This window comes from Paraburkholderia sp. MM6662-R1 (assembly GCF_050436245.1).
GTDB lineage: Bacteria > Pseudomonadota > Gammaproteobacteria > Burkholderiales > Burkholderiaceae > Paraburkholderia > Paraburkholderia tuberum.
In genome coordinates, this window is record NZ_JBNDLV010000004.1 from 400,679 (window position 1) to 862,051 (window position 461,373).

Consider the following 461,373-nt stretch of genomic DNA (forward strand, 5'->3'; position numbering starts at 1 on the left):
TACGCGAGGCGGCGCAGTCAGGCTGCCGGCTGGAGAAGGCTTGCGACGAGTTGGGCGTGAGCCTGCGCACGTTTCAGCGCTGGGTCGGTGACGGTGACACGGTACGTGCTGATGGTCGTACCACGACCGAACGGCCGCCGCCGGGCAACCAGTTGAGTGAGGCTGAACGGCAACAGATTCTTGAGGTAGCCAATAGTGCGGAGTTTGCCAGTCTGCCGCCCAGCCAGATCGTGCCGAGGCTGGCCGATCGCGGCGTGTATGTCGCATCGGAATCGAGCTTTTACCGCGTGCTGCGCAGCGCCTCGCAGCAGCACCATCGTGGTCGTGCGCGCAAGCCCTCGACCCGGGTAGTGACCAGTCATTGCGCGACGGCGCCCAATCAGGTCTGGTCGTGGGACATCACCTGGGTACCTGCGGCGGTCAAAGGACAGTATTACTACTGGTACATGATGCTGGACGTGTTCAGCCGCAAGATTGTCGGTCACGAAGTGCATGAGGCCGAATCGGCAGAACTGGCCGCGTTGCTGATGCGGCGTGCCAGTCTGGCAGAGGGCCTGGCAGGACGTCCCCTGGTGCTGCACTCGGATAATGGCAGCCCGATGAAAGGTGCGACGATGCTTGCCACCCTGGAGAACCTGGGGGTCGTGGCCTCGTTTAGCCGACCACGCGTGAGTAACGACAACCCGTACGCAGAGTCGCTGTTCCGGACCTGCAAGTATCGGCCCGACTACCCGCGCAAGCCGTTCGGCAGCGTTGATGAGGCGCGGGCCTGGACGCAGCAGTTCGTGCGCTGGTACAACCATGAGCACAAACACAGCGGCCTCAAATTCGTCACGCCGGCCCAGTGTCATAACGGCGTGGCGAATGCAGTTCTTGCGCAACGTGAGATCGTTTATGCGGAGGCCAGGCAGCGCAATCCACGGCGTTGGTCCCGATCGACGCGCAACTGGAAATTGAAGGATGAAGTCTGGCTCAATCCGGAGCGCATGCAACCGGAAGAACTAAAGCAGTGCGCATGAGGTGACGCGACAAGTACGTTGACAACCGCCGGTTATCGCGTTGGACTTACCCCTGCGTGACCGGACACGCGGTCACGCTTAGGTTGGAGAATTTGTTCGCCGGCGAAACTCGCGTGGCGACCGGTATTTCAGGGCGCTGTGCGGATGGGACTCGTTGTAGTGGTCGAACGCAATGGCCAAGTTCTGCAGCGCAGTTCTCGCGTCAGGCTTGGGCATCCACGAAACGTAATCGCGCTTCATCGTTTTGACGAAGCTCTCGGCCATCCCATTGCTTGGGGGCCGCCACATCCAGGTGCTCGATCTGCCCGGCGCGCAACCCCGCTGCTTGGGGGCGCTCTCCTGGTCATTGCTGGAGTCTTCCAGCTGACACCTTTAAAGCATGCGTGCCTTAGCAAGTGTGCTTCCCCCCTCGGTTTTCTTCTGACCGAATGGCGCGACGGCAGCCTCGGTGCCTGGATCATGGGGTTCTCCGGCATGGGGCCTATTGCGTCGGCTGTTGCGGGGCGCTCATGGCGTTGCTCTTCGTGTTTGGCGTCATGAACGTGCTTTGGGTTGCCGCTCTGTCGATCTACGTGATGCTCGAAAAAATGCTGCCGCAAGCGCGATGGCTTCCTTTTGCGCAGGGGTTGCTGCTGGTTGGCTGCGGTGTCGCAGTTGCAACAACGGGGTGAGGTCGCGACACGAACAGCCGAGTGACTACCCCATCCGAAGATGTCCGCTACGCATCATAACCCGCCGCCGAAGCGACAGCGCTTCGAATGGCCGCTGACACAGGAACTCGTTTGGTGCGCCGGCTCGTTGCTCGAATGCTCGGCGTGGTGTCACTTACGATCGGCCGATACCTCCCTTTGAGTATCGATGACTCTCCATGAAGACCTGCGGTCCAGCGGGTTCAATCGTGCGACTCCTGAAGCGCGGCTACCTCGTTTCCGTCATCGGCTTTCGCGCTGCGAATACGCGCTACTCCGGTTTGCGCGGGAGCACGTGCGCCTCTCGAGATACCGTCGCTTCCTCTCCGACCAGGCCGCGCGGCCTGAAGATGAGTGTCAGCATGAGCACGAGCCCGATCAGCATGACCTGCGCGGCCCCGCCCTTGACCTGCAGGTGGACCGGCAGTGCGGCCTGAGCCGCGCTGCCGCTCAGTGTCCAGACGGCCCACATCAGTACGGCGCCCAGGATTGCCCCTTTGTTATTGCCGCTACCGCCGACGATCAGCATGGTCCATATCTGGAACGTGAAGACGGGCAAGAAGTCTTCCGGACTGATGAAGCCAATGAAGCTGGCGTAAAGAGCACCGCCCAAACCCATGAGGGCGGAGCCAATCACGAAAGACTGTAGTCGAAAGAGGAAGGGATTCTTGCCGAGCGACGAAGCGGCGGTGTCGTCTTCCCGGATGGCCTTGAGAACCCGGCCCCAGGGGGAGCGCACCATGGCTTCGAGAGCCCGGTAGATGATCAGGACCAGTACGGCCATGAACCCGAGCATTAGCAGGTTGACACCCAACACGGACTGGAACAATCCGGGCAGCAGTCTTGGAATACTGCTGGCTCCCCGGCTCCCGCCCGTCAAGGAGGAAGCGTTCAACGAAATCAGTTGCAGGATGGAGCCGATGCCGATCGTCACGATCGCCAGATAGTCTTCACGCAGCCGCAGGGTGGGAATCCCGACGATGAAGCCGACCACGGCAGCGGCGCACAGGGCGCCGGCCAGACCGACGAAATACGGCAGGCCGAAGCCGCCGAGATGTGTGTCGTAGGGCGGTCCGCACAAGATGGCGAAAGCATACGCTCCCATCAGAAAGAATCCGGATATGCCGATGTTGAAGAGTCCGGTGTAACCCCATTGCAGATTCAGTCCCAGGCAGACCACGGCAAAAATCGATGCCTGGATGAGGAAGAAAACCAGATAGGAGATCATCCCGCTCATGAACGCTCTCCCAGAATCCCCTTGGGATAGACGAGGAGGATCAGAAACATCAGGAAGAACCCGACCGCCGGCTCGTATGCCGACCCGAGGATCGGCACCGACATGGATTCGGCAAGGCCGATTATCAGCCCCCCCAGCACCGCGCCGTAAATGCTGCCCACGCCGCCGAGGATGGCGGCGGCAAACATCGGCAGGATGAGATTGAAGCCCATCTCCGGGGAGATTTGCACGGTCAGGCCGTACAGCACGCCGGCGATCGCCGCCAGGCTGCCACCTACCACCCAGGTCCAGCGAATGATGCCCTGCACGTCGATGCCGGTGACGCTCGCCAATGCGGGGTTATCCGACACGGCGCGCATGGCCTTGCCCAGCCGGGTGCGCGTCAGGAAGAGATGTAGCGCGATCATCAGGGCGAGCGTCAGCGCAACGACGAAGACCTCGTCGGCGGTCAGTCGCACGCCGGGAAGAATTTCCCTGGCGATGGCGATGCTGCGCGAGTAGTACTCGGGCTGGGGGCCCCAGATGAAGACCACAAGGTTGCGTAACATCAGCGATGCACCAAACGATGCAATCACCAGCGTGACCGCCACTTCGCTTTTTCGTAGCAGCCGGTAGAGCAGCCAGTCGAGTACTAGCGCCACTCCGGAGGTCAAGATGCCGGCGACCACGATCGCCAGCAGGAAGGGTCCGCCGAAGGTTACCGGACCCAGCGCGGTTCCGGTCCCAAAGAGCGCAGTCAGCAACAGCGCGAAGTAGGCGCCGAAGGTGAGGAATTCGCCGTGGGCGAAGTTGGCGAAACGCAGAATGTTGTAGGTCAGCGTGAGGCCAATGGCTCCCAAGGCCAGAGTCGATCCAAGAATGACCCCGTCGGCGACGTATTGCGCGATCATGACAGACCTCGCCGAACGCCCAGATACAGCTGACCCACTTCGGGGTTCGCGAGCAGTTCACTGGCGGGGCCCGTCATCTGATCTCGACCCTCGGCCAGCACGTAACCCCGGTCGGAGATCGCCAGGGCGGCCTTGGCGTTTTGCTCGACCACCAGAATGGTGACCCCCAGGTCGCGCACCTCCCGCACCTTGCCGAATACGACGCCCACCAGTTTCGGCGACAGTCCCGCCGAGGGTTCGTCCAGCATCAGCACCTTGGGATTTGCCATCAACGCACGCGCGACCGCCACCATCTGCCGTTCGCCGCCCGAGAGCATGCCGGCAGCTTGCCTGCGTCTTTCCCGAAGCCGCGGAAACAGCTCGAACATCTGTTCGATGCCGCGCCGGATGTCGGCTCGGTTGCCTTGAATGTATGCGCCCATTTCGAGGTTTTCCTCGATGCTGAGCCGGCTGAAGATGTTGTTGGTTTGCGGCACGTAGGCCAGGCCCCGCTCCACCATATGGTGCGCGGCCACGCCCCCGATGTCATCCCCGAACAGTTGCACTGTGCCCGAGCGCACCGCCACCAAGCCGGCAATCGCCTTGATCAGCGTGGACTTGCCCGCGCCGTTGGGACCGAGCACCGTGACGATTTCACCGCGTCCGACCATGAGCTCCACGCCGCGCAGAATGTCCACGCCTGGCACATAGCCGGCCACCAGCTCATGCGCGTAGAGCGCCGGGGCGTTCATTCCGGAACCCCGCCGAGGTAGGCATCGAGGACGCCCGGGTCGCTTCGCACCGTCGTCGGCGACCCTTCCAGGATCAGCTTGCCTTGTGCCATCACGAGGATCGGATCACACAACGTCATGATCAGGTCCATGTTGTGCTCGATGATAAGGAACGTAATGCCCCGGGCATTGAGTTCATGCAGCTTGTCCATGATGGTAACGAGCAAAGTCGGATTGACCCCGGCCCCAGGTTCATCGAGCAGGACGAGCTTGGGGTCCGCCATCAGCACGCGGGCCAGTTCGAGAAGCTTCTGCTGGCCGCCGGAGAGATTTTTGGCGTATTCGCCCGCTAGCGGTGAGAGGCCGACGAAGGCTAATACTTCCTGAGCGCGGTCGCGGCAGGCACGTTCTTCGGCGCGCACCTGCGGGCGGCTGAACCAGTTGTTCCAGAAGCGCTCGCCGGCCTGGCGGGGCGGCACGAGCATACAATTCTCGAGCACGGTCATTTCGGCAAACGGGCGGGGAATCTGAAACGTCCGTACCAGTCCTTCGTGGAAGATCCTGTGGGGCGCCAGGCCGTCGATGCGCCGGCCGAGGAACGAAATGTCGCCCGACGTCGGCCGATGCACGCCGGCAATGGTGTTGAAAAGCGTGGTCTTGCCAGCGCCGTTCGGCCCGATCAAGCCGGTGATGGTGTTAGCGCGCAAGGTGAAGGACACGCCGTCGACCGCACGCAATCCTCCAAACTCCTTGACGAGCTGTTTGACTTCCAGCATTCGCGCAGTGTCCTTCCCGAAACGCCGCCGCCCAGCCGCGAATGCCTCGAGGGGTACGGTGCGTTACCGCCTTGAGGAATCGCGGTTTGATCGGCGTCAAGCCTTGCAGCAGGCTCTTTTGTTCGAAACCTGGTGCCGCTACTGGATCTTGCTGCGTAGCTCCTTGATCTGATTCACCGTGACCATGCCCGTCGGCTTGACTTTTCCGCCGCTGTCCACAGACCAGACCACCATGGGGGCGTTGATGTCTCCGTACCGGTCAAACTGCAGCGGCCCCGATGCGCCCACATACTGGATCACCTCGTGTTGCGCGAGCATCTTTTCCGCCTTCTTGAGCTCGGCCGCACCGGCATAGACTTTCTTGCCGTGAGGATCGGTCACCTTGGGGATGGCGTCGCGGATGGCCATGCCGTCGGCACGCTTCGCGTAGTCGATGGCGAGGCCGATGATGACCGTCGCGTCATAAGCGTTGGGGATATAGGCTTGCGTAGGTAATTCGCCGAACTTGGTCTGGAACTCCTGCTTGAAGGTCGCAAGCGAAGGCGTCGTCTCCGAGCCGGCCGCCGTGCCGTGTACATGCTTCATGTACTGCGTGCCCACGTCATTGACGAAATCCTGGGATTCCAGCCCGTCGGGCAGAAGGAAGTTCTGCGGACCTCCGGCTGAAATCCATTCGCGCGCGATGGTCGTGCCGTCGCCCGGATAGCCGATCAGGAACAGCGCATCAGGTGCTGGATCCATTGCCTTGCTGACTTCCGCGCGATAGGAGGCCTGGCTCGGGTTGTAGACGACGTTTTGCGTGACCGCGCCCCCGAGCTTCGTGAACGCGTTGGCGAACTCGGAGCTGAGCCCCTGCCCGTAGGCATTGTTCAGATAAAGCACAGCAACCTTCTTTATCCCGGCATCGAGTGCAACCTTAGCTATCGCTACGCCTTGCAGCGCATCCGAGGGTGCCGTCCGGAACCAGTAGCCGTCTGTCTTGCCGTCCTTCGCGAGCTGGGTGAAGGTCGGCGAGGTGGAGGCGGGAGAAATCAGCACGACCTTGCCCGGCACAGCCACGGCGGTCAGGATGGCTCCGCTGACACCGCTCGAAAGCGCGCCGACGATGGCCGGCACATGCTGCACGTCGACCAGCTTCTTGGCTGCATCCACTCCAACGGAGGGTGCGGTCTGGTCATCCAGCAGAGCCAGATCCACAGTGCAGCCGTTGGCACCGCCGGCCGCGTTGAGATCCGACACAGCCAGCTGCACGCCTTTGGCAATCTGCTGGCCGAGCACGCCCAGCGATCCGGTCAACGCCATCACACTGCCGATTGTGGTGGTGCAGGCTGCATGAGCCTGGCCGCAGGTCAAGATGCAAACGCACGCAGCACTGACAAACAAAAGTTGCTTTGACACGGCGAATTCCTCCGTTCTTTAACCTTCGGTTACCGAGAAAGTCAGCCATCGCATTGTTAACTGCCAAGGATGAAACCGGACGAGGCGCATTGACGTATGGTTGTACGGCGCGATGCGCGCCCGACGCAGTTGTGGAATTGCTTATCTCATGCGCGACGGTGGGCCCCGATCAAGGGAAATGGATTGCGCACGGTTTGTCCGCCTGCTTCGTCTGGTTTGTCATGGACGTGCGTACGTGGCTTGGGATCGTGAACAGGTCGGGAAGCCGCGACCTTACGTTCCTTTTGTATTTGAGTTGTCCACCACGAATAAATTCCCGATCGTTGGGATTTGACCATTTTTTCTGCCCGTCCACCGAAAGCAGAAAATATTCCCCCAAACCCCCACCAGACTTGGCTTTCAGGGGGAAAGCTTCAGCATATAATCGCCGGCAGATTACCCTCTGCGTCAGGCTCTTTTTTGTGGTGCTGCTTCGAACGGCTTTGTCACGTTGGCGCTGCGGTCAGTTAAGAAGAAGTGGTGAAGAAAACGAAATCGCTGTATCACGGTCACCGGTTCCCGGCGTCAGTCATCAGCCACGCGGTACACTGGTATTTCAGGTTCCAGCTCAGCCTGCGCTGTCCCGAGGTGCCGAAGAAGATCGTCACTGACCAGTTGCCCAGTTACCCCGCAGCAAAGACCGAAATCCCGGAGCTGGCGAACGTGAAGCATGTGTTCGTCAAGGCGGCCGCTCGCGTCAACAACGGTGCAGAGAACAGCCATCAGCCCACGCGTGAACGCGAGCGACGTATGCGTGGTTTCCGCCTGCCCGGGCGCACGCAGGCGTTCCTGTCGTGCTTCGGTCCGATCCGACAACACTTCGCGCTCAAGCGTCATCTGCTGCGCGCTTCGCTTTATCGAAAGCAGCTTGCGACCCGGTTTGAAGCCTGGCGTCTTTTCACCGGTCTCACCCAGAATCCGTCTGCTGTTTTCTGAGCGACTGTTTCGCCTGAACACGATTCGTCCGGTGATCGGCAACGTGACAAAGCCCAACGTTCGAAGTAGGTAAAAACGCGAACTAACCGGCCGCTGCAGACGTCCTCTATGCTGTAAAAGAGGACAATCGCCCATGCAGTTAAGCCATCTCCACTATTTCCCTCTTCCGCTTCCATTCTTTTCGATGCTGGTGGGGATATTTCTCCTCCTCGTGGGCCTTCTTCGGATCGGGGCGTTGCACTACGTATCCATGCGCCTCGGTATAAGCTTCGGCGCCGCCCTGCTTCTGCTCCTCGGAATGCTGGCAGGCAGCTATTTCAACATCCCGCTAGCCGAGTTGCCGGCGCAGGAAGTACGGTCCGGGCAAGAGATCGTTTTCTTCGGGATGCACTACGTAGTGCCAGTGGTCGTCGAATGGCCCGGGACGGTCATAGCGGTAAATGTCGGCGGAGCGCTCATTCCGGGTTTGATGTCGCTCTATTTGCTTTTCAGACATCACCTGTGGCTCCGGGGTCCCGTCGCGATTGCCCTCGTCGCTGCAGTGTGCCACCCGTTGGCCCATCCCATCCCTGGATTCGGTATCGCATTGCCAGTCTTCGTTCCCGTGATGACTGCTGCCGTGGTCGCGCTTCTGCTCTCGCCCAACCTCGCTGCTCCGCTCGCCTATATCAGCGGAAGCCTGGGCACACTCATTGGTGCGGATCTGCTCAATCTGGGACGCATTCAGGGTCTTGCTGCGCCAATAGCCTCGATCGGCGGAGCGGGGACGTTCGACGGAATATTTCTGACCGGTATCCTTGCGGTGCTTTTCGCCAGCCTTACGCGGCCGCTGCGTCGCGTGGGACATGGCTCCGAAGGCAAGAAAGCTCCGTGATGGCGCCGCCCAGTTGCGAGACAGCAAGTCCAGAGCCGTTTTTTTTCGAAAGGCCTGACCGCACGGGCGGATATCCGATCCCTCTACGTCCTGAGTATGGGCGAAGCCAGCGACGCGAGCGAGGCTTGTCTTCGATATCTTGACGTGCTGGGAGGGCCGGTAGCCAGTATAAGGTGGTCTGCACAGGTAGCGCCGACCGCTAGGGCGTAAAGTGGCCCCGAATGCGCGTCCTGTCGCGCTGCAGAGGTGCCCCTCAAAAACAACGCAAACGGCAGCTGTTGATACGGAGGCGACGGTGGACAAGCAGACGCACTTCAATATCGGTTACACAATTGCCGCAGTCATCGCCATTCTGCTGTTCCAGAGTTGGTGGGTCGCCCGACAGCAAGTCGAGACGATCCCTTTTAGCCAGTTCGAGCAGCTTCTGAAGGACGGAAAAATAGAAGCCGTCAACGTGCGTGGCAATCTCCTTGACGGCAAGCTGTCAAAACCGCTGGCCGATGGGCGCCAGTTATATTCGACCGTGCTGGTCCGGCCTGACGTCTACGCCCTGCTGGACAAGTACAACGTGAAGGTGACCGGTGTGGTGGATAACCACCTGGTTAGTGATATTTTGTCGTGGGTGCTGCCTGCGGTATTTTTTGTCGGCATATGGATGTTCGCGGCCCGGCGTCTTGCCGAACAAGGCGGCATGAGCGGGCTCATGACAATCGGCAAGAGTAAAGCCAGGATCTTTGTCGAAAAGGACACCAAGGTTACGTTCGAGGATGTAGCGGGAGTCGATGAAGCAAAAGACGAATTGATCGAGATCGTCAATTTCCTGAAGAGGCCGCAGCATCATGGCCGTCTCGGTGCCCGCATCCCGAAAGGTGTGCTGCTGGTCGGCCCGCCGGGAACAGGAAAAACATTGCTCGCCCGCGCAGTTGCTGGTGAAGCGGGCGTCCCATTTTTTTCGATCAGCGGATCGGAATTTGTTGAAATGTTTGTAGGAGTTGGAGCAGCACGCGTCCGCGATTTGTTCGAGCAAGCCCGCAAAGTCGCGCCATGCATCATCTTCATCGACGAACTCGACGCACTGGGGCGAGCGCGCGGCATCGGATCCTTGGGAGGGCACGACGAGAAGGAGCAGACACTCAATCAACTCTTGATGGAGTTGGATGGCTTCGACCCTCAAACAGGCATCGTGCTGCTGGCCGCGACAAACCGGCCGGAAGTTCTCGACCCTGCCCTTCTACGCGCGGGACGGTTTGATCGCCAGGTTCTTGTAGATCGACCAGACAAGGCCGGGCGTATTGCTATTCTCAAGATATACCTGAAGGGAATACGAGCAGGAAAGGATATCGAACCTGAGCAGATCGCGGCGCTTACGCCAGGATTCTCCGGTGCCGATTTGGCAAATCTGGTGAATGAAGCAGCTCTCCAGGCGACAAAGCGTGATGCTCAATCCGTTGACATCACGGATTTCACCGTTGCGATCGAGCGAATCGTCGCAGGGTTGGAGCGGAAGAGCCGCTTACTTATTCCAAAGGAGCGGGAGATCGTCGCGTTCCATGAGATGGGGCACGCTCTGGTGGCGTTGGTCACGCCCGGCGCAGATCCGGTTCAGAAGATATCAATCGTGCCGCACGGCATCGGCGCTCTGGGCTATACAATGCAACGCCCGACCGACGATCGCTTCCTGATGAGCCGTACCGAGCTCAGGGGGAAGATGGCCGTGCTTCTTGGCGGCCGCTCAGCCGAGGCGCTTGTCTTCGATGAGATATCCTCCGGAGCGGCGGATGATTTGGCAAAAGCGACGCATATCGCCCGGATGATGGTCACGCGCTTCGGCATGTCCGAAGATTTGGGACAAATGGCCTATGAATCGCAACCCAACGCCTTCCTTGGCGATCCGGCTTCGGTCACCCGCGAGTATAGCGAGGAGACCGCACGGGAAATCGACTGCGCCGTGCGCGCCCTGGTGCGGGATGCAGCGAACGCCGCAATGGAAATCCTGAGAACGCACCGAAAGCAGTTAGACGAAGGGGCAAAACTTCTTCTCGAAAAGGAGACTTTGCTGCCGGACGAGTTACCTCGCATTGGTTAGTATCATCCACATCTGCGCCGATCTTGTTTACCGCTGATATTGCCCACGCCGCAGACTTGGCGACGGCTTTGATAATCATATAGCCGGCCTCGCGCCGTTCCGGTAGGACGGCTATATGATTATCAGAGCCTCCATCGGGCTCGAAAAGACTGGTCTGGGGTGTCCATTTAACCGGAGTTGAGCGTAGACAGGGGCAATGGAAGGTCCCACGCCAGCACCCAATACCCTAGGTTCCTTGGGAGTATCAGGCTTGGTTCCCGACTGATGCAGGCTGCTGGACTGGAATGGCTGCGATGGCCTTGCGGCTTCGTCAGCCCATCCTGTGGTCATCCGAGAGGATGGCGGAGGCAACGCGGATATCCGCCCAGCTTAGAGCGACCTTCCTGAGCCGCCCGGAGAGGCAAAGCGCTAACTCCGGTTAAATGGACACCCCAGAGACTGGTTATGGTTTCGTCCGGTCGTGATCACCAAACCTGCTCGAGTCAACATTCCCCACGCTTCCCGATACTGGTTATAGACCCTACAGCGATCTACCAGTATTCCGACTTATCGGCGATTGCGGCGGGTTATTCGGCGGCAGCCCACGTCCGGATCCGATGGAGCGGAAGTCGTTTGCCATCGCGCCGCTCGCGATTGGCGAACGGCGGGCTAGAGCGAACTCCGCTTGATGGCAACGGGCGGCATGCTGGAATGAAAAATGCTTGCGGTTTCAGCAATTTGAAAGTCTCATTATCGGTAATACTGCGGTGTCCACCATCCTTGTTGTCGGTGACGATCCCAACATCCTGACCGCCCTCCGGTTCCTGCTGGAGCCGGAGGGTTATCACGTTTTGACCGCACAGAACGGGGAGGCGGCACTAGCCGCGGCTGGTATCGAATCACCGGCGCTGGTTGTGACGGACTGGAAAATGCCCCGGCTCGATGGTGTGGAACTGTGCTGGCGCCTGCGGCGCAGTCGCGCAACAGCGGGAATTCTATTGGTTATGGCCGCCGGCACGCTTGCGCCGCCCTTGGCAGGGCGGCCGTGGGACGTGTTTCTTCTGAAGCCGGTGCAGGCAGTCTGCCTGCTCAACGCCATCCGCGGGCTCCTGTTGCAGGTCTCGTCCGACACGAACGCGAGCCGATAGGTCACACACCGCTTTTGCATATGCGCGTACAGATCAGGCGGTCGCGTCGTTGTCGGAATAGAAATAGGCGTCGAGCGTCCAGGGCAGCGCGATCTGCCGTCTCACCAACCGGACGAGCGCTCCGGACGAAATGTCGCCGAAGGTGAAGGTGATCTCCTCGAAGCCGTGACGGTTGTCAATACCGATCTGGACCTGCTCAACATCAGCGGCGTATTGCCCGAGCGCTTTCCATGCAGCTACGACCTGCAGCGTACCCCGGATTGCGCGCACGGTCAGCCGGTAACGGGGACCGTCGACAGGACTGTTGCGTGAGGAGACGATGCGGATGGCGAAATCATTCGGCAGCACGAGGATCTGCGCACAGTCCGGCGACGCCGGCGGCGTCGAGCGGGAGCGGATCATGTTGCACTGGTGGTTCCCGCGTGGCCCGCAAGACGCTCCTTCATCCAGTTGATGAGGCTCCCGCTCAGTACATACTGGACCTGCCGGGGCGACATCGCGTGATGAACTTCGAAGGTGCCGCCCCGCGTTGTGTTCTTGACGGTCAGTCCGTGGCTCCTGGTCAGCGCATCATGGACGCCATCAAGCCGCAGCACGTCGCCGACCGCAATGTCGTCATAGTCGGCGGGATCGTCAAATGCCAGCGCGAGCACGCCAAAATTAACGAGATTCTGCGCGTGGATGCGTGCGAAACTTTTCGCCAGTACAACGCGCAGTCCGAGAAAGCGTGGCGCCAGCGCCGCGTGTTCGCGACTCGAACCCTGTCCGTAGTTGGATCCGCCAATAACAAGATGATCACCGGTTTCCTTCGCACGCCGCGCATAGGCAGGGTCAATTCGCTCGAACGCAAAATTCGCAATTTCCGGGATGTTGCTGCGAAGCGGCAGCACCCGCGCGCCGGCCGGCATGATTTCATCTGTGGAGACGTTATCTCCCGCCTTCAGCATCACCGGCATTTCGATCATGTCGGGCAGCGATTCGAACGCCGGCAGTGGGGCGATATTCGGGCCTTTGAGCAGCGTCACCCGCAACGCTTTTTCAGCGGAAAGCGGAGGGTCGAACATCTCGCGATGGACGATCGGATGATCGGGATCGGCAACGCGCGGATACGGCATGCCGAGCGTGCGCGGATCCGTGATCTCACCCGTGAGGGCCGACGCAGTGGCGGTTTCGGGGCTGACGAGACACACCCTGTCTTCGGGTGTGCCCGAGCGGCCGGGGAAATTGCGCGGCACGGTGCGCAGCGACAACCCGTTGGTTGCGGGTGCCTGACCCATGCCGATGCAGCCGTTGCAGCCGGCCTGATGCAGGCGCGCGCCGGCATGAAGCAGGTTCACGATATGGCCGTCGCTCACGAGCATTTCGAGCTGTGCCCGCGAGGTGGGATTCACGTCGAACGACACACGGTCATGGACGGCGCGTCCACGCACCATGGTTGCCGCTATCGCGAAGTCGCGGTAACCGGGATTGGCGGATGAACCGATGTAAGCCTGATGGATCGGCTCGCCCGCGACCTCGCGCACGGGAACCACGTTGTCCGGGCTCGACGGCATGGCGATCAGCGGCTCGAGCCGCCCGAGATCGATTTCGTCACGAACATCATAGGTCGCACCAGGGTCAGCTATCAGTTCGGTCCAGTCGGCTTCCCGTCCCCACGCACGCAGGAAGCGCCGGACCTCCTGATCGGAGGGGAAAACGGTGGTGGTCGCACCGAGTTCGGCACCCATGTTTGCAATGACATGCCGGTCCATGGCGCTGAGTCCATCAAGCCCTGGACCGTAGTATTCGATGATCCTGCCGACGCCGCCATCGACCCCATGACGGCGCAGCATCTCGAGGATCACATCCTTCGCACTTACCCAGTCGGGCAACCGGCCCGTCAGTTTCACGCCCCAGATCTCGGGCATGCGCGTGAAGAACGGCTCACCTGCGATCGCCAGCGCGACCTCGAGTCCGCCCGCACCGATGGCCAGCATGCCGATTGCGCCAGCGGCGGGCGTGTGACTATCAGAGCCGAGCAGCGTCCTGCCCGGTTTGCCGAAGTTCTCCTGATGACACGGATGGCTGACCCCGTTGCCGGGCCGTGAGTACCACAGTCCGAAGCGTTGCGCGGCGCTCTTCAGAAAGAGGTGATCGTCGGCATTGCGGTAGTCCTCCTGGATCAGGTTATGGTCCACATACTGCACGCTGACTTCGGTCCTCGCCCGGTCCAGTCCCATGGCTTCGAGCTCCAGCATCACGAGCGTGCCGGTCGCGTCCTGCGTCAGCGTCTGGTCAATCGAGATGCCGATCTCCGCGCCAGGCGTCATGTCGCCCTCGATCAGGTGAGACCGGATCAGCTTGCGTGCAAGGTTCATGCGCATGGCCCCATCCTCCGAAGCCGGTTCACGGCAGGATCGTACCGGCGATGGTTGACTCCGGTTCGCCAGAGAGCGGAGATGTCTGCGCTCATGTGCGTGGCAGCAGCCGTGACCGCTGGATCGATCCTGGCCACAGCCGATAATCCACGCGACGAGTTCACCCACTGTCGCGTAAGTATAAGTGTAGGGCGAGCACGAAGGAAATCACCACCGGTATGACCGGCTTCTTGTGAGCACTATCGCACTACCGGTTCATGACGCGCCGTCGAGACGCACTGCATTTGTAACGGCAGGCGAACCACCTGGAAAAGGCATTCATGTCGATGGCGATGGCATCGCAGACGTCGGGTGCGGTTGCGATAGATGCACCGTGTTGGTTGCCTTCCGGAAACTGCCAAGGTCCATTAGCGCGCATAATGCGACGAGATCGTCCAGATCGAAATGCTCATCGGACAGCGCGGGCGTGATTGGTGCTTATTTCCAATCGATCGATACCCTGGTTGGATATTCTGGTTGCAATTGACATGGTCGATGTCCTTGTAATCGGCGGCGGCAATGCCGCCCTCTGCGCGGCGCTGATGGCGCGCGAAGCGGGCGCTTCGGTGCTGCTCGTCGAAACGTCGCCGCGCGAATGGCGCGGCGGCAATTCACAGCACACGCGCAATCTGCGCTGCATGCACGATACCCCTCAGGACGTGCTCGTCGGCGAGTATCCCGAAGAGGAGTTCTGGCAGGACCTGTTGAAGGTCACGGGCGGGCAGACGAACGAAGCGCTCGCCCGCCTCGTGATCCGGGCCTCGTCGAGCTGCCGTCCGTGGATGCACCGTCACGGCGTGCGTTTCCAGCCGTCGCTGTCGGGCGCGCTCCATACGGCGCGCACCAATGCGTTTTTCATGGGCGGCGGTAAGGCGCTCGTCAACGCGTACTACCGCAGCGCCGGGCAGCTCGGCGTACAGATACGCTACGATGCGCCCGTCGACCGGCTCGAGCTCGACGGCCCGCGCTTCGTCGCGGCTTATGTGGCCGACGAACGCATCGCGGCGCGCAGCTGCGTGCTTGCAGCCGGCGGCTTCGAATCGAACCGCGAGTGGCTGCGCGCCGCGTGGGGACAGAACGAGCGCGGCGAGTACCCGGCCGACAACTTCCTGATCCGCGGCTCGCGCTTCAACAACGGCACGCTGCTGCGCTTCATGCTCGACGCCGGCGCGGACCGCATCGGCGACCCGATGCAGGCTCACATGGTTGCGATCGACGCGCGAGCGCCGCTCTACGATGGGGGAATCTGCACGCGCATCGATTGCGTATCGCTCGGCATCGTCGTCAACCGGGAGGCCGTGCGCTTTTACGACGAAGGCGAGGACTTCTGGCCAAAGCGCTATGCGATCTGGGGCCGGCTCGTCGCGCAGCAACCGGGCCAGATTGCCTATTCGATAATCGATGCAAAAGCCGTCGGCCGTTTCATGCCGCCCGTGTTTCCCGGCGCGCGGGCGAACAGCCTGCGGGAACTCGCCCGCGCGCTCGACCTTGAGGATGCGCGCTTCATGCAGACGCTCGACACCTACAACGCGGCGTGCCGGCCCGGCACGTTCGACCACACGCAGCTCGACGACTGCCACACCGAAAGCCTCACGCCGGCCAAGACACACTGGGCGCGTCCGATCGACACCGCACCCTTCTTCGGCTATGCGCTGCGGCCGGGCGTCACCTTCACCTATCTCGGTCTGAAGACCGATCAGACAGCCGCCGTCCACTTCGGCGGCGTCCCCAGCCCGAACCTGTTCGTGGCCGGCGAAATGATGGCGGGCAACGTGCTCGGCCAAGGTTACACGGCGGGCGTCGGCATGAGCATCGGAACGGCCTTCGGCCGCATCGCGGGGAGCAACGCGGCCGCCGCAGCACGCCAGGAACACGCAGATGCAGCCGCTTGAGATCCTGATCCGCGATGCCCGGGCCGCGGCGGATGGTTCGTCGTTCGTCCCACCCGCCGCCACCGCGGAGAACGAAGTCGCGCGCATCCTGCAGATCTGCAATGCATGCCGCTATTGCGAAGGCTTTTGCGCGGTATTTCCAGCGATGACACGGCGTCTGGAGTTCGGCAACGCCGACGTGCATTACCTCGCGAACCTGTGCCACAACTGCGGCGCCTGCCTGCACGCGTGCCAGTACGCGCCGCCGCATGAGTTCGCGGTGAACGTGCCTCAGGCGATGGCTCGCGTGCGCCTGCGCACGTACCGCCTTTACGCGTGGCCAAGCGCTTTCGGCAGACTTTACGAGCGCAACGGGCTCGTGGTCTCGCTGGCGCTCGCCGCCGGCTTCGCGCTGTTCCTGATTCTCGCGCTCGCGCTGCGCGGCACCCTATGGCGCGCCGCGCCCGGAGGCAGCTTCTACGATGTATTCCCGCACCGGCTGATGGTCGGCGTGTTCGCGCCGGTGTTCCTGTTCGCGGTCGTTGCGCTTGGCGTCGGCGTGCGGCGCTTCTGGCGCGAGATGGGGCCCGGCGTGGCGAGTGCCGCGGAAACGGCCGAGGCCGGCGCGGCGGTGGCCACGCTCAAGTATCTCGGTGGCGGCCACGGCGACGGCTGCAACAACGACGACGACCGCTTCTCGCTCGCCCGCCGACACTTCCATCAGACCACCTTCTACGGCTTTCTGCTGTGCTTCCTGTCAACGAGCGTCGCCACGCTCTATCACTACCTGCTCGGTCTCGAAGCGCCGTATGCGTACATGAGCCTGCCGGCGCTGCTGGGCATCGCGGGCGGCATCGGCATCACGGCCGGCACGCTCGGCCTCGGATGGCTGAATCTGCGCCGACACCCGCTGCAGGGCGATGCGCAACAAAAACCGATGGATCTCGGCTTCATTGCGATGCTGCTGTTCATCGCCGTGAGCGGACTCGCGCTCGCCGCGTGGCGCGCGAGCGCGGCGATGCCTACGCTGCTCGCGCTTCATCTGGGCGCAGTGATCGCCTTGTTCCTGACGATGCCTTACGGAAAATTCGCGCATGGGCCGCTGCGCGCGGCAGCATTGCTCAAGTGGGCGATCGAGCGCCGCCAGCCGAATTGCCTGAGCCTTGCCGACGATTAACGCAGTAGACTGCAGACAGAGAATAGCTTTAATTAATAAAAGCACGCAGAAACGCGGATGATTCGGACCACACTCCGACGGGGCGCACATCACGCTCCAGGATACGGTTAACGAGCGCAAGGAGACAAAAAATGGCAACAATCGAAAAAGGTGTAGCAGCGCCCTCGCAGCAGCAGATTTTCAAGGTTGCGCTGGCCAGCATCATCGGGTCGGTCATCGAGCAGTACGACTTCCTCGTCACGGGGATTATCGCCGCCACCGTCTGGGGCGAGATCTTCTTCAAGCTGCCCAATCTCGCCGCCATCGCGGCCGCGATCGGCGTGTACGGACTCGGCATCGTGATCCGCCCCGTAGGCGCGTTCATCTTCGGGAACATCGCCGATCGCAAAGGCCGCAGGGACGCGATGGTCTATGCGCTGTTGCTGATGGGCGTGAGCACGCTTTTAATCGGACTGACGCCGACTTACGACAGCATCGGCGCCGCCGCCCCCATCCTCCTGATCCTGTTCCGCCTGGTGCAGGGCATCAGCTTCGGCGCCGAATTCGGCACCGCTGCGACGTGGGTCGTCGAGCAGGCGGCGAAGTCCAAGCGTCGCGCGTTCTGGGGAGCCTGGGTCGGATTCGCGATCCCGCTTGGCCTCCTCCTCGGCTTCGGCTCGGTCATCCTGGTCAAGTCGCTGATGTCGCCCGAGCAGTTCACCGCCTGGGGCTGGCGGATCTTCTTTTATGTCGGCTTCGCGGTGGCGATCGTCGGCATCGTGATCCGGACCCGCACCATGGACAGCTTCGTGTTCGAGCGCTTCAAACATGGCGCCGAAACGCTCAAAAGTCCGGCCGCTCGCGTGTGGAAGGAAATGCCGCTACGCATCTTGCGCACGTCGCTCGTGAACGCGATGTTCGGCGGCGCGTTCTTCCTGAGCTTCGTGTTCGGCACGAGCTACATGAAAGCGGTCGGCTTCGCCGGAACACTCGCGGAAACGATCGGCCTCATCGCTGCCGCTTCGATGCTGGTGTTCATGATCATCGGCTCGCTGCTCGCGGACATCATCAACCGACGCACGATCCTGCTGATCTCGGCCGTGGTCTTCCTCGTGTGGGCGATCCCCTATTTCTACCTGATCAACACCGGCAACTTCTGGCTCGCGGTGCTCGCCGAGGTGATCGGCTTCGGCTTCGTGTTCGGCTTCGGATATGGCGCGATCCCGACCTTCTATACCGAGAACTTCCCGACGCGCTACCGCGCGTCGGGCGCGAGCGCCGCCTATCAGGTGTCGCAGGTCTACGGCGGGGGGCTCATTCCGATCATCGCCGGCCTGATCCTGCATGCGTACGGGATCCATCGAGCCTATATTTATATCGGTCTCTTCGTGATGGTCTACGCCGTGGCGGCAATCCTGGCGATCCTCGCGACGCCGGAAACCAAGGGCGTCGATCTCGAATTCTGATTCGGCAAGGAGCAACGCGATGTCGTCTGCCTCGCTCGCCCTGACCCGCACCCTGTGGAATGCGCTCGGCGGCCAGGCCGACGATGTCGACCGACTCGCCTTTCGCGGCACCGGCAGTCTGCCGTCGGCGTTCGCAGTCACCGACTTCGCCGCCGCGTCGGTCGCCGCCGCGGCGCTCGCAGTCGACGAACTGCTCGCGCATGCGCATCCGCACGCCGCGCGCTCGCTCTCGGACGAGCCCACTTCATCCCCCTTTCAGACCCGCCAACCCGCGGCTGTCGAAGTCGACCGGCGGCTTGCCTCGTTCTGGTTTGCGACGTCGCTGCGCCCGGACGGTTGGCAGGTTCCCCCGTTGCGCGATCCATTGACGGGCGACTACCCGACCCGCGATGGCTGGATCCGCCTGCATGCTAACGCGGCTCATCACCGGGCGGCCGTGCGTCGCACGCTCGGCGCGGTCGCCGACCGCCACGCGGCCGCCGCAGCCGTCGCGACATGGGAAGGCGCCGACCTCGAACAGGCGATCATCGATGCAGGCGGTTGTGCCGCGCAGATGCGCGACGCCGACGCGTGGCGTACGCATCCACAAGGCAGCGCGGTAGCGGCCGAACCGGTCGTCGCGTACGACAAGGGGCCAACTGGCACCGTGCCCGGCTGGCCCATCGCGCTCAAGCGACCGCTTGACGGCGTGCGCGTGCTCGACGTGACGCGCGTGCTCGCCGGGCCGACGGCTACGCGCTTTCTTGCGGGCCTGGGCGCGACGGTCTTGCGCATCGATCCCCCGGACTGGGACGAGCCCGGCGCCGTGCCGGACGTCACGCTCGGCAAGCGCTGCGCCCGGCTCGACTTGAAAACGTTATCCGGACATACGACGTTTGCTGGGCTACTGGCGGACGCCGATGTGCTCGTGCACGGCCTGCGCCCGGGCGCGCTCGACCGGCTCGGCTTTGACGCGGCCACGCGCGAGCGCCTCGCGCGCGGGCTCGTAGACGTCAGCCTCGATGCTTACGGCTGGAGCGGACCTTGGGGGATGCGTCGCGGCTTCGATAGCCTGGTGCAGATGAGCAGCGGCATCGCCGACGCGGGAATGCGCTGGCGCGCATCCGCCTCGCCCGTCCCGCTACCGGTGCAGGCGCTGGACCACGCCACCGGCTATCTGGTGGCGGCCGCGGTGCTGCGCGGCCTGAAGCGCCGGCTCGAGCACGGCATCGCGACGCGCGCGCGACTCTCGCTCGCCCGGACCGCAAGACTGCTCATCGACTTCAACGCACCGTGGGACGACACCTCGCTCGCCTCGGAATCCGCAGCCGACGCGAGCGCGGCGATCGAATCGACTCCATGGGGGCCGGCTCGCCGCATTGCGGCGCCGTGGCGGATCGCCGGCGTCGACGTGCACTGGGATTTGCCGGCTAGCGCATTAGGCAGCGCGCCCCCATGCTGGCCCTGAAGTCTTGCGCATGCGCTGCCGATGAACTGTCGTAGGGATCCATTCGTTAAGCCTCGCGGCTCCCATCCTTATCGACGAGGCGGCGGCGCACGAGCTCCGGATGGCCGGCGCAATACAACCCGGTTGCGGCGGACAGCCTGGCTAAGTGGCACAGGGCCGCCGATTGCCGGCGTTTGCGCTTAAACTTCCTGCGTGGCGCAGATAATTGATAAGACAGGACCGCATTCCATACGGTGGGCACATTCCATACGGTGGGTACAGTGGCATCTTTGAGGCCGAGCTTTGCGAGATTGAATTGGCCTTCGCTAATGCCATGCATCAACTCAATGCCGGCCAGAGTGATCGCGGCGTTCCTGAAACGCTTGAAGCCGAGCATGGCATTGGTCCGGGACTTGATGTGGCGATGGTCCTGTTCGATCAGATTGTTGAGATACCTTGAGACCGACACAGTAGAAGACGCAGTCGCTGCTCTTGTTGCCCTGACGCAATTTGGCGTCGGATCGTATCGACGCGCATCATAAGTCTCGCCACGCGTCAGATGGCACAAAAGCCCCCATAAGAAGGCGCCAGACGCTGAGATATCGGCATGCATGCGCGACGCCAACTGCTATTCTTCAGACACGGCGACTCACGCGTCTCCGGTCGGCTCCGCGGGTCGTTGGCGGCCATTCCGCATGCATGGGGAAAGGGGGCTGTATGTCACGTCCGGAACGACCTCGGTCCGCGGGACGCGCACGGAATCGACAGCACTCGCGCGGACACCTCTGGCTCGCTATCGGCATTTCGCTGACGGGACTCTGCCTGACACCCGTGGCGTTCGCGGCGGGCAGCCTGCCGCAGGGCGGCCATTACGTCGCTGGCACTGGCACGATAGCGGGCGCGGGCAACAGCCTCGTGATCACGCAACCCGGTTCGACACGCGGTGTGATCGACTGGAACAGCTTCTCGATCGGCAGGCACAACAGCGTCACGTTCGCCAACGGCACGGGCGCAACCCTGAACCGGGTGACGGGTGGCTCGCTCTCAGCGATCCTCGGCATGCTCAGTGCCACGGGCAGTGTCTACGTGATCAATCCGCAAGGCATCGTCGTGGGTCGATCCGGCGTGGTGGCGACGGGCGGACGCTTCGTTGCATCCACGCTGGACACATGCGACTGCGCGTTCATGAACGGCGGCGCGCTTACCCTGTCGGGCAACTCGGCCGCAGTAGTCGTGAATCTCGGGAAGATCAGCTCCAGTGGCGGCGACGTGTTCCTGCTCGCCCGGACCGTGATCAACGCGGGAACTGTCAATGCGCCTGAGGGCACGGCGGAATTCGCGGCCGGATCGAAGGTGCTGCTGCAGGACTCGTCGAGCGGCCAACAGGTATTCGTCCAGGCGGGCAGCGCGGGCAATGTGATTGATTCGGGTATCACGCGCGCCGCGCAGATCAGCCTGCAAGCCGCGGACGGCAACGTGTACGCGCTCGCGGGCGGCGGCGCGCGCATCCGTGCGACGGGCACGGCGACCCGCGACGGCCACGTGTGGCTCGTGGCGGACGACGGCATGGTGTCGCAACAAGGCGCGATCGTGGCGAAGAACGCTGACGGCAGCGGCGGCACGGTTGATACCGAGGCAGCGCAACTGTCGTTCCAGCGGGGCGCCGCCGTGTACGCCGGTCGATGGAACATCGCGACGCCAGCGCTCACCGTGGACGCCTCAGTCGCGCGTGCGCTCGAGCGCAGCCTGAATGCGGGCAGCACGGTCGACCTGACGACCATCGGCGCCAATGGTGCGGCCGGAGACCTGCTGATCGCATCCGATATCGACTGGCACGGTGCGTCGGCGCTGACGCTCGCGGCTTACCATAACGTCGCGCTTTCGTCGGGCACGAAGATCCGCGACACGGGTTCTGGTGACCTCACGCTGCGCGCGGACGCGACGGGCATCGATAACGGCGGCAGCGTGACGAACGGCGGCACGATCGACTGGTCGAAAAGCACCGGGACGGTCAGCGCGCTGTACGACATGAACGGCACCTACGCACCGGGGACGCTGCTTGCCAACACGGCCTGGACGGCACCGTCCGACAGCGGACTGATCACTCAGATTACCGGCTACCGGCTCGTCAATTCGCTCGCGGATCTGGAAAATATATCGCTCGATCTTGCCGGCGACTATGCGCTCGGCAAGGACATCGACATCAGCACGCCAAGCTACGGCGCAGGTCTTTATGTACCGATCGGAACAGGCGCCGCGCCGTTCGCTGGACAGTTCGACGGCATGGGCCAAACGATCTCGAATCTGAATGCGAGGCAGAGTGTTCCCGCCACAAGCGATCCGGCGAATCCCGCGGCAGCGAGTGGTCTGTTCGGTGTGATCGGCGCGACGGCCGTCGTTCGCAACGTCAGCGTAAATGGCTTCGTCAGCATCAGCGGCTATGGCTCCTTTGGCGTCCTGGCCGGCGTCAACGACGGCCTGATCGTGCATGCCCAGACGAGTGGCAGCCTTTCGCTGTCTAACCCTTTCGTCTCGATCGATTCGATGAGCGGCGGCCTGGTGGGCTCGAATTACGCCACGATCACACGCTCGTCCAGCGACGCGTCGATGGTGAGCGAGGGCGTGTTGGGCGGCCTCGTCGGATACAACTTCAGCACCGGCGTGATCCGGCAGTCGTACGAAGCGCAAAGCCCGGACATCCCGCCACCGTTTGGGCCGGGCACCGTGAATGCCTTTGCTCACACTCAAGGCGCCGGCGGTCTGGTAGGCACGAACGACGGTCTGATTACGCAGTCATATGCGACCGGGACCGTTACGTTCACGCCCGACTACTGCGGTGGCGGCGGCGGCGAGCCCTGCTTTGGCTCGGGGAGCGCCGCGCTCGTTCAAAGCAACACCGGCACGATCGAGCAATCCTTCGCGACGGGCAACGTCGTCCAGGAAATTATCCCAGGCTTGGGGCCGCCCGCGCTCGGTGTTGCGACCAGCAATACCGGCACGATCGCCAACGACGTGTTCTGGGACACGCAGACAACCGGAGCCACGGTCAGCGTGGGCGCGGGTACCCCCGTGCCGATCGCGAATGGACTCACCACCGCGCAGATGAGCGTGCCATCGAGCTTCGGCCCGACGTTCGACTTCAGTTCAACCGGCGTCTGGGCATTGCCGGCCGGCGCGACCCATCCCGTACTGCGTTGGCAACTCGATCCTTGAGGGGGCCGATTACTCCGACGCGGCTCTCGGTTGCCGTGGTATCGCCAGTGCGCGGAACCGGTTTCCTGAATGGCCAGATCCCGCTTGGCAACGGACGACTGCAAATCCAAGGTCGGATGTCTCGTTGGGGTCGGGAGTGCGAGTTCGCTGATGCGGGAAGCTGACGTCCGGCTGCGCGCCCACCGTCGCATCGACTACCGCCTACTGGCTGGTCAGCGCGGAGAATGCGGACGGCGCGATCCGGCGGCCCGAGATCGCCGATTTCAAACGTTGGCTCGTCGACGAGGCGGCGACCTTCGACGCGCATGCGGACGCGGCGGCGGACGACGACGTAGCAGCGCATAGGTGAGCCACACTCACCTGTCGTCGACATCTTTTCCTTTGCCGGCTGCGCGGCGGGCTGCGACGATGGTGGCCAAAGAGGAGCCGCCATGTCGACGACCCATAGCAAGCAACCCGCCCTCGCCCTCGCTCCCGCAACCACCGTCACCACGACGCTCGTGATCGTCGCCGGTGCGCTGATCCTGAGCGCCGCGATGGGCATCCGCCAGACCTTCGGCCTGTTCATCGGCCCGTTCTCGTTCGACCGCGGTCTGCCGGTCACGCTGATCGCTTTCGCGATCGCGCTGCACAACCTCGTGTGGGGCTTCGCGCAGCCGTTCGCGGGCGCGGCGGCCGATCGCTATGGCTCGGCGCCGGTGGTCGCGTTCGGCGCTTCGACGTTCGCGGCCGGCCTCGGGCTGTCGGCGTCGCCCCGAGCGGTGCGCTGCTGGTGACCGGCATGGGATTGCTGGTCGGCATCGGCGTGAGCTGCACGACCTTCGGCGTGGTGTTGCCAGCGGTCGGCCGCGTTGCGTCGCCGGAGAAGCGCAGCGTCGCGATGGGGCTCGTCAGCGCCGGCGGCTCCGCCGGACAGGCGCTGATGGTGCCGCTCGTACAAGGCAGCCGGCTGCATTCGGGCATCGCGACATCGCTATTCGTGCTCGCTTTCGCCATGCTGCTGATCGCGCCGCTCGGCATCGTGCTCGACCGGCGTGCGCCGATCCACGCGACGGCTCAGGCGCGGTTCGAGGACGCGCCCGCGGCGCCGCTGCGCGAGGTTCTGTCACAAGCGATGCGCCATCGCGGCTACCGCTTGCTGACGCTCGGCTTCTTCACCTGCGGCTTTCAGCTCGCGTTCATCGCGACGCATCTGCCCGAGTATCTGACGCTGTGTCATATGCCGATCGGGCTGGGCGCCACCGCGCTTGCGCTGATCGGCCTGTTCAACATGGCGGGCAGTTGGGCATGTGGTTGGCTCGGCGGCCGGTTCCGCCAACATCATGTGCTCGGCTGGCTTTATCTGATTCGCAGCGCGACGATCGCCGCATTCTTCGCGCTGCCGAAAAGCGCTGTGTCCGTGGTGATTTTCGCGGCGGTGATGGGCCTCACGTGGCTCGGCACCGTACCGCTGACGAGCGGGCTAGTCGCCAAGGTGTTCGGCACGCGTCACCTCGGCAGCCTGTTCGGCGTGTGTGCTTTCTGAGCCATCAGATCGGCTCGTTTCTCGGCGCGTGGCTCGGTGGCCTCGTGTTCGATCTGACGGGCTCGTACTCACTGCTATGGGTAGCGACGGTCGCGGCGGGATTGATCGCGGCACTGCTGCATTTCCAGATCGACGACACCGTGGCGATGACGCCCGCGCGGCGTTCGTCTCGCCCCGCGCAGGCGTGATGCGAATTGCCGATAGAGATGCTGAAGCGATTCCGGTCGAGGCTACTTTTTCGGTGCATCCGCCGCGGCTTTCGGCACACGCCCCATCAGATAGAACTCGTCGTTCGGACGCATCGAGATCACGTTGGCCATCCGGTTCGACAGCCCGAAAAACGCGGTGATTGCCGCGATGTCCCAGATGTCTTCATCGGTGAAGCCGTGGCCGCGCAGTGTCTGGAAGTCTTCTTCGTCGACCGTGCCCGACGCGCGGCACACCTTCAGCGCGAAATCGAGCATCGCCTTCTGGCGGTCCGTGATGTCGGCCTTGCGGTGATTGACCGCGACCTGATCGGCGAGCAGCGGCGCTTTTTCGTAGATGCGCAGAATCGCGCCGTGGGCGACCACGCAGTAAAGACAATCGTTGACCGCGCTCGTCGCGACCACGATCATCTCCCGCTCGCCTTTCGTTAGACCGCCCTCTTTCAGCATCAACGCATCGTGATAAGCGAAGAACGCGCGGAATTCGTCGGGCCGATGCGCGAGCGTCAGAAACACGTTCGGCACGAAACCCGCTTTCTCCTGCACTTCGAGAATGCGGGCACTGATGTCTTCGGGCCACTCGCTCGGCTCGGGCACCGGGTAGCGGCTGATGGGCTGAAGCGTGGCCATGCGCTGTCTCCGTGATCTCTGTCGGGGTATGCCGACCATTGTAGCAACGCGATTTCGCGCTCGCCCGCGCTTCACCAGGTCCGCTCGATCACGTCCCACATTGCCGCCCGTATCGTCTAGACTTTCAGTTCGGCATGCGTGAAGCCGCCCGGCACGGCGGCGACGAAAGGAGCGACCATGTCAAACGTTACGCACGACGCGCGGGCCCCGGTGGTCAAGGTGCGGCCCGAACGGGAAATCGCGACGATGCAGCGGCTGCCCTATTTCGTCGGCATTTCGGCGGGCACCGCGGGCAGCACCGGGCTGTCGATGTACATGGTCGTGGTCCCGCCGGGCGGCCATGCGGAGCCGCACTTTCACGCCGACTACGAGACGGCGATCTATATGCTCGAAGGCATGATCGAGACGCGCTACGGCCCGGGCTTACGCGAGTCGGTCATCACCGAGCCGGGCGACTTCCTGTTCATTCCGCCGGGCGTGCCGCATCAGCCGTTCAATCTCGACGCGAACGCCGCGGCGCGCGCGATCGTCGCGCGCAATCACGCGGACGAGCATGAGCGCGTGGTGCCCTATGATCCGTCCGAGGATGCGTGAGGCAACGGGCCTCTTCCCGGACCGCCTCGCCTGAAGCGAGGCAAATCATGCTTCTCAAACCGGTTTGATCCACTTGCCGCGCGGCGCATGCAGGCCGCGCCGCGTCGTGCGCCGCGCCCATTCGTCGGTCGCGCGCGATTTCGTCGGCGTTCTTTCACGACGCCGACTCGCCACCTGTGCTAAAGCCGACCAGAACCGCCGCGAAGATCACCGCACGTCTCGCGGAGTGAATGAACAGTAGACGAAACACGCGGCATCACGCTCGATGCCGCTTTGCCAAAATCTAAAAATAAATTGACGGCATTTTTAGCTCGTATATGCTAGCTAGTGGGAGATCTTGTGGGCGGCGCGGCGAATTAAGCTACTACCGTCCAGTACCGTTTCTTCTCGATCAACCCGTGTCCTGTTTCTTCAATATCCGCTGTGGATTCGAAACAGGCCGTTCAATGCCCTCAACTACGCCAGTCGAGTGTCATCGTGAGAGTCCGAGGCCCTTTGGTGAATTGGAATCGCAGTCAGGCGCGTTGTACTTGCGCTGACGGCGCCAGCGCCGACGGCAGCAACGGCAGCCTTGCGTTTCGCCGCTTTCTGTCCGTCATCACAGTCCTGTCGCGTCGTTCCGTTCGACGCCGCAACGTCCTCTCCGCGCGCGCGTTCATCGCGGTGCGCACAGACGAAGTCGCTTCGCTGCTGCCGTAGCGCCTCTCCTCTTTCATCTCTTTTCGCTGCTCGATTCGTCCGTTTGCTCGCGTTTTCGCGAGCTGGCTGCTTGCGTCCGCGCGGCACTGACTGATCACCGCGCATCGCGACGGATTCAATCGAACCGCTTCTAATCGGGTAAGCGCTGCGCGTTATTGCGCGGATTCGCTTTGGCGTCGACTCGCCTTCGCGTTTTCCCACCTCGCCGCGCGATATTTCGCGCCTTCGGCGACGCGTGTCGCCCGCGCATGAATACACGAAACCCTGCACACATGACCCAGATCGCGGACCAAAACAGAGAGAACAATCATGCATGACATCGACGAATTTCTGAAAAAGCATCATGTCACCGAAATCGAAGCAATTATTCCGGACATGGCCGGCATCGCGCGCGGCAAGATCATTCCGCGCAGCAAGTTCGAATCGGGCGAATCGATGCGTCTGCCGCAGGCGGTGATGATCCAGACCGTCACCGGCGACTATCCGCAAAGCGATTCGCTGACCGGCGTCACCGATCCCGATATGGTGTGCGTACCCGACGCGAGCACGATCCGGATGATTCCGTGGGCAGTCGACCCGACCGCGCAGGTGATTCACGATTGCGTGCATTTCGACGGCACCCCGGTCGAAATCTCGCCGCGCTGCGTGCTGCGGCGCGTGCTCGATCTATATAAGGCGCGCGGCTGGAAACCGGTGATCGCGCCGGAGCTCGAGTTCTATCTGGTCGACATGAACCGCGATCCCGATCTGCCGTTGCAACCGCCGGTCGGACGTACGGGTCGCGCGGAAACCGGACGCCAGGCGTATTCGATCGAAGCGGTCAACGAATTCGACCCGTTGTTCGAAGACATCTACGAGTACTGCGACGTGCAGGAACTCGAAGTCGATACGCTGATACACGAAGTCGGCGCCGCGCAGATGGAAATCAACTTCATGCACGGCGACCCGCTCAAGCTCGCGGACAGTGTGTTTCTCTTCAAGCGCACCGTGCGCGAAGCGGCGTTGCGTCACAAGATGTACGCGACTTTCATGGCGAAGCCGATGGAAGGTGAGCCGGGCTCGGCGATGCACATGCATCAAAGCCTCGTCGATATGGAAACCGGCCGCAATCTCTTCACCGCCGCCGACGGCGAGCCGACCTCGCTGTTCACCGGCTATATCGCCGGCTTGCAGAAATACACGCCGGCGCTGATGCCGATCTTCGCGCCGTACATCAATTCGTACCGGCGTCTGTCGCGTTTCATGGCCGCGCCGATCAATGTCGCGTGGGGTTATGACAATCGCACTGTCGGCTTCCGGGTTCCGCATTCCGCGCCAGTCGCGCGCCGCATCGAGAACCGGATTCCGGGTGTCGATTGCAATCCGTATCTGGCGATTGCCGCGACCTTGGCGGCGGGCTATCTCGGCATTACACAGCGGCTCGCCGCGACCGAACCGCTGGCGAGCGACGGCTATGCTCTGCCCTATCAATTACCGCGCAATCTCGAAGAAGGCTTGACGTCGATGAGCGCGTGCGAACCGATTGCCGAAGTACTCGGCGAGCAGTTCGTCCGCGCGTATCTCGCGTTGAAAGAGACCGAATACGAAGCGTTTTTCCGCGTGATCAGTTCGTGGGAACGCCGGCATTTGCTGCTGCACGTTTGAGTGCTGCGGGCCAATCGGTCAATGAGAACCTTGAAAAGACGGAGGGCAGTATGAGCTATAAGAATGAAGACGTAATGTATGCGCAAAAGGAAACGTCGCAGCATGGCGGCACGAAAGACGCGCCGACCTCGCAAGCCACATCTCGCAGCACCGCCGAATACCGCGCGCTCGATGCCGCGCATCACATCCACCCGTTCTCGGATATGGGCTCGCTCAATCGCGCGGGTTCTCGCGTGATCGTCAAGGCGCAAGGCGTGTACCTGTGGGACTCGGAGGGCAACAAGATCATCGACGGCATGGCGGGACTGTGGTGCGTGAACGTCGGCTACGGCCGCCAGGAACTGGCCGACGCCGCATTCCGGCAGATGCGGGAACTGCCGTACTACAACACGTTCTTCAAGACGACGCATCCGCCCGTGATTGAACTGTCTGCCCTGCTCGCCGAACTGACGCCCGCGCCATTCAATCGCTTCTTCTACTGCAACAGCGGCTCGGAAGGCAACGACACCGTGCTGCGCATCGTCCATCAATACTGGGCGACGCAACGACAGCCCGCGAGGAAGTTCGTCATCGCGCGCAAAAACGCTTATCACGGGTCGACGATCGCGGGCGGCACGCTCGGCGGCATGGCTTATATGCATGAGCAGATGCCATCGAAAGTCGAGAACATAGTACATATCGATCAGCCCTATTTCTTCGGCGAAGCGGCAAGCGATCAGACGGCGGAAGAATTCGCACTGGCTCGCGCGCGGCAGCTCGAAGCGAAGATTCTCGAACTCGGTGCGGACAATGTCGCCGCATTTATCGGTGAGCCTTTCCAGGGAGCGGGCGGCGTGATTTTTCCGGCTGACACGTATTGGCCGGAAATCGAGCGCATTTGCCGCAAGTACGACGTGCTGCTCGTCGCGGACGAAGTGATCGGCGGCTTCGGCCGGACCGGCGAATGGTTCGCGCATCAGCACTTCCGCTTCGAGCCGGACCTGATCACGCTCGCGAAGGGACTGACGAGCGGTTACGTGCCGATGGGGGCTGTCGGTCTACATGATCGCGTCGCCCGCGCACTGATCGACAACGGTGACTTCAATCATGGCCTCACCTACTCCGGGCATCCGGTCGCGGCGGCCGTCGCGCTTGCGAATCTGAAACTGCTGCGCGACGAGAGGATCGTGGAGCGCGTCAAAGTAGATACGGGTCCGTACTTTCAGAAGAAGCTGCGTGAGACGTTCGCCGGTCATCCTATCGTTGGCGAGATCAGCGGCGCGGGCCTCGTGGCGGGCGTGCAACTCGCCGAGAAGCCGCTCGAGCGCAAGCGCTTCGCGAATGGCGGCGATGTCGGTACGATGTGCCGCGACTTCTGCTTCAACGGCAATCTGATCATGCGCGCGAGCGGCGACCGGATGCTGCTGTCGCCGCCGCTTGTGGTCAGCCGGCCGGAAATCGACGAAATCGTCTCGAAGGCAGAAGCGGCGATCGATGCGACCGCGCGGCAGGTGGGCATTCGATAGCACTGCATGGTTGCGATTCAGTTTCCCTCAGCCCTCGAGTGCCCGCACAGCCTTCAAATCGCCGGTCAGCCGCAGGATCGCACCAATCATCTGCCCCCCGTGACCGCCGCCGGAATGCGCGGCGGTCCTACTTTACGTTGTACCGGTCGCGCGAGCGTTCCAGGTTATGGTCAGAGAGGCCACCAGCCCTTACCGCCGTTGCCTGCATCATGGTCCGGGTGCGACCCGTCATGATGCCCGTGCGTGTCGGAGTCCCGGTCGAAGTCGAGAAGATCGAACAGGTCGCCGATCGCGGGCGCATTGACCGGGCGACTTCGTTCTGTCGAGCACCCCTCGTTGATCTGTTCGACGGCCGCCTGGCCGTCAGCCGTCGTCCGACGCGAGGAAATGCCACGCCTTCTCCTTGCGCGTCTCCAACCCGTAGCGCCACGCGTGATGACCATTGCTCGCACACCGCAATAGCGTCGGGATAAAAACATTGCAAGCGTATGACAGCGGGCGCGGTTGTTTATCGACGTGTAGCACCGTATGCTTGGATACGTCGCTTTCCGATCGTCAACTTCGAGAAGGTCATTCAGTCATGAACGAATACTGCATGTTCAAGGGAAAACTGCTGCGCGCGGCGCCTTTCAAAGATTCGTATATAGGCAGTCCGCACTATGTGATCACGGTGACTGGCAACGACAACACGCCATTCAACATCGTCGTCAATTCGGCGTCGACGCAACCGGGCGCAAGCGGTAACGACGACGTGTACTTCTATGCCGATCTGAACTTCGCCGATCCACTCACCGCGAAACTGCAGCCCCTGAACCTCGGCCTCTACACGAGCGGCTTTCCACGGCTCGATTACTTCCAGGACAGCAGCCTGCTCGACATTCACCGCATGCGGCCGGTCCCCTACGAGGATCAAAACGGCAACCGCGCCGACGTCAACGACATCATCGACGAAATCCTCACCATCGACGAAAGCAAGCCGTCGCAAAGTCTGCCCTACGACAACGGCAGCGGCCAGTTGCACAACCGCGATTTCTGGACACCGACCACCGCGGGCATCGTGGTCTATGGGTTCGGCTTTCTGTTTCTGCCGAAGAAGGACGGCCTTCACGAGACTCACATGAATCAGGGCAATCCGCGTGGCCCGCATTACAACGAAAACGGCGCGTTCCAGGACGGCGCGGTGATCGTGCAGCGCGCCGATGGGTTTGCCGCGATGTTCACCGCGTTTCAGACACAGTATTTGCCGACCAATGCGGCCGGCGATCCGGCGGCGAATGCAGTGGCGTTACCGGTTTATATTCAGCAAGGTTGATAGCGTCGCTCGTGCATGGGGCAAGTGGAAACCGCCGCGATGCGCGAGAAACAGGTTCTTGCATAGGGGAAAATCAGATCGCGCGAAAAAGTCCCTCGCGATACGAACGCACCGCGAGAGACGTCGCGTCGATCAGCGCGCGCTCGCGGCGCCGCGACGCGGAATATGCCGCTGCACCACCGCCAGCGCGATCAGCACGATGACCATTGCGATACCGAGCATCAGCAGATAGCCCGAAGCGCCACCGGCCGTGATCACCGCGGCACCGGCGAATGCGCTCAGAATCGCGCCGACGCGGCCGAACGCGAGTGCCGACGCGGTGCCCGTCGCCCGCACGCTGGTCGGATAGACGTATGCGCACAGCGCGTACATCGTCGATTGCACCGCATTGACGAACAGACCGTGCAAGCCGAGACCGACGATCATCAACGCCGTATGCTGCGTCGCGCCGACGCCGAGCAGCATCCATGCACTCGCGACGCCGCCCGCGCAGCACAGCAGCAGCGGCCAGCGCGAGCCGTAGCGCCCGATCGCCAGCGCGCACAGCACCGCGCCGATTACGCCGCCGAGGTTGTACGCGCTCAGGCCATAGCCCGCGAGCGACACGCTCAAGCCCTCACTCGTCAGCATCGACGGCAGCCAGCTGAACGCCGCATACACCGCGAGCAGGCACATGAAGAACGCGCCCCAGATCGCGACGGTGTCGCGCGAACGGCCATCGCGGAACAGCGCGGCAAAGCCGACGTGTTTCTCAGCGCTTTGTTCGCGCACATCGGTGAAGCTCGCATCGGCCGACACGTCGCGCGCCATGCGCCGCAGCAGCTTCACGAGTTCGGGCCAGCGATGCGGACGGCGTGCCAGAAAACGCGGCGATTCCGGCAGCGCCGCGAGCAGGACGAGGGCGAGCATGAGCGGCAGCACACCACCCGCTACGAACAGACCGCGCCAGCCATAAACCGGCAGCATCTGGCCGGCGAACAATCCGGCGACCATACCGCCCAGCGGCACGCACAGAATGGTCGCCGTCACCGCGAAGGTACGAAAACGCGCGGGCGTGCACTCGGCGGTCAGCGTCGTCGATGTCGGCAGCGCGCCGCCGATGCCGAGCCCCGCGATAAAGCGCAGCGCCGCAATGGCCGCCACGTTCGGCGCGAGACTGATCGCGCAGGTCGCCAGGCCGAACACGAACACGCTGCCGATCACGGCCCAGCGGCGGCCGAAGCGATCGGCGAACAGCCCCGCGAACGCGCTGCCGATACCCATGCCGACCAGCCCCGACGCAACCACCGGCGCAAATGCGTTGCGCGTGATGCCCCACTCCTTGGTCAGCATCGGAATCGCGAAGCCGATCAGCTGGCTGTCGAAGCCGTCGACGACGATCGACAGCGCCGCGAGCACCACCGCGATTTTCTGCAGCAACGTGTAGGGGCCGTCGTCCAGTGCATGACCGATGTCGACCGTGTTGCCGCCGCGCGCGATGCCGGCGAGCGCCGCGTCGTCGCGCGCGGTCGCGGTCGAGGCCGCGGCCGAAGCGGGAGGAACGAAACTCATGAACCTGTCTCCGTTGTTTGCGCTGCACGCGCGTTGTTCGATTTTTTTTGCTGTCGGCAGTACGGTGCGACGCGATGGCCCGCTTCGGCGAGTTGGCCGCCGAACAGCGAGCCCATCGCGTCGCGCCTCATCAGAACGGATAGTGACGCGGCGTCGTTTGCAGCGTGACCCAGCGCAGATCGGTGAATTCCGCGATCCCCGCCTTGCCGCCGAAGCGGCCGAAGCCACTCGCCTTCACGCCGCCGAACGGCATCTGCGCTTCGTCGTGCACGGTCGGGCCGTTCACGTGACAAATGCCCGACTCGATGCGTTTAGCGACGTTCAGCGCGCGCGCCGTGTCGCGGCTGAACACTGCCGCCGACAGGCCGTATTCGTTGTCGTTCGCACACGCGATTGCGGCTTCCTCGCCACGCACGCGCACGATCGGCTTGACCGGCCCGAACGATTCGTCGTGATAGATGCGCATGTCCGGCGTCACGCGATCGAGCGAGAGATGCACGTTGAAGCCGGCCCAGATGCCCGACGCGCCGGTCTCGGCGGCCATCGCGGCCGCGAAGGCGTCGGCCTTCGCTTCGAGCGCGTGCGCGGCCTTCGTCAGCAGCGCGCGGCGCTCGCTCGGTCCGAGCGCGGACCACACCGGAAAGGCGGCCGCGGCGGCATCGACGGCGGCCACGGCATCTTCGACGGTCGCGGCCGGCGCGCGCGTCGCGACTTCGCCGTCGAGCGGACTGCGGCGCTCGAAGCTCGCGCCGTTGCGCGCCTGTGTCTGCTCGCCGCCGATCAGCATCGATACGTTTTTCATCGTAGGTCTCTCTCCTGTTCGTGAATGGGAAGCGCCGTTACGCGACGATCGCTTCGACGAGCGTGGGACCGCTGTTCACGTCACGTTCGGTCAGCGCGCGACGCAACACGTCGGCAAGTTCAGCCGCCTCGCTGACGCGCGCGCCAGGGCAGCCCATGCCCGCCGCGATCGTCACGAAGTCGAGGCCCGGCAGGTCCGTGCCCTGCACGGTCTCGCCAGGCGCGAAACCGAACACCGGCGCGAAATCCTGCAGCGCCGCGTAGCGCGTGTTGTTCAGGATCATGAATGTGATCGGTAGCTGCATCTGCACCGCACTCCAGATCGCCTGAATCGAGTACATGCTCGAACCGTCGCCGATCAGCGCGATCACGCGCTCGCCCGGCCGCGCAAGCGCAACGCCGAGCGCCGCCGGCATGCCGTAGCCGAGGCCGCCGCTGTCCATCGTCAGGAACGTGCCGGCGCGCGCGATCGGCAGATAGGTCTGCATGATGGGCCGCGAGCTCGGCGCTTCCTCGACGACGATGCCATCGGGATCGCGCACTTCGGCGAGCGTCTGCAACGCGAATGCGACCGACATCCGCTCGCCCCGCGCGGGCGGCAGCGCTCGCGGCGCCACCGCGCGCGGCGCGGGCAACTCGCGCGCTTTGGGCGCGGCGCGCGCGAGCAGATCCTGCACGCCGAGCCGCACGTTGCCGACCGCGGCGATGCCCTGCGGCGTCCATGCGGCAATGCCCGGATCGTCGATCAACTGACACAGCCCCGAACCCGGCGGCACATGCGGACCACTGCCTTCGACGTGATACGTGAACGCTGGCGCGCCGATCACGAAGATCGCATCGTGCGCGCCGAGCAACTCGACGATGCGCTCACGCAGCGCCGGCAAAAAGCCCGCGAACAGCCGGTGCGTTTCGGGGAAGCTGCAACGTCCGGTCATCGGCGCGACGTAGACGCGCGCGGAATGCCGCTCCGCGAGGCGCACGACTTCAGCCGCCGCGTCCGCGCGATCGACCGCGCCACCGACCACGAACGCGGGCCGCTCGCACGCGTCGAGCACCGTGCCGATGCGTTCGAGCATCGTCGGATCGGGTCGCATGATGTGCGCGACCTCGCGGTCGGCCACGCGCTCGGCAGGCTGATCCCAGTCGTCGGCGGGAATCGACACGAACACCGGGCCGCGCGGCTCCTGCATCGCGATCGCGTACGCACGCGCGATCGCGAGCGGCACATCCTGCGCGCGAGCCGGCTCGATGCTCCACTTCACGTAGGGCTTCGGCAATTCGGTGGCCTGGGTCGCGGCGAGGAACGGTTCGAACGGCAGGATCGAGCGGGCCTGCTGACCCGCGGTGACGACGAGCGGCGTGCGGTTGCGAAACGCCGTGAAGATATTGCCCATCGCATTGCCGACGCCCGCCGCCGAATGCAGGTTCACGAACGCCGCGTTGCCGGTGGTCTGCGCGTAGCCGTCGGCCATGCCGACCACGACCGCTTCCTGAAGACCGAGCACGTAGCGGAAATCCACGGGGAAATCGCGGAACATCGGCAGCTCGGTCGAGCCCGGGTTCGCGAAGATCGACGTCATGCCGACGCGGCGCGCGAAGTCGATGACCGCGTCGCGTACGGTCCACCGCCTGCTCTGTTCTTTTGCGTGTGCGTGATTCTGCTGCGGCGCGCTGCTTGTCATGCGAAGTCTCCTGTCTGGTGAGCGCGAAAAATCGAATGGCCATTATCACGGCCGCCGGGGTAGCCGAAAATTGCCCAATTCGCAAAAAGGCATTACCTTTCGGCATGACTTACAACCTGCAACAACTGCAGGCGTTCGCGGTGATCGTCGAGAGCGGCAGCCTCGGACGCGCCGCCGAAGCGCTGCACATCACACAGCCGGCCTTGAGCCGGACCATCCGACGTCTCGAGGAACAGGTCGGCGCGCCGCTGTTCGAGCGGCATTCGCGCGGCATGCATCTGACCGCGGTCGGCGAGGCACTGCTGCCGCATGCGATCCTGCTGCAACGCGAAGCCGAACAGGCGCGCGAGGAAATCGACGCGATGCGCGGCCTCGCGCGCGGCACGATCCGCGTCGGCGCGGTCGGCAGCATCGCGAGCCTCGTGCTGCCGCTCGCGGTGAGCGGCGTGTTGACGAAGTGGCCGAACCTGCGCGTGGAGATCATCGAGGGCGTGTGGGACCGGCTCGCCGATGCGCTCGTCAAACGTCAGATCGATCTTGCGCTCAGCATGGCCGTGCCCGATACCGACGAGATCACCGCGATCGCCGATTGCCGCTGGGAAGACGCGAGCTACGTGGTCGCCGCGCTCGATCATCCGCTGCGGCGCAAGCCCGACCTCACGCTCGCCGACACGCTGGGCGAACGCTGGGCGATTCCGCCACGCGGCACCGGCCCGTTCGAGCACATGCAGAGCGTGTTTGCCGAGCGCGGGCTGGGACTGCCGAACGTCGTCGTCGAAACGCGCTCGGTCACGGCGCTGAAGAGCCTGGTCGCGCGTTCGGGCTTTCTGAGCTGGATGGCGTCGACGATGTACGTGACCGAAAGCAAGGCCGGCGTGTTCGATACGCTTGGCGTCCCAGGCGTGGTCGGGCGGCGCACGTTGACCGCGTTCCGGCGGCGCCAGGGGATTCTGCCGAGCCCGGCGGTCAAGCTGCTGGAGCAGTTGCGGCAGTTGACGGCGGAGGGTATGACCGCGGGTTGATCGTTTCCCGCACACGCTGCCGCTTTCTCGGCGTTTACCCGATGAGTAGATTTTATCGACTATTTATCAATAAAGTCTCGCGTTAGATTCCGTCGCCAAGCGTCGAGGAAACGAAGCAAGGAGAGCCGGATGGGAGTTTTGATTGGCGTGCCGATCGTGGCACTCGGCTTCGCATTGCGCTTCAACGCGCTGCTGGTGATGACGATCGCCGGCGTCGCGACCGGGATGGCCGGCGGCTTGCAGACGGTGGAGATCGTCAGCGCGTTTGGGCGCCTGCATGCGGCCACCACCGGCCGCGTGTTCTCATCACGCTGGTCGGTACGCTGACGCTCAAGTACGCGCCTTTCGTCGAAACGAAGAATCTGGTTTCTGCGGCACGCTGATGACGCCGATGGCGGCGAACTTCAACATCGTCCCCGCCGCGCTGCTCGAACTGAAGGACCAGAACGGCGTGATCAAGGCGCAATGGCCGACCGCTTTACTATTGCCGATCGTCAACACCATACTGTCGTACGTGTTCGTATTCCGCTTCTGAGGAACCGCCGATGACCACCCAGCTCACCCGCGAATTCGCGTCCAGATTCGCCAATGTCGCGCTCGCCCACCTCACGCGCGAATACCCGAACAAGCTCACGCACTCGCTTGAAGGACCGCAGGACGTGCAGGGTCCGCGCGCCTTGCATCCGATCTTCTACGGCAGCTACGACTGGCATTCGTGCGTGCACGGTTACTGGCTGATCCTGCATCTGCTCGAACGCTTCCCCGATCTGCCCGAGGCCGCGCGCATCGTCGCCGTGGTCGACGAGCATTTCACCGCGGCGAACGTCGCCGGCGAACTCGCGTATCTGGAGCTGCCGCACAACCGCGGCTTCGAGCGGCCGTATGGCTGGGCGTGGCTGCTCGCGCTCGGCGCGCAGTTGCAGTCGATGAAAATCTCGGAAGCCGCGCGCTGTGCGAAGACGTTCGCGCCGCTCACTCAGGCGTTCGTCGAGCGCTTCGAGGAGTTCCTGCCGAAAGCAACCTATCCGCTGCGCGTCGGCACGCACTTCAACATGGCGTTCGCGCTCGCGCTGACGCTCGATTTCGCGCGGCAAACCTCGCGCGAATCGCTCGAGGCGCTGATCGTCAGCACCGCGGAGCGCTGGTATCTGGACGACGTCGCGTGTCAGGCATGGGAGCCGGCCGGCGACGAATTCCTGTCGCCGTCGCTGATGGAAGCGGAGTTGATGCGGCGTGTGTTGCCGTCGGCGCAGTTCACCGACTGGTTCGGACGCTTCCTGCCGGACCTCGGCGCGAAAAAACCGGCGACGCTGTTCGAGCCCGTCACCGTGACCGATCGCAGCGACGGCAAGATCGCGCATCTGGACGGCCTCAATCTGAGCCGCGCGTGGTGCCAGCGTGCGCTCGCGCGTGCGCTGCCCGCCGGCGACGTGCGTCGCACCGTGCTGTTCGATGCGGCCGAGCGTCATCTGCACAGCGCGCTGCCGCATGTGACCGGCGACTACATGGGCGAGCACTGGCTCGCCACGTTCGCGACGCTGGCGCTCGAAGCTTGAGCGAACCGGGAACGAACTGAACCGGCTTTGAAGAGATGAAGCCGTGCTGGTTGGGGCGCTTCAGTACGAAGCGCCCTTTTCATTGCCCGTTCAACAGTCCCTGCCTGCGGCGGTAAAATCGCGCAAGGCGATTGCGCCGCTTTAAAGGTGGAAGTTTGACTGAGTTCGAGCAGGGTTTCATTTTGACCCGACATTGGCGGGACACGCCCGCCGGCACGGAAATCGAGTTCTGGCTGGCCACGCACAGCGGGCCGCGCCACATCCGTCTGCGCCCTCAGCCGTCCGTCGCCTTCATTCCGGCCGAACATCGCGAACGCGCCGAAACGATCCTGCGCCGCGACGCGCCGCTCGATCTGCGTTCGCTCGAATTGCGCGACTTCCAGCATCGGCCGGTCAGCGGGCTTTACTGTGCGCAATACCGGCAATTGAAGGGCTTCGAGAAGCGCCTTAGAGAAAGCGGTGTCGATGTCTACGAAGCCGATATCCAGCCGCCCGAGCGCTACATGATGGAGCGCTTCATCACCGCGCCGGTGTGGTTCAGCGGCGTGCCGCGGCAGAATGGTCCGGGGCTCGATGGCCCCTGGCTCGACAGCGAACTCAAACCGTCCAACGACTATCGTCCGCCGTTGAAGCTCGTGTCGCTCGACATCGAAACGAGCGCGCATGCCGAGCTATATTCGATCGCGCTCGAAGGCTGCGGCGAGCGGCAGGTGTATATGCTTGGGCCGCCGAATGGCAACCTCGGCAACATCGGCAACGTCACCGACGCCATCGACTTCAAGCTCGAATACTGCGAAACCCGCGCACAGCTGCTCGAAAAGCTGATCGAGTGGATGGAGCGGCACGATCCCGATGCGATCATCGGCTGGAACCTCGTGCAGTTCGACCTGAAGGTACTGCAACAACATGCCGGGCAGTATCGCGTGCCGCTGCGCATCGGACGAGGCGGCGCGGTGATGGAGTGGCGCGAACACGGCGTCACGCGCAATCACTTTTTCGCGGGCGTGGCGGGTCGTTGGGTCATCGACGGCATCGAGGCATTGCGTTCGGCGACGTGGAGCTTCCCGTCGTTCAGCCTCGAATACGTATCGCGCTCGGTGCTGGGCGAAGGCAAAGCGATCGACAATCCGTATCAGCGCATGGACGAAATCCAGCGCCGCTTCGACCAAGACAAGCCCGCGCTCGCGCGTTACAACCTGAAGGACTGCGAGCTCGTCACACGTATCTTCGCGAAGACCGAGTTGCTGCCGTTCCTGCTCGAACGCGCGACCGTGACCGGCCTGCCCGCCGATCGCAGCGGCGGCTCGGTCGCGGCGTTCACGCACCTGTACATGCCGCGCATGCATCGGCAGGGCTATGTCGCGCCGAATCTCGGCGACGTGGCCGGCGCCGCGAGCCCCGGCGGCTTCGTGATGGATTCGCGACCCGGGCTCTACGACTCGGTGCTCGTGCTCGACTACAAGAGCCTGTATCCGTCGATCATCCGCACGTTTCTGATCGACCCGCTCGGTCTGGTCGAAGGCATGCTGCATCCCGACGACGCGAGCTCGGTGCCGGGCTTTCTCGGCGCGCGCTTTTCACGCACGCGTCACTGCTTACCGTCGATCGTCGCGCAGGTGTGGCAGGCACGCGAAGCGGCCAAGCGCGAGCACAACAAGCCGCTGTCGCAGGCGCTGAAGATCATCATGAACGCGTTCTATGGCGTGCTAGGCTCGACCGGTTGCCGCTTCTTCGATCCGCGGCTTGCGTCGTCGATCACGATGCGCGGCCACGAGATCATGCACACGACACGCGAGCTGATCGAGGCGCAAGGCTACGAAGTGATTTACGGCGACACCGATTCGACCTTCGTCTGGCTCAGGCACGCGCATGACGAGGAAGACGCCGCGCGCATCGGCCGCGCGCTCGTCGAACATATCAACGCGGCGTGGCGGCAGAAGCTGCAGGCGCGCTTCGGTATCGACAGTGCGTTGGAACTGCAATTCGAGCGGCACTATCGGCGCTTTTTCATGCCGACGGTGCGCGGTGCCGAGGAAGGCAGCAAGAAACGCTACGCAGGACTTATGGTATTGCCGGACGGCCGCGAGGACGTGGTCTACAAAGGGCTCGAAACCGTGCGCACCGATTGGACGCCGCTTGCGCAGCAGTTTCAGCAGGAACTGTATCGGCGCATCTTCAAGCAGCAGCCGTATCAGGATTACGTGCGCGACTATGTGCGCGATACGCTCGCCGGCCGGCTCGACGATCAGCTCGTCTATCGCAAGCAGTTGCGCAGACCGATCGACGCTTACGAGCGCAACGTGCCACCGCATGTGCGCGCGGCACGCGTCGCCGATGAATTCAATCGCCAGCAGGGACGTCCGCTGCAATATCAGAACGGCGGCTGGATCAGCTACGTGATGACGGTGGCCGGCCCCGAGCCGCTCGAAACGCTGCGCTCGGCGATCGACTACGAGCACTATCTGACGCGGCAATTGCAGCCGGTTGCCGACGCGATTCTGCCGTTGCTACGCGACGATTTCACGACGCTGATGTCGGGGCAGAAGCAGTTGTTCTGATCGGGGCGGCGAACGCGCGGCTGCGAGCATGGACGAATTGCCTACTTCACCATGGACGGCGGCTCGGCCTCTTCATCGGAGTGCGTGTTATGCACAGCAAAGGTGCGGCAGGGCGAGTTGCCGCGGGTCGCGTATCGCATGCTCCGCGCTCTCGAGGCCGGCGTAAATCGACGGCGCAATGTAACTGTGCCGCTACATCGGGGATGGCTAAAAATGTCAATCAGACACCGGTAATCCGTGATTAAAGGCGGAAAAAAACTAATCCCTGGTTTTGATTTGCAACCCTATCAACAGAGTTAGAGCGCCATCATAATTTGAAGTATTCTAATTTCTTCGGTTGTTCGCGCAATTGGCGGGATTTGCATTGTTGCTTGACCTAACCCTTTATTGTCCTATAGTGCCATTTGATCCGCCTCAGAAATATTGTGGGGGCGTGTGTGTGATATCCCTGAATCTGTAGCCCCAACGATCTGCAACGACAGGAGAAGATGCATGAAAGCAATCCACGCCGTCAAACTGGTCGGTACCGCCCTTCTGATTTCGGGTTCGATTCACGCCTATGCGCAGGCGAGCAACGCTAACGCCCCTGCGTCTGCCCCGACCACGACGCCCGAAGCCCGATCGCATTACAAGTCAATGAAAGCAGCGAACCGGGCGCTACAGCGTCAGGTTCGAAATGCGCTGGTGAAAGATAGGAACATCTCCACGGCCAATATCACAGTTCGCGCCCGCGATGGTGCTGTCACGCTGCAGGGCAGCGTACCGCTTCAGGCAGAAAGCGACCGGGCAACCGAGGTGGCGAAAGGGGTGCCTGGCGTAACTTCGGTCAGGAACGCGCTGTCGATCCGTCCTGTGGGCACCTGAAGCAGTCCTGGACCCCGCTTTGCAGGAAGGCCGGCGCTCTGACCGTGCATTCCATTGAGGGCATAGCCAATGCAGCACATGGCGGCGGGCCGGCTCGACAGCCGGCCTTCGCTAGGTGGATATCTTCTCGAGTTCGAGCCCTTTCGTCTTCGGCCCCATCAAGCCAATCGCCAGCATCACGATCAGCATCGCGCCCGCGATGAACACGAACACGCCGGTCGTGCCAAAGTAGCGCAACACGGCCGCGATCAGAAAGGCCGTGAAAATCGCGGAAAAGCGGCTCCACGAGTAGACGAAGCCGACCGCGCGCGCCCGGATGCTGGTCGGAAACAGTTCGGTCTGGTACGCGTGATAACTGTACGAAATGATGTTGCCGGCCAGCGTCAGGCACACTCCGAGGCTCACGAGGAGCACCGCACCCGATACCTGACTGAACCACAACCCGCACACGATATTGACGCCGGCCATCACGACGATCACCGTCTTGCGCTCGAAGCGGTCGCCGATAAACAGCCCGATGATCGGACCGAGCGGCGCGGCCAATGCGATCACGCTCGAATACATCAGGCTCGTCGTGATCGTGATGCCCTGCTTGATCAGCAGCGTCGGCACCCAGTTCGCGAAGCCATAGAAGCCGACCGTCTGGAAGATGTTGAAGATCGTCATCATCAGCGTGCGGCTGCGGTACGGCGGCACCCACATGTCGCGGAAGCTGCCGCGCGGTGGGATCGGCACCGGCGGCGCCGGCGGCGGCAACTCGCGGCCATATTCGTGACGTACCTTCGCCTCGAGCGCGTTCATCACGCGGTCGGCTTCGGCGAGACGTCCTTGCTGCGCGAGCCAGCGCGGGCTTTCCGGCAACGCGCGGCGAATCCACCAGACGAATAGCGCGCCATGCGCGCCGATCAGCACGACCCAGCGCCAGCCGTCCAGACCGAACAGCGTGCGCGGCACCAGCAGAAACGATAGAAACGCGACCACCGGCACGGCCGTGAAGCCGACCGCCTGCTCGCACGCGAACGCGCGGCCGCGGATCTGCTTCGGCACCAGCTCGGAGATGTACGTGCCGATCGTCACCAGTTCGACGCCGATGCCGACACCGGCGACGAAGCGCCAGAAATTAAGGCCCGTCGCGGTCTCCTGAAACGCCATCACGAGGTTCGCCGCGGTGTACCACAGCAGCGACCAGGTGAACACCGCGCGCCGCCCGAAGCGATCCGCGAGGAAACCGCACGCGATCGTGCCGATAAACAGGCCGCCAAACAGCGCGGCGATGAAACTCGCGACGCCGGTCGAGCCGAACAGGCCATGCGTGGTCGCGGTCAACATGCCGCTTTTCACGAGGCCCGGCGCGATATAGCCGGAGTACAGCAGGTCGTAGAGTTCGAAGAAGAAGCCGAGGCTCAGCAGCACCACCAGCTTCCAGACGGAGCGCGTGGCGGGCAAGCGGTCGAGGCGCGCCGAAATGCTGCCGGCGTCGAGCGATGCGTGGCCCGTCACCTGCGCGGGCGCGCCGCGCTCGGCGCTGCCGGCCGCGTCAGTGGAATGCGCCACGGTACCGCCGCTGCGCGCGACGGACCCCGCGGGATCGGGGAATGCCATGTTGTCTGTCTCCTTCTGTTGCGACTGCTTTTACGGCAGGGCTGATCGCTTACCGCGGCCGGTTCGATGCCGGCCTTGCGTCTTGTCGCGCGTCGCACGCGCCGCGATGGGTCGGCCGGAGTCCGGCCAGCATTCTAGCCGTGCCCGCGTTGCAATTGTTCGAACGTGGTGATTTTTCCGGCCAGCGCGCTCGCCGCGACCGTGTACGGGCTCGCGAGCCAGACGTCGCCTGGTCCCGAACGGCCGGGGAAATTGCGGTTGATCGCGCTGATCGTCACGTCGTTCGGGTTGGCCGATTGTCCCGGTCCGCAGTTTGCGCACGAGCCGCAGCCAGGCATCACGAGCGTCACGCCCGCGCGCTCGAACACCGGCAGATAGCCCTGCTCCTCGCAATACGCGCGCACCGCCATCGTCCCGAATTGCAGATACAAACGCGTGCGCTCGGGCACCCGTAGGCCGTGCTCGACGCCCCAACGCAGCACCTCGTGATAGAAATCGAAGTCCTCGCGCTTGCCCGCGGTGCACGAGCCGCCGTACGCGATATCGATCGCGACGTCCTGTTCGAGCCGCGTCGCCGGCACGCCATTGCCGGGGTCGCCCGGACGCGCGAGCATCGGTTCGATCGCGTTCGCATCGATATGGATCGTGTCGCGATAGGTCGCGTCCGCGTCGCTTTTCATCCAGCCTTCCAGCACGAAATCGACGCCGCGCCGCTCCTTCAGGAACGCGACCGTGCGCTCGTCCGGTTCGACGATGCCGGTAAAGCCGCCGAGTTCCGCGACCATGTTGGTCAGCGTCGCACGTTCGTCGATCGACATCGCGCGCACCGCCGCGCCGCCGTATTCGAACACGAGGCCGATCGCGCCGCCCGAGCGAATCGCCTCCATCCGCAGCAGATGCAGCACGACGTCCTTTGCGGTCACGCCGTCGCGCAACTGGCCGTCGATCTCGATGCGCAGCGTCTCCGGCACTTTGCAGCGCACGTAGCCCGTGACCCAGCTATTGGCGATTTCGGTCGCGCCCGCGCCAAATGCGAGGCAGCCGAGCGCGCCCGAATGCGGCGTGTGCGAATCGGTACCGCATGCTACCTGGCCCGGCAGCGCGTATTGCTCGGCCATCAACGCATGACAGATGCCCTCGGAGCCGGGCACACCATCGAGCGCGCCGTGCGAGCGCACCGGGTAGCCGCGCGAAAACGACGTGTGGCCTTCCATCAGATTCGCGACGCCCGGCAACAGACCGTCGCGCACGTGAGGGATGCTCTGCGGCGCGAGCACCAGATGATCCTGGAACGCGATGATGTGATCCGGCGCATGCAGCGGCGCGGGCTTGCCGAACGCCCGATGCATCAGATGCGCGCACATGCCGGTGAAATAGTCGTGGCTGAAGCGCCAGTCGGCGGCGATGAACACGCCGTCGCCGCGCTGCGCGCTCGCGGTGCCCGGATGCAGATGACGGTCGATGATCTTCTCGACCAGCGTTTTCGGCTCGGCGCCCGGCGCCTCGTTCGGGGCATCGCTCGCGCGCTCGCCCGGCGCGGGCCACTCCGCAAACCGGCTATACGCGAGCAGCCCGCCGCTGCGGATGATCTGCTGCGTGAGCGAGTCGCGGCCTTTGAGGAATTCGTCGATCGGCACCGCTTCGCCTGCGAGCAAGCGATCGAGCACGGAAAAATCGGTCGTGGTCAGAATGCCGATGTTGTCGCAGTTCTGCTGATAGATACGCTCGAAGCTCTCGGCAACGATCAGGCGAATACCTGCGGACAACTCCGCGAGCGGGCTCGATTCGCGCGAGGAGCCCTTGCCGTAGCGCTTGCCGGCCACCGTCACGCGAAAGCCGCCGTCCTTCACCGCATTGCGGCCGATCGGCAGACGCTCGCCGGCCTTGAAGCCGACGTACGGGTACTGGCCGAGGCGCTCGTCGTAGGTGAGCATTACGGTGACGGGCGTGATCTCGTCCGTCGACACGTTGTCGCGCAACGGCCCCGCCGTGTCGCGAGTGAAGTTTTCGCCGGCCAGTTGCGCCGCGATCACGGCCGGGTCTTGCGACAGGTACAGCACGCGGCCGTCCAAACGAATCGTATCGCTCATCACTGCGTTCTCCTTGCGCTCACTATACGGTGCGCAAGGCGGATGCCGAAGTGCCGGTGCGGCAACGCTGCCGTCTCGTTTCGCGAATGCTCGATGGCGGAGCGGTGGCGCGCAGTGCGGGTGGTGGAATCGTCTAAGGCGGATTGCCGAGGAACGACACCAGCGCGGCCGCGCTCGCGCTCAACTGCTCGCGCGCCTTGAAGATGATGATCAGATGACGCTCCGCCCACGCATCGGCAAGCGGCAGCAGCCGCACGTCGAGCGTGTTCACGTAGAGCAGGCCGACCGGCTCGGGCACGATCGCGATGCCGAGCCCCGCATGCACCATCCGGCACAGCGCATCGAGACTGCTCACGCGCATGCGCACCTCGAGCTGCCGCCCCGCGCTCGCCGCCTGCTGCGCGAGCAAACGTGTGAGCGCGCTTTCGCTGCGCAAGCCGACGAAGCTGTCGTGCAACAGATCGTCGAAGTTCACCCGCGCCGCGCTGGCGAGCCGATGCCCACCCGGCACGAGCACCGCGAGCCGGTCCTGGCGGTACGGCACCTGCTCGAACGCCTCGCTGCCAGCAACCGGATTGCAGATGCCGAAGTCCGCGCCGTGTTCGTCGACGATACGCAGCACGTCCGCGCTGTTTTCTTCTTCGAGTTCGATCGCTACATCCGGGAACGCGCGGCCGAACGCGGCCACGTCTTCAGGCAGAAACTGCACGATCGACGACAGATTCGCGACCACCCTCACGCGCCCTTTGACGCCCGTCGAAAAGCGCGACAACTCCGCGCTCATCTGCTCGATATTGCCGATGATCGCGAGCGCGTAGCGCAGCACGGTCTCGCCGACCGGCGTCACGGTAATGCCGCGCGACTGCCGCTGAATCACCGGCAGGCCGATCAGCGCCTCGATCTCGGCGATGCGCCGGCTCACCGCCGACGACGCGATGAACTCGCGCTGCGCCGCGCGCGCGATATTGCGCTCCTGGCAAACGGCGACGAACAGACGCAGCGAAGTCAGATCGAGTTTCTTGAGCAGGTTTTCCATGGGACGAGGCGACGGATCTCACGACAATGGCGGCAGATCGCTGGAATCGTGGCCGTTATCGTCTCACGGCACGCGGTGTTGCGCCATTGCGCCGACAGCGGCCCTCACAGCGCATCATGAAAGATGATGCCGACCGTATGCCGATGTCCCGAGCGCAGGCGGCTCACGCCGTGCCGCAGATTCACGCGATACGGCCCGCGCGTACCCTGCACGGGCCGGCTGTTCACGGCGAACACGACCGCGTCGCCCTTCGCGAGCGGCACGACTTCGGCACGCGACTGCATGCGCGGACGCTGCTCGGTCATCACGAACTCGCCGCCTGTGAAGTCGCGCCCCGGCTCCGACAGCAGTACCGCAACCTGCAGCGGGAACACGTGTTCGCCGTACAGATCCTGATGCAGGCAGTTGAAATCGCCCTCGCCGTATTGCAGGATCAGCGGCGTCGGACGCACCTGGCCGGCGTCATGGCAGCGTCGAATGAAATCCGCATGTTTCGGCGGATAGCGCACGTCGATGCCCATCGCCATGTTCCAGCGGTTCGCGACCGGCACGAGGTGCGGATAAAGGGCACCGCGCAAGCCGCCGACGAGCGACGGCAGCGGATACGCAAAGTACTTGTATTCGCCGCGACCGAAGCCGTGGCGCGCCATGACGACGCGGCTGCGATAAAGCGCGTCGCGTGTATAGAGCGCGCTCAGCGCGTCGCATTCGCGGGGCGTCAACAGTTGCGGCACGGCGGCGCAGCCGTACTGATCGAGATCGTGTTCGATCCGCGGCCAGTCGAGTGCGTCGACGCGGTGGTCGATCGTTTGGGTGGGAGCGATTGCGTTCATCGTCGATGAGTGGGCGGCGCGGGCTCGTCGCCCCGCGCCATCAAGGTAGGTAGCTCGATGAACTTAGTGTACGAGTGTGGTGGCGGGAAAACACTCCGGGTCTTGCGGTCAAATTCAGCCGCACTGCACGGACGGACGATTCACGCTACGCTGTCGGTTTCGTTGCGGCCGCACTTGCCGCCGCCGCATCGCAGTTCATTCCGCCAGGACAACCATGAAACAGCAGCTCACCATCGATTTTGTTTCCGACATCGCCTGCCCGTGGTGCGCGATCGGCCTGTCGTCGCTGCAGCTCGCGCTCGCGCGGCTTCAGGACAAAATCGACGCGCGTATCGTCGTGCATCCATTCGAACTGAATCCGCAGATGGCACCGGACGGCGAAGACATCGTCGAGTATCTCGGCAAGAAATACGGCCGCACGGCCGAGCAGATCGCCGAAACGCAGGCGATGATCCGCGAACGCGGCGCGAGCGTCGGCTTCGATTTCGGTCCGCGCATCCGCACCTACAACACGTTCGACGCGCACCGCCTGCTGCATTGGGCCGGCCTGAAGGGCCACCAGTTGCCACTGAAGCTCGCGCTATTGCGCGCGTATCATGCCGACGGCAAGAATCCGGGCAACCATGACGTGCTGGTCGAAGCGGCCCAGTCGGTAGGACTCGACGCCAACGAAGCGCGCGACGTGCTGACGAGCGGCGCGTATGCCGATGAAGTGCGCGAAGCGGAAAAGAACAATCAGGAAATGGGCATTCAATCGGTGCCGTCGATCATTTTCAACCGCCGCTATCTGGTGACCGGCGGCCAGCCGGTCGAGCAATTCGTGCAGGTGATCGAGGAGATCGTGGCGAAAGAGACAGCGTAAGGTTCATCGTCGAAGCGAAGCGCAATGGACGGCCCATTCTGAGCACCTGGCTCAAGCACGCACTCGCGAATGCTTGCGTGTTGTCTCTTCAACACATCTGAGCAAAGATAGCCTGGGTCCATTGTCCAAGCCGTCCCGGCTGCTTGCAACAGGTCTTTCTTATCCCACTGCACGCGCCTTAAAGCCGCTTACAGATAGCTGCAAACGTAGTCCAGCGTTTCAACCACATCGATATCGAAGCGGCTCTTGCCAGGCACCGAGAACGATTCGCCCGCGCCATAGGTCTTCCACTCATTGCTGCCGTCGAGACGGATGCGGCATTTGCCCGCCTGCACTTCCATCAGCTCCGGCGCGTCGGTACCGAAGTTCAGCGTGCCGGGCAGGATCACGCCGAGCGTCTTGCGCGCGCCGTCGGCGAACAGCACGGTGTGCGACACGCACTTGCCGTCGAAGTACACGTTGGCTCGTTTGACAACAGAAACCTGGTCGAATTGCGTTGCAGCCGTCATGGCGGTCTTCCTCTGGATCATCGTGAAGGGATGCGTTGCGGCCCGGTGGGCGCGGCAGACGGCGCGCGATCCGCGCAAGCCGCCCGCGCAGGGCCCCTGCCGGGCGCGAGCCCGCCATCATACATGGCTATTGATGGCGCCAATACGGTAAAGTCTGCCAGAACGATATCGACACCTACACAGACTCATTCGACCCATGCGTTCTCCCGCTCCTTCCGCCGGCGCCGTATTGTTGTTGATCGATCTGCAACGCGCGATCGATCATCCGAGCTGGGGCGAGCGCAACAATCCCGCAGCCGAGACGCAGGTGAGCCGCTTGCTCGCGCATTGGCGTAGCCGAGGCTGGCCGGTGTGGCATGTGCGGCACGACTCGACGGAGCCTGGGTCGCACTATCGGCCGGGTCAGGCGGGACACGAATTCAAGGCGTCCAACGTGCCGTTGCCCGACGAACCGGTGATTGCGAAACGCACGAATAACGCGTTCATCGGCACGGGACTCGAAGACCGCCTGCGCGCCGCCGGCCACACGACGCTGGTCGTGGCGGGTGTCATCACCAACAACTCGGTCGAGGCCACGGTGCGGATGGCCGGCAACCTCGGTTTCGATACCTATCTAGTGGCCGACGGCTGTTTCACTTTTGCACGGACCGACTGGAACGGAACGCCGCGCAGCGCCGACGACATTCACGCGATGTCACTGGCCAACCTCGATCAAGAGTACTGCACGGTCGTCACGACGGACGCGCTATTGGGCAACGGGCAAGCGCAATAGCCGCAACGTCGATCTGCTGCGCGGCGAGCGACAATCAGGTGGTACAGGAGGACTTGTGAGAAAAGACAGCGCGAGCACCCTAATTGGCGCCATTGCCGCGGCAGCAATTGCGATCGGCACTGCGACCTGTGCGAATGCGCAAACCAGTGGCGGCATGCCGAACGATGCTTCCGCGCAAAGCCAATCCATCGCGGCATCGCCGGCTCGCAACAGACCCGATAGCGAGCTTGCGCGCGACGTGCGGCGCGCGCTCGCACGCACACCGAACCTGCATTCAACGTCGATTCACGTGCAGGCGCGCCGCGGTATCGTGACGCTGACCGGTTGGGTACCGCAGCGCGCTCAGGTGCAACGCGCGGGCAGTGTCGCGAGATCGGTGCGCGGAGTCAGACAGGTGAATAACCATCTGAATGTGCGCACGAGAGGTGCCAGCGGCCACTAGCGCAAAACGAATAAAAGAAAGTACTCAGCCCGCCACGAATGCGGCGGGCTGAGTACTTTCTATCGGCCAATCAATCGATGCGTGCGAGTATTCGCCGCGGCGTTCCATTGCTGCGCAACGCCGCCACGACTCGCGCAATACCTCAACGCCACATACGATAGCTGTAGACCGGCGCGCGATACGCATACGCGCGCGGCTGCGCCCAATAGACCGGCGGACGATAAACCTGATAAGCGACAGGCGCGACCGGTTGAACCACCGTTTCCACGACCTGCGGCATTTCATCGTATTGCGCCTGCGGATAAACCGGCACGTACTGCACGGGCGGCTGAGGATAGTCCTGCCGCACGTATACCGGCTGGTTGTCGTAGACCGGCTGCATCTGCGCGTAGGCCGGCGCCTGCTGGTATTGCATTGGCGGCGGCGCGTACTGCGGCTGCTGGTACACCTGCTGATATTGCTGTTGCGGCGGCGGTTGCGGCACCTGACGCTGCGTGTATTGGACCGGCCGCGGCTTCTGAGGCTGCGGCGGAATACTCGTGTACTTCGAGTTATCGTCTTCGGGAACGCCCGGCGGCAGCGGCGGCACGTCGACCCGCGCGACGTCGGTCCTGGCGGGTTGCCGCTGACCGTGATTGTGCGAGTCGATCATTGCCTGGTAATCGGCCTGATCCTGCTTGCCGCGATTGATATAGCCATTGCGATACGCGCGGGCCACGTCCGACATCTTCGCATTCGGATCTTCTTTCATGCCGTCCGCATTGACCTTGTACTCGTTCGGACTGAGCGAGCCGGCCGGCACCTCGTCGTCGGACGCATACGCCGCTTCGGGTCCGTCGGCCCACGCTGGATAACATTGCAGCGTTAGCACCGAAGCGACCGTCGTCACCCCGAGCCCCCAAAGCGTCCTTGTTCTCACGATCCACCTCGCGGCCGATTAAGAGTATTGAAAGCCGAAATTTTTACTTGCAGGCGTGGCTATTTGTCTGCGCGTGCAATTGTTATTTTCTAGCACATTCCTTAGACGTCGGCATTATTTTTTCTTTGCAAATGAGCGGTGTAGCGCACGAGTGACACGGCGGGTCCAAAGGCGAGTCAGGAGAAACCCTGAGAGTCAGAGTTGCCGAAATGGACCGTTTGGTACGGCGGCTCCGCACGCCGCCGCGGAGCGATTCTTTTCGCCCTGAATGACGTAGTAGCAACGCGGCCTTTTAGCGCGCCATGTCGTATCAAGCGCCACGCGACAACTCGGCTTTCCCTATTGCGCGCAGTACCGTTCTCTGCTCGCGCGAAAGTCAAACGATTCGCATAAAGGGCTGTCAGCAATTCACGTTGAATACCTTCCGAAAGATTCGCGGATTACGATTTACTTTATCTTTGCACGCGGCATTCGGTTTGCTGAATACTGACATTTCCGTCCTGTCCCGGAGACAGCCCATGAAAGACACCGCCACGCCAACCGCCGCGGATCGGGTTCCACTGACCGCCGCGCCTGCATCGAGCGCCGGTGACGACGGCTCGCTGCCGCATCTGCGCGAGATTGCGTCTTTCGGGCACCAGGTGACCGGCGTCGCCGTCGCCGCGGACGGACGCATCTTCGTCAACTTCCCGCGCTGGACAGAAGACGCGCCGATCTCCGTCGGCGTACTCACGCCCGATGGCGACGTCCGTCCTTATCCCGACGATCGATGGAACGGCTGGCGCAATGCCAGGCGTGACGAGTTGAACCCGCAGGATCGCTGGGTCTGCGTGCAGGCGATGCTGTGCGATTCCCAAAACAACCTGTGGGTACTCGACCCCGGCGCGCCGGCCCAGGCGTTCGTCGTGCCGGGTGCCCCTAAACTGGTCCGCATCGATCTTGCGACGGATAGCGTCGTCGGCTGCATTGCGTTCACGCTCGAAATCGCGCCTCAGGGCAGCTATCTGAACGACGTGCGCATCAGTCCCGACGGCCGTTTCGCCTACATCACGGACTCTGGAACACGCGGCGCGATCGTGGTGGTCGATCTCGGCACCGGTCAAGCGCGCCGCGTGCTCGACGGGCATCCGTCGACGCAAACGGATCCGCGCGTCACGGTCCATGCAGGCGGCGCACCATTGCGGCGTCCCGATGGACGCGGCGTCGAATTTGCGGCCGACGGCATCGCGCTCACTCGCGATGGACTGTATGTGTACTGGCAGGCGGTGAAGGGCAAAACGCTTTACCGCGTGCCCACCGAAGCGCTTCGCGATACCACGCTCGCGACCGATGAAGTCGGCAACCGCGTCGAGAAAGTGCTCGAGCATCGCCCCGCCGACGGGCTGCACATCGACCGGACGGGACGCCTGCTGATTACCGCGGTCGAAGAACACGCGGTGAAGGTATGGGACGGCGCGACATTGACGACGTTGCTGCACGAGCCCGGCCTGCGATGGCCGGATACGTTCGCGGAAGGGCCGGACGGCACGATCTACCTGACCGATTCACGCATTCCCGAGATGAACTGGTTCAAGCCGGGCCATCCCGACGCGCTGTCTTCGAGGTTGCTGATCATTGCCGACGCCGCTCCGTCAGGGGCGCCGGACACCAAACCGGGCACGCCGCCCGGCTCGCAAAGCGAAGCGGATCGGAACCGCTCACCCGACTGACGCCACACCGCAGCCGCCGTTCGTCCGCGCTGCCCGGCGCGCCGAGGCCGGGCCGGGAACGCGCCATGCTAGTGGAGGACAAGAGCTGGCGCGCGCCAGCGCGTCTGCCGTACATGCACGCGCCAAACGGCGCCAAGGGTCGAGGGATGATCGGCGAAACCTCATTCGCAACGCGCTGCCCGCCTGAAAACGGACAGCCGATGGAGAACGTCGCATGACGATCGGCTGCCCCGAATGCGGCGCGCTCGAAGACATCCCGCCGCTCACCGCCCATACCTACGCGCGTTGCCGCGCCTGTCACTTTCCGCTCGAGCGGCGTAGCGGCCGAAGCCAGACCGCGGCGCTCGCCTGCGCGAGCGCGACCTTCGTATTGCTGTTTCCGGCCAACCTCGCGCCCCTGATGTATGTCCATATGCTCGGCGTCGAACGCTCATCACTGCTGTCGTCGGGCATCGTGCAGATGTGGAACGATGGCTGGTTCATTCTCGCGGTACTGCTCGGCACCTTCGGTATCGTGCTGCCATTCATCCGCTTTGGCGGCCTCGTGATCGTCCTCGCCGCGCTGCGGCTCGGCCGGCGTACCAGAGGAATCGGCGCGCTGTTTCGCTGGACCACCTCGCTCGATGTCTGGACCATGCCCGATGTCTATCTGGTCGGCTGCTTCGTCGGTTACGCGCGCGTGACGCAGAATCTGACCGGCACGATCGCCCCCGGCGGCTACTGCTTCATCGCCGCGGCGCTGCTGTCGATGCTCACGCGCGCGTCGCTCGACCGGAGAACGGTGTGGCGCGCGATCGCCGCGGAAAACGAGTTGCCGGAACATGAAGCGCCGCTGTCCTGCACGGTTTGCGATCTGGTCGTGCCGATGTCGCAGGAGGGGCGTCCGTGCCCTCGCTGCGCACTGACGTTGCGCGCTCGCAAAACCGACGCCGTCGTGCGCGCGGCTGCGCTGTCGCTCGCCGCGCTCGTTCTGACGATCCCGGCCAACCTCTTTCCGATGACCACTTCGATGCAACTCGGGCGGACCCACTCAACCCGGATCATCGACGGCGTCTACCAGCTGTTTCACGCTGGCCTGTGGCCGCTCGGCATTCTGATCATCTGTACGAGCATCGTCATTCCGGTGGCGAAGATTCTCGGCATGGCATGGTTCGTCGTCTCCGTTCGGCGCCGTTCGCGCCGGCATCTGCGGGTCAAGGCGCATCTGTACCGCCTGATCGACGAACTCGGCCGATGGTCGTACGTCGACGTGTTCACGATCGCGGCGTTCGTGCCGCTGGTCCGGTTCGACGGCATCGCCGCGGCGAGACCCGCCATTGGCGCCACCGCGTTCGCGCTGGTCGTGTTTCTGACGATGGCCGCTTCGCGCGCATTCGACCCGCGCCTGATGTGGGACGTCCACCCGCGGAGCAAGCGATGAGCGGCACGCGTCCCCGTCGTTCGCAAGCTCAGGTGCGGCGCAGCTCTTGGCCCGGCTGGATCTGGGCGGTGCCGGTCGCAGCCTTCGCGATGGCCGGATGGCTCGGCGTTCGCGCGTTGATGCATCATGGCGAGACGGTCACGGTAACCTTCGACAACGCGTACGGCATGAAACCCGACGACACGATCGTCACGCTGCGCGGCGTGAAGGTCGGCGCCGTCTCGGAGATTACGCTCGCGCCCGATGGCCGACACGTGCAAGCCGAGCTAAAGATAGATCGCGCCGAAAAAAAGTATCTGCGCAGCGAGACCAGGTTTTTCCTGCGCGGCGCCCACGTGGATCTCAACGATCCAGCGTCGATCAAGGCAGTGCTGACCGGCCCCGAGATCGTGATGGAGCCCGGGCCCGGCGAACCGGCATCGCATTTCGACGGTGTCGATCGCCGCCCCGCGCTCGCGCCGGGGCACGGCCCGGTCGTCACCTATCTGGTGCGCTTCGAGGGCGCCGTCGGCGACCTGAAGAGTGGTGCCGATGTGCAATTGCGCGGTTTCGACGTGGGCACCGTCACCAGCGTGCGCCTGAACTACGACGCACGCACGGGCGCGCTGAGCACCCCCGTGCAGATCGCGCTGAACCCGTCGCAGCTTGGCATCGTCGGCGCGCCGCCACCGGCCAACGGGGACTGGCGCCCGCTCGTCGATGGCATGCTCACCCGCCTCGTCGCCACAGGCTTGCGCGCGCGGTTGTCGCAAGATCCGCCGCTCGTCGGCGCGGACAAGATCAACCTCGACTTCGTGCAAGGCGCGCCGGTGGCGACGCTCGCCAGCGAGGACGGCCTGCCCGTCATTCCGAGTGTCGCCGCCGCGAATCTCGACACGACGATGGCCAAGGCCAACGAGGTGATCCAGAAAATCGACGATCTTCCGATCCGGCAAACCGGCGAACAGGTCCGCAGTATCGCCGCGCATATCGACGCGCTCAGTTCCTCGCCTCAGATCAAGGACAGCCTGACGCACATCGACCACTCGGTCGCGCAGATCGATCACACGTTGCAGCAGGTCTCGCCACAGATCGGTCCGCTCGTCGCGCAATTGCGCGAGACGGCGAACGCGGCCGATCGCACCGTTGCCGCGGCGAACCGGACGCTAGGCGGCGACGCGTCGAGCCAGAACGACCTGCCTGCCGCCATGCAGGAGCTGACCGACACCGCACGCTCGATTCGGGCACTGGCCGACTATCTCGACCGCCATCCGGAGGCGCTGATCCGTGGCAGGCAGCAGGAGGCTCAATGATGACGAGGTCCACGTTCCCCGTCGGACGCGCCGTCGCGGCATCGCTCGCGACGAGCGTCAGGACGGCGGCGTTTGTCGTAACCGTCGCGGCGATGACGCTCGCCGGATGCGGACACAGCATACCGACACGCTATGTGACGTTGAACCCGATGCCCGCCGACGCGCCGCCCGCCACGGCGCCGATCCCACCGATTCAACTGACCGCCGTGCATATTCCCGCGGTGCTCGATCGGCTCGAAGTCGTCACGCTGGCTTCGCAGAACCGCCTGACGATCGACGATAGCGACCTGTGGGGCGCACCGCTCGCTCAGATGATGCGCAAAACGCTCGCCCAGGACTTGCTCACGCGGCTGCCCGCCGGATCGTTCGTCGTTCCGGATGCACCCGCGCCGCCCGGCACGCGCACGCTGGTCGTCACCGTGCTGAATGCCACGGCCGACCCGAGCGGCACGCTGACGCTGCAAGCGGAGTGGACGCTGCTGGCCGGGCACTCGGATCAGGCGACGCTGCGGCAGCAGGTGACGCTCGACTCCGCGATCAATGGACACGATGCGCTCGCGCAGGCGGCCGCGTTGAGCCGCGTTCTCGGCGATTTGGCCGACCGGATCGCGGCGGCGGTCCTCGCGCACTGACCGACGGCGTCGAGTTCGCTGCCGCGCCGATCACGCAGTACCGTTATCGCCTTTCCTTGCGCAAAGCCGGTTGAAACGCTGCTCGACCACGCGTGTTCCCCATTGCGTGCCTTCCGATTCTTCACTTAGCCGAAAGCCGAATGACTCGTACAGATGACGCGCCGCGTCGAGCCCCTTGAACGTCCATAGATAGGTTTCGTCGAACCGCTCGTCGACGAAACGCATGGCATGCGACAGCAATTGCCGTCCAATCCCGGAGCCGCGCAAAGAATCGTCGACGATGAACCAGCGCAAATGAGCGACACCCGTGTCGTTATCCCCGTCGATCACGACAGACGCGAGCGTGCGGCCGTTTTCGAGGTATAGCCAAAGCCCTTTACCTTTCAACCGCTTGACGGTCAACACCAACGGCACAGCAAAGAAGATATGCGACATGAACCCGCCGATAATCACGGCCGGGTCGAAGTAAGCCGGGTGGCTTGAACTACACATCGGAACTTCAAATCGGATTACCCAGCGGACAGCGCTGCCTTGATGCGCGGCCTTTAAACGGCGTCGGGTACCTGACGAGTCTTCAGAAACGCTTCGAGCGTTTCGCCGCGCATGCTCGCGTACACGCCGAGATTGGTGATCTTCACCACACGCGCGAACTTCTCGAGCACGAAGAAAGACACCCCATAACGGATCAGACCGATCCAGTCGGTGTTGTCGACCAGCGTGCGTTCTTCCGGCGTCAGGCCGGCCGCATCGTATGAGGCGGTGCGGTTTTCGAGCCACAGCGCGCGCGCCGACGCTTCGCGCATCTGCCAGAAAAAGCGGTTCAGGCGCATCGCCTTCATGCTCTGGCGGATATCGAACGGATACGTGCCGGTCAGTTCTTCGACGCCAACCAGTTGCGGATTCATTACGCCACCTCTTCTTCGTAGATCGTCACGGCCATCGCGGTGCTGGTCGCCAGGTAGTAGTTGCGATGCAGTTCGCGGACCTTCTGACCCAGCGCGCCGCGCATCGCGAGCCACATGATCGTCTCGACGCTTTCCGCGCCGCCGAGGCGCACGTAATCGACGTGCTTCATCGCGGCAAGACGCTCCGGATCGCTGACGATCAGGTCGAGGAATTCCATGTCCCATTCGGTGTTGTTGAAGCCGCTGCGTTCGCCATGCACCTGGTGCGACAGCCCGCCCGTGCCGACCACCACGACCTTCAGATCCTGCTCGAACGATTCGATCGCGCGACGCAGCGCCTGGCCGAGCCGGTAGCAGCGATTCGCGGTGGGCAGCGGATACTGCAGCACGTTCACTTCGAGCGGCACCAGCGACAGCGGCCAGCCGCCCTGATGCGGCAGCATCAGCGACAGCGGCGAATTGACGCCGTGATCGAGCGGGCGGTCCTGGAAGACGGTCAGATCGAATTCGTCGGCGACCAGTTGCTCGACGATATGGATCGCGAGATCCGGATGCCCGGCGATGTCGGGCAGCGGACGCTTGCCGGCGCCTTCATCGGCGAACTCGTGGTTGGGCGACACGCCGAGCGCGAACGTGGGATAGCAGTCGAAGAAGAAGCTGTTCGCGTGGTCGTTGTAGAACATCACCATCACGTCGGGCTTGTGCTCGGCCAGCCACTGCGCCACCGGTTCATAACCCTTGAACATCGGCGCCCATGCCGGTTCGTTCTGCTTGCCCTTGTCGTACGCCAACCCGATCGTGGGTACATGGGACGTGCCGATACCACCAATGATTCTTGCCATATTCGTTCTCTTCCGTCACTTCGTGCCGCTGCCAATCGGATAGGTCGGCAGGTTTGCCGCGCTAGTCATCACGACCGTCTTGGGATACAAAGATAGAAATTGTGCCGCGATACGGGAAGCACGGGTATACCTCAGGCAGCGCCGGGTTGACGAGTAAAAACCCGGCATTTGCGCGGCCGGAGCGCGGATGAAGCGCACCCCGACCCACGCCGCGCAGCGCTCCCTCGGTATCCCAAGCCGGTGAGGCAAGCCTTCCCTGACGCCTTGGCATCTCGTCACGCGATAAATAAAACAGATGGCCCGGAAAACAACTCGCAACGCACATTTCCAAGGCTTGGAGCGGTGCTGCACGCGTGGCTATACTGCGCTGCTTCCGACGAGCGACGAAACGATGAACGAGACCACCCAGCAAGCGATCGTGCAGACCTTACGCGAGAAGATCCTGTCGGGCGAACTGTCGCCCGGGCAGCGGCTCGTCGAAGCGCAGCTTGCGCAATGGCTCGGCGTGTCGCGCACGCCGCTGCGTTATGCGTTGAGCGTGCTGTCGTCGGAAGGCCTGCTCGATCGTTCGGGCTCGCGCGGTTACGTCGTGCGCCGCTTCAGCGTGCGCGACGTGCTCGACGCGATCGACGTGCGCGGCGTGCTCGAGGGACTCGCCGCGCGCTCGGTCGCCGAAAACGGCGTGAGCCCCGCGCTCGCCGCCGCGCTCGACGACTGCCTGCGTGAAGGCGACGCGATCTTCGAGCAAAAGCATCTGCAGCCAGGCGACGACGTGCGCTACGCGCAGATGAACGGCCGCTTTCATGCACTGATCGTCGAAGCGGCGCAGAACCAGGCGGTCACGGCCGCGCTCAGTCTGAACGGCAAGGTGCCGTTCGTGTCGCCGTTCACGATCGCGTTCGACGAATCCGCGCGCGAGCGTCAATTCATGATGCTGACGTACGCGCATCGCCAGCATCACGCGATCGTCGACGCGCTGAAAAAAGGCGAAGGCGCGCGCGTCGATGCGTTGATGAAGGAGCACACGCATATCTCGAAGGAAAGTCTGAATCTGTCGCTGCCGTCGTTGCATCTGATCGCGGGCGCGGCATGAGCAACGACACGCTTTCCGCCGCCACCAGCCAGGCGAGCGCCAAAGCGCCGCTGTCGGTCAGCAGCAAGGACCTGCTCAATCTCGCGCAACTGCGCGCATTCCGGCTCGTCGCCGATATGGGCAGCGCGACGCGCGCGGCGGCCGCGTTGTTTCGCGCGCAGTCGGCGGTCACGCGCTCCGTGCAGGAGCTCGAGTCGGCGCTCGGCGAACCGCTGTTCGATCGCGGTCCTTCGGGCATGCTGCCCACTCCGGTCGGCCGCGCGGTGCTGCATCGCAGCGAGCGGATCTTCGCCGAACTCGAAGAACTCGCCCGATGGTGCGCCGCGCGACAGACGCGCCGCCGGCCCGTCGCGGAAGGCGCATTGCCCGCGTATCTGCTCAACACGCGGCGGTTGCAACTATTCGCGGCGCTCGCGCGGCATCGGCATATGCCGAGCGCGGCAAAAACCTTCGGCATCAGCCAGCCCGCGGTGAGCACCGCGATCCGGGTACTCGAAAGCGGCTCGGGACTGAGTCTGTTTCACCGCAGCCCGCGCGGCATTCTGCTGACGGCCGAGGGCGAGACGTTCCTGCTTCACGTACGCCGCGCGCTGAACGAACTGCGCCACGTCCCCGACGATATCGCCGCATTGCACGGCAAGATTCAGGGCTCGGTGACAGTCGGCGCGTTGCCGCTCGGGCGCACGCTGATCCTGCCGAAGGCGATCGCGCGAATGACCTCGGAGAATCCGGGCGTGCGCGTGGTCACCGACGAAAGCGCCTACGAGACGCTCGTGGCCGGTCTGCGCGCCGGCGACATCGATTTCATTCTCGGCGCGCTGCGCGACAACGACGCGACGAGCGGCCTGAAAAACGAGCGGCTGATGTCGGAAGACATGGTGGTGCTGGTGCGCCGCGGTCATCCGCTGACTCACGCGCACGATCTGACCATCATGGGTCTGCGCGACGCGCAGTGGATTCTGCCGCGCAGCAACGCGCCGGCGCGTGCGCTGTTCGAAACGCAATTCAAGCGGATGAAGGTGAAGCCGCCTCTGCCGACCGTCGAGACCGCCGACCTCGCGGTGATTCGCGGCCTGCTGCTCGGTACCGACATGGCGGCGGCCTTGTCGGCGCAGCAGTTGCATCACGAGATTCAGTCCGGGCAACTGGTGGTGCTCGATGTACCGCTGCACAACACGCGGCGCGAGATCGGCCTGACGATGCGCGCGGCGGGCACGCCGTCACCGGCCGCGCGCGCATTGATCGACGCGATCCGGCTGTCGGTCGTCGATGTGACGCGCACCGTCAGTATCGGCGCGAACTGAGCACTTCCATTGATCAGGGCGACAAAGAGTGGAGGCTTCTTGCGTTGCGCCTGGTTCGTGCGTCCCTGGGCATTGGAAAAGGACTTCGTCATAAACCTGCGAAGACGCGCACCGCATTGGACCGCCGCGCAAGGAACCGTGCCGGCTCCGGCGCGAACCGCAAGCGGAAATAGCATAGCGAATGACGCGTTAATGAAGCATCGCCGTATCACGTGCGGCGACAATTCTCCGACAATAGAAGAGCGCGCACCTCACCACGCGGCGCCTCGACGACACCCGGAGAAAACGTAATGAACAAACGCCAGTTCCTGACCAGCGCCGCGGCACTGGGCGCGGCGGTCGCGCCCGCATTCGGCGCGAAGCGTGAGCACGCCGAATGCGGGTCGTCTCCGGTCGTCCTGACGATCTCCGGCGCGATCAAGCACAGCAATCGCGGCGCGCTCAATCCGGATTTCGATCAACTGCTGGCGAAGCACCAGGTGAAGTTTTCGCAAGCGTACGGCGTCGATCTGCCGTGGCTCGCCAGCATGAAGACCGTGACGATCCATCCGACGATCGAATACGATGCGCACATGCATACGTTTAGCGGCCCGCTGCTCACCGACGTGCTCGCAAACGTCGGCGCGCCCGACGCGGGCAGCACGCAAATCGTCATGCACGCGGTCGATGGCTACGCGGTGTTGACGACGCTCGACAAGGTGCGCGAGTATCACTTCATCGTCGCGACACAAATGGACGGCAAGCCGCTGGCGCTCGGCGGCGTGGGGCCGTTATGGGCGATCTACGACGCCGATCAGATTCCCGAACTCGCGGCCAAGCCACTGAAGGACCGCTTCGAATTGTCGCCGTGGGGCCTGTATCACATGCAGCTCACAGAGGCGTCATAGCGCGCCGCCGAATCGCTCGACGCACGCCTGCCGCACGCGCTCGACCGAGCTCGCCCACTGACCCAGCGCGAACGAACACGCACCGGCAATATTGAACGCTTCGGCCCGCTGATCGTTCGGCAAGGCGGAGTCTTCGAGCTGCGGCGCGACGAGGGGCAACGCGTCGACGAACTGCCCGGCCGAACATAGCGCCACGGCTCGCTGGTTGTCGCCTCAGGCCTTAGCGCCCCGAAATGAGCGCTGTTTCATCGTCTAATCCGCCGTTATGCCCGTCATTACGAATGAAAGAATCGCGCGGTGATGCTAGAATCGCGCCCGTCTTTTCTTCGACGATCATGACTCGACACTCGCGCAACCACCTGACCGCATGGCTTGGCCTCGTCGCCATGTGGCTCGTCGCGTTCGCGCCGCTCATGAGTCAGTTGCTCGAATCGGGCCGCGCCCACGAGCCGATTGCCGCGCTATGTTCGGCGCTTCACCCGGCTGGTGCAAGCAATGTGAGCGATGCGAGCGTCGTCGCTCAAACCAGCCCCGCGCCCGTGCATCTGAGCCACGACGAGGCATTCGGCGCCTGCGGCTACTGTCATCTGCTCGAACATCACGTCGCGATGCCGACGCTCGCCGCCGTCGAGCCGCCGGCCGCGCTGCCGCTGGCCGGCACCGCGCCGCCCACGCTCTCCACCCGCTTCACCCCGCTTGGCGCCTTCCCGTCGGGACGTCCGCGCGCCCCACCTGCCGTTTCCTGATCGCTACCGGTTCTGATCGCGCCTTCGTCGCTCACATCGACGAGGCCTGCGATCGCCTGTTCAATGCATCGAGGAAACGCTCATGTTCAACTTCGCGCTGCGAAGGCTCTCTTATTGCGTCCGCCGTGACGCTGTCTTTTCCGCTCATCGCGCGGTTCGTCGTTCCGTTCTTTGGCCCGCGCTCATGCCTGCCTTCGTGCCGGCTTTCGTCGCAACACCCACGCATGCCGCCGACGCAAACACCGACGCGACGCTGCCCGCCGTCAGCGTCAGTGCGAGCGCAAGCGCAAGCGCGAGCGCCGCACCGCGCGCCGTCGACCCGAACCTGCCGGCCTCCGTCGAAACCGTGACGCGCGATCAGTTCGCGAACTGGAACGTCGTCAACACCGAGGACGTGCTCAAGTACATGCCGAACCTGGCGGTACGCAAGCGCTTTATCGGCGATCTGAATTCGATAATCGCGGTGCGCGGCACCAGCAATACGCAGAGCGCGCGCGGCCTCGTCTATGCGGACGGCTTGCTGCTGAGCAACCTGCTCGGCAATAGCTATTCGTTTCCGCCGCGCTGGTCGATGGTGTATCCCGACGAAATCCAGCAGGTCGACGTAATCTACGGGCCGTTTTCCGCGCTGTATCCGGGCAATTCGCTCGGCGCGACCGTGCTGATCAGCACGCGCATGCCAAAGCAGTTCGAGGCCAACGCCGACGTGAAGGCATTCACGCAGCACTTCAGCCTGTTCGGCGTGAACCAGAGCTTCAACGGCAGCGAAGCGAGCGCGTCGATCGGCGATAGCATCGGCAAGTTCTCGTACCGGCTCGGCGTCAATCATCTCGAGAACACGAGTCAGCCGCTGCAATTCGCAACCCTCGCTAAATCGACCACGCCCGCCAAGGCCGGCGACACGCCCGTCACCGGCGCCTATTTCTACAACAACCAGACCAATGCGCCGACGGCCGTGCTCGGTGTGAACGGCGAAGGCATCGAGCACACGGTGCAGGACCAGTTCAAGCTGAAGATGCAGTACGACTTCACGCCGACGCTGCAGGGCGGCTTCACCCTCGGCTACTGGCACCAGACGTACAACAGCGAAACATCGACGTTCCTGCGCGACGCGGCCGGCAACCCTGTGTACAGCGGCAACGTATCGATCAACGGTTACCACTACACGATTCCGGCGGCCGCGTTTGCGCCGGGTGTCGGGCACAGCGAGAACTGGCTCTACGGCGTGTCGCTGAAAACGCGCAACGCGACCGGCTGGAACGGCGAGGCGATCGCCTCGTATTACGACATCGGCAATGGCGTCGCACGCACCGCGAGTGCCGGCGGTCCGGGCAATGGCCCCGGCACCGTGCTGTTCAACGACGGCACCGGCTGGAAGACGCTGGACCTGCGCGGCACCTATACGCCCGCGACGAACCAGCCAGGACTGGCCAATCACGCACTGAGCGTCGGCTACCACTACGACAACTACTTCGTCGACAACCAGACCTACAACACGCTGAACTGGCGCGACGGCGACGCGACCTCGTTCGCCAACGCGTTCACCGGCAAGACGCAGACGCAAGCTCTTTATGCGCAGGACGCGTGGCGCTTTCTGCCGCGCTGGAAGCTCGTCTACGGCGCGCGCTATGAAGACTGGCAAGCCTACGATGGCGCACAGTCGCTGCCCGGCACGACGATCGCGTACAGCGATGCCAGCCAGCGCCACCTTTCGCCGAAGGCGTCGCTATCGTTCGATGTCAGCGACGAGCTGACTTTGCGCGCATCGATCGCTCGCGCGTATCGCTTTCCGACCGCGAGCGAACTGTTCCAGGGGCAAATCAACGGCTCCGCGATCGTCAACAACAATCCATATTTGCAGCCCGAAGACGATCTGTCGAAAGAGCTGAGCGCCGAATGGGCGCATTGGAATGGCGTGTTCCGCTTCTCCCTCTTTCAGGACGACGTGAAGAACACGATCTTCAGTCAGACCGACACCACCGTGATTCCGAGCGTGACGAACTTCCAGAACATCGGCAAGGTTCGCTCGCGCGGCGTCGAAGCAAGCTATTCGGGCGAGGACGTGTTCGTGCGCGGGCTCGATCTGCTCGCGAGCGTCGCGTACACGCAGTCGAAGATCCTCGAGAACGCACGGAATCCGGCCTCGGTCGGCAAGTACTTCTACCGCATTCCGCTGTGGCGCGCGAATCTTGCCGCGACGTATCACTTCGACGCGCGCGCGGCGCTGACGCTCGCTGCGCGTTACTCGGGTCGTCAGTACAACACGCTGACGAATACCGACACGAACCCCAACGTGTTCGGCGGCACCAGCACCTACACGGTTGTCGACGCGAAGTTCACGTTCAAGCCGACGAAGCTCAGCGAACTCGGCATCGGCGTCGACAACCTGTTCGACGCGCGCTACTTCGTCTACCACCCGTATCCGGGCCGCACGTTTTATGTCGAAGCGAAGCTGCATATCTAAGCCTGATGCGAGACGCGGCAAACCGCTTGTCGCACACGAACCATCGACCCGTTTGCCCGACGAGGATTTCATGTCCACGACTCGAACCGCCGAACGCGTGCGCGCGCAGAACGGTACAACCGCCGCCACGAGCGGCCCGACACATCCAGGCTATCGAACACTGTGGCGCTGGCATTTTTATGCGGGCCTCTTCGTGATGCCTTTTCTACTCGTGCTCGCCATCACCGGCACGCTGTATTGCTTCCAGCCGCAGATCGAGCCGCTGCTTTATCGACAGCAACTGGTCGTCGCACCACAAGCCGTGCCGAGGCTGGCCGACAACGCGCTGCTCGCGAAAGCGCGCGCGGCGATGCCGCCCGGCTCGATCGCGACGACCGCCGTGATCACCCGCGATCCGCAACGCAGCGCCGAATTCGTATTTCGTCTCGCGGACGGCTCGCAGCAGAGCATCTATCTGAATCCGTATAGCGGCGAGGTGCTGGGCACGCTGAGCGTCGAGCATCGCTTGATGCAGGTGGATCGCATGCTTCATCGCAAGCTGCTGCTCGGCAAGCCCGGCGAACTGCTGATGGAACTGGCCGCATGCTGGACGCTCGTGATGATCGGCACCGGCGTCGCACTATGGTGGCCGCGCGGCAAAACGACCGCGCGCGCGGTGCTGCTGCCGCGCCTGGCGCTGAAAGGACGTCCGCTATGGAAAAGTCTTCACGCGGTGATCGGCATCTGGCTCGCCCTTGGCGCACTTGCGTTCGTATTGACGGGGCTGCCGTGGACCGGCTCGTGGGGCAAACAGTTCAAGGCGTTCGCGACCGCGACGAAGCTTGGCGCTCCGCCGGGCGCGTGGGGCGGTTTGCCGTTGCGCTCCATCGTGCCGGGAACGCCCTCGGACCACCCGGGCCACGCGAGCGCCACGCTCGCGCATGCGACGCGCGCCGACATGGACTCGATGCCCGGCATGGTCATGGACGACCTGCCGTTGCCGCTGACGCCGTGGGCCGTGGGCAACGCGAGCGTGCCCTCTTCCGCGGCCACCGACGCGGCGCAGCCTCTGTCGCTCGGGCATATCGTCGCGCTCGCCGCGTCGCTCGGTATCGCGGACGGCTACCGCATCGTGCTGCCGAACTCCGCAGCCGGCGTCTACACGCTCTCCTATTTCCCCGCGAATCCCAAAGACGAACGCACGCTGTACGTCGACCAATACAGCGGCGCGATCCTGAAGGACATTCGCTACGGCGATTACGGCGCGATCGCGAAGGCCGTGTCGTACGGTACGTCGCTGCATATGGGTCGCTACTTCGGCGTCGCGAATCAGATACTGTGCGCAGCCATTTCGCTCGGCCTTGGCGCGCTCGCTGTGACCGGCTTCGTGATGTGGTGGAAACGTCGGCCACAACGCTCGCTCGGCGCGCCGTCGCGCGAGCGCGCCGCACCGCCGATGCGTGGCTGGACAACCGGCCTCGCGCTTCTCGGCGTCGTTTTCCCGCTGATGGGCGCAACGCTCGTCGCGGTGTGGCTGCTCGACCGGCTGGTTTTCGGCCGTGACTCACGACCGGAACCGAACGGCGTCGCGTGAGATCAAGACGAGCCGGGGCGCACCGCTTGCGCCCCACGAGCGTTTACGATACATTTTGCTCGCTTATGATCGATTCACACCGGAACGGAGATGAGACCCATGCAGCGAACCCGGGAAGATGCAATCAACGGGCTACTGCCCGAGCAGCGCGAAGCATTGATTCTGGAGCGATTGCGCGCGCATGGTCGCGTGCTCGCGGCCGAGCTGGCCGCCGAGTTGCAGATCTCCGAGCACACCGTGCGCCGTCATCTGCGCGATCTCGCGGATCAGGGGCTCTGCAAGCGCGTGTACGGCGGTGCGCTACTGATGTCGCCCGCCGACAAACCCGCGGCGCTGCGCATGCATGAGGCCGTCGATCGCAAGGCACGCCTTGCCGCGGCGGCCGTATCGATCGTTCGTCCGAAGCAGATCGTGCTGCTCGACGCGGGCACGACGAACGTCGCGATCGCGTCGGCGCTGCCCGACAACGCCGGCCTGAGCGTCGTCACGAATTCGCCCGAGGCCTGCGCGCGGCTGCTGAACCGCCCGGGTATCGACGTGATCCTGATCGGCGGCCGCATCGCCGGCGGCGCGGTGGGCTCGCTCGGCGCGACCGCGCTGCTGCAGATCCAGCAGATCCGCGCGGACCTCTGTTTTCTCGGCGCCTGCGCCTTCGACCCCGATGAAGGCGTCGCCGTATTCGACGCAGAGGACGCCGAACTGAAACGCGCGATGGTCAAAGCGAGTAGCCAGATCGCCATCGCACTGACCTCGGAAAAGCTCATGACAGCGGCGCCGTTCGCGGTAGCGCCTGTTTCGGCCGTCGATTATCTGTTCGTCGAAGCGGACGTGCCGGACGCGCGTGTCGCGAGCCTCCGGGCCGTCTGCGATAACGTGATGGCGGCACGTCCATGAACTCACTCGTCAGGGAACGCATCGCGACGCTCGCCGTCTTTCTCGCCAACGGTTTCGGCATCGGCGCATGGGCGGTCGAGGTGCCGCGCATCAAGGAAAGCCTGGCGCTCAGCGACACCTCGCTCGGCATCGCGCTGTTCTGCTTCGCGCTCGGCGCCATCGTTGCGATGCCGCTCGCGGGACAGCTCGCGCCGCGCGTCGGCAGCGGCCGCGCCACCGCGCTGCTCGGCGCGGCATTCGCGATCGCGTTGCCGTTGCCCGCGCTCGCGCCGGGCATGCTGACGTTGTGCCTGGTGCTGTTTGCGCTTGGCGCGTCGAACGGCGCGCTCGACGTGTCGATGAACGGACATGCGAGCGCGATCGAAACACGCTGGCGCGCGCCGATCATGTCGTCGTTTCATGCCGCGTGGAGCGCGGGCGGCCTGCTTGGCGCGGCGAGCGGCGCGATGTTGCAGAAAAGCGGCGTCGGCGTCGTGGGCGGGCTGTTCGCGCCCGATCTGTTGATCGCGGCCCTGATCATTTTCGCCGCGTCGTTTGCGTTGCGCGATATCGGTCCGCGCGCGGCCGCCGCGTCGAGCGGCTTCGCATGGCCCGACAGCAGCGTGATGAAACTGGCGCTGCTCGCGTTCATGTGCATGCTCGTCGAAGGCGCGGTGGCCGACTGGAGCGCGGTGTACCTGCGCTCCACGTTGAACCAGGAAGCGAGCGTCGCCGCGATCGGCTACTCCGCGTTCGCGTTTTCGATGGCGGCCTGCCGGATCGCCGGCGATGCATCGGTGCGGCGCTTCGGTTCGAGCAAGGTCGTCGCGCTCGGCGGTCTGATCGCGCTCGCCGGACTCGCGCTCGTGCTGAGCCTGCCGACGGTGCTGACCGCGTGCGTCGGCTTCGCGATGGTCGGCATCGGTCTCGCGAATATCGTTCCGGTGATTTTCAGCGCGGCGGGTCGCTCGTGCGCAACGCCGGCGATCGGCGTGTCGATGGCGGCCACGTTCGGCTATGCGGGCTTTCTGGTCGGGCCGCCGCTGATTGGTTTCGGTGCCGGCGTGCTCGGCCTGCGCGCGGCGCTGGGCGTGCTCGTGATGGCCACGCTGATCGTGTCGCTGCTGGGCGGCAAGGCGGTGCGCGCCGCGCAACCCGCGTAGCCAGCGTTATTTCGCTTTCTTATCGAGCACGGCAAGCGGCTTGCGAACGGGTAACGCATCGCGTGCCGCATGCTGACCCAATGGCCAGCTGAACGCGCCGAGCAGCGAGCTCGGCTGCGTACCATCGTCGAGACCGGTGGCGGGCCACTCGTGTTTCGCGGGCACCCAACGCGTGCCGAACACGTGATCCCACATCGGCAATAGCTGCGTGAAGTTGTGATTGAAATGCTCGGCGCGAATCGAGTGATGCAGCCGGTGATACTGCGGATTGTTGACCCACGTGACGTAGCGGCCAAGGTCCATGCGCAGATTCAGATGCGCGAAATAGTTGCCGAACATGAACACGATCGAGGTCGCACCGACGATCCACGGCTCGACCTTGAACAGTACGCCGACGAGCGGATAAAGCAGGCAGCCCTTGAGCAGCACTTCTATCCAATGATGCCGCAACGTGATCGTCACGTTGAAATCCACCGCGCTATGGTGCAGCGAATGCAGCTTCCACAGGATGGGCCATGTGTGCTGCAAGCGATGAAACGCGTATTCGAGGAAATCGATCGTCAGCAGCACGATCACGAACGAAGCGAGCGCGCCCCACCCGCGCGACACCAGCACCACCATCCCGCCGCCGAGTGCATTGACGATCGCGACGCTCGCGGCCGCCGTCAGCGGCTTCGTGGCTTCCTCCAAGGCCAGATACAGACCCGCATACGCCATGTTCAGACGCTGCCCCGCGCGCGATTGCAGCAATGCGGCTGGCCAGCGACGCTCGAGCAACGCACCGACGCCCATCATGACCAGCACGAGCGCGTAGGCTTGCAGCCACAGGCTCGCGTGGTGCAGCAATGCGGGAAATGGGCTCGACGCTAACATGGAATTCCCTGATCCGGCGGTCGTTAGCATGATCTTCGCAGCCCGCCGGCCCGCGCGCAAGCGCCCTTTAGCGGGGGCCCGCCGCGAATTCGGCTTCACCCGCAAGCACGGAAAAAAATGGCGGGGTCATCGCTTCACGCCGTCACGATCGCGAGCGGACGTTAGATGCAGCCGTATCGTCCGCTCGCGTCGTCGTTGTTTGTCGACATCCGTTTGCTATTGGCCCCGCCGCACCTCGCAAGTTGCGCCAAGCTCCCCGGGCGCGAATCGCGAAGATTTTTGCTGCCGTCGGCATTTGTTCACTGCGTGAAATCCCGGCTGCAACATGTGTAGTTCTTGTGCATTCGTCATTGCAATGGCTATGCCATGCTGGAATGAAGGCTTGCTACGTATGGAGAAACGCCTGCCGGGGCACTTCGAAGCGGGCCTGATCGCACGCAATGCATCGGAAATGAGATGCCGCGGGGATGCCCCGACGCCTTCGTGCTGGCTCGCACACGTCGTTCGACGCGCGCGGGAAAACCCGAACGCGCATTGACGGACCAAGGTTTGCGACCCGTACCAGTCAACATGCCGACACGTCATGCGACGAAAGCGCGCCTGAATCATGCGGACCGGCGTGTCGCAAAGTTGAGACGGCAAGCGGCTTACAGCAGCGCGGTCAATTGGCCGACACGCGACTCGAACTGCCGTAATTCATCGCCGGCAAGCGACCTCTTCCGCGGCAGGTCGACCTTGAGCGGATCCTGCGGCACACCGTTCACGGTGTACGCGGGAGCTTGCGCAGCGGGCGCGACCGGTGCGGGTGCCGACGCCGGTATCGGCACGCGGGCAACGGCCTGCGTCGAGTCCTTGCTCAGGAGCGACACGTCGGGGTCGCCGTTGCGCGACCGGGTTACGACAACGAAGCAAGCATGTTCGACAGCCGTCGGACATGGGCCTTGAACGCGTCGCTCGTTTCGCGGTTCGTGGTGGGATTCAGATGCGAGCTTTCGGCGAGTTGCGCCTGCTCGTGAAAGTCGTTGGCGATCCTGCGCTTGATATCGTCGGGCAGCGACCGCACGATGGAGATCAGCAAAGCCTCTTCGGCATGCAGCATGCCGAGAATCGAATGTGTGTCCATACGGGAACCTCCGTGGGGAACATCGTCGGTGCCGGCCGGCAGTGGCGCCGGCGCTCCTCATGTTACCCCGTTGGTTCCGCGTCGTTGGTCGTGCGCGTTACTCGGCGATCGAATAGCGCGACGGACGAGCACGCGGCTGCTCCGCCTCACGCTCGACGCGCGGACTCGCGCCGCGGATGAACAGGACCGCGCAAAACGCGACCATGGCCCAGATGCAAAGAATGACGGTCAAAGCGCTCATGTCAGTTTCCGGTACTTCGGGATAGTACGGTGATGCTGCCGCGTAGGCTGTCAATGCAGCGTGGACCGCTCGGGCGCACCGAACAGCAGCTCATCGATCAGGGCGGTCGTGAACGTCAGCTGCGTTTCGAGCGATTGGCGCGCGGCTTGCGCGCCGGCTTCGTCGCTTCGGGCGATGGCCGCGTGTGCCTGCGTGGCCAGACGCACGATGGCTTCGGAACCGCGTTGCAGTTCGCGCATCGCGCGGTCGTCCGGACCCGGCGTCGGCTGATCCCGTTCCGAGGTGACGAGTTCCGGCAGGTCGGCGTCGAACCGGTGGGGTTTGTCGTGACGGGAAGACATCCGGGGCTCCTGACGGAAAAGCGCGATATACGCGACGGGACGAACCCAGTGTGCGCCGCCCCCCCGCGCTTCAATTCACCGAACAGAAGCCGAATCTGAAGCCAATCCGGGGGGCTTCGGGAAAAACGAGGGTTTTTACCGAGCAATTAGCGCAGGTGGGCCGCAAATCCCGTCGCCGGGGCGTTGGAAATTCGCGGCAGCGGCAGGAAAACGTTTACCTTGCCGGCGCGGAAAAGACTTTGAGCGGCCTCAAGCTGCCGCAACAACACCGATGCGCAATGCCTCGCCGCCAGCGGCAATCGCCAGCAGATGGTCGACGTTCGGATGCGCGCCCGGACGGTTGCGCGCGTCGGCCGTATGCTCGGCAAACAGCGCGAGGCCGTGTTCGGCCGCCTTCGCGTCGAGCGTGCCGAACGCGCCGCGCAGGTAGTTGTACACCGCGAGCGAGCCCTGCTTGCCAGGTTTGTTCTCGATGCTAGCGACCACGGTACCGCCGCCATTGACCAGATCGATGCGTGCGATGCCGTCGATCGCCGGCATTCTGGCGAGATTTTCCTTGAAAACGTTGCTCGGTTCGATCATTGAAACCACTCCTTCCGTTCTAAAAAATGCATGGCGGGCCGTATCTTATCCGATGGGCGGCGAGCGGGCGAATTGGTGGCCACGACGGATCTCGATCTGCAGGTGCACACCGTGATGACATTCGCCAAGAGCTCGATCACGCGCACCGATACGCTGAGCTCGGGCACGTTGACGGGCAACCTCGCGGTGGAAACGGACTACACGTCGTTCGCGGACTTCCTGAACACGACGGCGAATAGCGACGGCTACTCGGTCAGCTACACGAATAGCCCCGCGACGAACCCGCTGTCGACCACGCCGATTGGACAGTTGCACTCCAACTTCGCCTGTACGACCAACCCGTTCGCGTTGACGGGCGGCACCAGCCGTACGCTGACGTGGACGCTGAAGTACGCTGATCCGGCCTGATAGCGGCAGGCGCCTTCCTTCCTGTTTTCAGGCAGGAAGGCCTCGTTCGATGGTTGATACGGGTAGCAGCCATACCCGTAGCAGAAGTTGGACCTCGCGAGCGAAGTCGGCGAAGGCAAGCGGCCTCTCGATAGTGCGCGCGCGGCGTTGAATGCCGTTATGCAGCGGGTCAACCCGGCGTCAGCTGAAAAGCGTTGATCGAGAAGTCAGCGTGCGAGCAGCGGTTCGCCACGCCGAAAAAAAGCCCGCTTCCGCGGGCAACCCTTCTCTACGCTGCCGCGCCACGCGTGAACAGCATCACCCCTTCGTCGCGCCAAACGTCAGACCCGCGACGAAATGCTTCTGCATCGCAAAGAACATCATGACCGATGGCAGCGCCGCCAGAATCGATCCCGCCGAAACGAGATTCCACGCGGTCGTCCACTGCCCTTTCAGCGCGGCCACGCCGACCGTGATCGGCGCGGCGTCATCGCCTTGCGTCAGACACAAGGCCCAGAAGTAGTCGTTCCACACGAACGTGAACACGAGGATCGCCAACGCCGCGAGCGCGGGACGAATCAGCGGCAGCACGATCCTGAAGAACACGGTCCACTCGTTCGCCCCTTCGATGCGCGCCGCCTCGACCAGCTCGAATGGCAGCTGCTTGATGAAGTTGCGCAGAAACAGCGCGCAAAAGCCGGTCTGGAACGACACATGAAACAGAATCAGCGCGCTCACGGTATTGAACAGACCGAGTTGCAACGACAGATCCCGCACCGGAATCATCAACACCTGGATCGGCACGAAGTTGCCTGCGACGAACGTCGCGAACAACGTCGAATTGCCGCGAAAGCGATAGATCGCCAAGGCAAAGCCCGCCATCGCCGCGAGTGCGATCGAACCCACTACGGAAGGAACCGTAATCAGCACGCTATTCCAGAAGTAATGCAGCATCGGCGACGTCGTCAATGCCTCGCGATAGTTATCGAACATCGCGAAGTGCTTCGGCCATCCCCAGTAGTTGCCCTCGCTCAGTTCTTCGGTCGAACGCACGGACGTGACCAGCACCGCGATCATCGGCAACAGCCAGATCACGAGTGCAATCGGCAACGTCAGTTTGTATGCGCGGCGCGTGGCCGGCTTCCATTTGTCGATCGGAATCGGAAACATCAGCGGCTCCTCATTGCTCGGCGCGCAGCATCCGCCGCAGGTGATAGACGATGTACACGAGCATGATGCCGAACAGCACCACCGCGATCGCCGCCGAATAGCCGATGCGGTAGTACTTGATCGCCTGGTCGTACATGAAATAGGCGAGCACCGTCGAGCTTTCGAACGGACCGCCGCCCGTCATCACCGAAATCAGATCGAAGCTGCGCAGCGCGCCGATGATCGTCACGACGATCGCCATGAACGTCGTGGGCCGCAACTGCGGCAGGATGACATGCCAGAGCATCGACCAGCCCTGCGCGCCTTCCATTCGCGCAGCTTCGATCTGCTCGGCGTTCAACGTGGTCAAGCCGGTCAGATAAAGAATCATGCAGTACGCGGTTTGCGGCCACAGCGCCGCGAACACGATGCCGAGCGTCGCATAGCGCGGATCGCCGAGCACCGGCACGCCGTGCCCGAGCATCATCGCGAGCAGGCCGAAGGTCGGATCGTAGAACCATGAAAAGATCAGTCCGACCACGACGCCCGACAACACGAATGGCGCGAAAAACAGCGACTTGACGATGCGGATGCCCGCCACCGCCTGATTCAGATACAGCGCGACGGCGAGGCCCATCGGCGGTGCGAGCAAAAACAGCACGAGCCAGATCAGGTTGTTCTTGAGCGCCGTATAGAACGTGGGCGTATGGACCAGCTCGATATAGTTCGCGAGGCCGACGAAGGTCGGCTCGGTCATCCCATCCCAGTTGAAGAAGCTCAGACGGATCGTCGAGAGGATCGGCCACACCACGTACACGGCCACCATGAAGCAGGCCGGCGCGAGAAACAGGAACGCGGCGCGCCGCTGCCGCCGTGCGGTCGGCGTCGGGCCGCGCCGGCGCGACGCGACGGACGCGCCGCTCAGCGCACCGCTCGACGCCGGCAAGCCCGGGCCGCCGGGTTCAACAGGACCGTCGACGCTACGACGGCTGACGGAATGCGACACGATCAATCTCCCGATCCAATCCGATGCATCGGACAGCGGCCTTGCGGCCGCCGCCGCTCACTTCTTGTAGATACGCTGACGCGTCTGCTCGAGCTGCGCGAGGATGTCGTCCAGTTTCGACGGATCGGAGACGAACTGCTGCATCCCCTTCATCCCTTCGTCGGCCATTTCCTTCGTCATGTCGCGATCGTAGAACTGCGCAATGCCGCCCTTCGTGTTCGACAGGATCTGGAAGCCGATCTTCGAAATCGGATCTTCAGGCTCCGGCGATTTGCTGTTCGCCGACAACGAGCCGAGTCCCTTTGCGAGTTGCGCACCGATCTGAGGCGTCTCGACGAACGCAAGGAACGTGTGCGCATCGGACTTGTTCTTCGCTTTCGACGGAATATGCAGCGATTCGACCGGCCCGTCCTCGGCGGTCGGCACCTTGGAGTCGATGATCGGGAACTGGAAGTACCCCATTTGCGGCTTCACGTTGTCCGGGAAACCCGCCGCAATGAACGTCCCCATCAGCATCATGGCAGCCTTGCCCTGGAACAGGAACGGCTGCACCGCGTCGAGATCGTAGGACAGTGAATTGTTGATGAAGTAGCCGTCGTCGATCAGTTGCTTCCACGTCGTATAGACCTTCTTCACGCGCGGATCGGTGTACGGAATTTCGCCGGCCATCAGCTTCTGGTGAAACGCATTGCCGTTCAGGCGCAGATCGAGATAATCGAACCAGCCGGCCAGCGTCCAGGCATCGCGGCCCGCCACCGCGATCGGTGCAATGCCGGCGGCCTTCAGCTTTTTCGCGGCGTCGAGAAACTCGTCCCACGTTTTCGGCTCGCCCTTGATGCCGGCCTTCTCGAACAGGTCCTTGCGATAGAACATCCCCCACGAGTAGTACACGGTCGGCGCGGCATACTGCTTGCCCTTGTACGACGATGCTTCCTTCGTCGACGCATACATGTCGTTCCAGCCGTTCTTCTGCCAGTCGCCGGTCAGATCCTCGAACAGGCCACGCTGCGCGTAATACGCCATACGCTCGCCGTCGTGCCAGTTGACGATATCCGGCGCGACAGTCGAAAGCCAACCCGGCAACTGAACCTTGTAGGCTTCCTCATCGATGAACGATACCTTCACGTCGATCCCGGGATGCGCCTTCTTGAACTCGTCGACCACCTGCTGCCAAACCGCGCGCTGGCTCGCGCCCTTGTACGCGATGTTCATCGCGAGCGTGGCCGCCTGCGCGGTGCCGACGACCGAGGTCCCCGCGGCAACCGCGGCCAGCGCGAGCGCCAACAGAATCTTGCGTGGTTTCAGTTTCATCCTGACTGTCTCCTTCATTCCATGGTTTTTACGTCGTTGTCGCTTCTATATCGAATGACTGCGTGGAATTGCCAAGGCCGGACTTCTATTGCGAGCGGTAGACTGCTACCCCTTGCGGCGCCACCTCCCGGGAGCCGATCACGAATGCGTCGTCGGAAATGTCGTCGAGCGCGTGGGTGCTATCGCCATAGTTGAACACATACGTCAGTCCGCCGCGACGGCTGATGCGCACGCTGTCGCCGAGTGCCTGCGTTTCGAGGCCCGCTTCCTGCGCGATGCGCGCGAACAGGCGCACGGTCAAGGCATCGTCGAACAGGCTCGCGAAGTAGTGATACGCGCCGCTTCGCACGTACGCCGGATGATCGTCCGCGAAACGCGCGCGCACGTCGAATGAAGATGATGCATCGCTGTCGATGAAATCGCGCCAGTGTCGCGCGAAGCCCTCGGCGGCACCGCCCTGCTGTTCGAGCACGACGGCTTCGGTCACGTTCGGCCGCATCGATTCGACGCGCCACACGCGCAGCGGCAGCACCGACGCCAATGCGCCCGGCGGCAGATTCGCCGGAATCCGCAGCTCGCGCGTCTTCGATCCGGTGCGTGGACCGAGCACGACCTGCGCGCCCGAGCGCGCGAGACGTTCGGCCAAATCGTCGGGCACGACCGGCAGCGGCGGCACGACGACGAGGCTATAACCATCGAACGATGCATCGGCCGGCACGACATCGACGTCGAGTCCAAGCGCGCGCAAAGCCGAGTAGTACTCGAACGCGAACCGCGGATAGTGAAAGTCCGCGCCCTGCGGATGAATCTCGAACAACCACTTCGCTTCATAGTCGTAGACGAGCGCGACTTTCGAGCGGATCGACGCATTGGCGTCGGCGCTCGCGGCGAGCACCGCGTGAATTTCCGACGCCACCCGCGATGCTTCATTGCCGCCGACGTCGAGCCGGTTGTCGGGCGTATTGAGCCCCGCATGCATCTGCTCCTGCGCGAACGGCGCCTGACGCCAGCGGAAATACGACACGCAGCCCGCGCCGTGGGCGAACGCTTCCCAGCTCCACAGCCGCACCATGCCCGGCAGCGGCGCCGGATTCCACTGCGCCCAGTTCACCGGTCCCGGCTGCTGCTCCATCACCCAGAACGGCAGCTTCGACATGCCGCGATAGACGTCGTGATTGAACGACGCGAAGTCCGGATGACCAGTGCGCAACCAGCGCGCCTTGATGTCCGGCGCGAACCACTGCTCTTCGAGCGCGCCGAGCGGATAGCTGTCCCACGTTGCGACGTCGAGATCGGCCGCGACCTTGTAGTGATCGAACTCGGTGAAGAGCTGCATGAAGTTGTGCGCGACCGGCCGCCCCGGCGAATGCGCGCGAATGATCTCGACCTGCATGCGGTTGTAGCGCGCCACTTCGTCGGATGCGAAGCGCCGGTAGTCGAGACGATGCGAAGGATGCGCCTCGGTCACGGTGCCGACCGGCGCGTCGATTTCTTCGAAGCCGCGGTACTCCATGCTCCAGAACACTGTGCCCCACGTCTCGTTCAACGCCTGGATCGTGCGATAACGCGCCTTCAGCCACTCGCGAAAGCGCGCGACCGCGGCCGGCGAATAGCTGACCACCGTGTGATGACAGCCAAATTCGTTATCGGTCTGCCAGAAAGCGACCGCCGGATGCTTGCCGTAACGCTCCGCCACCGCCGTGCAAATACGACGCGACGCCTCGAAATACGCGGGCGACGAGAAGTCGTAATGACGCCGCGAGCCGAACGCGCGCGGACGTCCATCGGCGCCGACCGGCAGGATCTCCGGATGACGATCGATCAGCCACTTCGGCGGCGTCGCGGTCGGCGTACACATGACGACCTTCAGGCCAGCCGCGCCGAGCACGTCGACGGCGCGATCGAGCCAGCCCCAGTCGTATTCGCCGGGAGTCGGCTCGATCCGGCTCCAGGCGAATTCCGCAATCCGCACCTGCTCGATGCCGAGCGCTTTCATCCGGCGCGCGTCGTCGTCCCACATCGGCTCGGGCCAGTGCTCCGGGTAATAACAGACTCCAAGACGCATCCCTATGTCCCCAGTGTTTTTCAAGCGTAGTGTTCGACGGATTCGAGCGACGCGGCCGCGAAACCGTCCTCGGTAAACAGATGACAGGCCGTGCGCGACACCCGCAGGTTCGCGCGATCGCCTGGAGCGAGGCGCGTGTTGCCGGGCGCCTTGGCGATCAGAACGGCGCCGCCGGGTTGATCGAGGTGCACGTAGCTGTGTTCGCCAAGCTGCTCGACGAGCGATACGGTGCGCGCGAGCACGCCGTCTTGCGACGCGGCCGCATTCGTCGTGGCCGATGCATCGACGAACTCGAGATGCTCGGGACGCACGCCGAGCGTGACCGGCTGCGCTGGCTGCAGTCCGGCGCTGCTGACCGGCACACGCACGTTCTCGCCGGTGTGATCGAGCGTGACGAGCACGCCCTGCGCATCGAGTGACGCCACCTGGCCCGGCAGAAAATTCATTCGCGGCGAGCCGATAAAGCCGGCCACGAAGCGGCTTTTCGGGCGGTGATACAGCTCGAGCGGCGCGCCGATTTGCGCGATGCTGCCGTAACGCTCGGTGTCCTTGCCCGAATGCAGCAGCACGATCTTGTCGGCGAGCGTCATCGCTTCGATCTGATCGTGCGTCACGTAGACCACGCTCGCCTTCGCAAACTGCTTATGCAGACGCGCGATTTCGACGCGCGTTTGTCCGCGCAAGGTTGCATCGAGATTGGACAGCGGTTCGTCGAACAGAAACACGCCGGGCTCGCGAACGATCGCGCGGCCGATCGCGACGCGCTGCCGCTGCCCGCCCGACAGCGCCTTCGGCTTGCGCTCGAGCAGTGCCTCGAGTTGCAGGATGCGCGCGGCTTCACGCACCTTGCGTTCGATTTCATCCTTCGGGGTCTTCGCGAGTTTCAGGCCGAACGCCATGTTCTCGAACACGCTCATGTGCGGAAACAGCGCATAGCTCTGGAACACCATCGCTACGCCACGCTGCGCGGCCGGCACGTCGTTGACCATCTTCCCGCCAATCGACAGGTCGCCGTCGGTCACATCCTCGAGCCCGGCGATCATGCGCAACAGCGTTGACTTGCCGCAACCCGACGGGCCGAGAAACACGCAGAACTCGTTTTCGCCGATGTCCAGATCGACGTTGCAAATCACCGGCGCACCGTCGCCATACGCCTTCTGCACGCCTCGTAACGAAATGCTCGCCATTGCATCGACTCCGTGATTTAATCGGTGCGAAGTCGGAGATTAAGCGCTTAATCAGCATGACCGAAAAATCGATCGCAAGGCGATCGTTGGTCTGTCTCCGATATCGTTTTGTACGTTGGTTCGATGACAGATGTTGCCGCGCCTCGCGCCGCGACGCAAATGTCGGACAGCCATCCCAAATACTGACCATATCATGCCCACACTCAGCGAAGTCGCGCGTCATGCCGGCGTCACGCCAGCGACGGTGTCCAACGTGCTGCGCAAGCGCGGCCGCGTTGGCGAAACGACCCGGCAACGCGTGCTCGAGGCAGTCGCGGCGCTCGGCTATCGCCCGCATCTCGCCGCACGCGCGCTCGCCGAGGGCCGCGCGCCGACGCTCGCGCTGATGGTGTCGAGCATCGCGAATCCGTTCTATCCGGAGTTCGCGCTCGCGGTCGAACGCGCTGCGCGCACGAGCGGCCACTTCGTGATCATCTGCAATACCAACGACGATCCGCTAAGCGGCCGCGCGTACCTCGACCAGATCGCCGGCACCTTGTCCGAAGGCGTGCTCGTGACCAACGCGAACCTCGATTTCGCCGATCTGCACGAGACCGAAGCGCGCGGCACGCCGGTCGTGCTGTGCATGTGGGAGCGGCCCAACGAGCCGCCCGGGCTGCCGTGCGTCGCGGTCGATTTCCGGCTGGCCGGCAAGCTGGCCGGCGAGCATCTGCTCGAGCTCGGGCATCGGCGCTTTGGTGCGATCGTCGGCAGCAAGGTGTCGGGCATTCACGTGGCGCGCTTCGAAGGTTTCGTCGACGCGTTGCGCGCGGCCGGTGTGACGAGAAATCGCGTGCGACACGCGGCCGACACGATCCACGGCGGCTACCTGGCGGCCCGCGCGCTGCTCGAAGCCGATCCGCAACTCAGCGCGATCTTCGCGACCAACGATTTGCCTGCCCTCGGCGCGATGCACGCGGCCGCGGATCTGGGCCTGCGCGTGCCGGACGATCTGTCCGTGATCGGCATCACCGACATCCAGCTCGCGCGCGAGTCGCGCCCCGCACTGACGACGGTGGCGGTGCCGACGGTCGAGGTCGCCGGACTTGCAGTGGAACTGCTGCGCGAGCTGATCGAGACTTCGTACGGACAGCCGGGACGCGCCGCGCGGGACATGCCGGCGCCCGTGCCGATGCGGATTTCGTCCGAGCCGAAACTGGTCATGCGCGCATCGACGGCCGCACCGCGTTCGCGTTGATGTGGCGGTTACAGCCGCGCCGCAAGGTTGCAGTAACGCGCAATTGCGCGGGCACACCGATGCGTGGCGCGAACGACACCTGTGCGAACGTCCGGACGCGCGCCTAGACCGTTTCGCATGCGAGCGCGGCCAACGCCGCGGTGACCAGAAAGTCGTCGCTGCCACCAGTGCGAAGGCATGGGTCTCTCCGAAAAGTTCGCATTCAGTCGCCGCGCGCAAGCGCTGTTCCGCCGCAACCTCTCGCAAACATTCATCGCCCACTGAAAAAGCGCGTTACGCACCTCGAATTGCGTTGAAAAACCACCGCTGACATTTCAACCCGCTTTCAGACGGGCCAGGACTTTCCCCAAGCGGAGAAGCGCCGCTTCGCACTGCAGCACAGCGCCAAAGCATTACCACACAAGGCTCTCAGCCTGCACGCGGTTCGCGGCGCGGCGAATTTCCGCGTTCACATTTCCTTGACGAGCAGTCGCGGGCCTGCTGTACTAAATCAACCCAAGTGATTTAGGCGATTTCCTTCGGACCACATTACGTCGAAGCGTCATCGTCAAACGTCAAGCCCGCAGCTTTGCAGTTTCGATCTATCTGCAGTCCCATACGTCGTTGCCAATAACCGGAGGAGCGTCTCATGAATCTGAATTCCCACAGGCGTCCTGTCGCCAGGACAATCGCGTCGATGTGCGCCGCGGCAGCGGCGCTGTGGTGCGCAAGCGCGAGTCAGGCCGCCGACCAGCCCGTCATCGGCCTGATCACGAAGACCGATACGAACCCGTTCTTCGTGAAGATGCGCCAGGGCGCGGACGCGGCCGCGTCGAAAGACGGCGCGAAACTGATCACGGCCGCCGGCAAGTTCGACGGCGACAACGCGAGTCAGGTCACCGCGATCGAAAACATGATGACGGCCGGCGCGAAAGCAATCCTGATCACGCCGAGCGACACCAAGGCGATCGTGCCGAGCATCAAGAAGGCGCGCGCGGCCGGTGTGATGGTCATCGCCCTCGATACGCCGACCGATCCGCAGGACGCAACCGACGCCCTGTTCGCCACCGACAACTTCAAGGCCGGCGTGCTGATCGGCAAATATGCGAAGGCCGCGTTGAACGGCAAGCCCGCGAAGATCGCCACGCTCGATCTCGCGCCGGGCGTGTCGGTCGGCGTGCTGCGCCACAACGGCTTCCTCGAAGGCTTCGGCATCAAGGAAGGCGATCCATCGATCGTCTGCAGCCAGGACACGCGCGGCGATCAGGCGAAAGGTCAGACGGCGATGGAAAACTGCCTGCAGAAAGCGCCCGACATCAACGTGGTCTACACGATCAACGAACCGGCCGCGGCCGGCGCGTATCGCGCGCTGAAGGCGGCGGGTAAGGACAAGGGCGTGATGATCGTGTCGATCGACGGCGGTTGCGAAGGCGTGCGCAACGTGAAGGCCGGCGCGATCGCGGCGACCTCGCAGCAGTATCCGCTGAAGATGGCCGCGCTCGGCGTCACCGCCGGCGTCGACTACGCGAAGACCGGCAAGAAGGTGTCGGGTTATCACGACACCGGCGTCACGCTGATCACCGACAAGCCGATGTCCGGCATCGACAGCAAAGACACGAAGTTCGGCCTCGACAACTGCTGGGGCAACAAGTAACGCGCATTGCATAGCAGCCCGTTGCGCGTCGCACCGGGCCGCCAATTGAGTTGCCGCGTGACCTTCATGTCACGCTCATGTACCGAGGACTGCCATCATGTCGACCCCTTCCGCGCCCGCCGGCCGGCCGCGCCCGTCTTTCACCGAGCACCTGCCGTCGCTGTCCGAAATCGGACCGCTGATCGCGCTGGTGCTGGCCTGCGCATTCTTTGTCTCGCAGAGCAGCCGCTTTCTATCGTTCCAGAACCTGTCGCTGATCCTGCAACAGACGATGGTCGTCGCGGTCATCGCGATCGGCCAGACACTGATCGTGCTGACCGGTGGCATCGATCTGTCCTGCGGCATGGTAATGGCCTTCGGCTCGATCATCATGACGAAGTTCGCGGTCGTGCTCGGCGTGCCGCCGATCCTCGCGATTCTGTGCGGCATCGGCGCCAGCACCTTGTTCGGCTTACTGAACGGTCTGTTGATCACGCGCATCAAGTTGCCGGCGTTCATCGTCACGCTGGGTACGCTGAACATCGCGTTTGCGCTCACGCAGATCTACTCGAACGCGGAAAGCGTGTCGAACCTGCCCGATGCGATCATGTTCCTCGGCAGCACGTTCAGGCTCGGACCGGCGGAAGTCACGTACGGCACCGTGCTGACGCTGCTGATGTATCTGGGCACGTGGTTCGTGCTGCGCGACACGGTGCCCGGCCGGCATCTGTACGCGCTCGGCAACAACGCCGAGGCCGCGCGACTGATGGGCCTGTCGTCGCAGCGGATTCTGCTGACCGTCTACACGCTTGCCGGCGCGATCTACGGCATCGCCGCGCTGCTGTCGGTAGCGCGCACCGGTGTCGGCGATCCGCAGGCCGGGCAAACCGAGAACCTCGACAGCATCACCGCGGTCGTGCTCGGCGGCACGAGTCTGTTCGGTGGACGCGGCTCGATCGTCGGCACCTTGCTTGGAGCGCTGATTGTCGGCGTATTCCGTAACGGCCTGACGCTGATCGGTGTTTCCTCGGTGTACCAGGTATTGATCACCGGCATCCTCGTGATTCTCGCGGTCGCCGCCGATAAACTCTCGCACCGCGGCCGTTGATCCCGCACAGGAGCCCTGTCATGTTGACCTCCGCCTCCCCTTCCACGTCCGCTGCGATGCCGGTTCTGCAGGCACGCGGGCTCGTCAAACGTTACGGCAACGTGACCGCGCTCGACGGTTGCGATTTCGAAGTGCTGCCCGGCGAGATCCTCGCGGTGATCGGCGACAACGGCGCGGGCAAATCGTCGCTGATCAAGGCGCTCTCGGGCGCGACGGTGCCCGACGAAGGCGAGATTCTGCTCGACGGCAAACCGGTCAAGTTTCGCAGTCCGCTCGATGCGCGCGCACAAGGCATCGAGACCGTGTACCAGGAACTCGCCGTCGCGCCGGCGATGAGCATCGCCGAAAACCTGTTTCTCGCCCGCGAATTGCTGAAGCCCGGCTGGCGCGGCTCGCTGTTCAAGATGATCGACAAGCGCCGCATGCTCGACGAAGCGACCGCGGCCATGAAGGATCTGCAAATCGGCATCCGCTCGATGCGCCAGGCGGTCGAAACGCTGTCCGGCGGCCAGCGCCAGGGCGTCGCCGTTGCACGCAGCGCGGCATTCGCGCGCCACGTGGTGATTCTGGACGAGCCCACCGCCGCGCTCGGCGTGAAGGAAGGCAACATGGTGCTCGAACTGATCCGGCGCGTGCGCGAGCGTGGCCTGCCGGTGATTCTGATCAGCCACAACATGCCGCACGTGTTCGAGATCGCGGACCGCATCCATATCCAGCGGCTCGGCCGGCGCGCGGCGCTCGTCAATACGAAGGACGTGCACATGTCGGAAGCGGTCGCGATCATGACCGGGGCGAAGGAAGCCGACGTGAAGGCGATCGCATGACGCGCCGCCCAATCCGCTGAGCCACGAGGCCGGTACACGACAATGGACACCCCCAGCACCAGCAGGCGTTCGCCGGTCAAACGCACAGTCGGTTCGAATCAGGTCGGCATGCGGCAATTCAACGAGCGCATCGTCCTGCAAACGATCCGCTTGCATGGACCACTGCCGAAGGCCGAGGTCGGCCGCCTCACGCGTCTTTCGATGCAGACGGTGTCGATGATCGTCGACCGGTTGATCGCCGACGGCCTGCTCGAAAAGCACGCGCGCGTGCGCGGCAAGATCGGCCAGCCGTCGGTCCCGATCGCGTTGTGCGCGGACGGCGCGTACACGATCGGTATCAAGGTCGGACGCCGCAGTCTCGACGTGCTCGCGATGGACTTCGCCGGGCGCATCGTATGCCGCGACGTATTCGAGTATGCATATCCCGATCCGCGCGCGCTGTTCCCCGCGCTCGAAAACAAACTCGCGCGCGTGAACCAGACGCTCGGCGCGAAGGCGGGCAAGGTGGTCGGCGTCGGTGTCGCGGCGCCGTTGTGGCTCGGCGGCTGGCGCGACTTTCTCGGCGCGCCGCCCGACGCGCTCGATGCCTGGAACGACATCGATCTGCGCGCGCGCATCGCGACGATAACCGGCCTGCCCGTCGAGTTCGCCAAAGACACCACGGCCGCCTGCGCGGCCGAACTCGTGATGGGCCAGGGCCGCGGCATCCACAACTTCCTGTATCTGTTCGTCGGCACCTTCATCGGCGGGGGTCTCGTGATCGACGGACGTCTGCATGGCGGTCCGCACGACAACGCGGGCGCGGTCGGTTCGATCCCGCTGCGCGAAGGCAGCGCACGCAAACCCGCGCGGCAGTTGCTGCACGCGGCATCGGGCTTCGTGCTCGAACGACTGTTCAGCGATGCGGGCGCGCCGGCGGCCGCGGCGCATGATCATCGCGCGTTGTCGCCCGAGTTGTGGCGGCATACCGAGCGATGGCTCGACAGCGCGTGCCCGGCGATCGCGAATGCGCTAACCAATGCGGCCGCGTTGCTCGATCTCGAAGCCGTCGTGATCGACGGCGAGTTCGACCGGCTACTGCTGCGCGAGATCATTCGCCGCACCGAGCGCGTGCTCGATCGTTTCGAATGGGAAGGGATGGTGCGGCCGCAATTGCTCGAAGGCGCGATCGGCGCCGATGCCCGCGCGATGGGCGGTGCGATTCTGCCGCTATATGCGCATTTCGCGCCGGTGCATGAGCTGTTCCTGAAGCCGGCGGCGTCGGAGACGGGTTATAACGAGCGGTGAGCGATTCACTGCGCGGCAACTTTCGTCGCCGCAGGCGTCGATCCCGCCGGCGCCGCCGTCACGGTTTTCTGAACCGGCTTGTCGAGCAACGGCTGCAACGCCGGTGCCATCGACTTCAGCAACTGCACCGCCAGCGCGCTCGTGAAGTCGTAACGCGCGGCATACGGCTCGTGCACCCACGCGGTCAACGTGCCGTAGAAGCGGTCGCCGAGCGCGAACACGAAGGTCGCGCTGCGATTCACCTTGCGCGACTCGATCAACCGCGCGCCCTTCGCGTACACGTTCAAGCGCTGATCGCCGGTGCCGGTCTTGCCATAGACTTCGAGCGTTTCGCCGTTCGGGAACGTCATGCCTTGCGCGAGACGCCTCGCGGTGCCACCCGTCACGACGTCGCGCAACAGCATCCGCACCTCCCCGGCAATCTCCGGCGACACCTGCTGCTGCGGCGCGACCACCGCGCGCCTGAAATGCGTTTCGTACGGCGTGTCCTTCGCGAAGTCGATTTGCGTCAGCGTTTCGGTCGGCACCTTGTTGCCGCCGTTCGTGATCACGCCGATCAGTTGCGCGAGCGCCGCCGGACGATCGCCCGACGCGCCGATCGCCGCCGCATACGACGGCGTCAGCGACGCGAACGGATAGCCGAGCGCCTGCCAAGATTTGCCGATCGCGTCGTAGGCGCGCAGTTCGACCATGCGCTTGATGCGGTGATCCTGGGTCACGTGATAGCGCGTCTTGAAGAGCCACGAGTAAGTCGACAGGCGCACGTCCTGGCTCGCGGCTTCGATCTGCGCCAGCGTCGCATCCGGATGCGAGCGCAGGTAGTTCAGCGTCCATAGTTCGAGCGGATGCACACTCGAAATATAGCCGCGGTCGTTCAGGTTGAAGCGGTTGATGCCGTACTTGTCGTACAGATTCGCGAGATCTTCGTCGTCGAGCATCGAAGCCGCCGGCGTGTTCTTCAGCGCCGCGTACATCAACTTGTTGAACCACGCGTTCGATTGATCCGGCGCGACGCTGCGCAACGCGGTCGCCACTTTCGGGGGCGACTTGCGCACCCCGAGCAGCAATAGCGTGATCTGCTGGTCAGGCGTCTTGCCGTGGTACTTCGTGTAGAAACGCTTCATGTACACGCGGCTTTCCTGATCGGCGAAACGCGTCAGGTACATCTTGCGGGTCGCCGGATCGCCGAGCCATTGCGACGACGGCCCGGTGGTCTGCACCATTTCATAGTGCACGATATCGCGCATCAGCCGCACGAACACGAGGTTCACCGAATGCTGGAACGCGCGATGCACGGTCAGGATGCGGCTGTTGTCGTCGGACTCGAAGTTCGTGAAGGTCTGCGCGCCGCCGCCCGTAAAGAACGTTTCGCCCGGGCTCGCCGAGTATTTACGCTCGACGGCGGCGTCGAGCATAGGCTGCAGCGAATGGTCGCGCGTGTGAAGCAGATAGTCGATCGCCCAGCGCGTCAGCCGATCGTTCGGATCGGGCGTGATCGCCTTCAGCTGGGCATTGCTCAGCGATGCGTAACGTGTGTGCAAATCGGTGACGATCTGCAGATACGTGATGACGGTGCGCAGTTTCGCGGTCGAGCCGAGGTTCAGGCGCGCGCCGGAATTGATGTCGAACGGCTGGTTCACGCTATCGGTCTGCACGCGCACGAGGTTCGCGTCGCCGTGCCGCTCGAACAGCGTGAAGCTGTAGGCGATATGTGACGGATCGTCGGACCCGCGCAACATTTCGTAGCCGACGAGACCCGCGGCCTTCGCGCCGTCTTTCGTCGCGGCGGCGGCGAGGCGCTCGGCAACGGCTTGTTGCACGTCATTGTTCAGCGTGCCTGTCGCCTGCACGTCGAGGCGGTCCAGTTCATAGAAACTACGCACGCCGAGCGCGGCGAGCAGATGCGAGCGCATCGACGTGACGGCCTTGCGCGACACGAACGAACCGAGATCCGGTGTGCTGCGCGGCGCGCGATGCAGTTCGACGTGCGCCGCCAGCGCCGCGTCGCGCAACTGCTCAGTGATCACGCCGCCACTCGCGAGCAGCCGCATGTAGCTGTCGGTCAGCCGTTCGAGCTCGGGATAGCCGCGCTGCAGAAAAAACGACGGCGCGCGCTGCGCGATCATCAGCGACAGCACTTCGCGAAACGCCAGACCCTGGTCGGGCAGATTTGCTTCGGTCGACGGCGCCTTCAGCAGCCGGTTGGTCTCGCGGAAATCGCGCCCATACCAGGCGGCGAGCCCATCGCCGATACCGTTGATTTCGCCGACGCCGGGCTGCGCGGCAAGCGGCACCGAGTTCAGATAATGGACCACGATCTGTTCGCGCGCGGGCAGCGTTTGCGGTCCGTTCAGATAAGCGCGCACCGACGCCGACGCGATTTGCCGCAGCTTTTCCGGCGGCGTCGCGGTGCGGCCCCCCGCCGAGTGACGGAATTTCTCGATCTGCGTCGCGAGCGTGCTGCCGCCGGGCGTCTGTTGATGACGATTGAACACGCGCGCGCCCTGGTCGACGAGCGCGCGGCTGAAGCGCCCCCAGTCGATCGCCGGATTGCGGTTCGGCTGATCCGGATCGAGCAGATAGCGGTCTTCGATGAACAGCAGCGAATTCACCACGAGCGGCGGAATCGCGCCGAAGCTGTCGTACACGCGACCGGGAAACTGAGCGCTGTATAGCGGCACGCCGGTGCCGTCGAACAATTGCAGGCCGGCCGTGTCTTTTTCGTCGTAAGGCAGGAACAGGCCATCATCGGCTAGCGAAAGCATGCGTTCTGAATCGCGCGCCTGCGAGCTGATTTCGAAGCCATGTTGCAACAGACGCTGCTGGATAGCCGGCAACAGCGCGTAGCCGAGGCGCGCGTCGTACGGGCCCTTGTCGGCTTGCGGAAAGCGGATGGAATGACTAGGACCGTCGGTGACCGAAAAAGCGACGTCGCGGGTCAGCTCGGAAAGGTACCGCGCCTGCAGTCGCGAGGTCTCGATCTCGATCTGCACGAGCCGCGCAATCAGCGCCACCGCGAGCAGCAAAAACGCGCCAAGCCCCCATTTGAGCCAACGCCAACTCCGCACGGGCACGGTGCTGGTCACGCGAAGCGGAAACCGAAGCGGTGGCCGATTCATGGCTGCTCTCCCCGAGCGATGGCCAGGGGGGCGAGCCTGGCTCAGTTCATTCAAAGCAGTGTAGCTCGGAACGAGAAACCCTCATCGGTTCGGATTGATGCGACAGTGTCGCGGCTACAACACCTGCTGGCGTCGGATGACAAAACGCGAACCGGCATGAGATATTGAAGCTCTTTTCACACCAATAACAAACCGCCTTTTCGGGCGGTTTTGCCGTTTCTGGCGGGCCTTGCCGAAAGAAAGTCGCTTTTTGGCTGGCATTCTTACCGGCAACCGGGCGGACGGCCGGGCAACTTGTTTACGGCGCGCCTAATTTCGCGCTTTCGTCTGTGCACGCAACAGCGCGATAAACCGTTCCGCCGGCGGCGACAGCACGCCGCCCTTGCGCGTGACGATGCCGAACGTCTGCGATGGCGATTTGAGCCTGACCGGCACGACGCGCAGCATCTTGTGCCGCACGAACGGCCCAGCAATTGCACTCGGCAGCAGCGAAACGAGTTCGGCGCTGCTTTGCAGCAGTGCAACTGTCACGAATGTGGAAGCCGTCGAAATCGGATTGTCGGGCATCTCGAGGCCGGCGAGATCCATCTCGCGTTCGAGCAGCGCATGCAGCGGCATGTGTGACGGATACATGACCCAGCGATGCCCGGCGAGGTCGCGCAACATCATCTCGCGGCGCGGCAACGGCGCATGCTGATAACCGACCACCACCGCCAACGGCTCGTCGCCGAGCGGACGATACTGATACTTCGACGGATCGGCCGCGACCGCCGCTCGGCCGACCACCAGATCGAGCCGCCCGTCGTCGAGCTGCGCGAGCATTCGTGCGCTGGTGTCCTCGACCACTTCGATCGACAGACCCGGTTGCGCCGCATGCAATTGATTCAGCGCGGGCACCACGCAGTCGGGAATCGCGCCCATGATCGCGCCGAGCGCGAGCCGCCCGCCGCGCCCCGAACGAATTTCGGCGACGTCCTGGCAGAGCGCGGTGAGGTCCGACGTCACGACGCGCGCATATCGGATCACGCAATGACCGAGCTGGTTCGGGATCATGCCACTTTTCGAGCGCTCGAAAAGCGGCGCGTCGAGCATCGATTCGAGCTCCTGCAGCGCCTTGCTCGCCGCCGATTGCGTCATCGACATCACGCCGGCCGCTTTGTGCAGCGATTTGTGATCGTCGAGCGCGATCAGCAGATGCAGCTGTTTCATGCGCAGCTTCGACAGCAGGACGCTGAGCGTGTCTTTCATCGGTGGGGTGAGTCGCAAAAGCGATCATGATATGGAAACAATTCAATATACCCGCGAGGCCCAGCGCCGTATAGTCGCCGAAGGAGACATTCATCCAGTTGCGCCGCCCGTTCGCGGGCTCGAGCGCAATCCTTCCATCCTCGTACGGACCACATCGCCATGAGCCAAGCGTCACACTCTCCCGCCCTGCGCGGCGTCTTCCCCGTCGTGCCGACGATCTTCGACGACGCCGGGCGTCTCGACCTCGAAGGCCAGAAGCGCTGCCTCGATTTCATGATCGACGCCGGCTCGAACGGCCTGTGCATTCTCGCGAACTTCTCCGAGCAGTTCGCGCTGTCCGACGACGAGCGCGACACACTGATGCATCTCGCGCTCGAACACGTCGCGGGCCGCGTGCCGGTGATCGTCACGACCACGCACTTCAGCTCGCACCAGTGCGCGGAGCGCAGCCGCGCAGCGCAGGCCGCGGGCGCCGCGATGGTGATGGTCATGCCGCCGTATCACGGCGCGACGATCCGCATCGGCGAGCGCGGCGTCTACGAGTTCTATCGTACGGTGTCCGATGCCATCCAGATTCCGATCATGATCCAGGACGCGCCGGTCAGCGGCACGCCGTTGTCCGCGCCGTTCCTCGCTCGTATGGCGCGCGAGATCGACAACGTGTCGTACTTCAAGATCGAAACGCCGCAGGCCGCGAACAAGCTGCGCGAGCTGATCGAACTGGGCGGCGACGCGATCGTCGGTCCGTGGGACGGCGAGGAAGCGATCACGCTGATGGCCGACCTCGATGCGGGCGCGACCGGTTCGATGACGGGCGGCGGTTATGCCGATGGCATCCGCCTGATCGTCGATGCCTATGCGGCCGGTGATACCGAGGCCGCCGCCGTGCACTATCAGCAGTGGCTGCCGCTGATCAACTACGAGAATCGCCAGGGCGGCCTCGCATCGTGCAAGGCGCTGATGAAGGAAGGCGGCGTGATCGGTTCGGACGCGGTGCGTCACCCGCTGCCGCAGATGCATCCGGCGACGCGCGAAGGACTGTTGAAGATCGCACGCCGGCTCGATCCGCTGGTGTTGCGCTGGGGTCGATAACGCAGAACGAAGCGCGGCGGGGCGCCTGTCGACGTGCGGGCTCACGCGGGCTGGACGGGCACACGCGATTGCCGCTAACCTAGGGCGTGTCCACAAGCTCGCGCCCCATGCAAAGTTTCTACGAAGCCACCGTCACCCGCTCCTCTGCCTACGCGCCGCTCAACGGCCGACGCAGCGCGCACGTCTGCATCGTCGGCGGCGGACTTGCGGGACTCTCCACCGCGCTGGGACTCGCCGAACGCGGCGTCGAAGACGTCGTCGTGCTCGAGGAGCAGCAGGTCGGCTTCGGCGCATCGGGACGCAACGGCGGCTTCGTGTTCGGCGGCTACAGCCTCGATTGCGCCGACCTGCTGAAGACGCTCGGGCCGACTCGCGCGCGCGAACTCTATGCGCTGACCACCGACGCGGTCGAGCTGATGCGCAAGCGAATTGCGCGCTATCGGATCGATTGCGACGCGACCGATGCCGGCGTGATCCTCGCGAACTGGTTCGACGAACCTGCGCGTCTCGAAGCGCAACGGCGTCTGATGCGCGATTCGTTCGGGCGTCGACTGGGAACCGATCGCTGCCAACCAACTCGCCGCGCAACTGAAAACGAGCCGCTATCACGGCGGCCTGTTCGAGCGCAACGCGTTCCATTTTCATCCGCTCAAGTACGTTGTCGGCGTCGCCGCGGCGGCCGCGCAAGCGGGCGTGACGATACACGAGCGCTCGCCGGCCGTCAGCTTGCGGCGCGACGGCGCGGGCTTCGTCGTCGAGACGCCGCAAGGTGCGCTCGACGCGCGTCACGTCGTGATGGCGGGCGGCGGCTATGCACGCAACGTGTACGCGCGCGTCGAGCGCGCGGTGCTGCCTATCGCCACCTACGTGATGGCAACGGAGCCGCTCGGCGAACGCTTGCACGACGCAATCGCCACACGCGCCGCGATCTATGACACCCGCTTCGCGTTCGACTACTACCGCCCGTTGCCCGACACGCGCATCCTGTGGGGCGGCCGCATCTCCGTGCGCGACCGCGAGCCCGAGGCGATCGCGCATCTGTTGCGACAGGACCTGCTGAAGGTCTATCCGCAGCTGCGCGACGTGCGCATCGAGCACGCATGGGGCGGCCTGATGAGCTACGCGCGACACAAGATGCCGCAGATCGGCCAAAGCACGGACGGCGTCTGGTACGCGGTCGGTTTCGGCGGACACGGCATGGCGCCGACCACGGTGTCGGGCGAACTGCTGGCCGCGGCTATCTCCGGTGAACGGCCGGTGCCCGACGCGTTCGCGACCTTCGGCCTCACGCGCACGTACGGCGCGCTCGGCCTCGCGGCCGCGCAGCTCACGTACACCGCAATGCAAACACGCGACGCACTTGCCGCGCGCCGCCGACCCACGCGCCCGGTCGCGTAAGCGCCACGCAAGCTCCTTCGAGATGCCTTCGTCGATGCCCGGGACCCACGCCAGAGGCCCGTTTCGCCATGCTAGAATGCGCCGTCACTGCCGCTCGAAACCACAATGAAAAAGGGAAGCAAGGCCGCCGAGCCTGATACCAACGGCATCGTGTCTGGCACGCCGCACGCCGACGCGCGACGTACCGGCGCCAGGCGTACCGACGCCCCGCGTGTGGACGCCCCACGCAAATACGATCCCGAGCAGACTAAGCGCAACATCCTCGACGTCGCGACCCAGGAGTTCTCCGCGATGGGGCTGACGGGTGCCCGCGTCGACGCGATCGCGGAACGCACGAACACCACCAAGCGCATGCTGTACTACTACTTCGGCAGCAAGGAAGGGTTGTACCAGGCGGTGCTGGAAAAGGTGTATGGAGACATTCGCGCGCTCGAACAGGACCTGCACATCAGCGAACTCGATCCGGTCGAAGGCATGCGCGCGCTGGTCGAATTCACGTTCGACTACCACGACCGCCAGCGCGATTTCGTGCGCCTCGTGACGATCGAAAACATTCACGGCGCGAAGTACGTCGAGCAGGTCAAGACGTTCAAAGGACGCAACGTCACCGTGATTCACACGATCGAGGATCTGCTCGCGCGCGGCATCGCGGCGGGCCAGTTCCGCAGCGACATCGATCCGATCGATCTGCATCTGATGATCAGCTCGCTGTGTTTCCATCGCGTGGGCAACCGGCATACGTTCGGCACCGCGTTTGGGCGCGATCCGTCGCATCCGCGGCTGCGGGCGCGGCATCGGGCGATGATCGTCGATGCGATCTTGCGGTTCGTGAAGAAGGACGATTGACGCCGGTTGCGCGGCGACCGGCTGAAATGGAAACGGGATGTGGTGAAAGCCACATCCCGTTTTTTATCGCTTCGAGAAACGCAGCGCGTTCAGCGGGAAGACTCAATCCACCAGCACGATCCGCTTGATATCGCCGACGACGAAGATATAGGACAGCGCGCCGATCAACGCGATGACACCGATAAACACCAGCGCGCCCACGAACGAACCGGTCGCCGCGACGATCAGGCCCACCACGAGCGGCGTCACGATACCCGCCAGGTTCGCGGCGAAGTTGAAGATGCCGCCGGTCACGCCGAGCAAGCCCTCGGGCGCGATATCCGACACCAGCGTCCAGCCGAGCGCGGCCATGCCCTGCGCGAAGAACGCCACCGACAGAATCGCGATCACCACGACGTTGCTCTCGACATAGTTGGCGAGAATGATCGTCGAGGCGAGCAGCAGACCCGCGATGATCGGCAGCTTGCGCGCGACGTTCGGCGATTTGCCGCGGCGCAGCAGCCAGTCGGAGAATACGCCGCCGAACATCACGCCGATCGAAGCCGCGATGAACGGCATGATCGCGAAGAAGCCGATCTTCAGCCACGCCATATGACGTTCGGTGGCGAGATACGTCGGGAACCACGTGAGGAAGAACACCAGCGTCGAATTGCCCGCGAACTGGCCGAGGCAGATGCCGGTCAACTGGCGATGCTTGAGCAGCTGGCCAATCGTGCCCCATTGGAAGCCGCTTTTCTTCGATGCCGCCGTATCGGCTGCACCCGCGGCTGCACCCGCGGCCGCACCCGCGACATCCTTGTTGCGTTGCGTGAGACCGCCGCCCGCCTCGATATAGTCGAGCTCTTCCTGATTCGCCGACGGATGATCGCGCGGCTCGCGATACAGCAGCCACCACACCACGCCGAACGCGATACCGACGCCGCCGACCACGAGGAACAGCGAGCGCCAGCCGAATGCGCCCATCAGCATGAACAGGAACGGGCTGAAAAACGCGAGGCCGATATATTCGCCGACCGTGTAGGTGCCGGTCGCCATCGCGCGCTCGCTTTGCGGAAACCACGTGGCGACCACGCGGCTATTGGTCGGAAAGCATGGCGCCTCCGAAACGCCAAGGCCGAGACGGAAGGCGAACAGCCCGCCGATGCTCCCCACGAGCCCTTGCGCGAGCGTGCAGAGCGACCAGAACGTCATCGACAGGAAGTAGGTGAGCTTGCTGCCGAAGCGGTCGAGAAACAGGCCGCCCGGAATCTGCGAGGCCACGTAGCTCCACGAAAACACGGAGAACAGCAGGCCCATCAGCGCGGCGTTGATGCCGAGCTCCTTCGTCAGCTGCGGTGCCGCGATGCCGAGCACGGTGCGGTCGAGATAGTTGATCATCGTGCCGACCGCGAGCAGCGCGAGGATCTTGTAACGGGCTTTCGAACGGCGCGCGGGGCTCGCCGCCTTGTTCTGCGCGGGCGAGCCCGCGGAGCTGGATTGGAACGATTGCGTCATGGCGTGCTTGTCTCCTCGATCAGCTTGGGTGCCGGTCTCTACGCGGCCGGTTAGCGTTGCAACAACGATTGAAAGTGGGTGTAGACACGCTCGGCGTCCGGCTCGAGGCCCGTGAAAATACGCATGGCGTCGACCGCCTGATAGACCGCCATGCCGCCGCCACTCAGCGTGCGGCAGCCAAGCGCCTCGGCCGCCTGCAGCAGCGCGGTGCGAATCGGGAAATAGACGATGTCGGCGACCCACAGGTCGCGGTGCAGCAATTCGGCCGGCAGCGGCAGGCCCGGCATTTTAGCCATACCGGTCGGGGTAGCGTGAATCAGGCCTTGCGCGACGCAGAGCGATTCTTCGAGCGACGTGCCCGCGCTGACCCTGGCTTTCGGGAAACGCGCCTGCAACTCGTCGGCGAGCGACTGCGCGCGGGCGGCATCGACGTCGAACAGCGTCAGCGACTGCGCGCCCATGTTCAGCGCCGCATGCGCGACCGCCGCGCCGGCGCCGCCGGCGCCAAGCTGCACGACGCGTTCCAGCGACACGTCCGGCAGGCCGCGCTGGAACGCGCGCGCGAAGCCGGACCAATCGGTGTTGTGACCGATGCGCTTGCCGTCCTTGAACAGCACGGTGTTGACCGCGCCGAGCGCGCGGGCGTCGTCGGACAGTTCGTCGAGCAGCGGAATCACCGCCTGCTTGCATGGATACGTGATGTTCAGGCCGTTGTAACCCATCCGTTCGGCCGCTGTCAGCAGCTCCGGCAGCGCGGCGGTGTCGAGCTTCTGCGCATCGAGATCGATGCGTCGATAGACATAGTGCAGTCCGAGCTTGCTGCCCTCTTCCTCGTGCATCGCGGGCGTGAGCGAACCGCTGATGCCCGAGCCGATCAGGCCGACCAGAAAGGAGTGGGAAGTGGCCCGCAAGCTCGCCTGCGCATTGGCCAACGCGGCGATCTGCGCGTCGGTCCGGGAATTTCCCCGAGTGTTCGCTTGAGTGTTCATTTCGCCGCCCTATTCTTAAGAATCGTCGCCATCCGTTCCAGCGCGAGCACATAGCCCTGCGTGCCACAGCCGACGATGATCGCGTCCGCCACCGCCGACACGTACGAGTGATGCCGGAACGCTTCGCGCCGATGCACGTTCGAGATATGCACCTCGATGACGGGCTTTTCGATCGCGCTCAATGCGTCGGCGATCGCGACCGACGTATGGGTGTAAGCGGCCGGATTGATCACGATGCCGTCGACCTTGGTGCGCGCCGCGTGCAGCCAGTCGATCAGCTGATGCTCGGCGTTCGACTGGCAGAAGTCGATCGCGAGGTCGAGGCGCTCGCCCGCGTCGCGGCACAGCGTCGCGACGTCGTCGAGCGTTTGCGCGCCATAGATGGCCGGCTCGCGCGTGCCGAGCAGATTGAGGTTCGGTCCGTTCAGGACCAGTACGGAGGCAAAGCTCATGACAACGACTCCCGCAAAATAAGGCGCGACTCGAACCGCGGCACCCGCGGCGGTTCTTCGACGCATGGCGAAGTGTGCGCGCATCGGCCGTCGTCGTCATTCGGGGTTTCTACGAATTTGTACCATCTAGTTAGTTTGTATAGACTATCGAAACTCCCGGGTAGTGTGGGGTATTCTGGCCTGCGTCTTGCTTCAGTACGTAACGAACTAGCTCGTTTTTGCGCATTGCAGCAAGCCCGGCAGGCCGCGCCACCAGGCGTGCCGCCGCGGTTTTTCCCTGAGTTTCCCCCTCGTTTGTCCGTTTTTGCAGGAGCCGTTCATGCAACGTTCGATTGCCACCGTGTCGATTAGCGGCACCCTCGTCGAGAAGCTGAGCGCGATCCGCACGGCGGGTTTCGAAGGTGTCGAAATCTTCGAGAACGACCTGCTGTATTTCGACGGCTCGCCCGCCGACGTGCGCCGCATCGCCGACGACCTCGGCCTGAAGATCATGCTGTTCCAGCCGTTTCGCGATTTCGACGGCGTCAGTCCCGAACGGCTCGAGCGTAATCTCGACCGCGCGAAGCGCAAGTTCGACGTAATGCACGAGCTAGGCACGGACCGCATCCTCGTGTGCAGCAACGTGTCGCCGGACACGATCTGCGACGACTCGCTGATGATCGACCAGTTGGGCGCGCTCGCCCGCGCGGCCGAAGCGGCTGGCGTGCTCGCCGGTTACGAAGCGCTCGCCTGGGGCAGGCACGTAAAGACCTATCGCCACGCGTGGAAGCTTGTCGACGCCGTGAATCATCCAAATCTCGGGCTCGTGCTCGACAGCTTTCATACGCTGTCGCTGAACGACACGCCCGACGCAATCGCCGACATTCCTGGCGAGCGCATCGCGTTCGTGCAGATCGCGGACGCGCCGAAGCTTGCGATGGACGTGCTCGAATGGAGCCGCCACTACCGCTGCTTCCCCGGCCAGGGCGACTTCGATCTCGCGAACTTCACCGCGCAGGTCGTCAAAGCTGGCTACAAGGGCCCGCTTTCGCTGGAAATCTTCAACGACGGCTTTCGCGCCGCCCCCACCACGATTACGGCCGCCGATGGCCATCGCTCGTTGTTGTTCCTCGAAGAGCAAACTCGCGCGTTGCTCGAAGAGCAACAACAGCCGCGCAAAACGACAGGCGGCCTGTACCGCTCGCCCGCCGCGCCCGCGCACGTCGGCTATCAGTTCCTCGAATTCGCGGTCGATCACACCACGCGCACGCAGCTAGCCGACTGGCTCGGCAAGCTGCGCTTTCGCCAGGCCGGCCAGCATCGCTCGAAGGACGTAACGCTGTATCAGCACGGCGCGGCCTCGATCGTGCTAAACGCCGAGCCCGACTCGTTCGCAAACGCGTTTTTTCAGCAGCATGGTTTGTCGCTGTGCGCATCGGCGTTTCGTGTCGATGACGCGAGCCACGCATTCGAGCGCGCGGCCGGCTTTGGCTACGCGCCGTTCTCCGGCCAGATCGGGCCGAACGAGCGCGTGCTGCCGGCCGTGCAGGCGCCGGATGGCAGTCTCAACTATTTCGTCGACGAAACGCCCGATCAGCCCACGCTGTTCGAGGCCGATTTCGTGCTGACCGACGTCAACGGCCCGACCGAGGTGGGACCGCTCGAGCGCATCGATCACGTGTGTCTGTCTGTGCCGGCGAGTGCGCTCGATACGTGGGTGCTGTTTCTGCGCACCGCGTTCGGCTTCCTGGCCGAGCCGGGGGTGCTCGTTCCCGATCCGTACGGCCTCGTGCGCAGCCGCGCGCTGCGCAGCCCCGACGGCTCGGTGCGGATCGCGCTGAATGCATCGGTGGATCGCCATACGGCGGTGGCCGAGGCGCTGCACACGTATCACGGCTCCGGACTGAACCACGTCGCGTTCAGTACCGGCGACATCTTCAGCGCTCTCCCCGAGTTCGTCGCCGACGGCGTGCCGATCCTGCGCATTCCGCGCAATTACTACGACGACCTCGCGGCCCGCTACGCGCTGTCCGACACGCTGCTCGAAGCGATGCGCGCGAACAATATCCTGTACGACCGCGACGAACGCGGCGGCGAGTTTTTCCACGCTTATACGGAGCAACTCGACCAGCGCTTCTTCCTCGAGATCGTCGAGCGGCGCGGCGGCTATGACGGCTACGGCGCGGCCAATGCGGCGGTGCGGCTCGCGGCGCAGGCGCAGCGGCGCAAGTAACGGGCGGACACCGGAGGCACGACGGCGGCTTCGTCATTGGGAGTCGCCGCGTCGATACGGATTTCGTCTTTTCAGGCAGGCGACCTGCGTCCCCGATCGGGACAGGCTCGCCGTCTCGATATAATGGCGCCTGCTCAGCCGAATCGCCGAATCAACGCCAGGAGAGATATGAAGAAGTTCGCTGCAGTCCTGTCCCTTTCGCTACTGCTCAGCGCTTGCGCGTATTTCCAGAAAGACCCGGATTCCGGCGAACCCGTCACGGACACGACGACACAGCGTTCCGTCGACGACGTGGTCGCCTGTCTGACGCAGATGGCCAATCATCACAACGCCGCGTTCAAGTCGACCGGGATCCCGCAGGGTCAGATGCTCGACTTCGGCGACTCGAACGTCGTCAAGGTACGCAGCGACAACGGCGCGACAACTTACCGTTTCTATGCGGGCAAGCGTCATGTAAGCAACCTGTGGATCGAATCGGCAAGCAAAACCTGCGCGCCATAAGGCTTTGTGGCGCATAAAGGCGAAGTTGCAGGCGCCGGAATCGGATCCATTGCAACGTTCATGTCACGGTGTTACAGGACAATGGAGTCTTAAGAATCGTTTAAGACTTCGTCCGCAAGATCCCCGGACATGTCCCCGCACGAGGTGCGCTCCATGAATCAGCCCGAAATCAACACCAACGAAACACCGGCCAAACGGCCTACTATCCTGCGCCGTCTGTTGAGCCATCACGAGCTCGCGACGCTGCTGCTGCTGCTGCACGCGCCGATCGATGCATCCGCAAAACCCGAAATTCCGCAGCTTTACGAAGCAGGTCTCGTCGAGACCGTTTCGAACGATGCGGGCACGCCGCATATCCGTCTGACGTCCGAGGGTAATGCGGTGTTGCGAGGGCTTGGGGTGAAGTAAGCAGATCGGCTCGCGACCCGGTCATCTGAGGCCGCGTCAACGCTTTGCGTTGACGCGGCTTTAATGAGATGGTCAGCCCGACTAAAACAGCCCGATCGACTTACGCTGATCGGGCTGTTTCCTTTTCGGAGATCGCCAACTTTACTTCCATCTCCTGCGCACCGCGGTAAGGCATCGGGTTGAACACTTCGTATAGTTCAGTTCGGGCATCAGCCGTAAGCCGTAGTCCCGCACATAGGTTGTAGACGCGCCGTCAGATGGTGCGATCGGGGACTACTCGCTTAGGAGTCGCTTCAACTCCTGAAGAAATGAGGCGGTCGTGTGACCCCACGGCTCTGGAGCGAACTCGTGCCCATACATCTGTTCGAATGCAATATCGAGATCATGTGGGTGCCTTTTCTCAAACCTGTCTATTTCAGCAAGCATTGATTTATGGTCCGCCACCGGACTATCTCTTTTGTAGCATGCAACAATAGCAGGAATGGTATCACCCCATATATCGAAATCCTGATTCAGATAAACACCAAATAATTGGCTCAGTTCAGGATACTCAGAATGTCGCATTTATCCGACCTCAGTATAGATACGCCGTCAGAACGTAGTATGGCATGCCGTTGTAGGTTTCATATTTCAGAACCACGTGCACGATACTCATTTCTGTCAAAACACCTGTTTTTCTGGATATTCCGTAACCGACCTTCCTCCCCACATCTTTTTCCAATTCGAGTGGCTTGTTCCGAGATGCAGACTGCGCCCATATTTTGATGCGAGACGCGTCGTACCGCATAACCTCTGAAATTGCCCATTGCGCACACTGCAAATTCCTAAACGACGAAACCGTTTGCCGCTTTGGTTCACGTACTAGTCGCTCGCGCAACTGCACTTCAGTGCGCCCCACATGCTTTTCGAGTGTATGCCCACCAATCCTTGGATGGAGCGCTTTCGCCTCGTGCATTTCCAGATCGATCCGGCCCATCGTGACGCTCGCCGCGCGTGCAGCTTTGATTGAGCCAGCGAAGCCGAAGGGCACGATCATCTCAAGCGACAGACCGATATTGTTCGCCATGTCAGGACTGGCTTTCATCGCCTCGGCAAGCTTTGCGGCACCGCGTTGGGTGAGCGTGCTGGTATCCTGCGCAGTCCAGACCTGTCGCAGACCCGCCACCGCCGTGTCCGAGCCATGCACGCCAAACACGACGCAACCGACCTTGCTTGCCATCGTCGGCTCTGGCAGCACGCATAATGCACCCGCGCCGACCATTTCCAGTACACCGCCGAGAACCTGCCAACCGCCCCATAGTCGGTTAGCAAGCATCTCCGTCGGGCTAATCGACTGACGGGCCAGTACAGCTGCCAGTTGCGGGGCGCTCAGTACAATGCGGACGCCGTCTGATTCATTCGCCTGTGACATGCAAAAAATCCTCTTATTACTATCGGATCTTCACGCTAACAGGTCGATTCATCATCTGGCTATGGGCGACGGATGATTCTGACAGAACATGCTGTAATTTCTAAAGCGTTTTAAGCAAGTACGAAAGATCAAGATGATCGCTGGCAAACCACATAGAAACTGTTCGCCCATATCGGCTCGAATAATCCGAGAAGCCAGATACCTTAGAAACCAGGAAACATCCAATTCGTAACGCGTCTCTCGATCTCATTAAAAAGCGCCACGAATCGCTTTGGGAGCCCGCCCCCTACGATGTCGAGGCTTGGGGCAACTTTGTGCTGATCGTTTCGGGATATATCGTCGCCATCGCAATCGTAGTGCCGGCAAGCGTCATCGCATGGCGGCGAGCACATTGAGCACGCTCGTCACAATGGAATTCGGCCGCGTCAAGCCTTTCAAGCCTGCCATACCCCATAGCGTTATACACATCTCGCTGCGGCAGCCGCCCGCGCCAGCAAGCCGTTTACATTCAATGACTTGAAAGCCGTGCTTGTAAACTTTGGCCGGATCGCGTCTACTCTCGTAATTTGGGCGGACGCGGTGACGAAGGCGGCACAGCAGTGGATCGAGCAGGAATTTGCGGGGCTGGACCTTGGCGACGCCCGCCTGGACAGGAGGGCAAAGAAATTGATGGAACGACTTGCGGCCAATCCGACGGCCAGTATCCCCCAGGCGTGCGATAGCTGGAGCGAGACGTGCGCGGCGTACCGATTTTTGCGCAATACGGATGTGGCCTGGGAAGCCATCCTGGAGCCGCATTGGGCGAGCACGCAGGAACGCATGCGCAGCCAGTCGGTCGTGCTGTGCATCCAGGACACCACCGAGCTTGATTTTAACGGCCAGGACATCGACGGTCTGGGGCCGTTGAACTACGAAGCAAGGCGCGGGCTGTACTTGCACCCGACCTATGCGGTGACGACCGAACGCGAACCGCTGGGCGTGCTCGATGCATGGATGTGGGCGCGCGAGGAGCTTGACGCCGATGGTGTCCGTCCTGGGCCGAAAGAAAGCACGCGCTGGATCGAAGGCTACGAGCGCGTGGCGGAAATGGCGCCGGACATGCCGCACACGCGACTGGTGTACGTGGCCGACCGCGAGGCGGACATGGTGGAAATGATGCGCCGGGCGCACGAACTGGGCACGCCAGCGGACTGGCTGGTGCGCGCCCAACATGACCGCTGCCTGCCCGGCGGTGACGGCGCCAGGCTGTGGGCGAGTACAACCAGCGCTGAGCCCTTGGGTGAAATCACCTTCATGACCGGCGCCCGCGAGACTCAGAAGAGCCGCACCGTACGCCAGCAACTGTGGGCTCGCGAAGTCGAGATAGTGGACGGCGAACGCGGCAAGCTCAAGGTTCACTGCGTAATCGCACGCGAAGTGGGGGCGCCCGCTGGCATCAAGCCGATTGAGTGGCGTTTGCTGACCAACCGAGCCGTCGCAACCCAGGAAGACGCGGTCGAACTGATCAATTGGTACCGGGCCCGATGGGAAATCGAAATCTATTTCCATGTGCTCAAGAACGGCTGCGAAGTCGAGACCCTGCAATTGGCCGCTGTCGACCGGATCGAGCGTGCGCTGGCCTTGTTCCTGGTAGTGGCATGGCGTGTGACGTATCTGATGCGCAAAGGCCGGACCTGTCCGGATCTGGATGCCGCCTTGTTCTTCGATCCGGACGAAATTCGTGGCGCCCACCTGCTGGCCAAAAAGAAGATGCCGACGCCGCCGCCCACTGTGAATGAGGTCGTGCGGCTGATTGCGCAAATCGGTGGTTTCCTCGGCCGAAAGAGCGACGGTGAACCGGGTGCCAAGACCATCTGGCGAGGGCTCGATCAGGTACTCGCTGCCGCTGACACGCTACGCGCGCTCCGCGACGGGCTCGGCTAAGGACTTATGTATAACGCTATGGCCATACCCCATACCCCGCCTCGCGCAGCCCGATCGCCAATTCCACTTCCATATCCTGCGCGCCGCGGTAAGGCATCGGGTTGAACACGTCGTACAGTTCGGGCATCAGACGCAGGCCGTAGTCGCGCACAGAGCGATTCGCCTGAATGCCCGCCTTGTGCCGATCGAAGCGCAAGTCCGGGTCGAGCCCCGTCATGCCGACGTACACGCACGGCCTGTCGAAACGGTAACCAGGATTCGCGCGACGAAAGCGCGCCTCGTTCCACACCTTGTCGTCGAGCGCGACGACGTACACGTAGTAGTGATGCGCGCGACCCGCCATGACACGCCCGACGCCGTTCAGCCGCGCAGCGTACCGTGCAGCAACATCCGGTATTCGGTCGGTGTGACGCCGACGGTCGCCTTGAATTGCCGTGTGAACGCGCTGTGATCGGTGTAGCCGCAACGCGCGGCGACGTCGGTGACCTTGTCGTGCGACACCAGCAGCGCGGTCGCCGCATCGAGTCGCGTTTTCAGGAGCACCTGGCGCGGCGTCAGATGAAACACCTTGTGAAAGTAGCGCTCCAGCTGCGCGACCGACATGTCCGCCATCGCCGCAAGCTGCTTCAGGTTCAGCGGCTGCACGTAATTCTGCTGGATCGACTGCACGACGGCGGCAAGCCGGCTGTAGGCCGGATGGCTGCTTTCGTCGGCTTTCAGATCGCGGGAGATGCCGGCGAGGCCGACCACCTTGCCCGTCGCATCGCGCAACGGTTGTTTGCAGGTCAGGCACCAGCCCGGTTGACGGCCCGGATACAGATGCAGTTCGAGCTGATCGAGCATCTGGTTGCCGACGCCGATGATCGCCTTGTCCTGCGCGGTATAGATGCGCCCGAAGCGGCGCGGAAACACGTCTTCCGCGGTCTTGCCGAGCAGCGCGGCCTTTTCCTTGAAGCCGCAACGCGAAGCGAGCGTGCGGTTGACGAGCGCATACCGCGCGTCGGCGTCCTTGACGAAGAACACGACGTCCGGCATTGCATCGAATACCGGCTCGAGCAACCTGAAATGCGACAGCATGCCGGACAGCGTCGTATCGTCAGTTTCGAGCGGATGCGCCAGCGTGTTCATCGTGCGGTTCCGTGGGTGCGTGCCTGGTTGATTGCGTTAGGTTGCGTTCGCGGATCGCTGCGCCGGTGCGGCCGGGCAGCCTGCTCGTGCGGTTGATTGCGGTCGATTATAGAGCCGCGCGTCGCCCGCCAATATCTACCGAGGGTAAGCGCGGAGCCGTCATGGCGCCGCAGTCGGCGGTTCGGCGGCGCTCATCAGCGTGCCGATTTGCGCCGGACTGAACGGCGGACGCGCCGCGGCGGCCGGCCAGCCGAAGTACAGGCTCGCGGCCGCCCCGCAGATGCGCCCCTGGCAAGGGCCCATACCGCAGCGCGTCTGCAGTTTCGCGTCACGCCAGTCGGCGCAGCGGCGCACCTCGCCGACGCTCACGTCCTCGCAACGGCACAACAGCGTCGCGTCGGCGGGCGGCGTGCGCGCGGCCTCGCCCAATGCGAACGACGCTGCGACGCGCGCGCCAAAGCCCCGCCAGCGAGCGCGTTGCGCGACCAGCGCCGCCAGCGCGGCGCGTTGCGTGCTCGCCGCGCCGCTCGCCACGAGACCGGCGATCTCGCCTTCCGCGCCAGCGAGCTCAGCGCCGCCGACGCCCGTGCACTCGCCCGCTGCATAAACGCGTTCGAGCGAGGTGCGCTGTCCGTCGTCGATGACGATTTCGCCCGCGTCGTTGATCGCGCAGCCGAGCGCCTGGGCCAGCGTGACGTTCGGCAGCAGTCCGAAGCCGCACGCGACGCGGTCGCAATCGAGCGTCACCTCGCGTTCGCCGCGCCGGATCGTCACCTGTTGCACGCGCTGCGCGCCACGGGCTTCGCTCACGATGCTGCAGGTCCAGTAGCGCAGTCCCGGGAAGCCGCGCGTGAGGCCGATCGCCTGACGCAGCTTCGCGGGCTCGCGCAGCAGCGACACGCCGAAACGCGCGACCTCGGCCGCCGATGCCTGCTCGACCACCGCGATCACGCGCGCGCCGGCCTCTCGCGCGGTGGCGAGCGCGGCCATCAGCAGGGGGCCGCTGCCGGCGATCACGATCCGTTCGTCGCGCACCGGCATGCCGCCTTTGATCAGCGCCTGCAATGCGCCCGCGCCGGTCACGCCGGGCAAGGTCCAGCCGGGAAACGGCAGAAGACGCTCGCGCGCGCCGGTCGCAAGAATCAGTCTGTCATAGGTGATCGACACGCCGCCGTGTTCGGCGGATTCGAGCAGCAAGGCTTGCGCGCCGAGCGGCGCGATCACGCGCGTCGATGGCCAGTAAGTGAAGTTTTGCTGCGATTGCAACGCCGCGAGCAACGCCTGCAACGCTGCTTGAGGCGGATAGGCGGGCCCCTGGCGCCAGACCTGGCCGCCGGCGCGCGGATTGTCATCGATCTGCGCGACAGTCGCGCCCGCCTGCGCCGCCGCTCGCGCGGCATTGAGCCCGGCCGGACCACCGCCGATCACCACGATGTCGAAGTGGTGCGTCATGCGTGTACTGTCCCGTTTCGTGTCTGCACGCGCTGGCCGTCGCGGCATAGCGTCTGGCACGCGAGCGCGTGCGCGCGACCGTCGATCGCGACGCGGCACTCCTGGCACACGCCCATCCCGCACAAGGCTTCGCGCGGCTCGCCCTTGACCGACAGCCGCGAGCCGCGCACACCCGCGATCGCGAGCGCCGCGGCTATGGTCGTGCCGGGTTTCACTTCGATGCTGCGGCCGTCGACGGTCAAACGGATGCGGGCCGCGTCAGTGTCGGTCATGAGCCACCTGCTCTGCAAAACGCACCGGTAGATAAGGTTCGCACGGAATCGGCGCGGCATGGCCCGCGATCTGCGCCGCGAGCAGTTTCGCGGTCGCGAGCGAGGTCGTCACGCCAAGCCCTTCGTGGCCGACCGCGAGCCATAGGCGGGATGCGGAGCCAGAGCAGACGTCGGGCGCGAACTCGCCGGCCGGTCCGATCAGCGGCAGGCCGTCCAGCGACGCGGCGCGAAACCCCGTCCACGCGCGGATGCCGCTGAGCGCCGGCAACCGCGGCAGATACTGCGCGGCGCGTTGCAGCATCCGGGCGAGCACCGGCATTTCGACGGCGGGATCGGTTGTTTCGAACTGGCGCGACGAGCCGATCAGCAGTTGCCCGGTCGGACGCGGCTGTGCGTTGAACGCGACCGACGTGCCGGTCGCGTGATGCGCGCTCTTGATATAGCCAAGTTCGAGCAGTTGATGACGGATCAGCCCCGGGTATCGGTCGGTGATCAGCAGATGGCCTTTCTTCGGCTGCAACGGCAGCCACGGCAACAATTGCGCCGCCCCGAGGCCGTTCGCGACGACCACGTGCGCCGCGCTGGTGCGCTCGCCGCACGCCAGGGTCACGCCACCCGCACCGACCGACGCGACCGGCGCTCCAGGTCGCACGCTGATATTCGCCGCATGCGGCGACTGCGTGAGCAGCCATTCGGCGGCGGTCGGCGCATACACGATGCTGTCGTGCTCGATGCGCAAGCCGCCCGCCATCGATGGTGCGAGCGCCGGTTCGCAGGCGCGCAGTTCGGCCGAGTCCAGCAATTGCGCGGCGACGCCTTGGCTCTCAAACGCCGCCTGCATTGCGCGGGCGGCTTGCCGTTCTTCGTCGTCGGCTGCGACCCACAGCGTGCCGCAGCGCGCGAACGCGTCGCGCGCGCGCAGCTGCGGCGCGAGCTCGAGCCAAAGCTCGCGCGAATAGCGGCTCAGCGCGAATTCGGCGGGCGAGTCGTTCATCACGACGATATGGCCCATGCCGGCCGCCGTCGCGCCGCCGCCGATGCGCTGCGCATCGAGCACGTCGACGCGCATGCCGAGCGCGGCCAGTTCCGCCGCGCACGCGGCACCGACGATACCCGCTCCGATGATCAGCACGTCCGGGCTCATGCGGTCCGGATACCCCAAGCGAACGGATCGCGCTCGTCGAAACAGAGACGCCCTTCGGCCATGATGTGCGCGTGACCGGTGATGGTCGGAATCACGTGGACGCCGTCGCCCGCCGTGCGATAGCTCGCCTCGAACACGCTGCCGATGATGCTCTCCTGGCGCCACACCGCGCCTTCGGCGAGCTTGCCGTCGGCCGCGAGACACGCGACCTTCGCGCTCGTGCCGGTGCCGCACGGCGAGCGGTCGTACGCATTGCCGGGACACAGCACGAAGCTGCGGCTGTCGAGGTCCTCGCGCGAACCCGGTCCGAACAGCTCGATATGGTCGATCAGCGCGCCGTTCGCGCCGGTGATGTTCCGTGCGATCAGCGCGTCGCGAATCGCCGAGCTGAAAGCCGTCAGGCTCGCGATGTTCGCGGCTTCGAGCTCGTGCCCATGCTCGGCGACGAGGAAAAACCAGTTGCCGCCCCAGCCGATGTCGCCGGTTAGTGCGCCATAGCCTGGCACGTCGACCTGCACCGCCTTGCGGTGGCGATACGCGGGCACGTTGCGCACCGCGACGCCGCCGTCTTCGTTCAGCGTCGCCTCGACCATGCCGACCGGCGTTTCGATGCGGTGTCGTCCCGGCCCGATCCGCCCCATGTGCGCGAGCGACACGACGAGCCCGATGGTGCCGTGCCCGCACATGCCGAGATAGCCGACGTTGTTGAAGAAGATCACGCCGGCCGCGCAAGTCGGATCGTCGGGCTCGCAGAGCAACGCGCCGACCACCACGTCCGAGCCCCGCGGTTCGGTGACGATGCCGGCGCGCCAGTCGTCGAAGCGGGTGCGGAACACCTCGAGCCGTTGCGCGAGCGTGCCGCCGCCCAGATCCGGGCCACCCGACACCACGAGGCGGGTGGGCTCACCGCCGGTGTGCGAGTCGATGATGTTGAGGGTTTTCATGTCGCCCATGGTAGGAATCGCGGGCCGGCGGGTCTTGGTGCGCGTACGCGCGGATTGAGACGATTTCGGCATAGCGGCGCGATGCGTGAGCCGCCGCGCGCGCGGCGCGCGAAACGTCCCGCTATTCGGTATCGGCGTCGACGACCCTCGGTGCAAACACGGTAACCCGGCTAACCGATACGGACATGTAAGGAGAATGAACACCGCTGGCGAGCGCGACGGGTTGCAACGCGGATTTCAGCATATACCTGGCCGTGGCGACCTCATGCCGTGCGCGCCCACTGCCAATCTTCACTCCCTGAGCACATGGTCGTGAAGCTGCAGCAACCGGTAGCCGCTTCTGTATACCGGCTGCAGCCGGAAACCGTTGTGCGGCTCGATCGCGAGCAGCAGACGCAGCCGTGACACGTGACTGTCGATGGTCCGCGTGAACTCGCGCAGTTCGCGGCCCCACACCGTCGCGAAGATATGGTCGCGCGACATCACGCGATCGACGTTGGAAAAGAACAGCGCCGCGATCCGGTACTGGGTGGGCGACAGCGGCACCGGCTCGCCGCGCAGCGTGACCGCCCGGCCGATCGTGTCGAAGCAATAGGGGCCGATCTCGAAACAGGTCGCGGCGCTGAAACGCTCCGGATACGCGCGCCGCAGAAGCGCCGCGACTCGCGCGCGAAACTCGGCGTCACGCAGCGGCAACGCGAGGTAATCGTCGGCACCGCCGGCGAGCGCGCGCACCATGCTTTCCTCCGAGCCGTCGTCCGACACGAACATGATCGGCACGTGCTCGCCCGCCACGCGGCGCACCGAGCGCAACAGGTCCGCGCCGGCGGGCCGCATATCCTGCCAGTCGAGCACCAGCAGATCCATCGTGGAGCGCACGAGCGACCTCGACAACGCAACGCCGTCGTCATAGGCCGCGCAGAAATGGCCGGCTCTCACCAGACTTGATTCAATGGACTGACGCATGACCGGGTCACGCTGAAGAACTGCAATGCGCATGGGATAGACTCTCGACAAGGACATGCAGACCATTCTCCGAGCCGCACCCCGGTCCCTCCCTTCGGAGCATTCCGATTTTCCGCCGCTTTTTTCGCCCAACTGGGCGCTTCCGCAGGACTTCCGCTTTCATCCTGTAAAATCCGCGCCGGCCTCCGTCGTCAGCGCGCCCGCCCTATCAGGACGGCGCGCCCGTGTCCCGTGCTCTACCCAGCGCCTGCCACACTTCTCGCCCGACGACCGCCGTATGTCCACGCGTCTCCCGCGTGGCTCACAATTCATCAAAAGACATGGCAATGCAAGCGACAAATCTGGGTGGAGCGCAGGCTGTCACCCCCCGCCCGCTTGGGCACAGCGATTACAAGACACTCGGTCTCGCCGCGCTCGGCGGAGCCCTCGAGTTCTACGACTTCATCATCTTCGTTTTCTTCGCGCCGGCGATCGGCCAGCTGTTCTTCCCGGCGGCGATGCCGGACTGGCTGCGTCAGGTGCAGACCTTCGGCATTTTCGCGGCCGGTTATCTGGCGCGGCCGCTCGGCGGCGTCATCATGGCGCACTTCGGCGACCTGTTCGGCCGCAAGCGCATGTTCACGCTGAGCGTGCTGCTGATGTCGGTGCCGACGCTGCTGATGGGCCTGATGCCCACCTACGCGAGCATCGGCGTGCTCGCGCCGGTGCTGCTATTGCTGTTCCGCGTGATGCAGGGCGCGGCGGTCGGCGGCGAAGTCCCGGGCGCATGGGTGTTCGTCGCAGAGCATGTGCCCGGGCGGCACGTCGGCTATGCGTGCGGCACGCTGACGGCCGGCCTCACGGCGGGCATTCTGCTCGGCTCGCTGATTGCGTCGGCGGTCAATCGCCATTTCACGCCGGCCGATATTTCCGAATATGCGTGGCGTGTTCCGTTCCTCATCGGCGGCGTGTTCGGTATGTTCTCGGTCTATCTGCGCCGCTGGTTGCACGAGACGCCGGTGTTCGCCGAACTGAAGCAACGCAAGGCGATCGCCGCGGAAGTGCCGCTGAAGGCCGTGCTGCGCGATCACGGCCGCGCGGTGATCGTGTCGATGCTGCTCACCTGGATGCTGTCGGCGGCGATCGTCGTCGTGATCCTGATGACGCCGACGCTGCTGCAAAAGCAATTTCACATCGAGCCGGCCACCGCGCTGCTCGCGAACTGTGTCGCGACGCTGTGCCTGACGATCGGCTGCGTGGTGGCGGGTTCGATCGCCGGACGCATCGGCGCGGGTCGCACGATTTTCGTCGGCGGTGTTGCGCTTGCGATCACGTACTACGTGATGTTTCGCCAGTTGGCCGTCGATACGTCCCTGCTCGTGCCGCTGTATGCACTGGCCGGACTTTTCGTCGGCGTGATCGGCGCGATTCCGCTCGTGATGGTCCGCGGATTCCCGCCGGTGGTGCGCTTCTCGGGCATCTCGTTCTCGTACAACGTCGCGTATGCGGTCTTCGGCGGTCTGACGCCGATCGCCGTATCGCTGATGATGAAGTCGAACCCGCTGGCCGCGCCGCTGTACGTCGCGGCGATCTGCGTGCTGGGCGCGCTGACCGCGCTGTTCATCAAGGATGCGCCGCGGGCGCGCTGATCCGGCGACATCCATACTTCACGCCACGCCGAAACGTGGCGCGCTGCATCGGGCTTACGATGCAGTCATGAACTCATCCACACCCTCCTTTTCGCCCACCCTCGGTCGCGTTCTCGCGACCGTCAGCGTCGGCTTCGTGGTCACGCAACTCGACGTGACCATCGTCAACATCGCGTTGCCACGAATCGGCGCGGACCTGCACGCGAACGTCGCGGGCCTGCAATGGGTCGTCGATGCGTACACACTCGCGTTTGCGGTGCTGATGCTGTCGGCCGGCGCGCTCGGCGACCGCTTCGGCGCGCGGCGCATGTATGCATGCGGAATCGTGCTGTTCGCGCTCGCGTCGCTGGCCTGCGGGCTCGCGCTCGACGCCCCGATGCTGATCGCCGCACGCGCGGTGCAGCGCATCGGCGCGGCCGCGATGCTGCCGAATTCGCTCGCGCTGCTCAACCAGTCGTTCGGCCACGAACCGAAGCTGCGGGCACGCGCGGTCGGCCTGTGGACCGCCTGCGGCGCGATTTCGATCGCGGCCGGGCCGGTGGCTGGCGGTCTGCTGATCGCCGGGTTCGGCTGGCGCAGCATCTTTCTCGTCAATCTACCAATCTGCGCGGCCGGCCTGCTCGCGACACTGCTGTGGATTCCGCGTCCGCAAACCTCGCAACGCGGCGTGCCGGCCGCCGCTCGCGGCAACACCGGCGCGACGCCACGCGGCATCGATCTCGGCGGCCAGTGTCTCGCGATCGTCGCGCTAACCGCGTTCGTCGCCGCGGTGATCGAATGGCGGCCGCTCGGGCTCGCGCATCCGCTGGTTGCCGGCGGCTTCGTGCTGGCGCTGCTGGCGGCGGGTGCGTTCGTGTTCGTCGAAGCGCGCGTCGCGCGCCCGATGCTGCCGCTGTCGCTGTTCGGCACGCGCACGTTCAGCGCGGCAGTGCTGTTCGGCATCTGCGTGAATCTGACGTATTACGGCATGGTGTTCGTGCTGAGCCTTTACCTGCAGCGCGTGCGCGGCTACACGCCGTTGCAGGCGGGCCTCGCGTTCCTGCCGCTGACGGGCGGCTTCCTGATCTCGAACGTCGCGAGCGGCTGGGTGATCGGCCGCCTGGGAGTGCGCGTGCCGATGATCCTCGGCGCGATCACGGCTGGTCTCGGCTATGGCCTGCTGCATCTCGTCGACGCCGAGACGCCGCTGATTGGCCTGCTGCTGCCGTTTTTGCTGATTCCGTCGGGTATGGGGCTCGCGGTGCCGGCGATGACCACGGCGGTGCTCGCATCGACCGAAGCGCGGCGCGCGGGCACGGCGTCGGCGGTATTGAACACGGCGCGCCAGGCCGGCGGCGCGGTGGGTGTGGCGGCCTTCGGCGCACTCGCGGGCCGTGCGGCCGCGACGCAGATCGTGCCGGGGATGCAAGCGGCGACGGCTATTTCGGTGGGACTGCTGGTGCTGGGTCTCGTGCTCGCGTGTTTCGTGCATCCGGAGCCGCACGCGGCGGCATCGTCTGCGCGCGGCGCGAGCGCCGCGAGTAAGTAAGCGGTGTGTAATGCAGGCGCCTACAGCGACGCCTCCTGAATCGTGCCGGTAGCGATTGCGCGCTCGATCAGGCCTTCATTGCGCGCTTTGGCGATCGCATCCGCGAGCAGCTTTTCCGGGTCCTCGATGTCCGCCTTCAGCGTGCCGATGAATCCGGACGCATCCAGAACCACCAGCGTCTTCGCCGACTCGGCGAGGCTGATGATCACACGATGCGGCGTCGGCCCTTCGCCGAGACTCGCGCACAGTTGCGTGAGCTTGCCGCCGATCATTTGCTCGAAGTTCTGAATCATCATCTGCTCCCATGATTGGCGCGGATTGGAAATCCTGCTGTGTAGCAGGATGCGGGCCGCGCCGACTGCGCGCGCTCACGCTTTACAGCCCGCCGAGTCCGCTGCGGGGTGCGCGCGCGTTGTCGATGCTCAGACGCCCCGCGCCGGTAACGAACAGCAGCAGGAAACCGCCCGCGATTCCGATGTTCTTCCAGAAATGAATCACCATATCGTGCTGCAACGCAGGGTCGGTGATATTCCAGAAGTCGTGGCCGAGCACCGCCGTCGCGACCGTATACGCCGCCATGACCAGCGCGAGCGGCCGTACCTTGAAGCCGACCACGAGCAGCAGGCCGCCGAGCACCTCGATCGCGGTTGCGATCGGCGCGGCGATCTGCACGAACGGCACACCTTTCGAATGCAGGTAGCCGACGAAGCCCGCATAGCCCAGCAGTTTCATCACCCCGCTCCACAGGAACAGCACGGAAAGCGCAAGACGGGCGATGAAAATAATGCCGAAATCGACGGGACGCGACATGGGGGGACTCCTGTAATGAATAAGCAGCAGACCCGAATGGACGGGCTCAGTTCCCCGCCTCGCCCCTGAGCATATGAGCAATGGCCGCGATTTCCAAGCCCGCTCAAGCTGACGGATACGTGGCGACCTCGATCAGGTTGCCGTCCGGGTCGCGGCAATACACCGAGGTCATCTTGCCGCGCGCGCCGTCGCGCTCCACCGGCCCCGCCTCGATAGCGACGCCTTGCGCAAGCCAGTGCGCCTTGACGTCGTCCGGGCTTGCGGTGGTCACGAAGCACAGGTCCGCCGTGCCCGGCACCGCCTCGCGCGACGTGAACCAGGCGACGGTATCGGCCGACGCGGGACGCAGATTGATCTTCTGATTGCCGTAGTTCATCGCCACGCGCGTGCCGGTGCGCGACGCGAACTCGGTGCGTCGCATGCCGAGCATCCGCGCGTACCACGCCGCGCTCACTTCGACGTCGGCGACGTTCAGAACGAGATGATCGAGACTGGCTAGCTGGAAGCTCATGGGTTTGTCGTGATGAATCGAGAAAGGTGGTAGCGACTATACGCGTGGCGCGTCCGGCGCGAGCAACACGCCCTTCGTGAATACGAAGCAGCCGTAGCCGCGCTCCTCGCCCGTCGCGATCACACAGTATGCCTGGCGCGCACGCTCGTAAAACGCGAACCGCTCGATCGACACGAAGGGCACCTCGCGCCCCTCGCCCGCGTTGACCTCGGCTTGCGCTTCGCGCTGCACCGCGGGAATCGTGTGCGGCTCGCCAACCACTTCCATGCGCGACGCGGGATGCTCGATAAAGGTGTCGAGTGGCAGCACCGACAACACCGCGCGGATCGCGCGCGGCGAACTGACGCCGTCGAGACGCAGCGGCTTGCCGAGCACGGTATCGCGCGCGACGGCGTCGGCCGGGAAGTTGGCGTCGCAGATCACGAGCTCGTCGCCGTGGCCCATCGAGCGCAGCGCGTGCAGGATATCGGCGTTCAGTAGCGGGTCCAGATTTTTCAGCACGGGGTCTCCAGGTCGTTCGGTTGGGAACATGCTGAGGGGGTGAGGTCGTGAGCTTTGCGCAAGACGATGCGTGTCACGCTTCATCCGCACGACGATCGATTGTAGCAAGCGCGCCGGACGTCTTGCGGCGCTGCGCTCGCACCGCATTGCCAGCGCAGCCATCCGACCAAAGCGAGCAGCACGAGCCCCGCGCCGCCGAGCACCGGCTCGCGCCAACCGAGCAGTGCGATGAACATGAACGCCCGCGCGCCGCCGAGCAGCGCGAAACCGGCGATCGCGCTCGATAACGCATCGAGCGCGGCCGCGACGCGCAGCAACGCGAGATGGACTTGTGCGGGCTTGGCAGCGGCGGGCTCATGCATGATCGTCTCCGTGAAAGACGCCTCAGGCGGCGCCGGGGGTTTCGTCGAGAAAACCGGTGACCGCTTGCAGACGCCCATGCGCGTCCACCACGCCGAAGTCCGAGCCCTTCACGATCGCCTCGCCCGCGGGGGTCGTCAGTGCCCACGAGAAGCGCAGGCGATTCGCGAAGCCGTCGACGTCGGTCGTACGGCGAAACGTGTGATGCGGAAAACGCTCATGCACCGCGCGGATCATGGCGTCGATGCCATCGTGGCCCGCGCCCGCCAGCAGCGGGTCGCGATAGTCGGCATCGGCGCTCCACGTTGCCGCGATCAACTCGCGACGACGCGCGCCATCGGTCTCGTTCCAGGTATCGAAATAACGGTCGATCAAATCGGTATGCGCATTCATCTCAAACTCCTCGATTGACAGGACTGAGCACTTCGCGCGGCATACGCATCGCATGCGGCGGGCTCGGAATGAAGATTGACGGCTCGCGTGCATTGCGTCGATTACGTGAGAGGTAATCAAGCGGATGCAGCCTTCGCTGTCACGCAGCGCTTTTCACTGTTTTTCTCGCCAAATAGGTCATTCGGCCGAGTCGTCAAAAAACCTTCGCACCGCTAACCTCAAGTGACTCATCGAAGCCCACCGACGACATCGCGAGGCGGGCAATGCAATGAACAGGAGGGCCGCTTGGACCGCTTTATCGAGACGCTTTTCTCGCTTGCACGACCGTATCCCGGGAGATACAATCATCCGCAGATCGAAACACCGCGCGTGTACACGATCAACTGCACCGAAGAGTTCGACCGTTGGCTTCACGGCCTCACCGACCTCAAGGCGAAGGCGCAAATTCTCGTGCGGATCCGCCGCGCGGAACGCGGGCTTTTCGGCGACGCGAAGTTGCTGGAAAACGGCGTGTTCGAGATGCGCATCGATTGCGGACCGGGTTACCGGGTCTACTACGCGCGCGAGGAACGCATGATGTATCTGCTGCTCTGCGGGGGTAACAAGTCCACGCAGCAGGCGGATATCAGGCATGCCGGAGCAATGTGGACAACCATCAGAAAGGAACGGTCATGAGCAAGATCAAAACGGCACGCTTCGATGCATCGAAGTACCTCGACAACGACGAAATGGTCGCGGCCTATCTGAACGCCGCCCTCGACGAAGGCGACTCCGATCTGCTGCTCGCCGCCATCGCGGATATCGCCAAGGCACGCGGCATCACGAAGATCGCCGCGGCAGCGGGCCTGGGCCGCGAAAGCCTCTACAAGACACTCGCGCCCGGCTCCAAGCCACGCATGGACACGGTCCTCAAACTGGCGAGTGCGATCGGCGTCAAATTCACCGCCGTGCCGTTGCGCCTGGCTCCCGCCTGAGCCGGGCACGCGTCTCGTTGACTGAAATTGGCGGGGCATTACCTCTCAGGTAATCGATTGCTTGCACGCTTTGACTATGATCGGTGGCATGAACACACTCTCTATTGCACAAGCGGCTCCATCATCCGCGCCGATCGGCACTCGGGCGGTCGGCGAACTTCTCCGCGAATGGCGTCAGCGGCGGCGCATGAGTCAGTTGCTGCTCGCCACGGAGGCTGACATTTCGACCCGCCATCTGAGTTTTGTCGAATCGGGGCGCGCGCTACCGAGCCGGGAAATGGTCATGCATCTCGCCGAGCGCCTCGACGTGCCGTTGCGCGCGCGCAATGCTCTGCTCGTCGCGGCCGGTTACGCGCCGCTGTTTCGCGAACGTGCCCTCTCCGACCCGCAGCTCGCCGCCGCGCGCGAAGCCGTCGAACTGGTGCTCAAAGGACATGAGCCCTACCCGGCCCTCGCGATCGACCGGCACTGGACCATCGTCGCGACCAACAATGCGATTGCGCCGTTGTTGAGCGGCGCGAGTCCCGAACTGTTGAAGCCACCGGTCAACGCACTGCGCCTGAGTCTGCATCCGCAAGGCATTGCGGCGTCGATCGTCAACTGGCATGCGTGGCGCGAGCATGTGCTGGGCCGCCTGCAACGGCAGATCGACGTCAGCGGCGACGACACGCTGAGCGCACTGCGCGACGAACTGGCCGGCTACCCCGCGCCGCCGGACGCAGACGCCTCGACGCTGGACGATGCAGTCCTCAACCAGATCGCCGTGCCATTGCGGCTGCGTACGCCGCTTGGCGTGCTGTCGTTTTTCAGCACCACCACGGTGTTCGGCACGCCCGTGGACGTTACGCTGTCGGAACTCGCCATCGAGGCGTTCTTTCCGGCGGATCAGCAAACCGCGTCGGCGCTGCGCGAATTTGCCGAACACCAGCGCGGCTAGCCGCTCGCGTACCTCCGCTCCACTCACCACGAATAAGTGAGATGTCCGTCAACGCCGACACCCTGTTGATCCGCCAACTCGGACCCGCCGACCGGGACGCCTATTTCCAGCTTCGTCTGCGCGGGCTGAAGGCGCACCCCGCTTCGTTCGGACAAAGCCACGACGAAGCGCTGGCGAAAGGCGCCGGGCAGCATGACGCGACACTGCAGGGCTCGGAGACGGAAGGTACGTTTCTGCTTGGCGCGTATGCGTCGGCCGACGCTCCGCTGATCGGCGTCGTCGGTCTGCTGCGTAATAAAGCCCACAAGGAGCGGCACAAGGCGAACGTGGTCGGCATGTATGTCGCACAGGAAGCGGCTGGTCGTGGGGTCGGGCGCGCGCTGCTCGGCGAGTTGCTGACGCGCGCGGCGCGCGTCGACGGTTTGCGACAGGTGCAGCTAACCGTGGGTAGCCGCAACGACGTGGCGCGCAGGCTGTATGAATCGCTCGGCTTTCGCAAATATGGGTGCGAAGTCGGCGCCTTGAACGTCGACGGGGTGTTCCATGACGAGGATCTGATGGCGCGATTCCTCGCGTAGCGCCCCCGGGAATCATTGACGACGCCTCCTTGCGGCCATTCCCGGCCCCTCGTCAACGTTGTAATGTCGTCCTATCGCACCGACATCGTGTCAGACAGCCTGCACGGCACTGGCTTCTCGCAGCCTCCGTCCGCAACGTGATCGGTACGCGTCTGCGACCGCTGTTCGGTCTCGGGGTCGAACGCGTGCGACAGACCGGCTGCCCTTCCTCATCGAGCCGTTACAAATCCGGCCCTCGTTTGCGTAGTTTGTAACGGGGGACGCTTCATACGGTTACAGGCTCCATCCGCCCCTCACGCGCCGCCCAGCACGAGTATTTATTACCGTATATTCCATCGCTATCTGTTCCTTTCTAATCCAAAACAAGTTTACCGATCGCCGCGCGGTGCGGACGCACGCCTCTGACAATCGCGCAGACTTCCCATCCAGCAAGGGTTTTCATGGATTAGAAGCCAGTGTCAAAAGGCTATAAATTCACTTGGCATCATTCATTACAATGGCGTGAAAAACTTACCGAAAAATGATGTAGTTTTTTGAGATATTTTTTTGAGAAGGGTTGATTTCTCGTTTTAGCCTTCATACAATTCGTCCGAGCTGTTACGAAATGTAACGTCTTGTATCAAATGTTCGCTGTCTGTAGCAGGTAGCAACATATAGCCGGAGGCCACGTTGCCGGCGAGGCAGAAAAGACATAACGGCGCAAAGCCGACATAGTAATTCGGGGCTTCGGAAACAGACAAAATGGACCGTAGCAGCGAGACGCTGGATTCAATCCGCGAGATCAACTTGTCTTACATCATGCTCGCGCAACGCATGTTGCGCGAGGACAAACCGGTCGGAATGTTCCGGCTGGGACTGTCGTCGGAACTGGCTGACTTGCTTGCCGGGCTGTCGCTCGCGCAAATCGTCAAGCTGGCCGCTTCCGACCAGCTTTTGTGCTTCTTCCGCTTCAACGACCACGCGATGCTGTCGGCGTTGACCCAAACGACGAAGCACACCGCAATTGCACCGACCCACACGGCGATCCTGCTTGCAGGCCAGCCCGCCGAGCAATTTGCCTGATCGAGGGGACTGCAATGCTCAAGCGAAGCCTGACCGAAGATGCACAGGAAGTATTTCGCGCGATCGCACTGATCGAGCTCGGCGCCCGCATGCAGGTGCTCGAGAGCGAGTTGACGCTGTCGCGCGACCGTATGATCCGCCTGTATCGCGAGGTCAAGGGCGTATCGCCGCCCAAGGGCATGCTGCCGTTCTCGGCGGACTGGTACATGACGTGGCTCGCGAACATTCACGCGTCGCTGTTCTACAACACGTACCTGTTCCTCAAGAACGAAGCGCGCTGCTCGCATCTGGATGCGCTGACCAAGGGCTATCGGCTGTATCTCGAACACTGTCAGCACAGCGAAACCGAGCCGGTGCTCGATCTGACGCGCGCGTGGACGCTCGTGCGTTTCTTCGACGCCGACATCCTGCAGTTGACCAGATGCTGCCGCTGTACCGGCAAGTTCGTCGCGCACAAGCACGACCTGCAGCACAACGTCGTGTGCGGCGCCTGCCAGCCGCCGTCGCGTGCCGGCAAGACGAAGAAGGCAGCAGCCGCGCGCCGGGAAGCGCTCGATGCGGCGCAGGTTGCGCAGGCCGCTTGACCGATCGATTCGCCGTCGCGAGACGCGCTCGACCCGATTCGAACCGAAGCTCACATGATTCCGCGCAGCGATTGAACTGCGCGGATTTTTTTCGCCTTCGCGCCGGGCAAACCGGCGTGCCGAATACCGGTCGTTCAGATCAACCGGCCAGCCCCACCGTCTGGGCAACGAGCCACAGATTCGCCGCACTGATCGCAACAAACAGCGTCCACACGAGCAGGCGCGTCGGCAGCGTGTTGGCGAATTCGCCCATCAGCGATCGGTCGGTAGTCATGCGGATCAGCGGATACAGCGCGAACGGCAGTTGCAGGCTCAGCACGACCTGACTCGCGACGAGCAGTTGGCCAACCGCGCCATTGCCGAGCATCTGCACACCGATCAGCGCCGGGATCAGCGCGAGCGCTCGCGTGATGAAGATCTGCGTGACCTGGTCGTGGCCCGTCGCGTAAAACGCGGCGGCCGCGAGAATCAGGATCGCCACGTTGATCATCGCCGCGATCACGAGCGATGCGATCGTGTCGATGCGTGACATGCCGATCGCCGAGCGGATGCTGGCCGGATCGCGCTTCACCGTGCGGGTCTGCACGATCGACGAGTGCAGATACAGGTTATGCGGCATCACCGTCGCGCTGAGAATGCCAAGCGTCGTTGATGAGGTCGATGAAGCGCTTGCCAACACGGTTAGGAATTCAGCGCTTCGCCACCTGCTGCTGCGCTGAAACCGATGCGGCACCGGCCGCAGAACCGGAAGCCGCAGCCAGCGAAGCCGCCGCGCCGCCGGAAGCACCAACCGGCACCGGCGCCGCCCCCACCGCCGTATCCCCCGCCGTCACATCGCCCCAACCGCCACCGAGCGCGCGAATCAGATTCACGGTCGCGACCGCCTGCGTGCCCGCCAGATGGCTCGCCTGCAATTGCGACTGCAGCACCTGCCGCTCGCCATCGATCACGTCGAGATAGCTGACCGCGCCCTCCGTGTACTGCGTGCGCGAGAGATGCGCCGCGCGCTGCGACGCATCGACCGCGTCGTTCTGCTCGCGCATCTGATCGTCGAGCAAGCGCAGATCGGCAAGATTGTCCTCGACTTCACGGAACGCCACGAGCACCTGCTGGCGATATTGCGCGACGTCCTCGTCGTACTTCGAACGGGCCTGCGCGAGATTGGCCTTGCGGCGGCCGCCGTCGAAGATCGGCACCGTCAGCGCGGTACCCGCGAGCGGACCGAGGATGAACGCGCGGCTCGACCACATGAACAAATCGCCGAGCGTCGCCGATTCAAAGCCGAACGCGCCCGTGATGTCGAGCTTCGGGAAGAACGCCGACTTCGCGAGCCCGACGCGCGCATTCGCTGCCTGCATCGCGCGTTCGGCTGCCGCGATGTCCGGCCTGCGTTCGAGCAGCGCCGACGGCAAACCCGGCGGCACGCGCACCGCCACCGGCGCGAGCGGTTGTTCCGCGAACGAGAAATCCGCGGGCGGCTTGCCGAGCAGAATCGCGAGGCTATGCTCCGAGGCCGCCCGTTGCCGCGCGACGCCGACCGCATCGGCACGCGCGCTCGCGAGCTCGTTACGCGAGCGCGACAGATCCAGCTCGCTGATATCGCCTTCCTTGAAGCGCCGCTCGACGAGCTTCAGCGTGTCCTCGCGCAACGCGACGGTGCGGCGATACAGATCCTGGTCGGTGTCGAGCTCGCGCAACTGGAAGTAGTTCTGCGCGACATCGGCCTGCAACGACAGTTGCACCGAGCGAAACAGCGCTTCGCTCTGCTGTTCGTCCGAGCGCGACGCGTTCACGTTCGAGCTGACCCGCCCGAACAGATCGGCCTCATACGACGCGCCGACCTGCGCGCGCCAGATCGTGCCCGTCGTGCCGCCCGCGCTGTCCGGCAGGAATTGCGACGCCGCCGACGCACGCTCCCGGGTCGGGCCGAAGCCCGCGTCGAGCTTCGGGAACCAGTCGGACTTCGCCGCCTGCGTGACCGCACGCGCCTGCTGCACGCGCGCGGCTGCGGCCTTCAGGTCCTGGTTCGCGGCGGCGGCCTGCTCTTCGAGCGCGTCGAGCTGCGGGTCGCCGAACACCTTCCACCATTCGCCACGCAGGGCGTCGTCGGCGGGCTGGGCCGGCTTCCACGTGCCGGTGTTTTGCGCCGACGCGGCCGAACCAGCCGCCACGCCCGACGCCGCCGCAGCCGACGTCGCCATCGCGGGCGCTTCCTTGAACGCCGCCGGCGTATCGACGTCGGGCCGCTTGTACGTCGGCTCGACCGAACAAGCGGCCAGCAGGGCGACCAGCAAACCGCTCGCGGCCGCGCGGCCCCATCCGCGCAAAGAGTCAAAGCGAGATTCAAAGCGTTTCATTGTTGTTTTCTCCTCAGGCGTCCGTAACGGGCGCGCCGTAGCGCGGCGCATCCTTCTGCGCGACGTGAATCGTCCCGCCCGCGAGCGAACGCAGCACCACATAGAACACCGGCGTCAGCATCAGGCCGAACAGCGTGACGCCGAGCATGCCGAAGAACACCGCGACGCCCATCGCGTGACGCATCTCCGAGCCCGCGCCGCTCGACAACACCAGCGGCACCACGCCCATGATGAAGGCGATCGACGTCATCAGAATCGGCCGCAGACGCAGACGGCTCGCTTCGATCGCGGCCTGCAGCGGACTGCGTCCGTCGTGTTCGAGCTCACGCGCAAACTCGACGATCAGGATCGCGTTCTTCGCGGACAAGCCCACCAGTACCATCAAACCGATCTGCGTGAAGATGTTGTTGTCGCCACCGGTGAGCCACACGCCGGTCAGCGCGGACAGCACGCTCATCGGCACGATCAGGATCACGGCGAGCGGCAGCGTAAGGCTTTCGTACAGCGCGGCGAGCACGAGGAACACCAGCAGCACGCTGATCGGGAACACCCACATGCCCGCATTGCCGGCGAGGATCTGCTGATACGTGAGGTCGGTCCACTCGAGCTTCACGCCGCGCGGCAGCACCTCGGCGGCCACGCGTTCGGCCGCGGCCTGCGCCTGTCCCGACGAAAAGCCGGGCGCTGGGCCGCCGTTGATGTCGGCCGCCGTGTAGCCGTTGTAGCGCACCACCATCTCGGGTCCGTAGGTCGGCGTCACCGTGACGAGCGACGACAACGGCACCATCTCGCCCGCCGCGTTGCGCGTCTTCAGTTGCAGGATGTCGTCGGCGCGTTGACGGAACGGCGCATCCGCCTGCACGCGCACCTGATACACGCGACCGAAGCGGTTGAAGTCGTTCACGTACAGCGAGCCCAGATAGATCTGCATCGTGTCGAACACGTCCGTGATCGGCACGCCGAGCTGCTTCGCCTTCACGCGATCGAGATCGACGTTCAGTTGCGGCACATTGATCTGATAGCTGGAGAAGGTCGGCCCAAGTTCGGGCGTTTGCGCCGCGCGCTTCACGAATGCTTCGGCAGCCTTGTTGAGTTCCGCGTAACCGAGCGCGCCGTGATCTTCGAGCTGCATCTTGAAGCCGCCGAGCGTGCCGAGCCCCAGCACCGGCGGCGGCGGGAACACCGCGACGAACGAGTCCTTGATCGCGCCGTACTGCTGGTTCAGCGCACCGGCAATCGCGCCTGCCGAGAGCTTCTTGTTGCCGCGCTCCTTGAACGGCTTCAGCGTGACGAACACGATGCCCGCGCTCGAACTATTCGTGAAGCCATTCACCGACAGACCAGGGAAGGCCACCGCGCTTTCCACGCCCGGCTGCTTCAGCGCGATCGCGCTCATATCGCGGATCACCCTCTCCGTGCGATCGAGCGAGGCACCGTTCGGCAACTGCGCGAACGCGATCAGATACTCCTTGTCCTGCGCGGGCACGAAGCCGCCCGGCACGACCCGCGCCATCAACACGGTTGCACCGACGAGGATCGCGTACACCGCGAGCATCGCGCCCTTGCGGCGCAGCACGCCGCTCACCCCGCGGCCATACGCTTCCGAACCGCGATGAAAGACCTTGTTGAAACGCTTGAAGAAGCCGCCGAGCACACGATTCATCACACGCGTCAGCCAGTCTTCCTTCTCGCCATGGCTGCGCAGCAGCAGCGCGGACAACGCCGGCGACAGCGTCAGCGAATTGAACGCCGAGATCACCGTCGAGATCGCGATGGTCATCGCGAACTGCTTGTAGAACTGGCCCGTGAGACCCGTCATGAACGCGAGCGGCACGAACACGGCGACGAGCGTCAGCGCAATCGCGATGATCGGCCCGCTCACTTCGCGCATCGCCTTGTAGGTCGCCTCGCGCGCACTGAGCCCGCTTCCGATGTTGCGCTCGACGTTCTCCACCACGACGATCGCATCGTCGACCACGATGCCGATCGCGAGCACCATGCCGAACAGCGACAACGCGTTGATCGAAAAGCCGAACGCAAGCAGCAGCGAGAACGTACCGACGATCGACACCGGCACCGCGATCAACGGAATGATCGACGCGCGCCACGTCTGCAGGAACACGATCACGACGATCACGACCAGCGCGATCGCTTCGAGCAGCGTATGGATCACCGCCTCGATACTCGAACGCACGAACTGCGTCGGGTCGTAGACGATCCGGTATTCGACGCCGGCCGGCATGTCTTCGGCGAGTTCCTTCATCGCCGCGCGCACCTGCTCTGAAATCGCGAGCGAGTTCGCACCCGGCGCCTGGTTGATCGCGAGCGCAACCGCGGGCTTGTTGTCGAGCAGCGAACGCAGGCCATATTCCGACGCCGCGAGCTCGATCCGGGCGATATCGCGCAGATAGGTCACGCCGCCGTCGGGCGCGGTCTTCACGATGATGTCGCCGAATTCGCCCTCGGTCTTCAAACGGCCGCGCGCATTCACCGACAACTGCAACTGCGTGCCCGGCACCGACGGCGACGCACCGATCACACCGGCCGCGACCTGGATGTTCTGCTCGCGGATCGCGTTGACGACTTCGGTCGCCGTGAGACCGCGCTGCGCGACTTTCTGCGGATCGAGCCAGATACGCATTGCGTAATCGCCCGAGCCCCACAGTTGCACTTCGCCGACGCCCTGAATCCGCGCGAGCCGATCCTTCACGTTGAGCAGCGCGTAATTGCGCAGATACGTCATGTCGTAGCGATCGTTCGGCGAGATCAGGTGCACGACCATCGTCAGCGTCGGCGAACTCTTGATCGTCGTCACGCCGAGCCGCTGCACGTCTTCCGGCAGACGCGGCAGCGCCTGATTGACGCGGTTCTGCACGAGCTGCGTCGCGAGGTCGGGATTGGTGCCGAGCTTGAACGTGACGGTCAGCGTCAGATTGCCGTCGCTATTGGCCTGCGACTGCATGTACAACATGTTCTCGACACCATTGATCTGCTCTTCGAGCGGCGCGGCGACCGCCTCGGCGATCACCTTCGGATTCGCGCCCGGATACTGCGCGTGCACCACCACCGAAGGCGGCACCACTTCCGGATACTCGGAAATGGGCAGCTTGAACAGCGAGATGATGCCCCCGAGCAGGATCAATACCGATAGCACGCCTGCGAAGATCGGGCGATCGATGAAGAATTTGGATATGTTCATTGGAAGCTCTTAACGTTGGAGCATGCGCGTTGGAGCATGCGGCTCACGAATTGCCTTTCGCGCCGGCCTCGGCCTTGTCACGCGACTGCGCGAGCGCTGCGCTGTTCGGGTCGTCGTCGGTCGTCATCGGCACCATGTGCGCTCGGACCGTATCGCCGGGACGCACGCGCTGAACGCCGTTGACGACGATCCGATCGCCCGGCTTCAAGCCGTCCTTGACGACGCGCAGATTGCCTTGCATCGAACCCGTCGTGATCCCGCGATAAACGACGTGGTTGCCCTGATCGACGACCAGCACGAACTTCTTGTCCTGGTCGGTGCCGACCGCGGCATCGTCGATCAACAGCGCCGGATGCGGTGCGCTGCCCCCCACCTTGAGGCGCGCGTAGAGGCCCGGAATCAGCGCGCCGTCCGCGTTGTCGAACTTCGCGCGCACGCGGATCGTGCCCGACGACGTGTCGAGCCGGTTGTCGACCGACTCGATCGTGCCGCTGCGCGAGTAGCCTGATTCATCGGCGAGACCGAGTTCGACCGGCACCTTGCTGCCGTCCTTCGCGCGGCTCAGGTATTGCAGGTAGGTCTGCTCGTCCGCGTCGAACGACGCGTAGATCGGCGACACCGACACGAGCGTCGTCAGCGGCACCGAACTGGCGCCCGCCGACACCACGTTGCCGACCGTGATCTCCGCGCGCGACACGCGGCCCGACACCGGCGCGACGATCTTCGTGTAGCCGAGATTGATGCGCGCGGTTTCCAGCGCGGCTTGCGCGGCCTTCAGGTTCGCGCTCGCCTCGCGCGCGGCGTTCTGCTTCTCGTCGTAGTCGCGTTTGGCGATCGCGTTGTCGACGATCAGCCGTTGCGCGCGTTCCCAGTCGCTTTGCGTGTAGCCGGTGCGTGCCTGCGCGGCCGCGAGTTGCGCTTGCGCGCGATCGACTTCGGCCGCGTACGGACGCGGATCGATCACGAACAGCGTGTCGCCCTGCTTCACGAGCGCGCCGTCCTTGAAGTTCACTGACACGATCGTGCCCGGCACCTGCGAACGCACGTCCACTTTCTGCACGGCTTCGAGACGGCCCGAATAAGACTGCCAGTCGGTGATCGTCTTCTGCACGACGGTCGCCACGTCCACTTCCGGCACGATGGTGGGTGCGGCCGGCGAGCTCGCATCGACACGAATCGCGCCGAACGTGCCAAGCCCGGCAAGGACGACGACGACCACGGCGGCTAACGCCACGCGGCGGCGGGAAAGAGGAAGGATAGTCATGTGTAGCTCCCGGTATCTTTGATTGAATTTCTGTTTATCGATGAGCGCGCGCGTCGAAGCGCCACTGGAAAAAGCGCACCGCTTCCTGCAAAGCGGGCGGATGATCGGCGAGCGCCGCGTGCGACACGCTCGGAAAGCGCACCACCTGGGTCTGCACGCCCGCGTCGATCAGATTGCTTGCATACTTCTCGGCCTCGACGTGCAGCACGTCGTTCTGCGCGGTCGCGATCAGCGTGGCCGGCAAGCCGGCGAGCCGCGACGATTCGAGCGGCGCCGCATACGGATGCATGCGCTGAGACGCTTGCGGCAGATACGCGCGATAACATGCGGCGCACTCGCGCGCGGTGATGTCCGAACCGAGCCGCCGCTCGTCGCCGAGCCGCGTCAGGCTCGGATCCAGCATCGGGCCGAACAGCGCCTGCGCGCTGATCGGCACGTCGCCACGATCGCGCGCGATGAACGCGAGACAATTGGCGAGTTGGCCGCCCGCGTCATGGCCCGCCACGCCGATCTTTCTGCTATTGCCACCAAATGCCCGTGCCCGCGTCTGCACCCACAGCGCCGCGCGATGCGCGTCTTCCGGCGCGGCTGGAAACGGAAACCGCGGCGCGAGCGAATAGCCGACCGACACCACGAGCGCCGGTAAGTGTTCTGCGAAATACCGCGCGGCGAAGTCCGCGCACTCGATCGAACCCTTCGTAAAACCGCCGCCGTGAAAATAAAGCAGTACCGGCAACGCGGTTTTTTTCGTCAGCCGATACAGGCGCAACGTAATGGGTTGAGCGTACCCATCGATATCCACGTCGGTGACTTCAAGCGTTGCGTCATTGGCCTCAGCGCCAGTGTCTTCGGCGGAAACGCCGGTGGAAAAAGGCGGGTACGGCGATTTGAATGCATCCATGTCGAGCCGCGCAAATGCGCATAGAACTTCAATGGTGCGAATTGTGGGTTCGGCAGACTCGCAAATAAATGCCTATAATCCGGCAACACAATTCGGTGCCTTTGAACAATCCCGTTGTGATTGTTTTCGCGGACTCCATTCCCGCCTGTGCACCAGCCCCTTCTGGAGGTTTGCAATGGACCGGCTTCAGGCCATGCAAGTGTTCACGCGCGTCGTCGACACCAACAGCTTTACCCGCGCAGCGGAAACGCTCGACCTGCCGCGCGCATCGGTTACTACGATTATTCAGAACCTCGAAGCGTTTCTCGGCACGCGGCTGATGCACCGGACCACCCGCCGTCTGTCGCTGACGCCCGATGGCGCCGCGTACTACGAGCGCTGCGTGCGCATCCTCGCGGATGTCGAAGAGACCGAGGCGAGTTTCCAGAGCGGCAACAAGAAGCCGCACGGCAAGCTACGCATCGACATGCCGGGCTCGATTGGCCGTCTGCTCGTCATTCCGTCGCTGTGCGAATTCCACATGCGCTATCCGGACATCGATCTGCAACTGGGCCTGACCGACCGGCCCGTCGATCTGCTGCAAGAAGGTGTCGATTGCGTGGTGCGTGTCGGCGCGTTGCAGGATTCGTCGCTGGTCGCGCGCCGCATCGGTCTGTTCGAGGGCGTGACCTGCGCGTCGCCCGACTACATCAAGCGCGCGGGCGTGCCCGCTTCGCTCGAAGATCTCGACAATCACAAAGCCGTCAACTACTTCTCGAGCCGCACGGGACGCACGCTCGACTGGGCGTTCCTGGTGAACGGCAACGAAGTGGAAGTGAAGATGAAAAGCATCGTGTCGGTCAACGACGCGGATGCCTACGTGACCTGCGGACTCGAAGGCTTCGGCCTGATTCAGCCGGCGCGCTTCATGGTGCTGCCGCATCTGGGCTCGGGTCAGCTCGTCGAAGTACTGCCGGACTTGAAACCCTTGCCGATGCCGATTTCGGCAGTCTATCCGCACAGTCGTCATCTGTCGCCGAAAGTCCGCGTTTTCGTAGACTGGATCGCGGAGCTGTTCGATCGTTGCCCATTGCTGAGCGGACGCGGCACTCTCGACGCCACCTGCACGAAGCGCACATTCGAGCAGCGCGAGTCCGCGCCGGCACTCGACACGCCGGTGATGACCGAATGGGTCGCATGAAGTACGGGAAGTGAAACAGTGAATTCCAGCCGCGGCGCCAATGCCGCGGCAACCGTGCAATCGCACGGCCCCGATGAAGCCTCGCTCGCGATTGTTCCTGAATCGCGACAATTCATTTCGCAAAACCGCGATTTATCCATACCGCGTCGACGTCTACATTTCACCCTGTCGCGGCGCCATCGCGCTGCCAATGAATCGACAGGAGTGAATCATGAAACGCAATCTGTTGGCAGGCCTCGCTCTGTCACTGCTCGTCAGCGTTCCGGCATTTGCGCAAGGCGGCGGCGGTATCGGCCGCGCGGGAACGTATGACACGCAACCGGCGCCGAGCGCGAGCACGAAGACACGCGCCGAGGTCAAGGCCGAACTGGTCGCCGCGTATCGCGACGGCTCGCTGCCCTCACTGAATCGCACCTCGTATCCGGACAAAGGCCTGATCGGCCAGACGCAAGCCGCGCGCATCGCGTTGCAGGAAGGAACGAACGGCGAAGTGACGCGCGTTGCGGAGGGCCAGTAACGAGTTAGAAGAAGTTGATTCAGAACCCGGCGCGCTTGCGGCGCAAAACTGCGCGCCTCTTCATCGAGGAGCACATCATGACACCATCGGAACTCGACAACTGGAATACCGACACGCCCGTGTGGACACCGTATCGCCCGGTACAGCATTGAGCGTTGGCTGTCGTTCACGGCACTCGGCGTCATGCGCCCGCGAAGTGGCTTCGCGGGCGCATTTGCATTGAAGCGATCGAAAGCGGTGCGGCCTGTGACGACGCGCTTGCTGTCGTTTCCCTATAATCGAACTTCCTTCCCTCGCAGCGGGTTTGTGCGCTTCACTATAGGAGCAACACGATGGATTATGTGAAACTCGGCCGCACCGGCCTCGATGTATCGCGTCTCTGTCTCGGCTGTATGAGTTATGGCGTACCTTCGCGCGGCACGCACCCCTGGTCGCTCGACGACGAAGCCGCGCGGCCTTTCATCAAGCAGGCGCTCGATCACGGCATCAACTTCTTCGACACGGCCAACGTCTATTCGGACGGCACCAGCGAGGAAATCGTCGGCCGTGCGCTGAAGGACTTTGCGAAGCGCGATGAGATCGTGCTCGCCACCAAGGTCAATAGCCGCATGCATCCGGGCCCGAACGGCGCGGGGCTGTCGCGCAAGGCGATCATGGCGGAGATCGATAACAGCCTGCGGCGGCTCGGTACCGACTATGTCGACCTGTATCAGATTCATCGCTGGGACTACGGCACGCCGATCGAAGAAACGATGGAAGCGCTGCACGATGTCGTGAAAGCCGGCAAGGCGCGCTATCTCGGCGCGTCGTCGATGTACGCATGGCAGTTTGCCAAGGCGCTGCAGGTGGCTAAGCGCAATGGCTGGACGCGCTTCGTGACGATGCAGAACTACGTGAATCTGCTGTACCGCGAGGAAGAGCGCGAAATGCTGCCGCTGTGCGAAAGCGAAGGCATCGGCGTGATTCCGTGGAGTCCGCTTGCCCGCGGACGCTTGACGCGCGACTGGGACACCGAAAGCGCGCGCTCGGAAACCGATGAATTCGGCCGCACGCTGTACGCGCACACGCAGGAAGCGGATCGGCGCATCGTCGAGCGGGTCAGCGAGATCGCGAAAGAGCGCGGCGTGCCGCGCGCGCAGGTTGCGCTAGCGTGGGTGCTGCAGAAGAAGCCGATTACCGCGCCGATTGTTGGTGCTACCAAACTGCATCATCTCGACGATGCGGTTGCGGCGCTCTCGTTGAAGCTCAGTGACGACGAAGTTCGCCGGCTCGAAGAACTGTATGTGCCACATGCGGTGGCGGGGTTCAAATAAACGCTGTGAAGCGTACTGGCATCCAGTCGGGACGGGCGGAATGACCCGCGATCGCAGCGCACGTCGCTTCGCCTCCTCTCGCCTCCTCTCGTCCGCGGGGTTCATGGACCCGATTCATGCCCGAGTGGAGAAGTCTTCTTTAATTGCGCGGCACATCCGGTTCGAAGAACACCCAGCGCACCTGAGGAAACGTGGCCTGCAGATCGGCCTCGATGACGTTGATCGCATCGACCATCGCGCGGCCGCTCGCGTAGTCGATCATTTCCGCCTGCACCGCCACCACCACGTGACGCCCCCACTGCAGCGTGATCAAGTTGATGATGCCGCGAATCTCGGGACGCGCGCGCAGATGCGCGTCGATGGCGCTGCGCACTTCCGGGCTCGCCGATTCGCCGACGAGCATCGACTTCACTTCACGCGCGACGAGCCACGCGATCGTCATCAGCAGAAAACCGATCCCCACCGAGCCGAGCGCGTCATACACGGGGCTGCCGGTCACCATCGTCGATAGCACCGCGACGAAGGCGATCGCGAGACCGAATAGCGCGGCGATATCTTCGCCGGTCACGACCAGCAGATCCGATTCGCGCGTTTCGCGAAACCAGTGCCACAGATTTTTATCCGGATGCGTCTTGCGAATCTCCTTGACCGCGCCCCACAACGATAGCGATTCGAGCACCACCGACACACCGAGCACCGCCAACGCGACGAACGCATATTGCAACGGCTCGCGCGCAATCAGTCGATGCACGCCCTCATACACCGAAAACGCACCGCCAACGAAAAACAGCAGCAACGCAACCAGCAGCGAATAGAAGTTGATTTCGCGGCCGCTGCCCATCGGATGCAAAGGGCTCACCGGCTTGCGCGCTTCGCGCAGTCCGAATAGCAGCAGCAGTTGATTGCCGCAGTCGGCGGTGGAGTGAATCGCTTCGGCGAACATCGATCCGGAGCCGGTGAACGCCGCCGCGGCGAACTTGCAGACGGCGATGCCGAAGTTGGCGGCGAGTGCGTAGAAAATGGCTTTCGGCGATTCTTCTTTCATCTGCTGGCGGGGGTCGGTGAGTGGGCTGGGTATTGTTGGGTATTGCACGAGCGAAGTGATCGGCAAGTACTCGATATTATGGATGACAACGACACACCCGCTCGCAGGAATCGGACCTGATGTGCCGTCGTGCCGCCAGTTCCCCAGGCGTCCTTTGCACCATTCGTGCGACTCACGCCCTCTCGAGCGCCGCCATCTCCCGTACGACAACCAGCAGCACCGAAAGACTCGCGCCGCCCGTCGCGCGCAGATCGGTCAGCAGGCGCGTATAACGCTCGAGCTGTGCCGCGCGTTTGTCGCGCCACGCTTGCACCAGCGAATCGGGCGTCGACGCATCGGTCGCGCCGGCCAATGCGCTCGTGGTCAGCGCGCGCTTGAGCCGCGCTAGTTCGGCGAGCGCCGATGCGCGCGCGAGCATGTCCCAATGCGTCGGCGCCGGCAACGAGGCGGCGCGCTCGCTGATCCAGCTGTAATTCAGCAGCGTGCCGAGCGCGAAGTAGACGCCCGCGACCTGTTCGAGATTGCGCCCGCACGTCGACGCGACTTCGGCGATATCGAGCAGAGCGGCCGACACCTCGCCGCTCGCGATCCGCACCGCGAGATCGCTATCGACACCCGCATCGACGAACACCCGTTGCCGCTCCGACAACGCTTCGAGGTCCGCGCCAGGCAACAGCGCCGGCCATTGTGGCGCGAGACGCTGCGCGGCGTCGCGACAGCGCGCGAGCAAGCCGGTCACATCGTCGCCGGCCGCGCCCGTTTGCAGATGCCGCAGGAACCACAGCGCCGAACGTTCGACGAGCCGCGCGACCTCCGCGAACATGCGTGCCTGCACGTCGTCGGGAACGCGGTTGTCGAGCGCGTCGATGCTGCGCCAGATCTGATCGAGATCGAACACGTCGCGCGCCATGATGCACGCGCGCACGATGTCGCCGGGCGGTGCATCGGTCTCCTCCATCAGCCGATGCACGAACTCGCAGCCGACGCGATTCACGAGCGCATTGGTCAGATGCGTCGCGAGGATTTCACGGCGCAGCGGATGGCGCTGCATCGGTTCGCGGAAACGCTGCTGCAGAGGTTTCGGAAAGTACTCGATCAACATATCGCTAACGAGCGGGTCTTCCGGCATCGACGATTCGAGCAGCGCGTCATAGAGCCACATCTTGCTGTACGCGAGCAGCACCGCGCGCTCGGGTGTCGTCAGTCCCTGCTTCGCGGCCGCGCGCTCGGCGATGTCCTCGTCGGTGGGCAGAAACTCGATCACGCGATTGAGCCGCCCCGCCTTCTCCAGATAGCGCATCAGGCGCGCTTCGGCATCGAGCAGCTCCACGCCAAACCGGCCCGCGATCGACAAAGCCTGGGTCTGATAGTAGTTGTCCGTCAGCACGAGCAGACCGACTTCATCGGTCATTTCGGCAAGCAACGCATTGCGCTGCTTCTCCGTCATCTCGCCGTCGGCGACGACGAGGCCCAGCAGAATCTTGATGTTGACCTCGTGATCGGAGCAATCGACACCGGCCGAATTATCGATCGCATCGGTATTGATGCGGCCGCCGCGCTGCGCGAACTCGATGCGCCCGAGTTGCGTCAAGCCGAGATTGCCCCCTTCGGCCACGACCTTGCAGCGCAGATCCGCACCGTTCACGCGGATCGCGTCGTTCGCGCGATCGCCCGCCTGCTGATTGGTCTCGCGGCTCGCCTTCGCATAGGTGCCGATGCCGCCGTTGTAAAGCAGATCGACCGGCGCCTGCAGAATCACGCGCATCAGCTCGGCCGGCGAGAGCGCCGCCGCGCTGATCCCGAGCGCCACCTGCACCGCCGTCGACAGCGGAATCGTCTTCGCGCTGCGCGGGAACACGCCGCCGCCGGCGGAGATCAGCGACGGATCGTAATCGGCCCAGCTCGAACGGTCGAGCATGAAGAGCCGCGCGCGCTCCGCCATGCTCGCCGCGGGATCGGGATTCGGATCGAGAAAGATATGGCGGTGATCGAACGCGGCGAGCAGCTTGATATGCGGCGACAGCAGCATGCCGTTGCCGAACACGTCGCCCGACATGTCGCCGACACCGACCACCGTGAAGTCCTCGCTCTGCGTGTCGACGCCGATTTCGCGGAAGTGCCGCTTGACCGACTCCCACGCGCCGCGCGCGGTGATGCCCATCTTCTTGTGGTCATAGCCGACCGAGCCGCCCGACGCGAACGCGTCGTCGAGCCAGAAACCGTATTCCTGCGAGATTGCATTCGCGTAGTCGGAAAACGTGGCCGTGCCCTTGTCGGCGGCGACGACCAGGTACGGGTCGTCGGGATCGTGGCGCACCACGTCAGGCGGTGGCACGACGTCGGTGCTCGCCAGATTGTCGGTCACGTCGAGCAAGCCGCGCAGGAAGGTCTGATAACACGCGACGCCTTCGCGCATCCACGCATCGCGCTCGCCCTGCGGCGGCGGATTCTTGACGACGAAGCCGCCCTTCGAGCCGACCGGCACGATCACCACGTTCTTCACCATCTGCGCCTTCATCAGGCCGAGCACTTCCGTGCGGAAATCCTCGCGCCGATCAGACCAGCGCAGGCCGCCGCGCGCGACGCGCCCGCCTCGCAGATGGACGCCCTCGACGCGCGGCGAATAAACCCAGATCTCGAACATCGGTTTCGGCTCGGGCAAGCCGGGCACCTGGGCGGGATCGAACTTGAACGACAGATACGGCTTCGGTTGGCCCTGAGCGTCATGGCGGTAGTAGTTGGTGCGCTTGGTCGCCTTGATCACGCCGAGGAACTGCCGCAGGATGCGGTCTTCGTCGAGATTAGGCACCTGGTCGAGCGCGCTGTCGATCGTCTCCAGACAAGCGTTGACGCGGGCCTCGCGTACCGCGCCGAGCGCCGGATCGAAGCGCGCGATGAACAGGTCGACGAGCATGCGCGCAATCGCCGGATTACCGGTCACCGCGCGTTCGATATACGCGTCGCTGAACGTCGAACCGACTTGCCGCAAATACTTCGCGTAAGCGCGCAGAATCGTCACCTCGCGTGCATTGAGCTGCGCGCGCAGCACGAGGCGGTTGAAGTCGTCGCTTTCGATCGTGCCGGTCCATACCTGCTCGAACGCCTGTTCGAACAGATCCTTGACCCGCTCGATGTCGAACTCGGTATCGTCCGCGAGTTCGAGGCCGAAGTCGTGGATCCACGCGGGCATCGCACCGGGCGCCTCGATCAGATGAGGCCGCTCTTCGTCGACGCGCACGCCCAGATGTTCGAGCATCGGCAAGCTGCGCGACAGTGCGATCGGCAGCCCCGCGCGATACACCTTGAAACGGAACGCGCGCGGTCCCGATTCGATCGGCCTGTACAGGTTCATCGCGAGCCGCTCGCTGCCCTGCACGCGCTCGATCAGTTCGATATCGCGCACGGCCGTGCGTGCCGGATAGTCGTCGCGATAGCCGGCCGGGAACGAATCGGCGTAGTGCTGCAGCAAACGGTTGCCCTGCTCTTCTCCGTACGCGTCGAGCAATGCGTCGGCCAGATCGTCCTGCCAGCGTCGCGCGACCTGCACGAGGCGCGCTTCGAGCTCGCGCGTGTCGACGCTCGGCATGCCGCCCGCTTTGGCATGGACGACGAAATGAATTCGCGCGAGCGTCGACTCCGACAGCAGCGGCGTGAATTCGACGTTCTCACCATTGAATGCGTCGGCGAGCAGGTTGGCGATGCGCTGCCGCAGATCGGTGTTGTACTTGTCGCGCGACACGAACACGAGGCACGATACGAAGCGATCGAAGCGATCGCGCCGCACGAACAGCCGCGTGCGCTGATGCTCCTGCAAACGCAGCACGCCGAGGGCGGTGTCGTACAGCTGGTCCTCGTCGGCCTGGAACAATTCGTCGCGCGGATAGGTCTCGAGCACCGTCACCAGCGATTTCGCCAGATGACCTTTCGGCAGGAATGCGGCGCGTCTGACGATATTTGCGCATTTGCGCCTCACAATCGGAATCTCCGCAGCCGACACGAAATAAGCGGTCGACGTATACAGGCCGATGAAGCGCCGCTCGCCCGTCACCTTGCCATCGGCGCCGCTCAGCTTGATGCCGACATAGTCGAGATAGCCGGGCCGGTGCACCGTGGCGCGCGAATTGGCCTTAGTCAGAAAGATCGGCGACGACCCGGAGATGATCTCCGTGGCCGCCGGCGGCAACGGCGTGACTTCCGCCGCGCCGCCCGGCTGCTGCGCATCGCGCAGAATGCCGAGACCGGAGCCCGCGACCGCCCGCAAACCGAAGCCGCCGCCGTGCTGCACCAGTTCGTAATCACGGTGGCCGAGGAACGTGAAATGATCGGCGACCATCCATTCGACGAACGCGCGCGCTTCGACGCCCTCGGGACCGGTTTCGCGCACCTTCATATCTTGAATGGTCTGCTTCGCGCGTTCGATGATCTTCGGCCAATCCTCGACCGCCGCGCGCACGTCGCCGAGCACGCGCGCGATGTCGTCGCGCAACGCGTCGAGTTTTGCGGCATCGCCACAACGATCGACCTCGAAATGGATGCACGAGGTCAGATGCGAGCGCGTATCGCCGGCTTCTTCGGCACCTTGGCTCACGCGCGCGATGCTGCCGTCCGGCGCGCGCCAGACCCGAAATACCGGATGGACGACCGAATGCAGCGCGAGCCGATGCCGGTTGACCGACATCGCGACCGAATCGACGAGGAACGGCATGTCGTCGTTGACGATTTCGATCACCGTGTGATCGGAATGCCAGCCATGCTGTTCGAGGATCGGGTTATACACGCGCAGCCGCTGCTCGCCCGGCACGAAGCGCTGCGCGGTCTGCCAGTGGGCCAGCGCCGCGCCGTACAGATCGGCGATCGAGCGGCTTTGCAGATCGCCCGCGTCGACGAAATCGTAGTAATGCCGCAGGAAGGGTTCGACGATATTGAAGGCCGGCTCCGGCAACCGCCCCCGCGCAAATTCGACAACATCGTTCAGCAGGTGTGTGACGGCTTCTTCGTTCTTTGCTTGCATGATCGACTCCCCCGGCTGGCGGCAATGGTGAGTATCGCGTGATTCGCAGGCAACGTCTGACTTGGAATTATGCGCCTGCCGTACGCGATACGGCCGTTTCGCGCAGTCAGGTAATACCCGCTGACCGGTCGTCGAAGAATCTCGCTGCGGCGCGGCAACGCCGTGCGCGGCTCAACGCGCGGGCTTTGCGGGCGCCGGTGCCGGCGCGGCCGCATCGCTATCCTCGGCGCGCTGGATGAGCCACGCGCGAATCTGCGCGGCCGTCCACGCGGGATCGTCATGGGGTAGATCGTGGCCGGCCCACGAATGCTTGCGATGCGGCGCGCCCCACGCCGCCGCGAGCTTCGCCGAACAGACCGGGTTGACGAGCCCATCGGCTTCCGACGACAGAATCAGCAGTGCACACTCCGGCGCGGCGGGCGCCGCGCTAAAGCATGCGGCCGCCCACAATTGCCGCAGCGCATTCGCGCGGCTCACCGGCGCGCTGCGGCGAATCGCGGTCCAGGCAGCGAGATCCGCGCCCAAGGTGTGGAGGTTATTGCACGTGAGTCGATGGATGCCGCTCTCGGCATCGGCGGCATCGCTCCAATGCGCCGCGACGCCGAGCAGACCAGGCCACGCCGACGGCCGCAGCCGCTCGTGCATGCGGCTGAATGGCCGCATGCTCGTATTGATCAGCACGAGCCGTTCGATCTCGCCGGGATGACGCTGTGCCCAGTGGGTCGCGACCATGCCGCCGAGCGACATCGCGAGCACGTTGTAGGGGCCCGGCACACCCGTTTCGAGCGCTGCCTGCCGCACGAATGCGACCATGCCCGCGACGCTCGCGGGCGCGCGCCGCCGCACGTATTCACCGTTGCCAGGCAGATCGAGCAGCAGCAAACGCAAGCCGGTCGTGCTCGTTGCGGCTGGGGTTGCATCGCGCAAGCGATCGCCCGAAATTTGACCCAGGGTTTCGCGCAACGCCGCCGGCAAGCGCCCCCAATGCCGCGTTTCCCGCGTCAGGCCGCGCAGCAGAATCCACGTGCTCATACGCGATCCGGCCCGTACCAGTGATCGAGCGCGCGTTGCAGCAACTCCTCGCGACGGTTGCCTTGCGGCAGCCAGCGCTGCGCCGAAAACGCCGCGCGCGCGAGGAAGTCGAACAGGTTCGCATGGCGCCGCAGCACGCGCGCGGTGCGATGCTCCATGACCGGATTGAACATGCCCTGCCGCGAAAACAACTGCCGCGGGTTTTTCTTGATCCACAGCCACGAGCCGAGTTCGAGCGTCATCGGCAGAAAGACGTTCGGCGCCGGCGTGCGGTCATACGCGTAGTCCCACAGATCGCCGTGCAGCAGATACTGATGGCTTTGCGGCTCGAACGTGTAGCCGTGATGCGGATGCGCGTGTTCGAACATGCTCTTCAACACGTACATTTCGGGCAGATGCGGCATCTGCCGGCGGGTTCGGGCGTACGGAAACCAGATACTGTCGCTCCAACCGTAGCCGGAATGGCAATCGAGCGCGATGCTCAACGGCCGCGCGGCGAGCTGCGTCTCGACGACTTGCAGCAGCGCGGCCGCCTCGACCTCCATCGGCTCGCCCGCGCGGCCGCGATACCAGGGCAACCACGCGCCGACGCGCTGGCCGCCCGCCAGCAGCGGCACGCGCGCGTCGGCGTCTTGCGGTGCGTTGCGCATCAGGTCGACGCCGCGCGGATTCGCGCGCGTCGCTGCCCACATGCCGCCGGGATTCGCGATCGGTAAAAAGATCAGCCGGATGGACTGCAATTGCCGCACCAGCAATTCGTCCCATTCGAGCCGAGCGAGCAGCGCGCGCATATAGTCGAGGACGAGTTGCGAGCCGATTCGCTCGAGCCCGTGAATCCCGCCGAAAAAGCCAATGGCCGGCGCGAGCGGATCGGATGAACCGATGCTCGCGGTGTAGACGGAAAAGCGCCGGCCGCGTACCTCGGTCTCGCAGACCGCGCGGATTTCGAAGCTCGCCCTGCCCTGGTCGAGTATCGACTTGAGATCTTCATATTCGGCAAAACTGTCCGGAAGAAAGCTCAAAGGAGTCGGCATGACGGCGTGACCGGAGTGTCGGGATTATTAAGGAGGGCCGGAAAACCCGCACTATAGCCTGGCTGTGTGTCAGCACGCGCGAGCGCGCACGTGTGCACGCGAATCGTGTCATCCGTATGTCACTTTCCGTTTGAATCACTGACTTCGCAATGACTTCGCAATGACTTCGTTTTGCCATCCTGACGACACATGACACAGCGGAAAACGCGACGCACAAAGATGTAGTCGTCTAGACGTTGCGATGCCTTCACTCAACCGTCACAGTCGCTTCCTAGAATGAGCCCACACCTGCCGGCAGTGGCCGCATGCAAGAGGGAATACAGATGGAAGCGATCCGTGAAGCTATTCGAATCGAGCGTTTGAGCAAGACGTTCGGTAACGGCCGCAAAGCGCTCGACGAAATCGATCTGCGCGTCGCGCCCGGTGAAATGGTCGCGCTGATCGGCGCGTCCGGCTCGGGAAAATCGACGTTGCTGCGGCATATCGCGGGCTTTACCGCGTCGGACGCGCAGCCGTCGCAAATCGAGATTCTCGGCCGGCCGATCCAGCAGAACGGCCGCATCGTGCGCGAGGTGCGCAGCATTCGCCGCGACATCGGCTTCGTGTTCCAGCAGTTCAATCTGGTGAACCGGCTGTCGGTCGAAACCAACGTGCTGATCGGCGCGCTCGCGCGCCTGCCGTGGTGGCGCCGTCTCTCCGGCCGCTTCCCGCGCGCGGAACGCGCGCTGTCGCGGGCCGCGCTGCACGAGGTCGGAATCGGCGAATATGCGCGCGAGCGGGCCGCGAACCTGTCGGGCGGTCAACAGCAACGTGCCGCGCTCGCACGGGCGCTCGTGCAACGTGCGCAAATCGTGCTCGCCGACGAGCCGATTGCCTCGCTCGATCCCGAGTCGTCGCGCCGCGTGATGGACATGCTGCAAGCGCTGAACGTCGAGCACCGGATCACGGTGCTGGTGTCGCTGCATCAGGTCGACATCGCGCTGCAGTACTGCGCGCGCACGGTCGCGCTGCGTCGCGGCAAGGTGGTCTACGACGGCCCTTCCAGTGCGCTGACACCGGCGCTGCTAAAGAAACTCTACGGCGGCGATGCGCGCGAACTGCTCGACGACGCGACGCACGACGCAGACGAAACTCACGACGAGCCTGACACCCCCGACACCGCCGCCGCGCGCTACGCGTTCGCGTTGAACGCCGCGCCGTCGAACTGAACCGCGCACGCTGTCGCGCGCTTTTGATTCTCTCCGTCCACTCAACCGGATCTCAACCGATGAAATTCCTGCGCTCCCTGATCACGCTCGCGGCCGGCGCTGCCGCTTTCGCCTGCATCGCCGCGGCCCACGCCGAGGACATCAACCTCGGGATCATCTCGACCGATTCGTCGGCGGTGCTCAAGCAACGCTGGGAACCGCTGATCGATGACATGAAGAAACAGACCGGCCTGAACGTGAAGGCATTCTTCGCGACCGATTACGCGGGCATCATCGAAGGCATGCGCTTTAACAAGGTGCAGGTCGGCTATTTCGGCAACGCGTCGGCGATCGAAGCCGTCGATCGTTCGAGTGGCGAAGTGTTCGCGAAAGCGCAGCACGCGAACGGCGACAGCGGCTACTACTCGCTGCTGATCACCAACGTGAACAGCCGCTTCAAGACGCTCGACGACGTGTTCAAGGACACGAAGAGCGTGACGCTCGGGTTCGGCGATCCGAACTCGACGTCGGGCACGCTGGTGCCTGGCTACTACCTGTTCGCGAAGCACAACGCGCCGGTCTACACGTCGTTCAAGAGCGTGCTGCCGTCGAGCCACGAAGCGAATCTGCTGGCCGTCGTCAACAACAAGATCGACATCGCGACCAACAACAGCATGATGATGGAAACGCTGAAGCGCGAGCATCCGGACAAGTTCGCGCAGGTGCGCGTGCTGTGGACCTCGCCGCTGATTCCTTCGGACCCGCTCGTGTGGCGCAAGGATCTGCCGGAAGCGACGAAGGACAAGCTGCGCAAGTTCTTCCTGAACTACGCGAAAACCGATTTGCACGAAAAAGCGGTGATGGCCGGCATCACCGAGTACAGCGGCTTCGAGGCATCGTCGGATCGGCAACTGCTGCCGATTCGCGAGATCGTGCTGTTCCAGCAGAAGCAGAAGATCGAGAACGATGCACATCTGTCCGATAGCGACCGCAAGACGCAATTGGCCGCTCTCGACGCGAAGCTGAGCGCGCTCAGCAACGCACAGTCGAAGCAATGAACTCCGCCGATCTGAGCACGTCGCCCGCGCGCGCGAGCGAAGCGGCCGCCGCGCGGACGGCGCAAGCGAAAGATCGTGCCGGCAAGCGCAACTGGTGGTCGTTGCTCGGCTGGATCGCGGTGCTCGCGGTGCTCGGCGGCGCATGGCACGGCGCCGACATGCGGCCGCTTGATCTGCTCAGCGACTCGGCCAACATGGGCCAGTTCGCCGCGGACTTCTTCCCGCCCGACTTCACCGAGTGGCGCAGCTACGTGAACGAGATGTACGTGACGCTGGCGGTCGCAATCTGGGGTACCGCGCTCTCCCTCGTCTGCGCGGTGCCTTGCGGCCTGATGTCAGCGCACAATCTCGCGCCGCAGTGGGTCGTGCAGCCGATGCGCCGCCTGATGGACGCATGCCGCGCGATCAACGAAATGGTCTTCGCGATGCTGTTCATCGTCGCGGTCGGCCTCGGGCCGTTCGCCGGCGTGCTCGCGCTGTGGGTGCATACGACGGGCGTGCTCGCCAAACTGTTCGCAGAAGCGGTCGAGGCGATCGATCCGCGCCCGGCCGAAGGCGTGCGCGCAACCGGCGCGACGCGCCTCGACGAAATTGTCTATGCGGTGCTGCCGCAAGTGCTGCCGCTGTGGATCTCGTACGCGCTGTATCGCTTCGAGTCGAACGTGCGCTCGGCGATGGTGGTCGGCATGGTCGGCGCGGGCGGCATCGGCGTCGTGCTGTACGAAGCGATCCGCTCGTTCAACTATGCGCAGACCGCCGCGGTGATGATCATGGTGATCGTCGTCGTGACGGTGATCGATCTCGGCTCGGCGTGGCTGCGTGAACGGGTGATCTGAGGACGGCGCGCGTCGCGCGCGCGGCACTGAGCAGCCGGATTCAAAACGCCATTCCGGCCTTGTTGCTGCCGCTGCCGGCGCTGGCCGCGTGGCCGTATATCGTTGCGTCGGCAGTGCTCGAATGGGGCTATCTGCTCGCGCTGATTCGCGCGTACAGAAGCGGCGATTTCGGTCAGGTCTATCCGATTGCGCGCGGTCTTTCGCCGATGCTCGTGTTCGTCGGCGCACTCGTGTTCGCGGGCGAGGTGCTGAAGCCGCTCGCCGCGCCCGGCATCGCGCTCGTGTCGTGCGACATCGACTCGCTCGCCTTTCGGCGCTGACGAGCACGTTGCCGAAGCCAAAATCGTAGGTCGCGCCCGCACCGAGGATGCGCTGCTGGTCGGTGCCCGCGCCCGTCGGGCTCACGACGAACGGCGAACTGAAGCCTCAGCCCGTGCTGTCGGCCGGGCCAATCGTCAGATTCGACGGTGTCGCGTTGCTGCACTTCGGAAGTGACGTTAGTTGTACACGCTGCAATCAACGCGTGTAATTCACCACCGGCACGGAATACGAAGTCGGCGCGAAATCGGTGCGGCCACCGCGCTGCGACGAGCCATTCGACGGCGCACCGTAGCCGCTATTCTGCGCAGCCTGGTTTTGCGCCGCGACCTTTGCTTCGGCCGCCTGGATATTGGCCGGATAGTCGATCACGTTCGCATTGGACGGGTCATGACCGGCCTTTTCGAGCTGAATCAGTTCGGTGCGGACCCGGGCGCGCGCGAGCGGCTGATCGGCCGGATTCGACTGGGCAAACGCCGCGAGCGGCGCGGCAACGAGAGCGGCGATAGCCCCTGCTTCGATCAGCGACCTGATGGACTTCATGATTTCCAACCTCCCGAGATGGCTTCATGCGATTGCCGCGGAGCCTGGTGCGACCATCGCCCATCCGCAGCGGATAACGCAGTTTAGAAGCCGGTCGAGCCACGTAGTAAGCCCTGAACCATGAATTCACTGTTGCTATAGCGGCCACAATTCGAGGCCACCACGTTCCGGCGCAGCCTCAACGCGATGCACTACACTGATAACGCCCAACGACGCGCCGCAGCCATCGCATTCGATCGAGGAGGTAGACGCTCATGTCGCATCCCGTTGCCCTGCCCTCTTACCGCGACGGCGTGCGCGCCGAATGGGTCGATTACAACGGCCACATGCGCGACGCGTTCTACCTGCTGATCTTCAGTCTCGCGGTCGACGGGCTGATCGATCTGATCGGCCTGCCCGATGCGGTGCGCAAAGAGCGGCATCGTTCGATCTACACGCTCGAGGCGCATCTCAACTATCTGCATGAAATCAAACAAGGCACGCAGGTGCGTGTCGACATGCGCGTGCTCGGCTACGACGCGAAACGTATTCACGTGTACTTCGAAATGTTTGCGCTGGACACGACGCAAAGCCAACGCACCGGCCCCGTCGCCGCGGGCGAGCAGATGCTGCTGCACGTCGATACCAGCGGACCGCGCGGCGTTGCTTTCGATCCGGACGTCAAAGCGCGCGTACACGAACTCGCGCAAGCCCATGCGGCATTGCCGCCGGCGCGTTTCGCGGGACGTGTGATCGCTTTGCCATGCGCAGCGCAAACGGGAAACACTACTCAAACGGAGTGACCATGCTCGAGCCGGAAATCGCCGCCTTTATCGAACGAGCGAGCGCGCTCTATCCGTCGCATCACGCGGCGATGACGCCGCGCGAACAGCGCGAGCTGTATGACCGCTACGCCGCGACGTTGACGCCGCCACTGCCGAGTGAACTCACCACACAGGACGCAAGCTTTCGCACCGACGCGGGCCATGCGATCCCGCTACGGCTCTACCGGCATCCAGCGAAGGCAAGCGAACACGGCACGATCCGCGGCACGGTGCTGTATTTTCATGGCGGCGGCTTCGTGCTCGGCTCGCTGAACAGTCATCAGATGGTGACGGCGCGCCTCGCCGCCGACACCGGCCTCGACGTGATCGCGGTCGACTACCGGCTCGCGCCTGAGCATCGCGCGCCGGCCGCGCACGACGACTGCCTCGAGATCACGCGTGCCGCGTTGAACCACCGCCTGCCGTTCGACCTCCCAGAGCGCGCCGCATTGCAACTCGCGGGCGATAGCGCCGGCGGCACGCTCGCGGCAAGCGTCGCGCTACGCCTGCGTGACGAATGTGCGAGCGGGGTGCGCGGCATCGCGCTCGTCTATCCGATGCTCGGCACCGAGCCGCAATTGCCCGCGCGCGACACCGAGTCCGATGCGCCGATGCTGACGCTCGCGGACGTGCATAAGTTTCGCGACGCTTACTGGGGAAAAGGAGAGGAAGCCGACCCAACGCCCGGCCCCGCGTGGACGATCCCGCTCGCCGCAACCCGCTTCGACGGGCTGCCGCCGACGCTGGCCATCGGCGCCGAGCACGACCCCCTACGCGACGACGCGCGCGTGTTCGTCGAGCGGATTCGCGAAGCTGGTGGAGATGCCCGGCTGCTGGTCGGCACGGGGCTCGTGCATGGATGCTGGCGCGCGCTTGAAACAAGCCCCGGCGTGCAGGCCATGCACAGGGCTGTATGCGAATTTCTCCGCGAAAACGCACGCCATTAGCGCGACGATGTGCACCGCCACGCCCGGCGCGTTATCGCGGCTCAGCAATTGTGGTCGCCGCGCCACTGCGCGAACGTGACGAGATCGAGGCCGACCTCGGCCGGCTCTATGCGGGTCCAGCCGAAAAACGCGTCGTCCCAGCCAGGAATGCTTTGGGGCGTCAGCGACCGGAACTTCATGCCGCCACGATACGCGAGGTCCGGCCAGAACAGCGGCATCACCTCGCGCGTGGCGAGCTGGCGCAGCAGGTCGGACGGGCCACCCTCGTCGGCGACGATCTCGCCCTGCGAGATCCAGTCGTTCTCGGCCCACGCGACGAACACGCTCGGGTTGCCCGCGGCGTCGAACATCAGGATCACGTTCTGCTCGGGCCGCCAGTAATACTCGACGATGCCCTGAGCGGCCACCACTTCGTCGATCATCTTGCGCGTGCGCGGATCGCAGTAGGTCATGCCGTTTTCGCCGAGCGCGAGCCAGCCCGACTCCGCGCAATGGCGGCTTTTGGCGTCCTTCAGGAAATGCGTGAGGCGATTGGCCGAATCCGCGTCGGTCTTGCGCAGGTACAGGTCGACGATGCCGGCGTTGAAGGCCTTTACCGCGACGGTTTCATCGGCGACGCCGGTAAGCAACACCTTCGCGCAACGCAGGTGCGAGATCGACGACAAAAACTCGACGCCGCCGATGCCCGGCATGTCGTAGTCGACGACGACCGCCGCCACTTCCTCGAAGCGCGACGGCTGCGCGACGATGTCGCGCTCCGCCGAGGTCTCGACGAAGCGCTCGACGCCCGGTTCGCTCAGACACGCCGACGCTGCCGCGAATTCGAGCGAATTCTCGCGTGCGTGCTGGCGGATGTAGTTGAGGGCCGCTTGCGGACGCGTGAAAAACAGGTTCGTGTAGGTGCCCGGGAAGAAACGGCGGAGCGCGTCGAGGTAGCTGTCGTTGTCGTCGACGAAAACTACTGTGGACGGGTAAAAAACGGGAGGTCGAATAAAGTTGTTCATATCTTCACGTGTTTCTCACGCCGCCGCGAAGGTCCCCGACCGACTGGTCGGTCGATCTGACGTTTCGCCAAGCGACTGCCCAAGGAATGCCGGGCGATGCCTCGCCCGCGGGTCCGCATGATCAATGGGTTCTTGTCGCTACTACCGGTGACCGCCTGCCGTCGCTGTTCGCGCCGCTATCGACGCTGTTCGCGCGTCTCGGGTGGCGCAGCCTGGCGCGGGCCTGCCGGCATGTGCGCTGCGAGCCAGTCGCTGCAAATCGCTTTCACACGCCGGATAATCGAACCGTGGCTGCCGGTCGTCTGCAATGGTTCGTATAGTACAGGCTCCGCGCATTGGCGGCACAACTTAAATCGCATTCCTGCAGGCGCCGGCCGCGCAATTGCGGGGACTAATTGGTCGAAAAAGAAAATCGCGGCATGCGGAAAAAATGTCCGCTTCTGTCGTGCCGGCGAATGGCTTTAGCGGCAAGCGCGCGCCGTTCGTGCCAGGGCCGTTCGGACATCAATCATCGTGACGCGCCGCAATATGCCGACAAGAAGCGTCGATGTCGAAATGGTCGTTTATCATCAGTCAATCGCAGTTGCTTAATGGTTGTTGCTTCGATATGACGAATACCGGCAAGATGATGATAGTCGGGCTGCTCGTGGTCGATGCGGGCGTCGCCGGTTATCTGCTATACCCAAGGGACGATCAGGCGCCGGCCGTGACCGGCGCGGTGACCCGCAGCGTCACCGGCGCGGTGGAATCGGAACCGCAGACCGATGCGACGCGTGCCGCTGGCGCCAGCGTGAGGCCTGCGCAACCCGTGAGCCCGCTCGCGCCGCAATCGGCGCTGCCGCAGATGGAGTCGGCCACTCCGGCTCCGGGAGCCGCTCAGGCGCCTGCTGCGGCGCCCGCCCCCGCCCCGTCCTTGCCCGCCACAGCGGCCGCGCCCGTGCCGAGCGTCACGCCCCAGTCGAGCCAGACCGCGAGCGGCCGCATCGATAACGCAGCGTCGCCCGCGGCCAATCCGGCCGCAGGCACGCACGCCCCATCGAAGTCGCAGTCGTACGCACAGGAAAAAGCTCAACCGAGGCCGCAGTACGGGCCGCGCATCGACCAGACCCATGCCCGCCGGCGCGACGACACGCACCCGAACGGCGCCAACCCGGTCGCCGCGATGCTGACGGAACAACTGGTCAAGGAATCGGCGAAACCCGACCCGTCGCTGCCGATGCCGTCCGGCGTCACCGTGCCGTTGCAGTCTGCCAGTCCCCCGGGGGCTGGCGCGGGTAGCGGCCGCGGCACGAATCCGGTCGCGTCGGCGATGACCGATCGGCTCGTCCGCGAATCGTCGAAGGTGGGACCGACGCAGCCCGCCGCGGAGCCGCCCATCATCAAACCCTGAGCGACGCGGGGCTCACGGCCGCGACGCCACCTCGTCGAGGTGCGCGAGCAGATCGGCCGGATCGTCGTAGACGCGCAACGCCCCCGCGCGCTCCAGTTCCTCGGTGCCATAGCCACCCGACAGCAGGCCGACACCGAGCGAGCGGCAGCGGCGGGCCGCAAGCATGTCCCAGATGCTGTCGCCGACCACGACCGTGTGCTCGATCGACACGCCGAGCCGCTCGGCCGCGGCGAGGAATAGGTCGGGATCGGGCTTCGCGTATTTGACGTCGTCGCGCGTGACGACGACCGCCTTTGCCGGATCGACGCCGAGCGCAGCCAGATTCAGCGCGGCGGTTTCCATCCGCCCGCTCGTCGCGACGGCCCACGGCGTGCCGGCCTGGGTCAGCGCGTCGAGCAGTTCGCGCGCGCCCGGCAGCGGACAGACCTGGGCGCGCATCCGCTGATAGGCGGCCGCATGCGCGTGCCGCAGCCGTTCGGCGCGTTCGACGCTGATCTCGCCGTGTGTCTCACGCAGCAACTGGTCCGTGAACAGCCCACCGCTCATGCCGATCTTGCGATGGATACGCCAGACGGACAGCGGGATACCTTCGCTGTCGAGCGCCTCTTTCCACGCCAGCACGTGCTGATAGACGCTGTCGACGAGCGTGCCGTCGAGGTCGAAAAGAAAGGATGTCTGGATGCGCATGCCGGCCTCCCGTGATGATGGGTTCAATCACTATGCCATGTGTCGATGAAACGGCCAGGGCGGCTCGTCGCCCTTGACGACGCTCACGGGCTCTACACGATGTGCGCAAATTCCCACAGATGGGCGCGTATTTGTTCCGATTTCGCTTTACCACGGTCTCACGTTCGAGACGATGTACTCGTTTAGCAAAGGCCGGCAACTTCGCGAACCACAGCTCGTACGGCTTCGGCCTTTCGTACGCGCAGGGCCCGCCGGCCGATTCGGTGTTGTCGCACGCGACTCTCAACACGCTGCCGCCGACGTCGACGAATACGCGGGTCGCGGTCACGGTGGGCATGCGTCACGCGTTCTGATCTCGCGCGGCGCAGGCGTGGCGCGCCACGACAGTGCAATGCCCTCACGACTGCGCCGCCGCGATCACCCGCGACGCGAGCGCATGATGCTGGCCGCGTCGCGAGCGGATTGCGTGAATCTCCTCGATCACGCCGTCCGCGCGGCCGAGCCAGCGCAAGCCCCTCGATAACGTGAGATCTTCGGCGCCGAGCTCGGCGAGCGGAAACACGCCGAGCCCGCGCGCCGCGAACACCGCCATCAACGCGCTGTCCTCGAATTCGCCGACGACGCGCGGCCTGATTCCCTGAGACTCGAACCATCGGTCGAGCCGCGCGCGCAGCGCGCCGTGACGGGTCGGCAGCAGCACGGGCAGGTCAGCGAGACAGAGCGGAAAGCCGTCGCGCGCCGACTTGCGCACGACCTGCGCGGGCCCGTACCAGTCGACCGGCGAGCCCGCGACGCGCTGGCTCAGCACGCGCAGATCCGCGCCGTGCGGCGCCGGCTGACAGGCGAGCACCAGATCGAGCCGATGCAGCGCAAGCTCCGACAACAACTGCGCGGGCTCCCCCTCGTGACACAGCAGCCTGAGCGACGGCGTGGCCAGCACCGGCGCGAGCAACGCATGCGCGGCGAGCTTCGAAATCCCATCCGACAGCCCAACCGCAAGCCGCACCGAGTCCGCGCCGCTCGCTTCGCGCATCTCGTCGAGCAACGCCTCGCCCAGCTGGAAGATTTGCTCCGCGCGATCGAACGCCTGCTCGCCGGCCTCGGTCATCGCGACGCCGCGCCCGGCCGGCTTCAACAGCTGGCGCCCAAGTGCTTTCTCGAGCTCGCGCACCTGCGCGCTGATCGTTTGCACGGCCATGTCGAGCCGCCCGGCCGCGCGCGCAAAGCCGCCCTCCTTCACGACGATCCAGAAGTAGTACAGGTGACGATAGTTGAGCATGCTGATCCGATACTTCGAAAAATCCGAAACGTCGTTCAGGTTATCACTGGTTCATTCGAACCGCGAATAGGCCCATGATGGCGGTTCCGCCGCTCGCGGCGCACTCGATTCCGCCACCTCATGGACTCCCTGTTCGCACTCGTTGCCGATCCCGCCGCGTGGGCCGCGCTCGTCACGCTGATCGTGATGGAGATCGTGCTCGGCATCGATAACCTGATCTTCATTTCGATCCTCAGCAACCGCTTGCCGGAAGCGCAACGCCCGCGCGCGCAGCGCATCGGGCTGCTGCTCGCGCTGGTGATGCGGCTGCTTCTGCTCAGCACCATCGCGTGGATCACGAAGCTGACCGCGGTCGCGTTCACGCTGTTCGATCATGGCTTTTCGTGGCGCGATCTGATCCTCGTCGGCGGCGGCCTGTTCCTCGTGTGGAAGGCGACCACCGAAATCCGTCAGCACATGATCCCCGCTGACGAACTCGCCGCGAAAACCAGCTCGACCGTGCAGTTGACCTTGGCGGCCGCGATCGGCCAGATCATCCTGCTCGACCTCGTGTTTTCCGTCGACAGCATCATCACCGCGGTCGGCATGACCGAGCACCTGCCGATCATGTTCGTCGCGGTGATCGTGTCGATCATGGTGATGCTGTTCGCGGCGCAGCCGCTCGCGCGCTTCATCGATCGCAATCCGACCATCGTGATGCTGGCGCTGAGCTTCCTGCTCGTGATCGGCATGACACTGATCGCCGATGGTTTCGGCTCGCACGTTCCGAAGGCGTATATCTATGCGGCGATGGCGTTTTCCGCGTTCGTCGAGGCGATGAACATGCTCGCGCGGCGCGCGAAAACGAAACGTCTGGCAAGCAGCGAGGAGTGATGCCGTGATGAAATGCCCAGTCTGCAAAACGACCGGTCTGCTGATGACCGAGCGCCGCTCGATCGAAACGATTACTGTCCGGACTGTCGAGGCGTATGGCTCGATCGCGGCGAGCGTGCCTTGGAAAGCGAGCGGCAGCGTTACGAGGAGCGTCGCGACGAACATCGCGGGTATCAAAAGAAGCGCTCGATTTTCGATGTGTTCGACTTCGACTGAACGCTTCGGCGGCTTGGCGCACGCAAATTCCAACCGCCGTTAGCGCATCAGCGCGCCTTCTTGCGAGCGCCCTTGCCGGTCGTCGCGGCGCGCGGCGCTTCCTTCTCGAGCGGTGCGCCGCCGTTCATCTGCTCGAGCCACGACAGCGTATCGACATACGACAGAAATTGCTTCAGATATTCCGGCGACAGCTCGCGCATCAACGACAGCGCGCGATGTACGAGGCTGCTCGAATTGAGCGGCCCCGCGTTGCCTGGCACCTGCGCGAGCGACTGGCGCAACTGCTTTTCGGTGCGCAGTTTGGACCAGACTTCGCGGAAGTAGTCGACTGCGGGCAGATCGGGATAGGCGGCACCGTGCGGAGCATCGGCGCGCGCGTGGTGGCGGGCGAGGCGTTCGATCAGCGCCGCGAGCGTGGCGTCGTTGGCCGCGTTGGCGTCACCGGACGTGGCTTGCGACGCGCTCTCGTCCGCAGCGGCACGCTCGACCTCGGCCGTATAGTCGGCCAGCAGTCCTGCCAATCGTTGCTCGAGCACTCGTCGCGGCTCGCCGCTGTGCTGTGCCGCGCGCCGCGTAAGCGCGTCGAGCAGATGAAAGCGCACCGGATCGAGCCGAGCCGCGCCGCTCGCGCGCCATGCATCGAGCCTCGCGCGAGCCGCGTGGATCGCGTCGTCAAGCACCGGACTTCTCCGCTGCCGCCGCACTCGACGGCCGCGGCACCGGCGCGATTTCGACGCGGCGGTTTTTCGCGCGGCCGGGTTCGTCGGCATTCGAACTGACCGGCTGCTCCGAGCCGAACGCCGCCGCAAACACCGACGACGCCGACACGCCCTCGTCGATCAGCGTGCGCGTGACCGTCAACGCGCGCTGCGCCGACAGCTCCCAGTTATCGGCGAAGCGTCGATTGCCTTCGCGCAGGCGTTGATCGTCGGTGAAGCCGCTGACCATCAGAATCTGATCGCTCGCGCGCAGATACGCGGACAGCGGCCCGGCGAGACTCTTCAGCAGCGCGCGACCCTCAGGCTGCAGCTGGGCGGAGTTCAGCGCGAACAGCACGTTGCCGCTAATGCCGATGCGCCCATTGACGAGCGTCACGCGCCCCGCCGCGAGCGGTCCCGCGAGTGCCTGTTCGAGCGTCTTGCGGCGCTGCGTTTCAGCCTGGCGCTGCTTGACCTCCTGCTCGAGCTTGCTCGACAGTTCGAGCTGCACGCCGATCACGCTGACCAGAATCAGCACGAACGCGCCGACCAGCACCGACATCAGATCGCCGAACGCGGCCCAGATCGGCGCGGAGGTTTCCACGCCGCCGTCGATGTCCTCGCTCATACCGCGTCGGCTCCAGCGGTCGCGCGCTGCGCGGCCAGCAACTGCAGGTCTTCGACGATCTGCTTCTGCGACATCACGCTGAGGTCGACCACGTCACGCGCCTGCGCGACGTAGTAGGCGAGCTGTTCGTCGCTGCGCGCGAGCGATTTGTCGAGCGCTGCTTCGATGCGTTCGAGATGTGCGACGAGCTTGTCGTTCGCTTCGCCGAAGGTATGCACGGCCGCGCCGAATGCTTCGCCGAGGCTCGCGACTTCGACCGCGCTGCCGGTGACCTGCGCGGCGACCGTGCCGAGCTTGCCGGTCTCGTGCTCGAGGTGCTCGGTGAAGCGATTACCGACGCGTTCGAGCAGACCCGCCGACGTCGAGACCAAGGCATCGACGGCCGTGCGTTGCTCGGTCGACGCGTGGGTGACTGCGTCGAGCAGCGTCTCCAGCGTGGCGAGCAGACGACTGCGCTCTTCGAGCATCGCGGTGTCGCGGACCATGCTGTCGGAGAGCTTCTGGCGCAGCTCCGCGACGACTTCGGCAGCGGCCTTCGGCGCTTCGGACGCCGCTTGCACGAGGCGCCCGATTTCGGCGATCGTCGCGCTGGCATGCGTTTGCGTCTGCGCGGAGATATCGCGTGCGGTTTGCGCGAGTGCGTCGCAGATTTGCTGCTGACGGGTCGCGGTTTGCGAACCTGTTTGCTGCCATTGTTCGTCGAGCTTTGCGGTCATCGCGGCGAGCGCTTCGGTCCATGCCGCGAAGCGCTGTTCGTCGCGCGCGGCGAGTTCGGCTTGCAGGTTTGTCGCCGCCTTCGGTGCTTCAGCCGCGGCTTGAACCAGTCGATCGATTTCCGCGATCGTCGCGCTGGCATGCGTTTGCGTCTGCATGGAGATATCGCGTGCCGTTTGCGCAAGCGCGTCGCAGATCTGCTGCTGATGGCTGGCGGCTTGCGCACCCCTCTGCTGCCATTGTTCGCTGAGCTTCGCACCCATCGCGTCGAGCGCCTCGGCCCACGCGCCCAAACGCTGCTCGTCGCGCGCGCTCAGTTCGGTCTGCAAGTTCGCATGCGAGCTACCGACCGCGCTCAGCAACGCCGCGGCATGCTGCTCGAACGTCGCGGCGGCGCGCGCCAACGCCTGTTCGTTGTTGGCGGCGAGTTGGTCGCCCGCGCTTTGCTGCTGAGCCAACGCGTCGCCCCAGGCCTGCGACATGCCGCTCGCCGTCGCTTCGAGCCGCGCGGACACGCCGTCGAGCAGCGCGAGCGAGCGCTGTTCGAACGCTTCGGCAACGCGTTCGACCGAAGCGCGCTGTTGCGCGGCCAACTCGTCGCTCGCCTGCCGATGTCCGGCGAGCGCGCTGTGGCAAATCTCGGCGACGTTCGCGCTGGTCGCCGCGAAGCCGCTCGACATGCCGTCGAGCTGGCGCTGCACGGCCTGGGTCACCGCGTCGTGCAACGCGGCGGTTTCGCGCGAGAGGCCGGCCATCGTCGCTTCGACGACCGGCTGCAGGGCCTTGCCGGCGGCCTGCGCGCTGCCGGTCACGCTGTCCTTCAGCGACTGCTCGATCACACCGGCGAGCCGCAGATAGGCGGCTTCGGTGCGGCCGTAAAACGCGTCGAGGCTCGCGATCTGCCGCTCGTTCGACGCGGCGCTCTGCTGTTCGAGCGCGCTCATCATCGTCTGCAGACGTTCGACCAGCAGCGGCGTCGCTTCGGCCTGGCGTTGCAGCAGCCGGAAGCTTTCTTCGCGCTGATGGCTCTGCGAGTAGACGCGCAAAGTCGTCGCGATCTTCGCGTCGAGCTGTTGCGCCGCTTCGAGCCGCTCGCGGCGGGACAGCGCGGACAGCAGCCCGAGCATCGCGGACGTCGCGACACCCGCGATCGACGTGCCGAACGCGAAGCCCAGCCCCTTGACCGGCGCGGCCAGCGATGCGCGGATCGCCTGCAGGTCGCTCGCGCTCTCCAGCGCAAGGCCGGTGCCGCGCAGCGTCATCACCATGCCGAGCAGCGTGCCGAGCATGCCGAGCAGCACCAGCAGACCGACCAGATACGGCGTCAGCGCGGGTCCCGGCAACGCGACGCGCTCGCCTTCGACGCGCAGCCGCACGCTATTGCGCAGACTCGGATGGACAGGTTCGAGAAACGCGCCGAGGCTCGGCGGTGGTCCGGACGACGCGGCGAGCGCGCCTGTCAGCGTGGCGGTCGCCTGACCATAGCGGCGCAATTCGAGCGCGCCTAGCACGTAGAAGACGCCGATCAGCAGCGTGACGACGAACGCGAGCGGATTGGAAACGGCATAACCGACGGCGATCCAGCACGCCGCGGAGAGCCCCGCGAGAAATACAACGAGATCGATACGATATCTGGACATGGGGTCCCAGTTAGCAGGCGCGAAGAGCCGCGAGCAGCCCTTCGACCGGTTGAAAACGAACCTCCAGCTCGGCCAGCAAAACGCTCTGCATGTCCTTGCGGAAGACGTCGAGCCACGCCTCGGACGCGAGCGGCACGGCAGCGTTGCCGCCATCGGTCGACCTGGCGAGCCGCGTGGCTGCGGTGCTTGCTTTGACTTGAGCCAAGGCTGCTTCCGGCTGCATGGCTGCAGCGCCGGCTTCGACTTCGGCCGACTGCTGCCGCGTGGGATCGGCATCGGCGGCAACTTCGGCCGCTGCTTCCGCCTCCGCCAACCTCCGCTTCTCACCCTCGCGCAAGCGCTCGTAGTGCCCGCCGAGCAACCCGGGCACTGCGCCGAGCAAAGTCCGCTCGCGCTCGCCCAGCGCACGCTCCATCACCGCATCGACGACCGCGAGCCGCGCGAGCGACGGCGCCTGCGTCGCCAGCAGCGCGCGCAGCCGGCCACGCAACGTGCCGATCGCCGTTTCCATCGACTGCTGAAGCGCGAGATAGCGCTGTCGGAACACCGCGTAGTCGGCCTGCGTGTCGACCGCCACGCGCGGCGCCGACATCCGGGCGGACGACGGCGACGGGCCACGCTGCCGTGAGCCGGCGAGCACGCTATCGCTGGCGATTGCGCTCACCAGCGAGCGGCGCACGCGCGTGCACTCTTCCTCTTCCGCACGGCCGAACGCGCGCGCGCCACCAGCGACGGACGGCGGCTTGCCATCCAGCGCCGACGACAACGCGATCGCGTCGGTCCAGCCGAGCCACTGGCTCAGCCGATCCGCCAGCGATTGTCGCGATTCGGCGACGTCGGCCTCGGCGAGACGGGCCAGTAAGCGAACGAGCGCAGGCCCAGTGAGGGCGCTGCGCTGAGGGGCTTGCAACATACCACCGGACGCAAAAAAGTCAGCAGTTTACACGCAGACGCCAGCGAGTCCTAAGTCGCCCGCTCGATCGTGCGTCGAAAGACACGGTTTTGCCCGATCGAACCTGGCATTCGGGCGTTTTCCCGAGCGCGGCTTTTTTGCCAATAGCGAAGCGGACCTATCCCTGTATAAGATGAAAGCTGGCGCCTCGCTGCGCACGAACACGGCGGAGCGTCGACAACACACAGAACACACGCAAGGCGGACAGGGAGCATGAAATTCGATACCGTGGTGCTCGGCGCCGGCATTGTCGGGGTGTGCGTCGCCGTGCATCTGCAGAAACGCGGCCGCGCGGTTGCGCTGATCGACCGTAAGCAGGCGGGCAACGAGACCTCGTTCGGCAACGCCGGGCTGATCCAGCGCGAAGGCGTCTATCCGTACGCGTTTCCGCGCGGGCTCGGCACCCTGCTGCGCTACGCGCGCAACCAGTCGCCCGACGTGCGCTATCACGCCGACGCGATGCTGCAGGTTGCGCCGTTCCTGTGGCGCTACTGGCGCAACTCGCATCCGGCGAAGCACGCGGAAATCGCGAAATCGTACGCGACGCTGATCGAGCATTGTGTCAGCGAACATCGCGCGCTTGCCGCGGACGCCGGTGCCAGCGCGCTGCTGCGGCCGATCGGCTGGATCAAGGTGTTTCGCCATGCCGCCGCGCGCGACGCCGAAACCAGCCTCGCCGAACAGTGGCATCGCGAGTACGGCGTCGAGTTCGAAACGCTCGACGCGCCGCGCCTGCAACAGCTCGAACCCGATCTCGACAAGCGGCTGCAAGGCGGGCTGCGCTATCCGCAATCCGATTCGGTCAGCGATCCGAACGCGCTCGTCACCGCATACGCGCGGTACTTCGAAGCGCTCGGGGGACGGTTCTTCATCGGCGATGCCGACACGCTGCGTGAAGGCTGGCAGGTCGAGACGCGGGACGGGGCGATCACGGCCGAGTCGGCGGTGATCGCGCTCGGACCGTGGTCGGATCGCGCGAGCACGCGGCTCGGGTATCGGCTGCCGCTCGCGGTCAAGCGCGGCTATCACATGCACTACGCGCCGCGTCGGAGCGCGCGGCTCAACCATCCGATTCTCGACGTGGAACACGGCTATGTGCTCGCGCCGATGGCGCGCGGCATCCGTTTGACCACGGGCGCCGAAATCGCGCGCCCCGAGGCGGCCAAGACGCCGGTGCAACTCGACGCGGTCGAGCCGATCGCGCGCACGCTGTTTCCGCTCGGCGAACGTCTGGATGCCGAACCGTGGATGGGACGCCGCCCGTGCACGCCGGACATGATGCCGATCATCGGGCCCGCGACGAAACATCGGGGACTGTGGTTCGCGTTCGGCCATGCGCATCATGGTCTGACGCTCGGACCGGTGACGGGGCGGCTGATCGCGGAGATGATGACCGGCGAGCAGACGCTGGTCGATCCGCGGCCGTTTCGAGTCGAGCGGTTTTAGCCGGAGGGTCTGAGGCCCGCTCGAAATCTCCGCCTTCATCGCACAATTATCGTCATCTCACGCTAAAGCCACCCTCACGGCACACCTCCAACCAAGCCGCCAGCCGTCGAAGCAATAAAAAAACGCCGCGGGCCAACAGCCCGCGGCGTTCTTCATCGAGCCGGACAACCGTCGATCAGGCCGTCATGGCAGCCCGTCGCGGCGACACTGCCGACACCGCGAAGCTCACGACGATATTCGCGACGAGCGCGATCAGGCCGATATACAGCGGATAGTTCTCGTGGCCGAAATGCAGGCCATACACCGGCTTGAGCCCTTGCGAAATCGCGAGGCCCGTGCCGAGCACGATACCGACGAGCCAGCCGACGAACAGACCCGGCGTGTTCAGACGGCGCGTGTACAGCGTGAACACGATGGCCGGGAAAATTTGCAGAATCCACACGCCGCCGAGCAGTTGCAGATCGATCGCATACTGCGTCGGCAGGAACACGATGAACAGCAGCGCCCCGAACTTGACGACCAGCGAAACGATCTTCGCATTGGCTGCCTCCGCCTCGGGCGAGATGTTCGGCGACACCAGCGGACGCCACAGATTACGCGTGAACAGATTCGCCGCGCCGATCGACATGATCGCGGCCGGCACCAGCGCGCTGATCGCAATCGCGGCAGCCGCGAAACCGACGAACCACGACGGGAACAGCGTGCCGAAGAGGGTCGGCACCACGTCGCTTGCCGACTTCACGTTCACGCCAGCGGCGATCGCCATATAGCCGAGCAGCGCGATCAGGCCGAGCAGCACCGTGTAGGCCGGCAGGAAGATCGCGTTCTTGCGCACCGTCTTTGCCGACGCCGACGACAGCACCGCCGTCATCGTATGCGGATACATGAACGCGGCGAGCGCCGAGCCGAGCGCGAGCGATGCGAACGCCGTGTACTGATTCGGCTTCAGCAGGATACCGGTCGCGCCGCCCTTCGCCTGGAAGTGCGCATCGGCCAGTGCGAACACGTGCCCATAGCCGCCGAGCTTCACCGGAATCAGCCATACCGCCGCGATCACGACGATATAGATCATGATGTCCTTGACGAACGCGATCATCGCCGGCGCGCGCAGGCCGCTTGCATACGTATAGAGCGCGAGGATCACGAACGCGACGATCAACGGCAATTCGCCGCTGACGCCGAGCCCCTTGATCACGACCTGCATGCCCACCAGCTGCAGCGCGATATACGGCATCGTCGCGACGATGCCGGTCAGCGCGATGGCCGCCGGGAACCACTTGCCGCCGTACTCGCCGTGCACGTAGTCGGCCGCGGTGATGTGGTTCTTCGCGTGCGCAACCTTCCACAGCTTCGGCATCACGGCGAACACGAACGGATAAACGATGATCGTGTACGGCAGCGCGAAGAAGCCATACGCGCCCACCGAATAAACGAGCGCGGGCACCGCGATCACCGTATAGGCGGTATAGAAATCGCCGCCGACGAGGAACCACGAAATGACCGTGCCGAACTGCCGTCCGCCGAGACCCCACTCGTGCAGTTGGGTCAGATCGCCGCGTTTCCAGCGCGCGGCAAAAAAGCCGATCACCGTGACGAGCACGAAGAACGCGATGAAGACCGTCATCGCAACCGGGTTCACAGGATTCAGATCGCTCATTTGAGACCTCGATACACGATGTAAATCAGCAGCGAGGTCAACGGCACCCACAGAAACTGATACCAGTAGAAGAACGGAAAGCCCGCGAGCGGCGGATGCGTGTCGTTATAGAACGGCAGCCACAGCAGCGCGATATAAGGGATCAGCAAAATGAGCCAGAGCCATGAACGGCCGGCCGAGGGGGAGGTCTCCACGAACGTCTCCTGAGTATTATCGACAGCGCGCGCGATGGCTCGTGGCCCGACGCGCAAATGCCCGGTTGCCTGAGGTCAGGCGGAAAACCGGGGAACGTCGCACACTCGAGCGCCAGGCCTCGCGCGGCGCGGTATGCGACGGGCATGTAGTATTCGCCTTCGCGCGCCTGCTTTCAAGCGCGCAACTACGTAAGCCGTCTACGTAATATTACGTAGCCCGTTGACTGGCTTTTTTCAACGATGAAACTCAAAGCAAAGATAGTGCTGCTCGCGATCGTGCCCTTTCTGGTGGCGATCGCCAGCATCGAGACGGGCGTGCGCCGCGAAGCGACCGCACTCGCCGAGCGGCAGCACGCGACCACCCAGGCCGCGTACATGGCGAGTAAGGAGATCGAGCTCAAGCACTACGTCGAACTCGCGACGACTGCGATCGCGCCGCTCTACGAGGCCGGCGGCGACAACGCACGCGACGACGCGCTGCTGCGCACGCGTGCGCTCGCGGTGCTCGAAAAGATGAATTTCGGCGAGGACGGCTACTTCTTCGTGTACGACCTGCACGGCCGCACCCTGATGCATCCGCGCGAGCCGGATCTGGTGGGTCGGGATCTGTGGTCGTTGCGCGATAGCCAGGGCACGCCGACGATCCAGCAGCTACTCGCCGCAGCCGCGCGCGGCGGCGGCTATGTGCGCTATCTGTGGCATCGGCCGTCGACCGGCAAGGAGGAGTCGAAACTCGGCTACGTGGTGCCGCTCGAACGCTGGGGCTGGATGCTCGGCACCGGCATCTATCTCGACGACATCGACACGACGCTCGCGCACATCGACGAGGAGGCCGCGGCCAATATCGATCGCACGATGAAGTGGATCGACGCGATCGCGGTGGCTGGTCTCGCGGTCATTGCGCTGTGCGCACTCGTGCTGAACGTGACCGAATATCGCAGTGCCGACGCGAAGCTGAAGCGGCTCGCGCAGCAGGTCGTCGAGTCGCAGGAAAACGAGCGAGCGCGCCTGTCGCGCGAATTGCACGACGGCATCAGCCAGATGATGGTGTCCGTGAAGCTGCTGCTCGAATCGGCGCTCGCGCGGCTCGAACGCGGCGACGCGCGCGTGCCCGCCGCCGAGGCCGCCCTGGCCACCGGACTCACGCGGCTCGGCGATACGCTGCGCGAAGTCCGGCGCATTTCTCATGCGCTGCGTCCGTCGATGCTCGACGATCTCGGCGTCGCGGCCGCCCTCGAACAACTGACGCGCGAACTCGGCGACGAGTCCGGCATCGCGCTCGGCTTCACGCAGATCGCGCATACGCATGCCGCCACGTTGCCCGACACGGTCAACACCGTGCTGTTTCGCATCGCCCAGGAAGCGCTGACGAACATCGTGCGACATGCGCAGGCGTCGAGCGCGGCGCTTGCGCTCGAGGTTTCGCGCGATGCGGTCACGCTGACGATCTCCGACAACGGCCGCGGCTTCGACGTGACCGAAGCATTCGTCGGCGGACGTGAAGGTGTCGGCCTGCGCAACATGCGCGAACGGCTCGAAGCGCTCGGCGGCACGCTGTCGCTGAACTCGCAGCCGGGGCACACCGTCGTCGCCGCGCGCGTGCCGCTGCCCACGACGCATGCAACGGTGCCGTCCCTGCAGGAACTCTGATCATGAACGACACGACCTCTCCTTCCATCGCGCGTCTGCTGCTCGTCGACGATCATCCGCTCGTGCGCGACGGTCTGCGCGCACGGCTCGAAGCAGTGCGCCACTTCGAAGTGGTCGGCGAAGCGGGCGACGCGCAGCAAGCGCTCGCGCTGGCCGAACGACAGGCGCCGCATCTGGCGCTGATGGATGTCGGCATGAAAAGCGGCATGAACGGCATTGCGTTGGCGGGCCTCTTTCACGAGCGCTTTCCGGCGATTCGTGTGCTGATGCTGTCGATGCACGACAACCTCGAATACGTGACGCAGGCGGTGCGCGCGGGCGCGAGCGGCTACGTTCTGAAGGATTCGCCGGCGCTCGAAATCATTCAGGCGATCGGCGCGGTACTCGACGGCAAGACGTTCTTCAGCGCGGAGATCGGTGCTCGACTGATCCAGGCATCGGCAACGCAATCGCCGGTCGAACGCTTGACGCCGCGCGAGCGCGACATTCTCGATGCGCTTGCCGAGGGACTGTCGAGCAAGCAGATCGCGCAGCGCAACGATCTGTCGGTGCGAACCGTGGAGACGCATCGACTGAATCTGAAGCGCAAGCTCGATATCGAAGGACAGGCCGAGTTGATCAAGTTCGCGGTCGAGAACCGGCGCAACAAGCGTTGAGGTTCGCGGGCGCGCGATAATGAGCGGTCCACACCTGGAGCGACCACGGCATGAAGCGCGTGTTCGAACTGAGTCTTGCCGGTCTGATGATTTGCGTGGCCACGGCTCGCGTTTATGGCGAACCGGCGCGCGTCAATCGCGGCCACGATCCATTCCTGCAGATATCCAAAGCGATCGCCGATTGCCCAACTCCGCTTGGCCCATTCGAAACCGAAAAGGAATGGCTCGACGATAGCCATTACAGAATCGAACGCGGCAATAGCTGCTGGATCGAAGGCCGTTGCCGTTTGCCGAACGCGTATCTGTACGACGCGGAAATCGCCGAGAGCGTGCAACGGCGTCTCGCGAATCTGAACGTCGCGACGCACTGGCGCGAGCAATCGACGCTATGGCTCACGCTGCAACGCCGCTTTATCTACGTCGAAGGCTGCGTCGCGCCGGGCTTCGACAAGAAGACTTTCCTCACCGAACTCGCCAAAACGGCGGACGTCGAGCGCGTGATCGACAACACGATCACCGATCCTCACGCCGCGCAGTTGCCTTACCGCACCCAGGCGGACCCGGACAAGCCCGTGCTCGATCCGGGCGATTAGCGCGGTAGTCTCGGCTACTCCGACATCCACGCGTTCGGCGGCGAAATCAACACGCCCAATCTCGATGCGCTGGTGCAATATCCTCGCGCTGCCGCGAGCGGTGCATCGACTATCTCGACACCAGTTGGCGCTGATCGAACGCAGCATCGCGCAAGCGCTCACACGACGCCGGCTCGCCGACCGTCCGGTCACGCAACAACTGCGCGGCTTTGCCAATGCGTATCAACACGCAAAGGCGCGCCTCGTCGACGTGGCTGCCGTTGAACGCCGCAACGGCAAGCGAGCAGTGCGCCCCGACGTCGAGGCGTATCTGAGCAGCGCCGTTCACTGATCCGTCGGCGCTTCGTCTCGTTCGCACCGGCATTCAAAGCTGCGTGTCCAGTAGCCGCACGAATTTTTCGACGAGCTTCTCGGTGAACGAACGCCGCGTCCATGCTTCGAGCGTGACGCGCTTCGACTTCGCGATGTCGTCGTCGAACGCGGCGGTCTGCTGCGTGGCGAAATCGCGGTCGTAGATGTTCAGGTTCGCTTCGTCGTTCAGCTTGAACGAGCGGCTATCGAAGTTCGTCGAGCCGACCGACACCATGTACTCGTCGACTACCAGCAACTTGCAATGGAACATGGTCGGCTGGTACTCGTAGATCTCGACGCCCGCTTTAAGTAGATCGCCCCAACACGCACGCGACGCTTCGCGCACCGTGTGCGTGTCGATGCGTTTGCCCGGCGTGACGATCTGTACTTTCACGCCGCGTTTCGCGGCTTCGACGATCGCGTTGATGGTGAGCTTGTCGGGCACGAAGTACGCGCTCGCAAGCTGCAAACTGCGCGTGGCGGCGGTGATGGCCATCAGATACATCAACTGCATGTCGTCACTGCCGCCCGACGGCGAACTGCTGAACATATGCGCGAGACCCTGGCCCGCTCCTTTCGGCTCGGCATCGATGTGCGGAAAATACTCGGGACCGTGCAATACGCTGCTGGTCGCCTTGATCCAGTTGTCCATGAACACGGCCTGCATATGGCCGACCACTGGACCCGTCACGCGAAAATGCGTATCGCGCCAATGCTTTTCGTCCTGCGCATTGCCAGTCCACTCCGGCGCTATGCCGACCCCGCCGGTAAAACCGATCCGGCCGTCGATCACCAATAGTTTGCGGTGCGTACGGTCGTTCATGCGGCCGAGTCCGGTCCAATGCGGCTTGTGATACCTGACCACTTCGGCGCCAGCCTCCCGCAGCAGTTGCAGATAGTGCCGATCCATTTTCGACGAACCGACCCAGTCGAGCAGTACATGCACGGCGACACCTTCGCGCGCCTTATCGGCAAGCGCACGCGCAATCTGTCCGCCGATCTCGCCAGACCAGTAAATGAACGTTTCAAATGTGATGGTTTCGCGCGCCGACCGAATGCCCTCGAGCATCGACGGAAAGATCTGGTCGCCGTTGAGCAGCATCTCGAAGCGATTACCCGGCACCACGGGTGGACCGAGCAATAAACCCATCGAACGAAGGAATTGCGGATCTTCGCTCTTATAAAGCCGCTCGATTCTGTGTTCTATTTTCTTCTCGCCGCTCCACAGATTGGCGATCAGGAGAACGATCACGAGCGTGACGAACGCGGTAATAGAAATGGTCAGCATGCGTGGCCTCGATGGCAGGCGGCGGGTCACGGCATACGACTCCCGCATCCGACGGGGGAATGCCGCACTCGTGCCTGGCTTTCACTATCAGCACGTCATGCACGGCGCGTGCCCGGATCAGGACCGCGCCTTGCTTTCTGGTTCCAACGCTTTATCTGACCAATGCAAACGCCTCGCGGCTTGCGATTTCGCCCGCGCCGAATACGCCGATGACCGTATAGTCCGACGCCACGCATTCGAACGTCGATGCCTGAAACGTAATGACGAAATGCCGCCGCGCCGGTGCCTCGGGAGCAATGGCGACGGAGTCTGTCGCCACGGCGGCAATCTCGGCGCACAACGACGAATTGACGACTTCATGCACCGCGCAGCCGACGAGACCTTGGGCCGCGAGCGGATGAATGGCGCGATCGTCATCGCCCGGCGGCCCGAGACGGTGAAAGATGGCGTCGGCGAACAGCACCGCGCAAAAAGGATCGTCGTCGGGATCGAATGGCCCGAACCGATCAAAGTCCGACTCCGCGATCGGATAAGTGAGGATCACGCGGCGATCGCTGGCGACGATGAATGGTTCGGCCGCATCGGCTGCCGGACGAGGAGCGGAGTCCAGCAGCAAGACCTGATCTTCCTGCCGGGGTGCATCGAACGTGCTAACCATCTACTTCACGACTCCACGGCTATTACGCGCTTGCTTGCGTCTCTGGCGTTTGGGGAGCCGCCGCGACGGGTGCGGCCGTACTCTTTGCAGCAGCCTTGCGCGCCGGTGCTTTTCTTGCCGCCTTCACAACGCTTTTGCGGCCGGCGGTCTTCTTCACCGCGGCTTTCCGGCTTGCCGGAGTGGCCTTTTTGGCTGCGGTCTTTTTCACGGCCGTCTTGCGCGTTGCTTTTTTCGCCGCGGTTTTCTTGCCTACCGCACTCGCGGTCGCTTTCGCCTGGCTGCTCTTTGCCGCCGTTTTCGCCGCTTTCGGAGCGGCAGCCATGCTCGCGTCATCGATCAGGAATTTGCTGCGGTCCTTGACGGCCGCGAGCCATGCCGGCGCCGGACCGCGGCCGCTCCAGGTCGCGCCGGTTTTCGGATTCAGGTACTTCGGCGGCTGGGCGCCTTTCGGCTGTCCTTTGCCGCCCTTCGCGGCGGGAGCAGCCGCGGGCTTGCTTGCGCTCGCAGCGTCGATCAGGAACGCCGTGCGGTCCTTCACGCCGGCGATCCAGCCAGGCGCGCGGCCGTGCCCCGTCCAGGTCGCGCCGGTCTTGTGGTCGCGATACTTCGCCGGGGTTGCCGACCTGGCGGCTTTGCTCGCACCCGCAGGTCTTCCGCGACCCGCCGGATTGCCATTCAGACCTCGCGCGGCACGTCGTGCCTTCGCCTGTGCTTCGAGATCGGCAGTCGTGAGACCGTGCTTGAGCATCAATTCGCGAATCTGGTCGACCGCGGCTTGTGCTTTTCTGGCAATGAGAACGTCAGCTTGCTCCTGGAGCTTCTTAAGCTTGGCTTGGATTTGCTCTAACGAAGGCATTTGATTGCTCCTTATGTGGTAATCGTCGAACTATGCCATGAATGACGGAAGAAAGGCAGTGTATTGACCTATCCCGAGCTTCAATACATCGATACGAGCACCGATGCGGCGTTCAAATAACGAAGCTTTCAGGTTTTTTACCGGGTCATCGAAGCTTTCTTCCTTTTCCTTCCCTCCTGATTCTTCTTTTTCATTTCGGTTCCACCACCACTCAGATAGGTGTAAAAACGACGACCTGGCGATCGGCAATGTACCTCACACTCCGTATGAAGCGGTAGTGTTGACCGTCCGCCGTTATCCGGTTCAGGCCCAGGCGGGTCAGTACCAGCATTTCATCTGCCTGGAAAGCGTCGACGACGCCGGAATCCGTTAAATCCTCCAATGCCCCGGATGGATTTCCGACATAAACGCTGCGCGCCTGCTTGCCGATCCGCATCACGACCACGCTTTTTCCCTCGTCGAGCGCCAATTCGAGAAAGCTCGCGAGCGTGCGCAACGACTCCGGCGTGCAAGTCCTGGTCTGATAGATCGCTGCATTCGATGGCGTCATTTGTGTTTCCCCGTCATCCGCATCGGCGACAGAAAGGGGCGCCGCCGTGCTTTCTGGCATTAGTCGCTTCTACTATAGCCAGGCCTTTGGATATTCAAAGGAGAGTAGTCCACTTTTTATTTGAAAACGGTCTTTTTTCGTGGCCCGCTATAGCGAACGGATTCAAGCATGCGCGAAACGCCACTGACGACGCGTGCAAAGACATGGCCCCGGCTCCGGTAACGTGCCGTTACGATCTTGCAGCACCTGTTGCTCCTGTACCGGCCAAGTCCATTTACACTTCATATCCGTGCCCAGCGGCGGACGTATGGCCAATAGAGAGTCCTTTGTCAGCCGCCATGCTCGCGGCGGCTATTGAAATGGACGCGGGGCCACCCTAATTCCGATCCACTCAAACACGATGGTACTTACAATGAAAGCTGGTTTTATTCGGATCGCCCTCGGGGCAATGGCAGTCTCGTTGGCAATGGCCGGCACCGCGAACGCGGCCGGTTGCCTGAAAGGAGCGGTAGTGGGCGGCGTCGCCGGGCACTACGCGGGACATCATGCGGTGGTTGGCGCGGTCGGCGGCTGTATCGTCGGACGGCATATGGCCAAAAAGCACGCCGAAGAACAGCAGGCGGCGGCTCAGGCTGCGCCGCATCAGCAAGCCCGAATGCAGTGACTGGAGAATACGGGCGCCGCCGCAAACGTTCGCACGAGAGACGCGGCAATGATCTTCGAATCTCCGTTCGCGGCGACGCGCCCTGCTCCGATCACTTAGGCAATGCGTAATCCGCGCGCGGGCAAGATCTCCTGAGTGGTCACGAAACGGTGCTGTTTGACCGCGTCGTGAAAGAGCCGGTAGTCGCTCTTCTCGAAGGCGGTCGTCCACTCCGGTCTGTCCCCGGTGTCGTCATCGCACAACAAACCGGTGGCCTGGTACTTCCACGATCCTTGTCCTTTGGCGATATAGCCGGGCACGGGTTCTTTCAAACCTGGAATACGGCCTGCATTCACCCATTCGCAAACGGTTCTCAGACGCAGGTTGTCGTCGGGTTCGCGGTTCGTATCGAGCAGCCGGGTCAGCGCGTCTTTAACGTCGTCCGGCATGCCTGGCTGGTTTTCGAAATCTTCGCGTCCGGCCAGATAAGCTCGCACGACACGACAACTCATGTCCGCCGCCTGCACGAAATCCGGCAAATTATGTCGTGAGATGAAGTGATTGCGGCCGTCTATGTAATGCCAACGCGCCCATGGCTGGTCGGGATAATGCAACGCGGCGCCATGGCCGACCGGCAACGCGATCGTCAGAACGTCCTCCTCGACATGCTCGATCAGATGCGCGACCGCTAGTTCGAGGCTCGCGAGCCAGCCTTTGCGCGTGCAATCCTGTGCCTCGAGAAGATGCACGCGATTCCACGGGCTTTCGATGCCCGCGAATCCCTGGTGCGCCCACGTATCGACATAGGTATGAAGCGTCACGCCGAGCCGGTGCAACGCGGTCTCCGAATCGCGCTGCCGGATCGCGCGCCGCACGACTTCGCGCGCAACTTCACTGTCGGGCCGGCAAACCGCCTTTTCCTCGAGACTTTCACCCTCGCCAGCCGGCAGAAAATGGAACGGCGTCCACACGAGCCGGTTCTGGTCGTTCTCGGTATTGGCGTAATCGAATAACTTGTGCGCGGTCGCGAATCGCTCGAATGTCTCGCCGCCTTTGAACCGCAGTATTCCGCTCGTCGTTGCGTCGTCGACATATTGGCAGGCATGCGCGATGGTTTGCGCATCGCCGGCCGTCATGCCGCCGACGCGCGCGGCAATGTAGACCACGCCGTAATGAAAGTCGATGTTCATGGCAAGCGCTCCTGGCGCGCGTAATCACGGCCGGTTCGTGGCCGGCGATAGGGCGAGACGAATAGAGGGAGCTGCGCGTGAGTAGATAGTAAACGAGCGAGCGGCGCACGCATTGAAAAAACTTGCGTACTGGACGCGCTTTTCCACGTTTCGCGCCCCGCAACCATTCGGGCTACTGAAGGAACCGCGGGCGCGGCCGGCGAGATGTAACCTGCCGGCACGGAAAGCCGCCGGCCAATGAGGCGGAAAAACGTAACCTGGCCCGATCGGCGCCCGTCAGGTCAAATGTGTAACGGAAAGACGACTATTCCAGTGCTGGTTCAGATATTCGAGCGCAAACATCCGATGGCAATGATGTGGTAAATGTTCACTGCAAAGCAGGCAAGCCGATTCGAATAGCGCGATATCCAGATTACTTTCCACGCGGCGGCGCGCGATGAGGTCGAAATATTCCTCCCGAAAGTTCTCCCAGCTCAATTGCTTGCCCTGGTAGCGTTTGAGCAGGTCCGGCTCGGGAGCCAGTTCCGGTATTTCCACGTACGCCGCATTGCACAACTGGTCGAGAAAGTAAGGCAGATCCTGCTTTTTCGCAAAGCCCGCGAGTTGCGACGTGTTGTTGAGGCGAACGTCGAGCACCGTGCGCACATGGGCGTCCTTCAGCAAACCGAAAAATTTCTGGGCGCTCTTGCCGGTAAAACCAATGCTGGCCACCTGCACGCTACTTTTGTCACGTTTCATGGTGAATCCCCTGGCAGGCCATTCGGCGCCCATAAAAAAGCCTCGCTGCGATTGGCGCAGCGAGGCTCGGGTGTCAGTGCATCTTTAGCGCCGCTCGCGTGCTTTATTTGACGATGTCGACCAGTTCGACTTCGAAGGTCAGATCGGTATTCGGCGGAATCGGGCCGACGCCGCGATCGCCGTATGCGGTCGCCGCCGGGCACGTGAGTCGCGCCTTGCCGCCGACTTTCATCTTCTGCACGCCTTGCGTCCAGCACGGAATCACGCGATTGAGCGGGAACGTGGCCGGCCCGCCATGCTTGGCCGAGCTATCGAATTCGGTGCCGTTGGGCAGCGTGCCGCGATAGTTGACCTTTACCACGTCGGTCGCGGACGGTTGCGGGCCCGTGCCTTGCGTCAGATGTTCGACGATGACGCCGGACGGCAGCTTCTCCGTGGTCGGCGCGGCAGCCATCGCGGTCGAGGACAGAACGGCTGCGGCCAGCAAAGCAACGAGTGATTTCAAAGCGAATCTCCAGTGGGGTAGTCCGTTTGATTGTAACGGATCGGGTGTCGGCCGAGGCTCCCACATATTGCCCGATGCCGCGGGTCGTTGCGCGCCCATCAGGAACCTCGCTGAACCGTCGCGCGACCCCGCGGCCCACATGAACGTCCGGCGCGAGTCGCCGGCAAGCGAATCCGCCACACCCGTTGAGAACGCTTTCGATGACCGAGCCGGCCCATTCCGACGACCCCGCTTGCGATCCCTGCGCAGCGCCAGCCCCCTCCGACGAGCGTGTTCGCGCGCCAAGGCCGCGCCGGATTCCGCGCAGCCGCGCGCAACAGGCGCGGGTCGATGCGCGCCCCGAGTGGGCCGGAGTGATCGCGCTGCATCACGGCTCGCTCGATCAGCAGGTACGCGAGTGGGTCGAACGTGGGTTGAAGAACGGCTTGCTAAAGGTTGTCGTGTGTACGTCTAGTCTCGACCTCGGCGTCGATTTTCTACCGGTGGAACAGGTGTTCCAGATCGGCTCGCCAAAAGGCGTCGCGCGCTTGATGCGGCGCGCGGGCCGCTCGGGACATGCGCCCGGTTTGCCGTCTCGCGTGACGATCGTGCCGACGCATGCGCTCGAATTGATCGAAGCGGCAGCCGCGCGTGAAGCCGTCGACAAGCAGCAGATCGAAAGCCGCGATACGCCGCAATGCCGTTCGACGTGCTGGTGCAGCACCCTGTCACCGTTGCGATCGGCGGTGGCTTCGACGCGCTCGAGCTGTACGATGAACTTCTGCATACCTATGCATATCGTGATCTGACGCAGCAGGAGTTCGACTGGACGCTGGGTTTCGTCGAAGGCGGCGGCGCGCCGCTGCAATGGGCCGGCAGCCGCATGCCGCTATCGTCCGAGCTCGCCGACGCCACATTGACGATGCTCGCGCGCGCCGCCGACGGCATCTACGACGAACCGGAATTGCGCGCGGTGCGGCCGCTGCTCGAATTGCAGCAGAAGTGGTCGGCGTTGCCCGAGCCGGACGTACTCGTCGTCGAGCTGCTCAAATCGCGAGGGTCACCACTTCTTCTGCTATCCGTTCGCGAGACGCATTGCGCATATCGGACTTGGCGCTCTGCTCGCGTGGCGAGTCGCGCGCGACAAGCCCGGCACGTTTTCGATTTCGATCAACGACTACGGTTTCGAATTGCTGTGCGCGCAGGCTTTCGATTGGGCCGCGCAATTACAGGATGGCCTGCTTTCACCTGACGAACTCGATCACGACATTCTTGCGAGCCTCAATTCGTCCGAACTCTCCTTGCGACGTTTTCGCGAGATTGCACGAGTGTCGGGACTCGTGTTTCAGGCGCATCCGGGACAGCAGAAGAGCGCGCGGCAATGGCAGGCATCGAGCGGGCTTTTCTACGAGATCTTTCGTCAGCACGATCGCGGCAATCTGCTGCTGGGCCAGGCCGACACCGAAGTACTGCTGCAGGAACTCGACGTGCGGCGCATTCGTATTGCGCTCGAACGAATGAACGCGAACCGCGTCGTGCTCACGCGGCCCAAGAAGCCGACCCCGTTCGCGTTTCCGTTGATCGTCGGACGCCTGCGCGAAAAAGTCAGCACCTAGAAGCTCGCCGATCGCGTCGAGCGAGTGCTGGCCGAGCCCGAACGGGCGGCGCAACGATGAAGCCGACCTCGCTCGCGATCGACGTCGGCGGACGACCTCTCGTGCTGTCGAGCTTGCGCGCGTGTTTCGATCCGGCGCTGCGCGCGCTTTTTATCGCCGATGCGCATTTCGGTAAGAATGCGGTGTTCGCGCGCGCGGCATTCCAGTGCCGACTGGTTCGACCGCGGAGAATCTGCTGCGGATCGAACGTCTGATCACCGAGTTCGAGCCGACGACGCTGGTGTTTCTCGGCGATCTGCTGCATGCGCGCGAGTCGCTGTCGACGCTCACGCTCGATGCGTTGCATGCGTGGCGCGCGCGGCATGCGGCGAGGCGCGTGGTGCTCGTCGAGGGCAATCACGATCGGCATGCCGGTGCGTTGCCGCTTACGTTGGATGTCGAGTCCGTGCGCGAGCCGTGGCATATCGGGGCCTAGGCGCTGTGCCATCGCCCGCATACGGTCGATCACGCGTATGTGCTCGCGGGGCATGTGCATCCGGTCCTTCGGATCGCGACGCGGACCGATTCAGCGCGTGTACCGTGCTTTCGCTTTGGGATCGATCGGGGGGTGCTGCCGGCGTTCGGTAGTTTTACCGGAGGCGCGCGTGAGACGGGGCGCGTTCTGGGGGAGAGGGTTTTTCTGGTGGTACAGCAGAGAGTGATCGAGTTGAGGAGTTGAGTGGACGGCGGGGGCCGTCCACTTTGTTGCCTGGTTGGTTTTTTGTTTGCGGATTGGTTTGCCGGTTCGCTGGCTGGGTTTTTTGCTGGCTCTTTCGCTGCAAACTCCCCGCGGCGCGCGAGCGCGGTCGATGTGGAGGCCGGGCGGCGCCGGCCTCCACCCTCGGGAGCCCCGCAAGATTCGCGGGACTCCTGCCACTGGTTAGTGGTTGCCGCCGCCGTGGCCACCATTGCCGGAGCCACCGCCGCCGTAGCCGCCACCGTGGCCGCCGCTGCCTTGACCGCCGCCGTTGCCGCCGTTGCCGCCACGGCCACCGTGGCCTCCGTTGCCGGAGCCGCCGTTGCCTTCGCCGCCACCGTGGCCGCCGTTGCCGGAGCCGCCGTTGCCCTGGCCACCGCCGCCTTCACCGCCATGGCCGCCGTTGCCGGAGCCGCCGTTGCCCTGGCCGCCACCGCCTTCACCGCCATGGCCACCGTTGCCGGAACCGCCGTTGCCCTGGCCCCCGCCTTCACCACCATGGCCGCCGTGGCCGGAGCCGCCGTTGCCCTGGCCGCCACCGCCTTCACCGCCATGGCCACCGTTTCCGGAACCACCGTTACCCAGGCCGCCGCCTTCACCACCATGGCCGCCGTGGCCGTAGCCGCCGTTGCCCTGGCCGCCACCGCCTTCACCGCCATGGCCACCGTTGCCGGAACCGCCGTTACCCTGGCCGCCGCCTTCACCACCATGGCCGCCGTGTCCGGAGCCGCCGTTGCCCTGGCCGCCACCGCCTTCACCGCCATGGCCACCGTTGCCGGAACCGCCGTTGCCCTGGCCGCCGCCTTCACCACCATGGCCGCCGTGGCCGGAGCCACCGTTGCCCTGGCCGCCACCGCCTTCACCGCCATGGCCACCGTTGCCGGAACCGCCTTTGCCTTCGCCACCGCTGCTGCCGTGGCCGCCGTCACCATGACCGCCGTCACCGTGACCGCTGTCACCATGACCGCCGTCACCGTGACCGCCGTCACCGTGACCGCCGTCACCGTGACCGCCGTCACCGTGGCCGCCGTCACCGTGGCCGCCGTCGCCATGACCGCCGTCGCCATGACCGCCGTCGCCATGACCGCTGGCGCCGTGGCCGCCATCGCCGCGGCCGCCGTCACCGTGGCCACGACCGCCATCACCATCACCACCTTGGCCATGGCCATGACCGCCATCGCCGGCACCATCACCGCCGTGCCCATGGCCATGGCCTCCATCGCCGTCACCATCGCCAGCGTGACCATGACCGTGACCGCCATCGCCGTCACCATCGCCAGCGTGACCATGACCGTGACCGCCATCGCCGTCACCATCGCCAGCGTGACCATGACCGTGACCGCCATCGCCGTCACCATCGCCAGCGTGACCATGACCGCGACCGCCATCGCCGTCACCGTCACCGCCTTGGCCATGGCCGCTATCACCATCACCACCGTGGCCATGACCGTGACCGCCATCGCCGTCACCACCGTGGCCATGTCCATGGCCGCCATCGCCGTCACCATCACCGCCGTGGCCATGTCCATGGCCGCCATCGCCGTCACCATCGCCGCCGTGCCCATGACCATGGCCGCCATCGCCGTCACCATCGCCACCGTGCCCATGGCCGTGACCGCCATCGCCATCACCATCACCGCCGTGCCCATGACCATGGCCGCCATCGCCGTCACCATCGCCGCCGTGCCCATGACCATGACCATGACCATGACCATGACCATGACCATGCCCATGACCATGACCATGACCGCCGTCACCATCACCATCACCATCACCACCGTGGCCATGTCCATGGCCGCCATCGCCGTCACCATCGCCGCCATGCCCATGCCCATGCCCATGACCATGACCATGACCACCATCCCCACCACCGTCCCCGCCGTTATCACCGCCTCCGGTACCGCCGCCATCGCCGCCCGTGCCGCCATTCCCCGAGCCATTCCCGCCACCACCGCTACCCGCGCCGCCGTTACCGTTATCGCCGGCACCGCCGTTGCCGTTGTTGCCGCCGGTATTTCCCGGGCCCACCCCGCCCGGGCCGGAATTAGCCGAGCTATTCCCGCCACCGCTTCCCGTGCCCGTCGAGGACGTCCCGTTGCCCGCCGGCGAGCCGGTGGGCGATGTCGGGCCGAGCCCCGCCGCCGCGACGCCGAAGGCGCCCGCCCCGAGCTGCCCGAATCCCTGCGACGTGCAGCCCGGCCCGCCGCCCGACGAACATCCGCCGTGCACTCTAGCCTCGGCGAGCACCATCACTGCGGGATCCGTTGCCGGCGCGGCGGTGCTCCCCGAATTCGTCTGCGCACCCGCCATCGCCGCATAAAGACTGACCGCGACCGCCAAAGCCGCCCGTCGCGTTCCCAATATCCACGCGTCCCCGCTTTGCTTCTTCATTTCACTCTCCGAATTATTTCACCAAAAAGACCGGTCCAATTAACGAGTGAATCTCCGCTCGTCAACAAAACGAAAAGTCAAAGCCTTTGCGCAGCTTCGCTTTATGCGAATTAAAAATTCGTTCGCACTAAACACTTCTCTCACGGAAAATCCCCGGTCCGATTTGGCGTGCTTCGAGAGAATCGGCTGGCCGTGCGCGCACGTGATCGTGAGAGCCGCACAGCGAGGCTTGATGGACGTTGAAGTTATTCGCAGCGCAATCGCTCGACCGTGCGCTAGACCACGCAATGCGATATTGCCGATACGGCCCGTCAGGCGGCGTTAAACGACGATCCGCCCGCCAAATCCGCTACTCCACATTCTTCAGACAGGAAGTTAAAAAATTTCGCGCCTAATGCAATCTGATCAGAAAAACGAAAATTAGCCTTTGGTTTTATCGGACAAATACTGACCATTTACACATCATTGGTTTTATTCATGTGGCCATTCGCACATAAAAATAGAAATAGGAAAAACCCAATGAGAGCAACCCAATAGACAACGCAATGAAAATCACCGAAACGCGCGTGCGAAACATTACGCGTCGTCGGGCAATGCGCGTGCGTCGCGAAAATCGCTGTCGCGATGTGCGCTACCTCGCACAGTCGTCGAACGTGTGCCTCGGTCGCACGCGATCACGAGCCACGCCCATATGCAAAGTGTCGTGGCACAACCACCAGCGCGTCGGATAACCAACACATCAGCGCGCACGCTTTTCCCGGAGCATTCCCACCATCTTCGGCAGTACCGCCGCGTATCGTCGTTGCCCTGCCCGCAAAAGCCTGTCCCCGCGAGCCACCGCGCGGAATCGCCCACGAACGCGGGTAAACCTTTGTTTGACTTCGACGCGTCGCCCCGTTTACTGCACGCAGCCGAACCTCTCAATCCGCTTTCATTCACCGCCCGCATTTTTGGTTGGTCTGCGGAGCAGTGTTCTGCGAGCGCCTTCCCCTCTTCGACGAGGTACAACATGGTTACTATCTCCAGCAGCGCGGTCGACGAATTCAAATCCGGACTTCGCGGTCAGCTTCTGCTGCCCGACACGCCGGGCTTCGACACGGCGCGCAGCATCTGGAACGCAATGATCGACCGTTCTCCCGCGATGATCCTGCGCTGCGCGGGTGTTGCCGACGTGCGCCGCGGCGTCGCCTTCGCGCGTGACAACGGCCTGCCGCTCGCGATTCGCGGCGGCGGCCACAACATCGGCGGTAGCGCTGTGTGCGACGACGGCCTCGTGCTCGATCTGTCCACGATGAAATCGGTGCGCATCGACCCGCAAGCGCGGCGCGCCTATGTCGAACCGGGCGCGACGCTGCACGATCTCGATCACGAAGCGCAGGCATTCGGACTCGCGACGCCGCTCGGTATCAACTCGACGACCGGCGTCGCGGGTCTGACGCTCGGCGGCGGCTTCGGCTGGTTGAGCCGCCGCTACGGCATGACGGTCGACAACCTCGTCGCGGCCGACATCGTCACCGCGGACGGTGAATTGCGCCGCCTGAGCGCCACTTCGCACGACGATCTGTTCTGGGCGATTCGCGGCGGCGGCGGCAATTTCGGCGTCGTTACGCTATTCGAGTTCGCGCTGCATGAGGTCGGCCCGCTCGTGTATGGCGGCCTCGTCGTGTTGCCGCTCGCCGACGCGAAGGAAGCGCTGATCAGATACCGCGATGCCGTGCCCGCGATGCCCGACGAGCTGGCCGTCTGGGCCGTCGCGCGGCTCGCGCCACCGCTGCCGTTCCTGCCGCCCGACGTGCATGGCCAACCCGTGCTCGTGTTGGCGATGTGCTACAACGGGCCGGTCGAAAAAGGCCCAGCCGCGGTGGAAGCCGTGCGCGGCTTCGGCAAGCCGCTCGGCGAACATCTCGGTCCGATGCCTTATGAAGTTTGGCAACAGGCCTTCGATCCGCTGCTCACACCGGGCGCGCGCAACTACTGGAAGTCGCATAACCTCGCCACCATCGACGATGGACTGATCGACGCGCTGATCCGCGCGATCGACACACTGCCGTCCGCGCAATGCGAAATTTTCTTCGGCTTGATCGGCGCGCAAACGCAGCGCGTGGCGGTCGACGCGACCGCTTACCCAAGTCGCGAGACGCAATACGCGATGAACGTGCACGGCCGCTGGGACGATGCCCGCGACGACGAGCGCTGTGTCAAATGGGCGCGCGACTTTTTCGACGCGTCGCGCCCCTTTGCGCTAGGCAGCGTGTATGTCAACTTCATGACGCAGGAGGAAGGCGGCCGTATCGCGGATGCTTATGGGCCCAACTATGAGCGGCTCGTCGCCGTGAAGGACCGCTACGATCCGCGCAACCTGTTCCGCCATAACCAGAACATTCGCCCAACGGCGTAGCGACGACGCGTGACGGAAAGCGGCGCAAAAACCTGAACTGCAATGGCCGCGCCGCTCTCGCGCAAGGCGGCGCGGCCCTTGGGCACGCTACCTGCTACTTGAGCGGTGGACGTCCGCGATGCGAACGTCGCGGCACGCCGCCGCCCGGCTGCGATGACCGCGCGCACGGAACCTCCAGCGTGCAGATGAGAACAAAGCAAAGCAGGCGACTCGCCGCACTCTTCCAAAACGTACAACACGCGTGAGAAACGCAAAGGAAAACCGTCATGCGCAGACGACAATTCATCATGACCGGCAGCGCTGCATTGGCCGTCGCAGGCCTGAGCCTCACCGGTTGCACGACGACTTCGCCGTCCTCGAACGCATCGCCGTCTGCCAACGCCGGCAAGCGCGACACGATCAACGCCGGCGTCGACTCGACGCTCGCGCGTCTCTACGAAAACGTCGACGGTGCGCGTGAGCTCGTTGCGAAAGCGCGCGGCGTGCTGGTGTTTCCATCGGTGATCTCGGCCGGCTTCTGGGTCGGCGGACAGTATGGTGAAGGGGCGATGCGCATCGGCGGCCGCACGGTCGGCTACTACAGCACGGTCGCGGGCTCGTTCGGGTTGCAGATCGGCGCACAGTCGAAGGCGCTCGTGTTTCTGTTCATGACGCAGGAAGCGCTCGACGAATTCATGCACAGCCAGGGCTGGGCAGTCGGCGCGAATGCGACCGTCGCCGTGCTGAAAGTCGGCGCGAACGGAGCGGTCGATTCGTCGACCGCGACGAGCCCGGTGCAGGCTTTCGTGCTGACCAACGGCGGCTTGATGGCCGGCGTGTCGCTCGAGGGCACGAAGGTGTCGCGGCTGATTATCTGAGTATCCGAGCGGAGCTTTCCCTCTTGCGGATTTGTGGTGCGAGCGCGCCGCGCGATTGCACCACAGATCCGCGCCGCGCGTTCGGGCCATAGCGTTCCCGCCCGCTTCGCCAGCGCCGTTCATCGCGCTACGGTAGAATTCACGCCTTTCGTCAACCGTCCGCGCCCAGCGGACGCAATCCTTCGCGCAGCCGCGCGTTGCCACGCCAGTTCAGCGCAGCCCATACAAGCCTCAGCATTGCGCTCGCGCGCCACCTCGTAGAACATGAACACCGCTAGTCCCGCTTCCGGTCGGCCCGCGTGGCTGTCCGGCATTCGCAGCAACGTGCTCGCAGGCTTGACCTCGTCGTTCGCGCTGGTGCCCGAATGCATCGCCTTTGCGCTCGTCGCCCATCTGAATCCGTTGATGGGTCTGTACGGCGCATTCTTTATCTGCACCGTCACCGCGCTATTTGGCGGACGTCCCGGCATGATTTCGGGCGCGGCGGGCTCGATGGCAGTCGTGATCGTCGCGCTCGTCGTCGAGCACGGCGCGCAGTATCTGCTTGCGACCGTGATCCTGAGCGGCCTCCTGATGATGCTGTTCGGCATATTGCGGCTCGGCAAACTGACCCGCATGGTCCCGCATCCGGTCATGCTCGGCTTCGTCAACGGACTCGCGATCGTCATCGCGACCGCGCAGCTCGCTCACTTCAAAACGGTCACGCCGCACGGCGAAGCCTGGCTGCACGGCAGCGCGCTCGCGACGATGTGCGCGCTCGTCGCGCTGACGATGGCGATCGTCTATCTGCTGCCTCGACTTACGCGAGCCGTGCCACCGGCGCTCGTGGCCATTCTCGGCATCGGCCTTTTCACGCAGCTGCTGCATCTGCCGACGCGCACGCTCGGCGACATGGCGCATGTCGCCGGTAATCTGCCGACGCTGCATCTGCCCGACGTGCCGCTCGATCTCGAGACGCTTCGCATCATCCTGCCGTACGCCGTGCTGATCGCGATCGTCGGTCTGCTCGAAACGCTGCTGACGTTCAACCTGACCGACCAAATCACCGAAACGCGCGGTCAGCCGAATCGCGAATGCGTCGCGCTCGGCGCGGCGAACCTCGCATCGGGGCTGTTCGGCGGCATGGGCGGTTGCGCGATGATCGGCCAGACCATGATCAACCTGAATTCCGGGGGACGCTCGCGGCTGTCGGGAATCGTCAGCGGCGTGATGATCCTGCTGTACATCCTGTTCCTGTCGCCGCTGATCGAGCGAATTCCGCTCGCGGCGCTGGTGGGCGTGATGTTCGTGGTCGCGCAGCAAACCTTCGCGTGGGGATCGCTGCGCGTGCTCGGCAAGGTGCCGCGCAACGACGCGCTCGTGATCGTCGCGGTCACGGTCATCACTGTGTTTGCCGATCTCGCGATCGCGGTGATGTGCGGCATCGTGATCGCCGCGCTCAACTTCGCGTGGCAGCATGCGCGCGAAATTCACACGCATGCCGAGGATCGAGCGGGCCATAAGACCTATGTGCCGCGCGGCACGCTGTTTTTCGCGTCGACGACGCGCTTTCACGAGCTGTTCGATCCGGCGCGCGACCCGGCGAGCGTGACCGTCGATTGCAGTCACCTGCTGCTCGCCGATCATTCGGCGCTCGCCGCGTTGCAGGGTCTGGCCGAGCGCTATCGCAAGGCGGGCAAGCAATTGCGCATGAAGAATCTGTCGGAGCGCAACCGCCAATTGTTGAGCCGCGCGGGGATCGGCTTGGCGTGAGGCACGCACCGCGTTGCGAGCCCGCGCGCGGTGAATTCTCGCGCGCGTCGACAATGCGGCCTGGTGCTTTAGCGCTGCTCGGGCAACCGGAACACCGCGATCGCCGCCGACAACTGCCCGGTCTGCGTCTTCAGCACATCGGCCGCCGCGCTCGCCTCCTCGACGAGCGCCGCATTCTGCTGCGTCGTCTGATCCATGCTCGCGACCGCGATGTTGACCTGCTCGATGCCCGAGGTCTGCTCGGCCGACGCCGCGCTGATCTCGCCCATGATGTCGTTGACACGACGTACCGCCTGCACGACTTCCTGCATCGTGTCACCCGCGCGTCCGACGTGCTCCGAACCGCCCGCGATCTGCGCGGCCGATTCCTCGATCAGCGCCTTGATCTCCTTCGCGGCCGCCGCGCTGCGTTGCGCGAGCGTGCGCACTTCGCCCGCGACCACCGCGAAACCGCGGCCCTCCTCGCCCGCGCGCGCCGCCTCGACGGCCGCGTTCAACGCGAGAATATTGGTTTGGAACGCAATCCCTTCGATCACGCCGATGATGTCGCCGATCCGGTGCGACGACTGTGAAATCCCGCGCATCGTGTCGATCACCCGCCCGACCACCGCGCCGCCGCGCGCCGCGGTCTCCGACGCGTTGTGCGAGAGCTGGCTCGCCTGCTTCGCGTTGTCGGCGTTCTGACGCACGGTCGCGGTGATCTGCTCCATGCTCGACGCGGTCTCGCCGAGCGCGGCCGCCTGCTGCTCGGTGCGGCGCGACAGGTCCGAATTGCCCGCGGCGATCTCGTTCGATACCGACGAAATCAGCGTCGCGCCGGCGCGAATCTGCTCGATCGCCTGCGCGAGACGCTGCTGCATCCGTTTCATCGCGGCGAGCAGGCTCGTGCTGTCGCCGGCCTTCGCGTCGACGACCACGTCGAGGTCGCCGTCCGCGATACGCGACGCGATCTGCAGCGCGTACGCCGGTTCGCCGCCAAGCTGACGCAGAATGCTGCGCAGAATCACGCCGATCACCAGTGACACGAGCGCGCAAAGCACCACCGCCGCGATCATGTATTGCACGAGGGTGCGGTAGAACACGCCGTCGATGTCGTCCGTGAAGACGCCGGTGACGATGGTCCAGTCCCACGGCTTGTAAAGCCGCATGTAGTTGATCTTCGGCGCAAGCTTGTCGGTGCCGGGCTTCGGGAACTGCAGATGAACGAAGGCCTCGCCTTCGCGCTGCGTTTGCTCGGAACCTTCCTTGAACACGTGGCGGCCGTCCGGATCGGTGACGTTGGTCATGTCCTTGCCGACGAGGTCGGCGCGCGTGGCATGCATCAGCACGTGCGCCTGGCTGTCTTCGAGCACGAGATAGCCGCCGGCACCGTCGTAGCGCATTGCGCGCAGGTCGTCCATCGCGGCGCGCTGCGCATCGGCGAGCGGCATCGTGCCGGCCGCGACGAGCGCGTTGTAGCGACCGAGCACGCTGTACGCGATGCTGACCACGTTTTTCAGCTCGCCCTCGCGATCGGCGATCATCGTGTCTCGTGTCTTGACCGCCCCCCACAGGCCGATCGCCAGAATGCCCATGCACATCACCGCGAGCGCGAGCCACAGCCGCACTTTCAGGCGAAACCGTTCCATCTTCCGTATCCCTTGTCGTGGTCGGCGGCTGTCCGCGCGAACGGACGCCGCAAACGTTTCATGTCGTTGTCGGGATTAACGGCGCGACGGAAGAAAACTTCAGTGCGGCTTCAAGGTTGCGGGTTTCCGTCCGCAGGCAACGTCAGCGCCGCCACCTCGCAGCGCGGCCATTGCCGCAGCACGTCGGGCGACATCAGCAGCTTGGCCGCGCGCACGCCGGCGCCCATCACGATCTGCGCACGCTCCATCACGGCGGCGTCGACGAGGATGCGCCAGTCGGCCGGCAGACCGAACGCGGTAATTGCGCCGAACTCCATCTGGCTATGCTCGACCGCCGCCTCGCGCTTCGCGAATGACAGCCGCTGTGCGCCGAGCGCGGCCTTCACCGCGCCGTTGATGTCGAGCCGCCGCGAGCCGAGCGACACGAGCGCCGCATAGTGCTCGCCACCCTCTTTCCTGTAGCGGATCACGATCGTGTTCGCGCAGTCTTCGAGACCGAAGCCGTAGCGAGCGCTGAATGCGGCGGTGTCGGAGGCGTCGTCGGTGACGGCGAACACCGTGATCCCGCGCGCCGGCAATTGTTCGATGACATGCGCGGGCAGATGCGCGCTCCACTGGTCGCGCTCGATGACGTCCAGTTGCCGTACGAGTTCGTGCGAATGCATGATGAGCGGAAAGGTGACATTAACCCGCTGCATTCTAGCGGTATGCGCGGGCGGCCGCGAAACGGGCCGCGAAACGGGCCGCAAAACAGGCCATGAACGCAGGCCATGCAGCGCGCCGCTTAACTTGTATAGTGACGGGCACGAGGTTTGCGAACGGCAATGAAGCAAACACCCTGAAGGCGCCCTCACGATTCAGACACGATCATGGACATCGACACGCTCTCTCGCGAGAACCTCCAGCAGGCCGCGCGTCATCAGGCCAATTGGGCGATGGGCGCACTGCGGCAGTTCGCGGAGAACCGCTGTCCTGCGTTGGCGGCGAGCATCGCGTTCTATGCGGCGTTTTCGCTCGCGCCGACGCTCGTGATGGTGCTCGCGGTGGCCGGCTGGTTCTTCGGCCCGGCGGCCGCGCGCGGCGAGCTGTTCGGCCACATCAACGGCCTGATCGGCGACCAGGCCGCGGCCGGCGTGCAGACGATCGTCGAGAACGCGCATCACGCGGGCGCCAAAGGCGGCATCGCGACGATCATCTCGTTCTCGCTGCTGGCGATCGGCGCGTCGGCGACGTTCTCGTCGCTGAACAGCGCGCTCAATATAGTGTGGCCGTACAGCGGGCCGCGCACTTCCAGCTGGCTCGCGCTGGTGCGGGTGCGACTGATTTCGTTCGGGCTCGTGCTCGGCGTCGCGTTCCTGCTGATCGTGTCGCTGGTGCTCGATACGGTGATCGTCTTTATCGGCAACTGGCTGTGGGGCGACTCGCCGTATGTCGTGATCGGCAATCTGCTGCAGCTCGGCGTCGGGCTGTTCGTGCTGATCTTCGCGTTCGCCGGACTGCTCAAGTTTCTGCCCGACGCTCGGGTGCTGTGGCGCGATGCGGTGGTGGGCGGCATCGTCGCGGCCGTGTTGTTCACGGCTGGCAAGAAGCTGTTCGCGCTGTATCTCGCGCATGCGGGAATGGCCAGCGCGTTCGGCGCGGCCGGCTCGCTCGCAGTGCTGCTGATGTGGCTGTACTTCTCGGCGTTGGTGCTGCTGCTCGGCGCGGAGTTCTCGGCGGCGCGCGGCCGGCTGCACGATCCGCGTGGCGGCTGGGGCATGCAGGGCGAGTCGCCGCCGGGCAGCCGCGCGAAGCTCGCGTCGGTACTGGCGGCATCGACCGTCGCGGCAAATGCCGCGCCGTCTGCTCCCGCTGCTGTGGGTGTTGCCAGCCAAACGGCTACGCCGCTGCCCGCGGGAATCAACGCGGCGGCGCAAAGGCGCTCCGCGCATGAGACCGCGGTGGACGTTACGCGCAAGGTGCTCGACGCCGAAGCGCAAGCCACCCGTTTCGCGGCGTCCGCCCTCGTCGAAGCGCGCCGCCAGGCGACGGCCGCCGACCGCTACGTGCGACGCAACCCGTGGACCTCGGTGCTGCTCGCGGCCGCCGCGGGGCTCACGGCCGCGGCCATGGCGCGCCGTGGCGCCGACCGGCGCTGAAGCGGGCGCTTCACACCACGCTACCGTCCATACCCTTATCGATGCGCGTGTTGCGCCGTCAATCCAGTCGATTGCGCCTGGACACACAACGCGCCCCTTCTGTCCAGCCTGTCTAGTCCTTTCGTCAGCCGTCTCTTTTATGATTTCACTACAAAGACGAGTGGACGCGTACACGACTAGGTTACATTTAGCATACAAATCGATGCTCATCGTGCGTTCGTTCACCCAGTCACTATCAACAAATCAACAATAATGCACATCAGACCAATAAATGTTGCGCAAATGGAAACAATCGTTGAGAGCTTTAAATACAAGGGTTTGCATCGATTGTCAGTTTTTGGCGACACTCTTTTTTTTCCGTTTCTACCCCGCCGAGCCGCTGAGCTATTCTGCTTTCCGCAACAACGAACAATCATCTGCGTGGAGAAATGGATGAAACGAATCGCACTGTCTACCCTCTCGCTGGCGCTCCTCGGCGTCGCCGGTATCGCTCACGCGCAAAGCAGCGTGACCCTGTATGGCGTGCTGGATGAATCGGTCCAGTACGTGAACAACGCTACGCCCAACGGCGGTAGCCTCGTACAAATGTTTGGCGGCAACCTGCAAGGTAACCGTTTCGGCCTGAAGGGCACGGAAGACCTCGGCGGCGGCCTGAAGGCAATTTTCCAGTTGGAAAACGGCTTTGACATCAACAACGGCAAGCTCGGTCAAGGCGGCCTGATGTTCGGTCGTCAGGCTTACGTCGGTTTGACGGGCGACTCTTGGGGCACCTTCACAGCTGGTCGTCAATACGACCCGCTGGTCGACATGATCCAGCCGCTGACGGGCGACAACTACTTCGGCAGCACGTTCGCTACGCCGGGTGACGTCGACAACAACGACAACAGCTTCCGCGTGAACAATTCGCTGAAGTATGTGTCGCCGGTGTTTTCGGGCTTCCAGGTCGAAGGCATGTACGCTCTGGGCGGCGTCGCAGGCGCGACGGGTTCGGGTCAAACGTGGGCCGGCGCAGCAACGTACGCAACGGGTCCGTTCAGCGTCGCGGGTGGCTACCTGAGGACTGACAACGCAAGCACCAACCTTCCTGTCCGCACGGGCTGGAACAGCACGACGGTCCCCGGCGCTACGTTCGACACGGCCTTCCCGAACAACGCAGGCATCAACCAGGCTTACACCACGGCGAAGTCGATCAGCATCGCTTCGGCAGCTGCTCAGTACGTGACGGGCCCGTTGACGGCTAACCTGTCGTACAGCAACGCGCGCTACAAGCCGGACGCACAATCGGCGTTCACGTCGACGCAGATCTTCAACGTCGGCCGCGTGTACGTCGGCTACCAGATCACGCCGGCAGCCCTGCTGGGTATCGGCTACGCGTACACCCGCGGTACGGGCGACGCGAAGGCAACGTACAACCAGGTTTCGCTGGGCGGCGACTACTCGTTGTCGAAGCGCACCGACGTGTACACGGTCGCCGCATGGCAGCATGCAAGCGGCGACCAGCGTGATCCGGCTACGGGCGCACTCGTTTCGTCCACGGCTTCGATCGGTTCGTATGGCAACCAGTCGAGCACCAGCAACCAGGTCATGGTCAGCCTCGGTATCCGTCACAAGTTCTAATCGGACTTCGAATCGGACCTGCTACGCAGCCGACGGGCTGCGGAGCCAGAGACCAGAAACCAGCCAGAGGCGATGCCGATGGCTGGTTTTTTTTCGTCCTGAGGTTGTGGTGCGGGCCCGAGCGAGCCTGACCCGCGCTCCGAACCCAACGCAGCTAGCGCCGCTGCGCCTTGCCCTTGTCGGCCTGCGCGAGAATCTGCGCGGGCGACACATCGTGCTCATGCTCGACGCCATCGGCGCCGACCGGCGCGCGATATAGCACCAGCGCCCGCTCCGACTGCGGCGACGGCGCATCCAGCGACCGCTGCCAGTCCGGATCGGGAATCTCGGCGAACACCTGGCGCAGACGCTCGCCCCACGTGCGGTGAAGCATGTCGAAGTACGCGTTGTCGCGATCGATCGACACGAACCGCGTGACCCGCAGCGCATCCTTCTCGTACACGAGCAGATCGAGCGGCAAGCCCACTGACAGGTTCGAGCGCAGCGTCGAGTCCATCGAGATCAGCGCGGACTTCGCGGCCTCGTCGAGCGGTGTGGACGGCGTCAGCACCCGGTCGATGATCGGCTTGCCATACTTCGCCTCGCCGATCTGGAAATACGGATTCACGGCCGACGCCTCGATGAAATTGCCCGCCGCGTAGATCATGAAAAGGCGCATCCGGTTGCCCGCGATCTGGCCGCCGAGAATGAAGCTGCAATTGAAGTCGACACCGAACTTCTGCATCGCCTCGGCCTCGCGCTCATGCACGCGACGCACCGCGCTGCCGACCACGCGCGCGGCGTCCGCCATGGTCGGCACGCTCCACAGCGTGGGCTCGCTGGCATCGGCGGGCTCGGACAGCTCGTGCAGCACCGCTTGCGTGATCGACAGATTGCCGGCGCCGAGCAGCACCAGCATGCGTTCGCCGGGTTGCTCGAACACCGACATCTTGCGCGCGGTACTGATGTGATCGACGCCCGCATTGGTACGCGTGTCGGACAAAAATACGAGGCCGTCGTTGACGGCCATCGCTACGCAGTAAGTCATAAGGAATCCGCGGAAGGCAAAGGAACGGGGCTATTGTAATGCGGCGCACAGGCGCCTTTTATCCGTGTTTACGGCCCTTTTTTGCAGCTTTTTGGCAGCTGATTCCGAACACGTGGCAGGAATGTTAAATGCGGTCGCGCGCGTTGGCGTTGCAACGCGGCTACTGCGACATCTGCGCGCTGACCGCCACCGCCACGTGAAGCTCCTCTTCGAGTCCGCCGATGCGTCGGCCGCGCACCGGTGCCGCGGCCTCATAGTCACGGGCGACCGCGAGCCGGCAGTAGATCTCGCTGGCAAACCCGGCATGCGTGACGTCGATCGAAATCCACCCTTTGCCTTCGAGCCAAACGTCGACCCACGCGTGACTCGCGCCATGCGGCACGTCGCCGGGTTCGATATATCCGCTTACGTAGCGCGCCGGCACGCCGCGCGCGCGGCAGCACGCGAGCATCAGATGCGCATGGTCCTGGCACACGCCTTTGCCGAGCGCGAGCGCCTCGGCGGCCGTGCTCGTGACCTCGGTCACGCCGGGCCGGTACTGCACGCGCTGCACGATCTGCTCGGACAGCGTGAGCAGGCTTGCCGGGCTCGCCAGATTCGCCACCGACTCCGCCAGTTCGCGGATCGCGCCGTCGGCTTCGGTCAGACGCGTCGCGCAGGTGAAATGCTCGAGCGGAATCGGGCCGGGCGGATCACCCAGCACGCCGTCGACGAGCGGCATCGTGTCCACCTCGCCCGACACGCGCAGATGAATCTCGTCGTGCGGCTTGTTCATGACGAGCGTGTGCAGCACGTTGCCGTAGGCGTCGAGCGTCGCGTCGAGCTTGCCCGGCGCGTCGATGTTCCAACGCCGCACGGTCTGTCCGGCGCCGCTCGCGGGCGTCAGGCGCAACTGCTGGATCGAATAGTGAACCGTCGCTTCGTAGCGGTAAGAGGTGTCGTGGCGGATCGTCAGGTACATGAGAAAACTCCGTCAGGCCACTGGCAGCATCAGATAAGTACGCGCCACCAGATTGCCCAGATCGAACACGCGAGCGAGGAACTGCGTCAGATAGGCGTGCAGACCGCTTTCGAAAATCTGCCGGATGTCGGCATACAACAGCTCGGCGCGCAGCTTGCCGGCGAAGCGCTCGCACTGGTTCGAGCCCGAGGTGCGCAGCATCGCGAGATTGCTGCACACGCCGTCGAGCGAGGCGAGCAGCGAGCGCGGCATCTGCTGATTGAGGATCATCAGCTCGACGACGCGCGCGGGCGTCACGACGTCGCGATATACCCTGCGGTAGATCTCGAGCGCCGACACCGAACTCAGGATCGAGGTCCAGTAATAGAAGTCCTCGAGCTGGCGCGCCGCGTCGCGTGAATTCGGCTCGACGTTCGCGAAACGCACATCGAGAATCCGCGCGGTGTTGTCGGCGCGCTCCAGATACGTGCCTAGCTGCGTGAAGAAGAACGCGTCGTCCTGCAGCGCGGTGCCGATCGTCACGCCGCGCGACAGATGCGAGCGGAACTTGACCCACTCGAACAACGAGCCCGGATTGCTCGCGGCCTGCCCGCTCGCGAGCCGCTCGTTGAATTCGAGCCACGTGTCGTTGATGGTTTCCCACCACTCGGTCGTCAGCGTGCCGCGCACCGCGCGGGCGTTTTCACGCGCGGCCTGCAGGCACGAATGAATGCTCGACGAATTACTTGCGTCGGCGATCATGAAGTCGAGCATGTGCTCGCGCGTCGGTTCGTCGTAGCGCTGCGCGAAGGCGCTTTCGAGCTCGGAGATGCGCAGCACCGAGCGCTGCGCGCGAGCCTCCTGTTCGGCCGTCTGCGGCAGCAGTTGCGCCTTCAGGTTGATGTCGAGCATGCGGGCGGTGTTCTCCGCACGCTCCATATAGCGGGCCATCCAGAAGAGGTGATCGGCGGTTCGGCTAAGCATGACGACGTTCCATGTCTGTGATCTGAACGCGCGAGGCCTTCGTCAGCGACGAAGGTCCGCGCTGGTTATCCGTTGAGCGCCAGCGCGCATCAGGTTGCGAGTGTCGCGCCCTGCTCTGCTCTGTTGCGAGCGAGGCGAAAAGCGCGGCGGCAACCGCGTCAGTCGACCATCCAGGTGTCCTTGGTCCCGCCTCCCTGCGATGAATTGACGACGAGCGAGCCCTCCTGCAACGCGACCCGCGTGAGGCCGCCCGCCACCATCGTGGTGGTCTTGCCCGACAGCACGAACGGCCGCAGGTCGATATGGCGCGGCGCGATGCCCGATTCGACGAAAGTCGGACACGCGGACAGCGCCAGCGTGGGCTGTGCGATATAACCGGCCGGACGCGCGATCAGCCGCTCGCGGAAGGCCTCGACTTCGGCCTTCGTCGAGGCGGGGCCGACCAGCATCCCGTAGCCGCCCGCGCCGTGCACTTCCTTGACCACCAGCTCCGGCAGATGCGCGAGCGTATAGGCGAGATCCTCGGGCTTACGGCACTGATAGGTCGGTACGTTGTTCAGAATCGGCTTTTCGCCAAGATAAAACGCGATCATGTCGGGCACGTACGGGTAGATCGATTTGTCGTCGGCGATGCCGGTGCCCATCGCGTTCGCGAGCGCGACGCGGCCGGCGCGATAGGCGGTGAGCAGACCCGGTACGCCGAGCGCGGAGTCGGGGCGAAACGCAAGCGGATCGAGAAAATCGTCGTCGACGCGCCGGTAGATCACGTCGACGCGCTTCGGTCCTTGCGTGGTGCGCATGAACACGTAGTTGTCGTCGACGAACAGATCCTTGCCTTCGACGAGCTCGACGCCCATCTGCTGCGCGAGGAACGTATGCTCGAAATACGCGGAGTTGTACATGCCCGGCGTCAGCACGACGACGACCGGATCGTCGACGCCCGCGGGCGCGACCGAGCGCAGCGTATCGAGCAGCAGGTCGGGATAATGCGCGACCGGCGCGATGCGGTTCTGCACGAACAGTTCAGGGAAGAGCCGCATCATCATCTTGCGGTTTTCGAGCATGTACGACACGCCCGACGGCACACGCAGATTGTCTTCGAGTACGTAGAATTCGCCTTCATCGCCGGCGCGCACCACGTCGACGCCCGCGATATGCGCGTAAACACCGAGCGGCACGTCGACGCCCTGCATCTCGGGGCGATACTGTGCGTTGGTATAGACCTGGTCGGCCGGCACGATGCCCGCGTGCACGATGTTGCGATCGTGATAGACGTCGTGGATAAACAGGTTGAGAGCCTGCACGCGCTGTCGCAAACCCGCTTCGAGCGTCTGCCATTCGCCGCGCGGGATGATGCGCGGAATCAGATCGAAGGGAATCAGCCGCTCGGTGCCTGACAGGTCGCCGTTTACTGCGAACGTGATGCCGACGCGCCGGAACAGCAGGTCCGCTTCCGCGCGCTTGCGTGCGATCGCTTCATCGCCCTGACTGTCCAACCATCGCTCAAAGCGCGCGTAATGCGGCCGTACGCCATCGGCGTGATGGCGCATCTCGTCATAGCATCGCATGTCAGCCCCAGTCTTGTTGTCAAATAGAAGGCGAATGCGCTGCGCATTCGGTATTCGACCTTCGATCAAGCAAGCGTTATGCCATTGAATGTGTCTGGATAGAGCGCATTGACGTGCCCGCTAACGGGGCATCCGCAGGGCGTCGGATTGCCTTGATCGTACTGTCGTGGATCATGATGCGCCAGTCAGGTGCGTATGCGCCATCAGGGAGCACACTATGAGAGGCGCGCTTGCCGTTTCGCCAATGGACTCGACGCGCACTACGAAGCGAGCGCATAAAAAAAGTCCCCGTGAATCTTCATCCACGGGGACTTCGATCACCTGCATGCAGGCGCTTTTTCACGCACTCAAACGTCAGGCATGGTTAAACACAACAGCGCCATGCCGACGCCTGAGTCGTGCGAGCAACGCGTTCAGGCTGCCGCTGCGTCCTTCAGCTTCTTCAGCGCGCGTGTCTTGATGCGCACGCTGGCCGGCTTGGCCGGGAACCAGCGCTCTTCACCCGTGAACGGGTCCTTGCCGAAGCGCTTCTTCTTCGCCGGCACAGCCTGCACGACGATCTTCAGCAGACCCGACAGCGTGAATTCGCCAGCGCCCTTCTTGTGCACCGTGCCGAGGATCGTGTCTTCGAGCGCGGCCAGCACGGCCTTGGCGGTCTTCGGTTCCACTGCAGCGCGTTCAGCGATGTGAGCTGCCAACGAGGCCTTCGTGAAGGTGTCCTTGATCGGCGACGGTGCGCCAGACGCCTTCACGGCGACCTTCTTGGCTGCGACGGCTTTCTTCGCAGGAACTTTCTTTGCAGCAACCTTCTTGGTCGGTACCGGGGCAGCAGCCTTCTTGGCCACCTTTTTTGCGGAAGTCGGCATGTTTCTCCTACCTGTTGTGGTCAGTGAATTGCTCGAAGCGCACACCGTATGTGCACGCTTCAACGCCGGATTCTACAAGCGCTAAAGCGATTTGCGCGACTCTTTTATGTATTGCGACGAAGTTTTTTGCGCGGCGCCGACGGTGCAACACGTTTTAGTCCCTGTTTTAGCGCCTAAAACGTGCGTGGCGAGCTCTTTGACATGCAGGAGTAACGCTCGTTACAGTTCGTTTCGGCCGTGGTTTCGAGGCGGTTGCGTCGGGGCGAGCCGGTGTTTTCGTCCCTTGAAACAGGGCATTTTCTTCGTTTGACGGGTCAAGCAACGCCCCCCAACGTTTCGACGATGCCTACGCCTCGCTTGCGGCGAGCTCCGTTTCAGCGTGCGATGCGCTGCAGGATGTCGGCGAGCGTCGTCAGCGCCGTGTCGATATGTTCGGCCGCGATGCTGCCATAGCCGAAGATCAACCCAGGCTGCGGTGTCACGCGATGGTGAAATGGCGCGAGTCCATAGAGGCCGATCGACGCTTCACGCGCGGCGGCAACGAGCACCTCTTCGCCGAGCGACGCCAACGGCCCCCTGAGCCGCGCCGCCAGATGGATGCCGGCGGTCGGCACGATCGGCTCGAACCAGCGTGCGAGACCGCCTTGCAGATGCTCGAGCAGCATCGCGCGGCGGGCCGCGTAAGCCTTGTGCATACGCCGCAGATGGCGCGCGAAGTCGCCATTGAGCATGAACGACGCGAGCGCCGTTTGCGTCAGCGTGCAGCCGTGACAATCGGCGATCTGCCGCGCCTTTAGCAGCGGGCCGTGCAACGACGCGGGCGGCACCAGGTAGCCGATCCGCAGCTCGGGGAAGATCGTCTTCGAAAACGTGCCGACGTAGGCGACGAGGCCAGCGCGATCGAGGCTCTTCAGCGGCTCCATCGGCCGGCCTTCGAAACGGTACTCGCAGTCGTAGTCGTCCTCGATGATGACCGCGCCGCGCTTTTGCGCCCATTCGAGCAGTTCGACGCGACGCTCGAGGCTCATCGGCATACCGAGCGGAAACTGATGCGAAGGCGTCACGTAGACGAGCCGTGCCTTGTCCGGCAGCTTGCCGACGATCAGGCCTTCGCGATCGACCGGTACCGGCACCACGCGCGCGCCGGTCACCTTGAAGCATGCATGCGCGGGCGGGTAGCCGGGGTCTTCGATGGCCGCGATTTCACCGGGCCGCAGCGTGATGCGCGCCATCAGATCGAGCGCGTGCTGCGCGCCCTGCGTGACGATCACGTCTTCCCAGTTGCTTGACACCGCACGGTTGAAAGCGAGGTAGCGCGAGATCGCGAGCCGCAGCTGCTGCTCCCCTGCGGCGTCGCGATAGGTGCCGGGGCTGCGCGCCTGGCCGCGTAGCGCATGATTCACGCAGCGGCGCCAGACGTCGAAGGGAAACAGCGTCTTGTCGGTCGCGCCGCCGATGAAGTCGAGCGGCGACGGCACGGACGGCCGCGGCAACGGCAGACTGTCGGGCAACTGCTCCCACAGCGGCTGCGCGCGCGCGGCGGCCTTCGCTTGCGCGGCGGCCCGCGCGCGCGAACGAGCCGCCGCGCGCGCGTGGGCGGAACGCTCGGCCGGCAACCGTTCGAGTCCGTCGGCGACGAAGGTGCCCGAACCGGCGCGGGCGCTCAGATAACCTTCTGACAGCAGCCGCTCGAATACGTCGAGCGTGGTCTTGCGCGACACACCGAGCTGCGTCGCGAGATCGCGCGTGGACGGCAGACGCGTGCCGCCGGCAAGGCGCCCTTCGAGAATGCCCGCGCGCAACTGCCGATAAATCTGTCCGGACAGGTCGTGATGGCCTTCGACCGCGATGTGAATGTCCATTCGGGTGGTTACCTCAAATAGCGGCGAAATGGTTATTCGACCGACCAATGGCGAACGTAAGCTTACCGCCACGGACGCCCGACGCGCGAACGCGCGGCGCTCGAATGGACGGAGGCGGTGACGCTGGTCGCGCAAACGCGCGTGCGGATACGGTATGGGACGCGGTGAAGCCGCATTTCAGCGAGCAGGAAATCAGCGACCTGACGCTGCTGATCGTTGCGATCAACGGCTGCAACCGCATTGCGGTCTCGTTCAGGAAGATGCCGGAGTAAGCGGCGGCGCGTCTTCGCGGAGCTTCAGAAGATCACGGAAACCGCCACCGCGAGCCAGATCGCGGTCACGCCCGCGAGAAACAGATGCCGCGCGATACGCACGCGTGAGTCGCTGTTCTCCGGCTCGACGGGACTCGTCGCCATCCATGGCACGAGGCCCAGGCACGCGAAGCCGGCCAGCGCGAGCACAAAGACCGCGACGTCGGCCTTGTGCCAGGCAGTCGGCTCATACATACCCCAGTAGCCGAGAAACACGATGCCGATCGAGAACACGGTCGCGGAAGCGGCGCTGAGCGCGGGCACCGATCCAGTTGGAGCCGGCATGCTTGACCTCCGATCGTCAGGTTGCGGCGGCGCTCGCGTGCGTCGCGCCATCCGCCCGATCCGCGTTCGCGTCGGCCGCGGCGAGCCGTCAGGAAGTGCGGGTCTGGCGAGCTTCGTACGTCTTCAGATGACTATAGGCGATGCGCAGCAGCGACACGCCGTGTTCGCCCTTTTGCGCGTCGCCGCCGCGCGAGATCAGGTCGCCGAGGATATGATCCGCCTCGGTGTGCGAGCGGTTTTCGACGTCGCGCAGCATCGACGCGGTCAGCGGCGACGGCGTCAGCAGCACCTGGGTGGCGCGTACCTCGAAGTCCGCGGCCATCGTGAAGCCGTTGTGCTCGGCCGCCGCGCGGCATTCGCCGAGCAGATTCTCAATCACGCGCTTGCCGTCCGGCGCAGCCAGGATATCGCCGACCGAACCGCGCATCAAGCACGTACTCGCGGCCAATGTGGCGAGGAACACCCATTTTTCCCACATGCGCAGCAGGATGTTGTCGCTGATTGCGACGTCGAAGTTCGCGCCGGACATTGCATCGGCAATCGCCTCGGTGCGCTCCGAGGTGCCGCCCACGAGTTCGCCGAACGTGATCGCGTGCATGTCGTTCAGATGCACGATGTGCTGCTCGGCATCGAGCGTCGCGGCGATCACGCACTGACCGCCGAGCACGCGCTCCTTGCCGAAGCTCGCGGTCAGCACGTCGATATGGCGCATGCCGTTGAGCATCGGTAGGATCAGCGTGTCTTCGCCGACGAACGGCGTGAACGAATCGATCGCGTCGTCGAGACTGTAGGCCTTGCAGCTCAGCAGCACGAGGTCGAACGGCTCGGCGGCGACACCGGCCAGTATCGTCTTCACGTCGGGCAACTGGAGATTGCCGCGCGGGCTGTTGATGACGAGGCCGTCGCTCCGTAGCTTTTCCGCGCGACCGGCGCGTACGAGGAAGGTCACGTCCTGCCCCGCCGCGGCCAGACGTCCGCCGAAATAACCACCTACCGCGCCCGCTCCTACTACCAGAATTCGCATCTTGAGCCTCTTGAAAGATTTCGATTTGCCGATCATGCGCGTCGCTGGCGGACGCATCTTCAGGGTGCCGCATATTCGGTGCTTGTGCAGGAATGTAGCAAAGATTGGGGGATCGGTTCAGCGTCACGCGCCTCGCTGCCTTCACTGCGCCGCCACCGTTTCCCCCTGCTCCCACCCGCCCCCCAGCGACCGGTACAGCGCGATCGCCGAAAGCGCGTGCTCGCGACGGGCCTGGTTGAGCGACTCCGAGTCGCGCAGATACGCTTCCTGCGCGTCGAGCACATCGAGGAAGCTCGACGCACCGCCCTTATACAGCTCGGTCGACAAACGCAGCGCGTGATTCGACGCATCGAGCGCACCGGCCAGGCGCTGCACCTGCACCGCGCCGCTGACGAGATCGCTGCGATTGTCCTCGACTTCCTTCAGCGCCTGCAACATCGTCTGTTGCAAGCCGAGCTGCGATTCGCGCATGCGGCTCTCGCTCGCGTCGATGTTCGCGGTGATGCGCCCGGCGTTGAAGATCGGGCTCGTCGCATTCAACGCAGCGCTGAACAGGTTGTCGGTCAGCGTCGGCAAGCCAAGGTACGACGATGCGAGCAGCCCATTCGTCAGGTTGATCTTGAACTGCGGATAGCGCTGCGCCTTCGATACCCCCACTTCCGCCGCACGCTGTTCGACGAGCGCATAGGCGGTGCGCACGTCGGGTCGATGCAGCAACGCGTCGGACGGCAACACCTGCGGCGCGCTTTGCGCAGGCACCGGAATCTCGCGCGCGTTGGAAAGCAGCAGCGTATCGAGGCTTTCCGGCGTTCGCCCCGAATACACGGCGATCAGACTCAGTTGATGCTGCACCGCCGATTGCATACGCGGAATCTGCGCCTGCAAGTCCTGCAACTGATTCTGCGCGCGGGCGACGTCGAGCTGCGTCGACAGGCCGTAATGCAGACGCTCCTGCGTGAGCTTCAGCGCGCGGCTGCGAATCTGCTCGTTGTCGTCGAGGATCTGCAATTGCGCCTGCGCCCAGCGTAGATCGATATACGCAGCCGCCGTGTTCGCGGCGAGCGCGAGCCGTAACTGGTTCAGCGCCGCAACGCTACCCGACACCTGCGCCTGCGAGGCGAGCACCGCGAGACGTTCGCCGCCGAACACGTCCGGCGTCCAGCTCGCGGCGAGGCCGAAGCCGGCCTGGCGCACATAGCCGAGCGGCGGCGGCGTGTTCTGCCGCTCGGTCGATGCGCCCGCGTTCGCATTCAGCTCCGGCAGCAGCGCCGCGCGATTCTGCGTCACCAGGTCCTGCGACTGCTTCACGCGTTCGACCGCGGCCTGCACGTCGAGGTTGCCGGTCAACACCGATTCGATCAGCTGATGCATCACCGGGTCGCCGAATTGCGCCCACCAGGCATCGGTGTTCACGCTGTCTTGCGGCGCGTCGACGCTCCACGCGGCCGGCGCGAGCGTCTGCACCGTATGCGGCAAATCCGCGTGCGTCGCGGGTTGCACCGCGCAGGCCGCGAGCGTCAGGAACGCCGCGCTCGCCAGTAACTTCATCACGATTCGTTTCATGTTGGTCTCCTAATGGGCATCGGGCGGGGGCGCGCTGTTGCCGAACGGGCGCGAAAACAGCACGCTCAGCAAGCCGACCACGAAGCACAGCGCAACCGCCAAAAAGGCGTCCGAGAATGCGAGCACCAGCGCTTCGCGCATCAATGCCGCGTGCAATTCGGCGAGCCCCGCACTCGCGGCGTTCAAGACATCACCACCAACGGCCGACAGATACTCGGCCTGCTTCTGCAAGATCGATTCGACGACCGGACGGCCCGCATTCAGATGTTCGTCGAGCCGTTCGTAGTGCAGGTTCAGACGGTCGTTCAACATCGTGCTGCTGACCGCGATGCCGATCGCACCGCCGAGATTGCGCATCAGATTGAACAGCCCGCTCGCGGAGCGCAGCCGCGACGGCGGCAACGCACCCAGCGCCATCGTCACGATCGGCGGAATACAGAATTGCTGGCCAATTCCGCGCAACGCTTGCGGAATCAGCAACTGCTGCCAGCCCCATTGGTTCGTCAGCGGCACGTACAGATAGCAGCCGATGCCAAACAGCGCGAGTCCGAACACCATCAGCATGCGCATATCGACGAAGCGCGCGAGCGTCGAATAGGCGGCCAGCGCGAGCAACTGAAAACAGCCAACGGACAGCAACGCGAGACCAATCTGCAACGAATCGAAGCCGCGCACGCGCGCAAGAAACACCGGCGTCAGAAACACGGTGCAGAAGATGCCGATCCCGGTAATGAACGACAGCAGACTGCCGATACCGAAATTGCGCAACGCCAGGGCGCGCAGATCGACGATCGGTTCCTTCGCGGTGAACGCATGCACGAGGAACAGAAACCCGCAGATGGCCGCGACCCACGCGCACAGCACGATCACGTCGTCGCCAAACCAGTTTTTGCGCGGTCCCTCTTCGAGCACGTATTCGAGGCAACCGAGAAAACCCGACATCAGCAAGATGCCGAAGTAGTCGCCCTTTTTCAGCAAGGACAGATCGACCTTGTCGATATGCACGTACTTCGGCACCAACAGCGTCACGGCGACGCCCGGTACCAGGTTCAGATAGAACAGCCAGTGCCACGACCATTGCGACGTGATCCAGCCGCCGATCACCGGGCCGATCGTCGGCGCAAGCGACGCAAGCGCGCCGATCGTCGTCGACGCGATCAAACGCTGCTTGCCGGGAAACAGCACGAACGCGGTCGTGAACACGGTCGGGATCATTGCGGCACCGAGCGCGCCTTGCAGACCGCGAAACAGGATCATCGAGTTGATGTCCCACGCGAGACCGCACAGCATGCTGGTGACCGTGAAGCCGAACGCGGAGAAGGTGAAGACCCAGCGCGTCGAGAACACGCGCGTGAGCCACCCCGACATCGGAATCACGATGATCTCCGCGATCAGATACGAGGTCTGTACCCAGGAGAGTTCATCCTGACTGGCGGACAGTCCGCCGCCGATATCGCGCAGCGACGATGCGACGATCTGGATATCGAGCGTCGCCATGAAAAAACCGAGGCACATCAGCGCGAATGCGAAGACCTTGGTGCGGGTCGGCTGGTCGGCGGGGTTGTCAAAAGCGTGAGTCATGATCGGTTCATCCCTGCGCGGCCGGATGGCCCGCATCGAGGTGCACTTTCACGGTCGCGGACAGGCCCGGACGCAGCACGCCCTGCATGTCCTTCGGCACGTCGAGGCGCACGCGCACCGGCACGCGCTGCACGATCTTCGTGAAGTTGCCGGTCGCGTTTTCCGCGGGCAAGACGCTGAAGGTCGCACCGGTCGCCGGTGCAAGACTGTCGACCACGCCGTGCAGCGTTGTGCTCGAGGCATCGAGTTCGACGTCGACGCTGTCGCCCGAATGCATTTTGCGCAGCTGATCTTCCTTGAAGTTCGCGTCGATCCATAAACCGCTCGCCGGCACAACGGTCAGCAGCGACACGCCCGCGTTGGCGAGCAGCCCAACGCGAGCGGTGCGATTGCCGACATAGCCATCGATCGGCGAGCGGATCGTCGTGTACTCGACGTTCAACGCGGCGACGCGCTGCGCGGCCTGCGCGGTCGTGATGCGCGCTTTCGCGTCGCCGATCTGAGCGTCGAGCACCGCGATCTGGCGTTGCGCCGCGAGCAGCGCCGCGCTGCTGCGATCGACCGCGGCGCGCGCTTTGGTCAGATCGGCGTCGGCCTTCTCGACGACCTGGTTCGACACCGCGTCGTCTTTCACGAGCTCGCGGTAGCGCGTCTGGTCGGCGGCGCTGCGTGTGAGCTCGGCGCCCGACGCGCGGACCTCGGCGGCCTGCTCGTTGATCGCCGCGAGTTGCAGTGATTTCTTCGCTTCGAGTTCGGTGACGGCGGCCTGCGCGCTCTCCACTTCAGCGCTGGCCTGGGCGAGGCGCGCGTCGTAGTCGCGGGCATCGAGACGCACGAGCACCTGGTTGGCGTGCACGAACTCGTTGTCGTGCACGAGCACGTCGGTGACGAAGCCGTTGACCTTCGGCGCCATCACCGTGACGTCGCCGCCGACGTACGCATCGTCGGTGCTCTCGACGAAGCGGCCGACGAAGAACCAGTACGAAGTGGCAAGCGCCAACACGAAAAGAACGGAGAGGATCGCGAGCAGCATCCACGGGATACGCCGCGCCTGTCTGACGGGTTGTACCGCGCTTGGCGGCGCGACGGTCGAAGGAGTTGTGGACATGGTGTCGATATGTGCGTATGCACTCTTCAGATTGAAAAAAACGGCGCAGTGCGCCGGCCTCCGCTATCTTCAGCGTTTATGTCAAAGCGTATCCCGGGTGATCGCAAACAACTCGGTGCGCAGTGCAGCCGCGCGCTCCTCGCCGAAGCGGTGCTCGAACTCGGCCTGTGCGGCATACCAATGAGCGCGGCCTGCGTCTTGCCGCTCTTCGCCCGCGGCGGTCAGCGAGATCACCAGCGCGCGTGCATCCGCGCCCATCGCCTCGCTCGACACCAGCCCGTCGCGTCGCAGCGGTTGAATCGTACGGACCAGCGTGGTGCGCTGCATGCGCATGGCCTCGGCAATCTGCTTCATCGTCATCGGACCGGTGCGCTTCAGGCGCCCCAGCAGCGAAAACTGCGTGATGGTCAGCCCGACATTCGACAGGTGCCGGTCGTAGATCTGCGATATATGACGCGCGGCCTGGCGGATCGCAAAGCAGTCGTCGTCGAAAAGCGCTTCCATTCGCTGCACTTCCTTTGCTCGTTAGTGCATATGCACATTAAGAGGCGTCATAAAACCCGCCGAAGCGGGTTCCTAGGCGCGATCTAACCGGTGATGCTGAACAGCTCGGTACGCAGCGTCTTTGCGCGGGCGCGGCCGAACTTCTTTTCGAATTCGTCCTGCGCGGCGCGCCATGCGACGGAGGCCTGATCGAACGTCGTCTCGCCTTTTTCCGTCAGGCTGAACAGCAACGTGCGCTTGTCGTGGTCCGCCGCCTCGGCCAGCACGAGGCCGTCGCGCTGCAGGGGCTTCATCGCGCGGACCAGCGTGGTGCGCTCCATCACCATCGCGTCCGCGAGCTCTGCCATAGGCAGGTTCGGTGTGCGCGCGAGCTTCGCGAGGATCGTGAACTGCGCAGCGGTCAGCCCGACGCTGCCGAGATGGCGCTCGTACATCTGCGTGACGTGCCGCGCCGCCTGGCGCAGCGCGAAGCAGTTGCATTCGTCGTAGGAGAGAGGACGGTTCATGGAGCGAAGTTTATGTGTGCATATGCACTGTGTCAAGTTTTTCGAATGGCAACGGGCGAATGCCTCACCCGTTGCGCTACGGCCGCCTTCATCTTGCGACTTGCCACCTGTAATTGTTATGTTATAACATGACCAAAAATTGGCGCTCCAGCCTTGCCGTTTTTCGCACCGGCCCACTGCGACGCCCAACAAAATCCGTCCGACCTATGAGCGGACAGTCCATGCTCAACGACCACTTATGACCGTCATCGCCATTACCGTTCTCATCGAAAAGTAGGCCTGATCGACGGGCCTGCCATCGCGCGTCGTCAACCTCCAGTTCGCCTGTCCTTCCCCTGCCGGCCAGGGGCGAGGTGGGTGAGCTTTTGCCGAACGCTTCTGTTTATCAACGCATCGTCCTTAGCGCGAGCAACAACAATGAAAAACCGCACACTGACCGCACAGGCGGCGATCGTGTTCTGTACCGCCATCTCGAACGCATGGGGTGCGCCAGGCAACGCCATGTTGACGGGCACGGTCTCCGATCCCGCGGGCCATCCCGTCGCTCACGCGAAAGTGGAGGTACAGGACGCGAGCGGCGCCTCCATCGGCACGTCGAACACGGACACGTCGGGCCACTTCTCCATCGACGGCGTGGCGCCCGGCACCTATGCGGTCGTCGTCACCGCGGCCGGTTTTGCAAGCGGCAGCAGCATCGCGACCGCCCAGTCCGGCGCCCCGGCGAGCGTCAGCGTACAACTGCAAAAGAGCGATACACTCGACGTGCAGGTCAACGCACAACGTCTGAACGCTGCCCGCAACGGCTTACTGCCCGAAACGGGCAGCAGCGTCTATCGCTTCACGCAGGCGGACATCGACACGATGCCGGCGGGCGCGAACACGCCGCTCAATCAGGTGCTGCTGCAAGCGCCCGGCGTCGCCAACGACTCGTACGGCCAGTTGCACGTGCGCGGCGAGCACGCCAATTTGCAATACCGGATCAACGGCATCATCATTCCGGAGCCGATCAGCGGCTTCGGCCAGTCGCTCGACACGCGCATCATCGATCAAATGAACCTGCTCACTGGCGCCCTGCCCGCGCAGTACGGCTACCGCACAGCCGGTATCGTCGACATCCGCACCAAATCGGGCGACATGGGCAGCGGCGGCTCGATCGACGTATTCGGCGGCAGCCATCAGACCGTCAAAACGAGCGCCGACGTGTTCGGCAGCGAGGGACCGTTCAGCTACTACCTGAGCGGCTCGCTCGGCATGAACAATCTCGGCATCGAGAATCCGACGGCGAGCGCCAGTGCGATTCACGATCACACGCGCCAGGGCAATGCATTCGGCTATCTGTCGTATCTGCTCAATCCGCTCACTCGTGTGAGTCTGTTGTTCGGCGCGACCAGCAACCAGTTCGAGATTCCGAACACGCCGGGGCTCACGCCGAACTTCGCGCTCAACGGCCACAGCACGTTCGATTCGTCGCAACTGAACGAAACGCAATCGGAGCTGAACAATTTCGCGGCGCTCGCGTTTCAAGGCACCAACGGCGGCGCGCTCGATTACCAGGTCGCCTTCTTTACGCGCTATACGCGCACGAAGTTCAACCCCGATCCGATCGGCGACCTGATGTTCAACGGGGTAGCATCGGAGGACTTCCATAGCAACACAGCCAACGGCGTGCAGGTCGATACGACCTGGCGCATCAACGACAGTCACACGGTTCGCGCGGGCGTCTTCTTCCAGCAGGAACACGCGATATTCGACAATAACGTGTCTGTGTTCCCCGCCGACGCGGACGGCAACCAGCTCTCCGACGTGCCCTTCAACATCCAGGACAGCAGCAGCAAGACCGGCTATCTGTACAGCCTGTACGCGCAGGACGAATGGAAGCTGACCGACCGGCTCACGCTGAACTATGGCTTGCGCTACGACCGCATGGACGAGTACACGACCGCGAGCCAGTTGAGCCCGCGCGTCGGCCTCGTCTACACGCTCACGTCGTCGACGACGCTGCACGCCGGCTACGCGCGCTACTTCACGCCGCCGCCGTTCGAACTCGTGTCCGGCTCGACGATATCGAAGTTCGACGGCACGACGAATCAGAGTTCGGTAACACAGAACGATCCCGTACAGCCGGAACGCAGCCACTATTTCGATCTCGGCATCACGCAGAAACTCGGCCCTGCCGTCACGCTCGGACTCGACGCGTACTACAAGAAATCGACCGACCTGCTCGACGAAGGACAGTTCGGCTCCGCGCTGATCTACACGCCGTTCAACTACCAGTACGGCAGAACGTATGGCGTCGAATTCACCGCCAACTACAAACAGGACAATCTCTCCGCGTATCTGAACCTCGCGTATAGCCGCGCGCAAGGCAAGAACATCAACTCCGCGCAGTTCAATTTCGGTGCGGACGAACTGGCGTACATCTCGAACAACTGGGTGTACCTCGATCACGACCAGCGCGTGACCGCATCGTTCGGCGCGGCATACGACTTCCACCAAACCACCTTCACGTTCGACGGAATCGTCGGCTCCGGCCTGCGCAGCGGCTTTGCGAACACCGATCGCCTGCCCGTCTATGCGCAGTTCAACCTCGGCGTAATCCAGCACTTCAACGAGCCGATGATCGGCAAGTTCGACGCGCGTCTGGTGGTGATCAACGCATTCAACCGCGTGTACGAGTTGCGTGACGGCTCGGGCATCGGCGTCGGCGCGCCGCAGTACGGTCCGCATTTCGCGGTTTATGCGGGCGTGACCAAGTACTTCTGATCGACGGCAGGGAGAATCATCATGCAGGAATGGACAGGCTTTATCGCGGCGATGCGCACCGGCGGATGGATCATGTATCCGCTCAGCGTGCTCGGCGTGCTCGCATTGACCATCATCATCGAGCGGGCGTATGTGTTTGCCCGCTTCGCAAGAGCACCGGCGCGTGTTTTGCAACCCACGTCGTCAGCCGATGACAACCGTCTCGACCGCCTCGCCCCGCACCACGCGTTTCGGCGCATGGCCGCGCCGTGGCTGTCGGAATCAGACTCGCCGCTGTGGCTGCGCGAGGCGTCGGCGCAATCGATCGCGTCGCAGATCGAGCGCGACATGGGCCGCGGTCTGTGGCTACTGGAGACGATCGTCACGGCGGCGCCGCTGCTCGGCTTGCTCGGCACGATCGTCGGGATGATGAAGTCATTCCAGCTGTTCGGCGGCAATGGACTCGTCGATCCGGGCGGCGTCACGGGCGGGGTGGCGCAGTCGCTGGTGGCGACCGCGATCGGACTGATCGTCGCGGTCTTCGCACTGTTCGCGTTCAACTATTTTTCACGGCGGCTCGAGCGTCTGATGGATGAACTCGAACTGTTCGCCAACGCGCGACTCAGCGCGCTGCGCCTGCAACAAGAGGCGCGAGGCGAGCGCTGATGAAACTCAAACGCTCGCGCGCCTCGCGGCGCGGCCGCATCGAAATCATTCCGATGATCGACGTGATGTTCTTTCTGCTCGCGACCTTCATGCTCGCCTCACTGGCGATGCAACGTCTCGACGCGGTGCGGATCAATCTGCCTTCGGGACGCGCGCAGCCGATCAGCACGAGCGAGCCGCTGACGATATCGGTGAACGGCAACAACGAGGTCTCGATCAATCGCCACGTCGTTCGCGCGGATCAGATCGAGCCTGAAGTGAAGCGCCTGCTGCGCGCGGACGGCAACGTCGTCATCGCGGCCGACGATCACGCGGGTCACGGCGCGGTCGTGCAGGCCATGCTCGCGGCGCGACGCGCGGGCGCCGAACACTTTCTGATCGCCGTGCATCGTGATTAAAGCTTGCCGCGAGCTGTCCGAGGGGCACGTTGTGGGAACGCTGCGTACCGCCGTCGCCTGTCTGATCTCGCTGGGTATCTGGCTTCTGGTGCTGGCGGCGCTCTCGTCCGGGTTGCTGAAGTCGAGTCAGCCAGCCCCACCGCCTGCTCCACTGGATATGCGCGTGGTCGTGCTCGACGAGCCTGCGCCGCCTGAATCCCGTCCGTCGCAAACTCCGGTTGCGGTTCCAGCGGAACAGGCGCCACGGCACGCGCAGACGCAATCGCGTACCTCAGCGCATCGCGCGGTGCCGCCTGTGCCAACCAGGCCGCAGACGCTGACGACGCCCGCTGCCGCAGCGCCGTCGGCACCGGTTGCTACTCAGGCACAACGCCCGTCGCAAGATGATCAGCCGGAACAAACGGCCGCCGCGGGATCGCAGCAATCATCCGCACAGCGCGACGCCGCTCCAGCCGCCTCGGCAAGCTCCAACACCGCGGCCCGCTCCATCTCGCAACCGCTACCGACGCTGCCCGACGACTTGCGCGAGCAGGCCTATCAGACGATCGCGACAGCCCGCTTCACGATCCACGCCGACGGCTCGGTGGATGTCGAGCTCATTCACGCGACGCCGAACCCCCGTCTCAATCAGCTGCTGCTCGACTCGTTGCGGCGCTGGCGCTTTTTTCCCGCGCTGCGCGATGGCCGGCCCGTCGAAAGCACGCAAAACATCCGCGTGCATTTCAACGTCAGTTGAACAGCGCCTACTGGCTTGAGCAGGTGAAATTCGCCGCGACGTTCACGTCTACAGTGAGCCTCGTTGTGTACATCGCAACCAACGTCGGCCCAGGAGGCCGCCAATGTGCCTGGCGGCACGTTTGAAGAAGCATTACTGCCCGACCTTCTCCGATTCGACGACCAGGTCGAGCACATAAGCGACCGACGGCCCATCGGCAGGCGGGTTCCTGACTGTGAAACGCTTCACGCGCAAGACGTTGCGGATGCCCGGCGTGTGCGTATAGCCTTCGATATCCTGATTCAACGGGTGCCACGGACCAGGCGTGCCGGTCGCCAGGCCCTGCTCGTCGAAGAAGCGATCGCGCACGAGCAGACATTGCGCGTTCGGCATCAACGGATGGTTGCACGGCACGGACTGTGCCGCCACTTCAAGGAACGCAATTTGACCGGGGCCGCCGTAGCGCGTCTCGGCCGTGGGCACACCGGTAAAGCTCAGCGTGTCGCCGCTATCGGTGACCAGTTGCAGGCTCGGCGCGTTGTCCCGCGCGAGCAGGGTCACGTTGACGCTGCCGCGTACACGCTGCGAGATCGCATCGTCGAGTGCGGCAAGCGCGGCATCGTGGCAGGCCATCATCGTGCTGACCATCGGGCCGATCTGCAAATACCCTTTCCTGACGGTGTAGCCTGCTCCCATGCTGTTGCAGCTATTGACGACGGTGATCCGGTACGGACTGAAGTCGAGCTGCACTGGCCTGTCTGGGCGGACGAACAGGGCATCGATGTGCGTGCCATTGCGATCGATCGCGTTGTTCAGTTGCCAGTGGTATCGGGTCAACAGATCGGTGCCGGTCGGCGACGCCGGGTTGGCGGCGGCCGTGGTTGCCGATGGCGCCGGCGCTGTCACTTCCGGTGCCTGTGCGCAGGCGGCGAGAACGAGCGGCAGCAATAGCATGCAGTATTTCACGTCGGCACCTCGCTGAGTTCAGTGGTCGTTCCGGGCGGTTGCTCGCGTCGTCGGGCCAAGGGACGCGAGAATCAGGTCGCATGCATGAAAGCCGGAAGTGCCAGTGAAGGGTACCACCCGGCCGCATCAGGCCGGGTTTGCGCACCTGCTTGGTTCAGGCCGCGAGCATCGACTCGACGACCGACAGCATAACGCAGGTGGAAGGCGTAAAAACGTCGCTCGATGCTGATCGGATTCCTCGTTACGCGGCCGAACTGCGGCCAGTGCAGCAGGTTACGCCTGGGAAATGTCACGGCCGACGGAAGGACGGGCGTGACGCCGCTTCAGCCGAGGGCGCAACATCAGATAGAAGGCGGCAACATGCGTGATCGCCAGCGTCGGCACATAGATGATCGGAATCGCGTACAAGGCGCCCAGCTCGCCTGCATGCGCGGGCAGATCGGCTGCGGTTGCGTGGTAGTAGTCGATGATCAGGTCGGCCATACCAACCAGATTGAAAGCGACGACGAACGACCAGAAAAGCGGACGTATCCGGGCCGTCAGCAACGCCAGCATCGCCAGCACCCCCGTGGCGAAATCCCCATAGGCGGCGAACACGGCGAAGCTCGCGGACAGTTGCGGACTGACGACACCAGGCAACAGAAAGGCGAGCCCGAAGAAGCGGAAGCTGTGCAACGTGGCGATTGCGCGTTGCGCGTCGAACGGAGCCATCGACTTGAGCTTCGGCCACACGTAGGTGCCGAAGCACAGCAGCCAGGCGAGATAGCCCAAAACGAGGTGCAACTGGAACAGAAGCCGCGATGACATGGTGCCTCCTTGTCGAGTGTTGGACGCGCAGGTGTTAGGTGTACCATCGTCTCGCGCGGGTGACTATTCCTCACAATGTTGACAGGCTATGAAGCAGAACTTCACAGTCAGGCAGGGCGCGCTCGACGGCGTCGAAGTCTTCCTCAGCGTTGCCGAGCATCGCAGTTTTCGCGGGGCCGCCGCGCAACTGGGCGTGACGCCGTCGGCCGTCAGTCAGGCGGTGCGTGTGCTCGAAGCCCGCCTCGGTGCGACGCTCTTCATCCGCACCACGCGCAGCGTCGGCTTGACCGAAGCCGGCGAGCGCTTTCTCGCTCGCGCCAAGCCCGCCTTCGAGGAACTCGTCGCCGCCAGCGAGGTGGCGCGCGGACTCGGCGAGCGACCGTCCGGCCTGTTGCGTCTTTCCGTGCCGCGTGCAGTCGTGCCGATCCTGCTGGAGCCGCTGATCGCGTCATTCTGCAAGGCCAATCCAGAGGTCGAGGTGGAAATAGCGGCCAGCAAGGAGCTGATCGATCTCGCGACGGAAGGCTTCGACGCCGGCATCCGGCTCGGTCAGTTCGTCGCCGCCGACATGGTCGCGGTGCCGCTCACGGCACCGTTCCGTTTTGTCGTCGTGGGAAGTCCCGCCTATTTCGCGGCGCGCGGCCGCCCCGAGCAAATGAACGACCTGCGCGAGCATGCATGCATTCGCTGGCGGCGCTCCAGCGGCGCGCTCGCGTTGTGGTCGTTCAACGACAACGGCCAGCCGATCGAGATCGCCGTCTCCGGTCCTTTCATCGCCAGCGATTTTCCGAGCGTGCTGGGCGCGGCGATCGAAGGCATTGGCCTTGCCCAGCTACCCGAGCCGATGGCCGCCGAGGGGTTGCGAACGGGAAAGCTGGTGCACGTTCTGAAGGCGTACGCGCCGATGGTCCCGGGCGTGTTTCTCTACTATCCGAGCCGCCGCCAGATCATGCCGAAGCTGCGTGCGTTCATCGATCATGTCAAGAGCCGCGCGACGCGCTCGATGCCTGGCGACAGTTGACGAAGTTGATGATGTCGTCGAGGAAGCTCAAAGGTCTTCGCATAGCCGTCGCTCGGACCGGACACCGAAGCAGTAACCGACGATCAGCATGCGAATCATGAGCTCCGGCGTTTCGGCAGCGAACTGATAGGCGCGGCCATGCGAGCTTTTGTTCGTCAACGCAAGCGTTCCAGCGTCTCTACGCTCAAGCCGCTTCCAGCTTGCGAGATCGGTCGCGTTTGTCCTGAGCCCATCATCTGCAGCAGTTTGCGGATTTTATGCCGATGGTGCTTCGCTCTCATGCCGCGATTTTTTCATCGTCGCCGGATCGCGCACGATGGTGACCGCGCACGGCGCGTAGGCGAGCACCTGGCGGGCGACCGAACCGATCAGCCAGCGATCGAACGGCGTATGTCCACGATGCCCCACCACGAGATGGTCGATAGCATGCCGCTCCGCGTACAGCACGATCTCCCTTGCCGGCGGGCCGACCACCAGATCGAACTCCACGGCCCCGATCGAAGCGGCGAGCTTCGCCTTGATGTCGTCGAGGATCGCGGTGGCATGGCGCACTTCCAGATCGATCAGACTTTTTCGCTCAACTTCTATCGCACCCCAGTCCGGCGTGCGCGCGACGACGAGCACATGCAAGCGCGCGTCGAAACGCTTCGCGAGATCGACCGCGAAAGCAACGGCATATTGCGCGGACGCCGACCCGTCATAACCTACCAGCACGTTCTGCATGATCTGCTCCTGTGCGATTCAAACTGGGCCGTGACTTTGTTGGACGAAATGCATCGAGCCATTTGCGTGAACCGCGAGCGCTCCCCGACTTCACGGCGTCGGCGCGAAAGCATGCGCGAACCACTCGCGAACCTGCCGCGTGGATTGTCATGCGGACGACGTCGGCACCTGCGGTGTTGAATCAGTTGTCGTCGCTTCTGGACGGGAGGTGCTCGTGAGGCTCGGGCTCTGCCGCGTCGGCGTTAGGAAGGTCGTCTGGGGCCGGATTTTTCAGGCCCTTCGGATCGGGCTGGCGAGTCTTGCCGGCGGAAGTTTTCGCGGGGTCGAGAGAGGTGCCGGTCGGCTCAGCGGATGGATTGGAGGTCATGATGTGCTCCTGCGCTGATGAATACAGCTTCTACCATGATAGTTCACCTGGCCGATTTGAGGCATACGCGCTGTCACGCCAGCACTACCGTCACGCCCGCCCGCTGTTTCTAGCCACGCTAACCACAGGATCGCCCCGCGCGCCTTTTGTTGCCGCTGGCGGTGCACGCAAGCGGGCCTACCGAGGAAAATTCCGCGTTCCGAATCACACCGAAAATGCACGGGAAGAAACGCCCGACGGCCTTCGTGAGGACGCGGGCGGGAGTCGTAGGTTGATGGAATCCTTGCACATAGCCTTACTGCGGGCCGGCGCCCTGCTTGAAAGCACCGCACGGCAACTGCCAGTCAATGGGCAACGTCAGGATCGACTCGGGGTAGTCCGATGACAGCGCCAAATGGGCCACCGTCTCGTCGTACTCGTAAGCCTTACCCTCGTTGGCCAACTGATGCACCGTCCGGCACACGCGCCCGATGATTGGCGTAGTTCGGCCCAGTTCCAGCCGTTCGACACGGACATTCAAAATCGTTTAAAACGTAGTCAGACATGACTCTTTCTCATCACTCACCCTCACGGATGCTCTTGCGATAGTCAGAAGGACTACTGCCGGTCCAATGTTTAAATGCGCGGCAGAAACTGGTGGCGTCGGAAAAGCCAAGATCGAACGCCAGCACTGCCACGCTCGTGTTCGACTTTGTCAGCCGATGGACAGCGATATCCCTTCGCAGTCCGTCTTTCACGAGCTGGAAGACTGGACATTCAGCGCATTTCATCACGGTTCCATCGTGGCTAAAACGCGCGACTATCTTGAACAGAATATTGCGCAGCCGGTAACCATACAGGATCTTGCGCAGGCATTGCACACATCTGTACGCACGCTCAACCGTAGATTCGCAGAGGAAGGAACGCACCCGAGTGCCCCCGCGCACCAGACTAGCGATAGTTGACGAAGTCGATCAGGTCATTGAGGAACCAGGGCAGAATAAGTTGCGTGTCGGAATAGCTGGTGCCGACAGTGAGTCTCGGTGGTCTTGACGTGGAGTCAGCGGACGGTGCGCCGTCTGGAATGTGCAGGATGTAGGCGTTCGTATCGACCGCCGGCTGATTGTTCGCCGGAGTCGATGTGCAGCCGGTAGCGAGAACGACGAGAACTGCTGCCAAGCAACGAGACTTCATGAGCGGGTGAACTCCGGCGACGTTTTCTACATTATGGCTGAACTGACTTGAATACCGGCAACGAACTGAACCCCATCGCAAAGTCAACACCATTACGCCCAGTGTCGTCCGATGTGCGCCCGCCGCCGACGATCGTCCCAGGGCTGGTGGCCGAACAGATGTACCCGGACGAGCTACGCAATGGACCGAACCGCCTGAGTGCGCGACTAGGGCTTGCGCAGGTGGTCGGAAGAAAACAGAAGCACTGGCGCCGCCACCTACCGGCGCTCTCGCGCGCTTGGAATCTTTGAGAGTCCGTGCTGCATTTTGACGAACTGCGCCGCTGTGCCACGCACTTGAACAGCGTTATGGTTTTCGCCGCCTTGATGTAATGACCCGGTGGGAGCAGCAATCGCAGGGCTTATCTGGACCGCAGAGCCACGGCGAAGGAACGTGATGGCCGGATTGCCGGCGCGAATTCGCTAGACTGACGCGGATGTCGCCGCCCGGCCAAAAGCCGCACGTCGCAGCCTCTGCTACACGGTCACTTGAACGGCAGCTCTGGATCAAACACCGGACTCGGCGCAGAGGCCCGAATGTTGGAATATCCCGCGGTGCGGCAGGGTATCCTTAGGCTTGACCCCCGCCTCGACAGGGGAGGCCCAGTAATAGACGACGCGTCCGCCGAAGTGCTGGAGATTCTTGATAACCGGCCGCCGATAGACCGCGCCGCCCCGATCATCACCGAGCGCTACAGGATCGTCTGGCCGCTACCCGTGTGAAGCCGGTACGGACGTGCGCCTCATTGCAGCTGTGATGCGCCAATCCGGGAGCGGGGGCCATAGAGGGCAATGCAATGGCCCTCGTGATAGCGGTTGCGCTCTACATAGCGCGCTGGCTACGCATCGGTAAAGCTGGCGAGGTGCCACAGATGAAGCGGATATGCCAGGTGTTCTTCTGCGCAGTAGCGCTCCTCGCTGGGTCGGTTGTCGGCCAAACGAAAACACCGAGCGTTGACTGGAAGGAATACGGTGGTTTCAACGCAAGCGAACTCAATTTTTGCTTCTATGAGGCCAATGGAATCATGCGGTTGGCGAGCGACCACTTACGAGTTTGGACCAAATGTCTGCGTCAAAAGGACCTCGATAGCGTTGACACAGAAACGGATCACGGGAAAGCAATCGTCGAGGAGGCAGCAAGAAAAGTTGCACGATACTACGTGCCGCCCATAGCCTCCTTGCAGCCCTTGACTGCGCAACAAGCTTTGACGGTCACGCTATACGAGGTAACAGCGGACCTTGGCAGTCTTCAGACGCAAGCCAGCATATTTTACGAACTCGACTGCCCGAAGCGCATGTATCGGGAATTGAGCATTTACATTCCGTCGAGTGGTAAGGGTCGTTCCGAGGACACGCCGACTGAGTGGCAATTCGTTCCACCGGAAGGTAATGTGGCCACACTACTGCGGCTCCTTTGTGCTGCCCAGTAACAACGGAAAACAGCTTACCCAAGGTGCAGTCAGGATGCTCGAAGCCGCTGGCTGCAACGAGGCAGTGCGTCGACCTAGGCTACGGAACGGCCGCTCACCTGATCATCGCGACCACTGGGGTACCGCCAAGCGATTGGCTGCTCCGGATCGATCAGCGACATTCGAAACGCCGCTTCTGGACGACCTGTCCCGCCTCCGCTGGCAGGTACCTGCCCAGCTGTGACCAGTATCACCGAATGCGGGGCAGGCTACCTATATCGCAAGATTGTCGGTCACGAACCACGTCTCATCCGTGCTCGCGCCGGACAGCCAATTCACGTCAAGCCACCTTCTAAAGCCCGACGCCATACAAGGGTTGCGGATGCCTACTTGCCGCCGATGCCGACCTTGCCGCGCCCGACCTTTCGATGCGGCACACAGGGGCGCAGCCTCTTCCTTGAGCTAGCCGTCAATGTGACGTGCTCCGCAGGGTAGCGGGTCGTCCTGTTCAGCGCGGCCTGATAGGCGGAATGGCCCGGATCGATGCGCTTGAGAGCTGACATCACTGACTCCTCCTCAGAGGATTCTAGTCCGAAACGGCACGGCGGTTATGTCGCCTTCCTGAACATGCTGTAGTCGAAGTCCGCGACCCGGCGCTCGGCGAACCCGGGCGTGCCCTTGACGATTGCCATGCGCTCGTTCCGGTGTGTGCCCACAGGTAATTATTCGAGCGCGCGGCGCACACGCGCGGGATTCTAACCTTCAATCCAATCGGGACTCGTGCGTCCCTTCCCGGGTGGGGCGGGACACGGCATGCCGTCGGGGCGAAAAAACCGAATCTCGACGGGCACCCCAAGCAACGCATCCTTTCGGCCATCGATCACGACATCGCGAGCCTGCTGGAACAGTCGGCTGATGCCGAACCGGCTCCGGCACCCCGGCCGCGCATGAAGGGGCGGCTTCATAATTCCGACAATAAAGCACGCTAAGCGGTGGACGCAGGTTGCCAGCTGCGCATTCGTGTCCGCCTCTTGTCGGCCGGCCATGAGCGGTCACTGACCCTGCGAGAACTGTTACCCGAAGCGGTCGCTCATGAGCCTACAATAGGAACGCATCATCGCGGCCGCAGGCACCGAATTGCACTGCGGAGAACCAATGGGGGACGGCGATGTTCAAATTCATCGATGGGTTACCGCAAGATGTGCTCGCGATCGAAGCCACGGGCAAGGTTACGCACGACGACTACAAAAGTACACTCATACCCAAGGCTGAGGCGATGATGGGCAAGGGGCCGATCAAAATGCTCTATGTCGTCGGGAAAGAGTTCACGGGATTTGAGGTTGGAGCGCTTTGGGATGACGGCGCGTTCGGGCTGAGGCACTGGCACGATTTCAGCCACATCGCAGTGGTTACGGATCTCGCATGGCTACGGGTTATGGTTGGTATGCTAAAACCCTTTTTTCATGGCGATGTCCGCTTGTTCTCGCTTGCTGAATTGCCTACCGCGAGACGCTGGATCACGGACTCCAAGCGAGTTAGTCGATGAATAACATCTGCTGCTAAAAATCTGAAATCCATCTGCGCTACAAGGCGTTTCTACGGAAGATGAATTTGCCGGAACAACCTCATTGCACCATTTTCGATTCCCTATTGCTGTCAGTCACGAGTGTCTCAAGCGGTCGGCCTCGGCCTTCCGCGCGAGACGCAGCTCGCGAATTCAGGCCCGTGGCGTCATCTGGCAGAGGTCGGCCAGTTAAAGACCTTCGACGTCTCGGCCAAAATTGACGACAATGTTCCCAAGGAAAGATTGCGGGTCGTGCTCCGTCGTCGGAGACGCCGCTGAATCTAAAAGGAAAACATGAGACGACTGTTCCTCGCTGGGCTCGCAGCCACCTCTTTCGTGACTTGCGTTCATGCGCAAAGCAACGCGTCCGGCCCGCTCGTCACGCCCTCGGGTAACTTGCAATTCGTGCGCGTCGACGGCGATTTCGTGGGGATGCTCGACAAGGAAATTTTCGATCGCTTTAGCGCGAGCATGCTCACGCATTTCGACGACGTAGGCAATGCAAATGACAGCGTCACGCGCACGCTCGTGCAGACTGATTCCGGCCCGGTGCTGTACGACTTTCGCCACCATCCGCCGCTTGTGCAACGCTCGGGTAAGCGCATGACGGTCAAGCGCGTGTTCTGGCAAGGCGATGAAGTCGTGATGCAAAGCTCGCAAGGCTGGTTCCAGTTCAAACGCGGCGTGCTGACGAAGCTGCAGTCGTCTACGACGACGTACCATTGATTACGCGCACACCCCCCAACACGCGAGCCAGCGATGACATACGTCGCCTCGCCGCGCACGTCGTTGCCTTTTTCCAGGTTGCCTTAACCTCTTGCGGGTCGAGCTCAGCGCGTCGTCGTGGGACAGGTTTCGGCCAATCGACCCCGAAGGCTAAGTCGTTGAAAATCTGTCCGGCGGTGGGCTGGGGGCTAACGATTTGCGGTGCACGGTTGGCGGACTTCGAACGCTTGATGCACGTCTTCCGGTCACCCCATTATTCGAAGAGTTCCGCCGGTTTCTCAGTCATCCGGGTTGCAACCATATTGAGATTTCACGCATGCCGATGAAACCTTCAAACAAAACCACGTCCTCGAAAAGACGACGTATTTTGCAATCTGCGGTCGGAATCACATTTTTGCATAGTGCCCGGAAACAGATGCTCGCTTCGGCGCAAGCGGCGGTATCCGGAGCGTTCACTCGCGTGCGTCCGGGCGATCCAGGCTGGCCGTCCGAGGCGCATTGGAACGAACTCAGCCAGCAGGTCGGCAATGCACTGGTGAAAGTGCAATCGCCCCTGGTGGCTTGCCTGAACGCGCCCGATAGTGACGACTGCAGGCAACTATTCAGGGAGCTCAAGAACCCCTATTTTCTCGGCGACGAGGTGGGTCTAACGCAAACCCTCGGCTGGGTTGACGCGTGGACATCGACACCCAGCGTCTACGCGGTGGCTGCCCGCAACACGAATGATGTCGTGGTCGCCGTTAACTTCGCACGTCGGAACAATCTCCGCCTCGTGGTGAAGGGCGGCGGCCATAGCTATCAAGGCACATCGAATGCGCCGGACTCTCTGCTGGTCTGGACGCGAAAAATGAACAACATCACCGTGCAGGACGCGTTTGTCGGCACAGGATGCGAGGGGCATGCGACCCCGGTGAGGGCGGTCACGGTCGGTGCCGGCGCGCTCTGGGCGCACGTCTACGATGCGGTCACTACCAAGGCGGGCGGTTACGTGCAAGGTGGCGGCTGCATGACGGTCGGCGTGGCCGGCCTGATCCAAAGCGGCGGGTTCGGCAGCTTTTCCAAGGCCTACGGACTGGCCGCGGGAAGCCTGCTCGAAGCGGAAGTTGTGACGGCAGATGGCGCCGTCCGGATCGCCAATGCCTGCACGAATCCCGATCTATTCTGGGCGCTGAAAGGCGGCGGCGGCGGGAGCCTGGGCGTGGTCACCCGGCTGACGCTGCGGGTTCACGAATTGCCCGAGACTTTCGGCGCGGTGAACATGACAATCAAGGCGACATCGACGTCTGCGTTTCGCCGGCTGATTGGCGTGATCATCGACTTCTATAATCAGAACCTGATGAACCCGCACTGGGGCGAACAGATCAGATTTCGCCGCGACAACGTCCTCACTATCTCGATGGTGTTCCAGGGGCTCAGTCGCAGTGAAGCGCAAGCGATCTGGCAGCCGTTCATGGATACGCTTGCCGCGTCCCCGGACGATTTCAAGGTCGAGTTCTCGCCACTGAAGATTGTCGCCATCTCGGCCCGCAGTTTCTGGGCTCCAACCCTGTTCAAGAAGCTCCTCGGCTTCATCAGCACCGACGACCGGCCGGGCGCACCCGACAACAATATCTTTTGGTCGGGTAATCGCGGAGAGGCGGGACAAGTGCTACACGGCTACGAGTCCGCGTGGCTCCCCGCGGCCTTGCTGCAAGATGACCGGCGTCAAACCCTGGCCGACACGCTGTTTGCGGCGACCCGTCAATGGAGCGTGTCGCTGCACGTCAACAAGGGCTTGGCGGGTGCACCGGCGGAGGCTGTCGCTGCCGCGAGAAACACCGCCACGAACCCGGCCGCGCTGGACGCCTTCGCGTTGCTTATCGCCGGGGCGGAGGGGCCGCCCGCGTATCCCGGCATTCAGGGCCACGAGCCCGACACCGCGCTGGCGCGCCGGGACCGGCAGGCCATCGGACGTGCAATGGCCGAGGTGCGCAAGCTGGTTCCAGACGCCGGTTCCTACGTGGCGGAAAGCAATTTTTTCGACGCGGACTGGCAGCGGTCCTTCTGGGGCTCAAATTACAGCAGGCTGCTCGCCATTAAGGATCAGTATGATCCCGATGGTTTGTTCTTCGTTCATCACGGCGTGGGGAGCGAACGCTGGAGCGCCGACGGTTTCACGAAAATCGTATGAACGACTCGACCTTCGAACTCGCACATATGGTTCAGCGGAAATCACATTTCGAAATCTCGTATTGAGGCTTCCCGGCACCATTCGGTCATGACAGGCCGCTAACGTGAATGTTGAAAGGCTATATCCGGCCGACTCCCGCCGACCGCATCGGGCAGGACCCGGCCACGAACGGTCCTTCGCAGTCGGTTGGCGAACGTCTGCGGATGAGCTATCAGTCGCCACTTGGCGAAGCGACGGCGACCGATGATTCGCCGGACGAGCCAGCTTCATTTTCAAGCGCTGTTTCGGGAGTGGGCAGCAGGCAACTCGCACCAGATCCGGAGAATTCCCGGCGCGATTCATCGATCAGTTATATCGAGTAACACCTGTAATCCAGTATGAAACCTTCTTTTCCATGACTCGGACTAGACTGGTCTGGCCTTTTCCCCCGGCAGCGCTTCGTGTTTTTCTCCGCTCGGCCCGCGCCTCCTCAACGTGGGCCAATTTTTTGAGCCAGCGTACCCAACGGTAAAACGGCTGCCCGCTGCAAGCGGTTGCGAACCGCACGTATATTGAAGGAGACGTAAATTGAAAGGGCGGCCTCAAATCTGAAGTGCAACACCTGTTTCGTATAAGGTGTTGCGATGCACGAAAGAACTCAGTACCAGCAACTTCAGCCTGAAGAGCGCCTGACCATTGCAAGTCTGCATCTGCAGGGTTCGAGTATCCGGGCCATGGCCCGGATACTCGGGCGCTCGCCAGCCACCGTTAGCCGTGAACTGGCGCGAAACAGCTTGCCTGCTGGCTACGCGTCCGTGCCGGCTGAAGCGCTCAGTGCCGCACGCCGCAGCGCAGGTCGCAGCCCCACAAAGCTTTGCCTGCAAAGCGTCTGCTGGCGCATCGTTCTCACCCTGCTCGAGTGGAAATGGTCACCCCAGCAGATATCGGGCACACTGAAGCGTATGTATCCGACCGACCCGACCCAGCAGGTTTCGCACGAAACCATCTACACGGCCATCTACGCCCAGCCGCGCGGCGAACTGCGCCGTCAGCTAATTGCGTGCTTACGCCATGGCCACAGCACGCGCATGCCGCGTACACGGGGCACCGACCGGCGCGGACAGATTCCCGACATGGTCAGTATTCATGTGAGGCCGCCCGAAATCGAAGACCGACTGCTGCCTGGGCACTGGGAAGGCGACTTCATCAAGGGTGCCGGCAACCAGTCCTCGGTAGGCGTGCTGGTCGAACGGACCAGCCGCCTGGTGCTGCTCGCCAAGATGGAAGACGCCACCGCCGCTTCCGCGCTGGCGGGCTTCTCTGCCAAACTCAATTCGATTGTTGCGCCACTGCGCCAGAGCTTCACTTATGACCAGGGAAAAGAAATGTCGCGCCATAAAGAGCTCGCTGCCGCAACCGGCGTGAACGTGTACTTCTGCGACCCGCACAGTCCCTGGCAACGCGGCACTTGCGAAAACACCAACGGGCTGCTGCGACAGTATCTGCCCAAAGGCACAGACCTTTCGGTCTACAGTCAGGACGAACTCGACGCCATCGCCGACAGTCTGAACAGCCGGCCTCGTGCAACTCACAACTTCCATTCACCCTTCGAGGTCTTCGCCGCGACCCTCGCATCAGCAAGTCAACCTCAAGGCTCTAAACATTAAACCCGCTGTTGCGCTTCACTCTTGAAACCGCCAAGCACGTCCGACAGCCCGTAATGCCGGTCTGCTCATGCACATTCTTGCCGTGAGTGCGGCGGTGGGCGCAGCCATGATGTCGATCGGGCCGATGGCTTTCGCGCAAGCCAGTTCACCCGTTAGTAGCAGCGTGTTCATCCACCGGTCGTTCGATACGGGCAATAGCGCGGTTAATGAAAACTTTCAGTACATCGCGCATCCGCCAATGCGGCCGGTGGCGGCGAGCGAGCCCACCGTGGTACGCAGTTCGCACCGAGGCCATCGCGGGCAAACGGGAGCGACGGGCAGCGGCACGAACAACGCAGCAGCAGTGCCACTACCGCAGATGCCAGCGGACGCACCATCTAACGCGCCAGTTTCGCAGTAGCGCTTTTTCATCAGATCAGGCCAGGCACCGTGACTGGCGATCGATCGCGGGCTCGTGCCTTCAACCGAGAGGTGATGTGGCGTTCGCGGCTGCGACCGCCCGCTGCTGGACCAAGTGCGGTCGCTCAACGGTAGGAGTCGAAAGGCAGTTACGGGTCGTGAACCGACCTCGATCGTTACCCGCGCGACCTCATGAGAATCTCTATTACAAGGATGTACCGCCGCCAGTTATCGAGGAACTGTGGGCGCGCTTCTTTGCGCCCTGCAGCCACTGCACGTGTGGCGGGCAAACTCGGCGCGGTGCTATTCCAGTTTCCGCACTGGATAACCGCAGTACCGAAAGCGATGAGGCACGTCGAGCACTGCGCCGAGCGCATGCACCCGTTTGTGACCGCGTTCGAATTTCGGCACGAGAACTGGTTCAGCGAGAAGCACCGCGAGTCAACCCTTGCGATGGAGCGTGAACGCGGGATCGTTCACGTGATTGTCGATGCGCCGGAAGGCGTGACGAAGCGCGCGCACTCAGTTTGGGAAGCGACGTCGCCCGAACTCGCAATCGTACGGCTGCATAGCCGCACCGCGTCGACATGGGGCGGCGCCGAGTCGGCGGCGGAACGGTTCAACTATGACTATAGCGACGACGAACTTCGCGAACTCGCGCCACCGATCGAGGACATTGCGGGGCGCACGGCGCGCACACACGTCCTGTTCAACAACTGCTATCGCGATATCGCGCGGCGCAACGCTGTGACAATGATGGGGCTTCTGCGAGTCACGCGGTAAAGGCGCTGGAATGGTTCGCGCTGTCCCCGTGCCGAGAATTCCTGATCCTGATAGCCCTTACGAAGCCCATGAGAGTACTTGCCACACCGATGCGCGAGCGCGGCAAAGACCGGCATAAACGCGATATCGAAGCTGCCGAGCAGGTGTGCGGCGACGTAACCATTAATCACGAACAGTCCGCGCAATACAAGCGCACCAGCAAGGTGGCGAGCTTCCAGCAATCCGGCTCGGCAGATGCGCAACCGCTGCCGCCGCTGCAGGATGTTGAACTGAGCTGGATGGGTCCTAACGGCTTCGTGCTGACCGACATCGAGTTCATCGGTGATATCGCCTATGCTCGGTCGTGGTGGTGCCCGGTCGCTGCATGCCTCGGCGCGCGATCTGTGATTCTGTTTCACGCTGGAATGAAAAGCCCCGCCGAGGCCGGGCCCTATTCTTCTTACGGGTTGGTAACCTTGGTGCGTGGGGTCACTCTTGGATCGTTGCACATCCATGCGCAGCTACCCTTACAGATCGGATGCAACTCAACTTCGATCTGGCGGACAGCTAGTTCACCGTCAGCCCGCTTCACCACGAACCCATCCGTAAGAGTTTTCGGCACGATATAGATATTCTCACTTCTGATACCGAGCTTCCTCAAATACGCTTGCACGTTTTCCCCACGGCGCTCCTGCAAAACGTCAAGATCGTGCTCGCCAATATATGCACCGGCCATCACAATCGCCTGAATCTGCACGTCAGGCCACTTCTTTGCCTCTTCCACCGCCTCTGCGATTGCGCGCCGATTTTCCTTTGAAAGTTCGACCGTGTTGAATGGCAACTCAATAGCCGCTACCTCTCCGATAGTACAAGCATTAACCGGGCGTCCCAAGCAAAACCACACGGCAAGCAATGCCGCGAGAAGGCCACCGCGCAAAATCGGTTGTCTACTCATGGTGCGATATTAACTCCATCGAATGTCGCTATGTAGCCAGCGATGCTGTCCGCGTTGCTAATCGCCTGATGAGGCTTATTTCTCGCGAAGATCATCGCCCCCGCTTCGCTGTCGAGATACATGTGGTCTTGCGAATTAAAAGTGTCTGTGAAGTGCGTACATTCATGGATTATCGTCTTGACCTTGCATATTCCCCACAACTGGGCAAATGGACTTTCACAAAACTTCGAGTAAATAGCGATAACCCGTTTTTCCGAATCCGGTTTGCAGACTGCGGCGTGATTGACGCCCGAATCCGGCGTGACCGCACACGACAGGTGCCGGTTTGTTTCACTGTCCCATCGCACAATCCTTTCTGGCTCCAGTTGCTGCATCGCTGCAAGCAATCTCGGAAGCCCTTCGCTAAGTACCCTCTTTGCATGTACATCCGCACTTGCAAAGAAGGTCGTCACCCGGTCCTGCTCTTTCGTGTCCCAACGTGCAAGGCCCTCAATGCGTTTTTTGATTAACTCGACGCCGATATCGCGTGCCCGCATAGCCTGTCTGCGAAACTCCTTGTTGGTCATGTTCGGGCAGATAGAGGTCGTGTTGATCGTGACGTCCCTATTTGAACCAGGAGTCGTGTTTGTAAAAACAGTGTCATCGAGAGTTACCCATTCGGTGTTGTCGTTCACTTTGCTAGCGCTCCACTTCAATCGCAAGAAACTTGAAACCCTGCGTTGTAACGCGAGAAGTCTGCCCGGCTGCGTTTGTCTTGCGGCTACAGATTTCTTTGCCTTCGGCGAAAATCCGGTATCGCACATCTGGCACAGCGTTGCCGTTGTAATCCCTGATGGTGAACCGTTCATCGAACGGGCCTGCAGGTCGACTGCGACAGAGGCACCCCTCGCCTTGCCCTAACGCCTGCCTCATGTCGTAACCGGACGGGAGAGCCCTGATCGCATTAATCGGAATCCGCTCCCCGGATTTAGGATTCGTCGTCATTGCATGAGGCATATCAGGCCACCCTTTGTATATCTTGAATGTAATACGGCAATCAAGACATTCCCGGTTATCTGATCCCTCGAACATATCCGCAAAGCGAGCCTTCATTTCTGCAATGATCGCCTCTGCGGAGCGCATCCTTTCATACATTGGACCCTCCCATAGGTTAATTCGCGCTTTCAGACCAGCAGACCATTGAGCACCCGTAAGAGCATCATCAGTTACCCTCCGCGTTATGGTTCAGATCGGATACAACTGAAGCCTATCCCGCGGGAAAAATTCGCCGGATTCGACATTCAGACCCATTGCAGACGGTATTGGCGTGAAGTTTAAGTAGACTAAATAGGTGATACGGCAAAGCAGGCATTCTTCCTTGCCCACGGCACCATCCTGTTTCAGTTTTCCCACTTGACCTCTTCTGTTTTCCAGAAAAACATCTATCGAATAAACCATTTAAACGGGTCACCGTCAATGACTTTAATTCGAGATAATCCCGTTTTGACAGATATTCACAATTGCTCTGGCCATCTCATTTTCAGGTGCAGTTTTCCAAAATCACCGTCCAACAAAAAAAGCGGCATTGAGCTGCTTTTACCGTAAGTGACCGACGCCGGTCAGTGCTTTGCCCATGAAGCGTCCATAGCCGCCAGTTTCCCGTTCGCGCCCTGCGCAGGGTCAGCGAGAAGCGCTGCCGCGTCCGCCGGTGTCAGCCGGCGGTTAGGAAGCCGCTTGGCGTCAAGCGCAAGCACGGTGAACAGTTCCTGATCGGTGCGATTGGTCGCGTGGTAGTTCTCGCCGATCTGGATCATGAACTCCAGCAGGTTGCGGCGTTCGTGTCTTTCCTCGACAGTCACAGCAGGACTTCTAGCGGAGCCTGAATTGCGCGAGAAGGCCAATAATCGTAGCTGGTCGATCAGCGTTCCGGGCCACAGACAGTCAACGCGATTCGGCTTTATTCGCGTTCTGCTCGACAATGAGTTGCGGGGCGAATAGTTGGCCGACCTCGGTCCAATACCGGCACCGAACCGCGCCCGCAATCACAACTCCAGCACCGTCACCCCGACTTCCATCCGATGCGCGCCGCCGCCAAGAATCGTCCCGCGAAGCAGTGACACGTCGCTGTAATCGCGCCCGATCGCGAGCGTCACATGATCCAGATCGGCGAGCACGTCATTGGTCGGATCGAGATCGATCCAGCCGCTGGCCGGACAATGCACCGATACCCAAGCGTGCGAAGCATCCGCGCCAATCAGGCGCGGGTGTCCCGGCGGCGGATCGTTGCGCAGATAGCCGCTGACGTAGCGGGCGGGCAAACCAAGCGAGCGCAGACAGCCGATCATCACCTGCGCGAAATCCTGACAAACGCCGCTCTTCAGCTCAAACGCGCGTTCGGCCGGCGTGTCGAACAGCGTCGCCGACGGCTTGTACGCGAAGTCCTCGTGAATCCGATGCATCAGATCGATCGCGCCCGCGACGAGCGACCGGCCGGGCGTGAAGCTCGGCAACGCATAGGCGCGCAGCGTCGGCCGCAGCGCAATATTCGGCGAAGCGAAGCAGTACTCCGCCTCGGCACAGAACGCGCCGCCCACGCGAAACCGCAGCGCCTCGGCCACCGTCTCCCAGGGCGGGGTGGCCTCGGCGTCGAGGTTGGTCCAGCGCGGCGTCAGCGCGACCGTGGTTTCGCTGACGAGTTGCAGGCGCTCGTGCGGTGTATCGAGCGCGAAGTACAGCACGTCGTTGCCGAATGCGTCGATGCGGCTATGCTGATACGACGGCTGCGGCTCGATCCGCTCGCTGCGTGAGATCACACGCTGCCAAGGACACGCGAGCGGCCGGATCGTCGCCAGATGCTGCGCGGTTTCGACATACGTCGAGTAATGGTAGACAGTGCGATGCGAAACAGACAGCACCGTCGACGCGTTCTTCATGCCCACACCTGCGAGGCAACCGTGGTCGCGTGACTGAAATAGCGCGCGCTGATCTCATGCGCGGCCGCATTGGCGAAGCTGCCGATCTGATCGCACAGCGCAATCAGCTTGCCATACGAGCCCTGTTCGTCGACCTCGCACAGCGATTCGAGCGTCGGCAGCGATTCGACGGGCGGCAGCAGCTCCGCGAACGGCCGATGCCGCACACTGCCCGCCGCGATGGCGATCTCGTCGAGTTTGTTGCGCAGGCGCTCGTACACGCCATAAATGCCGCGCGGATTATGCGGTTCGATCACGAGCAGATCGAGCAGCGCCGGTACTTCGAAACGTCCCGGATACAGCGAGCGATACGTGAGCGTGCTGTCGAACATTTGCAGCAGCAGATCGAAGCCGGCCGGCGTCGCGAGCTGGCCGTTCACGGCGACGCCGCGCATGAACGCGGCCATCGTCGCGACGCGTTCGATATGACGCCCGACGAACAGCAGCCGCCACGCCTCATCGCGCGTCATGCGGTCGCCCTGCGCGCCGCTGATCGCCGATAGCTGCACCGACAGATGCTCGAGCGCATTCGCCAGCGTCACGCGGTCGTAGCGATCGAACGCATTGCCGCTGCTCGTGGCACCCGCGCCGCCGTTGCCCGCGCCCACGGCTGGCGACAACACCTGCAACGCGTCCTGAAAGTCGTTGCGCGCCGCGAGGATCATGCGCCAATGATCATTCGACAAACGCCCGCGCACCTCGCCGTTCGCGCGCGCCTGGCAATTGAGGTTCTGGCTGATGCTGACGCTGCCCGCGCTCTCGCCGAGATTCGCGACGAGCGCGCGCTCGAACGTCTGCGGCGACGGCAGCCCGTGCGGCGACGCCAGGTCGCCCGACTGCACGAGGCCGCACCATGTCGCGAGTTCGACCAGCGTCGCGAACATCGAATCGGCGTCGTTGCCTTCGAGCGAGCCGAGAATCAGCCGCAGCAGACGCACGTTGTTTTCCGCCCGCTCGCCGTAGCGGCCCGCCCAGAACAGGTTCTCCGCGGCACGGCTCGATACCGTACGATGCTTGCGCGTGAGATCGGCGGGCTGCATCGGCGAAGGCAGCAGTGTGAAGGTCGAGCTTGGCTGGCTCGACAGCACCCAGGTATCGACGCTGCTGCCGCCGTGCTGCATCGATACCGTGGTCTGACGCTCCGCGGCCATGCGCGTGAAACCGCCCGGCATCACGTGCCAGCCGCCGTTGACGTCGGCGATCGCATAGACGCGCAGCACCGACGGCCTTCCGCCGATCGTGCCCTCCTCGAAGCGCGGCGTGCAGGAAAAGCGCTGCTCCTGCTGGATCGTGAACGCGTCGGGCAACGCGTCGATGCGCTCGCGCCATGCCGCGAGCGGCTGCCTGCCCCCTTCGATGCCGGGCGGCGTGTCGCGTCCCGTGAGCGGCCACGTCGGCACGATGAACGCGTCGTCGAGATGCGCGAACGCATGCTCGCGCGCGGCCCGTTCGCCGCACCACCAGGTCGGCACGCCGGGCAGCAGCAGTTCTTCGCCGAGCAACGCTTCGGCGATACCCGGCATGAAACCGTGCAACGCCGGCGACTCGGCGAACCCCGAGCCCGGCACGTTCGACACGATCACATTGCCCGCGCGCATCACCTGCAACAGCCCCGGCACGCCGATCGTCGAATCGGCGCGCAGTTCGATCGGGTCGCAGAATGCGTCGTCGAGCCGGCGCAGCACGACGTGCACGCGTTCGAGGCCGGCCAGAGTCTTCAGATAGAGCCGGTCGCCGCGCACGGTCAGATCCTTGCCTTCGACCAGCGTGACGCCGAGATAGCGCGCCAGAAACACATGCTCGAAATAGGTTTCGCTGTACGGCCCGGGCGTGAGCAGCGCGATATGCGGTGACGCGTCAGCGCTTTCCTCATTGCGCATCGTCGCTTGCGCGGCCTGCACGAGCGTCGCGATCAGTTGCGAATAGAGCGGCGCGAGCCGGCTCACGCGCAGCGAGCGGAACGGCTCCGCGAGGAGCGTCGACACGATCAGGCGGTTTTCGAGCGCGTAGCCGAGACCGGACGGCGCCTCGGTGCGATGCGCGATCACGCTCCACTCGCCGCCCGGCGTACGCGCGAGATCGAGCGCGACGACCTGCAGATACTGACCGCCGGGCGGCGTGAAGCCCTTCACCGAACGCAGATAGCCCGGATGGCCGAACACCAGCGCGGGCGGCAGTCGGCCATCTTCGAGCAGCGTCCGCGGTCCGTAGATGTCGGCAACGATCGCGTTGAGCAGATGCGCGCGCTGCGCGACGCCGCGCTCGAGGTGCGCCCACTCGGCCTCGCTGATCAGGAACGGCAGGAGGTCGAGCGCCCATGGCCGTGACTTGCCGTTGTCCGCGTAGACGTTGTAGCTGATGTCGTTGTCGCGGATCTGCTGCGCGATCGACGCGTGATGGTCCGCGAGCCGCGCCACGCCGTCTTCGTCGAGCAGTGCGAAGAACTGCCGCCACGGCTCGCGCAGCGCGCCCGACGCGTCGCGCAGCTCGTCCCAATGTCCGTCATGACCCGGCAGCAATCGCAACAGGGACGAAGCGTCCGCCGGCAGCGCGGACGCCTCGAAGGGCAAAGTCGATTGAAAGGCCAAGGTCGTGTGATGTCAGTGATGCGTGTTTTTCAACTGTGGCGCAGATCGAGTGTGAACGGAAACTCGAGGCTGCGCTGCGGCGTGCCCACGGCGAGCGGCCCCGGCGTATGACCAGACGCGAAGAAACGCGAGCGTCGCCGGCTTTCCGCCTCGTAGGCGTTGACCGGGAAGGTTTGATAGGTGCGCCCGCCCGGATGAGCGACATGATACTGGCATCCGCCGAGCGAGCGGCCGCTCCATGTGTCGACGAGGTCGAACGTGAGCGGCGCGTGTACGCCGATCGTCGGATGCAGCGCCGACGACTGCGACCACGCGCGAAAACGCACGCCGGCCACGTACTCGCTGACGCGGCCGGTCGGCTGCAAAGGCACCGGCACGCCGTTGACGCTCAGCACGTGACGATTGCCGTTCAACCCGAGCGCGCGCACCTCGAGCCGCTCGACCGACGAATCGACATAGCGCACCGTGCCGCCGCTGGCGCCCTCCTCGCCCATCACGTGCCATGGTTCGAGCGCATTGCGGATCGTCAGGTCGATACCGCTCAGCGTCATCTCGCCGACGAGCGGGAAGCGGAATTCGAAGTGCGGCGCGAACCACGCGCTATCGAAGGCGAAGCCGGCTTCGCCGAGCTCGGCGAGCACGTCGTCGAAATCCATCTTCACGAAGGTGCCGAGCAGGAAGCGATCGTGCAACTCGGTGCCCCAGCGGGTGAGCCGCTGCGTGTACGGTATGCGCCAGAATCGCGCGACCAGTGCGCGCAGCAGCAGTTGCTGCACGAGACTCATGCGCGCGTGCGGCGGCATCTCGAAGCCGCGCAGCTCCAGCAGGCCGAGGCGGCCGGTCGGGCCGTCGGGCGAATACAGCTTGTCGATGCAGAACTCGGCGCGGTGCGTGTTGCCGGTCACGTCGATCAGGATGTTGCGCAGCGCGCGGTCGATCATCCACGGCGGCAGGTTGCCGCTGTCGCGACCGCCCAGCAGATCGACCTGGCGTTGCAGTTCGGAGAACGCGATCTCGAGTTCGTAGACCTGATCGTTGCGCGCTTCGTCGACGCGCGGTGCCTGGCTCGTCGGTCCGATGAACAGCCCCGAGAACAGATACGACAGCGACGGATGGTTGTGCCAGTACGCGATCAGGCTCGCTAGCAGATCGGGCCGGCGCAGGAACGGGCTGTCGGCCGGCGTCGCGCCGCCGAGCACGAAGTGATTGCCGCCGCCGGTGCCAGTGTGGCGCCCGTCGAGCATGAACTTCTCGCTGCTCAGATAGCTGTGCGCGGCCGACTGATAAAGGTACTCGGTGTGATCGACGAGCTCGTCCCAGTTCGCGGCCGGATGAATGTTGACTTCGATCACGCCGGGGTCCGGTGTCACCTGCAGCACTTTCAGACGCGGATCGCGCGGCGGCGGATAGCCTTCGAGCACGATCTGCATCTTCAGCTCCGCGGCCGTCGCTTCGACTGCGGCGAGCAGGTCGAGATAGTCGTCGAGATCGGTCAGCGGCGGCATGAATACGTGCAGTAGCGTACGGCCGCTGCCGAACGAATCGGCTTCGGCTTCCGGGCCGGCCGCGCGTTTCGGGTCGCGCGCCTCGACGCACACCGCGGTGCGCAGCGTGTCCTTCGACGATTCGCCAAGCGCGGGCAGCGATTCGTCATGGCGCTGCGGCGCATACGCGAGCACGCCGCCGTGCGGGATGCCGCTCAGCAGATCGGCCGCCGGCAGCGACAGCGCGGCCGCCTGCCGCGCGCTGGTCTGTTCCTCGGTGATCTGCCGGCCCTCGCGCCCGCCTTCGTACTGCACGCGCAACTGCGCGGCCGTGCGCAGCGGCTGCGGCGGTGCGAACGGATCGTGCGCGTGCTGATACGGATAGTCGGTCTTCGACACCCACGGCAGCGATTCGAGCGGCAGCCGGTAGCCCATCGGCGAATCGCCGGGAATCAGATACATGCGGTCGTCGCGGAAGAACCAGCGGCCCGTGATCCACGTCGGCGTGATGCCCGGCGCGCCACGCTCGCGGCCGAGCGGCAGCACGTAGCCTGACGGACTCGCGAGCCCCGCATCGAACACGCGCCGCAGTCGCACGCGTTCGAGCTCGTCGTCGAGCCGCGCGTCGAACGGATCGACGTTGACCGGCAGGCGGCGCTCGCGCCACAGGTAGTACCAGGTGTCTTCGTAGCCGGGCTGGATGCAGTCGGGGTCGAGCGACAGCTTCGCGGCCAGATGCGCGATGAAACGTTGCGCGTCGGCGGCCGTGTAGCGGCCCGGCTCGCGTTCGTCGGCGAACAGGGCCGGGTTGTGCCAGCACGGCTCGCCGTCGGCGCGCCAGTACAGCGACATCGCCCAGCGCGGCAGTTGCTCGCCCGGATACCACTTGCCCTGGCCGATATGCAGGAAGCCGTTCGCGCCGTAGCGGTCGCGCAGCCGGTCCACCAGCGCGACCGCGTAGCCGCGCTTGGTGGGTCCAAGCGCGTCGGTGTTCCATTCGGCGGCGTCGCGATCGCGCACCGATACGAAGGTCGGCTCGCCGCCCATCGTCAGTCGCACGTCCATGTCGGCGAGTTCGTAGTCGACCCGCGCGCCCATCTTCAGCACGTCGTGCCACGCGGCTTCGCTATACGGCTTCGTGACGCGCGGAGACTCGAGCACGCGTTCGATCGACATCGTGTGTCCGAACTCGACCTCGCTTTCGTCGACCGCGCCCGAGATCGGCGCCGCGCTGCCCGGCTCCGGCGTGCACGCGACCGGTATGTGCCCTTCCCCCGCGAACAGCCCCGAGGTCGGATCGAGCCCGATCCAGCCCGCCCCTGGCAGGTAGACTTCGCACCACGCGTGCAGGTCGGTGAAGTCGACCTCGGTGCCGCTCGGGCCGTCGATCGATCTGACGTCGGGCGCGAGCTGCAGCAGATAGCCCGACACGAAGCGCGCCGCGAAGCCGAGCTGCCGCAGCGTCTCGACGAGCAGCCAGCCCGAATCGCGGCACGAGCCCGCCGCATTGGTCAAGGTTTCCTCCGGCGTCTGCACGCCCGGCTCCATCCGGATCAGGTAGCGGATCTCGCGTTGCAGCCGCTGGTTCAGCGCCACCAGGAAGTTCGCGGTGCCGGCCGGCGTGCGGTCGATGCTCGCGACGAACTCGGCGAAGCGCGGCGTCATCGGCCGCTTCACGCGGTAGGGCGCGAGTTCGGCCGCCAGCTCCGGCGCGTAGTCGAATGGAAATTGCTCGGCCGACGGTTCGAGAAAGAAGTCGAACGGGTTGTAGACGGCCATTTCGGCGACCAGATCGACGCTCACCTTGAACTCACGGGTCTGCTCGGGAAACACGAGCCGCGCCTGATAGTTGGCGAACGCGTCCTGCTGCCAGTTGATGAAGTGCCTCGCGGGTTCGACGCGCATCGAGTACGACAGGATCGGCGTACGACAATGCGGCGCGGGCCGCAGCCGCACGACCTGGGGTGACAGCGTGACCAGCCTGTCGTAGCGGTAATGGGTAACGTGATGCAACGCGACGCGTATGGACACTCCGGACTCCTCGACGAAGGGGGGCAGCCCGCCAAAAAAGCAAGCTCTATGCCGTTGCTGGATAAACCCGTATGAATCGTTTGGTGTTGTCTGAACTGCGTTTGCGTTGCGTACCTCGCGCCCTGCCGCGGGCTCGCCTCGGACCGTGCACCAAAGCGGCGCAGCGCCGATGCACGATCATGACCGTACTGTGCGTTAAAGCGGTGACGTCTTGCAATCGCGGCATGAAGATTGCGAGCGGCTTTCGTCCGCTATCGCGTTGATGATGCCGCTTACCATGGCTCATCATCGCAAACGACATAGCACCGATCACGAGGCCCGCCCGATGAAAACCTTCCACTGCAATCGCTGCGCGCACCTCGTGTTCTACGAGAACGTCCGCTGCGAGCGCTGCGAGTCGCTGCTCGGCTATCTGCCTGAACTGCGGGAAATCAGCGCGTTCGGGGACGCCGGCGACGGCCGCTGGCGCAGCCTGCATCCCGAGGCGAATGGCGCGCTGTTCCGACAATGCCACAACTACGCGGTCGAAAACGTCTGCAACTGGATGATCCCAGCCGATTCTCCCGACACGCTGTGCTACGCCTGCCAGTTGACCCGCACGATTCCGAACCTGAGCGAACCGGAAAACCGGCTCTACTGGTACCGGCTCGAAGTCGCGAAGCGGCGTCTGCTGTACACGCTGGGCGAGCTTGGCCTCGACGTGCGATCGCGCGACGCGGACCCCGAGCGCGGTCTCGCCTTCGAGTTTCTCGCCGACGGCGGCGCCGGCAAGCCCGTGATGACCGGTCACGACAACGGGCTGATCACGCTGAACATCGCCGAGGCCGACGACGCGCATCGCGAGAAAGTGCGCACCGCGATGGGCGAGCCGTACCGCACGCTGCTCGGCCACTTCCGCCACGAGACGGGCCACTACTTTTTCCGCCACCTGATCGAAACCGAGCCGCGCTGGCTCGAACCGTTTCGCAAGCTGTTCGGCGACGAGCAGGCCGACTACGGCGAAGCGCTGGACGCCTACTACCGCGACGGCGCGCCGGCCGACTGGCAGGCGTCGTACATCAGCGCTTACGCGACGATGCATCCGTGGGAAGACTGGGCGGAGACATGGGCGCACTATCTGCTGATCGTCGACGTGCTCGACACGTCGACGTCTTACGGCCTCGCGCTGCTGCCCGACGATCCGAGCGAGCCGACGCTGACCGACCGCACGCCGGTCGAGGACGCGAGCTTCGGCAATCTGATGAAGCGCTGGTTTCCGCTCACCTATGCGCTGAACAGTCTGAATCGCAGTCTCGGCATGCCCGACGGCTATCCGTTCACGCTCGCCGCGCCGGTGGTCGACAAGTTGCGCTTTGTGCATCGCGTGATCGCGGCAGCGGGTGACAAGCGCGACAAGCGGGGCGACCGCGAGCCAACAAGCGCATAAAAAAGCCCGCCGCCGGACCAGCCGGCAGCGGGCGCATATGACGCTCATCATCGAGCCGCGAGCAACCGGCTACACGCGCTCGGCTCGCCACTTCAATACGCGACTTCAGTACGCCACTTCAGTACGCCACATAAGGCCCCGTCCCACCCGGCGTCGACTGCTGCTCGATCGCCGCATAGACATTGCGACCGTAGAAGAACGGCAGCCCCCAGTCGAACACCGTCGACGTGACGAATGCCGGGCCCGCGAGCAGCGGCAATGCCGAGTCGCCGCTATCAGTCTGCGCGATCGACATCGCATTGCCGACGCTGAACGTCACCGCGCTCGTCGTGCCATTCACGCCTTCGATCATCGCGCTCAACTGCTGCGTCGAGCTCGGGCAGTAATAAGCGCTGTTCGGGCTCGCGCAGGCCGGCATCAAGGTGGTCTGGAAGAAGAGTCCCGTCGAGCCGCTGTCCATAATGCTGCGCGTATACGTGGTGCCGTTCTGCACCGTCGTGAACGTGCCGTTCGACGGGCTCACACCGACCACCTGCGCCCCGCCGAGCGCATTGTTGCTCTGCGTGCCGATGCCGAACACGAGTTGCCCCGACACCGATGGCGCGTCGCCCGACACGGTCGGCAGACTGAGCATCGAGCCGTTGTTGTCGGTCGCGAAGTACGGCACCGGATTGGCGACCTGGTACGTCTGCGCGAGCGGTATCGACGTGCAGCTGGTGCCGCCGCAACCATAGTAGGTCGCGGGGATCGCCTGCTGCACGCAGTTCGCGCCGCAGTCGTGCTTGAACACGCCGATGCCGAGAATGCCGTTCGCCTGCAAGGCGGCCGGCGTATTGCGCGCCGCGCCGACGGCCGCGCAATCGCCCGGCAGCGACGCGTAGCCCGGATCGATCACCTGGATCGGCAGCGCAGCGGCTTTTTCGCCCGCGATCTGCACATCGGCGAGCTTCACCGCGCCCCACGTGTAGCCGTCGAAGAACTGCATGCATTCGGCAACCAGGTTGCCCGAGCCGTCCTGCTGCTGCGGCAGGCTCATCGACGCGGGCAATTGCGACGCGAACACGCGCACGCCCCACGAGCCGGTATCGACGAGCACGTGATCGATCGTCTGGCAGTTGCTGGTGCCGGGCGCGCAGATCGTGACGCTGACGAACGGCATGTTCGGCACGTTGCTGACGCCCGAGTCGACCGTCACGCGCACCGCGTTGGCGGCCAGCACCTGCGGCGACGGCGACGTGTTGGTCACGGTCGAACCCGACGAGCTGGTCGAGCTGCCCGAACCGTTCGAGTTGCTGGAGGTGCTCGAATTGCCCGTGGTGCTCGCGCTGCCGCCCCCGCCGCCGCACGCGCTCAACAGCAGCGCCAGAACCACGACGGGCGCCGCACCCAGCAGAGTCATCCACGAAGACCTGGATCGCATGATTCGCTCCGTTATTGAATAACGCTGACGTCGACGCCCGCGGGCACCGCCTGCGGCAGATAGGCGTAGCCGGTGAACGCGCGCAGATGGCCGCTCGAGAACACCACGAGGTCACTGTTCGAGACCGCGAGCGGCGCGCCGCGCCGCGCCGCGCTGGCGGCCACGTAGGCATCGAAGGACGCGCCGAGCGTCGCCTTCAGATCGGGCAGCGTCGGGCCGTCCCACGCGACGCCGAACACGATGCCGTTGCCCGCCACGTATTCGCGCACCTGGGTGCCGGACGGCAGCGTCAGCACATGCACCGAATACGCGCCCTGTGCGCTGGCCGCGCGAACAACCGCATGCAGGCGCGTCCGATCGCCGTCGACGGTGCTGGCGTTCTGGCCGAGCGTCGCGTGCGCGCCGAACGGCAACGCGCAGCTTGCCCCGAGCATTGCGCAGGCAATGCGGGTGAGAAGCATCGGTTTCAAGAGATTTCCTTCGAGGTGAAACGCCGCGACCTGCATGTAGCCGATCACAAACGCGAGACTAGGGACGCACACCTGACCGGCAAAGCCGGTTGCCTTCACGCCGGTTGGGCTGCGTGAATGCGTCTACGGAAAGGCGAGGCGAAACTTTAGTCAGGGGAATGGCGCGCGGCATCGTTTGCGGCGCGATTGAAACTGTTCGGAGCTGTTGAATCGATCGACCGGGTTTGATCAGCGTGGGCAAAAGCCTTTTGGCGACAATGCTTTGATGCTTATTCGGTTTCCGTCTGACATTTAGAACTGACCGACTGCGGAAATTGCGGCCGCCACGCGTAAAAGTTGCGAACGTGAGCAGCGCTTGTTCATCGATGTAAGCGTCTGCCGAATAACGAGCGGGCGGAGTGCGCATTCCTCTGACTACATGAGACTTGCAACGCAAATTCCGACGGGCAAAAAAAGCGGAGGGCCTGGCGGCCCTCCGCGTCATAGATCGTCCGGAACTCGCGGCGTGCGCTACTTCTTCGGTTGCTGAAGAAGCGACTTCAACTCCTGCACGTTCTCCTCGACGCGTTTCGCGATCACCCCATACGATTCCGCCTGGGTCTGATACGCGGCTTGTGCGAGCTGTTGCATGTCGGCGAGCGATTTGTGCAGGCTCTGCTGGATCAGCTCCGCGGTTTTGCTCGACGGCGCGGTGCCGGCCGCCGTGAGCTGCGCAGTCAGCGCCTGTAGCTCGCCCAGCGTGGTGCGCAGCATGTCGGCCTGTTTCTGCGCGAGCGACTGCATCCCCTGGAATGCTGTCTGATTCGCCTGAACCAGCGCTTCCATGTCCTTTCGGCGCGCTTCCATGATGGCGGGCACGTCGAATCCGGGGAGCTTGAACTGCTCCAGCATTTTGGTTAGATCGCCAAACGGATTGGCTGCATCGGGTCGGTCCATGCGAAATCCTCCTTGCGGTTGAAGACTCATCGCCTCTGCGTCGCCCGCACCAGGCGCGACGCCGATGCCGGCGGCTGCGTGTGCCGCGCGTGCCGCCACAGCAAGATGCTTTTGGGGTCGCACGGCACATCGGAGCAATCATGCGCTATCCGGCTGGGTTGCGCCAGCGGACTCACCCTGGCGAAAACCGGTTCACGGCAACGTGCGTCACTTCGGGGTCCGCGCCGCTAAGCCGCGCGCCGCTATGCACGACGGCGGCCCGCGCGGCGACGGGCCGCCGGGGCATGGTCCGATGATGGGTCATCCGAGCCCAGCTTTCGCGGTGATCAATGATCTCGAACAACTGCGCCGTCTGTACGCGCTAAACGGTCATGAAGGCGAGATCGTCGCCGTCTACCGCGACGTGCTGAACAAGACCCAGGACCCGATGCTGCGTCACTACGTGTACGACTCGCTCGCGCGCGAGCAGCTGAAGCCCGCCAATCCCGAGCAGGCGATCGCGACGCTACGCACGAGTCCCGCCGAAGATCTCGTGGCGGCGAACAAGGCGCCGCATGGCACGCCGCCGGGTCAGCCAGCGGCACAACCGCAATAAATTTCATCGCGAATTGCGAATAAAGCGCCGCGCCACGTGGCGCTTTTTCTTTGCGCCGGAGCATGCGAGCGCGATCGAGCGACCGCTGCATCGCCGCATCTCGCCGATGGGTGGAAGCGCTCCTGCCGCCCCGCCCCGCGCGGCTTTCCGCGGCTACGTTGCCTGTCCCACATTGGCGCTTCACTGATGCTTTTCATCTTCCGTCAGGTGATTACGATAGGAGCTCCGCAACGTCAGGGCAGGGTGAAGGAATGCGCTATCCGCTGGACATGGCCATTGCCGCCGCCCTGCTAGTTTTCGTCCTGTGCTGCATCGTCAAGCTCGCTTTGAGCTGATCGGCGGCTCGACGTCCGCGCGCTCTTCTTCGTCTCGCGGTGACATCGCTCGAAATAATTGTTGAATGGAGTTCGGCGAGCCGCTCACCCATACTTCGTTCGCTGCCGGTGCGTGACGAATCACAGACGCATGAGATCGAAAGGCTTCACGTGCGAATCCCTTCGCCGATGATCGACGATCCCACGGTTGCCCGATCATCGGCGACGGACTCGAACAGACTGGCACCGCGTGCCGACCACAGGATCATCATGTTGACTTCAGTGAACTTCATCAAAAAGAACGCCGCCCGTTTCACCTGCATGGCATTCGTGTGCGGCGGCGCGCTGCTGAGCGGCTGCGCCGGCGCCAGCGTCACGAATCTGAGCGCGACGAGCACATCCGCGACGGCCGACGCAGGCACGCAATCGACAATGCATCCGGACACGATCTACGTCTACACGTTCGATGCCGATCCGCAGCAGGTCAAGCTCGACAACGGCGGCATGCTGCAAAAACTGAAGACGCAGATGTCGGGCTCGTCGGACGCGCAGAAGCAGGTTGCCGATGCCGCCCAGGTGCGCGAGCAGGTCGCCGACGAGATCGTCCATCAGCTGCAGGCGATGGGACTGCACGCGGTGCGCACCGACGCGCCGGTGCCCGCCGGCCAGAACGTGCTGCTCGTGCAGGGCAGCTTCGAGACGATCGACGCCGGCAATCGCCGCCGCCGCACGCTGATCGGCTTGGGCGCGGGCAAGAGCGAGGTGAGCAGCGCGGTGCGGATCGTCTACCAACCCGCGGGCGGCACGCCGCGTGTCGTGCAGAGCTTCACGGCCAACGCGGACAGCGGCAAGATGCCCGGCATGGTCGAAACCGCCGGGGTCGGCGCGGCGGCCGGCACCGTCGCGACCGCGGCAGCGGCCGGCGCGGGCCTGCACGGCGTGACCGAAACGAAGCGCGCGGGCGTGTCGGACGATGCAAAGCGCCTCGCCGATGCAGTCGCGAAACAGATCGCGCAGTTCGGCGTGCAAGCCGGCTGGATGCAGACCGCGCGAAAGAGCTGAGCGGTTGAGCGCGGCGGGTTGCGGGTCCGACTAAAGAGCGCGGTTGAAAAGCGCGGCGGTGTGGAGCGATGTCCACGCCGCCGCGTTTTTTTATCGACGCGCGTCCCCTCGCTAGCCGCGCCACAACCCTCGCAGCAGTGCGAGCAGCGTGGCCGGCGCCGTGCCCTTCTGGCAATAACCGTCGAAGTTGTGGCGCTCGCGGCCGGTTTGCCTCACGTGGTCCTCGTCTAGGGACGTAAACGCGACGATGCCGAGGCCGTGCGTCGGCAGATAGCGGCGCAGCGCGCTCGCCGTTTCGTAGCCGTCGCGCTCCGGCATCATGATGTCGAGCACGACGACGTCGGGCACCCAGTTGCGCACGCAGTGCAGCGCCGCGGTGCAGCCTGTCGCGGCGCGCGCCTCGACACCCTCGTAGGAAAGCCAGGTGGCAAGCGCTTCGGCGGCGTTCTCGTTGTCGTCGATGACGAGCACGCGCGGCACGCCGTGCAATAGCTGGACCTCTCGGGCGCTCCACCTCTGACAGGTAGTCGGATTTCGTGGCATGTATGGCGGCCTGCGAGTAAACCTTTGGTTGGGTAGCAAGCGCTGTACCGCGCCTGCAGCGGCGTCAAACCCCGCGCGTCGCGGCCGCTCGACCTCATCGAAAACATCCACTTTTGCCATCAGTTCTGTAAATCGTTGCGTTTCCACAATAGGAATGATTCCTATTTGCACTATACTTCCGCCGAACCTTTCGTTCCGCGCTCGGACTGCTTACATAAACGGCATCATCCGCGCGTGCAACCAGGAAAAATGCCGCCCGGATTCCAACTAGCGCCCCGGGACGGAAGATCGACGACCACGCCTACTTTCCAATTCATGTCCGTTTCACGCTGGAATCGCCTGCAGGCCACGCCTGCTCAAGCCACTCTGCATCGCGCCACCATCCTTGCCGCCATCGCCGTCGCTTTCAGTGTCCCGGCCAGCGCGTTCGCTCAATCCACCGACTCCGCCCCCGCCGCCGACGGCACGCTGCCCGCCATCAAGGTTCAGGCGGCCGCCGTCGAAGAATTGCCCGGCGACCTGTCGCCGACATACGCGGGCGGCCAGGTCGCGCGCGGCGCCGACTACGGTGTGCTCGGCAAGCAGCGCAACATCGACATGCCGTTCAGCATGACGACCTACACGGCCAAGCTGATCAAGGATCAGCAGGCGCGCACGCTCGCCGACGTGGTCGAAAACGACCCGTCGGTGCGAACCGCGTACGGCTACGGCAACTTCTCGGAAGTGTTCGTGATTCGCGGCTTCCAGCTCAATGCCGACGACATCTCGATCAACGGTCTGTACGGCGTTACGCCGCGCCAGTTGGTCTCGACCGCGGCGGTCGAGCGGGTCGACGTGTTCAAGGGCGCCAACGCGTTCCTGAACGGTGCTTCGCCGACGGGCTCGGCGATCGGCGGCGGCGTGAACGTGCAGTTGAAGCGAGCGGAGGACACGCCGACCACCAACGTGACACTCGCAACCAGCGGCTCCGGCGAGTTCGGCGCGCAGGTGGACGTCGGCCGACGCTTCGGCAGCGAAGGCCAGTTCGGGATCCGCGTGAACCAGGCGAATCGTGACGGCGAGACGAGCATCGACGGCGAACACCGCCGCGACAACACTACGGCCGTCGCGCTCGACTGGCGCGGCGACAAGCTGCGTCTGTCCGGCGACTTCCTGTATCAGCGCGAGCACGTCAGCGACGGCCGCCCGGTCGTCTACTTCACCGACGCGATTCCCGCCGTGCCGCCGGCAACGTACAACTACGCGCAGAACTGGTCGTACACGAACCTCGAAGACACCGTCGGCATCCTGAAGGCCGAATACGACTTCCTGCCGGGCTGGACCGCTTATGCGAGCGGTGGTGTGCGCCGCACGGTCGAGCAAGGTGAGTACTACTCGCCGACCTATTCGTCGACCGGCGTCACCGGTGCCCGTCTCGGCGTGCCGTACAACCAGAATTCGAGCTCCGCCGAAGTCGGCGTGCGCGGCCGCTTCGACACTGGCCCGGTGTCGCATCTGGTTGCGGCGGGCGGCGCCATCACGAGCGAGAACACCAACTCCGCGTGGACCTACGCCTTCATGGGCCCGGTCTCGCTCTACAACACGGTGCAGACGCCTTACCCGGCCACGACGATGTCAGGCGGCAACCTGGCCGATCCGGGCATGACGGCCACCACGGTGATCCGCAGCGTGTCCGCGTCCGACACGCTCGGCTTCCTGCATGACCGGGTGCTGTTCACGGTCGGTGCGCGTCGCCAGCAGATCGCGACGGCCAACTACGACAACACGGGCATCGGCAGCGGCAACTACAGCGACGGCATCACGACGCCGCTGTTCGGCCTCGTTCTGCGCCCGACGCAGAACGTGTCGATCTTCGCGAACCGCAGCGAAGCGCTGGCCGCGGGCAGCATCGCGCCGGCGAGCACGCTGAACTACGGTCAACAACTGGCGCCGGTCCGCACGAAGCAGTGGGAAGTGGGTCTCAAGTACGACACCGAAAGGCTCGGTGCGTCGTTTGCCGCTTTCCAGATCGAACAGCCGTCGGCGTTCACCGACCCGGCCACGCATATCTATGGCCTGAACGGCAACGAACGCCATCGCGGTCTCGAAGCCGAAGTGCATGGCGAGCCGCTCAAGGGCCTGCGTCTGCTGGCCGGCGCTTCGCTGATGGACGCGACGCTCGAGAACACACAAGGCGGAACCTACGACGGCAACCGTCCGGTGGGCGTGCCGACTTTCCTGTTCAACCTGGGCGCCGATTACGACATTCCGATGGTGCCGGGGCTCGCGGTCAACGCGCGCTGGATCCATACCGGCGCGCAGGAAGCGAACGCGGCCAACACGCTGTCGATCCCGTCGTGGAACCGCTTCGACCTGGGGGCGCGTTACGAGACGTCCATCTACGGCAAGAGGACGACGTTGCGCGCCACCGTGCAGAACGTGACGAACAAGGCGTACTGGTCAGCCGTGTCGGCCTACGGCGCGACGACGTACCTGACCCACGGCGCACCGCGTACGTTCCTGTTGTCCGTCAGCACCGACTTCTGATTGTCTGACGTGATGTCGGTCGCCTGTGCCAGCGGTTTGCATGCATGACTAAAACGCTGCCGGGCTTTCGGGCTGGCAGCGTTTTAGTGTTTCCGCGCGAACTGAACGGCGTGGCGCCGCCCCTCGTCACTCGACCGGCGGCTCGCCTTCGGTTTTTTTCTTCGGCCGCTGCGCATCGGCGGCGCGCTGCGGCAGCTTGCTCTTTTCGTTATCGCTGTGCCTGACGGGCTGAGGATGATTGAACTGTTCGTCGACGTCTTTCATGGTGTGCCTCCGTGCCAACGCAACACAACTCAACACACAACACACAAAACAACGCTCATGAATGTTCGGCGGACCGCGCGGTCTCGCCCGTGCCTGCGGCTGCGGCCGGCGCATCGGTTGCCGCGCCCATCGTGACCAGTACGCTGCACGTCACGCGATCGAGCAGCAGCCCGTCGTGCCGGCCACCCCACCATCGCGCGAGTCCGTGACTGCGACGATGACCGACGACGACCAGATCGGCCTTCAGATCGTTAGCGAAAAACGGTATCTCATCGAGTGGTTCGCCGATCGCGAGATGACCGGTCGCGCGAATTCCGCGTGCGGCGAGCTTCCGTAAGCCCTCGTCGAGCAGTGTTTTGGCGGATTCGTTGATGAAATCGACCGGCACCGCGGCCGTAATGTCCGCGCCCTGCATCCACGCCGTATTGTTGAGCACGGAAAGCAGGTGCACTTCAGCGTTCAGGTCTTGCGCGAGAGCGGCACCGTCCTTCAACGCGTGTTGTCCTTCGCGAGTTCCGTCGTAGCAGAGAAGAATGCGCTTGAAGCTCGACATGAGAACCTCCTTGCGCCGTGCGGCACGTGATTGATTAATTATATGTCAGTTCGTGATATATACCGCGCGACACCGATACACGCAAATACCTACAGAAACGCCGTCAAACAGGCACTATTCGCGAGTTTCGGCGGCCACCGAATCCCTGCCCTGAAAATAGGGGTTGCTCGGCGCCGCCGGTCAGGAACACCGCGCTATGACTCAGGCCACAAAAAGAAAACATGAGCACCGTTTGCCGCGGGGTCGACGGGCAAACCATAGCCATGCGACCGAGCGGTCCATGCCTCGTGCGGCGAACCGTTCGGCCATCTCACGAGCAGCACCGCTCCGCTGGACAACTGGTCGACAACGGTGCCGCCATACACGCCGATCACACTGCTTCGCACCCCCGTGCCGCACGATGCGGTGCAAGAGCTGCACACCGGCTGCGGGTATCGGCCGGTCTGCTGCGCGGGTGAGAACGCATAGGCAAGCGGAACGGCGCAAACCGAAATCAGGACGATTGCGAAACGTCGACACGACGCAAGTTGTTTCATCGCGATTCCCTCGACGAACTACAGCCCCCAGATGATGTCTGCGTCCGAGTCGCGCGCCGCACGCATCATGTCCAGAAACGGCCACGCGCGCTGCGACAGCCGGTTGCGCGACTCGCGCTGATTACTGGTTGAGCAGTGCAATGCTTCGAGGGTCGTTTCCGCGGCCGCGTCTTCGGTGATGGCGGTTTCGAGCCGATCGATCGCGCGGGGCAGCTCGTCGCGGCTGATAACGCCCCGCGCGCCGAGCCGCTTGCCGATCAGACCAAGCAGATATTGTGCGAGATCCCTGAGCATGACGACATCCGGCGACGCCGTCGATTGAAATGTGATCATCATGATGGCTCCTTTATCGGTCTATCAGGCAACGGCCAACCAGTCCTCTCAATCCGTCTGCTCTCATTTTATATCACGACGTGACAAAAAAGAACGCGCCGAGGGGTGATTTAAGGGCCATGCTGAAGCACGTCGACTGTGTTCTCGACTGTCTGCGAGATGCGACAGATTCCGCGCGCCGCGCGGGGGGGCGGAGAACTTTTATATCATATTGACATATAATCATGACCAGACTGTATTCGCCTTGCCAGGTTTTCCCGGTAATGTCGGGCCCGGCATCATCGACTACTTTCTGCTGCTATCTTGTCCCGCTCTCCTGCTCTCGGCTGGCTTGCCAGCTTTCTCCCTGCACCGCTCACCGTGAAATGGCACGAGCGTGCGCGTTCGTGCCTCGGCGCGCTTCTCGGCATCGCGTTCACCGGCGGTCTGATGTATCTGCTGCTCGGACCTGTCGCGAATATTCCGCGAAGACGTCAAAGCCGTGCTCGGGCGCCGTGACGAACTGCTCGACATCGACACCGGCGCTCGGTCCGATCCTCAACTACTTCGATGGCTGGCTGCGCGGCGATGCGCTTCGCACGTCGGACGTCGCACGTCGGCAGCGTGATGACCACCGACGTCTGCACCGTCGCCGCCACCGATCCGATCACGGAACGGGTGCCGATGTTCGCGAACTTCGGCCATCACCACATCCCGGTGCTCGATCGCGCGGGCCGCGTGGTCGGCATGATCACGCAGGTGGACCTGATCTCCGGCCTGTATCGGCAAACCGCCACCCGAGCCCGCGAGGCGGCCTGATTTTCAACTAAAAGACCGAGGAGACCTGCCGCGCGATGCCGTTGCGACGGCCGCAATTCGCCCAAGTACATCATGACGTGATATATTTTCGGTTTTCTTCACATTGGCGGATTTGCCATGAAAGTACGGACTCGCAAGCTCGTTAAGAGCGATTTCGAGCAGTTGTCGCAGTTTCGCTATCAGATGCGGCGCTTCGAGCGCTTCTCCGAGCAGGCCGCGCAAAGCGAGGGCATCACGCCGTTGCAATACCTGTTGTTGCTGCACATCAAGGGCTATCCGGAGCGCGACTGGGCGACCGTCGGCGAACTCGCGGAGCGTCTGCAGGCGCAACATCACGGCGTCGTCGCGCTGGTATCGCGCTGCGAGGCACTGAATCTCGTGCGCCGCCAGGTCAGCGAGACCGATCGCCGCCAGGTTGAAGTACACCTCGAAAGAGCGGGAGATCGGGTACTCGAACGGCTTGCGGAACTGCATCGCGCCGAATTGAGATCGCTCGAAGGCTCCTTCCAGGTTCCACGGATCGACCTCGACTAACCATGAGCATGGATTCCCACAAACGCGACTTCGCGGCGAATGCACGGCTACCCGGCATCTTCGCGCTCGCCGCAGGCATCGGCTTCGTCAGCACGATTGCCGCCTTTGTTCTGCTGAACCTGATTCGCCTGTTCACCAATCTGTTTTTCTTCGGCACGCTGTCGTTCGTCGACCGCTCGCCCGCCACCAATACGCTTGGCATTTGGGTGATCGGCGTGCCGGTGATCGGTGGTTTGATCGTCGGGCTGATGGCGCGCTTCGGCTCCGAAAAGATTCGCGGCCACGGCATTCCCGAGGCGACCGAGGCGATCCTGTTCGGCAAGAGCAAGATGTCGCCGAAAGTGGCGGTGCTCAAGCCGTTGTCGTCAGGCATCGTGATCGGCAGCGGCGGGCCGTTCGGCGCGGAAGGCCCGATCATCATGACCGGCGGCGCGCTCGGCTCGCTGATCGCGCAGTGCGTGAAGGTCACGTCGGCGGAACGCAAGACGCTGCTCGTAGCGGGCGCGGCGGCCGGCATGACCGCGGTGTTCGGCACGCCGCTCGCGGCCGTGCTGCTCGCGATCGAACTGCTGCTGTTCGAATGGCGGCCGCGCAGCTTCCTGCCAGTCGCGGTGGCGTGCGCGGTCGCTGGCTTCGCCCGCGTGATTTTCTTCGGTACAGGTCCGCTGTTTCCGCTACAGACTGCCGCGCCCGATGGCTGGTCGCTGCTGTCGTGCGCGGTCGCGGGCGGGTTGTCGGGCGCGCTGGCGTCCGGCCTGTCCGCCTCGCTCTACAAGGTGGAAGACCTGTTCGGCAAGCTGCCGATCCACTGGATGTGGTGGCCAGCGCTCGGCGGCATCGTCGTCGGTATCGGCGGCTGGCTCGAACCGCGCGCGCTCGGCGTCGGTTACGACGTGATCGGCGATCTGCTGCATCAGCACATTGCGGTGCAGGTCGCCCTTTTGCTGCTCGCCGTGAAGGCGGTGATGTGGGTCATCGCGCTCGGCTCGGGCACGTCGGGCGGTGTGCTCGCACCGCTCCTGATGCTCGGTGCCGGACTCGGCACGGTGCTCGCGCATTGGCTCCCGGGCAGCGAACCGGCGCTGTGGCCGCTCGTCTGCATGGCCGCGACGCTTGGTGCCACGCTCGGCGCGCCGCTGACGGCCATCGTGTTCGCGTTCGGCCTCACGCACGACGCCAACGCGCTGTTGCCGCTACTGACGGCAACGCTGATCGCGCACGGCTTCTCCACGGTCGTGATGCGGCGCTCGATCATGACCGAGAAAATCGCGCGACGCGGCTATCACATCTATCGCGAGTACGGCGTCGATCCGCTCGAGCGCCACTATGTCGACGAAGTGATGACCGCCTCGGTCGAATCGGTCGATGCCGCCACGACGGTCGGCGCAACGCTGCAGACGCTGTTCGGCGCGAACCAGCTGCGCCGCGCGTATCCGGTGGTGCGCGACGGCGCGGTGATCGGCATGGCCGACCGCATGTTGCTCGAACGCTTCTGCGCCGAGGACACGGAACGCAAGCGCGCGATGACGCTCGCCGACGTGTTCGCGCAACACAACACCGCGTTTGCCTTGTCATCCGAAACCTGCCGGCTGGTGGCGACGCGGCTCGCCGTGCTGGGGCTCGAACGCCTGCCGGTGGTCGCCGATCGCAACAGCATGCGTCTGATGGGGATCCTGTCGCGCAGCGATCTGGTCAAGCCGTCGCTCGCGCACTTCGAAGAAGAACACAAACGGGAACGGTTCCGTCGTATCGGGCCGTCGCTCAGCAAGCGGCGCTTCGCGCCGGTTCGCGCCGGTTCGTAAAGCCAGCTAAAAAGACCGCAGCAAAAATCAAAGGCCGAGACCCGTTAGGGCCTCGGCCTTTTTATTCGCGCACGGAGCTATTTGCCCGCGCCACGCGACTCGACGCAACCCAGCACGAGCGTGTCGCCCGATTTCGCGCCGGGACCCAGCGCCGCCGTGTGGAAGTCCGCGTGGTCGCAATGCCATTCGGCGTGGAAGTCGCGTGGGCATGCCATTGTCGTGCCGCCTTTGTGCAGGCCGGGCAGCGCGTAATCGCAAGTTTCCCGTCCGTTGCAATGACGCTCGAGCTCACGAGTCAGGTTGCCGCGCGGCGCGCCGCAATTCTCGCCATAGGTGCCCGATACGATCGTAATCGCGCGCATTTGTGCGTCGGCGTTTGCGGACACCATGAATACGCCGCTTGCCAACGCCAGCGCAGCACGAAGAATTCCACTGGGGAAAATCCGTCCGCGCCGCGAAGATTCCATCGGCCTCTTCACTTTGCACCTCCGTTCCCGCTATAGGCGACGTTCAACCGAAACGCGCCGCCTATAGCCAGGTATAGAGGAAAGAGCAAAAGACTGCCACTAGAAACCATTCCTACGCGCAATAGCGGCCAAAGCCGTTATTCGAGCGCCTTGTCGTTCGGCTGCGCGTACAGCTGTTTCAGCGAATCGCTCATCGGAAAGTCGAAGCTGATGTTCTTCGGCGGCACCGGCTTGATGAACCATCGGTCGTACATAGTGTGGATTTCCGGTCCTTTCATCACCTGTTCGAGCGTGTCGTCGACGAGCTTTCTGAACTCCGGATCGTCGCGGCGCAACATGAAGCCATACGCTTCCGACGATTGCGGCGTGCCGGTGATGATCCAGTCCGACGGCTTCGCGGTCAGCGTGCGCGTGCCGGCAAGCAACACGTCATCCATCATGTACGCGACGGCGCGGCCGCTTTCGAGCGTGAGACGCCCTTCGCCGTAATCTTTCGCGCTGATGATCTGCATGTTCATCTTCTTGTCCTCGTTCATCTTGCGCAGGATGCGCTCGGACGTCGTGCCCTGATTCGTCACGACCGTCTTGCCGGCGAGATCCGGAAAGTCCTTGATGCCCGAGTCCTTGCGCGTCAGAAGACGCGTCGTCGCGACGAAGAACGTGTCGGCGAACGCCACCTGGCTTTGGCGCGCCGCGAGATTGGTCGTCACGCCGCATTCGAGATCGACCGTGCCGTTCTGCACGAGCGGAATGCGATTCTGCGAGGTGACCGGGATGAAGCGCACCTTGAGGTCCGGACGCTTCGTTTTCGCCTTGACCGCATCGATGACCTTGTTGCACAGGTCCTGCGAAAAGCCGACCACCTCGTTGTTCGCGTCGACGTACGAGAACGGCACCGACGTCTCGCGATGGCCAATCGCGATCACGCCGCTTCGCTGGATCTTCGCGAGCGTGGACGTCGCGTCCTGCGCAAACGCGCCCGGACTCGCCAACGTTGCCGCCACGAGCATGGCAACAGTGGACCAATTCATCACTTTCATGGGTATCTCCAATCGTGCAGCAGGTTCCTGATGGATGGCGGGCTGCTGCGCCAGCCGTCTACATATGTTGCCATTAAAAAAATAAATGCAACATATGTTAACTACCGAGTGTTGAAACGCCGCGTGGCGACGCTTTCCGGCCAATCAAGTCATCATCGATCCGTACCGGACATCATTTTCAAAACCGTACAGGTACTGTACCGGCCCCTGTCGCTAGAATGAGCCTCACCGTTTTCTGTTGGCGACACCGGAGCCCCCATGTCTTTCGTCACTCTCAGCGCGCTGCCCGCCGGCATCCTGTTCGCGCTCGTCACCTCGATCACGCCCGGTCCGAACAACACGATGCTGCTCGCGTCGGGCGTCAATTTCGGCTTTCGCCGCACGCTGCCCCATCTGTCCGGCATCAGCGTCGGCGTGGTGCTGTTGATGTTGTCGGTCGGCATCGGCCTCGGCGAGGCGTTCGTGCATTTCCCCGTGCTGTATACGGTGCTCGAAGTCGTCAGCGTCGCTTATCTGCTGTATCTGGCGTGGAAAATCGGCACGTCGGGCGAACTGAAGCTCAGGAACGGAGAGCGTCGCCCGATGCGCTTTCACGAGGCGATCGCGTTTCAGTGGGTCAATCCGAAGGCGTGGATGATGGTGCTGACCGCCGCGACGACGATTCACCTGAGCAACAGCTTCGGCATGAACGCCGTCGCGATGGCTGCGGTGTTCTATGTGATCGGCTTTCCGTGCATCTGCGTGTGGGCCGGTTTCGGCACCGCGATGCGCGAGGTGCTGTCGAACCCGAAGCGGCTGCGCGTCTTCAACATCGCGATGGCGCTGCTGCTGGTCGCGTCGCTGTATCCGATCGCGCTGAAGCTGATCGGGCACGGGCGGCTGAGCTTTCGACGCGCGCCGCCGCGTCTACCACGCCCCCTGCCCGACCCGCTCGATGAAGCGCCACAACGCGTCGTCGCTCGAATACGGCGCGTTGAAGCGGAACCACGCGCTCGGCGCGTCGTCGGGACGGAAGTAGGAGCCCGGTGCGAGCCAGATGCCGTGCGCGAGCGCGGCGGTCGCGACCTCGGCGGCGCGCTCCGCTTCGATCGGCAGACGCGCCAGCATGAAGAGTCCCGCGCGCGGCCGGTGAAACACCTCGAGCCCGAGCGCGTCCAGCCGTTCTTCGAGTGCCACGTGCGCGAGCTTGAGCCGTTCGTTGACCGTCTCGACGTGGCGCGCGTAACGCCCTTCCACCAGCACCTTGTCGACGATCCGCTCGATCGTTTCCGACGACGTCAGCCCCACCGCCATCTTCGTGCGCGCGAGTTCGCGCAGCACCGCCTGCTCCGCCACCACATAGCCGCAGCGCAGCGACGGCGTCACCGTCTTCGAAAAGCCGCCGACGTGCAACACGCGCTGCAAGCCTTCCATCGCCGCCAGTAGCGGCGCGCCGGCCGGCGCGAGTTCGCGGCTCACGTCGTCCTCGATCACCCAGATGCGCTCGCGCTCGGCGATCTGCAGCAAGCGGAACGCGGCCGACATGCCGAAGGTCGCGCCGGTCGGATTCTGGAGCGTGGTGTTGACGAAGATCGCCTTCGGCTTGTGCCGCGCGACCAGCGTTGCGAGAACGTCCGTATCGACGCCGGCCGGCGTGCGCGGCACGCCATGCACGACCAGCCCGGCGAGCTTCAGGATCTGCAGCAGATTGCAGTAGCCGGGGTCTTCGACGATCACCGCATCGCCCGCGCGCAGCAGCGTGCGCACGATCAGGTCGAGCCCCTGCGTCGCGCCCTGCGTGAGCAGCACGTTCGCGACGTCGACGGGCAGCCCGCGCCGGTCGAGTTGTTCGGCGATGCGCTCGCGCAGCGGCGCGAAGCCGTACGGATGGCCATAGTCGCCGAGCCGCGCGGCCGGCACCCGGCTCAGCGCGCGCAGCGAGTGCTGCAGGCCGCTCTCGTTGGTCCATTCGCTCGGCAGCCAGCCGCAGCCCGCCTTGATCGGCACCGAGTGATCGGCGAACACGTCGGACAGCAGCCACGTCGCGGTCAGGCTCGGCGGCGTCCAGTCGGCGACGGCCGCCCGCGTGGACGGCGAGCGCGCCGCCACCCGATAGCCGGAGCCGCGCCGCGCGACCACGAGCCCCATCGACACGAGCCGGTTGTACGCCTCGGTCACGGTGAAGGTGCTCAGTGCGTGGCTTTGAGCAAGCTGCCGCACCGACGGCAGCAGTGCGCCCGCGCGCAGCGATTGCGAGTCGATCGCGCGCGCGAAGCTCTGCACGACCTGTTCGACGAGCGTCGGCGCCGCGCGCCGGTCGCGTTGAAGGTCCAGTTCGATCATGTTTCGGGCGAAAAACGAGGGGCAAAAAGACGGACCGCGGACCGCCCGCTTACCGGAACAGTACGCGCGAATCCGCCAGCACAGTTGACACCACACTTGGTCAACTGTTTATGCCGCCATTAAACCGCGAGGGCTACAGTTTGGCTACGCTTAAAGCCCCAACCGACACCACTTCGAGGAGATGCCATGACTTCGCGCCCCGTCATCGACGATCTGTCGTCCTTCTGGATGCCCTTCACCGCCAATCGCCAGTTCAAGGCCGCGCCGCGCCTGCTGGAATCGGCGAAGGGCATGTACTACCGCAGCACCGACGGGCGCGAGATTCTCGACGGTTGCGCCGGGCTGTGGTGCGTGAACGCCGGCCATGGCCGCGATGAAATCGTCGCCGCGATCACGCAGCAGCTGTCGACGCTCGACTTCGCGCCGACCTTCCAGATGGGCCACCCGCTTGCGTTCGAAGCGGCGAAGAAGGTTGCCGAGCTGATGCCGGAAGGGCTCGATCGCATCTTCTTCACGAACTCGGGCTCCGAATCGGTCGACACCGCGCTGAAAATCGCGCTCGCCTACCATCGCGCGCGCGGCGAAGGCCAGCGCACGCGTCTGATCGGCCGCGAGCGCGGCTATCACGGCGTCGGTTTCGGCGGGATTTCGGTCGGCGGTATCGCGCCGAATCGCAAGACCTTTTCGGGGGCGCTGTTGCCGGCGGTCGATCATCTGCCGCACACGCACAACCTCGAACACAACGCGTTCTCGAAGGGCCAGCCCGCATGGGGCGCGCATCTGGCCGAGGAGCTGGAGCGCATCGTCGCGCTGCACGACGCTTCGACGATCGCCGCGGTGATCGTCGAACCGGTGGCCGGCTCGACCGGCGTGCTGGTTCCGCCGCAAGGCTATCTGCAGAAGCTGCGCGAGATCTGCACGAAGCACGGCATCCTGCTGATCTTCGACGAGGTGATCACGGGCTTTGGCCGCCTCGGCAAGGCGACCGCGAGCGAACACTTCGGCGTCACGCCGGACCTGATCACGCTGGCGAAGGCGATCAACAACGCGTCGATTCCGATGGGCGCGGTCGCGGCGAGCCGCACCATCCACGACACGGTCGTGGGTAGCGGCGCGCCGGGCGCGATCGAGCTGTTCCACGGCTACACGTACTCGGCGCATCCGGCGGCTGCCGCGGCCGCGATCGCGACGCTCGATCTGTACCGCCGCGACCAGTTGTTCGAGCGCGCGGCCAGCCTCGCGCCGACGTTCGAAGCGGCCGCGCATGGGCTGCGCGACGCGAAGCACGTGAAGGACGTGCGCAATCTCGGCCTCGTCGCGGGCATCGAGCTCGAATCGCGCGACGGAGCGCCGGGCGCGCGCGCCTACGAGGCGTTCGTCAAATGCTTTGAGGCAGGCGTGCTGATCCGTTTCACCGGCGACATCCTCGCGTTCTCGCCGCCGCTGATCATCGACGAAGAGCAGATCGCGCGGCTCTTCCGCACCGTTGGCGAGGTGCTGGCGACGGTGCAGTAAGAAGGCGCGCCAGCGCACCACCAGGCGACGACGAAAGAGCGGCGGCACGCGCATGCGTGCGCCGCTCTTTTCTATTGCTGACGCATTGCGAGCCGCAAGCTCAGTGATGCGCGCGCGACGCCCGCGTTTGCGCGGCCTTTTTCGCGGCAGCGGAGCGTCCAGCCGCACCCTTCGTCGCAGCGGCCTTTTTGGCTGCGGCCGAGCGGCTCGCGGCTGGCCGCTTGGCCGCCGCCGACTTCGCCTGCTTCGACATCGCCGCCGACGACGCCCCGGCCTTGCTCTCGCGCTTGAGCACGCTCTCCGACACACGCGAGCGTTTCGCGCTCGACTCCTTGCTCGCACTCTTCTTCGCGGCGCCTTCGTGCTTGCCCGCCGCGCTGTCCTTCTGCGCTTTCTTGCGGGTCGCCTCGCTCGTGGCGCCCTTCTTCGGCGGCTTTAGGTCGACGCCCGCACGCCGCGCCTCGGACAGCCCGATCGCGATCGCCTGCTTCGGCGAGCGCACGCCGTGCTTGCCGGCGCGGACCTTGTCCACCTGTTCCTTGACGAACTCTCCCGCTTGAGTACTCGCTGATTTGCCGGCGCGTTTATCGGCCGCGGCACGCTTCAAGGTTTTCTGCTCTGGCATGACGGTTCTCCGGTTGTGGGTGAGTCCCTATCATTTAGCAACGAGCGTGCCGGAGCGCCCATCCGCGCCATGCTCCGGCGGCGGTTGCGCGGCGGGACTCGCGTGCGTCGGCGGGACGGCGTATGGTGGTGGACATGGGACGGGAGTAAGCGCCGAAGCGCTAACTCAAATCGGCCGCCTTGCATGGAGACAGCCATGAAGATAGTTACGGTTCGCGCTGGCACACATATCGAGGGCGTGCACTGGATCGCCGAGTACGTCGAAGACGTCCACGAAATTCGCGTGTTCCGCGAGGGACAGGAAGTGGACGTGCACAACGCGCCGTCCACACTGTTCGGCGATGAAGAAAACGCGGGCTCGAAAAACACCGCCGATCATCGCGCGATGGAAGCGGCCGTGCTCGCTTATCTGAAGCGCTTCGTCACGGAGCACGACGCGGAAGAGTAGGTTTCGCCGACGGCAACCGCCGTTTTCAAAGCCGCCCGCTCGTGGCAACAGCCGCTGCGGACGTGCATTCACCAACACTCGCGCGGCCATTGCGCGGCAGTCACGACGGACCGCCGCGCGCCACGTCCTCAATCCGCCGGGCGCAGTTTCTTCACCTCGGCGTCCGATGGCTGCACGCTCGCGCCATCCACATAGCGGTACGACGTCATCACACCCTTGCCGTCCTTCACACCGGTCACGCCGACATACGCGCCCATCGTCGACTGATTGTCCTGCGCGCGGTACATGATCGGGCCGAAGGGCGTCTGCACGTTGAGCCCCTTGAACGCGGCGGCGAGTTTGTCCGGATCGGTCGAACCCGCCTTCTTGATGCCGTCCGCGATCGACATCAGCGCCGAATAGCCGACCACCGAGCCCAGCCGCGGATAGTCGTGATATTTCGCCTGATACGTGTCGACGAACTGCTTGTTCGCGGCCGTATCGATCGAATACCACGGGTAGCCGGTCACGATCCAGCCGGTCGGCGCTTCGGCGCCGAGCGGATCGAGGTAGTCGGGCTCGCCGGTCAGCAGCGACACCACCGCGCGATCCTTGAAGAGCCCGCGCGTATTGCCCTCGCGCACGAACTTGCCGAGGTCGGCGCCGAACAGCACGTTGAAGATCGCGTCGGGCTTCGCGTCGGCGATCGCCTGGGTCACGGCGCCCGCGTCGACGTTGCCGAGCGGCGTCGCCTGTTCGACGACGAACTGCACGTCCGGCTGCGCGGCCGTCAGCAGCTTCTTGAAGGTCGCCACCGCCGATTGTCCGTACTCGTAGTTCGGATACACGATCGCCCAGCGCTTCTTCTTCAGCTTCGCGGCCTCGGGCACCAGCATCGCGACCTGCATGTAGGTCGAAGGACGCAGACGGTACGTGTATTTGTTGCCATCGGCCCAGACGATCTTGTCGGTCAGCGGTTCGGCCGCGAGGAAGAAAATCTTCTTCTGCTTCGCGAAGTCGGCGAGCGCGAGGCCCGTGTTCGACAGGAAGCCGCCGAACAGCACCTGCACCTGCTCGCGCGCGATCAGCTCCTGGGCGACGCGGATCGTGTCGCCGGGGTTGCCGTTGTCGTCGCGCGAAATCACTTCGAGCTGCTTGCCGAGCACGCCACCCGCCGCATTCACCTGCTCGAGTGCGAGATTCCAGCCTTGCTTGTAAGGCCCGAGAAAGGCGGGCTGCGCCTTGTAGCTATTGATCTCACCGATCTTGATGGTCTGCTGTGCGCTCGCGCCGAGCGCGGCAAACGAGCACACGGTCGACACCATGAGGCGAGAGATCCATCCTGCGCGCGTGGTCATGCGTTTCTCCGTTATCAGAAGGAATGGTGGTTTTAGTCAGACATGCGAACCTGAGGACGTGCAAGCGCGTGGACCTGCGCACCTTCGGACGACGGCTGGCGGCTCATTGCTCGCGCGGTTCCGCGCGGATTCTGGCCACGTTCGCGGCGACGTCCTGCCATGCCGGCTTGCCGCCCGCGAACTGCGCGCGCAGGAACGACACTAGCTCGGCGACCTGGGCGTCGTTGAAACTGTCGCGGTAAGCCGGCATCGTACCGAGTTCGGGCCGCGCAGGCGAGCCAATGCCGTCGAGAATCACGCGAATCAGGTTGTCCGGCGTCGCGCCGTGCAGGTTCGTGTTCAGCGCCAGCGACGGATGTGCGCCGAACAACTGAGGTCCGCTGCCAGCGTGATGGCACGCGGCGCACGCGCCGTCGAAAAGCCGCGCACCCGCCGTGACCGGCGCGCCCGTCATCGCGCTGGCCCGTTCGTATTCGCGCGCGGTCGCGGCCGGATCGGCGTTCGGCTCCAGCGGATTGAGCGACGCGAGATAGACGGCCATCGCGCGGATATCGCTGTCGGGCAGCGCCGCGAGATCGCCGATCACCGGCGCCATCGGCCCGGCCGCGACGCCGTGCAACGGCGCGTGACCGTCGCGCAGATAGCGGAACAGTTCGTCCTCGCTCCACGGCACCGGCGCATTCGACAACGCCGACAGCGCGGGCGCTTCCCAGCCCTCGGCGCTGCCTCCGCCCATGAACGTCGCGCCGGTTTTCTCGGCGCCGAACACGTTGCGCGGCGTGTGGCACGCGCTGCAATGGCCAAGGCCATTCACCAGATACGCGCCGCGATTCCATTGCGCGCTCTGCGCGGGGTTGGCGGCAAACGCGGTGCGGCCGAGAAACAGGCCGTTCCATGCAGCCATCAGCGGACGCACGCTGAAAGGAAACGCGAGCTTCGTTTCGGGCGGCCGGCTGCGCACCGGCGTTTGCGACATCAGATACGCGTAGAGCGCGTGCAGATCCTCATCGGAGATGTTCTGGAACGACGTGTACGGAAACGCCGGATACAGCCGATGACCGTCGCGGCTGATGCCGTGCCGCATCGCGCGCACGAACGCTTCGAGCGACCAGTGGCCGATCCCGGTCTGGCCGTCGGGCGTGAGGTTGGTGCTGTAGACGGTGCCGAACGGGGTCGCGAGCGGCTTGCCGCCGGCGTTCGGCACGCCGTTGTGGGCGGTATGGCAAACCGCGCAATTACCGAGCGACGCGAGCAGCTTGCCGCGCGCGACCAGTTCCGGCGCAAACGCGCTTGCAAGCGGCGGCGTGATCGGCGCAAGCGGCGCGCTGGAAACCGAGGCGAACGACAGCGCGCCAAGCCAGCCGACCACGCCCGCGGCCGACAAGCCGAAAAAGCCGCGCCGCCGGCGCTTTTTCCTGCGCGCCGCCGCCGCGTCTTGCGCCTGCGCGTCGGCGAGCGCGGCGCGGATCTTTTCCGGCGTGAACGGCGGGCGACGGAAACGCACCCCCGTCGCGTCGTACAGCGCATTGGCGATGGCGGCCGCGCCGGGCAGCGACGCCGACTCGCCCGCGCCCATCGGCGGCTCGCCGTGGCGCGGCATCATCACGACGTCGATCACCGGCACTTCGCGGAACGTCAGGATCGGATACGCGCCCCACTCCTGGCTCGTCACCGCGTTGTCGCCGAACCTGACCTGCTCCTTCAGCGCGCGGCTCGTCGTCTGGATCACGTTGCCGTGAATCTGGTGACGCACGCCATCCGGATTGACCATCGTGCCGGTGTCCTGGCCGACCACGACGCGCGTGACCGCCACTTCGCCGCTGTTGCGATTGACTTCGACCTCGGCGACCCACGCGGACCATGCGGCGCCGAACCCCGGGAATTTGCTGTGCACGTAGCGCGCGTACGCGATGCCGCGGCCGCGCGCGATGTTGCCGTCTTCGTCGTCCTCGCCGCGCGTTCTGAACGCGGGTTCGCGCGGTTCCCACCCGGCTTTCGCCGCGACCGCCTTGACGAGGTCGATCGCGCGCGGATCGGTCAGATGCCTGAGGCGGAATTCGACCGGATCGACGCCGGCCTGCTCGGCCAGTTCGTCGATGAACGACTCGTGCGCGAACGTGTTCGGCAACGCGGACACACCGCGCAGCCACGCGGCGCGCACGATCGGCGGCGTGTCGTCGCAGACGATGCGCATGCTGCGATAGTCGTACGGCGGCACGGCCGTGCGGTCGCCCATCTCGAACACCTGCGGCTGCGCGGCAATCGTGCCGGTCAGCAGCAGCGCGAGCGTGGGGGCGTCGTTCGACGGATAGCGCGTCGCAAAGTCGTAGGCGGCCAGTTCGCCTTCGGCGGTGAGCGCGCCGCGTACGTCCATCAGTTGCGCGGCGCCCTTCGGTTCCCACGCGTGTTCGTCCTCGCGCGAGAGCTGCACGCGCACCGGCGCGCCGACCGCGCGCGACAGCAGCGCGGCGTCGGCGGCGACGTCGTCCGCGCAATTGCGTCCGTAGCAGCCCGCCGCATCCATCCGCACGATGTCGATGCGCGCTTCGTCGAGCGTCAGCAATAACGCGAGGTCGGCGCGCAGCGAATGCGGGTTCTGCGTGCCGGACCAGACTTTCAGCTGCGTGTCGTTGCCGTCTCCGTTGCGATAGTCCGCGACCGCGCACGACGGGCCGATCGATGCGTGCATCTGGAACGGCCATACGTAAGTGCGTTCCAACGTGCGCGACGGGTCTTGCGCGAGCGCCGCATCCACGTCGCCTTCGATCACCAGATCGCGCCGCGTCGCCGGATTCGCGCGCAACGCCGCTTCGACCTGCTCGCTCGTGTCGAGCGGCGGCAGGCCATCGACCGTTTTCCATCGCACGTCGAGCCGCTGCGCCGCCTGTTGCGCAATCTCCTCACGCTCGGCGACGATGCCGACGAAATCGCGAATCACGACCACCTTGACGATGCCAGGCAAATCGCGAATCGCCGCTTCGTTCACTTCCAGCAGGCTATGCCCGATGAACTCACCCTGCGCGACGCCCGCATAAGGCGGCCGCACCACGCGTCCATGCAGCATGCCGGGCACGCGCACGTCGTGCACGAAGTTCAGCTCACCGGTCGCCTTCGCGGGAATGTCGACACGCGGCGCGCTTTTACCGACGACGCGGTACGCGTGCGGCGGTTTCAAAGGTGCATCGTTCGACAGCAGCAGTTCGACACGCTGGCCTTTGATCAGCTCGCCATAGTGAATGCCCTGCGCCGGGTCGCCATCGCGTGGAAACACGCGGCTGTCCTGCACGTCGAGATCGTTCGCGTCTACATTCAGGCGCGCGGCCGCTTGCGCGACCAGATACTGACGCGCTTGCGCCGCCGCCTGCCGCAGCGGCACCGCCGAAATCTGGATCGTCGCGCTGGCGATCGTCGGCCCCTGGTTCGGCGCTTCGCCGGTATGGCCGAGCACGATCGACACACGCGTCAACGGCACATCGAGTTCTTCCGCGACGATCTGCGCGAGCGCGGTGCCGATGCCGGTGCCAAGATCCACATGACCGTTGAACGCGACCACGCTGCCATCGTCTCGCACTACCAGAAACAGATCCGCCTCGGTCGGCACGAACGAAGAACGCGAACCCGGCTGGCCGCGCGCGGCCTTGACCGGTGCATGCGGCGGCCGCGCGACGAGCAGCACGCTGTGCGCGTCGTACAACTGCTTGCGCGACGGCGTCGCGCCACGACGATCGACGCTGAAGTCCGGCCCGGTCATACGCGCGCTCCGTCGTCCACGTCCGTTTGCGCGTCGAGCAATTGCGCCGCGCGCTGCACCGCGCGCACGATCTCGACATGCGTGCCGCAGCGACACAGATTGCGCGACAGCTCGCGCTGGATCGTCGCGACGCTCGGATGCGGATCGCGATCGAGCAGCGCCTTCGCGGTCATGATCATGCCGTTCAGGCAGTAGCCGCATTGCGCGGCCTGTTCGTCGATGAACGCCTGCTGCACCGGATGCAACGCGGTGCGCGTGCCGAGCCCTTCGAGCGTCGTGATCTCACGGCCCAGCGCGACTTCGGCGGTCGTCACGCAGGCACGCGTCGGCATGCCGTCGAGCAGCACGGTGCAGGCGCCGCATTCGCCGAGACCGCAACCGAACTTCGGCCCGTTCAGCGCGAGATCGTTGCGCAACAAGTAGAGCAGCGGTGTCTGCGCCGCCGCGCTGACCACATGCGTCGCGCCGTTCACCTTCAGCACGAGCTGAGCGGCGCGGTTCATCATGATGCGAGCACCCTGTCGCGCCGCGCGTTCACAGCACCACCGGCACTTCGGTCGCGGGCGGCGTATTGCGGCTGCGCCGGCAGCGGATCAGACCATCGATCATCACCATCCCCACACCCGGAATATCGCCGAGCTGCACGCTTTCGAGCAGCGTGTCGGCGGCCGTATGCTGCGCGCGGTCCATGAACACGAGATCGGCGGGACGGCCCAGCTCGATCAGCCCCTGGCGCAGGTGGCGCTGCCGCGCGGTATTGCCGGTCGCGAAGCAGAACGCGATTTCGGCGGGGACGTCGGCGAGGCTCGAGATCAGTGCGATCATGCGCAGAATGCCGAGCGGTTGCACGCCGGAGCCGGCCGGGCTATCGGTGCCGAGAATGATCCGATGCGGGCATTTCAGTTCGATCGCATGGCGCGCGGTCAGCAACGCGATCCGCTCGTTGCCGTTGTGGACGATTTCGAGCGCGCGGCTCGACTGCTCGCACAGATCGCACACGTGCCGGTACGACAGCGACGTATGGCCGCCATTGACGTGGCCGATCACATCGGCATCGGCGGCGAGCACCACGTCCCGATCGATCAGGCCGGAGCCCGGAATCGACGGACCGCCCGTGTGAATCGTGCTCTGGATACCGTACTTGCGCGCCCACGCGACCATCTGTTGCGCTTCCTCGCCGCCCTTCACGCTGCCGAGGCCGACTTCGCCGAGCAGCTTCACACCGGCTTCGGACAGCTCCTTGAAGTCCTGCTCGACCATGCCCTTCTCGATCACCGGCGCGCCCGCCAGCACCTTGACGCCGCCACCGACGCCGGCCGCGCGCATGCCGTCGAACGAGCGCTGCGCGGTGATCGCGAGCGCCTTCACGCCGAGCACGTCTTTCGGACGGCCAGGCAAATGCACTTCGCCGGCCGAGATCATCGTCGTCACGCCGCCGTTCAGATTCGACTCGATCCAGCCGAGCTGATTCTGGCGCGGCGTCCAGTCGCCGAACACCGGATGCACGTGCGAGTCGATCAGGCCCGGCGCGACCGTCGTGCCCTTGCAGTCGACCGTCGTGCGCGCGCCTTCGAGATCGCAGTCTTTCTCGCGGCCGAGCGCGACGATCACGCCGTCGTCGATCACCAGCGTGTCCGCGTCGAGAATCGGCTGATCGATATCGCCCGACAGCAGCAGCCCGATGTTCGTTACCGCGACCTTGCCCGACAAGCCTGTCAACGTCTCTGCTGCCATCTGCCTCTCCTTTCGCCGACACTACCCGATGAATTCACACGCTCAGATAAGCGCGCCTCACTGTTTCGTTCCGTGCGAGTTCGCCGATCGTCCCGCTGAAACGGATCTGCCCTTTCTCGAGCACATACGCGCGGTCGCTGACCAGCTCAGCGAAGTGCAGATTCTGTTCGGATAACAGAATGGATAGCCCTTCGCGTTTCAGTTCGAGAATCATGTTCGCCATCTGCTCCACGATCACCGGCGCGACGCCTTCGGACGGTTCGTCGAGCAGCACCAGATACGGATTGCCCATTAGCGTGCGCGACACGGTCAGCATCTGCTGCTCGCCGCCGCTCATCTGGCCGCCGGGGCGCTTCGGCATTTCGCCGAGATTCGGAAACAGGCGGAACAGCTTGTCGGGCGTCCATTGCGGCGCGCCTTCGCGCGGCGGCTGGCGGCCCGTGTCGAGGTTTTCCATCACCGTCAGGTCCGCGAACACGCGGCGGTCCTCGGGCACGAAACCGACGCCCATGCGCGCAATCTTGTACGGCGCGAGCGCGCTGATGTTCTGGCCGCGAAACGTCACTTCGCCGTGGCGGCGCGGCAGCAGTCCCATCACCGCTTTCATCGTCGTCGATTTGCCGGCGCCGTTGCGGCCCATCAGCGCGACCACTTCGCCCCGCCCAACTTCGAGGCCGACGTCGAACAGGATGTGGGCGCGACCGTAGAACGCGTTGAGGCCGGAGACTTTCAGCATCGGTTCGCTCATTGCAATGCTCCACGATCCCGCGCGGTGCCTGACGCGTCTTGCAGTGGCGCGTGCGGCCGGAACGTCTTGCCGGTGCCGAAATAGACCTCCTGCACGCGCGCGTCGTTGCGGATCGTGTCGGCGTCGCCTTCGGCGATCAGCTTGCCGCGCGCGAGCACGATCATCCGGTCGGCGTACGCGAATACGACGTCCATGCTGTGCTCGGTGAACAGCACGCCGATCTCGTGTTCGGTCACCAGCCGCTTGGTCAACGCCATCAATTCGTTGCGCTCCTTCGGCGCCATGCCGGCGGTCGGTTCGTCCATCAAAAGCAGCTTTGGCCGGTTCGCGAGCGCGATCGCAAGCTCGACGCGCTTCACGTCGCCATACGCGAGCACGCCGCACGCGCGCTTCGCGTGCGCGCCCATGCCGACCTGTTCGAGCAGCGCGAACGCTTCGTCGGCATGGTGCGAGCCCGCTGGCTTCCAGAGGCCGAAGGTCTTTTTCTCGCGCGACACCAGCGCCATTTGCACGTTTTCGAGCACCGTCATCGAGTTGAACGTCGCGGCGATCTGGAACGTGCGGCCGACGCCGCGCCGCCAGATATCGCGCGGCCGCATGCCGACGAGTTCGTGACCGTCGAGCAGAATCGAACCCGACGACGGCTGCAACTGGCCGTTGACCATGTTGAAACAAGTCGATTTGCCCGCGCCGTTGGGGCCGAGCAGCGCCAGCAGTTGACCCGCTTCGAGATCGAATGAAACGTTATCGACCGCCTTCAGTCCTCCGAACGATCTTGACAGACCGCTTACGCGCAGCAGGCTCATAGCCCCTCCTTGACCGCGGCGGCCCGTTGCGACGGCGACGCGGCGGCGCCGTTGGTCTTGTCGGCCTGATCGCCGTTCGCGTCGCCGAAACGCTCGCGAATGAAGCCGACGATACCCTGTGGAAACGCGATCACCAGCAGCAGGATCGCGAGGCCGAGCAGCGCCTGCCAGTAGTCGGTCTGGCGCGCGACCGTGTCCTGCAGCCACGTGAACACGGCCGCGCCGACGATCGGCCCGCTCAACGTCTGCAAGCCGCCGAGCAGCACCATCACGAGGCCATCGACCGAGCGGCTCACGCTGATCACTTCGGGCGAGATGTTGCCCTTCGAAAACGCGTACAGCGATCCGGCGAGTCCGCAGAACAACGCCGCGATCACGAACGACGCCCACTGAACCCGCTTCACGTCGATGCCGATCGCCTCGGCGCGTAGCGCGGAATCGCGCGACGCGCGCATCGCATAGCCGAGCGGCGAGAACAGCATGCGGCGCAGCAGCCACACCCCGAGCACCGCGCACGCTAACGTCAGGTAGTAAAACGCAACCGGCGACGACAGCCAGTTCGACGGCCACAGGCCTAGCACGCCGTTGCTGCCGCCCGTCACGTCGTCCCACTGGAACACGACCGACCAGACGATCTGCGCGAATGCGAGCGTCAGCATCGCCAGATAGACACCGGACAGTCGCACGCAGAACCAGCCGAACACGAGCGCGCCCACCACCGCGAGCAGCGGCCCGAGCAGCAACGCGGCTTCCATCGGCAGATTCAGCACTTTGAGAAACAGCGCCGCGCCGTAAGCGCCAAGTCCAAAGTACGCGGCATGGCCAAACGAATGCAGGCCGCCCGGACCCATGATGAAATGCAGACTCGCCGCGAACAGCACCGCGATCAGGATTTCAACGAGCAGCACCGGCATGTACGGGTACGCGTTGGCCGCGAGCGGCGCGAGCGCGAGCACCAGCAACACGAAGGCGGCCAGCCCCTTCAGACGCCTGCCCGCCGGACGCAATGGCGTTTCCGGCGTACCCATCGCGCGCACCGCGGCGCTCGCGCGGCCGAGCAAGCCCCAAGGCCGCACCACCAGCACGACCGCCATCACGACGAATTCGGCCACCAGCGTGAAGCGGCTCAGCGAAAAACCGATGCCGAAGATCGTCACGTGCCCGATACCGATGCACAGCGCCTTGATCTCGGCGATCAGCAACGCCGCGACGAACGCGCCCGGAATCGAACCCATGCCACCGACCACGACGACCACGAACGCATTGCCGATCGTCTCGAGGTCGAGCGACAGGTTCGCCGACATGCGCGGCCCTTGCAGCGCGCCGCCGAGTCCCGCGAGAAACGCGCCGACGAAGAACACGCCGGTAAACAGCCACGCCTGATTGATGCCGAGCGCGCCGAGCATCTCGCGATCCTGCGTCGCGGCGCGCACGAGCGTGCCCCAACGCGTGCGCGTCAACGCGTACCACAGCAGCAGCAAGACGACCGGACCGATCACGATCAGCGCGATGTCGTACGTGGGCAGCGGATGGCCGAGAAAGTCGACCGCGCCCGCGAGATGCGGCGCGCGCGGGCCGAACAGATCGTCGGGGCCCCAAAGCCATAGCGCGGCGTCGCGAAAGATCAGCACGAGCGCAAACGTGGCGAGCAGATGGAATAACTCCGGCGCCTGATAGATCCGCCGCAACACGACGATTTCGACGAGCGCGCCCAACACCGCGACCGCGAGCGCGGCGGCGAGCACCGACAGCCAGAAGCCGCCCACCGTGTGGCCAAAGCGGCTCGCGATGCTATACGCGACGTAAATGCCGAACATATAGAACGAGCCGTGCGCAAAGTTGACGATGCGCGTCACGCCGAAGATCAACGACAAACCGGCGGCGACCAGAAACAGCGTCGACGCGTCGGCGAGTCCATTGACCAGTTGTACCAGCAGATTCGAAAGCATCGCGACCCTCGGCAGCTCGTCGAACGGCGCGCGCGCAACATGCGCAGCGGCCCGATCGGCGGACGTTGCGGCGCGGGCGGCACCATGCGCGCCCGCGTCAACGGCAGGACACTACCAGCGAAACAACCCGCGCAACAAGCGCAGGCAAAAAAGCGGCGAAAAAGCGATTGTTCAGCGCAAACCGTCTTCGCCCTTGATCTCGCTCGCCTGCAAGCCGCCGATGCGCGGCAGCGGCCGGCCCGACGCGGTCACCGCGACCGCCACGACGATTTCGTTCGCGCGCGGCGCATCGGCCACGCGCGCCTCGATCGCGTCGAAATGGCTGCGCACGTAGGCGGCGTCCTTGTGGCCGAGCGGCACGTCGATCGCGGTGCCGAGCGTACCGATCTTCTTCGCCGACGGCACCAGCGCCGCGCCCTTTTCGACCGCCGCGCGCAGCGGCGCGCCGAGCTTCGGATGCAGGATCGCGGCCGCATGTTCGAGCTCGCCCGCCTCGCCGACGATCGCCGCCTTGCCGTAGCTTTGCGCCTCCCCGGGCGCGATGCCCAACGCCTCGACGCAGCGCTTGCCGAGCAGCGCGCCGAGTTCCTCGCCAGCTTCGATCAGCGCGTCGAGCTTCGCTTCGTAGCGGCCCGCATACGGATTATCGATCACCGCAATCGCGACCGCGCGGCGCGCGGGCGGCTCGACGGTCTGGCCCATTTCGATGCGTGTTTCGTCGACCTGCACGACCAGCTTGCGAAGCCTGATTGCCATTTGCGCTCTCCGAGTTTCGTTGCCTTGCTGTATGGTTGCCGCGCGCCGCTTCAGCGCAAGCCATCCTTGCCGACGATCGCCTCTTTCGCGAGGCCGCCCACCCGCGCATGCACGCGGTGCCCCGTGCTCATCACGAGGATGTAGACGATCTCGTCGGCGGCGGGCGCGCCGGGCACGCGTACTTCGATCGCATCGAAGTGGCTGCGCACGTAGCTCGCGTTGACATGCGTGAGCGGCACGTCGAGCGCGGTGGACGGCGCGCCGACCTTCTTCGTCGACGGTACGATCGCGTGGGTCGGCACGCCGTGCTTTTCGAGCAGCTCGCGCATCGCGTAGCCGCCGGGCACATGCCATAGCGCGCCGTGCTCGAGTTCCCCGCGCGCGCCGACGATCGCGCCCTTCCCATAGCTTTCGATCGACGCATGCGGCACCGCCATCGCCGTCAGCAGCCGCTGCGCCATCTCGAAGCCGAGCGGTTTCAGCGCTTCCATCGCGGGTTCTATTTTCGGCTCGTAGCGGCCCGCGAACGGATTCGTCATCACCGCGGCGATCGCGCCTCGTCTGAGCGGCTGCGCGGGCGCGGGGCCGAACTCGTGGAAGATGTCTTCGACGTGCGTCAGCACGCGGCGTATTTCGAACACGGAGCCTCCGTTGTCAGTGAAGCGCGCGTGGCGGACAACGCGCGTGAATCGTCGATGCCGGTGACCCGCGCCCGTCCTTGCAGGAACAGCGCGGCGCCTTCGATCAAACCCTGGCCGCGCAACCGCTTCGCGACATCGACGCCGCGCGCGAGCGCGAAATCGATCAGCGGCTGCGGCAGACGCGGCACGTCGACGGTCACCAGCAGATCGCCGAGATCGCTATCGTCCTTCAGCGACGACGCCGGACGCCGCACGATTCCCGCATGGTCGAGATCGACCGCGTTCGCGATCATCGTCGCGGCGGCGTCGGCGCTCGCGGCATCGCGCGCGAGCACGGTCACGCTGTCGGCGATGCCGAGACTGAAGCTGCGGCCGCGCCAGCCGCTCGTCGCGACGCCGCGAATCGGCTGCCGAGCGTCGAGCGTCAGATGCGCGTCGAGCGCGGGGTCGTGCGCGAAACGCGTGCCCGAAATTTGCGCGAGGTCCGCCAACACGCCCACCCGATACTTCTGCCCCGCCGCCAGGTGCAGCGCGATGTCGCCACCGTTGTTGATGAACGCACGCGCGATGCCGTCGCGCGCGAACGCGGTGATCAGTTCGTCGGCGACGCTGCCCGCGACCGCCGCCATCGGCGTGATGAAGCTCGAACGATGCGGATGACACGCACGCCACATACGCGTCGCGACTGGCCCTCGAAGCGGGCAATCATGTCGTGCCGCCACAGCCTGCACTGGTTGCCGAAGCACGTTCAATTCGCGAACCAGCTCCTCCAGCACAGGACTGAAGCGCTCCCAGCATGCGTCATATGCGGCACGCACCGCGTCGGGCTCGCCGTCGGCGCCGAGGATCAGGTCGATCGGCCCGTGCTGCCAATGCCAGCGGTGTTCGTCGAGGCGGGTTCGGGTGGGGGTCATCGCGTGATTTTTAGTCAGGGTGCTTAACCGGGCATTGCAGGCGGCCACGGATTGTCCGGATCGCGAGCCAGCGTCCGCCGCGCGAGCGGCGCGCCTTCCGTATGCGTCGGCCCGCTCGCGAGCACGCTCTGCAACGAGCGCACCGCCTCGACGTGGCCGCCGAGATCGCGGTACGTGTCGTACGTCATCGTGAATTCGATCGGCGCGACGAGCGCCGGTGTCGGCACCGTGCCGAACGAGCGGTCCGGCATGCGCGTCACGTCGACCATCACGGTGATGCCGCCGCCCGGCCACACATAAGCCGGCGCGCCGCCGCACGTGACGTTGACGTGCTTGCGCTTGATCGCGCGCGTGAGCAGCACCGGATTCTCGGTCGCGCCGGCGCGCAGACTGCCGCCCGCGCCGCCGAGAAACAGCACCGTCGCGAGCGACGGCTCGCAGTTCTCGCCGATCCGCTCGACCGTGCGGCGCACCGCGTCGGGCATCGGCGCGATGCGCGGCACGAGCTGTGCGTCGAGTTCGTACCATTGCGCGTGTTCGCCGGTCGTCGAGACCATCAGCACGCGCATGCCCGGCTTCGCGACCGACGGATCGAATCCTTCGACGATCGCGAGCGGGTCCTGAATGTCGGTGCCCCCCCAACCGGTGCCGGGATTGGCAACCTGGAAATAGCGGCCCGGCGTCGATTTGCGGCCGCGTATCTTGAGTCCCGAGCGCGTCATGCCGAGGCAGCGGCCCGCCTGGTGCTCGGTCAGCACGCCCGTAATGTGATCGTCGACGACCACCACCTCATCAACGTGGCCGAACCATTGCTTCGCGAAGATACCGATCGTCGCGGAGCCGCAGCCGACGCGCATGCGCTGCTCCTCGACACCGTCGACGATCGGCGCGACGCCGGCGCGAATCACGAGACTGGCGCCGCCGTCGATACCAAGCTCGACCGCCTCCTTGTTGCCGAGCGCGAGCATCATGTCGCAGGTCACGCGGCCTTCTTTCTTGCTGCCGCCGGTCAGATGATGGACGCCGCCGAGGCTCAGCATCTGCGAGCCGTATTCGGCCGTGCTCACGTGACCGACGATCTCGCCGTCACAACGCACGTTCGCCTGTTCCGGGCCGAGAAAGCGGTCGGTGTCGATCTTCACCTTGAAGCTGCAATAGCTGAAGATGCCTTCGGTGACGACGGTGATCATGTCGACGTCGTCGAGCTTCGACGCGACGATGAACGGCGCGGGCTTGTAGTCGGGATAGGTCGAGGAGGCACCGACTCCGGTGACGAACAGCGCGGGTTCGGTGGTGCCTGGGTCCGCGGCGGGGGCTGTGCCGAATTCGATCGCCGCATTTGCCGGATCGGCGTCGGCATCATCCGTACGCGACAGAAACACCACCGGATCGACGCGTATCAACCGCCCATCCGCATTCGCATAACGGTCGCACGCGCCGGTGCGCCCTTCCGAGATCTGGCACAGCACCGGACACGCATTGCATTCGATCTTGTTCGCGGCCATGCGCTCGCTGCGCGGCGCCGACTTTGCGAGCACGGTTGGGCCCGGCGTCGACGCGGTATCGCGATCGACACTCTCTGCACCGAAATCGACCTTCGTATGTTCCGTCATCGTGGGGTTCCCTACGACATCACAGGCGCGACATGACTGGCGGTGCTGCGTGGTGCGCGAATCGTCCCGGTTTCAGGGCATTTCCGCGTGGGCCGCCCATTTTCATGTTGCGGTCACTCACCGTTCATGTAGTATCTTCTACACCAAACTCGATTGAAATCTACTCGATCAAAATCGACTGTGCAACGTGTTTTCCGTCACGCGGGATCATGGTGCAATGCGGCATCGGCGTGCTGAGTCTGCGCGCCCGCCGTTCAAACCTACGCTGACAAAGAGATCCGAGACCGTCATGAGCCCAACCGCCGCCCGCAAGCCGGGCGCCATCGGTATCCGCGCGAAACAGGCGCAGGACACGCGCGCCAAAATCCTGAAGGCGGCCATCAGGGTGTTCGCGAAGCAGGGTTATGCAAGCGGCCGCATCGAAAGTATTTCGAAGGCCGCGCGTTCGCACGACCGGATGATCTATTACTACTTCGGCAGCAAGGAGCAGCTGTTCATCGAAGTGCTGGAGACGATCTACACGCAGTTCAACGAAGCGGAAAGCAAACTCGATCTCGATCTGCGCGATCCGGTGCATGGCCTCGAACAGATGGTCGAGTTCGTCTGGCAGTACTACCTCGATCACCCGGAGTTCGTGACGCTGCTGTCGAGCGAAAATCTGCACCAGGGCAAGCATGCGAAAAAATCGCAGAAGCTCAAGGAGATTTCGGGCTACGCGATTTCGGTCGTGCAGAGGCTATTGGAGGCGGGCCGCGCGCAGGACGTGTTTCGCGCCGATATCGCGGCGCGCGACGTGTATCTGATGATCGCGTCGCTCGGCTATTTCTATAACGCCAATCAGTACACGCTCGGCGCGTTTCTCGGCGAGCCGCTGATGGACGAGGCGGCGCTCGCGCATTGGCGCGAGGTGATCAAGGAGACGGTGTTGCGCGCGGTGTGCGTGCAGGCGCCGGTGAGCGTCGTAGCGACGACTACCGCATAAAAAATATCGGCGCCCGCCGAATTCGCGAACGAATGCCGTGCGGATTCCTTCGATACCAATCCTGAACGGCGCGCATTCCTTCACAACGGTAACAGGCGTCTTCGTTTTGCGGCTTTCGTTTGCTGCGGCTTTCGTGGCTTGAGGCTTCACTTCGCCGACCTTCGTAACGTCCGGCTTTTGCACATCTGCGTTTTGAACGTTCGTTGCGGCTGCATTCTTCGCGTTCTTTTTTGTTGCTTTGATTCGCATTCTTTGTGTTGCGCCGGCAATCGTTGCGGCGTGGTTCTGTTTTCCCCACGAATCGGCCCCATACTCATATTCGCCGTGATCTTTCGCGATCAATTGCACTTGCCTCTGTCGGCTCGATACGCGGATGCAGATCAAACTGACGTATATCTTAAAAATTGTGTGCAGCCAGATGATCTGGTGTAATCGTTGGTTCGTACAACCAATGAGGAAAAGACGATGGTGTGGATTTACAAGCATGAGAGCCACTTGTTGTATCACAACGACAAATTAATCACAGGTAAGGGATATTCCGGCAAGGGAGAGCACAAGAATAAACACAGTAGCCAATATGTCCGCGACTGGGGACCAATCCCCGTTGGCCTGTATGAAATTACGGCACCGTTTCCGCACCCTAAAACTGGACCGTTCTCGATGCGGCTTAACCCGGTTTGCGGAACGTGCTTAGGCGAACGTTCCGCCTTCATGATCCACGGCGACAGCCAGACCGATCCCGGCAACGCGTCAAATGGATGTATCGTTCTGCACTTGCCATACCGCAAGCAAATCTGGAACAGTGGCGACAGAATGCTTAGGGTGAAACATCCATGAAACGCACCTTTGCAGTCCTGCTGCTATCCCTTCCCGCGCTATGCCTGGCGCAAGGCAGACCGAACCCGCCATGCGACGGGTGGCCGACCAACATCGCCGAAAACAGCCTAAAAAAGGCTGGCATGCTTGGCAATATCGACTATACGAAAACCCAAGCCGTGCAACTGGCGTCCGAGAAAATAGGAAAAGATGAGGATGGCGAACAGTTGTGGCGTGAGGTCTATCACATCACCTTTCACGAAAAAAACGGAAACAAGGTCAAGGTGATTGCTGTGAACGACGCTGGCGAATTTGAATGCTCAATGAGTGCCGTAGAGGTTTTTGTCGTTTCGAAGCATTTGCTGTCAAGAGTCGAGGCTGACAGAATGTTCAAGCAGATAGAGTGAGGTCCTTTGAAACCATGAAACACGCTTTTGCAGTCCTGCTGCTATCCCTTCCCGCGCTATGCATGGCGGAACCCGGACCATACCCGCCATGCGGCGACCGGTTTCCGGCCTATGTGGCCCAGATGGCGCTAAGAAAAACTGACATCCTCTCCCTGGATTTCGATGCTACGAAAACAAGGGCCGTGCGACTGGCGTCCGAGAAGATCGGTAAATATGAGGATGGCGAACCAATGTGGCGCGGGGTCTATCAGATTACCTTTGAGGAGCGAAACGGAAATAGGATCAAGCTGATTGCTGTGTACGAGATAGGCGAACTGGAGTGTACGATTAGTGACGAACAGTTTCTTATCGTTTCGAAACAGTTGCAGCGTGGCGGCGGGGACACTCGGTACAGGCATATCGAGTGAACCGCGCCAGTTCAGACCCGGACCCGCATCGCGCGGGTCTTTTTTTGCCTGCGAGCGGCGCGTCATAAGGCCCCTACCTCGCTCTGTTTCAGTCATTACACCCCTTGCCCGCGCGGCCTGTACGTCTGGTTCGGGTCTGTCTGTAGGCTTCCACGAAATAGTCGCCAAGGCGGGAAATCGATCCGAAACGCTTCCGGCGCGAAAGCCCGTTGCGGGCCGCATGTAACCATCGCCCTCCCAGTCTTCGCACGCGTCGAGTACGGCCAACTGCGTGGCGCGGAAGTGTCTGGCCGCCTCCCGCACGGTCGGATGCGAACGGATGAGCCGGTACAGCCGGACTTGACGCAGCGGCTGCTGACGATCTTCCCGGTATCACCAGCGACGGGGATGCGACCATACGGAAACTGACCGCGTTGCAGGACTACGCGCGTAAAGCGCAGCGGGTGTGCGGCATCGATGGCAGCCGGAAATATTGAAAAAGGAGTCAGCCGTGCGTCGTTATACTCAGCTCTGCCCGTCAACTTTAGAAAATGGAGGTATGCGTGGGCGCTCTTTCCATATGGCACTGGCTGGTGTTTGTTCTTGTTGTCGTCATCGCGGAGATTATCCCGCTATGGCTGATCCTGAAGAAGGCGGGATATGCGGGCGCCTGGTCGCTGCTTGCCTTCATTCCGGTGGTGAACGTCATTCTGCTGTGGTTCATTGCCCTGGCCCGCTGGCCTGCATTGAACGCAAGACAGTCCTGACCTGTCGCGGCCGGTCGGAATGGACGAACTGAAATGGCCGGCCACTACCGCAACCCTTCCTACCGCCAGTACTTGCCGCAGGAACTGCTCGATGAACTGCGCGCGGTGTCGAAGGCGACCCACCGTCGGGTGCAGCAGATCGTGCGGGTGGCCGTGCAGCGTTTCCTGCGTGAGCTGCGGAGTCCGTCGTGAGCACGCCTGCCCTCACCTTCGACCTGATCCTGCGCGATGCGCAGGGCCAGTTACGTGTGCTCAGTCTTTACGACTTCGCCGCCGCGGCCGTCGCATCATCCTCGCGAAACAGCTTGTCGGCCAGATGGAACGCGGAGTTGGCCGCCGGCACGCCGCAGTAAATCGCGGTCTGCAGCAGCACTTCCTTGATCTGCTCGCGCGTGATGCCGTTGTTCTTCGCGGCACGCAGGTGCAGCGCGAGTTCTTCGCTGCGATTCAACGCCACCATCATCGCGATCGTCAGCAAGCTGCGCGTATGACGCGGCAGACCTTCACGCGTCCAGATCTCACCCCACGCATAGCGCGTGATCAGGTTCTGGAACTCCTCGGTCAACTCGGTGCGGTTCGCAAGCGAACGGTCGACGTGCGCGTTGCCCAGCACCGCGCGACGCACCTCCATACCGGCTTCGTAACGGTCTTCGTCGTTCATTTTGCCTCCGTCAGGAAGTCGAGCACGGTCTTCGTGAACTCACCGGCCTTTTCGATGTTGGAGATATGCGAGGCATTGAGTTCGACGTAGCGCGCGCCCGGAATCGACTGCGCAAGTTCGCGGCCTTGCGCGGCCGTGGCGGCCAGATCGTGCGTGCCGCTGATCACGAGGGTCGGCAGCTTGATGCCCGGCGTTTCGGGCCGCAGGTCGGCCGCGTCGATTGCGTCGCAGTTCGATGCGTAGCCTTCCTTGTCGGTATGCACGAACACGTCGCGGATCATCGCCAGCACGACCGGCTCGTGCTCGATGAAGTCTGCCGTGAACCAGCGCGGCAGCACCGCGTCGGCGAGCGCGAACATGCCTTCGCTGCGCGCCTTCGCGGCACGCGGCACCCACACTTCCGGCGAGCCGATGCGCGCGGCCGTGTTGCACAGCACGACGCGCTCAAAGCGGTCGCCGTGACGCGCGGCGAGTGCGACGCCGGTCAGGCCGCCCATCGATATGCCGCAGAAATTCGCGCGCGCGATCTTCAGCGTATCCATCAGGCCGAGCACGTCGCCGCTCAGCTGCTCGATCGTGTACGGACCCTTCGGCGCTTCCGAATGGCCGTGGCCGCGCGTGTCGTAGCGCAGCACGCGGAAATGCTTCGACAACGCCGCGACCTGCGGCGTCCACATGGACATATCGCAGCCGAGCGAATTCGACAGCACGAGCCACGGCGCGTGGCCGTGACGATCGCCGTCGATACGATAGTGAAGCTCGGTGCCGTTGACTGCGGCGTAGGGCATGCCGGTTACTCCTTGGAATGGGCGCGCTGCGCGCGCGTGGTGTGAAGCGTCAGTGCGGCGTCGACATATGCGTGCGCCTGGCCGACGTATTGAGCGGGATCGAGCAGCTGCTTCAGGCGCTCGAGCGAAAGATGTTCGGTGACGGCTGAGTCGGCGGCGAGCACGTCATACAGCGTCTTGCCGTCGCGGATCGCCGCCTTCGACGCGCGCTCGACCAGATGATGCGCGTCGAGCCGGCCGATGGAATCGCCGAGCGCGAGCATCACCGCTTCGCCGAGGATCAGGCCGTGCGTGACGTCGAGATTCGCGGCGAGGCGCGCTTCGTTGACGTTCAGACCCGCAGCGATCTGTTTGATGTTCGCGAGCGCGCCGCCCGCGAGGCGCGCGAGATCCGGCAGCGCGTCCCATTCGGCCTGCCAGCCGCCAAGCGCGCGTTCGTGCTCCTGCACCATGCCGGCGAACACGGTCGCCACGAGGCCGGGCGCGCGCGTCGCGGCCGTCAGTACCGCCGCGCAACCGACCGGGTTGCGTTTGTGCGGCATCGTCGACGATCCGCCCTTGCCGGCCGCGGCCGGTTCGGCGAGTTCGTCGATTTCGGTTTGCATCTGCAGCGACACGTCGCGCGCGATCTTGCCGAGCGTGCCGATCAGCATGCCGAACAGCGACGCCGTCTCGGCGATGCGATCGCGCTGCGTGTGCCACGGCAAGGTCGGTACCGCGAGGCCGAGTTCCTTGGCGAGCGACTGCGTGACCTGCGGCGCCGCCTCGCGCAGACTCGCGAGGGTGCCGGCCGCGCCGCCGAATTGCAGCACCAGCACACGTTCGCGCAACGCGCCGAGCCGCTCGCGATGACGCAACAGCGCGTCGAGCCATTGCGCGAACTTCAGACCCAGCGTGATCGGCAGCGCCTGTTGCAGCCACGTGCGGCCGATCATCGGTGTCGCGCGATGGGTGGCCGCGAGTTTCGCGACCGCGTCGCAGGTGGCTTGCAGGCCGCTGTCGAGCAGGTCGAAAGTGTCGCGCAGTTGCAGTACCGTCGCGGTGTCGATGATGTCCTGGCTCGTCGCGCCCCAATGCACGTATTTGCCAGCTTCGGCATCGGCGGCTTTGACGCGTGCAGTCAGTTGCTTGACGAGCGGAATCGCGAGGTTGCCGCCGAGCGCGGCGTCGCGTGCGAGCGCGTCGGCGTCGAGCTGGTCGGCCTGGCAGGCCGCTTCGATCGCGGGGACGGCGGATTCGGGAATGACTTTGTGCGCGGCAGAGGCACGCGCGAGCGCGGCTTCGACGTCGAGCATCCGCTGCAGCGTGGCACGCGGCGCCCAGATGTCGTTCATCGGCTGTGTGCCGCAAAGAAGGCCAGTCAGACGGGCGCTGGAGTCGAGCATGGTGACGACGATGTTTGAGGGAATCGGAAGCGAAGAAGCGGCACGGCGCGCGGCGGTTCGAAGCAGACGCCGTGGCGGAGCAAGCGCTCGTGCCGTGCGTATGCCGCAGTATGTGCTGCGTATTGTGCGCCAAACGTGGACAACCCGTCGCTGAAGTTGCCAGGCCAGCGCTGACGAGGAATTCGCCCCGTCAACGCTGGCCCGTTCGCGCAATGCCGCTTTCAGACGAGACGCCATCGACGCGGCCGCAAAGCAGACCGCCGCCGCGACGCCTCAGCCAACCATCAGGCCGCGCGCGCGGCCTGCGTGCCGTCGGTCATCGGCACACCGGTCAGCTTCAGCAGTTCGTCGAAGCCGATGTCCGTGAAAATCTCGCGCACGACGAGGCCTTCCTTCGTGACGTCGATCATTGCGAGGTCCGTATAGATACGGGTCACGCAACCGATACCGGTGACCGGGTACGAGCACTCGGCGGCGATCTTGCTCTCGCCCTGCTTGGTCAGATGCTCCATCATCACGTAGACCTGCTTCGCGCCGATCGCGAGGTCCATCGCGCCGCCGACCGCCGGAATCGCATCGGGTGCGCCGGTGTGCCAGTTCGCGAGGTCGCCCTTCGCCGACACCTGGAATGCGCCGAGCACGCAGAAGTCCAGATGGCCGCCCCGCATCATCGCGAACGAATCCGCGTGATGGAAGTAGGCGCCGCCCGTCAGCAGCGTGACGTGCTGCTTGCCGGCGTTGATCAGTTCGTCGTCTTCCTGACCCTTCGCCGGTGCCGGGCCCATGCCGAGCAGACCGTTTTCGCTGTGCAGGAAGATTTCCTTGTCAGCGGCGAGGTGGTTCGCCACCAGTGTCGGTACGCCGATGCCGAGGTTCACGTAAGCGCCTTCAGGGATGTCCTGGGCAACGCGCTTGGCCATTTCATCGCGAGTCAGTTTCTTCATGTCGGTCTCCGGGTCAGGCAGCAGCGTCGTGAGGATTGGGCGTGGGGGCATGCGCCGCTTGCGGCACCGCGATCACTCGTTGCACGAAAATGCCGGGCGTGACGATTTCTTCCGGATCGAGGCCGCCGAGCGGCACCACTTCCGACACCTGCACGATCGCGGTCTTCGCTGCGCTCGCCATGATCGGTCCGAAGTTACGCGCGGTCTTGCGATAGATCAGGTTGCCCCAGCGATCGCCCTTGTACGCCTTGATCAGCGCGAAGTCCGCGTGCAGCGGCGCTTCGAGAACGTAGTGACGGCCGTCGATCAGACGGGTTTCCTTGCCTTCGGCGAGCTTGGTGCCGTACGCGGTCGGCGTGAAGAAGCCGCCGATGCCCGCCCCCGCGGCGCGGATGCGCTCGGCGAGGTTGCCTTGCGGCACGAGTTCGAGTTCGATTTCGCCGGCGCGATAGAGCGCGTCGAACACATACGAGTCGGTCTGGCGCGGGAACGAGCAGATGATCTTGCGCACGCGCTTGGCCTTCAGCAGCGCCGCGAGGCCGATATCGCCATTACCTGCGTTGTTGTTGACGATGGTGAGGTTGCGCGCGCCCTGCTCGATCAGCGCGTCGATCAACTCGGACGGCATGCCGGCCGTGCCGAAGCCGCCGATCATGACGGTCGCGCCGTCGTGGACATCGGCGACCGCCGATTGAAGTGTCTCGAAAATCTTGTTGATCATGTCGAATTTCCTTTGGGGGCGCTACGTGCCGCTGGGCTGACAGCCGTAACCGGCAAGGCTCGCGCGGAAACAGTCTCCGGGCATGCTGGCGACGGCTCGCGAGGGGGAGAGCGGGCTGGCGCCTTCGATTGCTTCGCCGCTGAATTGTTCGTTGCGTGAACAGTGATTCGTTTAGCGAACGCTTCGGCGATTATGGTTGTCCTGTGGGCGGGTTGTCAAGGCAGGGAAACCCCCTTCATCATAGGTCGCCACGCGCGGCGGCGAAGGTCCGGGATGCCCTCGTCCAGCGCTCGCCCTGCGCGCGAAAATGCCGGCCGCGCAAAATCCCACTATGCTTATGGGCGATTTTTCAACTAGGCTCTATAGCGATAGGGCATACGCATTCCCTTGCCCTGCCCGCCCCGCGAGCCATAACAAGCATGTCCGAGACACATCTGGATCTGAACCTGATCCCCTATCTGGTCGCGATGGAAGACACGCGCAACGTGAGCCGCGCCGCCGAGCAGCTCGGCGTGAGCCAGCCGCGCGTGAGCACCGCGCTTGGCCGCCTGCGCGAATACTTCGACGATCCGCTGTTCGTGCGCACATCGAAAGGCATGGAGCCGACACCGCGCGCGCTCGCGATCCTGCCCGCCGCGCGCGACGCGTTGCTGCGCATCGAGAAAGGCATGCTCGACGTGCAGGATTTCGATCCGGCGACGAGCACGCACACGTTTTCGATCGCGCTGTCCGACGTCGGCGAAATCGTGTTTCTGCCGCGTCTTTTGCAGCTGTTCGCCGAGCGCGCGCCGTCCGCGAAACTGCGCTCGGTCACGCTGTCGCCGTCGCAAGTGGAACGCGGGCTCGAATCGGGCGATGTCGACCTCGCCGTCGGCTATTTTCCGGACCTGGCGGGCAACAACTTCTTTCAGCAGCGGCTCTTCACGCATCGCTTCATCTGCCTGATGCGCAGCGGACATCCGCTGTCGAAGGGGCCGCTCACGCTCGAGCAATACGTGGCGTCCGGGCATGCGGTCGTGCGCGCCGAGGGACGCAGCCAGGAAGTGCTCGAGCAGTACCTCGAAAAGAAGCGCATCAAGCGACGCGCGGTGCTCGAAACGCCGCACTTCATGAGCCTGCCTTTCATCCTCGCGCGCACCGACCTGCTCGCGACCGTGCCGCACGCGATCGGCTTCGCGTACGTGTCGGAGCATGCGTCGATCATGCTCGTCGAGCCGCCCCTGCCTCTGCCGCGCTTCGACCTGCGGCAGCACTGGCATCGCAAGTTTCATAACGATCCGCGCGGCAGTTGGCTGCGCGGCGTGGTCGCCGAGCTGTTCAACGATGCGATGGACGAATGGCCGAAGTAGCCGTGCGCAGCACGCCCGCGACTGACCCGGCCGCGAAAGGGGCATCGGCACCTTCGGCGCAAAACATGGAACAATGACCTGGGTTACTGACCCCGCGCGCCGCGCAGCGTCGACGCGCGATCCAGGAGGACGACGCATGACCAGCAGCAAGGCAAAGAAGACCAAACCCGTAGCGGCCGCCGAACGCCCGAGCCGCGAAGAAGCTGAGGCAGCCGTGCGCGTGCTGCTGCGCTGGGCCGGCGACGATCCGCAGCGCGAAGGCCTGATCGACACGCCGGCACGCGTGACGCGCGCTTACGACGAGTTTTTCGTCGGCTACCAGGTCGATCCGCGCGACATCCTCGCGCGTACCTTCTCCGAAGTGGACGGCTACGACGAAATGATCGTGCTGAAGGACATCCGCTTCGAAAGCTATTGCGAGCACCATATGGTGCCGATCATCGGACGCGCGCACGTCGCGTATCTGCCGAACCATCGCGTGGTCGGCATTTCGAAGCTCGCGCGCCTCGTCGATGCGTTCGCGAAACGGCTGCAGATCCAGGAAAAGATGACAGTGCAGATCGCCGATACGCTGAACGAGGTGCTGCAGCCGGCCGGCGTGGGCGTGATTCTCGAAGCCGCGCATCAGTGCATGTCGACGCGTGGCGTGCACAAGGCGGGCGTCACGATGGTCACGTCGCGCATGCTCGGCACGTTCCGCACCGATCCGTCGACACGGCGGGAGTTTCTGGCGATCGTCGGGAATCCGGGCGTGGTGGCGATGCCGAATGCCTGATGAGGTGGACCCGGGGACCGCTTGTGGTTCGTTGACGATGCAGCCCCCGCCCCTGCGAATCCAGCGTGCGCGCCCGCGCGCACTCTCTTCGAGCGCGCCGGCCACCTTGCGGTGGGCACGCGGGGTTGACAGTTAGTTGCGTATTGACGATTGAGGCCGATGGTCGATACCGGCCGTCCACGCATGCCAGCGCAACAGCAGCAACAGGAGCGCCTCAATTGGTCGAGTTTCCGTTGTCGGCGGTTTCAACCTGGGGCAGCGCTATCGTGTTCGTCAACGTCCTGCTGACGCGCCTCGGCGTACCGATTCCGGCCGTGCCGATGCTGCTGTTCGCGGGCTCGGCGATCGCTGCGGGCACCTTGGCGTTCTGGCCGACCCTCGGCGCGGCGGTGCTGGGCGCATTGATCGGCGACGGCACCTGGTTCGCGGCGGGCCGTCTGTATGGACGCAAACTGCTCGCGTGGCTCGGCCGCTTGTCGCCCGCCGTCGATACGAGGCTGGAAACCGCGCGCGCGCTATTCGAACATTATGGCGTGCCGCTCGTGTCGATCTCTAAGTTCGTGCCCGGCCTCGGCCTGATTACGCCGCCGCTGATGGGTACGACCGCCGTCGACATCCGCATCTACGCACTATGGGATCTGGCGAGCGTGATCGCGTGGGCGACGTTCTGGCTGCTCGGCGGCGCGGCCGTGGAACGCGAGGTGCATATGCTGCGCGCGTTCGTCGAGCAGCGCGGCGGCACGATCGCCGACATTCTTCTTGCGGTGGCGCTCGTCTATCTGCTCTACCGGCTGTATCTGCGATATTACGAACGGCGCCGGTTCACGCGAGCCACGTCGGCCCAAGCCGCGCCGATGCAGGCCGCGCCGACGCAGGCTTCATCGGCAAGTGCCGCCGCGTCGAGCATGCCGTCGCGCTGGCGGCGCTCCGGCCGCCTGCGCCGCATGGCGCCGTCCCGCGTGTTCGATGCGCGGCCCGGCGCTCCGCTGCTCGATCTGCGACGCCAGATTCCCGACGCGCGCGCGCTCGATCCGCATTCGCCTGAGCAGATCGACGGCGCGCTGCGCACGCACGACATGGTCATCTATTGCATCTGCCCGGACAGCGCGACCGCGCTCGAAGTCTCGCAACATATGCGCAGCAATGGCTACACGCGGATTCGCGCACTGCGCGGCGGGCTCGATGCATGGCAGCGGCGTGGCTTCCCGGTGGGCTTGCTGGCTCACGCGGATGGTGCGGCCGCCAATCGGCCGCGCTCGGCGTTGCTGGACGAAACGCCAGCGGCGGTGACGTTGCGCGGCTTCGCGCCGCGAAGTGCGGAGCGCGCCTGAATTGCGCTGCGTCGCGACAATCTGGGCCGGGAAGGCGCTCACGCTCACGCGAACGAACACCTGGCGTTAAGGCGCCGCCCCGTGCGCGAGACCCCCTGCGTCGCCGAATCCTCGTCCCACTGCGCCGACCGGGTGCGATTGCGCCCTTCGTTCTTCGCCACATACAACTGTCCGTCAGCGGCGGCCATCAGCTCGAGTCCCTTCGCGACATCCGTGGCGCTCGGCAGCGCCGTTGCGCAGCCGACGCTCACCGTCACCGCCTGCGGCGCATCGTGTCCGCGCACGATGACCTGGTTTTCCACCTTGCGACGAATCTGCTCCGCGACCGCGAACGCGCCCTGCGCGGTCGTATCCGGCAGCACCACCGCGAACTCTTCGCCGCCGTAGCGCGCGACCAGATCGGCCGAGCGCAACGCCACGGACGCGATGCAATCAGCCACCGCGACCCATACCTCGTCGCCGCTCTCATGGCCGTAGGTATCGTTGAAACGCTTGAAGTGATCGATATCGATGAACAGCACCGACAACAGTTTGTTGTCGCGTCGCGCCCGCTTCCGGCCTTCGCCGACCTCCACCGCTGTCAGGATCGACATCGCCAACGCGACGAGCGTGCCGGCGACGCCGGCCACCCACGGGCGGTTGCCCACATAGCGGGTCATCCCGGCTCGAACGGCGCGCAACGTCAGGCGCACCCGATGACGCAGCGAAAGCCCATGCGGTGCCACGCTCCTCGCCTCCTTCGCGGACTATTCTTTCGGACCGCAGCGCGGTGCGCCGTGCATTTTGGGCTGCAAATCATCCGCGCTAGCGAGGACCGAACGCGCTCTCTCAGCCCAGTAGCTCCGACGCCGCGCGCAAGCGGCGTTTGCGTTTCCTGTCGAGCCAACCCAACGCGGCTTCGATGTGGTCCGCATCGGCAAGCGACGCGGCATTGTCGCGCAACAGCGTTTCGCTCGCGACGGTATCGTTGAGCATGCCGAAGCGCTTCTGGATTTTTTTCAGGCGCTTGAGCGTACGCTTATGGCTGGTTTTAAGCACCGGCCCGAAAAACTCGAACAGATAGCGCAGTTTCTTGCCCGCTTTTCTGACATCGTGAAAGGCTGCGTAATTCGAGCGTTTCGCATGGCGCGCGCGTTTGATGCGCTTTTTCAATGAGCGCTCCGACGCCCCTATGCGTCGAGCGGCAAATTTGCGCAGCGCAATAGCCGAATCGTGCGTGGCGTGCAGTTGCGCGGAAGTGGTGGCCAACGCATCGCGCAGCAGGTGTTTGACGTCGGCGTTCAACAACGTCTCGCGGCTGGTCGCCAGCGTGTCGCGGCGCGCCTGCTCGAGCTTCGGCATCAATGCTTGCGCGCCGCTGTCTTGCTGCCTGAGCAACGCGATCAGGATGTCCCAATCGCGCGTTTTACCCGCCGCGGTGGCGAGAAACTTATAGACCGCGCGTTGCCGCGAATTTTCGCCCTTGTCGAGCAGCGGTGCGAAAGCCCACCATAACGAACGCAAACGCCGCAGTGAAACGCGCAGTTTGTGCAGCGCTTCGGGTGACGCGTCGCCGTGCACCCCTTTGGCGAGCCGGATCGCCTCGTCGACGAGCGGTGCTGCATAGGAAGTGAAGGCTCGCTGTGCCGGTTCGTCCTCTACCGGCTCGTTGACTATCTCGCTGTCTTGCTTCATCGACGCTCCCGGGAAACATGACCTTACTTCCAGCGTAGCAAAAATGATGCTCAGGAGGATCGCGGCGCGTGTCAGTTGGCTCTTCCCTCACGCGTTGGCGCGTCGCGCCGGCAGCGTCTATCCTCGACCGATAGGATCGCGCGTTGCACGCTTCGGCGAGTGCTCCGGCGACGATGCAGTGTGCAGTGCGGCAAATGCCGCAAACAGACCTTAGGAGGATGTATGCGAATACTCGTTGTCGGTGCGACCGGCCTGCTCGGTTCGCACATCGTGAGGCTGCTCGCCACCGAGCATGACGTGGTCGGCGCGAGCCGCAAAGGCTCCGAACTGCACGTCGACCTGTCGGACAAACGCAGCATCGAAGCGATGTATGCGCAAGCCGGCAGCTTCGATGCGATCATCTGCGCGGCCGGCTCCGCGAAATTCGCGCCGCTCGCGGCGCTTGGCGACGAAGACTTTTCTTTTAGTCTTGCCAATAAACTGATGGGGCAGGTCAATCTGGTGCGCTGCGGCGTGGACCATGTGTCGCAAGGCGGCTCGTTCACACTGACGAGCGGCGTGCTTGCGCAACAGCCGATGGAAGGCAGCGCCGCGGTCAGCATCGTCAATGCGGGTGTCGAAGCGTTCGCGCGCTCGGCCGCGCTCGAGTTGCGAGGCAAGGCCCGCGTCAATGTGGTCAGCCCGGGGTGGGTCGCCGAAACGCTCGAATCGATGGGCCGCGATCCGTCGCAAGGGGTACCGGCGGAAATCGTCGCGCAAGCTTATAAACGCACCCTCGGTGGCAGCGCAAGCGGCGAAGTAGTCAGCGCATCGTAAGCGCAACCGAAGCCCACTCGCCGCTCGTGCTATTCATCACTTGCTTAGTCCGGTTCGGACATCTTACTATTCCCGTCCGCCAGCCTGCGTAGTATTTACCGGCGTGAGCGGCGTGGCATAGGCCGCGCCGCGCCTGCTTTTCCCGCACCCCCAATGCCGTCACGTAGTTGTCATCGTTGCGACACACAGCGAAAGCAGCATCAAGAACTCTGCGACCACTTTTTGGGGCTCACGTCATGCCGGAACTTTCGTATCCGCAACCAGGCGCCGCCAGCGGCAAAGGCCGTAACGCGGGCCTGGTTATTTTCGTTGCCCTGCTCATCGCGGGCGTCGTGTACTGCGGCGTTCATCTGATAGACGATCTGCAGCCCGTACGCGAAAGCTCGGTACTGCCGTATCTGCTGCTCGGTGTCGCGCTGCTGATCGCGCTCGGCTTCGAGTTCGTCAATGGCTTTCACGATACGGCCAACGCGGTCGCCACCGTCATCTACACCCACTCGCTGACGCCGAATATCGCGGTGGTCTGGTCCGGCACGTGGAATTTTCTGGGCGTGCTGACGTCGAGCGGAGCGGTCGCCTTCGGCGTGCTGCAACTGCTGCCCGTCGAGTTGATTCTGCAGGTTGGCAGCAGCGCCGGCTTCGCGATGGTATTCGCGCTGCTGATCGCCGCGATCATCTGGAATCTGGGCACGTGGTCTTTGGGCCTGCCGTCTTCGAGTTCGCACACGCTGATCGGCTCGATCATCGGCGTAGGTCTGATGAATCAGATGCTGCATGGTGCGAACGGCACCAGTGGCGTGGACTGGAATCAGGCGCTCGGCGTCGGCAAGTCGCTGCTGTTTTCGCCGATCGTGGGCTTTCTGCTTGCGGGCCTGCTGCTGCTGATCCTGAAGGCCGTCGTGCGCGTGCCCGCGCTGTATGCCGAGCCGAAGGGCAAGGAGCCGCCGCCGTTCTGGATTCGCTGCCTGCTGATTCTGACCTGCACGGGCGTGTCGTTCGCGCATGGCTCGAACGACGGCCAGAAAGGCATGGGGCTGATCATGCTGATCCTGATCGGTACCGTGCCCACCGCCTACGCGCTCAACAAGGCGGTCACGCCGGCGCAAACGCAGAACTTCGTCGCGGTCGCGCATCAAACCGCGGCGACGCTGTCGCGCTACACGCAGGGCGCGGCGCCTTCCGCGGATCCGCGCGCCGACGTCGAGGCCTTCGTGCGCACCCGTCAGTTGACGCCCGCCACGCTGCCGGCGCTGCAGCAGCTGACCGAGCAGATCGGTCGCCAGGTTGCCGAGTCGGGCTCGATGGCCGCGGTGCCGCAAGGCATCGTCGATAACGTGCGCAACAACATGTATGTCACCTCCGAGGCGATCCGTCTGATGCAGAAGGCCAATCAGCCGCAGTTCTCGCCCGAAGACGCGAAGGTCATCGCCAACTTCAGAACGCAGATCGACCACGCGACCAAGTTCATTCCGCCGTGGGTCAAGGTGGCGGTCGCGATCGCGCTGGGTCTCGGCACGATGGTCGGCTGGAAGCGCATCGTCGTTACGGTGGGCGAGAAGATCGGCAAACAGCATCTGACGTACGGCCAGGGCGCGTCGGCTGAACTCGTCGCGATGGTCACGATCGGTGCCGCCGACCTCTACGGTCTGCCGGTGTCGACGACCCATGTGCTCTCTTCCGGCGTGGCCGGCACGATGGCGGCCAACGGCTCGGGTCTGCAATGGGCCACGGTGCGCAGTCTGATCCTCGCATGGGTGCTGACGTTGCCCGCGTCGATCGCGCTCGCGGGCGCACTGTTCTGGGTGTTCCGTTCGGTGTTCTGAGTTCGCCGATCCGGCGGGGCGAAGCAAGAAGAAAAGCGCGGTACGCTGATATACGTACCGCGCTTTTTCGTTGGCCGGCTATTTCATACGATCCGCTTTTAATACACCTCGGGCACGATCATCGACTGAGGCACCGGCTGACGGCTATAGTCTTCGTGATAGACACGCGACGGCAAGTCGATCTGCGGATGCTCGATCTCGTGATACGGCACCTGGCTCAGCAGATGCCGAATGCAGTTCAGGCGCGCGCGTTTCTTGTCGACGGCCTGCACGACCCACCACGGCGCCTCGGGGATATGCGAGCGCTGCAGCATCACCTCCTTCGCCAGCGTATAGGCTTCCCAGCGGCGCCGGCTTTCCAGATCCATCGGACTCAGCTTCCACTGCTTGAGCGGATCGCGAATGCGGTTCTGGAAGCGGATTTCCTGCTCTTCGTCGGTGATCGAAAACCAGTACTTGAGGATCTGCACGCCGCTGCGCGCCAGCATCTTTTCGAACTCCGGCACCGAGCGGAAAAACTCTTCGTATTCCTCGTCGGTGCAGAAGTTCATCACGCGCTCGACGCCCGCGCGGTTGTACCAGCTGCGATCGAATAGCACCATCTCGCCGCCCGCCGGCAGATGCGATACATAGCGCTGGAAATACCATTGCGTGCGCTCGCGATTGTTCGGCGCGGGCAATGCGGCCACGCGGCACACGCGCGGATTGAGGCGCTGTGTGATGCGCTTGATCGCGCCGCCCTTGCCGGCCGCGTCGCGCCCCTCGAAGATCACGACGAGCCGGTGCCCGGTCGCGACGATCCAGTCCTGCAGCTTGACCAGTTCTCCCTGCAGCCGGAACAGTTCGCGGAAGTACTGCTTGCGCGCCTCGCGATGCTCGGGCGTAAAGCCGTCCGGGCCGTCGATGATGCGGTCGTCGACCTCCATTTCAAGTTCTTCGTCGTAGGCATCGATGAGGTCTTCCTCGAAACGGCGTTGCCGCTCCGCCATCAGTTCGATATCGGGTCTCGGGTCCGGCTCTTTCATTGCGGCTCTCCTCGCAACAGGAATGGGATGGCGCGCGGCGGCTAGCGCGACGCGGTCGCGTTCGATTATCGAAGCGCGAGGTGTCAGCCGTGTTACCGCGTGGGCGGCCGCTGCACATGCGTGATAACCCCATGATAGCGAGTTTGCCCCGACTTCCGCCGCTAGGGCAGCGGCCGCGCGAAGCTCAGTTCGTGGCCGTCCGGATCGGTGATATGAAAATAGCGCTCGCCCCACGGCGCATCCGACGGCGCGAACGTCGGCTGCAAGCCTGCTGCCACCGCCCTGGCATGGAACGCGTCGACGTCCGACACGTAGATGATCACGCGCCCCCACCAGTTGACCGGCGCGCGCGCATCAGCGATCAGGTTCAAATACGAACTGCCGAACGCGAACGACGTGAAGGCCTCGCGCGGACCGCCGAACTTGATCGGGAAGCCGAGCGCTTCGTAGAACGCGACGGCGCGCTGCATGTCGCTGGTGGCGAGCGTGATCGCACAGAGCGACTCGATGCGTGGACCCGGCTGCGGGGATTGCGGCGCTGAAGCGTTAGATGCGGACATGAACAGGGTCTCCGTGGCGCGAGCGAGCGACGAGCGACGGCCCGCCCGGGAAAGTGTCTCACGGGCAGTGGCCACCGGTCTGGCGGCGCGGCCGGGACGCCGCCGACGCCCCCGGGATGCACTTGAAAACTCGCGCGGCGCCCCGCATCTCGGAGCCCGTCTATCCGGAGCATCGTTATGGGAAGCCGCCCACGCTTCATCGATGACCTGTCGAGCGCCGCATCCGACGCCCCCGGGCCCCAATCCACCGACCTTTTGACCCACGACGACGACGCGCTGCTCGACGCCTACTCCCGCACCGTGATCGGTGCACTGGAGCGCGTGCAGCAGGCGGTCGCGTTTATCGCCGTCGAACGCCGGCTGCCCGGCGACGCGTCCGCGCATGGGCGCGGCTTGCGGGGCGGCACTGGCTCGGGCTTCCTGTTCACGCCCGACGGCTACCTGCTGACCAATAGCCACGTCGTGCATGGCGCGACGCATATCCAGGTGACGCTGGCCGACGGCGCGAAGTTCGACGCCGATCTGGTCGGCGACGATCCCGGCAGCGATCTCGCGGTGCTGCGCATCGGTTCGCCGGAACCGCTGCCGCATGTCGAACTCGGCGAATCATCGAAGCTGCGCGTCGGGCAGATCGCCATTGCGGTCGGCAACCCGCTCGGGCTGCAACAGACCGTGACGACCGGCGTCGTTTCGGCGCTCGGCCGGTCGCTGCGCTCGAACTCCGGCCGCATGATCTACGACGTGATCCAGACCGACGCGGCATTGAATCCGGGCAACTCGGGCGGACCGCTGATCAATTCGGCGGGTCAGGTGATCGGCGTGAATACCGCGATCATTCCTGGCGCACAGGCCATCTGTTTTGCGACCGCGATCGATACCGCGAAGTGGGTCATCATGCAGATCTTCGCGCACGGTCGCGTGCGACGCGCGTATATCGGCGTGGCCGGCACGACGACGCCGCTGTCGCGGCGCGTGCAGCGCTACTTCGAGCTCGGCACGCAAAGCGGCGTGCGCGTGATGGAGATCGTCAAAGGCAGTCCGGCGGCGCTCGGCGGCTTGCGCACCGACGACACGATCGTCGCGATCGACGCGCAGCCGGTGCAGGATGTGGATGCACTGCAACGCACGCTCGATGCTTCGCGTATCGACAAGCCGGTCAACGTGACGGTGTTGCGCGGCGCGCAGCGGGTGGAGTTGACGGTGACGCCGGTGGAGCAGGCAGGGTGATGGGGGATTGCCGGGGGATTGCCGGGGGACTGCGGGGTGGACAGTCAGGCGCCACCCTACCGCAAACCCTACATTAGACTCTACAAGAAATAATTAAAATCCTTATAAATCAATTTATTGAACGATATAATCAACAACATCTAACTCTACATTAAACCCTACAATCCGCGATGACGACCGTCGTATCGTTCGAACCCTTGTTTCCTGAGGACCGGGTATTGGATCCGCTGATCGAGCGCACGACCGAACTCGTCGACTCATCGCAAAAGCTCCTTGCCGTAAGCGGGACGCCATTTGCCGCGGCGCTCGTCCCGCAATTGCGTGCGATGAATTCGTACTACACAAATAAGATCGAAGGCCAGCACACCACGCCCGCCAGGATCGAGGCCGCTCTCAAGCGCGACTATTCAGCTGACGTCGCCGAGCGCAAAAAGCAGCGCCTTGCGATGGCGCATATTGCAACGGAATCCTCGCTCGAAGAAGAGTGGGATTTGCTCGCGACACCCGCATCAGCAAGTCAACCTCAAGGCTCTAAACATTAAACCCGCTGTTGCGCTTCACTCTTGAAACCGCCCAGCGAGGGCGAACCAATCGTGCCGGGCGAACTTCGCAAATCGGACGTCACCGTGGGCCGGCATCTCGCGCCAGAACCTGAAATGATCGCGCCATTGCTCGATGCATGGGCCAAGCGATATGCGCGCCTACGGATCAAGGACCATCAGTTGATCGGCATCGCCTGCTCGCATCATCGGTTGGCATGGACTCACCCGTTCGCAGACGGCAATGGCCGGGTGGCACGTCTGCATTCACATCTCGCTTTACGATCGGCCGACTTGACGCATGGCCTATGGTCTCCGCTTCGCGGTCTCGCACGCGAACATGAGCTGTACTACGCAAGATTGAGCGAAGCCGACCAGACGCGCCGCAATGACCTCGATGGCCGAGGCAATCTATCCCAGGAAGGCCTAGTGCGTTTCGCGCGGTTCTTTCTCGATTGCTGCCTGGACCAGGTAAGCTTTATGGTTCGTATGACCGAGTTCGATGGCATTGCAGATCGCCTGCTCGATCTATTGCGCTACCTCGATTCGAATCCGTGGATGATCGGCTCCGAAAAATCGGTGATCAAACCGGAGGCCTCGGCACTGGCGATGGAGTTTGTGGCGACGCGGCGTGCAGTCAGCCGCGCCGAATTCAATCAGATACTTGGCGTTACTGATGTTCTGGCTCGCCGGATTACGCGCTCTCTACTTGATATTGGACTGCTCGACTCGCCTTCCCATCGCGGCAATCTCTCGTTCGGTCTCCCATTGAAAAGTCTTCGATTTCTATTCCCGAGACTATGGCCCGAAGTCGATCAGGACTAGGCTGATCGTCGAAGAGAATGGCTGCAACCGGCTCTCCTCCCTACCGAACCACCCGCGCCACCCCTCGCCCGCGCGGATCGGCCGCCGCCTCCGGCTCGTCCCCATCGATCCTGATCACCTGAACATCGCCGGTGAATTCCTGCCCTTCCAGCTTGTAGCCTTTCGCCTCGAGCTGCTGGGCGAGTTCGCCCTCGATCGGCTTGTACGGCTCCGAATAGATCGTATTCGGCGGCAATAGCTGGTGATGGAAACGCATCGCGGCGAGCGCATCCGGCAACGGCATGTCGAAGTCGTAGATGTCGTTGATCACCTGGAAGATCGTCGTGAAGATCCGCGATCCGCCCGGCGTGCCGATCACGAGCGCGACCTTGCCGTCCTTCGTCAGAATCGTCGGCGCCATCGACGACAACGGGCGCTTCTTCGGCTCGATCGCATTCACGTCGCTGCCGACCACATCGAACATGTTGGCGGCGCCCGGCTTCGCGGAGAAGTCGTCCATCTCGTCGTTCAGCGCGATGCCTGCCCGATCCACCACGACGCCCGAGCCGAACGCGCCGTTCAGCGTGTATGTGTTCGACACCGCGTTGCCCCATTTGTCGACCACCGAAAAATGCGTGGTCTCCGCCTTCTCCGGCATCGAGGTCCCGAGCCCCGGCTGAATGCTCTTCGTGTCCGACGGCATATTCGGATCGACCTCGGCCGCGCGCTTGGCCAGATACGGGTCGTCGATCAGTTGCGCGACCGGCACCTTGTAGAAATCCGGGTCGCCGAGATACTGCGCGCGATCCGCGAACACGCGCTTCTCGAGCTCCGCGATCAGATGCACGTATTGCACGGAATTGAGCGGCACGTTCTTGAACTCGGGCGCGATATCGGCCTTCATCTTCAGCAGTTGCACGAGCCCGACGCCGCCCGAACTCGGCGGCGGCGCGGTGATCACGCGGTAGCCGTTCCAGTTCGCCTGCACCGGCTCGCGCCAAACCGCCTTGTACTGCGCGAGATCGGCCTTCGTGATCAGGCCGTGGCCGCGCATTGAAGCGGCGATCAGATCCGCAGTCTTGCCCGTGTAGAAATCTTTCGCGCCCTGATCGGAAATACGCTGCAGGACCGCGGCAAGGTCAGGCTGCCTGAAGGTGACGCCCTGCTTCAGATTGCCGAAGTAGGTGTCGAAATTGGTCTTGCCCGCGAAGTTCTTCGCCGCATCGTCGCGCAGCTTCTGCAGTTGCGGGGCGACCAAGAAGCCGTCGCGCGCATAGTGAATAGCCGGCGCGAGCACCTGCTGCCATTTCAGCTTGCCGAATCGGCGCTGCGCTTGCCACATGCCGTCGACGGTGCCCGGCACGCCCACCGCGCGATAGCCGACCAGGCTCATGCCTTTGATGATCTCGCCCTTGTCGTCGAGATACATGTTCTTCGTCGCGGCGAGCGGCGCGCGTTCGCGATAGTCGAGGAAATAAGGCTTGTTGTCGACGTACAGCGTCATGAACCCGCCCCCGCCGATGTTGCCCGCATCCGGGAACGTGACCGCAAGGGTGAAGGCGATCGCGGCGGCCGCATCGACCGCATTGCCGCCTTCGTTGAAGATCTGCTCGGCGGCATCGGCGCTGTATGAGTCCGGCACCGCAATCGCCGAACCGGCAAGCACGGCCGGTTGCGTCTTCGCGGGCGCTTTCGCGACAGCAGGCGCCGCCTCGAGAAACCCGGTTGAAACGCAAAGGATTGCGATCAGGGCAAGACCGCTGATCGAAGCACTGGTTGAAGCTTTGACGTTGCGAAACAACTTCATGACCTCCTCATCGACGACGACGGCATCCGTATGATGGCTTACGCGCGCCCGCGACTGCCGCGCGAGATCTCATCGCCCGCGTCTCGCGGCAGCCGCCGCGTAATCGGAATCGACAGGCACGAGAACAGACCGACGACGAGAAACGCCGGCCAGAAATCGGAGAACACGATGTTCGGATGCCCTTGCACACGATGCGAAATCTGCAGCACGATGCCCGAGATCGTCACGCCGAGGCCGAGCGACATCTGCTGGATGACGCTCGCGACACTCGTCGCGCGGCCGACGTCGCTGCCCGGAATATCGGCATAGGCCAGCGTATTGAGCGACGTGAATTGCAGAGAAGGAAAGAAGCCGCCCACCAGCACGATGCACCAGATCACCCAATGCGGCGTGCCGGGAAAGAACAACCCGTACACGGCGATCGCGAGACCCGCGCACGCGGCGTTGACCATCAGCACGGTACGAAAGCCGAAGCGTTCGAGAATGCGCGACGCCACCGTCTTCATGAAGATCGAACCGAACGCGGACGCGCACGTGATCGCGCCGGCTCTGAACGCGGTCATGCCGAGCCCTTCCTGCAACGCGAGCGGCAACAGGAACGGCACGGCGCCAAGACCGATCCGAAACAGCGAACCGCCGATCACGCTCGCATGAAAACTTGGAATGCGCAGCAAACGCAGATCGAGCACCGGCAGCGCGACGCGGCTCGCATACAGCACATAAAGCAGCAGCAACACGATGCCGGTCACGCACATGCCGACCGATTGTCCCGTCGACACCAGTTCGCCGCCGACCAGCGAGAGCCCGAGCATGAACAGCGAAGCCCCGCTAGCCGACAGCGCGAAGCCGAGCCAGTCGAGCCGGCCCGGATGCGGCTCGCGCGTATTGGCGATGTATTTGTTGGTGAGCCAGATGCCGAGCAGGCCGATCGGCACGTTGATCACGAAGATCAGACGCCAGTGCAGATAGGTCGTGATAAAGCCGCCGAGCGGCGGCCCGACCACCGGACCGAGCAACGCCGGCACCGTCAGATAGTTCATCGCGCGAATGAACTCCGACTTCGGCAGCGACCGGAAGATGATGATGCGGCCCACCGGCACCATCAGCGCGCCGCCGATGCCCTGCACGAAGCGCGCGAGCACGAAGGTATCGAGCGAAGTGGAGGCCGCGCACAGCAGCGAGCCCGCCATGAAGATGCCGATCGCGGTGCGGAACACGGTGCGCGAACCGAAGCGGTCGGCGACCCAGCCGCAGATCGGGATAAAGACGCCAAGGCCGATCACATACGCGGTGACCGCAAGCTTCAGCGTGATCGGATCATGACCGAGGTCGCGTGCCAGAACCGGCAGCGACGTCACGATGACCGTGCCGTCGACGTTTTCCATGAACATCGCGCACGCGACGATCAGCGGAACGATGAAAGCGCCTAAAGCGAGCAGCATTGTCATGGCGACGGGCGGCCAGCCATCAATGGAAAGCGTCGATTATGGCATCGCGGCGACAACAAATGTTGTCGCGCGAAGGGGTTTTGCCGGGTGCCATCGCGCGCTGCCGTGCATCTTCGCGCGCGGCACGGACGCCTCAGCGCGATGCGCTGACGAGCGGCTGCAACTGCGGCAGGATCTCGTTGGCGGCGCGCGCGACGTCGTTCGGAAAGTCGATCTCGATCCACGGCGCGCCGCTCACCTCGGCCGTGTCGAACACCTGGCTGCGCTCGAGCAGCAGGTCGCGCACCGCCTCTTCGTGCGGCATGTTCGCGCGGCCGCTGTCGATATAGCCCGCGACGATCTGCGTGAAGCGTCGCGCGGTTTCCTCGCGGAAGCGGAAGAAACCGACCGACTCGCCGATCGTGTCGTACTCCAGAGTGACCGCGAGCTGCTTGCGCAACTCGACCGGCACGCCGTCCTTCAGGCACAGCTTGACGGGCTCGTCGCCCGCTTCGAAATCGCGGTCGATCAGCAGACGGTTCACCGACTCGCCCGCCACCAGCGCGCTCAGGATGCGCTCGTCGTACAGCACGTCGGCGTCCATCAGCAGCACGTCGCCGCCGCGCGTCAACGCGTCGGCAACGGTATGCACGGTCAGCACGCTGCCAAGATCGAAGCGCGGATTGAGCACGGTCTCGACCTTGTGCGGCCAGTCGATGCGCGCGAGTTCCGCCTGCACGGATTCCGGCTGGAAACCGAGCGCCAGCACGACGTCGGTCACGCCGGCGGTTTTGAGCATCTGCAGATGCCGTTCGAGCAGGCTCATGCCGTCGAACTGCAACAGGCATTTCGGAAACTGGGCTTGCGGCGGCTGCTGGAGACGCAGGCCGAGGCCCGCTGCGAGAATGATTGCGCGCATGCGCGGTCCTTTGAAAAAAGTACGGAGGTCAATCGGCAACCGGCACACGCCGTGGAGCGCGCCGCCGTTGCCAGCTTCGTTCGCTGAAGTGCAATACAAGCAGGCCCGGCAGGCCCAGCAGGAGTTCACGCGCACGCTTGGCGAGCGACAACGCCAGCGCCGCGTCGGGCGGCAAACCCACCAGCGGCGCGAGCAGCAGATAGCCGCCCTCCTGCACGCCGAGCGAGCCCGGGATCATGAAGGCCGCGCCGCGAATCGCCTGGCCGATGCTTTCCAGCAGCAGCGCGTCGATCCAGCCGACCGGATGACCGAGAAAACGCAGCGCGAGCCATACCTCGGCCGTGCCGACGACCCATCCCACGAGGCTCAGCGCAAAGCTCGCCGCCACGCGGCCGCGCTCGCGGTACAGCGACTGCACGGCGGCATCGACGGCTTCCGCGCGCGTCATCAGCGACGACCAGTCGCGCTTGCCGAACACCTTCGACACCACGCCCAGCAGCCGGCCGAACAGACCGCGCCGCTGCGCGAAGTAGAACGCGGCGATCAGCGCGCCGAGCACGCCGGTCGCAATCAGCGTTGCGGTGCGCAGGTCGTGCAGCGTGCCATGCGCGGCGTACGCGCCGAACATCGCGAGGCCACCGAGCGCGAACACGATTTGCGCGAGCGCCTGCCAGGTCGTGCTGACGGTGATCGCGGCGGCCGCGTCGCGCAGCAGCATGCCGCGCTGCGACAGTTGACGCACCATCACCACCGGGCCGCCGATCTGCCCAGCGGGCAGCAGGCTATTCACCGACTCGCCGATCCAGCGCGCGGACAGCGCATTGCGCAGCGAGGGTTCGGCTCGTGCAGCGCTCGTCGGGCGGCTGGTTGCACCGCTTGCCGGACCTTCATGCGCACCGTCACGCGAGGGGTGGTCGCGCCTGAACAGCACGGCGATCGCAGCCGCATCGAGCACGAGCGGCACCACGTGGAACGCGGCGACGACCGCGAGGCCCCAGCCGGCTGCGAGCAAGGTCGACGCCACCGAGCCGAAGCCCTGCCAGGCGAGCAGGCCGACGAACAGCGCCGAGCCGATCGACAGCAGAAGCAGGGCCGCCCGACTCACGCGGCGTCCTTGCCGCGCGAGGCCATCTGACGGAACACCTGGCGGAAACCGAAGTACGCGATCGCGTCCTTCATGTTGGAAAGGAAGCGGCGCCACGGCCGCATGTTGGGATCGGTGACGTATTCGAACGTCAGCGACACACGCATCTCGTTCGGCCCGGCCGCCGTGATGCGATGACGCAGCTTGTCGCCATCGAAAAACACGAGGCCGCCCGGCGGAATCTGCACCGAGCCCGGCTGGTCCGGCACCTCCGGATTGCGCGTATGCAGTTCGTAGTCGAGCCGGCACGACGATTCGTCGATCACGCCGAGCAGCAGCGTGTAGCGGCGTCCCTCGTAATACGAAGTATCGTAGTGCCAGCCGATATGGTCGCCGGGGCGCGTGTAGTAGTAGAGCGCGTATGCGTGCGGATCGTCGGCGGGCGACACCTGCAACTGATCGCCGCTCAGCTGCTCGAGCCAGCCGATCAACTCCTTCGAGCGATACAGCTCGGCGATGAACGGCGCGAGACGGTCGATCGTATGGCGGCTGACACTGCCGCCCTGCTTGTGACCCGGCAGATAGTTGCGGTTCACTTCGTCGAGCAGTGCGCGCGCGCTGTGTACCAGCTGCGCGGTCACTTCCGGCGCAAGGAAATCGTCCAGATACAGAAACGCGTCCTGCGCGGCGAAGTCTTTACGCAGACGCGCGTTGTCGAACGTGCGGGTACGGCTCGCGACCGCGCGGTCGGCATCGGGCGCGGGCGTGAGCGCCGCCACGGGCGTGCCTGACGACACGGGCGCAATCACGTCGTCTTCGGCGTGCAGATTCATTTGCTGGCCCACTGTTGACGGGATTCAGACGCGCTGGCGGCCTTGGCCGTCGGGCGAGCGCTACGGCGCGCGACGCGCCAGTAGTCGATCACCACCCATACGGCGAACAGCGGCGCGCCGATCGACGCGACCACCACGAACGGCGCGACGACATTTGTCAGCGTGACGATGGGCAGCAGGTACAGCACGTCCTCGGTTTCGAAGCCCCCCATCGACGCCTGCTTCGTGCCGGCCTTGCCGACCATTTCCTCGATCCGCATGCGCAAAAAGAAGATCAGGGCGACCGCGACACCAGCCACCGCGCCGAGCACGCCGGGCGCGAGCTTCAAAGCGTCGATCTGCGCGCCGCCGACACCGATACCCATGCCGACGAACAGCATCACGGTCACGAGCGCATCACAGGCGAGGTCGTAAAAATGACCGATGCGGCTCGACTTGCCGCCCACTCGCGCGAGTTCGCCGTCCGTGTGATCGACGAAATTCGACAGGACGATCAGCAGTGCGCCCGCATTGGCCCACGCGAATCCCCCGTGCGCAAGGCACAGCGCGCCTGCGACGCCGATCAGCAGGCGCAGCGTGGTCAAATGGTTCGGGGTGACCCAGGTGTCGACTAGCGGTGTCACGAGCCGGCGGGCGAGGCGGGCGTCCCACGTACGTGGCGGCGGAACGTTGATTGGAGGTCGGGGTTGCGAAGTCATAAGGCGGAAATATATACGGGATTCTGAAAGCTTGCTGTTATGCCATACGTTTCTCTGCAATTTGCAGATACCGTTCGTGTGTCCGTCACAAAGCGGAATTCACCGAATCGCTGTAAAGTGCGAATCCCGTTGTGCCAGTCATGCAAAATCTGTTCGATGTGCAGCACCGCGCTCGTGCCCTCCGGGGGGGATGGCGCAGTGGTTGCTAATCCACGACATCGACTGTTGACGCCCGCCTACGCTTATGAACCGTCTCCTTGTCCCTCTGCTGTTTGCCGCCGCCGCCGCGCTGCCCCTTTCCTCGTTCGCCGTGGAGCTCGACGCGCCGCTGACATGCAATGAGAGCGGCCACCAGTTCATTGCCGATCTGATGCAGCAGCAGCTGATCAAACCGAAGCCAAGTCACGTCGAAAGCAACTCGATCAACGCGTTCTCGCCGATGCCCGATGCGCATCTGACCGCGTTCGGTTTCCGCGTATTCGCGGTGGTGGGCTTCGAAAAGGACGACCCGATGTTCCGGGTCGGCGACGGCGAACCGGTCGCCCAGTCCGCATATGGCGCGGTCGTGTTCGGCAGCGACGACAATGTTAAAAGCGCGCTTGAAAACGCCGGCAGCACGGCAATCGTGCATCACGTCGCGCCGCTCATCACCGCGATTTTCTGCAAGCGCAGCTAGGGTTTGGCGAGACGTCGTATTCGACCGTTTCGCCACGATCGTCGATATCTTCGACCACGAGCCACTTGGAGTGGCCAGTGAAATAGCAGCGCCGCTCTGCCAACTGCGCCATGATCGCCGGCAGTGTCAGCGACCAGCGGATCCGATCACGACGCAACTGCGCCTACAACCGCCACTTACCCCGGCCGACGAAACTCGTTTGCCACCCACGCCGCGGCGCTCGCCTTGCTGAGCTTGAACGTCGGCGCAACCTGCACTTGCGCGATCTGCTCGCCGAAAATATCGAGCGCGCTCAACAGTGCATACGGCTCGTCTTCGTCGGGGACGATGTCGAGCATGATGTCGAGTTCGCCGTTGCCGTCCGCGCTCGGCACACGCACCGTCTTGTGCAGTTGCGCGCGCAGCTGCTGCTCGTGACGACGCAGCACTTCCGCCGCGGTTTTCACGAGCGCGTTGAATGCCGATACGTCGAGCGGCTTCGGATCCTTCTTGTTGCGGCCCATCGTCCACGGTCCGACGAGCGCAGGCTCCGCCTCGCCGTCCTTGATCATTTCGACGGCCCAGCCTTCGTCGTCTTCGTTCTTGATGATGCGCGCGGTCCAGCCGTTGTCGCGCCACAGACGTTCTTCATGCACGCTGTCGTCCGGTCCGAGGAACTCGGCATTCGTGTCGGTCGAGGGAAAGGGCGTGTCGGTCATCACAGGTTCACTCACTTCGCGGGGCGCACAAACAGATTTCGAACCCGCGATTCTACCTGCCCAGCCGCTTGGCCCTGCTCGCTCTGACGAACGGACAAGGCGCGTTCGGAACGGCGCAGCCGCTCAACACGCGAAAAGTTATATTCACCTACGCGACGATGTATAAATCCGCTTTAAATTTCAGATAAAAAAACGCGGCCCGAAAGCCGCGTGTAAAAATGAAAAAGACACCCTTTGGTCGAAGGGGTCTATCAAAATTATAAGTGGCATCCCCCCTCGATTTAAGGCTTTCTTCGAAAGACTGCATTGCGCAAAACCGTGGGAATCAGCGCAAACGGCCTCGTCCGCTTTGCCCTTCTGCTCGCCGCGAGGCTCCCGCCATTCATCGTAAAAATAATTTCCTTTTGCGGACCTGCACTTACGCGATTAATTCACATAATCCCCGATTCGGAAATAAACCGTCGTAAGGCGCGCAATTAAATATCCGCATAGCGGCAATTACACTTCGCTGCGAATCGACAGTCAACGGGGCGCAAGCAGCAACTTTCGCTCGAATGCCGATTCGGCGCGAACGTCGCGGCGATCAATACGCTTGCGCCGTCGTCGACCGGCAACCAGGTCGCCGCGGCAGTCGGTCTGCGGCATCGCTTCTGACGGCGGTTTGCCGTCAGACCAATAAACGCATGGCCGCGCTAGTGACGACGTCGACACATGCTCGGTATACTGCCCCGGCCGCCGTGCGACGCCGCGAAACCGCGCCGCCTGCACGGCAGCTTCGTCGCGAAGCATCGCGCTGTACGTCAGCGCATCGCGCTTCGCCCGCGCCTCACCTTCCCATGCATGACCGAATGGCACTTACTTAAGCCCGTGGAGCGTGCCCATATTTTTGGACGCGCTCACGTGCGATGTGACGAGGCTCTTTCAGCCATGGGTAGGACTTCGGTCTTCGTTTGCGCATTCGTGGTTCGATGCGACCGGGGCGACTCCCAACGCAAGACTGCGTGATCAGGTTGAACAGGAGACTCTGGTTGTGAGTTGCCGTCAGACCTCTGGCCAGCCATTCAGTCCATAACTGCACCGTGTGTTTGAAACTCAGTGTTCTCGGGTCAGTGGCATGGTGACTGGCGGCCTGAGCCATCAGCAGCCGAATCACGTTGTAGGCCAGCAGATGGACCCAGATCTCCTTTTCGTTCATGTGGGCAGTCTGGCAATGCAGCACATCCATGCCCATCGTCGTCTTGATGTTACGTAGATCCAGTTCCACGTTCCAGCGCCTGGCGTACAACTGCGAGAGGTCCTGTTTGCTGGTCTTGCGTGCATCAAGCATCGTGGTGACCAGCACCCGGTGATGCAGCCTGGACTCGCGCACCATCAGTTCATCGGGTAAGGCCTGGTACTGCTCATGCGTCATCCAGTCGGGACGCTGCCGGGGTTTGGGCCACGTCACAATGTGATCGCGCGTGCCCAGGGACCGGCCTCGCCGAAAGTCGGTGCGGCGTGCCCCATGCTGTTCCATCACGACGTCCACCCCGGCGGCGATCATTGAGGCCATCAGAAAGTAGTGGCAGTACAAGGCATCGGCGACGATCACGTCACCTTTGCGAAACGTGCCTTGCAGCATGCGAAACGCCGTCAGCTCCCCGCTGCCTTTGCCCGCGTAAGTTCCGACCGCCGACTCCAGTACTGCGCCGCTTGCCAGACAGATCACCGCAACCAGATAGGCCAATGGAAAGCCCACTCCTTCGGCCTGAGCACTGGACTGCGGGAAACGGGCCTGGTTCGACGGCGTATCGGGCATCGAGATCCCGGTGCCGTCAACCAGCTTGACCGGGCGCCCGCGCCACTTCCAGGCAGGCTCGGCCTGCTCATGCAGTTGGCGCCCCGTCTCGCGCGCCAACTCCCGCACCATCGTCAGCGGCAGTCTCTGGCGAGCGCGGCAGTAGCCTCCCGTACGCACACTCATGGGCCGCAGCCCGTCGGCAGCTCGCTGCGCCGCCCACCCGTTGACTGCCTTCTGACAGGAGGCGTCCTCTTCCAGCGCCTGGCGCATGAACATCGACAGTGTCACCGTCGGCGGATACAGCCGTTCCCGATGTTCTGGCAAATACGCTTCCGTTATGCCCAACAGCCCCGGGCTCGTCAGTATGTTGAAGTAGTCTACCGCCTGGGCCCTGCACGCCCGGCTTTGAACCCTGCTTCGTGTTTGCCTGTGATGACTTCGTGCATTACGATCCATGGGGGCTGATCTTTGGAATGAGACGGTGTTTGCCTGGTAACAACCATCGTATCAATCCCTGGATCAGCCCCCTCCCTTTCTCTTCAAGCACTTACCCGCGTCTTCTCCTCCATGTAGGCTTAAGTAAGTGCCATTCATGCATGACCGGGAATGCCGACGATAGGATCATGAAAAGACTTCTCCTGCTTGCCCCAGCTGTCGCCTTCACCGCCACCCTCGCCGCTTGCGGTTCATCGGGCGGCTCCGCGCGCGATGCGTCCGCACCGCTCGTGTACGTGTCGTCGTCACGCACGCCTGCGTCCATCGCCGCCTGCCTCGAAGAACGTCTGCCGCGCGTGCGCACCTCGCACGCCGGCGCGGCGACCGAACTTGCGGTCGGTGCCGATTCGCACAACTCGTACTTCGTCACGCTGACCCCGCTCAACGGCAACACGGTCATCAAGGTCGTGCATCCGGCCAATGCGCCCGACGATCCGCCCGAAGAGGAGATGCGCTTCGATATCGCGCGCTGCGCGACCTGAGCGGCGCGGCGCGCTTGAACGCCGTGCGCGTCATGCACGGAAGGCCGGTGCGCGAATTTTTATCTCGCGCATCGGCTATTTTTTTACGCGCCCATCTGCGAACATAGCCGCCCTTTGTTTTTCGCGCGGCACGTGTGCCGCGAGTTTCGATGGCATCCAGCAAAGCGCATCATGCGACCGGTTTCGCAGCCGGCATCATCGCGGCGGCGATCGTCGCGCGCAGCGGCAGCGGTCCGTTTCATGCTGGCGTGCTGCTGAGCTTCATCGCCGGCGTGGCCGGCAGCACCGCGCCGGACTGGCTCGAAGTCGCATGGTGGTCGCGCGCGCGGCGGCTGTGGATCACGCATCGCACGTTGACGCATTGGGGCATCGGCTGGCTCGCGCTGCTCGCGGTGTCGTATCACACGCTCGGACATTCGATCTTCGCGGCGCCCGCGTTCGGCTTCGCGTGCGGCGGCCTGATGCATCTGCTCGCCGACTGGCCGAATCCGCTCGGCGTGCCGTGGATCGCCGGGCGACATTCGTTGAATCTATGGAATAGCGGGCACTGCGATCTGATCGTCGTCGCGGCATCCTGGGCGGCCGCGTGGTTTATCGGCGAGCATGTGTGGCTGCATGGCATGCATGCGTTGCCGTGGTTGCGCCATTGGCCGATCGGCTAGGCGCAGCGCGATGCTATCGGCCCGGCGTGCGGGCGCGGCGGCTAGCCGTGCATCATTGCCGTCCGTTGTCGGTGCGCTCTCCTTCGCGGACCTTGCCTTGCGATACGCTGCTGCCCGGCGGCACGCTATGCGTGAGCCACACGTTGCCGCCGATCACCGACCCGCGCCCGATCGTCACGCGTCCGAGAATCGTCGCGCCCGCGTAGATCACGACATCGTCCTCGACGATCGGATGCCGGGCATTGCCCTTGATCAGCGTGCCGTCCTCATCGGCCGCGAAGCTCTTCGCGCCGAGCGTGACCGCCTGGTACACGCGCACGCGCTCGCCGATGATCGCTGTCTCGCCGATCACCACGCCGGTGCCGTGATCGATGAAGAAGCTCGGCCCGATCGTCGCGCCCGGGTGAATGTCGATGCCGGTCGCCGAGTGCGCAATCTCGTTGATGAAGCGCGCCAGCAGCGGCACGCCGAGCCGATGCAGCGCATGCGCGAGCCGATGATGCGTCATCGCCCACACGCCCGGATAGCACAGCAGGATTTCGGTGATGTGCTGCGCGGCGGGGTCGCCGGTGTACGCAGCCTGGATGTCGCTGACGAGCAGCGCGCGTATGCCCGCCAGTTGCGTCGCGAACTCGCGCGCCACCGCGAACGCGCGCTCCCGCAACTCGGCGTCCGGCGTCTCGCCGAACTCGGGCAGGAAGCGCAGCGCGCGGCGAATCTGTTCGGCGAGCAGCCGCAACGTGCTTTCGAGCGTGTGGCCGACGTAGTAGTCGACCGTTTCGTCGGTTAGATCGGGCGCGCCGTAATGCGTCGGGAACATCGCGGCGCGCAGACCGGCCACGATATTGACCACCGCTTCGCGCGATGGCAATTCGCGAATGCCGAGCGGATGCCGCGTGCGATGCAATTGCTCGCGCGAGGCGCGCAGGTCGGCGACGATCTGTTCAAGGCCCCAGTTATGGGAAGGCTCGTTGGGCATAAGGGACGGCGCCGTGCGGCGTGCACGGTTCGAAGTGGTTATCGAGCAGAGATTACCGCGTTTTAACGGTGCCCGCCCGGCAGCGCGCAGGTCGGCTCGGATTCATTGCGTCGACGTGCGCTGGCACGCACGCATCGTTCCCTGACTTCAGATAGTCAGACTGCTCGCGTCGATCCAGCGCACTGCCCAATCGCGCGCGTGCGCGATGGCAGCGGCTTCGTCGGAGAAGCGCAGTTCCGTGGGAAAGAAACGGTTAGCGACCAGTTCGCCGTCGCTCGAGCGCGAGATCACCACATACGGTTGCCAGGAGCCGTCGCCCGAGCGCGCCGGTTCGCAATTCAAAAGATAGCCGCGATGTGTGAATGCAGCATCGAAGTGCATGAGTCACCCGCCCCTGAAGCCCCGTAACATTTTCTCAGTCGCGCGGCCATTTGTTTGTTAGTTTTTCCCACCATGCCGGAGCAGCCGGAGCATGCCGTCAATTTATCCGCGCGTCGGTCGCAGGAGTAAGATCATACTCTGTAGAAAATACGCGTCCATTGAAAAAAACGAAATGAATCGCGGACGTCATCGCCGTTTAATCGCGAGGTAACGCCACTCGCATCGAAGGATGGCGGACAACGCATCGCGACTCCCGCGCACCGCGGCGCCGTGTCAGTCGGAACGGCTTTTGCTCTTTCTTCGAATGTTTGCTTCAGGAGAATGCACGATGAACAGCGCGATCAGCAAACCCGAAAACGCCGGTACGAAACCGGACCCGAAGGACCCACGAAGCACGGACCTGCACAACGACCGCACGCACGACAGCACGGTCGACACCGACGGCAAGAACCGCGAAGCAGCCCGTCTGGCCGGCCACGGCGCGATCTCGCCCGACGCGGTCACGACCAGCAATGCGACGCTCGACAACAGCGTGCCCGAGTCGCTCGATGGCATGGCCGGCTTCGACAGCAGGGTCGGCGGCAACCACCTGCTGCTCGCGCTCGAGCCGGGCTATTCGGTGATCGACAAGGGCATGGCCGAGCCGCTCGACGTCTACTCGGCCGACCATCAGTACGACGACCCGCGTCCGGTCGGACAGCGCCACGATCGTGGCCGCATTCACTATGCGCTCAATCATTTGCGGCCTGCGCGCGTAATCGAATTACATCGGGTGAAATAGGCGCGCGCGTATCATCCCTTTATACGCGCGCGTTTGAATTACCGGGTTTATTCCGATTTATCAGGCAATCACGCAGCACGCACTGTTTTATTCTGGTGCGTGCTTTGCTTGGTTTTAACGTGGGTTCGTTTAACGGAGTTGCGGATGAAAAGAATCGTCGTCATCGGTGCCACGGGCACGCTGGGCCAGGCGATCCGCGCGGAGCTGAAGGCGCGTCACGAAGTGATCGAGGTGGGCGCGACGCGCGGGCAATATCACGTCGATAGCACGGACCCGGCGAGCGTCGAGCGGCTGTTTCGCGACATCGGCAAGGTGGACGGCGTCGTCACCGCGACCGGCAAGGTGCATTTCGGTCCGCTGGAGCAGATGAGCATCGAGCAGTTCTGGGTCGGGCTGCGCGACAAGCTGATGGGCCAGATCAACGTCGTATTCGCGGCGCTGCCGTATGTGAACGACGGCGGATCGTTCACGCTGACGAGCGGCATTCTGGGCGACGAGCCGATCCCGCAAGGAGCGAGCGCGACGACCGTCAATCTCGCGCTCGAGGGCTTCGTGCGCGGCGCCGCGATCGAACTGCCGCGCGGGCTGCGCATCAACGTGGTGAGTCCGACCGTGCTGACCGAGTCGATGGAGGCTTACGCGCCGTTCTTTCGCGGCTTCGAGCCCGTCAGCGCGCAACGCGCGGCGCTTGCTTATCTGCGCAGTGTGGAGGGGGCGCAGACGGGGCGCGTGTATCGCGTGGGGTATTGAACCTCAGTGAATCTCCGGCTCGCCCGAGCTATCGGGACTCACGCCGCCGCGCTGCAGGAAGTCGAAATCGCAGCCTTGATCCGCCTGCATCACGTGCGCCTGATGCAGGGCGCCATAGCCGCGCTCGAAGCGCGCAGCGGGTTTGACCCACGCGGCCTTGCGGCGCGCGAGCTCTTCGTCCGATACCAGCAGATTCAGCCTGCGGCGCGGCACATCGAGCTCGATCAGATCGCCGCTTCGCACCAACGCCAGCGGCCCACCGACGAATGCCTCGGGCGCCGCGTGCAGCACGCACGCGCCATAGCTCGTGCCGCTCATCCGCGCGTCAGAGATGCGCACCATGTCGCGCACGCCTTTTTGCAGCAGCTTGCGCGGAATCGGCAGTTGACCCCATTCGGGCATGCCCGCGCCGACCGGCCCCGCGTGCTGCAGCACGAGCACGCAGCTTTCGTCGATGTCGAGCGCGTCGTCGTCGATGCGCGCGGCCATGTCGTCGTAGTCGCTGAACACGACCGCACGGCCCGTATGCACGAGCAGATGCGGCTCGGCCGCACCCGGCTTGATCACGGCGCCGTCGGGCGCGAGATTGCCGCGCAGTACCGCGAGGCTGCTGTCGCGCAGTAGCGGATTCGTGCGGCGGCGGATCACGTCGTCGTTGAAAATGCGCGCGCCGGCAAGGTTCTCGCCGAGCGTGCGGCCGTTCACGGTTTTCTGCGAGCCGTCGATCAGTTCGCCCAGTTCCGCGAGCAGCCCGCGCAAACCGCCCGCGTAGAAAAAGTCCTCCATCAGATAGGCGCCGGTCGGTCTGATGTTCGCGAGCACGGGCGTGCGGCGCGCGATCTCGTCGAAGCGGTCGAGCGTCAACTCGATGCCCGCGCGCCGTGCAAGCGCGATCATATGCACAACCGAATTGGTCGACCCGGACAGCGCGACACAAGTCGTCACCGCGTTATCGACCGATGCCGCCGTGATCAGGTCCGACGGCTTCAGATCCTCCCACACCATCTCGACGATACGCATGCCGGTTTGCGCGGCCATCTGCGCATGCCGCGAATCGGGCGCGGGAATCGACGCGAAGCCGGGCAGCGTGAAGCCCAGCGCTTCGGCCGCGCTCGTCATCGTCGATGCGGTGCCCATCGTCATGCAGTGACCGGGCGAGCGCGCGATGCCACCCTCGACGCCCTGCCAGTCGTCCGGCGTCAGCGTGCCCGCGCGCAGTTCGGCCCAGTAGCGCCATGAATCGGAACCCGAGCCGAGCGTCACGCCGTTCCAGTTGCCGCGCAGCATCGGGCCGGCAGGCAGAAAGATGGCGGGCAGATCCATCGAGATCGCGCCCATCAACAAAGCGGGCGTGGTCTTGTCGCAGCCGCCCATCAACACGACGCCGTCGGCGGGATACGAGCGCAGCATCTCCTCGGCTTCCATCGCGAGGAAATTGCGGTACAGCATCGTGGTGGGCTTCTGGAACGGCTCGGACAGCGTCTGCACAGGCAGCTCGATCGGAAAGCCGCCGGCCTGCCAGATGCCGCGTTTCACTTCCTCGACGCGCTGCTTGAAATGCGTGTGGCACGGATTGATCTCGCTCCACGTGTTCAGAATCGCGATGACCGGCTTGCCCGCGTATTCGTCGCGGTTGTAGCCCATCTGCGCGGTGCGCGAGCGGTGGCCGAACGAACGCAGATCGTTCGCGCCGTACCAGCGATGACTACGCAATTCCTCGGGGGTCTTTCTCTTCGTCAACGTCTACTCCACGATTGGCGCCGACCATGCGTCAGCGCCTCTGTTCTTTCACGCGGGACACGATCTGCGTCGGGCTCACGAATTGTAGTGCGATCAGCACCCAGACCAACGTGATCGCCATATAGATCATCGCCATCGCATCGATCGATTGCGGCGCGCGCACGCCGGTCGAAAACACAGCGTAGTACAACGCGACCACCAGCGTTTGCGTGGCCGGACCGGCCGTAAAAAACGTCAGCTCGAACATGCCGATCGTGCGCACCAGCACGAGCAGCCCCGCCGCCAGCATGCCCGGCACGAGCAGCGGCAGCAGCACGTAACGGAAATAGCGGAACGTGTTCGCGCCGAAAATGCGCGCGGCCGCTTCGAGATTCGGATCGATCTGCTCGATGAACGGCGTCATCACGAGAATCACGAACGGCAGCGCCGGTACGAGATTCGCAAGAATTACGCCCCATAGCGTGCCGGCGAGTCCGACCTTGTACATCGCGGTCGCCATCGGAATGCCGTAGGTGAAGGGCGGCACCATCAACGGCAGCAGAAAGATCAGCATCGCAAGGCGCTTGCCGCGGAATTGCACGCGCGCGAGCGCATACGCAGCCGGCACGCCGAGCAGCACCGACAGCAGCACGACCGCGCCGACCACCTGCACGGTCACCCACAGCACGCTCGCGAGCTGGAAGTCGCTCCACGCCTGCGCATACCAGTGCAACGTGAAGCCTTGCGGCAACGCGGTGCCGAACCAGCGCGTCGCGATCGAATTCACCGCGACGGTCGCAATCAGCAGCACGACGTTGATCAGGAAGAACGCCATCACGGCCCATACCAGCACCTGCCAGATGCGGCCCGGCAGATTCGCGCGCTGACGCGCACGTTGCGCTGGCTCGCGGGCGCCGTCGCCCGGCTGAGGCGCCGCGCAAGCGGAGGTGGACGCGGACCAGTCGGGCTGCGTCGCGCGGCGATCGGTCGTCATCAGCCTTTGCCTCCCGTTACGGGACCACGATAGAACCAGCGGCGCGCGCCGAGCAGCGCGGCGACCACCAGCAGTTGCACGAACCCCATCACCATCGCGATCGCCGATGCGAGCGAATAGTCGTAGCTCTCGAACGCGGCTTCGGCCGCGGCAATCGACATCACGCGCGTCGGACCCGCGGGCGCGCCGAGCAGCACCGCCGACGGAAACACCGAGAACGCCTGCACGAACGACAGACACGCGGCCATCGTGAGCCCCGGCACGAGCAGCGGCAGATAGATGCGGCGAAACTGCTGCCACGGACTCGCGCCGAGCGTCGCGGCCGCGCTTGCGAGCGTCGGGTCGATGCCGGTCACGTACGACAGCGTCAGCAGAAACGCGAACGGAAAGCCCGACACGATCAGCGACAGCAACACGCCCGTGAAGTTGTGCGTGAGCCGCACCTCTTGGGTGTACAGATGCAGCGCCTGCAACGCCTGAGGCAGCCAGCCGTGCGGACCGAAGTACGTGAGCATGCCGTCGGCGATCAGCACGGTGCCGAGCGTCACCGGGATCACCAACAGCGTCGTGACGATCTTCTGATACCGCGAGTAGCGGCGCAGCGCGAACGCGACTGGCACCGACACGCCGACGTTGATCAGCGTGGCCGGCACCGACAGCTTCAGCGTAACGAAAATCGTCGGCCACATCGACGTGTCGGTGAAGAACGTCAGATAGTTGGCCCACACGCCGCCGCCGTTCATCGGCCGGAACGACAGCGCGAGACCATACGCGAACGGATAGATGAACAGCGCGACGATAAAGAACAGCGCGGGCGCGACGAGCCAGGCCTTGGCATCGCGCGGCGCGCGGGACGTAAGCGGGGGGACAAGCGTCGGCGTGTTCATGCGGCCTCGGCGTCGTAGACGAGCACGCACGACGGCCGCGCGCGCAGCGTGATGCGCTCGCCCTCCGCGCATTCACCGGTCACGCGCGCCCACACGTCGCCGAACGCGGTCTTCACGCGCAGCAGCGAATCGTGGCCGCCATACTCGACCGCGTCGATCCGCGCCTCGAACGCGTTGTCGGCGCCGGGCTCGGCGCGCTCCATGTCTTCGGGGCGCAGCGCGACACTCACGCGTTTGCCGTCGAAGCCGGCCATCGGCGTGCCGATGAGCCGCACGCCGTTGGCACTGACCACGACGCCATCGCCTTGCATGCCCTCCAGCGTGAACTCGGCGACATTGCGATAACCCATGAAGCGCGCGACATGCAGATTGCGCGGCCGCGTATAGACCTCCTTCGGCGTCGCGACCTGCTGCACGAGGCCCTCCCTCATCACGACGATGCGATCGGCCATCGACAGCGCTTCGTCCTGATCATGCGTCACGTACAGCGTCGCACGTTCGAGCTGCGTATGGATGCGGCGAATTTCCGCGCGCATTTCGATGCGCAGCTTCGTATCGAGATTCGACAGCGGCTCGTCCATCAGGATCAGCGGCGGCTCGATCACGATCGCACGCGCGATCGCGACACGCTGCTGCTGGCCACCGGACAATTGGCCGGGCAGCTTGTGCTCATGACCGGTCAGTTGCACCAGTTTCAAGGCCTCGCGTGCACGGCGCGCGATCTCGCTTCTGCCGACGCCGCGCATTTTCAGCCCGAAGCCGACGTTCTCCAGCACGCTCATATGCGGGAACAACGCGTAGTTCTGGAACACCATGCCGAAGCCGCGCTTTTCCGGCGGCAGCACGTCGATGCGCCGCTCGTCGAGCCAGATGCCGCCGCCGGTGAGCGGCTGCAACCCGGCGATGCAGTTCAGCGCCGTCGATTTGCCACAACCCGACGGCCCCAGCAGCGCGATGAACTCGCCGCGCCGGATCGTCAGATCGAGACCCTGCAGCGCGGCGATCGCGTGGCCTTGCGGGTTCGTGAAACTGCGGCTCACTGAATCGAGCCGCAACTGCTCAAAGTGATGCTTCATGGCGGTTCCCTGCTCCGCGTCAGGCGACGGATGTCGCGAGTGCCGCGCTTGCGGTGGGCGCGGCGCATCAGGCACTCAAGCCGAGACGCGCGTGATCGCTGAAAACACGCAGCGCGGCGGAACCTCACGCCGCGCTGCGTTTTGCCCCGTTTCCCGTCGCATTGGTGAAGGCCTATTGGGTCTTCTGCGCGCCGATCTCGCTATCCCACTTCTTGAAGGCGGCGACCATCGCCGCTGCGTTCAGCGGCAACGCATGCGGATGATCGGCCAACATCTTCGCGTATTCGGGGCGGCCATACTTTTTCAGCACCTCCTGGCTGTGCGCGGGCGCCTGCTCGACGGTGACGCCCTTGATCGCCGGACCCGGATAGAAGTAGCCGTCGTCATAGGTCAGCGCCTGCTGCGCGGGCTCCAGCATAAAGTTCATCATCTTGTACAGCACGTCGAGCTTTTCCTTCGGCACGCCCTTCGGAATCACCATGTAGTGCGCATCGTTGACCCACGTCATGTTGTCAAACGGCTGTACGCGGAAGTCGGCCGGCACGATGCCGAGCGCGCGCGGATTGATGTCCCAGCCGGTCACGGTCACGGTCATGTCGCGCGTGCCTTCGCCCAGTTCCTTCATCACCGCCGAGGTACCGCCCGGATAGTACGGTATGCAGTCGTTCAACTGCTTCAGGAACGCCCACGTCTTGTCCCAGCCGTGCACCGGGTCCTGCGGGTCCTTGTCGCCGAGCACGTAGGGCAAGCCCATCAGGAACGTGCGGCCAGGACCGGAATTGGCCGGCCGCGCGTAGATCAGCTTGTCGGGGTGGGCCTTGCACCATTGCAGCAGTTGCTCGGGTGTCTTCGGCGGATCGCTGACCTTGGCCGGGTTGTATTCGAGCAGCGGACCAGCCGGCATATACGCGACCTCGAGCCCGTAGCCTTGCGCGAGATCCTGCATCTTGCGCGGGCCCGGCGCGTACTTGTCGAGCACGCCGGGGAACTGCGCCGCGTTGTCGGGCAGCAGCTTGATCCACAGGTTCTGCTCGATGCCGGCCGCGAGCGCGTCGGTGCCGGTCAAAACGAGGTCGATATCGGAGCGGCCCGCGGCCTGCATCGCCTTGATCTTGCCGGGCAATTGCGGCGCGGGCGCGTTCGTGAACGTGATGTTCGCGACGAGATTCGGATTCTTCGCCTTGAACGCCTCGAAGCCCTTCTGCGTGAGTTGAAGATCGCCGGCCACGTCGACGATATTGATCGTGACCGGATCGGCCGCGTGCGCGGCAAGGGTGAACGCCGCGCTCGCGGCGATACAGACGGATACCAGCTTGAACGACAACCTGTGCGAAACAGTCATTGCGTCTCCTCGCTTCTTGGTATGGAAGCCCGCTGGTCGATGCGTTGCGGGCGGTGTCTTTCTACCAAGGGAACATAGCGAAGCGCAACAGCCGATGTCAAGCAAATAGTCGAGAGTGTGAGTCGGACGAGAAAATGGCTCGTTTTCCCTGAAATCCTTGTCGTTCAATGCCCGGGACCGCGGGTTAAGGGCAAACCCGAGCCCTCGCCGCGATAGCAATATATGTTGTCTGGTTAGCGGACAACTGCTCAACCTCCGCGCACGCCCTGCGTATTGACGAACAGCGAATACAACCCGTGGCTCGCCGCCATGAACAGACGGTTGCGATGCCGTCCGCCGAAGCAAACGTTCGCGCAACGCTCTGGCAACGCGATGTGGCCGAGCGGCTCGCCTTGCGGGCTGAACACGCGCACGCCGTCGAGCTCGTCGGTGCCCATGCCCCACCCGCACCACAAGTTGCCATGCGTGTCGACACGAAAACCGTCCGGGGTGCCCGGACCCGCGTCGATCAGCACGCGGTTGTTCGATAGCGTCGTGCCTTTGCCATTGGCCTCGACATCGAATACGCGGATCTTGCGCGGCTCGCCGCGCGATTGGACCACGTACAGCAGCGATTCGTCCGGCGAGAACGCGAGACCGTTCGGGGCGGACACGTCGTCGATGACCATCGACACCTCGCCCGACTGGCCGTCGATCCGATACACGCACGCCTTCAGCTCGGACTGCTGCTGCTCGCCCTCGTAGAAACCTTCGATGCCGAAGGTCGGGTCGGTAAACCAGATCGAGCCGTCCGATTTGACGACCACGTCGTTCGGCGAATTGAAGCGCTTGCCCTGATAGCGATCGGCGAGCACGGTAATCGAGCCGTCGTACTCGGTGCGCGTCACACGCCGCGTCAGGTGCTCGCAACTGACGAGACGCCCTTCGCGATCGCGCGTATGGCCGTTCGCATTGTTCGACGATTGACGGAACGTGCTGACCGCGCCCGTCGTTTCGTCCCAGCGCAGGATGCGGTCGTTCGGAATGTCGCTCCACAGCAGATAGCGGCCATCGCCGAACCACACCGGCCCCTCCGACCAGCGCGTGCCCTGATACAGGCATTCGACCGACGCCGACGCGATGATCAACGACTTGAAGCGCGGATCGAACACACGGATGGAGGGATCGGGATAGCGTCGGCTGTGATCGGTCATGGGGTTGTCTGCGTGTCGGAGCGGTTCGATTGGGTGGGCGCGAACTCGCGCTCGAGAGCGAGCAGCGTGCGCGCGGTCTGCGCGATCTTCGCATGATGCTCGCGCGGTGTCGAACTGAGCAGCGGCTGCAGCGGCCCCATGTCGGCGAGGCCCGTGAACGTGATTGCATCGTGCAGCACGCGGATCAGCGAGATGTCGTTGCGCAGCGTTTCGAGCGGCATGAACGTATCGTACAGACGTTGGGCGGTGTCGTGATCGGCGCTAACGGCGCTATCGGCGCTCCGGCCGCTTTGCACCGCGCGCAGCAGCGCCATCACCATGCTCGGCGCGATACAGCCGCTTCCGGTCGTCCACGCTGCGAGCCCGAACTCGCGCAGATGCACGAGCGCCGGCCGCTCGCCCATGCCCGATACGATCTTCGCGGCCGGCACGCGTTGCAGCAGCCGGCGCAGATACGGATCGTCAGCGGGGTTGTCGCGCGGGATCGCATATTTGACCGCGCTCAGCGTCCCACGCTCGACGAGCCGCGCGAGCGTATCGACAGCGACGTAGTTTTCGCTCTTGATATACAGCGTGAGCGGCATGCCGGCCGTGTCGGCGACCCGCGTGAGGCCCGTCTCGACGCCCTCGGACGTCGTGAAGCCGCCGAGCGGCAGCACCATCGCCGTGCGGTAACGCGTCTGCGCGAGGATGCGCGCCTGATCGAGCATCTTGCCGTAGTCGGGACCCAGCGCCGGAATCACCCGTGTCCCGGGACCCGCGGCCTCGGCGAGCAGGTCCAGCAGCTCGCGGTATTCGCTGACCGCGACGTGATAAAGGTTCGCATTGCCGCCATACAGTAGCGTGCGTACACCGCCCGCTTCGATATGGCGGATCAGCGCGAGATTCTGGGCAGGGTCGAGCGTGTAGTCGGCCCGGCGCGCGAGCGGCGGCACGGCCATGACCGACGCGGCGAACTCGCCGTCGCTAAGCGGTGATTCGTTCATGATGGTTGACGCGGAAACGCGCTAGGCGGAGGTTTCACGGTAGCATCGGCATCACAATGTTGTCAAACAACCTGCGCGTGACGATCGCCCAGCATGCCGTCGCGGCGAATTGCGCGGGAGCCGATCACGAAATTTCCGCGAGCAATAACCCGCTTTCCGAGATAATCGAGTAAACACGATTTAGTTTAAAGCGCGACGAAATAATGCTGTCAACGAAACATATTAAAATCTGTCGCCGGATGCCGATTAGCCGCGCCGCGCACCCGAGAAGCCCGGCCGGGTTAAAGATTTATTTCAATCAGGATAATAATAGGCGACGCCGGCGTTGCTATCACGTGGCGGCTATCGTTTACCCCGCGGCGCACCGGCGCATTACGTTCGAGTTTTTAGTGATAGATTATGCGGACCAAAAGAGCGGACCGAAGTTTGTCTGCCAATAACCGCGGACGGGATGTTTGCGAGCCTGAGAGAGCCAAAAAATTGCCGCTACACTTTATCGAGCAGATGGCACCGCTACTGGACGCCGCCGACGAGGCGGAATGGTTCGGCGTGATTACGGGCTTTGCCGAAACGTGGGGCTTCGACAAGATTCTGGTCGCGATGCTGCCGCGGCCAACCATGCGTCTCGAGGACGCTTACCTGCGCAGCACTTACGCACCGGCATGGCGCCAGACGTACGACGAGCAAGGCATGGTGCATATCGATCCGACGGTCGCACACTGCCTGTCACGCTCATCGCCGCTGGTCTGGACGCCCGAGATTTTCGCCAGCCCGGCGCAGCAATCCCTGTATGAGGAAGCTCGCTCGTACGGCCTGAGCGCGGGCGTGACGCTGCCAATTCATGGGCCGAATCAGGAAGCCGGCATGATGTGCTTCGTCAATGACGACAAGCCGTCAGACGGGTTCAGGCGCCATGTGAACGCCGCGTTGCCGAACCTCGTGCTGTTGCGCGACCTGGTGATCGACACCAGCAAACAGCATCTGAATTCACATGCGCAGACCTTGATGCCGAAGCTCACGCCGCGCGAGCGAGAATGTCTGAAATGGACCGCACGCGGCAAATCCACGTGGGAGATATCTCACATCCTGAGTTGCTCGGAAGCGGTGGTGAACTTCCATATGAAAAACATCAGGGCGAAATTCGGCGTGAATTCGCGGCGTGCGGCAGCCGTGATCGCGGCGCAGCTTGGGCTTATTGACCCGGGTTGAGCAGCGCGGCCGCGTCGCGGCTGTACATCACACGCTCGGCGCGACCCAGATCGGCGTCCGACACGGTCTTCATGAAGTACAGACCCAGCAGGATCGACACCGGCGCCGGGATCTCCGCGCCCGACTCGAAGCGGCTGCCGCGCGATTGCGTGACGCCAAAGCGAGCCCAGAAACGGCGCTGGCTCTCTTTTTTCTTCTTCCGATAGGCAATGATCAGAACGCGATCCACTGCCGAAGAGACCTCCGAAGGACGCGCCTGGAGGTGGGTTTGCGGTTGCCAGTGATTGTCGAGGAGTTCCATTTTGGACCCTTGTAGGTTGGGGGCGAAGACGTGTCTGAATTCTGATATACCCGATAAGCATCCACACCTATCCAGGTAGGTAGGTGGCGCAAAGATTCAGAATGCATAAGTTTTCCTGCGTATCTGGCAGCCCCCCAACGCGTACAGGAGAACGTCATGCAAACCACGATCCGAATTGGACTCCGGCAGGAATTCGACAACGAACTGATCAACGAGATGTACCGCTTGCGCGCCCGGGTCTTTCACGGCCGGCTCGGCTGGGAAATTCCGACCATCGCGGGAATGGAGATAGACGGCTACGACGCGCTCGGGCCGTACTACATGCTGATTCAGGGCGAAGACGAACGGCTGCGCGGCTGTTGGCGCCTGATGCCGACCGAAGGTCCGAACATGCTGAAAGACACCTTCCCGCAGCTACTGCATGGCGCGGCCGCGCCGGTCGGGCGACATATCTGGGAACTGAGCCGCTGGGCGATCGAAACCGGCGGTGAGGAACAGTCGTTTGGTTTCACGGATATGACAATCCGCGCAATTCAGGAAGTGATGCGCTTCGCGCAGCGCATGGGCATTACGCATTACGTCACGGTGACCACCACGCCGATTGAGCGCATGCTGCGCCGTGCCGGCCTCGACATCAGCCGGCTCGGGCCGCCGCTGCAGATTGGCATCGAGCGGGCCGTCGCGCTCGACGTCGCGGTGAGCGCGAAAACGCTGACCTCGCTGTTCGGGCCGGTCGCCGTCGCTGCTTGAGCCGCGCCGAAGCGCGGCCTGACAAAAGTCGCGACGCCTTCACCCGCGCGCGGACTCAGGAACCGAACATCCGTTCCAGCGCGTTCTCGAGATGCGCGCGCATTGCGGCCCCCGCGCCCGCCGCGTCCTTGCGGCGGATTGCGTCGAGCACCGCCATGTGTTCGGCCTGCACCAGCCGCTGCCGCTCCACCGTCTTGACGAGCGACAGATTGCGCGACAGGTTCATGCTGAACAGGATCTGCTCCTCGATGAACGACATCACCGTGATGAAAAACGGATTCTTCGACGCGCGCGCGACCGCCTGATGAAACAGGAAGTCATCCTTCGCGCCGATCCCCTGCGCCTCGATGATGCGCTCGAGCTCGTCCCACGCGTGCTGGATCGCGGCGATGTCGTCGGCGTCGGCCTTCAGCGCTGCCTGCGCGGCCGCGCCCGCCTCGGTCACGATGCGAAACTCATAGCAGCGGCGGATATCGGACAGCGTTTCGAGCGGCGCGAAGCGGCGTACGTCCGGATCGGGGCGCCGCGCGACGGTCGTGCCAGAGCCGTGCCGCGTCGAGATGATGCCGTCGGCCCGCAATCGCGCGAGCGCTTCGCGCACGGTCGGCCGGGACGTGGCGAAACGTTCCGCCAGCGCGTGCTCGGTCGGCAATCGCTCGCCTTCCTTGTACTCGCCTTCGAGGATGCGGTTGAGAATGTCGCCGTAGATCTGGTCGGGTAAGCCCTTGGTTTTTCGATCGTTCATCAGCGGACTGGCCAGCTTGTCTGAATATGGCTTGATTGTAAGGCCAACCCTGTTTCGGCTTCAGCAAAGTTTTACGGGTTGTAAGCATGCCAGGCTGCTTCGCGCACGCCGCCGGGTCCGCCATTTTGTCCGCGCCGCGCCGGAATATTTGGCAAATGTTTGATTTACATCCTGGTCCGGTGCATCTTTTCGGGCAATCATCTAAGCTTCATTGGTATAAAAGATCAATAAACCTGCCGCGGTTAGCAATGTGGCAGACGCATTTTTGACGCGGAGCCGATATGTACACACGCATCCTTGTAGCGGTCGACGGCAGCAATACCTCGCGCCGTGCGTTCGAAGCGGCGCTCGATCTCGCCAAATCGAATGGCGCGGTGTTGCGGCCATTTTATGTCGTCGAAAACACCCCGATGTACTTCGAGGCGCCCGGCTACGACCCGTCGATCCTGCGCAACCGCCTGATCGAGGAAGGCCAGGAGCTGCGTGCCGAGTTTTCGAAAGTGATGGCCGAGCAAGGTGTGAAGGGCGACCCGGCGGTCTCCGAGGCTTCGTCGCTCGGCGATGTCGCCGAGATCGTGCTGCAGGCCGCCGCCGAATTCAACGCCGACCTGCTCGTGATGGGCACGCACGGCCGGCGTGGCTTTCAGCGGCTGATTCTCGGCAGCGTCGCTGAACGCTGCGTGCGCCAGGCCACTCTTCCGGTTCTGCTGGTACCGTCCGCCGCGGGCACCGACAAGGAACCCGCCTGACTCTTTCATCAGGCGCAGGGCGGCACGCCACGCCCTGCCTTGCCGGAATCGAGCCACGCTACGCGTCGACGGGCGACGTCGATATAGGCCGCGGCGACTCACCTTCTCACCTTCGTCAGAGCACCGCCGTTGCTCGGACTGCCGAGCAGCGAACGCGTCACTTTGCCGCCAGTTGCGGGTCATAGCGGGTGGGACAATTTCACCACTACCAATAATCGAACATGCTGAATCCTACTGCTGTGACCCGTTCCTCGACCCGCTCCGCCGGCAACCGCGAGGCCGTGGCGGCACGCGCAGCCGCACGTACCGCCGCGCGCTGCTCCAGCTGTTCGATGCGTGAGATCTGCATGCCGCAGGGGCTGTCGGCGGAGGAACTGCCGAAGCTCGAAACGCTGATCTGTTCGGCGCGCTCGGTGCCGCGCGGCGAAGCGCTGTATCGCAGCGGCGACCGCTTCGACAATATCTACGCGGTGCGCTCCGGCTCGATGAAGACCGTGATGGTCCACCGCGACGGCCGCGAGCAGGTCACCGGGCTGCGTCTGGCCGGCGAGCCGCTCGGGCTCGACGGCATCAGCGCGGACCTCCATGCGTGCAGCGCCGTCGCGCTGGAAGACAGCACGGTGTGCATCGTTCCCTATAGCGCGCTGAAGCTGCTGTGTCGCGAAATCAGTTCGATCCAGGAGCGCATGCACAAGCTACTGGGCGCGCAGATCGTCAGCGAAGCCGCGCAGATGATGGTGCTCGGCTCGCTGTCCGCCGACGAACGCGTTGCCGCCTTCCTGCTGGACATGTCACAGCGCAATGCGCAGCGCGGCTACTCGTGGTCGGAGTTCAATCTGCGTATGACGCGCGAGGACATGGGCAGCTACCTCGGCATGACGCTTGAAACGGTCAGCCGTACCCTGTCAAGATTTCAAAAACGCGGCCTGATCGACACGCGGGGCAAACACATTCACATCGTCGATCTCCAAGGCTTGCGGCAAATCTAGCGGCCAGAGTGGCCTGGACGGTCGCGCTGTTAGTCTTGGCACGCCGCCTGCGAGCGGGTAGAGTTTTCAGACCGTCCCCCCACGGCAACCGTGTTGCATGGAGACCCGGCCCCAATGAATCGCGACCCTGTCCCGCATCATCCGCTCGTGCAGCGCCTGCTCGACGCGCGTCAAGTCACCGACGAACTGTTTGCGATCGTCAAACCCGACTACCTCTATGAACGGCCGATCCGCGAGCGTCACCGCGTCGTGTTCTACATCGGCCATCTCGAAGCGTTCGATCGCAATTTGCTCGACCAGCGTCTGTTCGATCTGCCGGCTTTCGCGCCGGAACTCGACCAGTTGTTCGCCTTCGGCATCGATCCGGTAGACGGCGGCTTTCCCACCGATCAACCCGGCGATTGGCCGTCGCTCGCCGCCGTGCGCGAGTACGCGACGCGCGCGCGCCGGCAGATCGACACCGCGCTCGACGAACTCGGCAGCCCGGCGCACGACGAGGCGGCCGTGCAGCTGCTGAACGTCGCGATCGAGCATCGGTTGATGCATGCGGAAACGCTCGCGTACATGCTCCATCAGTTGCCACTCGCGCAGAAGAACACCGCGTTGCGCGAGCCGGTGGTGACGAGCGATGAGCAGCGCGACGCGTTGTCGTCGATGGTTAGCGTGCCGGCCGGCACGACCGTGCTCGGCATGCCGCGCGAGGCCGGCCGCTTCGGCTGGGATAATGAGTTCGGCGAAATGAGCGTGGACGTGCCCGCGTTCGAGATCGATCGATACATGGTCACGAACGGTGCGTTCCTCGAGTTCATCGAAGACGGCGGTTATCGCGAGCCGAAGTGGTGGTCGCCGAAGGACTGGGCATGGAAGGAAGCGGAGCGCATCGAGCATCCCGCTGGCTGGTCGCAACGCACGGCGCAAGACGGTCGCCCCGCATGGACGCTGCGCACGATGTTCGACGACGTGCCCTTGCCGCTCGACTGGCCCGTCTACGTGAGCCACGCCGAAGCGAGCGCCTACGCGCGCTGGGCCGGCAAAACCCTGCCGACCGAGGCGCAATGGCAACGCGCGGCGCACGGTGCACCGCAAGCGGCATCGGGGAACTTCGATTTCCGCAGTTGGGATCCACGGCCCGTCGACGCGCATCCGGACAACGTCAGCACGTTCGGCGCGGAAGGTCAGTTCGGCAACGGCTGGGAATGGACCTCGACGCTTTTCGAAGCGCTGCCGGGCTTCGAAGCGTTTCCGTTCTATCCCGGCTATTCGGCCAACTTCTTCGATGGGCAGCACTACGTGCTGAAGGGCGGCTCGGCGCGTACCGCGCTGTGCATGCTGCGGCCGGAATTTCGCAACTGGTTTCAGCCGCATTATCAGTATGTGTATGCGGGGTTTCGGTGTGTGCGGGTGAGCATGGCGAGAGCTTTGAATGCGAATTTCTAACTCATGACATTGGCGCCTTGCTGGCGGATTAGCATGCCACGCGCTGCATAGTGTCATTATCGTCACGGTGACGACTATGTCACTACGTGGATTCCCCAACAGCGGCCGAGCGCGTCAGAGGTTGCTGCGCCGGCTGCTGACGAAGTGTTGCTGGCCACGGCATCCGGACGGCGGGCCTGCGTACAGGCGGCGCAAGCCTGCCTTGCCGCCATGCCCGGCGGACTTCGCAACGATGCGGCGTCAAGTGTTACCAGTCCCGGAATCAGCTCCGCGCACTTCCCGCCGCAGACCGCTGGTAGCGACGGTGGCCCGCCGGCCGTCCTTAGCCCTGGACAAGCCCGAGCGCCTTGCGAAATTTCGGAACAAGCATGTGCGCCGATTTCGCCATCCTGTTGACCCACGGCGTTGTCACCAAGCCAAGCACCGGCAGATGCGCGACGCCCTCGCGACTACCGAGAGTCACCACCATGGTCGGGACGTTGGTCTTCGGACGATAGACCTTCAGCGGTCCGGCTCCGCCCGACAGTACCGCACGGATATTAGATTCGGCGACGATGACTTGCCCGTGGATATGCCAAGCCATCTTGTTCTCCGCCAGATCGGTGATGTCGCCCAGTGCGAAGACGCGATCCTCGTCAGCCACGCGCAGGTGGCCGTCGACGCGGATGCGCCCCATTGAATCGAGCAGATGCCCGAACTGAGAGCGCATGAAGTCGGTGTTGGGCCGCCCGCCGATGCACGAGATCAGGAGGTCATACCGGATCGACCGTCCACGGTTCGTCAGCGCCTCCCCGGCGGGTGCGAGAGTCTCGTGTAACGGCGCAGCGCCATCGGCAAGGCGCTCATCAGTCACGATCGTCACCCCGCGCGCCGCGAGAACTCCTCGGGCATGCTCGGACAGTCGCAAAGACGTTCCGCCAAGGATTCGTGCACCTGCCTCGATGACCGTGACGCGCTTTTGCGGGAAGGCTTCGCTGATCTCGCCCGCCACTTCGATTCCGATGGGGCCGCCGCCGACGATAAGGATCCTGTCCGCGGCCAGCAACCTCGCATGAAAGCGACGATAGAACGCTTTGCGCTCGTCCATCGTCTCGCCCTCCGATCGCATCAGCGAACTGGAGAAACGACTGCCCGTCGCAAGCACGGAAACATCGGCGCGCACCAGGCTCCTCAGGCCGTCCGCGTCGGCAATCCTGCCCCCGTTCGCGGTCCATTCGACAAGCCGCGCTCGGACGCGCGTGACGTTTGGCAACGCGACGGCGAACGGGATCATCGCGGGTTCGGCAAATTCAGGATCGACGAGGCTTCGCGGCACCGACATCGGTACTTCGAAGTAGTCGAGCGGATCGATCAGCGTGACATTGAAGTCTTTGCTCAGGCGCCGCGCGAGCAATGCACCGCCGATTCCGCCGCCATAGATCGCAATGGTCTTGCATGAGCCTGCCATAGGAAATCCTTCCGAGCGTCAATTAGCCTTCAATGCAAACGCGCGCTCGATGGCGTCGCTCGATGGCGGCTGAACTAACCGTTGCAGGTGGGAAGACAAGGAGCTCACAGGATGGGAGCAGGCCTGCTTCCTCCGCAGCGCACTGTTCGACCGACATGGCGAACAGTGCGCGCTCATATAATAACATATATGTCACAATGACAATACTGACACCCATACCTATTCGACAATGCATCCGGAACGCTGCTACTCCAGTGCCGTCGCCTCCGGTTGGGCGCCTGGCTGTTGAAAAAAACGCGCCTCGCGCTGGTCCGAGCCCGACGTATGAATGACGTCAACGGCACGTCATGCGGCCCGTGCCATCGTGGCGGGGTTGGCGTGGTTTTCGCGCGTGTCCGAGTGATCTTGTAGTCATCATGACAGGATCGTCGTTTGATCGAGTACGGACAGCGTACAATCGTGTGAATGAAAACCCTTGACCATCGCCCACGCGTCGCAGCAGAGCGCCGAGAGCGCATGCGGGCGCGCTTGCTGAAGAGCGCACTTCGTCTCGTGGCGGAGAAAGGCCCCGCATCGACGTCGATCGATGATGTGATCTCTGCCGCGGGAGTCTCCCGGGGAACGTTCTACAAATACTTTGCCTCTCCGGAAGCGCTGATCCGGGAACTGGCCGGGACGGTCGCAAACGAGCTGATTGCTTTCGCCGAGCCGGTCGTCCTGCAATCCGAAGACCCGGCTGAACGAATCGCCTGCGGCATTCGTCTGGTGTCGCGACTCGCTCTGCACTACCCGGTCGTTGCCAGCTTCCTCGTGCGCGTGAGCTGGCCCGATGCGCAAGGACCGGGGCTTCTGCTCGATTTCGCGCGACGGGATCTGGCCAACGGGATACGAACAAACCGCTTCAGGCCAATGCCGCTTGCGCTGGCGCTCAACGTTGTCGCCGGCGCCGTCCTCGGCGCAACGCATTCGATGTTGCAGCCGGGCTGCGATCCGGATTTCGCCGAACAAAGTGCAGCCGCAGCCCTTCGCGCGCTCGGCCTGCCGGGCAAAACTGCCGATCGGCTAGCGACACGAGCGCTCCCAACGCTCGCGAGTTTCCCAACGGGCCTGATGTCAGAGGTGCTCAACCAACCGGCCACTGCGAAGGAGAACACCGTCAGGAGGCGCGGCGTGACAGCCTGAAGCCACTGACGGGGTGTCAGCGCTGCCGCCCCGCGTTCATTGGGCTCGCGCCGATCGCGCGCTTTGGGCTCGGTCATCGTTCACGGGGCCGCCAATACCGGCGGCGAGGACGCGCTTGTCAAGCGATTCTTCCACCTGGATCCCCAGTGAATTGAGCACAGACGCCAACATCTCGTAGTGGCCGATCAACATGCAGAGTTCAATCAGCTTCTTGTCGTCGTACTGCTCGGCAAGTTGCCTCCACGTCGCATCGGCAATGACCCGGTCATGATGGATTTCATCCGCCGCTCTGAGCACGGCCGCGTGGTGTGCGCTCCATGCGGGCGAATCAGGGCCTTCGGCGACTCTCGCGATGTCGGTCGGGCTCAAGCCGGCGCCCAGCCCGATGCTGACATGCTGAAACCACTCGTATTTGCTTCGGCAGTTCCACGCAACGCGCAAGATGGCCAGTTCACAGTCAATGCGGCTCAGCGTCCCGTAAGGCATCAGCGTCGAGGCGAACTTCCGCCAGGGACGGATGAGCCGCCGGTGCCGCATCAACGTCAAGAAGAGATTGGGTGCATTGACGCGTGCGCGTTTTCCCAAGATCCTCAACATCACGCGCGGAATCAACGGGAGTTGGTCCCGGCGCAGTGGGCTCAACCGAGGTGCGCGCAGGCTTCTCCACCCAAGGGGCGGCTCCAATGCTTTCTTTCCCGCAGAAGTCATGGCTAGAAATGCCTCCAAAAGGTCTTCGTTCATATCACCACAAACCTGTATAGCTTCCTGTCGACCCGACTATTGGCCGCCCTCATTGTCCGCGCCTGCCGTCTTCCTGTTGCCCACCCGCACCGCCTCTGCGGCTGCCGCGATCGAGAAGGGAAACGGGAACCGCCCCACTACCGCACTGGCCCTCGCTTCAAGCGCAGCTTCCGGAAGTTCGATATGCAGGGAGATGCCGCTCGACTTGTTCTCGTCGACGCTCACGCGGGCGCCCGCAATGCCGGCTTCGACGAGCGCCGAGCGTAGCGCGTCGGCCGTTTCGCGCCGCTTCAGCTCCGGCTTGAATATCTTGCCGACGGCAGTGAGCGGCATCGCATCCACGATCCGGATCTGCTTGGGCAGTGCGGCCCGCTCGCTGATCTCGCGGCGCACGAACTCCGCCAGTTCCTGCTCGGTGGCGCTTGCGCCGGGCTTGAGCTGGACGTAAGCCACCGGCAACTCTCCGGCGTGCGCGTCGGGCCGCCCGATCGCCGCGGCGATCTGGACTGCGGGGTGGCGGTGAAGCGGTTCCTCGATCGTCGCGGGATCGATGTTGTGGCCGCCCCGAATGATCAAGTCCTTCTTGCGGCCGGTGAGCCGGAAATAGCCGTCGGCATCGCAGCACCCCAGGTCTCCCGTATTGAGCCAGCGCTTGCCATCGCCCAGATCCAGCCAGAGCCCCCTGTTCTGCTCGGGCTGCGCATAACCGGCAAAGACGTTCGGGCCGGAGATCACGAGAATCCCGGCTTCGTTCGCGACGCAGTCGCGGACATATCGGCCGGTGTCGTCGACGATGACGGCCTTCATCGCCTGCCCTGGAATACGCAGCCCGATCGACCCCAGCCGGCGGTCTCCGAGCGGCGGATTGACGCTGCTCACGCAAACCCCCTCGGTGAGCCCGTAGCCCTCGAGAATCCTGATGCCCGTGCGCGCCTGGAAGACACGGAACACCTCGACCGGCATCGGCGCCGCGCCGCACAGGCCGTATTCGAGCGAACCGATATCGCGACCGCCCACGGGAACGTCGAGCAACGACGCGTAGAGCGTAGGGACACCGCTGAAAAAGTTGATGCGGTGGTGTTCGACGATTTCCCAGAAACGCTTGACGACGCCTTCGCCGCGATAACCCTGCGGTGTACCGAGCACCACGTGTGCGCCCCGCGAGAACGGCACGAGCCCCGTCGCCAGAACGGCATTGACATGAAAGAGCGGCAGCCCGCAGAACACCGTCTTGCCCGGGCCGATGCTGTCGCCGAACAATTGGCCGACGCTCCAGGCGTTGGCGACCTCATTGCGGTGGCGGCGCATGGCGATCTTCGGCAACCCGGTGGTGCCGCCGGTACAAAAATAGGAGGACGACTCGTGGGCGCTGAAGCGGCGCCGGCTGTCCAGTGCGGCCCCGGACTCCCGGGCGATCGCACTGCCGAAATCATGGATCGCGACGTGCGAAGGAACGGCGCTGCGAACACCGCCGCCGCCATGCAGCCTCGAACACTCACGGCGTTGCAGGAACCGGGCCGCGAGCCGCTTCGGGCCTCGCACGCGGTCTGCGAGATTGATGAGCACCAGATGCTGCAGGGAGTTCACCCGGTCAAGGACGGCCTGCACTTTAGGCCAAAGGTCGGTCCCCGGGAACGGGGCCAGCGTCACGAGCACCTTGGCCCCCGATGCATTGAGCAGGTCGGCAATGGCAGTGCCCTCCAGCAGGGGATTGATGGCGCAGACGATGCCGGCCGCCTCCCCGCCCCAGATGACAAAATGGGTTTCCGGCAGATTCGGCAGCACATAGGCCACCACGGAGTCGCTGCGCACGCCCAGGCGCGCAAACAGATTCGCGGTTCGAGTGATGTCACGGAGGAGCTCCCGGTAGGTCCAGCACTCCGCCTTCCGGTGATCGTCGGCACGCAGAAAGAACGAGAGCGCGGGCGCTGACGGATCGACGGCCGCACCGCGGCAGATCATCTCGTAGGTGCTCGCGGGCAGATCCGCCGGCACTCCTTGCGCTTCGATCGCAAGGACGTCCGCCTGGCTTGCGATCCCTTTCATGCCGCGTCTCCGACGATGCGATTGCGCTGCACGCCGAGATCGATCAGACCGTCGGGGCTGGCGATACGCGCTTCGACGAGGTCGCCGGCCTTCAGATACTGACTCCTGCCCGCTTGTACATTCATGAACATCCTCCACTTGACTGCTTCAGGCAGCAGTGCGGCAATCTTCTGTTTGCCCGGGGACGGAACGCTGAGCGCACAGCCGGACGGCGTGCCCGTCGAGAGCAGGTCGCCGACATACAGGTCATGCACACCCGACAGCTCGGTCAGCGTCTCGGCGGGACCATAGACGAGGTTGGCCGTCGAGTCTTTCTGGCGTACGGCGCCGTTGACGGTCAGCGTCAGATCGAGTCGTCGCAGCGTCGGGATGTCGCGCGGCTCGAGCAGACACAGGTAAGGGCCGACCGGGCCGAAAGTGCGGTAGCTCTTGCCTTTATAGAACTGCATCTGCGGGATCTGGATGTCGCGGGCCGAGTAGTCGTTCACGATCACCGCGCCTGCGATGTACTCGTGCAGATTCGCATCGGTGATCGGCTGACGGGACGTGATGTCGCGCTTCATCACCAGACCCAGTTCGATCTCGTAGTCGAGAAAGCGCACCTCCTGGGGCCGCACGACGGGCGAGTCGGCCGGGACGACACAGCTCGTCGCCTTCGTGAAGATCATGTTGAACGTCTTCGCATCCGGGTCCATGCCCGATTCGATCATGTGCTGGCGGTAGTTCGCGCCTTGACAGACGAACTGCTGATTACGCGTGACGGGCGAGAGCCACTCCACTTCGGACTCGGGAATCGCCGGCCCGGTCAACGCGGACAGCGTCTCGATAGGGTTCACGCGGATGAAGTCGGCCGTCGTCTCGAACTCGCCCGGAATCGGCGTGACGATGCCCTTGCGGACGACGCCCCACTGGGCGCGGCCTTGATGCTTGTAATGCAGAACGTGCAGTGACATAAATACGCCTCGAATGGCTTTGCAAAATGGCTCGCGTCAGGCGAACAGCTTGGCGAGCGTTTTCAGCTTCTCCACCGTCACGTCGGGACTGTGCCGGAGGTTGCGGATGAGCGCTGCCACACTGGCCGGCGTGAACCTGGGTTTGGTGAAGCTGCGCGGCATGGTCGGCCCCCACTGCGACATCGCTTCGCGGCTGACGGCATGCACCCCCAACGGTGCGTCTTCGGTGAACAGGTCGCCGTCGCAGTAGTGCTCGTGCTTGTCGCCCCACGGGTCCTGCCAATAGTCGAACACCTGGCTGCCGAGGATGTGTCGCCCGATACCCCAGGCGTGCGTCCAGCCTTGCTCGCGCAGCACGCGTTGTCCCATCCCGACCGCATCGGCGTCCACCACCTCGTATGCGCTATGGCTGTAGAGCGGTGCGAAGCCTTGGGCCAACGCGAGCGAGTGGTGGTCCGCGGGCGTGGTGCCGAGATCGAGCCGCATGAAGGTGACCGCGGGCGAGCCGTCAGGAAGCACCTGCACGTCGCTTGGGATGAACCCGAAGTGCTGCGTGTACCACGCGCAGGTCTGCTGAAAGTCGGCCAGTTCGAGCACGACGTGCCCGAGGCGGATGACGTCCGGCGCCCCCACCGGCGGGCGCTGCGTCCCGTTGATGCGCACTGCGGCGTCCACGGAGTTCAACGGCAGCGGCGGCCGATGAGGTAGCGCTGACGCCGGCGCCTGGCCGAATATTGCGTCGACGCGGAAACCCGACGGATCGACCAGGCCCACACGGTAGCCGCCGCCTGGCCACTTCGACGACTCCACGTCCGATGCACCGGGCACGCGCGAAAGCGCCTCAAGATCGGCCCTGCTGTTCACGCGCAAGCCGAAGCCGACGAAACGGGCCTTCGCCGCCTTGCGAGCCACGTAGCAGAAAGGCGCGGCTCCGGTGCCCCGCAGGAACATCCGTTCGCTGTCGCGCGACACGGTACGAAGCCCGAAGTCGTTCAAAAACTGCTCGGCTTTTGCGAGGTCGGGGCGATCAAAAATCAGGTACGCCAGCGCCGACGCTTTCGTCGTCGGGCGCGGATGGCGAGCCGGTTGTACAGTGGTCAGGTTCATGGGGGAAGCCTCAGGCGGAGGGTACGGTAAGTGCGACAGAGGGCGCAGGCGCGCCGACGGGGGCGCTGATCGGCGCGCCAAGCAAGGCCAGGCTCTCGCGCACCAGCCGGCTCGCTTCGGTCGCCGGTCCGTCGTGGAGGATCGTCCGGTCAGGGCGGATCACGGCGGCCCAGCCGACCGATACGACGCGAGGAAGGAAGACGCCGTCCAGGTCCTCCCAGCTGCCGCCTGGCGCAAGATGCAGCCGCTGCCCGCGATGCGCGATCTGAACGACAGTGCCGCCGGCAGCGGCAAACGCGGTGGCCGTCTCGTTATCGAGCGCAGCGCCCGCGTCGCTGCCGAACCCGATCAGGGTGAGGCCCTTGCCGAGTACGTTGTCGCTCAGGCAGGTTGTGCCGTCGCAACCGCGCACCCAGCCCTGAGCAATGACGGCGCCGCGCACCAGCCTGGTCCGTGTCCGGCCCTTGACGAAGAGCCCGCGCGAACAGGCGTTCTTCGGCTTGAGGCCCAGTTCTTCGAAATGCGCGCGCAGCTGTGGCACGAGCCGCACCATACGCATCAAGCCGTGTGTGAACAGCGCGAGACCGCCATTGCGCGGCATCACCAATTTCCCCATCAACTTCGCGAAATTGATCATCGCCTTCACATGGGGACGCCGTTCCTGATCGTAGGTCTCGAGAATCTGCGCAGCGGCGCGCCCGCGAATGACCCAGGCGAGCTTCCAGGACAGATTGGCTGCATCGCGCAGCCCGGCGACCAGTCCCTGCCCGACGAATGGCGGCGTGATGTGCGCGGCATCGCCCGCCAGGAAAACGCGTCCCTGGCTGAACGCGTTCACCGTCCTGGCGTGAAAGCGGTAAACAGCCTTGCGCTCGATGACCATGTCGTCAACGTTGCCCCACGGAGCGAGCAGCTCGCGAATGCGCGCCTCGGACTCCATGTCCTCGCGCGTCTCCCCGGGCCGCAGCATGAATTCCCAGCGCTCACGCCCGCCGGGTGCGGGCATATGCGGAGTCGGCCGCCGGTGATCGCAATTGAACTCGACATGGTCGATCGGGCGTGGGACGTTGCGGGCATCGACGATCAGCCAGTCCTCGACGAAGGTCTTGCCTTTGAACTCCTGCCCGATCAGTTGGCGCACGAGCGAGCTGGCACCATCTGCGCCGACCAGGTAGCCGGCCTGGACCGAATGCGTACGCCCCTGACCCAGGTCCAGCGACGCGACGACAAACTCTTGCCCTGCCTGGAATCCGCTGAGCGAAACCCCGAGGGCGGTCTGCACGTGGCCACACCCCGCCAGCCGGCTGCGCAGGCACCGCTCGAGGTCCGGCTGATAGAACGTCACGAGCTTCGGGTGACCGTCCAGGCTACCCAGCGTGTTGGCCTTGCCGAACTCGCCCAGCGCCGGCGAGCGCATCCGCACATAGGGTATGGCCAGCGTCTCGAAATCGCCTTCGGCCACGCCCGCCAGTTGCAAGATACGCAGTGCCTCGTTGTCCAGCGCGATGGCCCGCGGCGCCATGAAGATGTCGGTTGCCTTGTCGATGACCAGGACCTGCACGCCATGACTCGCGAGCAAATTGGCTAGCGCGGCGCCTACTGGCCCAAAGCCGACGACCAGCACGTCGACGACCGACGGCAGCGCTCCGACTGTCCCCCGCAACGGATCAACGCACCCACCGGGCCGAGCGCTCATCTGCGCAATTGTTTCCACTAGGAACTCCGCTTATCCGTTTCGCCGGTTCCGACCGGCTCTTTGTGACATTAATCACCCTGACGGGGCACTCGGTTGTGGATGTCAACCTACGTTCCACAGCAGCTGGGGACCAGGCAGCATTTGCGCACGATCCTCGCCGATCTCCCGGGCAATCAATTCGTTGCACAACATGGCCATTTTCCAAAGCAGCGCCTCGTTTCCCGGCGAGGCGGCCAGATTGGTCTGCTCCAGCGGGTCGGCCCTGGTGTCGTACAGCTCCAGATCGTTGAATCGCACGAGGTCGGCAAACGAGCCCGGCACATTGTGTTCAGTAGGCCGAAAGTAGCGGGCAAACTTGTACCGGCCGTCGAACACGCCGCGCATTCCGCTTCTCGTTTTCATGCCTTCCAGGAGCAGACCCTTGGTCATCAAAAGTGTCCTCGACAGGGCGCTGTGCGCCGAGGTCACCTCCTGGATCGCCTGGGGGGGCACGCCGTAGATGCGGCTGTCCCACTGATACAGAACCCCTTTGCGGCCACTGCCCGTCGTCCCGCGGTCGCTGGCATGGATTGCCTCCGACAAGTCCACTCCCTGCAGCTGCGGATACGCCGCACGGCGCTCGCCTTCGCTGATTCCGGCGAAGGCAAGGAGCGTGGGCGCGATGTCGATGTGACTGGCAAGGGCAGCGGTGTCCCCGCCAGCGGGCATATCGGGATGCCAGACTGCGAACGGCACGGAGCAGTTCTCGCGGTAGACGACGTTGCCTTTGCCACGCAGCCCGTGCGCCCCGCTCAGCTCGCCGTGATCGCTCACAAAGACGACCACTGTGTCGTTCCACCCTCCGGAGGCATCCAGCGCGTCATAAACGATGCCGATGTTGCGATCCACGTCTCGCAGGCAGTTGAAGTAGTAATTCTGGTAGTTCCGCCAGGCGTCGCGATCATCGAGCGGAATGCGTCCGAGCCCCATGTCATAGTCCAACTCGAAGAGCTTGTGCGCAGACACCCGCCCACTGTCGGCATCCTTGCCGAAATTGGCTGGCAGGTCGAAGCCGAGGTTCTGCCGAAAGAGCGGATCGTCGGGCGCGGGCTTGAGCGACACGCCGCCGATCGGCAGCTGGACATAGGTCTCGAACTGGCGCTGCGTCGCCAGGAAATACATGATGTCGTGCGGGTTGACGAAGTTGACGGCCGCAAACCACGGTTGGCGGGCGTTTCGTCGGCTGCCGATGAACTGCGCGGCCTTCTCCGCGATGCCGCGATCAGCATCGAACCCGGCGAGGGCGCCGTCGAATTCTCGATCCTGGTCGCTGATGGCGAAACCATAGCTGGCCAATAGGGCCCGCATCCGATCGGTTCCGACCGGCTGGGAGGGCAGGTGGCTCAGATGCCACTTCCCGAAATAGGCGGTTTCGTAACCGGCATCCTGCAACATCGTGCCGAGCGTGGGAACCCACTCATAGAGGTCGTGCGCAAATGGAACAGGCACGTTCTCGTAGACACCGTTGTATTGATAGTGAAGTCCAGTGTAAATGTTCCCGCGCGCCATCGAGCAAAGGCCGGTTACTCCGTTCATGCCCGAGAATCTCATCGCGCGTTCATACAGCCGATCTCGATGAGGTAGATGGAGGCCTTGGGGAAGCAATGAACCGTGTCTCTCCTGGTCGGTGACAACCAGCAAAATGTTCGGCTGCCGGGCGCGGCGCGCACCAAAGTGAGCGCGCGGACGCTTAGCTTTGCCCAAAGCACGGGCACCTATCATTGCGCCGGCAACCGCAATGCCGGCGCCTATCAATAGTTGTCTTCGATGCAGATTCATGACGTCCTCGGTGCTACTGGAAATATATTCGAAAGCTGTTGTCGGAATTTACGAACGGCGCGGCGTCTGCGCGCGGGATCAGGTTCGTGTTGACATTCACGGCCGGGTCGAGCGTATCGAGCGAGCGCAGCATCGTGCCCCTATATAAAAATGACGATATTGCCATCATGACACAAATGTCGTTTGTACCTTGCAGGCAAAGACCGATGGACATCTCGTTTGACCGCGAGCACGCTGGCGGGTAGCCGGGCTTCTCGCTGAGTCCTCGCCGATACGGGCGCGCAGACAGCCGCACGGGCAAGTCACGTTAGTCCCGTTTGAGATCCCTATCGCTACTCGCTGTCAAAAGACCTTGATCAGCCGTATTTGACTGAAGCTGCCTGCCCTTGCATTACGTGACCTGACCGTCGCCATGTACTGAAACGTCAGCGCAGCATTCAGGACCGGCACTTTGGTGGTAAAGAACCCACCGGCATTCAGCGTTTGATACCGACTCGAACCCCAAGGGTTGTTGGAATCGTCCTGAACCTGCTGAACGAAGACGGTATGTAGCCCGAATACTCCGATGAAAGTCTTGTATGCTGCCGCCCCTTCCAGACCCACCCAATTGCCGCTGCGCACGTTGTCGTCCCGATTCCTGGTGTTGAAACCCATGCTCAGCTTTACTGCGAGCGCAGTCTTCGGGGTCGGTAGGTACGCCACCTCGACAGCCGGCCGCACCGTGTAGAAATTGCCGAAGCCGATGTCTGGGGCAGACGGGTTGGACGCGTTATACTGGCCCGTCGGCAGCACAAGTGAAGCGCCTGCCACAACACGAAGCTGCTCGGCGGTATAGAGCCAGCCAGCCTGCAATTCAAGGTCGCCGATCCCCGACACGTCGCCGGATGCACTTGCTCCCTGGCTAGCAAGGTTGCCTTGATATGATGCGCCGAACTGGGTCGCCACAGCGCTTTGCGTTGCGGCCGGAACCGCCGGATTCCACTGCAGAGCGGGCGTTGAAGCGTTGACTTGAGTCGTCTTTGTCTGGGTGCCGTACGGCAGGAGGCCACTGAAAACCAGGTGACCGCCGCCGTAGGTGCCGCTAGTGATATAGCCCAAGGCGAGGTCGAAGAGTTTGAACGTGCCTGTGGAGTCGACCTGGGCAGTGCTGGGGCCATAGGAGGGATACAGCGCCGCAGGCTTCGGCGCGGGCAGGGGCACGGTTCCGCCCGGAATGGAGGCTGTGAGCGTATTACCGTCGTTGCCGGTCACTTTCTGAATGTCCATGTAGGTCGCGGCAACACCGACGGCAAGCCCTGTGGTATCGGGGGGCGTGAACATTTCACCACCAATGCTGCCGGCAATGTTGTACCTCACGTCGAAATCTTCCCCTGCATGCGCAACCATAGCGGTAAGGCTGCTTACCGCCGCCAAGCCAAGATAAATGGAACGATGCAACATCTGTGTCTCCTCCTCTTTGTTGTAGAACTACGGCAACCGGTGGCCCACCGGAGCCATCCATCGGCTCCGGAAAACATGTGTTTCTCGTGGTTGTAAGAAGCGTGGCGGGCGCGTTAGCTGGGCAACCAAGTGCTCTGGACCAGCGTTTCTACAGGCCAGTGCGTGATGAAAGCTCTGGAAGCCGCTGGGATGAATGCTCCGCAAACCGCCTTTAGGGGTACGTGGCTGACCTCGATGTTGCGCATGGCGTTCTCGCTCGCACCGAGCGGGACTCAATGAACCGGTCTTGCAATCGGTCGCATGAACTGAGCGGCAACAGCAGCCCGGGCAAGGTTGCATATCTGGTTAGCCGCATCGTGTTCGCCATGATTTTCTCCAGCAGCGGTGGGCGATGCCGCGCACGATAGGTTGTCGGGCCTTCGTTCGGCGCAAGCCTGCCCGCACCGATAGGGGATATGACCCACACAAGCCGGGCGACCGTTCCAATATTCAATTTCGATGGTGAGCACGCAGTCATGTCTGCGCAATTGGACGTTGCCGTGAAATCCGATCCCCGAAGTCGCGCGGGCGCGGGGCAACACATTCAGGTATCGGTTCATGGCTGTCTCCCGTCGGCCGGCATTTGTGTTGCATGCGGCATGCGCGTCGCCCATCGCACGACGCAATGATCGTTTATGCGGTTCACATGGTGACAGTATCGTCATCATGACAACACTGTCGTTTACACCTACGCAGCAGGGGTAGCACGTGGTTTGGGAAAATCGCGCTGACCGTGCATGTATGGACCCGATGCCTTTTGCAGGCTTCTTTTTCGGAATGCCGAAGCGGTCTGCATGCGTGTATCCCGCTTGTCCGATGGGTGCTTGCCGAAGCACGCCCGCAGCCGCGATGAGATCCGCGCACTCTTTTCAAATCGGTGCGGAGACTTATCTTCGCATTCCTATCCATCAAAAACTGTCTGCGATCTCTGGCTCCGATCCGAAGCAGTTCAAAGCTGGGGGGCGCAGGCACTGCGCCCATTTGCTGGACCGGCTTGCGCAATGCCAAACCCAATGCCAATTTCTTTGGATACCGCCTGAAATACCTTGCGAGGTACAGCACCTGTTGCGACATGCATGGCGGCTGCGGCGGCGACCCAGGATTGCGTTTCCACTGCTCCAATTCCTGCCTTGGCCATCACCTGCTCGGGATCCCAGTCGTCGAACTGGTCCAATCGACCGGAGCAGTACGCCTCCATGAATGCCTTGTCCCAGCCGTCGTTGAGCCCGGCCAGTTTTGCTGGCATGAGGACGCTAGCGAGGACTTTGGCAATGGTTCGGTGGGCTTTGATCTCGTAGTCGATCCAGGCTTGTTGCGTCACCTGCGTTTGTGCCTTGCCATGCAGGATATAGGGCTTCCATCGGTCCTTCACCGAGTCGATCGGAGGAAACAGCCGGATCGGGTCGTGGGCCAGCCCGCCGGTGCCGATAAAGAGCACGCGAGCCTGAGGCAGCGAGCGCGCAAAGTTGCCGACCGCCTCCCCCAAGGCTCGGGCGCGCGAATAGGGGCTGAATGGCGGTTGGATGCAGTTCACGAAGATCGGCAGGACAGGATAGACGGCTAGCCCGCCGGTCAGGTACTGCAGTGCCTGCGAGAAGCCGTGGTCGACCTCCATGGCGTATGAAACGGTCGTATCGACACCCTGCCCTCGTATCGACTTTACCGCCTGCACCGCCAGGTCCCTGGGGACGTTGAGATGGCCCGGCGTCCCCCCCACATCAGCAAGCGCCGTCGCTTGCACCGCGACACAGAACGACGGCATGCAATTCATTTGCTGCCCCCCATAGTGATCGACGCCAAAGAGGATCACCAGATCAGGTGCGAACGAAGCGATGCGCGCGCGCTGACCCTCGAGTGCCTCGAGAACGTTGTGCACCGAACGACTCTGCTTTGCAGGGAAGTCCAAGAGGGGAGAGTGCGACGCGCACACCATCATGAAATCCATTTACTCACTCCAGGGCAGCTCGCGCCGCCATCTAATCCCTTTTGCCGGGCGGCCCGAGAACAAAAATTTGTCTCTTGCTTGATCGATCAACCAAGGCACGGTATCATGGCAACTTCTACTGGTCAAGCAACGTGGAGGTACCCAAATGAGATTCTGTAGTTTCGAGACCGCTCAGCGGCGGACTTATGGCGTCGTGTGTGACGCAGGTGTCGTGGATCTCAAGGATGCATTGGGTGCGCAAGCACCGGAATCCCTTGAGGCGCTCATTGCAGCGATGGCCGATCATCGCTTGAGACAGGAGACGATCACGGCGGCATTGTTGGGAGTCCAGCCAATTCCATTGAACCAGGTCTCGTGGTGCCCTCCGCTTTCTCGACCTGGTAAGATCATCGGCGTCGCCATCAATAATCGGATGGGACAAGAGTTGGCATTTCGGCCGTTTGCAAATCCCGCCTTCTTTCTCAAGCCTGCCAGCTCGCTGATAGGTTGCGGACGACCCGTAATCGTGCGAGAAGAGTTCGGTCTGACTCACCCCGAGCCAGAGCTTGGGGTAGTGATTGGGCGCGGCGGCAAGATGATTGCGGAGTCGCAGGCGCTCGACCACGTCTTTGGCTACACCATCGTGAATGACGTGACCTCACCCGGGCTGAAAGAACAAGACAGCCTGGAGATTGTTCTGCCCGGGGTGGTCCGTGGCGGCTACCGGGAACTTTTGACCTGGCGTCACGTACGAGACGAGGAGCACGAGCGCTCGATCTATCTGACGTATCACACATTGTCCAAAGGTGCCGATACCTTTGGTCCGATGGGGCCTTGGATCGTCACGCGCGATGAAATTCAGGACCCCAATCGGCTGACGATCAACTCCTTCGACGGCGATGAACTTGTCTTCGAAGATTCAACGGCTAATTTGACATTCTCGGTACAAAGGATTATCGCCCACGCGTCCAAATACATGACGCTTGAACCAGGCGATGTGCTGCATTGCGGCACTGCGATGCAGCCGCGGATCGGTGGCAAGTATCTCATGCTGGCTCATTGGGATATCCGACGCTCAGGCAAGCCCATCTCTGTAGAAATTGAAGGCATAGGCAGACTGGAAAATCCAGTTATCGTGGAGGGCTGAAACAAGCTCAGAAAGAAGATTGATGCCTAATGCAAACGGAAAAACGAAAAAACCGTCGATCCGCACCTCGCTCGCGACCGCATCTTGGCGGACGCGTGTGAGGTGTTTGCCGAGCAAGGATACACGGCGGCCTCTACATCAATAATGGCAAAAAGCGAACGTTCTATCGGGGTCAATTTATAGATGCAGGCACTATTTGGACGACGCCGTTTTAAACAGGTTGTGCAGGATCGCCTTCATGTCCGGACGGAATCATCGATGACCACTCCGGCCCCTGTCCCGCTTGCGCAGTCGAGCACTGCGCAGGCTTCGTGGCGCTACACCCACACGGCGATGCTGCTGCACTGGATCATCGCGGTGCTGGTGATCGGCAATGTCGTGTTGGGGCTCAGCGCGGATTCGCTGCCTGACGACTGGGTGCGTCCGGTGATCGATACTCACAAATCGATCGGCATCACCGTGCTCTGCCTCGTGCTGTTGCGCATCTTGTGGCGCGTGTCGCACCGGCCGCCGCCGTTGCCGGCCGACTTTCCGGCTTGGGAACGGCGCGCCGCGCACGTCGCGCATTTCGTGCTGTATCTGCTCATGATCGGCTTGCCGCTGTCGGGCTGGTTGCACGATTCGGCCTGGAAAGACGCGGCGACTCATCCGATGCGCCTGTTCAACCTGTTCCCGTGGCCGCGCATCGGCTACGTGACGCGTCTCGATCCGGCGCTGAAGGAAAGCTTGCACGATCGCTTCGGCGCCCTGCATGCGTGGCTCGGCTATGCGCTCTACGCCATGCTTCTGATGCATGTGGGCGGTGCGCTCAAGCATCAATGGATCGATCGCAAGTCGGTGCTCAAACGCATGGTGCCGTGACGGCCGTCGCTGTTCCTTTTGACGCAGGCCTTTTATCAACGCGGTATCGACAGATTCAGCAGCCATTTTGAAGAGATCACTGGAACAGGCGCTCGCGCTCATATCGCCGCGCATTCTGCCGCGCCCCGCCCCGCTGCCGAGCACGCTGATTCACCTGAGTGTCGTCGTGGTATGGCTACTGCTGTTCGCCCGGGCGTTCTTTTTGCATGGCGTGGTGGCGTGGTCCACCGGCCTCGCGTATGTGGCCTACGACACCTTGTTGCTGGCCTTCGTCACACTGAAGACGTTGCCGCTCCTGCGCCCCGCGGCGCCGCTCGATCCGGCCTCGGAGACGCGCAGCTTGCCGGCGATGGGCGTGATCGTCGCCGCGCATGACGAAGCCGCCGTGCTGCCCGTGACGCTTGCCGCGTTGCTGCGGCAGGTGCACGGCCTGATGCAGATCGTGATCGCCGACGACGGCTCCACCGACAACACGCGCGCGCTGCTCACGGAGCGCTTCGGCCTGACCCCGGCCGCGGACGGCAAACTGAGCGCGCCCAGTTCGCTCTATCCCAATCTGTACTGGCTGCGCGTGCCGCATAGCGGCAAGGCGCGCGCGCTGAACGCAGCGATCACCGTGATGACGACAGACACCGTGATGACCGTCGACGCCGACACGCTGCTCGATGACGACGCCACCTACGCGATGCGCGCCGCGTTCGCGAGCGAGCCGAAGCTCGTCGCGGCGGCCGGCATTCTCGTGCCGGTCTGCGGCAAGTCGCTGTCGGGCCGCCTGTTTCAGTGGTTCCAGACCTACGAGTACATGCGCAACTTCATCGCGCGCTTTGCGTGGATGCGCGCCGACAGCCTGCTGCTGGTGTCGGGCGCGTTCGCCGCGTTCAGGCGCGATGCGCTGCTGGCGGTAGGCGGCTTCGACCCACAGTGTCTGGTGGAGGACTACGAGTTGATTCACCGGCTGCGCCGCCATTCGGTGGATCACGGGCTCGGCTGGGCGGTGCGCGTGGTCGGCGACGCGCATGCGCGCACGGACGCGCCCGGCACGCTCGGCAGCTTTCTGCGGCAGCGGCGCCGCTGGTTCGCCGGCTTTCTGCAGACTCAGTACTGGAATCGCGACATGACCGGCAATCCGCGCTACGGCACGCTCGGGATGCTGATGCTGCCGGTCAAGGCGATCGATACGATGCAGCCGATCTACGGCTTGACCGCGTTCGCGCTGCTGCTCGGCTTTCTGTTCGGCGGGCACCGCGCGATCGTGGTGTCGATTTTCAGCGTGATCGGCCTGAAAACCGCCGTCGACCTGGCGTTCTATCTCTGGTGTATCCACCTGTACCGCCGCTGGACCGGCGAGCGCCCCAGCTCGAGTCTGTGGATGGCCATGGCGGCGGCGCTTGCCGAGCCCTTCACGTTCCAGCTGATTCGCCATACCGGCGCGCTGCTCGGCTGGCTGCACTTCCTGCGCGGCGGGCACTCGTGGGGCCGGCAGCAGCGCTCGGGGCTGGTGGCGCCCGACGAACACTGACGAGCCACGCCGGCTGCGCGGTTACGCCGCGAGCGTCGTCCGGTCTGCGCCGGCAGGATCGGCCCGCGCTCGCGTAGCTGCCTTGCCAGGCGATTTCGACGGCAACGGCGGGCTGGCAGACACATCGTCTCGCATGTTCGAGTAGACTGGGTTTCGATGCGGTCCCCGCGTGCGCCGTCGGCCCAGCCTGGTTCCGTTCGCGCCAGGAGGCGTCGCTCATGCATGCAACGCTCCCGCTGGATCGCAGCACCCTCGATGCACCCGCCGAGGCGCCCCTGCGCGATTTGCACCGCGTCGCCATTCACCCCGATCAGACTGGAAAACCCAGTTATCATGGAGGGCTGAAACAAACTCAGAAAGAAGATTTATGCCTAATGCAAACGAAAAAATAAAAAAAAACGTCGATCCGCACCTCGCTCGCGACCGGATCTTGGCGGCCGCACGCGAGGTGTTTGCCGAGCAAGGATACACGGCGGCATCGATATCAAAGATCGCAAAAAAAGCGAACGTGCTTTCGGGGTCAATCTATTGGGCGTTTGAATCCAAAGAGAGGCTCTTTGCAGAAGTCCTTACCATTACCGCAGAGGAATGGAGGCGGAAATTTAAGCCTTTTTCGGATCAGAAGACCGACCCCTATGAAAAGCTGATGGTATTCGCTTCTGGCTTCGTTCAGGCACCGGAATTTTTGCGGCTTATGATGATCGTCGCAACCGAACATCAAGCCAGTCGCCATGAAATACGGGACGCTGCGGTCAAGATCCGGCGCGAATGGAGGGATTATGTCGAGCGATCTGTGGCCCCCCTTTTAGAGGGCTATGAGTCCGACGGTGCGAAGCGCCTTGCCCAAAGAATGGGGCGAATGTTACTTCAATTGCTGGACGGCGTCTTCATGTCGCTTCAGATCGAGCAGAACGAGATGACGGCCGAACAAATGTTCATTGATGTGTCCGGCGTACTGAGACGGGAATTTGAATTTGGCCTTAGTCAACTGAATAGATAAATTGGTGCAACGATTTAAGATGACGAAGTGGCGATTGGCCCGAAGACGCCGGTGCCAGAGGGAGATTTCTTCCGCCAACCGTTGCGCGAGCAGGTCAAGTTGAAGCGTCCGCTCGTGAGTTATCCAATCTAATCGATCGGGATCGGGATCGGTTAGCGCAAGCGACTCGCGCTCGCCCTAACGCTAGAAAACCATATCTCGACTAGTTAAACTTGTTTGATACAAACGCTTATCGCCGCCAAACGGCATTTGGCGCCTTCTTGAGCCACCCGTCGTGTCCGGCCCGTCTGAGGCGCTCGGAAAATTGACCTGAAACTGCTCCACAGGGAGCGTGTGCTCCCCAGTCCACAGTGAAACGGTATGTGGACAGGTAGGCGATGGCCGATACCGGCGTTTGTGTCGCACAGGTCAATGACCGGTTGCGATGTGGATCCGACGTCTGAATGTCCCTCCAACGCGGGAGGCGAATGACGCGTCATGGCCCGACATGAGACAGTCGCCGACAACGCGGAGAGGAACACTTCCTCCTCATAGCTGATTTTCCTACACTGCAAAGGCCGGCCTGAAGGGACAGATCCGGGCCACCGGCCGCTCTAATCACAACGTTGCGACGGCGCCGCTGCCTTGTCGTCCGACAGATCCGACTATCGGCGGCCAGAAATGGCCGACAATTAGTGGCAACAATCACCATACTCGACCGCGATCCGCTCGTCTGATCGAGTCGCCGCGGTCTTCGCTGTTTTCAAAGGCCTGTCAGTCATTCCGGTAGGCTTGAATCGCCGAACGACGGGCAAAAACCGCCACATTCGAGGCAATGTCCTATTGATCAGCCGTCGCCGTCCGGGGCATCGGTACACTGCATGTACTATTGGTCTGACACAATGCAAGACCGCCACGGATGTAGCATCATCCGCTGCGTCATTGCGGCCCGCTTCGAAAGCGGTTCTGGGAGACGATGGAATGCGCGTGCTGATCGTCGACGATCACGAACTGTTCAGAGCCGGACTGGCGCTTCTGCTGAGACAGATCTTTCCGGACATCGAGTTGCTGCACGCGAGTACGTTGTCACAAGGTTTGAATCATGCGCTCGGCGAATTCCTGAACATCGTTTTTCTCGATCTCGACCTTCCCGATGGTCACGGTTGCGACGCGCTTGCCGAATTGAAGGAGTCGCGCCCGTCTTTACCGGTGATTGTGATCTCGGCCGACGGTAGCGTGGAAACCATTGGCCGATGCATCGAACTTCGCGCCATGGGATACGTGCCCAAATCGTCATCTCCTGAAGCGCTTCATGCGGCGATAAGCGCGGTGCTGGCCGGCGGCGTATTCCTGCCTGCGTCAAGCATCGCGACGCTCAGGCGTGACATGAGCACAGACGACGCCCCCGCGGATGAACCTCGGAACCCGCAGTCGGGAGGCAACTCAGAAATGAGCACCGCATCTGAACTGGGACTGACTCCGAGAGAGTTCGAAACCTTGGCGTGGCTGGTGCGCGGGCTTCCATCCAAGGTCATCGCGCTGAAAATGGGGCTCGAGGACATTACCGTACGGAAATACATCAGTCATCTGCTCGCGCATTTCAATCTGCGGCGCCGTACGGAATTGATCGTGATGCTTGCAGATAGAGGGATCAAACTTGGCGTTCCGCCAGTCACGGATCCCGCACATGACAAAAGTCTGCCGGCTGTTGGGCGGCAACGAACCGGCTGACTTCAACGAGCGTGTTTTCTGGCGCGGAAGACTTGCGCAGCAACACGAAAGGCTGGGAAAAATCGCGAAGTGATGGCGGGGAAATCAGCTCGCCCGTGATGAACGCAACGGGCAGCGCGCCCGCCCAGTCGAAACGCCGCCTGATCCGTTCGGCAAGCTCAATGCCGTTTGGCCCTTCGCGCAGCCGTATATCGGTGACGAGGACGTCGGGTGCGCGGCCTTCATCGGCCAGAATCGCTTCGAAGCCCGTCATTGACCCGGCAGTATCCACGAGTGCGCCCGCGCTGATAAACAGCCGCCGCAGACCTTCGAGAACGGTCGGTTCGTCGTCGCAAAGCAGGACGTATTTGCCCTTGAGCACGGACGTGTATGCATCATCCTTTCGGTCCTCCGTCCCGATGACCGGCGTCATCATCGAAATTGGAGCGTACAGGGAAAAGTGCGACCCGCGCCCTTCGACCGAATAGAACCTCAAGCTGTGCCCCGGCAGAATCCCAATGACCCGTTGGACGATGGACAGCCCGAGCCCCAAGCCTTTCGAGCGATCGCGGCCCGGGTTGTCAATCTGATAGTACTCGGCGAATATCGCATCCCGATGTGCGGGCGAGATACCGACGCCCGTATCCCAGACGTCGATGCGAAGCCGTTCGCCGACCTCCACCCACCCGATAACGACGCCTCCCGTGCGGGTGTTCTTGATCGCGTTCGATACGAGGTTGGACAATACCCGCTTGAACAGCGAGCGGTCGCTTTCAATGGGCGGCGGGCGGCGCAAGCGCATGGTGCTTCTGATTTCGATGCCCTGCGATCTCGCCGGTTCAAGATATTGTTCAAAAACATCGGCCAGCACGGCTTGTGTATCGATCGGCGACAGGCTTGGAACGTACGAACCTAGTTCGCTGTAGTCCTGAATGTTCTTGAACATGTCGAGGATGTCGCCTGCCGTCTCCTCGATGACGTCGAGATCATGCGTTGCGGCGTGACCAGCTTCGAGCTTTGTCCGCGCGCTGCGGATGAAGAGGTTGATTGCGGCGAGCGGCTGCTGGATGTCGTGATAGGCCGATGAAAAGAACCGTTCCTTCTCTCTGACCAGCTCTCTCATGCGTTCATTCTGCCGTTTGACAGCGGAGGACGCCGCCTGAACGCGTGCGCTTGCTGCGCGCAAAGTCCGCCTGAACATAAATTCACGGCGGGCAGCGCGTTCAAACTGAATGCAGATGACAACGCCCATAAAATACATGATGGCCAACACAGACCCACGGGACGCCCAGCCAGCGCCCACCGTGGAAGCGCCCGTCCGTGGCCAGAGAGAAAGGGTAAGGTGAAAGCTTACAACGCCCAGCCCGACTAACCACGCTGCCGTGATTGCTCGAAGTCGGAGCAATGTGAATATCGTGAAAAGGACAAGTAAAAATTCGGGGAATACTTCCCGGAAAGCCAGGGCCGCCGGGTAAAGCTCCATCAACTGCAAGAGGGTGAACCAGCAGCTCAGCATCCATACGCAAAGCAATCCGACCACCCAGCGTTCGTCAAAGGCACGCGGTCCCCACATCAAACATATCGGCACAGCCATACCCACGGCACCTGCGAGCCGCAGATAGCCAACGTGAAAGATGATGCTGGGATCGACCCGGTTCAGCAGCCACCAATCGCGGCGAGCAAACAGGATCCACAGCAGGAGGCTGGCGGCGCCAGCCAGCCTGCGTTGGCCGGCGTAGCGGCGCGCATAGTCAGTACGGAACGCGCGCTCGAGATCTGCCGAGGCAAACTTGCGTACCACGAAGCCTGACAATTTCATAAGGCCTGCCGGACCAGAAAAATCACCGTGGGATAGTGCTCCACATCGATGAGCTTTATCGCCGCACCACTGGCTGGAAAGATCTCCACCGATCGTGGCTAACGGAGCAATGCGGCGAATTGCAGCGAAAGCGATGTCGAAGGCCACGGATGCACAACGCCCTCGTCCGTAGCCGCGGTGCGATAAAAACAGAATAGCAGGTCGCCATCCCTACCATCAGCCACAAATGTATCAGCGACGTGACGTGCCCGCAGCTGGACGGTTCAGGAAGGACCGCCGTCGGGAGGCGAATGTCCGACACGTCATCGGGATCGGGATTGGGATCGGACATCGACAGTGCATACATCTTTCGCCGACGGTGGTTGTTCATCGCCTACGCATGTGCGTTGCGATGGCGTTTCGGCTGACCAAGAATGAATATGACAGCAACGCTGACAGGGCAGTCATCGAGTGCACCTGGATCGGCTGATCGTCGCAAGGAGGCCGAATCTGCGTTGGCTCGTGCGAAGAATGCTGTGGGTCGGCGAGAGAGTGAACAGGCCGATCTCTTAAACTTCGAAGGAGTACTCTCATGAAACTTTATCAATCGGTTACCGTCTGTCTTGTCGCGGTGGCTGGAGTGACAGCAGATGGATGCTTCGCCCAATCAGCGACCAACCAGCAGGAGTCCGTAGCGGCTGGCAGCACCCAGCAGGCTCCGGCGGTCGCGGTTCCGGCTGCCACATCGGCAGATCCTGTTCTCCCCGGAAAAACACGCGAGCAGGTGATGCGCGAGCTGGAGGATTTCCAGAAAAATGGCGAAGCAGCGAAGATGGTCGAGCTTTACCGAGGCAGCTAGGTGAGGGGCGCGGGCCAGAAGGATGTTTCGACTATCGAACCGTCACCTTCACCGTCGTCGGCGTGTATAGATCCCTCAGTTCTGGATCTCAACGATGCTATTTCGTCGAGCGGAGGGCCGTCGAGCTGCTCAGTGTCTGGACGATCAGTTGCTGGTGCGCGGTCCTGAGAATGGTGCAGATCTATCCGGGCGACCTGGCTTGGCGGCAAGCGTATCCGATCCTGACGTTTTCCCTTTTCATGATATTCATGGCATTCCGGCTCCGAGGGATCACGGCGGCGTGGCTGATCGGGCTATGCGTTGTCAGTTACCTGGTCATGCTCTATTTCAAGCCCAGCGGCCAGAGCGTCGACGCGCGCGTGGAGTCGGTGATTGCGCACGCCACGATGGTGCCGATGATGTATGTCGTCGGTTTGCTCGTCACCATTCCACTGAAACGTGCCGCGAGCGCGGGCGCGTTCGTGCACGCCGCAGAATCGATGGATGGATTTGACGTCATCCTCGCCGATGACAGCCGCATTCCCGATCTCATCGTCACCGATATCCGGCTGCGCGACGGAGCCACTGGCAAGGAGGTTGCTGATAGCATTAGGCGTCATTTCGCGTGGGCAGGCGTTATTCCCGTCGCATTTCTCACCGGCGAGCTGCTGTCCGATCGCGTCCTTCGACTTTCCCGAACCGTGGTGATCTGGGCGATGTTCTTCATCAAACCACGATAGCGGGCCTTCATGTAACCGCAATGACGGGCGTTGCCGCAAGCGCTTCATCCAGCGCATCTCCAAACCGGATGCCTCCGGCGTCGCGCGATTCGCGGTAGCCCGCGAGCAACGCGGGATCGACGAACGCAATCGAGCCCCCGCGCCGGGCGCAAAACGACTGCCTTCCTCGTTCGTCCACGCGACGACCTCGACAGGATGCCGTGTCGCGATGCCCGCTCGATCCAGCGCGCGAAGCACTTCGAGCCCTGCCAGCCCGCCGTAAGCGCCGTCCAGGCGTCCGCGTGCGTATGTATCGATTGCCGGTCAGGTCCGGTGGCAGATCCTCGAGACCGTTGCGACGAAAGAACAGGTTCGCGCAATCGTCGACGTAAGTCTCCCAGCCGCGATCTCGCGCCTCGTCGAGCAGCGCGCGCCGCGCTTCGCCATCGATCGGTGTCAGCGCTTCTCGAGACACGCGCCATCGGTGCGGCGTCCGAACGCGGCCAGTCGCGATAGACAGCATCAAGGCTGTCGCCGTCGAGCAAGCTGACGATTCGGGCGGCTATCAGCTGATCGCTCGTGCACGGATCGAACACTTCCTGTCTTTGCAATCGTCTCTTTGCAGTGGCTTTCCAACGGAATGAACGTCGTTCCAGAGACTTGCACGAAGCGATTAATGTGCCATTGAATTCACGCCTCGCCCCGCACAGTTTCATCGCAACATGCACCGATTCGCACAGCGACGCGCACTGCAGAGGCGCAGCGGCACCAAGCTTGCGCACCGACGCATCCCATGCGAGTCCACCGAGAAAAAACTTTTTTGACGAGGACAGCTTCCGATTTTTGATTGTGCATTATGCATTGCAGCAACTACTTCATCAGTACGAGACCTTGCGAGGAACGACATGAAGGGATCGAACGCAACAGTCAACACGTTCGCGGAACCGCTGCGCGTGCGGCAGCTCAGTCACGGATTTCAATCGCCCGATCGCTCGACCGTGACCATCTTCGACCGGCTCGACTTCTCCGTGGGACATGGCGAGATCGTGTCCATCGTCGGACGAAGCGGCGCGGGCAAGAGCACCCTCTTCAATCTCATTTCAGGCCTGCTCACGCCGCAGTCAGGCGAGATATCGGTCGGCAGACGCGCAGATGGGGAAGCGGGCCGCATCGCTTATATGTTGCAGAAGGACCTGATGATGCCGTGGCGCACGGTGCTGCAAAACGCGCTGCTCGGCATTGAGTTGTATCGCAAGGTCCGGCCCGATGATGTCGCCCGTGCGCGGCAGATGCTCGCGCGCTACGGGCTCGGCGCCGTCGCCGATGCCTATCCGCATTCGCTCTCAGGCGGCATGAGACAGCGCGTTGCGCTCACGCGCACACTGCTCGTCGATCCGACGCTCGTGCTGCTCGACGAACCCTTCTCCGCGCTCGACTACGAAACGCGTCTCGCACTCGAGGACGACATCATCGCGCTGCGTGCGCAAAGCGGCACGAGTGTCGTGCTCGTCACGCACGACATCGAAGAAGCCATCGCGATGAGCGATCGGGTGATCCTGCTTGGCGGACGTCCCGCACGCATCGAAGACCAGATCGACATCGAACTGACGACGCACGGACCGCGCAATGCCGTCTCCGCGCGCGAGGCGCCCGAGTTCCGCGGCTATCACGCGCGTGTCTGGAACGGTTTGCGCGGACACGTCACCTCGCGCGACGCAGATGAAGTCGCTCCATCGAGCATCCTTGCAGGAGCCGTCCATGACTGAAGCCGTTCTGTCCACCAACGTCACGCCAAGGAAAGCCGTACGCCGTACGCGCCGCAAGTTCGGCACGACGGGCGCCGTCTTCGGTATCGTCGTTGCGCTGGTCGTTGCCTGGCAACTTGCCGTTAGCGCGGGCTGGATCAACGGCAAGCTGCTCGGCTCGCCGTCCGGCATCTATGAGGCCGCCGTCATCGGGCTGACGCAGGGCACGCTCGTGTCCGACACCTGGGTCACGCTCTATGAAACGCTGGCGGGTCTCGCCATCGGCAGCGGCCTCGGGATCGGTCTCGGCCTGCTGCTGTGGTTCCTGCCGACAGTCTCGGGTGTTGCCGAAGGATTGTCCGTCATCCTCAACAGTATTCCGAAGATTGCGCTCGGACCGCTCATCGTGATCTGGTTCGGTTCCGACGCCTCGTCGAAGATATGGCTCGCCGGCATCTCCACATTCGCCGTCGCGATGATCTCGTCCTGCGCCGCCGCGCGTGAAGTCGACAAGGACCTGCTCAATCTCTTCCATTCGTTCAAGGCGAAGCCGTCGATGATCTTCACCAAGCTCATCGTTCCGAGCGCGCTGCCGTGGATCTTCTCGACGCTGCGCGTGAACATCGGCTTCGCGTTGATCGGCGCGGTCGTCGGCGAATACATTGCATCGCAGTCGGGGCTCGGTCACGCGGTGTTCGTCGCGGGCTCGCTCTTCGATCTCAATACCGTCTGGCTCGGCATCATCGTGCTGACCTTGATGGCCTCGGTTCTCAGCTGGATCGTTCAACTCGCGGAAGCGAAGATCATTTCCTGGAAGAAAAAATGAAGAAGACACACGCTCTGCTCAATAGTATCGCGGCCGCATGTCTGGTTGCATCCGGAATCGGCGCGACGAGCGCTCAGGCCGCCGAGCCGGTGGTCATCTATCAGGCATTTCAGTCGATCCAGTACCTGCCGCTCTATGTGGCTATCGACAAAGGCATCTTCGAGAAGAACGGCCTTGCCGTGCAGAAGGTCACCGCGGGCAGCGGCGCGGCGGGCGTTGCAGCGGTGATCGGCGGTCATGCGGACTTCTCGCTGCAAGACCCGATGACCGCCATGCTCGCCAACCTCAAGGGCGCATCGCTCGTGAACGTGGCCAACGTGGTCGCCGGCGTGCCGGTGTGGGTGATCGCGCCGAAGGATTCGACGGTCAAGGGCGTCGGCGATCTCGCAGGCAAAAGCGTCTCGACCGCACTGCCGCCGTCGACGAGCACGTATCTGCTGCAACGGCTCATCAGCGAACAGAAGCTCGCGGACGTGAAGATGAACACCGTGCAGATCGGCACCGAACTCGCGCCGGTGATGGCGGGGCGCTCGGAAGCCGCTGCGCTCTATATGCCGCAAGCGGAAACGGGGCTCGCGCAGGGTTATCGCATCGTGTATGCGTTCCCGAAGGCGTATCCGGGCGGCTATGCGTTCTCGACCATCGACACGCTCTCTCTCACCGTCAAGAGCAAGCCGAAGATGGTAGCCGCGTTCGTGAAGTCGATCGGTGAAGCCGAAGCTCTGATTCAGCAATCGCACGACACGGCGAAGAGCGTCGCGCGCGCCGAATTCCCATCGCTCGATCCGAAGATCGTCGATTCGGCGGTGCAGCGTCTCATCGATCAGAAGATCTATGCGGCCACGCCCGATATTTCCGAGCAGGCCTTCCGCAATGCGCTCGATCTGCAGGAGTCGATCGGCAACATCAAACCCGGCGCAGTCACTTATGCCAATGGCGTCGACAACACGTTCGCCGCAGCCGCGAGCAAGTAACGATGAATCGATCAGATCAATCATTGCTCACGACACTGCTCGCTAATCGTCACGACGAAGCCGCCGCGCGCGCGACGCTGCTGGACGCGCAGGCCCGCGCCGATGCGCTGGAGCCGTGGCTTCGGGCCTTCGTGCATCGGCCGGATACGTACGCCGTGCGCGGCGCCGTGGCGCGTGCGCTCGTGGGCGTGCCCATCGGAGTCAAGGATCTCGCCGATACCGCCGACATGCCCACGGGCTACGGCTCGCCGGCTTACGACGGGCATCGGCCCGAGCGCGACGCGCGCATCGTGTCGATGATCCGCGCGCTCGGCGGGACGGTCTTCGGCAAGACCGCGACGACCGAATTCGCCTGGCGCGGACCGGCTGCGACCGTCAACCCGTGGAACCGTGCGCACACGCCGGGCGGCTCGTCGAGCGGATCGGCGGCGGCCGTCGCAGCGGGCATCGTGCCACTCGCCATCGGCACGCAGACGGTCGGATCGATCATTCGCCCGGCCGCGTATTGCGGCATCGTCGGCTACAAGCCGTCGTATCGCGCGGTGCCGGGCGAAGGCGTGCATCCGCTGGCTGCGTCGCTCGATCACGTCGGATTCTTCGGGCGATCCGTCGACGATGTCGCCGTCGCGCATGCATTGTTCGTCGAAGGCGCTCTTCAGGCAGTCGAAAGCGAAGCGGCGTGGCGCGATCACTTTCCGCGCGACACTTCCGCGCTCACGCTCGGCGTCGTTCGCACGCCGTTCTGGGACGAACTCATCGCGCCGCATCAACACGCCAACTTCGATGCATCGCTGCGGACGCTGAGCGAAGGCGGCGCGCGCATCGTCGAGTTGGACTACGGCGCGGACCTGCCACAAATGCGCGAAGCGACACTGACGATTCTCGCGGTCGAGGCGTATCGCGCCGTCGGCGATGTAGCCGCACGCGCGCCCGCGCTGATGAGCGAACACATGCGCGTGCTGTTGTCCGAAGGCCAGGCGATGCCGCTCGAGCGCTATCAGCAAGCCTTGCTGTTGCAGGCGCAGGTGCGCTCGCAGTCTGCCGCGCTGCTGCAAGGCTGCGACGCGCTCGTGACCTTGCCCGCCAGCGGTGAAGCGCCCCACGGACACGCCGATACGGGCGACGCCCGTTTCTGCGCACCTTGGAGCCTGATGGGGGCGCCCGCCGTCAATGTGCCTTCCGGCTGGAGCGATGCAAATCTGCCGCTCGGCTTCCAGATCGTCGGCGCTTTCGGCGATGATGCGAAGCTGCTGCGCGTTGCCGCGCGCATCGAAAGCATGCTGAAGTTCGAAAGACGCGCCGTCACCATTTGATCGACGAAATGCGCAACATACGATAACGACCGCTCACGGAGACGAACATGAGCCAGCCCTTTCGTACGATTCAGCAATACGTGCTCGGCACGTTGCGCGCCGAGATTCTAAGCGGCGTGTATCCACCGAACTCGCGGCTGCGGCAGGAAGAGATCGCCAAACGCCTCAGCGTCAGTACGACGCCGGTGCGCGAAGCGTTCCGCGACCTGCGCGCGGAAGGGCTGGTCTCGATCGACCCCAACAAGGGCGTCGTCACGCGCGCGCTCACGGCCGCGGACGTCAGCGAAATCTACGAACTGCGCATGGTGCTCGAGCCGATGCTGTCCCAACGCGCCTGCAGGCATGCCACCGATGGCGACCTCGCCGCCGCCGAAAAGGTGCATGATGAAATGTGCGCGACATTGTCGTCCGAGAGATGGGCAATCCTCAATGAGGAGTTCCACAAGCATCTGATGGCGAGCGCCGCCGGCACGCGTCTCTCTGAACTGGTCGAAGGGCTGTCGCTGGTCGCGCGGCCTTACGTGTCCCTCTCGATGCACGTCAAAAGCGATATCCTCGACAGCAACAACCGCGAGCATGCCGATCTCCTCGACGCCTACCGCGCCCGCGATATGCGCGCCGTGCATGAGCAGACGTACGCGCATCTCGAGAACACGCGCGATGCGATCATCGCCTGTGTCGAGCAGGCCTTGCCTTCGCCAGCGGCGGCTTGAGCTCTTATCCGATTCCTCCTTGATGCCCATGACGCACGACTCTCTCGTCTCTCTCTCCGCCGTCGATGCGCGCCGACTGATCGGCGATCGCAGTATCTCGCCAGTCGAACTGCTTGACGCGTGCATCGCGCGCATCGAAGCGATTAACCCTGCCGTCAACGCGATGGCGGCGACGTGTTTCGAACGTGCGCGCGACGAAGCGCGTCGCGCGGAAGCGGCGGTGATGCGTGGCGAGCCGCTCGGCTCGCTGCATGGCGTGCCCATCGGCGTGAAAGATCTGGAAGAGACCGCCGGCGTACTCACGACGTATGGCTCGAAGCTCTTCCGCGCAAACGTTCCGGACGAGGACAACGGGATGGTCGCACGCATTCGGGCGGCGGGCGCCATCGTGACAACCAAGACCAACACGCCCGAAATGGGCGCGGGTGCGAACACCCGCAACGACGTCTGGGGCGCGACGGGCAACCCCTTTGCGCCGCTGCTGAACGCGGGGGGGTCGTCGGGCGGATCGGCCGCAGCGCTCGCAACCGGCATGCTCCCGCTCTGCACCGGCTCGGACACGGGCGGATCGCTGCGCATTCCAGCCGCGGTCTGCGGGATTGTGGGACTGCGGCCATCGCCGGGACTCGTGCCGGGCGACCGGCGCGAACTCGGGTGGGCACCGATTACCGTGAGCGGCCCGATGGCACGTACCGTCGGCGATGTGCGGTTGCTGCTTGCCGCGCAGGCTGGCTTCGACGCGCGCGATCCGCTATCTTACGACGTCGATTCGGCCGCGCTTGCGCAGCGCCGTCCGATCGATGCGTCGGGGCTGCGCATCGGCTTTACCGATGACTTCGGGGTATGCGCGCTCGACGACGCATCCCGCGCGACGTTCCGCGCGAAGGTCGACAAGATCGCACGGCACGTGGCGGTGTGCGAACCGGTATGCATCGACATGAGCGGCATCGACCGATGCTTCGACGTAGTGCGCGCGCAGAACTTCGTTGCGCAGTTCGCGGAAATCTATGAGCGCGATCCGTCGCAGCTTGGACCCAATACGCGCGCGAACTTCGAGCTGGGCGCATCGATGACGCTCGGCGACGCCGTTTGGGCGCACAAGATGCAAACGACGCTGTATCGACGCTTCCAGTCGCTCGTGCAGCACTATGACGTGATCGTTTCGCCGACGGTGTCCGTCACGCCATTTCCGTGGTCCCAATGGCATCTCGAAGCGATCAATGGCAAGCCGCTCGATACGTACTATCGCTGGCTGGGACTGACTTACCTCGTTTCGCTGATGACCAATCCGGCGTTGTCGCTGCCGTGCGGGGTCGATCATGCCGGCATGCCGTTTGGTGTGCAGTTGGTCGGCCCAGCGCGTGGAGATGGGCGGTTGCTGGACATTTCGGAGGCGCTCGAAGCGGCATTTGCTACGGACGACGCGCTGCGGCGACCTGCGCCGGATCTTAAAGCACTGTCCGAGCCGGTCCCTGAGCTGCGGTCTATCGTGTCGTCCCCGCCGATCTTATCGAATCGTTCGAGGATGGCCTAGTGACGGCTTGACGACAAACTCAGGCTGTCATTCGTGATGCGAGCCCAAGAGGGATCTTGCCAGGGATGCTTCAAGGGGCATACAAGATACACGAGCGCCTACCGTAAGGAGATCAGCCTTTAGTGCGAATGGCACTTACTTAAGCCTACATGGAGGAGAAGACGCGGGTAAGTGCTTGAAGAGAAAGGGAGGGGGCTGATCCAGGGATTGATACGATGGTTGTTACCAGGCAAACACCGTCTCATTCCAAAGATCAGCCCCCATGGATCGTAATGCACGAAGTCATCACAGGCAAACACGAAGCAGGGTTCAAAGCCGGGCGTGCAGGGCCCAGGCGGTAGACTACTTCAACATACTGACGAGCCCGGGGCTGTTGGGCATAACGGAAGCGTATTTGCCAGAACATCGGGAACGGCTGTATCCGCCGACGGTGACACTGTCGATGTTCATGCGCCAGGCGCTGGAAGAGGACGCCTCCTGTCAGAAGGCAGTCAACGGGTGGGCGGCGCAGCGAGCTGCCGACGGGCTGCGGCCCATGAGTGTGCGTACGGGAGGCTACTGCCGCGCTCGCCAGAGACTGCCGCTGACGATGGTGCGGGAGTTGGCGCGCGAGACGGGGCGCCAACTGCATGAGCAGGCCGAGCCTGCCTGGAAGTGGCGCGGGCGCCCGGTCAAGCTGGTTGACGGCACCGGGATCTCGATGCCCGATACGCCGTCGAACCAGGCCCGTTTCCCGCAGTCCAGTGCTCAGGCCGAAGGAGTGGGCTTTCCATTGGCCTATCTGGTTGCGGTGATCTGTCTGGCAAGCGGCGCAGTACTGGAGTCGGCGGTCGGAACTTACGCGGGCAAAGGCAGCGGGGAGCTGACGGCGTTTCGCATGCTGCAAGGCACGTTTCGCAAAGGTGACGTGATCGTCGCCGATGCCTTGTACTGCCACTACTTTCTGATGGCCTCAATGATCGCCGCCGGGGTGGACGTCGTGATGGAACAGCATGGGGCACGCCGCACCGACTTTCGGCGAGGCCGGTCCCTGGGCACGCGCGATCACATTGTGACGTGGCCCAAACCCCGGCAGCGTCCCGACTGGATGACGCATGAGCAGTACCAGGCCTTCCCCGATGAACTGATGGTGCGCGAGTCCAGGCTGCATCACCGGGTGCTGGTCACCACGATGCTTGATGCACGCAAGACCAGCAAACAGGACCTCTCGCAGTTGTACGCCAGGCGCTGGAACGTGGAACTGGATCTACGTAACATCAAGACGACGATGGGCATGGATGTGCTGCATTGCCAGACTGCCCACATGAACGAAAAGGAGATCTGGGTCCATCTGCTGGCCTACAACGTGATTCGGCTGCTGATGGCTCAGGCCGCCAGTCACCATGCCACTGACCCGAGAACACTGAGTTTCAAACACACGGTGCAGTTATGGACTGAATGGCTGGCCAGAGGTCTGACGGCAACTCACAACCAGAGTCTCCTGTTCAACCTGATCACGCAGTCTTGCGTTGGGAGTCGCCCCGGTCGCATCGAACCACGAATGCGCAAACGAAGACCGAAGTCCTACCCATGGCTGAAAGAGCCTCGTCACATCGCACGTGAGCGCGTCCAAAAATATGGGCACGCTCCACGGGCTTAAGTAAGTGCCATTCCCTTTAGTGCCCGATGAAAGGCTTGGGCCCATTCGTTCCTAATGGTCGGATGGCGTCGGCTGTTGTCGACCGAGATGGAATGGACGCCCGCCTCCCTTCGGGGAAACGGGCACGATTGAGGACCCCCGGGACCGAACGGCATCAATGTGCCAAATCTATGGTCCACCCCGTTTTTGCAACCCTGATTTTCGATGGCGAGTTTGGCTTGCCTAAAGCTATTCGGCGTCGTTGTGGGGATTGCTCCCCGCGCCACGATGAGATTCGCGCCTGATGATCCTTAACAGTGGATCGGCTTCGAAAAGCCTCTTTGACGCTCAGGTTCTTCGTCAGGCCGGTGTGCCGTTCACGTCATCAATTTTCAGTCGTCGCAAATCGCATGTAGGCTCGGGCGCACAGGACGAGCAGGCGCCTGACATTTTTGTCGCCACGTCGGCTGATCCCGAGAAGATTGGTCTTGCCGCCCGTGCTGTATTGCCGGGGAACGAGCCCAACCGATGCCGCAAAATCGCGACTGCGTCCGTACTGCTTTGCGTCGCCCATTTTTGCGGCCAAGGCGCTTGCGGTGACTGGGCCGACTCCCGGGATGCTCATCAGGCGCTGTCCAACTTCGTCCTCAGCGAGCTGACGTGCGAGCTCCTGGTCAATCTCACCGATCTGTTCCTCTAGGTACTTGAAGTGTTGATGGAGGCGTTCGAGAATCGCAACAAGCCGGGGCGGCGACGAAGTCCGCAACCTCGTGGATCAAACCGTCGCCCGCTACGGCCGGCTGGACGTGGCCGTCAACAACGCCGGCACCGAAGGTCGGCCTGGGCCCGTCGTCGAGCAGACCGCCGACAGTTATGCCGACACGTTCGACACCAACGTCCTCGGAACGCTGCTGAGTCTCAAGCATGAACTGCGCGTGATGACCGCGCAAAAGGCCGGCAGCATCGTCAACATCTCGTCGACTTACGGTCACGAAGGCGCTGCGTTTGCATCGGTCTATGCAGGCAGCAAGCACGCCGTCGAAGGCATCACGAAATCGGCCGCGCTTGAAGTTGCATCGACGGGTGTTCGCGTCAACGCAGTCGCGCCGGGGCCGACCGACACGGGAATGCTGGACCGCTTCACCAGCACCGCCGAAAACAAGGCAGCGCTCGCCGCCACGGTGCCGCTCGCGCGCATCGGCAAGCCCGACGACATCGCCACAGCGGTGCTCTATCTCGCTGCCGACGGCGCCGCGTTCGTCACCGGTCAGATCCTGACGGTCGACGGCGGCAAGACGGCAGGCTAATGCGACCTGACATGCTCGCCTGCGTAGCGACTGCTTTGCGGGCGAGTCAGCTCTTCTCATCGAACTGGACCAGTACATGAATACCGATCTCATGCTTTACGAATCCAAGGCTTCTCCCAACGCTCGTCGAGTCCGCATTTTTCTTGCCGAAAAAGGCATTGAGATTCCGACGAAAGCGGTGGACTTTGGGGCGAAAGAGTATTTCTCCGATGCGTACGTCGCGATCAATCCTCGCCGACAGGTTCCGACGCTTGTACTCCAAGACGGCACGGCGATCGGCGAAGTCCCTGCAATCTGGCGCTACATCGAGGACGCGTATCCCGCGAAGGCCGCATTGCTAGGCACGACGCCGCAAGAGAAGGCGCTGATCGCGATGTGGGAACGGCGCGCCGAACTCGACGGATTTGCGGCCGTGATGGAAGGCGTGCGAAACGCGGTCGCCGGATTGAAGGGGCGTGCATTGTCGGGCCCGCATGCTTATGAACAGATTCCTGAAAAAATTCGTTTCAATCCTGGAAGGTGAAAGTCGCGCTATCGTGGTTAGGAACACCGTGACTGGTGGGGATCCGATGTTCGTCGTGACCCGTCGCCATCCCGGACGTCCGGCTTCCGGGTGAAACAGCCAATCGAGTGTCCTGGCGGCGCCCCGGTGAACGCCGAAAGTGGCCGAACGCGGGCCGACGGCGAACGCACCAAACCGACCCAACGCGGACAACCGGTGGCCCTGTTGGTCGATGTCTATTCTTTGAGTACAAGGGTCATTGAAGACTCCCGTCAGCCTCCGTTACGCCGCCATTTTCTTCGCTCGATTAAACGGAGCCAGGAGCAGAGACTACACCGGACAGTGTTCGAAACGATCATGCGAGATCAAGGGTACGCACGAACTTCAGCAGTTGATCGCTGACATCGGCGGCGGCCTCATGCTGAACCCAATGCCCCACGTTATCGAGTTCGAGTCCTCCTACAAGGCCCGGTAAGCCGGCGCGAAGGTCGTCGAGGCTAAGCGGATATAGCTCTTTCAGACCGTCCGCCTTGCCCCAGATAAAAAACGACGGCTGAACGATCTTCGCGCCCTTCCACGGAGCGGACAAGGCGAAATACGGCTCCGCCGCGCGGTAGTAATTCAACCCTCCGTGGAAACCGGTACGCTGAAATTCCGCGATGTTATGCGCTACATAGTCTGTTGGGGCCCACGAAGGCAACGGTCCAGGGGCAGTACGATGAAGGCTTCGAGCCGGATCCATTGGACTCCACTGCTGGCCAGCTGGCGCGGTACCCGATGCCCAATACAGAATGCCGGGAATGGTCACCGCTGCGTTGGCCCAGATTTCGCCGGCGTCGGCCCGAATTTGCTCGAACATATAGAACTTGTCTTGAAGCCCCGCCTTTCGCATTCTGTCGAAAACACTAGCGTCACCACGCGGCACGAAAGGGACACTGAGGCAGAACACCGCCGGAAATCTGTCCGGGCGCATCAGCGCCGCGTTCCATGCATGGGTCGCCCCCCCGTCATGTCCGACGAGGACGGCGCGGGGAATCGCTAGCGCATCGAGCAGGCCAATCAGGTCGCCTGCCGTGTGCAACGGTGTGTAGAGGTTTGCGTCGGCTGGAGCCGAGCTTCTCCCATAACCGCGCATATCCGGGGCAATCGCACGAAAACCCGCCGCCGCAATGGTCTTCATCTGCCGCCGCCACGTATAGGCGGTGTCCGGGAAACCGTGGCAGAACAGCACTGCTGGCCCCTCACCTTGCTCCGTTACGTGCAAGGTAATGCCGTTGGTCGCAATGTCGTATTGTTTGATGCCATCGCTCAAATCTGAAATCACTTCATCGCTGTTCGATGCGCTCATTTCATTCAACTCCTTTAGTCGACCTGCAGGACCCTATCCGGGTCAGGATGTGACCGTGATGGCTACGACAGCCCCTTCGCCTCGAGCCAGGAGCGGATTACCTGGACGAGTTCAGCCTTGCGTTCGAGCGGAAGCCAGTGGCCTGCGCCCAGCGTCGCCACAGACAGATCCCTGCAGGCGTTTCGCATTGGCTCGCCGAGCGCGCTGCGGGTGATATCGCAGATGCCATCAAATTCGCCGTTCACGAAAAGCACAGGCTGGCTCAGGCGGCCGCTGTCGGGCGCAATTCGAGCGTAGGCGATGTTGGCGTCATCGTTCAGATACCAGGCGTTACCCGGACGAAAACCGGTCACACAGAACACATTAACCAGCGCGTCGAAGTCAGCCGACGGCCAGAGCGCCGCGTCCGGCGCCACCGTCGGCGCGCGACGTGCCGACCCGAACCAGCCTCCATTGCGCGAGACCAGCGCAGAGCGATAGATGCGGTCCACGGATTTCGGGTCCCCAGACCGATAGATCGCCGCCAGTGTCGCAGCTATGTCGGCATTGAAGTCGGTAACGGTCTGATCGAAATGCGTCAGATAGAAGCGGTAGTAGTCCCATTGCCCATCCGGATACTGGTCGGCGGGATAGAGCGTGCGATCGACCAGGGGCAGCAGACTGCGCAACCCGAAGCTCTCGGGCATATACGGAACGGAGACGAACACAACCGCACGGCTGCGCTTCGCGTGATGCGCAGCGAGCGCCCCGGCCACCGGGCTTCCGAGGTCGTGGCCGACCCATATTGCCGGACTTGCGCCCAGATGGTCATGAAGCTCGACCATATCGTCAACGATCTCTTTGAGTGCATAGGCATCGGGCGCGCCTGGTGTCGATGAGCCGCCGTATCCGCGCATGTCCGGTGCAATGCAGCGCCAGCCCTCCGACGCGAAAGCCTCGATCTGCGCGCGCCACATCAGACCGAGCCCGGGCCAGCCGTGAAGGAAGATCATCAGTGGCCCCTCGGCGGGCCCGGCCTCCCAATAGCGCGTGGAATGGCGGGGTGAGGCGAACGTGTGGGCGATCATGGCAGGAGCATTCTCCGGTGGTCGGTCGTCCAGAAAGGACGCGGTTTTCGATTCCATTTGCAGCGTGAGTTCGCAAGCGCAGCGTGACCCACTTGCCGCCCGCCTCGAGAACGGCATTCCGCAAAAGACTAGTACGGAATTCTGATCTATCGTCGTTCAGGATTATGACTATACTCCAGCTCAGATCCGGTGACTGAAACGTTCATCACCCTCCCAATTAACGAATCGAGCGGAGCTTTCAAATGGCTTTTCGTAAATTTTTTATCGCAGGCGCGACTGGTGACACGGGCGGAGCAGCGACAACGGCCCTTTTAGCTGCAGGCGAACAGGTACGAACCCTGGTGCGACGCGAGGACGCTCGCTCAGAGCGGCTGCGCGCACAGGGCGTCGAGGTGCTGGTTGGCGATCTCTCGGACATCGACGACGTCGCACGCGCTCTTCAAGGCATCTCATCGGCCTATTTCGTTTATCCGATCGAAGCTGGTGGGATAGCGGCCAGCGCTTCGTTTGCACAGGCCGCCCGTGAGACCGGAATCGAATCGATTGTGAACATGTCGCAGATTTCGGCTCGCCGTGAAGCGAAAAGCCATGCCGCGCGAGACCATTGGATCTCGGAACAGGTGTTCGACTGGGCCGGCACGTCGGTCACGCATCTGCGCCCCACGTTCTTCGCTCAATGGTTGACCTACCCGGGTCAAGTCGCGTCCGTCAAAAAGGACGGGATGCTGCGTCTGCCCTTTGGCGAAGGGCGCCATGCGCCCATTGCAGCCGAGGATCAGGGTCGGGTGATTGCCGCGATCCTTCGCGATCCGGCGTCGCACGCGGGCAAGGTCTATCCGCTCTACGGGCCGGTCGAGATGAATCACCATGAGATTGCGGCGGAGATGAGCCAGGCGTTGGGTAGGACGGTCTCGTACCAACCAGTCAATCTCGATCTGTTCAAAAAGCGCCTGAATACGGATGCAAAATTCAGCGACACTTTCACGCAGCATCTCCTGTCGGTTGCCGTCGATTACCAGGAAGGCGTTTTCGCCGGCACCAATTCCTTCATTGAGGATTTGACCGGTACTCCGCCGATGACGGTCCAGGCTTTTATCAGGAAGCACGCGGCACGGTTCGCCTGACCGCGATTCCACAGCAGAGAAGACGAACAAAACAGGAGCTTGTCATGCAGTCCTCCCACATTGATGCAGCCAGTGAGATCGGGACCGAGGAATACCTCGCCAATCCCGTATGGATCGCTCTGAGCGAAGCGCCTCCGGCCTTCATCGAGCGCTGCGAAGGCGGAGCCCGGTATCGCCCGGAATTTGCGCCGTTCGGGGCCGCGCAAAATTACACCGCGCAAAGCGTCTCTCAAGTTGCAGCAATGCTCCAGCCGGGACAGCGCCTTTCATTCTTCACGGCGGCCAAACCGGACTTGCCGCCCGGCTTCGACGTGGTGCGCGAGGCTGTTGCAAATCAGATGGTTGCCGCCAACAGGTTCACCGTATCGTCCGATGAGCGGATCGTGCGACTCGGTGTCGACGACACACCTGATATGCTCCGACTCGCCGAAATGACGGAGCCTGGACCATTCAACGCCCGGACCAACGAATTGGGTCACTTCTTTGGCGTCAGGGAGAGCGGCCGGCTGGTGGCGATGGCGGGCGAACGAATGACTGCCGGCAAGTACGTCGAAATCAGCGCCGTGTGCACGCACCCCGAGTGGCGCGGCCGAGGGTTGGGTCGACTGTTGATGGAGCACCTGGCGGCAACCATCCAGGAACGCGACAGAATACCGTTCCTTCATGTGTTCACGAATAATGTTTCCGCCGTTCGTCTGTATCGGGAGCTCGGTTTTCGCATTGCCAGGACTTTGCAACTGACGGCAATTGTGAGGTCGTCGGGCGAGACCTAACCGCTGCTGCGGGAGCGCCGGGCGAACGGCATTGCCTCAGGTTGACTCGTAGCACAATGCATCTTTGAGACTGGAAAATGGGGCACTCACAAGCTGGCAAACTGGCCACGCATCAGCGGATTGTGCAGGTCGCCGCACGGCGTTTGCGCGAGCGCGGCATTGAGGGAATCAGTGTCGGCGACATCATGAAAGAAGCCGGCTTAACCGTCGGCGGCTTCTACAAGCATTTCGAGTCACGCGATGCGCTCGTGACGGAGGCTTTCATCATGGCATTGCAGGACATCGAGCATATTCAGGACGGGCTCAAGACGGCGCCTGAGCGCGCGATAAGCACATATGTGTCGGAAAGCCATCGGAACAACCTCGGCAGAGGTTGCCCAATTTCAGCGCTAGTCAACGACGTACCGCGCGCGCCCGAAGCAACCCGCGAGGCATTCACCGAACGTGTCAGTGAGATCATCGCTTTGCTCGCACAGTCTTTGCCGGATACAGAAGACGCCCATGCTAAAGCGGTGATGATCTTCAGCACCTGCGTTGGTTCAATAGCGCTCGCTCGCGCCGTGAATGACCCGAGTCTGTCGAACAGGATAATCGAAGGAGCGCTGGCGGAGATGCTCAAGATGTACGAATGATGTCGATCAGCGGAAAAGGATAATTCGCTGGCTTCGATCATAAGCCGGTTGATGGAGCAGAGCGGACGCTCGAATGGCTGCGCGGATCAGCGGCCAAAGGGCCGCACTTGGCCGACTGCTGACTCATAATCCTGCGTGTCGTCCAGTTGAAGCGTACTTCAGCTGGACGTCAGAGCCCGGCGGGGAACGCGTCAGATTAAGGGTATCTCCAACGTAAATTGACACCCTCGCTGCAAAGTCTCAGGACCAAATCTGACAGTTTCGCCGTTGACGTACCTAAACGTCCGAATCTTGACGGTACCCCGATTACGAAACGGCCGCCTTTGCCGATCGGCGCGGCTATGACGGCATCGCCGTGGTGCGGGGGATGGTGGAGCGCGGCCGGCAGATCCTCGGCCAGCTCGAGAAGCGCCTAGAACGCGCCAAGGAGGCCGTGCGCGAGCGGTTCGGCACTGCCGACAACCGCTCGCGCTGCGTCTTCGCCATGGACCTCAACTACGACCCCGACGTCGTGCCCGAGATCGTCGAGGCCGACGCGATCTTGCGCGGCGACCATCAGAAGCTGGCTCCGTTCCGGTGCTATGCCCGCTTATGGCTCGAGCGCGACTACGACGCGGCGGCCGGCAAGGGCGAGGTCATCGTCCAGGGGGACTCAGCCGTAGCGGCGGATCGTTTCCTGCACGCCCGACAGACCTTTGCGCAGGTCATCGGCATTCATGACCGGCACGAGTTCGATCTTGGCGTTCAAACCAAAGAAGAGCCGCTCGGCGGTATCGGCAATCTGCGATGATTCCGCCATGTTCACGATGAAGAAGCCGCCCCGGTCGCCATTCTCGGCGTGGAAATAAGCGGCTTCGGGCTTCAGATCCTCTGTTAACTGTTGGAAGACTTTTTCTAATTTGCCGGCGCGGATGGCGGAGTTGCCGGCATCAGCGGAAAACGAGAACTTCACCATAATACGCATGACTTACCTCCCTGACGGTTGCCGGGTCGCCCGGCGACGGGCACCCTCGGTGGATCATTCTGAGCCTAAGCTCACCCGCCCGCAACCTGGATCGGCGGCAACCCCAGGCGGGGGATTTCGATCGCGGGGCAGCGGTTCATCACCTAAACGGACTTTTCGTACGCTAAGCGCGCTACGCTGGGCGTCTCGAACGTCTCTGCGCGACCCCAAGCGGACCGCCGCGCGCCGAAACGTCAACGGCTCGTTGCAAAAGTGCAGCGGACGTTCGCCGGGCGAAGTTCACAGACGGTTATTCGGTGGCACATGGGGCAGGTGAAGTAGAGACCGTCATCGTCCATCAACAGCTCAGCGACATCGAGCGTGACCAGCATTTTGCAGCCGTTGTAGATCCACATCGCAATCGAAAACAATAGCCTGGTAACGCATAGTAAGCTCGATAAAGAACAGATAGGGGATGCAGAGCAATGGCGATTGATTTCGCTCAGTGCTTCGGCGGGCCGGTCGAATTCAAAGAGAGCTGGGACGGCTATGAGTCGAGTGAACGCATTGTCTTTTCGGATCGCGACACCGAAGAGCAAACTGAGGAAACCCTGGAGAGACGCATCGCGGCGATTTTCAGCCCGATAGAGATAGCCGACCAGTGGACGAAGCCGGAAGGCCACGTGCCAGAGGGCGACCGCCAAAGGCGTTTGGATGACCGTTACCCGCAACCGAAGCCATTCAAGCTCAACAATGAGCAGTTCCTGAAACGCGCATACGCCAGTCGCCCGGTCGAACCGGAGGGACGGTATCCGCGCCAGTGCGGCAGGTTCTGCCGGCGCCGCAGCGTTGGGCGGCGCGGATCGACGAGCTGCTTCGCGATCGCAAGCGGCGCGCCGGGCGTGTCGCTTGCCCTGGCCGGATGACGCTATCAGTACGACTTGTAGGGCAGGAATTTGCCGCTGAGCACCACCTGGACCCGATCGCCATTCGCATTCGGCTCGCGCTGGATATCCATCGAAAAGTCGATCGCGCTCATGATGCCGTCGCCGAACTCCTCGTGGATCAACTCCTTGATCGTGGTGCCGTACACATTGACGATCTCGTACCAGCGATAGATCATCGGGTCGGTCGGCACCGCGGTCGGCAGCGAACCTTTGTACGGGACGATTTGCAGCCACGCGGTTTCTTCGTCGGTCAGATCGAACAACTCGCGGGCGACGCCGGCCTGTTTCGCATCGAGCGTCATCTGACCGAGCAGCGCGGCGGTCGTCCACTCCTTGCTCTTGCCGATCTTCGCGGCGATCTCGGCCCACGTCAGCCAGCCGCCAATGTCGCAGCAACGATAAGTGCTTTCATGATGCCCCTCGCACGGATGCTCCTTTGAAATATCTTAGGCCAGAAAGGCCGGGCATCGGCGGGACCGACGTGGGTATCGGCGTCGTGCCAGGATCGGTGATTGCGTATGTTGAGCGAGCGGCGTGCGTGGCAACGCAATGGCCTACGCTCTGGCGCCGTCTCTCAGCATCTCAGGTCAGCTTATTGCGAGAAAACGGTTTATTGCGCGACTGGCGACACTTCGAACACGCAGTGGTCGTGGCCTTCCGCTGCGCATTGCACTTCCTTCGACTGCGAGCGCGGAGCGCCCTCGCCGGCTTCAGTAGTGTCGTTCACCCAGTCCATAGCGCCGGCGAACCAGCCCGCGAACATGTAGCAAAGCTTGCCGTGCTTGCCCGGTTGCGCCAGCACGAAGGATGAGTGACGGAGTTCGACGCGCGCACGCGCGCTCACCGGATCGACTTCGACGATCGTGAAAATGCCCCATCCTCGTTGCGAAAGACGCTTCGCGTAATGCTCGAATACGGCTATGCCACTGATGCCGTGCTACTTTGCTTCCTTGTCGCACCAGTGATAGGCCGACTTGTAACCCGCCTTGTAGAGGATCTCCGCGTAGGCATCACGCCCGAGCGCCTCTTCGACAGCCTGGTGATTGTTCGTGAAGAAATGGCGCGGGACGTACAGCATCGGCAGTGCGTCAGAGGTCCAGACGCCAGTGTTCGGATCGACGTCGATCGGCAGTTGCGGTTGCATCGCGAGGGTGCTCCGAGGGGTGAGTTTCGGTTCGCGCGGGCGCTCGTCACGGCGCCCGTCGCGTTTCGATGAATGAGGATCGGGCTTCGGTGCTTATGCGCCCCAGACATCGCGGAACACGCGCACCCAGTTTTCGCCCATGATCTTGCGGATGCGCGTCTCGCTCCAGCCTGCGCGCTGCATGGCCGCGGTGAGGTTCGGGAACTCGCCGATCGTGCGGATGCCTTCCGGGTTCACGACCTTGCCGAAGTTCGTCAGACGGCGATAGCGGCCCTTGTCGTGCGTGAGCCAGTCGAAGAAGTCGACGCTGTAGCCCTGCGTGAAATCGGTGCCGATGCCCACCGTATCTTCGCCGGCCAGGTTGACGACATAGTCGATGGCTTCGATGTAGTCCTCGACCGTCGCATCGATTCCGCGCTTGAGGAACGGCGCGAACATCGTCACGCCTATGAAGCCGCCGGCCTCGGCGATTTCCTTCAGCTGTTCATCGGACTTGTTGCGCGGGTGCTCCTTGAGACCCGACGGCAGGCAATGCGAATAGCAGACCGGCTTCTTCGAGAACGCAATGGCCTCCGACGACGTATTGCCACCAACGTGCGACAGATCCACCATGATCCCGACGCGGTTCATTTCGGTAATCACTTCGCGGCCGAAATCCGACAGCCCACCGTCGCGCTCATAGCAACCGGTGCCGACCAGGTTCTGCGTGTTGTAGCAAAGCTGCACGACGCGCACGCCCATGTCGGCGAAGGCTTCGATATAGCCGAGGTTGTCCTCGAACGCATGCGCGTTCTGGAAGCCCAGGATCACCCCAGTGCGGTTTTCCTTCTTCGCACGCGCGATGTCTTCGGTGGTGCGCACGAGCGTCAGCAACTCACTGTTTGCGCGGATCTGCTGCTTCATCAACGAGATGTTGTCGACGGTCTTCGTAAAGCTCTCCCACACCGACACCGTACAGTTGGCCGCGGTGATGCCGCCCTTCCTCATGTCCTCGAACACCGAGCGGTCGAATTTCGAAATGTTCAGGCCGTCGATGATGATGCTGTTCTCATGCAGATTGCTCATTCGATGCTCCGTATAGGCTTCTGGCGTGTGGGGTCGCTATGGCTGTGCGCAGCGCATCGAACACTTCGAGGATCAGGCGCCCAACCTCGCGGAATTCGCCGACGCCAAAGCCGCGCATCGTGCCGGCCGGCAGTCTCGGGAAAGCTTCGAACGATCCGGGCTACCTGAGCGGTCGCTGCGCTCCGAGCATCTCGCCTATAGCTGGGTCGTTGTCAGTGCCCACATCTTGCAAGGACATTCGTGAAGTTTCTGGAAGCATCATCCCGCCGATCAGGCCCATGAAAGATACGGCGATCAGATACAAAGCGGGCGACAGATTGTTTCCGGTCGTGCCGATCAACCAGGTAGCGACCAACGGCGCGGTGCCCCCGAAGATCGTGTAGGCGAGGTTATAGGTAATGGCCGACCCGGTATAGCGCATCCTGGTTGGGAACACTTCCGACAACAACGCAGCCGTAACCACGCCCGACAACACCGCGCCTGTCGCGAGCATTGCCACGCCGATCAGTGCTGAAAGAAATTGTCCCGAGCCCGCGAGCGAGAACGAGGGATAGACGATTACAATCAACAGCGCGCACGTGGTGAATAATGTCATGCGGCGCCCGGCGAAATCAGAATACAGGCCGGCAAGCGGACAAATGGCCGCAGCAAACAAAAGTGCCACAACGGTGATCAGCAGCGAAGTTGCGCGACTCATGTGTCCTACGACCTGCAGATATGTCGCGAAATAGGTAGTAAAGGTATAGAAGGACAATGCTGTCACTGAAATAAATGCACCGAGCTTCAGAATGCCGCCCGCCTGCGTACGGAACGTTTCGCGCAACGGCGCATGCGCCACCTGGTGCTCGCCTTCAAGAGCGCGGAAGGCGGGTGTTTCATTGAGACTGATGCGCAGGTACAGCCCGATGAGCCCAATGGGTGCGGAGGCGAGGAACGGCACGCGCCACCCCCACGCGCTCATTGCATCGGCTGAAAGCGTTGCATCAAGCGCATAAGCGACGACGGCTGCGATCGCAAATGAAGAAAAAGTCGACACGGGAACAAAGCTGCCGTACCAGCCGCGTTTGTTTTGCGGGGCGTGCTCCATTACGTAGGCACAGGCGCCAGCATACTCACCACCGGCCGAAAAGCCCTGCACGCAGCGAATCACGGTTAGCAACAACGGCGCGAGAGCACCGATGGCGGCGTAGGTCGGCAGCAAGCCGATCAGTGTGGTCGCCCCGGCCATCATCAAGATGGTCAGCGCCAGCGTGCGTTTGCGCCCAATCCTATCTCCAATTACGCCAAACACTATGCCACCGACCGGACGAAATGCGAAAGCCACTGCAAACACCGCGAAAGTCTTCAGTAGGCCCGCGGATGGATCGCTGTTCGGAAAAAACTCGCTAGTGAGGATAGTTGCGAGGAAACCATACGCTGCGAAATCGAACCATTCAACAAAGTTACCAATCGAGGCAGCCATGATGACTTTGCGCAGTGTTCTAATATCGACTTCAGGGGACGGTGCCTTAGACATTCGATACTCCCGTAGTTGCTGTGAGCGTGCCGTGAAAGCATCACCCACATGCGTAATCGATCGCGCTTCAAAAAGTAAGGATCGGTAGAGAGTAGAAGGGACCAAAAGTCGGCGTCATAGAACATTCCCGCCATTACGTTGTAACGAGAGCGCCAGGTTTTCAGCGCGCTGATTCGGCCTTCCGGTATTTTGAGCGAGACGGAGGGTCGGCCGGGATTCGCAAAAAATCCGCCGTATCCCGCCTCTCCCATCTCGACCTAAGCCACTGATTTTAATGCGAAATCGATCGCCGGATCGAGCGGAGGCACGGGTCGCCGGAGATCGAGCAGATAGTCACCGAGCGCGTCGTCCAGGCTGAAGAAGCGCTGATTGCGTAGGCGGGCGATGCGGTGGGTTGGCCCGATGGCGGCGCGGTGGCGGTCGCGATCTGGCTTGCCGCGTTGATGCCGCATAGCGGCGGACGCGAGCACGCGCCTTTGGCGCATCAACGAAGCGGAGCCACGCCTTCCACGATGCCCGCCGGCATGCAGATGTGCTTGATCTCGGTGAAGTCGGCGAGCGCGTCGTAACCGTGCAGACGCCCGAGCCCGCTTTGCCGGTAGCCGCCCGTTTCCGCTTGCGCGAACAGCTAGTTGTGATCGTTGATCCACACTGTCCCGTTGCGCAGCGCCCGCGCGGTGCGCAACGCGCGCGCGCCGTCGTGCGTCCACACGCTGGCCGACAGGCCGAAGACCGTATCGTTGGCCTTCTCAAGTGCTTCCTGCTCGCTTTCAAAAACTTCGAGCGTGACGAACAGCCCGAAAATCTAGTCCTGACAGAAGAAGGCCTTCGGATCGCCATGCTCGACGAGCGTCGGCGACAGAAACGCATGGCCGGAGCCCGCGCCGAGCAGCACGTCCTGGCGCAGACGTGCATCCTGCGCCCACGTCGTGCGATCGAACCCATGGCGCGCGGCGGCGATGGCGGCATCGGCTTCATCCGCGCCGCCGTCGGCGAACTGGCCGATGGCCTCGCCCATGGCGGGATCGATGCTGTCGAGCGTAGGCGTGCCGGTCCATTCGCCGGCAATCCAGCGTGATGCGTTCATGCGGAGCGTTCCTTCAAAGAAGGCGATGGTTCGTTACACGAAATATTCGAGGCTTGATGCAGCTCGTCGCCGATGATCGCGATCAGCGCTTCGGCCGCCGCGCTCAACGGCCTTCGCGGATGGCTCACGCAGACGACATGCCGCACTATGCGCGGCGCGAGAATCGGGCACGCGCGCAAGGTGCCATGCCGCGCCGCGCGCTCGACCACGATGCGCGGCAGGATCGTCGCAAAGCGCGTGTTTTCGACGAGCTTGAGGATGGTCGAGAGCACGTCGATTTCGAAGCGCGGCGCGAGCAGCACGTCTTCATGCTGCGCGGCGCTGTCGAGCACGCCGCGCAGGCCGTGGCGCTTGGTCGGCAGCACGAGTTCCAGTTCGGGCAGCTGCGCGAGTTCAATGGCGTGCGGCAGATCGGGGCCGTGCGCGGCGCTGGTTGCGAGCACCATCTCTTCGTCGAGCAGCGCGCGGGAGTCGAGCGACAGACGCGCGCGCGGCTTGTTGATGATCGCGGCATCCAGCTGACCGCCCGCCACCCAGTCGATGAAAGTCGCGCTGTAGCCGTCGGCGACCGTGACTTCGACATCCGGATATTGCGCATGAAAGCGCGAGAGCGAATCCGCGAGCACGCTCTCCGTGACGGACGCAATCAGCCCGATGCCGACGTGTCCCGTCACGACTTCATCGCGCTGAACGATCTGCTGCCGCGCGTGTGCGAGGTCGCGCATGATCGGCAGAAACAGGCGATACATCAGCCGCCCCGCCGCGGTCGGCGCCATGCCGTGCGCGCCGCGCTCGAAGAGTTGCTGATGCAGTTCGTCCTCGAGCTTCGCGATCTGCATGCTGAGCGCGGGCTGCACGATATTCAGGCGCTTGGCCGCCCGCGTAACCGAGCCGTCCTCGAACAGCGCGATGAAGTACTGAATTTGCTTGAGGTCCATCTCACCCCTCGTGCATCAGCGATGCTAATAGCCACCACCTGCATTATCACGTCAAACGGTGCGTGCCTGCCGCGCGCCGTTGCCGCCCGCGCCCGCCAGTACGGGTTGCGGGACGGATCTATTGATACGTAACCGTAAGAACGCTGTCATCGGGGCTAACACTGATATAAGAGTGAATGATCCAGCGCATCAGAAAACACTATTAGAAGTTATGGCGCGATATCGCTACGCTTGACCCCATCGCTCGCTGCGGCCTCACTTTGCCGGGCACAGCACAGATGGAGACGCTGATGAACATACGCGATGCCGCAAAGAACGGCATTTCCTCATTCTCGTGGGCCCCGGAAGGCTCGGAGGCGGGCTCGCTTTCGCTGCGCGACTGGCTCGCGCATCTCGCGAAGACGGGACGCCTCGCGACCATCGACAAGCCGGTTGCGCTCGAACACGAACTCGCCGCTATCGCCAAACGCCTCGACGGCACGCAAGCGGCGTTTTTCACGCGCCCCGGCGGCCATGCGGTTCCGGTCGTGAGCGGATTCATGTCGAAGCGGGCGTGGATTGCCGAAGCAATGGGCGTCGACGAAGCCGCTTTGCTCGCACGTTTTTCCGCCGCTGCCGCCGAGCCGCTCGCGTCGAAAGTCATTGCTCGTGAGGACGCGCCGTGCCAGCAAGTGGTGCATACGAGCGGAATCGATCTGCACGCGCTTCTGCCTATTCCTACGCATAGCGAGCATGACAACGGCCCGTACATCACCGCAGGTCTCGTGATTGCGCGCAATCCGCGCACCGGCGTGCAGAACGTGTCGATCAACCGCATTCAGGTGCATGGCCGCGATCGCATGGCGATACTGCTGCTGCCGCGCCATCTCTACGCGTTCCAGCGCGCCGCCGAGGAAGCGGGCGATGCGCTCGACGTGGCCGTCGCCATTGGCGTCGATCCGCTGACGATGCTCGCTTCGCAAGCGATCACGCCGATCGATAACGACGAACTTGAAATCGCTGGCGCGCTCCACGGCGCGCCGCTGCCGGTCGCGCAATGCGTGACGAGCGGTGTGCATGTGCCCGCGTTCGCGGAGATCGTCATAGAAGGACGCATTCTGCCGAACGTGCGCGAGCCGGAAGGCCCATTCGGCGAGTTCCCAAAGTACTACAGCGCGAAGGAAGCGCGCGAAGTCATTGAAGTGACGGCGGTGACGCATCGGCGCGACCCCATTTTTCATACGATCGTGCCGGCCGAAATGGAGCATCTGCTGCTCGGCGCGATTCCGCGCGAAGCGACGCTCCTCGCGCACCTTCAGCGCAGCCATCCGGCGGTGAAGGACGTGCATCTGTCGGTAGGCGGTGTGTGCCGCTATCACCTGTGGGTGCAGTTCGACAAGAAACGCGAAGGCGAAGCGAAGAACGTGATTCTCTGCGCGTTCGGCGCGCATTACGACATCAAGCTGGTCGTCGTCGTGGATACGGACGTGAACGTGCACGATCCCGCAGAAATCGAATGGGCGATTGCGACGCGCTTTCAGGCCGACCGCGATCTCGTCGTCATCGCGGGCGCGCAAGGCTCGCCGCTCGATCCCTCGACGACGGTCGGCCAGCCCGACGACGCCCCCGCGCATCTGCAAGGCATCAGCGCGAAGATGGGACTCGACGCGACGCGCCCGGTCGTCTATCCGGCGCATGTCTTCACACGCGTGCGCATCCCGGGTCAGGACACCGCGGATCTGACCGCGCTCGTCGCCGCCGACAACAGCGCGCTCGACGCCTACCTCGCGCGCGATCATGGCTGAGCGGAAGAAGCGCATCGTCGTGGGCATCTCGGGCGCGAGCGGCGCGGTCATCGGCGTGCGGCTGCTCGCTGCGCTGCGGCGCCTCGGCACGCACGAGACGCATCTGATCGTGTCGGCGTCGGGTGCAGTGACGGCGGCGCAGGAGCTCGGCCTCACGCGCGGCGACGTCGACCAACTTGCGGACGTCGTGCATAACGTGCGCGATATCGGCGCGGCCGTGGCGAGCGGTTCGTTCCTCAGCGAAGGCATGGTGATTGCACCGTGTTCGATGAAAACGCTCGCGGGTGTCGCGAACGGCTTCGCGGACAATCTGCTGACCCGCGCCGCCGACGTGATGCTCAAGGAGCGCCGCCGCCTCGTGCTGGTCGCGCGCGAGACGCCGCTCAATCTCGCGCATCTGCGCAACATGACGCTCGCGACCGAAATGGGCGCCATCGTAATGCCGCCGGTGCCGGCGTTCTATGCGCATCCGAAGACCATCGACGATGTCGTCGATCACACGGTCGGGCGCATTCTGGATCTGCTCGGCATCGAGCACGGTGAGATTGCGCGCCGCTGGAGCGGTCTCGCCGATGAATTCGGCAGCCGCGGCGAAGATGACGGAGTGACACCATGAATCAGCGCGAAACCGGATTTGCCGATATCAACGCGCGCGTGGCCGACAGCGATGCCGCGAAGCCGCGGCGCCACGTCGGCCAGCCGATGCAGCGCTTCGAAGACCCCGCGATTCTCACGGGCCGCGGCCGCTACGGCGACGATATCGCCGTGAAGCCCGGCACGCTGCACGCAGCGATTCTGCGCTCGCCGCACGCGCATGCGGAACTCGTTTCCATCGATACCGAAGCCGCATCGAAGCTGCACGGCGTGCACGCCGTGCTCACGCGCGACGATCTGCGTCCGTGGTCGCGACCCTTCGTCGTCGGCGTGAAGTCGCCGATGGAGCAGTGGGCGCTCGCGATGGACCGCGTGCGCTACGTCGGCGAGCCGGTGGCGGTGGTGATGGCGGAATCCCGCGCGCTAGCGGAAGACGCGCTCGACCTCATCAAGGTCGACTATGCGATGCTCGATCCGGTCACGTCCATCGAACAATCGGTGCGGGGCGATGCGCCGGTGCTGCACGAGCGCGTCGGCAGCAACGTGATCAGCGACCGGCGTTTCCGCTATGGCGAACCGGAAGCCGCGTTCGAAAACGCGCCGCATCGCGTGAAGCTCGTCGCGCACTATCCGCGCAACACGTGCGCGCCGATCGAATGCGGCGTGGTCATCGCCGAGTATCTGTCGGGCGGCGAAGGCTATGACGTCACATCCAATTTCATGGGACCGTTTTCGCTGCACGCCGTCATGGCGATGGCGCTCAACGTTCCCGCGAACCGTCTGCGTCATAAGGCCCCGCGCGATTCCGGCGGCAGCTTCGGCGTCAAGCAGGCGGTGTTTCCGTATGTCGTGCTGATGTGCCTCGCCTCGCGCAAAGCCGGCGCGCCGGTGAAATGGGTCGAGGACCGGCTCGAACACCTGAGCGCGGCGACTTCCGCGACCGCGCGCCTTTCGACCATCGAAGCGGCCGTTCAAAGCGATGGCCGCATCGTCGCGCTTTCCTACGATCAACTGGAAGATATCGGCGGCTACGTGCGCGCGCCCGAACCCGCGACCTTCTACCGGATGCACGGCTGCCTGACGGGCGCATATGCCATTCCGAATCTCGTCGTGCGCAACCGCGTCGTGCTCACGAACAAGACGCCGACCGGCCTCGTGCGCGGCTTCGGCGGACCGCAGGTCTACTTCGCGCTGGAGCGGCTCATTCAGCGTATCGCCGTCGAACTGAGGCTCGATGTGCTCGATGTGTACCGCCGCAACTTCGTTCCCGCCGATGCCTTTCCGTATCGCGCGACGGCGGGCGCGCTGCTCGACTCCGGCAACTATCAGGAAGCGCTGCGCCGCTCGATGACCGAAGGCGGCTACGACGAACTCGTCGCGCGACGCGACGCGGCGCGCAAAGTTGGGCGTCTTTATGGCATCGGCTTCGCGGCGATCGTGGAGCCGTCGGTATCGAACATGGGATACATCACGACTGTGATGCCGCCCGACGCCCGCAAGAAAGCCGGGCCGAAGAACGGCGCGATCGCCAGCGCGACGGTGAGCGTCGATCTGCTCGGCGGCGTGGTCGTCACCATCGCGTCGACGCCAGCGGGCCAGGGCCACATGACGGTGTGCGCGCAAGTCGTCGCGGATGTGCTCGGGCTCGACCCGAAGGACATCGTCGTGAACGTCGAATTCGATACGCACAAGGACGCGTGGTCCGTCGCGGCGGGCAATTATTCGAGCCGATTCGCGGGCGCGGTGGCCGGCACGGTGCATCTGGCCGCGACCCGCGTGCGCGAAAAGCTCGCGCGCATTCTCGCGAAGCAGTTCGGCTGCGCGCCCGGCGACGTGCGCTTCGAAGGCGCGCGCGTCTTTCCGAACGGTGCCGAAGAGCGCGCGTTGCCGTTCGCGCGCGCCGCAAGCAATGCGCCGCACTGGGCGCCCGCGCTGTTACCGGAAGGCGAGGAGCCGGGTCTGCGCGAGAGCGTCTTCTGGTCGCCGCCGCACATGGACGCGCCCGACGAGCAGGATCGCATCAACACGTCGGCGGCGTATGGCTTCGCGTTCGACATGTGCGGCGTGGAAGTAGACCGCGTGACGGGGCGCGTGCGCATCGACCGTTATGTGACGACGCACGACGCCGGCACGCTACTCAATCCCGCACTCGCCGATGGCCAGATTCGCGGCGCGTTCGCGCAAGGCGTCGGCGCGGCGCTGATGGAAGAGTTCCGCTACGGCGCGGACGGCAGTTTCCAGTCCGGCACGCTCGCCGACTATCTGATGCCGACGACCTGCGAAGTGCCCGACCCGTTGATCGTACATCTGGAGACGCCGTCGCCCTTCACGCCGCTCGGCGCGAAGGGGCTCGGCGAAGGCAACAACATGAGCACGCCGCCGTGCATCGCGAATGCGGTGGCCGATGCCCTCGGCGTCGACGATATCCGCCTGCCGCTCACGCCGCCCAAAGTGATGGCGCTGATCGGCATCGACGATCCCGAACCGTCGCGGCCCGAACTGCGCGAAGCACCGGCTGCGAAGCCCGCGACGCCGGGCGGCAAGGCGTTGACGGCGCGCGGCACGGTCGATTTGCCCGCGACGCCCGAAGCCGTGTTCGGCGTGCTGCTCGACCCGAAGGCGCTCGCGAAGGTCATTCCCGGCTGCCATGCGCTCGACGAGACCGCGCCGAATCAGTATCGCGCGGACGTGACGGTGGGCGTCGGCATGATCAAGGCGCGCTTCGAGGCGCGCATCGGCTTGTCGGAGATCGACGCGCCGCACCGGCTGCGGCTCGCGGGCGCGGGCATCTCGCCGCTCGGCAGCGCGCGCGGCAACGGTCTCGTCGAACTGACGCCGCAGGGAACCGGCACGCGCCTCACTTATGACTATGAAGCGCAGGTGTCGGGCAAAGTGGCGGCGGTCGGCGCACGCATGCTCGAAGGCGCGGCGAAGGTCGTGCTCAGGCAATTGTTCGAATCGCTCGGACGGCAGGCGGCGGGCCAGCCCGTCGAGCAGCGCAAGTCGTGGATTGCGCGGATTTTGGCCCGCTTCAGGAGGCACGTATGAAGCCCGCGCCGTTCGATTATCTGCGCGCCATGACGACGCAAGACGCGCTCGACGCCCTCGCGCAAACCGGCGACGACGCGCGCGTGCTGGCGGGCGGTCAATCGCTGATGGCCGTGCTCAACATGCGGCTCGCGCAGCCGCGCGTGCTGGTCGATATCTCGCGCACCGCCGAACTCGACGCCGTGCGCGTGGATGACAAAGCAGGCCATCTCGTCGTGAGCGCGGCGGCGACGCAAGGCAGCGTCGAATGGCGTCCCACGCTGCGCGACGAAGTGCCGATGCTCGCGATGGCGTTCCCGCATATCTCGCATTTTCAGATTCGCAATCGCGGGACGGTGTGCGGCTCCGTCGCGCATGCGGACCCGAGCGCAGAACTGCCGCTCGTGCTGGCCGCGCTCGGCGGCGACGTGATGCTGCGCTCGAAAAAGAAGCGCCGCACGCTCGCCGCGCAGGACTTTTTTCAGGGAATGCTGATGACCGCGCGCGAGCCAAACGAACTCGTGGAAGCCGTGCGCTTTCCGCTCAGGAAGCCCGGCGAACGCTATGCGTTCACCGAGTTCTCGGCGCGGCACGGCGATTTCGCGATCGTCGCGTGCGCGGCGGTGGTGACGGACGATTCGATCCGTATCGCGGTCGGCGGCGTCGCGGACCGGCCGGTGGCGGAAAGCTGGCCGCGTCTGACCGGCGACGACCTGCGCGGCGCATTGAACGACCTGAGCTGGAAACTGAACGCGCAGGACGACGCGCACATCAGCGCGAAATATCGACGCAATCTCGTCCGGCAACTGGGATGGCGCGTGATCGAGGAGGCTACGTGAGCAGCAACACATCGGACAACATCATGCGGCAAGGGGAGCAGCGGCGCATCACGCTGACGCTCAATGGCCGCGAACGCAGCGGCCATTGCGAGCCGCGCGAACTGCTGTCGGATTTCATCCGCCACGAACTGGGCGCGACCGGCACGCATGTCGGCTGCGAGCATGGCGTGTGCGGCGCATGCACGGTGCACGTGGATGGCGTCGCGGCGCGCTCGTGCCTGATGCTCGCGGTGCAGGCCGATGCGCGGCGCATCGACACAGTCGAAGGTCTTGCGCCCGACCAGACGCTCGGCGATTTGCAGCAGGCGTTCCAGCGCCATCACGCGCTGCAATGTGGCTTCTGCACGGCGGGCATTCTGATGTCATGTGCGGACTATCTGCAGCGGGTGCCGAATCCGACCGAGGATCAGGTGCGCGACATGCTCTCGGGCCATATCTGCCGCTGTACCGGCTATACGCCGATCGTCGCGGCCGTGCTCGATGTGGCAGCGCGTCGTCAGGTCGAGGCGCGCGGCGAGAAGGAGACCGAACATGCTTGATCTCGGCCGCACGTTTCTGCAAAGCGTCGAGCGCAGCCCGAACGCGCTCGCGCTCGTCGATGGCGACATGCAACTGACCTATGCGCAGTGGCATCGCATGATTCTGAATGTCGCCGATGCCCTGCGCGAACTCGGGCTGCAACGCGGCGACCGGTTGCTCGTCGTGCTGCAAAACCGCTGGGAAATGGCGACGCTGCACTGGGCGGGGCAATTCTCGGGCATCGTGATCGTGCCGCTCAACTGGCGCGCGAAGCCGGAGGAAGTCGAGTACTGCGTGACGGATGCGGGCGTGAAGGCGATCGTCTACGAACCCGTTTGCGCCGATGCCGTCGTGGAAAGCGCCGCCGCGCAGCACGTGCTGCGCATCGGTCTGGACGACGCCCCCGGCCGCACGATGGCCTTCGACGCGCTGCTCGCGGAACGCACGCGCACCGGCGAGACGACGCACGCCACCGCCGACGATATCTCGCTGATCCTCTACACGTCCGGCACGACCGGCAAGCCGAAGGGTGTCCCGCGCCGTCATCGGCATGAACGCGCGGGCGCGCTCGCGCACGTCGCGCAGAACCTGTACCGGCGCGGCGAACGCACGCTCGGCGTGATGCCGCTTTATCACACGATGGGCGTGCGCTCGCTGCTTTCGATGGCGCTCGTCGATGGCGTCTTCGTCTGCGTGCGTCGCTGGAACGCGAAGCTCGCGCTCGAATCCATCGCGAAGTACGCGCTCACGTGCCTCTATCTCGTGCCGACGCTTTATCACGATCTGCTCGCGGACAGCGCGTTCGCCAGCACCGATACGTCGTCGGTCAGAAAGCTAGGCTTCGCGGGTGCGCCGATGAACGATGGTTTGCTCAAGCGCCTGTCGGCTGCGTTCGAGCCGGAGATCTTCGTCAATCACTACGGTTCGTCCGAGGTCTACACGGTCAGCATCGATCAGGACGCGACGCGCAAGCCGGGCAGCGCCGGGCGCGCGGGCGTGAACACGCGGCTGCGCGTCGTGAAGCTCGACGCCGTGTCGCCCGATGAGATCGCACAGGCCGGCGAGGAAGGCCAGATCATCGCGGACCTGCTCGGCGACGAAGCATTCGAAGGCTACTGGAACCGCCCGGACGCGAACGCGAAGTCGCTGCGCGAGGGCTGGTATTTCACCGGCGACACCGGCTATTTCGACCGCGACGGCGATTTGTACGTGACCGGCCGCGTCGACGACATGATCATCAGCGGCGGCGAAAACATCTCGCCGGTGGATATCGAATCGGTGCTCTCGCTGCATCCGGCCGTCGATGAAGTCGCGGTCGCGGGCGTCAAGGACGAGCGCTGGGGCCAGCGCGTGGTCGCGTTCATCAAGCGCCGCGAACACGTCGATGCCGAGGCGCTCGACGCCTGGTGTCGCCAGTCCGACCTCGTCAACTTCAAGCGCCCGCGCGACTACGTGTTCGTCGACGATATTCCGAAGTCGCCGGTCGGCAAGATTCTGCGCCGCAAGCTCTCGGCGGGCGAATACGCATCCGACGGCAACGTTCAACCTACACAGACCACAAAGGAGTAATCCGATATGAGCGATTTGAACCATCGCGGCCAGACGCTGCTGCAAGACCTCGACGGCTTCTCGGTCGAGATCGACGCCGAACGCGAGCGCGCCGACATCATCCTGCATCGGCCGCCGTTGAATGTCATTTCGATGCGCGCGCGCGACCAGTTGCGCCTCGTCTTCGAGGCGCTGGACGACGACGAGCGCGTGCGCGTGATCGTGGTGCGCGCGACGGGCGAGCACTTTTCGAGCGGCGGTGACATCAAGGGCTTTCTGGAAGCGTCGCCGGAGCACGTGTCGAAGCTCGCGTGGAATATCGCGGCGCCCGCCCGTTGCTCGAAGCCGGTGATCGCGGCCAATCGCGGCTTCTGCTTCGGCGTGGGGTTCGAGCTGTCGCTGGCTTGCGATTTCCGCATCGTCACCGAAACGACCTTCTATGCGCTGCCGGAGCAAAAGCTCGGGCAGATTCCCGGCTCGGGCGGCTCGGCTCGTCTTCAGGCGATGGTCGGCATCGGCCGGACGAAGGACATCGTGATGCGCTCGCGCCGCATTCCGGGGAAGCAGGCTTACGAGTGGGGCATTGCGGTGGACTGCGTGGCCGACACGGAACTGGAAACCGCCACCGATGCGCTCGTCGACGAACTGCGCGCGTTCTCACCGCTCGCTCAGCGCACCGCGAAGAAGCTGCTGAACGATTCGGAAGATGCGCCGCTTTCCATTGCTATTGAACTTGAAGGGCATTGCTATAGCCGGCTGCGCACATCGGACGATTTCCGCGAGGGCGTCGAGGCGTTCCATGGCAAGCGCAAGCCGGTGTTTCGCGGAAGTTGATAAGCGGCGTCACAGGAGAACAGGAGACAGAGGATGGAACGCTTCGATTACGTCATCGTGGGCGGCGGCTCTGCGGGATGCGTGTTGGCGCATCGGCTGTCGGCCGTGCCGTCGCTGCGCGTCGCGCTGATCGAAGCAGGCGCCGATACGCCGCCGGGCGCGGTGCCCGCCGCCATCCTCGACAGCTATCCGATGCCCGTCTTCTGTGGCGAGACCTACATCTGGCCGGACCTGAAGGCGAAAGCCACCAGGAACGCCGCGCCGCGCGTCTACGAGCAGGGCCGCGTGATGGGCGGCGGGTCGAGCATCAACGTGCAATCGGCCAATCGCGGCCTGCCGCGCGACTACGACGAGTGGGCTGCGAACGGCGCCGATGGCTGGGCGTGGCGTGACGTGCTGCCGTACTTTCGCAAGCTGGAACGCGACGTCAACTTTCCGGGCGGCGAACTGCACGGCAGCGACGGCCCCGTGCCGATTCGCCGCATCATGCCGAAAGACTGGCCGCCCTTCTGCGATGCGTTCGCCAAGGGCTTGCGCGCGAATGGCGTCGCGCAATTGCAGGATCAGAACGGCGAATTTGGCGACGGCTTTTTCCCCGGCGCGTTCTCGAACATCGACGACAAGCGCGTGTCCACGGCCATCGCCTATCTCGACGAAGCCACGCGCAAGCGCCCGAATCTCACGGTGTATTCGAACCTTCGCGTCGAGCACATCGTGATGGAAGGCGCGGCGGCGCGCGGCGTGATCGCGCTGGCGCAAAGCGGCGAGCGCGTGCGTTTCGAGGCGGGCGAAGTCGTGCTGAGCGCGGGCGCGCTTCAGTCGCCTGCGCTGCTGATGCGCGCGGGTATCGGCGATGCCCGCGAACTCGCGGCGCTCGGCATCGCGTGTGCGGTGGATCGGCCGGGCGTCGGGCGCAATCTGCAGGATCATCCGTCGCTCACGTTCTGTCATTTTCTCGAACCGCGCTTTCGCATGCCGCTCGCGCGACGCCGCGCCAGCATGATGGCCGCGCGCATGAGCTCCGGCGTCGCGGGCTGCGACGAGTCGGACCTGTATCTGTCGAGCGCGACACGCGCGGCATGGCACGAGCTGGGCAACCGGCTGGGCCTTTTCTTCCTGTGGTGCAACCGGCCGTACTCGCGCGGCCGCGTGCAGCTCGTATCCGCCGATACCGCCGCCGCTGCGCGTGTCGACCTGAATCTGCTCGACGACGAACGCGATCTGCAACGGCTCGCTACCGGCGTGCGGATGCTCGCGAGCGTGGTCGAGGCGTCGGGGCTCGGACGCGATCCGCGCGACTTCTTTCCAGCGGCGTTTTCTCCGCGCGTCAAGGCGTTGAGCCAGGTCGGCGAGCGCAACGCGCTTTTGACTTCGATGCTCGGCACGCTGCTCGATACGCCCGCGCCGCTGCGTCGTTTTCTGATCGAACGCTTCTTCACGCGCGGGCTGGACATGGCCGCGCTCCTGGCCGACGACCGCGCGCTTGCCGACTTCATCCGCGCGAACGTGTTCGGCGTGTGGCATGCGAGCGGCACATGCCGCATGGGCGGCGCGCAGGATCGCGACGCCGTCACGGATACCGAAGGGCGCGTGCACGGCGCGCAGGGACTGCGCGTGGTCGATGCATCGCTGATGCCGAGACTGCCTTCGGCCAACACCAACATACCGACCATCATGATCGCCGAGAAGATCGCCCACGCGATGGTCGCGCAGCGACGCGCGAGCTTGGCATCGGGCGCATCCAGCGACTCCGCTGCGCCGCCGCTCGCCGCCGCGCACTGACGATTTTTTAACCTCGACAAGAGCACGCCAAAAGACAAACGTGCCTGCGACACGGGGGCGATCGAAAGACGGCCCAGTGACATACAAGGAGATGCAAATGTCCGTAGCAGCGCAAGAAGGTGCCGCCGCGCTTCACGTCAATCAGCGCCAGGTCATGGGCGCAGTCGTGGCCTCGTGCATGGGTTGGGCGCTCGATCTGTTCGACCTGTTCGTGTTGTTGTACGTGGCGCCGGTGGTCGGGCGTCTGTTCTTCCCATCCGAGCACGCGATGCTCTCGCTCGCGGCGGTCTATGCGTCGTTCGCGGTGACGCTGCTGATGCGCCCGCTCGGTTCCGCGCTTTTCGGCTCCTACGCGGACCGTCATGGCCGCAAGGGGGCGATGATCGTCGCGGTCGTTGGCGTTGGCCTCTCGACGGCGGCCTTCGGCATGCTGCCGACGGTCGCGCAGGTGGGCCTCGTCGCGCCGGTCCTGTTTATGCTGCTGCGCCTCGTGCAGGGCGTGTTTGTCGGCGGCGTGGTGGCTTCGACGCATACCATCGGCACGGAATCCGTCGCGCCGAAGTATCGCGGCGCGGTTTCGGGGCTGATCGGCGGCGGTGGCGCGGGCCTTGGCGCACTGCTCGCGTCGCTCACGTATCTCGCGATGTCGTCGCTTTTTCCCGGCGATCTCTTCGACGTCTGGGGCTGGCGCTGCATGTTCTTTACCGGCATCCTGAGTTCGCTGCTCGGCCTCTTCGTATTCAATAGCCTGGAAGAATCGCCGCTCTGGAAGAAGCTCGCCGCCGAGAAGGCCGCCAAGGCCGCCGCGCAGGTCAAGAGCGGGCAGGTGGAAGTGGTGCGCTCGCCGGTTCGCACGCTGTTCTCGCGGGACTATCGCAAGGTGCTGTTCGTGAACCTGCTGCTGACTATCGGTGGCGGCAGCGGCTATTACCTCACGTCGGGCTATCTGCCGACCTTCCTCAAGGTCGTGAGCCACGTGCCGAACGGCGCGGCTGCCGCGATCCTGATGATCTGCAGCGTGGCGGTGGTCGTCGCCTCCGTTGCGGCGGGGCATCTGAGCACGTTCATCGGGCGCAAGAGCGCGTTCGTGTGGCTCGGCCTCATCCGGCTGGTCGCGCTGCCTGCGCTCTTCGTGCTGCTGCCGACCGCGCAGAACATCACGATGATCGGCGTGTACGCGGTGCTGCTCTCCGCGCTCGGCAGCGCGGGCTATGCGCCGATCCTGATCTTCCTGAACGAGCGCTTTCCGACTGCGATCCGCGCGACCGGGACGGGTCTTTCATGGAACATCGGCTTCGCGATCGGCGGGATGATGCCAACCTTCGTCTCGCTCGTCGCGAAGGATGCGAGCCAGTTGCCGTCGACGCTCGCGATCTTCGTCGGCGCGATCAGCGTGATCTTCCTGATCGGCGCGTTCGTCGTGCCCGAGACGCTCGGCAAGCTCGAAAACGGGGCGGCGCGCAATCCGTCCTGAAGCAGGCAAGCATCGGCGGGCGCGCCGAAGAGCGCGCCCGCGCATCGTCCGATAGAAAAAGGAGACGCTTATCATGAAGTATGACGACGACGTTCGCGCGCGATCCTACAAGTTTCGCGACGAATTATTGCGCCGCGCAGCTTCATGCGCCGACGTTCGCGGAATGGCTCGCGGTCGTGCCGCTCTTTCTGTTCGGCAACTGGGCGGAATGGGCCGCGCACCGCTATGTGCTGCATGGCCGCGTACTATCTGATGTACGAAGGGCTGCACACGCTTTCGCATGTGACGGACAGCCCGTTTCTCGACCGCGTGCCGCTCATCAACACAGTCCGGCGCCTGCACGTCACGCATCACGATCCCGAACTTATGGCGACGCAGAACTTCAACCTCACGTTCCCGATCTGCGACACGCTGTTCGGCACGCGCAGCGATGCGTCGTGCAGCGCGCGTGAACCGATGAGCCCGAGCGGCGGTTGAGTTTTCACTAAGCCCGCGCGCCAGTGGTCACGCGCCGGATCTCCTCGGTGATGATCGCAATGAGCGCCTGCGCCGCCGGCCCGATCGGCCGCTTCGGGTGCGTGACCTGAATGATGTGACGCACGATCGGCGGCGAGTCGATCGTGCGCGCCCGCAGCAGGCCTTCGTCCACCTTCGCCTGCACCACGACGCGCGGCAGGATCGTCGCGATGCTGCTCTGCTCGACGAACTGCACGATGGTGCTGAGCAGATCGATCTCGAACTTCGGCTGAATGACGACGTCGGCCGCCATCAAGGCGGCGTCGAGCGCGCCGCGCAGTCCGTTGCGGCGCGTGGGGAGCACAAATTCGATACCGGACCGCGTGACCAGATGCATCGTCTCCGGCAGATCCGGCCCGTGCGCCGCGCTCGTCACCAGCACCATTTCTTCCACCAGCAGCGGCTCCACGTCGAGCGTGAGCCGCCCGCGCGGCTTGTTGATGATCGCGGCATCGAGTCGGCCCGCTTCGACGGCATCGATGAGTTGCGCGCTGAAGCCGTCCGCGACGGACACTTCGACTTGCGGAAAAAGTGCGTCGAACCGTGCGAGCGATTCGGGCAGCACGCTTTGCGCCTCCGACGACACCATCCCGAGCGACACGCGTCCCGTCACGATGACATCGCGCCGGCTCAGATGCTCGCGGGCATGTTTGATGTCGCGCATGATCGGCGTGTAGAGGCGGTACATGAGCCGCGCCGCTTCGGTCGGAGCCATGCCATGCGGGCCGCGCGCGAAAAGTGTCTGCCGCACTTCGGCTTCGAGCTTCGAAATCTGCATGCTGAGCGCGGGCTGCGCGATGTTCAGCCGCTTGGCCGCGCGGGTCACGGTGCCCTCCTCGAAGAGAGCGATGAAATACTGGATCTGCTTCAGTTCCATGGGGCGGTGGTCGGGCGGAAGGAATCGGCTGTCGGTTGAACGCAGATATCGTAACGCCGCGCGGGATTTGCGTCGCCCTTAAGACATCGGGCCGCTCGCCGTTAGCCCGTCGTTTTTCTGCTGCGGATAACCCGGGGATCATGCGGGCGACGGCGACTGCGGCGACGCATAGCTGCCACCAAAGCGGTAGTCGCCAGATAACGCACCCGAGTTCGCAGCCGCCGACGGGGATGTTTGCGTCGCAACCTTGCATTGCAGCGGTGCGTAAGCCAACAGCCTCGGCGTATCGAGCTTGGCGTAGTCTTGATAGCCTCGGATAGGGACGGACGCCGTGAGTATTCTTTGTCGAATCAAGATTGCCGTGACGGCCTGCTCGGTTGCCGCCGGATGCGTGTCGCAGCCCATAGGGCCGGCGGTAGCCGTGAAGCCGGGGCGCGACAAGCCATTCACCGTTTTTCTGCGGGACGATGCGCAGTGCAAACAGTATGCGAGGGAGCAGCTGGCGAGCGGTGTCGACACGCGCGCTGCGAGCGACGCCCACGTGCCGCGGGCACAACTGAACGTGCAGCAAAGATACGATCTCGCGTACCTGGAGTGCATGCACGCGAAGGGGAATGATGTGTCGGAGCGTGCGGAGCCAACTACGGAGCCTGAACCGGACATTCGCACCTCGGCAGCCGCGAATTTCCCCTGATTCCGAGTCACCCGTCTGACGGCGAGTGCCTTGCCTCAGACCAACCACCGCTTGATCGCCTCAACCATCGTCGACGTGGAAATTCCGTAGCGGTCATGGAGCGTAGGTAACGCACCGGCAGCAAGGAACGCATCCGGCAGTCCCACCTGCCGGAACGGACAGGACACGCCCGCGCGCATCAGTTCCGCCGCCACCGCTTCGCCGAGACCGCCAATTACCGTGTGATTCTCCGCTACCACCACGAGCCGACCCGAGCGCTTCGCTTCGCGGAGAATCGTCTCGGTGTCGAGCGGCTTGACGGTCGGTACGTGCAGCACGCCCACGTCGATCCGATCTTTTTCAAACGCCTTCGCCGCTTCAAGTGCGCGCATCGTCATGATGCCGGAGGAGATGATCAGCACGTCGGCGCCGTCGCGCAGCATCTTCGCTTTGCCGAGTTCGAAGGTGTAGTCGTATTCGTCGAGCACAGCAGGTACGTTGCCGCGTAGCAGGCGCGCGTACACCGGTCCTTTATGTGCGGAAATCGCCGGCACCATCTGTTCGATATCGAGCGCATCGCACGGGTCGATCACCGTCATGTTCGGCATCGCGCGCATCAACGCGATATCTTCAGCCGCCTGGTGGCTCGGACCATAGCCAGTAGTCAGACCCGGCAATGCGCAGACGATTTTGACGTCGAGGTTGTCCTCGGCGATGGCCTGATGCATGAAGTCATAGGCGCGGCGCGTAGCGAATACCGCATAGGTCGTGACGAACGGTTGCGCGCCCTCGTGCGCAAGGCCGGCCGCGGCGCCCATCAGCAATTGCTCCGCCATGCCCATCTGGTAGTAGCGCTCGGGAAACTCCCTGGCGAAAATGTGCAGGTCGGTGTACTTGCCGAGGTCGGCCGTCATGCCGACGACGTTCGTGTTCTGCCGTGCCAATTCCACCAGTGCGTGGCCGAAAGGCGCCGAACGCGTGATCTGTCCTTCGCCGGCGATCGAGGCGATCATGGCCGAGGTCTTCAGGCGCGGCTTGCTTGTCGTTGCGTTGCTCATGCTTGTCTCCCTGCTTCGAGTGCCTGCAGCGCCAATTGCCACTCGTGGGCATCGACGCGGATAAAGTGGTTCTTCTCGCGTTCTTCGAGAAACGGCACGCCGCAACCCATGCGTGTATCGGCGATGATCATGCGCGGTTGCGCAATGGGATGCGCGCGGGCCGCGTCGAACGCAGCGGCCACGGCGGCAATATCGTTGCCGTCGACGCGTTGCGTGAACCAGCCGAACGCCTCCAGTTTTTCGACGAGCGGCTCGAACGCCATGATCTGCGTGGACGGGCCGTCGGCCTGCTGGTTGTTCACGTCGACCACCGCGATCAGGTTGTCGAGCTTCCAGTGGCTTGCCGACATGATGCCTTCCCAGATCGCGCCTTCATCCAGTTCGCCGTCAGAGAACAGCGTGTACACGAACGAAGCAGAATGCTTGCGCTTGAGTCCGAGGCACCGTCCGACCGCGATGGTCAGGCCGTGGCCGAGCGAACCACCGGACATCTCCATGCCAGGCGTATAGCTGGCCATGCCGGACATTGGCAAGCGGCTATCGTCGCTGCCGTAGGTTTCTAGCTCTTCGGCCGGCAGAATGCCTGCTTCGAGCAGCGCCGCATACAGCGCGATTGCGTAATGTCCGTTGGACAACAGAAAGCGGTCGCGCTCTTCCCACTCAGGGTCTTCGGGGCGATAGCGCATCGCGCCAAAGTAAGCAACGGCCAGCACATCGGCGATGTCGAGCGCCTGCCCGATGTAGCCTTGTCCCTGGACTTCGCCCATTAACAGGGCGTTTCTGCGGATACTGTAAGCGTGCTCGGCAAGCGATGCCGTCGAGGCATTGGATGGACTGTTCATGTCGTCTCCTGTGATCAGTCGGAATGGGTGAAGGAGGTTCAGCGGTTCACGGTTTTAGCGGGCACCAGGAAGACAAGGCAGGCACCGAGCGTGATAGCGGTCGAGATGAAGATCAGCCCCGCTGTTGACTTACCTGTCAGGTCGTTCAGCCAGCCCACGATCGCTGGAGAAAAGAAGCCGGCGAGATTGGCGACGCAGTTCACGGCAGCAATTCCGGCTGCGGCGGACATGCCGCCTAGCAAGGCTGTCGGCAACGACCAGAACTGCGACGACGAGGCGAGGATGCCTGCTGCCGCGATACTCAAACAGACAATCGAGGCGGGGATGCTGCCGAGCGTGGGCAATACGGCGAAGCCCGCGGCGGCGACCAGCATGGGAATCGCCAGGTGCAGCCGGCGCTCGCGGCGACGGTCAGCGCTCATGCCGATCAAGGGCAGCGCGATGATGGCGCACAGATACGGGATCGCAGTGAACAGTCCCACCCACAGCGGATCGGCAACGCCGGACTTGCGGATGATCGTCGGCAGCCAGAACGTCAGACCGTACTGCCCGAGCACGACGCAGAAGTAGATCGCGGCCATAAGCCACAAGCGACGGTCCCCGATGAACGATCTGACCGAGATGTGGGCGATCTTATGCGCGTTATCGCTCGCGACATTGCGTGCGAGCAGGGTCTTTTCCGATTCGGTGAGCCACTTTGCCTTGACAATGCTGTCATCGAGATACAGCAGGATCGCTATACCGAGCACGAGCGAAGGCAGCGCTTCGAGCAGGAACAGCCATTTCCAGCCGGCCATATCCAGCGTGCCATGCAGCGAGTGCAAAATCCAGCCCGACAACGGGCCGCCGATTATGCCGGCCAGCGGAATCGCCATAAAAAACAGCGAGAGCGCCTTCGCTCGGCGAGCAGCCGGAAACCAGTAGGTCAGATAGAGAATTACGCCAGGTGCGAAGCCCGCTTCAGCGACGCCCAGCAGAAATCGCAACGCGTAGAACGCCGTCGGTGATTTCACAAACACGAAGCTAGCGGAAATCACCGCCCACGTGAGCATGATTCGCGCGAGCCATTTGCGCGCGCCGACACGGTGAAGGACGAGGTTGCTCGGCACTTCGAACAGAAAATAGCCGAGAAAGAAGATGCCTGCGCCCATGCCGTAGACGGTCTCGCTAAAGCGCAGATCGTTGAGCATCTGCAGCTTCGCGAAGCCGACGTTGACCCGATCGAGATATGCGCCAAGGTAGCACAGCATGAGGAATGGGATGAGCCGGCGGCTTACTTTCGCGTAGGTCTTCGATTCGAAGCTGGGCGAGTCGGCAAGGGGCAACACGCCGCCTTCGATGGGCGAAGCGGTATTCTTGGATTTCATGGTTTGTCTCCATCCACTGGCCCCGGGTTCGCCCGGGTACCTGGAATTCAGCGCCCTCTCTCGGGCGCACGCTGTCAGTCAATGAATAAGCATGCCGCCGTTCACGTCGAGTGTGACGCCGGTGAGATACGTTGACAGATCGCTCACCAGAAAGAGGCACGCGTTTGCGACATCGGCAGCATCGCCAAGCCGGCCAAGCGGAATGCCTTTGATGATGTCCACGCGCATCTCGGCGGTGAGTTTGTCGCCGGTAATGTCGGTCTGGATCAGACCGGGCGTGATCGAGTTGATGCGAATGCTGTCGGGACCGAACTCGCGCGCCATCGCACGGGCGAGACCGAGTACGCCGGCCTTCGCGGCGCTGTAATGGGGGCCGCCGAAAATACCACCGCCTCGTTGCGCCGACACCGACGACATGCATACGATGCTGCCGCCTTTCTGCTCTTTCATCGCCGGCAATACGGCTTGCGACATATAGAGCGTGCCGCGCAGATTGACGTCGACGATTGCGTCGAAGCCCTCGGCGGTGATGTCTAGTGTGCGCACCGGCTGCGTGATGCCGGCGTTATTGATGAGGCCGTCGATGCGGCCGTATCGTTCGAGCGTCGCCTTTGCGGCCTTCACGCAAGCGTCTTTGTCGGTGACGTCGCAGGCGAGCCCGAGATGGGCTTCGCCGAGATCGGCAGCGGCCTGTTTCGCGTCTTCTTCGCGCAAGTCGAGGATCACGATTCGCGCGCCTTGCTCGGCCAGTGCTTTGGCGGTGGCTTTGCCGATTCCGCGCGGTGAAGCCGCGCCCGTGACGATAACGACCTTGTTGTCGAGCAGCATGATTGTCTCCTGGGTGTTGATCTGATGACGCAGTGTCCGGCACGCGGTCACTCGCATCAACACCGTGGCGCTCAACTATGCTTGAGAAATTTTCAGGTAACCGGCTGCCAGCCCGCGAGGCATGCCGGGTCGCTGTGTCGACGCGCCGAAACAACCCGCATGCTCATGCACGTACCGGAATACCCTGATGCCGATTCGGCGCAGTCATTACGCCGTACGGTCCCTGTGACCGATTTCCCGCTCGATCCAGGCGATGAACCGCGCAACGCGTGGGAGCTCCGCGTTCTGGGGCGGATAGACCAGATGATGCGCGCCCACTTCGACAGAGTGCGAATCAGCGAATACCGGCACGAGCGCACCTTCCTTGATTCGTACCGACGCGAGCATCAGGCTTTCTAACGCAATGCCCAGGCCAAGTGCGGCCGTCTCGAGCGACATGTACGAGCGGTCAAACGAGAAATCGAAAGTCTTGTGCGCAGCGGACACGCCGGTGCGTCCGAACCACTGCTTCCACTGGACGAGCGGCGTCTCCGAATAGATCAGACGATGCTCCAGAAGGTCTTCCGGCGTTCTGACCGGATGGCTTTCCAGATATCTCGGCGAGGCGAGCGGCGCGATGAATTCATTGCGCAGTGTCCTGACCTCGAGATCGCGCCAGTTCGCATAGCCATGCCGCAAGTCGATGTCGTAGTAGCCACTGGTAAACGACACATCTTCATACGAGCAGGCCAGATTCAACTGGATATCGCCATTGGCTTCCTGAAACGACTCGAGCCTGGGCAACAGCCACATGAGCCCGAAGCTGGGGCTGGAATGCACACGCAGGATATCGACGTCGGCGCGGCTCGATGCGCGCTCGGTCGCGCGGCTCAGATCAGCAAGAGAGCCCGTCACGTCCGACAGATAGCGCTCGCCTGTCGGTGTCAGGACGAGACCCCGGCCCGATCGATAGAAAAGTGGTTGGCCGATGATCGATTCGAGGTTGCTGATCTGATGGCTCACCGCCGAAGCGGTCAGACCAAGTTCCTCGGATGCGCGGCTGACGCTCCTGGTTCGGGCCACGCTCTCGAAAGCGACGATGGCTTTCACGGGTGGGATGAGCATAGTGAAATTTATTTCAGTCGCAGTTGAATGAAACCGCCTTGTTAGCACGCCATCCGCACTGCCATTCTGTGGGCAAGCCGCGTAACCAGGGCTGTGAAGTTTCCTGATGCTGACAGCGTCAATGCACCGGCAGCACCGCGGTAAACCATAGACATATATTGCGCAGCGCAACAGCTGAGCAGGAGACAGCGATGAATTATCCGTCCTTTCTGCTGACGGCGCGTTCGATCGTCAAAAGCTTCGGACCCACGAGCGTATTGAAGGGTTTTGATATTTCAATCGCCGCAGGCGAAGTGCACGCGTTTCTGGGCGGCAACGGCGCAGGCAAATCGACGCTCATCAAAATCATCTCTGGCCAGTTCGACCGCGACGGCGGCTCGCTCGAATTCGACGGACAGGACATCGGCACATCCGTGGGCGGCCATGTCGCCGCGGGCACCATTGCCGTGGTCAATCAGGAACTGGCGCTGCTGCCGCATCTATCCGTCGCCGAAAACATCGCCATGCCGCGCTTACAGCGCGGGTGCGCCCGCTACAGCGAACGGGCTTCGATGGCCATCGCCATCGAAGCGCTCTCACTGACCGATCCTCACTTGCTCAACCACACCGGCATGCCAGTCGACCGGATGCCGGAAGAAATCGAAGGCTGGAAGCAGGGCATGAAATCGCTCGCATCGGCTCCCAACGTTTTCTGCAAGATATCCGGACTGGGCATGGGAGACTGGAAATGGACGGTGGATAGCATCCGTCCGTTCGTGCTGCACGCGATTGAAGCGTTCGGGGCAAACCGCTGTATGTTCGCGAGCAATTTCCCGGTCGACAAACTGTTTAGCAGCTATGACGCCGTATTCAATGCATTCAAGGAAATTACGCAAGAATTTTCGTCCGACGAGCGGCGCGCGCTATTTCACGACAATGCGGAGCGGGTGTATAGGCTCTGAACTGAGCGTTTTTCCGGCTTGCTGCGAAAAGCAATCTGCCGAGGGGGCACTTCGGGACATGCCCGACTTGCCGATGTGCCGCAATTGGGCTCGTGAACTGCCGTTCGCAGGCGCCTCGCGACACTCTGTACAGGATCGCGAAAAACCGTGGGAACACTTCCCGGTCGCCGGTCAGCGGGAACATCCGCTCGCTGAAATAAACCTGTAACTCCCGGTGTGCGGGTGCAATATGTCAGCGAGCGTTGTCATACAAGGCACAGATGGTGCTATCCCGCAGCGGCGTGCTGACTCGAAAGGCCTGCCAGTATCTTGCCCGGCAAAATGGGCAGGTCGCGCACACGCAAGCCAATGGCGTCGTAGACGGCTGCGGCCACTGCGGCATCCACGCCGGTCGCGCCGAGTTCTCCGATGCCGCGGGTACCGATCGCACTTGCATGCGGATCATACTCATTGACGAAGTGGATCTTGATATCGAGCGGAATGTCCGCACACACCGGGACCGCCACGTTCGACAGATTCTTCGCGAGCCAGCCACCGGTATTGGGCTCCTGCACGCTTTCTTCCATCGTCGCCTTGCCCCAACCCCAGATGATCGCGCCCGTCATCTGGCTTCGCGCCGTTTTCGGATTGATGATCCGGCCCGCGGAATAGGCACCCACCGCCCGGCGCAAGCGCACGAGGCCAAGCTCGGGATCGACGCCTACTTCGACAAAGATCGCACCCCACGTCCGCATCGCGTATGGCGTACCGTCGCCGTCCGCGCTGAAGCTGGCGCCACCCGGAAGCGTGAACGCACCGTCCGCGACCATCTCCGGTAGATTAGCCCGCCGCAGGCTCGCGCGAACGTCTTTCCCGCCGAGCGCATCGAGCTTCGCGTTGATTTCCCGGCAAGCCAGTGCGATCGCGCTTCCCGTGCTGCCCGTGGCGCTCGATCCATAGACGGGACTCGCCGGGTGAAGGTTGGTATCGCCCCACACAATCGACACGTTCTCGATCGGCAAGCCCAGCTCTTCGGCCGCGATCTGGCAAAAGACCGTCTGCGTGCCGGTGCCGATATCGTGCGTGTTCGCCTCGATCAGCGCCGTGCCGTCGGACCTCAGGCGCACGCGCGCCCCGCCGGGAAAGCGGAAATTGCCCATTGAGCTCGTCGCCATCCCATGTCCGATGCGCCACGCTCCGTCTCGTCGTGGCGTCTCGCCGCGCGTGCGCCAGCCGTAAAGCCGCGCGCCTTCCTCATACGCCTCGCGAAGCTTTTTTGACGACCAAGGCTTGTTCGTATGCGGATCGACCTCGGCGTAGTTCGCCAGTCGTAGATCGAGCGGGTCGATCTTCAGCGCCACGGCGAGTTCGTCCATCGCGCTTTCGAGCGCCCATAGCCCCGGACCTTCCACCGGCGCGCGCATTGGCGTGGGCACGTTGATGTTGCGCCGCTCCAGCCACTGCCTGGTGCGAATGGCGGGCGACGCATAAAGCGTCTTGCTTGCTTCGCTTGCGGGCTCCAGATGCGTGTCCGCAATCGCGCTCGAATTGACGATTTCGTGATCGATGGCGCTGAGCCGGCCGTCCGCCGTTGCCGCAAGCTTGATGTCCTGTTTCACCCACGGCTGATAGCCGACGCAGACGAACTGATCGTGACGCCGCAGATGAAGCTTCACGGGCCGCCCCGCGACGCGTGCCGCGGCGGCGGCAAGAATCTGGTGCGGCCACACATATCCCTTCGAGCCGAACCCGCCGCCCGTGTGCGGTGCGATCACGTGAATGTCGTCCGGCCTCATGCCGAGTGCCGCGGCTACGACAAGCGGCACATTCTCGCTCGCCTGAACCGCATCCCACAGCGTGAGCTTGCCGTGCTCGAATCGCGCAACGGTGCCCGATGTCTCCATCGCATTGTGGTGACGCGCCGCTTGAATATACGTCGCCGCCACGCTTGCCTGTGCGGTTCCGAGAATCGCATCGACGTCGCCCATCTCCAGATCGTCGCCGAGCATGCGTGGCTCGGGCGGCGGCTCGCGCGTCGCGGCGCCGGGAAGGATGGGGTCGTCGCGCTCGCACCGGACAAGCACGGCATCGCGGCCGGCTTCCGCCGCCTCGATGGATTCCGCAAGCACGATTGCGACCGGCTCGCCTTCGTACCGAATCGCGTCGTTTTGCAACGGCAGTGCGAGCACCGCCGCTGGCGGCTGAACCGCACCGAATCGCGGCATATCGTGCGCGGTAAGCACCCGCACCACACCGGGTAAGGTAAGTGCCGCGGTGGCATCCACGTCGATCAGCCGGCCCGACGCGACGGGCGCGCCGACCAACGCCGCATGAAGCGTGCCGGGCGGCGTGTTGTCAGCCGCGAATTTCGCCTGTCCCGTGACCTTCGCCTGGCCTTCCACGCGGGAGACCGCCGTGCCGATGCTCATGATCGCCCTGCTGCCGTCAGTAACGCACGCACCGCGGCATTGCGCGCCATCGTCACCTTGTAGCCATTGTGAGCGAGCGGCCGGGCGTCGCTCATTGCCGCGTCGACAATCGGCGTGACCACTTCCTTGGTCAGCGCCTGCCCGGCCAGCGACGCCTCCGCGGCTGGAAGGCGCCACGGGCGTTGCGCCACCGAGCCAAGTGCGATGCGCGCCGACACAATGCGATCCCGATCTAGCTCCACGGATGCGGCTGCCGAGACCAGCGCATATTCGTAGCTGGCGCGCTCGCGGACTTTTACGTAGGCCGATCGTGCGTCCGCGCGGATGGGTATGTGAAAGGAGACGATCACTTCGTCGGCAGCCAGTCTCGTCTCGAGCCGGGCGGCATCGCCGCCCATGCCGGCCGCTTCCTGCTGCGTCAGGTGGAACTCCGTCATCTTGATCATTCGACCGCCGTTCGGCCCGATGACCTCAGCTGTCGCATCCAGACAAGCCAGTGCCACAGCCGGATCGGACGGTTGAACCGCGACGCATGCATCGGTCCAGCCAAAAATTGCATGCCGTTCGTTGATGCCATTGCGCGCCGGGCAGCCCGACCCGGGATTGCGCTTGTTGCAGCCCCATGGCAACGGCGCTTCCGAACGAAAATAAGCGCATCGCGTCTTTTGCATCACATTGCCGCCGAGCGTCGCGCGGTTGCGCACCTGCGCCGAGGCGGCGAGCAGACAGGCTTGAGCCAGCGCGCTCGCGTGGGCGCCGACGAGCGCGTCTTCACCGATCACGTTCAGGTCCGTCAGCGCGCCGATCACCAGATCGTCACGCTCGCGCACAATACGAACGAGACCTGTGAGTCCACCGACATCGATGACGCGATCGGGCGCTGCGATGCCGAGCCGCATCCAGTTGAGCAGCTCCGTACCGCCCGCGATGATCGCCACGTTGCCCGCCGCCAACGACGCGACTACCTGTTGCGCGGTCGCGCCACGCGCGTATTCGAAGTTTTTCATCGTTCGTACCCGGCCGCGCCGGCGGCATCGAGCACGGCCGCCGCGATCTGCGGATAGCAAGAGCAGCGGCACAGATTGCCGCTCATCCATTCGCGAACGCTCGCCTCATCGGTCGCGTGCCCTTCAGCGATGCAGGCGACCGCGGAGACGATTTGCCCGGGCGTGCAATAGCCGCACTGAAAGGCATCGTGCTCGATAAATGCCTGCTGTACCGGATGCAGCGTCCCGTCGGACGCGGCCAGACCTTCGACAGTCGTGACCTCGCAGCCGTCACATTGCACGACGAGCGTCAGACAGCTGTTCATCCGCTTGCCGTCGACCAGCACGGTGCAGGTGCCGCATGCGCCTTCATTACAGCCCTTCTTGGCGCCGCTGAGACCCGAGTCTTCGCGCAACCAGTCGAGCAGCGTGACGCGCGGGTTCACCGTAGCGGCCCGCGGCTGGCCGTTCACACGCATCGTCACCGTGACGCTGCTTGACCAATGCAGCCCGGCGTCTCCATTTGGAGCTAATTGCTCCCCGAAAGTAGCGTCGTCCATTCCCAATTCCTTGCCGGTTTCAACAATCACTCTGCTTGTATATAGACCATATGGAGTTGATATCAAGGGACGATATCCCTCCTGCTTCCGCACCGTCTCCCAAAGAATCGATCCGGCTCGAACTGCAAGGGCGAGCTGCTCGCATGCACCCGCTCGACACTTGCAAGCGGGCCAGGATTAAGTGAGCCGATTTCGACCTGATGCTGATTGAGGCCCCAGGTCCCAGGCCCCAGGCGCCAGCGAAATGCAGTCGATGTAGGTGATGGCGGTCCGCACGATCCAGATAAAAAGTGTCGGCGCAGGGTTCAGCGTCGCGCCCGACCCGTTGTTGAAGGCGACGGTGTTGCCGTTGCCGATCGAGAAGCTGTGCCAGTCGATCACGCCGCGGGACGAGGACTGGTCGATCGTTAGCGAAGTGGTGCCGCTCGTCATCGCGCCCTGGCCCCGGACGAAGGCGCCGCCCTGCGGCAGTGGTCCGGCCGCGTGGGCCATCGGCACGCACCACGCGGCGAGCGCGAGCGGCACCCATAGTGCAAGCGTCAGCGGGCGCAGAACACGGTTCCACGCGGAAGGCCGCGACCGAGGCGCGATGAGTGCCGCGCCGGCATACGCAGCGAAAAGGACAGCCCATTGCGCGGGGTTGGGGGCGACTGGATCGCCAGTCTGGATGAATGACGCGACATGATCCCTCCCGAAACGTGGTTCGTGGAAAGTCGTCGTCGCGGAACGCAGATTGTTGCGACCAGGCAAGGCGCGAAAGCCGCCATACCGCACAACACAGCCTAATGGCAGCAGCGCGTTTCAAAAGACCAACCGGTATTTGGGCATGCACCCGGTGCTTGCTGGTACCGCTTCAAGCGTGGATGTGTGTCGGTCGCCGCGGCGGCAGGAATGGCCGTTCAACCCTCGGAAGCGGACGGAGAGAGCGGCAAGAAGCATTGGTCGCCGGCAAAAGCGATAGAATGCCCGCTCTGCAAAAGACAATATTGACGGGGTACACGGCATGGAGCGGCCGGGCGCGCAGCGTTGGCATGAGCAAACGTTTCCAGGTGTCTTTCGCGGACAACCTGAGAAGGAGCAGGCGCTCCTCCGGATATGCCTGGGCACGGTCGTGTTGATCGGCTATATCGCCGTCGCCGCGCTCCAACGCACGGCCGCCGCGTATGACACTCTGGGCGTGGTTTTCGCATACGTTGTATTCGGCGTGGCGACATACGTAGCCGCGACCGCCGCGACAGTTCGGCCGCGCCTTCGATTGACGGTCACCACCATTGCAGACCAGGCGCTTGTCATGACTGCCTTGGCGCTCGGCGGGCGCGTGGCGCTGCCCTTGCTCTGGGTCGTGTTCTGGTTCCTTGTGGGTGCCGGTTGCCGCCACGGCAAGCGGCCGTTGCTACTTTCATGTGCAGTTGCGCTTGCAGGCGTCGTGATTTTGATGCGCGTCGAGCCGTGGTGGAGAGAAAACCTCGCGGTGGGATTGGGCATCATGCTCAGCATCGCGGCGACTTCCGTGTACTTGATGGCCCTCGTGCATCGGCTCGAACGGCAGGCTGCGACGGACCCTCTGACAGGACTCAGCAACCGCACTCGCCTCGAGCAGGCGATCGCCAAAGCGACTGCGGCGCGAGACGACGATAAAGGACAGTCTGTCTTGCTGTTCATCGATCTCGACGGCTTCAAGTACGTCAATGACGCTTATGGGCATGCGGTGGGTGATGAACTGTTGCAGTGCTTCGCCAACGGTCTGCAGACACGCATTCGCCGCGGCGATACGGTTGCCCGCCTGGGAGGCGACGAGTTCGCGGTGCTCGCCCGCCACGTGCATGACGACGCCGGCGCGCGCGCGATTGCCGACGGTATCCACGACATCCTTCATGGGCTTCGAGAGATCGGCGGTCATCCCGTCGCCGTATCGGCCAGCATTGGCGTGCGCATGCTCGGTACCAATAGCGCGGACGAACGTCTTGATGTACACGCCCTGATGCGCCAGGCCGATAGCGCGATGTATCGCGCCAAAGCGAACGGGACGGACAAAACCTCATTCTTCGACGAGACGGGTGCCGGCGCGTAAGCGGACAGGGTTCCCCGCGGTGTCCTACTCGTGTTGGCGAGCGCATTTGATGCAGGTGCGGGGCCGCGGCCGCTCGTATCTGGGAGCATGTGCGCGTCGTCTCGCTGCGGAAGGTAGTTTCATTTCGCGGCTGGAGTTTGGCCCGGAGTGGGGCGAACTGAGACGGTCGCCATCCGGCCACGAACGGCCATACGCTCGAGCATTCGGACAGACACTCAAACGTCCGGTCCACTCAGATAGCGGACCTATGCCTGTCAGTCGAGCTCATTGCGTTACCTCACGGAAGCACACAACCAGGAACGGTCGCATGCCTTACGGACGGTGTACTCAGTACACACCTGGCACGCCCGGTGGACGATTCTTGAAGCGTCGATGCACCCAGTAATATTGCTCTGGGCACCGATTGATCTGCGTTTCAAGAAATTCATTCATTCGGCGCGCGTCGATCGTCTCACTTTCTGAAGGAAAGTCGCTGAGCGGCTCGAAGATGGTCAGCTTATACCCGCGGTAATCGGGTAATACTTCAGTCACGAATGGTACAACCCGCGCATGGGCCAGTCGAGCAAGGCGCGAAACCGAAGTGAGTGTGCACGCGGGGACGCCAAAAAACGGCACAAAAACGGAGTTGTGTATGCCGTGATCCATGTCAGCAGCCAGCATGACTGGTTTGCCTGAACGAAGTAAGCCGACGATCTTTCTGGCGCTTGTCGAACGTTCAATCATCTCGGCGCCAAATCTGCCGCGTTGCCGCTTGGCTAGACTGCAAAGGCGCGCGTTCGACATGTGTGTATACAGTGAGGCGGCGGGCAGGCGCGTTGAGTAGAGTATGCAGCCGACCTCGATGCTCACGAAATGGAAGCCCAGAAAGATGGTCGGTGGAGCATTCCTGTCTTCCAGATCGATTCGACTTTCGATGTGGACCAGCTTCCGTATCCTTTGCGCGCTGCCAAACCATTGAATCCCTCGTTCGAGATAGCTTCGAACGACGTGGCGAAAATGGTTTCTGGCAAGGTCGTCGTACTCGCACTCGCTCTTGCCCGGAAAACAGAGACGCAGATTGACGAGAGCGATATGTTTTCGGGAGCTTGGAAGTGCATATAACATTGCCCCAAGCGCGCTGCCGAACCTTGCGACGAGCGTATAGGGAAGGACTGCGAAGACGCGCAGCAGCACTACAATCAAGACATAGCCTAATTGCCCCAAGAACCTCCCCCGCTTACGAGAATCACTCATCGCGACACGGAAAAATACGAATACTTACGGATGTATAACAAAGTTCGAGATCCTGGTGGCATAGCATGGCGATGGAAGAGAAGTATCGCACGTACTGCGTTGTGACGGGCTACCCAAATGGACGCTAGGGTTCTCGGTTCTCCCTGGCGAAAACGACTGCGTATGGGCGGCAAGCGCCTGCAGCGCGGATGCACCACCAGGCGGCCGTTCTACTTTGAAAGCCGCCGCCGAGTCCGCATTGGGGCGAAGGGCAGATCCGGGTCGCGAGCCGCCGACCGCCGTCAGGCAGAAGTCGGCCCAAGAGCGGCCGCTCGGACGCACTTTGATGCAACCCCTGGAATGTCGGCTCCCGCCCAGACTCCAGACCTTCCGTCCGCAATCCGGCCATGGTCTGGCGTCGCATGCCCCATCCATCGCCATCAGCATGGTGGCAACGTCTGCGAAGCTACCGACGCCGCTTCGCTCAAAACGCTTACGTCCACTGGAACAAGCCGGCCCTCTCGGCAAGAGCCGATCGGCGTCGAGGTTTTTTGTTTCGGCAAAGATCCAGGTGACGCGTCTCTCAGCGCCCAACCGGCCTGAATAAGCGATTCTTGTCGAGCGTGGCTGGATCGAGCGTATTCTCGCTGCCTTGCGCAGGCGACTCGGGGGCGGCGTCTTCCAGCGCCGGCCCGGTATAGCGGCCTCGTGGCCGTATGACCTTGCTCACCCGGAGTTGCTCAATGCAGTGCGCGAGCAAACCCACGCTCCGGGCTGTTGCGAACAACGCGAACGACGCATCGCGCGGCAACGCCAGCTGAGCCGTCAGGGCCGCAAGCGCAACGTCGATATTTGGCTTGAGCCCGGTCAGCTCAACCACCTTGTTGATGAACGACATGATCTCTTGAGGCGGATTCAGCACTTCGAGCACTGCGGCCGCCCTCGGATCGCCGTCCGGATACAGATGATGTCCAAACCCGGGGATTGGAATGGCCGACTGCAAGTGATGGGCAACCACGTGCTGCGCACCGAGTCTTCCGACGTCGTCGAACACGGCCCGCACGCGGCCTGACGCGTCGCCATGCAGTGGGCCGGAGAAAGTCGCGAGTCCCGTGAGCAGGCATCCGGGCAGCGACGCGCCGGTGGAGGCGGTAATCCTGGCGGCGAACGCAGAACTCGTAATCTCATGGTCGGCCACGAGGACTAAGGCACGGCGGATAAGTTCGGCGCCCTCGCGGTCCTGGCCCCAACCAAGCGCGAGCCGCTCATGCGTCATTTGTGCATTCGCGCCGCGTCGCGCACCAAACGCTTGTGCGATGAGCGCCACGAGCCGGCCGGCCTCGACATGCAGTGCGCCGTCCGTGCGTCCGAGGGTCGAGTGTCCACAGGCCGCGAGCGCTGCCAGCGATGTGAACGCGCATTGCCTGCCGCGCTCGTCGCCCTGTAGCGGCAACTCGCCGCTTTCGAAGGAAACGGGGGCGCGCGCGTTCCAGAGAATGGCCGCCACGTCTTCAAGCGTCGCCGCGTCCGAAAGCCGGATGCTATCCCGCCCCCGGTAGTAGGGCCGGCCTTTTGAGAAGGTGGTAATGCTGCTGTAAATGCAGGGTTCCGCACCGAATATGGTCCCGGCGGCGAGCGCTTCGCGCTTGCGTCCCACCTGCTTTTTTCGGCACAGACCGGCGACGTCCTCCGCGCGATAGAGGCTCTTGCGTGGGTCGAGCGGATCCGGCATGACGGCGATGGTACCTCGACTTACATACGCATAGACAGTCTGCGCCTGCACTCCGAGTTGTCGAGCCGCTTCAGTCAGAGTGATCCAGTTTCGCATGGGATGGCAAGCAAGGTGATGCAGCGCAACGGGGCAACGGGGGAGTGACGACGCAGATCGCGCCTTGCACTCGAGCACGACCGATCCAGCGCCAATATTGACGTTTTTTCAGGTAAAAGTCATCTCGGCGGGTCGCCGCTCCAGTACCTCAACGAGAACGTCACCGGGCGAGCGCACGAAGCAGGCTCTGACGCCGGGGCGAACCTGCTTGATCGGTTCGACGATTTCCGCGTCGCAGAGCAACAGATGCACGAACGCCGCGTCGATATCGTCCACGACCACGCCGAAATGATCTATGCCCTGCTGCCGCTCGCAGCGAGGGTGGCCGGCTTGGACGCTCGCCAGCGAGGTGATGAAAAGGTTGATGCTGCCGATGCGCAAATCCACTCGCCCAGGACGACGCACGATCTCGGCGTTCAGGCAGCGCGCAAACCATGCCGCAGTGGCTTCGGCGTCCGCCGAGCACAGTTGCAGATGATCCCACTTGAATTCAATCATCCGATTTCACCGTATAGTTGAAAGCATCACAGTTCGATGCGGGAAAGCTTGCCCAGCAGCACGGAATACGAAAACGTTCCGAGCAGGCAGATCGCGCCCATCAGGTTGAGGGCCCAGTAGAAGTGGCCGGTGTGCTGGGTGATGTAGCCGATCATGAGCGGCGTGGTGACGGCCGCGATGTTGGCCGCGAGGCTCGTGATGCTGCTGGTCAGTCCCACGTACTGTCGAGGCGCGATTTCGGAAACGGCGGCCCACGACATCGACCCGACGCCCTGCGCGAAGAACGCGATCGTCAGGATGACGATCACCAGCTCGTTCGACTCGACGAAATTGACAAGCACGATAGACGCGCCGAGCATCGTGCCGATGATGAGCGGAGCCTTGCGCGCTGTCGAAAGCGCCACTCCGCGCCGGATAAAAAAGTCCGAAAGGGAGCCGGCCGCGAGAATGCCGACCGTGGCGCCGATAAAAGGCAGTGCCTGGAAGATCCCAACCTTGATCATCGACATGTGACGCGCTTCGATCAGATAGGTCATGAACCACGTGGTGAAGAAGACCAGCAGCGTGTTGTTACAGAACTTTCCGAGACAGATGGCGAGAACCTGGCGGTAGCTGAGCAGCTTGAGCGCCATGCGCCAGTCGAACTTCTCGCGGGGCTTGCGCGTCGCCGCGGCACCTTCATTGATGTATTGCAGCTCGGTGGCATTCACGCGCGGGTGCTGATGCGGATCGCGGTAAACCCGGTACCAGAGCAGACTGAACAGAATGCCGAAGCCACCGGTCACATAAAAAACCGTCCGCCAACCGTACGCGGCGAAGATCCACAGCAACACTCCGGTGAACAAGGGCGTCCCGATGTATTGCCCCATTACATAGACGCTGGTCGCGAAGCCGCGTTCCCGGGCGGGAAACCACAAGGTCACGGCGCGTGCGTTTGAAGGGAAGGCCGGCGCCTCCAGTGCGCCGATGGCGAGCCGCGACCCGAGCAGCATCTGATAGCCGGTCGCGAAACCCTGCGTCAGCGTGGCGAATGACCAACCGACCAGAGACAGCGCATAGGCGAGGCGTGAGCCGAGAATGTCGGTCAGTACCCCGCCGGGCACCAGCGCAATGGAATAGGCAAGACCAAATGCCGCAAACAGCTCGCCCATCTGCATCTTGTTGAGCGCCAGCCCCTTCGAGAGGCCCGGCGCAACGATGCCCAGCGCCGACCGGTCCACGTAATTCAGAATGGTGGCCATGAGCAACATCGAGAGCACGACGTAGCGGACTCTGGAGCGATTCGTGGTATCCGCGTAAGCCGGGGTTCCCACCGGCAATGTTTGTTCCTCTGCGATTTTCATCGGTGTCTCCGTAACATTAGCCTGTTGTTTTTTTAGTTGGCTTAAGGGCGATTTATCCGCGGCCGACGAACGGCATGGCGGTCGCCATGATGGTCATGTTGAGAACATTGGCCTCGAGCGGAAGACTGGCCATGTGCACGACTGCATTTGCCACGTGCGTCACATCCATTCTTGCTTCGGGTGCCAGGCGTCCGTCCGCTTGCAGTACGCCGTGGTTCATCCGTTCAGTGAGCGATGTGGCGGCGTTGCCGATGTCGATCTGGCTGCAGGCGATGTTGAATGCGCGTCCGTCCAGCGCGATCGATCTGGTGATGCCAGTCACAGCATGTTTTGTTGCCGTATAGGCAATGGCGTGCGGCCTTGGCGAGTGGGCGGAGATCGATCCGTTGTTGATGATTCGTCCGCCTTGCGGGGACTGTTCCTTCATCAAACGATAAGCGGCGCGAGCGCAGAGGAAAACGCCGGTCAGATTGGTGGCCACGACGTCGTTCCAGAAGTCGACTTCGTAGTCTTCCAGAGGGACAGCCCCAGCATTACGCCCCGCGTTGTTGAACAGCACGTCGAGCCGACCGAATGCCTCGGCAATTCCCGAAAACGCGTGCTCGACCGATGCTGCGTCGCCAACGTCGGCCTGGAATACATCCGCTTCTCCCCCCGCCCTGCCGATTGCTTCCTTTGTTTCCAGCAGCGGCTCGGCTCTGCGCCCGATCAGCGCGACGGCGAATCCTGCGTTAGCAAGTGCGACGGCGGCGGTTCGGCCGATGCCGGAGCCGGCGCCCGTCACGGCTGCGAACTTCTTCGATGCAGACATTTCCTTTCCTCTCGTCAAGTCAATTGGACATGGGAAACAGAGTTGCATTCGCATCAGGGGTTGAGCAATCTTGATTCATTGAATCAACATCCGCGGGCCTTCCGGATGGGGATCGCATCAGGGTTTTCCTGATGCGCGTGTGGCCGCAAGCAAGATTGAAGAGGGACAAGACGGAAACAAATCGCAACGCGCAGGCGCCGCGAACAATAGGGGCGTGTCATCACCGAGGAGTTGATTCATCCAATCAACATTGACGGCCCGGCCAGCGATTTCGTAGCCTCTCGACGTCTGCCTACCAAAGGAAAAACCATGTCGGAAGATAAACGCACCAGCCTGTTGATTGCGCGAACGGTTCCCACCGCCGTGGCGAATCGCGCTGCGGCCGAATTCCATGCCTTCGTGACCGAGTCCGATATGAACTCGTGGTCTGTCGTCGACTTCTGCAAGAAGCACGACGTGCCGGCCGTACTCATCGGGAAAAAATCCGGCCTGCAAGCGGAACACATTGCCGCGCTGCCTTCGACGGTCAAGATTATTGCGAACGCGAGCGCGGGCTTCGATCACATGGACGTAGCGGCGGCCCGTGACAGGGGAATCGTCGTGACGAACGCGCCCGATGCGTTGACCGAGTGCACAGCCGATTTTTCCATGCTGCTCTTGCTGGCTGCGTGCCGTCGCGCGTCAGAATACGAACGGATCATGCGCAACGGATGGGGCAAATCGTTCGGCATGACCGAGATGCTGGGTATGCGAGTGAATGGCAAGACGCTCGGCATCGTCGGATTTGGGCGTATTGGACGGGCGGTCGCTAAGCGTGCGCAGGGATTCGGCATGCGCGTGATCTACACGGACATGCACCGTGCGGCCCCGTCGCTGGAAAATGGCGCGACCTTCTATGCCACTCTCGACGAAATGCTGCCGCACTGCCAGGTCCTCACGCTGCACGTGCCGGGTGGAAGCGTCCCGCTCATGACGAAAAGAGAGTTTGGACTCCTTCCCGCAGGCGCGATTTTCGTTAACGCGGCGCGTGGCGGCCTGGTGGACGAAGATGCGCTTTATGACGCCCTGACGTCGGGTCATCTGTTCAGCGCGGCTCTGGATGTGTACCGGAACGAGCCCAACGTCGACAAGCGGTTTGCTGAGCTCGACAACGTGTTCCTGACGCCCCATATGGCCAGCGCAACGATCGAGACCCGCGACCAGATGGGCTTTACGGCGCTGGACAATATCGCCGCCGTGCTGGAAGGACGGCCCGCCTCGAATCCTGTCTGAGGCTCGCCCTCATGGGGACAGTACGTTGCGACGCACGGCGGATTCAACCGGTCGATGCAATAGTTCGATGGAACCGTTCAGCCGGCGTTTCGTAATCCAACGTCTTCCTTGGACGCTCGTTCAGCCTTCCACCACGGCGCAGTTCGTTATCTGACGCCATTCGCGGGGGGCGGCGAAAATCTCTTCCTCTGGCCCGAGACAGGTTTCTCCATGCGCGCCAACCATGCTTCGCCTACGCAAACTGGCATGCCCGTGCTCCAGACGACGGGCCACATCTCCTCGTTCGGCAACGACGCGATTGCATTGCGCTGGACGAACGAGGACAAACGTCTCGCCGGTTTCTCACTGATCGACTGCGAGCGCAAACGCACGTTGCGCGTCGTCGCGCCGTTCACGCTCACGCTCGCTGACGGAACCACCATCGGCCTGGCCGAGCTGAGGGTCGTTGCGCCCGTGAGCGACGCTGCGCTCGAACCCAACCCGCATGCGTCCCGCTTGGGCGAACGAATCGCAGGGCGACGCGCGAGCGTCTCCCTGGTAGATACACATGGACACCTAAAGGTGCAATGGAGCGTGGAGCAGCGCGAAGGGTCACGATATCTGCGCGTCCAGCTGGCGATTACCGCGCTGCTTCAGGACGAAGCGATCGCTGCCGTCTCATTGCTGAAGACGCGCGCTCCAGGCGCCAGGGCCAGTAGTGAGCGCAAGGGCACGCCGGTCATTGCGGGCAATTTCTATCTGGGCTTCGAGCACCCGCTGGCGACAAGTCAGGTGAAGGGCGACAGCCTCAGCTTCATGCTGCATCGCGCGTTGCCGCTGGAGAAAAACAGGACGCTGGTCTACTCCGCTGTGGCAGGTGTAGCCAGCGACGGCCAGGTTCGGCGCGACTTCGGCATCTATCTGGAGCGGGAACGGGCTCGCCCGTATCGCCCGTTTCTGCACTACAACAGTTGGGGCGACATCGGCTACCTCACGCCGTACACGCAGGAGCAGGCGCTCGAGCGCATCGCAACAATCGGCCACGAGTTGCACACAGCGCGCGGGGTGCAGATCGATTCGCTTCTGTTCGACGATGGCTGGGACGACCTTGGCGGCGGCTGGCATTTCAGCAAGGCATTTCCACATGGCTTCGTTCCGCTGCGCGACGCCGCCGCGCGATTCGGCGCCGCTCCCGGCATATGGCTTTCCCCGTGGGGCGGCTACGGTGCGCCGAAACAGGAACGCGTGACGCGAGGACGTGCCGCTGGTTATGAGGTCATCGACAACGGTCTCGCATTATCGGGGCCGACGTATTACCGGCGCTTTCATGAAGTCGTGATGGACTTGCTCGACAAGGGCGGCGTCAACCATTTCAAGTTCGACGGCACAGGCAATGCCGACAGGGTGTTCCCCGGCAGCCTGTTCGACAGCGATTGGGACGCGGCGATTCAACTGATCGAGGACATCCGCGCGGCCAAGCCCGAAATTTTCATTAATCTCACCACAGGTACGCATCCGTCGCCGTTCTGGCTGCGCCACGTCGACTCCATCTGGCGCGGCGGCAGCGACGATGGCCTGGCGGGCAGCGGCACGAACCGCGAGCGCTGGATCACATACCGCGACACGCAGACGTATCACAACGTCGTGGAGCGCAGTCCGCTCTTTCCACTCAATTCGCTGATGCTGCACGGCATCCTCTACGCGCAGTGCAATCCACGCCTCAATGCGTCGGCGGGCGACGCATTCTCCAACGAAGTGTGGTCGTACTTCGGGACCGGCACGCAATTGCAGGAGCTCTACATTACGCCGGCGCTGCTGGGCGAGCACGACTGGGATGTGCTTGCGCGCGCCGCCCGATGGGCGCGAGAAAACGGCGACATACTTCGCGACAGTCATTGGATCGGCGGAGCGCCGGACGAACAGGCGGCCTACGGTTGGGCAGCGTGGGCGCCGCACAAGGCGATCGTGACGCTGCGCAATCCTCACAGTCGCACGCAACGCTTCACACTCGAGCTGCGGCGCCAACTGGAACTGCCGGATAACGCGGTGGCACGATTCGAATCGCGCAGCCTTGGACGTGCGGGGGATTCCGGTATTCCTGCTCAACTGGACGCTGATCTGTCGCAAGCAGTGCAACTGGCGCCGTTCGAAGTGCTTACGCTCGAACTGCTGCCGGTTGCCGCCGCGAAGCGGTGAAGGGGGGACGATACGTAGGCGCTAGCACGACCTGTCGGCCAGTTGAATCGGCTTTGCCTCGATCTGATGGAGGTCGAAGACCAGCACCTCGTTGTTACCTTGCACGAGCCACGGCGCGGGACAATACAGGCGCCTTTGCGGGCCGATGTTCCAGTAGCGTCCGAGATTGTGGCCATTGACCCAGACGATACCCTTGGTCCAGTTGCTCATGTCGAGCCAGGTGTCGCCGACTTCAGTCAGGAGCACGCTCGCCTTATAAAAGAGACCGGGTTTCCGTGGGTTCGTGCAGTCTTCGTTGAGGTTGGCGATAAACGTTTCATCCATCGGCAGCAGGTAGATGTCCCATTCCTCGAGCAACGCGAGCGAGCCGTCGACGTGTTTCATCGTGACCGGCTCGAGCAGACCTTTACGGTCAACGATCGCGGGTCCGAAGTTGACGCGCCCCATGGCCTCGACGAGTATCTCCAGCGCTACCTGGCCGTCCGGGTTCGACCCGTGGTTGTGCCGCGCCGAAGGCAGGGCAAGCGGCGCGCGATGCATCATGTGGAGCGACTGCGCGTACTCCTGCGGCAGTTGCGCTCTCGATACGCCGCCCGCGTACCGTTCACCAAGGAAAACCGTTGCGTAGTCGTGAACGGCGCTGATATCCAGCACACCGCGCGCGTGCTCCGGCAAAGACTTGCGATACAGCACGAAGCCAAACGCCTGACCGTAGCGTTCAAACGACTGCGGCTCGACGCCATGCTCGCGTGGCAGTGCCGCGGGCAGGTTGTCCCAGATCGAGGCGTAGAGCGTCGGCATCAAGGCCTCAGCGCCGGCGCAGTCAAGCGTGGCGATGACCTCGGGTATGGCTGGCAAGGGTTCGGGCAGATAGCTGGCGATCAGGTCTCGATACTTGATGTACTTCGGCGTCGCCATGCCTTGCTCGCTGATCGGCGCGCAGTAGTCGTAGCTCGTGATGTCGGGCTGATAGTTGCCTGAAGCGTCCACGTTCGCGCCGGCAAAAAAGCCAAAGCTCGTGCCGCCGTGAATGACATACAGGTTGAACGACAGTCGCGCCCGCATGAACGTGGCCAAGGTACTGGAGAGGTCGTAGTCCACGCCCGCGAACCCCGCTTCGCCCCAATGCGTGAGCCACCCTGGGTACACCTCGCCTGCCATCGCGGGCACCGAGGGGAATTCGCGGCGCACGGTTGCGATCTGCGCTGCGTCGCCGTTGCTCAGCGCGATCGCGCCGCCCGTTACCGTGGTGCGATTGCGTTCGAGTTGCGGGAGACCGTCTTCGGTGTAGAACGGCCCGGTTATGCCTCCTGCTAGCCAAAGCTGCCTGAGCTCTTCGAGGTAAGCCGGATTGCTCGCATACGAACCGAATTCGTTCTCGATCTGGATCATCAGGATCGGTCCGCCGTGCTCGCTCATCAATGGCTTGATACGCGGAACCAGTTCGTCGATATAGCGAGCCACCGCCGCCATGTAGCGAGGATCGGTGGCCGAGTCGGTCCGCAACTGGATGTCCGGATCGCGCAACAGCCAGGAAGGGAGGCCGCCCAGATCCCACTCCGCGCACACGTAAGGCCCGGGGCGCAACAGCACCCACATCTGCTCGGCTTGGCACAGGCGGATGAAGGCCTCGATATCGCGATTCCCGCTGCGGAAGTCGAACACGCCTCTATGCGTCTCGTGGTAATTCCACATGATGTACAACGCGATGCAGTTCATCCCCATCGCCCTTGCCATGCGGATCCGGTGTCGCCAGTACTCGCGCGGGATGCGGGCTGGATGCATCTCGCCGCTGCGAATCTGGAACGGCAGGCCGTCGAGCAGGAAATGTTCGCCGTCGGGGCTAAAGGAGAAGGTATGGCTGCGTTCGAGGTTCACGATGGGCGTTGTCAAGTTGACGAATGCAGGCTACCTGTAAATCGGCTGCACCTGCGAGAACGGTAGAACTCAGTTCCTTAACGATCAACAGCTTGCGAACTTTTTCGGTCCGCGGCGGCGCCATGCCTCGCACGGACCAAAGGTGCCGTTCGCCGGACCGGCCGACCAACGTCAGCTGAGGAACGGCGGATTCAACCGGTGGACGCGATCGCTCGATGGAATCGTTCAGTTGGCGTGCGTATTGCCGGTGCGTGAACTATTCTGAAAAGATCGCAATTGTTCATTCCTTTTCAGGTATTCGACAGGAGGTGTGCCATGTCGATGTCGCCAACCTTGCAGGACTGCCTGCGCAGCAAGGGTTCCCGCTACGAAGTCGTGCGTCACCCATACAGCCACTCGAGTATCGAAACGGCTGCTGCGGCGCACATTCCGGGCGACCGCCTCGCCAAGACCGTGCTCCTCGAAGACGAACACGGCTACGTGGCCGCCGTGCTGCCGTCAACTTACGCCGTGCAGCTCTCCGAACTCTGGAGCAAGACAGGGCGCCGGCTCGCCCTGGCCACGGAAGTCGAACTGCGCGAATTATTCAAGGACTGCGATGTGGGAGCGCTGCCGCCAATTTGTATGGCGTATGGCATGAAAACCTACCTGGAATCCAGCCTGGCAGGCCAGCCCGACGTCTACTTCGAGGCGGGCGATCACGAAGAACTGATTCATATGGAAGCGGATCAGTTCCTCATGCTGATGGACGATGCGGAGCGCGCCCATTTCGCCCGGCGGATGCGAGGGTTGAGCGGGCGGGCCTGACTCAACTGGCCAGCCCGTGCGCTGGCCGCGATAATTTGACCGCCTTTTGGTTCATTTGTCAGGGGGTAACTAATCAGCGGAAGCTAGAATTTTTTTCCAACTTCCGCTTGATTAGTCACGCGTCATTGCGCCAGCTGCCAGCGCAGCACCGGAAGCGTCGCGCCGGCAGGCATCGCCCACACCCCCGTCGGACTGAAGTCCTCACCCGCGAATGATGCCGGTGTGCTCATCTGCGCGGTGGTCAGCCCGTTCGCCGCGGGAATCGGCGTGCCGTACACGACGCCGGCTGTGGCGGTCGTGGTGTCGGTGTCCCAGTACACATCGTTCCCGATCGTGCCTGTATTGGCCCGCGCGATGCCGATCGGCTGATAGTTGCTCCGGCTGACCCGGGAAGAAATTCATGGTGAGCTTTTGCAGGAGTCCCGCACGGATTACCTGACTCGCCTCGGAAATCGAAAGCTGTTTTTCGAAGAGGGGGAGCGGATTATCAGCGACCGCGGCATAAATCGACTACCCGTCACACTTCTTGCGTTCGACCTCGATCACTTCAAGAGAATCAACGACCACTTTGGGCACAAGACCGGCGACGAGGTTTTGAGGTCATTCGCGGAAACCGTTCGAGCCGTGACGGGTACGGACGCGATTCTTGCACGCATCGGCGGCGAAGAATTTGCCGCCCTGCTGCCGGGCTACGACAGCGACCGCGCAAAAAAGCTAGGCGAGAACGTTCTCAGCCGGTTCGCCGCAATGTCCCATGGCGCCGACGGCGACCGGATTCGCGCCACCGTCAGCATTGGACTCGCCGAGTCAAGTCGCGAAACGGCTTCCCTCACCGACCTGCTCTCAGCCGCCGACCAGGCGTTGTATCAAGCCAAGTCGCTGGGCGGCAATCGGCTTGAACAGACGCCAACGACCGCGCTCGCCGCCGCCAGTTGCTCTTCGAGTGGCAATCGGATTTAAGCTCCCGCCGGATAGAGTGTGGGGAAGTTTCCGGTCCCGCTCGAAACACTGAATTCATTTGCCAGCACGGCTCCGTCGATTTTCCGCGTGGCCGAGGAGCCACGCGGATTTTCGTCCGAGCGCGATTGCGCACGCAGGTACGACACATGGATGCTCACGAACCCGACACGCGGCCGACCCAGCCCGTAACCCGCCCTGTCCTTGTCTGGGACGCGCCGGTGCGGTTGTTTCACTGGCTGGTGGTCGTGCTGGTCACGGCCGCGTATGTCACGTTGAAGCTGAACTGGATCGACTGGCACGTGCGCGTCGGCGAGACGCTGCTCGCCCTTGTTATTTTCCGGCTGCTGTGGGGCTGCTTTGGCAGTGAGACCGCCCGCTTTCGCAGTTTCGTGGCATCACCCGCGGCTGCGCTTCGTCATTTGCGCCGCCTGTTTCATCGCGAGCCCGATGTGCAGGTAGGCCACAATGCGGCCGGCGGCTGGATGGTTCTATTTCTGCTCGTCTTGCTGCTGACCGAGACGCTGAGCGGGCTCTACGTCAACAACGATATCGCCGACGAAGGGCCGTTTAGCGAACTGGTGCCCGTGTGGCTCGCCAACGCAATCTCGGCGTTGCACGGCCTTGTCTGGTACGTGCTGCTTGCCGCGGTGGTGCTGCACGTGCTCGTGATCGCCCTCTACGCGGTAGCGAAGGGACACAACCTGCTGCGCCCGATGCTGACCGGCTACAAACTGCTGCCCTCGTCCGTGGACGCCCCGCGGCAGGCGCCAGCGCTGCTGGCGCTGCTGCCATTCGGCGTCGGCGTTGCCGTGGTGATGCTGCTCGCGGCTTATCTGTGAGCCTGCCGCAAACCCGCTCTCCGGGCGCGGCTACCGTGCCTGGATCAACTGCCCTTCGGCGGCTTCACCTGGCCGCGAATCTCGCCATTCGGATTGTCCTTCGTGTGAACGTTGATGTACATGTCACCGGCTTCGAACATCTTGGCGTCGTCCGGAGATAGCGTGGCCTGACCGGTGATCGGGCTCGTCACCTCCATGTTGCCCTTCTGCGACAACCAGACTTTTATGCCTGCGTTTTTACCTGCCGGGGCCGGCCCGTGGAAATGCGCCATCGTGGCCGGACTCGTCAATCCGCTGAAGCTGATGTTCCAGGTGACGACCCGCGTGCTGGGGTCGTACGTGAGCTTGGCGGTGCCGCTGCCAGGCGTCTGCACCGGCGGAACCTGTTGGGCGCCCGTCAAAGGCACCTCGAACGAGACGGGCGCCGCTTGCGCCAAGGTCAGCGTACCCGCGAAGGCCAAACCACAGAACACCATGAAAGCGCGCCGCGTGATGGATCGTGACATCTGGTTTTCTCCTGTTGGGTTTGCCCTTGGTGAGCGGGCGATTATTGAAGACTGCAGAAGACCTCGTCGGCGTTGTTGGCAGCCAAACAAGTGAGTCAAGCATAGACGCAAGCAGGCCGTAACGCGAAGGTTGCATGAGGCCGAAATCCGGCTATGCGTGGCGACCGCCCCGTTACGTCGACGCCAGATCCGTCTGTCCAGCGATTCGAAAGGAAATCGTCGGGCGAAAATCGTTGCAATTTGATCCGGCGCGAAAAATTCTTCCGGTACGAGATGCGCTTTGTGCGAAGGCAGCGGATGTAACTGGCGCGACCTGGTTTTGCGCCAGGAGCCTTCATGGATCACACCCATTGTTGCGCTGCCATGTCCATCCCGAACGCCTTCATCGGCATCGCGATTCTGTCCTGCCTGATGAGCGTCGCCGTTCTCGGCTCGCTGTTTTGCGCTCAGGTTCCGGGGATACGCCATTGGTGTGTGGCAAGTGGCCTGCTGGCCGTCGCGGCCACGCTCCTTCTGTTCCGTCGGTCGGATATCGTCGTACTGGGCGCAAGCGCGTTGCTGCTACTGGCCTCGCTCCTCGCGATCCACGGCTTCCGGCGATTCTTTCATCGGCAAACGGCAGAAACTGCGTGATGCTGGCGGGGTCGTCGCAGCGTGCCGATGACATCGTTTCCAGTTTTTCGGCTTAGGAAAGGCTCCGCGCAGGGCTGCGCAGGAGACGCCTGAGCGATCGTCCATTCGCACTGCCACCGCAAAAAAACCGGCATGCAGTCGCCCGCATACCGGTCTCTATTGGGGCCCGGTCGCGTCACCGCGAAAAGGGCCGCCGCGCTGATCCGCGCCAGTCAGCGCTTTACTTGCGCTTCAATTGCGAAATATCGCGCACCGCGCCGCGATCGGCCGAGGTCGCGAGCGCCGCGTACGCCTGCAATGCCTGCGACACGACACGCTCGCGATCGGTCGGCTGCCATGCGTCGTCGCCGCGCGCTTCCATCGCCGCGCGACGGCGTGCGAGCTCTTCATTCGACACCGCGAGATGCATCTTGCGCTGCGGAATGTCGATCTCGATCACGTCGCCGTCTTCGACCAAACCGATCGTGCCGCCTTCCGCCGCTTCCGGCGACGCATGGCCGATCACGAGGCCCGACGAGCCGCCCGAGAAACGGCCATCGGTGAACAGCGCACAGCTCTTGCCGAGGCCCTTCGACTTCAGATACGAAGTCGGGTACAGCATTTCCTGCATGCCCGGACCGCCCTTCGGACCTTCATAGCGAATCACCACGACGTCGCCCGGCACGACCTTGTCACCGAGAATCGCGTCGACCGCGTCGTCCTGGCTTTCGAACACGCGCGCGCGACCCGAGAACAGCCACTGCGATTCGTCGACACCCGCGGTCTTCACGATACAGCCCTTCTCCGCGAGATTGCCGTACAGCACCGCGAGGCCGCCGTCCTTCGAGTACGCGTTTTCCTTGCTGCGGATACAGCCGCTCTTGCGGTCCGTGTCGAGCGTCGCGTAGGTCGCTTCCTGGCTGAAGGCGACCGTGGTCGGAATGCCGCCCGGCGCCGCGCGGAAGAATTTCTGCGCTTCCTCGCCCGCGTCGCCGGCGATGTCCCACTTCGCGATCGCGTTGCCGAGGGTGCCGCTATGCACGTTGCCGCACGACAGATCGAGCAGCTCCGCGCGCGCGAGTTCACCGAGAATACCGATGATGCCGCCCGCGCGATGCACGTCCTCGATGTGGTACTTGTCGGTCATGGGCGCGGCCTTGCACAGGCACGGCACCTTGCGCGAGATACGGTCGATGTCAGACATCGTGAAATCGACGCCCGCTTCCTGCGCGGCGGCCAGCAGGTGCAGCACGGTGTTGGTCGAGCCGCCCATCGCGACGTCGAGCGTCATCGCGTTTTCGAACGCCTGCTTGGTGGCGATGCTGCGGGGCAGGACCGAGGCGTCCTCTTCCTGATAGTAGCGGCGGCACAGATCGACGACCAGGCTGCCCGCCTGCTCGAACAGGCCCTTGCGCCATGCATGCGTCGCGACGATGGTGCCGTTGCCCGGCAACGCGAGGCCGATCGCCTCGGTCAGGCAGTTCATCGAGTTCGCGGTGAACATGCCCGAGCACGAACCGCAGGTCGGGCACGCGCTGCGCTCGACTTCGGCGACTTCGGCGTCGCTGATCTTCGGATCGGCGGCCTTGATCATCGCGTCGATCAGGTCGATCTTCGCGATCACCTGGCCGTCGGTCGGCGACTTGATCTTGCCCGCTTCCATCGGACCGCCCGACACGAACACGACCGGAATGTTCAGGCGCATCGCGGCCATCAGCATGCCCGGGGTGATCTTGTCGCAGTTCGAGATGCAGACCATCGCGTCCGCGCAGTGCGCGTTGACCATGTACTCGACCGAGTCCGCGATCAGTTCGCGCGACGGCAGCGAATACAGCATGCCGCCGTGGCCCATCGCGATGCCGTCGTCGACGGCGATCGTATTGAATTCCTTCGCCACGCCGCCGGCCGCTTCGATCTGCTTCGCGACCAGCGCGCCCAGGTCGCGCAGATGCACGTGGCCCGGCACGAACTGCGTGAACGAATTCACGACCGCGATGATCGGCTTGCCGAAATCGTCGTCCTTCATGCCGGTGGCGCGCCACAGCGCGCGGGCGCCGGCCATGTTGCGGCCATGAGTCGAAGTGCGTGAGCGATAGTTAGGCATCTGTATCCTCAGGTATTGCTGTTATCGGTTTTGATGAGCGCCCGCGCGGGCGTGGGGATCGCAGCGCGGACTTTGCGCTGGGAACGAATAGTGCAAGAACGCCAGTAAGACGTCCAATATATTTTTTCTGCGTAATTAGGTCGAGGAAAGTATTAAACGATGCCGCCACCGCTCAGCCGATTTCACCTTTTCTTGACATTGCCCGCGCTCACCGCGAATAATGCAGCGTTCGTTTAACGAAACCGTGTTCACCATAAGAACACCGAAACGGAAACAGAGGTCTTTTCGAGCGCAACACCGGGTTCGAGGCCAGGCGCGCCCAAGCCTGGGCCCACCCTCCTGGATTCGCGCCAATCTGTCCGCTGTGATCAAGATCAGGTAAGGCAAGTTTGCCGCCAATACGCGCCAGCACCCCGCGCCGGCGCGCCGTACCCGCCCCTCCGCCCAGCACAGGGCCGGGCACTACACAGAGTCACACACATGAAGCGAGACACTCCCTCCCACGCCGCCGGCCGACCGGCCGCTTCGCGCGGCATCGTCGAAGGGCTGGTTTATGTTTTCGAGCAGGTCATGCCCGACCCGTTCGTACTGTCGATCTGCCTGACGTTCTTCGTCGCCGTGCTGGCGATGCTGATCGCACCGAACGGCACATTGCCGACGCTGCTCGACTCCTGGTACACCGGCACGTTCGGCATTCTGGGCTTCGCGCTGCAGATGATCCTGATCCTCGCGACCGGCTACGCGATCGCGGAAGCGCCGATCGTGCAACGCGGTCTGCGCGCGCTCGCCTCGCATGCGAACTCGCCGACGCGTGCCGCGCTGCTCGTGTTTCCGGTCGTCGCGGTTGCCGCGTGGCTCAATTGGGGGCTCGGGCTCATCGTCGGCGCGTTGCTGTCGCGGGAAATCGCGCGGCGCGTCGACGTCGACTTCGCATGGCTCGTCGCGGGCAGCTATTCGGCCTGGTCGATCTGCAACAGCGGGCTGTCAAGTTCGATCGCGCTATCACAGGCATCCCACGGCAATGCGCTGAATCTCGTCGAGAAAGCGACCGGCCACGTGGTGCCGCTCAGCGAAACCATCTTCGCGCCGTTCGTGTTCATTCCGACCGTGCTGGTCGTCGTCGTGATGACCGCGATCTTCATCAAGATGCATCCGAAGGCGGAGAACGTCGTCGCGTTTCGTCAGAGCGGCGAAGCAGCCGCCGACGCGCCGAGCGACGACCCGCATGCCCGCGCGAGCAGCGAGACATCGCTCGCGGCGCGCCTCGAACAGTCGATGCTCGGCACACTGCTGATGCTCGCGCTCGGCATCGGCTATCTGGCGCTGACGTGGCACAAGGAAGGATTCGATCTCGACATCAACAACACGATCCTGATCTTCCTGATGATCGGTCTCGCGCTGCAACGCACGCCGATCGCGTACGCGAATTCGATTCGCCGCGCCGCGCGTCAGACCGGCTCGATGCTGCTGCAATATCCGATGTACGGCGGGATCATGGGCATCATGAAGGGCACGGGTCTCGCGTCGATGATCGCGAAAGCGTTCGTGACGATCGCGTCACCGGTCACGCTGCCGCTGTGGAGCTATCTGAGCTCGCTGATCATCACGCTGCTGGTGCCGAGCGCCGGTGGCCACTGGGCGGTGCAGGGTCCGTTCGTGCTGCCCGCGGCGCTCAGCCTGCATGCGTCGGTGCCGCGCACCGCAATGGGCGTCGCGATGGCCGAGAATGTATCGAACATGCTGCAGCCGTTCTGGGCCGTGCCGATCGTCGCGATCGCGGGTATCCGGATTCAGCGCGTCATGGGCTATACGGCGGTGACGTTCGCGGTGTCGCTGGTGATTTACGCGGTGGCGTTGTGGCTCGTGCCGTAACCACAATGACCTGAGTCCGAACGATCTCGCTACCGTCAAAACAAAGGGCCGATGAAGCAATGCTTGATCGGCCCTTTGTGCTTTCGCGGCGTACCGCTCGCGGTTACATCTTGACGACGTCCAGCAGCGTCTTTTTACCGTCCTTGTAGTCGTACAGCGAGATCACGCCGTGCTGAAGGTCGCCCTTCGCGTCGAACGTCGCGATTGGAGCCGCGTCAATTGGCGGTCGTTTCGTCGCTCGATTCAGCGGGATTTTGCGGGTTTGATTCGTTCAGGAAATCGTCAGCAAAAGTGACGAGATAAGCAGCAACTCTGCGAATCACGGCTTGAAATCGGCCAGCATCACACCGTCGCGGATATGCGCGAGAGCGGCCGCCACGTAGTCGACTACCGGTGCCGGTGGATGGTCCGGCTTCGCCCACACGAAGCCCGAGCACTTGTGCGGCTCCATGTTCGCCAGTTCGCCCTGCCATGAACGGCACACGAGAAAGAAGCTGATGCGGTTCGTGTCCGAGTCGCGCCGCATCACGAGTTTGAATTCGAGCGCGCCGGGCGCGACCGTGACACCGGCTTCTTCTTTCGATTCTCGAATCGCGCATGCCTCGATCGATTCGCCCGGTTCGAGATGGCCGGCAATCAACGCGTACTGGCCGTCCCTGAAACCGGTATTCGCGCGCTGGATGAAAAGGCACTCGCCCTGCCCATTCAGGAACAGCACGTTCACATCGACGATGCTTTGCATTCGGCTCATTTTCTTGCCGGCATCATGACGGACTAGCCGCGTTGCGCGGTCAGCAGCTTGATGCCGAGCGCGACGAAGACGAGCCCGCTGCCGCGTTTGATGGCCGCGACCCAACGGCTGGCTCCGGCGCGCGTATGGATACCGCGCACACCGAGCGAATAAATGGTGTGCACGAGCGCGACGGTGACCGCGATCGTCAGATACATCACGATGAACTGCTCCGACAGGCCGCGCTCGTGGTCGATGAATTGCGGCATGAACGCCGATAGAAAGATCATCGTCTTCGGATTGCTGCCCGACACGAGCAAGGCTTCACGGAATACCTTCTTGCGCTCGAACGTATAAGCGGACGATGCGACGCCCGCCGGCTGCGCGGCCCGCGATGCCTCTTTGTTGCCGCCGCGCAGTTGCCTGATGCCGAGATACACCAAATAACCCGCGCCGAGCACTTTCATCGCGACGAAGAGCGGCGGCAGCGTCGTCAATACCGCGCCGACACCTAGCGCCACGAGGGCGACGACGACTCCTTGCGCGAGCAGATTACCGGCGACGCTCGCCGCCGCGCCGCGGTTTCCATAGCGGACCGAATTGCGGATCACGAGCAGAACGTTCGGTCCCGGCGAAATAGTGGTGAGCAGATAGGCACCGGCGAAAAGCAACCAGGTATGGAAGGACATGGCAGGCCCAGCGGTTCGTTGTGGTTGAATACCAATACACCGGACATCATCATGCCACGGAAAAAATCGCTGCCGCGTCGCGCGCCGCCTCAACGCTTCAGCCCGTCACCAGTTGCAGCGGCGTCTCGATCACCTTCGACAACTCGCGCTGCTTGCGCCGCTCGGTCACCGCCTTCAACGCGAAGTCGATGCCGAACACGGTCTGGCGGCCGGCGAACTGGTTCATCGTCGCGAGCACGCGGCCGTCGGCGAGTAGCGGCTTGATCGCATCGATCGCGTCGTAGCCGGTGACATAGACGCCGCCGCCGCGACCCGCGTCGCGAATCGCGTCGACCGCGCCCATCGCCATGTTGTCGTTGCCGCATAACAGCGCGCGCAACTGCGGATGCTCGGCCAGCATTTTCGTGGCCACGTCGCGGGCCTTGCCGTACTCCCAGTCACCCGACTCGACCGCGACGACCTGCACGCTCGCGGCATCCATCGCATCGCGGCTGCCGGCCGTGCGCTGCTGCGCATTGCTGCTCACCGAAACGCCTTCGATGATGCCAACCTGATCGCCGGGCTTCAGCCGCGTGGCCAGATATTGGCCGACCTGCTTCGCGCCGTTGCGATTGTTCGGCCCGACGAACGGCACCGAGATGCCGGCGGCCGCTTGCGCCGCATCGTCGAGGGGGTTGTCGATCGTGATCGTGATGATGCCGGCCTTGATCGCGCGCGCGATCACCGGGATCAGCGCCTTCGAGTCGGTCGGCGCGATCACGATCGCGTTCACCTTCGCCCTGATCGCCTCGTCGACCATGCGGATCTGCGCAGCGGTGTCGGTCTGTTTGGCCGTGCCGCGAATCGTCAGGCTGAATTGCGACGAGAAGTGGTCCTGGTAATTGCGCGCAGCGTCGACCATCGCGACCGTGAACGGGTCGGACATCGATTTGAGTACGAGCGCGATCTTCGGCTTCGTGCCGGGCAGCACGTCGGCGCCGGCATCGTCCGCGAACAGCGCGATGCCAGTGAGACCGGTTGCGGCCAGCGCGCCCGCGAGCAGCACGCGGCGGCGCATGTTCTGCGTCATGGCTTGACTCCTTCGCGGAGGTGCCGGTTGCGGACGTGCCGGTTGCGGACGGGCCGATCGAACGACGCGACGCTGGCGGCAATTTCGTCGAAGAGCGGCCGGCTGTCGATATCTTCGCTCAGACAACGCGTCGTCAAGGCGGCGAGTTGCGCGTCGAGTCCAGCGGATACGTCGCAACGCTCGAGCAGTTCTTCGAGCAGACAGCCGTACGCCCTCACTTCGACCCGCTGCAACGCGATAGCGAGCTCGCGATCGCCGGCGTCAAAAAACGACGCCGCCCCGAAATCGCCGAGCAGCGCGCGCCCCGCGCCGCCGTGCAGGATATTGTGCGCGTACAGATCGCCATGCATCACGCCGCCCCGATGCAGATGACTCGCGACCTTCGCGATGCCGCTCGCGATACCGAGCACCGTCGCAAGGTCAAAGCGCGCGTCGTCGCGATAGATGTCGCGCGTACACGATGCGAGGCTCGGCGGGCCGGCGAGATTGGCGAAGCGCGTATCGATCAATCCCATCACGAGGCCATGCGTATCCGACGGATGCCCGATCACCTTGCCGAGCACGGGGATCAGGTTCGCATGTTCGCCGCCGCGAATGCAAGCAGCCATCTCGCAGTCGGGCAAACCGTCGCTCGTCACCGCGCCCTTGAACAGCTTGACGGCGACCGCACGCGGCGCGGGCTCGTTGTCCGCGTGCAGCGCCGCGCGATAGATGACGCCCGATGCGCCCTCGCCCAACGGCAGTTCGAGCTGCAACGCATCCCAACGAATGCCGCTGATCGGTGTGTCGATGAGCGCCGCCTGTTCGAGCGCCGCGTTGAACGGATTGCCCGCATACGCGAGCCACGCAAGCCGCGGCAGACCCAGCAACCAACGCGGCAATGCATCGAAACGATTCGCCGCGAGCCGCAGCAGTTCGAGCCGCGTGCATGCGGCCAACTCCTCGGGCAGCGCGCGCAGCCGGTTGCCGGCAAGCATCAGCTTCTGCAGTTGCGTGCAGCGGCCGAGCTCCGCGGGCAAGCGTTCGAGATCGTTGTCGGTCAGAATCAGCCAACGCAGCAGCGGCGGCAGCGCGCGCGCCGGCACCTCGCGGATGCGATTCGACTTGAAGCCGATCATGCTCAGTTGCGCGCATTCGCCGAGCACGCCGGGCAATTCGGTGAACGGGTTGTTGGACGCGAACAGGATGCGCAGTTTGCGCAGACGCGGCAGATCGTCCGGCAGCGTCGTCAATGCGTTGTTCGACAGGTCGAGCACTTCGAGCGTATCGGCGAGATCGAAAATCTCGCACGGAAATTCGCTCAGGCCGCACGCGAGTTTGAGTTCGCGCGCACCCGCCAGTCGCCCGGCCCGCAGTTGTTCTAGAGTCGTGGTCACAGTCGTGGGAAAGAAGATCGGGTAGCGCCCGCAGCGCGTCGTACCGAAGCTGTCGATTTTACTGAGTCGAAGGTCATCTGGGGTTCTCTGCGGTACAGTGATGCGAGCGTCGCGGGGGTCACGGCCGTCGCGGCCATGTCGAATGCGAATGAGACAGCAATATCTGGAGCGCGTTCGCGCCACGCAAGCGACACACTATCGGATAACGGCGCAGCCTTCATGCAGTTTTGCGCGTCCGGTCGTCGAAACGCCGCCGCCTCGCAAGTCCTTGCGCCGCCACCCTGTCAGGAGCCTGAGAAAGTGACGTATGCATACAAGTTGATCGATTCGCCGGTCGGTCAGTTGAAGCTGGTGGCGAAAGGCGAATGCCTCGCCGCGATTCTGTGGGAGCACGACAAGCCGAACCGCGTGCGACTCGGCGAAATGAGCGAAGCGAACGAACTCGCGGTGCTCGTCGAGACCGCGCGGCAATTGCACGAGTACTTCGCGGGCACGCGCCAGGCCTTCGATCTGCCGCTCGACTTTCACGGCACCGAGTTCCAGAAGCAGGTCTGGCGCGCGCTGCTGACCATTCCGTTCGGCCAGACGCGCAGCTACTCGGAGATCGCGCAGCAGATCGGCAACGTCAATGCGGTGCGCGCGGTGGGCGCGGCAAACGGCCGGAATCCGATCTCGATCGTCGCGCCGTGTCATCGCGTGATCGGCGCGTCGGGCGAGCTGACGGGATTCGCCGGCGGCCTCGCCAACAAGATGCTGCTGCTTTCGCTGGAGGCGGGGCAGACCTCGCTCGAAGCAGCGGCGGACCACGCGCAAAGGCGGGCGCCTGAGCGGGGAGCGGCGCAAGCGGTCAAGGACGATGCGCCCGCGAAACCGGCGCATCGTCAGCCGAGCCGGGGAACGCAGGGTTCGCTGTTCGGTAGCTAAAGCAGCGCACACACCCGGCACGATGCGCCACCCACCGGCTGTAATCGCCGATGCTTCGTCCGCGATCAGCACCATCGCCCGCGCATGCAACACCTATCCTTAAGATGCCCTTTGGGGTATCGAACAGGAGGATGACATGCGCATGCTTCTCAACATACAAATACCGAACGAACCGTTCAGCACACTCGTGCGCGAAGGCCGAATCGGCGACCTGATGAGAAAGATCCTCGAGGACATGAAACCAGAAGCCATCTACTTCACCGAGCAGCAGGGCAAACGCGGCGCGGTGGCGGTCGTCGAGGTCGCCGATGCATCGGCGATCCCCGCGCTTGCCGAACCGTGGTTCCTGACGCTCGACGCCGACTGCGAGCTGCGCATCGCGATGCTGCCCGAGGATCTGATGAAAGCCGGGCTCGACGCGCTCGGCGACAAGTGGAAGTAGCGCGGCCCTCAGGAATGCCCAGCCGATAGCTGCAGCAGCATCGAAGCCGCGGCCGTCGCCGCGACCTGGCAGCCGAGCACGATATGCGCCTCGGCCGTGTCCTCGATAAAGTCGTGACTCACGCCGCCGATGCTCGGCACGAACATCATGCACGCCGGCATGCAACGCGCGATCACCTGCGCGTCGTGCGCGGCGCCGCTCGGCATGCGCAGCCACTGGCCCGGCGCGAGTGCTTCGGCGGCTCGCGCGATGTGCTCCGCGAGCGTAGCGTCCATGCTGACGGGTTCGATCGGCTCGTCGAGCGTCTGCAATTCGACGCTCACCGCGTCGTGCGCGTTGAAATCGCGCACCAGTTCCGCGAGCGCGCGTTCCATGGCCTGAAGCCGTGCGGGGTTCGCATCGCGGAATTGCAGGTACATGTCGGCCGCGCCGGGCACGACGCTCATCGAGCCCGGATCGAGTTCTACGCGGCCCACGGTCCAGACGGTATCCGCGTCCGCCAGCTGCCCGAACGCGTCGTTCATCCGCGTGATGAACGCGACGAGCGCCGCGCCCGCGTCGCGGCGAATCGCCATTGGCGTCGTGCCCGCGTGATTGCGCTGACCCGTGAAGCGCAGCCGCGATTCGCGCAGCCCGACGATCGTCGTGACGACGCCGATCGCTTTGCCGATCGCTTCGAGACGTCCGCCCTGCTCGATATGCGGCTCCAGATACGCGACCTGGCGCCCTGCCTCGAAACGCGCACGCGGTCGGCCCGCCAGTCCAGCGGCCTCGAGTACGTCGGCGAGGCGTTCGCCCTGCCGATTCGTCGCGCCGCGAATCGAGTCGTCGACCGCCTCGCCGACGAAGCTGCGGCTGCCGAGCAGGCCCGAGAACGTGCCCTCCTCGTCGATCCACGACGCGACGTCGACGGCGAGGTGCCGCGTCGCGTCATGCTCCGCTAGCGCGCGGGCGATTTCGAGCCCGTACATCACGCCCATTGCGCCATCGAGCCAGCCGCCGGTCGGCTGCGTGTCGGTATGCGAGCCGATCACGAGCGCGGGACCGCTATTGCGCGAGCGTCCGAACACGGTGCCGACGCCGTCGATGCGCGCGTCGAGCCCCGCCTCCGTCATCCGGCCGACCAGCCATTCGCGTGCCGCCAGATCGACCGGCGACAGCGCGAGCCGGACCACGCCGGGACCGGTCGCGCCGAAACCGCGCAGCCGTTTGAGGTCGGCCATCAGCCGGTCAGGATCGATCTTCACCACGTTGTCATCTCCATGAATTGGTTGCGGATATACGCGTGAAGCCCACCCTCCGGCTCGAACAATCGATACAGCGTGGGCCGCGACAGCTGCGACATGGCCAGCACGCAGTCGACCGTCAGATCAGGTTGGCCGGGATTTGCGTCGATATAGCGGCGCGCTGCCGTGAACATCGCGGTGCGTGCCACCGCCCGCGCACTGCCGGTCAAGCCTGTTTCCTTGCCGAACGCCGCCGCCGTCAACAGCGCGCAGATGTGGAGCGCTTCCTGAGCCGCGGGCGCGTCCATCGTGGGCAACGTGCGGCACAGATCGGACGGCCGTATCGAGAAAGCGCCACGACCGCGGGCACTCTCACGAAGCGGACGAGCCGTCCGCTTCCGCCATTCACCAACTCATTTCCACAGCGTGCGGCCAAAGAACGTCAACGTACGATCCCATGCCTGTTGCGCCCAGACCGGGTCGTATTGCGTCCTCGCGATGCGGCCCGACCCGACCGCCGTTTCGTTCGCGAACGCGTGACGCGCCAGATAGCGATGAAACTCGACGTCGACTTTCGCGTCGGTGAGTTTCTTTTCGAGCGCGTCGACGGTGTCGGCGGCGAAGAACTCGTCCTGCAAACCCCAGTGGCCCATCACCGGAACCTTGATCTTCGACGCGTCGATATAGTCGAGCGGCGGGAAGCCATACCAGACGACGCCGGCCGCCACTTCAGGCACGTTGCACAGCGCGAGGAACGTCAGCGCGCCGCCCATGCAATAGCCGGTCAAGCCAACCTTCGCCGCGTGCTGCTGCAGATACTGGACCGCGCCGCGCACGTCCTGCGTTGCGGCATCGCCGAAATCGAGGCCGCTCATCAAGTGGTGCGCCTCATCCTCTTCGACCGTCGACTTGCCGCGATACAGATCGGGCACAAGCGCGAAGTAGCCGGCTTTCGCGAGGCGATCGGCGACGCCGCGAATCTGGTCGTTCAAGCCCCACCATTCCTGGATCACGACGACCGCGGGCGCGCCCGCGGTTTTTTCAGGCTTCGCGAGATAGCCCTGTAGCTGCTTGCCGTCGGGACGGTTGAACGTGATCATCGAACCTGCGTGTTGGGTCATCGGTCGCTCCTCGAGTAGACGAAACCGCTAGCATAGCGCCGCTACCCCGTTTTCTGTTCAATCGGAATCGTGCCAACGCGCGAGCGTGATCCCGCGGAATCTGCGCGTTATGTGAAACGCGACGCAGAAATCAGGCCCGCGCGACATGTGATTTCGCGCACGCATTCAAGCGCTTTTATCCAATGGGTGAATGACTCGACTGAAAGCTTGACGTATTGCGATGCGCGCTAGAACCGCTCTATCACACCGAATTGGACGCCCGCGACCGGCGCGCCCGGATAGGCAACGGGCAGCCCGGTCACGTTGACGCCGCGCAGCGTGAAGCGCGAGTCGTCGTGATTCGCGAGATAGGCGGCGCCGAAATACAGCAGCAGCGTCGGCGACATGCTGTATTCGAATGCCGCGCTGAACTGGTCCGCGCTGCCGCCAGGCGTCGTGTAGTCGCGCACGTGCGCATAGCCGAGCGAGGCACGCGCATTGGTCGAAAAACTGTACTGCGCCGACAGCGAGCCGCCCGCGCCGTGATAGACCGGCGTGCCGCCATCGCCGTTGAAAAAGGACAGCCACACGCGCAGCTTGCCGAAGGCGTAGTTCGCGCCGCCGAGGTTCGCGCGCAGCGCGCCGGCACCGTGCGTCTGCTGGCGCGCGTACAGCAGATGCAGGTGGTCGAGCCGATACGACGCGCTCACGTAATAACCGTCGATGCCGTTGCCGTCGGCCTCGGACGGATCGCGCATCGCCATCATCAGCGTCGCACTGAGGCCGGCAATGCGCGGCGACAGATACGCAACCGCGTTGTTCGCATACGGAGTGATCTTTGACAGATTGTTGAGCCCCGAGGCGATCGTGCCGGCGCCGAACGCGTCGAGATCGCCCTTGAACGGAATATAGATCGGCGAATACTGACGGCCGACGCGCAGTTCGCCCCAGCTGCCGCTCGCGCCGATCCATGCCTGGCGATTGAAGATCGAGCCGGGCACCTGCAAGCTGCCGTCGGTCGAGCTGAAGCCGTTTTCGAGCGTGAACACGATCGCGTTGCCGCCCCCGAGCGGCTGCGCGCCATGCAGCCCGACCCGCGAGCCGCGATACGCGCCGGAGTCCATGCGCGCGACCCAGCCCGAACCGGGGTCGGTGATTTCGACGCTCGTATCGATCACGCCATACAGCGAGACGAAGCCGGGGTTGATTCCTGAGGCGGCGCCGGTGCCGGTATCGATGTCGGTGTCGGTGACGGCGGCTGCGCCGTGCGCATAGAGCAGAAGCGCGCCACCTCCCCAAACCGCTCTCGCGCCGACGCTGATCGTCAAGGCTTCGCGGACTGTTTTCAGCAGGAAAGCCATGGCGCGACGCAGGATGAGTTCCTCCTCGAACACATCGATCGGATATTCCGCGAGCGAACGTACCACGTTCGGGCGAACCCGTGCGCACCGTCCAGTACGCTCGCGCACATCCCTGCGATGCAAGCGCGCGCCAGCGTCCGCGACTGGAGGACGGCGATGCAGGAGTCGCCGCGGCCCGTGTGCGGCGCCGTGCCCGGGGCACCACCTGTTTCCCGCGGCGTGTGGTATTTCGCGCGACGAATTCTTTTGACCAGGGGAAACCCGTATAATCCTCAAGACGTCAGACAACCTGCGTACAATCGCCGGCAGCCTGACCGCGATCCGCCGTGCAGCGTCCACCCCGAACCGCCTTCTGCCCGATCCGTGAATTCCACCGCCCCCGTCAGTTCCGCCGCCGCCCCCGCCCTGCCGTTTCGCCACGCGCTTTACGCGATGCTCGGCATCGGCCTCGTCAACATGCTGGTCGCGCTCGACCAGACCGTCGTCAGCACCGCGCTGCCGTCGATCGTGGCCGAGCTGCACGGCTTCGAATATTTTGCGTGGATCGCAAGCGCGTACCTGCTCGCCTCGGTCGTCACGGTGCCGGTGTTCGGGCGGCTCGGCGACTACTTCGGCCGCAAGCGCTTCGTGATCGCCGCGGTGATCACGTTTACGGTCGCGTCCGTGTTGTGCGGCCTCGCCAACAGCATGCTGTTTCTCGCGATCGCGCGCGGACTGCAAGGCATTGGCGGCGGCATGATGGTCGGCACCGCGTTCGCGTCGATTCCCGATCTGTTCCCCGACCCGCGCACCCGCGTGCGCTGGCAGGTCGTGCTGGCGGCGGCCTACGGCATCGGTACGGCGGCCGGCCCGTCGCTCGGCGGCTGGATGAGCGAGCACCTCGGCTGGCGCTCGACGTTTCTCGTCAATCTGCCGGTGGGCGCGGCGGCGCTCTATTTCATCTGGATGCATCTGCCGAATTTCCGGCGGCCGCATGACGGCGAAGTAAAGATCGACTGGCTCGGCGCGGGGCTCGTCGCGGGCGTGCTCGGCGGCTTGCAGGCGTTTATCGAAGCGGTGCCGAAGCACGGCCTCACCGTGGGCAATCTCGTGCTCGGCGCGTGCGTGATCGCCGGCGCGATCGCACTCTTCAGGTGCGAAAAGCGCGCCACGCATCCGATCGTTCCGCTCGATCTGTTCAAGGACGCGCAGCTCGTCACGCTATTCACGCTCGGCATGCTGTCCGGGTTCGTGATGTTCTCGCTGATCTTCTTCGCGCCTTTGCTGCTGCAAGGCGGCTTCGGTCTTTCGCCGCAGCAGGCCGGCCTGCTCGCGACGCCGATCGCCGCGTGCATCGCACTCGGTAGTGTGGTGAACACGCGCATCGTGATTCACATGAAGAAGCCCACGCGCATTCTGACGATCGGTTTCGCGCTGCTGATGTTCGCGTCGATCGCGCTCGCGTTCGCCAATCCGAACACGCCGCACTGGCGCATCGTGCTGCCGATGGGCGCGGTCGGCATCGGCCTCGGCTTCATCCTGAACAACCTGAACGTGTTCGGCCAGGAGATCGCCGGACGCGAGCGCTTCGGCATCACGACTGCGCTATTGCAATCGACGCGCATGGTCGGCGGCATGCTCGGCACCAGCATCGTCGCGACTGTCGTGCAGCATCACTATCGCAATGTCGTCACGCGCACGATGAGCGTGCTCGGTGAGCCGGCCTCATCGCAATGGCGGCCGCGTTTCGTCGATCTGCGCATCCTGATCGACGAAGCGTCGCGCACACAGCTGATTGCGGATATGAAGAAGTCGGGACTCGATACGCTCGCGCTGATCGATAGCGCACGCGACGCGCTCGTGCAGTCGATTCATATCGGTGTGTGGCTGACGGCGGTGGCATCGCTCGCGGCCGCGCTGCTGGTGCAGCGGATTTCGCATGTGGTGTTTCGCAAGAGCTGACAAGTGGCCCGATGATGGCCGCCGACATCCGCGGTGCGGCTATCTCGCACCGTGCAATGCAAAAGGAAACAAAAAAGCCTGGTGAACCGCATCTTTCGTGCGGCCCGCCAGGCTTTTTGATTGAGTTAAATCGTCCTTAACGCACGAGACACGGCCGTTTGTTGTCGAACTTCCAGTTCGGAATCAGATATTGCATGGCAATGCCGTCGTCGCGCGCGCCGAGGCCGTGCTGCTGATACATCGCGTGCGCCTTCTCGAGCGCATCCATATCGAGTTCGATGCCGAGCCCCGGCTTCTGCGGCACCTTGACCTTACCGCCGACGATCTGCAGCGGATCTTGCGTCAGGAACTGACCGTCCTGCCAGATCCAGTGCGTATCGATCGCGGTGATCTTGCCCGGCGCCGCGGCCGCGACGTGCGTGAACATCGCGAGCGAAATGTCGAAGTGGTTGTTCGAATGCGAACCCCACGTGAGGCCCCAGTCGTTGCACATCTGCGCGACGCGCACCGAGCCCTGCATGGTCCAGAAATGCGGATCGGCGAGCGGAATATCGACCGATTGCAGCTGGATGGCGTGACCCATCTGACGCCAGTCGGTCGCGATCATGTTGGTCGCCGTCGGCAGGCCGGTTGCGCGACGGAACTCGGCCATCACTTCGCGGCCCGAATAGCCGTTCTCCGCGCCGCATGGATCTTCCGCGTAGGCGAGAACATCGTGCTTGTCACGGCACAGGCGCACCGCTTCCGCGAGCGACCATGCGCCGTTCGGGTCGAGCGTCACGCGCGCTTCGGGGAAGCGCTCAGCGAGTGCCGTGACCGCTTCGATCTCGGCGTCGCCCGGCAGCACGCCGCCCTTCAGCTTGAAGTCGTTGAAGCCATAGCGCGCCTTCGCGGCCTCGGCAAGACGCACGACCGTCTCCGGCGTCAGCGCTTCCTCGGTGCGCACGCGCTCCCAGTCGTCACGCGCGCCGGCGTTGTTCGCGTACGGCAGATCGGTCTTGTTGCGATCGCCGATATAGAACAGGTAGCCGAGCATTTCCACTTCGTCGCGCTGCTGGCCTTCGCCGAGCAGTGCCGCGACCGGCACGCCGAGATGCTGCCCCAGCAGATCGAGCAGCGCGGCTTCGAGCGCGGTCACCGCGTGAATCGTCGTGCGCAGGTCGAAGGTCTGCAGGCCACGCCCCCCAGCGTCGCGATCGGCGAACTGCGTGCGCACCTGGTTCAGGATCGCCTGCAGATTGCCGATCGACTGACCGACCACGAACGGCCGCGCGTCGTCGATCGTCTTGCGGATGTTCTCGCCGCCCGGCACTTCGCCCACGCCGGTATGGCCCGCGCTGTCGCGCAGAATCACGATGTTGCGCGTGAAGAACGGACCATGCGCGCCGCTCAGATTCATCAGCATGCTGTCGCGACCGGCGACGGGCACAACGCGCAGTTCGGTGACGACCGGCGTGGCGTTCGATTCGGTAGGTTTGGTGGACATGGGAAAAGCACCTGTGTGATGAAGTAGGCCGGCCGGCGGAAGCCGCCGCGCGCTGCGTGCGTGTTCGACCGGACCGGATGAGAACTCGAATACAGAAAAATCGACGGCCGCATGCGAGCCGTCAGTGTAGTCAATGCGCGTTGCCGCGCAACGAATCGGGCAACGGCTCGCGATTGCCGGGCTTGTTGCGCGTCAGGAAGCCGGCCGCCGCCGCGAGCAGCGACGCGACGCCGAGACCGTACAACCCGCCCGTGATCGAGCCCGTGTGTTGCTGCAGATAGCCGAAGGTGGCCGGTGCGAAGAAGCCGCCGAGGTTGCCGAGCGAATTGATCAGCGCGAGCACGCCGGCGGCGACGCGCGCATCGAGGTAGCCCTGCGGAATCGGCCAGAACAGCGACGACGCCGCCTTGAAGCCGATCGCCGAGAAGCAGATCGCGACGAACGAGAACACCGGGTTGCCCGACGTCGACGCGAACAGACCGACCGCCGCGATGACGAGCGCGACCGCGAGCCAGCCCTGCTGATGACGCCATTTCGCCGATACGACCGCGAACCCGTACATCGCGACCATCGAGATCAGCCACGGAATCGCGTTGAACATGCCGACCTCGAAGTCGGAAAGGCCGCCCATCTTGCGGATGATGGTCGGCAGCCAGAAAGTGGCCGCGTAGATGGTCAGCTGGATCGCGAAGTACAGGAAGCAGAACAGCGCGATTTGCGGGTCCTTCAGCAGCTTCACCGTCGGCAGATGCGCGCCGCCTTGCGCTTCGCGCTCGCCCTGTTCGGCCGCGATGGATTGTTCGAGCACACGCTGTTCTTCGGCCGTGAGCCAATGCGCGTCGCGGATGCGCGACTTCAACAGCAACCAGCTCACGACGCACAGCGCGATCGAGAACGCGCCTTCGATCAGGAACATCCACTGCCAGCCTTGCAGGCCGAGGCCGCGAATCGACAGCAGCGAGCCGGTGATGGGACCGGACAGCACCGACGCGAGCGCCGAGCCCGACAGAAAGATCGCCATCGCCTTGCCGCGTTCCTTTTGCGGCAGCCACTGGGTGAAGTAAAAGACGACGCCGGGAAAGAAGCCCGCCTCGGCGACGCCGAGCAGGAACCGCAGCACGTAAAACGACGTGTCGTTCCAGACGAACGCCATTGCGCCCGCCACCAGCCCCCACGTGCCCATGATGCGCGTGAGCCAGGCGCGCGCGCCGAACTTCTGCATCAGCACGTTCGACGGCACTTCGAACAGCGCGTAGCCGATGAAGAACAGCCCGCTGCCGAGCCCGTAGGCGGCCGCGCCGATGCCGAGATCGGCCTTCATGTGCGCGTTGACGAAGCCGATGTTCACGCGGTCGATATAGTTCGCGATGAACATGATCAGGAAAAGCGGCAACACGTTGCGCTTCACCTTCGCGACCGCCGATTCCAGCGGGTCGAGCGCGGTGGTCAGAACTGATGTCAAGTTGTGTCTCCCTGTCGGCCACGAGGCCTGGTGGAACGCAGCGCGGCGCACCCGATGGGTGCAAGACCCTGCTCTACGCCTGATATGTTGTCTGACGACAGTCTACCGCGTTACTTTTGTCAAATCCAATGGGGTGTTCACCCTGTGTTTCCCGAGGGATCGCCTTGAAATAATGGCAAATTCAAAGGTTGAGAACCCTGTTGACCAACCCGGAATCCGCCTCGAACTAAGACGTCTGATGTCTACAATTGGCAGACTGTCGTCTGCAGCCCTTGCGTTTGCGCAAATGTCCGCCTCATCCCCGCCCCCAACCGCGCATCCGCACGCAAAAAATAGCCCGCGCCGATGCCGCCGAACGCGGCAGAATCGAGTACAGTCCTGTGCGATACTTTGCAGGATCAGTCAACCAGCCACAAAAATGAGCAGCCTAACTGAAAAGGTGGTAGCCACCCTTTCCGATGAGATTCGCCGCGGGGCGCTGAGGCCAGGCGACCGCATCCCCACCGAAGTCGCGATGATGAAGCAGCTGTCCGTGAGCCGCTCCGTGGTCCGCGAGGCGATTTCGCGTCTGCAGGCAGAGAGGATCGTCGAGACGCGCCATGGCATTGGCACGTTCGTGCTCGCGCCCGCCGCCGAAAAGCCGATGCAGCTTCCCGCCGCCGATCTCACCAGCATGCTCGACGTGATGGCGATCATCGAGTTCCGGATCGACGTCGAAGCGGCCGCGGCCGCGCTCGCGGCATCGCGGCGCACCGAGCGGAACCTGAAGCAGATCCGCACTGCGCTCGATCGATTCGAGTCGGAGCTCGAGCGCGGCAGCACCGACACGCTCGCACACGACATCGAGTTCCATTTGCAGATCGCGCGCGCGAGCGGCAACCGCTATTTCTTCGACGTGCTGAGCCAGCTCGGCCGCTCGGTCAGCCCGCGCACCCGGCTCGGTTCGGCGGAGATCGCGGAGCTAGACCATATCGAGGTGTTGCGCAGCGTGCTCGGCGAGCATCTGATGATCTATCGCGCGATCGAGCGTCAGGATGCCGACGACGCGCGCGCCGCGATGCGCATGCATCTGAGCAACAGCCGCGAGCGACTGCGCCGCGCGCATGACCTGACGAAGGCTGGCGTGTGATCACATGCGGGGCTGAGCGGCCGCCCCGCAATACGACACGCCGCCGGCAATGCCCTCACTGCCCCACGTCGAGATCCATTAACGCCGAGCTCAGCGATTTGCCATGTGCGTCGAGCGCGAGCGAACGCGTAACGCCGCCGCCGAGCGCGTCGCCGAGCACGAAGTTGAATGCGGCAAGGCCCGGCAACTCATGGCGCACCACCTCGCCGCGCACCACGTCGCGCAGATGCGTCTTGACGCGCTCGGGCGTCAGCACATCGCGCAACCGCTCGTAATGCAGCGCGTCGTAGCAGATCACCGAGATATTGAGCGTATTGCCCTTGTCGCCGGTGCGCGAGTGGGCCAGTTCCCGTAGTTTCATCTCAAGCCTCCATCAGCGAGAAAGCCGGCGCCGCATACTCGCGCGGCAGCAGCACCGACTGCACCGCGACCACCTCGCGCGCCGCCTTCGTCACGCCGCCGCCGCCCGCCGGTCCGTTCGTGTACAGCGTCTCGACCTCGTTGCCGATGCGCAGCGCCTGCGCGAGCGACGCCGTGCGTCCCGCCACCCGGGCGCGCACTTCGTACGGCTCGCCATGACCGGCCGCCGCCGCGTCACCATGCAGTGCGTTCACGCCGATCAGATCGAAGCGCAACTCGCGCGTCTGCACGCCGGTCAGCGCGAGACGCTCGCGCACGATATCGAGCGCGAGCCGCGCCCGCGCGAGCGCGCCGGGTCCGCCGTACGAAATCTGCCCCTCGCCGATATAGCCGTCGAAATACGCAACCGACACTTTCAACGTCGCGGTGCGCTCGGTGCCGCCACCGCCGGTGACGCGCACCCGGTCCACGGCTTCCTGCTCGACGCGCACCTGCGAGAAATCGGCGACCACGTCGGGCTGCAGATAACGACGCGGATCGTGGATCTCGTAGAGCAACTGCTCCTTGCAGGTCGCCTCGGTCACGAGCCCGCCACTTTGCGCGAGCTTCGTGATCACCACTGAACCGTCCCGCGCAACTTCGGCGATCGGAAAGCCGAGCCGCGCGAGATTCGGCACGTCCTTGAAACCGGGGTCCGCGAAATAGCCGCCGGTGATCTGCCCCGCGCATTCGAGCAGATGGCCGATTACCGTCGCCTGGCCGAGCATCGGCCAGTCGTCCATGCGCCAGCCGAATTCGTGGATCAGCGGCGCGACGAACAGCGACGGATCGGCGACGCGCCCGGTCAGCACGATCTGCGCGCCGGCCGCGAGCGCCTCGACGATGCCGCTCGCGCCGAGGTACGCATTGGCCGATATCAGCCGGTCCGCGTGCGCGGCCACCGCCTCGCCCGATTCGACGAAATGGAAGTCGCCCGCGCGCACGACGTCGAGCACGTCGTCGCCGGTGACTGCGGCAATCCTCAGGCCGCCGAGACCCAACTCGCGCGCGATCTGCGCGGTCCGGCGCGCTGCCGCGAGCGGATTGGCCGCGCCCATGTTCGACACGATACGCACGCCGTTGCGCGCCGCGACGGGCAGCACCGCGCGCATGCGCGCTTCGAGCAGCGGGTCGTAGCCGAGCTCCGGGTCCTTGCTGCGCGCCTGCTGCGCGATCGCGATCGTGCGTTCGGCGAGGCATTCGAACACGAGATAGTCGAGCTGGCCGTGTTCCGCGAGTTCGAGCGCGGGTTCGATGCGGTCGCCCGAATAGCCCGCGCCCGCGCCGATGCGCACGACGCGTCGAGGTTCAGTGGCTGTCATGGTGCTCCCGTTCCTTCAGTGAAGCTCACAGTGGAAAGATCCCGAGCACGACGCACGCGATCGTCATCACGACCGACGCGCCGAACAGCAGGGGAAACGTGAATCGTTGATGATCGGCCAGATCGATACCGCACAGCCCGACCACGAGGAACGTCGCGGGCGTGAGCGGACTGACCGGAAAACCGGTGGTCATCTGTCCGAGCAACGCGGCCTGACCGACGTGCACCGCCGGCACGCCGAGCTGGCCGGCCACTTCCGCGATCACCGGCAGTACACCGAAATAAAACGAATCGGGATCGAACAGCATGCTGAGCGGCATCGACAGCAGGCCGAGCACGATCGGAATATGAGTCGCCATCGCCGGCGGCACGAAGCCGACGGCCGCCTGCGCCATCGCCTTCAGCATGCCGCTGCCCTGCATCACGCCGGTGAACACGCCGGCCGCGAGCAGGATGCCGGCCATCATCAGCGCGGCGCGCGCATGCGCGTCGATCCGTTTGCGCTGCATGTCCACATTCGGATAGTTGACCATCAATGCGATGCACAGGCCCACCATGAACATGATCGCCGGCGGAATCTTCTCGCCCATCACGACCATCGTGCCGAGCACGACGAGCGTCAGCACGATGTTGAACCAGAAGTTTTGCGGGCGGCGCAGCGCCTGTTGTTCCGGCGTCAGTTCGCGTTGGGGCATCGGCACGGAACCGCTCGCAGCGTTGAGACCGAGGCGCTTTTCCTCGCGCCGCCCGAGCCAGTACGCCATCGAGAACACAAATACGAGGCCGATCGCCTGCACCGGAATAAGCGGATTGAACAACGCCGAGATCGGCAGATGCAGCGACGCGGACGCGCGGATCATCGGCCCCGTCCATGGCAGGAAATTGATGCCGGCCGCCATCGATACCGCCGCGGCGAGCACGCGCCGGTCCATCTTCAGGCGGTCGTAGAGCGGCAGCATCGCCGGAATGGTGACGAGGAAGCAGACGGCGCCGGAGCCGTCGAGGTGGATCAGCAGCGCGAGCAGCGTGGTGCCCATCACGATGCGCGTGGGCCGTGTGCCGACCGCGCGCAGGATGCGCTCGATGATCGGGTCGAGCGTACCGGCGTCGGTGATCGTGCCGAAGTACAGGATCGCGAAGACGAACATGCAGACGACGGGCGCGAGGCTCTTGAGGCCATCGACGACGAACTTGCTCGTCTGCAAGCCGAAGCCGCCGAGCAGCGAGGCCGCGAGCGGCACGATGATCAGCGCGACGAGCGGCGACATGCGTTTGGACAGGATCGCGCCGAGCAGCACGACGATGGTAGCCAGCCCCAGCAATGGCAGCATGAGCTTGTCTCCAGGTTGTTTTTTAGTGTGATCGAGCGTAAGTTCGGGGCAGCAATAATGCAATTGAAATGAATTGATTGCAGCAATCACAAATCATCATGGATCTGAATCTCCGGGACATCCGCGCGTTTATCGCGGTCGCGCAAACGGGCAGCTTCACGCGTGCGGCCGCGCGGCTGCATCTGTCGCAACCGGCGTTGACGGTGCAGATTCGCCGGCTCGAGGAAACGGTCGGCCTGCGCCTGTTCGATCGCAACAGCCGCAACGTCGCCCTGACGCCGACCGGCCGCGAGCTGCTGCCCGTGCTGCAGAAATCGCTGCACGACATGGAGCACGTGCTGCTCGATGCGCGCGCGCTCGGCGAAGGCGGCAGCGGCACGGTGCGCATCGCGTGTCTGCCGACCTACGCGGCGAGCGTGCTGCCCGAGCTCGTGCAGGCGCTGAGAAAAGCCGTGCCGCGCGTCGGCTTCGAGGTGCGCGATGTCGTCGCGAACATGGTCAACACGTTGGTGCGCAACGAGGAAGCCGATATCGGACTGACGGGCGGCGAGCTGAACGACAGCGGGCTCGAGGTACTGCATGCGGGCATCGACCGGCTCGTCGCCGTGCTGCCGAAGCAGCACGCGCTCGCGCGGCGGCGCCGGCCCGTCACGCTCGCCGATCTCGCCAGCGAGCCGCTCGTGCTGACCGCGCAGGGCACGAGCGTGCGAGCGGTCGTCGACAGCGCGTTCGCCGACGCGCAATGTGAGCCGCGCATCGCCTGCGAACCGACCTACATGATGAGCGCGGTAGCGATGGCGCGCGCCGGGCTCGGCATCACGATCCTGCCGGCGTCGGCGCGCGAGGTGCGCGCGGAGCCCGAGCTGGTCGCGCGGCCGATCAACGAAGCCGCGTTCACGCGGCGCATCGCGCTGATCAAAAAGCGCGGCCGAACCTTGCCGCCGGTGACCGAGACCTTCGTCGCGATGCTGATCGAACGGCTCGGCGCGTCATAGGGCCGCACAGCGTCGTTTTGCGCGTGGCGCGCAGCCCCTAATTTTCACGATACGAAACGATGCCGCGCGTCGTAAAAAATCATGTTGCGGGGCACAAAGCGGCCATTTCACGATGCCCGGCGGCGTTGCACATCGCAAAACGGATCGCACAAGCCATTGTTTTTACACAGATATTTTTAATATAAAGACCGGCTCGACGCCAATTGCCCGCCGATTCGCTGACGTAGACTCTTTCACAAGAGCACGCGCTTCACGCAGTCGGATTCGAGGGGCCTCGCGACATGGCCACCCAAATCCCGCAGATTGCGAAGAAGCCGTCACGAATCGCGGCTTTTTTTATTGGCAACTGGGAGACTAAAAATGAAAGGCTTTCGCTTTGGTTCGACGCAGGGAGCGTTCTACATTCTGCCGGGTCAGGACGGCTGGGAAGCCACCTACGGCAACGAAACGCTCGGAGAATTCTCGAGCCCGCAACAGGCCGCCGACGACCTCGCGCGCGGTCTGAGCTGCGAGCATCTGTCGGAGCTCGACACGTCGACGCTCGAGATTCCGGAGAAGCTCGCCGAATGGGAAATCGTTCACGTATAAGGACGGGCATGACCGACGGCGACGTAGCAGTGACAGTAGAAACGACAATGGCGCCCGAAGGCGCCATTGTCGTATTTGCGGTCCTGCTTGCGGCCTTGTCCGCGGTTGTGCTGCGTGCTTACCGCGCGGCTTTCGGGGCCAGCGCAGGTGCGGCCGCGGCGCTTACCGCATCAGTCGCCCGCGCGAGCTCAAACCACCGAATCGACGATTGCGTTCAGCGTCGCGCTCGGGCGCATCGCCTTGCTAGTCAGCTCGACGTTCGGACGGTAGTAGCCGCCGATATCCACCGGCTTGCCCTGCGCCGCGCCGAGTTCCGCGACGATCTTCGCCTCGTTGTCGGCCATCGCCTTCGCGACGCCCGCGAACTGCGTCTGCAGCGCGGCATCGTCGGTTTGCGCGGCCAGTGCTTCGGCCCAGTACATCGCGAGGTAGAAGTGGCTGCCGCGATTGTCGATACCGCCGACCTTGCGCGCCGGCGACTTGTCGTTGTCGAGGAACTTGCCAGTCGCCTGATCGAGCGTCTTCGCAAGAATCTGCGCCTTCGGGTTGTGATATGCGGTGCCCAAATGCTCGAGCGATGCCGCCAGCGCGAGGAATTCACCGAGCGAATCCCAGCGCAGGAAGCCTTCCTCGACCAGCTGCTGCACGTGCTTCGGTGCCGAACCGCCCGCGCCGGTTTCGAACATGCCGCCACCGGCCATCAGCGGAACGATCGACAGCATCTTCGCGCTGGTGCCCAGTTCCATGATCGGGAACAGGTCGGTCAGGTAGTCGCGCAGCACGTTGCCGGTGACCGAGATCGTGTCCTTGCCGGCGCGGATGCGCTCGACCGAGAACTTCGTCGCTTCGACCGGCGTCATCACGCGGATGTCGAGACCGTTCGTGTCGTAATCCTTCAGGTACTGCTCGACCTTCCTGATGATCTGCGCATCGTGCGCGCGCGCCGCGTCGAGCCAGAATACGGCCGGCGCGTTGGAGGCGCGGGCGCGGTTCACCGCGAGTTTGACCCAGTCGCGGACCGGCGCGTCCTTGGTCTGGCACATACGGAAGATGTCGCCCTGTTCCACCGGCTGCTCGAGCAGCACCGCGCCGGCTTCGTCGGTGACGCGGACCACGCCGTTCGCCGGGATCTGGAACGTCTTGTCGTGTGAACCGTATTCTTCGGCGGCTTGGGCCATCAGCCCGACGTTCGGCACCGTGCCCATCGTGACCGGGTCGAACGCACCGTGCTTCTTGCAGTCTTCGATCACCGCCTGGTACACACCGGCGTAGCAACGGTCCGGAATCACCGCCTTCGCGTCGTGCAGCGCGCCATCGGCGCCCCACATCTTGCCCGACTCGCGGATCATCGCCGGCATCGATGCGTCGACGATCACGTCGCTCGGCACGTGCAGGCTCGTGATGCCCTTGTCCGAGTTGACCATCGCGAGCGGCGGACGCTGTTCGTACTGCGCCTCGATGTCGGCTTCGATCGCCGCGGCCGTTTCGGCCGGCAGATCCTTCAGACGCGCGTACAGGTCGCCGATACCGTTGTTCGGGTTGAAGCCGACCTTGGTCAGTGCTTCCGCATGCTTCGCGAGCACGTCCTTGTAGAACACCGACACCACGTGACCGAAGATGATCGGGTCCGAGACCTTCATCATCGTGGCCTTCAGGTGCACCGAGAACAGCACGCCGTTCGCCTTCGCCTCGGCGATCTGCGCTTCGATGAAGCTGCGCAGCGCGTTCTTGCTCAGCACCGACGCGTCGATGATTTCGCCTGCCTGCACCGGCGTCTTCGCCTTCAGGATCGTGATCGTGCCGTCGGCGGCGGCCAGTTCGATCTTCACGCTACCGGCCTGGGCGACCAGCGCCGACTTCTCGCTGCCGTAGAAATCGCCATCGCTCATGTGCGAGACGTGCGACTTCGAGTCCGCGCTCCATGCGCCCATCTTGTGCGGATGCTTGCGCGCGTAGTTCTTCACCGACAACGGCGCGCGGCGGTCCGAATTGCCTTCGCGCAGCACCGGGTTCACCGCGCTGCCCTTGATCTTGTCGTAGCGGGCCTTGACGTCCTTCTCGGCGTCGGTCGTCGCGACGTCCGGGTACGACGGCAGCTTATAGCCCTGGTCGCGCAGCTCGGCGATCGCGGCCTTCAACTGCGGCACCGACGCGCTGATGTTCGGCAGCTTGATGATGTTCGCTTCCGGGCGCATGGTGAGTCTACCGAGCTCCGCCAGATCGTCGGAAGCCTTCTGCTCCGCGCTCAGGTAGTCCGGAAATGCGGCAATGATCCGGCCGGCGAGCGAGATGTCGCGCGTTTCGACGAGCACGTCGGACGAGCGCGTGAACGCCTTGACGATCGGCAGCAGCGAGTACGTCGCCAGTGCGGGCGCTTCGTCGGTCAGGGTGTAGATGATCTTCGGCGGTGTGGACATGATTAATGCTTTGCTAGGAAGTGATAGACAGAGCGTTGGCAGTCGAGGCCAGCGCAAACCGTGACGCGACGGCTGACGGCGTCAGTTCGGCACGACGCAACCCCGCGACCTTCGTTTTGCGATACGACCGAGAGTATATGCGCGTTTTCCACTAAATGTGACTAGACAAACAGGTCGCGAGACCCTACCCAAACGGGTCGATCCAGGACTGGCAAGGGTTTGCCGCCGATTACCCCGGTCTTAAGACAGATATCTTATAGATGACTTGAGGAATATTATTTTTGGATGAATGCGAATTGGTCGCATTGACGAGCCGCAAATGCCGCCACCGAGCCGTGACTGCTGCCCTCCAGCGGACGCCGCCGCGGGTAGTGATGGGCGGGTGCCGAAGAGTGTGACTCTGATGCCGGCGGCGGAGTGATGGGGTCGCTTGCCGGGGGCTGGTTTAGTTCGTATCGTCTTTCCCGTCATTCCAGAATCGTTTGAAGTCGGGCGAGCGCGTCCTCGACTACCTCGGCCGGAGCGCGCTCGACTTTGCGTGCGCCGCGGGCCTCGAGGTCCAGAGTGCGCACCATATTCACCAGAGCCACCCCCTGAGTCTCTGTTCCCGAACCCGAGAGCGGTACCGCGAACCCAGCGTATAGAGCGAACTCCCCCCCCTGCGCGATCGGCGCAACGAGCGCGACCCCAAGAGCATTGAATGCGGCAGGCGACAAAACCAGCGCGGGACGGAAATCGCCTTGCTGCTCCTTGCCAAGCGTCGGATTCAGGCTCACGCGCACGATATCGCCGCGCTCGAACTTGATGCGCCTTACCATGCTTCGCGCCCCGCCGGCTTGACTTCACTCCAGACGTCGAGATCGGCTGGCGGTGGCGCCTTCGGATCGCACTGCGCGACGAGTTCATCCAGTGAATACTTGCGACGCGCAGGCGTAAGCAACACCCCCTCGGGGCGCACGTCCGCCTTCAGCGAGCTGCCCACCGACGCATGAATTTGCTCTAACAACACGGTAGGCAACCGTACTGCAGCGCTGTTGCCCCACTTCTGAATCTTGAGTTCCATATCCCAGCTCCAAATGTATATCCATTGTAGATACTCACGGCGAAAACAGCAAGTCGCCCGTATCTACATTGACTCTACATTTTTGATCTTGAAATCGCCTGTTAGTCGGCGAAGAAAGGAACCCAAACCTAAACGAGGCAAGCAGCCCGCCGCCGCAACGACGCACCAGTCGCCCACAACGACAACCCTGCTTATTGCCCGCGTCCCAGGAACTCCCCCACCATCCGGTTGAACTTGTCCGCATGCTCCCACTGCGCCCAATGCCCGCAGCGGCCGAACACATGCAGATCGGCGTTCGGCATCCCGGCAACGAGCCGCAGGCCGATGTCCATCGGCACGAAACGATCGTCGCGACCCCAGATCACGAGCGTCGGCGCGGTTACTTCGCCAAGGCGCGGCCCGTAGTCGTTGAACTGCTTCGGATTCGCGGCGAGGCTCGCGACGAAGTTCTCGAGATGATCGCGGCGCGCCAGCATGTTCGCGAGGCGCGCTTGCATCAGGTCTTCGGTCAACGCCTTCGTGTCGAACACGAAGACGCTCATCATGCGCTGCAGGTTCTCGATGCTCGGGTTGCGGTACAGCCCTTGCAGCAGCTTGATGCCTTCGGTCGGCATCGGCACGAACTGGCTCGGGCCGCCGGTGCCACCGCCCATCAGCACGAGCTTGCCGACGCGTTGCGGCTCGGCGAGCGCGAACGCGACCGCGCTATGCCCACCCATCGAGTTGCCGATGATATGCGCGCGTTCGATATCGAGCGCATCGAGCAGCGCCTTCAGGCAGCGCGCGTTCAGTTCCGAGCGCGAGCCCTTGCAGACGATCGGGTCGCTCTTGCCCCAACCGAGGCAGTCCATCAGGATCACGCGATAGCCCGCCGCGACGAGCGGCTCGACGTTCCGATTGAAGTTGGCCCAGCCGGTCGCGCCCGGTCCCGAGCCGTGCAGCATCACGACCGTTTTCTCACCCTGCCCCACGTCGTTGTAGTGAAGCTGCATCTCGCGGCCGTCTTCGGTGATGCGGACGAATCGGCTGGTCGCTTCCTCGGTGATCGCCGCTGCTTGCGTGTCGGTGTTGCTCATGTCGAATTCCTTTGTTTCACGGATCAAGTGACCGCGAGTCGCCGTTGACGGCGGACCCGCGCGGTATTTCGGGCTGCAAAGCTATTGCGCGGCCACCGGGGTATAACGAAGTGTCGAGCGATTCACGACGAGCCACGCGCCAATCGCGGCGACCGCGATCAGCGGAATGCTCGCGCCGAGCAGCACGCTCGCACCCTGACCGATCGCGAGCAGTTGCCCGGCGATCAACGGTCCGAGGATCGAGCCGAGACGGCCCACCGCCACGGCCGCGCCGACGCCGGTGCCACGCACTTCGGTCGGGTACAGGCTGCTCGCCAGCGCATACAACACCGACTGGCCGCCAACCAGGAACAGCCCCGCGAGCAGACCGCCCCACGCCATCGACGTGCCGCCATGCGCGCTCAGCAACGCGCCGAGCGCAACGACGATGCCGACATACATGCCCGCGACCGTGCGGCGCCGGCCCATCCGGTCCATCATGCCGGCGATCACGATCGCGCCGATGCCGCCGCCGATGTTGAACATCATCTGTACGACACCGGACTGGACGCGCGTCAGACCGCGAGTCAAGACGAGCGACGGCAGCCAGTTGATCAGGAAATACAGCACGATCAGCGTGCCGAGATAGCTGATCCACAACGCGATCGTCGTGCCCGCGCGTCCTTCCTGCCACAGCGCGTGCGTCACGCTCGCCGACGCATCGCGTCGCGCGCCTTTGGTTGCACGCGCCGCGACGAACTGCGCCGACTCGCGCAGGAACAGCGCAAGCAGCGGCAGCACCAGCAACGGCCCGAAGCCGCCGACGTAGAAGATATGCCGCCAGCCCGCGTCGCCCGGGCTGATGATGCCGACCACCGCCGCGAGCGCCGCGCCGAACGGCATGCCGCAATACATGGCGCCGACCGCGGTGTTGCGCTGATGGGGCGGCGCCGCTTCCGAGCACAGCGCGATCAGATTCGGCATCGCTGCGCCAAGACCGAGGCCGGTCAGAAAGCGCGCGGCGAGCAGGCTGTTCAGGTCCCACACCTGCGCGGTCGCGAGCGAGAAGATGCCGAAATAGCGCGACCGACCACATCAGCACGCGCTTGCGCCCGAGCCGGTCGGCGAGACGTCCGCCGATCGCGGCTCCTGGCAGCAGCCCGAACGCGCCGATGCTGAACGCCCAGCCCATCTGCGCGACCGCGAGATGAAATTCGCGCGCCATGCGCGGTGCCGCGAGGCCGGTCGATTGCAGGTCCACGCCTTCGAGCAGCGCGACGATCAGGCAGAGCCCGATCGTCAGCGCGCCGCCGGCAAGAGGTTTCGTCGACTGTGTTGTTTGCGTTGCTTGCGTTGACTGCCGCATAAAAGTCTCCAATGTTGAGTCAGCGTCGCTCTTGCGGCGACCTTGCTGGATGAAATGAACGCTGCGCGCGCGGCATGCGGCGCCGTCGCGCAGCGTCCGGGTCATGAAGCCACTGCGTCGGTTGCGTGCGCGCGCTTCAGATCCAGTGCGACGTCGACGATCATGTCTTCCTGGCCGCCCACCATGCGGCGTTTGCCCAGCTCGACGAGAATGTCCACGGTCTTCAGGCCGTATTTCTTCGCGGCCACTTCCGAGTGGCGCAGGAAGCTCGAATACACCCCCGCATAGCCGAGCGCGAGCGTTTCGCGATCGACGCGCACCGGCCGGTCCTGCAGCGGACGCACAATGTCGTCGGCGGCGTCCATCAGCGTGTAGAGGTCGGTGCCGTGATTCCAGCCCATGCGCTCGGCCGCCGCGATGAACACTTCGAGCGGCGCGTTGCCCGCGCCGGCGCCCATGCCCGCGAGCGATGCATCGATACGGTCGCAGCCCTCTTCGACCGCGACCATCGAGTTGGCCACGCCCAGCGACAGGTTGTGGTGCGCGTGCATGCCCGTCTGCGTTTCGGGTTTCAGCACCGCCTTCACCGCGCGGAAGCGGTCGCGCACGTCGTTCATCGTCAGCGCGCCGCCCGAGTCGACCACATAGATGCAGGTCGCGCCGTAGCTCTCCATCTTCTTCGCTTCGATGGCGAGGTTCTCCGGCGTGGTCATGTGGCTCATCATCAGGAAGCCGACAGTGTCCATGCCGAGTTCGCGCGCGTATTCGATGTGTTGCTTCGAGATGTCCGCTTCCGTGCAATGCGTGGCGACGCGCACCACGCGAGCGCCCGCGTTGTATGCGGCCTTCAGATCGTGGATCGTGCCGATGCCAGGCAGCAGCAGGGTCGCGATCTGAGCGTGCTCGACCACGTCAGCCACCGCTTCGATCCATTCGAGGTCGCTGTGCGCGCCGAAGCCGTAGTTGAAGCTCGAACCCTGCAGGCCATCGCCGTGGGCAACTTCGATGCTGTCCACCTTTGCGCGGTCCAATGCGCGTGCGATGTCCTGCACGTTCTGGATCGAGTACTGGTGACGAATGGCGTGGCTGCCGTCGCGCAGCGTCACGTCGGAGATATACAGTTTCTTGTCCATGCGGGAAGTCTCCTTAAGCCTCTGATGCCTGCACGAGCGCCTGCGCCATGCGCTCCGCGGTCGCGAGCGCGGCCGAAGTCATGATGTCGAGATTGCCCGCGTAGGCGGGCAGATAGTGCGCGGCGCCTTCCACCTCGATGAAGATCGAGGTCTTCAGACCGCTGAACTTGCCGAGGCCCGGAATGTTCAGCGGCGCGCTCGCGCTGATTTCGTCGAACTGCACCTTCTGCTTCAGGCGATAGCCCGGCACGTACGCCTGCACCGCGGCGGCCATCTGCTCGATCGACTGCTCGACCTTATCGAGGTCGGTCAGCTCTGACAGCGTATAGACCGTGTCGCGCATCATCACCGGCGGCTCGGCCGGGTTGAGTACGATGATCGCCTTGCCCTTCGCGGCGCCGCCGACCACTTCGATCGCCTTCGACGTGGTCTCGGTGAATTCATCGATGTTCGCGCGCGTGCCTGGGCCCGCTGACTTGCTGCTGATCGACGCGACGATCTCCGCGTAATGCACCTTCGCGACGCGCGACACGGCCGCGACCATCGGAATGGTCGCCTGTCCGCCGCACGTGACCATGTTCACGTTCGGCGCGTCGAGATGCGTGTCGAGATTCACCACCGGCACGCAGTACGGGCCGATCGCCGCCGGCGTCAGATCGATCACGCGAATCGAAGGCTTCAGCTTTCGCAACAGCGCATCGTTCTTGACGTGTGCGCCGGCCGAGGTCGCGTCGAACACGAAGTCGATGTCGTTGAACACGGGTAGACGAGTCAGACCTTCGACACCATCATGCGTGGTCGCGACGCCAAGCCGCGCGGCGCGCGCGAGGCCGTCGGAGTTCGGATCGATGCCGACCATCGCCGCGACTTCGAGATGCTTGCCGTGACGCAGGATCTTGATCATCAGATCGGTGCCGATGTTGCCGGAGCCGACGATCGCGGCCTTCAGTTTTTCGCTTGCCATATGGGTTCCCAATCGTGTGCTTGCGCGTGCATGCTTTATGCGGAAAAAGTCGCGCGGACGTTGCCGAGACCTTCGATCTGCGCGCAGTAGGTGCCCGGCTCCTTGACGGCGACCATCGGGCCCAAAGCACCCGTCATCAGCACGTCGCCGGCACGCAGCGGCGTGCCGAGCCGGACCATGCGATCCGCGAGCCAAGCGGCGGCATTCAGCGGATTGCCGAGACACGCGGCGCCATTGCCGCGCGACAGGACTTCCGCATCCTTCGATAGCGTCATCGCGCAGGCCGCGAGATCGATATTGCGCAGCAGGACCGGGCGGCTGCCGAGCACGAAGCGCGCGCTCGACGCGTTGTCCGCGACGGTATCGACGAAACGGATGTTCCAGCCTTCGATGCGGCTGTCCACCACTTCGATCGCCGCGATCGCATACGCGGTTGCGCACATCAGATCGGCGTACGTGTGGCGCTCGTGCAGCAGATCGTGTTCGAGCACGAGCGCGATCTCCGCTTCGACCTTCGGCTGGATCAGCTCGTCCAGCGGAATCGGCTGGCCGTCGCCATACGCCATCGATGCGAACAGCGCGCCGAAGTCAGGCTGGTCGACACCGAGTTGACGCTGCACCGCCGGCGACGTAAGTCCGATCTTGCGTCCGACGACGCGCTCGCCCGCCGCGATGCGCGCGGCCACGTTGGCCTGCTGCACCGCGTACGCGAGCTCCTCGGCGTCGGCCGGGTTCGACAGTTCGACGAAACGCGGGTCGTCGCGCAACGGCGCGATGGTCGCGCGCGTACGTTCCGATTCGCGCAGGCGCAGGGCGAGCGCGTCTATATTGCTTTGAGTGGTCATAGCGGGTTCCTGATTCGGTTAGACGTGGGCCGTCACGGGTCGCGCGTGCATCGCGCCAAAGCCCGCGATCCATTCGGGGATCGGACGGTAGTAATCGAGCGACGCGCGATACGGGCCGCTCGCGTTCAGTGCGCCGAACGCGGCGATCCACGTGCGGATTTCGTGCGCGGACTTGCCGGCCTCGCGCGTGATCGCGTGGTTGGTCAGACCGTCGAGCGCGGTGAGTTCGCCGTCTTCGAGCAGCTTCAGGAACGCGCGATCCCATTCCGGATTGAGCGGATGCAGACGGCTGTCGCCCGCGGCGAACGCACGCGCCGCCGCGATCGTGCGCGCCTCACGCGCCGCACGCGATTCGGCCGACGGATTGCGGCCCGCGATCAGACGCTCGGCGACTTCCTCGCTCGCGCCCGCGAGTTCCGGCACCGGCGGCTCGTGCGAGATGCCGCCCGAGCCGATCACGAGCACACGTTGCTTCGAGCGTGCGAGTGCTCGACCCAACGCATCGCCGAGCAGACGCGCGCGGCGGCATGAAGCCATCGGCGCGGCCACCGAATTGATGAATACCGGCACGACCGGATATCGATCGAGGCCGCCCGTCAGAATCTCCAGCGCTTGCGCGCAGCCGTGATCGACCTGCATGCGGTACGAGACGGCGACGTCGACGTCGCTCGCGAGCACCGCTTCGGCAAGGTCGAGCGCGGTATCGGCGGGCACCTCCAGCGGACCGGCGAGGCTCTTGAAGTCGCCGATCGCGCTCGCCGATGCGCCGATGCAAAACGGCGGCATCACGTCATAGAAGAAACCGTTGTAATGATCGGGCGCGAACACGACGACCAGTTCGGGATCGAACTCGACGACGCGCGCACGCGCTGCCGCATGCACGCGCTCGACTTCCGCGACGACTTCGGGCGCGGGATCGTAATAGCCGTGCAACGGCGTGTGCGAAAGGCATTCGAGCAGCATCGGCATATCAGGCTCCGGCGGTTGCTGCGGTGGCGAAAGTGGCGACGGCATCGGGCGCAAACGCTGCTTCGTTGCCAAAACCGGCCACGTCGGCCCGCCCCGCCAGGTCGAGATGCAGCTGCCGCGCGAGTTCGACGACGAGTTGCGACACCTGCTGCGGCGAGCCCATGCCCGCGACGAAACGATCGGGACGCAACAGCACGACCGATTCCGGCACTCGCGTGAACCAGTCCTTCAGCCGCGTGTTCACATCGCCGATCGCGATGACGTCTTCTGGCACGTCGTCATGGAAAGACAGCTGCGTATCCGGCTTCGCGACCACGAAGCAGCCGCCGAGCCGCTGCCAGATCGCACGCGCCTGCTCCGACAAACCGAAGGTCGGTTCCGCGCCCCAGCCGACGATCGCGAAGCGGTTGCCGAGCACATCGTCGAGTCGCATGACCTCGCCGCTCTCAGTGCGCACGCGCGGTTGAATGAACATGCGGCCGACCGGCGAATGACAATGCGGGTCGCGTCCATACACCAGACGGCCGAGCCGCGACTCGCGCTTCTCGCTCATCAGACCGAGCAGGCGGCCCGGCGCCGAATGCCCCGAGCGTTCGAGCACGCGCGCGAGCCAGCCATGCTTGCGCGGCGTGCGCGCCAGCAATACGACGCCGCTTTCATAGCGTGGCATCGGCTTGAAACGCATTTCGACGAAGTAGCGCTTGACCGCCGGGAACCAGTTGAACGTACGCACGAAGGCGTCGCGAAACTTGATGCCGAAGCGGCTCGTCGGCGCGAAGATGTCGCCCGCGACCTCGGAGAGGTGGATCATCGAGCGCGCATGCGAACGGCGCTCGGCGGTGTAGCTATCGAGCAGCGCATCGCCGGCGACGCCCTTGACCACCATCGCGAGTTTCCAGCCGAGGTTGCTCGCGTCGCGAATACCGCTGTTGTAGCCCTGGCCCTGCCACACCGGCATGATGTGCGCGGCGTCGCCGGCGAGCAGCACGCGCTTCACGCGGAAGCTGCTCGCGAGGCGCGCGTTGTGCGTATAGACGCGCTTGCGGATGTAGTCGACCTTCTCCGGCTCGGCGACGACCTTGCGGATCAGCGCGGCCATGTTCTCCGGCTTCGACAGCTCTACCTCGGTCTCGCCGGGCATCACCATGAATTCGAAGCGGCGAATCCCGTGCGGCAGCGCGGCCGACACATACGGGCGCCGCGGATCGCAATGCATGTACACGTGCGGCGAGCCGATCGGGTCGTTGCGCACGTCGACGACGATCCACTGATTCGGTTTCGTGCGGCCCTCGAACGGCACGTCGAGGGTGCGGCGCACGAAGCTGTTGCCGCCGTCCGCACCGACCATGTACGACGCGCGGATCGTGCGGCGGCCGCTCTGCTCATGTTCCGCTTCGATCGTGACGCCGCTGCCGTCCTGCGTGAACGAGTCGACCGTGTGGCCGAACAGCACCTCGACATGCGGGAAGCGTTGCAAGCCGTCGTACAACACGCGATCGGCCAGCGGCTGAATGAACGCGTTGCGGCGCGACCAGCCGAATTCGTCGGTGCGCGGCTCGATCGATGCGAAGCAGTGACCGTTGCTCGTGACGAAGCGCATCCAGTGATCGGGGGTCGTGTGCGGCAGCAATGCATCGGCAAGGCCGACGGACTGAAACACGCGCAGCGCTTCGTCATCGAGGCCGATTGCGCGCGGATAGTCGATGATCCCGTCGAGCTTTTCGATCAGCACGACGCGCACGCCCTGCAGGCCGAGATAGTTGGCGATCATCAAACCGACGGGGCCGGCGCCGACGATCGCGACGTCGGTGGTGACGGGTTCACTGTGGCCTTGCGCGGCCACCGGGTCGAGCGGTTGGGGCATGTTGTCTCCGTATGTCGACCAGAGTGACCGGGTCGAGATATTCACGGAGCGCGGCGGCGGGAACCGGCTGTCGCCATGGCGAAAAATCGCCTGCGGACAACAGCTTGCGTCTCCATGAAATCGTTGATTTGTTGGCAGTCTAGGACCGGCCACCTGCCCGCTCAACAAAATCTGGAAATTGTGCATAGAATGCACATAGTTGATTTGATTGAGGTTTCAAGTGACCAAATACACGAACGTGCGAGGTCTGTCGCGCGGCTTGCAGGTGCTGCAGGCGCTCAACTCGATGGACAGCGGCCGCGCGACGAGCCAGCAGATCAGCGAGCTGACCGGCCTGCATCGCACCACCGCGCGGCGGCTGCTCGAAACGTTGATGGAGGAAGGCTTCGTGCGGCGCAGCGCGTCGGACGACAGCTTCCGGCTCACGCTGAAGGTGCGCGCGCTGAGCGAAGGCTTCACCGACGACGAACGCATCGCGACGATCGCGCCGCCGGTGATGGGGCGTCTGCTGCAACGCGTCGCGTGGCCGTCCGATCTGACCACGCCCGACGGCGACGCGATGATCGTCCGCGAGACCACGCACCGCTTCAGTCCGCTATCGTTTCATCGCGCGATGGTCGGCCGCCGTTTGCCGATCCTGCTGACCGCGGCGGGTCGCGCGTACTTCGCGATGTGCCCCGACGAGGAGCGCGAGGACATTCTCGATCTGCTGCGCGCGGGCGCGGGCGGCGAGGAGCAAAAGGCGCTCGCGTCGAACGACGCGTTGATTCGCAGTCTCGTGCGACGCGTGCGCGCGGATGGGTTCGGCTCGAATCACGGCGACTGGGCGGATCAGGGGAAGATCGGCGCGGTCGCCGTCGCGATCGTGTTCGAGGAACGCGTGCTCGCGAGCTTGAACGTAGTGTTTCTGTCGCGCGCGGTGTCGCTCGCGGAAGCGAAGCGGCGCTATGTGCCCGAGTTGCAGACGGCCGCGCGGGAGATGGTCGAGGAACTCGCGGCGCAGACCCGCGCGAGGAGCGGAGCGGGCAAGACGCGTGCGGGACGCGAGCGGAAGTCGTGAGGTGGCATTCGCAAGCCGTCCCGCAACTCAGAATCGCGTGCGAATACTCGTCGTCAATTGCAACTGGTTCTTCGCGCCAAACGTCGTCGCGACGACGCAATCATTGTGAAGCTTCCTCTTGTGCTAGAAGCGACCCACGCAGTCAGCCCGCTTTCAAGGCTTCACGTCATCGACGAACTGATCGGTAAACGTGCGCGACAGATCGATATGCCGCCCCTTCACCGCCGGATTGAAGCTCGACAGTACCTTCAGCACCGTCTGCGGACCGTCGGCTGGCATCTTGCCGTCGACGGTGTACATCGGCAGCGAGGCCTGCAATGCGCTGATATACAGCGCCCTGTCGTTGCCGATGTCTTCTTTTGGCATCTGCGCGGCGATTTGTTCCGCGCTGTGGGTGTGCATATAGCGCAGCGTCTTGACGAATGCGCGCGCGAGTTTCGCGGCTTCGTCGGCATGCGCGTCGAGCCACGTGCTTTGCACGTAGAGGCTCGACGCGGGATACATGCCGCCGAGCGCGGCGCGCGTGCCATCGACATTGCGCATGTCGACGAGTACTTTGGCGTCGCCCGCTTTCAATAGTTGAGTAACGGTCGGCTCGGTCGTCATACCCGCGTGAATGCGTCCTTGCCGCATCGCCGCGATGAAACTGCTGTCCGCGCCGACCGGCAGCAGCGTGTATTGCGTGGACCGCACGCCCGCGCGCTGTGCGAGGTACTGCGTGAGAAAACTCGTCGAGGAGCCGAGCCCCGTCACGCCGAGCGTTTTACCGCGCACGTCGGCCATGCTCCGGATCGAATCGGCCGATTTCGCCGCGACCAGTTGCACTTCGCCGGGCACCTGGCTGAACACGACGATCGTCTTCACTTCCTTGCCGCGTGTCTGCAGATCGATCGTGTGATCGTAGAAGCCGACCACGCCCTGCACCGCGCCCGCGAGCATTTCGTTTTCGCCGTCTATTCCAGTCGGCTGCGACAGCAGTTCGACGTCGAGCCCTTCGGCCTTGAAATAGCCGAGCTGTTCGGCAAGACGCGCCGGCAGATAGATGAGCTTGTTGGTACCGCCCACCATGATGGCGAGTTTCTCCGGCGCGGCGGCTTGCGCAGACGTCGCGAGTCTCGCGAGCGCGCACAGCGCGAGCGACGCCGCGACGGCGGCATAGGCCGCGCGCGAGAAACGCGTCAAGGAAAGCTTCATGGGGGCTGTCTCCGTTATCTTGCGTCTGGGCGCCGCGCGGGTCGCCTGCCCGTGATTTTGAAGGTGCGAACCCTTCCCGATGCTTTTCCCGGCTGTGCATGTTGCGCAAACCTCGGGTTTATCCCGATCACTTCGGCGCTGCGCGCGGAAACGTCACGGCGATATGCACACCCTTGCCGCCCTCGCCCGCCTTCAGCGTGATCTCGCCGTGATGGGCGTCCGCGATTTCGCGCACGATCGCAAGACCGAGGCCCGTGCCCTCGGTATCCGTCGACGCACGAAAGAACGGCTCGAACACGCGGCTGCGCGATTCGGCCGGAATGCCGGGGCCGTTGTCGGTCACGCTGACCGTCACCGCATTGGCCGCGGTATCAGCGTTCACGGCGACCGTCACGTGACCACCGCTGCCCGTATAGCGAATCGCGTTCTCGGCGAGATTCGCGATCAGTGCCTGCAACAAGCCGAGATGTCCGAGCACCGGCGCCGCGCCGTGCAATTCCGCGCCCAGATCGATTTCACGTGCCTGCGCGAGCAGGCCGAGATCTTCGACGACCTCCATCGCGAGCGGCACCAGATCGACGCGTTCCATGGCGAGCTGCGAGTTGTCGGCGGCCTCGGCCTGCGCGAGCAAAAGCAGCTTGTTGGTGAGCCCGACCATCGACCGGTTGCTGCGATGCATCGCGGCAAGCGCTTCGTCGAGCGCGGGATTGAGGCCTTCCTGCTGCCGCGCGAATTGCAGTTGCGTGCCGAGCAGCGTGAGCGGCGTGCGCAACTGATGCGCGGCGTCGGCGATAAAGCGCCGCTGCGCCGCCACCTGCACGCCGAGCCGCGCGATGCACTGATTGATCGCATCGACGATGGGCCGCAGTTCCGTATGCAGACGCTCGACGCGAATCGGTTCGAGCTGCATCGGATCGCGGTCGGCCACCTCGTCTTTCACCTTCATCAACGGCCGCAACTCGAACGTGAGCCCGATGCAAACGAGCGCCACCGCCAGCGCGATCATTTCGAACTGGCGCACGAGTTGCGGCCGCCACAGCTGTTGCGTCATCGCATCGCGCGAGCGCACGGTTTTGCCGACCGTCACACGCACGGGACGCGTCGCGCCGTTGTCGTACATGAGCCGCACGATGTCGACAGCGCGCACCTGCTGGCCGTGCAACTGCGTGTAGTACGAATCCGGCACGTCGGGCGCCCGCAGCGGACGCGGCGGGAAATCAGGCGTACCCGCGAGCAGCCGCCCCTCGTCGACACGCACGCTATAGAACACCTGGTCGCGATACGGCGATGCGAAGATCTCGAGCGCGGCGGGCGGCACATCGACACGCAGAAAGCCGTCGCTCCATTCGACCTCGCCCGCGATCATCCGCGCCGACGCGACCAGCTGATTGTCCTGCACCAGATTCGCGGTGTGCCGCGCGTTGTCGTACTCGGTCTTGCCGGTCACGAACACATAAAGCGCGAGCGGGACGAGCAGCCACCACAGCAGGCGTATGCGTAGGCTATTGGCCATCGTTACTGGTCGTCTTCCCGCTTGCGCAGCAGATAGCCGAGCCCGCGCAGCGTGACGATCGCGGCCGAGCTGCCATCGAGCTTCTTGCGCAGACGCGAAATGTAGATCTCGACCGCATCCTCGCTCGGCTCGTCGGCGAGCGTGAAGATCGCATCGACGAGCGCCGGCTTCGTCACTGTCTTGCCGAGGCGCAGGATCAGCGCTTCGAGCACCGAGCGCTCGCGCGGCGTCACGTTCAGCGGCGCGCCCTTCAGCGTGAACTGGCGCGTGTCGATGTCGAACGACAGATCGCCGCACACCACCTCGCCCGCTTTCGACGGCGACTGCCGCCGAATCGCCACCTTGATGCGCGCGATCAGCTCGCGCACTTCGAACGGCTTCACCAGATAGTCGTCGGCGCCGGCGCCGAGCAGCTCCACCTTCTCGTCGATCGAGCCGCTCGCGGTGAGGATCAGCACCGGCGTCGCGTCGCCACGCTGACGCAGCCGGCGCAGCACGTTCTTGCCCGACAGCTTCGGCAGGTTCAGGTCGAGCAGGATCACGTCGTAGTGATTGGTGCGCAGCAGGCGGTCGGCTTCATCGCCGTCCTGCACGGCGTCGAGCGCGAAGGCCTCCTGCTCCAGCATCTTCGCGAGCCAATGCGCAAGCGTGGGGTTGTCTTCGATCAGCAGCAGCTTCATGGCGGCAACGGCAAAAGTCAGGTCGTCGATTGTGCCTTAATACAAGGGGGCCGCGCGCATACCGTGTGGTGTGCCGCATACGTCCAGTGCCCGCCGCGAGCGCGGTGCCGATCCGCGCGCAATGTCGGCGCATTTTCGGCGCATTTTCGGGTTAACACCCATGTTTCGCGCCAAACCCCGAAAGCTGCCAGAAGGTTTCGCGTTTCTATAATCGCCCCCATTGACCCAGAAAAGCGCCGCGCACCACGGGGTCGCGGCGACCCACCTAAGGAGACTGCTTCATGCGTACCTTGCGCCAGATTGCCGCTGTATCAGGAGTTGCGTTCGCCCTTGCCGCCGCATCGGCCGCCGCTCACGCCGAGAAGATCACGATCATGGTCGGCGGCGCCACCAAGATCATCTATCTGCCGGCCAAGCTCACCGAGCAGCTCGGTTACTTCAAGGACGAAGGCCTCGACGTCGAGATCCTGTCGCAGCCGGCCGGCGTCGATGCGGAGAACGAACTGCTCGCGGGCGCGGTGCAAGGCGTGGTCGGCTTCTACGATCATACGATCGACCTGCAGAGCAAGGGCAAGGAAGTGCAGGCGCTCGTCGTCTTCGGCCAGGTGCCGGGCGAAGTAGAGATGGTCTCGACGAAGGCGGCCGATTCGCTGAAGAGCATGGCCGACGTCAAAGGCAAGACGCTCGGCGTGACCGGCCTCGGTTCGTCGACCAGCTTCCTCACGCAGTACCTCGCGCAGCGCGCGGGCGTGCCGTCGACGCAATACACGATGTTGCCGGTCGGCGCGGACAACAGCTTCATCGCCGCCGTCAAGCAAGGCCGCATCGACGCCGGCATGACCACCGAGCCGACCGTCTCGCAACTGCTCAAGACCGGCGACGCGAAGGTGCTGGTCGACATGCGCAACGTGGACGGCACGCGCGCCGCGCTCGGCGGCACCTACCCCGCTTCGAGTTTCTACGTGCAGCGCGCGTGGGCCGAAGCGCACAAGGACGAGGCCGCGAAGCTCTCGCATGCGTTCGCGAAGACGCTGAACTACATCGCGACGCATAGCGCCGAGGACATCGCCGCGCAGATGCCGAAAGACTACTACGGCAACAACAAGGACCTGTACGTGAACGCGCTGAAGGCGTCGCTGCCGATGTTCACGAAGGACGGCAAGATGCCCGCCGACGGCCCGGATACGGTACTGAAGGTGCTGTCCGCATTCAATCCGTCGGTGAAGGGCAAGCATATCGATCTCGCCAAGACCTACACCAACGACTACGTGTCGGCGCCGGTCAAGACCGCGTCGAAGTAACGCTTCTTTCATCTTCACAGAACTGCGAGGCACCCGCCGATGAATCAACCTATGTCACGCGAGACGCCAGCGATCGAAATGCGCAACGTGTCGTGCCGTTTCATTTCCCCGGACGGCAAGGCCACGATCGCGCTGCGCGACTTCAGCATGTCGGTGGTACGCGGCGAATTCGTCGCGGTGGTCGGCCCGACCGGCTGCGGCAAGTCCACCACGCTCAGCATGATCACCGGCTTGCTGAAGCCGACCACCGGCGAAGTGCGCGTGATGGGCGCGCCGGTGGACGGCATCGATCCGCGCATCGGTTTCGTGTTTCAGGCCGATGCGGTGTTTCCGTGGCGCTCGGTGCTCGACAACGTCGCGGCGGGTCCGCTGTATCGCGGCCGCTCGAAATCGGCCGCTTACGACGAAGCGAACGAATGGCTGCGCCGCGTGGGCCTCGACAAGTTCGGCAAGCACTATCCGCATCAACTGTCCGGCGGCATGCGCAAGCGCGTCGCGCTTGCGCAGACCTTCATCAACAAGCCGGAAATCCTGCTGATGGACGAGCCGTTCTCGGCGCTCGACATGCAGACGCGCACATTGATGCAGGACGAGTTGCTGCAATTGTGGGGCGGCGCCGGCTCGGTCGTGTTCGTCACGCACGACCTCGAAGAAGCGATTGCGCTCGCCGACCGCGTGTTCGTGCTAACTGCCCGCCCCGCCACGCTGAAGAAAGTCTACGAAATCGATCTGCCGCGACCGCGCGTCACATCGGAGATCCGCTACGACTCACGCTTCATCGAAATTTCGCGCGATATCTGGCATGACCTGCGCGAAGAAGTGCAGATCGGTTAATCAAGGAACGGCAAACATGTCTACACCCTCTCAACAGATGATGCCCTCGGGCATCGACGCCGCGTCGCTCGCTCACGTCGAGCGTATTGCGCAGAAGAAGATCCGCCAGCGCCAGGTTCTGGTGATTTCGCTGCGCATTCTCCTGCTCGTGGTCGTGCTCGGCGGCTGGGAACTGTCCGCGCGCCTGAAGTGGATCGACCCTTTCTTCTTCTCGATGCCGACCGAGATCTTCGCTCAGATCGTCGACTGGTTCGTGAACGGTACCTCGCAAGGGCCGCTGCTCACGCAGGTGTGGGTCACGCTCGAGGAAACGGGGCTCGGCTTCATCATCGGTTCGATCGGGGGCATCTTCTGCGGCATCGTGCTCGGCCGCAACAAGCTGCTCTCCGACGTGTTCAGCCTCTACATCAAGATCGCCAACTCGATCCCGCGCGTCGTGCTCGGCTCGGTGTTCGTGATCGCGCTCGGGCTCGGCATGGCATCGAAAGTCGCGCTCGCGGTCGTGATGGTGTTTTTCGTCGTGTTCGCCAACGCGTTCCAAGGCGTGCGCGAAGCGGATCGCTACATGATCGCGAATGCGCAGATTCTCGGCGCGTCGCGCCGTCAGGTGACGACCTCGGTCGTGATTCCGTCGGCGCTCAGCTGGATTCTCGCGAGCCTGCACGTGAGCTTCGGCTTCGCGCTGGTCGGCGCGGTGGTCGGCGAGTTTCTCGGCTCGAAGCAGGGCATCGGCTTGCTGATCTCCACCGCCCAGGGCGCGTTCAATGCGGCCGGCGTGTTCGCGGCGATGATCGTGCTGGCGGTGGTCGCGCTTGCCGCCGACTACCTGCTGACCGCGGTGGAGAGTCGATTGTTGAAGTGGCGGCCGAGTTCGGTTTAAGCCACGGCAGCTCAGAGTCCACAAACAGTAGTTCGCTTCACCGATGCCGCTCAGTCTTCTGGACTGAGCGGCATTTTTATTTGCTAACGCACATCCTGTCTCCCGCCAGCAAACTGTTTTTCGCAATACGTTGGCCACCTCGCAACACTTCTTTCTTTCAATCCCCCACCAGAAGCCAACATCCGGCTGCCCGCCCGTTCCATGCGCTATGGCACGCTCGATGCGTACTCCACCGCGCAAGTCGGGCGATCGCCAACATCGATCGCGGATCGAAGCGAGGTGAGTCATGTCGAGTGCACAGAGTCAACGCCGGTCAACCAACGGGTACGGCGGCCCGTTCATGCGCGCCAACACCGCGAATCGCCGCGATCGTCATCATTCGAGCGGATTCGTGCTGTTCGGCTTGCACACCGCCGGTGTGATCGGCCGCGGACCGAAACGCCTCTGGCCGTATGTCTTGCCCTGGTTGTTCATCCTACTGACGATCGGTTCCATCTGTCTCGTCGTGCGCGGCGTGCTCGCGCGTCAATTGCTGGTACCGCCGGTGGAAACACCGCAAACGTTGACCGAGCGCGGCTATACGGCGAACTTTCTCGCCGAGCGGATCATGTCGGCGATGAAGGAAATCGGCCAGGATGCCGAATCGATTCCGCACGACACGATGACCAGCAACGACGCGCAACAGGACATCCAGATTCCGGGTCAGGAAATGTCGTATGCGACGACGGTGCGCTTCATCAAAGGCGTGCTCAAACGCGACGATGTCGCCGTGCACATCGGCATCACGAAGACGAATAACAGCGCGGATTCATACGTCGCGCACGTGCAGATAGAACACGGACCGTTCAACGGCCGCGAAAGCACGGTGCCGTTCGAAGGGCGCGACCTCGAAAAGCTCGTGCGCGACATCGCCGTCACGGCGATGCGCCTCGCCGAATCTAACATCCTCGCCAGTCATCTGTTCACGCAGGTGCAAAGGACCAAATGCTCGCTCGCGCAATGTGACTATCGCGAGATCGTCGGGATCTATGACGAAGTCCTCGCGTTGCCCTCATCCGAGCAAGCCCAATGGGCAGTCGCGGGCAAGGCGTGGTTGCTCGACAGTCAGCAGCGCTCGACAGAAGCCGAGCAGCAGATCCGCGAAGCATTGACCCAATACAAGCACTCGGCGGTGCTGCGCGCGAGTCTCGGCATTGCACTCGAACATCAAAACCGCATCGACGATGCGGTAAAAGAACTGCGGGCCGGCGCGAAGGAAAAGTCGCGCACCGCTGAAAACCTGCGACTGCTCGGCGACGTGCTGTTGCATTCGAAGAAGCACGATCGCGAAGCACTCGAAGCATTCAGGCAGGCTGCCAAGATGAACCCCGACTCCGTCGACACGCTGCACGACTGGGCCGAGGCGCTCGTCAAAACCGGCCACGACGACGAAGCGATCGACAAGTTGTCGCACGCCGTCGCGTTGCGTCCCGATCTTGCGCCGTCCTATGTGGAATGGGGCCACGCGCTGGAACACAAAGGCGCGCTGCGCGAGGCCGCGCGCAAGTATGCACAGGCATTGCAGCGCGACGCCGGCACGTTGTCGGCGCGCGAACGCGAGCTGGCGCTATCGACGAACGCATCGCCCGACGAAGCCGACACCCGGACATCGAGGCCTGACCTGCACGTCAAGCCCGTTTCGAATCCCATGACGTCGTACCCGCTTCGGGCCTCGCTCGATACGGTAAGCGACGCCGTAGGACGGGCGATGCGAGCGGCCTGAGCCGCGCGCATTCGCCATTTGAGTTGGCAACACAGCCGAACAGGAGACAGTTCGATGGACAGCTTCGAAGATGCATTCAAAGCCTTGATCGGAAACGAAGGCGGGTACAGCTTCAATCCGGCCGATCCAGGCGGCGAAACGATGTGGGGTGTGACGGCGCGCGTCGCGCGCAGTGAGGGCTATAACGGCGCGATGAAAGACCTGCCGCTCGATACCGCCCATCAGATCGCCAAGCGCAGGTACTGGGACCCGTTGCATCTCGACGAACTCGATCCGCGCGTGGCTTTCCAGATTTTCGATGCGAACTACAACGGCGGCCTCGTCGTGCTGTGGATGCAGAAAGCGTCCGGCGCCAGGGAGGACGGCAAGTTCGGCCCCGACACGCTCGATGCGGTCAAGAACGCCGATCCGATGAAGTTCGTGATGCGCTTCGCCGCGTATCGTCTGCGCTACCTGCGGAACCTGCATTCGTGGCCGAATTTCAGCCGCGGCTGGACCGAACGCATGGCAGCCAATCTTCTCCTGGGAGCAGCATGATGGACTGGTCTAAAGTTGCGAAGAATATCAATAGCACCGCCCCGCTTCTCGCCGGGCTCGTAGGGGGGCCGGTCGGCCTCGGTGTGACCGCTGCCGCCGCGATCATCTCGCACGCGCTCGGCACGCCGAGCGACCCGGCCTTCGTGGAACCCGCGTTGAACGACCCCGGCGCACTCGAAAAACTTCGCCAGGCCGAAAGCGCGAATTCGCTGCAATTGCAGCAGTTGATGGTGACGGCCGCGCAGGCGAGCCTCGCGCACGACGCCGACATGGCCCGCATCGCCACGAGCGACACCGCGAATGCACGCGCGATGGGTGTCGCCAATCGCGACTGGGTCCCGAAGGTGCTCGCGATGGCGGTCACCACCGGCTTCTTCGGCATTTTGCTGCTGATGGCGTTCCAGCCTTTGCCGGGTACCAACAAGGATCTCGTCAACGTGATCGTCGGCGCGTTGGGAACCGCGTGGATCAGCATCATCGGCTATTACTTCGGCACGTCGGTCGGCTCGATGCGCAAGACCGAGCTGCTCGCGAAGCCGAGCGTGCCGGTCACGGCCGATAGCGCGTTGACGTTGCGCGAACCGGCGTCGCAGTCGGGAGCGCACGCACCGGCGGCGGCCGCGCCGTCCGGCGACCACTTCCCATCGTTCGCGCCGGGCGGGCAAGGTCCGATCTTCTCGGGCGGCAGTTGAGTCGATGCTACGTTAAGCGAATCATGCACGCGACGAAGTACATTGACCGTCGCGTGCATGTCCGCATCAAAGCAGGGCTCTTTCGCCGGCGCGCGTTTTGCGCTAAGTTGGCAACGCGAAGTCCATCCCGTCCCGAGTGGAGCGATAAAAGATGAGTGACGTCGAGCAGAACGCGCAGAACGATCCGATCGAACACGTCGTGCTACTGTTGATGGAGAATCACTCGTTTGACCAGATGCTCGGCTGCCTCGACGCCGTGCACGACAAACTGGACGGCGTGCGCAACGCGGCCGGCAAATCGAACGCCGACGGTCAAGGCCACACCTTCTATCCGCGTGAAACGCGCGAGCGGCAGATGAAGCACGATCCGAATCACGAGCACAAGGCCGTGATGGAACAGATCGCCGCCGACAACAGCGGTTTCGTGCGTACGTTCGTGAACGACTACCCGAAGAGCAGCCTCGCCGCGCGGCAAGAGGTGATGGGCTATTACCCGCTCGGCTTTCTGCCCGCGCTGCACACGCTCGGTTCGCAATTCACCGTTTGCGACCGGTGGTTCTCGTCATTGCCGGGGCCGACGTGGCCCAACCGTTTTTTCGCGCTGACAGGTACGTCGAAAGGCGAGATCGAAATGCCTTCGGGACTCGACGGGCTCAATCCGCACTGGTACACCGAGCAGGATCAGGACACGATTTTCGATCGGCTGAACGCCGCGCGCGAAACGTGGAGCGTCTATTTCTACGACTTCCCCGCCTCGTTGCTGCTGAAGAACCAGCGACGCGCGGAAAACCTCGCGAATTACCGCTCTTTCGATAAATTCTTCGGGGACGCAGCGGGACCCGCCAGTCAGTTTCCGCAATTCGTACTGATCGAGCCGAAGTACTTCGGCGAAGCGCAGAACGACGATCATCCGCCGCACAACATCATGAAGGCAGAGAAGCTGATCGCGGATACCTACAATGCGCTGCGCTCGAATCAGGCGCTGTGGGAACGCACGTTACTGGTGGTCCTCTACGATGAGCACGGCGGTTTCTACGACCACGTATCGCCGCCGGCCGACGTGCTCGCACCCGACGACCACACCGCGAGCTTCGATTTCAAACGACTCGGCGTGCGTGTTCCCGCCATCCTGGTGTCACCGTGGTGCGAAGCCGGCGTGTGCAACGAACGATTCGATCATTGCAGCCTGCTGAAGTACCTGTGCGACAAGTGGCAAATGCCACCGCTCGGCAAGCGCACCGAGGCGTCCGCGAACCTCGGTGTGGCGATTCGCCGTGGCGGCGGCGCGCGCACCGATACGCCGCCGTTTATTCGCGTGCCCAATCAATCGCTGATTGCGCAGCACGTCGAACTGGAACGCAAATCGTCGAATGGCAATCAGCATGGCCTGCATCATTTCGCCGACTATCTGCACGCGGAACTGGACCGGCTCGCCGCCGAGGCGGTCGAGGCGGCCGCGCAACTGGCGCGCACCGGCAACGCATGGGTGCGCTTCAAGAGCGCGTTGGGCTCGCTGATGATGAGTCTCGGCCAGTGGCTCAGCAAGGACTTCTACGACGCACGCGACCAACGCGATGCACGCACGAGCCAGGCGTTCACGCGTTTGCGGCAATCGGTCCGTGAGGCGACGCCGGGCATCGCGCGAAACGATGCGGAAGAAACGGCCTCGCCCGTCAATCCGGTCTCGGAGAAATAGCACGCCGCAAAGCGGTGGTAGTGCGGAACGTTGCCGGATGCCAGAGTTCGTGAAATCGGGGACTTTGGATTTCTTCGACTATTTCAATCGTCTTGACGCAGTGGCCGGTTGGCAGTGACGGTATCAGTGAAGCGGACGGTGAATCGTGCCATAGAAACTGGGAGTTTCGGTTCGGACCGCCGCAGCGCAGCGCCGCCGGCTATTTTCCCGGCGACAAGCGCTATCGCGCGGACAACGGCCACTTTCGGTCGGTCGGCAGATCCGGATGAACGGCCGCTGCTGGCCCGGTTTCAGACTGCTTAAACGATAACCCGCGGTTTAATGCTGGTGAGCGAGCTATCGCCGGACATCCTGACGGTTCGCCTTGTGCTGTCCGCAAGTCGATAGTCAGGGTTGGTTCTAGACCAAACAAAGTCTTCACGATTACCATTCTCCACCGTCGCTGGAGGCAGGAAGGATCTGTAGTTAGCCCGTCCTGAACAATTCGTTTTGCCGACCACGGGCGTTACGGCGACTGTCCCCGCCGCCATGCCGCTACCAGACTTTTAATCTTCGCGGCTTCGGATATCACTGCCATCAGGTTCCCGGCTTGCTCGATTCATCGCTACCGTTTTTCCAGTTGCGTTACATTCACCATCAATACGACCTAGACTTTCCATTAACAATGACTGACTTATTCCGCATTCGGAACGTCCTGATTCCGGCCGCTATCGGCTTAATCGTCTTCCTGGCGTTCACGGGCGGACACGGGCTGAATCCGCTTCGTGTGGACTGGATTATGTCGAGCGACGGTGACGCCCCGCAGCAATACGTCGGATGGAATTTTTTCCGTCATAGTCCGTATCTGCAATTCCCCTTAGGCCTGAATCCGGGGTACGGGGAAGTCATCGGTAGCTCGATCGTATTCTCGGATTCAATACCGTTGCTCGCAATCCTGTTCAAGCTGGTTCGCGGCGTCCTGCCGGACCAATTTCAATATTTTGGGCTATGGATCGCCGCCTGCTTTGCTTTACAGGCCGTTTTTGCCTGGGCGATCCTGTCGCTGCGCACCACGGACAACGTGATCAAAGCACTAGGTTGCGCACTTCTGACACTCTCTCCGCCTATGCTTTGGCGGCTTCACGGACATGAGGCCCTGATAGGGCATTGGCTGCTGCTTGCCGCGCTATATCTCTATCTGACCAACCGGGGCAGGATGTGGCACTGGATTCTGTTGATTTGCGTGACCGCATCGATTCACGCCTATTTGCTTGCCATGGTCGCAGGCATCTGGTTTGCCGATCGGGTACGCCTGCTTGCGCCCGGTAGCGCAAGATTGAAGCAATTGGCTGTCGAGCTTCCGTGTCTTGCCGTTGCGGTTTTGATCACGACCTGGTCGGTCGGCTATTACACGGTCAGAAGCGTCGTGTCGGGGGGATTCGGCACCTATCGCGTCACCCTGACCTCGCCGTTCCGGGCGGAGGCCATCTGGTCGATCTGGAGCAGCTATGGATTCCTCGGCGGAGATTACGAAGGTTTCTGCTACATCGGTGCTGGCGTCTTACTGCTCTTCGTGACGACGGCGGTCTTGATCATAAAACATCGCAAGAACGCGCCCATTGCCTGGGGCACGCACGCGTCACTGATCTTCGTGTGCGCGCTGTTTTATCTGTTCGCGCTGTCAAACCGGGTCTCTCTCGGCGGCCGCCATGAGCTGTTCCAGTACCCGATGCCGGCCTTCCTGACAGGATTCACGTCGACATTCCGCGCCTCGGGTCGCTTTATCTGGCCGGTTTTTTATGCGGCTATTGTCTTTCTGCTATTTCGCTTCATCAAACTCTCGCCCAGAAAATGGGTAGTTCCTCTTTTGTGTGTCTTCGTGGTCTTCCAGGCCACGGATCTGATCAAGGCGTCAAAGTATTTCAGAAGCCAATGGACGCAGCAGTGGACCCCGTCCCTCACGTCCGATTTCTGGAAAGAGGTGCCCCGGCAGTACAAGCGGATCGCGTTTGTCATGCCGCTAGATGGCGGCTACACCTATGCCCCGATTGCGTTCATGGCGTCTAATGCAAAGATGACGATCAACGGCGGCAATCTTGCGCGCGTCGATTTCGACAAGCTCGGCCAGGTGCAGGCGCAATTGCAGGATACGATCGAGCACGGTACTTATTCGCCCGACACGCTTTACGTGTTCCATACCCCGCAAAGCTGGGCGACAGCCAAGGCAAATTTCAAGGGCGATGGATTTGTCGGAACAGTCGACAACTATGACGTAATCGCACCGGGTTGGCATGGATGCACGACGTCGTGCGGTGCATTGGCGAACAAGTAATGTAAGTTCGTCAATTATCTTATAGGTACGGCTTGTCCATCTGAAATGTTCCCCGCGTCCCTGTTCCGGATGGTCATGCTGTACGCGTGAAACGTCGCGACGAGGGCTTGGGGAGCACCCGCGACTAGCTGGTCCGTCCTGAACAATTCGTTTTGCCGACCACGGGCGTTACGGCGATGGGGTCACGGCAATGCTGCGGTTAATCAGGGCAGCGAGAATGAAGGCACAAAGAAGCCGCAGCTTCCTCAGGATCATCCGCAGGTTGTGACCGGCGCCGCACAACACCGCGTGCATCGCATCGCCGAGCGCGCCCTTGAGCCAGTTGCGATCGAGTTTTCCGTCTGTCTTCATATGGCCGATGGCTGGCCCGATTGCACTTCGCCGTCTGATCATCGCGCGTAGTCCGCGTGTGATGCCCCGCCGCAGGCCCGGGTGGTAAATCTTCACGTCGTCGACGGCGACACCCTTGTAACCGCGATCTACGATTGCCACCTCGGGCTTCGCCTCACTCACGATCGAGGCCTGTTCCAGCGCTTCAGCCAGCGTATGACCGTCGTACGGATTGCCCGGCATCGAGCGCATGCCGATCACCAGGCCCTCCTTGTGCGTCGTAGTAATGGACACTTTCACACCGAACTCGTATGGGATGAATATCTGGATGGAAACTACGGTGGCGTGCTGATCGTGTTCGACCGACTCTTTGGCACCTACATAGCTGAACAGCGCGACACGCCGTGCCGCTTTGGGCTGGTGCGACCGATGACGACATATAACCTGCTGACTATCGAGTTCGACCACTGGCGTGCATCGTGGCGCGATCTGCGAACGGCGCACTCTTTGCGCGAGGCGTGTGGCTATGTGTTCAAGCCGCCTGGTTGGCGGCCTGATGGCAGCGGGCAGACAACCGAAGACCTGAGGCGTAGTGCTAACCCGCAGCACTTCGCCGAGGGACCGCAATAACCGTCCGATATCAGCCGGCGGAGAGCGGCCGCTTACGAACCTAGGCTGAGCGGGCAAGTGGGTCGTGTACGGCAGTTCAGTTGCCCGGATTCTGCCACCTCCTTCCATTCGATAACCGCTGTTGTGGTAGAAGGAGACTTCGCGAGAAGTCGTTAGACGCCCGTCCGCTCATCCTCTGATCCTGTGCGAGGATCGACCCGTCTGATGTCCGGCGGCAGGAGCGGCGGCATAAGCCGCGCCATTGCCGCCGCGCAAGCCGGTATACCATGCGAATAGCGCAGAATAGGAGCGTGAGCATCTTCAAACGCGCGTGAGAGGAAGTGGCGCCCGATTTCGGTCGTTATGGCCTACGCGTTAGCGACAACCTTGTTGCAGAGAGCCCAATGAAGAAAGGAAAGACGAAACTTACCCGCCATGATGCTGAGCGCCTTTTCGAGGGTCTGCCTAATGGGAACGTGAAAGTATCGAGCCGGCCGGAGAACCCATTCGATGCAGGGGTGTTCGACGAGGTCGAGCGCGTCGACGACGAAGCCAAACTCTGGAAAGACAACCTCATTACTCTTCCGATGGCGATCGAGTTGCCTGCTGCCTACGAGTCGGTATCTCGCATGCGCGAGTCGATGGCGAGGGCATGGCGCGCGAAGTGGGTAAGGGAAGGTAAAAACGAGGTTGTCACTGAGTTTCCTGAAGGTTGGACAGCCGTTCGCCCGGAAAGCGGACCCATAGAGTTGCGAGATCCGTCCGGCGTGGTCCGCGCCATATACGGGTGGGCCGAGGATGCTGAGCTCAGGATTCTGCCGCGGTATCTGGTTGAGTCACAGACGAACAGTTCAAGCGGACTGGGCAGCTTGCTCGTCCGTGATCGCGTGAACGGTCAAGTACTTGAGAGGTCGTCGATCTGGTCGGCTCAAACTGGTACCAACCATCCCGATTGGGCCAGGTTGTCAGAGTGGCTCAACTTACACTATCCACAACATCGCGACCCGCTTCGGTACTGGGAAGATTGCGAGGAAAATCTTCAACACTGAGCTACTTTTTGGGGACTCTGTTCCCGCGTCTGCTGCACCCGGGGTGACGGGGGCGAAAGGAGGGCTCACGGCTTGATTGAGCTTCCGAGCTCGGCCACATTGTCGTGACTCGGCGTTGGCTTCGCGCGTATGCCATCGGCACCATGCCGCACTGGGCACTAACGAAATCCGGCAATTGATTGTCAAGCTGATCCGAAAGGGCGCGATCCTGGACGTTAACCACAGATGCGCACGCGGTTCGGCTTACACCCGCTGCCTCATCCAGCATGCAATGCTCATGCGGTCGCGCGTGGCGGGCAGCACCTCGTGTTCGAACTCCGCCGAGAGAAACAAGAGCAGCGTTCCGGCGCGCGGAAAGACGTCGTGATAAGACTGATCGGCAAGGTATAGCCGCAGTGCGCCGCCCTCGGCGTCCTGCCACGCTTCGTTGAGGTAGAACACAGCGGAAATCACGCGGCTGTCGCTGTTACGCAGGCAGTCGAGGTGGCGTGCGTATCCGGCACCTGGCGGATATACCGCGTAGTGTGATTCGCTATCGACCAGACCGAGAAACAGGTCGCGGTTGAGCGCGTTCCGTAGCGCGTCGATGCGATCGGCGAACGCCTGCTGCCGCGTGCTCAGCGCGTCGGGTTGGAACCAGTGCGTGCTATCGCCGCGCAAAAGTGTGGCAGCGCGATTGGCCCCCACACGGGCTGGTGTCAGCAGCTGCGCGTCGTGCATGGCCATGCATTCGGTCGATAAGGCCTGCGTCTGGCTCTGTGACAAAAAGTTCGACACGACACACCAGCCGTCGACGGCGAGCGCGCGTGTCGCGATGTCGAATTCGCTGGATCGGGAATTCGACGGGACATCGATTGCCTCGTCCGGCGCGGCGTCGCCGATCAGGCAATCAACCAGCAATTCGATTTCCGCTTCAATCAGGGGGTGTTCCAGAAATGCATCCGTTTTATTTGTTCTTCCGCTGGCGGCTCGATCGAGTACTCGCTCGGGTCTGCTACCAGCTGGTCAAAACCATCAAGCGTTGTCGGGGGCGCGTCGAACGCGGGCATTGACACACGCCGGACCCAGGAGGAAGAGCCGGGTCGAGGTGGTCGATCTGTTGGGACAACCGCGCAGTCTACACGAGTGGGACGAAGGCTGAACGAGCGACCACGAAAGACCCTGGATTACGAAACACCGGCTGAACGATTCGATCGAGCTATTGCATCGACCGGTTGAATCCGCCAGGTTGACGCTAGCGGCCAAACTTCTTTAGCCAGCTCACTGGAAGCCCGTGCTTTCTGGGAATCTCCGCGTTTCGTTTCGAGGTTTGCCGCGGTCCGGTTCGACCGCGTCTGACATTCATACCTTTCAGGCGGCTGGTTGCGGCTTCAACCAACGTCGTTCGCACCTGCACGCGCGTCGCTTCGTCAAAGATAGAACTCGCGATCTCGTCGATCGCTAGTGCAATGAGCGCATCGCGCTTTTCCGGCTGTAGTTGCAGCCAGGGGCCCCACGGATCGATTGGAATCGGTCTTCCGCCAAGAACTAGCGAACCACCTGCGTCATCGGCCACACCCCCGAGAAGGCGCCCTACAAGTACCGGCAACGGAAAATGCCACCATGGCCAGCTCGTCGTGGGTGACAGCATGAAAGCCGTCACAGTGCCGTTCTGCTTCCCCATCCCGATGATCTGTCCGCTAGCGTTGATATCGAACACAACCTCCAGATGCCATCCGGGATCCGAAATCAGCTTGTCCAGAAGCGTCGTCGTTCCGTTTTGATAGAGAAAAGCTCCAAAATGAAAGCCGTTGTTTAACGACGGATCGTCAAACACGCAACTGCCGACCACATCACCACTGTTGTTGATTGCCGTTGCAGTACCCTCGGTTGCTCCAGCGGGCAGCGGGATAGGCTGAAAGACCGGCGTCGCCTGCCGTGTGTCGCACGTTCCCGGAACGGCCTTGTATGTGGGCGGCGTGCCGGCTGCTCCGCAGGCTACCCCGGCGTCGTTAATGCCGTACGCGCTTTCCATCGCATCCAGCATCTTTGTGGTGCCGCTCGCGACGCTATGTACTCCCGGCTTCCCGGAATCACTAAAGCCAACTGCTTCTCCCTGGTTGTTTATCACGGCAAGATTAAGCGCCGGAACAGTGGCAACGAGACGGTTTGCGGGCACGCTGTACAGGAAACCCTCTCCGTTAGTGCCGCCGCCGCAAACGACCCCCTGATCGTTAACATCGGCCGCCCATGAGATCGGCGCGACCAGGTTCGAGAGGTCAGTCACATTCCCGGCGTCGACGATGATGGCGGACTCGGTTGCGTAGTTGTCCGTTGTCATGCTGCCCACAGCGATAAGGCCGTCGTTGATACCCCAGAGGGTCGTGTGATTCGGAGGCGCAAGGGTAGAGGTAAGCCAGCCGTTTAGCCATTGCGCGCCAACCGGCCGCGATTGCCCCTCGTCGTTCACAAATGTGGTTCCGGCTGCCTGACCATCATTACCCAATGAGTATGCTTCCGCGCTCACGGGGGCGTCAGGATCAGGTCCCAATATTGGCAACAAGGAATACATAGCGTCCTCCATCGCCCGAGAACCGGGCATCATTCGCTTGTTTCAGGAAGGCACGGTGAAGTGCCGCAATGAAATGCATACTGAGACCGAATGTCCTCGGTGATGTCGCGACCGACGTTAGGCATCCGTGCGAGGCCGTTTCGGAGAAACAGCCCGACGAGGCGCAATCAACGGTTCTGCTCAAAAACGACGGGTGGGGTAACCGACTCATTTACATGGAGGCGGAATATATCCGGACGTGCGTAGTGCCCTACGACATCGAAGTCGTACTTTCCCCTTGCGAGGTCAGCGAGATCCAGTTCGTGAACAAGCAGGGCGTCTTCATCGAACACGGGCCCGGCAAGCACCTCTCCTAGTGGTCCCACTATGCAACTGCCGCCACGCATGAGAACGGTATCCGGATTGTTGCCCTGGACGGCAGCATAGTTGTCCGGCGCATCGCGACGCCGTAAATGCTGACACGCAGAGAGCACAAAACAGCGGCCTTCCATCGCAATGTGCTGCATTGAAGCAACCCAGGTGGGCCGACTGTCCGCTGTCGGCGCGCAATAAATCTGTATTCGCTTCGCGTACATGGCCATGCGCAAAAGCGGCATGTAGTTTTCCCAACAGATCACCGCACCCAGCCGACCGAAAGGCGTATCGAATACGGGAAGCGTCGACCCGTCGCCAAACCCCCAGATCAACCGCTCGGCCGCTGTGGGCATCAGCTTTCGATGTTTTCCCAGCAGTATTCCATCGGGCGCCAGGAAGATGACAGTACAGTAGAGCGTACCGCCATCGCGCTCAATCACACCGACGATCAGGTATTGCCTCAGGTCGCCTGCGATCTGCGCGATTCGATTTGTCCACACGGATGGCACCTCGATGGCGCTGTCAAAGTACCGGCGATAGTCCTCTCTGCCTTCAGGCGTCCTCTCGCCGACGGGAGCGCCGAAATGCAGTCCCTTGGGATAGGCGGATACGAAGGCTTCCGGGAACACAATCAATTGCGAATCGAGTTTCGACGCCGCGACTACGTCACGTTCGAGCTTGGCCAGCGTTCGTTCGACATCGAACATGGCCGATCCCGTTTGCATGACCGCTGCACGCAGAACTTGCTCCATTCTGACCTCCGGTTCAAAGGCGTTAGTTCACTTTATTAAAGGGCGAGAATTGGTGCGCGCATAGACTTTTTTGGCCATCGTTCAGATCTCACATCGTTGAACGCCCGTCAGCCAGCCCGTCTCTACGCCCTTTTCAGCGGATGACAAAGGCAGGTGGATTGGTTCGTCGAGTCGGGCAACTGCGCCGGAGGACCCAGACACGTCGGAATGTGGGCAGAGAAAAGTCGTGATCGTGATGTGGCGGCAATTTCAGTTTAGACGCGGCGGTACTCCCTGCTATATGCCATTCGCCATATGCACAGACGGCTCGCAGAAGCCTTTCGACGCTGGATTAGCCTGTGTAGTGGGGCACGCTTGTCTCATCCGCGCCCTTGAATACGGAAAAACAGACGGTGCCGTTCACGCCCGCTTTGCGCGACCTTCATTTGAACTGGCGCTCTCGGCCATGTTCAGCCGGTCGCCCGCTCACTCGGCCAGACATTCAAAAGTCGCTTTCATGCTGAAAGCTGCCGCTCGCTTTGCTCCGTGACCCGGAAGAGGCTTGCCGTTGAACCTCCGACTATGGGTTGTGTGCGCTTCAGTCGACAACAGTTAGTCCAGGCGGCTTGGGGAGTATTCGCATCGCTGCTGCAGCGAGCGTCTTCGATGACCTGCATGAGTGCCTGGCAGGAGAACGGCTTGTGCAGATAGACATCGAAGAGCCGGGCAATGTCTCGCTGACTGACAGCGTCTCCCGTCATTGAAACGAGGAAAGCCGCGGAGCGAATCGGCGTTTCCCTCAGCGGCCGTGCGACAGACTCATTGTCCTCAGGCTTCGATCGGATTCTAAGCCTCGAGGACATCGTACAAACACGGGATACGGAGGCGGACCGCATGTGTCGCGATCTAACCCACAGCGCCAGACGGAGAGTTGGATCCGACCCACCGGTCGCAGCGCGCATGTCTGTCTACCAATTCGCACTGGTCGCCATTAAAAATCCAATATTTTCAACTAGTTGTGTGATCGCTTACCGCGGTGCCACCGTTTGGCACGCACTTTGCCTTGATCCTCATCGAGGAGTATCTACACCCTCAAAACAAGCTCTGACATTCCTGACTGACTAATTTACCCTTGGAGAATCGAAATGAACGCGCTGGTAATCAAAGACCTCCCCGTAGCCGTTGAGATGGATCGTACTGCAATGACCGCCGTCAGCGGCGGCAGGTTGCCGCAGCAGATCGTGAACATCATCCAGGCCGTTGGCGACTATGCAAATGACGCTCCTACCCAGCACAGTTTTACTGGCAGTGGGACTTCTGTGACGTACTAACAGAAACACGGTGATTTCGTAGCTCAAGGCCCCGCCAACGAGGGCCTCTTTGAATTCGCTTCCGGTGACTTTATCTGCGCTGCCCCGATACCGACCGTTCCGCCTCAACTCGACGGGTTGTTGTGAGCGTGAGCATTCTTTCTGAGGGCATTACGACCGTTTTCTTGTTCACGATCGATGAGGTACCAGGCTTCCGGTTCCTCACCAGGCGTGCTCAACTTTTCTCCTCGCAAAACAACGGACTCCCACGCGGACCGCGGACTCGAAACACCATGACGACGCAGGTCCCAGCACCTTGTTGGCTTAGACGGTGTTAGGAACTTCGAAGTACTGGGATTGCATGGACAAGCATAAGCATGGCGAAGACGACAAAATGCAGACCAGCGAGTGTTTCGGGCAAGCGTTCGTAGTCACGTGCGAGGCGTCGAAAGCGGTTGAGCCATCCGAAGCTGCGCTCGACCACCCATCGACGTGGCAACAGCACGAAACCCTTTTTCGCTTCATCGAGCTTGACCACCTGGAGATCAATTCCCTGAGCGCGCGCGGCCTGCGCAGGAGCTTCGCCCGTGTAACCCTGATCGGCAAAGGCCACTTTCACGGTTTCTCCCGTTGCCTGCTGCACCTGGCGCGCCAGCTCTGCCACCTGTGCCCGCTCCTGCTCGTTGGCCGGTGTCACGTGTACGGCGAGCAACTGACCCAGCGTGTCGACCGCCATATGCACCTTGCTGCCACGCTTGCGCTTGTAGCCGTCATAGCCTGCGCGTGGACCGCTCTCACATGTCGATTGCATCGTACGGCCATCAAGGATCACCGCGCTGGGCTGCCCCTGCCGCCCCTGCGCGACACGGATGATCGAACGAAGATCACTCACCATGCACTCGAAACAGCCGGCCGCCAGCCATCGTTGCGTCTGCTGGTACACGAGTTCCCACGGCGGAAAGTTGGTCGGCAGCATTCGCCACGCAGCCCCAGCGCGAGCCATCCAGCGCAACGCATTGAACATCTCGCGCAACTCGTATTTACGCTGTGGTGCACTCTCATCCATCAACGTCAGATACGCTGCTACGAAGCTCCATTCTTCGTCTGACACGTCTGTCGGGTAGGCTTTACGTTTCTCTCTTGTCATCCCTCCAGGGTACCAGGTTTTGACCGGAAGTTCCTAACACCGTCTAAGCCGCCGTCGGTGTGGCGACCGGCCAGCGGCGGCTAAGTCGAATAGTTGTTCCCGAAAATGCCACTTGGACGTACGGACCGGTCAGTTTTCTGCCAGTGAGAGCGCGCACCGTGACTGGCCGTTGAGGGTCGGTCTGAGGCATTCACATAGGTGGGCCGAGTGTTTGACTCGGCCCTGCCACCACCGGTCATTCGACACTGACGCCTGAATCGCTGATAATCGGTAACTGCCCGCCGTTATATCCCTGAGTCTTGGTCGCAATCATGCTCAAACTCGCCTATCTGTTTCTCTCGATCACGCTCGCCACCCCGCTCTCGGCCCTAGCGTACGGTAGTGATAATCCAGACTACGATCAATGCATTCTGCATTCGTTGGGAAACAGTCAGAGCAGCTTTGCGGCTCGCCAGATCAGCAACTCGTGCGACGCGATTTACAGAAATGGCGCAATGCTTTTGCCGCGCGAAAGAGCGTATCACCTGTGTGTCCTGCAAAATGTGCAGACCGTGAGAGGAGCATTTGCGGTCAACGAGATACTGCATGCATGCCGACGTCAAAATCAGATGTAGGGCGGACGCCATTGACGATTGCAGCCCTGAGATTCGCAAGATTTAATTTCGATTGCGTTCATTGTGTTGCATCGACCGGTTGAATCCGCCTCCGAAACCGGCCGGATGCCCAGCGAAGCATTTCGGCCGAAGCGGTCATTCGCTGCACGATCATCGACGCTAGGTTATGTCTGCTCTCGCGACGCAGCTCGCACAGACTCAGTGAGCAACGCCACGCCGCAACAAGCTAACGGCGCGTTCAGCCGCGGTTAGCTCATTCCTAGAAGATGCAAAGGAAGTGACGCCGGATTCCGACCACGTGCTCGTGTTAATGTCTCGATCATCAAAATAGGTCTTCGAGGGGGCAGGCGTGGCACAAAAAGAAAGACTAGTGAAGCCACAATATACCGAGCGCGTAATTCGATTCTGGGGCGACGCTTTCAACGACTACATCGCCGCCCGTGTGCTGATCTTAAACGGGCTACTTCAGCAAGGCGCGGTATTAGGCAGCACGGCGGTCGAGAAATACTTTAAAACGATGCTTGCGACACGGGGACTTGAAGTGCACGGCCATCTACAGAAAGCCCACCGAAATTCCTTACGAGCACTGGATAGAGGGCTATTTGCGCAACTAAATCCGGATTTTTTGAAACTGTGCCAGCACTGTTACCTGTTACGGTACTCGGAGCAGCTACCCCACGGATACAACCTCGTGATCGCGTCTCGGGAATTCCTTGCGGAACTCGACTACACCGCGTTGCTGATTGAAGGTCGATTAGTGCGCAAGAACGAAAACGCGCACGAGCCACAGAGTAAGCTATCGCAAATGGTAGCGGCCAGTGATACGCGTCTGTGCCAGGACAATCACGTAATCCTCGGGCAGGTCAAGGAACAATTTATTTACGGGGCAGTACAGACCGTGCACGAGTTACGGCGAATCGCAAATGGAGTCATCGTGGACGTGAGTTACCCAAGCGCGAGTATTCCAGATGACCGGTCATTCATGCGGGCCGCGTTCGTCCCTAAGGATGGCGACGATCTTAGCTACAATTTAAGCCACTTGCCAGTTCCTGGCGCCCAGGTCGGGTAAGCAGTTGCAGTTCGCCAGTCGCGGAAGCGGATACTTGGTTTGGAGGGACAGTAAGCCGATGACCGCAATGGGCGACTTACTATCCGTGAGTGGCCTTACCGAGCTGCTGCTCGACTCTGAAACCTGCCTTTGCGCCCCGGACGGCTCGACCGGCGGCAACGGGTCGACCTCTGCCCGACGCGGACTGATGAATGGCGGCTCACTCGGCGTGTTAAACGTCGGACTGGGTTCGGCCACAAGCCGCCGTTGGTCGATGCCTCGATATACACGTTCAGGCGTATCTTCAAGCCTGCAAACGGACTTTCGAGCGTTGAGTCCGTCTGTCGCGAGACCGGCCTTTGCGGCCGTTGGCGCCCCGTCCGATCGCAACCTGTCCAATGGCTGCTCCCGAAAACTCGGAGGACTGAGGTCGAACTTTTTTCGACCGTTCGAGACTACCGTGACCAGGGTTCGTTTCTCGATACCTGGCATACACTCGTTCGGCGATAGCTCACGATTCGTCGCGCACCTCTTGGTGAGCCGCCTGCCTGGCTGTCGGCCACACCCGCTCCTCAAATTGATCAGGCGGAACCGGCTCCGAATACAAAAAGCCTTGCGCAAAGTCACAACCCACGGCGGCGAGAAAATCACGTTGATCCGTCGTCTCGACCCCCTCGGCAATAACCTGCAATCCCAACTTGTGAGCGAGCATGACCATTGCTTCGCAGAGCGCCTGATTGCCGCCGTCGAAACCGAGGTTCTGTACGAATGAACGGTCGATCTTGAGATAATCGATGTCGAAGCGCTTCAGATAGGCTAAGGACGAGTAACCGGTCCCGAAGTCGTCGATCGAAATCCCGATTCCTGCCTCGCGGAAACTCAGCAACTTCTCGTTCAATTCGGCGTCCAGTAACAGCCCTTCGGTTATTTCAATTGCCACGCTCTGTCTAGGCATGCCTTGCCGAATGAGGTATTCCGACCATTGGATACACACCAGATTGTCCTGGCGAATCTGCACCGGTGAAATGTTGACACTGATCTGAAACGATGGATGAAATCGTCGGCGCCATTGATGCGCCTGGCGCACGGCCTGTTTGAACACCCAATCGCCGATCGGAACGATGAGCCCCGTGTCTTCGGCCAATGCGATGAAATCCAATGGACTGATCGTGCCGCGCACAGGGTGCAGCCAGCGAATTAGCGCTTCAGCTTTGTAAATTTCGCCCGTCGCCAGATTGACGATAGGCTGGTAATAAACACGGAACTGTTCGGCTTGCAGGGCGGTACGTAGATCGCTCGTGAGACGCTGGCGCTTTTCTGCCGCCACTTGCAACTCGGGCGTAAAGTAGTGGAAACGGTTGCGCCCCGCGGCTTTGGCCGCGTACATAGCCTGGTCGGCATTCTTGAAGAGAACATCCAGTTCTGTCCCGTCGTTAGGGTAAAGCGTGACTCCGACACTCGCAGAAATGAAAGCCTCGTCCGGACCAAGCTTGAAGGGTTGGGTCAGCGTGGCGATGATCGTCTTCGCGATCTGTTCGATGCTCCCGGTGTCGTCCAACTCGGGCAGAATCACCGTGAACTCGTCACCGCCAAGTCGAGCGACCGTGTCGAATTCACGCACACACGAGGTAATGCGCCTCGCGGCCTCGATCAGCAGGATGTCGCCCATATCGTGTCCGAGCGAGTCGTTGACCTCCTTGAAGCGGTCGAGATCGATCAGCATCAAGGCCATCGGCCGCCCGGAGCGATGGGACACGCCGGCTTCATGCTCGAGACGGGCATGAAACATCTGGCGGTTCGGGAGATGGGTCAGCGCATCGTAATTAGCCTGTTTCCATATCGTTGCCTCGAATGCCATCCGGTCCGACAAATCACGACCGACCGCCAACACGGAGTTCACCTCGCCCGACGCGTCGATCTCTGGAGTGAGCCTGATATGGCTGCACTGTTCCTGTCCGTCCTTACTGAGCCATCTCAGTTCGAATTGGCGACTTTTCCCGGTTGCAATGGTTTCGCTGATCTTCTTCTCGTAAGCCAGCGCGTTGGCACCGCCCGGTATCTCTGAGGGCCGTGCCTCTTTCAAAATCCGAGTGGCTGGTTTGGCGGGTCAAGTACGGGCGTCAGCCCGGCGAAGCGAATACTTGACGCGCGTTGAAGAAGTAAGCTGGGACAGGGCTGGTTGCGGCAGAATGCGGCAACCAGCCCTGCAAGACAACGTGAACCGATGAACCAGACCCAACTGTTTGAAGCCGCCTTGGGGATCAAGGCGCCGTGGTACGTGCAAGGCGTCGATTTCGATGCCGCGCGGCGTGAGCTGACCATTGCCGTGGACTTTGTCGCGGGTACGCGCTTTCCATATCCCGGTGTGGCGGGCGAACACCCGGCTCACGACACCCAGATCAAGCGGCTGCGGCACCTCAACTTCTTTCAACATGAGTGCTATCTGGAGGTCCGGGTGCCGCGGGTACGTCTGCCGGACGGCTCGGTGCGCCTGATCGAACCCGACTGGATGGGCAAGCTGGACGGCTTTACGCTGCTGTTTGAAGCACTCGTGCTGGCGCTGTGCCGGGAGATGACATTTGCCGCGGTGGCACGCGTGGTGAACCTGTCGTGGCATCGGGTGAAAGCCATCTGTGACCGTTACGTGGACCTGGCCGTGGCCGCGACTGACCTGTCCGAAGTCACTGCGGTGGCTATTGACGAGACTTCGTGCCGGCGTGGCCACGACTATGTTTCGCTGGTCGCCGACATGGACGGGCGGCGTGTGGTCTTCGTCACGCCAGGCAAAGATGCCGGCGTTGTCGAACGCTTTGCCCGGCACCTGGAGGAACACAACGCAACGCCTGCGCAGATCGAGTCGGTCAGCATCGACATGTCGCCCGCCTTCATCAAGGGCGTCGAGGAGCATCTGCCCGATGCGCGGGTGACCTTCGACAAGTTTCACGTCGTCGCGCACGCGTCCAAAGCGCTTGATGGCGTGCGCCGCGCGCAGCAGAAAACCGATCCGTCGCTGAAGGGTATGCGCTGGTCGCTGCTCAAGGATGCCGGGAAGCTCGATCTCGCACAACTGACCGATCTCGAGGCCCTGATCAGCCAGTACACCACCAACCGCACCGCGCGTGCGTGGATGTACCGCGAGCAGCTGCGCGAGATTCTCGATCGCAAACAGATCCACGTCGTCTCCAAAATGCTTCGCCGGTGGTGCGGCAACGTCATGCGCTCGAAAGTCGAACCCATGAAGGACGTCGCGCGCATGATCCGTCGTCATTTCGACGGCATCATCGCGTGGGCGCAGACGCGTCAGACCAACGGATTCATCGAAGCGATCAACGGCCTGTTTCAGGCCGCCAAACGCAAGGCACGGGGATACGCCAGCTTCAAGACCATGCGCACCGTGCTGTTTCTCATCGCGGGCAAGCTCGACTTCTCAGCACTCAATCCGCATGCCTCGTGAGCCGCATTACCCACTGAGTTTTTAAAAGAGCCAGGGCCGTTTGCCGAGCGATTCGCGAAGGCTGCGGGCCGCCGAGACACAGAAAGCCGGATTGGCGTAGGTGCGGCGCAGCTCCCGGTCGTAGCGCGTGATCGTGTCAGGTGAATTCTCGATCAACGTGCGCGACTCCTGCTCTTTGGCGACGAGCTCGGCCGTTCGCTCGATGACCGTCTGCTCCAAGGAAGCGTTGATCTCGTTGATCTTCTGGATCTTCTGCCCGATCGCCGCACTCATTCGTTCGAATCTGTGCGCCAATCTGCCCAATTCATCCTTTGCGCCAATCTCACTGCGCGCGTCCATCCATGCCTCCGCCTCTGCGCCTGCATCGCTACCGGTGTCGTCCATCCTTCGCACCAGATCTTTGAGCGGTACAGAGATGCTGTGTGAAATGAAATTGGCGAGGAAGATCGAAAGCAAAAACCCCGAAATGCCCACTAGTATGATCTGATCGCGTACGGACTGTGCCTCCGCCGTCAACTTCTTCTCCGGGATCGTGCTGACCACAAACCATTTTGTGCCGGCGATACCCGTGTATGCAGCGAGATATCGGTCGCCATTCTTGCCATGGAAGTCGACGAAGCCATTTGGCTCGCCGTGCGGATCGGCGTTTGTGATTCTTTCGAGCAGACCCGGTTCAGCCTTTCCGTCGGTGCTCATTGAAGAGCCGTCGGCATGAACAATCAGCTTGTCGCTGCTGGCGTCAAGTACATAGATCTCCGTTCCACTGCCCACGGCGACGTCATTGAAAATCGATGAGAAATACTCAGGGCGAATCACTAGAACCAGATTACCGATCTGCCGATTGTCGCTCTTGTCGATGATGGCGCGCACCATCCCGAGATCTTGCTGACCGGCCCCGTTGTCATAGCTGCCCCAGTAAGGCCGGCCATTTCGATCGGGAGCCTGCTGGACCAGATGCACCACACTCCGCGTCAATTGCGCGAACGCCTGGGTGTCCGTGATCCGGTTGTCCTTGTCGAGCAAATATTTCTGGCTCTTTTAAAAACTCAGTGGGTAATGCGGCTCACGAGGCATGCGGATTGAGTGCTGAGAAGTCGAGCTTGCCCGCGATGAGAAACAGCACGGTGCGCATGGTCTTGAAGCTGGCGTATCCCCGTGCCTTGCGTTTGGCGGCCTGAAACAGGCCGTTGATCGCTTCGATGAATCCGTTGGTCTGACGCGTCTGCGCCCACGCGATGATGCCGTCGAAATGACGACGGATCATGCGCGCGACGTCCTTCATGGGTTCGACTTTCGAGCGCATGACGTTGCCGCACCACCGGCGAAGCATTTTGGAGACGACGTGGATCTGTTTGCGATCGAGAATCTCGCGCAGCTGCTCGCGGTACATCCACGCACGCGCGGTGCGGTTGGTGGTGTACTGGCTGATCAGGGCCTCGAGATCGGTCAGTTGTGCGAGATCGAGCTTCCCGGCATCCTTGAGCAGCGACCAGCGCATACCCTTCAGCGACGGATCGGTTTTCTGCTGCGCGCGGCGCACGCCATCAAGCGCTTTGGACGCGTGCGCGACGACGTGAAACTTGTCGAAGGTCACCCGCGCATCGGGCAGATGCTCCTCGACGCCCTTGATGAAGGCGGGCGACATGTCGATGCTGACCGACTCGATCTGCGCAGGCGTTGCGTTGTGTTCCTCCAGGTGCCGGGCAAAGCGTTCGACAACGCCGGCATCTTTGCCTGGCGTGACGAAGACCACACGCCGCCCGTCCATGTCGGCGACCAGCGAAACATAGTCGTGGCCACGCCGGCACGAAGTCTCGTCAATAGCCACCGCAGTGACTTCGGACAGGTCAGTCGCGGCCACGGCCAGGTCCACGTAACGGTCACAGATGGCTTTCACCCGATGCCACGACAGGTTCACCACGCGTGCCACCGCGGCAAATGTCATCTCCCGGCACAGCGCCAGCACGAGTGCTTCAAACAGCAGCGTAAAGCCGTCCAGCTTGCCCATCCAGTCGGGTTCGATCAGGCGCACCGAGCCGTCCGGCAGACGTACCCGCGGCACCCGGACCTCCAGATAGCACTCATGTTGAAAGAAGTTGAGGTGCCGCAGCCGCTTGATCTGGGTGTCGTGAGCCGGGTGTTCGCCCGCCACACCGGGATATGGAAAGCGCGTACCCGCGACAAAGTCCACGGCAATGGTCAGCTCACGCCGCGCGGCATCGAAATCGACGCCTTGCACGTACCACGGCGCCTTGATCCCCAAGGCGGCTTCAAACAGTTGGGTCTGGTTCATCGGTTCACGTTGTCTTGCAGGGCTGGTTGCCGCATTCTGCCGCAACCAGCCCTGTCCCAGCTTACTTCTTCAACGCGCGTCAAGTATTCGCTTCGCCGGGCTGACGCCCGTACTTGACCCGCCAAACCAGCCACTCGGATTTTGAAAGAGGCATATTTCTGGTTGATGAAATCAACCGCGCCGTAGTGCTCCAGGAGCAGTCGGGTCAGATCCTGGCGAGCTTCGCTCTGCTCCTTTTCATTGCCGTGTGCGACGCGGGTCAGCGCGTCTTGAACCTGATCGGAGAGCACCAGAAGGCTGCTCTCCGTCTCGATCTGCTCCATCCGCAACGAGATGTTTTTGGATACCTGTTTGACTACCTCTTTGGAAAATATCTCCGCTTTGTGCTTGAACTCTGCTGTTGACTCCACATACGATATGTAGCTGGAGACAAGTATCGGTATCAGCGAAAGCAGGATAAACGCGGTTATCAGCCGGTAGCGAATTTCGACCCGGCGCAGCAGATCCAACGAGAAGTAGGCGAATGCGCTTCGCAGCCAGGCGATCAGTGGGCTCATTTGTAGTGCATCTTCGCTTCATTCTTAACAGACTCGTCCAGGAGTTTTGCAGCCTGCATTGGCGTGATTTTCCCGAACAGCACATCCTGTATCAATCTATGCAAGCGCTCGATGGAATTGGAAGGTAGAAACGAATAGTACGGGCTGCCGGTCACAGCATAGCGACTGACCATGTTTGTGTAGTCGACGATCTTCTGATCGCTCACCAGCGTCCTTGGGAACTGCTTGAATGGAGAAATGTTCTGGCGCTTGACCTGGAGGATGGAAAACCCCTGCCCAGCGACGAACTCGAGAAAACGCATTGCCGCGGCCTTGTTGGGCGTTTCCGACACCGCAAACCCGGTTTCGCTGCCGATCACGGGCACCACCTGCTCGCCTGGCGCGTTCCAGGGCGGGATGAGCACGCCAACTTCAAAGGGATTGCCGTGCAGCAACAGACCGGCTGCCCAGCTACCGTGAAAAGCCATCGCGACTTTGCCCTCCTTGAATAGCCGTATGCCATCATCGTAGCCAGTTGTCGTGAACGATTCCTGTACGAAACCCCGTTCCGGCATCAGCCTGATCCTGGCGAAAATATCCGCTACCTGGGGGGTGTTCAAATCCAGCGTGCCATCGCTGATTTTGTCCTTCCAGTCTGGCTCGCGCGCAACCACATTGTTAGCAAAGCCTGAACTGAAGGGGCCGTTGCCGAGCATATTTGGGAAGCCGCCGTTCCACATTATTGGCGTATAGCCCGCACGTTTGAGCTGTTCGCAAACCGCCAGAAATTCGTTGAAATTGGTCGGCAGCTCCCTGATCCCCGCCTTCGCAAACATGTCCTGGTTGTAATAGATCAAAGTCGTAGCCATTCCCCCCGCTATTCCAAAGTGCCTGGATTGGCGACTGGTCCAGTCCTTTTTGAGAGGATCGAGCATGTTGTTCCAGGCGGATGTCTTGCTAACGTCGGCGAGGAGCCCTTGATCGGCCAGGTCGGCCGCGTAGGCATTCGGGTTGATACTCACCAGATCGGGCAAGTTGCCGGAGGCGATCCGCGGCTTGATATTTTCTTCCACCGAATTGCCAATCATGAACTGCACATCCACGTGTATGTCCGGATTCAGCTTGCTGAATTCGGCGGCAATCTGAAGCATTTCTTCCGGCCAGTCAGGAGCCCAGATCAAGGCGGTGATGGTGGTACTGGCCGGCCCGCTCGTGCTCGAAGAATCGTGGTCTCGCTGATGGCAACCGCACAACGAGAAAAAAATAAAACAGGCCAAGACCGACAGCAAGGAGCCAAACTCAGTTTGTCGCACGTGGGGTTCACTTTTTCAGGTTCGGCATGGATTGGGCGGCCCTCGGCAGAGGCTATGGGCGCATTCGATGGCAAACCGGTGAAACTTTCATCGCGGTCGAATCACTTGCATAACCATGGCGGCGTCCCAGCAGCGGTAAGTTGTGACGAAGCCCGGCACGCCGCTGCGCATTCATCACATGTCTTTCTCGCTGCCGGCCGATCTTTTGTCATCGACGACGCCTATCGATCGGCACCGGAATGTTTATAAAACAGGGCTGCTTGGAGCTCTTGACGGGTCGGCACTCACACGGCATATCGGCAACAGACGCAGATACTTTAACTGAAGGGAACGCCTGTACTTCCGGTCGTCCGCTCAGGGCCGATGACGCGCCGAGCGACTGGCAGGAATGGATGGCCGCTGTAGTTTGGAAACTGCCGAATATGTGGTGATGGGTTCACGGTCGGCTTGGGGTCGATTTGACGCAATCGCGGACCACCTTACTCCCGCAAGGGATGTCGACCGCCCGGATCAATCACGAACTGTGGCAGCAGTCGTTCACCGACCTCGCATAGTTTTCATTTCCTGTGACACTGGACACACGTTTACGTGTTAACCCTAAAAGTTCCATCGATTTATATCAATTTTCGCAACAAACATTACCTATCTCACGAGTTACTCTGTCCAGTTCGCCAAATTACAATGCAATCACTGACTACGAACAAGCAAGTTCGCAGCAAGATAAAACCCTGAACTGGAGGTAAGTAT

General features: G+C 63.3%; 406 protein-coding genes and 32 pseudogenes (1 of these 438 running past the window's edge). 198 read left to right on the forward strand and 240 right to left on the reverse strand.

Features of this window, described 5'->3' with window-relative positions; all coding sequences use genetic code 11:
• Positions 1-1,019, forward strand: a protein-coding gene (locus tag OKW39_RS31610; protein WP_244168772.1) for an IS3 family transposase (it extends 534 nt beyond the left edge of the window). Within the gene, positions 1-1,019 belong to an annotated coding region that runs on past the window's edge; the region does not span the whole gene.
• Positions 1,020-1,097: 78 nt separating this feature from the next.
• Here OKW39_RS31610 and OKW39_RS31615 read toward each other — a convergent pair.
• Positions 1,098-1,298 (reverse strand): annotated as a pseudogene (locus tag OKW39_RS31615) (integrase core domain-containing protein); the annotation flags it as partial.
• Positions 1,299-1,382: 84 nt separating this feature from the next.
• Here OKW39_RS31615 and OKW39_RS31620 point away from each other — a divergent pair.
• Positions 1,383-1,690: pseudogene (locus tag OKW39_RS31620) on the forward strand (DUF2182 domain-containing protein).
• A gap of 289 nt (positions 1,691-1,979) precedes the next feature.
• On the opposite strand, the gene OKW39_RS31625 reads toward OKW39_RS31620, so the two are convergent.
• From OKW39_RS31625 to OKW39_RS31645, 5 genes are all read right to left on the reverse strand, one after another.
• The gene (locus tag OKW39_RS31625; RefSeq protein ID WP_429333606.1) at positions 1,980-2,945 is read right to left on the reverse strand and encodes a branched-chain amino acid ABC transporter permease; all 966 of its coding nucleotides are present in this window, start codon (positions 2,943-2,945) and stop codon (positions 1,980-1,982) included.
• Positions 2,942-3,835, reverse strand: a complete 894-nt coding sequence (locus OKW39_RS31630) for a branched-chain amino acid ABC transporter permease (protein WP_090806785.1) — start codon at positions 3,833-3,835, stop codon at positions 2,942-2,944. The genes OKW39_RS31625 and OKW39_RS31630 overlap by 4 nt, the downstream gene beginning before the upstream one ends.
• Complete coding sequence (locus OKW39_RS31635; RefSeq protein WP_090806787.1) at positions 3,832-4,566, reverse strand: ABC transporter ATP-binding protein; 735 nt, start codon at positions 4,564-4,566, stop codon at positions 3,832-3,834. Before OKW39_RS31635 ends, OKW39_RS31630 begins: the two co-directional genes overlap by 4 nt.
• Complete coding sequence (locus OKW39_RS31640) at positions 4,563-5,321, reverse strand: ABC transporter ATP-binding protein (protein ID WP_090806789.1); 759 nt, start codon at positions 5,319-5,321, stop codon at positions 4,563-4,565. The genes OKW39_RS31635 and OKW39_RS31640 overlap by 4 nt, the downstream gene beginning before the upstream one ends.
• A 138-nt stretch (positions 5,322-5,459) precedes the next feature.
• The gene (locus OKW39_RS31645; protein ID WP_143037205.1) at positions 5,460-6,719 is read right to left on the reverse strand and encodes an ABC transporter substrate-binding protein; all 1,260 of its coding nucleotides are present in this window, start codon (positions 6,717-6,719) and stop codon (positions 5,460-5,462) included.
• A 519-nt stretch (positions 6,720-7,238) separates the two neighbouring features.
• On the opposite strand from OKW39_RS31645, the gene OKW39_RS31650 reads away from it, so the two are divergent.
• The 4 genes from OKW39_RS31650 to OKW39_RS31665 all read left to right on the forward strand — a co-directional run bounded on the left by OKW39_RS31650 (position 7,239) and on the right by OKW39_RS31665 (position 11,781).
• Positions 7,239-7,694 (forward strand): DDE-type integrase/transposase/recombinase, encoded by a 456-nt coding sequence (locus tag OKW39_RS31650; RefSeq protein ID WP_090810181.1) that lies wholly within the window; start codon positions 7,239-7,241, stop codon positions 7,692-7,694.
• 133 nt (positions 7,695-7,827) lie between these two features.
• Entirely contained in the window at positions 7,828-8,568 is a 741-nt protein-coding gene (locus OKW39_RS31655; protein ID WP_429333603.1) for a DUF1614 domain-containing protein, read from the forward strand.
• A 295-nt stretch (positions 8,569-8,863) separates the two neighbouring features.
• Positions 8,864-10,654, forward strand: a complete 1,791-nt coding sequence (gene ftsH, locus OKW39_RS31660; RefSeq protein ID WP_429333602.1) for an ATP-dependent zinc metalloprotease FtsH — start codon at positions 8,864-8,866, stop codon at positions 10,652-10,654.
• Positions 10,655-11,355: 701 nt separating this feature from the next.
• Positions 11,356-11,781, forward strand: a complete 426-nt coding sequence (locus OKW39_RS31665) for a response regulator transcription factor (protein ID WP_429333601.1) — start codon at positions 11,356-11,358, stop codon at positions 11,779-11,781.
• Between the two features lie 33 nt (positions 11,782-11,814).
• Here OKW39_RS31665 and OKW39_RS31670 read toward each other — a convergent pair whose 3' ends face one another.
• The gene (locus tag OKW39_RS31670) at positions 11,815-12,183 is read right to left on the reverse strand and encodes a hypothetical protein (RefSeq protein WP_429333600.1); all 369 of its coding nucleotides are present in this window, start codon (positions 12,181-12,183) and stop codon (positions 11,815-11,817) included.
• Positions 12,180-14,144 carry an aconitate hydratase gene (locus tag OKW39_RS31675; RefSeq protein ID WP_429564441.1) on the reverse strand — a complete coding sequence of 655 codons (1,965 nt, stop codon included), beginning with the start codon at positions 14,142-14,144 and terminating at the stop codon, positions 12,180-12,182. The genes OKW39_RS31670 and OKW39_RS31675 overlap by 4 nt, the downstream gene beginning before the upstream one ends.
• A gap of 521 nt (positions 14,145-14,665) precedes the next feature.
• On the opposite strand from OKW39_RS31675, the gene tcuA reads away from it, so the two are divergent.
• The 4 genes from tcuA to OKW39_RS31695 all read left to right on the forward strand — a co-directional run bounded on the left by tcuA (position 14,666) and on the right by OKW39_RS31695 (position 20,117).
• The gene (gene tcuA, locus OKW39_RS31680) at positions 14,666-16,069 is read left to right on the forward strand and encodes an FAD-dependent tricarballylate dehydrogenase TcuA (RefSeq protein WP_429564442.1); all 1,404 of its coding nucleotides are present in this window, start codon (positions 14,666-14,668) and stop codon (positions 16,067-16,069) included.
• Positions 16,056-17,225: a tricarballylate utilization 4Fe-4S protein TcuB gene (gene tcuB, locus OKW39_RS31685; RefSeq protein ID WP_429364088.1), complete on the forward strand. Its 1,170-nt coding sequence runs from the start codon at positions 16,056-16,058 to the stop codon at positions 17,223-17,225. Before tcuA ends, tcuB begins: the two co-directional genes overlap by 14 nt.
• Before the next feature lie 131 nt (positions 17,226-17,356).
• A complete protein-coding gene (locus OKW39_RS31690) occupies positions 17,357-18,670 on the forward strand; it encodes an MFS transporter (RefSeq protein WP_429333596.1) in 1,314 nt (437 codons plus the stop codon).
• A 19-nt stretch (positions 18,671-18,689) separates the two neighbouring features.
• Positions 18,690-20,117: a CoA transferase gene (locus tag OKW39_RS31695; RefSeq protein ID WP_090806806.1), complete on the forward strand. Its 1,428-nt coding sequence runs from the start codon at positions 18,690-18,692 to the stop codon at positions 20,115-20,117.
• 292 nt (positions 20,118-20,409) lie between these two features.
• Here the strand turns inward: OKW39_RS31695 and OKW39_RS31700 are convergent.
• Positions 20,410-20,559 (reverse strand): annotated as a pseudogene (locus tag OKW39_RS31700) (DDE-type integrase/transposase/recombinase); the annotation flags it as partial.
• 254 nt (positions 20,560-20,813) lie between these two features.
• Between OKW39_RS31700 and OKW39_RS31705 the strand changes: the two are divergent.
• From OKW39_RS31705 to OKW39_RS31715, 3 genes and pseudogenes are all read left to right on the forward strand, one after another.
• Complete coding sequence (locus tag OKW39_RS31705; RefSeq protein WP_429564443.1) at positions 20,814-23,309, forward strand: filamentous hemagglutinin N-terminal domain-containing protein; 2,496 nt, start codon at positions 20,814-20,816, stop codon at positions 23,307-23,309.
• A gap of 154 nt (positions 23,310-23,463) precedes the next feature.
• A pseudogene (locus OKW39_RS31710) lies at positions 23,464-23,658 on the forward strand (transcriptional regulator); the annotation flags it as partial.
• 82 nt (positions 23,659-23,740) lie between these two features.
• Positions 23,741-25,022: pseudogene (locus tag OKW39_RS31715) on the forward strand (MFS transporter).
• Positions 25,023-25,064: 42 nt separating this feature from the next.
• Here OKW39_RS31715 and OKW39_RS31720 read toward each other — a convergent pair.
• Positions 25,065-25,670, reverse strand: a complete 606-nt coding sequence (locus OKW39_RS31720; protein ID WP_090806810.1) for a peroxidase-related enzyme — start codon at positions 25,668-25,670, stop codon at positions 25,065-25,067.
• A 177-nt stretch (positions 25,671-25,847) separates the two neighbouring features.
• On the opposite strand from OKW39_RS31720, the gene OKW39_RS31725 reads away from it, so the two are divergent.
• The 5 genes from OKW39_RS31725 (at position 25,848) to OKW39_RS31745 (ending at position 31,424) form a co-directional block, all read left to right on the forward strand.
• On the forward strand, positions 25,848-26,264 hold the full coding sequence (locus OKW39_RS31725; RefSeq protein ID WP_429564444.1) for a cupin domain-containing protein: 417 nt from the start codon (positions 25,848-25,850) through the stop codon (positions 26,262-26,264).
• 477 nt (positions 26,265-26,741) lie between these two features.
• The gene (locus OKW39_RS31730) at positions 26,742-26,963 is read left to right on the forward strand and encodes a hypothetical protein (protein WP_026226309.1); all 222 of its coding nucleotides are present in this window, start codon (positions 26,742-26,744) and stop codon (positions 26,961-26,963) included.
• A gap of 309 nt (positions 26,964-27,272) precedes the next feature.
• On the forward strand, positions 27,273-28,607 hold the full coding sequence (locus tag OKW39_RS31735) for a glutamine synthetase family protein (protein WP_187610714.1): 1,335 nt from the start codon (positions 27,273-27,275) through the stop codon (positions 28,605-28,607).
• 50 nt (positions 28,608-28,657) lie between these two features.
• The gene (locus tag OKW39_RS31740; RefSeq protein ID WP_429564445.1) at positions 28,658-30,112 is read left to right on the forward strand and encodes an aspartate aminotransferase family protein; all 1,455 of its coding nucleotides are present in this window, start codon (positions 28,658-28,660) and stop codon (positions 30,110-30,112) included.
• A 580-nt stretch (positions 30,113-30,692) separates the two neighbouring features.
• Positions 30,693-31,424 carry a DUF2278 family protein gene (locus tag OKW39_RS31745; RefSeq protein WP_429333590.1) on the forward strand — a complete coding sequence of 244 codons (732 nt, stop codon included), beginning with the start codon at positions 30,693-30,695 and terminating at the stop codon, positions 31,422-31,424.
• Positions 31,425-31,556: 132 nt separating this feature from the next.
• Here the strand turns inward: OKW39_RS31745 and OKW39_RS31750 are convergent, their stop codons facing one another.
• From OKW39_RS31750 to mdlC, 3 genes are all read right to left on the reverse strand, one after another.
• Positions 31,557-32,975, reverse strand: a complete 1,419-nt coding sequence (locus OKW39_RS31750) for an MFS transporter (protein ID WP_429564446.1) — start codon at positions 32,973-32,975, stop codon at positions 31,557-31,559.
• Positions 32,976-33,105: 130 nt separating this feature from the next.
• Positions 33,106-33,777 carry an aldehyde dehydrogenase family protein gene (locus OKW39_RS31755; protein WP_429564447.1) on the reverse strand — a complete coding sequence of 224 codons (672 nt, stop codon included), beginning with the start codon at positions 33,775-33,777 and terminating at the stop codon, positions 33,106-33,108.
• Positions 33,778-33,814: 37 nt separating this feature from the next.
• Entirely contained in the window at positions 33,815-35,458 is a 1,644-nt protein-coding gene (gene mdlC / locus OKW39_RS31760) for a benzoylformate decarboxylase (RefSeq protein ID WP_429564448.1), read from the reverse strand.
• A 104-nt stretch (positions 35,459-35,562) separates the two neighbouring features.
• Between mdlC and OKW39_RS31765 the strand changes: the two genes are divergently transcribed.
• The 6 genes and pseudogenes from OKW39_RS31765 (at position 35,563) to OKW39_RS31790 (ending at position 41,458) form a co-directional block, all read left to right on the forward strand.
• Positions 35,563-36,480, forward strand: coding sequence for a LysR family transcriptional regulator (locus OKW39_RS31765; RefSeq protein WP_184054335.1), 918 nt, complete (start codon positions 35,563-35,565; stop codon positions 36,478-36,480).
• Positions 36,481-36,609: 129 nt separating this feature from the next.
• The gene (locus OKW39_RS31770) at positions 36,610-36,807 is read left to right on the forward strand and encodes a 5-oxoproline transporter, DUF969 family subunit (RefSeq protein WP_429564449.1); all 198 of its coding nucleotides are present in this window, start codon (positions 36,610-36,612) and stop codon (positions 36,805-36,807) included.
• 34 nt (positions 36,808-36,841) lie between these two features.
• Positions 36,842-37,015 (forward strand): annotated as a pseudogene (locus OKW39_RS31775) (5-oxoproline transporter, DUF979 family subunit); the annotation flags it as partial.
• A gap of 10 nt (positions 37,016-37,025) precedes the next feature.
• Positions 37,026-38,036 (forward strand): DUF2891 domain-containing protein, encoded by a 1,011-nt coding sequence (locus OKW39_RS31780; RefSeq protein WP_090806833.1) that lies wholly within the window; start codon positions 37,026-37,028, stop codon positions 38,034-38,036.
• Between the two features lie 155 nt (positions 38,037-38,191).
• The gene (locus tag OKW39_RS31785; protein ID WP_429564450.1) at positions 38,192-40,594 is read left to right on the forward strand and encodes a DNA polymerase II; all 2,403 of its coding nucleotides are present in this window, start codon (positions 38,192-38,194) and stop codon (positions 40,592-40,594) included.
• A 492-nt stretch (positions 40,595-41,086) separates the two neighbouring features.
• On the forward strand, positions 41,087-41,458 hold the full coding sequence (locus OKW39_RS31790; RefSeq protein ID WP_184064654.1) for a BON domain-containing protein: 372 nt from the start codon (positions 41,087-41,089) through the stop codon (positions 41,456-41,458).
• A gap of 111 nt (positions 41,459-41,569) precedes the next feature.
• Here the strand turns inward: OKW39_RS31790 and OKW39_RS31795 are convergent, their stop codons facing one another.
• The 4 genes from OKW39_RS31795 to OKW39_RS31810 all read right to left on the reverse strand — a co-directional run bounded on the left by OKW39_RS31795 (position 41,570) and on the right by OKW39_RS31810 (position 47,019).
• Positions 41,570-43,060 (reverse strand): MFS transporter, encoded by a 1,491-nt coding sequence (locus tag OKW39_RS31795; protein WP_090806839.1) that lies wholly within the window; start codon positions 43,058-43,060, stop codon positions 41,570-41,572.
• A gap of 134 nt (positions 43,061-43,194) precedes the next feature.
• A complete protein-coding gene (locus tag OKW39_RS31800; protein ID WP_429564451.1) occupies positions 43,195-45,150 on the reverse strand; it encodes an aconitase family protein in 1,956 nt (651 codons plus the stop codon).
• Between the two features lie 133 nt (positions 45,151-45,283).
• Positions 45,284-46,186, reverse strand: a complete 903-nt coding sequence (locus tag OKW39_RS31805) for a LysR family transcriptional regulator (RefSeq protein ID WP_090806843.1) — start codon at positions 46,184-46,186, stop codon at positions 45,284-45,286.
• A gap of 104 nt (positions 46,187-46,290) precedes the next feature.
• Positions 46,291-47,019: a 2OG-Fe(II) oxygenase gene (locus OKW39_RS31810; RefSeq protein ID WP_090806846.1), complete on the reverse strand. Its 729-nt coding sequence runs from the start codon at positions 47,017-47,019 to the stop codon at positions 46,291-46,293.
• Positions 47,020-47,233: 214 nt separating this feature from the next.
• Here OKW39_RS31810 and OKW39_RS31815 point away from each other — a divergent pair, with 214 nt between their 5' ends.
• Complete coding sequence (locus OKW39_RS31815) at positions 47,234-47,881, forward strand: DsbA family oxidoreductase (RefSeq protein ID WP_429564452.1); 648 nt, start codon at positions 47,234-47,236, stop codon at positions 47,879-47,881.
• 188 nt (positions 47,882-48,069) lie between these two features.
• Here the strand turns inward: OKW39_RS31815 and OKW39_RS31820 are convergent, their stop codons facing one another.
• Positions 48,070-48,390: a pyrimidine/purine nucleoside phosphorylase gene (locus OKW39_RS31820; protein ID WP_429564453.1), complete on the reverse strand. Its 321-nt coding sequence runs from the start codon at positions 48,388-48,390 to the stop codon at positions 48,070-48,072.
• Between the two features lie 229 nt (positions 48,391-48,619).
• Between OKW39_RS31820 and OKW39_RS31825 the strand changes: the two genes are divergently transcribed.
• Positions 48,620-49,162 carry a cysteine hydrolase family protein gene (locus tag OKW39_RS31825; RefSeq protein WP_429564454.1) on the forward strand — a complete coding sequence of 181 codons (543 nt, stop codon included), beginning with the start codon at positions 48,620-48,622 and terminating at the stop codon, positions 49,160-49,162.
• Positions 49,163-49,217: 55 nt separating this feature from the next.
• On the forward strand, positions 49,218-49,604 hold the full coding sequence (locus tag OKW39_RS31830) for a BON domain-containing protein (protein ID WP_090806852.1): 387 nt from the start codon (positions 49,218-49,220) through the stop codon (positions 49,602-49,604).
• Positions 49,605-49,746: 142 nt separating this feature from the next.
• Here the strand turns inward: OKW39_RS31830 and OKW39_RS31835 are convergent, their stop codons facing one another.
• Positions 49,747-50,523 carry a hypothetical protein gene (locus OKW39_RS31835; RefSeq protein WP_429564455.1) on the reverse strand — a complete coding sequence of 259 codons (777 nt, stop codon included), beginning with the start codon at positions 50,521-50,523 and terminating at the stop codon, positions 49,747-49,749.
• A 518-nt stretch (positions 50,524-51,041) separates the two neighbouring features.
• On the opposite strand from OKW39_RS31835, the gene OKW39_RS31840 reads away from it, so the two are divergent.
• The 4 genes from OKW39_RS31840 (at position 51,042) to OKW39_RS31855 (ending at position 55,576) form a co-directional block, all read left to right on the forward strand.
• Entirely contained in the window at positions 51,042-52,232 is a 1,191-nt protein-coding gene (locus OKW39_RS31840; RefSeq protein WP_429564456.1) for an L-dopachrome tautomerase-related protein, read from the forward strand.
• 214 nt (positions 52,233-52,446) lie between these two features.
• Entirely contained in the window at positions 52,447-53,652 is a 1,206-nt protein-coding gene (locus OKW39_RS31845; protein WP_429564457.1) for a paraquat-inducible protein A, read from the forward strand.
• Positions 53,649-54,944 carry an MlaD family protein gene (locus OKW39_RS31850; RefSeq protein ID WP_429564458.1) on the forward strand — a complete coding sequence of 432 codons (1,296 nt, stop codon included), beginning with the start codon at positions 53,649-53,651 and terminating at the stop codon, positions 54,942-54,944. Before OKW39_RS31845 ends, OKW39_RS31850 begins: the two co-directional genes overlap by 4 nt.
• Positions 54,941-55,576, forward strand: a complete 636-nt coding sequence (locus tag OKW39_RS31855; protein WP_429564459.1) for a PqiC family protein — start codon at positions 54,941-54,943, stop codon at positions 55,574-55,576. The genes OKW39_RS31850 and OKW39_RS31855 overlap by 4 nt, the downstream gene beginning before the upstream one ends.
• Before the next feature lie 30 nt (positions 55,577-55,606).
• On the opposite strand, the pseudogene OKW39_RS31860 reads toward OKW39_RS31855, so the two are convergent.
• From OKW39_RS31860 to OKW39_RS31870, 3 genes and pseudogenes are all read right to left on the reverse strand, one after another.
• Positions 55,607-55,960: pseudogene (locus OKW39_RS31860) on the reverse strand (GNAT family N-acetyltransferase); the annotation flags it as partial.
• 161 nt (positions 55,961-56,121) lie between these two features.
• A complete protein-coding gene (locus OKW39_RS31865) occupies positions 56,122-56,481 on the reverse strand; it encodes a protocatechuate 3,4-dioxygenase (RefSeq protein ID WP_090806862.1) in 360 nt (119 codons plus the stop codon).
• Positions 56,481-57,323: a gallate dioxygenase gene (locus tag OKW39_RS31870; RefSeq protein WP_429564460.1), complete on the reverse strand. Its 843-nt coding sequence runs from the start codon at positions 57,321-57,323 to the stop codon at positions 56,481-56,483. Before OKW39_RS31870 ends, OKW39_RS31865 begins: the two co-directional genes overlap by 1 nt.
• A gap of 391 nt (positions 57,324-57,714) precedes the next feature.
• Between OKW39_RS31870 and OKW39_RS31875 the strand changes: the two genes are divergently transcribed.
• The 3 genes from OKW39_RS31875 (at position 57,715) to OKW39_RS31885 (ending at position 60,607) form a co-directional block, all read left to right on the forward strand.
• The gene (locus tag OKW39_RS31875) at positions 57,715-58,416 is read left to right on the forward strand and encodes a GntR family transcriptional regulator (protein ID WP_429364120.1); all 702 of its coding nucleotides are present in this window, start codon (positions 57,715-57,717) and stop codon (positions 58,414-58,416) included.
• Complete coding sequence (locus OKW39_RS31880; protein ID WP_429564461.1) at positions 58,413-59,720, forward strand: LysR family transcriptional regulator; 1,308 nt, start codon at positions 58,413-58,415, stop codon at positions 59,718-59,720. Before OKW39_RS31875 ends, OKW39_RS31880 begins: the two co-directional genes overlap by 4 nt.
• A 290-nt stretch (positions 59,721-60,010) precedes the next feature.
• Positions 60,011-60,607 (forward strand): molybdopterin-dependent oxidoreductase, encoded by a 597-nt coding sequence (locus OKW39_RS31885; protein WP_429364124.1) that lies wholly within the window; start codon positions 60,011-60,013, stop codon positions 60,605-60,607.
• On the opposite strand, the gene OKW39_RS31890 is transcribed toward OKW39_RS31885, so the two are convergent.
• Positions 60,602-60,802 (reverse strand): hypothetical protein, encoded by a 201-nt coding sequence (locus tag OKW39_RS31890; RefSeq protein ID WP_184064755.1) that lies wholly within the window; start codon positions 60,800-60,802, stop codon positions 60,602-60,604. The genes OKW39_RS31885 and OKW39_RS31890 overlap by 6 nt on opposite strands.
• Before the next feature lie 140 nt (positions 60,803-60,942).
• On the opposite strand from OKW39_RS31890, the gene OKW39_RS31895 reads away from it, so the two are divergent.
• From OKW39_RS31895 to OKW39_RS31915, 5 genes are all read left to right on the forward strand, one after another.
• Positions 60,943-61,353 (forward strand): DUF2946 domain-containing protein, encoded by a 411-nt coding sequence (locus OKW39_RS31895; protein ID WP_429333571.1) that lies wholly within the window; start codon positions 60,943-60,945, stop codon positions 61,351-61,353.
• 184 nt (positions 61,354-61,537) lie between these two features.
• The gene (locus OKW39_RS31900) at positions 61,538-63,817 is read left to right on the forward strand and encodes a TonB-dependent receptor (protein ID WP_429564462.1); all 2,280 of its coding nucleotides are present in this window, start codon (positions 61,538-61,540) and stop codon (positions 63,815-63,817) included.
• Positions 63,818-63,887: 70 nt separating this feature from the next.
• The gene (locus tag OKW39_RS31905; protein ID WP_429564463.1) at positions 63,888-65,390 is read left to right on the forward strand and encodes a PepSY-associated TM helix domain-containing protein; all 1,503 of its coding nucleotides are present in this window, start codon (positions 63,888-63,890) and stop codon (positions 65,388-65,390) included.
• A 99-nt stretch (positions 65,391-65,489) separates the two neighbouring features.
• Positions 65,490-66,284: a DeoR/GlpR family DNA-binding transcription regulator gene (locus OKW39_RS31910; RefSeq protein WP_429564464.1), complete on the forward strand. Its 795-nt coding sequence runs from the start codon at positions 65,490-65,492 to the stop codon at positions 66,282-66,284.
• Entirely contained in the window at positions 66,281-67,426 is a 1,146-nt protein-coding gene (locus tag OKW39_RS31915) for an MFS transporter (protein WP_429333567.1), read from the forward strand. Before OKW39_RS31910 ends, OKW39_RS31915 begins: the two co-directional genes overlap by 4 nt.
• A 183-nt stretch (positions 67,427-67,609) precedes the next feature.
• On the opposite strand, the pseudogene OKW39_RS31920 reads toward OKW39_RS31915, so the two are convergent.
• The 6 genes and pseudogenes from OKW39_RS31920 to OKW39_RS31945 form a co-directional block, all read right to left on the reverse strand.
• A pseudogene (locus OKW39_RS31920) lies at positions 67,610-68,329 on the reverse strand (sterol desaturase family protein); the annotation flags it as partial.
• A 617-nt stretch (positions 68,330-68,946) separates the two neighbouring features.
• Positions 68,947-69,168, reverse strand: a complete 222-nt coding sequence (locus OKW39_RS31925) for a hypothetical protein (protein WP_429564465.1) — start codon at positions 69,166-69,168, stop codon at positions 68,947-68,949.
• Positions 69,169-69,194: 26 nt separating this feature from the next.
• Positions 69,195-69,422: a hypothetical protein gene (locus tag OKW39_RS31930; protein ID WP_429333565.1), complete on the reverse strand. Its 228-nt coding sequence runs from the start codon at positions 69,420-69,422 to the stop codon at positions 69,195-69,197.
• Between the two features lie 97 nt (positions 69,423-69,519).
• Positions 69,520-69,663 (reverse strand): hypothetical protein, encoded by a 144-nt coding sequence (locus OKW39_RS31935; protein ID WP_167368704.1) that lies wholly within the window; start codon positions 69,661-69,663, stop codon positions 69,520-69,522.
• Positions 69,664-69,713: 50 nt separating this feature from the next.
• Positions 69,714-70,004, reverse strand: coding sequence for a hypothetical protein (locus tag OKW39_RS31940; RefSeq protein ID WP_429564466.1), 291 nt, complete (start codon positions 70,002-70,004; stop codon positions 69,714-69,716).
• Between the two features lie 249 nt (positions 70,005-70,253).
• On the reverse strand, positions 70,254-70,586 hold the full coding sequence (locus OKW39_RS31945; RefSeq protein WP_429564467.1) for a DUF2322 family protein: 333 nt from the start codon (positions 70,584-70,586) through the stop codon (positions 70,254-70,256).
• An 81-nt stretch (positions 70,587-70,667) separates the two neighbouring features.
• Here OKW39_RS31945 and OKW39_RS31950 point away from each other — a divergent pair.
• A pseudogene (locus OKW39_RS31950) lies at positions 70,668-70,994 on the forward strand (hypothetical protein); the annotation flags it as partial.
• A 297-nt stretch (positions 70,995-71,291) separates the two neighbouring features.
• Here OKW39_RS31950 and OKW39_RS31955 read toward each other — a convergent pair.
• From OKW39_RS31955 to OKW39_RS31975, 5 genes are all read right to left on the reverse strand, one after another.
• The gene (locus OKW39_RS31955; protein ID WP_018423397.1) at positions 71,292-72,143 is read right to left on the reverse strand and encodes a carbohydrate ABC transporter permease; all 852 of its coding nucleotides are present in this window, start codon (positions 72,141-72,143) and stop codon (positions 71,292-71,294) included.
• 10 nt (positions 72,144-72,153) lie between these two features.
• Positions 72,154-73,128: a carbohydrate ABC transporter permease gene (locus tag OKW39_RS31960; RefSeq protein WP_184064375.1), complete on the reverse strand. Its 975-nt coding sequence runs from the start codon at positions 73,126-73,128 to the stop codon at positions 72,154-72,156.
• Positions 73,129-73,185: 57 nt separating this feature from the next.
• The gene (locus OKW39_RS31965) at positions 73,186-74,439 is read right to left on the reverse strand and encodes an ABC transporter substrate-binding protein (protein ID WP_090806886.1); all 1,254 of its coding nucleotides are present in this window, start codon (positions 74,437-74,439) and stop codon (positions 73,186-73,188) included.
• An 85-nt stretch (positions 74,440-74,524) separates the two neighbouring features.
• Positions 74,525-76,504, reverse strand: a complete 1,980-nt coding sequence (locus OKW39_RS31970) for a beta-galactosidase (RefSeq protein ID WP_429564468.1) — start codon at positions 76,502-76,504, stop codon at positions 74,525-74,527.
• A gap of 20 nt (positions 76,505-76,524) precedes the next feature.
• Positions 76,525-77,691, reverse strand: a complete 1,167-nt coding sequence (locus OKW39_RS31975; RefSeq protein WP_429564469.1) for an ABC transporter ATP-binding protein — start codon at positions 77,689-77,691, stop codon at positions 76,525-76,527.
• Positions 77,692-77,884: 193 nt separating this feature from the next.
• Here OKW39_RS31975 and OKW39_RS31980 point away from each other — a divergent pair, with 193 nt between their 5' ends.
• The 5 genes from OKW39_RS31980 (at position 77,885) to OKW39_RS32000 (ending at position 83,759) form a co-directional block, all read left to right on the forward strand.
• On the forward strand, positions 77,885-78,928 hold the full coding sequence (locus OKW39_RS31980) for a LacI family DNA-binding transcriptional regulator (RefSeq protein ID WP_429564470.1): 1,044 nt from the start codon (positions 77,885-77,887) through the stop codon (positions 78,926-78,928).
• A 628-nt stretch (positions 78,929-79,556) separates the two neighbouring features.
• The gene (locus tag OKW39_RS31985) at positions 79,557-80,561 is read left to right on the forward strand and encodes a sugar ABC transporter substrate-binding protein (RefSeq protein ID WP_090806894.1); all 1,005 of its coding nucleotides are present in this window, start codon (positions 79,557-79,559) and stop codon (positions 80,559-80,561) included.
• A gap of 97 nt (positions 80,562-80,658) precedes the next feature.
• Positions 80,659-81,648 (forward strand): ABC transporter permease, encoded by a 990-nt coding sequence (locus OKW39_RS31990; RefSeq protein ID WP_090806896.1) that lies wholly within the window; start codon positions 80,659-80,661, stop codon positions 81,646-81,648.
• 20 nt (positions 81,649-81,668) lie between these two features.
• Positions 81,669-82,472: an ATP-binding cassette domain-containing protein gene (locus OKW39_RS31995; protein ID WP_208524305.1), complete on the forward strand. Its 804-nt coding sequence runs from the start codon at positions 81,669-81,671 to the stop codon at positions 82,470-82,472.
• Between the two features lie 42 nt (positions 82,473-82,514).
• Positions 82,515-83,759 carry an ROK family transcriptional regulator gene (locus tag OKW39_RS32000; protein ID WP_429564471.1) on the forward strand — a complete coding sequence of 415 codons (1,245 nt, stop codon included), beginning with the start codon at positions 82,515-82,517 and terminating at the stop codon, positions 83,757-83,759.
• A 5-nt stretch (positions 83,760-83,764) separates the two neighbouring features.
• Here OKW39_RS32000 and OKW39_RS32005 read toward each other — a convergent pair whose 3' ends face one another.
• Complete coding sequence (locus OKW39_RS32005; RefSeq protein WP_429402797.1) at positions 83,765-86,878, reverse strand: transglycosylase domain-containing protein; 3,114 nt, start codon at positions 86,876-86,878, stop codon at positions 83,765-83,767.
• 309 nt (positions 86,879-87,187) lie between these two features.
• Positions 87,188-88,126: a LysR family transcriptional regulator gene (locus OKW39_RS32010; RefSeq protein ID WP_429564472.1), complete on the reverse strand. Its 939-nt coding sequence runs from the start codon at positions 88,124-88,126 to the stop codon at positions 87,188-87,190.
• Positions 88,127-88,285: 159 nt separating this feature from the next.
• Between OKW39_RS32010 and OKW39_RS32015 the strand changes: the two genes are divergently transcribed.
• From OKW39_RS32015 to OKW39_RS32025, 3 genes and pseudogenes are all read left to right on the forward strand, one after another.
• A complete protein-coding gene (locus OKW39_RS32015; RefSeq protein WP_429564473.1) occupies positions 88,286-89,218 on the forward strand; it encodes a dihydrodipicolinate synthase family protein in 933 nt (310 codons plus the stop codon).
• 107 nt (positions 89,219-89,325) lie between these two features.
• Positions 89,326-90,616 (forward strand): annotated as a pseudogene (locus tag OKW39_RS32020) (NAD(P)/FAD-dependent oxidoreductase).
• A gap of 105 nt (positions 90,617-90,721) precedes the next feature.
• A complete protein-coding gene (locus OKW39_RS32025; RefSeq protein ID WP_090806910.1) occupies positions 90,722-91,462 on the forward strand; it encodes a TetR/AcrR family transcriptional regulator in 741 nt (246 codons plus the stop codon).
• 102 nt (positions 91,463-91,564) lie between these two features.
• Here the strand turns inward: OKW39_RS32025 and OKW39_RS32030 are convergent, their stop codons facing one another.
• From OKW39_RS32030 to aroQ, 3 genes are read right to left on the reverse strand one after another with little or no spacing between them, the layout of a single operon-like run.
• The gene (locus OKW39_RS32030) at positions 91,565-92,956 is read right to left on the reverse strand and encodes an MFS transporter (protein ID WP_090806913.1); all 1,392 of its coding nucleotides are present in this window, start codon (positions 92,954-92,956) and stop codon (positions 91,565-91,567) included.
• A 50-nt stretch (positions 92,957-93,006) separates the two neighbouring features.
• Positions 93,007-93,945 carry a shikimate dehydrogenase gene (locus OKW39_RS32035; protein ID WP_429564474.1) on the reverse strand — a complete coding sequence of 313 codons (939 nt, stop codon included), beginning with the start codon at positions 93,943-93,945 and terminating at the stop codon, positions 93,007-93,009.
• Positions 93,942-94,397 (reverse strand): type II 3-dehydroquinate dehydratase, encoded by a 456-nt coding sequence (gene aroQ, locus OKW39_RS32040; RefSeq protein WP_429333555.1) that lies wholly within the window; start codon positions 94,395-94,397, stop codon positions 93,942-93,944. Before aroQ ends, OKW39_RS32035 begins: the two co-directional genes overlap by 4 nt.
• A 319-nt stretch (positions 94,398-94,716) precedes the next feature.
• Here aroQ and OKW39_RS32045 point away from each other — a divergent pair, with 319 nt between their 5' ends.
• From OKW39_RS32045 to OKW39_RS32055, 3 genes are all read left to right on the forward strand, one after another.
• Positions 94,717-96,609: a bifunctional sugar phosphate isomerase/epimerase/4-hydroxyphenylpyruvate dioxygenase family protein gene (locus tag OKW39_RS32045; RefSeq protein ID WP_429564475.1), complete on the forward strand. Its 1,893-nt coding sequence runs from the start codon at positions 94,717-94,719 to the stop codon at positions 96,607-96,609.
• A gap of 168 nt (positions 96,610-96,777) precedes the next feature.
• Positions 96,778-97,110 carry a hypothetical protein gene (locus tag OKW39_RS32050; RefSeq protein WP_090806920.1) on the forward strand — a complete coding sequence of 111 codons (333 nt, stop codon included), beginning with the start codon at positions 96,778-96,780 and terminating at the stop codon, positions 97,108-97,110.
• Between the two features lie 153 nt (positions 97,111-97,263).
• Positions 97,264-97,518 (forward strand): hypothetical protein, encoded by a 255-nt coding sequence (locus OKW39_RS32055; protein ID WP_090810191.1) that lies wholly within the window; start codon positions 97,264-97,266, stop codon positions 97,516-97,518.
• A 273-nt stretch (positions 97,519-97,791) separates the two neighbouring features.
• On the opposite strand, the gene OKW39_RS32060 is transcribed toward OKW39_RS32055, so the two are convergent.
• Both OKW39_RS32060 and OKW39_RS32065 read right to left on the reverse strand, forming a co-directional pair.
• Positions 97,792-98,082 (reverse strand): contact-dependent growth inhibition system immunity protein, encoded by a 291-nt coding sequence (locus OKW39_RS32060; protein ID WP_429333553.1) that lies wholly within the window; start codon positions 98,080-98,082, stop codon positions 97,792-97,794.
• A gap of 10 nt (positions 98,083-98,092) precedes the next feature.
• The gene (locus OKW39_RS32065; protein ID WP_429333552.1) at positions 98,093-98,929 is read right to left on the reverse strand and encodes an RNase A-like domain-containing protein; all 837 of its coding nucleotides are present in this window, start codon (positions 98,927-98,929) and stop codon (positions 98,093-98,095) included.
• A 579-nt stretch (positions 98,930-99,508) separates the two neighbouring features.
• Between OKW39_RS32065 and OKW39_RS32070 the strand changes: the two genes are divergently transcribed.
• Entirely contained in the window at positions 99,509-100,852 is a 1,344-nt protein-coding gene (locus tag OKW39_RS32070; protein WP_425199403.1) for an IS4 family transposase, read from the forward strand.
• A 16-nt stretch (positions 100,853-100,868) separates the two neighbouring features.
• On the opposite strand, the gene OKW39_RS32075 is transcribed toward OKW39_RS32070, so the two are convergent.
• From OKW39_RS32075 to OKW39_RS32105, 7 genes are all read right to left on the reverse strand, one after another.
• Positions 100,869-101,195, reverse strand: a complete 327-nt coding sequence (locus OKW39_RS32075; protein WP_429564476.1) for a hypothetical protein — start codon at positions 101,193-101,195, stop codon at positions 100,869-100,871.
• A 17-nt stretch (positions 101,196-101,212) separates the two neighbouring features.
• Positions 101,213-101,980: an AraC family transcriptional regulator gene (locus tag OKW39_RS32080; RefSeq protein ID WP_090806925.1), complete on the reverse strand. Its 768-nt coding sequence runs from the start codon at positions 101,978-101,980 to the stop codon at positions 101,213-101,215.
• 159 nt (positions 101,981-102,139) lie between these two features.
• On the reverse strand, positions 102,140-103,432 hold the full coding sequence (locus OKW39_RS32085; protein WP_429564477.1) for an NAD(P)/FAD-dependent oxidoreductase: 1,293 nt from the start codon (positions 103,430-103,432) through the stop codon (positions 102,140-102,142).
• On the reverse strand, positions 103,429-103,704 hold the full coding sequence (locus tag OKW39_RS32090; RefSeq protein WP_090806929.1) for a 2Fe-2S iron-sulfur cluster-binding protein: 276 nt from the start codon (positions 103,702-103,704) through the stop codon (positions 103,429-103,431). Before OKW39_RS32090 ends, OKW39_RS32085 begins: the two co-directional genes overlap by 4 nt.
• Positions 103,691-104,848 carry an NAD(P)/FAD-dependent oxidoreductase gene (locus OKW39_RS32095; RefSeq protein ID WP_429564478.1) on the reverse strand — a complete coding sequence of 386 codons (1,158 nt, stop codon included), beginning with the start codon at positions 104,846-104,848 and terminating at the stop codon, positions 103,691-103,693. Before OKW39_RS32095 ends, OKW39_RS32090 begins: the two co-directional genes overlap by 14 nt.
• On the reverse strand, positions 104,845-105,801 hold the full coding sequence (locus tag OKW39_RS32100) for a 4-hydroxyproline epimerase (RefSeq protein WP_429564479.1): 957 nt from the start codon (positions 105,799-105,801) through the stop codon (positions 104,845-104,847). The genes OKW39_RS32095 and OKW39_RS32100 overlap by 4 nt, the downstream gene beginning before the upstream one ends.
• Before the next feature lie 282 nt (positions 105,802-106,083).
• A complete protein-coding gene (locus OKW39_RS32105; RefSeq protein ID WP_429565468.1) occupies positions 106,084-106,791 on the reverse strand; it encodes a response regulator transcription factor in 708 nt (235 codons plus the stop codon).
• Between the two features lie 293 nt (positions 106,792-107,084).
• On the opposite strand from OKW39_RS32105, the gene OKW39_RS32110 reads away from it, so the two are divergent.
• Positions 107,085-108,386 (forward strand): MFS transporter, encoded by a 1,302-nt coding sequence (locus tag OKW39_RS32110; protein ID WP_176078860.1) that lies wholly within the window; start codon positions 107,085-107,087, stop codon positions 108,384-108,386.
• A gap of 67 nt (positions 108,387-108,453) precedes the next feature.
• Positions 108,454-109,914 carry an MFS transporter gene (locus tag OKW39_RS32115; protein ID WP_429564480.1) on the forward strand — a complete coding sequence of 487 codons (1,461 nt, stop codon included), beginning with the start codon at positions 108,454-108,456 and terminating at the stop codon, positions 109,912-109,914.
• A 20-nt stretch (positions 109,915-109,934) separates the two neighbouring features.
• On the opposite strand, the gene OKW39_RS32120 is transcribed toward OKW39_RS32115, so the two are convergent.
• From OKW39_RS32120 to OKW39_RS32145, 6 genes are all read right to left on the reverse strand, one after another.
• Entirely contained in the window at positions 109,935-110,207 is a 273-nt protein-coding gene (locus tag OKW39_RS32120; protein WP_090810195.1) for a hypothetical protein, read from the reverse strand.
• An 82-nt stretch (positions 110,208-110,289) separates the two neighbouring features.
• Positions 110,290-110,724 (reverse strand): DoxX family protein, encoded by a 435-nt coding sequence (locus tag OKW39_RS32125; RefSeq protein WP_187611231.1) that lies wholly within the window; start codon positions 110,722-110,724, stop codon positions 110,290-110,292.
• Positions 110,725-110,827: 103 nt separating this feature from the next.
• Complete coding sequence (locus tag OKW39_RS32130) at positions 110,828-111,235, reverse strand: VOC family protein (RefSeq protein WP_090806942.1); 408 nt, start codon at positions 111,233-111,235, stop codon at positions 110,828-110,830.
• A 36-nt stretch (positions 111,236-111,271) separates the two neighbouring features.
• Positions 111,272-111,736: an RbsD/FucU family protein gene (locus OKW39_RS32135; RefSeq protein WP_090806945.1), complete on the reverse strand. Its 465-nt coding sequence runs from the start codon at positions 111,734-111,736 to the stop codon at positions 111,272-111,274.
• An 80-nt stretch (positions 111,737-111,816) separates the two neighbouring features.
• Entirely contained in the window at positions 111,817-112,098 is a 282-nt protein-coding gene (locus tag OKW39_RS32140) for a hypothetical protein (RefSeq protein ID WP_090806947.1), read from the reverse strand.
• A 22-nt stretch (positions 112,099-112,120) separates the two neighbouring features.
• A complete protein-coding gene (locus OKW39_RS32145; RefSeq protein WP_176379337.1) occupies positions 112,121-112,489 on the reverse strand; it encodes a nuclear transport factor 2 family protein in 369 nt (122 codons plus the stop codon).
• Between the two features lie 285 nt (positions 112,490-112,774).
• Between OKW39_RS32145 and OKW39_RS32150 the strand changes: the two genes are divergently transcribed.
• From OKW39_RS32150 to flhC, 6 genes are all read left to right on the forward strand, one after another.
• Complete coding sequence (locus OKW39_RS32150; RefSeq protein ID WP_429564481.1) at positions 112,775-113,164, forward strand: type II toxin-antitoxin system RelE/ParE family toxin; 390 nt, start codon at positions 112,775-112,777, stop codon at positions 113,162-113,164.
• A complete protein-coding gene (locus tag OKW39_RS32155) occupies positions 113,161-113,463 on the forward strand; it encodes an addiction module antidote protein (RefSeq protein WP_090807042.1) in 303 nt (100 codons plus the stop codon). Before OKW39_RS32150 ends, OKW39_RS32155 begins: the two co-directional genes overlap by 4 nt.
• An 88-nt stretch (positions 113,464-113,551) precedes the next feature.
• Positions 113,552-114,400 carry a helix-turn-helix domain-containing protein gene (locus OKW39_RS32160; protein ID WP_090810207.1) on the forward strand — a complete coding sequence of 283 codons (849 nt, stop codon included), beginning with the start codon at positions 113,552-113,554 and terminating at the stop codon, positions 114,398-114,400.
• Positions 114,401-114,441: 41 nt separating this feature from the next.
• On the forward strand, positions 114,442-114,978 hold the full coding sequence (locus OKW39_RS32165) for a GNAT family N-acetyltransferase (protein WP_090807044.1): 537 nt from the start codon (positions 114,442-114,444) through the stop codon (positions 114,976-114,978).
• A 741-nt stretch (positions 114,979-115,719) separates the two neighbouring features.
• A complete protein-coding gene (gene flhD, locus OKW39_RS32170) occupies positions 115,720-116,040 on the forward strand; it encodes a flagellar transcriptional regulator FlhD (RefSeq protein WP_090807045.1) in 321 nt (106 codons plus the stop codon).
• Positions 116,041-116,054: 14 nt separating this feature from the next.
• Complete coding sequence (flhC, locus tag OKW39_RS32175) at positions 116,055-116,624, forward strand: flagellar transcriptional regulator FlhC (RefSeq protein ID WP_018423439.1); 570 nt, start codon at positions 116,055-116,057, stop codon at positions 116,622-116,624.
• Between the two features lie 139 nt (positions 116,625-116,763).
• Here flhC and OKW39_RS32180 read toward each other — a convergent pair whose 3' ends face one another.
• Genes OKW39_RS32180 through OKW39_RS32200 form a run of 5 tightly spaced genes read right to left on the reverse strand, consistent with a single transcriptional unit; the run spans position 116,764 to position 124,345 of the window.
• Positions 116,764-117,411 (reverse strand): divalent metal cation transporter, encoded by a 648-nt coding sequence (locus OKW39_RS32180; RefSeq protein WP_429564482.1) that lies wholly within the window; start codon positions 117,409-117,411, stop codon positions 116,764-116,766.
• Entirely contained in the window at positions 117,314-118,981 is a 1,668-nt protein-coding gene (locus OKW39_RS32185; protein ID WP_429564483.1) for an efflux transporter outer membrane subunit, read from the reverse strand. The genes OKW39_RS32180 and OKW39_RS32185 overlap by 98 nt, the downstream gene beginning before the upstream one ends.
• A 13-nt stretch (positions 118,982-118,994) precedes the next feature.
• Positions 118,995-122,180 (reverse strand): efflux RND transporter permease subunit, encoded by a 3,186-nt coding sequence (locus tag OKW39_RS32190; protein ID WP_429564484.1) that lies wholly within the window; start codon positions 122,178-122,180, stop codon positions 118,995-118,997.
• A 43-nt stretch (positions 122,181-122,223) separates the two neighbouring features.
• Entirely contained in the window at positions 122,224-123,444 is a 1,221-nt protein-coding gene (locus OKW39_RS32195; RefSeq protein WP_429564485.1) for an efflux RND transporter periplasmic adaptor subunit, read from the reverse strand.
• Positions 123,445-123,478: 34 nt separating this feature from the next.
• Entirely contained in the window at positions 123,479-124,345 is an 867-nt protein-coding gene (locus OKW39_RS32200; protein ID WP_187611219.1) for an alpha/beta hydrolase, read from the reverse strand.
• A 175-nt stretch (positions 124,346-124,520) separates the two neighbouring features.
• Between OKW39_RS32200 and OKW39_RS32205 the strand changes: the two genes are divergently transcribed.
• The 4 genes from OKW39_RS32205 (at position 124,521) to OKW39_RS32220 (ending at position 127,355) form a co-directional block, all read left to right on the forward strand.
• A complete protein-coding gene (locus OKW39_RS32205) occupies positions 124,521-125,525 on the forward strand; it encodes a LysR family transcriptional regulator (RefSeq protein ID WP_090807052.1) in 1,005 nt (334 codons plus the stop codon).
• A gap of 211 nt (positions 125,526-125,736) precedes the next feature.
• A complete protein-coding gene (locus tag OKW39_RS32210; protein ID WP_090807054.1) occupies positions 125,737-126,042 on the forward strand; it encodes a DUF4148 domain-containing protein in 306 nt (101 codons plus the stop codon).
• Between the two features lie 14 nt (positions 126,043-126,056).
• Positions 126,057-126,194, forward strand: coding sequence for a hypothetical protein (locus tag OKW39_RS32215; RefSeq protein WP_018423447.1), 138 nt, complete (start codon positions 126,057-126,059; stop codon positions 126,192-126,194).
• Between the two features lie 180 nt (positions 126,195-126,374).
• On the forward strand, positions 126,375-127,355 hold the full coding sequence (locus OKW39_RS32220) for an aldo/keto reductase (protein WP_429564486.1): 981 nt from the start codon (positions 126,375-126,377) through the stop codon (positions 127,353-127,355).
• Positions 127,356-127,494: 139 nt separating this feature from the next.
• On the opposite strand, the gene OKW39_RS32225 is transcribed toward OKW39_RS32220, so the two are convergent.
• From OKW39_RS32225 to OKW39_RS32240, 4 genes are all read right to left on the reverse strand, one after another.
• Positions 127,495-128,400, reverse strand: a complete 906-nt coding sequence (locus tag OKW39_RS32225) for a cation diffusion facilitator family transporter (protein WP_429564487.1) — start codon at positions 128,398-128,400, stop codon at positions 127,495-127,497.
• 172 nt (positions 128,401-128,572) lie between these two features.
• Complete coding sequence (locus OKW39_RS32230) at positions 128,573-133,411, reverse strand: NAD-glutamate dehydrogenase (RefSeq protein WP_429564488.1); 4,839 nt, start codon at positions 133,409-133,411, stop codon at positions 128,573-128,575.
• Between the two features lie 171 nt (positions 133,412-133,582).
• On the reverse strand, positions 133,583-134,443 hold the full coding sequence (locus OKW39_RS32235; RefSeq protein WP_429564489.1) for an alpha/beta fold hydrolase: 861 nt from the start codon (positions 134,441-134,443) through the stop codon (positions 133,583-133,585).
• Positions 134,440-135,477 (reverse strand): M14 family zinc carboxypeptidase, encoded by a 1,038-nt coding sequence (locus OKW39_RS32240; RefSeq protein WP_429564490.1) that lies wholly within the window; start codon positions 135,475-135,477, stop codon positions 134,440-134,442. The genes OKW39_RS32235 and OKW39_RS32240 overlap by 4 nt, the downstream gene beginning before the upstream one ends.
• Before the next feature lie 323 nt (positions 135,478-135,800).
• On the opposite strand from OKW39_RS32240, the gene phnC reads away from it, so the two are divergent.
• The 4 genes and pseudogenes from phnC to OKW39_RS32260 form a co-directional block, all read left to right on the forward strand.
• Entirely contained in the window at positions 135,801-136,685 is an 885-nt protein-coding gene (phnC, locus tag OKW39_RS32245) for a phosphonate ABC transporter ATP-binding protein (RefSeq protein WP_090807065.1), read from the forward strand.
• 59 nt (positions 136,686-136,744) lie between these two features.
• A complete protein-coding gene (phnD, locus tag OKW39_RS32250) occupies positions 136,745-137,722 on the forward strand; it encodes a phosphonate ABC transporter substrate-binding protein (protein WP_187611213.1) in 978 nt (325 codons plus the stop codon).
• Entirely contained in the window at positions 137,719-138,558 is an 840-nt protein-coding gene (gene phnE / locus OKW39_RS32255; protein ID WP_429564491.1) for a phosphonate ABC transporter, permease protein PhnE, read from the forward strand. Before phnD ends, phnE begins: the two co-directional genes overlap by 4 nt.
• A gap of 62 nt (positions 138,559-138,620) precedes the next feature.
• Positions 138,621-138,875: pseudogene (locus tag OKW39_RS32260) on the forward strand (EamA family transporter); the annotation flags it as partial.
• A gap of 199 nt (positions 138,876-139,074) precedes the next feature.
• Here the strand turns inward: OKW39_RS32260 and OKW39_RS32265 are convergent.
• Positions 139,075-139,419 carry a DUF4148 domain-containing protein gene (locus OKW39_RS32265; protein ID WP_429333540.1) on the reverse strand — a complete coding sequence of 115 codons (345 nt, stop codon included), beginning with the start codon at positions 139,417-139,419 and terminating at the stop codon, positions 139,075-139,077.
• Between the two features lie 254 nt (positions 139,420-139,673).
• Here OKW39_RS32265 and OKW39_RS32270 point away from each other — a divergent pair, with 254 nt between their 5' ends.
• A complete protein-coding gene (locus tag OKW39_RS32270; protein ID WP_429564492.1) occupies positions 139,674-140,201 on the forward strand; it encodes a thioesterase family protein in 528 nt (175 codons plus the stop codon).
• Between the two features lie 2 nt (positions 140,202-140,203).
• Positions 140,204-141,169, forward strand: coding sequence for an alpha/beta hydrolase (locus OKW39_RS32275; protein ID WP_429402772.1), 966 nt, complete (start codon positions 140,204-140,206; stop codon positions 141,167-141,169).
• Positions 141,170-141,210: 41 nt separating this feature from the next.
• Here the strand turns inward: OKW39_RS32275 and OKW39_RS32280 are convergent, their stop codons facing one another.
• Positions 141,211-142,173: a response regulator gene (locus OKW39_RS32280; RefSeq protein WP_184064225.1), complete on the reverse strand. Its 963-nt coding sequence runs from the start codon at positions 142,171-142,173 to the stop codon at positions 141,211-141,213.
• A gap of 625 nt (positions 142,174-142,798) precedes the next feature.
• Between OKW39_RS32280 and OKW39_RS32285 the strand changes: the two genes are divergently transcribed.
• Complete coding sequence (locus OKW39_RS32285; RefSeq protein ID WP_429564493.1) at positions 142,799-143,563, forward strand: hypothetical protein; 765 nt, start codon at positions 142,799-142,801, stop codon at positions 143,561-143,563.
• Between the two features lie 12 nt (positions 143,564-143,575).
• On the opposite strand, the gene OKW39_RS32290 is transcribed toward OKW39_RS32285, so the two are convergent.
• Positions 143,576-144,250: an HAD family hydrolase gene (locus OKW39_RS32290; protein WP_018423463.1), complete on the reverse strand. Its 675-nt coding sequence runs from the start codon at positions 144,248-144,250 to the stop codon at positions 143,576-143,578.
• A 397-nt stretch (positions 144,251-144,647) separates the two neighbouring features.
• Positions 144,648-145,529 (reverse strand): LysR family transcriptional regulator, encoded by an 882-nt coding sequence (locus OKW39_RS32295; RefSeq protein WP_429564494.1) that lies wholly within the window; start codon positions 145,527-145,529, stop codon positions 144,648-144,650.
• A gap of 120 nt (positions 145,530-145,649) precedes the next feature.
• Here OKW39_RS32295 and OKW39_RS32300 point away from each other — a divergent pair, with 120 nt between their 5' ends.
• Positions 145,650-146,402, forward strand: coding sequence for a TerC family protein (locus OKW39_RS32300; protein ID WP_090807084.1), 753 nt, complete (start codon positions 145,650-145,652; stop codon positions 146,400-146,402).
• Between the two features lie 7 nt (positions 146,403-146,409).
• Positions 146,410-146,618: pseudogene (locus OKW39_RS32305) on the forward strand (zf-TFIIB domain-containing protein).
• Between the two features lie 47 nt (positions 146,619-146,665).
• On the opposite strand, the gene OKW39_RS32310 reads toward OKW39_RS32305, so the two are convergent.
• From OKW39_RS32310 to OKW39_RS32325, 4 genes are read right to left on the reverse strand one after another with little or no spacing between them, the layout of a single operon-like run.
• The gene (locus tag OKW39_RS32310; protein WP_429564495.1) at positions 146,666-147,298 is read right to left on the reverse strand and encodes a DUF2894 domain-containing protein; all 633 of its coding nucleotides are present in this window, start codon (positions 147,296-147,298) and stop codon (positions 146,666-146,668) included.
• The gene (locus tag OKW39_RS32315) at positions 147,291-147,944 is read right to left on the reverse strand and encodes an OmpA family protein (RefSeq protein ID WP_090807091.1); all 654 of its coding nucleotides are present in this window, start codon (positions 147,942-147,944) and stop codon (positions 147,291-147,293) included. The genes OKW39_RS32310 and OKW39_RS32315 overlap by 8 nt, the downstream gene beginning before the upstream one ends.
• Positions 147,941-150,298 (reverse strand): DUF802 domain-containing protein, encoded by a 2,358-nt coding sequence (locus OKW39_RS32320; RefSeq protein ID WP_429564496.1) that lies wholly within the window; start codon positions 150,296-150,298, stop codon positions 147,941-147,943. Before OKW39_RS32320 ends, OKW39_RS32315 begins: the two co-directional genes overlap by 4 nt.
• Positions 150,299-150,308: 10 nt before the next feature.
• The gene (locus tag OKW39_RS32325; protein WP_429564497.1) at positions 150,309-151,211 is read right to left on the reverse strand and encodes a DUF3348 domain-containing protein; all 903 of its coding nucleotides are present in this window, start codon (positions 151,209-151,211) and stop codon (positions 150,309-150,311) included.
• Between the two features lie 252 nt (positions 151,212-151,463).
• Between OKW39_RS32325 and OKW39_RS32330 the strand changes: the two genes are divergently transcribed.
• Positions 151,464-152,696 (forward strand): NAD(P)/FAD-dependent oxidoreductase, encoded by a 1,233-nt coding sequence (locus OKW39_RS32330; protein ID WP_429564498.1) that lies wholly within the window; start codon positions 151,464-151,466, stop codon positions 152,694-152,696.
• 175 nt (positions 152,697-152,871) lie between these two features.
• On the opposite strand, the gene mctP is transcribed toward OKW39_RS32330, so the two are convergent.
• Both mctP and OKW39_RS32340 read right to left on the reverse strand, forming a co-directional pair.
• Complete coding sequence (gene mctP / locus OKW39_RS32335) at positions 152,872-154,353, reverse strand: monocarboxylate uptake permease MctP (RefSeq protein ID WP_429333531.1); 1,482 nt, start codon at positions 154,351-154,353, stop codon at positions 152,872-152,874.
• Positions 154,350-154,547, reverse strand: coding sequence for a DUF3311 domain-containing protein (locus OKW39_RS32340; protein WP_090807102.1), 198 nt, complete (start codon positions 154,545-154,547; stop codon positions 154,350-154,352). The genes mctP and OKW39_RS32340 overlap by 4 nt, the downstream gene beginning before the upstream one ends.
• A gap of 240 nt (positions 154,548-154,787) precedes the next feature.
• Between OKW39_RS32340 and OKW39_RS32345 the strand changes: the two genes are divergently transcribed.
• The 4 genes from OKW39_RS32345 (at position 154,788) to OKW39_RS32360 (ending at position 157,777) form a co-directional block, all read left to right on the forward strand.
• A complete protein-coding gene (locus tag OKW39_RS32345; RefSeq protein ID WP_429564499.1) occupies positions 154,788-156,197 on the forward strand; it encodes a cache domain-containing protein in 1,410 nt (469 codons plus the stop codon).
• 2 nt (positions 156,198-156,199) lie between these two features.
• Complete coding sequence (locus OKW39_RS32350; protein WP_184046652.1) at positions 156,200-156,853, forward strand: response regulator; 654 nt, start codon at positions 156,200-156,202, stop codon at positions 156,851-156,853.
• Positions 156,854-156,903: 50 nt separating this feature from the next.
• Positions 156,904-157,446, forward strand: coding sequence for a hypothetical protein (locus OKW39_RS32355; RefSeq protein ID WP_429564500.1), 543 nt, complete (start codon positions 156,904-156,906; stop codon positions 157,444-157,446).
• Between the two features lie 124 nt (positions 157,447-157,570).
• Positions 157,571-157,777, forward strand: coding sequence for a hypothetical protein (locus OKW39_RS32360; RefSeq protein WP_429564501.1), 207 nt, complete (start codon positions 157,571-157,573; stop codon positions 157,775-157,777).
• A gap of 33 nt (positions 157,778-157,810) precedes the next feature.
• Here the strand turns inward: OKW39_RS32360 and cls are convergent, their stop codons facing one another.
• The 4 genes from cls to OKW39_RS32380 all read right to left on the reverse strand — a co-directional run bounded on the left by cls (position 157,811) and on the right by OKW39_RS32380 (position 161,149).
• Positions 157,811-159,085 carry a cardiolipin synthase gene (gene cls / locus OKW39_RS32365; protein WP_429564502.1) on the reverse strand — a complete coding sequence of 425 codons (1,275 nt, stop codon included), beginning with the start codon at positions 159,083-159,085 and terminating at the stop codon, positions 157,811-157,813.
• 151 nt (positions 159,086-159,236) lie between these two features.
• Positions 159,237-159,743 carry a hypothetical protein gene (locus tag OKW39_RS32370; protein ID WP_429564503.1) on the reverse strand — a complete coding sequence of 169 codons (507 nt, stop codon included), beginning with the start codon at positions 159,741-159,743 and terminating at the stop codon, positions 159,237-159,239.
• A gap of 22 nt (positions 159,744-159,765) precedes the next feature.
• A complete protein-coding gene (locus OKW39_RS32375; RefSeq protein WP_429333525.1) occupies positions 159,766-160,599 on the reverse strand; it encodes an H-NS family nucleoid-associated regulatory protein in 834 nt (277 codons plus the stop codon).
• A 211-nt stretch (positions 160,600-160,810) separates the two neighbouring features.
• Positions 160,811-161,149 carry a hypothetical protein gene (locus OKW39_RS32380; protein WP_090807114.1) on the reverse strand — a complete coding sequence of 113 codons (339 nt, stop codon included), beginning with the start codon at positions 161,147-161,149 and terminating at the stop codon, positions 160,811-160,813.
• Between the two features lie 412 nt (positions 161,150-161,561).
• Between OKW39_RS32380 and OKW39_RS32385 the strand changes: the two genes are divergently transcribed.
• Entirely contained in the window at positions 161,562-161,813 is a 252-nt protein-coding gene (locus OKW39_RS32385; protein WP_429364201.1) for a hypothetical protein, read from the forward strand.
• 95 nt (positions 161,814-161,908) lie between these two features.
• Here OKW39_RS32385 and OKW39_RS32390 read toward each other — a convergent pair whose 3' ends face one another.
• The 3 genes from OKW39_RS32390 to OKW39_RS32400 all read right to left on the reverse strand — a co-directional run bounded on the left by OKW39_RS32390 (position 161,909) and on the right by OKW39_RS32400 (position 164,174).
• The gene (locus tag OKW39_RS32390) at positions 161,909-162,982 is read right to left on the reverse strand and encodes a DUF6765 family protein (protein ID WP_184064180.1); all 1,074 of its coding nucleotides are present in this window, start codon (positions 162,980-162,982) and stop codon (positions 161,909-161,911) included.
• A gap of 276 nt (positions 162,983-163,258) precedes the next feature.
• The gene (locus tag OKW39_RS32395) at positions 163,259-163,720 is read right to left on the reverse strand and encodes a DUF488 family protein (RefSeq protein WP_429364202.1); all 462 of its coding nucleotides are present in this window, start codon (positions 163,718-163,720) and stop codon (positions 163,259-163,261) included.
• A gap of 103 nt (positions 163,721-163,823) precedes the next feature.
• Positions 163,824-164,174 carry an FKBP-type peptidyl-prolyl cis-trans isomerase gene (locus tag OKW39_RS32400; protein WP_373685682.1) on the reverse strand — a complete coding sequence of 117 codons (351 nt, stop codon included), beginning with the start codon at positions 164,172-164,174 and terminating at the stop codon, positions 163,824-163,826.
• A gap of 368 nt (positions 164,175-164,542) precedes the next feature.
• Here OKW39_RS32400 and OKW39_RS32405 point away from each other — a divergent pair.
• The 6 genes and pseudogenes from OKW39_RS32405 to OKW39_RS32430 form a co-directional block, all read left to right on the forward strand.
• Positions 164,543-165,820: pseudogene (locus OKW39_RS32405) on the forward strand (helicase-related protein); the annotation flags it as partial.
• A 56-nt stretch (positions 165,821-165,876) separates the two neighbouring features.
• Positions 165,877-166,538 (forward strand): annotated as a pseudogene (gene pdeM / locus OKW39_RS32410) (ligase-associated DNA damage response endonuclease PdeM).
• A 219-nt stretch (positions 166,539-166,757) separates the two neighbouring features.
• Positions 166,758-169,061, forward strand: coding sequence for a hypothetical protein (locus OKW39_RS32415; RefSeq protein ID WP_429564504.1), 2,304 nt, complete (start codon positions 166,758-166,760; stop codon positions 169,059-169,061).
• Between the two features lie 895 nt (positions 169,062-169,956).
• Positions 169,957-171,345 carry an FAD-binding oxidoreductase gene (locus OKW39_RS32420; RefSeq protein WP_429564505.1) on the forward strand — a complete coding sequence of 463 codons (1,389 nt, stop codon included), beginning with the start codon at positions 169,957-169,959 and terminating at the stop codon, positions 171,343-171,345.
• 266 nt (positions 171,346-171,611) lie between these two features.
• Positions 171,612-172,202 (forward strand): BPSL1445 family SYLF domain-containing lipoprotein, encoded by a 591-nt coding sequence (locus OKW39_RS32425; RefSeq protein WP_184007138.1) that lies wholly within the window; start codon positions 171,612-171,614, stop codon positions 172,200-172,202.
• 264 nt (positions 172,203-172,466) lie between these two features.
• Entirely contained in the window at positions 172,467-173,954 is a 1,488-nt protein-coding gene (locus OKW39_RS32430) for a SulP family inorganic anion transporter (protein WP_429564506.1), read from the forward strand.
• 68 nt (positions 173,955-174,022) lie between these two features.
• On the opposite strand, the gene OKW39_RS32435 is transcribed toward OKW39_RS32430, so the two are convergent.
• The gene (locus tag OKW39_RS32435; RefSeq protein ID WP_429564507.1) at positions 174,023-175,582 is read right to left on the reverse strand and encodes a methyl-accepting chemotaxis protein; all 1,560 of its coding nucleotides are present in this window, start codon (positions 175,580-175,582) and stop codon (positions 174,023-174,025) included.
• Between the two features lie 110 nt (positions 175,583-175,692).
• On the reverse strand, positions 175,693-176,247 hold the full coding sequence (locus OKW39_RS32440) for a YbaK/EbsC family protein (RefSeq protein WP_429565469.1): 555 nt from the start codon (positions 176,245-176,247) through the stop codon (positions 175,693-175,695).
• Between the two features lie 204 nt (positions 176,248-176,451).
• On the opposite strand from OKW39_RS32440, the gene OKW39_RS32445 reads away from it, so the two are divergent.
• The gene (locus OKW39_RS32445; protein ID WP_090807133.1) at positions 176,452-177,720 is read left to right on the forward strand and encodes a YihY/virulence factor BrkB family protein; all 1,269 of its coding nucleotides are present in this window, start codon (positions 176,452-176,454) and stop codon (positions 177,718-177,720) included.
• Between the two features lie 432 nt (positions 177,721-178,152).
• A complete protein-coding gene (locus tag OKW39_RS32450) occupies positions 178,153-179,337 on the forward strand; it encodes a porin (protein WP_429564508.1) in 1,185 nt (394 codons plus the stop codon).
• A 154-nt stretch (positions 179,338-179,491) separates the two neighbouring features.
• Here OKW39_RS32450 and OKW39_RS32455 read toward each other — a convergent pair whose 3' ends face one another.
• The 6 genes from OKW39_RS32455 to OKW39_RS32480 all read right to left on the reverse strand — a co-directional run bounded on the left by OKW39_RS32455 (position 179,492) and on the right by OKW39_RS32480 (position 186,584).
• Entirely contained in the window at positions 179,492-180,364 is an 873-nt protein-coding gene (locus tag OKW39_RS32455; protein WP_429333518.1) for a peptidase, read from the reverse strand.
• A 160-nt stretch (positions 180,365-180,524) separates the two neighbouring features.
• The gene (locus OKW39_RS32460) at positions 180,525-181,325 is read right to left on the reverse strand and encodes a transglutaminase family protein (protein ID WP_429333517.1); all 801 of its coding nucleotides are present in this window, start codon (positions 181,323-181,325) and stop codon (positions 180,525-180,527) included.
• A 12-nt stretch (positions 181,326-181,337) separates the two neighbouring features.
• Entirely contained in the window at positions 181,338-182,288 is a 951-nt protein-coding gene (locus tag OKW39_RS32465; RefSeq protein WP_090807140.1) for an alpha-E domain-containing protein, read from the reverse strand.
• 158 nt (positions 182,289-182,446) lie between these two features.
• Positions 182,447-183,856: a circularly permuted type 2 ATP-grasp protein gene (locus OKW39_RS32470; RefSeq protein ID WP_090807142.1), complete on the reverse strand. Its 1,410-nt coding sequence runs from the start codon at positions 183,854-183,856 to the stop codon at positions 182,447-182,449.
• Between the two features lie 413 nt (positions 183,857-184,269).
• Positions 184,270-184,722, reverse strand: coding sequence for an HU family DNA-binding protein (locus OKW39_RS32475; RefSeq protein ID WP_090807144.1), 453 nt, complete (start codon positions 184,720-184,722; stop codon positions 184,270-184,272).
• A 374-nt stretch (positions 184,723-185,096) separates the two neighbouring features.
• Positions 185,097-186,584 carry a PLP-dependent aminotransferase family protein gene (locus OKW39_RS32480; RefSeq protein WP_429564509.1) on the reverse strand — a complete coding sequence of 496 codons (1,488 nt, stop codon included), beginning with the start codon at positions 186,582-186,584 and terminating at the stop codon, positions 185,097-185,099.
• Positions 186,585-186,668: 84 nt separating this feature from the next.
• On the opposite strand from OKW39_RS32480, the pseudogene OKW39_RS32485 reads away from it, so the two are divergent.
• A pseudogene (locus OKW39_RS32485) lies at positions 186,669-186,856 on the forward strand (carboxymuconolactone decarboxylase family protein); the annotation flags it as partial.
• Positions 186,857-186,880: 24 nt separating this feature from the next.
• Here OKW39_RS32485 and OKW39_RS32490 read toward each other — a convergent pair.
• The 7 genes from OKW39_RS32490 to OKW39_RS32520 all read right to left on the reverse strand — a co-directional run bounded on the left by OKW39_RS32490 (position 186,881) and on the right by OKW39_RS32520 (position 193,466).
• Entirely contained in the window at positions 186,881-187,180 is a 300-nt protein-coding gene (locus tag OKW39_RS32490; RefSeq protein ID WP_090807148.1) for a hypothetical protein, read from the reverse strand.
• A gap of 88 nt (positions 187,181-187,268) precedes the next feature.
• A complete protein-coding gene (gene panE / locus OKW39_RS32495) occupies positions 187,269-188,204 on the reverse strand; it encodes a 2-dehydropantoate 2-reductase (RefSeq protein WP_429564510.1) in 936 nt (311 codons plus the stop codon).
• 141 nt (positions 188,205-188,345) lie between these two features.
• Positions 188,346-189,767 carry an efflux transporter outer membrane subunit gene (locus tag OKW39_RS32500; protein WP_429564511.1) on the reverse strand — a complete coding sequence of 474 codons (1,422 nt, stop codon included), beginning with the start codon at positions 189,765-189,767 and terminating at the stop codon, positions 188,346-188,348.
• 9 nt (positions 189,768-189,776) lie between these two features.
• Positions 189,777-191,348, reverse strand: coding sequence for a DHA2 family efflux MFS transporter permease subunit (locus tag OKW39_RS32505; protein ID WP_429333513.1), 1,572 nt, complete (start codon positions 191,346-191,348; stop codon positions 189,777-189,779).
• 7 nt (positions 191,349-191,355) lie between these two features.
• Complete coding sequence (locus tag OKW39_RS32510) at positions 191,356-192,456, reverse strand: HlyD family secretion protein (RefSeq protein WP_429564512.1); 1,101 nt, start codon at positions 192,454-192,456, stop codon at positions 191,356-191,358.
• An 81-nt stretch (positions 192,457-192,537) separates the two neighbouring features.
• Positions 192,538-192,960: a MarR family winged helix-turn-helix transcriptional regulator gene (locus OKW39_RS32515; protein ID WP_429333511.1), complete on the reverse strand. Its 423-nt coding sequence runs from the start codon at positions 192,958-192,960 to the stop codon at positions 192,538-192,540.
• An 83-nt stretch (positions 192,961-193,043) separates the two neighbouring features.
• Positions 193,044-193,466: a MarR family winged helix-turn-helix transcriptional regulator gene (locus OKW39_RS32520; RefSeq protein ID WP_429564513.1), complete on the reverse strand. Its 423-nt coding sequence runs from the start codon at positions 193,464-193,466 to the stop codon at positions 193,044-193,046.
• Positions 193,467-193,883: 417 nt separating this feature from the next.
• Here OKW39_RS32520 and OKW39_RS32525 point away from each other — a divergent pair, with 417 nt between their 5' ends.
• Genes OKW39_RS32525 through OKW39_RS32540 form a run of 4 tightly spaced genes read left to right on the forward strand, consistent with a single transcriptional unit; the run spans position 193,884 to position 198,008 of the window.
• Complete coding sequence (locus tag OKW39_RS32525; protein WP_429564514.1) at positions 193,884-196,229, forward strand: TonB-dependent receptor; 2,346 nt, start codon at positions 193,884-193,886, stop codon at positions 196,227-196,229.
• Positions 196,230-196,250: 21 nt separating this feature from the next.
• Complete coding sequence (locus OKW39_RS32530; RefSeq protein WP_429564515.1) at positions 196,251-196,874, forward strand: MotA/TolQ/ExbB proton channel family protein; 624 nt, start codon at positions 196,251-196,253, stop codon at positions 196,872-196,874.
• A complete protein-coding gene (locus OKW39_RS32535; RefSeq protein ID WP_090807161.1) occupies positions 196,874-197,272 on the forward strand; it encodes an ExbD/TolR family protein in 399 nt (132 codons plus the stop codon). The genes OKW39_RS32530 and OKW39_RS32535 overlap by 1 nt, the downstream gene beginning before the upstream one ends.
• A 31-nt stretch (positions 197,273-197,303) precedes the next feature.
• Positions 197,304-198,008 (forward strand): energy transducer TonB, encoded by a 705-nt coding sequence (locus OKW39_RS32540; RefSeq protein WP_429564516.1) that lies wholly within the window; start codon positions 197,304-197,306, stop codon positions 198,006-198,008.
• 132 nt (positions 198,009-198,140) lie between these two features.
• Here the strand turns inward: OKW39_RS32540 and OKW39_RS32545 are convergent, their stop codons facing one another.
• Together OKW39_RS32545 and OKW39_RS32550 are read right to left on the reverse strand one after the other, a co-directional pair.
• On the reverse strand, positions 198,141-198,953 hold the full coding sequence (locus OKW39_RS32545) for a DUF4377 domain-containing protein (RefSeq protein ID WP_429333508.1): 813 nt from the start codon (positions 198,951-198,953) through the stop codon (positions 198,141-198,143).
• 273 nt (positions 198,954-199,226) lie between these two features.
• Positions 199,227-199,760 (reverse strand): hypothetical protein, encoded by a 534-nt coding sequence (locus OKW39_RS32550; RefSeq protein ID WP_090807165.1) that lies wholly within the window; start codon positions 199,758-199,760, stop codon positions 199,227-199,229.
• An 88-nt stretch (positions 199,761-199,848) separates the two neighbouring features.
• On the opposite strand from OKW39_RS32550, the gene OKW39_RS32555 reads away from it, so the two are divergent.
• Positions 199,849-200,781, forward strand: a complete 933-nt coding sequence (locus OKW39_RS32555) for a LysR family transcriptional regulator (RefSeq protein WP_090807167.1) — start codon at positions 199,849-199,851, stop codon at positions 200,779-200,781.
• Between the two features lie 30 nt (positions 200,782-200,811).
• On the opposite strand, the pseudogene OKW39_RS32560 reads toward OKW39_RS32555, so the two are convergent.
• From OKW39_RS32560 to OKW39_RS32580, 5 genes and pseudogenes are all read right to left on the reverse strand, one after another.
• Positions 200,812-200,889 (reverse strand): annotated as a pseudogene (locus OKW39_RS32560) (transposase); the annotation flags it as partial.
• Positions 200,890-201,036: 147 nt separating this feature from the next.
• The gene (locus OKW39_RS32565) at positions 201,037-201,504 is read right to left on the reverse strand and encodes a universal stress protein (protein ID WP_090807169.1); all 468 of its coding nucleotides are present in this window, start codon (positions 201,502-201,504) and stop codon (positions 201,037-201,039) included.
• Positions 201,505-201,685: 181 nt separating this feature from the next.
• On the reverse strand, positions 201,686-201,871 hold the full coding sequence (locus tag OKW39_RS32570) for a hypothetical protein (RefSeq protein WP_090807171.1): 186 nt from the start codon (positions 201,869-201,871) through the stop codon (positions 201,686-201,688).
• Between the two features lie 557 nt (positions 201,872-202,428).
• A complete protein-coding gene (locus OKW39_RS32575; protein WP_429564517.1) occupies positions 202,429-202,779 on the reverse strand; it encodes a helix-turn-helix domain-containing protein in 351 nt (116 codons plus the stop codon).
• Between the two features lie 22 nt (positions 202,780-202,801).
• The gene (locus OKW39_RS32580) at positions 202,802-203,029 is read right to left on the reverse strand and encodes a hypothetical protein (RefSeq protein WP_244144814.1); all 228 of its coding nucleotides are present in this window, start codon (positions 203,027-203,029) and stop codon (positions 202,802-202,804) included.
• 590 nt (positions 203,030-203,619) lie between these two features.
• Between OKW39_RS32580 and OKW39_RS32585 the strand changes: the two genes are divergently transcribed.
• Positions 203,620-203,805 (forward strand): hypothetical protein, encoded by a 186-nt coding sequence (locus OKW39_RS32585; protein ID WP_429564518.1) that lies wholly within the window; start codon positions 203,620-203,622, stop codon positions 203,803-203,805.
• A 74-nt stretch (positions 203,806-203,879) separates the two neighbouring features.
• The gene (locus tag OKW39_RS32590) at positions 203,880-204,512 is read left to right on the forward strand and encodes a hypothetical protein (protein WP_429564519.1); all 633 of its coding nucleotides are present in this window, start codon (positions 203,880-203,882) and stop codon (positions 204,510-204,512) included.
• A 365-nt stretch (positions 204,513-204,877) separates the two neighbouring features.
• Here OKW39_RS32590 and OKW39_RS32595 read toward each other — a convergent pair whose 3' ends face one another.
• On the reverse strand, positions 204,878-205,054 hold the full coding sequence (locus OKW39_RS32595) for a hypothetical protein (protein ID WP_167368717.1): 177 nt from the start codon (positions 205,052-205,054) through the stop codon (positions 204,878-204,880).
• Between the two features lie 605 nt (positions 205,055-205,659).
• Between OKW39_RS32595 and OKW39_RS32600 the strand changes: the two genes are divergently transcribed.
• From OKW39_RS32600 to OKW39_RS32630, 7 genes and pseudogenes are all read left to right on the forward strand, one after another.
• Positions 205,660-206,037: an STAS/SEC14 domain-containing protein gene (locus OKW39_RS32600; protein ID WP_090807178.1), complete on the forward strand. Its 378-nt coding sequence runs from the start codon at positions 205,660-205,662 to the stop codon at positions 206,035-206,037.
• Between the two features lie 312 nt (positions 206,038-206,349).
• Positions 206,350-206,781, forward strand: coding sequence for a hypothetical protein (locus OKW39_RS32605; RefSeq protein WP_090807180.1), 432 nt, complete (start codon positions 206,350-206,352; stop codon positions 206,779-206,781).
• A 316-nt stretch (positions 206,782-207,097) separates the two neighbouring features.
• On the forward strand, positions 207,098-208,951 hold the full coding sequence (locus OKW39_RS32610) for an FAD-binding protein (protein ID WP_429564520.1): 1,854 nt from the start codon (positions 207,098-207,100) through the stop codon (positions 208,949-208,951).
• Between the two features lie 107 nt (positions 208,952-209,058).
• Entirely contained in the window at positions 209,059-209,313 is a 255-nt protein-coding gene (locus tag OKW39_RS32615; protein ID WP_090807184.1) for a hypothetical protein, read from the forward strand.
• A 261-nt stretch (positions 209,314-209,574) separates the two neighbouring features.
• Entirely contained in the window at positions 209,575-210,597 is a 1,023-nt protein-coding gene (locus tag OKW39_RS32620) for an IS30 family transposase (protein ID WP_429562353.1), read from the forward strand.
• Between the two features lie 593 nt (positions 210,598-211,190).
• A pseudogene (locus OKW39_RS32625) lies at positions 211,191-211,779 on the forward strand (DUF72 domain-containing protein); the annotation flags it as partial.
• Positions 211,780-211,847: 68 nt separating this feature from the next.
• Entirely contained in the window at positions 211,848-212,387 is a 540-nt protein-coding gene (locus OKW39_RS32630) for a hypothetical protein (protein WP_429564521.1), read from the forward strand.
• 322 nt (positions 212,388-212,709) lie between these two features.
• On the opposite strand, the gene OKW39_RS32635 is transcribed toward OKW39_RS32630, so the two are convergent.
• The 7 genes from OKW39_RS32635 to OKW39_RS32665 form a co-directional block, all read right to left on the reverse strand.
• Positions 212,710-213,387, reverse strand: coding sequence for a M35 family metallo-endopeptidase (locus tag OKW39_RS32635; protein ID WP_429564522.1), 678 nt, complete (start codon positions 213,385-213,387; stop codon positions 212,710-212,712).
• Positions 213,388-213,391: 4 nt separating this feature from the next.
• Positions 213,392-213,847 carry a hypothetical protein gene (locus OKW39_RS32640; RefSeq protein WP_429564523.1) on the reverse strand — a complete coding sequence of 152 codons (456 nt, stop codon included), beginning with the start codon at positions 213,845-213,847 and terminating at the stop codon, positions 213,392-213,394.
• Positions 213,848-213,937: 90 nt separating this feature from the next.
• Positions 213,938-214,105 carry a hypothetical protein gene (locus tag OKW39_RS32645; protein ID WP_187618704.1) on the reverse strand — a complete coding sequence of 56 codons (168 nt, stop codon included), beginning with the start codon at positions 214,103-214,105 and terminating at the stop codon, positions 213,938-213,940.
• A gap of 206 nt (positions 214,106-214,311) precedes the next feature.
• Entirely contained in the window at positions 214,312-214,551 is a 240-nt protein-coding gene (locus OKW39_RS32650) for a hypothetical protein (protein ID WP_429564524.1), read from the reverse strand.
• A gap of 183 nt (positions 214,552-214,734) precedes the next feature.
• Entirely contained in the window at positions 214,735-215,625 is an 891-nt protein-coding gene (locus OKW39_RS32655) for a transglutaminase family protein (RefSeq protein WP_090807192.1), read from the reverse strand.
• Complete coding sequence (locus tag OKW39_RS32660) at positions 215,622-218,252, reverse strand: circularly permuted type 2 ATP-grasp protein (RefSeq protein WP_429364242.1); 2,631 nt, start codon at positions 218,250-218,252, stop codon at positions 215,622-215,624. Before OKW39_RS32660 ends, OKW39_RS32655 begins: the two co-directional genes overlap by 4 nt.
• Positions 218,253-218,281: 29 nt before the next feature.
• Positions 218,282-221,767, reverse strand: a complete 3,486-nt coding sequence (locus OKW39_RS32665) for a DUF2126 domain-containing protein (RefSeq protein WP_429564525.1) — start codon at positions 221,765-221,767, stop codon at positions 218,282-218,284.
• Positions 221,768-222,092: 325 nt separating this feature from the next.
• On the opposite strand from OKW39_RS32665, the gene OKW39_RS32670 reads away from it, so the two are divergent.
• Positions 222,093-223,193, forward strand: a complete 1,101-nt coding sequence (locus tag OKW39_RS32670) for a zinc-binding metallopeptidase family protein (protein WP_090810223.1) — start codon at positions 222,093-222,095, stop codon at positions 223,191-223,193.
• Positions 223,194-223,311: 118 nt separating this feature from the next.
• Here the strand turns inward: OKW39_RS32670 and OKW39_RS32675 are convergent, their stop codons facing one another.
• The 3 genes from OKW39_RS32675 to OKW39_RS32685 all read right to left on the reverse strand — a co-directional run bounded on the left by OKW39_RS32675 (position 223,312) and on the right by OKW39_RS32685 (position 226,019).
• Complete coding sequence (locus OKW39_RS32675; protein WP_429564526.1) at positions 223,312-224,613, reverse strand: DUF3443 domain-containing protein; 1,302 nt, start codon at positions 224,611-224,613, stop codon at positions 223,312-223,314.
• A gap of 11 nt (positions 224,614-224,624) precedes the next feature.
• Complete coding sequence (locus tag OKW39_RS32680) at positions 224,625-225,074, reverse strand: DUF2844 domain-containing protein (RefSeq protein WP_429565470.1); 450 nt, start codon at positions 225,072-225,074, stop codon at positions 224,625-224,627.
• 519 nt (positions 225,075-225,593) lie between these two features.
• Positions 225,594-226,019, reverse strand: a complete 426-nt coding sequence (locus OKW39_RS32685) for a phasin family protein (protein WP_429564527.1) — start codon at positions 226,017-226,019, stop codon at positions 225,594-225,596.
• Between the two features lie 244 nt (positions 226,020-226,263).
• Here OKW39_RS32685 and OKW39_RS32690 point away from each other — a divergent pair, with 244 nt between their 5' ends.
• Positions 226,264-226,614 carry a hypothetical protein gene (locus OKW39_RS32690; RefSeq protein ID WP_429333492.1) on the forward strand — a complete coding sequence of 117 codons (351 nt, stop codon included), beginning with the start codon at positions 226,264-226,266 and terminating at the stop codon, positions 226,612-226,614.
• A 481-nt stretch (positions 226,615-227,095) separates the two neighbouring features.
• On the opposite strand, the gene OKW39_RS32695 is transcribed toward OKW39_RS32690, so the two are convergent.
• Entirely contained in the window at positions 227,096-227,221 is a 126-nt protein-coding gene (locus tag OKW39_RS32695; protein WP_429564528.1) for a hypothetical protein, read from the reverse strand.
• On the opposite strand from OKW39_RS32695, the gene OKW39_RS32700 reads away from it, so the two are divergent.
• Positions 227,199-227,990, forward strand: a complete 792-nt coding sequence (locus OKW39_RS32700; protein ID WP_090807198.1) for a DUF4410 domain-containing protein — start codon at positions 227,199-227,201, stop codon at positions 227,988-227,990. The two genes, OKW39_RS32695 and OKW39_RS32700, sit on opposite strands and share 23 nt — an antisense overlap.
• A 111-nt stretch (positions 227,991-228,101) precedes the next feature.
• On the opposite strand, the gene OKW39_RS32705 is transcribed toward OKW39_RS32700, so the two are convergent.
• Entirely contained in the window at positions 228,102-228,533 is a 432-nt protein-coding gene (locus OKW39_RS32705) for a response regulator (RefSeq protein ID WP_429564529.1), read from the reverse strand.
• A 315-nt stretch (positions 228,534-228,848) separates the two neighbouring features.
• Here OKW39_RS32705 and OKW39_RS32710 point away from each other — a divergent pair, with 315 nt between their 5' ends.
• The gene (locus OKW39_RS32710) at positions 228,849-231,059 is read left to right on the forward strand and encodes a TonB-dependent receptor (protein ID WP_429564530.1); all 2,211 of its coding nucleotides are present in this window, start codon (positions 228,849-228,851) and stop codon (positions 231,057-231,059) included.
• Between the two features lie 126 nt (positions 231,060-231,185).
• Here the strand turns inward: OKW39_RS32710 and OKW39_RS32715 are convergent, their stop codons facing one another.
• From OKW39_RS32715 to OKW39_RS32725, 3 genes are all read right to left on the reverse strand, one after another.
• Positions 231,186-231,323 carry a hypothetical protein gene (locus OKW39_RS32715; protein WP_429564531.1) on the reverse strand — a complete coding sequence of 46 codons (138 nt, stop codon included), beginning with the start codon at positions 231,321-231,323 and terminating at the stop codon, positions 231,186-231,188.
• Positions 231,324-231,378: 55 nt separating this feature from the next.
• Positions 231,379-231,876: a universal stress protein gene (locus OKW39_RS32720; protein ID WP_187614167.1), complete on the reverse strand. Its 498-nt coding sequence runs from the start codon at positions 231,874-231,876 to the stop codon at positions 231,379-231,381.
• 554 nt (positions 231,877-232,430) lie between these two features.
• The gene (locus tag OKW39_RS32725) at positions 232,431-232,748 is read right to left on the reverse strand and encodes a DUF1840 domain-containing protein (RefSeq protein ID WP_429564532.1); all 318 of its coding nucleotides are present in this window, start codon (positions 232,746-232,748) and stop codon (positions 232,431-232,433) included.
• Positions 232,749-233,275: 527 nt separating this feature from the next.
• Between OKW39_RS32725 and OKW39_RS32730 the strand changes: the two are divergent.
• From OKW39_RS32730 to OKW39_RS32740, 3 genes and pseudogenes are all read left to right on the forward strand, one after another.
• Positions 233,276-233,543: pseudogene (locus OKW39_RS32730) on the forward strand (CBS domain-containing protein); the annotation flags it as partial.
• 117 nt (positions 233,544-233,660) lie between these two features.
• Positions 233,661-234,077, forward strand: coding sequence for a MarR family winged helix-turn-helix transcriptional regulator (locus tag OKW39_RS32735; protein ID WP_429364251.1), 417 nt, complete (start codon positions 233,661-233,663; stop codon positions 234,075-234,077).
• A 2-nt stretch (positions 234,078-234,079) separates the two neighbouring features.
• Positions 234,080-235,879: a chloride channel protein gene (locus OKW39_RS32740; protein WP_429564533.1), complete on the forward strand. Its 1,800-nt coding sequence runs from the start codon at positions 234,080-234,082 to the stop codon at positions 235,877-235,879.
• Positions 235,880-235,956: 77 nt separating this feature from the next.
• Here the strand turns inward: OKW39_RS32740 and OKW39_RS32745 are convergent, their stop codons facing one another.
• Both OKW39_RS32745 and OKW39_RS32750 read right to left on the reverse strand, forming a co-directional pair.
• Positions 235,957-236,268 (reverse strand): hypothetical protein, encoded by a 312-nt coding sequence (locus OKW39_RS32745; RefSeq protein WP_260330386.1) that lies wholly within the window; start codon positions 236,266-236,268, stop codon positions 235,957-235,959.
• Positions 236,269-236,483: 215 nt separating this feature from the next.
• On the reverse strand, positions 236,484-237,386 hold the full coding sequence (locus tag OKW39_RS32750) for a glutamate/aspartate ABC transporter substrate-binding protein (protein ID WP_090807219.1): 903 nt from the start codon (positions 237,384-237,386) through the stop codon (positions 236,484-236,486).
• A gap of 258 nt (positions 237,387-237,644) precedes the next feature.
• On the opposite strand from OKW39_RS32750, the pseudogene OKW39_RS32755 reads away from it, so the two are divergent.
• Positions 237,645-238,256, forward strand: a pseudogene (locus OKW39_RS32755) (LysE family translocator); the annotation flags it as partial.
• Between the two features lie 36 nt (positions 238,257-238,292).
• Here OKW39_RS32755 and OKW39_RS32760 read toward each other — a convergent pair.
• Complete coding sequence (locus tag OKW39_RS32760) at positions 238,293-239,708, reverse strand: PLP-dependent aminotransferase family protein (protein ID WP_187618688.1); 1,416 nt, start codon at positions 239,706-239,708, stop codon at positions 238,293-238,295.
• A 186-nt stretch (positions 239,709-239,894) separates the two neighbouring features.
• On the opposite strand from OKW39_RS32760, the gene OKW39_RS32765 reads away from it, so the two are divergent.
• Positions 239,895-241,223 (forward strand): aspartate aminotransferase family protein, encoded by a 1,329-nt coding sequence (locus OKW39_RS32765; RefSeq protein WP_090807225.1) that lies wholly within the window; start codon positions 239,895-239,897, stop codon positions 241,221-241,223.
• 100 nt (positions 241,224-241,323) lie between these two features.
• Here the strand turns inward: OKW39_RS32765 and OKW39_RS32770 are convergent, their stop codons facing one another.
• A complete protein-coding gene (locus OKW39_RS32770) occupies positions 241,324-241,848 on the reverse strand; it encodes a DUF6496 domain-containing protein (RefSeq protein ID WP_090807227.1) in 525 nt (174 codons plus the stop codon).
• Between the two features lie 195 nt (positions 241,849-242,043).
• Here OKW39_RS32770 and OKW39_RS32775 point away from each other — a divergent pair, with 195 nt between their 5' ends.
• Positions 242,044-242,295 carry a hypothetical protein gene (locus tag OKW39_RS32775; RefSeq protein ID WP_018423554.1) on the forward strand — a complete coding sequence of 84 codons (252 nt, stop codon included), beginning with the start codon at positions 242,044-242,046 and terminating at the stop codon, positions 242,293-242,295.
• Positions 242,296-242,423: 128 nt separating this feature from the next.
• On the opposite strand, the gene OKW39_RS32780 is transcribed toward OKW39_RS32775, so the two are convergent.
• The 11 genes from OKW39_RS32780 to OKW39_RS32830 all read right to left on the reverse strand — a co-directional run bounded on the left by OKW39_RS32780 (position 242,424) and on the right by OKW39_RS32830 (position 256,544).
• A complete protein-coding gene (locus OKW39_RS32780; protein WP_090807229.1) occupies positions 242,424-243,632 on the reverse strand; it encodes an ABC transporter substrate-binding protein in 1,209 nt (402 codons plus the stop codon).
• A gap of 103 nt (positions 243,633-243,735) precedes the next feature.
• The gene (locus OKW39_RS32785; protein ID WP_429564534.1) at positions 243,736-247,383 is read right to left on the reverse strand and encodes a molybdopterin cofactor-binding domain-containing protein; all 3,648 of its coding nucleotides are present in this window, start codon (positions 247,381-247,383) and stop codon (positions 243,736-243,738) included.
• Positions 247,380-247,886 carry a (2Fe-2S)-binding protein gene (locus OKW39_RS32790; protein WP_090807233.1) on the reverse strand — a complete coding sequence of 169 codons (507 nt, stop codon included), beginning with the start codon at positions 247,884-247,886 and terminating at the stop codon, positions 247,380-247,382. Before OKW39_RS32790 ends, OKW39_RS32785 begins: the two co-directional genes overlap by 4 nt.
• Before the next feature lie 31 nt (positions 247,887-247,917).
• Positions 247,918-249,117 (reverse strand): amidohydrolase family protein, encoded by a 1,200-nt coding sequence (locus OKW39_RS32795; RefSeq protein ID WP_429333483.1) that lies wholly within the window; start codon positions 249,115-249,117, stop codon positions 247,918-247,920.
• A 34-nt stretch (positions 249,118-249,151) separates the two neighbouring features.
• Positions 249,152-249,865, reverse strand: coding sequence for an ABC transporter ATP-binding protein (locus OKW39_RS32800; RefSeq protein ID WP_018423559.1), 714 nt, complete (start codon positions 249,863-249,865; stop codon positions 249,152-249,154).
• Entirely contained in the window at positions 249,862-250,671 is an 810-nt protein-coding gene (locus OKW39_RS32805) for an ABC transporter ATP-binding protein (RefSeq protein ID WP_090807237.1), read from the reverse strand. Before OKW39_RS32805 ends, OKW39_RS32800 begins: the two co-directional genes overlap by 4 nt.
• Positions 250,668-252,620 (reverse strand): ABC transporter permease, encoded by a 1,953-nt coding sequence (locus OKW39_RS32810; RefSeq protein ID WP_429364260.1) that lies wholly within the window; start codon positions 252,618-252,620, stop codon positions 250,668-250,670. The genes OKW39_RS32805 and OKW39_RS32810 overlap by 4 nt, the downstream gene beginning before the upstream one ends.
• Positions 252,621-252,791: 171 nt before the next feature.
• Positions 252,792-253,376, reverse strand: coding sequence for an amino acid synthesis family protein (locus OKW39_RS32815; RefSeq protein WP_027195794.1), 585 nt, complete (start codon positions 253,374-253,376; stop codon positions 252,792-252,794).
• A gap of 50 nt (positions 253,377-253,426) precedes the next feature.
• A complete protein-coding gene (locus OKW39_RS32820) occupies positions 253,427-254,017 on the reverse strand; it encodes an amino acid synthesis family protein (RefSeq protein ID WP_090807241.1) in 591 nt (196 codons plus the stop codon).
• Positions 253,993-254,931 carry a UPF0280 family protein gene (locus OKW39_RS32825; protein ID WP_429564535.1) on the reverse strand — a complete coding sequence of 313 codons (939 nt, stop codon included), beginning with the start codon at positions 254,929-254,931 and terminating at the stop codon, positions 253,993-253,995. The genes OKW39_RS32820 and OKW39_RS32825 overlap by 25 nt, the downstream gene beginning before the upstream one ends.
• Before the next feature lie 23 nt (positions 254,932-254,954).
• Complete coding sequence (locus OKW39_RS32830) at positions 254,955-256,544, reverse strand: 6-hydroxynicotinate reductase (RefSeq protein WP_429564536.1); 1,590 nt, start codon at positions 256,542-256,544, stop codon at positions 254,955-254,957.
• 289 nt (positions 256,545-256,833) lie between these two features.
• Between OKW39_RS32830 and OKW39_RS32835 the strand changes: the two genes are divergently transcribed.
• The 6 genes from OKW39_RS32835 (at position 256,834) to OKW39_RS32860 (ending at position 260,094) form a co-directional block, all read left to right on the forward strand.
• On the forward strand, positions 256,834-257,526 hold the full coding sequence (locus OKW39_RS32835; RefSeq protein WP_429291630.1) for a TetR family transcriptional regulator: 693 nt from the start codon (positions 256,834-256,836) through the stop codon (positions 257,524-257,526).
• Between the two features lie 465 nt (positions 257,527-257,991).
• Positions 257,992-258,363 carry a tlde1 domain-containing protein gene (locus OKW39_RS32840; protein WP_429564537.1) on the forward strand — a complete coding sequence of 124 codons (372 nt, stop codon included), beginning with the start codon at positions 257,992-257,994 and terminating at the stop codon, positions 258,361-258,363.
• Positions 258,360-258,749, forward strand: a complete 390-nt coding sequence (locus OKW39_RS32845; protein WP_184063216.1) for a hypothetical protein — start codon at positions 258,360-258,362, stop codon at positions 258,747-258,749. The genes OKW39_RS32840 and OKW39_RS32845 overlap by 4 nt, the downstream gene beginning before the upstream one ends.
• Before the next feature lie 14 nt (positions 258,750-258,763).
• Positions 258,764-259,156 carry a hypothetical protein gene (locus OKW39_RS32850; protein WP_429564538.1) on the forward strand — a complete coding sequence of 131 codons (393 nt, stop codon included), beginning with the start codon at positions 258,764-258,766 and terminating at the stop codon, positions 259,154-259,156.
• Positions 259,157-259,698: 542 nt separating this feature from the next.
• Positions 259,699-259,902: a hypothetical protein gene (locus tag OKW39_RS32855; RefSeq protein ID WP_008922557.1), complete on the forward strand. Its 204-nt coding sequence runs from the start codon at positions 259,699-259,701 to the stop codon at positions 259,900-259,902.
• A gap of 33 nt (positions 259,903-259,935) precedes the next feature.
• Positions 259,936-260,094: a hypothetical protein gene (locus OKW39_RS32860; RefSeq protein WP_429564539.1), complete on the forward strand. Its 159-nt coding sequence runs from the start codon at positions 259,936-259,938 to the stop codon at positions 260,092-260,094.
• 67 nt (positions 260,095-260,161) lie between these two features.
• Here the strand turns inward: OKW39_RS32860 and pcaC are convergent, their stop codons facing one another.
• The 5 genes from pcaC to OKW39_RS32885 all read right to left on the reverse strand — a co-directional run bounded on the left by pcaC (position 260,162) and on the right by OKW39_RS32885 (position 264,401).
• Positions 260,162-260,563: a 4-carboxymuconolactone decarboxylase gene (pcaC, locus tag OKW39_RS32865; RefSeq protein ID WP_429564540.1), complete on the reverse strand. Its 402-nt coding sequence runs from the start codon at positions 260,561-260,563 to the stop codon at positions 260,162-260,164.
• Complete coding sequence (gene pcaD, locus OKW39_RS32870; protein WP_429564541.1) at positions 260,560-261,351, reverse strand: 3-oxoadipate enol-lactonase; 792 nt, start codon at positions 261,349-261,351, stop codon at positions 260,560-260,562. Before pcaD ends, pcaC begins: the two co-directional genes overlap by 4 nt.
• A 5-nt stretch (positions 261,352-261,356) precedes the next feature.
• Positions 261,357-262,736 carry a 3-carboxy-cis,cis-muconate cycloisomerase gene (locus tag OKW39_RS32875; protein ID WP_429564542.1) on the reverse strand — a complete coding sequence of 460 codons (1,380 nt, stop codon included), beginning with the start codon at positions 262,734-262,736 and terminating at the stop codon, positions 261,357-261,359.
• A gap of 284 nt (positions 262,737-263,020) precedes the next feature.
• Positions 263,021-263,680 carry a 3-oxoacid CoA-transferase subunit B gene (locus tag OKW39_RS32880; RefSeq protein ID WP_429333471.1) on the reverse strand — a complete coding sequence of 220 codons (660 nt, stop codon included), beginning with the start codon at positions 263,678-263,680 and terminating at the stop codon, positions 263,021-263,023.
• Between the two features lie 13 nt (positions 263,681-263,693).
• Positions 263,694-264,401 (reverse strand): 3-oxoacid CoA-transferase subunit A, encoded by a 708-nt coding sequence (locus OKW39_RS32885; protein ID WP_062131411.1) that lies wholly within the window; start codon positions 264,399-264,401, stop codon positions 263,694-263,696.
• 419 nt (positions 264,402-264,820) lie between these two features.
• Here OKW39_RS32885 and OKW39_RS32890 point away from each other — a divergent pair, with 419 nt between their 5' ends.
• The 3 genes from OKW39_RS32890 (at position 264,821) to OKW39_RS32900 (ending at position 267,856) form a co-directional block, all read left to right on the forward strand.
• Complete coding sequence (locus OKW39_RS32890) at positions 264,821-265,750, forward strand: LysR family transcriptional regulator (protein WP_090807267.1); 930 nt, start codon at positions 264,821-264,823, stop codon at positions 265,748-265,750.
• Between the two features lie 136 nt (positions 265,751-265,886).
• Positions 265,887-266,525 carry a GTP cyclohydrolase I FolE gene (gene folE / locus OKW39_RS32895; protein ID WP_187619602.1) on the forward strand — a complete coding sequence of 213 codons (639 nt, stop codon included), beginning with the start codon at positions 265,887-265,889 and terminating at the stop codon, positions 266,523-266,525.
• Positions 266,526-266,743: 218 nt separating this feature from the next.
• A complete protein-coding gene (locus OKW39_RS32900) occupies positions 266,744-267,856 on the forward strand; it encodes a VTT domain-containing protein (protein WP_429564543.1) in 1,113 nt (370 codons plus the stop codon).
• Positions 267,857-267,900: 44 nt separating this feature from the next.
• On the opposite strand, the pseudogene OKW39_RS32905 reads toward OKW39_RS32900, so the two are convergent.
• Both OKW39_RS32905 and OKW39_RS32910 read right to left on the reverse strand, forming a co-directional pair.
• A pseudogene (locus tag OKW39_RS32905) lies at positions 267,901-268,410 on the reverse strand (GGDEF domain-containing protein); the annotation flags it as partial.
• Positions 268,411-268,684: 274 nt separating this feature from the next.
• On the reverse strand, positions 268,685-269,530 hold the full coding sequence (locus OKW39_RS32910; protein WP_429564544.1) for a CHAD domain-containing protein: 846 nt from the start codon (positions 269,528-269,530) through the stop codon (positions 268,685-268,687).
• A 222-nt stretch (positions 269,531-269,752) separates the two neighbouring features.
• Between OKW39_RS32910 and OKW39_RS32915 the strand changes: the two genes are divergently transcribed.
• Together OKW39_RS32915 and OKW39_RS32920 are read left to right on the forward strand one after the other, a co-directional pair.
• A complete protein-coding gene (locus OKW39_RS32915) occupies positions 269,753-270,346 on the forward strand; it encodes a short chain dehydrogenase (RefSeq protein ID WP_090807273.1) in 594 nt (197 codons plus the stop codon).
• Between the two features lie 236 nt (positions 270,347-270,582).
• The gene (locus OKW39_RS32920) at positions 270,583-272,169 is read left to right on the forward strand and encodes an inorganic phosphate transporter (protein WP_429364278.1); all 1,587 of its coding nucleotides are present in this window, start codon (positions 270,583-270,585) and stop codon (positions 272,167-272,169) included.
• A gap of 98 nt (positions 272,170-272,267) precedes the next feature.
• Here OKW39_RS32920 and ppk2 read toward each other — a convergent pair whose 3' ends face one another.
• Together ppk2 and OKW39_RS32930 are read right to left on the reverse strand one after the other, a co-directional pair.
• Positions 272,268-273,194, reverse strand: coding sequence for a polyphosphate kinase 2 (gene ppk2, locus OKW39_RS32925; RefSeq protein WP_429333466.1), 927 nt, complete (start codon positions 273,192-273,194; stop codon positions 272,268-272,270).
• Positions 273,195-273,355: 161 nt separating this feature from the next.
• The gene (locus OKW39_RS32930) at positions 273,356-273,754 is read right to left on the reverse strand and encodes a VOC family protein (RefSeq protein ID WP_090807279.1); all 399 of its coding nucleotides are present in this window, start codon (positions 273,752-273,754) and stop codon (positions 273,356-273,358) included.
• Between the two features lie 177 nt (positions 273,755-273,931).
• Between OKW39_RS32930 and OKW39_RS32935 the strand changes: the two genes are divergently transcribed.
• Positions 273,932-274,981 (forward strand): S1C family serine protease, encoded by a 1,050-nt coding sequence (locus OKW39_RS32935; RefSeq protein WP_429364280.1) that lies wholly within the window; start codon positions 273,932-273,934, stop codon positions 274,979-274,981.
• A 170-nt stretch (positions 274,982-275,151) separates the two neighbouring features.
• A pseudogene (locus OKW39_RS32940) lies at positions 275,152-276,345 on the forward strand (Fic family protein).
• A 40-nt stretch (positions 276,346-276,385) separates the two neighbouring features.
• Here OKW39_RS32940 and ggt read toward each other — a convergent pair.
• The 6 genes from ggt to OKW39_RS32970 form a co-directional block, all read right to left on the reverse strand.
• Positions 276,386-278,131, reverse strand: a complete 1,746-nt coding sequence (gene ggt / locus OKW39_RS32945; protein ID WP_429564545.1) for a gamma-glutamyltransferase — start codon at positions 278,129-278,131, stop codon at positions 276,386-276,388.
• A gap of 38 nt (positions 278,132-278,169) precedes the next feature.
• Positions 278,170-279,573, reverse strand: a complete 1,404-nt coding sequence (locus OKW39_RS32950) for an MFS transporter (protein ID WP_090810228.1) — start codon at positions 279,571-279,573, stop codon at positions 278,170-278,172.
• A gap of 139 nt (positions 279,574-279,712) precedes the next feature.
• A complete protein-coding gene (locus OKW39_RS32955) occupies positions 279,713-280,477 on the reverse strand; it encodes an NTP transferase domain-containing protein (RefSeq protein ID WP_429333463.1) in 765 nt (254 codons plus the stop codon).
• Positions 280,478-280,505: 28 nt separating this feature from the next.
• A complete protein-coding gene (locus OKW39_RS32960) occupies positions 280,506-281,582 on the reverse strand; it encodes a lysylphosphatidylglycerol synthase domain-containing protein (RefSeq protein WP_429564546.1) in 1,077 nt (358 codons plus the stop codon).
• Complete coding sequence (locus OKW39_RS32965; RefSeq protein WP_429564547.1) at positions 281,579-282,394, reverse strand: HalD/BesD family halogenase; 816 nt, start codon at positions 282,392-282,394, stop codon at positions 281,579-281,581. Before OKW39_RS32965 ends, OKW39_RS32960 begins: the two co-directional genes overlap by 4 nt.
• A complete protein-coding gene (locus tag OKW39_RS32970; RefSeq protein ID WP_429564548.1) occupies positions 282,391-283,092 on the reverse strand; it encodes a CDP-alcohol phosphatidyltransferase family protein in 702 nt (233 codons plus the stop codon). The genes OKW39_RS32965 and OKW39_RS32970 overlap by 4 nt, the downstream gene beginning before the upstream one ends.
• 244 nt (positions 283,093-283,336) lie before the next feature.
• Here OKW39_RS32970 and OKW39_RS32975 point away from each other — a divergent pair, with 244 nt between their 5' ends.
• Positions 283,337-283,768 carry a hypothetical protein gene (locus tag OKW39_RS32975; RefSeq protein WP_187631301.1) on the forward strand — a complete coding sequence of 144 codons (432 nt, stop codon included), beginning with the start codon at positions 283,337-283,339 and terminating at the stop codon, positions 283,766-283,768.
• 176 nt (positions 283,769-283,944) lie between these two features.
• On the opposite strand, the gene OKW39_RS32980 is transcribed toward OKW39_RS32975, so the two are convergent.
• Positions 283,945-284,466 (reverse strand): hypothetical protein, encoded by a 522-nt coding sequence (locus OKW39_RS32980; RefSeq protein WP_429333460.1) that lies wholly within the window; start codon positions 284,464-284,466, stop codon positions 283,945-283,947.
• Between the two features lie 859 nt (positions 284,467-285,325).
• On the reverse strand, positions 285,326-286,702 hold the full coding sequence (locus tag OKW39_RS32985; RefSeq protein ID WP_429564029.1) for an IS4 family transposase: 1,377 nt from the start codon (positions 286,700-286,702) through the stop codon (positions 285,326-285,328).
• Positions 286,703-286,842: 140 nt separating this feature from the next.
• Here OKW39_RS32985 and OKW39_RS32990 point away from each other — a divergent pair, with 140 nt between their 5' ends.
• Both OKW39_RS32990 and OKW39_RS32995 read left to right on the forward strand, forming a co-directional pair.
• Positions 286,843-287,223, forward strand: a complete 381-nt coding sequence (locus tag OKW39_RS32990) for a hypothetical protein (protein WP_429564549.1) — start codon at positions 286,843-286,845, stop codon at positions 287,221-287,223.
• Between the two features lie 149 nt (positions 287,224-287,372).
• Positions 287,373-287,885, forward strand: coding sequence for a metal-dependent hydrolase (locus OKW39_RS32995; RefSeq protein ID WP_187613194.1), 513 nt, complete (start codon positions 287,373-287,375; stop codon positions 287,883-287,885).
• A 52-nt stretch (positions 287,886-287,937) separates the two neighbouring features.
• On the opposite strand, the gene epsC is transcribed toward OKW39_RS32995, so the two are convergent.
• Together epsC and OKW39_RS33005 are read right to left on the reverse strand one after the other, a co-directional pair.
• The gene (epsC, locus tag OKW39_RS33000) at positions 287,938-288,864 is read right to left on the reverse strand and encodes a serine O-acetyltransferase EpsC (RefSeq protein ID WP_090807303.1); all 927 of its coding nucleotides are present in this window, start codon (positions 288,862-288,864) and stop codon (positions 287,938-287,940) included.
• Positions 288,865-289,011: 147 nt separating this feature from the next.
• Positions 289,012-289,245, reverse strand: coding sequence for a hypothetical protein (locus OKW39_RS33005; protein WP_013092363.1), 234 nt, complete (start codon positions 289,243-289,245; stop codon positions 289,012-289,014).
• A gap of 328 nt (positions 289,246-289,573) precedes the next feature.
• Between OKW39_RS33005 and OKW39_RS33010 the strand changes: the two genes are divergently transcribed.
• Complete coding sequence (locus OKW39_RS33010; RefSeq protein ID WP_184024819.1) at positions 289,574-290,026, forward strand: DUF3005 domain-containing protein; 453 nt, start codon at positions 289,574-289,576, stop codon at positions 290,024-290,026.
• Between the two features lie 144 nt (positions 290,027-290,170).
• On the forward strand, positions 290,171-290,776 hold the full coding sequence (locus OKW39_RS33015; protein ID WP_090807306.1) for a short chain dehydrogenase: 606 nt from the start codon (positions 290,171-290,173) through the stop codon (positions 290,774-290,776).
• Between the two features lie 3 nt (positions 290,777-290,779).
• On the opposite strand, the gene araD is transcribed toward OKW39_RS33015, so the two are convergent.
• The 7 genes from araD to OKW39_RS33050 all read right to left on the reverse strand — a co-directional run bounded on the left by araD (position 290,780) and on the right by OKW39_RS33050 (position 298,973).
• Positions 290,780-292,516, reverse strand: a complete 1,737-nt coding sequence (araD, locus tag OKW39_RS33020) for an L-arabinonate dehydratase (protein ID WP_090807308.1) — start codon at positions 292,514-292,516, stop codon at positions 290,780-290,782.
• 31 nt (positions 292,517-292,547) lie between these two features.
• Positions 292,548-293,489 carry an ABC transporter permease gene (locus OKW39_RS33025; RefSeq protein ID WP_090807310.1) on the reverse strand — a complete coding sequence of 314 codons (942 nt, stop codon included), beginning with the start codon at positions 293,487-293,489 and terminating at the stop codon, positions 292,548-292,550.
• On the reverse strand, positions 293,489-294,376 hold the full coding sequence (locus tag OKW39_RS33030; RefSeq protein WP_429333458.1) for an ABC transporter permease: 888 nt from the start codon (positions 294,374-294,376) through the stop codon (positions 293,489-293,491). Before OKW39_RS33030 ends, OKW39_RS33025 begins: the two co-directional genes overlap by 1 nt.
• Complete coding sequence (locus OKW39_RS33035; RefSeq protein ID WP_429364295.1) at positions 294,373-295,452, reverse strand: ABC transporter ATP-binding protein; 1,080 nt, start codon at positions 295,450-295,452, stop codon at positions 294,373-294,375. The genes OKW39_RS33030 and OKW39_RS33035 overlap by 4 nt, the downstream gene beginning before the upstream one ends.
• Positions 295,453-295,624: 172 nt before the next feature.
• Positions 295,625-296,794, reverse strand: a complete 1,170-nt coding sequence (locus OKW39_RS33040; RefSeq protein WP_090807316.1) for an extracellular solute-binding protein — start codon at positions 296,792-296,794, stop codon at positions 295,625-295,627.
• A 248-nt stretch (positions 296,795-297,042) separates the two neighbouring features.
• The gene (locus tag OKW39_RS33045; RefSeq protein ID WP_429564550.1) at positions 297,043-297,987 is read right to left on the reverse strand and encodes an SMP-30/gluconolactonase/LRE family protein; all 945 of its coding nucleotides are present in this window, start codon (positions 297,985-297,987) and stop codon (positions 297,043-297,045) included.
• On the reverse strand, positions 297,984-298,973 hold the full coding sequence (locus OKW39_RS33050; protein WP_429564551.1) for a dihydrodipicolinate synthase family protein: 990 nt from the start codon (positions 298,971-298,973) through the stop codon (positions 297,984-297,986). The genes OKW39_RS33045 and OKW39_RS33050 overlap by 4 nt, the downstream gene beginning before the upstream one ends.
• A gap of 504 nt (positions 298,974-299,477) precedes the next feature.
• On the opposite strand from OKW39_RS33050, the gene OKW39_RS33055 reads away from it, so the two are divergent.
• Positions 299,478-300,182: a helix-turn-helix transcriptional regulator gene (locus OKW39_RS33055; RefSeq protein WP_090807322.1), complete on the forward strand. Its 705-nt coding sequence runs from the start codon at positions 299,478-299,480 to the stop codon at positions 300,180-300,182.
• On the opposite strand, the gene OKW39_RS33060 is transcribed toward OKW39_RS33055, so the two are convergent.
• Entirely contained in the window at positions 300,166-300,483 is a 318-nt protein-coding gene (locus OKW39_RS33060) for a hypothetical protein (protein WP_013092374.1), read from the reverse strand. The two genes, OKW39_RS33055 and OKW39_RS33060, sit on opposite strands and share 17 nt — an antisense overlap.
• 156 nt (positions 300,484-300,639) lie before the next feature.
• Here OKW39_RS33060 and OKW39_RS33065 point away from each other — a divergent pair, with 156 nt between their 5' ends.
• On the forward strand, positions 300,640-301,233 hold the full coding sequence (locus OKW39_RS33065; RefSeq protein WP_090807325.1) for an acyl-homoserine-lactone synthase: 594 nt from the start codon (positions 300,640-300,642) through the stop codon (positions 301,231-301,233).
• A 55-nt stretch (positions 301,234-301,288) separates the two neighbouring features.
• Here the strand turns inward: OKW39_RS33065 and OKW39_RS33070 are convergent, their stop codons facing one another.
• Positions 301,289-301,978, reverse strand: a complete 690-nt coding sequence (locus OKW39_RS33070; RefSeq protein ID WP_090807327.1) for a FadR/GntR family transcriptional regulator — start codon at positions 301,976-301,978, stop codon at positions 301,289-301,291.
• 281 nt (positions 301,979-302,259) lie between these two features.
• Here OKW39_RS33070 and OKW39_RS33075 point away from each other — a divergent pair, with 281 nt between their 5' ends.
• The 3 genes from OKW39_RS33075 to OKW39_RS33085 all read left to right on the forward strand — a co-directional run bounded on the left by OKW39_RS33075 (position 302,260) and on the right by OKW39_RS33085 (position 305,153).
• Positions 302,260-302,727: a universal stress protein gene (locus tag OKW39_RS33075; protein ID WP_090807329.1), complete on the forward strand. Its 468-nt coding sequence runs from the start codon at positions 302,260-302,262 to the stop codon at positions 302,725-302,727.
• Between the two features lie 221 nt (positions 302,728-302,948).
• Positions 302,949-303,716 carry a helix-turn-helix domain-containing protein gene (locus tag OKW39_RS33080; RefSeq protein ID WP_176079012.1) on the forward strand — a complete coding sequence of 256 codons (768 nt, stop codon included), beginning with the start codon at positions 302,949-302,951 and terminating at the stop codon, positions 303,714-303,716.
• Positions 303,717-303,830: 114 nt separating this feature from the next.
• Positions 303,831-305,153 carry an SUMF1/EgtB/PvdO family nonheme iron enzyme gene (locus OKW39_RS33085; protein WP_429564552.1) on the forward strand — a complete coding sequence of 441 codons (1,323 nt, stop codon included), beginning with the start codon at positions 303,831-303,833 and terminating at the stop codon, positions 305,151-305,153.
• Positions 305,154-305,475: 322 nt separating this feature from the next.
• Here the strand turns inward: OKW39_RS33085 and OKW39_RS33090 are convergent, their stop codons facing one another.
• Entirely contained in the window at positions 305,476-306,600 is a 1,125-nt protein-coding gene (locus OKW39_RS33090) for an NAD(P)/FAD-dependent oxidoreductase (protein WP_187613185.1), read from the reverse strand.
• Positions 306,601-307,065: 465 nt separating this feature from the next.
• On the opposite strand from OKW39_RS33090, the gene OKW39_RS33095 reads away from it, so the two are divergent.
• Positions 307,066-307,782 (forward strand): TetR/AcrR family transcriptional regulator, encoded by a 717-nt coding sequence (locus tag OKW39_RS33095; protein ID WP_429564553.1) that lies wholly within the window; start codon positions 307,066-307,068, stop codon positions 307,780-307,782.
• Positions 307,783-307,818: 36 nt separating this feature from the next.
• Here OKW39_RS33095 and OKW39_RS33100 read toward each other — a convergent pair whose 3' ends face one another.
• The 9 genes from OKW39_RS33100 to OKW39_RS33140 form a co-directional block, all read right to left on the reverse strand.
• Complete coding sequence (locus tag OKW39_RS33100) at positions 307,819-308,523, reverse strand: carboxymuconolactone decarboxylase family protein (protein ID WP_090807336.1); 705 nt, start codon at positions 308,521-308,523, stop codon at positions 307,819-307,821.
• A gap of 36 nt (positions 308,524-308,559) precedes the next feature.
• Entirely contained in the window at positions 308,560-310,569 is a 2,010-nt protein-coding gene (locus tag OKW39_RS33105) for an acyl-CoA synthetase (RefSeq protein ID WP_429564554.1), read from the reverse strand.
• A complete protein-coding gene (locus OKW39_RS33110) occupies positions 310,566-311,522 on the reverse strand; it encodes a fumarylacetoacetate hydrolase family protein (protein ID WP_429564555.1) in 957 nt (318 codons plus the stop codon). Before OKW39_RS33110 ends, OKW39_RS33105 begins: the two co-directional genes overlap by 4 nt.
• 36 nt (positions 311,523-311,558) lie before the next feature.
• On the reverse strand, positions 311,559-312,629 hold the full coding sequence (locus tag OKW39_RS33115; protein ID WP_184063243.1) for a VOC family protein: 1,071 nt from the start codon (positions 312,627-312,629) through the stop codon (positions 311,559-311,561).
• A 10-nt stretch (positions 312,630-312,639) separates the two neighbouring features.
• A complete protein-coding gene (locus OKW39_RS33120; protein ID WP_429565471.1) occupies positions 312,640-314,325 on the reverse strand; it encodes a bifunctional 3-(3-hydroxy-phenyl)propionate/3-hydroxycinnamic acid hydroxylase in 1,686 nt (561 codons plus the stop codon).
• 102 nt (positions 314,326-314,427) lie between these two features.
• Entirely contained in the window at positions 314,428-316,143 is a 1,716-nt protein-coding gene (locus tag OKW39_RS33125) for a sulfatase-like hydrolase/transferase (RefSeq protein ID WP_429564556.1), read from the reverse strand.
• Between the two features lie 342 nt (positions 316,144-316,485).
• Complete coding sequence (locus OKW39_RS33130; RefSeq protein ID WP_090807349.1) at positions 316,486-317,583, reverse strand: transporter; 1,098 nt, start codon at positions 317,581-317,583, stop codon at positions 316,486-316,488.
• Between the two features lie 272 nt (positions 317,584-317,855).
• Positions 317,856-318,182: a hypothetical protein gene (locus OKW39_RS33135; protein ID WP_143037216.1), complete on the reverse strand. Its 327-nt coding sequence runs from the start codon at positions 318,180-318,182 to the stop codon at positions 317,856-317,858.
• 389 nt (positions 318,183-318,571) lie between these two features.
• The gene (locus OKW39_RS33140) at positions 318,572-319,567 is read right to left on the reverse strand and encodes a hypothetical protein (RefSeq protein WP_429333446.1); all 996 of its coding nucleotides are present in this window, start codon (positions 319,565-319,567) and stop codon (positions 318,572-318,574) included.
• Between the two features lie 211 nt (positions 319,568-319,778).
• On the opposite strand from OKW39_RS33140, the gene OKW39_RS33145 reads away from it, so the two are divergent.
• The 6 genes from OKW39_RS33145 to OKW39_RS33170 all read left to right on the forward strand — a co-directional run bounded on the left by OKW39_RS33145 (position 319,779) and on the right by OKW39_RS33170 (position 325,783).
• Positions 319,779-320,693 carry a fumarylacetoacetate hydrolase family protein gene (locus OKW39_RS33145; RefSeq protein ID WP_429364319.1) on the forward strand — a complete coding sequence of 305 codons (915 nt, stop codon included), beginning with the start codon at positions 319,779-319,781 and terminating at the stop codon, positions 320,691-320,693.
• A 258-nt stretch (positions 320,694-320,951) separates the two neighbouring features.
• Complete coding sequence (locus tag OKW39_RS33150) at positions 320,952-321,554, forward strand: cytochrome b (protein WP_429333444.1); 603 nt, start codon at positions 320,952-320,954, stop codon at positions 321,552-321,554.
• Between the two features lie 67 nt (positions 321,555-321,621).
• Positions 321,622-323,073 carry a glycosyltransferase family 2 protein gene (locus OKW39_RS33155; protein ID WP_429564557.1) on the forward strand — a complete coding sequence of 484 codons (1,452 nt, stop codon included), beginning with the start codon at positions 321,622-321,624 and terminating at the stop codon, positions 323,071-323,073.
• A 218-nt stretch (positions 323,074-323,291) separates the two neighbouring features.
• Positions 323,292-323,465 (forward strand): hypothetical protein, encoded by a 174-nt coding sequence (locus OKW39_RS33160; protein ID WP_429333442.1) that lies wholly within the window; start codon positions 323,292-323,294, stop codon positions 323,463-323,465.
• The gene (locus OKW39_RS33165; protein ID WP_090807358.1) at positions 323,441-324,073 is read left to right on the forward strand and encodes a TetR/AcrR family transcriptional regulator; all 633 of its coding nucleotides are present in this window, start codon (positions 323,441-323,443) and stop codon (positions 324,071-324,073) included. Before OKW39_RS33160 ends, OKW39_RS33165 begins: the two co-directional genes overlap by 25 nt.
• 960 nt (positions 324,074-325,033) lie before the next feature.
• Entirely contained in the window at positions 325,034-325,783 is a 750-nt protein-coding gene (locus OKW39_RS33170; protein WP_429333441.1) for a response regulator transcription factor, read from the forward strand.
• On the opposite strand, the gene OKW39_RS33175 is transcribed toward OKW39_RS33170, so the two are convergent.
• A complete protein-coding gene (locus tag OKW39_RS33175; RefSeq protein ID WP_429364324.1) occupies positions 325,725-327,728 on the reverse strand; it encodes a hybrid sensor histidine kinase/response regulator in 2,004 nt (667 codons plus the stop codon). The two genes, OKW39_RS33170 and OKW39_RS33175, sit on opposite strands and share 59 nt — an antisense overlap.
• A 424-nt stretch (positions 327,729-328,152) precedes the next feature.
• On the opposite strand from OKW39_RS33175, the gene OKW39_RS33180 reads away from it, so the two are divergent.
• Positions 328,153-328,419 carry a hypothetical protein gene (locus OKW39_RS33180; RefSeq protein WP_090807364.1) on the forward strand — a complete coding sequence of 89 codons (267 nt, stop codon included), beginning with the start codon at positions 328,153-328,155 and terminating at the stop codon, positions 328,417-328,419.
• A gap of 170 nt (positions 328,420-328,589) precedes the next feature.
• Positions 328,590-329,138, forward strand: a complete 549-nt coding sequence (locus OKW39_RS33185) for a hypothetical protein (RefSeq protein ID WP_429334641.1) — start codon at positions 328,590-328,592, stop codon at positions 329,136-329,138.
• Between the two features lie 192 nt (positions 329,139-329,330).
• Here the strand turns inward: OKW39_RS33185 and OKW39_RS33190 are convergent.
• Positions 329,331-329,375: pseudogene (locus OKW39_RS33190) on the reverse strand (hypothetical protein); the annotation flags it as partial.
• Between the two features lie 647 nt (positions 329,376-330,022).
• On the opposite strand from OKW39_RS33190, the gene OKW39_RS33195 reads away from it, so the two are divergent.
• From OKW39_RS33195 to OKW39_RS33225, 7 genes are all read left to right on the forward strand, one after another.
• Positions 330,023-330,883: an ABC transporter ATP-binding protein gene (locus OKW39_RS33195; RefSeq protein ID WP_090807368.1), complete on the forward strand. Its 861-nt coding sequence runs from the start codon at positions 330,023-330,025 to the stop codon at positions 330,881-330,883.
• Positions 330,876-331,688: an ABC transporter permease gene (locus tag OKW39_RS33200; RefSeq protein ID WP_090807370.1), complete on the forward strand. Its 813-nt coding sequence runs from the start codon at positions 330,876-330,878 to the stop codon at positions 331,686-331,688. Before OKW39_RS33195 ends, OKW39_RS33200 begins: the two co-directional genes overlap by 8 nt.
• Positions 331,685-332,662, forward strand: a complete 978-nt coding sequence (locus tag OKW39_RS33205; RefSeq protein ID WP_090807372.1) for an ABC transporter substrate-binding protein — start codon at positions 331,685-331,687, stop codon at positions 332,660-332,662. Before OKW39_RS33200 ends, OKW39_RS33205 begins: the two co-directional genes overlap by 4 nt.
• Positions 332,663-332,664: 2 nt before the next feature.
• On the forward strand, positions 332,665-333,975 hold the full coding sequence (locus tag OKW39_RS33210; protein WP_429564558.1) for an amidase: 1,311 nt from the start codon (positions 332,665-332,667) through the stop codon (positions 333,973-333,975).
• Between the two features lie 47 nt (positions 333,976-334,022).
• Positions 334,023-334,688: a GntR family transcriptional regulator gene (locus tag OKW39_RS33215; protein ID WP_429364334.1), complete on the forward strand. Its 666-nt coding sequence runs from the start codon at positions 334,023-334,025 to the stop codon at positions 334,686-334,688.
• A 28-nt stretch (positions 334,689-334,716) separates the two neighbouring features.
• Positions 334,717-336,222, forward strand: coding sequence for an amidase (locus tag OKW39_RS33220; RefSeq protein WP_429333436.1), 1,506 nt, complete (start codon positions 334,717-334,719; stop codon positions 336,220-336,222).
• 262 nt (positions 336,223-336,484) lie between these two features.
• A complete protein-coding gene (locus tag OKW39_RS33225; RefSeq protein ID WP_090800641.1) occupies positions 336,485-337,861 on the forward strand; it encodes an IS4 family transposase in 1,377 nt (458 codons plus the stop codon).
• A gap of 385 nt (positions 337,862-338,246) precedes the next feature.
• Here OKW39_RS33225 and OKW39_RS33230 read toward each other — a convergent pair.
• Positions 338,247-338,591, reverse strand: a pseudogene (locus OKW39_RS33230) (transposase); the annotation flags it as partial.
• Between OKW39_RS33230 and OKW39_RS33235 the strand changes: the two are divergent.
• Together OKW39_RS33235 and OKW39_RS33240 are read left to right on the forward strand one after the other, a co-directional pair.
• Positions 338,590-339,147, forward strand: a pseudogene (locus tag OKW39_RS33235) (SDR family NAD(P)-dependent oxidoreductase); the annotation flags it as partial. The pseudogenes OKW39_RS33230 and OKW39_RS33235 overlap by 2 nt on opposite strands.
• A 76-nt stretch (positions 339,148-339,223) precedes the next feature.
• Entirely contained in the window at positions 339,224-339,670 is a 447-nt protein-coding gene (locus OKW39_RS33240; RefSeq protein WP_429564559.1) for a glutathione S-transferase, read from the forward strand.
• Between the two features lie 334 nt (positions 339,671-340,004).
• On the opposite strand, the gene OKW39_RS33245 is transcribed toward OKW39_RS33240, so the two are convergent.
• Both OKW39_RS33245 and OKW39_RS33250 read right to left on the reverse strand, forming a co-directional pair.
• Complete coding sequence (locus OKW39_RS33245) at positions 340,005-340,997, reverse strand: alpha/beta hydrolase (protein ID WP_429564560.1); 993 nt, start codon at positions 340,995-340,997, stop codon at positions 340,005-340,007.
• Positions 340,998-341,059: 62 nt separating this feature from the next.
• Complete coding sequence (locus tag OKW39_RS33250; protein WP_429564561.1) at positions 341,060-342,064, reverse strand: alpha/beta fold hydrolase; 1,005 nt, start codon at positions 342,062-342,064, stop codon at positions 341,060-341,062.
• Positions 342,065-342,306: 242 nt separating this feature from the next.
• Between OKW39_RS33250 and OKW39_RS33255 the strand changes: the two genes are divergently transcribed.
• The 5 genes from OKW39_RS33255 to OKW39_RS33275 all read left to right on the forward strand — a co-directional run bounded on the left by OKW39_RS33255 (position 342,307) and on the right by OKW39_RS33275 (position 346,462).
• Complete coding sequence (locus OKW39_RS33255; protein ID WP_429333432.1) at positions 342,307-343,188, forward strand: NmrA family NAD(P)-binding protein; 882 nt, start codon at positions 342,307-342,309, stop codon at positions 343,186-343,188.
• Between the two features lie 44 nt (positions 343,189-343,232).
• Positions 343,233-343,961, forward strand: coding sequence for a GNAT family N-acetyltransferase (locus OKW39_RS33260; RefSeq protein WP_429333431.1), 729 nt, complete (start codon positions 343,233-343,235; stop codon positions 343,959-343,961).
• Positions 343,962-344,038: 77 nt separating this feature from the next.
• Positions 344,039-344,593, forward strand: a complete 555-nt coding sequence (locus OKW39_RS33265; protein WP_429564562.1) for a TetR/AcrR family transcriptional regulator — start codon at positions 344,039-344,041, stop codon at positions 344,591-344,593.
• A 367-nt stretch (positions 344,594-344,960) separates the two neighbouring features.
• Positions 344,961-345,383, forward strand: a complete 423-nt coding sequence (locus OKW39_RS33270; RefSeq protein ID WP_429564563.1) for a hypothetical protein — start codon at positions 344,961-344,963, stop codon at positions 345,381-345,383.
• 638 nt (positions 345,384-346,021) lie between these two features.
• Positions 346,022-346,462: a hypothetical protein gene (locus OKW39_RS33275; RefSeq protein ID WP_429564564.1), complete on the forward strand. Its 441-nt coding sequence runs from the start codon at positions 346,022-346,024 to the stop codon at positions 346,460-346,462.
• Between the two features lie 5 nt (positions 346,463-346,467).
• On the opposite strand, the gene cynS is transcribed toward OKW39_RS33275, so the two are convergent.
• The 8 genes and pseudogenes from cynS to OKW39_RS33315 form a co-directional block, all read right to left on the reverse strand.
• Complete coding sequence (gene cynS, locus OKW39_RS33280) at positions 346,468-346,869, reverse strand: cyanase (RefSeq protein ID WP_429565472.1); 402 nt, start codon at positions 346,867-346,869, stop codon at positions 346,468-346,470.
• A gap of 224 nt (positions 346,870-347,093) precedes the next feature.
• Positions 347,094-347,627: pseudogene (locus OKW39_RS33285) on the reverse strand (DUF5943 domain-containing protein).
• A gap of 93 nt (positions 347,628-347,720) precedes the next feature.
• Positions 347,721-348,692 carry a dipeptidase gene (locus tag OKW39_RS33290; protein ID WP_090807390.1) on the reverse strand — a complete coding sequence of 324 codons (972 nt, stop codon included), beginning with the start codon at positions 348,690-348,692 and terminating at the stop codon, positions 347,721-347,723.
• A gap of 160 nt (positions 348,693-348,852) precedes the next feature.
• On the reverse strand, positions 348,853-350,208 hold the full coding sequence (locus OKW39_RS33295) for an MFS transporter (protein ID WP_187613164.1): 1,356 nt from the start codon (positions 350,206-350,208) through the stop codon (positions 348,853-348,855).
• Between the two features lie 257 nt (positions 350,209-350,465).
• Positions 350,466-350,660: a hypothetical protein gene (locus OKW39_RS33300; protein WP_429334640.1), complete on the reverse strand. Its 195-nt coding sequence runs from the start codon at positions 350,658-350,660 to the stop codon at positions 350,466-350,468.
• A gap of 176 nt (positions 350,661-350,836) precedes the next feature.
• The gene (locus OKW39_RS33305; RefSeq protein WP_429565473.1) at positions 350,837-351,013 is read right to left on the reverse strand and encodes an aldehyde dehydrogenase family protein; all 177 of its coding nucleotides are present in this window, start codon (positions 351,011-351,013) and stop codon (positions 350,837-350,839) included.
• Positions 351,014-351,295: an aldehyde dehydrogenase family protein gene (locus OKW39_RS33310; RefSeq protein WP_429564565.1), complete on the reverse strand. Its 282-nt coding sequence runs from the start codon at positions 351,293-351,295 to the stop codon at positions 351,014-351,016.
• A complete protein-coding gene (locus OKW39_RS33315; RefSeq protein WP_187613161.1) occupies positions 351,292-352,233 on the reverse strand; it encodes a LysR family transcriptional regulator in 942 nt (313 codons plus the stop codon). Before OKW39_RS33315 ends, OKW39_RS33310 begins: the two co-directional genes overlap by 4 nt.
• 290 nt (positions 352,234-352,523) lie before the next feature.
• Between OKW39_RS33315 and OKW39_RS33320 the strand changes: the two genes are divergently transcribed.
• From OKW39_RS33320 to OKW39_RS33365, 10 genes are all read left to right on the forward strand, one after another.
• Positions 352,524-354,017: a UbiD family decarboxylase gene (locus OKW39_RS33320; protein WP_429333423.1), complete on the forward strand. Its 1,494-nt coding sequence runs from the start codon at positions 352,524-352,526 to the stop codon at positions 354,015-354,017.
• Complete coding sequence (locus OKW39_RS33325) at positions 354,010-354,633, forward strand: UbiX family flavin prenyltransferase (protein WP_090807398.1); 624 nt, start codon at positions 354,010-354,012, stop codon at positions 354,631-354,633. The genes OKW39_RS33320 and OKW39_RS33325 overlap by 8 nt, the downstream gene beginning before the upstream one ends.
• A complete protein-coding gene (locus OKW39_RS33330; RefSeq protein WP_429564566.1) occupies positions 354,630-357,659 on the forward strand; it encodes a xanthine dehydrogenase family protein molybdopterin-binding subunit in 3,030 nt (1,009 codons plus the stop codon). Before OKW39_RS33325 ends, OKW39_RS33330 begins: the two co-directional genes overlap by 4 nt.
• A complete protein-coding gene (locus tag OKW39_RS33335; protein ID WP_090807402.1) occupies positions 357,656-358,477 on the forward strand; it encodes an FAD binding domain-containing protein in 822 nt (273 codons plus the stop codon). The genes OKW39_RS33330 and OKW39_RS33335 overlap by 4 nt, the downstream gene beginning before the upstream one ends.
• Positions 358,450-359,016, forward strand: a complete 567-nt coding sequence (locus tag OKW39_RS33340; protein WP_429564567.1) for a (2Fe-2S)-binding protein — start codon at positions 358,450-358,452, stop codon at positions 359,014-359,016. Before OKW39_RS33335 ends, OKW39_RS33340 begins: the two co-directional genes overlap by 28 nt.
• Entirely contained in the window at positions 359,009-360,565 is a 1,557-nt protein-coding gene (locus tag OKW39_RS33345) for an AMP-binding protein (protein WP_429333420.1), read from the forward strand. The genes OKW39_RS33340 and OKW39_RS33345 overlap by 8 nt, the downstream gene beginning before the upstream one ends.
• A gap of 6 nt (positions 360,566-360,571) precedes the next feature.
• Positions 360,572-361,378: an enoyl-CoA hydratase/isomerase family protein gene (locus tag OKW39_RS33350; RefSeq protein ID WP_090807408.1), complete on the forward strand. Its 807-nt coding sequence runs from the start codon at positions 360,572-360,574 to the stop codon at positions 361,376-361,378.
• A gap of 33 nt (positions 361,379-361,411) precedes the next feature.
• Positions 361,412-363,160 carry a GMC family oxidoreductase gene (locus tag OKW39_RS33355; RefSeq protein ID WP_429564568.1) on the forward strand — a complete coding sequence of 583 codons (1,749 nt, stop codon included), beginning with the start codon at positions 361,412-361,414 and terminating at the stop codon, positions 363,158-363,160.
• A 97-nt stretch (positions 363,161-363,257) separates the two neighbouring features.
• On the forward strand, positions 363,258-364,634 hold the full coding sequence (locus OKW39_RS33360) for an MFS transporter (protein WP_184063153.1): 1,377 nt from the start codon (positions 363,258-363,260) through the stop codon (positions 364,632-364,634).
• Between the two features lie 234 nt (positions 364,635-364,868).
• Positions 364,869-365,111 (forward strand): hypothetical protein, encoded by a 243-nt coding sequence (locus OKW39_RS33365; RefSeq protein WP_260321338.1) that lies wholly within the window; start codon positions 364,869-364,871, stop codon positions 365,109-365,111.
• Positions 365,112-365,118: 7 nt separating this feature from the next.
• On the opposite strand, the gene OKW39_RS33370 is transcribed toward OKW39_RS33365, so the two are convergent.
• The 6 genes from OKW39_RS33370 to OKW39_RS33395 form a co-directional block, all read right to left on the reverse strand.
• Positions 365,119-366,027, reverse strand: coding sequence for a LysR family transcriptional regulator (locus OKW39_RS33370; RefSeq protein WP_429564569.1), 909 nt, complete (start codon positions 366,025-366,027; stop codon positions 365,119-365,121).
• 729 nt (positions 366,028-366,756) lie between these two features.
• On the reverse strand, positions 366,757-367,758 hold the full coding sequence (locus OKW39_RS33375; protein ID WP_090807419.1) for a transketolase family protein: 1,002 nt from the start codon (positions 367,756-367,758) through the stop codon (positions 366,757-366,759).
• Positions 367,755-368,600, reverse strand: a complete 846-nt coding sequence (locus tag OKW39_RS33380) for a transketolase (protein WP_429564570.1) — start codon at positions 368,598-368,600, stop codon at positions 367,755-367,757. The genes OKW39_RS33375 and OKW39_RS33380 overlap by 4 nt, the downstream gene beginning before the upstream one ends.
• Before the next feature lie 38 nt (positions 368,601-368,638).
• Complete coding sequence (locus OKW39_RS33385) at positions 368,639-369,967, reverse strand: MFS transporter (RefSeq protein WP_429333416.1); 1,329 nt, start codon at positions 369,965-369,967, stop codon at positions 368,639-368,641.
• A 78-nt stretch (positions 369,968-370,045) separates the two neighbouring features.
• A complete protein-coding gene (locus OKW39_RS33390; RefSeq protein ID WP_090807424.1) occupies positions 370,046-370,795 on the reverse strand; it encodes an SDR family NAD(P)-dependent oxidoreductase in 750 nt (249 codons plus the stop codon).
• Positions 370,796-371,002: 207 nt separating this feature from the next.
• The gene (locus OKW39_RS33395) at positions 371,003-371,899 is read right to left on the reverse strand and encodes a LysR substrate-binding domain-containing protein (protein WP_429564571.1); all 897 of its coding nucleotides are present in this window, start codon (positions 371,897-371,899) and stop codon (positions 371,003-371,005) included.
• A gap of 191 nt (positions 371,900-372,090) precedes the next feature.
• On the opposite strand from OKW39_RS33395, the gene OKW39_RS33400 reads away from it, so the two are divergent.
• Entirely contained in the window at positions 372,091-372,840 is a 750-nt protein-coding gene (locus tag OKW39_RS33400) for an amidohydrolase family protein (protein WP_244145036.1), read from the forward strand.
• Between the two features lie 266 nt (positions 372,841-373,106).
• On the opposite strand, the gene OKW39_RS33405 is transcribed toward OKW39_RS33400, so the two are convergent.
• From OKW39_RS33405 to OKW39_RS33420, 4 genes are all read right to left on the reverse strand, one after another.
• Positions 373,107-375,248 (reverse strand): xanthine dehydrogenase family protein molybdopterin-binding subunit, encoded by a 2,142-nt coding sequence (locus OKW39_RS33405; RefSeq protein ID WP_429564572.1) that lies wholly within the window; start codon positions 375,246-375,248, stop codon positions 373,107-373,109.
• Positions 375,245-376,255, reverse strand: coding sequence for an FAD binding domain-containing protein (locus OKW39_RS33410; RefSeq protein ID WP_429564573.1), 1,011 nt, complete (start codon positions 376,253-376,255; stop codon positions 375,245-375,247). The genes OKW39_RS33405 and OKW39_RS33410 overlap by 4 nt, the downstream gene beginning before the upstream one ends.
• A complete protein-coding gene (locus tag OKW39_RS33415) occupies positions 376,252-376,794 on the reverse strand; it encodes a (2Fe-2S)-binding protein (protein ID WP_429333412.1) in 543 nt (180 codons plus the stop codon). Before OKW39_RS33415 ends, OKW39_RS33410 begins: the two co-directional genes overlap by 4 nt.
• Before the next feature lie 177 nt (positions 376,795-376,971).
• On the reverse strand, positions 376,972-377,544 hold the full coding sequence (locus OKW39_RS33420) for a hypothetical protein (RefSeq protein WP_429564574.1): 573 nt from the start codon (positions 377,542-377,544) through the stop codon (positions 376,972-376,974).
• 253 nt (positions 377,545-377,797) lie between these two features.
• Between OKW39_RS33420 and OKW39_RS33425 the strand changes: the two genes are divergently transcribed.
• Complete coding sequence (locus OKW39_RS33425; RefSeq protein WP_429564575.1) at positions 377,798-378,865, forward strand: diguanylate cyclase domain-containing protein; 1,068 nt, start codon at positions 377,798-377,800, stop codon at positions 378,863-378,865.
• Positions 378,866-379,192: 327 nt separating this feature from the next.
• On the opposite strand, the gene OKW39_RS33430 is transcribed toward OKW39_RS33425, so the two are convergent.
• From OKW39_RS33430 to OKW39_RS33450, 5 genes are all read right to left on the reverse strand, one after another.
• Positions 379,193-380,098 (reverse strand): lipid A biosynthesis lauroyl acyltransferase, encoded by a 906-nt coding sequence (locus OKW39_RS33430; RefSeq protein WP_429564576.1) that lies wholly within the window; start codon positions 380,096-380,098, stop codon positions 379,193-379,195.
• Positions 380,099-380,660: 562 nt separating this feature from the next.
• A complete protein-coding gene (locus tag OKW39_RS33435) occupies positions 380,661-381,905 on the reverse strand; it encodes a citrate/2-methylcitrate synthase (protein WP_429564577.1) in 1,245 nt (414 codons plus the stop codon).
• A 108-nt stretch (positions 381,906-382,013) separates the two neighbouring features.
• On the reverse strand, positions 382,014-382,403 hold the full coding sequence (locus OKW39_RS33440) for a VOC family protein (protein ID WP_429564578.1): 390 nt from the start codon (positions 382,401-382,403) through the stop codon (positions 382,014-382,016).
• A 26-nt stretch (positions 382,404-382,429) separates the two neighbouring features.
• On the reverse strand, positions 382,430-383,746 hold the full coding sequence (locus OKW39_RS33445) for an MFS transporter (protein WP_429564579.1): 1,317 nt from the start codon (positions 383,744-383,746) through the stop codon (positions 382,430-382,432).
• Between the two features lie 52 nt (positions 383,747-383,798).
• Positions 383,799-384,557 carry an SDR family oxidoreductase gene (locus OKW39_RS33450; protein ID WP_429564580.1) on the reverse strand — a complete coding sequence of 253 codons (759 nt, stop codon included), beginning with the start codon at positions 384,555-384,557 and terminating at the stop codon, positions 383,799-383,801.
• 309 nt (positions 384,558-384,866) lie between these two features.
• Here OKW39_RS33450 and OKW39_RS33455 point away from each other — a divergent pair, with 309 nt between their 5' ends.
• On the forward strand, positions 384,867-385,829 hold the full coding sequence (locus OKW39_RS33455) for a 2-hydroxyacid dehydrogenase (protein ID WP_090807443.1): 963 nt from the start codon (positions 384,867-384,869) through the stop codon (positions 385,827-385,829).
• 210 nt (positions 385,830-386,039) lie between these two features.
• Entirely contained in the window at positions 386,040-388,004 is a 1,965-nt protein-coding gene (locus OKW39_RS33460; protein WP_429564581.1) for an enterotoxin, read from the forward strand.
• Between the two features lie 21 nt (positions 388,005-388,025).
• Here OKW39_RS33460 and OKW39_RS33465 read toward each other — a convergent pair whose 3' ends face one another.
• On the reverse strand, positions 388,026-389,897 hold the full coding sequence (locus tag OKW39_RS33465) for a beta-galactosidase (protein ID WP_429564582.1): 1,872 nt from the start codon (positions 389,895-389,897) through the stop codon (positions 388,026-388,028).
• A 300-nt stretch (positions 389,898-390,197) separates the two neighbouring features.
• Between OKW39_RS33465 and OKW39_RS33470 the strand changes: the two genes are divergently transcribed.
• Positions 390,198-390,689: an aminoacyl-tRNA deacylase gene (locus tag OKW39_RS33470; RefSeq protein ID WP_090807449.1), complete on the forward strand. Its 492-nt coding sequence runs from the start codon at positions 390,198-390,200 to the stop codon at positions 390,687-390,689.
• 122 nt (positions 390,690-390,811) lie between these two features.
• Here the strand turns inward: OKW39_RS33470 and OKW39_RS33475 are convergent.
• Positions 390,812-391,054 (reverse strand): annotated as a pseudogene (locus OKW39_RS33475) (filamentous hemagglutinin); the annotation flags it as partial.
• 7 nt (positions 391,055-391,061) lie between these two features.
• On the opposite strand from OKW39_RS33475, the pseudogene OKW39_RS33480 reads away from it, so the two are divergent.
• Together OKW39_RS33480 and OKW39_RS33485 are read left to right on the forward strand one after the other, a co-directional pair.
• Positions 391,062-391,649, forward strand: a pseudogene (locus OKW39_RS33480) (GGDEF domain-containing protein); the annotation flags it as partial.
• A gap of 146 nt (positions 391,650-391,795) precedes the next feature.
• Positions 391,796-392,488 carry a cytochrome b/b6 domain-containing protein gene (locus OKW39_RS33485; protein ID WP_090807451.1) on the forward strand — a complete coding sequence of 231 codons (693 nt, stop codon included), beginning with the start codon at positions 391,796-391,798 and terminating at the stop codon, positions 392,486-392,488.
• A 44-nt stretch (positions 392,489-392,532) separates the two neighbouring features.
• Here the strand turns inward: OKW39_RS33485 and OKW39_RS33490 are convergent, their stop codons facing one another.
• The gene (locus OKW39_RS33490; RefSeq protein ID WP_090807453.1) at positions 392,533-392,994 is read right to left on the reverse strand and encodes a CHRD domain-containing protein; all 462 of its coding nucleotides are present in this window, start codon (positions 392,992-392,994) and stop codon (positions 392,533-392,535) included.
• A gap of 336 nt (positions 392,995-393,330) precedes the next feature.
• On the opposite strand from OKW39_RS33490, the gene OKW39_RS33495 reads away from it, so the two are divergent.
• On the forward strand, positions 393,331-393,627 hold the full coding sequence (locus tag OKW39_RS33495; RefSeq protein WP_429564583.1) for a hypothetical protein: 297 nt from the start codon (positions 393,331-393,333) through the stop codon (positions 393,625-393,627).
• 220 nt (positions 393,628-393,847) lie between these two features.
• Here the strand turns inward: OKW39_RS33495 and ilvD are convergent, their stop codons facing one another.
• Positions 393,848-395,710 (reverse strand): dihydroxy-acid dehydratase, encoded by a 1,863-nt coding sequence (gene ilvD / locus OKW39_RS33500; RefSeq protein WP_429564584.1) that lies wholly within the window; start codon positions 395,708-395,710, stop codon positions 393,848-393,850.
• Positions 395,711-396,190: 480 nt separating this feature from the next.
• Here ilvD and OKW39_RS33505 point away from each other — a divergent pair, with 480 nt between their 5' ends.
• Entirely contained in the window at positions 396,191-397,582 is a 1,392-nt protein-coding gene (locus tag OKW39_RS33505) for a short-chain fatty acid transporter (RefSeq protein WP_429333398.1), read from the forward strand.
• Positions 397,583-397,685: 103 nt separating this feature from the next.
• On the opposite strand, the pseudogene OKW39_RS33510 reads toward OKW39_RS33505, so the two are convergent.
• The 5 genes and pseudogenes from OKW39_RS33510 to OKW39_RS33530 all read right to left on the reverse strand — a co-directional run.
• Positions 397,686-397,781, reverse strand: a pseudogene (locus OKW39_RS33510) (ABC transporter substrate-binding protein); the annotation flags it as partial.
• Between the two features lie 120 nt (positions 397,782-397,901).
• Complete coding sequence (locus OKW39_RS33515; protein ID WP_429564585.1) at positions 397,902-398,333, reverse strand: NUDIX hydrolase; 432 nt, start codon at positions 398,331-398,333, stop codon at positions 397,902-397,904.
• A 23-nt stretch (positions 398,334-398,356) separates the two neighbouring features.
• Positions 398,357-399,001 carry a LysE family translocator gene (locus tag OKW39_RS33520; RefSeq protein ID WP_429564586.1) on the reverse strand — a complete coding sequence of 215 codons (645 nt, stop codon included), beginning with the start codon at positions 398,999-399,001 and terminating at the stop codon, positions 398,357-398,359.
• Positions 399,002-399,098: 97 nt separating this feature from the next.
• Complete coding sequence (locus OKW39_RS33525; protein WP_429564587.1) at positions 399,099-400,070, reverse strand: substrate-binding domain-containing protein; 972 nt, start codon at positions 400,068-400,070, stop codon at positions 399,099-399,101.
• Complete coding sequence (locus OKW39_RS33530) at positions 400,067-401,446, reverse strand: leucine-rich repeat-containing protein kinase family protein (RefSeq protein ID WP_429564588.1); 1,380 nt, start codon at positions 401,444-401,446, stop codon at positions 400,067-400,069. Before OKW39_RS33530 ends, OKW39_RS33525 begins: the two co-directional genes overlap by 4 nt.
• 300 nt (positions 401,447-401,746) lie before the next feature.
• On the opposite strand from OKW39_RS33530, the gene OKW39_RS33535 reads away from it, so the two are divergent.
• Both OKW39_RS33535 and OKW39_RS33540 read left to right on the forward strand, forming a co-directional pair.
• Entirely contained in the window at positions 401,747-402,370 is a 624-nt protein-coding gene (locus tag OKW39_RS33535) for a methylated-DNA--[protein]-cysteine S-methyltransferase (protein ID WP_429564589.1), read from the forward strand.
• Positions 402,371-402,506: 136 nt separating this feature from the next.
• Entirely contained in the window at positions 402,507-402,812 is a 306-nt protein-coding gene (locus OKW39_RS33540; RefSeq protein WP_090807469.1) for a panthothenate synthetase, read from the forward strand.
• An 8-nt stretch (positions 402,813-402,820) separates the two neighbouring features.
• Here OKW39_RS33540 and OKW39_RS33545 read toward each other — a convergent pair whose 3' ends face one another.
• From OKW39_RS33545 to OKW39_RS33560, 4 genes are all read right to left on the reverse strand, one after another.
• Positions 402,821-404,062 (reverse strand): Zn-dependent hydrolase, encoded by a 1,242-nt coding sequence (locus OKW39_RS33545; protein ID WP_429564590.1) that lies wholly within the window; start codon positions 404,060-404,062, stop codon positions 402,821-402,823.
• Positions 404,056-404,346, reverse strand: a complete 291-nt coding sequence (locus tag OKW39_RS33550) for a hypothetical protein (RefSeq protein WP_429564591.1) — start codon at positions 404,344-404,346, stop codon at positions 404,056-404,058. The genes OKW39_RS33545 and OKW39_RS33550 overlap by 7 nt, the downstream gene beginning before the upstream one ends.
• Positions 404,347-404,451: 105 nt before the next feature.
• A complete protein-coding gene (locus tag OKW39_RS33555; protein WP_090807471.1) occupies positions 404,452-405,159 on the reverse strand; it encodes a dienelactone hydrolase family protein in 708 nt (235 codons plus the stop codon).
• Between the two features lie 227 nt (positions 405,160-405,386).
• A complete protein-coding gene (locus tag OKW39_RS33560; protein WP_429564592.1) occupies positions 405,387-406,565 on the reverse strand; it encodes a porin in 1,179 nt (392 codons plus the stop codon).
• A 366-nt stretch (positions 406,566-406,931) separates the two neighbouring features.
• Here OKW39_RS33560 and OKW39_RS33565 point away from each other — a divergent pair, with 366 nt between their 5' ends.
• Entirely contained in the window at positions 406,932-408,440 is a 1,509-nt protein-coding gene (locus OKW39_RS33565; protein WP_429565474.1) for an MFS transporter, read from the forward strand.
• A 136-nt stretch (positions 408,441-408,576) separates the two neighbouring features.
• Here OKW39_RS33565 and gudD read toward each other — a convergent pair whose 3' ends face one another.
• A complete protein-coding gene (gene gudD / locus OKW39_RS33570) occupies positions 408,577-409,926 on the reverse strand; it encodes a glucarate dehydratase (RefSeq protein WP_429564593.1) in 1,350 nt (449 codons plus the stop codon).
• A gap of 130 nt (positions 409,927-410,056) precedes the next feature.
• A complete protein-coding gene (locus OKW39_RS33575) occupies positions 410,057-411,388 on the reverse strand; it encodes an MFS transporter (RefSeq protein ID WP_187619674.1) in 1,332 nt (443 codons plus the stop codon).
• A gap of 418 nt (positions 411,389-411,806) precedes the next feature.
• On the opposite strand from OKW39_RS33575, the gene OKW39_RS33580 reads away from it, so the two are divergent.
• Entirely contained in the window at positions 411,807-412,517 is a 711-nt protein-coding gene (locus OKW39_RS33580; RefSeq protein ID WP_090807481.1) for a FadR/GntR family transcriptional regulator, read from the forward strand.
• A 55-nt stretch (positions 412,518-412,572) separates the two neighbouring features.
• Here the strand turns inward: OKW39_RS33580 and OKW39_RS33585 are convergent, their stop codons facing one another.
• Genes OKW39_RS33585 through OKW39_RS33595 form a run of 3 tightly spaced genes read right to left on the reverse strand, consistent with a single transcriptional unit; the run spans position 412,573 to position 415,568 of the window.
• A complete protein-coding gene (locus tag OKW39_RS33585) occupies positions 412,573-412,878 on the reverse strand; it encodes an AtuA-related protein (RefSeq protein WP_184061648.1) in 306 nt (101 codons plus the stop codon).
• 1 nt (position 412,879) lies between these two features.
• Positions 412,880-414,238: an acyclic terpene utilization AtuA family protein gene (locus tag OKW39_RS33590; RefSeq protein WP_429564594.1), complete on the reverse strand. Its 1,359-nt coding sequence runs from the start codon at positions 414,236-414,238 to the stop codon at positions 412,880-412,882.
• Positions 414,239-414,263: 25 nt separating this feature from the next.
• The gene (locus tag OKW39_RS33595) at positions 414,264-415,568 is read right to left on the reverse strand and encodes a CitMHS family transporter (protein WP_090807486.1); all 1,305 of its coding nucleotides are present in this window, start codon (positions 415,566-415,568) and stop codon (positions 414,264-414,266) included.
• 98 nt (positions 415,569-415,666) lie between these two features.
• On the opposite strand from OKW39_RS33595, the gene OKW39_RS33600 reads away from it, so the two are divergent.
• Both OKW39_RS33600 and OKW39_RS33605 read left to right on the forward strand, forming a co-directional pair.
• Entirely contained in the window at positions 415,667-416,563 is an 897-nt protein-coding gene (locus OKW39_RS33600) for a LysR family transcriptional regulator (protein ID WP_429564595.1), read from the forward strand.
• 360 nt (positions 416,564-416,923) lie between these two features.
• Entirely contained in the window at positions 416,924-417,151 is a 228-nt protein-coding gene (locus tag OKW39_RS33605) for a hypothetical protein (protein ID WP_090807491.1), read from the forward strand.
• A gap of 188 nt (positions 417,152-417,339) precedes the next feature.
• On the opposite strand, the gene OKW39_RS33610 is transcribed toward OKW39_RS33605, so the two are convergent.
• From OKW39_RS33610 to OKW39_RS33655, 10 genes and pseudogenes are all read right to left on the reverse strand, one after another.
• A complete protein-coding gene (locus OKW39_RS33610; RefSeq protein ID WP_429564596.1) occupies positions 417,340-419,568 on the reverse strand; it encodes an NADP-dependent isocitrate dehydrogenase in 2,229 nt (742 codons plus the stop codon).
• A gap of 467 nt (positions 419,569-420,035) precedes the next feature.
• Positions 420,036-420,386: a type II toxin-antitoxin system ChpB family toxin gene (locus OKW39_RS33615; RefSeq protein ID WP_429564597.1), complete on the reverse strand. Its 351-nt coding sequence runs from the start codon at positions 420,384-420,386 to the stop codon at positions 420,036-420,038.
• On the reverse strand, positions 420,380-420,631 hold the full coding sequence (locus OKW39_RS33620; RefSeq protein WP_090807497.1) for an AbrB/MazE/SpoVT family DNA-binding domain-containing protein: 252 nt from the start codon (positions 420,629-420,631) through the stop codon (positions 420,380-420,382). Before OKW39_RS33620 ends, OKW39_RS33615 begins: the two co-directional genes overlap by 7 nt.
• Before the next feature lie 191 nt (positions 420,632-420,822).
• Entirely contained in the window at positions 420,823-421,707 is an 885-nt protein-coding gene (locus OKW39_RS33625) for an alpha/beta fold hydrolase (RefSeq protein WP_429564598.1), read from the reverse strand.
• 81 nt (positions 421,708-421,788) lie between these two features.
• Positions 421,789-423,052: pseudogene (mhpT, locus tag OKW39_RS33630) on the reverse strand (3-(3-hydroxy-phenyl)propionate transporter MhpT).
• Positions 423,053-423,153: 101 nt separating this feature from the next.
• Entirely contained in the window at positions 423,154-424,185 is a 1,032-nt protein-coding gene (gene dmpG / locus OKW39_RS33635) for a 4-hydroxy-2-oxovalerate aldolase (protein WP_187610570.1), read from the reverse strand.
• Positions 424,186-424,198: 13 nt separating this feature from the next.
• A complete protein-coding gene (locus OKW39_RS33640) occupies positions 424,199-425,149 on the reverse strand; it encodes an acetaldehyde dehydrogenase (acetylating) (RefSeq protein WP_429564599.1) in 951 nt (316 codons plus the stop codon).
• A gap of 35 nt (positions 425,150-425,184) precedes the next feature.
• Positions 425,185-425,994 (reverse strand): 2-keto-4-pentenoate hydratase, encoded by an 810-nt coding sequence (locus tag OKW39_RS33645; protein WP_429564600.1) that lies wholly within the window; start codon positions 425,992-425,994, stop codon positions 425,185-425,187.
• A gap of 18 nt (positions 425,995-426,012) precedes the next feature.
• The gene (locus tag OKW39_RS33650) at positions 426,013-426,963 is read right to left on the reverse strand and encodes a 3-carboxyethylcatechol 2,3-dioxygenase (protein WP_429564601.1); all 951 of its coding nucleotides are present in this window, start codon (positions 426,961-426,963) and stop codon (positions 426,013-426,015) included.
• Between the two features lies 1 nt (position 426,964).
• Positions 426,965-428,827 (reverse strand): bifunctional 3-(3-hydroxy-phenyl)propionate/3-hydroxycinnamic acid hydroxylase, encoded by a 1,863-nt coding sequence (locus OKW39_RS33655; protein WP_429564602.1) that lies wholly within the window; start codon positions 428,825-428,827, stop codon positions 426,965-426,967.
• Positions 428,828-429,047: 220 nt separating this feature from the next.
• Between OKW39_RS33655 and OKW39_RS33660 the strand changes: the two genes are divergently transcribed.
• Complete coding sequence (locus OKW39_RS33660; RefSeq protein ID WP_184024662.1) at positions 429,048-429,887, forward strand: DNA-binding transcriptional regulator; 840 nt, start codon at positions 429,048-429,050, stop codon at positions 429,885-429,887.
• A 153-nt stretch (positions 429,888-430,040) separates the two neighbouring features.
• Here OKW39_RS33660 and OKW39_RS33665 read toward each other — a convergent pair whose 3' ends face one another.
• The 3 genes from OKW39_RS33665 to OKW39_RS33675 form a co-directional block, all read right to left on the reverse strand.
• Positions 430,041-431,081, reverse strand: a complete 1,041-nt coding sequence (locus OKW39_RS33665; protein WP_090807499.1) for an ABC transporter substrate-binding protein — start codon at positions 431,079-431,081, stop codon at positions 430,041-430,043.
• 127 nt (positions 431,082-431,208) lie between these two features.
• Entirely contained in the window at positions 431,209-432,594 is a 1,386-nt protein-coding gene (locus tag OKW39_RS33670; protein WP_429564603.1) for a sensor histidine kinase, read from the reverse strand.
• 2 nt (positions 432,595-432,596) lie between these two features.
• Complete coding sequence (locus OKW39_RS33675; RefSeq protein WP_018423692.1) at positions 432,597-433,274, reverse strand: response regulator; 678 nt, start codon at positions 433,272-433,274, stop codon at positions 432,597-432,599.
• Between the two features lie 281 nt (positions 433,275-433,555).
• Here OKW39_RS33675 and OKW39_RS33680 point away from each other — a divergent pair, with 281 nt between their 5' ends.
• From OKW39_RS33680 to OKW39_RS33715, 8 genes are all read left to right on the forward strand, one after another.
• A complete protein-coding gene (locus OKW39_RS33680; protein ID WP_018423693.1) occupies positions 433,556-434,575 on the forward strand; it encodes an ABC transporter substrate-binding protein in 1,020 nt (339 codons plus the stop codon).
• 39 nt (positions 434,576-434,614) lie between these two features.
• Positions 434,615-435,409, forward strand: coding sequence for an ABC transporter ATP-binding protein (locus tag OKW39_RS33685; protein WP_429564604.1), 795 nt, complete (start codon positions 434,615-434,617; stop codon positions 435,407-435,409).
• Between the two features lie 16 nt (positions 435,410-435,425).
• Positions 435,426-436,289 (forward strand): ABC transporter permease, encoded by an 864-nt coding sequence (locus OKW39_RS33690; RefSeq protein WP_184061632.1) that lies wholly within the window; start codon positions 435,426-435,428, stop codon positions 436,287-436,289.
• Between the two features lie 286 nt (positions 436,290-436,575).
• Entirely contained in the window at positions 436,576-438,051 is a 1,476-nt protein-coding gene (locus tag OKW39_RS33695) for a tetratricopeptide repeat protein (RefSeq protein ID WP_429564605.1), read from the forward strand.
• A 54-nt stretch (positions 438,052-438,105) separates the two neighbouring features.
• The gene (locus OKW39_RS33700) at positions 438,106-438,588 is read left to right on the forward strand and encodes a glycoside hydrolase family 108 protein (protein WP_018423697.1); all 483 of its coding nucleotides are present in this window, start codon (positions 438,106-438,108) and stop codon (positions 438,586-438,588) included.
• A complete protein-coding gene (locus tag OKW39_RS33705) occupies positions 438,588-439,280 on the forward strand; it encodes a hypothetical protein (RefSeq protein WP_429564606.1) in 693 nt (230 codons plus the stop codon). The genes OKW39_RS33700 and OKW39_RS33705 overlap by 1 nt, the downstream gene beginning before the upstream one ends.
• 151 nt (positions 439,281-439,431) lie before the next feature.
• Positions 439,432-440,976, forward strand: a complete 1,545-nt coding sequence (locus OKW39_RS33710) for an alkaline phosphatase family protein (protein ID WP_429564607.1) — start codon at positions 439,432-439,434, stop codon at positions 440,974-440,976.
• Positions 440,977-441,565: 589 nt separating this feature from the next.
• Positions 441,566-443,287, forward strand: a complete 1,722-nt coding sequence (locus tag OKW39_RS33715; protein WP_429564608.1) for a DUF6311 domain-containing protein — start codon at positions 441,566-441,568, stop codon at positions 443,285-443,287.
• A gap of 168 nt (positions 443,288-443,455) precedes the next feature.
• Here OKW39_RS33715 and OKW39_RS33720 read toward each other — a convergent pair.
• Positions 443,456-443,932 (reverse strand): annotated as a pseudogene (locus OKW39_RS33720) (transposase); the annotation flags it as partial.
• A gap of 3 nt (positions 443,933-443,935) precedes the next feature.
• Here OKW39_RS33720 and OKW39_RS33725 point away from each other — a divergent pair.
• A pseudogene (locus OKW39_RS33725) lies at positions 443,936-444,247 on the forward strand (sterol desaturase family protein); the annotation flags it as partial.
• Positions 444,248-444,630: 383 nt separating this feature from the next.
• Entirely contained in the window at positions 444,631-445,275 is a 645-nt protein-coding gene (locus OKW39_RS33730) for a hypothetical protein (RefSeq protein WP_090810246.1), read from the forward strand.
• 243 nt (positions 445,276-445,518) lie between these two features.
• On the opposite strand, the gene OKW39_RS33735 is transcribed toward OKW39_RS33730, so the two are convergent.
• The 3 genes from OKW39_RS33735 to OKW39_RS33745 all read right to left on the reverse strand — a co-directional run bounded on the left by OKW39_RS33735 (position 445,519) and on the right by OKW39_RS33745 (position 448,932).
• The gene (locus tag OKW39_RS33735; protein WP_429564609.1) at positions 445,519-446,175 is read right to left on the reverse strand and encodes a 2OG-Fe(II) oxygenase; all 657 of its coding nucleotides are present in this window, start codon (positions 446,173-446,175) and stop codon (positions 445,519-445,521) included.
• Between the two features lie 334 nt (positions 446,176-446,509).
• Entirely contained in the window at positions 446,510-447,826 is a 1,317-nt protein-coding gene (locus tag OKW39_RS33740) for a hypothetical protein (protein WP_429564610.1), read from the reverse strand.
• A gap of 167 nt (positions 447,827-447,993) precedes the next feature.
• Positions 447,994-448,932 carry a nitrilase-related carbon-nitrogen hydrolase gene (locus OKW39_RS33745; RefSeq protein ID WP_184061622.1) on the reverse strand — a complete coding sequence of 313 codons (939 nt, stop codon included), beginning with the start codon at positions 448,930-448,932 and terminating at the stop codon, positions 447,994-447,996.
• 1,124 nt (positions 448,933-450,056) lie between these two features.
• Between OKW39_RS33745 and OKW39_RS33750 the strand changes: the two genes are divergently transcribed.
• Positions 450,057-450,242, forward strand: coding sequence for a hypothetical protein (locus OKW39_RS33750; protein ID WP_184046298.1), 186 nt, complete (start codon positions 450,057-450,059; stop codon positions 450,240-450,242).
• Positions 450,243-450,555: 313 nt separating this feature from the next.
• Here the strand turns inward: OKW39_RS33750 and OKW39_RS33755 are convergent, their stop codons facing one another.
• Positions 450,556-451,368, reverse strand: coding sequence for an IS5 family transposase (locus tag OKW39_RS33755; protein WP_429292797.1), 813 nt, complete (start codon positions 451,366-451,368; stop codon positions 450,556-450,558).
• Positions 451,369-451,679: 311 nt separating this feature from the next.
• Between OKW39_RS33755 and OKW39_RS33760 the strand changes: the two genes are divergently transcribed.
• Positions 451,680-451,982 carry a VF_A0006 family four-cysteine protein gene (locus OKW39_RS33760; protein ID WP_184046296.1) on the forward strand — a complete coding sequence of 101 codons (303 nt, stop codon included), beginning with the start codon at positions 451,680-451,682 and terminating at the stop codon, positions 451,980-451,982.
• A 349-nt stretch (positions 451,983-452,331) separates the two neighbouring features.
• Positions 452,332-453,051, forward strand: a complete 720-nt coding sequence (locus OKW39_RS33765; RefSeq protein WP_429564611.1) for a hypothetical protein — start codon at positions 452,332-452,334, stop codon at positions 453,049-453,051.
• 490 nt (positions 453,052-453,541) lie between these two features.
• Here the strand turns inward: OKW39_RS33765 and OKW39_RS33770 are convergent.
• A pseudogene (locus OKW39_RS33770) lies at positions 453,542-455,101 on the reverse strand (EAL domain-containing protein); the annotation flags it as partial.
• A 153-nt stretch (positions 455,102-455,254) separates the two neighbouring features.
• Here OKW39_RS33770 and OKW39_RS33775 point away from each other — a divergent pair.
• Positions 455,255-456,484: an ISL3 family transposase gene (locus OKW39_RS33775; protein ID WP_429562555.1), complete on the forward strand. Its 1,230-nt coding sequence runs from the start codon at positions 455,255-455,257 to the stop codon at positions 456,482-456,484.
• Between the two features lie 21 nt (positions 456,485-456,505).
• Here the strand turns inward: OKW39_RS33775 and OKW39_RS33780 are convergent, their stop codons facing one another.
• The 4 genes from OKW39_RS33780 to OKW39_RS33795 are packed head-to-tail and all read right to left on the reverse strand — an operon-like array spanning position 456,506 to position 460,566.
• The gene (locus OKW39_RS33780; protein WP_429564612.1) at positions 456,506-457,507 is read right to left on the reverse strand and encodes a cache domain-containing protein; all 1,002 of its coding nucleotides are present in this window, start codon (positions 457,505-457,507) and stop codon (positions 456,506-456,508) included.
• A 40-nt stretch (positions 457,508-457,547) separates the two neighbouring features.
• Entirely contained in the window at positions 457,548-458,777 is a 1,230-nt protein-coding gene (locus OKW39_RS33785) for an ISL3 family transposase (protein WP_429562555.1), read from the reverse strand.
• Positions 458,774-459,334: a hypothetical protein gene (locus OKW39_RS33790; protein ID WP_429564613.1), complete on the reverse strand. Its 561-nt coding sequence runs from the start codon at positions 459,332-459,334 to the stop codon at positions 458,774-458,776. The genes OKW39_RS33785 and OKW39_RS33790 overlap by 4 nt, the downstream gene beginning before the upstream one ends.
• Complete coding sequence (locus OKW39_RS33795) at positions 459,331-460,566, reverse strand: ABC transporter substrate-binding protein (protein ID WP_429565475.1); 1,236 nt, start codon at positions 460,564-460,566, stop codon at positions 459,331-459,333. The genes OKW39_RS33790 and OKW39_RS33795 overlap by 4 nt, the downstream gene beginning before the upstream one ends.
• Positions 460,567-461,373 lie beyond the last annotated feature (807 nt).

Coding starts and splice junctions, on each gene's coding strand:
- OKW39_RS31625 (WP_429333606.1), bottom strand. CDS start 2,945: ATGAGCGGGATGATCTCCTATCTGGTTTTCTTCCTCATCCAGGCATCG.
- OKW39_RS31630 (WP_090806785.1), bottom strand. CDS start 3,835: ATGATCGCGCAATACGTCGCCGACGGGGTCATTCTTGGATCGACTCTG.
- OKW39_RS31635 (WP_090806787.1), bottom strand. CDS start 4,566: ATGAACGCCCCGGCGCTCTACGCGCATGAGCTGGTGGCCGGCTATGTG.
- OKW39_RS31640 (WP_090806789.1), bottom strand. CDS start 5,321: ATGCTGGAAGTCAAACAGCTCGTCAAGGAGTTTGGAGGATTGCGTGCG.
- OKW39_RS31655 (WP_429333603.1), top strand. CDS start 7,828: ATGCAGTTAAGCCATCTCCACTATTTCCCTCTTCCGCTTCCATTCTTT.
- OKW39_RS31670 (WP_429333600.1), bottom strand. CDS start 12,183: ATGATCCGCTCCCGCTCGACGCCGCCGGCGTCGCCGGACTGTGCGCAG.
- OKW39_RS31675 (WP_429564441.1), bottom strand. CDS start 14,144: ATGCGCATGAACCTTGCACGCAAGCTGATCCGGTCTCACCTGATCGAG.
- tcuA (WP_429564442.1), top strand. CDS start 14,666: ATGGTCGATGTCCTTGTAATCGGCGGCGGCAATGCCGCCCTCTGCGCG.
- tcuB (WP_429364088.1), top strand. CDS start 16,056: ATGCAGCCGCTTGAGATCCTGATCCGCGATGCCCGGGCCGCGGCGGAT.
- OKW39_RS31690 (WP_429333596.1), top strand. CDS start 17,357: ATGGCAACAATCGAAAAAGGTGTAGCAGCGCCCTCGCAGCAGCAGATT.
- OKW39_RS31695 (WP_090806806.1), top strand. CDS start 18,690: ATGTCGTCTGCCTCGCTCGCCCTGACCCGCACCCTGTGGAATGCGCTC.
- OKW39_RS31705 (WP_429564443.1), top strand. CDS start 20,814: ATGTCACGTCCGGAACGACCTCGGTCCGCGGGACGCGCACGGAATCGA.
- OKW39_RS31720 (WP_090806810.1), bottom strand. CDS start 25,670: ATGGCCACGCTTCAGCCCATCAGCCGCTACCCGGTGCCCGAGCCGAGC.
- OKW39_RS31725 (WP_429564444.1), top strand. CDS start 25,848: ATGTCAAACGTTACGCACGACGCGCGGGCCCCGGTGGTCAAGGTGCGG.
- OKW39_RS31735 (WP_187610714.1), top strand. CDS start 27,273: ATGCATGACATCGACGAATTTCTGAAAAAGCATCATGTCACCGAAATC.
- OKW39_RS31740 (WP_429564445.1), top strand. CDS start 28,658: ATGAGCTATAAGAATGAAGACGTAATGTATGCGCAAAAGGAAACGTCG.
- OKW39_RS31745 (WP_429333590.1), top strand. CDS start 30,693: ATGAACGAATACTGCATGTTCAAGGGAAAACTGCTGCGCGCGGCGCCT.
- OKW39_RS31750 (WP_429564446.1), bottom strand. CDS start 32,975: ATGAGTTTCGTTCCTCCCGCTTCGGCCGCGGCCTCGACCGCGACCGCG.
- OKW39_RS31755 (WP_429564447.1), bottom strand. CDS start 33,777: ATGAAAAACGTATCGATGCTGATCGGCGGCGAGCAGACACAGGCGCGC.
- mdlC (WP_429564448.1), bottom strand. CDS start 35,458: ATGACAAGCAGCGCGCCGCAGCAGAATCACGCACACGCAAAAGAACAG.
- OKW39_RS31765 (WP_184054335.1), top strand. CDS start 35,563: ATGACTTACAACCTGCAACAACTGCAGGCGTTCGCGGTGATCGTCGAG.
- OKW39_RS31770 (WP_429564449.1), top strand. CDS start 36,610: ATGGGAGTTTTGATTGGCGTGCCGATCGTGGCACTCGGCTTCGCATTG.
- OKW39_RS31780 (WP_090806833.1), top strand. CDS start 37,026: ATGACCACCCAGCTCACCCGCGAATTCGCGTCCAGATTCGCCAATGTC.
- OKW39_RS31790 (WP_184064654.1), top strand. CDS start 41,087: ATGAAAGCAATCCACGCCGTCAAACTGGTCGGTACCGCCCTTCTGATT.
- OKW39_RS31795 (WP_090806839.1), bottom strand. CDS start 43,060: ATGGCATTCCCCGATCCCGCGGGGTCCGTCGCGCGCAGCGGCGGTACC.
- OKW39_RS31800 (WP_429564451.1), bottom strand. CDS start 45,150: ATGAGCGATACGATTCGTTTGGACGGCCGCGTGCTGTACCTGTCGCAA.
- OKW39_RS31805 (WP_090806843.1), bottom strand. CDS start 46,186: ATGGAAAACCTGCTCAAGAAACTCGATCTGACTTCGCTGCGTCTGTTC.
- OKW39_RS31810 (WP_090806846.1), bottom strand. CDS start 47,019: ATGAACGCAATCGCTCCCACCCAAACGATCGACCACCGCGTCGACGCA.
- OKW39_RS31815 (WP_429564452.1), top strand. CDS start 47,234: ATGAAACAGCAGCTCACCATCGATTTTGTTTCCGACATCGCCTGCCCG.
- OKW39_RS31820 (WP_429564453.1), bottom strand. CDS start 48,390: ATGACGGCTGCAACGCAATTCGACCAGGTTTCTGTTGTCAAACGAGCC.
- OKW39_RS31840 (WP_429564456.1), top strand. CDS start 51,042: ATGAAAGACACCGCCACGCCAACCGCCGCGGATCGGGTTCCACTGACC.
- OKW39_RS31845 (WP_429564457.1), top strand. CDS start 52,447: ATGACGATCGGCTGCCCCGAATGCGGCGCGCTCGAAGACATCCCGCCG.
- OKW39_RS31850 (WP_429564458.1), top strand. CDS start 53,649: ATGAGCGGCACGCGTCCCCGTCGTTCGCAAGCTCAGGTGCGGCGCAGC.
- OKW39_RS31855 (WP_429564459.1), top strand. CDS start 54,941: ATGATGACGAGGTCCACGTTCCCCGTCGGACGCGCCGTCGCGGCATCG.
- OKW39_RS31865 (WP_090806862.1), bottom strand. CDS start 56,481: ATGAATCCGCAACTGGTTGGCGTCGAAGAACTGACCGGCACGTATCCG.
- OKW39_RS31870 (WP_429564460.1), bottom strand. CDS start 57,323: ATGGCAAGAATCATTGGTGGTATCGGCACGTCCCATGTACCCACGATC.
- OKW39_RS31875 (WP_429364120.1), top strand. CDS start 57,715: ATGAACGAGACCACCCAGCAAGCGATCGTGCAGACCTTACGCGAGAAG.
- OKW39_RS31880 (WP_429564461.1), top strand. CDS start 58,413: ATGAGCAACGACACGCTTTCCGCCGCCACCAGCCAGGCGAGCGCCAAA.
- OKW39_RS31885 (WP_429364124.1), top strand. CDS start 60,011: ATGAACAAACGCCAGTTCCTGACCAGCGCCGCGGCACTGGGCGCGGCG.
- OKW39_RS31895 (WP_429333571.1), top strand. CDS start 60,943: ATGACTCGACACTCGCGCAACCACCTGACCGCATGGCTTGGCCTCGTC.
- OKW39_RS31900 (WP_429564462.1), top strand. CDS start 61,538: ATGCCTGCCTTCGTGCCGGCTTTCGTCGCAACACCCACGCATGCCGCC.
- OKW39_RS31905 (WP_429564463.1), top strand. CDS start 63,888: ATGTCCACGACTCGAACCGCCGAACGCGTGCGCGCGCAGAACGGTACA.
- OKW39_RS31910 (WP_429564464.1), top strand. CDS start 65,490: ATGCAGCGAACCCGGGAAGATGCAATCAACGGGCTACTGCCCGAGCAG.
- OKW39_RS31915 (WP_429333567.1), top strand. CDS start 66,281: ATGAACTCACTCGTCAGGGAACGCATCGCGACGCTCGCCGTCTTTCTC.
- OKW39_RS31930 (WP_429333565.1), bottom strand. CDS start 69,422: ATGGACACACATTCGATTCTCGGCATGCTGCATGCCGAAGAGGCTTTG.
- OKW39_RS31935 (WP_167368704.1), bottom strand. CDS start 69,663: ATGAGCGCTTTGACCGTCATTCTTTGCATCTGGGCCATGGTCGCGTTT.
- OKW39_RS31940 (WP_429564466.1), bottom strand. CDS start 70,004: ATGTCTTCCCGTCACGACAAACCCCACCGGTTCGACGCCGACCTGCCG.
- OKW39_RS31945 (WP_429564467.1), bottom strand. CDS start 70,586: ATGATCGAACCGAGCAACGTTTTCAAGGAAAATCTCGCCAGAATGCCG.
- OKW39_RS31955 (WP_018423397.1), bottom strand. CDS start 72,143: ATGTTTCCGATTCCGATCGACAAATGGAAGCCGGCCACGCGCCGCGCA.
- OKW39_RS31965 (WP_090806886.1), bottom strand. CDS start 74,439: ATGAAACTGAAACCACGCAAGATTCTGTTGGCGCTCGCGCTGGCCGCG.
- OKW39_RS31970 (WP_429564468.1), bottom strand. CDS start 76,504: ATGCGTCTTGGAGTCTGTTATTACCCGGAGCACTGGCCCGAGCCGATG.
- OKW39_RS31975 (WP_429564469.1), bottom strand. CDS start 77,691: ATGGCGAGCATTTCGTTACGAGGCGTGCAGAAGGCGTATGGCGACGGT.
- OKW39_RS31980 (WP_429564470.1), top strand. CDS start 77,885: ATGCCCACACTCAGCGAAGTCGCGCGTCATGCCGGCGTCACGCCAGCG.
- OKW39_RS31985 (WP_090806894.1), top strand. CDS start 79,557: ATGAATCTGAATTCCCACAGGCGTCCTGTCGCCAGGACAATCGCGTCG.
- OKW39_RS31990 (WP_090806896.1), top strand. CDS start 80,659: ATGTCGACCCCTTCCGCGCCCGCCGGCCGGCCGCGCCCGTCTTTCACC.
- OKW39_RS31995 (WP_208524305.1), top strand. CDS start 81,669: ATGTTGACCTCCGCCTCCCCTTCCACGTCCGCTGCGATGCCGGTTCTG.
- OKW39_RS32000 (WP_429564471.1), top strand. CDS start 82,515: ATGGACACCCCCAGCACCAGCAGGCGTTCGCCGGTCAAACGCACAGTC.
- OKW39_RS32005 (WP_429402797.1), bottom strand. CDS start 86,878: ATGAATCGGCCACCGCTTCGGTTTCCGCTTCGCGTGACCAGCACCGTG.
- OKW39_RS32010 (WP_429564472.1), bottom strand. CDS start 88,126: ATGAAAGACACGCTCAGCGTCCTGCTGTCGAAGCTGCGCATGAAACAG.
- OKW39_RS32015 (WP_429564473.1), top strand. CDS start 88,286: ATGAGCCAAGCGTCACACTCTCCCGCCCTGCGCGGCGTCTTCCCCGTC.
- OKW39_RS32025 (WP_090806910.1), top strand. CDS start 90,722: ATGAAAAAGGGAAGCAAGGCCGCCGAGCCTGATACCAACGGCATCGTG.
- OKW39_RS32030 (WP_090806913.1), bottom strand. CDS start 92,956: ATGACGCAATCGTTCCAATCCAGCTCCGCGGGCTCGCCCGCGCAGAAC.
- OKW39_RS32035 (WP_429564474.1), bottom strand. CDS start 93,945: ATGAACACTCAAGCGAACACTCGGGGAAATTCCCGGACCGACGCGCAG.
- aroQ (WP_429333555.1), bottom strand. CDS start 94,397: ATGAGCTTTGCCTCCGTACTGGTCCTGAACGGACCGAACCTCAATCTG.
- OKW39_RS32045 (WP_429564475.1), top strand. CDS start 94,717: ATGCAACGTTCGATTGCCACCGTGTCGATTAGCGGCACCCTCGTCGAG.
- OKW39_RS32050 (WP_090806920.1), top strand. CDS start 96,778: ATGAAGAAGTTCGCTGCAGTCCTGTCCCTTTCGCTACTGCTCAGCGCT.
- OKW39_RS32055 (WP_090810191.1), top strand. CDS start 97,264: ATGAATCAGCCCGAAATCAACACCAACGAAACACCGGCCAAACGGCCT.
- OKW39_RS32060 (WP_429333553.1), bottom strand. CDS start 98,082: ATGCGACATTCTGAGTATCCTGAACTGAGCCAATTATTTGGTGTTTAT.
- OKW39_RS32065 (WP_429333552.1), bottom strand. CDS start 98,929: ATGTCACAGGCGAATGAATCAGACGGCGTCCGCATTGTACTGAGCGCC.
- OKW39_RS32075 (WP_429564476.1), bottom strand. CDS start 101,195: ATGGCGGGTCGCGCGCATCACTACTACGTGTACGTCGTCGCGCTCGAC.
- OKW39_RS32080 (WP_090806925.1), bottom strand. CDS start 101,980: ATGAACACGCTGGCGCATCCGCTCGAAACTGACGATACGACGCTGTCC.
- OKW39_RS32085 (WP_429564477.1), bottom strand. CDS start 103,432: ATGACGCACCACTTCGACATCGTGGTGATCGGCGGTGGTCCGGCCGGG.
- OKW39_RS32090 (WP_090806929.1), bottom strand. CDS start 103,704: ATGACCGACACTGACGCGGCCCGCATCCGTTTGACCGTCGACGGCCGC.
- OKW39_RS32095 (WP_429564478.1), bottom strand. CDS start 104,848: ATGAGCCCGGACGTGCTGATCATCGGAGCGGGTATCGTCGGTGCCGCG.
- OKW39_RS32100 (WP_429564479.1), bottom strand. CDS start 105,801: ATGGGCGACATGAAAACCCTCAACATCATCGACTCGCACACCGGCGGT.
- OKW39_RS32105 (WP_429565468.1), bottom strand. CDS start 106,791: ATGCGCATTGCAGTTCTTCAGCGTGACCCGGTCATGCGTCAGTCCATT.
- OKW39_RS32110 (WP_176078860.1), top strand. CDS start 107,085: ATGCAAGCGACAAATCTGGGTGGAGCGCAGGCTGTCACCCCCCGCCCG.
- OKW39_RS32115 (WP_429564480.1), top strand. CDS start 108,454: ATGAACTCATCCACACCCTCCTTTTCGCCCACCCTCGGTCGCGTTCTC.
- OKW39_RS32120 (WP_090810195.1), bottom strand. CDS start 110,207: ATGATTCAGAACTTCGAGCAAATGATCGGCGGCAAGCTCACGCAACTG.
- OKW39_RS32125 (WP_187611231.1), bottom strand. CDS start 110,724: ATGTCGCGTCCCGTCGATTTCGGCATTATTTTCATCGCCCGTCTTGCG.
- OKW39_RS32130 (WP_090806942.1), bottom strand. CDS start 111,235: ATGAGCTTCCAGCTAGCCAGTCTCGATCATCTCGTTCTGAACGTCGCC.
- OKW39_RS32140 (WP_090806947.1), bottom strand. CDS start 112,098: ATGCATGAGCCCGCCGCTGCCAAGCCCGCACAAGTCCATCTCGCGTTG.
- OKW39_RS32145 (WP_176379337.1), bottom strand. CDS start 112,489: ATGAATGCGCATACCGATTTGATCGACCGTTATTTCGATACCTGGAAC.
- OKW39_RS32155 (WP_090807042.1), top strand. CDS start 113,161: ATGAGCAAGATCAAAACGGCACGCTTCGATGCATCGAAGTACCTCGAC.
- OKW39_RS32160 (WP_090810207.1), top strand. CDS start 113,552: ATGAACACACTCTCTATTGCACAAGCGGCTCCATCATCCGCGCCGATC.
- OKW39_RS32165 (WP_090807044.1), top strand. CDS start 114,442: ATGTCCGTCAACGCCGACACCCTGTTGATCCGCCAACTCGGACCCGCC.
- flhD (WP_090807045.1), top strand. CDS start 115,720: ATGGACCGTAGCAGCGAGACGCTGGATTCAATCCGCGAGATCAACTTG.
- flhC (WP_018423439.1), top strand. CDS start 116,055: ATGCTCAAGCGAAGCCTGACCGAAGATGCACAGGAAGTATTTCGCGCG.
- OKW39_RS32185 (WP_429564483.1), bottom strand. CDS start 118,981: ATGAAACGCTTTGAATCTCGCTTTGACTCTTTGCGCGGATGGGGCCGC.
- OKW39_RS32190 (WP_429564484.1), bottom strand. CDS start 122,180: ATGAACATATCCAAATTCTTCATCGATCGCCCGATCTTCGCAGGCGTG.
- OKW39_RS32195 (WP_429564485.1), bottom strand. CDS start 123,444: ATGACTATCCTTCCTCTTTCCCGCCGCCGCGTGGCGTTAGCCGCCGTG.
- OKW39_RS32200 (WP_187611219.1), bottom strand. CDS start 124,345: ATGGATGCATTCAAATCGCCGTACCCGCCTTTTTCCACCGGCGTTTCC.
- OKW39_RS32205 (WP_090807052.1), top strand. CDS start 124,521: ATGGACCGGCTTCAGGCCATGCAAGTGTTCACGCGCGTCGTCGACACC.
- OKW39_RS32210 (WP_090807054.1), top strand. CDS start 125,737: ATGAAACGCAATCTGTTGGCAGGCCTCGCTCTGTCACTGCTCGTCAGC.
- OKW39_RS32220 (WP_429564486.1), top strand. CDS start 126,375: ATGGATTATGTGAAACTCGGCCGCACCGGCCTCGATGTATCGCGTCTC.
- OKW39_RS32225 (WP_429564487.1), bottom strand. CDS start 128,400: ATGAAAGAAGAATCGCCGAAAGCCATTTTCTACGCACTCGCCGCCAAC.
- OKW39_RS32230 (WP_429564488.1), bottom strand. CDS start 133,411: ATGCAAGCAAAGAACGAAGAAGCCGTCACACACCTGCTGAACGATGTT.
- OKW39_RS32235 (WP_429564489.1), bottom strand. CDS start 134,443: ATGAGCACGTGGATTCTGCTGCGCGGCCTGACGCGGGAAACGCGGCAT.
- OKW39_RS32240 (WP_429564490.1), bottom strand. CDS start 135,477: ATGCCGACTCCTTTGAGCTTTCTTCCGGACAGTTTTGCCGAATATGAA.
- phnC (WP_090807065.1), top strand. CDS start 135,801: ATGGAAGCGATCCGTGAAGCTATTCGAATCGAGCGTTTGAGCAAGACG.
- phnD (WP_187611213.1), top strand. CDS start 136,745: ATGAAATTCCTGCGCTCCCTGATCACGCTCGCGGCCGGCGCTGCCGCT.
- phnE (WP_429564491.1), top strand. CDS start 137,719: ATGAACTCCGCCGATCTGAGCACGTCGCCCGCGCGCGCGAGCGAAGCG.
- OKW39_RS32265 (WP_429333540.1), bottom strand. CDS start 139,419: ATGAAGTCCATCAGGTCGCTGATCGAAGCAGGGGCTATCGCCGCTCTC.
- OKW39_RS32270 (WP_429564492.1), top strand. CDS start 139,674: ATGTCGCATCCCGTTGCCCTGCCCTCTTACCGCGACGGCGTGCGCGCC.
- OKW39_RS32275 (WP_429402772.1), top strand. CDS start 140,204: ATGCTCGAGCCGGAAATCGCCGCCTTTATCGAACGAGCGAGCGCGCTC.
- OKW39_RS32280 (WP_184064225.1), bottom strand. CDS start 142,173: ATGAACAACTTTATTCGACCTCCCGTTTTTTACCCGTCCACAGTAGTT.
- OKW39_RS32285 (WP_429564493.1), top strand. CDS start 142,799: ATGATGATAGTCGGGCTGCTCGTGGTCGATGCGGGCGTCGCCGGTTAT.
- OKW39_RS32290 (WP_018423463.1), bottom strand. CDS start 144,250: ATGCGCATCCAGACATCCTTTCTTTTCGACCTCGACGGCACGCTCGTC.
- OKW39_RS32295 (WP_429564494.1), bottom strand. CDS start 145,529: ATGCTCAACTATCGTCACCTGTACTACTTCTGGATCGTCGTGAAGGAG.
- OKW39_RS32300 (WP_090807084.1), top strand. CDS start 145,650: ATGGACTCCCTGTTCGCACTCGTTGCCGATCCCGCCGCGTGGGCCGCG.
- OKW39_RS32315 (WP_090807091.1), bottom strand. CDS start 147,944: ATGAGCGAGGACATCGACGGCGGCGTGGAAACCTCCGCGCCGATCTGG.
- OKW39_RS32320 (WP_429564496.1), bottom strand. CDS start 150,298: ATGTCCAGATATCGTATCGATCTCGTTGTATTTCTCGCGGGGCTCTCC.
- OKW39_RS32325 (WP_429564497.1), bottom strand. CDS start 151,211: ATGTTGCAAGCCCCTCAGCGCAGCGCCCTCACTGGGCCTGCGCTCGTT.
- OKW39_RS32330 (WP_429564498.1), top strand. CDS start 151,464: ATGAAATTCGATACCGTGGTGCTCGGCGCCGGCATTGTCGGGGTGTGC.
- mctP (WP_429333531.1), bottom strand. CDS start 154,353: ATGAGCGATCTGAATCCTGTGAACCCGGTTGCGATGACGGTCTTCATC.
- OKW39_RS32345 (WP_429564499.1), top strand. CDS start 154,788: ATGAAACTCAAAGCAAAGATAGTGCTGCTCGCGATCGTGCCCTTTCTG.
- OKW39_RS32350 (WP_184046652.1), top strand. CDS start 156,200: ATGAACGACACGACCTCTCCTTCCATCGCGCGTCTGCTGCTCGTCGAC.
- OKW39_RS32355 (WP_429564500.1), top strand. CDS start 156,904: ATGAAGCGCGTGTTCGAACTGAGTCTTGCCGGTCTGATGATTTGCGTG.
- cls (WP_429564502.1), bottom strand. CDS start 159,085: ATGCTGACCATTTCTATTACCGCGTTCGTCACGCTCGTGATCGTTCTC.
- OKW39_RS32370 (WP_429564503.1), bottom strand. CDS start 159,743: ATGGTTAGCACGTTCGATGCACCCCGGCAGGAAGATCAGGTCTTGCTG.
- OKW39_RS32375 (WP_429333525.1), bottom strand. CDS start 160,599: ATGCCTTCGTTAGAGCAAATCCAAGCCAAGCTTAAGAAGCTCCAGGAG.
- OKW39_RS32380 (WP_090807114.1), bottom strand. CDS start 161,149: ATGACGCCATCGAATGCAGCGATCTATCAGACCAGGACTTGCACGCCG.
- OKW39_RS32385 (WP_429364201.1), top strand. CDS start 161,562: ATGAAAGCTGGTTTTATTCGGATCGCCCTCGGGGCAATGGCAGTCTCG.
- OKW39_RS32390 (WP_184064180.1), bottom strand. CDS start 162,982: ATGAACATCGACTTTCATTACGGCGTGGTCTACATTGCCGCGCGCGTC.
- OKW39_RS32395 (WP_429364202.1), bottom strand. CDS start 163,720: ATGAAACGTGACAAAAGTAGCGTGCAGGTGGCCAGCATTGGTTTTACC.
- OKW39_RS32400 (WP_373685682.1), bottom strand. CDS start 164,174: ATGGCTGCCGCGCCGACCACGGAGAAGCTGCCGTCCGGCGTCATCGTC.
- OKW39_RS32420 (WP_429564505.1), top strand. CDS start 169,957: ATGGTTACTATCTCCAGCAGCGCGGTCGACGAATTCAAATCCGGACTT.
- OKW39_RS32425 (WP_184007138.1), top strand. CDS start 171,612: ATGCGCAGACGACAATTCATCATGACCGGCAGCGCTGCATTGGCCGTC.
- OKW39_RS32430 (WP_429564506.1), top strand. CDS start 172,467: ATGAACACCGCTAGTCCCGCTTCCGGTCGGCCCGCGTGGCTGTCCGGC.
- OKW39_RS32435 (WP_429564507.1), bottom strand. CDS start 175,582: ATGGAACGGTTTCGCCTGAAAGTGCGGCTGTGGCTCGCGCTCGCGGTG.
- OKW39_RS32440 (WP_429565469.1), bottom strand. CDS start 176,247: ATGCATTCGCACGAACTCGTACGGCAACTGGACGTCATCGAGCGCGAC.
- OKW39_RS32445 (WP_090807133.1), top strand. CDS start 176,452: ATGGACATCGACACGCTCTCTCGCGAGAACCTCCAGCAGGCCGCGCGT.
- OKW39_RS32450 (WP_429564508.1), top strand. CDS start 178,153: ATGAAACGAATCGCACTGTCTACCCTCTCGCTGGCGCTCCTCGGCGTC.
- OKW39_RS32455 (WP_429333518.1), bottom strand. CDS start 180,364: ATGACTTACTGCGTAGCGATGGCCGTCAACGACGGCCTCGTATTTTTG.
- OKW39_RS32460 (WP_429333517.1), bottom strand. CDS start 181,325: ATGTACCTGACGATCCGCCACGACACCTCTTACCGCTACGAAGCGACG.
- OKW39_RS32465 (WP_090807140.1), bottom strand. CDS start 182,288: ATGCTTAGCCGAACCGCCGATCACCTCTTCTGGATGGCCCGCTATATG.
- OKW39_RS32470 (WP_090807142.1), bottom strand. CDS start 183,856: ATGCGATGCTATGACGAGATGCGCCATCACGCCGATGGCGTACGGCCG.
- OKW39_RS32475 (WP_090807144.1), bottom strand. CDS start 184,722: ATGCCGACTTCCGCAAAAAAGGTGGCCAAGAAGGCTGCTGCCCCGGTA.
- OKW39_RS32480 (WP_429564509.1), bottom strand. CDS start 186,584: ATGGACATTCACATCGCGGTCGAAGGCCATCACGACCTGTCCGGACAG.
- OKW39_RS32490 (WP_090807148.1), bottom strand. CDS start 187,180: ATGCCGGCTCCAACTGGATCGGTGCCCGCGCTCAGCGCCGCTTCCGCG.
- panE (WP_429564510.1), bottom strand. CDS start 188,204: ATGCGAATTCTGGTAGTAGGAGCGGGCGCGGTAGGTGGTTATTTCGGC.
- OKW39_RS32500 (WP_429564511.1), bottom strand. CDS start 189,767: ATGAAACGAATCGTGATGAAGTTACTGGCGAGCGCGGCGTTCCTGACG.
- OKW39_RS32505 (WP_429333513.1), bottom strand. CDS start 191,348: ATGACTCACGCTTTTGACAACCCCGCCGACCAGCCGACCCGCACCAAG.
- OKW39_RS32510 (WP_429564512.1), bottom strand. CDS start 192,456: ATGTCCACAACTCCTTCGACCGTCGCGCCGCCAAGCGCGGTACAACCC.
- OKW39_RS32515 (WP_429333511.1), bottom strand. CDS start 192,960: ATGGAAGCGCTTTTCGACGACGACTGCTTTGCGATCCGCCAGGCCGCG.
- OKW39_RS32520 (WP_429564513.1), bottom strand. CDS start 193,466: ATGAACCGTCCTCTCTCCTACGACGAATGCAACTGCTTCGCGCTGCGC.
- OKW39_RS32525 (WP_429564514.1), top strand. CDS start 193,884: ATGAAAAACCGCACACTGACCGCACAGGCGGCGATCGTGTTCTGTACC.
- OKW39_RS32530 (WP_429564515.1), top strand. CDS start 196,251: ATGCAGGAATGGACAGGCTTTATCGCGGCGATGCGCACCGGCGGATGG.
- OKW39_RS32535 (WP_090807161.1), top strand. CDS start 196,874: ATGAAACTCAAACGCTCGCGCGCCTCGCGGCGCGGCCGCATCGAAATC.
- OKW39_RS32550 (WP_090807165.1), bottom strand. CDS start 199,760: ATGTCATCGCGGCTTCTGTTCCAGTTGCACCTCGTTTTGGGCTATCTC.
- OKW39_RS32555 (WP_090807167.1), top strand. CDS start 199,849: ATGAAGCAGAACTTCACAGTCAGGCAGGGCGCGCTCGACGGCGTCGAA.
- OKW39_RS32565 (WP_090807169.1), bottom strand. CDS start 201,504: ATGCAGAACGTGCTGGTAGGTTATGACGGGTCGGCGTCCGCGCAATAT.
- OKW39_RS32570 (WP_090807171.1), bottom strand. CDS start 201,871: ATGACCTCCAATCCATCCGCTGAGCCGACCGGCACCTCTCTCGACCCC.
- OKW39_RS32585 (WP_429564518.1), top strand. CDS start 203,620: ATGTTGGAATATCCCGCGGTGCGGCAGGGTATCCTTAGGCTTGACCCC.
- OKW39_RS32590 (WP_429564519.1), top strand. CDS start 203,880: ATGGCCCTCGTGATAGCGGTTGCGCTCTACATAGCGCGCTGGCTACGC.
- OKW39_RS32595 (WP_167368717.1), bottom strand. CDS start 205,054: ATGTCAGCTCTCAAGCGCATCGATCCGGGCCATTCCGCCTATCAGGCC.
- OKW39_RS32600 (WP_090807178.1), top strand. CDS start 205,660: ATGTTCAAATTCATCGATGGGTTACCGCAAGATGTGCTCGCGATCGAA.
- OKW39_RS32605 (WP_090807180.1), top strand. CDS start 206,350: ATGAGACGACTGTTCCTCGCTGGGCTCGCAGCCACCTCTTTCGTGACT.
- OKW39_RS32610 (WP_429564520.1), top strand. CDS start 207,098: ATGCCGATGAAACCTTCAAACAAAACCACGTCCTCGAAAAGACGACGT.
- OKW39_RS32615 (WP_090807184.1), top strand. CDS start 209,059: ATGTTGAAAGGCTATATCCGGCCGACTCCCGCCGACCGCATCGGGCAG.
- OKW39_RS32620 (WP_429562353.1), top strand. CDS start 209,575: ATGCACGAAAGAACTCAGTACCAGCAACTTCAGCCTGAAGAGCGCCTG.
- OKW39_RS32630 (WP_429564521.1), top strand. CDS start 211,848: ATGAGAGTACTTGCCACACCGATGCGCGAGCGCGGCAAAGACCGGCAT.
- OKW39_RS32640 (WP_429564523.1), bottom strand. CDS start 213,847: ATGTATGAAAGGATGCGCTCCGCAGAGGCGATCATTGCAGAAATGAAG.
- OKW39_RS32655 (WP_090807192.1), bottom strand. CDS start 215,625: ATGAAGAACGCGTCGACGGTGCTGTCTGTTTCGCATCGCACTGTCTAC.
- OKW39_RS32670 (WP_090810223.1), top strand. CDS start 222,093: ATGAAAACCTTCCACTGCAATCGCTGCGCGCACCTCGTGTTCTACGAG.
- OKW39_RS32675 (WP_429564526.1), bottom strand. CDS start 224,613: ATGCGATCCAGGTCTTCGTGGATGACTCTGCTGGGTGCGGCGCCCGTC.
- OKW39_RS32680 (WP_429565470.1), bottom strand. CDS start 225,074: ATGCTTCTCACCCGCATTGCCTGCGCAATGCTCGGGGCAAGCTGCGCG.
- OKW39_RS32685 (WP_429564527.1), bottom strand. CDS start 226,019: ATGGACCGACCCGATGCAGCCAATCCGTTTGGCGATCTAACCAAAATG.
- OKW39_RS32690 (WP_429333492.1), top strand. CDS start 226,264: ATGCACGACGGCGGCCCGCGCGGCGACGGGCCGCCGGGGCATGGTCCG.
- OKW39_RS32700 (WP_090807198.1), top strand. CDS start 227,199: ATGTTGACTTCAGTGAACTTCATCAAAAAGAACGCCGCCCGTTTCACC.
- OKW39_RS32695 (WP_429564528.1), bottom strand. CDS start 227,221: ATGAAGTTCACTGAAGTCAACATGATGATCCTGTGGTCGGCACGCGGT.
- OKW39_RS32705 (WP_429564529.1), bottom strand. CDS start 228,533: ATGCCACGAAATCCGACTACCTGTCAGAGGTGGAGCGCCCGAGAGGTC.
- OKW39_RS32710 (WP_429564530.1), top strand. CDS start 228,849: ATGTCCGTTTCACGCTGGAATCGCCTGCAGGCCACGCCTGCTCAAGCC.
- OKW39_RS32715 (WP_429564531.1), bottom strand. CDS start 231,323: ATGAAAGACGTCGACGAACAGTTCAATCATCCTCAGCCCGTCAGGCAC.
- OKW39_RS32720 (WP_187614167.1), bottom strand. CDS start 231,876: ATGTCGAGCTTCAAGCGCATTCTTCTCTGCTACGACGGAACTCGCGAA.
- OKW39_RS32725 (WP_429564532.1), bottom strand. CDS start 232,748: ATGATGATCACATTTCAATCGACGGCGTCGCCGGATGTCGTCATGCTC.
- OKW39_RS32735 (WP_429364251.1), top strand. CDS start 233,661: ATGAAAGTACGGACTCGCAAGCTCGTTAAGAGCGATTTCGAGCAGTTG.
- OKW39_RS32740 (WP_429564533.1), top strand. CDS start 234,080: ATGAGCATGGATTCCCACAAACGCGACTTCGCGGCGAATGCACGGCTA.
- OKW39_RS32745 (WP_260330386.1), bottom strand. CDS start 236,268: ATGGTGTCCGCAAACGCCGACGCACAAATGCGCGCGATTACGATCGTA.
- OKW39_RS32750 (WP_090807219.1), bottom strand. CDS start 237,386: ATGAAAGTGATGAATTGGTCCACTGTTGCCATGCTCGTGGCGGCAACG.
- OKW39_RS32760 (WP_187618688.1), bottom strand. CDS start 239,708: ATGATCGAACTGGACCTTCAACGCGACCGGCGCGCGGCGCCGACGCTC.
- OKW39_RS32765 (WP_090807225.1), top strand. CDS start 239,895: ATGACTTCGCGCCCCGTCATCGACGATCTGTCGTCCTTCTGGATGCCC.
- OKW39_RS32770 (WP_090807227.1), bottom strand. CDS start 241,848: ATGCCAGAGCAGAAAACCTTGAAGCGTGCCGCGGCCGATAAACGCGCC.
- OKW39_RS32775 (WP_018423554.1), top strand. CDS start 242,044: ATGAAGATAGTTACGGTTCGCGCTGGCACACATATCGAGGGCGTGCAC.
- OKW39_RS32780 (WP_090807229.1), bottom strand. CDS start 243,632: ATGACCACGCGCGCAGGATGGATCTCTCGCCTCATGGTGTCGACCGTG.
- OKW39_RS32785 (WP_429564534.1), bottom strand. CDS start 247,383: ATGACCGGGCCGGACTTCAGCGTCGATCGTCGTGGCGCGACGCCGTCG.
- OKW39_RS32790 (WP_090807233.1), bottom strand. CDS start 247,886: ATGAACCGCGCCGCTCAGCTCGTGCTGAAGGTGAACGGCGCGACGCAT.
- OKW39_RS32795 (WP_429333483.1), bottom strand. CDS start 249,117: ATGGCAGCAGAGACGTTGACAGGCTTGTCGGGCAAGGTCGCGGTAACG.
- OKW39_RS32800 (WP_018423559.1), bottom strand. CDS start 249,865: ATGAGCGAACCGATGCTGAAAGTCTCCGGCCTCAACGCGTTCTACGGT.
- OKW39_RS32805 (WP_090807237.1), bottom strand. CDS start 250,671: ATGAGCCTGCTGCGCGTAAGCGGTCTGTCAAGATCGTTCGGAGGACTG.
- OKW39_RS32810 (WP_429364260.1), bottom strand. CDS start 252,620: ATGCTTTCGAATCTGCTGGTACAACTGGTCAATGGACTCGCCGACGCG.
- OKW39_RS32815 (WP_027195794.1), bottom strand. CDS start 253,376: ATGGCAATCAGGCTTCGCAAGCTGGTCGTGCAGGTCGACGAAACACGC.
- OKW39_RS32825 (WP_429564535.1), bottom strand. CDS start 254,931: ATGACCCCCACCCGAACCCGCCTCGACGAACACCGCTGGCATTGGCAG.
- OKW39_RS32830 (WP_429564536.1), bottom strand. CDS start 256,544: ATGACGGAACATACGAAGGTCGATTTCGGTGCAGAGAGTGTCGATCGC.
- OKW39_RS32835 (WP_429291630.1), top strand. CDS start 256,834: ATGAGCCCAACCGCCGCCCGCAAGCCGGGCGCCATCGGTATCCGCGCG.
- OKW39_RS32840 (WP_429564537.1), top strand. CDS start 257,992: ATGGTGTGGATTTACAAGCATGAGAGCCACTTGTTGTATCACAACGAC.
- OKW39_RS32845 (WP_184063216.1), top strand. CDS start 258,360: ATGAAACGCACCTTTGCAGTCCTGCTGCTATCCCTTCCCGCGCTATGC.
- OKW39_RS32850 (WP_429564538.1), top strand. CDS start 258,764: ATGAAACACGCTTTTGCAGTCCTGCTGCTATCCCTTCCCGCGCTATGC.
- OKW39_RS32860 (WP_429564539.1), top strand. CDS start 259,936: ATGGCCGGCCACTACCGCAACCCTTCCTACCGCCAGTACTTGCCGCAG.
- pcaC (WP_429564540.1), bottom strand. CDS start 260,563: ATGAACGACGAAGACCGTTACGAAGCCGGTATGGAGGTGCGTCGCGCG.
- pcaD (WP_429564541.1), bottom strand. CDS start 261,351: ATGCCCTACGCCGCAGTCAACGGCACCGAGCTTCACTATCGTATCGAC.
- OKW39_RS32875 (WP_429564542.1), bottom strand. CDS start 262,736: ATGCTCGACTCCAGCGCCCGTCTGACTGGCCTTCTTTGCGGCACACAG.
- OKW39_RS32880 (WP_429333471.1), bottom strand. CDS start 263,680: ATGAAGAAACTGACTCGCGATGAAATGGCCAAGCGCGTTGCCCAGGAC.
- OKW39_RS32885 (WP_062131411.1), bottom strand. CDS start 264,401: ATGATCAACAAGATTTTCGAGACACTTCAATCGGCGGTCGCCGATGTC.
- OKW39_RS32890 (WP_090807267.1), top strand. CDS start 264,821: ATGTCCGAGACACATCTGGATCTGAACCTGATCCCCTATCTGGTCGCG.
- folE (WP_187619602.1), top strand. CDS start 265,887: ATGACCAGCAGCAAGGCAAAGAAGACCAAACCCGTAGCGGCCGCCGAA.
- OKW39_RS32910 (WP_429564544.1), bottom strand. CDS start 269,530: ATGAAGCAAGACAGCGAGATAGTCAACGAGCCGGTAGAGGACGAACCG.
- OKW39_RS32915 (WP_090807273.1), top strand. CDS start 269,753: ATGCGAATACTCGTTGTCGGTGCGACCGGCCTGCTCGGTTCGCACATC.
- OKW39_RS32920 (WP_429364278.1), top strand. CDS start 270,583: ATGCCGGAACTTTCGTATCCGCAACCAGGCGCCGCCAGCGGCAAAGGC.
- ppk2 (WP_429333466.1), bottom strand. CDS start 273,194: ATGAAAGAGCCGGACCCGAGACCCGATATCGAACTGATGGCGGAGCGG.
- OKW39_RS32930 (WP_090807279.1), bottom strand. CDS start 273,754: ATGTCCGCATCTAACGCTTCAGCGCCGCAATCCCCGCAGCCGGGTCCA.
- OKW39_RS32935 (WP_429364280.1), top strand. CDS start 273,932: ATGGGAAGCCGCCCACGCTTCATCGATGACCTGTCGAGCGCCGCATCC.
- ggt (WP_429564545.1), bottom strand. CDS start 278,131: ATGAAGTTGTTTCGCAACGTCAAAGCTTCAACCAGTGCTTCGATCAGC.
- OKW39_RS32950 (WP_090810228.1), bottom strand. CDS start 279,573: ATGCTGCTCGCTTTAGGCGCTTTCATCGTTCCGCTGATCGTCGCGTGC.
- OKW39_RS32955 (WP_429333463.1), bottom strand. CDS start 280,477: ATGCGCGCAATCATTCTCGCAGCGGGCCTCGGCCTGCGTCTCCAGCAG.
- OKW39_RS32965 (WP_429564547.1), bottom strand. CDS start 282,394: ATGAATCTGCACGCCGAAGACGACGTGATTGCGCCCGTGTCGTCAGGC.
- OKW39_RS32970 (WP_429564548.1), bottom strand. CDS start 283,092: ATGACTTCGCAACCCCGACCTCCAATCAACGTTCCGCCGCCACGTACG.
- OKW39_RS32975 (WP_187631301.1), top strand. CDS start 283,337: ATGAACCGTCTCCTTGTCCCTCTGCTGTTTGCCGCCGCCGCCGCGCTG.
- OKW39_RS32980 (WP_429333460.1), bottom strand. CDS start 284,466: ATGACCGACACGCCCTTTCCCTCGACCGACACGAATGCCGAGTTCCTC.
- OKW39_RS32985 (WP_429564029.1), bottom strand. CDS start 286,702: ATGGATCGTAATGCACGAAGTCATCACAGGCAAACACGAAGCAGGGTT.
- OKW39_RS32990 (WP_429564549.1), top strand. CDS start 286,843: ATGACCGGGAATGCCGACGATAGGATCATGAAAAGACTTCTCCTGCTT.
- OKW39_RS32995 (WP_187613194.1), top strand. CDS start 287,373: ATGGCATCCAGCAAAGCGCATCATGCGACCGGTTTCGCAGCCGGCATC.
- epsC (WP_090807303.1), bottom strand. CDS start 288,864: ATGCCCAACGAGCCTTCCCATAACTGGGGCCTTGAACAGATCGTCGCC.
- OKW39_RS33005 (WP_013092363.1), bottom strand. CDS start 289,245: ATGCACTTCGATGCTGCATTCACACATCGCGGCTATCTTTTGAATTGC.
- OKW39_RS33010 (WP_184024819.1), top strand. CDS start 289,574: ATGAACAGCGCGATCAGCAAACCCGAAAACGCCGGTACGAAACCGGAC.
- OKW39_RS33015 (WP_090807306.1), top strand. CDS start 290,171: ATGAAAAGAATCGTCGTCATCGGTGCCACGGGCACGCTGGGCCAGGCG.
- OKW39_RS33025 (WP_090807310.1), bottom strand. CDS start 293,489: ATGACGACCGATCGCCGCGCGACGCAGCCCGACTGGTCCGCGTCCACC.
- OKW39_RS33030 (WP_429333458.1), bottom strand. CDS start 294,376: ATGAACACGCCGACGCTTGTCCCCCCGCTTACGTCCCGCGCGCCGCGC.
- OKW39_RS33035 (WP_429364295.1), bottom strand. CDS start 295,452: ATGAAGCATCACTTTGAGCAGTTGCGGCTCGATTCAGTGAGCCGCAGT.
- OKW39_RS33040 (WP_090807316.1), bottom strand. CDS start 296,794: ATGACTGTTTCGCACAGGTTGTCGTTCAAGCTGGTATCCGTCTGTATC.
- OKW39_RS33045 (WP_429564550.1), bottom strand. CDS start 297,987: ATGACCGATCACAGCCGACGCTATCCCGATCCCTCCATCCGTGTGTTC.
- OKW39_RS33050 (WP_429564551.1), bottom strand. CDS start 298,973: ATGAACGAATCACCGCTTAGCGACGGCGAGTTCGCCGCGTCGGTCATG.
- OKW39_RS33055 (WP_090807322.1), top strand. CDS start 299,478: ATGGCACCGCTACTGGACGCCGCCGACGAGGCGGAATGGTTCGGCGTG.
- OKW39_RS33060 (WP_013092374.1), bottom strand. CDS start 300,483: ATGGAACTCCTCGACAATCACTGGCAACCGCAAACCCACCTCCAGGCG.
- OKW39_RS33065 (WP_090807325.1), top strand. CDS start 300,640: ATGCAAACCACGATCCGAATTGGACTCCGGCAGGAATTCGACAACGAA.
- OKW39_RS33070 (WP_090807327.1), bottom strand. CDS start 301,978: ATGAACGATCGAAAAACCAAGGGCTTACCCGACCAGATCTACGGCGAC.
- OKW39_RS33075 (WP_090807329.1), top strand. CDS start 302,260: ATGTACACACGCATCCTTGTAGCGGTCGACGGCAGCAATACCTCGCGC.
- OKW39_RS33080 (WP_176079012.1), top strand. CDS start 302,949: ATGCTGAATCCTACTGCTGTGACCCGTTCCTCGACCCGCTCCGCCGGC.
- OKW39_RS33085 (WP_429564552.1), top strand. CDS start 303,831: ATGAATCGCGACCCTGTCCCGCATCATCCGCTCGTGCAGCGCCTGCTC.
- OKW39_RS33090 (WP_187613185.1), bottom strand. CDS start 306,600: ATGGCAGGCTCATGCAAGACCATTGCGATCTATGGCGGCGGAATCGGC.
- OKW39_RS33095 (WP_429564553.1), top strand. CDS start 307,066: ATGAAAACCCTTGACCATCGCCCACGCGTCGCAGCAGAGCGCCGAGAG.
- OKW39_RS33100 (WP_090807336.1), bottom strand. CDS start 308,523: ATGAACGAAGACCTTTTGGAGGCATTTCTAGCCATGACTTCTGCGGGA.
- OKW39_RS33105 (WP_429564554.1), bottom strand. CDS start 310,569: ATGAAAGGGATCGCAAGCCAGGCGGACGTCCTTGCGATCGAAGCGCAA.
- OKW39_RS33110 (WP_429564555.1), bottom strand. CDS start 311,522: ATGTCACTGCACGTTCTGCATTACAAGCATCAAGGCCGCGCCCAGTGG.
- OKW39_RS33115 (WP_184063243.1), bottom strand. CDS start 312,629: ATGAACCTGACCACTGTACAACCGGCTCGCCATCCGCGCCCGACGACG.
- OKW39_RS33120 (WP_429565471.1), bottom strand. CDS start 314,325: ATGAGCGCTCGGCCCGGTGGGTGCGTTGATCCGTTGCGGGGGACAGTC.
- OKW39_RS33125 (WP_429564556.1), bottom strand. CDS start 316,143: ATGAATCTGCATCGAAGACAACTATTGATAGGCGCCGGCATTGCGGTT.
- OKW39_RS33130 (WP_090807349.1), bottom strand. CDS start 317,583: ATGTTGCATCGTTCCATTTATCTTGGCTTGGCGGCGGTAAGCAGCCTT.
- OKW39_RS33135 (WP_143037216.1), bottom strand. CDS start 318,182: ATGAACCGATACCTGAATGTGTTGCCCCGCGCCCGCGCGACTTCGGGG.
- OKW39_RS33140 (WP_429333446.1), bottom strand. CDS start 319,567: ATGGATTTCATGATGGTGTGCGCGTCGCACTCTCCCCTCTTGGACTTC.
- OKW39_RS33150 (WP_429333444.1), top strand. CDS start 320,952: ATGACCACTCCGGCCCCTGTCCCGCTTGCGCAGTCGAGCACTGCGCAG.
- OKW39_RS33160 (WP_429333442.1), top strand. CDS start 323,292: ATGCATGCAACGCTCCCGCTGGATCGCAGCACCCTCGATGCACCCGCC.
- OKW39_RS33165 (WP_090807358.1), top strand. CDS start 323,441: ATGCCTAATGCAAACGAAAAAATAAAAAAAAACGTCGATCCGCACCTC.
- OKW39_RS33170 (WP_429333441.1), top strand. CDS start 325,034: ATGCGCGTGCTGATCGTCGACGATCACGAACTGTTCAGAGCCGGACTG.
- OKW39_RS33180 (WP_090807364.1), top strand. CDS start 328,153: ATGAAACTTTATCAATCGGTTACCGTCTGTCTTGTCGCGGTGGCTGGA.
- OKW39_RS33185 (WP_429334641.1), top strand. CDS start 328,590: ATGGTGCAGATCTATCCGGGCGACCTGGCTTGGCGGCAAGCGTATCCG.
- OKW39_RS33195 (WP_090807368.1), top strand. CDS start 330,023: ATGAAGGGATCGAACGCAACAGTCAACACGTTCGCGGAACCGCTGCGC.
- OKW39_RS33200 (WP_090807370.1), top strand. CDS start 330,876: ATGACTGAAGCCGTTCTGTCCACCAACGTCACGCCAAGGAAAGCCGTA.
- OKW39_RS33205 (WP_090807372.1), top strand. CDS start 331,685: ATGAAGAAGACACACGCTCTGCTCAATAGTATCGCGGCCGCATGTCTG.
- OKW39_RS33210 (WP_429564558.1), top strand. CDS start 332,665: ATGAATCGATCAGATCAATCATTGCTCACGACACTGCTCGCTAATCGT.
- OKW39_RS33215 (WP_429364334.1), top strand. CDS start 334,023: ATGAGCCAGCCCTTTCGTACGATTCAGCAATACGTGCTCGGCACGTTG.
- OKW39_RS33220 (WP_429333436.1), top strand. CDS start 334,717: ATGACGCACGACTCTCTCGTCTCTCTCTCCGCCGTCGATGCGCGCCGA.
- OKW39_RS33225 (WP_090800641.1), top strand. CDS start 336,485: ATGGATCGTAATGCACGAAGTCATCACAGGCAAACACGAAGCAGGGTT.
- OKW39_RS33240 (WP_429564559.1), top strand. CDS start 339,224: ATGAATACCGATCTCATGCTTTACGAATCCAAGGCTTCTCCCAACGCT.
- OKW39_RS33245 (WP_429564560.1), bottom strand. CDS start 340,997: ATGAGCGCATCGAACAGCGATGAAGTGATTTCAGATTTGAGCGATGGC.
- OKW39_RS33250 (WP_429564561.1), bottom strand. CDS start 342,064: ATGATCGCCCACACGTTCGCCTCACCCCGCCATTCCACGCGCTATTGG.
- OKW39_RS33255 (WP_429333432.1), top strand. CDS start 342,307: ATGGCTTTTCGTAAATTTTTTATCGCAGGCGCGACTGGTGACACGGGC.
- OKW39_RS33260 (WP_429333431.1), top strand. CDS start 343,233: ATGCAGTCCTCCCACATTGATGCAGCCAGTGAGATCGGGACCGAGGAA.
- OKW39_RS33265 (WP_429564562.1), top strand. CDS start 344,039: ATGGGGCACTCACAAGCTGGCAAACTGGCCACGCATCAGCGGATTGTG.
- OKW39_RS33270 (WP_429564563.1), top strand. CDS start 344,961: ATGGTGGAGCGCGGCCGGCAGATCCTCGGCCAGCTCGAGAAGCGCCTA.
- OKW39_RS33275 (WP_429564564.1), top strand. CDS start 346,022: ATGGCGATTGATTTCGCTCAGTGCTTCGGCGGGCCGGTCGAATTCAAA.
- OKW39_RS33290 (WP_090807390.1), bottom strand. CDS start 348,692: ATGAGCAATCTGCATGAGAACAGCATCATCATCGACGGCCTGAACATT.
- OKW39_RS33295 (WP_187613164.1), bottom strand. CDS start 350,208: ATGTCTAAGGCACCGTCCCCTGAAGTCGATATTAGAACACTGCGCAAA.
- OKW39_RS33300 (WP_429334640.1), bottom strand. CDS start 350,660: ATGCGGCATCAACGCGGCAAGCCAGATCGCGACCGCCACCGCGCCGCC.
- OKW39_RS33310 (WP_429564565.1), bottom strand. CDS start 351,295: ATGAACGCATCACGCTGGATTGCCGGCGAATGGACCGGCACGCCTACG.
- OKW39_RS33315 (WP_187613161.1), bottom strand. CDS start 352,233: ATGGACCTCAAGCAAATTCAGTACTTCATCGCGCTGTTCGAGGACGGC.
- OKW39_RS33320 (WP_429333423.1), top strand. CDS start 352,524: ATGAACATACGCGATGCCGCAAAGAACGGCATTTCCTCATTCTCGTGG.
- OKW39_RS33325 (WP_090807398.1), top strand. CDS start 354,010: ATGGCTGAGCGGAAGAAGCGCATCGTCGTGGGCATCTCGGGCGCGAGC.
- OKW39_RS33330 (WP_429564566.1), top strand. CDS start 354,630: ATGAATCAGCGCGAAACCGGATTTGCCGATATCAACGCGCGCGTGGCC.
- OKW39_RS33335 (WP_090807402.1), top strand. CDS start 357,656: ATGAAGCCCGCGCCGTTCGATTATCTGCGCGCCATGACGACGCAAGAC.
- OKW39_RS33340 (WP_429564567.1), top strand. CDS start 358,450: ATGGCGCGTGATCGAGGAGGCTACGTGAGCAGCAACACATCGGACAAC.
- OKW39_RS33345 (WP_429333420.1), top strand. CDS start 359,009: ATGCTTGATCTCGGCCGCACGTTTCTGCAAAGCGTCGAGCGCAGCCCG.
- OKW39_RS33350 (WP_090807408.1), top strand. CDS start 360,572: ATGAGCGATTTGAACCATCGCGGCCAGACGCTGCTGCAAGACCTCGAC.
- OKW39_RS33355 (WP_429564568.1), top strand. CDS start 361,412: ATGGAACGCTTCGATTACGTCATCGTGGGCGGCGGCTCTGCGGGATGC.
- OKW39_RS33360 (WP_184063153.1), top strand. CDS start 363,258: ATGTCCGTAGCAGCGCAAGAAGGTGCCGCCGCGCTTCACGTCAATCAG.
- OKW39_RS33365 (WP_260321338.1), top strand. CDS start 364,869: ATGGCCGCGTACTATCTGATGTACGAAGGGCTGCACACGCTTTCGCAT.
- OKW39_RS33370 (WP_429564569.1), bottom strand. CDS start 366,027: ATGGAACTGAAGCAGATCCAGTATTTCATCGCTCTCTTCGAGGAGGGC.
- OKW39_RS33375 (WP_090807419.1), bottom strand. CDS start 367,758: ATGAGCAACGCAACGACAAGCAAGCCGCGCCTGAAGACCTCGGCCATG.
- OKW39_RS33380 (WP_429564570.1), bottom strand. CDS start 368,600: ATGAACAGTCCATCCAATGCCTCGACGGCATCGCTTGCCGAGCACGCT.
- OKW39_RS33385 (WP_429333416.1), bottom strand. CDS start 369,967: ATGAAATCCAAGAATACCGCTTCGCCCATCGAAGGCGGCGTGTTGCCC.
- OKW39_RS33390 (WP_090807424.1), bottom strand. CDS start 370,795: ATGCTGCTCGACAACAAGGTCGTTATCGTCACGGGCGCGGCTTCACCG.
- OKW39_RS33395 (WP_429564571.1), bottom strand. CDS start 371,899: ATGCTCATCCCACCCGTGAAAGCCATCGTCGCTTTCGAGAGCGTGGCC.
- OKW39_RS33400 (WP_244145036.1), top strand. CDS start 372,091: ATGAATTATCCGTCCTTTCTGCTGACGGCGCGTTCGATCGTCAAAAGC.
- OKW39_RS33405 (WP_429564572.1), bottom strand. CDS start 375,248: ATGAGCATCGGCACGGCGGTCTCCCGCGTGGAAGGCCAGGCGAAGGTC.
- OKW39_RS33410 (WP_429564573.1), bottom strand. CDS start 376,255: ATGAAAAACTTCGAATACGCGCGTGGCGCGACCGCGCAACAGGTAGTC.
- OKW39_RS33415 (WP_429333412.1), bottom strand. CDS start 376,794: ATGGACGACGCTACTTTCGGGGAGCAATTAGCTCCAAATGGAGACGCC.
- OKW39_RS33425 (WP_429564575.1), top strand. CDS start 377,798: ATGGAGCGGCCGGGCGCGCAGCGTTGGCATGAGCAAACGTTTCCAGGT.
- OKW39_RS33430 (WP_429564576.1), bottom strand. CDS start 380,098: ATGAGTGATTCTCGTAAGCGGGGGAGGTTCTTGGGGCAATTAGGCTAT.
- OKW39_RS33435 (WP_429564577.1), bottom strand. CDS start 381,905: ATGCGAAACTGGATCACTCTGACTGAAGCGGCTCGACAACTCGGAGTG.
- OKW39_RS33440 (WP_429564578.1), bottom strand. CDS start 382,403: ATGATTGAATTCAAGTGGGATCATCTGCAACTGTGCTCGGCGGACGCC.
- OKW39_RS33445 (WP_429564579.1), bottom strand. CDS start 383,746: ATGAAAATCGCAGAGGAACAAACATTGCCGGTGGGAACCCCGGCTTAC.
- OKW39_RS33450 (WP_429564580.1), bottom strand. CDS start 384,557: ATGTCTGCATCGAAGAAGTTCGCAGCCGTGACGGGCGCCGGCTCCGGC.
- OKW39_RS33455 (WP_090807443.1), top strand. CDS start 384,867: ATGTCGGAAGATAAACGCACCAGCCTGTTGATTGCGCGAACGGTTCCC.
- OKW39_RS33460 (WP_429564581.1), top strand. CDS start 386,040: ATGCGCGCCAACCATGCTTCGCCTACGCAAACTGGCATGCCCGTGCTC.
- OKW39_RS33470 (WP_090807449.1), top strand. CDS start 390,198: ATGTCGATGTCGCCAACCTTGCAGGACTGCCTGCGCAGCAAGGGTTCC.
- OKW39_RS33485 (WP_090807451.1), top strand. CDS start 391,796: ATGGATGCTCACGAACCCGACACGCGGCCGACCCAGCCCGTAACCCGC.
- OKW39_RS33490 (WP_090807453.1), bottom strand. CDS start 392,994: ATGTCACGATCCATCACGCGGCGCGCTTTCATGGTGTTCTGTGGTTTG.
- OKW39_RS33495 (WP_429564583.1), top strand. CDS start 393,331: ATGGATCACACCCATTGTTGCGCTGCCATGTCCATCCCGAACGCCTTC.
- ilvD (WP_429564584.1), bottom strand. CDS start 395,710: ATGCCTAACTATCGCTCACGCACTTCGACTCATGGCCGCAACATGGCC.
- OKW39_RS33505 (WP_429333398.1), top strand. CDS start 396,191: ATGAAGCGAGACACTCCCTCCCACGCCGCCGGCCGACCGGCCGCTTCG.
- OKW39_RS33515 (WP_429564585.1), bottom strand. CDS start 398,333: ATGAGCCGAATGCAAAGCATCGTCGATGTGAACGTGCTGTTCCTGAAT.
- OKW39_RS33520 (WP_429564586.1), bottom strand. CDS start 399,001: ATGTCCTTCCATACCTGGTTGCTTTTCGCCGGTGCCTATCTGCTCACC.
- OKW39_RS33525 (WP_429564587.1), bottom strand. CDS start 400,070: ATGACGCAGAACATGCGCCGCCGCGTGCTGCTCGCGGGCGCGCTGGCC.
- OKW39_RS33540 (WP_090807469.1), top strand. CDS start 402,507: ATGCGCATGCTTCTCAACATACAAATACCGAACGAACCGTTCAGCACA.
- OKW39_RS33550 (WP_429564591.1), bottom strand. CDS start 404,346: ATGGACGCGCCCGCGGCTCAGGAAGCGCTCCACATCTGCGCGCTGTTG.
- OKW39_RS33555 (WP_090807471.1), bottom strand. CDS start 405,159: ATGACCCAACACGCAGGTTCGATGATCACGTTCAACCGTCCCGACGGC.
- OKW39_RS33565 (WP_429565474.1), top strand. CDS start 406,932: ATGCTCGGCATCGGCCTCGTCAACATGCTGGTCGCGCTCGACCAGACC.
- gudD (WP_429564593.1), bottom strand. CDS start 409,926: ATGTCCACCAAACCTACCGAATCGAACGCCACGCCGGTCGTCACCGAA.
- OKW39_RS33580 (WP_090807481.1), top strand. CDS start 411,807: ATGAGCAGCCTAACTGAAAAGGTGGTAGCCACCCTTTCCGATGAGATT.
- OKW39_RS33585 (WP_184061648.1), bottom strand. CDS start 412,878: ATGAAACTACGGGAACTGGCCCACTCGCGCACCGGCGACAAGGGCAAT.
- OKW39_RS33590 (WP_429564594.1), bottom strand. CDS start 414,238: ATGACAGCCACTGAACCTCGACGCGTCGTGCGCATCGGCGCGGGCGCG.
- OKW39_RS33595 (WP_090807486.1), bottom strand. CDS start 415,568: ATGCTGCCATTGCTGGGGCTGGCTACCATCGTCGTGCTGCTCGGCGCG.
- OKW39_RS33600 (WP_429564595.1), top strand. CDS start 415,667: ATGGATCTGAATCTCCGGGACATCCGCGCGTTTATCGCGGTCGCGCAA.
- OKW39_RS33605 (WP_090807491.1), top strand. CDS start 416,924: ATGAAAGGCTTTCGCTTTGGTTCGACGCAGGGAGCGTTCTACATTCTG.
- OKW39_RS33610 (WP_429564596.1), bottom strand. CDS start 419,568: ATGTCCACACCGCCGAAGATCATCTACACCCTGACCGACGAAGCGCCC.
- OKW39_RS33615 (WP_429564597.1), bottom strand. CDS start 420,386: ATGGTAAGGCGCATCAAGTTCGAGCGCGGCGATATCGTGCGCGTGAGC.
- OKW39_RS33620 (WP_090807497.1), bottom strand. CDS start 420,631: ATGGAACTCAAGATTCAGAAGTGGGGCAACAGCGCTGCAGTACGGTTG.
- OKW39_RS33625 (WP_429564598.1), bottom strand. CDS start 421,707: ATGAGCAACACCGACACGCAAGCAGCGGCGATCACCGAGGAAGCGACC.
- dmpG (WP_187610570.1), bottom strand. CDS start 424,185: ATGGACAAGAAACTGTATATCTCCGACGTGACGCTGCGCGACGGCAGC.
- OKW39_RS33640 (WP_429564599.1), bottom strand. CDS start 425,149: ATGGCAAGCGAAAAACTGAAGGCCGCGATCGTCGGCTCCGGCAACATC.
- OKW39_RS33645 (WP_429564600.1), bottom strand. CDS start 425,994: ATGACCACTCAAAGCAATATAGACGCGCTCGCCCTGCGCCTGCGCGAA.
- OKW39_RS33650 (WP_429564601.1), bottom strand. CDS start 426,963: ATGCCGATGCTGCTCGAATGCCTTTCGCACACGCCGTTGCACGGCTAT.
- OKW39_RS33655 (WP_429564602.1), bottom strand. CDS start 428,827: ATGCCCCAACCGCTCGACCCGGTGGCCGCGCAAGGCCACAGTGAACCC.
- OKW39_RS33665 (WP_090807499.1), bottom strand. CDS start 431,081: ATGAAGCTTTCCTTGACGCGTTTCTCGCGCGCGGCCTATGCCGCCGTC.
- OKW39_RS33670 (WP_429564603.1), bottom strand. CDS start 432,594: ATGGCCAATAGCCTACGCATACGCCTGCTGTGGTGGCTGCTCGTCCCG.
- OKW39_RS33675 (WP_018423692.1), bottom strand. CDS start 433,274: ATGAAGCTGCTGCTGATCGAAGACAACCCCACGCTTGCGCATTGGCTC.
- OKW39_RS33680 (WP_018423693.1), top strand. CDS start 433,556: ATGCGTACCTTGCGCCAGATTGCCGCTGTATCAGGAGTTGCGTTCGCC.
- OKW39_RS33685 (WP_429564604.1), top strand. CDS start 434,615: ATGAATCAACCTATGTCACGCGAGACGCCAGCGATCGAAATGCGCAAC.
- OKW39_RS33690 (WP_184061632.1), top strand. CDS start 435,426: ATGTCTACACCCTCTCAACAGATGATGCCCTCGGGCATCGACGCCGCG.
- OKW39_RS33695 (WP_429564605.1), top strand. CDS start 436,576: ATGTCGAGTGCACAGAGTCAACGCCGGTCAACCAACGGGTACGGCGGC.
- OKW39_RS33700 (WP_018423697.1), top strand. CDS start 438,106: ATGGACAGCTTCGAAGATGCATTCAAAGCCTTGATCGGAAACGAAGGC.
- OKW39_RS33705 (WP_429564606.1), top strand. CDS start 438,588: ATGGACTGGTCTAAAGTTGCGAAGAATATCAATAGCACCGCCCCGCTT.
- OKW39_RS33710 (WP_429564607.1), top strand. CDS start 439,432: ATGAGTGACGTCGAGCAGAACGCGCAGAACGATCCGATCGAACACGTC.
- OKW39_RS33730 (WP_090810246.1), top strand. CDS start 444,631: ATGAAGAAAGGAAAGACGAAACTTACCCGCCATGATGCTGAGCGCCTT.
- OKW39_RS33740 (WP_429564610.1), bottom strand. CDS start 447,826: ATGTATTCCTTGTTGCCAATATTGGGACCTGATCCTGACGCCCCCGTG.
- OKW39_RS33745 (WP_184061622.1), bottom strand. CDS start 448,932: ATGGAGCAAGTTCTGCGTGCAGCGGTCATGCAAACGGGATCGGCCATG.
- OKW39_RS33750 (WP_184046298.1), top strand. CDS start 450,057: ATGAACGCGCTGGTAATCAAAGACCTCCCCGTAGCCGTTGAGATGGAT.
- OKW39_RS33755 (WP_429292797.1), bottom strand. CDS start 451,368: ATGACAAGAGAGAAACGTAAAGCCTACCCGACAGACGTGTCAGACGAA.
- OKW39_RS33760 (WP_184046296.1), top strand. CDS start 451,680: ATGCTCAAACTCGCCTATCTGTTTCTCTCGATCACGCTCGCCACCCCG.
- OKW39_RS33775 (WP_429562555.1), top strand. CDS start 455,255: ATGAACCAGACCCAACTGTTTGAAGCCGCCTTGGGGATCAAGGCGCCG.
- OKW39_RS33785 (WP_429562555.1), bottom strand. CDS start 458,777: ATGAACCAGACCCAACTGTTTGAAGCCGCCTTGGGGATCAAGGCGCCG.
- OKW39_RS33790 (WP_429564613.1), bottom strand. CDS start 459,334: ATGAGCCCACTGATCGCCTGGCTGCGAAGCGCATTCGCCTACTTCTCG.